The following is a 458,130-nucleotide window of genomic DNA, read 5'->3' as shown; positions in this document are numbered from 1 at the left end:
ATCGCGCTTGGCGAAAGGCCGCTTCGAGATGGGCCTGTCATCGCCAATGTTTTCGACCGTCACTTCAACAAGCGGGCCTACGAGGCGCTGTCGATGCTGTTGGCACGATCCAGCGAAAAGACCGTCGTTCATGTGCACGGTTGGAACCAGATCCTGTCGCCTTCGATCTTTCATGCCCTGGCCGAGAGCCCGGCCCGCGTCATCGTAACGGCCCACGACTTTTTCCTGAACTGCCCGAATGGCGGTCGGCTCAACTACAGGAGCGGCGAAATCTGCCCCGTCAAACCGATGTCGCTCGAGTGCCTGGCAACCAACTGCGACAAGCGCAACTATCTGCACAAGCTTTGGCGCTTCCGGCGCATGCTGGGGCAGATTGGCGTCGGTGACGACTTTTGGCAGCGCATCGAGGTGATCCTCGCTCACGAGAAAATGGAAGCCTACTTGACCCCCGGGCCAATCAGGAATTTCCAGACCTTGCGCACACCCACCGAGCCGCTTACGCGGCGGCCGACGGAACCTTGGCGGCACGAACGCATCATGTTCCTCGGCCGCATGACCTGGGAAAAGGGCGTGCGTACGCTGGGCGAAGCACTGCGCATGACCAATCAGGCAGCAACGCTGATCGGCCGCGGGCCGCTTCTCGAAGAGATGCAGGTGACGCTTCCAAATTGCTGGGTGCCCGGTTGGCTCGACCATGAAACCGTAGCCGAGCTTGCCGACCAGGCGCGGATATTCGTGATGCCGTCTCGGATGCCGGAGCCTTACGGGCTGGTGGCCGCCGAGGCAATCATGAGTGGAATTCCGGTAATCATAAGCAGCAATGCTCTCATTGCTGACGAGATCGAGCAAAACCGCGCGGGGCTGGTGTTCAAGAGCGGCGATGCCGCCTCACTGGCCGAAGCGTTGTTGAAGGTCAAGAGCGACAGCCTTGTGCAAAAGCTCGCAGAAGGCGCCCGCGCCTTCGGCAATAAGATTGCGCCCAGCCGCGTAGAATGGGAACGCCGGATGATCGCGATCTATGCAGGGGAGGCTGCATTTCTCGCTGCTTAGGGGGGATCATGACGCGTGCACTCGTGACTGGCGGATGCGGCTTTGTCGGCCGGCATCTCTGTGACCGGCTCTTGGCCGAGGGCTTCGATGTGGTCTGCGTCGATCCTATGAAACCGGGAACGGGCGCAAGGCCACCTTCTTCAAGCCAGCGTTTGCATCGTCAGTTCACCTTGAATGAGCAGGATTGCCGGGGATTTTTCGAAAGCACCCACGAGCATTTCGACTATGTGTTTCACCTCGCGGCGCTCGTCGGCGGGCGCATGACGCTCGAGAACCAGACGCTGCTCGTTGCCGAAGATCTCGCCGTCGACGCAGCTCTCTGGCGGTGGGCAGGCGAATGCCGCCCCGCAACCATCGTCTATTTTAGCTCCAGTGCGGCGTATCCCGTGGCATTGCAAACTGAGGCGATGCAGACGAGGCTTTCTGAAGACATGATCTCGTTCGAGCGCCCGCTCGGCGTGCCCGACCTCAGCTACGGCTGGACCAAGCTCACCGGCGAGTATCTGATGAAGCTTTATGTCGAGCGCTATGGCGGCCGGGCCGTTGCCTACCGGCCTTTCAGTGGCTATGGCGAGGACCAGGACCTCGCCTATCCCTTCCCGGCCATCTGCAACAGGCTTCTCAAGGAGCGCGGCGCGCCGGAAGTGTTCGTCTGGGGAAGCGGACGCCAATGCCGCGACTTCATCCACATTTCTGATTGCGTCGATTTCATTTGGAAGACGATGGACGCGCTGCCATCAGGCGCAAGCCTTAACCTCTCGACAGGCAAAGCAACCGCTTTCATTGCGCTTGCCGAGCTTATCTGCCGCGAGCTCGGCTGGGAACCGCAGGTGCGTGGAATGGCAAACCGTCCAGAGGGAGTGTTTTTCCGCTGCGGCGACGTTACGCTTCAAAAGGCATTCGGACTCGCGCCGAAGATCGGTATCGAGGAAGGTGTGCGGCGCTGCCTTGGACATCATCACCGCCTCGACGCCGCCTGCGTCTGACCCACGGACCCTATTGCACTCGCCGGCGCGAGCAATCGGCGAGATTTCACTTGCCGGCCCAAGGCTAACATGTTAGTCAATCCATACTGAATAGTCAGTTTGGCGGGATGCAGGTTCTTGGAGCGTTTTGGATTATCGGTGGCCCTGGCGACCCCTTTCGACGGCGACGAACGCGTTGCTGTTTCTGCGATGATCGCACACGCAAAGCGGAGCCTTGCGGCTGGCTGTTCCAGCGTCACGCTGTTTGGGACAACCGGCGAAGGATCGTCGATTGGCAGCACTGAGCGCCAGAGGGTGCTTGCGGCATTCATCGAGGCCGGCATCGAGCCCTGCCAAATTGTCGTGGGCGTCCTGGTCGACGCCGCCGAGGATGCTGCTGCCCAGACGGGCTATGCTCTTTCCATGGGCGTTCGAAACATTCTCCTGGCCCCGCCTTGCTATTTTAAGAATGTCAGCGACGAAGGCATTTTCCGCTGGTTTTGTGCCGTATTCCGCATTCTCGGGGATCAAGCGCGCGACATCATCGTCTATAACATTCCCTCTATCACGATGGTGCCGTTGAGCGTTGCGCTGATCGGCCGCCTGCGGCAGGCCTTTGCGGGAATTGTGACAGGCGTCAAGGATTCCTCCGGCGATTGGGCCTTTACCAAAAAACTGCTCGAGGCCCATCATGATCTCATCATCTTGATCGGCGATGAGCGCCACCTGGCACAAGCAACGCGCCTCGGCGGCCAGGGCGCAATCTCCGGCATGGCGAATTTCATCGCCCCGGAGATCAAGCGCATGGCCGATGAAGGAAGGGATGATCCGCGCGTCGTTGCTTTCGTGGCCGAACTGCTGAAGCACCCCGTGACCCCGGCAGTAAAGGTGATGATCGCGCACCTAAGTGGTGATGACATGTGGCTTGCGGTTCGCCCACCGCTCGTTTCAATATCCGGCGAAGGATGCAACGAGCTTGCCCTCGCCTTTGACGCCCTGTTTCGAAAAAAGGCCGCTTGATCGTCATGTACGAAGGGGGATCCATGAGTGGATTGGACGAACAGCCGACGTTGCGGGAAAGAGCTTATGAGAGCTTTACCCGGCATCTGCTGGCGCGCGATGTCCGTCCCGGTCAGTTCGTCTCCCAACGCCGCCTCGTCGAACTGACCGGACTGACGCTCGGCGCAATCCGTGAACTCATTCCAAGGCTCGAAGCCGAGGGCCTCATCAAGACGGTGCCGCAGCGCGGCCTGCAGATTGCTCATATCGATCTCAACCTGATCCGCGAAGCCTTTCAGCTTCGCGTGTTCCTGGAGAAGGAGGCGGTTGCGCTCTTTACGCGGTCGGCCTCCGACGAAACGATCGCAGGCCTTTTGAAAACGCACCGGGACATCGCCGAGGCCATCGATGGCGGCAACAATTCGCATGAACTTGAGCTTCACGCCCAGGCTGTGGACTGGGGAATGCATGATGCCTTCATCGACGCGCTCGGCAACACCATCATCTCGAATGTCTACCGGGTGAATTCAATCAAGATGCGCCTTATAAGCCAGGAACGCTTTCGTATCGACGGTCGCGTCGGGCCGGTCATGGGAGAACATCTGAAGGTTCTCGAAGCCATAGAGCGACGGTCTGCGGAAGATGCGGTCAGCGCGCTCGTGGCACATATCCATCACGCGAGGGACCGCGCACTCAGATTATAGGAAATGCAAGCCGGTGGTGAGGAGATCTCCGGCAAGAAGAGGAGGAATGGCATGTCATCTTCAATTTGGAATCCAACTCGCCGGAATTTTCTGGCTGGTTCTGCCGCTCTCGGCGCCGCCGGCTTTCTTGGCGTCAGGGCGGCTTCGGCCGCCGTTGACTGGAAACGGTTTGCCGGCACAACGCTCGAAGTCAATCTCGTCAAGAGCCCACGCAGCGAGATCATCCTCAAATATCTCGGCGAGTTCCAGGAGCTGACCGGTATAAAGGTCAATGCCGAGGCGACGCCCGAACAGCAGCAGCGCCAGAAGACGACGATCGAGCTCAGCTCCGGAAAGCCGAGCTTCGACGTCGTCCACATGAGCTATCATGTGCAGAAACGGCAGTTCGAAAAAGGTGGCTGGCTTGCCGACATAAGCGGATTTCTCAAGGATCCGTCGCTTACCGATCCGTCGCTGGTCGAGAGCGATTTCGCCGATGCAGGCCTGCAGTTCGCCAAGGATTCCGACGGCCTCCTGCGCTCCCTGCCCTTCTCCGTCGACTACTGGATCGTCTACTGGAACAAGCAGCTCTTCGAGAAAAAGGGCCTTTCGTACCCTGCAACCTTCGAAGAGATGGCGAACGCCGCAGAGGCCCTGACGGACGCGTCCAGCAACACTTATGGCTTCGTTGCTCGCGGACTGAAAAATGCCAATGTCCCCGTGTGGACGGCCCTCATGCTCGGTTACGGCATGACGCCCCTCGGGCCCGACGGCAAACTGCGCACCACCACCGATGAAGCCGTCCAGGCGGCAACGCTCTATCAGCGCCTGATGACGAAGGCAGCACCTGTCGGCGTCTCCGGATTCAATTGGGCAGAAGCCCAATCGGCATTCCTGCAGGGCAAGGTCGGCATGTGGCTTGATGGCGTCGGCTTTGCCCCGCCAATCGAAAACCCTGAAAAATCCCGGGTCGTCGGCCAGGTGGGTTACGGGATCATGCCGAAGGGCCCGAAAGCGCAGGCAGCCGCGACTTTTGGCGATGGTATCGGGGTAACGGCAGCAAGCAAGAACAAGGAAGCCGCCTACCTCTTCTGCCAATGGGTGGTTTCCCATGACATGGGCGCCCGGCTTCTGCAGGCTGGTGCCGGCGTTCCCTTCCGCCAATCCATCCTTGAAGATCCCAAGGTTCGCGAAGGCGTCACGATGCCGAGCTCATGGGTCGATGCGGTCGTCGGATCCGGCAAGATTTCAAAGCTCGCCCTGCCGGTCATCATCCCCGTCACCGAATTCCGCGACATCTATGGCGTCGGCCTGACGAACATGATCGGCGGCGCAGACCCGGCCGCCGAACTCAAGTCAGCCACGGCCCAGTTCGAGCCGGTCCTGGCCCGAAGCGAGGGATGATGTCTTCGGTGAGCATTGAAGCGGCGAAGGCGACGGCAACCCGTGCGAGGAGCAAGTCCAGTGGACTTGCTCCCAACTACTGGCCCTTCGTCGTCCCAGCCCTGATCGTGATCGCGGCCGTCATCGTTTTTCCATGGGTTTTCACCCTGTGGATGAGCGTGAACAGCTGGACACTCGGGCAGGCACAGGCGTTTTCAGGATGGGACAACTATCTCCGTCTCGCGACCGACACGCGCTTTTGGGATTCTCTTTGGCATACCATCCTTTATACGGCGCTTGCGGTGATCGGACCCCTGTTTCTGGGAACGCTCGCCGCCCTGATCTTTGACGCGCAGTTCCCGCTGCGGGGATTCCTGCGCGGCATCTTCGTCATGCCGATGATGGCGACACCTGTTGCCATCGCGCTCGTCTGGACGATGATGTTTCATCCACAGCTCGGCGTCCTGAATTATATTCTCTCGTTGGTCGGAATTGGACCCCAGGAATGGATCTACAATCAGAAGAGCGTCATTCCCTCGCTGGTTCTGGTTGAAACCTGGCAGTGGACGCCGCTGATCATGCTAATCGTGCTTGGCGGTCTCGCGGCTCTGCCGCGCGAGCCGTATGAAAGCGCCGAAATCGACGGTGCCAATGCCTGGCAGAAGTTCCGTTATCTCACGCTGCCGATGATTGCGCCCTTCCTCATGGTCGGTGTCATCATCCGCAGCATCGATGCCGTAAAGAGCTTCGACATCATCTATGCGATGACGCAAGGCGGACCGGGCACGGCCTCGGAGACGATCAATATCTATCTCTACAATACGGCCTTTGCCTATTACGACATCGGCTACGGATCTGCGATGGCCGTCGTCTTCTTCGTCGTCATCGTTGCGCTTTCCTTCGTTTTAATGATGGTGCGGGCGCGCACGAACTGGTCAGACACGGAGACACGCTGATGAAGCGCAAGACGCTCGATCGCATCGGTCTTTTCTTCGTCGCCACGGTGATGGTCTCGCCGGTCATCCTCTTCTTTCTGTGGATGATCTCGCTGTCCCTGAAGTTCGAAATCGACAATGGAGCCTATCCGCCGATCTTCATCCCGGAGCGATTTGCCTGGTCGAACTACGCCAAAGTATTCGAGGAGAACAATTTCTTCCTGTATTTCTGGAATTCCATTCTTGTCACGGGAGCGGCGACCTTTCTGGCGTTGTTGATTGGCGTGCCGGCAGGCTATGGCATTGCCCGCCTCAAGGCCGAGCGTTCGGCAATGGTCATCATGATCGCGCGAATGACACCTGGGCTTTCCTTTCTGATCCCGCTCTTCCTGCTCTTCCAATGGCTGGATCTCCTCGGCACACTCTGGCCCCAGATCATCATCCATCTGGTGGTGACCGTGCCGATCGTCGTATGGATCATGATCGGCTATTTCGAAACGACGCCGATGGAGCTCGAAGAGGCGGCAAGTATCGACGGGGCAACGCCATGGCAGGTCTTCCGCTTGGTGGCGCTGCCGATCGCCAAGCCCGGCATTGTCGTCGCCTTCATCCTCTCCGTCATCTTCTCGTGGAACAATTTCGTGTTCGGTATCGTGCTCGCGAGCCGCGAAACCCGGACGTTGCCGGTGGCAGTCTACAACATGCTTTCCTTCGAGCAGGTCAGCTGGGGACCGCTTGCGGCCGCAGCTCTGATCGTTACGCTGCCGGTGCTGGTGCTGACAATGTTTGCCCAGAAGCAGATTGTTGCTGGTTTGACGGCGGGCGCCGTCAAAGGCAGCTGACGGCGGGCATGCTGTCTTGACGAGTGAAAGGCTTTTAAAGACAAGGGACCGACAGCCGCACGTCTTGTGCGTCGGTGCAGCTGTGCTGGATACTCTGTTTCGCGTTCGTAAAATGCCGACGGGACAAGGCAAGGTTCTGCCATATGACATGCTGCAGATAGTCGAGGGCATGGCCTCGAGCGCGGCTTACGCTGTTGTCAGGCTTGGGGGCAAGGCAAGCCTGTGGGGTTCTGTTGGGGATGACGAAACTGGCAAACGCATTATCGCGGATCTCTCGGCAGCCGGCATTGACACAAGCGGAATGCAGATCGCGCAAGGCGCGAGATCTGCAGTTTCGACCATCGTGGTTGATGACGGCGGCGAGCGTCTCATCGTCCCCTTTTACGATCCCGAACTGCATCGATCCGTCAAACACGTGTCGACAACCGAGATCGCCGCTTTCGACGCCGTATTAGTTGATGTTCGATGGCCAAAGCTTGCTCTCAAGGTCCTGGAAACGGCACAAAGCCTAGGCAAGCCGGCGATCTTGGATGGCGACGTCGCTACCGATGGGGTCATCGAGCGCCTGGGGCCAGCAGCCAGCCATATCGTCTTTTCGCACCCTGCAGCAGGCAAGCTGGCCGGGACGCAGGATTGTGCTGCAGCGATCGGAGTGCTCAAGCAGCGTTTTCCGCAGGCGTTTATCAGCGTCACGGCAGGTGAAAACGGCGCCTTTTGGTATGACAATGTCAACGATTGCGTGATGCATATGACCGCGCGATGCGTCAAAGCAGTCGACACACTTGCCGCAGGCGACATCTTCCATGGCGCGTTCGCCTTTGCCGTCGCACAGAAATGGCAAATCGAAGATGCCATTCGAATCTCATCGGCGGCGGCAGCACTTAAGTGTCAGGTCTTTGGCGGACGCACGGGTGCACCCGACAGCGATCAACTTGCCGCCTGTCTGGCACAATGGACGCCTCAGGTCTCGCGGGTGTAACTGCGCTTGGAGCGCTCTTCGCGGTCTGCCTGGTTTGGCCGCCCCACGTCTATCCGGGATTACATCTTATACCAGTGTATCATTGTCATGTTTCCCCTATCACGAGTGTCACGAAAAAGTCACGACATCTTTGTGCAAGCCTGTGCTTAGTTCTCTGGGAGGCGCTGTGGAACCGATCCAATGGAAACAGGATCGCCGATGGAGCGCATCATTTCGCGGTCTGGTAGAACATTGCGGAAAACAAGTTTGCAGTGCTCTTCAGGCAGGATTTGGGAGACAAGCAGGTTTTCTTCTCTGCGAGCGTTTCAATAGCAGGTGTGGATGCCCATCGATTTCAGACGAATAACACATGCCGAGGCGGCGCAAGGCGCAGCCATTATGGTTGAGGCTTACGCCGAGCCGCCTTGGAGTGAAGAGTGGTCGATCGAGAATGCAGCTTGGCGTCTGGACGAACTGGCCAAAACACCTGGCTGCATTGGCGTGGCGGCATTCGAGGCGATAGAAGCCATCGGCTTCGCTTTTGCCCTTCCGCATACGTCGGTGATCGGCCGCGGCCTGCACCTTGCTGAAATAGCCGTATTGCCCAAGCATCAACGAAAAGGAGTCGGCTCAGGTCTGCTGAGCCGCCTCCAAATCGAAGCCCGAGCAATGGGTTATCTGCAGATCTGGCTCGTTTCCCAGCAGAGCGGTCGCGTTGCCAACTACTACACGGGCAATGGGTATGAGCCGTCAAACCGGCTTGGCGTTTATTCCAAGCGTCTTGACTAGCCGCGACGATGGTGCGACGAGCCATGGCCGACTTGTCGGCCCGAGTGGACGCATTTAGTGCCTGTGCAGATTGAAGACGTCCACGGACAGCGCCAGGTCGGGCAGGCCCGTTTCGGCGACATCGCCAATCTCGCGCGTAACGGCCTTCAGGGCAAGGTCAAGCCAATGCGTCGCGCTGACAAGCTCTACGTCCTGCGCCGCGTATCTTGCGTAAGTGATCATTCGGGCGAGCGCGATCAGCTCATCCAATTCGTCAATGGATCTTGCATTCTGGCCGGGGCCATCTGGATTGCTTGCGGAAGTGGTGCTCATCTCGATCTCCAATACCTGTGGAGAACATATTGGGGATAACAGCGAAGAGCCCGTGAAAACCGCGTGACACAATCACTAATTGCAAGTGGCATAGGCATATCATTTGGACGAAACATATGTCTCGTTCATACGCCATGAAATCTCTCTGTCGAAGGTGGATCCAGTGATGGCGCGAACAGCTTCCAGGAGCGCAAGAGCATCGGCACGTTTCTGGTCGACGGCGTTTGAGACCAAGAGCGAAAGCAACTTTCGCGGTGGCACTACACTGGCCGTGTCGCAACCGGCGATGATCGATTGCCAGGTCCGCTCCTTGAAGAAGATTTGCGAAGCACTCTCCTCAAGCCTTACCCGCATGGCAGGTGCTAGCTTGTTTTCGCTTTCCAACTTGTCGAGCGTTGCCCTGACGTTAACGAGCGGCACCGTCAGGGACTTATATCCATAATCGATTGGGCCGTGGAGCAATGCCACGTCAGAATCATCCACGGTCACGCCCGTCTGGTATTCATTGAAGATACGGCCGATGCCAATCATGCCAAAGAGCTGGCATTCTGCAGCGCGCAGTGCTCCCATGCTGGCCGCGCCCAAGACAGCCACATTCTGAGATAGCGCATAAAGGATCTCCTTGTGCCAGACCGGCGCCGTATATTCGAACCCGCCGTCGATGAGACCGATGACGCTCGCCCCGCGCCTCACGGCGGCAAGAACATCGCCCTGAACCGCAGGTGGACAGACGAAGACCTCCTCGCCAGCGAAGGATTCCGCATCTGGAAGGCTGGGACCGACGAACACGACCTTCATGACATAATGGCCTTTGAAACCGCGCGATTTCCAAAGCGGCGTGCGCGACCGCCCGGGGGGTTTTCAAGAGCAGGGATAAAGATTTTCGTGACGCTGAAGGGAAGTGCGGGATCGCTCAGGGCCAGGACGATGACCTTGTCTATTTGCTTTTCCCGCAAGGCACCCAGCGTATGGTGGAGATGTTGTGAGAGCGATTGTGGAAAGGCCGGCGCAATCGCTGCCGGCATCGCCGGAACGGCCTGGAAAGCGGTGCGCGTCTGCAGCGGGAGAGGCGCATGATAGGTTTCGGGCAATATGTCATCCCGCGCGCCGCTGATATAGGTCAACCGGGATTGAACTGCTTCGGTTACAGCCCGTATGGCTGCCCGAACGGGCGATGGATGAGCGCCGTTTCCTGCCGTTACTTCGACAAAACGGACATCTGCGGCGCCATGGATTTCCCCTGGTGCTAAAATTGCTGTGAAGCATGGAATGGCGATATCGCTCATCATGTCGAAGAGTCGAAGTACCAGCCCGGCCGTTTCGATTTTTTCGATCAATTGATCCAGCGCCGGGTCCTGGAGGCCGCGTGGATCGATGCAGCGCGAGTACCGGTCTTTGTCATTGCCTATCTGCCAGAGGACATGGGCATCCCGTTCTATGCGCTCGAGAATCCCATGGAGAATTGCTTCTTCGAGCGTGTTTCCGCACGCCAAGCCATCGGAGGACATCCAGAAGCGGCAATCGCGCGTCCGGTCGAGGATCGCGGCCTCGAAAGGGATATAGATCTCGGTCCCCGACAGGAGTTCCCTGCCGAGCGCCCATTCGATCCCTTCGTCATCGCCTATGTCGTTCTTGTGGCGACCGATCAGACAGTTCAGCTTTTCAACCATGTAGCCGGATTCTTGAAGGCGGCGCGCGCTTGTTCGCACAGTATTGACGGAAGGATTGCCGGCAACGGCCCGTTCCAGGGCCTCCATGACGGCCGACACCTTCGCATCGTCGTCGGTCAGGCCCTTGCCTTGAGCGACGACGATCGAGCGGGCATTGGGAGAATAGGCACACCAGACCGGTATCCCGATGCGATCGAGACCGGTGTGACGTGCGACACGGGTAACGCCGAAGTCAAGCAGAAACGGCGAGACGCGCATCAACGTTTCCGACGGCACGACGGCCCGGTCGGAATATGAAAGGACTTGAGCGGCTGTCAGAGTAGGATCTCAACCGTCGACGTGCCCGGAAAACACCGCTTGCGCCGAAGAAACAGCAATAGCGAAATCCACCTTCTTCACAAAGGTGGCTCCTGTCTTGCGGACATCCGAAACAACTCGTGCCAGCTCTCCGACAGGCGATGCAAGCGGCTTCACCGTGCCTGCGTCAAGATCGGCAATCCAGAGATCCGCTTGTCCTGCAACGCCGAATACGACAGCTTTTTCCATAAATTTTCTCCATAAGGGTTGTTTTAAAATCCGGCCTTCAAAAGGCCCTCCCGATAAAGCTCCTTCTGCCATTGTTCCTTGAAAGGAACGACAGAGAGCCATTTCTCGACATCGAAAACAGGATTGAGTGCTTCGGCGCGTTGCCGGTAAAACTGTGCCCGCCTTCGATCGCCAATCATCGCACAGCTTGCCGCCGCGATCCGGTGAGCAGGTGCTTTGTCTTTCATCGCCTCCACGTATTCGATTGACGCTTCATACTGCTCAAGAAAATAACTTGCCCCTGCCGCGCACCAGAGGTAGGCGTCGGGCGATATCGGGTTGAGCGAGATCGCCTTTTTGATCTTCGACAACGCTTCCTCCGGGCGAGAGGCATGTACGAGCGTGTCAGCATGGCTATAAATGACGTCGGCAAAATGCGGACTCAATTCTTCCGCCAGACTGAGAGCGGAAACGCTGTGATCGACGTCGCCGCGATAAAGCTTGGTGACGCCTAATTCTCTGTATCCGCCAACAAATTCCGAATCCCCATCTATGGCCTTAAGGGCGCTCGATTCCGCCAGGCGCAGCAGCTCTTCGTTTCCCTGCGCCGTAACAAGCCATTCACTTGTATAGGTACGGGCAAGACCGGCAAAGGCGGGCGAGAAATTAGGATTGTATCGAAGAGCCTCCTTGAATGCGCTACGTGCCCTGCGGATATGTGGCAGCGTCAGCTTGCCAACCAAACTCGCACCGACGAGATATGAATGGTATGCCTGTGGATTGGCCTCGATGTTCAATCTGGCCTGCTCGTTCCTGGCCAGCTCTTGCACCAGCGAAGAGGTCAGCCTCTGGGCAATGAGCCGCCTTTGTGTCGGCAGTGCGTCCGACGTCATCGTAAAGCGCGTTGCCCAGATGACCTCGTCGGTGGGAAAATAGATAAGCTGGGCATAAAGCCCCTCAGTCGAAAGCCGCGTTTCAAGGAGATAAGAGATCGAGTGCCGCACAACGACCTGGGCTTTGTCGGAGTCGCGACGAATCTGGTCGGCCGTGTGCGGTGCGACAATAGAAATGTTGCGGAGCGCGCAAAGCTCAATGGTGACGTCTTCGATCAGGGCGTTGGCAATAGCGAGCCCGGCAACATGTCCCTGCGGAACCGGCGGAAGCAGCACGACTCGAGGAAGCACTGACGGCGAGGGCCTGACAGGCTCATGGTGCACGAGCCCGTCTGGTCGGGTCAATGGCAGGGCGTCGATTTTCGGCCTGCCTACCTTCTCATGCCTAGCCCCGTCAGCCGGATCGGCTCCAGGTAGCCGGCGAAGCATTTCCCTGATTTCTTCATCGGCCGGATCTTTCTCCAGAAGATACAGGCCGGCGGTGGATATCGCCCGGACCTCATCATTGCCTTTGGCATGTGGCAAGGCGTCAAAAAGCACTTCGCGCAGCTTCAATCGATGATTCCGACGCTCTCCCGTGATCCAGTTGTCGATCGACCTGGTTGAGGGTTTCACGTTTGCCATGAAATCCCGCTGAAGCAGGTCGCTGATCGCTTGCAATCGCGCCAACGGAGGCATTGAGCTATCGAGAGTCTGAAGATCGACGGCAAGAGCCTTCGTGTTAAGCCGGATCGAACTGGACGTGATCTGGAGCAGGGCTGCGTTCGTGTCGTCATCGATCTGTCGAATGCGTGAGATCAACTTGCGCAGGTTAAGCCCCGAAAGCTCGGCCTGCGCGTCGGCCCATAGAAACTCCGAGAGCTCATGACGGCTCAGTTCATGGGTCTTGCGGCTGAAGAGATAGGCGACCATCACCAGGCCCTTGGCCGGATAGCGAATGGCATTGCCATCGGCATCGCTCAGCCGCAGATCGCCGAATGTCTGCAGATACAGCACCAAAGTGTCTATCCTCGCTCGGGTTCTATCTGATCGGAACTGTCGCGGTGGTTCTCGACCGGGTTTGCAGAGCCAAGGCTTCTGGTAAGGGCAAGCAGTTTTTGACGGACGTTGGGATCTTCGATTGCCAGAAATGCCCTGCTGAGTGCCACTCCCTCCTTCGACGTCATAAACAGCGTGACATCATCCGTCTCGCACCGTGCCTCGACATCGGATGACGCGCTCGCACTGTTTTCGAAGAAGAACCCGATGGGAACTTTGAGAATTTCCGCAATTCTCTGGAGCCTGCCAGCGCCTATTCGGTTCATGCCCTTCTCGTATTTTTGCACTTGCTGAAATGTTATACCCAAGGCGTCCGCTAGACTGCCCTGGCTCAAGCCAAGAGCCTTCCGCCTGAGCCGCAGACGACCACCCACATAGATATCAATGGCATTTGGAGATTTCGCCTTCATGGGGCCCCCTCTTGGCTCATGCGACGTGCATCATGATACGTTTCGACGAAAATGCAACTAAAGGTCATCTATTACAAATCTTATTCTTGGTTTCCCGCCAAGGACCCTCTCAATGTTTTTACAACCAAGTCTAATTAATCTCAATTTAAGGTAACTGACCTGGCAATAAACGGGGCAGGAGTCCCCGGGCAGCTTGTTTTAGCATGAAATACTATACTGCTATTTAAAATTGTGTCACGTCGATTTCACGCATCGCTGCGGAATTTTACAGTTATGCTTCCTGCGTCAATATCTGGCGCTTTCGCTGGCCGATGGGGGCAAGCATCCACAGCGTCAGCGCGTTTTGTCGGGTCGATGCATCGTCGGTGATCACCACCGCTCAAGATCGGAGTTGTGAGAGCTATGGAACTACCTTCCATTCAGGTCAATCATGCCGATCGTCTTTTTGCCTGCCGGCAGAAGGTCGAAGGGGCCGTTTACGAGATCATTTTCAGCGAAAGGCTTATGGAGTTTTCGGCAGCAGAAATCGCCATGGCGGTCGCTGATATCGCTGATGATTATATCCTGTCGATTGCCAAGCAGAAATCGGCAACGCACAAGTCGGGCGGCCTTGTCATCGAATTAGGCCTTCGACGGCAGGAAGCGCCATGACAGATGCCCCTTCGTGGGCGGCTACCAACCTCAACGCGTGATCCGGAAGTCCGTTGGCGCCTCATCCAAGGAGGCCTGTTCGCTCACGACCCTGGAAACGGACGCGCCGACGGGTCCGTTCCAAAACTGTTTCAACATTCTCGAAACCGCCGCGTCCTGCCCGGCGATCAATGCGGTCACGGATCCGTCATCTTCGTTACGCACCCAGCCGGTCAAGCCGAGCCGCTGTGCCTGGGTCTTTGTCCATATGCGGAAGCTGACGCCCTGGACCTTTCCCGATATGTGCACGAGCCTCACCTTAGGATCATCCGTCATGACCACCTCCCTCATCAGGAAAATGCAGCACCTTGCGTGAAAGCAGAACGGCGCAATGCAGCTATCAGCCGTAGAGATAATTGGGAAGCCAAAGCGCCATTCCAGGCCAAATATACATGATGATCATGCAAAGGATGACGATCAGCATATAGGGCATCATACCCGCGAAGATCTGGTTGAGCGTGACGTGCGGCGGCGAAACGCCCTTGAGATAATATGCCGACATCGCCACCGGCGGCGACAGGAAGGCTGCCTGCAGATTGACGAAGACGAGGACACCCCAAAGGATGGGGTCGATGTCGAAGTGTCTCAGCATCGGCAGGAAGATCGGCACGAAGATGATGATGATCTCGGTCCATTCAAGCGGCCAACCAAGGATGAAGATGATCGCCTGCGACAGGATCATGAACTGTACAGGTGTCAATTCAAGCGCCAGCACCCATTCTTCGATCAGCGCCTGCCCTCCCAGAATGGCGAACACCGCGGAGAATAGTGCGGATCCGACGAAGAGCCAGCACACCATCGCCGTCGTCTTCGCAGTCAGGAATACGGCTTCCTTCGTGCGTTTCCAGTTGAGCGTTCGAGCCTGAAATGCCAACAGGAAGGCGCCCGCGGCCCCGACTGCGGCAGACTCGGTTGCAGTCGTGATACCGAACAGGATCACGGCGAGCACGACGACAGTGAGGAGCGCGAGCGGCATGACGGAGGAAACCAGAAGCTTTACCACCTGAAGCCGCTCCGCACCCATGTTGTAGTAGTAGCGTGAAAGGGCCAAAGCAGCGATTGCTGCAACGAGTGCGAACGACACGTAGAAGCTCGTCGCCGGGCCGTTGACCACGGCCGCGCCCGCATCCACCGCAGGCGCTCCGAGCTGCTCCAGTCCTTCCGGGACTTCCGTCTCGCCGGAGGCCTGCGGATGGATAACAACATACCACCACACCAGCAGCAGCGTGAATGCTGTCAAGAAAAAGGGCACGAGGCTTGCGCAGAAATTCTTGAAGAGCACCCAGTAGGTGAGCCGTCCCTCAGCCGTTTCGAGTGCCATTGCCTTGGAAGGCGAGGTCAATGCGCGCAAAAGAGCGAGCATCATGTTCTGCGAATAGGCCGCTTGAAGACTGCGCATCCAGCTTGCCACCGGAACCTGCATCTGCTCCTCCGGCAAAGCCGGCGCGACCTTCGGGTTGATCACCGCCCAGCTGAGAATATAGACGAGATAGAGGAACGCGAGGAAGAAACCTGGAAACATCGTCGCAGCGTAGAGCTTGACGACAGACTGCCCAGCAACCGCGGCATAGACAATGATCATCACCGAGGGTGGGATAAGGATGCCCAGCGTACCGCCAGCGGTTATGACGCCGGAGGCAAGCTTCACGTCATAGCCCGCTCGCAACATTGGGCTCATGGCGATCACCCCCATCAGCACGACGACGGCACCGACGAGACCGCTTGCAATTCCCCAGAACGTGCACACGATCAGGCTTGCCACGGCAAGCGACGCAGGAACGCGCCGGAACGACAGCTGGATGCTGTAGAACATCTTGTCGACCAGCGCGCCGCGTTCCATCACGTAGCCCATCAGGACGAAGAGCGGGATGGAGATCAGTACGTCGTTGGTCATTGCCCCGTAGGTGCGCTGAACCATCAGGTCAAAGACCCGATTGTCGATCCAGTGCTCGGCAGGATTGTAGAAGGCGTAGAAGCCGAAAAGCATGCCGAGCCCCATCAGCGTGAAGGCGGTCGGGAACCCCATCATGATCACGACCACGATGAGAAGCAGCATCATCAGCCCGAGGAACGGATCGCTCACGTTTCGATGTCTCCCCCCATTCCGCGCTGCCGCGCTGCCCGGTCTAGGTCGTGGGCGCGCTCGATCGCTGCCTGGCGCGTCTTTGCATCTACGTGCTCGCTTTGCCCAAGCTGCTCGGCAACAACGTCGATCTCCTCCACGTCCTTGAGCCGGGCCGGCCATTCGCCGGTCCTCAGGCAGACGATGCAGCGAAGCATTTCGGCAAGCCCCTGCAGCATGACGAGCGCGCCTGCCACCGGAATGACCGTCTTGAAATAATAGATCGGCGGACCTTCCGCGGTGACCGTCGAATGCTCGCCGATCCGCCAGGACAGCGCTGCATAGTCATAGCCGGCGTAAACAAGGGCGGCGACGCCCGGCAGGAAGAAAAGGACGTAAAGGACGAGATCGAGCCCGGCCTGGATCCTGGGCCTTAGCGAGCTATAAAGAAAATCGCCGCGCACATGCGCATTCTGCGCCAGTGCGTAGGCTCCGGCGAGCATAAAGAGGGTGCCATAGAACATGTTGCTGGCGTCAAAGATCCACGCCGTCGGCATGTTCAGGATGTAGCGCTTGAAAACCTCGACGCAAACGAGCGCCATCAAGGCGATGATGAGCCAAGCCGCAGCTTTTCCGACCCACACGCTGACTGCATCCACCTTGAGCAAAAAATGCTGAATGTTCACACGCGTGCCCCCGGGAAAGAGCATTTCCTCACTGCAAAGCATCACCGGGTCCCCCGCGCGGTGATCCCAATCATACCTTCAGAGTTCTTTTGCCACCCCGTTCGGTCCGAAGTAGTGGTCAAAGGCGAGCCGCCGACCGACGACCGTGTCCTGCTCCCATCGCGTTGCCCGCTCGGCGAAGGCGATCTGCGATTGAAGAATCTCCTTGAACAGCGGGTTTTCGCGGGCCTTCGTCTTCACCACCTCGTCGTAGACCTCCAGTTGCTTTTTGAGGAGCGCCTCCGGAGTCTTGTAGAACTTCACCTTGTCGGTCGTCTGCATCTCGACATAGTCTTTGGAATAGCGGTCGATCGCCTTCCAGGCCATGTCCTGAGACGCCGCCTCGACGGCATTGTTGATGATCGCCTTCATCTGGTCGGGCAGGCCGTCATACTTGGTCTTGTTGAACATGATCTCGAATTGCTCGGCATTTTGGTGATAGCCTTGCAGCATGCAGATCTTCGAGACATCCGGGAAGCCGAGAACCCGGTCGGATGAGGCATTGTTGAATTCGGCCGCATCAAGCAGCCCGCGGTCGAGTGCCGCGACGATCTCTCCGGCGGGCAGCGCATTCACCGCGGCCCCAAGAGCGGTGAAGACGTCAATCGAAATGCCGACTGTGCGGAACTTCAGCCCCCGAATATCCTCGGCCTTGGCGACCGGCTTCTTGAACCAGCCGAGCGGTTGTGTCGGCATCGGCCCATAGGGGAAGGAGACGACGTTCGCGCCGATCGACTCGTAAAGCTTGGCAAGCAGCTCCTTGCCGCCGCCATATTTATGCCAGGCAAGCAGCATGTTGGCATCCATCGCAAAGCCTGGACCCGAGCCCCAGAGCGCCAGCGCGGTCTGTTTGCCGTAGTGGTAGACGAGCACGCCGTGGCCGCCGTCGAGAGTCCCCTGGGAGACTGCGTCGAGCAGGCCGAAGGCCGGCACAACGGCACCCGCCGGCAGCACCTCGATCTTGAGATCGCCGCCGGTCATGTCGTTGACCTTCTTTGCAAAATCGAGTGCGAACTCGTGAAATATATCCTTGGAGGGCCAGGTGCTCTGCCAGCGCATGTTGACCGGCCCCTGCGCCTTGACGACGCTTGGCGCCGCCATCATCGCCGCGCCGGCCATGGCTGCGCCGCTCAGGAATTTGCGACGCGACGTTTTCCCCTCGACCCGACTTCTTGTGCGTTTCATTTTTTCCTCCCGAAGCCATGGGCTTTTCTCGCCTTTTTGATGACCAGGATGAGGAAAGCGCATTCAGTGTCTGCCCGCATCCCGCTCATGATCTAGCTTCTTAACTCCAGATAATACTCCTCAACGAGCCCCAAGCAAAGATTGCAGAAATGGACCGTCGAGATTTTCCTCAAACGCGCGCGGCCAATCGAAGGAAACCAGGCGATCGGGAACGTGATTTTATGAACATCAGCCTGGAACTATAACGGAGATTTCTCAGCCTTTGCGAGCATGCGGCGGCAACGGCGGAAGTCGACAATCGTATGCCAGAGCACAGCGGCCAGGATGATTGCACCGCCCAAGAACGTGGCGGCCGGCGGTTGCTCGCCAAACAACAGCCAGACCCAGAAAGGTGTCAGAACGATTTCCATGGTGCCGACGAGGGCAGCTTCCGCCGGCGGCATACGTCGTGCACCCGCAAGGAACAGAACCAGTGCAATGGAGAAATTCGTAGCCCCGAATGCCGCAAGCACGACCCAGTTGTGAAGATCAAGGGAGCCAACCGAGCCGAAAGGTGCAAAGAGAACAAGGGTGAGGCACGCACTCACGATGGTCGGGGGAAGGCTTGGCACATCCGGGTTGATGCGGGGAATGATGATGACAAGGGCAAATGAGACGGTCATTCCGAGCGCCAGAAGGTCGCCGGTTCCCGTGCCGCCGTCGACGGACGAAGCCACGATGACCGCCACTCCTGAAAAACAGATGCCTCCGGCAACAAGGGTCCGCCTTGCGACTTTCTCCTTCAGGATCAGCCAGCCGAAGAGGGCGGCAATGAAAGGAGCGGTGGCGTAGATCATCGTGACGTTCGCGACACTGGTCATATAGAGTGCGCCGATGAAGCAGGCCTGACTGAAGGTCTGACATCCAATCATCGCAAGACCCGAGGGATGGAGAACCGAGCGCCATTGACGCCTAGAAAGGCCGCCTTCCAGGAAAAAGCTCGGAATCAGGAGAAAAAGCCCGCCGAACAACGATCGCCAGGCGATCGTCGTCCACATATCGACGGTCAAGAGCCGCGAATAGAGGCCGCTGGCGCTCCAGGCAAGAGTAGCGGCGACCACAAGAGCAATGCCTTTTTCGTGCTCGCTGATCGCGAAGGATCGTGCCTGAAGGGGGATGGTCATGCGGGCTGCCCTGGGACAAGACTGAAGCGACACGATCTGTGTGCGCCCCTAATTGACATCAGACAAACGAATAGTAGAGATGTCTGCCATCGGATTTCATTATGGCTGCCCATGCGTGAACCAATTGAAAGCGACCTGCTGCGGACTTTTGTGGTGGTGACCGAAACATCAAACTTTTCGGCCGCTGCCCAGCGCATCGGCCGGACCCAGTCGGCTGTCAGCGCCCAGGTGAAGCGACTGGAGGACACGATCGGCGAAACGCTCTTTGAAAGGGGCGCGCGCGGCGTTGCGCTGACCGGCGCTGGAACGCGCCTCCTTCCCTATGCCCGACGGGTGATCGACCTTCTCAACGAGGCAGCGGCGACGATCCGGACCAAGCCGCTGGATGGGCCTGTCCGCATCGGTATCCCCGAAGAATATAGTCAGACCGTATTGCCGGCCGCACTTGCTGCATTCTCCGTTCGCCACCCGGCCGTCGAGGTGACAATCTCTTGTGATTACACATCCCATAATCTCGCAGCACTCGATCGCGACGAACTCGACCTCGCCGTCGTCTTCGACTGGAGCAATCAGATCAACGGCGAAGTCCTTTGCATCGACCCTACGGTCTGGGTGACCTCGATGGTGCATCGAATGCACGACGCCGATCCGCTGCCGATTGCAATCTACCGCAATTCGACCTGGTGCCGCGACTTTGCGCTTCGTTCGCTGGAACAGCATGGCCGCAGATATCGCATTGCCTTCATTGCCGATACAAGTTCCGGGCTGAAAAACGCGGCCGCCGCCGGGCTTGCAGTGACCACGCTCTCCCGTAGCAACATCCCGCCCGGATGCCGGGAATTGACGAGTGCTGACGGTTTTCCGCTGGTCGATTCATCCCGGGTCGTATTGCGCCGCAGCCGGCATCATTCCACCGCGGCGATCCAGGAACTGGCCGAAAGCGTGCGAGAGGCCTTCCAGCCTATGGCCGCTCTTGCGTCACCATGACGCGACGGCGGAGGCGACGCCGGGTTTCGGAGGGGCTTTCGGAGAAGCTTGCCCGGTAGCTCCGGGCAAAGGCGGAAGCCGAATTGAAGCCGGTCGCGGCGGCGATATCGGCAAAAGATGCCTTTGTCTCGATCACCTTGCGACGGGCAGCATTCAACCGCAGTGCCAGATAGTGCACATGTGGCGGCGCGCCAATGCTCTCCTGGAAGAGTCCCTGCAGGTGACGCGCGCTGATGCCGACGCGGCGCGCAAGCCTGGCCAGAACCAAAGGCTGCTCGACGTTGTCTTCCATCAACCGGATCGCGTGAGCGACGCGCGGATCGCGCATCCGCAAACTGACGGTCGATGGGGAAAGCTCGTGCTCGGAATGGAAATTTGCTTGTTCGTAGCTGAAGAGCCGGCTGACTTCCAGCGCCAGCGTATAGCCTTGCCGCTGCCGGATCACCTCGAGCATCAAATCGACGGTCGGCAATGAGCCGGCAGTGGTCAGCCGTTTGCCATCGATGACGAAACGCTCCCTTGAGGCACGGACTTGCGGGTAGGCAAGCGCGAAATCTTCGAAATCTTCCCAGTGGATCGTTGCAGAATAGCCATCAAGAAGGCTTGCTTCGGCAAGCAGCCACGTTCCGGATTCTATGCCGGCGATCATCGTTCGGTGGCGCGCAGCTTGCGAAAGATGCATTTTCACCGCCGCAGTGGCGCTTTGCCTCCAGTTGTAGCTTGCGAGTACGAAGAGTGGCGCCGTATCGGCCGTTGGCTTGAAGGCCGCACAAGCGGGAACCGGGATGTCGCTGGTCGTTGGAGCCGGATTGCCATCCAGGGTCAATAGACGCCAGCGATAGATCTCGCTGCCGCAAATGCGGTTGGCGCCTCGCAACGGCTCGATCACGGAGGCGATCAGGATCAGGTTGGTTTCCGGCAAAATCAGAAGATCGATATCGAGCCGTTCGGTCGATCGGGTCAGCATGAACTCTCCACGATTTCCCATATTGTATCATCTGGTTCCGTTTGTGCAAAGCAATAGCGAGGGCTTTGCCGCGTAATGGCCTCAATGCGAGGGAGAACATGATGCCTCTAGCAATGAACCGCGATGTCTTCGTCACCTGTGCCGTAACCGGCGCCGGCGATACGGTCTCGAAATCCAGCCACGTTCCCGTTACGCCCAAGCAGATCGCCGATTCCGCGATCGACGCCGCCAAGGCTGGGGCGGCGGTCGTTCACTGCCATGTCCGCGATCCGGACACAGGTGCCGCAAGCCGGCGCAACGATCTCTACAAGGAAGTCACCGATCGCATCCGCTCCGCTGAGATCGACGTCGTGCTCAATCTGACGGCCGGCATGGGCGGGGATCTCATTTTCGGCAATGTTGAAACGCCTCTGCCCCTCAACCCGAAAGGGACCGACATGGCAGGCGCCAGCGAGCGTGTCAGCCATGTCGGCGAATGCCTGCCCGAAATCTGCACGCTCGACTGCGGCACCATGAACTTCAGTCTCGGCGACTATGTCATGACCAACACACCAGGCATGCTGCGCGCGATGGCGAAAAAGATGACCGATCTTGGTGTGCGGCCGGAAATCGAGGCGTTTGACACCGGCCATCTCTGGTTTGCCAAGCAGCTTGCCGAAGAAGGCCTGATCGAGGACCCGGTGCTGATCCAGCTCTGCATGGGCATCCCGTGGGGGGCGCCCGACGATCTCAATACCTTCATGGCGATGGTCAACAACGTGCCGCAGAGCTGGACTTTTTCGGCCTTCTCGATTGGCCGCAACGCCATGGCCTATCCGGCAGCGGCTATTCTCGCTGGCGGAAACGTCCGTGTCGGCCTCGAGGACAATCTCTACGCCGGCAAGGGCATGCTTGCCACCAACGCACAGCTTGTCGAAAAGGCCGTCCAGGTGGTCGAAGGCATGGGCGCGCGCATCATCGGACCAGAAGAGGTCCGAAAGAAACTGAAACTGACGAAGCGCTGAGGAGCGGATGATCAAGATCAACAAGGCAGCCTGCATAGGCGGTGGTGTCATCGGCGGCGGATGGATTGCCCGCTTCCTTCTGGCCGGTATCGACGTTGACGTCTTTGATCCGCATCCTGACGCGCGCCGCATCATCGGCGAGGTCCTCGACAATGCCGAACGCGCTTATGCGATGCTGACAGGTGCACCGCTGCCGCGACGCGGCAACCTGACCTTCTGCGGCAGTCTGGAAGAAGCCGTCGTCGATGCCGACTGGATCCAGGAAAGCGTGCCCGAACGGCTCGACTTGAAGCGGAGCGTCCTGGCCCAGATCGACGCGGCAGCGCGACCGGACGCCTTGATTGGTTCCTCGACCTCGGGCCTGCTGCCGACGGATCTTCAGCAGGACATGCAGTATCCGGAACGCCTCTTCGTCGCCCATCCCTATAATCCGGTCTATCTCCTGCCACTGGTCGAGATCGTCGGCGGCGAGAAGACGGCGATGGCGACGATCAAGGCCGCAATGGAAAAATTGCCGCCGATTGGCATGAAGGGCGTTCACATCGCCAAGGAGATCGAGGCTTTCGTCGGCGACCGTCTTCTCGAGGCGCTCTGGCGTGAAGCCCTCTGGTTGATCCATGACGATATCTGCACAGTCGAGACGCTTGACGACGTGATCCGCTATTCCTTCGGCTTGCGCTGGGCACAGATGGGTCTCTTCGAGACCTATCGGATTGCAGGTGGCGAGGCTGGCATGCGCCACTTTCTCCAACAGTTCGGTCCCTGCCTGGCATGGCCTTGGACGAAGCTCACCGAAGTGGTCGATCTCGACGACGCGCTTGTCGAAAAGATCGGCCTGCAGTCCGACGAGCAGGCAGCCGGCCGTTCCATTCGCGAACTCGAACGAATTCGCGACGAGAATCTCGTCGGTATCCTTCAGGCCCTCAAGGGTGGCAATGGCGGCAAGGGCTGGGGTGCTGGAAAGCTGCTGAAGGATTTCGAGCACTCGCTCTGGGCAGCGGGCGGGAAGAAGAAGGCAACATCCGATCTTTCGCAACCCCTGCGGCTGGTCGAAACCAAGGTCAGCCCCGCCTGGGTCGACTATAATAGCCATATGACCGAGCACCGTTACCTGCAGGTTTTCGGCGACACTTCGGATGCCCTCTTGCGCCTCATCGGTGTTGACCTCGCCTATGTCGAGGCGGGGCAAAGCTATTATACGGTGGAGACCCATATCCGCCATCTCAAAGAGGCCAGGCTTGGCCAGGTGATCCATGCAACCTGCCAGGTGCTTGCAGTCGATGAAAAGCGGTTGCAGGTGTTCCACACGATCCATGACACGGAGGCCGGCGACGCGATTGCGACCGCCGAGCACATGTTGCTGCATGTCGACACAAAGGCCGGCAAAGCGATACCCGCCGCAGCTGAGGTGCTTGAGAAGGCCGGGGCCATCGCTGCTGCCCATGCAGCTCTCCCCCGTCCTGAAGGGGTCGGCCGCCATGTCGGCCAGAAACGTTGGGAGTCGTCATGAATTTTGCCCTCAACGAAGAACAGGAGATGATCGTCAAAACGGTCCGCGGCTTCGTCGAGACGGAAATCTATCCGCATGAGAACGCCGTCGAGCGCACCGGCTTCGTCGCGCCTGAACTTGCCCAGGCGATCCGGCGCAAGTCAATCGAACTCGGCTTTTACGCCTGCAATTTCCCGCAAGAGGTTGGCGGCGCCGGGCTCGACCATACCACATTTACTTTAGTGGAGCGGGAGCTTGGCCGCGGCTCGATGGCTCTGACGTTCTTCTTCGGTCGTCCCTCGGGTATTCTCATGGCCTGCGAAGGTGACCAGCGGGACCGGTATCTGCTGCCGGCTGTGCGCGGCGAGCGGATCGACGCGCTTGCAATTACCGAACCGGACGCCGGTTCCGACATGCGCGGCATGAAGTGTGCGGCCCGCCGCCAAGGGAGAGATTTCATCCTCAATGGGACGAAGCATTTCATCTCGCATGCCGACGTCGCCGATTTTGTCATCGTCTTTGCCGCAACCGGCCAGGAGGAGACACAGAAGGGCACGAAGAAGAAGATCACGGCCTTCCTCGTCGACCGCGGCACTCCGGGCTTTGAAATCCTCAAGGGATACGATTCCATATCGCATCGCGGCTACCACAATTGCATCTTGAACTTCACCGATTGCCGGCTTCCCGAAACCCAGGTGCTGGGCGAGGTCCATCGCGGTTTGGATATCGCCAATGAATGGCTCTACGGCACGCGACTGACAGTCGCCGCCACCTGCGTCGGACGGGCTCGACGCGTCTTCGACATGGCCCTTCCCTACGCTGCCGAGCGCCGGCAGTTCGGCAAGCCGATCGGGTCCAATCAGGGTGTTTCTTTCAAGCTCGCGGACATGATCACCGAGATCGATGCGGCCGATTGGCTGACGCTTGCTGCAGCCTGGAGGCTCGATCAAGGTAGTGGCGCCAACCGCGAGATCGCCTCGGCAAAGCTCTACGCTTCCGAAATGCTTGCGCGTGTAACGGACGAAGCAATCCAGATCTTCGGCGGGATGGGGCTGATGGACGATCTGCCGATTGCCCGTTTCTGGCGGGATGCGCGGGTCGAGCGCATCTGGGACGGCACATCCGAGATCCAGCGCCACATCATCAGCCGTGAGCTGCTGCGGCCATTCGGAGCATGAAACGATGACCCAGCGCCCGCTCGACCGCCTGCTCAGACCTCAAACGATCGCTGTCTTCGGCGGTCGCGAGGCCCATCGGGTCATCGAGCAATGCGATCGAATGGGATTTGGTGGAGAGGTCTGGCCCGTCCACCCGAAACTCGAAGAGGTTCATGGACGGCGCTGTTATCGTTCGGCGATGGAGCTGCCCGCCGCGCCAGATGCCGCTTTTGTCGGCGTCAACAGAATGCTGACCCTCGACATTGTCAGAGATCTTGCTGCAAGGGGAGCAGGCGGTGCAGTCTGTTACGCGTCGGGCTTCAGCGAGGCGGTCGGCGAATTGGCCGACGGTGCCGATCTTCAAAGGCGCCTGCTTGCGGCGGCCGGCGACATGCCGATCCTCGGGCCGAACTGCTATGGCCTGATTAACGGTCTCGATGGCGCATTGCTCTGGCCCGACCAGCATGGGATGCAACGCGTCGACCGCGGCGTTGCAATCCTCACTCAATCTTCGAATATCGCGCTCAACCTGACCATGCAGACGCGCGGGCTGCCCATCGCCTATCTGGCCACGGTCGGCAACCAGGCGCAGACCTCCCTTTCAAACCTCGCCTATGCGCTGCTCGAGGACCCTCGCGTCACCGCAGTCGGGCTTCACATAGAGGGTTTCGGAAGCTTGCGGGCGCTCCAGGACCTCGCGCTACGAGCATGCGAACTGAAAAAGCCGGTCGTTGCACTCAAGGTCGGGAAATCCGAACAGGCCAAACGAGCCACGGTTTCTCATACGGCTTCGCTATCTGGCAGCGACGCGGTCGCCGATGCTGTTCTTGGCCGTCTGGGGATCGGCCGTGTCGACTCGCTACCGGAATTGCTGGAAACGCTAAAGCTCCTGCATGTTGCCGGACCGCTTACGGGCAATACGATCTCGTCAATGAGCTGTTCAGGTGGTGAAGCGTCGCTGATGGCAGATGCCGCCGTCGGTCGCGCCCTGGAATTTCGTGCCTTGCGGCCCGGGCAGCTCGAGCCGCTTCGTCTCGCGCTCGGGGAAATGGTCACCCTGTCCAATCCCCTGGACTACCACACTTTTGCCTGGGGCGACCTCGCTCGCCAGACGGACGCTTTTACGGCAATGTTTGAGGGCGGCTATGCGCTCAATCTCGTCGTGCTTGATTTCCCACGGACCGACCGATGCGTTGTCACCGACTGGACGACGACGGTCGATGCGATCGTTGACGCTTCAACCTCCACAGGCACGCTTGCAGGCGTTGTCGCGACACTTCCCGAAAACATGCCTGAAGATCGTGCCGTGAGTCTGATGGCGAGAGGTGTCGTGCCCTTTTGCGGCCTTTGCGAAACGCTTGCAGCGTCCGAAATCGCAAGCCGCATCGCCCGGGAATGGAGTGCTCCACCCGCGCCGCGTCTTCTCGACGTGCCACAAGTCGAAGGCGAGATCGAAACCTTGGATGAAGCCGATGCAAAGGCAGCGCTCTCGGCCTTTGGTGTTGTCGTCCCTGCCGGATTCGTGGCCCATTCTGCGCAAGAGGCAATGAAGCGCTCCGACGAGCTTGGCTATCCCGTCGCGCTCAAGGGGCTCGCCATTGAGCACAAGACTGAGGCGGGTGCGGTGGCGCTCAACTTAAAGGACGCAACGGAGGTATTCGACGCAGCCACATCAATGCGCAGCACCAACGGTTTCCTGGTCGAAAAGATGGTGGAGCACAGCGTCGCCGAGCTGATCATCGGAGCAACACGCGATCCTGTCTTCGGATTAACGCTCACAGTCGGTTCGGGCGGAATTTTGGTGGAACTGCTTGAAGATTACGCCATTTTGCCGCTTCCAACGACAAGAACGGCGATAAGGGAGACGATTTCACGTCTGAAGGTCGGAAAATTGATCCGCGGCTATCGTGGACGTCCAAAAGGCGATCTCGAAGCGGTTGTCTCAGCTGTCTCAGCAGCGGCAGACTATGTCGTAAAGAATGCCGCGCGTCTGGAAGAACTCGACATTAATCCATTATTGGTTCTTCCTGAAGACAAGGGCGTTGTCGCAGTCGACGCCCTAATACGGCGAAGGAGGTAGCAGAAGTTGAGCGGCTCCATTCTCACGAGACGCGACGGCGGCATTTTCGAGGTCATCATAGATCGGCCCAAAGCGAACGCCATCGATCTTGCAACAAGCCGCGAGATGGGCGTTCTTTTCCGCCACTTTCGAGACGATTCAGCCCTGCGCGTTGCCATCATTTCCGGGGCTGGGGAAAAGTTCTTCTCCGCAGGCTGGGATCTCAAGGCGGCGGCGGCGGGCGATGCCGTCGATGGCGACTACGGCATCGGGGGATTCGGCGGGATGCAGGAACTGCGCGATCTGAACAAGCCGATCATCTGTGCAGTCAACGGCATCTGTTGTGGCGGCGGACTGGAGATTGCCCTTTCGGCGGATCTGATCGTCGCGGCTGAACATGCGACCTTTGCGCTGCCGGAAATCCGCTCGGGAACCGTTGCGGATGCAGCATCCGTCAAGCTCCCCAAGCGCATCCCCTACCATATCGCGATGGACATGCTCCTGACGGGACGCTGGCTCGACGTTTACGAGGCCCATCGCTGGGGCTTCGTCAACGAGGTTGTCGCGGCCGACAAATTGATGGACCGTGCATGGGAACTTGGCCGGCTGCTCGAAAGCGGACCGCCGCTTGTCTATGCCGCCATCAAGGAAATCGTGCGCGAAGCAGAGGGAACAACGTTTCAGACTGCCATGAACAAGATCACGAAACGGCAGCTTGCAACAGTCGATGCCCTCTACTCGAGCGAAGACCAATTGGAAGGCGCGCGGGCTTTCGCGGAGAAGCGAACCCCAATGTGGAAAGGAAAGTGACGAGGCGGCGGCAACCGCCATTTTTTCCGCATGATCTTAGGCGGCGGAGGCGGAAGAGGAAACCGCATGCCGCCAATTGCTCGAAAGTTCTGTCAACGCATCAAGAAGAAGGAACAGGGGAATGAACGGCTATACGAAATATCTCACAAGTCGCGTAACCGCCGGTGGACTGAGCCGCCGTGAATTTATCGGACGTGCGATGGCAGCAGGCATTGCCCTGGCTGTTGCCGACAAACTCTTTACCGAAAGCGCACAGGCAGCCGAGCCCAAGCGTGGCGGTCATCTGAAGCTCGGCCTCGAAGGTGGGGCGGCAACCGATTCCAAGGATCCGGCAAAGTTCTTGTCGCAGTTCATGTTCTGCGTCGGCCGCTGCTGGGGCGACATGCTGGTTGAATCCGACCCGCTGACCGGGGCTGCAGTCCCTGCGCTTGCCGAATCCTGGGAGCCGTCGAAGGATGCGGCGATCTGGACCTTCAAGATCCGCAAGGGCGTCAAATTCCACGACGGCAAGGAAATGACAATCGACGACGTCGTCGCGACGCTGAAGCGCCACACGGACGCAAAGTCCGAATCCGGCGCCCTTGGCGTGCTGGGGTCGATCAAGGATATCAAGGCGGATGGCGGCAATCTCGTATTGACGCTGAGCGAAGGCAATGCCGACATGCCGCTGCTGCTCACCGACTATCACCTGGTGATCCAGCCAAATGGCGGCAATGACGATCCGTCCGCCTCGATCGGCACCGGCCCCTACAAGCTGACGAGCTTCGAGCCAGGTGTTCGCGCGACTTTCGAGAAGAACAAGGATGACTGGCGTTCCGACCGCGGTTTTGTCGATTCTATCGAAATCATCGGCATGAATGATGCTACCGCCCGTATCGCAGCGCTGTCGTCGGGCCAGGTGCACTATATCAATCGCGTCGATCCGAAGACAGTCGATCTCTTGAAGCGTGCACCGAACGTGGAGATCCTGTCGACCTCCGGCCGCGGCCATTACGTCTTCATCATGCATTGCGATACCGCGCCGTTCGACAACAATGACCTTCGCCTCGCGCTGAAATACGCCATGGACCGTGAAAGCATGGTCAAGAAGATCCTTGGCGGTTATGGCAAGGTTGGCAACGATTTCCCGATCAACAATACCTATGCGCTGTTTCCCGAGGGCATCGAGCAACGCGCCTATGATCCCGACAAGGCGGCATTCCACTACAAGAAATCCGGACACAGCGGCTCTGTTCTTCTGCGCACCTCCGAGGTGGCCTTTCCCGGTGGAGTCGATGCGGCCGTTCTCTATCAGGAAAGCTGCAAGAAGGCGGGCATCGCCATCGAGGTCAAGCGCGAGCCCGGCGACGGTTATTGGACCAACGTCTGGAACGTCCAGCCCTTCTCGACTTCCTATTGGGGCGGCCGGCCGACGCAGGACCAGATGTACTCCACCGCCTATCTCTCGACAGCCGACTGGAACGATACCCGCTTCAAGCGTCCGGATTTCGACAAGCTGCTGTTACAGGCCCGTGCCGAACTCGATGAGACCAAGCGCAAGGACATGTACCGGACCATGGCGATGATGGTGCGTGACGAAGGCGGACTCATCTTGCCGATGTTCAACGACTTCGTGAATGCTTCCACCAAGCAGGTAAAAGGCTATGTTCACGATATCGGCAACGACATGTCGAACGGTTACGTGGCGACCCGCGTCTGGCTGGACACCTAGCACGTGAAGGGGTTGACGCCCCTCATCTCTAACGCAGCCAGGACCGCGGGCTTGCCCCCTGCGGTCCTCCCGACGTTTCAGCACGAGGCCATTGCCATGTCCAATCCTCCATCAGGTCACATCTTGCCCGGCCTGAGGTTCAAGCAGCGTTTTCCTCTGCTTGCCCTTGTTGTCGAGCGCGTCATGCTCAGCATCGTCCTGCTCATTGCCGTCTCCGTCGTGATCTTCGGTGGATTGGAAGCACTGCCCGGCGATTTCGCGACAACCTATCTCGGCCAGTCCGCAACCCCCCAAGCCGTCGCCAATATTCGTCAGGATCTCGGGTTGAACCGTCCGGTAACGACGCGCTATTTCGAATGGCTCGGCGATGCCCTGCGGGGTGACTTCGGCTCGTCATGGGCCAGTAAGAATTCCGTCAGCGAGCAGATCGGCAAGCGCCTTGGCAATTCACTCTTACTTGCGGGCTTCTCTGCGGTCATCTCGGTACCGCTTGCCGTGGGTCTTGGTATGATCGCCGTCCATTTCCGCAACCGTGTGCCGGACAAGATCATCAACATCATCTCCCTGGCGGCGATTTCGCTACCTGAATTCTTCATTGGCTATCTCCTGATCCTTTTCTTCGCCGTCAAATTCGGCGTCGCGACCTTTCCGGCGACCGTCTATGAAAGCATGGGCCTTGTCGACCGGCTGAAGGCGATCGCGCTGCCCACGGCTACTCTCGTTCTCGTCGTCCTGGCGCATATGATGCGAATGACGCGCGCTGCCATCCTTTCCGTCATGTCTTCAGCCTACATGGAAACCGCCGAGCTCAAGGGCCTCGGTGCCTTCCGGTCAATCGTCAAGCACGCAGCTCCCAACGCGCTGGCGCCGATCATCAATGTCGTGGCGCTCACCCTTGCCTATCTCGTCGTTGGCGTCGTGGTTGTCGAGGTCGTCTTCGTCTATCCTGGCATGGGTCAGTATATGGTCGATGCCGTCACGGTTCGCGACATGCCCGTCGTGCAGGCCTGCGGCCTCATCTTCGCTGCCGTTTATATCCTCCTGAACATGGTGGCCGATATCCTCGCCATCATCGCCAACCCGCGACTGAGGCACCCGCGATGAGATTGCCAAATGTTCCCATCACGGCCTGGATCGGTATATCCGGCATTGCTGCCGCCTTCATCTGCGCGATCTTTGCGCCCTGGATTGCCCCCTATGGCGAAACGGAAGTGGTCGGAAACGTCTGGCAGATTGCCGATGGCCAGTTTTTCTTCGGGCTCGACAATCTCGGCCGTGACATTCTTTCACGTCTGATATTTGGCGCCCGCACGACGCTTTTCGTCGCGCTTGCCGCAACGATCATCTCCTTCTCGCTCGGAATCATCTTGAGCTTCACGGCGGCCGTTTCGCGTGGATGGATCGATACGGTCTTCTCACGGGTCAACGATCTGATGATGTCGATCCCGACGCTGATCTTCGCGCTCGTTGTGCTGGCGGTGTTGCCGCAGAACCTGATCGTGCTGATTCTCGTGATGGCAATTCTCGATTCCACCCGCGTTTTCCGTCTCGGTCGGGCGGTCGCGCTTGATGTCGCCGTCATGGAGTTCGTCGAAGCAGCGAAATTGCGCGGCGAAGGCAAGACCTGGATCATCTTCCGCGAGATCCTGCCAAATACGCTGACACCATTACTTGCCGAATTTGGCTTGCGTTTCGCCTTCTCGATCCTGTTCTTGTCGACGCTTTCCTTCCTCGGTCTCGGCATTCAGCCGCCGGCAGCCGATTGGGGCGGCATGGTCAAGGACAACAAGGACGGCATCATCTTCGGAATATCCGCAGCCCTTGTTCCCGGTTCGGCGATCGCGGGCCTTGCCATCTGCGTCAATCTCGTCGTCGACTGGCTATTGAAACGTACGTCCAGCCTCAAGGGAGGGCGCGGCGATGCCTGAGCTTCTTTGCGTCCGCAATCTTAAGATCGAAGCGACCAGCTATCCGCCGGGCGAGGCGCCGAAGCGCGTGACGATCGTCGATGACGTGTCCTTCGACCTTAAAAGGGGCAAGGTTCTTGGCCTCATCGGCGAATCGGGTGCCGGCAAATCGACGATCGGCCTTTCTGCCCTGGCCTACGGGCGAGGCGGTGCCGAAATCACGGGCGGTGAGGTTCGTCTCGACGGCACCGATATCCTGGCGCTCGACAAAAACGGCATCCGAAAAATCCGCGGTGCGCGCGTCTGCTATGTCGCACAGTCGGCGGCAGCCGCGTTCAATCCCGCACACCGGCTTGGCGATCAGGTGATCGAGGCTTCGGTGAAACATGGGCTCATGACCAAAGCGGAAGCGAAGGAAAGGTCAATCTACCTGTTTCGGGTGCTTGGCCTGCCGCACCCCGAGACCTTCGGAGATCGCTTTCCCCATCAGGTCTCCGGCGGTCAGTTGCAGCGCGCCATGACGGCCATGGCGCTCTGCCCCAATCCCGAACTCATCGTCTTTGACGAGCCGACGACAGCGCTCGACGTCACGACACAGATCGATGTCCTTGCCGCAATCAAGCATGCAATCGAGCAGACACGCACGGCAGCACTCTATATCACCCACGACCTCGCCGTGGTCGCTCAGATTTCCGACGACATCATGGTGTTGCGCTATGGCAGGCAGGTTGAGTATGGCAGCGTACAGCAGATCATCGAGGCTCCGAGGCAAGAATATACGCGCGCTCTCGTCAATGTGCGTCAGGCCGCTCGAGAAGAAGCACCCGACCAGTCCGATGCGCTCTTGAAGGTCGACCATGTCAGCGCTGAATATTCCAACGGCTTCAAGGTACTGCACGATGTCTCGCTGCATGTTCCAAGGGGCCAGACACTTGCCGTCGTCGGCGAATCCGGTTCCGGAAAGTCGACGCTTGCGCGCGTCATCACCGGTCTTCTGCCACCGAGCGACGGCAAGGTGTTCTTCCACGGCAATCCTCTGACGCAGAATGTCAAAAGCCGCTCGCACGACGATCTGAGGCGGATCCAGCTGATCTATCAGATGGCCGACACGGCGATGAACCCGCGCCAGACGGTGCGCGACATCATCGGCCGGCCACTTGCGTTCTACTACGGCCTGCGCGGGGCAGCCAAGACTGCTCGGGTCAAGGAACTGCTTGACCAGATAGAGATGGGCAACGGCTTCATCGATCGCTACCCGGCGGAGCTTTCAGGGGGCCAGAAGCAGCGTGTCGCCATTGCTCGGGCACTTGCCGCCAAACCGGACCTCATCCTCTGCGACGAGCCTACTTCCGCGCTCGATCCGCTGGTTGCAGAAGGCATCTTGAACCTTCTTCTGCGACTGCAGCAAGAATCGCAGCTTTCCTACATCTTCATCACCCACGATATCGCTATTGTGCGGGCGATCGCCGACAGCGTTGCAGTGATGCATCGTGGCAAGCTCGTCCGCTTCGGACCAAAATCGAAGGTGCTCTCCCCGCCATTCGACGCCTATACCGATCTCCTGCTCAAATCCGTACCCGAGATGAAGATCGGCTGGCTTGAGCGGGTGCTCACCACACGCAGGATGGAGAGTGCCGGCAATTGAATTCAGGGGCCGACTGTTCCCAGTTCACATTCCCGTTTGCTGACCAGGACACCATGACCGAACGCGGCTTCACGACCATCGAAAACCATTGGATCGCCCTGAAGGACGGTTCGCAGCTTGCAGCGCGCATCTGGATGCCTGACGACGCAGTGGCTGATCCCGTGCCGGCGGTCTTGGAGTTCTTGCCTTACCGCAAGCGCGACGGCACCAGCCTTCGTGATGAATCGACCTATCCCGTCTTCGCCGCTGCGGGGATTGCGGGGGTGCGCGTCGACATCAGAGGGTCGGGCGAATCCGACGATGTCATTGACGGCGAATATACCGAACTCGAACTCGCCAACGCCTGCGAACTGATCGCCTGGATCGCTGCTCAGCCCTGGTCGAACGGTTCTGTTGGCATGATGGGTATTTCCTGGGGCGGGTTCAACAGTCTCCAGGTCGCAGCCCTTCGCCCGCCGGCCCTCAAAGCGATCATCTCCATCGCTTCGACAGTCGATCGTTTCAACGATGACATCCACTACAAAAATGGATGCCATCTTTCGGCCCAGCTTTCCTGGGCCGCAACCATGCTCGGTTATCAATCACGCCCGCCCGACCCTGCAATCGTCGGCGACCGCTGGAAGGAAATGTGGCTGCAACGCCTTGAGCGCGAACCCTTCTTCATGGAAGAGTGGCTCAAGCATCAGCGCAAGGACGACTTTTGGCGTCATGGCTCGATTTCGGAAGATTTTTCCCGCGTCGACATTCCCGCACTTGTCATCGCCGGTTGGGCCGATGGCTACCGCAATACGCCGCTGATGGCGGTGGAAGGTCTCGGCAGCAAAGCCAAGGCGCTCATCGGGCCATGGGTTCACAAATACCCGCATTTCGCCTGGCCAAAGCCACGCACCGACTTTCACGGAGAGGCAATTGCCTGGTGGGACCGCTGGCTGCGTGGCGACAAAAACGGCGTCGATCGGCTGCCGCAGGTGCGCGCCTATATCCTCGATGCCGTCCGGCCGGCACCGCGCCGGGTTTTCGATCCCGGCTTTTGGATTACCAAGGATGTCTGGGAGCCCCCAAAGATGCAGTGCCTTTATGTCGAGCAGTTCGGCCGGCTGACTGAGGGAATGCCGATCCCCCAGGCGCCGGAGCATCCCGTCTATCTGCGTTCACCACTCGATACCGGCACGGCATCAGGCGAATATTTTACGCTTAAGCCGGATGCGGAGATGGCTCTCGACCAGCGCGGCGATGATGCGGGGTCTCTCGTTTTCGAAACCCTGCCGCTTGCCGAGGACCATGACTATCTTGGCCGGCCGGAACTCACGCTTTCTCTTCGCTCAACGGCGGCGACCGCCAATCTTTGCGTTCGTCTGGTCGATGTTCATCCCGACGGGACAGCCACACGCATCTCGTTCGGCGTGCTCAACCTTGCTCATCGCGACAGCAATGCCGCGCCGGAACCGCTGAAGGCGGGAGAACGGACCACGGTGCGCATCGTCCTTGATGCCTGCGGCTATCGCGTCCGCCGCGGTCACCGCATCCGCCTTTCGCTCTCGACTGCCTATTGGCCGCTGATACTGCCACCGCCGGAGAACACTGGCGTAAGCATCGATGTGGCCTCGATCGGCCTTGCGCTTCCCAAACTGGGCGACCATCAACGGATCGAGATGAAGGCGCCTGACGATCCTGATCCACTGCCGAAATATATCGAGCACGCTCCTGCCGCCACGAAGAGACAGGTCGTCCGTGATCTCTGCACCAATTTGACCCATTATCACATCCATGAGGACACCGGTCTTTTCGAGCATCCCCAGACCGGGCTTTCGACACGGCAGGTGAGGCAGGAAGTCTGGTCGATCGCACCTGACGATCCTCTTTCGATGACCGGCATTTCCACATGGACGTGCGAGATGCAGCGCCCCGCCTGGTCCATACGCACCGTGTCGACGGCCAGGATCTCCTGCACTAAGACGCGTTGGATGATCAGCGCCGTCGTCACGGCCTATGAAGGCGAGAACAAGGTCTTTGAAAAGAAATTCGCAGAAAAGCGGATCGCCCGGGACCTGATGTAATGATCATGCTGCAGCAAAACGGCTGGCCGCCTCGCACACTGCCCGAAAGGCGACGCGGGCTCCATCGCTCATATGACGGGCTCTCAGCCAGGCGTGCACCAATTGCGGCTCTTCGCGGAACCAGACCTCAACACCGGCCCTGGCAAGCTTTGCCGCGTAGCGGCGGCCATCGTCACGCAGCGGATCGAAATGAGCGACGGTGATGAAGGCGGCCGGCAGCTCCGCAAATGAGGCGGCGGCAAGGGGTTCGGCGACAGGATCGCCTGGGGGAGCCTTCACCATCGCACGGTAATAGGCGACGTCCGACGTTCTCAGCCCCGGTGCATTTTGCATTTCCCTGTAGGAACCGGATAGAAGATCTCCGCCAAGTGCCGGATAGATCAGCACCTGGCCGGTAATGCCGCCCAATCGCTGCTGCCGTGCTCTGATCGCCAATCCAGCGGCGAGATTGCCGCCAGCACTGTCGCCGATCAGCACGACCTGCCGGCCCGAGACGAGCAGGTGTTTCAACACCTCGAAACAATCATCCGTTTGCGCCGGCCATCGATTTTCTGGCGCAAGGCGATAATCGACCGAAACGAGTTCGGCACCGGCAAAATCCGCAATCTCGGCGCAGATCGCATGATGGCTTTCAAGCGATCCCACGACAAAGCCGCCACCATGCAGATAAAGCAGGGCAGTCTCTGTCCTGATCGCCTTCGGCCGGTAATGCCGTGTCGCTATCCGGTCGGAAACGAGGGCATCGGCACTCGTCAGTCCCTCAGGCACGTGCTGGTCGAACCGCGCACAAAGCGCATCGTACCATTGCCTTTGCTGGGAAATGGAAGCATCTACCGCATCAGCGGGATAGAAGCTGTCACAGATTTTTAGGAACTGCAAAACCCCTGTCTCTGTCGGCATCGATTGGTGCACAGGCAACCCTCATCTTGGTTCGAAGTTCGTCCGTTCTCTTTCTCCGTAAAATCCGCTCGATCGGCTTTACGCTTGAAATTCCTAAACCTGCTGGATGAGCGTGCGCCCGATGAATTTCGGCGGCTCGCCACGCAAGACGAGAGACGTCGTTACGGCCCCGAACCGCGCAATCGAATCCACCAGCGTCTCGAGGTCTCCCGGTGACGGGACGAGAACCTTCAAGAAAAAGCAGTCCTCTCCCGTCAGCCGCAACACTTCTATGACATGCGGCATCTCGGAAAACTGTTTCAAACATGCGCGGATGTGCTCGTGCGTCGTGCGCAGGCGCACGATCGCCATCATTCCCAACCCGAGCCGGGCGGCATCGATACGTGCACCGTAGCCGGCGATGATGCCACGTTCTTCCAGCCGCTTCACTCTCTCCGACGTCGCCGGTTGAGACAATCCAATCTTGCGCCCAAGTTCAGAAATCGCAATGCGTCCATCCTCCTGCAAGGCTTCAATGATGGCGATATCGGTCGGATCGAGCAGGAAGCGACCGTTCTGGGCAGGTGGCATGCTGTGACCTTTAGTTCATCGGAAATCGGATGTGTTTTCCGATGATTGCCTATTCCAGAGACAGATGGAAGACGCCATCGTCCTGGCATGAAAGGAGAAAAGCATGGCCGACATCATCATACTGCCCGGTATTGGAGGATCAGGGGAAACCCATTGGCAAACGCATTGGGAGCGGGCAAATCCCGAAGCGATCCGTTTTCAACCGAAGAGCTGGGATAAGCCGGATCTTGCCGACTGGGCCGCAGCGCTGGAGCAAACCGTCGCCGCCACGAAAAATGCGCCGCTGCTGGTAGCGCACAGTCTGGCGTGTCTTCTGGTCGTCCATTGGCAGCGCTTTTCTTCTCTTCCCGTAGCAGGCGCCTTCCTTGTGGCGGTGCCCGATCCACAGTCCGAAGCCTTCCCAGCGGAGGCTGGCGCTTTCACCGGCCCGCCAAAAGGCAGGCTCCGTTTTCCCTCTCTCGTCGTTGCAAGTTCCAACGACCCTTATGGCAAGATTGAACATGCCCGCCTACGGGCGGCTGAGTGGGGAAGCCACATTGCCGAGGTCGGAGCACTCGGCCATATCAATGGCGGCAGTGGGCTTGAGGACTGGCCGAGCGGATTTGCCCTGTTCCAGGCCTTTGCCAAGAGCATTTCCAAGTGAGTATGAGCCGGCCGATTGCTGCCGAGCGGCGGCTTGAACGAAGCTTCAGCCGTAGAGGCGCTTTGGATATCGCCGGTGATGGAGCCACATGCCGTGAACTACTTCGTGTAGAGCGCCCGCGAGCGTTCGAGATGCTTCAAAACCGCTGCTTCAGCACCATCGGCGTCGTTTGCGGCAAGCCGCTCGAGTATTTCCTCGTGCTCGACCAGTGTAAGCTTTTCCTTGCCGGTCCAGATGAGCATGTCGGTGTGATATTCCTTCAGCCATGCGAGCATCGCCTCACTTACGGCAACGAATATCGGATTGCCGGAAATTTGAGCGATGCGCGTGTGAAACTTCATATCCGCGGCGATGAATTCTTCTGCGTGTCCCAATGCGCGGCGCTGGCGTTCGATAATGTCGCGAAGCTCGTCGACGTCGCTCTGCTTGGTACGTTGAGCGGCCTCCCGCGCCATGCCCCGTTCGAAGAAAATCCGGGCGCTCTTCAGATGCTCCAGCGAATCGGCCGACTGGGACAGCATGATCTTCGCGGTCAAATCGACCTGGCGGAAGATCGATTGAGCCGTCAGTTGCAGTACCTTGGCTCGTTCACCATGGGAAATGTTCACGAGCCCCTTATTGGCAAGTGACTGCATCGCTTCGCGGATTGCAGGACGACCAACACCAAAGCGCTCCATGAGAACGCGTTCGGACGGCATTTCGTCGCCAGGCTGAAGTTCGCCTGACGTAATCATCCGCTCAAGTCGATCAAACACTTCGTCGGACAGTTTCCGGCGGACGATTTGTTCGATGGGTTGTGTCATAAGATCTCGCTGGCTCAAACGTCTCCTCCTATCATCTTCCATGCCGAGAACAAAGCTCAGCCCCAAGTCGCACTCCAAAAGAATCCGCTTTTCATCAAATGGAATACTCATTATACCAGATGATCAGTTGATGCCATGACAATTTGTCGTGCGAAAGGAGCGACCCGCACGTTATGACGATTACACTGACCTACCGCATCGAGACACCCGGGAGTGTCGACGCCATGGCGGACAAGATCGCAAGCGACCAGTCGACTGGAACCTTCGTGCCCGTTCCGGGTGAAACCGAGGAACTGAAATCGCGTGTCGCCGCCCGAGTACTGGCGATCCGCCGCCTTGGCGATGCAAGCCGTCCGACCTGGCCCGAAGTTGGCCCTGGCACTTTGCTCCACCGCGCAGATGTCGACATCGCCTATCCGCTGGACGCGATCGGCACGGATCTTTCGGCCCTGATGACCATTGCAATCGGGGGCGTCTATTCCATCAAGGGCATGACCGGCATCCGCATCGTCGACATGATACTGCCGGAGGCCTTCAAGAGTGCCCATCCGGGACCACAATTCGGCATTCCTGGAAGTCGTCGCCTGACCGGGGTAGAGGACCGTCCGATCATCGGTACGATCGTCAAGCCGGCTCTTGGCCTGCGGCCACACGAAACGGCACAGCTTGTTGGCGAACTCGTCGAATCCGGCGTCGACTTCATCAAGGATGACGAAAAGCTGATGAGCCCGGCATACTCGCCACTCAAGGAGCGTGTCGCAGCGATCATGCCACGTATTCTGGACCACGAACAGAAGACCGGAAAAAAGGTCATGTATGCGTTCGGCATCTCACATGCCGACCCCGACCAGATGATGCGCAACCACGACATCGTCGCCAAGGCCGGCGGCAACTGCGCCGTCGTCAACATCAATTCGATCGGCTTCGGCGGCATGAGTTTTCTTCGAAAGAGATCCAATCTGGTGCTGCATGCGCATCGCAACGGCTGGGACGTGCTGACGCGCGCGCCTGGCGCCGGCATGGACTTCAAGGTCTACCAGCAATTCTGGCGACTGCTCGGCGTCGATCAGTTCCAGATCAACGGCATTGGCGTCAAATACTGGGAACCGGACGAGAGCTTCGTCGCCTCGTTCAAGGCCGTTACCACGCCGCTCTTCGACGCCTCCGACTGCCCGCTTCCGGTTGCTGGATCCGGTCAGTGGGGAGGACAAGCCCCGGAGACCTACCAACGGACCGGCCGTACCACCGACCTTCTCTACCTTTGCGGCGGCGGCATCGTCAGTCACCCCGGCGGACCGGCCGCCGGCGTTCGGGCCGTACAGCAGGCCTGGCAGGCCGCGGTCGCCGACATACCATTGAAGACCTACGCGAAGGATCATCTTGAGCTTGCGGCCGCCATTGCAAAGTTCAGCGACGGAAAGGGCGCCTGATCGAGATGGACAAGCTCCTCGTCAGCTACTACGGCGATGACTTTACCGGCTCCACCGACGTCATGGAGGCCTTGGCGTCGAACGGCATTGCCACTGTGCTTTTCCTCGACATCCCGACACCTGAAATTCTCTCCCGCTTCAAGGGTTGCCGGGCAATCGGTATTGCAGGAACAAGCCGCAGCGAGACACCCGCATGGATGCAACAGCACCTGACGCCCGCTTTCGAATGGCTGAAGTTGCTGGGTGCCGAAATATGCCACTACAAGGTCTGCTCGACCTTCGATTCCAGTGCTGAGATCGGCAGCATCGGCAAGGCGATCGAAATCGGCCGGACGACGTTTTCCCAGTCTATTGTGCCCGTCATCGTCGGTGCGCCGCAATTGAAGCGCTATACCGCCTTTGGCAACCTCTTCGCCGCCTACCAGGGCCGCATCTATCGCATCGATCGGCACCCGGTGATGCGTTGCCATCCAGTCACTCCGATGGATGAGGCCGACCTTGCCGCCCACCTGGCAAAGCAGACGCGCGTTCCCGTTGCAGTCGCCGACCTTGTTGCACTCACATCAGAAAACGCCGATGCGCGGATCGACGAACTCGCATCGATTTCTGACGGGATTATGCTCATCGATGTCGATTCGGAGGCGACGCAGGCGGCTGCGGGTAAACAGCTACTCCGACTTGCCCGCAAATCCGGGAGTTTCGTTGCCGGCTCGTCAGGTGTCGAATACGCGCTTCTCAGTGCCTGGCGGCGAAACGGGTTTATCGGCGAAAGCCGCATTTCGTTTGCCGATGTCGGACCAGTCGACCGCCTCGCCGTCGTGTCCGGCAGCGTATCTCCGACAACCGAGCGCCAAATCCGAAATGCTGTCCAAGTCGGATTTGAAAGCATTGCGCTCGACCCTCTTGCACTGGTGTCGGAAGATAGCGAACGATTGGTGGACGAAGCGGTACGGGCCGGCACTCGAAAGCTGAAGGAGGGAAGGAGCGTCATTTTCTATACCGCCCTTGGCCCCTCGGCGGACGTTGGCATTCACATCGACATGGTCCCCTTCGCACGTCACAAGCTCGGAAGTGCGCTCGGCTCGGTTTTGCGCCGTTTAATAGAAAGCCAAGGGCTTTCGCGCGCGGTCATTGCCGGCGGCGATACCTCCAGTCATGCACTCAGGCAGTTGAAGATAGACGCCCTGACGACGCTTCTCCCGCTTCCCCACACACCTGGTTCTCCGCTTTGCCTCGCCCATGGCAGCTATGAGCCGACCAATGGCCTACAGATCGCCCTTAAGGGCGGCCAGGTCGGGTCCGACCACTATTTCGCGCAGATCCGCGATGGCAAGAGGAACTAAGATGAGCTTATTGGGCTGCACCAGCTCTACGAACAACCGTCCACGAAGTTCTCCCCGTCGCGCACCGCCTCGCCGCGGCGGACCGTGAACCCGACAATCGCCGCCAGCGGTTCGTCGTCCCCTCCTTCGCCAATGACGTTGAAGAACTGCCAGCTCGATATTGTCGGGTTAGATCGTTTCGACAGCCGCTAGCATTTCGCGGGAGCGTTCACACCATGAATGATCCTTCAGGGCATGCGTCGGTGGGTGGGCCATTGATCGGCTCTGGCAAGAAAATAGCACACCGCTACTCTTATTGATGATATGGTGATTGACTCATCATACCAGCATGTGATCCTATCAGTTGAAGAAGAGATGAGGGAAACATGACTAGAATCGCCCTATTCGGCGCAGGCGGAAAAATGGGATATCGGCTTGCCAAAAACCTCAAGGATTCGCGCTTCGACGTGCGCCATGTTGAGGTCAGCGATGCCGGCAAAGATCGCCTGAAGAATGGCCTCAACCTCGATTGCGTGCCGGTCGATGCTGGTCTGGACGGCGCAGAAGTGGTCATCCTCGCCGTGCCCGATACGGCAATCGGAAAAGTCGCGGCAAGCATCGTCGACAAGCTCAAGCCCGGCGCCATGGTCGTGGCGCTGGACGCTGCGGCTCCCTTTGCCGGTCATCTGCCAAAGCGCGACGACCTCACCTATTTTGTCACCCATCCCTGCCATCCGCCAATCTTCAATGACGAGACGGAGATGCAGGCGAAGAAGGACCATTTCGGCGGCCTGTTCGCCAAGCAACACATTGTTTCCGCGCTGATGCAGGGACCAGAAAGCGCATACGCGCTCGGTGAAGAGATCGCCAAGGTCATCTGGGCGCCCGTCATGCGCTCGCATCGGGTCAGCGTCGACCAACTTGCAATGCTCGAACCTGGCTTGTCGGAAACAGTCTGCGCGTCACTTCTCGTCGTCATGCGGCAGGCCATGGACGAATGCGTCGCGCGCGGCGTGCCTGAGGAAGCTGCCCGAGACTTCCTGCTCGGCCATATGAACGTGCTCGGCGCGGTCATCTTCAAGGAAATTGACGGCGTGTTTTCGGATGCCTGCAACAAGGCGATCGAGTTCGGCATCCCGGCGCTAATGCGCCCAGACTGGAAGAAGGTATTCGAACCACAGGAGATCGCCGAAAGCATCCGGCGTATCACCTGAGCTGGCCCGGGGAGGCAAAGCCTCCCCTCAACCGCCCAAAGGGAGACGGGGCGTCATTCACACTCGGGAGGAGATCATGATACTAGCTCTGAAATTGAAAGTTGCGGCCTTCGCCGGCGCACTGGCGCTTGCAACGGCCATTCCTGCATATTCGGCCGACCTTATCGCCATCATCACGCCGGCCCATGACAATCCCTTCTTCAAGGCCGAAGCTGTCGGTGCCGAGGCCAAGGCGAAGGAACTTGGCTACGAAGCCCTCGTCATGACCCATGACGATGACGCCAACAAGCAGTCCGAAATGATCGACTCTGCAATCGGAAGGGGCGCCAAGGCCATCATCCTCGACAATGCCGGTGCAGACGCCTCTGTCGCGGCCGTCAAGAAGGCCAAAGATGCGGGCATCCCCTCCTTCCTGATCGACCGCGAAATCAATGCGACCGGGGTCGCCGTTGCCCAGATCGTTTCCAACAACTACCAGGGTGCCCAGCTTGGCGCTCAGGAGTTCGTCAAGTTGATGGGTGAAAAGGGCAATTATGTCGAGCTGGTGGGCAAGGAGTCTGACACCAATGCCGGCATCCGCTCCCAGGGATATCATGACGTTATCGACGACTACCCGGACCTGAAAATCGTCGCCAAGCAGTCGGCGAACTGGAGTCAGACGGAAGCCTATTCGAAGATGGAGACGATCCTCCAGGCCAATCCCGACATCAAGGGCGTGATTTCAGGCAACGACACGATGGCCATGGGCGCGATCGCAGCCCTGCAGGCTGCCGGCCGCAAGGACGTGATCGTCGTCGGCTTTGACGGTTCCAACGATGTCCGGGACTCCATCAAATCTGGCGGCATCAAGGCGACGGTCCTGCAGCCGGCCTATGCCCAGGCACAATTGGCCGTCGAACAGGCAGATGCCTACATCAAGAGCAAGACGACGCCCAAGGAAGAAAAGCAGCTCATGGACTGCGTTCTCGTTAACGCCGACAACGCCGACAAGCTCGAGACCTTCGCGCTCACGAACTAACATCAGCCATGTCCTGCAAAGGGCGCGGCATGCCCCTTGCAGGACAAATAGTATGACGTCGAGGTTCATTGCATGTTGAGAATGAAGGGCGTTCTGCTGGCTGCAGTCGTGGCGGCGGCTTTGCCCAGTTGCAAGATCGTCAAGACGCCGACCGCAGAGGAAAAGGCGACGGCAGAGGCCAAGACCGCCTTCGACCCGAATGCAAGGGTCGAGGCAATCTGGCAGCCCCAGGTCGTACCCTACTTCGAGAAACGTGCAGGCGAACTGAAGGAAGTCTTGCAACTGTCCACCTCCAGCCCAGACCAGGCGGGAGACAAATATGGCAACCCGCGCAAGCAGAGCAGCGCGCCGTGGACCTATGCGGTGAAATTCACCGGCAAGATCATCGCCGCCGACACGACATCGCGTGCAGCAACGCTCGATGTCGACGCCGATGGCGACGGCCTAGCTGACGCAAAGGTCCAGATCGGGCCGGCTGTGCGCGGCACGGCGTTGCGCGACACGCTCGACTTCGTCAATTTCAACGAATTCAAGAATCAGATCGAGTGGGCGCAGTTTGGCAAGGCGTTCAACGAGAAAGCCAATGCGGCCTTCCTGTCCGCCATCCCCCGCGACGGCCTAGCCGGCAAGACAGTGACGGTCATCGGATCTTTTCCCCTGCCAAGCAGAGGACAACTTCCACTTGTCACGCCTTGCCTACTGACGGTGGCATCATGACCGGAAGCGCCACAGCAAAGGACGACATCATCCTGCGCCTCGACGACGTGTCGAAGGTCTATTCCGGCATCATCGCGGTCAAGCGCGCCAATCTCGAGCTGCACCGGGGCGCCGTTAACGTCCTGGTCGGTGAAAACGGTGCAGGCAAATCGACGCTCATGAAGATCATCGCCGGGGTCGAACGGCCGACACTTGGCCGCATCATCCTGGATGGCGAGCCGGTCTCGTTCGCAAGCCCGGCCGATGCGCAAGCCTGTGGAATCGGCATGATCTTTCAAGAACTCAATCTCTTCGCCAACATGTCGGTCGCCGAGAACATTTTCGCAACTCGCGAAATCACCCGTGGCCTGTTCGGCATCGACCACAAGTCACAGGCTGCGAAGGCCAATGAATTTCTGAAGCGTCTGGATGCCGGAATCGAGGCCGATGCCATGGTCGAGGATCTGCCGATTGGCCAGCAGCAGCTCGTCGAAATCGCCAAGGCGATGTCTGTGAATGCGCGCATCCTGATCATGGACGAACCAACCTCCGCCCTTTCGGCCGCCGAAGTCGAGGTGCTCTTTAAGGTGATTGCGGAGTTGAAGGCTCAGGGGGTGGCGATCGTCTACATTTCGCACCGTCTAGAAGAGCTGATGCGCATCGGCGATTACATCACCGTGCTGCGCGACGGCCAGGTTACCGGCCAGGCAATGATTGGCGATATCGATACACGCTGGATCGTACGCTCGATGATCGGCTCTGATGCAAAGGATTTTGCAAAGTCGGCAGATCACGGCGTTGGAGACGAGGTCTTCCGCGCCGAAAACATCAGCCTGCCGCGAACGACGGGCGGACTTGCGGTCGACAACGTCTCGCTTTCCGTCAAAGCGGGTGAAATTCTCGGCATCTATGGTCTCATGGGCGCCGGGCGCAGCGAATTCTTCGAATGCGTGATCGGACGTCACCTGCACTCGACGGGCAAGATCTTCATCGAAGGCAAGGAAATACGCGCCCGCGATACGACCAGGCGCATCCGCCGGGGCATTGCGCTAATTCCCGAAGACCGACAACGGGAGGGACTGGTCCCGGTGCTGTCCATCGCCTCCAACCTGACTTTGGCAAGCCTTGGTCGCTTTACCCGCCTCTTCCATATCGACGGCGGCGCCGAAAAGAAGGCCATTCGTGATGCTATCCGCGAGCTCTCGATCAAGGCGCCCAACCCGGATTTTGAGGTGACCTCGATGTCGGGCGGCAACCAGCAGAAAGTGGTCATCGGCAAGGCGCTCATGACCAATCCGAAAGTGCTTTTGATGGACGAGCCAAGCCGCGGCATCGATGTCGGCGCCAAGGCAGATGTGTTTCGCACCATGCGCCGGCTGGCGGCAAACGGGCTCGCCATTCTGTTTTCGACTTCGGACCTCGAAGAGGTCATGGCACTTTCCGATCGCATCGCGGTCTTGAGCAACGGCCAACTGGTGGCGATCTTCGACCGCAGCGAGGCAAAGGAAGAAGCCATCGTCCAGGCTTCGGCCAAGGGACATGGACATCAAGGGAAACTCGCGTCATGACGGCCGCTACCTCATCCACCTCAACGCCGGCGAGCGCGACCGGCTCTTTCCTTCTGACGCTGATGAAGCTCAGGACCTTCATCGCGCTCTTCGCCGTCATCGTGTTCTTCGCGATCTTCGCACCGAATTTTACCTCGACCGCGAACATGATCCTGATGTCAAAACACGTCGCGCTCAATGCCTTCCTGGCGATGGGCATGACATTCGTCATCATCACCGGCGGCATCGACCTGTCCGTCGGATCGATCGTCGGGCTTTGCGGCATGGTCGCCGGCGGCTTGATCCTTTACGGCATCGAGCTGCCAATCGGCTACACGATCTATTTCAACCTCTTCGAGATCGTGTCGATCACACTCTCGATTGGTCTCATCATCGGCCTGATCAACGGGCTGCTCATTACCAAGCTCAACGTTGCCCCGTTCATTGCGACGCTCGGCACCCTGTATATCGCCCGCGGCCTGGCGCTGCTTTCCTCGGATGGCCAGACCTTTCCGAACCTCGTCGGCCGGCCGGAATATGCCACGACCGGCTTCGACTTCTTTGGCGCAGGTCGGGTGCTCGGATTGCCGGTATCGATCTGGATCCTCATCGCGCTCTCACTGCTTGCAGCCTATGTCGCGCGCTCGACGCCGATCGGCCGTCATATCTTCGCCGTCGGCGGCAACGAGCGCGCGGCGCGCATGTCGGGGATCCGCGTCGATCTCGTGAAGGTCTTCGTTTATATGTTCTCCGGCCTTTGCGCGGCCATCGTCGGCATCATCATCTCATCCGAACTTATGGCTTCGCACCCGGCGACTGGTGAGAGCTTCGAACTCAACGCGATCGCTGCGGCGGTTCTTGGAGGAACATCGATGTCCGGCGGCCGCGGGACGATCGGCGGAACGATTATTGGCGCCTTCGTCATCGGTATTCTGTCGGACGGGCTGGTGATGATGGGCGTCTCGTCCTTCTGGCAGATGGTCATCAAGGGTCTGGTGATCATCATTGCCGTGGTCGTCGATCAGGCCCAGCGTCGACTGCAGCAACGCGTTAGTCTCATGCAGATGGCAAAGGCGGGTTGAAATGAGCGAATTGAAAGGGGCATTGATCGGCTGCGGCTTTTTCGCGATCAACCAGATGCACGCATGGAACGATGTCGATGGCGCCAGGATCGTCGCGATCTGTGACCGCGATCCGGCAAGGCTGAAGGTCGTCGGAGAGCAGTTCGGCATCGATCGTCGCTATGGCGACGGCGAAGCACTGTTTGCAGACGGCGGTTTCGATTTCGTCGACATTGCCACGACGGTAGAGAGCCACCGCGCCCTTGTGGAAATGGCGGCCCGGCACAAGGTGCCGGCCATCTGCCAGAAGCCGTTTGCAAAGACGCTGTCGGACGCAAGGATCATGGTCGAGACGTGCCGCAAAGCCGGCGTGGCGCTGATGGTACACGAGAATTTCCGCTGGCAGACGCCAATCCAGGCGGTTCGAAAGGCGCTGGAGGTCGGCGCAATCGGCACACCATTTTGGGGGCGCATCTCCTTCCGCTCCGGCTATGACGTCTTCTCGGGGCAGCCGTACCTGGCAGAAGGTGAGCGGTTCATCATAGAGGATCTCGGCATCCATGCACTCGACATTGCGCGTTACATCCTCGGCGACGTCTCGGCCGTTACGGCTCGCACCAAGCGGGTCAACCAGAAGATCAAGGGCGAGGACGTCGCAACGATCCTGCTTGACCACAAAAACGGCGCCACATCGGTCGTCGACGTCAGCTATGCCACGAAACTGTCGACGGAACCGTTCCCCGAGACGCTGGTCGAGATTGATGGATCCGAGGGCACGATCCGGCTCACCCAAGGTTACGGCCTCAAAGTGACCAATGCGCAGGGCACCACGACCACGAACGTGTCGCCGAAGCTGCTGCCATGGGCGTCACGGCCGTGGCATAACATTCAGGAAAGCGTCTATGCAATCCAGCAGCACTGGGTCGATCAGTTGAAGCGTGGCATGGAACACTCGACGTCCGGCGCCGACAATCTGAGGACATTCGCACTCGTCGAGGGAGCCTATGAAAGCGCAGCCACAGGTCAGACGATCGATGTCGGAGCGATGCTTCAATGACAGACGATCCATTTCTGCTCTACGGCACCCGTTTCGTTGAAGCAAAGCCGGTCCGACTGCGTTGCGGAAAACTGGAGGCCGATCTTGCCAATGGCGGCCTCCGCACCATTCGCTATGACGGAACCGAAGTGCTCAGAGCAATCTCCTACCTTGTGCGTGACCGGGACTGGGGCACCTACATCCCGGAGATTTCCGACCTCAAGATCGACCAGAATGACGACCGTTTCGAGGTCTGCTACCGGGCTCGGTGCGACGGACCGCAGGCGACGACGCTTGTCATCGAAGTTCGCATCGCTGGAAGCACCGACCGGCTCGAATTCATGGCCGAAGCTGTCTCGCAAACAGGCTTCGAGACCAACCGCTGCGGCTTCTGTATCCTGCATCCGATCGTTGGAATAGCCGGAACGCGGGCTGCCGTCGAGCACGTCGACGGCAGGATCGTGGCAACGACGTTTCCTGATTTGATCGAACCGTGGCAACCGTTCAAGGACATGCGTGCCATCAGCCATGACGTCATGCCTGGCGTCAAGGCGGAATGCAGGATGGAGGGCGACACCTTTGAAATGGAAGACCAGAGAAACTGGTCGGATGCGTCATTCAAGACCTACGTCAGACCACTCGCCCTTCCGTGGCCCTATCAGATCCCGCTCAACCAGCCCGTCCGGCAGAAAGTATCGCTCATCATCAGGGACGGCCGCCGCGCCGAACGCCCCTCGGCTGCGCCTTTCTGCAAAACTATAAAACTCGAGCTCGGGCCGCGGACCGGCACCATGCCGGCAATCGGCCTAGTCATTGCGCCCGAGGAAGCTGATGCCACGCTGTCGGCAAAGACGATACTATCGGAAATCGCTCCCCAGGAACTTCTCTTCCATTTCGATCCTGATTGTGGGCATGGCGTCGAAGCGCTTGACCGGTTCGCCGCAATCGCCGCCATTCACCGCGGACGCTCGACGCTTGAGGTCGCACTTGCCTGCAAGCAATCACCGGCACTCGAGGCGGCCACGATTGTCCGACAGATGCAGTCGGCAAAATTCAAACCGGATGCGATTATGATCTCGCCCTCGGTCGACCGCCAATCAACCCCGCCCGGCAGCAAATGGCCGGACTGCCCACCTCTTGAAGAGGTCTACGCAGGAGCCCGCTCGATCTTTTCGGGCATTCGTATCGGCGGCGGGATGCTGAGCTATTTTACTGAACTTAACCGCAAACGCGTGCCCGACGGACCCCTCGATTTCATCAGCCACTGCACCAACCCCATCGTGCATGCGGCCGACGATCTCAGCGTCATGCAGACACTGGAGGCCTTGCCTTTCATCACCCGCTCCGTGCGTGCCATCTACGGCCGGAAACCCTACCGGATCGGCCCATCGACCATTGCGATGCGACAGAACCCCTATGGCAGCCGCACGATGGATAATCCGTCGGGTGCACGCATCCCCATGGCCAACCGCGACCCGCGCCATAACGGACGTTTCGCGCAGGCCTTTGCACTTGGTTACGCCATTCAAGTGTTGGATGCCGATCTCGAATGCCTGACACTTTCGGCATTGACCGGTTCGTTCGGTTTGATCGCAGGTCCGGGTGAACCGATCGAGGAAGGCGCCCGACGCCCGCTGTTCAATACCGTGCGGACGCTGTCTGCATTGGCTGGTTCATCCTGGCAGGAGTGCTTGTCCTCCTCCCCCTCCGAGGCCCTGGCATTTGTCGTTAACGGCCCGACAGGGGCAAGGCTCCACATCGTCAACCTGACGAGCCGCGAACAGAGCATCGATTGTGGCACATGCATAAAAGGGTCGGGAGATGCGAGCGCAATCCGCCAGCTCGGCCCGCTCGCGACGGCAGTCTTGCCGCTTGCGGATTGACCTTCAGCGTCAGCAACTGCATCTATGACATCGTGCTTCGATCAGGGAGGATCGGTGTGAAGACCAAGAAGCTTATCAATTCCGGTGCAAACGTCGTCGATGAGATGCTCCAAGGTGTCCTGGTGGCTCATCCTCACCATCTTTATGCGGCCGAGGACATGCCACGGGCGATCATTGCCAAGAACGGGCCACGCAAGGGCAAGGTCGGGCTGGTCATCGGCGGCGGATCCGGGCACGAACCGACATTCCTCGGTTTTGTCGGCAAGGGGCTCGCAGACGCTGCAGCGATAGGCAATGTATTCGCATCGCCACCGCCCGATCCGATTATCGCCTGTGCCAAAGCCGTCGACGGCGGCGCCGGTGTTCTTTTCATGTATGGCAATTATGCCGGCGACGTCATGAACTTCGATATGGCCGCCGAAATGCTTGCCCTGGACGACATAGAAGTGCGGACCGTACTGACGACGGACGACGTTGCCTCGGCCCCTTCGGATCAAATGCACAAGCGACGCGGCGTAGCGGGCAACGTTTTCATATTCAAGGCCGCTGGTGCGGCATGCGATCTCCTGTATTCCCTCGACGACGTCGAGCGCGCCGCCCGACGCGCGAATTCGCGCACCTACACGATGGGCGTCGCGCTTTCGCCGTGCTCGCTGCCGCAGACGCTCAGACCGAACTTCATGATCGGCGAAGACGAGATGGAGATCGGGATGGGAATTCACGGAGAGCCCGGCGTGGCTCGCGGGCCGTTGAAAACTGCCGACGAGGTCACCGACGAACTCATGGACAGCATTCTTGGGGAGATGAATGCCAGTCCCGGCGATCGTGTCGCAGTCATGGTCAACTCTTTGGGTTCGACGCCGATGATGGAACTCTACATCATGATGCGTCGCGTGAAGTCCCGGCTTGATGATGCCGGACTTGTCATCCACACGTCACTCGTCGGAAATTACTGTACGTCGCTTGAGATGGCTGGCGCGTCGATCACCGTCATGCACCTCGACGGGGAGCTTCAGCGCTTGATCGACCACCCCTGCGATTGCGCCATGTTTACGAGGTAACCGATGGCCATTACAACCAGGGATCTGCAGCATCTGCTTGCGCTCATCGCCGAGGAAATGGAAAAGAACCGCGATCGCCTTTGCGAGTTGGACGGTGTCATCGGCGATGGGGACCATGGTCTGGCGATGGACGCTGGTTGCCAGGCGATCACGAAGGCCGTTGGCGAACTCGATGCCGCCCAGACTGCGCCGACGCTTCTGTTCAATATCGCCGCAAAGGCATTTCTGAACGCCGTCGGCGCTTCGTCGGGGCCCTTGTATGCCACGGCATTCATGCGCGCCGGAGCTGCGGCGAAGGACAAGCAGGCATTGAGCGATGACGACTTGCTGTCTGTCGTCGCGGCGATGGCTCAAGGCATCCATGAGCGCGGCAAGGCAGAGATCGGCGAGAAAACGATGATGGACGCCTGGGGGCCGGCGGCCAACGCTGCGCTCGAGGCCCGGCGTCAGGGAGCTTCCCTTTCCCAATGCTTGGCGGCGGCCGTTCAAGCGGCGCGCAAGGGCTGTGAGGCGACGAGCGGCATGGTCGCGACCAAGGGTCGCGCGGCCCGGCTGGGTGATCGGGCGGTGGGACACGTCGATCCTGGCGCGGCGTCGGCCGTCATCATGATTGAATCGATGGCGCGGTTTGCGTCTGCGCGTGAGGGGTAGCTATCACAACTGGGTGTGCGGACTGCCTCGACTTGCGCGAGACTTAAAGGGACCTGGACCTGCGCAGACGGCCGAAGCGGAAACCGTCGGCTACGGCCGCACGAACCATCATCATTTCTCCGATCGTTTCGTGCGTCAGAAGACCGATGAGATGATCAGCACCGTCCACGACCGCGATCGCCGGCACATTTCCGTGCTGCATCAAACGCAGGCTATCTTCCAGACTTTTGCGATGATGGATTTGCGGAATGTCAGTACGCATCGCGCTTGCAACCGGCGTGTCTGGACCTTTGTCCTTTAAGGCGCGTATCATGTCATCACGTGTTAGCAGCCCTTCAAAGCGGCCGGCGGAATCGGTAACGGGAAATTCGCGCTGGGTTGTCGCAAGCAGCATCTCAATCGCCTCGTCGATAGTCGCCGAGCGTTTGAGTTCCACGAATTTGGTGACCATCACGTCGCTAATGAGCACTCTGCTGGAGAGCTCGCGGATCTGCGCATGCTGCGCTTCTGCGGTTGCAGCGAGGTAAACGAAGATGCCGATGAAAATCAGCAGCGGGTTGTAAAGAAGGCCGACGAAGCCAAAAACAAAGGCAAGGCCTTGGCCGATCGTAGCAGCAATCTGCGTCGCCCGTGACCAAGTAAAGCGCGATGCGAGGGCGGCCCGCAGCACCCGGCCTCCGTCCATCGGAAAGGCTGGGATCATATTGAAAAGAACGAGGAAGATATTGACCCCGGCAAGCCTAGCCAGGAAACCGCCGCCAGGATCCTCGACATCGGCCATCTGCTCGATGCCCGCTGAGGCGCCGATGGCAAGAATGATCAGCGCTGCGATCGCGACGTTGACGAGCGGGCCGGCGATGGCAATCAGCAGTTCCTGGTGAGGCACGTCGGGCATGCGTTCAAGACGGGCGACGCCGCCGATCGGCAACAATGTGATGTCAGGCGTTTTGATCCCGAAGTAGCGAGCAACGGCAACATGACCGAACTCGTGCAGTACGACGCAGACGAAGACGGCGATGATGAAAGCCGTGCCATCCCAGGCTGCCTGTGTACCGCCGATCCGGTAATGTGTCAGCCAGATCCAGACGAGCAGCAGCGCAAAAGTAATGTGAACGCGTACGGCCGTGCCGGCGATCGTGCCCATCTTGAAGGACCAACCCATCGATCATCCCCTTGAGCTTTGCGAAGATTGGGCCGAAATTAACGGCATCAAATTTCCGAGCTCCATCGGAAAAGGAAATATGATTGTCGAGGTCTTCTCGCCAGCGATCACGTTCAGCGTGCTCAGATAGCGAAGCTGCATGGCCTCCGGCTGCCTGGCGAGGATTTCGGCGGCTTCAAGCAGCTTTGCTGCAGCCTGCTGCTCACCTTCGGCATTGATGACCTTGGCGCGCCGTTCGCGTTCGGCCTCCGCCTGTCGGGCGATTGCGCGAACCATGGATTCATTGATGTCCACATGCTTGATCTCGACATTGGCGACCTTGATGCCCCATGCATCGGTCTGGGCATCCAGGATCTCCTGAATGTCGCTGTTGAGCTTGTCACGTTCGGCCAGCATCTCGTCAAGATCGTGCTTGCCGAGGACCGAACGCAGCGTCGTTTGAGCAAGCTGGCTTGTCGCCGTCATGAAGTCCTCGACCTGGATCGTCGATCTTTCGGGATCGATAACCCTGAAATAGATGACAGCGCTGACGCGGACAGAGACATTGTCGTGCGAGATAACATCCTGACCGGGCACATCGAGCACCCGCGTGCGCAGGTCCACGCGTATCATTTGCTGGACATACGGGACCAACAGGATCAAGCCGGGACCCTTGACGCCAGTGAAGCGGCCGAGCGTGAAGACGACCCCCCTCTCATATTCGCGCAGGATTTTGATCGCCGATGCGATCACGAGCAGCAAAACGAGAATGACCACAAGGTAAGATGCGAGTTCTGCAAAGATGCCCATGACGCTTCCTCCTGCTTTTTAAAAGCCGCTAAGTCTCCTGCGCACGGCGCACGACGTCTAAGGTCAGCCCGTTTCGACCGGTCACACTGACACTATCACCGGCGACGAGCGGTTCGCTGGAGGTCGCCGCCCAGCGTTCCCCATGCGCGATGACGTATCCCGAAGTGCCTGTCCAACTGTCGACTTTGCCCGAAATACCGATCATCTGCTCGGTGCCGGTGCCGACTTTGCGCCGATGCGAAACGATTGCGAGCCAGGCAATGATGAGACTGAAAGCGAGACAGGCAATGGCGATGCCGGCCAGTACGGACGAGGAGACTTCGAGTTCCGGCAGATCGGTGTCGAACAGAAGAGCCGCGCCGAGCACGAGTGCTATTCCGCCGCTGATGCCGAGGGCGCCAAACGAGGGCGCGTGCGCCTCGGCCACTGTCAAGCCGGCACCTAGGATGATCAGGCCTACGCCGGCGTAGCTGACCGGCAGCAATGCCAGGGCATAAAGTCCAAGTAGCAGGCAGATACCGCCGATTGTACCGGGCATCAGCGTTCCCGGGGCGACAAATTCGAAGATCAGCCCGTATATGCCAACCACCATGAGGATAAGGGCAATGTTCGGATCGGTAATCACGGAAAGCAATCGCGTGCGCCAATCCGGTTCGAGTTCGTGAACAGCAAGCCCGGCGGTTTCGAGCGGGATATCCCTTTGGCCGACCCGTACGATGCGCCCTTGAGCCTGCCTCAGGAGATCCTCGATGGTGGTTGCCGTAAAATCGATGACATGTTCTCGTGCGGCGGCGGGTGATGAAAGGCTTGCAGCTTCGCGCACGGCACGCTCTGCCCAGTCGGCATTGCGATTGCGCAGTTCGGCAAGTCCGCGAATATAGGCGACCGCATCATTGACGGCTTTCGCTTCACTGGCATTACGTGGTGACTGCGGCTGCCTGCCAGGCTCGTTCGGTTCATCCTTGCCCGGTTCGGGGTCGCCATCGAACGGACTTCCGCCAAGCGAAATCGGTGTCGCTGCGCCCAGATTAGTGCCCGGCGCCATGGCTGCAATGTGACTGGCGTAGAGAATATAAGTACCGGCGCTGGCAGCACGTGCGCCACTCGGTGCCACAAAACCGGCCACAGGCACTGGCGAGGCGATGATCGCGCGGATAATGTCCCGCATCGAAGTGTCGAGGCCGCCTGGCGTATCCATCTGCAGGACGACCAGGCTCGCACTGGTTCCATCGGCATGTTGGAGGCCGCGTTTCACATAGTCAGCCGTCGCTGGTCCGACAGCACCGTTCAACTTCAGCACGACGGCAACGCGCTCTGCTGCAGACACGGAAGCTGTGGAAGCGACGGGCGAAATCAAGATCAGCGGCAAGGCGAGTATTGGCAACATTCGCCGCCAAATCCCTAAGCGCCACGGTCTCTTCCATCGGATACTCATATTTGGGAATATATGGCGGGGCCGCCAAATGGTAAGGCAAACCGCCTGTGGATGTATCCACGCCGGTGCCAAGGTCTCAGGCGTTCGCCTGGCTCTGGTCCGCTTGCGACAGAAAGAGGGGCTGCGCGCGGTGCAGGATACAGCTTTAAGGGCTAGCGCGCGTTGAAGCCATACGCTTCACGCACATTAGGGTCCCACATTTGGACGTTCATGCAGCTTTTCTAAAGCATTATGTATGCGCCTCAAATGACGCCCACCAGCAGAGGAGCGCGAATAATTGAGCCAGTTCGAGTGTACGCGTGGCAACAGTGCGTTGCGAAAGTTATCAAACAAAATCTATTACCTAATCATTGCTGCCGTTTTGCTGGCCTTGTGGGGAGGTACGGCTGAAAAGCACAACGCCCATCAGGCAGCGGTTGCTGACATGGACGGTCAACGGAACTGGTGAGCGGAAGGATCCGTGGCCCAGTCGAGAACTTTGAAAGGCAAAACTACCTTCGTCGACTTCCGATCGGAAGACCAGCAAAGAAGGCGCAGATGGTTTGCGCCCAAGCCCGATCAAGTCGAGTTATCTGCGCAGCGCTTCTCGGTAACCTGCTGATCACGATCACAAAGTTCACCGCGGCTTTGTGACAGCAGATCCATGCGCTGAGTGAAGGCACGGACTGGGATTTTGCCATTCTTTGCCATCGCATTTCCATTGCCTGTCTTTCCAGAACGCCAAGTGGCGGCCGGATGCGAGACTGCCGGCTACTCCCGTCGACGCAGCTATGGCGTGCGCTCGCCCAGCCATGAACCCCAGCTGCCGAGGTCCGGCCGCGTGATCATCAACCAGAAGATGGCAAGCACGGCAGCGAACGCCGGAAACCCGAAGGCGAACCAGCGCCAGAACAGATCGTGATACCGGGTAGGCAGAGCGGAATCGGTTTCGACCGCCGCCTCGGACAGTCGACGCATTTCCATCTGCATCCAAACGACGGGCAGCCAGAACATGCCAGTGACGATGTAAAGGATGATCGATACCACGATCCAGCCTTCGGTTAGGGAATAGCCGACATTCCAGGCAAGTGCGACACCGGTAATGGGTTGGAGGACAACGGCCGTCGCCGTGAAGACGAAATCGGCGATGACGACAATGCGCGCTACGCCAGCGATGATCGTCGGCCGGCCGGTGAGATGGGCAAGCAACATGAAGAACGCGATGCCGGCGCCGGTGCCCAGGAGCACCGAGGCGCCGATGACATGAAGGTATTTGAGCACGAAATAAGTGATCATCGGTCTTCCAGAATGACGATCGTGATCAGGTGAAGGACGAGGATCGGCCAGATCTTCAGCAGCGGCCCGAGCGGTTCCCTCCAAAGCTCCGGCAGCAGCAGCGTGCCTGCCGCGACATAAAAAAGCGAGATGGCGACCCCTAGCAACAAGCCGGCGTGGGATGTACGGCGGAACGCGATGAGCGCACCAACCACGAGGTCGGCGAATGCCCCCGCAACGACGCTTATCTCGGCGAGCGCCGGCAAGGCTGTGCGGCGCATCAAGTCGACACCGAGTCCCCATCCGACGGTCAACGATATGATGCCGGTCGCGATCCAGAATGCCGCGAGCACCAGCAGCGCGATCGGCTTAAGGAAGTAGAGTCCCGAAAACCACCGTTCCTGCACGCTGATCGGATAAGCGGCGAGCGCGTCGCTCAACGATGTCGGCGTAATGCCCGTGACTTTGATCCACCGCGTCGGATCGCCTGTCGCCCCACGGACGATTTCGCGCGCGGCGGTGGTCCGCAGCGGCGGACGCCAGCCTAGCCATCCTGCCAGGTCGCCAAGACCATAGAGTATTTTCGAGACTGGTCTCGGAAGCGGGAGCTCGTGTGCAGGCTTGCGTCCCATCCAGCTGCGATAGGCAGCGACGACCTCGCCGAACTCGAGCGGCTCCGGCCCGGCCAGATCGAGTGTGACGCGGGCTGGCGCGCTGTCAGGCAGGAGCCTGACCACGGTTTCGACCACGTCGTCGAGCTCAACGACCTGAAGCTTGCCGGTGTCCGGCATCAGAGGCAAGATTGGCAGCGCTGCAAGCCCGCGGAACATAGCGCTTGCTCCATAGGCTGCGCGTCCGAGTACGACGGACGGACGCAGAATGACCCAGTCGAGCGCCGAAGCCTTGAGCGCCTCTTCCGCTCGATACTTGGTATTGGAGAAATCGGACGGTTGAGCACGGTCCACGCCGATCGCAGAGAGGTGGATAAGGCGCTTCACGCCGGCCCGTTCGCAGGCTTTGAAGAGTGCTGACGGACCATCAAAATGAACGGCCTTTACGTCGTCACCCGGTCCGTCCTGCAGCGCGCCTGCGCAATTGACGGCAACCTCCACGCCAGAAAGCACATGTAGCCAATCCTCGGGTTTGGTGGCGAGCGCGACGTCGAAGCGCATGTTCTGGATCGCACCCGACCGTCGCCAGGTTCGTGCGAGACCCGTGACTGAATGCCCTTCCCGTCTCAACCTTACCGCAATCGCAGAGCCGATCAGCCCCGTAGCGCCGATCACCAGTATGGTTCGCCGGCTGTCGGCGGGATCGGTCAATTCCATTTTTGCAGTTCCTGAGCCCGCATCTATCTCGTGAACTGATCATTCTAACGGATGCAGCGCCCGTCGGTTCCGCATGCCTGGCTCGCCTTTGCCGGTACCAGATGATGGAGCACCCTTGGAAGCGTATCGGCGGCAAAGCGCTGGAGCTGCGCAGCGACCCGAAATTGATCCCCGTCCCATAAAACCGCAGCGTCTTCTGTAATCGACGATATCTCGCAGGTCCTGTGTGCTTGCGGCTGTCATTGACTTTCGCAATGCCCGCGACGACCGCCTCGACCGAACGCTTCGCCAGTGCATCATCGCAACGGAATGGCTTACTGATCATCTTGCTGATTTCGGCGCAGACCGTATCCTTGGAGGAAAGTCATCCGGTGCCCATCTTGGATGTGAAGCGCTCCTTCATCTGCGGTCGGTGGGCAAGATCAGCCGCGTTGCCCGGTTCTATTCCATGTGCGGCGTTTTCGACCTCGACGCTTCGCGGAGCCTGCGCAAAGTTTCTCGCTGCAGCCTCCTCATCGACGGCCCTGCGGCGATTAAAAACCTTCACCGTTTGACCCTTCCCTTCCCAGCAACTTGAGACGTGGACCGCTCCATCGTGACCTCGCCGGTCTCCCGCCGTCGCTCATGATCGCTGGAGCACTTGATCCCATCGTCGACGACAGCACCGGAATGAGCGAAAGATGGGCTAATCAGAATGGGAACTCGCGGTGCATTGTCGTTCCCGAGGCACCACACGGATTCAACCGCCTTCCACATCACTTGCCGTGAAAACGAATGAGTACGCTTGCGGTTGGATCCGCGATACGCTCGCATCACACGAGCCAGAAGCGGCAGTGAGCTCGCTCACCGACCGATAGCGGTTGTTGCCTCGTCCGTTAAACCATTATTGAAGCGTCTGGAAAGCAGGAGCTGAGAATGTGATGGCATGGCAGGATTTGATGTAGGACAATGCCGTCGCAGATGTCACACGCCGAGGCCGAAGACAATGCCAGCCGTCCACGCGAAGCCTTGGCTGACCTTTGAACCGACCACCGTCATGCAGCGAGCAGGATAGCAGCCATCGCGACTGCGCAGACGAAGCCGACAAGGTTTAGGCCCAACGAGACGAGCTCGCTTACTCGCTGTTTATCGTGCCGGCCAAGTTCATCTCCTGTACCCAAGACGGCCACTGCGCCGGCAACGATCCAACATGTCAACGTCAGTGAACCGAGAAGGAGCGCCAGATTCGTCGCGACATTCATTCGAACTTCCTCCATGGTGCTTACCCAACCGCAGCAGCATCAAATTGTTCCGGCCCTCCAAGGGATCTGTCACCGGCGGAACTGGCATTTGCCTTGAATGCCACAATATTTTTTTGGTGCACGGTCGCTGGCACCACCCCATCGGCCTCGGGCGCGGATTGGTCTGGCGTGTCTTGCGCGTTTTCCTTCAAGGCATGCGGGTTCATGGCATACATGGGCGGTGCTTCGAGGCTGCGGACGCAGCCTTGTATCGGTCCTTCCTCGTCTTCTTTCGTGAAGACAGCCGCCTGCCGCCGAGCGGCCGTGCCGGTGCTCTGCCAGGGTCAGGATCGGTGCACCACGCCGATGCGAAGAACATCTTGAAAGGCATGATTAAAGAGCGAAGGCCGAACGCACTCTTGGGGTTTACCGCCAAAATCTGTCGAGTGTGTCTGCACGCACTGCACCGACTACCCGGACGCTGCTATCCACGGCCCTTGTCCAAGGCCGTGGATGACAGACTTCGGCAGCAATAAGCGTGCAAGCTATTTGGCAGCGATTGCCTGGTTGGTCTTGTCGACATCGGCGCTCATCGCCGCATAGGTTTCGTCGAGCGAGAGCTCGCCAACGATCAACTGGCTCATTCGCTGGACGATCAACTGGTAGATCGCTGAAGATCCCTTCATGCGCTCCATGTCGCGCGCTGCCTGCGGTACATTCTTGCGGCTCGCCAAGAAGACGGCCATCGCATCCTTGGCATTGTTGCTCGCGAGCTTGTACTGCGGGTCCTTGACGTCGGCGCCTGTCAGAATGACGTAATTCTCGGCGATCTCACGCTGGATTTTCTCAGAACCCAGAAACTCGATGAATGAAGCGACGGCCTGAGGATACTTGGTGCGCTTGAAGCCGACAATCGCGGTGCCGCCCGGCATGGCGTAGCAACCGGCATCACCGCAGGGCGCGCTGATCGCTGTCCAGTCGAAAGCATCGCCAATCTTCTGCTGAAACGGGTTCACCATCCAGTTGCCGGCAAGATAGGTCACGACGTTTCCGTTGACGAATTCGTCGCCCATGTTCTTGTACTGGGATCCGCCGGCCGCTCCCCACATTTCCTTCGGGAAGGATCCGTCCTGTGTCCAGCTGTAAAGATCGGCAATGTAACGCTTGGCGGCATCGTCGGGAAAGGAGAACTTGCCGTCCTTGACGTAGGTCGCGCCATACGAGAATGCAGCGCCGGAAAAGCGATGGCCCGATCGATCCATCGTGAAGGGAATCTGGGCACCTGTGGCCTTGGCAACACGCGCGGACGCTTCCACGATCTCCTTCAATGTGGCGCCGGGCTTGGGAAGCGGTTCGCCAGCCTGTTCGAAAAGGGTTTTGTTTACAAACGGCAGGTTGAATGTCTGCGATGCGACATAGCCATTGATCGACTGCGGGTCGTTGACGCCCGGGAAGCGAAGAATGTTGAGGCTGTCGCCATGCAGCTTGGCGAAGCCTTCGGGGTCTTTCATGTAAGGTCGCATGTCGAGGTAATATGGCGCAAGCTGCCAGTCGGAAATCTTGGCGACATCCGGGCCTTCGCCGACGGCTAGCTGCACAGGCAGTTGCTTGGAAACGGCGTCATAGCCGGACGACACAAAGTTGACCTTGACATCGGGATTTGCGGCTTCGAATTCTTTGCTGAGTGCTTCCATCCGCTCGACGTAGGCCTGGTCGTCGTCGGTGAACAGGAAAGTAATCGTTTTTGTTTCCGCCATGGCCATGCCGGACCACGCGAAGGAACCGGCCGTCAGAGCGAGCGCGAAGGCTGCCGAAAGAGAGTGCTTCATTTTCATCCTCCCATGAAAACATTTTCATCAATCGCGATCAAGATCGTCGATGAGCGAATTTCATATACTTGACATTCCTCCCGTCAAGCTATTTTCTGCGGCTGTTACGCGGTTTTCGAGCCAAACTGGAAAAGGAAATCGCAAAATAGTGAGAATGAAAAACTTTTCATTCGATTGCGGAGGAGGCGATCTGTGAACGAAGGGCCGGGACCCGAGGCGCCCGCATATTATGTCGGTCAAGGTCAAACAGTGACAGCTTGGGCGGTTTCTGATCTGATCGCCAGCTATTTTCCCGGCATCGCTGCGCCGGCGGAAGATCGCGTCGATTATCGTTTTATCAATGGTTTCGTCGACGTCGGGGATCTGCCCTGCCGGAAGGCTTTCTTGTCGACGATGGTCGGGCGCGAACTTCCTGCCGATACGTCGTGGCCGGTAGCGAGCCTCTACCTACCGGGGTCAAACCGCCGCGTCGAGTTCACCGGTTTCTGGCACGTGCCGACCCATCTGCGTCGATGGCTGAGGGGCGTCTTCAGGACCGCCTCGCACCGTCTCTTGCATCTCAGGCTCAAGACCTGCGGCGGGGTTCGCGTATGGGTCAATGGAAAGGAAGCGGTGCGTTTCGAACCGTTCAGGCGCAATCTGGAAAGTTCAACGGACGTTGCACTGTCGCTGGAAGCAGGCGACAACCAGATTCTCGTTCACTGCGAGGATCTTGCCGAACGCGACACGACCTGGTTCTTCGAACTGGAAGTGCTGGACAAGGAGCCGCTGTGCGTGCTGTTGCCTGTGGCGCTGGATCACGAGGAAGTCCGCGAACTGGAAAACCTCGCCCGCGGCGTGCGCCCTATGCGCGACGTCTTCGTCAACGAGCCATTGGAACTGATATTCGATACGGCGCCACAGCGCGACGTGCCGGTGGAGGTCAGCGTTATCGGTCACGGCCATGAGCGGCCTGTCTTCGCACACTCTGTCTTGAGCCTGCGTGCCCATCAAAGCCGTCTGACGGCCGAAAATGTGTGTCGCATTGCAGATGGCTATCACGGCGTGCATCTGACGATCGGCAGCGGGCCGGGATCGGTCACGCGTGTCATCGATGCCGGCTTTCTAGCAAACGTTTCTCCATCGTCACCCAAGGCGACATTGAAGGACCGCAAACGCCAAGCGCTCGAATACAGCGCCCGCTTCGGTGCCGAGCGCGTGGCGCGCATCATTGCCATGATGGAAACCGGCTATCAAGACCAGGACGCCTTTGACCGCATCCTGGATAAAACGCTCACCTCTATCGATGCCCGTGAAGACTGCTCGGACTTCATCATGGTGCCGCTGCTTTGGCTGCTTGGAGCCCATGGCGCTCAGATGCCGGCCGGCACCGTCGAACGTATAAAGCACTCCGTCCTGTGTTACCGCTACTGGGTCGACGAGCCTGGCAATGATGCAATGTGGTTCTGGAGCGAAAACCATGTGCTGTGCTTTCACACAAGCCAGCTGCTGGCAGGGCTTCTCTTGCCGGAGGAGACCTTTTCAGCTTCGGGCAGGACGGGAAGACAGCAGGCAGATCTCGCTGCCACGCGCCTCCGACACTGGTTCGACAGCGTCGAGGCACACGGCCTTGCGGAATGGAATTCGGCGGCATATTACCCGGTCGACTTCATCGGACTGCTGGCGCTGGAGCGCTGGGCAGAAGCGTCCATTGCCGAACGCGCGCGCGCGCAGCTCGATCTCATTTTCCGGATGATCGCGCTGCACACGCTTTCAGGTGTTCCGGCCGGATCGCAGGGCCGCGCCTATGACAAGGAGCTGCGCGCCGGCCCCCTGACAGAGCTCGCGCCCTTCGCACAAGTCGCTTTCGGAACCGGTTGGCTCAACGGTGGGGTTGCGTCGTTGCCGTTGTTTTGCGCGGGCAGCTACGAACCGCCTGCCGATCTCGCCGATCTTGCGAACTTGGCCCCGGGCAGAAGCGTGGAGGCGCGCTACAGTCAGGGCCTGGAGAGCGCAAAGCTCGTCCTCTTCAAGAACGAAGCGGCGCAGCTTTCGACCGTCGTCGATCACAAGACCGGGCAGAAGGGACATCAGCAGCATGTGATCGATGTGCGCCTGGCTGGCCATCCCATGGCAAGGCTCTGGATCAACCATCCTGGCGAGGATGACCCATGGGGCAATCAAAGGCCGTCCTATTGGGCCGGCAATGGCATTCTACCACGCGTCGCCCAGCATCGTGACGTCGCCCTTCTGATTGAGGATACCCGCGACGCACGGCATGCATGGACGCACGCCTATATCGGCCGCGACGGTCTGGACGCTCTCATCATCGACGCCAATTGGCTGATGGCGCGCTCCGGCAACGGTTTTTCTGCCATTTACGCGTCAAACGGTCTGGAACTGATCGCGGATGGACCAACGGCTGGCCGCGAAGTGCGCTCCTATGGATCGCTTTGCGGCTGGGCAGCAATTGTCGGATGCGGCGACGGCGACGCCTTCACCACCTTCGTCCAGCGCATCCGCCAGACGACGGTCTCCTTCGACCGCGAAGGTCGACGTCTTGTGCTGACGCCAGAGGGCGGCCCGGCCATCAGTTTGACTTATGCCAATGGGCTCTCGCTGGGTGGGAAGGCCCGCCCCTTCACCTACGATCAACCGCACCCGATCCTTACCTACGACAGTGCCGCATCCGACGCTGGCACTGAAAGACCATTCTACTCCTGAACATAGGTGCCAGCATGAATCCAACATCTGTCGACAATGCCGCCCTTCTTTCGACCATCGATCGAGTCGCGATGGCTTTCAGCCGTCTCAAGGGCATCAGGGAAGGACTGGTGAGCGCCGAGACCAACTCGGGTATCCAGTTCGACGAATGGGATTGGGAAGTCGGCGTTGGGCTTTACGGCTTCCTAAGACGCGCGATATCAACCAATGATCAAGAAGCACTTCAGGACCTTGTGGCCTGGTACAGCAGCCAGATCAGACGTGGCCTACCGCCACGCCAGATCAACAGCACGGCTCCGATGCTGCCGCTTGCCATCCTTGTCGAGCATGTCGATCGTCCCGAGTTTCGCGCCCTTGTCGAAGACTGGGCCGAATGGCTGGTAAAGGAACTGCCCAAAACGGAGGACGGTGGTTTTCAACACGTTGTCAAAGAACGTCTCAACGAGGGCGAACTTTGGGACGACACGCTGTTCATGGCCTGCCTCTTTCTCGCGCGCGCAGGCGTGCTTTTCAAGCGCAGCGAATGGATCGACGAAGCTGTCTACCAGTTCGTGATCCACACGCGCTACCTGTCGGATCCCGTGAGCGGACTGTGGTATCATGGCTGGACCTTCAATGGGCGGCACAATTTTGCCAATGCCTTTTGGGCTCGCGGCAATGCCTGGATCACGGTGGCCATCCCGGAACTCTTCGAGCTTGTGCCGATGTTGGGCGAGAAGGACCGGCGTTATCTTTCCAATGTCCTTGCGAGCCAGGTACGATCGCTCAAGGCACGCCAGAGGCCGGACGGCATGTTCACCACTTTGTTGGACGACCCCGCGTCCCCAGTGGAGACGTCAGCCACCGCCGGAATTGCCTACGGCATCCTGCGTGGCGTAGATGCCGGCATTCTGGACAGCAGCGACCGGATCTACGCCGAGCGGGCGCTTTCGGCCGTGCTGGCGCGCATCGACGAGGAAGGCGTCGTCCATGGAGTTTCGGACGGAACGCCGATGGGTCACGACCTCGATTTTTATAGAAGCATACCCAACGTGCCGACGCCTTACGGCCAGGCGCTCACCATGCTGCTCCTGACGGAAGTCGTTCTGGAGCGCGGTCACCAGCAATGAGCGCGACGTCTCTTATCTCCATCGATGCCGCCGGCATCGACGACACCGCTCGATTGCAAGCTGCCATCGACGAAGCGTCGGCTTCAGGCGGCGGGCGTGTGGTGCTCGAGGCCGGCATCCATGTTTGCCGCGGGATTCAGCTCAAATCCGGTGTCGACCTTCACCTGGCCGCCGGCGCGATCTTGCGTCCGGTCCCCGATTATGACGCCTATGCGCATACGACCGTTTCGGTCATTGCCGAGAAATCAAACCGCGGCATGATCGTCGCCAAAAATGCGCGGCGGATAAGCCTGACGGGCTGCGGCCGCCTCGAAGCCGGTTGCGACAGCTTCATCGTCGGCGACGACAAGACGGTAGGGACATTCATCCCGGCCGATCTTCGACCGCGCGTTGTCGTCCTGGAGGCGTGTGATGGGGTTGAGATCAGCTCCATCCATATATCCCGCTCGCCGATGTGGACGCTGCATCTTATCGGCTGTACGGATGTTGCAGTCAGGGGTGTGAGGATCGAGAACGACCATCGTCTTCCCAATACCGACGGTATCGTTCTCGATGCATGCCGCAGCGCCATCATCGAAGATTGCCTGATAGCGACCGCCGACGACGGCATTTGCTTGAAGACGAGCATCGGTCCGGCTGGCGCTGCCATAGGGCAATGCGAAAACATTCTCGTCCGCCGATGCTCGATCCAAAGCTTGAGTTGCGCCCTTAAGATCGGAACGGAAACACATGGCAATATCACGAATGCCGTATTCGAGGACTGCAATGTCTCGGCCTCCAACCGCGCGCTCGGAGTTTTCTCGCGCGACGGCGGTCGAATATCGAACGTCAGATTTTCGAGAATTGGAGTGGACTGCCACGAAACGCTCGACGGCTTCTGGGGTTCGGGAGAAGCGTTGACGATCAATGTCGTCGACCGCGTCTCCGCGCAGACCGCCGGGGCGATCGAGAACCTCATCGTCGAAGACATAAGCGGTCGAATGGAAGGAGCGATCACTTTGATTTCGACGTCTTCCGCCGGCATTCGAAATGTCCGCATGGCGCGCATAAGCCTGGTCCAGCAGCCCGGGCAACTGGGTACGGGGCAATTCTACGACCTGCGCCCGACGCATGCGGATTTGGCGCCGCGCGGCGATGGAGGCGGCCGCGCCAATGCCTGGACCCGCGGTTCGGACGGACGGGTGATCGGTCTCGAGCGCTATCCGGGAGGAATGCCAGCCGCCTACGTGGCCGGGGTCACGGGGATCATTCTGGAAGACGTTCTGATCAAAAGGCCGGTACCCTTGCCGCAGGGATGGAACAAGATAGACGTCGCCTTCGAAACGGCGACACCTGATGGGAGCAGGGCATGGCAGAACTGAAGCTTTCCACCGTCAACAAGTCATATGGCGCCATCAAGGTCCTGCATGATGTCGACCTTGATATCAAGGACGGCGAGTTCGTCGTTTTCGTTGGTCCCTCCGGATGCGGCAAATCGACCTTGCTGCGCATCATCGCGGGTCTCGAAGACATTACTTCCGGCGCAATCGCCATCGGAGGGCGGGATGTAGGCCAGCTTTCGCCCGCCGAGCGCAAGATCGCGATGGTCTTCCAGTCCTACGCGCTTTATCCGCATATGAGCGTTCGCAAGAACCTCGCTTTCGGCTTGGAGAATCTCAAGTTCAAACGCGCCGAAATCGAGACGCGGATCGCCGAAGCGGCCAGGATGCTGGCCATCGAGCCCTATCTGGACCGGCGTCCGAAACAACTTTCAGGCGGGCAGCGCCAGCGTGTGGCGATTGGCCGGGCAATCGTACGCGAACCGGATATCTTTCTCTTCGACGAGCCGCTTTCGAACCTCGACGCCGCACTGCGCGTCCAGACGCGAGCCGAAATCACAAAACTCCATCGTGAGATCAAAACCACGATGATCTACGTCACCCATGACCAGGTCGAGGCGATGACGATGGCCGACAAGATCGTCGTGCTGCGCAGCGGGCAGGTCGAGCAGGTGGGCGCTCCGCTGGAACTGTTTGAGAATCCGCGAAATCTCTTTGTGGCAGGCTTTCTCGGTTCTCCACGCATGAACATCATAAAGGGCAAGGTCGCCGGTATCGGTGAAAGCGGCGTTATCATCGATGTCGGCACCGGCGGCAAGCTGATCAGTGACGTGGATCCTGCCGGGGTACACGTTGGGCAGGCAGTGCTTGCCGGCGTCAGACCCGCGCATTTTGCACGCTCCGGTCAAGATGGGTTGCCGTTCGTCGTCCAGTACCATGAGGGGCTTGGAACTGAAACCTATGTCTACGGCAACCTTGAGGGGCTGGACGAGCAGATCATCATTCACGAGGCGGGTCATTTCGCGCCGTCACCAGGTGATCGCATCCTGATCAGCTGCCTGCCTGTGCGCGTTCATCTCTTCGATCCCGAAAGCGGCCTGGCGTTCAGCCGGCGGCAAGGCCAAGGGAGGCTCTGATATGACGACGCTCAAGCGAGGTGCGGCCCTTTATCAGGCGGGCGAGACGATCATGAGAGCGGTCGAGGCCCCAGTGAACGGGATGGAGCGCGTCCTCGGCCGAAAACGCATGCCATGGCTGTTTCTGGCGCCGAACTTGGTTCTGTTCGGCATATTCACGTTCCTGCCAATCGCCATCGCCGTGGGTTACGCCTTTACGGGCGGTACGAACCTTTTCGTGTCGGACCGGCCGTTTGTCGGCTTCGAGAATTTCGGCACCCTGCTTGCTTGTGATGATTACCTGAGGCCCGGAACTTGCCGGGAATCGCTTTTCTGGACGGCTGTGTGGAACACGCTTTGGTTCGTGGCATTCAACGTCGTCGCCACATTGCTCGTAGCCCTGATTACCGCGCTGATACTCAATCGAGCAATTGTCGCGCGAGGCTTCTTCAGGGCAATCTTCTTCTATCCTGTATTGCTGTCTCCCGTCGTCATCGGTCTTATCTGGAAATGGTTCCTTGATCGAAATGGGCTGCTTAACGCCTTCCTGCAGATGCTCGGCGTACCCCCGGAAATCTTCCTTCTCGATGTCGGTTGGTCACGATTCTTCGTCGTGGTCGTCTCCGTCTGGTTTCACATGGGTTTTTATACGCTCATCCTCCTGGCCGGTCTCCAGGCCATCCCGAAGGAGCTTTACGAAGCCGCGGCAATCGATGCAGCCTCGCCTCGCCGCACGCTTTTGAGGATCACACTGCCCCTGCTGGGGCCAAACCTGCTGGTCGTTCTCATTCTTCTGATGATCAGGTCGGTCCAGATCTTCGACGAGGCCTGGGTTCTTACCAACGGCGGCGGCCCGGGCACAGCCAACAGCTTTATCGTGCAATACATCTACCAGATGGCTTTCAGCAGCGATCTCCGCCTTTTCGGCCTTGCATCCGCGGCATCGGTTCTGATGGGATTTGTGCTCCTGGTACTGACGCTGATCCAGCTGCGCCTTGGCCGGAGAATGGAGTCATAAAATGAATAACATTATGAATCCCATCAGATTTCTAACGCGCAGGCGCCGTGCCGAACGCATCGATATAACCGACATATTGTCATGGATCTGGCTATTTGCCGGAACCCTTGCCGTCCTTGTTCCTGTAGTCTGGGCAGGTCTTTCCTCGTTGAAACCGGCAGCTGAGATCACCCGGTTTCCGCCGACTCTGCTTCCCCGCGCCGCCGTCGAGCAGACTGTGAGCGGATTCGACAAGCCGCTTAGCCTATGGCAGGTCACCATTGACGGTGAAACGCGGGAAATGGCGATGGTCCGTCGCATCGGCCTCAAAGCTCAAATGGTCGACCCTGTCAGCCCGCAAAAGCCCATCAGCGTCGATGTGAAGAGTATCACGCCCGTGCAGCGGCTGACCGTGGCTACGCAAAACTACGCCGATCCATTGACGCGTTTCAACTTCCTGACCTTCCTCAAGAACTCGGTGTTCGTCACGTTCGTCGCAACAGTCTTGACACTCCTGGTCAATGCCATGGCAGCTTTCGCATTGTCGAAATACCGGTTTCGCGGCGACAAGACGGTTTTCGTGATCATCATTTCGACCTTGATGATCCCGCTCGCCGTCGTCATGGTTCCTGCGTATCTGGTGGTCGTTGGCGTTGGTCTTGCCGATAACCTGTGGGGCGTCATCCTTCCGACGATCGCCTCTCCAACAGCCGTGTTCTTGCTGCGACAATATATGCTGACGATACCGGATGAACTGATCGAGGCTGCACGCGTTGATGCGGCCAGTGAATTCTGTATCTTCTGGCGTATCATTCTGCCGCTGACAGCACCTGCCTTGGCGGTGCTGGCGATCTTCTCCGTCCTTTGGCGCTGGAATGATTTCCTCTGGCCACTTATTGTCCTCAACAGCCGCGAGAATTTTACGCTGCAGGTGGGCCTCAATGCGTTTCAGGGAGAATTCTCGGTGCAGTGGCACTACATCCTTGCGATGACATTTCTCAGCCTGCTCCCTGTGACGATCGTGTTCGTGTTTCTGCAGAAATACATCACCACTGGGATCGCCGGAACGGGGATGAAATGATCCCGGTCAGCGTGGCGGCGCAATGCTGCCACGCAACACGAGATGGCATCCCAGTTCCAGGCGGTGGGCCGGCCGGTGCGGGTCATTGGCGATCAGCCGCTGTTCGATCAGGGCCAAGGCAGCAGCGCCGAGCCTGTCGGCCGGAACACTGATTGTCGACAATGGCGGACGGCTGAACTCACCTCGCACGATATCATCAAATCCCAGCACGGAAATCGCCTCCGGCACTCGAATGTCGCGATCAGCCAGTGCCTTTAGGCATCCAAGCGCCAGGTTGTCGGCGGCGCAGAAGATGGCGGTGGCTCCTCGCATGTCAGGATCATGATCAAGCAGTGCATTGATGGCGGCCTCGCCATGTCTGGGTTCATATCCTTCAGCCTCGAGGATCATGTCCTCCAGGACAGGAAGCTGCGCGGCAAGAAACGCGTCGGAAAAGCCGTCATATCTGCGCTGGATCGTCGTTCGGCCCTTCCAGGTCAGGTGCAGAATGCGACGATGTCCGAGCGCGAGCAGATGCTCGATACCGAGGCGTGCTCCGAAGCGGTTTTCCGGCGTCACCGTATCGACCAGCATGGCTGGATCTTCGCCGTTTATGATGACGACGGGCATTCCGGCAGAAGCAAGGCTTCGGATGAGTTCGGGCTGATCGTCGTTCAAGATGACGATACCGTCAGCTCGCTCCGAAAGCGCAATCTGCCTTACCTGACTACCATCGATTCTCCGGCCGGTGCTGACAAAGGGTATGGTTCTGATCCCGCGCCGCTCACATTCCTTCCGAAGGCCGTTGAGGATCGTCCAGCTCACCAAGTTGAGGTCACTTTGCGGAGCGGCATCGTCGGGAATTGCAAGAAGCAAAACGCGTAGCGCCGCAATCGTCGCCCTCTTCCTTCGGCGCTCGAGATAACCCAGACGTTTTGCTGAATTCAAAACCCTCTCACGCACTTCGACCGTAAGTGGGGCGGTTCCGTTCAGGGCGTGCGAAGCTGTGCTGAGGGACACATCCGCATCGCGCGCGACATCTTTGAGATTGACTTTGCGTTCCACTTTTCCGTCACGAACTCTAATCGCGCCTTCAAAGGCATGTGAGCTAACACGATGTTTTTACATAAAAACTTTCAAAGCGCCATGCGTTTTATGCCAATAATTTTCCGATCGTCGCCGAAGACGGGCCGCAAAGCTGCTGCAAGGCTTCTTTGGTCTCGGCAACCTTTGCGAAAAGTTGTCCTTCCATCGACAAGACTGCCTTTTGCCCCCTTGTGCACGGCCATGCCTGATTGAGCCCTGAGCAGAGCGCGGACGGCCTTGCAAGGGCCACAAGTGGGTTGGCTTTTGGGAGCGTGCCCGCATCAGGGCTTCCTGTCCTGCCAGTTGGTCAAACAATTTTTCCACGCGCGACGACGGGCCAGATTTCCGGTCCGGTCCGCTCGGCACTCGTGACCATGACGGCCTCAACCATATTGGTGACGACGCAGGCATGGTTTGGCACGATCCGTACCTTGTCCCCGACCGCAAGGCCGATCGCGCCGGTGCTGACCAGCCTTCCATGTTCTTCCGAAAGCTGGTCGATCGCAACGTCGTCACGTCCGAGCACATGGCCGTAACCTTCAAGACCGAGCAAGTCTGAGGTCAGCGTCTTGGAGCCGGCGTCGATCACCGCTCGGTCCGGTGCGGGAACGGAGACGACGGTGGCGAGCACGCTCAGTGCACAATCCTCCCAGCTGCAGACACCACGCGCCACGAGAGATCTGTCATTGTAGACATAGGTTCCGGGGCGATACTCCGTGGTCGTCGGAGAGCCGGCGGCATGCATCATGGATGGTGTACCACCGGATGAAACAACCGGTACCGTCAGTCCCCGCGCATTGATGCGGGTGGTGGCCTGCCTCATGAAACTTTCGACCCCCGCCTCGCCACCTGCCGGCGGGTACGTCATCAACCCGCCGAAAACGAGGCCGGGTGCTGCCTGGATTGCGACGGCCAGGTCCTCGGCCTCCTCCACTGTCGCGACGCCGCAGCGGTTGGCGCCTGTGTTACATTCCACAAGCACCGCCAGCGGCGCAGACGCGGCATGGAAGGCCGCCGAGAGCCCGTCGACGACCTCGCGGCTATCGGCGACGACCGACAGTTTTACTTTTCCCGCTAGCGCCTTCAGGCGTTCCAGCTTGGCAGCACCTATAATATTGTAGGTGATCAGTACGTCGCGTATGGCTTTGCTGCCGCAAACCATCGCCTCGGCTTCCGAAACCTTCTGGCAGGTAATGCCGATTGCGCCCGCCGCAAGCTGCATCTCTGCGACGGCTGGCAGCTTGTGTGTCTTGATATGCGGGCGCACACGGATGCCGTGCCTGTCTGCATAAGCCTGGAAGCGATGGATGTTCCGCTTCGCGATGTCGAGATCGATAAGCACGGCGGGGGTGTCGATCATTGTCAAATCTTTAGGTGAAAAGGGCATGGGAGCCTCGCAGAACGGTATGAGGAATGCTGGACCGCCAAAAACCCGTCGTCAATGACGATACATCTTTCGGCAATGCCTATTGACAAGTCATTCCTCATACCCCTTGATAAGTCAATCCGATAACACAGACACATGTCCGCTATATTGGATTGTCAGAAAAACGGTCAATCAAGGGGAACACGATGACCTATTCCTTCCTCGCCGGCACGATGTCGCTGGCCGTCGCCACTGCTTTTTATTCTGCGCCAGCCCTCGCCGAGGGCAGCAAGCTCGATGAAGTGCTTACCCGGGGCCACCTTGTCCTTGGCACCGGCAGCACCAATGCGCCCTGGCATTTCAAGAGCGCCGACGACAAGCTTCAGGGCTTCGACGTCGACATGGGCCATATCATTGCCAAGGCACTCTTTGGCGATCCCGAAAAAATCGAGTATGTGAACCAGTCTTCCGACGCCCGCATCCCCAACATAACCACCGGAAAGGTGGACATCACCTGCCAATTTATGACCGTTACTGGCGAGCGGGCTCAACAGGTTGCCTTCACCATTCCCTACTATCGCGAAGGCGTGGGCCTGATGCTCAAAGCAGATGGGAAATATGGCGATTATGCCGCACTGAAGGCGGCTGGCTCGTCCGTCACGGTTTCGGTCCTGCAGAATGTCTATGCGGAGGCCATGGTGCATGCCGCTCTGCCGGAGGCGAAGGTGGATCAATATGAATCCGTCGACCTGATTTATCAGGCGCTGGAATCTGGACGCGCTGATACAGTGGCGACAGACCAGTCGTCGCTCGCCTGGTACATGACCCAGAATCCGGGCCGCTACAAGGATGCCGGCTACGGCTGGAACCCGCAAACCTATGCCTGCGGCGTCAAGCGCGGCGATCAGGATTGGCTGAACTTCGTCAACACCGCTCTGCACGAAGCCATGACCGGCGTCGAATTCGACACCTACGCCAAATCTTTCAAGACCTGGTTCGGCAAAGACCTGACCCCGCCTCAGATCGGCTTCCCGGTCGAATTCAAATAACAGCCGTGTGGAGCGGGGCCGGTCTCCCGCTCCCTCAGCCTCAGGGGAAGGCATCGCCATGGGTTACACTTTGAATTTCGCGGCCGTTTGGCGTAATTTCGATTTCCTGTTGAGCGGGCTCGCGCTTAGCCTTGGCCTTGCGGTGGTCTCGATCTTGATTGGAGCGGTGATCGGTCTTTTCGCGGCCTTCGCGCTGACGTCGAAGAACCGCTACGCGATCGCATCAGCGCAGCTCTATGTCACGGTGATCCGCAACCTGCCGATCCTCGTTCTGGTGCTATTTGCCTATTTCGCGATGCCGCAGATGGGCGTCCGTCTCGACAAAATGGAAAGCTTCGTGCTGGTTCTATCCCTTTATTCGGGTGCCTATCTCGCTGAAGTGTTTCGGGCCGGTTTACTGTCAATTCCCAAAGGTCTGACGGAAGCCGGCCTCGCCATCGGTCTGACGGGGATGCAGATCCGCAGCTCCATCATCGCTCCACTGATGCTGCGCAATGTGCTGCCGTCGCTGTCTTCAACGACCATTTCGCTTTTCAAGGATACATCGCTTGCCGCCGCCATCGCCGTGCCTGAGCTGACATTTGCGGCCCGCAAGATCAACGTCGAGAGCTTCCGAGTCGTGGAAACCTGGATGGTCACCTCCGGCCTCTACGTCGCGACTTGTTTTCTCATCGCCGCCTCGATGCGTTTCGTCGAGGGCCGCCTGGCCCTGCCGAGGTAAGCCCGGATGTCTTACACCTTTCTCGAACAATTCTGGATCGCCCGATACGTTATCATGAACGGGCTCGGCATGACCGTATCGATCTCTCTGCTGGCCATCCTTGCCGGTTCCATACTCGGAGTTTTCGTAGGATTGGCGCTCGTCTACGGCGGTGCTGTTTTGCGCTTAACGGTGCGCGCCTATACCGACGTTATTCGTGGCACGCCGGTGCTCGTGCTCGTGCTGGCGAGCTATTACGTCTCCTCCGCCGCCGGAGTTGATCTCGGGCCGTTTTCGGCAGGTGTCCTCGCACTTGCGATCTTCTGCTCCTCGCATGTCGGCGAAATCGTGCGCGGAGCGCTTCAGGCCATTCCCAAGGGACAGACCGAAGCGGCCAAGGCGATCGGCCTGACCTTCACCCAGACCTTCACCTCCGTGCTATGGCCGCAGGCCATGCGCCAGTGCTTGCCGTCCTGGGTGAACACGGCAGCCGAGATGGTAAAGGCCTCGACCCTGCTTTCTGTCATCGGTGTGGCGGAGCTTCTCCTGCGCACGCAGGAGATCATTTCCCGCAATTTCATGAGCCTGCAGTTCTATTTCCTGGCTGGCGCTCTTTATTTCATTGTCAACTACGGCATCGAGCACTTCGGCAAATATGTCGAGCGCAAGACCGCCTTGCCATCCTGAAAAGGCTCCCCCGATGGCCAAGACCATTCTCGAAATCAAGGGTCTGCGCAAGACCTACGGCATCCAAGAAGTCCTCAAGGGCGTCGATTGTAGCGTCCAGGAAGGCGAAGTCATTTCCATCATCGGCTCGTCCGGCTCTGGCAAGACGACTTTGCTGCGTTGCATCAACATGCTCGAAGAATTCCAAAGCGGTACGATTAGCCTGGACGGCGAGGAAATCGGCTATCGCGTCGAAGGCGTGACCCGGCGCCGCAAAAGCGAGAAAGAAATTGCACGCCAGCGTGCTCTGACCGGCATGGCGTTTCAGCAGTTCAATCTCTTTCCCCATATGAGTGCTGCTGAAAACATTATGCTTGGCCTCGTCAAGGTGAAGAAAATGACGAAGGCGCAAGCCCGAACCATTGCCGAAAAATGGCTCGACCGAGTTGGCCTCGCCGCGCGCATGAACCATTATCCCGGTCAGCTTTCCGGCGGTCAGCAGCAGCGCGTCGCGATCGCCCGTGCCATCGCCATGTCGCCGCGGCTGATGCTGTTTGACGAGGTGACTTCTGCGCTGGACCCCGAACTGGTCGGTGAAGTGCTTCAGGTCATCAAGGGGCTTGCCGCCGACGGCATGACCATGCTGCTCGTCACCCACGAGATGCGCTTCGCCTACGAAGTTTCGTCGCGCGTCATCTTCATGAACCAAGGCGTCATCTGCGAGGAAGGCGACCCCAAGAAAATGTTCGTCAGTCCGAAGACGGAGCGGCTCGCCGAGTTCCTCAAAACCTCAAGTTTCAACTAGAAGAAAGAGATCCCATGACAATCAAGCGTTACGGGGCCGGCGAAACCGGAGCCGGCGGACAGCCGCTGCCCTTTGCCCGGGCGACGGAAGCAGCAGGCTGGCTCTATGTCTCGGGCCAGGTCCCTATGGAAAACGGCGAAATCGTGCAAGGCGGTATTGTTGCACAGAGTCGCAAGGCAATCGAGAACATGATCCGTATTCTCGACGAGGCTGGCTACGGTCTGGAGGATGTCGTGCGCGTTGGGGTCTGGCTCGATGATCCTCGCGATTTCTGGAGCTTCAATGGCGTCTATGCTGAATTTTTTGGCGGAAATGCACCGGCACGCGCTTGTGTTCAGTCGCGGATGATGGTCGATTGCAAGGTGGAAGTCGATTGCGTGGCCTATCGCGCCGATCGCGGCTGACAGCAACTCCGGAGAAGAATATGACCGAAGACTCCGGCGAAACGGCATCACGACGGACGCGAGGACTCGATCGCGCCTTCGAGATTCTCGAGTTCCTGCGTGTGAAGCGTCGGCCGATGCGCCCGAATGAGATCGCCGCGGAAATCGGCGCGCCGCGCTCCTCCATCTACGAGCTCGTCAACCTGCTGCTCAATCACGGCATGCTGGATTATCAAGGCGGCGAGGGCCGGATCTTTCTCGGCCGCCGCCTCTATTTCCTCGGCACCGCATATGCCGAGCAGTTCGACCTTATGCGCGAGTGCGACCGTATGCTGGTCCATCTCGCCGAGGAAACGCGTGAGACGGCGCAGATGTGTCTGCTCGAGGGCAACAAATATACGGTTGCCATGATGCGCGAGGGCATCCGACCGTTCCGAATTTCCTCGAATGTCGGCGAACTTGTTTCCATTCCCTGGACCGCGTCAGGCCGCCTCCTCGTGTCAAACCTTTCGGATCAGGAAATCCTTGACCTTATCCCTCCGGAGGATTTCGTCCTGCCGAACGGCCGGCGGCTGGATCCGGCGGATTTCATCGCCCAGGTGAGGCAGGCAGCACGCGATGGATATTTCACCTTCAATAGTGAAGTGGAGAATTTCACCCATTGTCTGGCTGTCCCGATTTATCAGGCTGATGGTACCTGCATCGCCACCCTGTGCCTAGTTGCCCCACGTGAGGATGGGCTGCGCAATCGCGCTGCCTATCTCGATAGCCTGCTGAACGCCGCGCAAGAGATTTCCGAAAAGCTTGGATTCAATTCTCTTTCAAGACGTGTTTCTACATCGCGCGTGTGAATAGTCAGAACCTGGGGCGAGGAAGGCCTCGCTGACATGTGGAATTGTTGCAGATCGAAAAGCTGTTTTACCGAGCTCGAGTGGCCTTGCGGCGCACCAAGGCCATCTTGGGGCGGAACGGCGTGGCGTGGCCCATGATGGTGGAAGTATCGCATCACATCGATGCATCCGAGCCTGACGCTGATGGGTTTTACGATTACCATTACGAATACGACCTATTTGAATTCACAGATGGATTTGTGACCTTTCTGGCGCGTGCATACAGCGACGAGCCTGATGGGGCAGCAATGATGACGCGCATCGAAGGAAATGACCATCATCTTCTGACAAAGCGGGATCTGCGTCATCCACTGTTTCTCAGGGCCGCAGACTATCTGCGCGCGGCCGGCAAGACCAACCTCGATTGGCTGGACAGAAGCAGCAGCGCCTATGTCCCATTGACGCCGAAGAGATCGGGTGCCTCAACGCAATAGTCGGATTGGCTTGCAGCACCGCAAAAGAATGCCAAACAGCTGTATTTCGGCGCGGGCGCGGTCCTCAGTCACGACCAGCCGCTTGGCTTTCACGCCGGGTTCAGGCTTGGCGACCTGGATCACGACCGCCCTGCCATAGGCATCGATGTTGCGCTCCATCCTCGCGCGCCGGTGCGCATGATGCGCATCCATTCAACATAATGGTTTCAAACCGATGACCTGGCAGTTCCTCGTAGCACTTGGCCAACGGGGGGAAGTGAACTGTCGGCCAATCGCAGATCGCTTAGCCATTCGCCCGGTCTAATGCACCGGCTGGACCGTCTCAGGGATGGGGCATACATAAGGCTGACCATCCATCTTTTCCGACCATTCGACCTTTGCTTGGGCAAGAAGTTCGGCTGATGTGAAGAGGTCGAGGCCTGTTGCCGCCAATACCTTGGCGGCATGGACCATGGCTTTGTGCGCTCCGGGGCTTCGTCCTTGAGCGACGACTTGCCATGTGTGTGGACTGGTACCGATTGCCCAGGCTGGCGCCCAGCATTGTGCCGTTGGCGTCACCCGGCTGACATCCCCGACATCCGTCGAGCCGGCGCGAAAATGCGACTGGCCCTCGAAGGCACGAAGGCCGAGATGAAGCGGCGTCGAACCGTCGATCTTCCCATCTAAGAAAACATCCTCCTTGATCTGGTAAAGACGGATGCTGCTTTTGATCGCCTCCTCGCTGAAGGTCTCCTGGATCTGCCGGGCAAAATACAGATCTTTTTCATCGAAGGGCACAGGCCCGAGCGCCACCAGATTGCCGTGAATGGCGGTTTCGAGCGTTAGATTGGGCAACAGGCTCGTGGAGGCGGCATCGAACACAGCCTCCACCTCCGTCTCCGTCATCATCGCCGCGCCTTTGGCGACCATCTCTACACGCTGGGCAAGCCTCAGCGCCTGTGCCATTTCCGGCGCGCGTATCAAGTAGAGTACCTCTGCCTTGGCCTGCACGACATTGGCGGCCCTCCCGCCCGCATCGGTGATGGCGTAGTGCACTCGGCAATCCTGCGGCATGTGTTCGCGCAGGAAGTTGACGCCGACATTCATCAGTTCGACGGCATCCAGCGCCGAGCGGCCGAGATGGGCGCTGTTGGCCGCATGAGCCGCAACACCCCTGAAGCGGTAGAATGTCTCGACCACAGCCAGATTGTTGGTCGAGCGCACGCCGTTGAAGGGCGCCGGATGCCAAGTGAGTGCCGCCTCGACATCGGCAAAGGCGCCGGCGCGCACCATGAAGGTCTTTCCGGAGCCACCCTCCTCGCCTGGACAACCATAATAGCGCACAGTCCCGGGAAGCTTATGGGTTGCAAGATGCCTGGCAAGCGAAACGGCGGCAAGCAGTGAGCCGCATCCCAGAAGATTGTGCCCGCAGCCGTGTCCGGTCCCGCCGGACTTGATAGCCTGAGGAGAGTCCACGCCGGCGACCTGGCTGAGGCCGGCCAGAGCATCGTACTCTCCGAGAAAGGCGATAACGGGCTTGCCGCTGCCGAACTCACCGATGAAGGCCGTCTTCATGCCAGCGATACCCTGCTTCACCAAAAAACCATGCTGCCGCAGGGTCTGGATCAGCAGGTCGGACGACTGATGCTCGTCGAATTTCAGCTCAGCGAAATCCCAGATCCGGTCGCTGAGAGCGGTGAACTCAGGAGCCATCGCTTCGATGGCGGCGCTGAGCGAAAGCAGGGAAGCGATGTCGGGCATGTGTTCTCCCGCAAAAGCGTGAAATGCAGGTGGAAAAACTCCGCTCCGGCGGATGTCACGTCCGCCGGATGATATGTTCGGATGCTTGACGAATGGCGCCGGAAAGGCTGCACGCTAATTGTCGAGAGAAACTTCCCACAGGCGGGCGTTGGACTGCCAGACGGGCTGGCCTTTCAGCGTTTTGGTGGCGCCCCAGACATCGATCATGTCGTAGAGAAAGATGCCGGGCATATCCTGCAGCATCAGTTCATGGAATTGATCGAAGATGGCTTGGCGATTCTTCGGATCGATTTCCGCATAGACGACTTTCATCAGTTCGATTGCCTTGGGATTGTCCCACATCAGCGACGCGTTCTGATCCTTGTCGCCGACGTAGAAACTGTACATCAGCGCCGGGTCGAGGCGGGGCGCCACGGATTGCGAAATGATCTGGTATTTGCCTGAACGGCGGCGATCGACCTGGGTGGCGTAATCAAGCACTTCGATCTGGATGTTCATGCCGATCTGCTGCAGCATGGCCTGTGCCATGACGGCGGCCGGAAAGCTCGGCACGTTTCCGCGTTTGTTGGCGATGATACTGATTGGTTCGCCTTTGTAACCTGCCGCATCGAGCTCCTTCTTGGCGGCTTCCAGATCAAAGGCAAGACGCTTCTTCTGCGTTTGGCTGAAGTAAACGGAATCGGATGACACCATCGATCCGTTCGCCTCGCCCGTACCGTTCGACGCGGCCTCGACAAGCTGGTCGAGATCGAGCGCCTGCGCCATGGCGCGACGGATGGCCGGCTTGCTGAGAATCGGATCGCGGGTTTGGATGTAGAACAGGTTCTTGCCGTTGTTGCGCGAAACGATAACCTGCGTGGTCTTGCTCTCCTTCAATTCGGGAATGAGATCGGGAGAAATCTCGGCAGTGTCGAGCACGCCCGATTGCAAGCCCGCCTTGACGGTGGAGGCGTCGGGAATGACCATGAATTTGATACCGTCGACCAAAGGCCGCTTGGAGCCGACCATGCCGTCCGGCTTGCCGTCATTGGCGGGCGAAACATAATCATCGAACTTGGTCAGGTGAATATATTCGCCCTTCTTCCACTCGTCCCACTTGAATGGGCCTGTTCCGATCGGCTTGTCGAACATGCCATCGCCAGCAACGGAGTCGGGGGAGATGATGCCTGTATAGCCGCATTCAGGGCGTGACATCAGACCAAGGAAAACGGCCGATGGCTCCTCCAGCGTCATCGTCACAGTTGCGGCGTCGATTGCCTTGATGCCGGTAACGTGGACCGCACCGCTGCCGTCGAAATCCTTGACGCATGTCCATTTCGTCTTCGGATCCATGTAGCGGTTCCAGTTCCACACAACATCTTCGGCCGTCAGCGGCTTGCCGTTGTGGAATTTTACACCCTCGCGCAGCTTGAACGTATAGCTGAGCCCGTCCGCCGCCATGTCGATGCTGGCGGAAAGGAGCGGCTTGACCTCGCCATTGTTGGCATAGCCGACGAGGCCCTCGACGATGTGGAGAATAACGCCGTCGGTATTGCCGTCGCGGTTGACTCCGGGATTATTGCTGCGCAGGTCGGAACTCTGCGCCACGACGATATCGCGCCCGGCCGCGCTTGCGGCGAGCGAGATCAGGATGGTGCCTGCAAGCAGGATGGTCTTCATGGTTCTACCCTCTTGGTTGTTTTTGTTTGATTGCTTCACGCTTGGAATTCATCCCAGCAGGCGCGCGAGAGCCTGCCGATGGTCTCGAGCGATACCGTATATCCCGGCGTTCCGTTCGGCATCGCTTGCGGCACCTGATCGGTATAGGCGGCGATGATGTAGAAGGGCGCGCCGCCGCGATAGACGATGCCCGCATCCATGCGTCCGCGCTTGCCACGTCCGCCCTTGCTGGCGACCTTCGTTTCGAACGGCAGGCGGGAGTGGATGCCGTAGCGCAACACCTGGTTCTTCAAGGTCTGCAGCGCAAACTGGCAAAGAGCAGGCGGGCAGCCGAGTTTTGCAGCGGCGGCTTTCGACGTCTGTGCATCGAGGATCGTCTGCAAAAGCATGAGCTGATCGGCGGCCGTTGTGGTCGTGACCGCGCCGAGCGCATGATCCGGCGAGAGCGCCAGCGGCGGGATGAGGAAGCGGTGATGCGTCCTGATCATGCCGATCGACTTGCAGTAACGATCGACTTCTTCGAGCGTCAGCCGCTCGAACACCATCTTGGTGCAGACATTGTCGCTCAGCACCATCATGCCGGTGATCGCGTCCCGCAGGGGTATGACAATGCCTGGCGTCAGGTATCGAAACAGGCCACTGGCCACCTCTTCGGCGAAACGCGGCTCATAGACGATCGGCTCATTCAGGTCGAGGCGACCATCACCGACGGCCTTCAATGCCGCCATCATGATCGAGGTCTTGCGCGTGCTGGCCGAGGGTGTCTCCTCCTGCGCCCCTCGGTCGAACGTTTCGCCGGTCAGCAGATTGCGGATGCAATAGCGGGTCACGAAGGGTTGGGCATCGCAGATCGCGTTCAGCCGTTCGGCCGTCTTGTTCGAAGTCGTGGTCCTGTTCACATTAGGCCTCCAGTCGCCATTTCAGCTTGACCCCGCCGGTCTCGTTGAGATCGAGTGCGGGAATGGCCGAAAGCAGACGTCGCGTATATGTCGCCTGCGGCCTGTCGAAGATCGTATTGCGGTCGCCCTGTTCGATGATGCGGCCGTCCTGCATGACGACGACGCGGTCCGCCACCTGCTCGACCACGCCCAGATCGTGGCTGATGAACAGGCAGGAAAAGCCGTAGCGCCGCTGCAGATCCGAAAAGAGCGTGAGAACCTGGGCGCGCACCGTAACGTCGAGCGCCGAGACCGGCTCGTCGGCAATCAGGAACTTCGGTCGCCGGGCGATTGCGCGGGCAATCGCAACGCGCTGGCGCTGGCCGCCGGAAAGTTCATGCGGATAGCGCCGGGCGTGGTCGGTTCCCAGTCCGACCTCCTCGAGCGTTTCATAGGCTCGTTTCCTCTTGGCGGACCGGTCGATATCGGGCACAAGCCGAAGGGCTTCCTCGACCAGCGCCAGGATTGTCATGCGCGGATCGAGCGACGAGAAGGGATCCTGAAAGACCATCTGGCAGTTCAGCCGATAGTCACGCCAGTCTGCCTCACGCTCACGTCCCTGAAAGAGCACTTCTCCTTCACTCTGGCGGACCAGTCCGGCGATGGTACGCCCGAGTGTCGTCTTTCCTGACCCAGAGCCGCCAACCAGAGCCACCACTTCGCCGGCATGGATATCGACGCTGACACCATGAAGCGCCCGCTTGGCGGTTCTTTTCCTGAGAAGCGATTTGCGGCCGGCATAATCCACCACGATATTGCGCGCCGACACCATCGGCACAGAGGCCGTGTCGATCGTGCGGATCTTGCCACGGACGGGAAGCGACGAGAGAAGCTTGCGCGTATAGGGATGTTGCGGCGTTTCGAGAATCCGCTCCGTGGTTCCCTGTTCGACCACGACGCCTTTTTCCATGACGACGATGCGGCTGGTATAGCGCGCCACCATCGGCAGATCATGGCTGATCAGCAGCACGGCTGTGCCTTCGGCCTTGGTGAGCTCGACCATCAGCTCCATGACGTCACGCTGGATGACTGCATCGAGCGCCGTCGTCGGCTCGTCGGCAATCAAAAGCGCCGGCTTCAGGAGCATGACGGAGGCAAGCATGATGCGCTGGCGCATGCCGCCGGAAAATTCGTGCGGATAGGCGCAAAGTGCCGCCTGCGGGTCGCCGATGCCAACACGCTCGAGCATGGCGACGATGCGGTCGCGCCGTTCAGACGCGATGACATTCGTGTGAAGCGTGAGCCCTTCTTCCAACTGCCGGCCGATGGTCATCGACGGATTGAGCGAGGTCATCGGCTCCTGGAAGACGAGCCCGATCTCGGCGCCGCGCATTCGGCGCAAATCAGCCTCGCTCATCAACATCACGTCGCGACCCTTGTAGGTCACCTGACCACCCGTCACCTTGATGGGAGGCGGAAGCAGCGAGATGAGCGCGCGCGTCGCCAGCGACTTGCCGGAACCGCTCTCCCCAACGATGCCGAAGATCTCGCCGGGCTCGATATCAAAACTGACATCCTTGACCACCTCGACACCGCTGCGGGCAACCTCGAGCGAGAGGTTGCGGACGCTCAGAAGTTTCTGTTGGGTCATTTCAAGCCTCTCATGCGTGGATCGAGCTTGTCGCGCAGCGCATCGCCCAGAAGATTGATGCCGAGAAGCGTGAGCGCGATGCTGAGGCCGGGGAAAAGGCCAAGCCAGACGGCCTGCTCGACGAATGGACGGCCGGCGGCCAGCATGTTGCCCCAGGTGGGAGCCGGCGGCGGAACGCCGAGCCCGAGAAAGCTGAGCGCGCTTTCTGACAGGATCGCCCAGCCAAACATCGAGGTGGACAAAACCGTGATCGGCGCCAGGCAATTGGGCAGGATGTGACGCAGCATCGCATAGATCTCGCCATTGCCCATGATCTTGGACGCTTCGATGAACTCGCGTTCGCGCAGCGACAGCACGGCACCGCGAACCACGCGCGCCATGGATGGCGTATAGGCGATCCCGAGTGCGAAGATGATTCCGTACTGGTTGGCGCCGAACACCGCGAGCAGGCCGAGAGCCAGTAGAATGCCGGGGAAGGCAAGCAGGGCATTGTTGATCGCCATGATGACTGCGTCGACCCAGCCACGCGCATAGCCGCTGACGAGGCCGACCAGGGTTCCGGCCACTACGGCAAACGAGACCGTCAAAGCACCGATCCAGACACTTGCGCGATCGCCGATCATGATCCTGCTCAGCACGTCGCGGCCGAATTCATCCGTTCCAAGCCAATGCTGGGCGCTGGGGGCTGCCAGGCGCGCAGTGAAGCTGAGCTTCATCGGATCGTACGGTGTCCAAAGAAGTCCAAGGGCTGCGACGACGAGCAAAAGAGCGACCAGCGTCCCGCCGATCAGACTGTTGAATGTGAACTTGGTCATTCGGCCACCACGCGCGGATCGAAGAGAGGATAAAGCAGATCAACGATCAGGTTGACGACCACGTAGGAGAATGCGACGAGCAGGAGGCAGCCCTGTATGACCGGATAGTCACGCTGGAAGATGCTGTCGACCATCAGCCGGCCGAGGCCGGGAATGGTGAAGACCGTCTCGATGACGGCAATACCGCCGAGCAGGTTGCCGAGGATAAGGCCGATCATCGTCCAGGTCGGGCCGAAAGCGTTTTTGAAAGCATGCTTCCAGAGGACAGCGCTTTCCGACAGGCCTTTTGCCCGGGCATGGGTGATGTAATCCAGCCGGAGAACTTCGAGCGTGGAGGCTCTCGCCATGCGGATCAGCACGCCCATTTCATGAATGACCAATGTCATGATCGGCAGGACGAGATAAAGCAGCCCGGCAGTGATCTGGTCCCCGATCGAGACATAGCCCAGGACAGGGAGCCAGCCGAGCTCGAGGCCAAAAAGCAAAAGCAAAAGCAGGCCGAGCCAGAATGTCGGAACCGACAGAAGGACCGTGGCCGTGCCGATAAGGGCCAGATCCGTGAGGCTATTCTGCCGCCAGGCGGCGATGACGCCGGCCGGAACAGCGATCAGGCTAGCCAACAGCACAGCCGTCACCACGATCTCCGCGCTGACGACAAATCGTGAGGCGACAAGCTCCAGAACGGGCTCATTGTTGACGATCGAGCGACCGAAATCCCCGGTGAGGACATTGCCTCCCCAGATCAGGAACTGTTCCGGCATGGATTTGTCCAGCCCGAGTTCGGCGCGCATTTGCGCAATCTGGTCTGGCTGCGCCATGTCGCCAAGCAGCAGCGCTGCCGGATCACCCGGAATAAACCGAATGAGTGCGAACACGGTGATCGCCACGATCAGCACGGTTGGCAACGCCATAAGGAGGCGGTTCAAGATAAATCTGAGCATCGGTTCCCCTGAACACGATTGTTAATCGGCCGTTGATCGGCTTGTTTGTCGGCAAACTATGAGCGATGATAAAAATTAGTGCAATATTATGCATTTTTGTCATAGCTCTATGCGAATATCGCGTACGGCGGGAGACCATGTTGGCCCCTGGTCAGGGCCATTAAACCCTTGTGCCAGCTACGGATTCTGCGAAAGAGCGATCTGACGCTTCAGAGCGTCCATCAAGGCTCGCGCGGCACGCGACAGAGGCATGCCCGCCGGTTTGGCCAACCCGAACTCCTGCTTCGAAACAGGCGTGAAAGGACGCTGAACCACCGGCAAGTGCCGATAGAGATTGGCGTAGAAACTGCTGAGAATGGCAATACCCAGGCCGTGGGCGACATAGGCGCAAGCCGAACTGTTGGTGTGTGTCTCGATCTTTACGCTCTGCTTCACGCCGGCTCGTTTGAACGTCTGATCAAGAAGCATGCGGGTTGGCATTTGCCGTCCAATGAGAATCAGGGGAATATTGCGCAGATCCTTCGGCGCGATCTCGGCGAGCGCTGCCAACGGATGGCTCTCGGGAATGACGCAGACGCTGACCCCGCTTGCCACCGGCTCCATGTCAATGCCGGGACCGATCTGTTCCTCATAGCGCAGAAAGCCGAAATCGATCACTCGTTGTTCGACCAGACGCGTGATCGCTGTCGTGGTCTCGAAAAAGGTTTCGATGCGAACCGTCGGATATTTTTTGGAATAGTCCACCAACATGGCCGGTGCGAATTCTTCCCACATGCTGCTTGGCAACCCAATGCGCACGACCTCGGGTCCTGTAGCCCCGCTTCGCAAATCCTCTGCCAGACCGGAAAACCGGTTGAGTCCGAGCAGGATATTGTCCGCGTCTCGGGCGAGGATGCTGGCCTCTGGCGTTGGAATGAGCCGCCCCTTGTCACGGGCAAACAGCGTCAGCGACAGATCGGACTCGAGTTGTTGCAACAGACGGCTGACACCTGACTGACTGAGACCCATACTCTTCGCCGTCGCGATCGTCGATCCGGTTGCCAGCAACGTCTTCAGCACCTCCAATTGCCGAAAATTGATCATTTCAAAAGCTCCCTCAAGGTATAAGCGCAATTGATCCTCTGGCTAAGCAGCCCGCAATGGATTGGAAGTAAAATCGGCTGTTATGCCCACTCCTGCAGATATCGCAAAAATGGAGCCGCCGCCTTCGGCAGGGGCACCCGATCAGAGCCGACGACGGCATAGGTCACCGGCAAGGCTGGCTCCAGCGGCACGAAGGCCAGCGGTATTGAGCGGTACTCGTTCGCCAGCAATTCGCTGACGATGGCGATCCCCAGGCCTTCAGCGGCAAGACCGCAGGCGCACCCCACCGAATGCGCCTCGATCGCTGGGCGCTGGCGCAGTCCCTGTTTGTAAAAGAACGCCTCTAGCTCATGACGCACCGGACGCTCACGATTGAGCAAGATCAGGTCGCGTGACCTGAGATCGGCGACTGTCAGCATGTCGCGGCCGGCCAGCGGATGGTCCCGGTGCAGCACGCAGATATTGCGCGATGGCAGCTCGTGTTCGAGCCGCAGCCCCGGAGTTGGCGAGGGAAGGCGCGTAAAACCGATATCCGCCTCCCCGTCCGCCACCATGCGCTCGATCGCCAGATAGCTGCCGGATGCAACCTCGATCCGGACCGGGCCATTCTCGGCAAGGAAGCGTTTCACAAGGCGCGGAACAAGCGTGACGGACAGGCTCGCCGGAAACGCCAGCCGCAAAGGAATTTCTTGAGAACGGCCGTTCTCCAGTTCCAGTGCCAGCACTTTCAGCGCAGTCAGACGGTCGGAGATTGCCCGGATCTCCGGTCCCAGCTGCAATCCCTCGCGCGTCGGCGCCAATCGGTTCTTGTCCCGCTCGAACAATCGCACACCAAGATAAAGTTCGAGCTGATGCAGAAGCCGGCTGGCATTTGATTGCGAGATGCCAAGTTCACCAGCCGCCGCGATCGTCGATCCCGTCGCCGCGATCGCGTCATAGGTCTGGATGTGCTTGACGCTGATCGTGACATCGCTGCCCTTCGTCATTCCTGCTCCCGAAATTGAATAGATCGACCCGCAAACCGCATAAGATTGCACCGCCTTGCGAAGTCCAACATCCTTGCGCCCATCAACGAAGACTTTGTGGAGGCATTCGTCAATGGCGACGGTTCTGGAAAAAATCGCCGATCATATCGTTTCGAGAACAAGCTTTTCTCCCCTCGCCATGGCGCGCGCGCAGGAGGCGGTTATCGACACGATCGGCTGCATGCTGGCGGGTGCTGCCGATCAGGCACCGCAAGCCGTGGCAAGGGCATTCTCCGGACAGATCGGTGCGAACGGCCCCCCGGCGATCCTGCGAGGCGGGCGGGCATCACCGTCGGTCGCGGCGCTGATCAACGGGACGGCCGCTCATTGTCTGGATTTCGACGACAACTTCCATCCCGCCCGGGCCCATGCCTCCGCAGTGTTGGTTCCGGCCTTGCTGTCGATTGCAACCGCCGATGCGGCAATCTCGGGACGACAGTTCCTGCACGCCTATCTCGCGGGCCTTGAGGCACAGGCTGCCGTCGGTTTCGGGGTCAATCCTTCGCACTACAATAGGGGATGGCATGGCACGTCGACCGTCGGCTGTATCGGAACGGCCGCCGGCGTAGCGATCCTTCTGGGCCTGAATGCAACAGAGATCGCCCAGGCGATGAGCATCGCCACAAGCTCTGCCGCTGGTCCGAAAGGCCAGTTCGGAACCCCCACCAAGCCTCTTCATGCCGGCATGGCCGCGCGCAACGCGGTCGAGGCGGCTCTCCTGGCGCAAGCCGGCATGAGCGGACGGCTGGACATTCTTGAGCGTCCACAAGGCTTTCTCGATCTTTTTGGCGGTGAGGCCTGCGCCGGGTGGCAGGCGCTTTCGATGGGCGATAGTCACATTATCGAAACGCATGGCCTGGTGACAAAGCTCCATCCCTGCTGCGCCTCCACGCACCGCGCCATCGATGCGGCGCGCGACCTGCAGATGGAATATGACTTTTGCCTGGACGACGTGCTTTCCATCGAAACAAACTTGGGACGATCCGCGGTTGACAATCTGGCCTATCCAGACCCTGTGGATGAGATGCAGGCACGCTTTTCGATGCAATATTGTCTCGCCACTGCGCTTTACCAAGGCAACCTTTCGCTGTCCGATTTCACTTGCGCTGCAATTTTTCGTCCCGAAATTCGCCTCCATATGCCGAAGATATCAATGAGCGCCTACCATGCAGCGCAAGAGCACGGGATCGAGCGCCTTCCCCATCACGTCACCATCGATCTTAGAGATGGACGTAGACTGAAGACTGAGCGGCTCTATGCAACCGGCTCGGTCGCCGTGCCTCTTACAGCCGCCGAGCGAGGCTCCAAATTCGCTGATTGCCTGCGTTGGGCAGGACTGCGAGCCGAAAAGACGCATGAGGCGTTCTTGAATTTTGAAGACGCCGCATCCCTAAAGGAGATGTTGAACAGCTTTGAAAGGTCCACCGCTCCTTGACGCGCCGGCGCTTGTCCTTGGGGATGAACATGTTGGCCGTTGCAAGGTCTTCCAGCACGACCGTTCCGCCATTTCAATCTCAGGATCGGCGCACGCGTCGCGGATATCATGCTGCCATGGCAGGTCAGAGGTCTCACGATGTTTTCTCCTCAACGATCGATGGCGCACCAAACTCGGCTGTTGCGAAATGTTCCGCCGGTCGGGGCTTTCCAATATCAGCGGCAATCGTTTTCGGCGGAACAGAGGATCTCGGCACGAGTTCTTCCCGAGGGCGCCCAGAACAAGATCGAATCCGTCCGTGGCGCCTGGCTTGAACAGCAAGCCTTTTCCACCAAGAAGGAGGAAATGATGACCTCGTCCAAGCATGCAAAGACCACCAAACCACGCGACATCGACCTGTCTGACGATCCAGGCATCGGCCGTTCCCGCGGTATCGTTTCTCCGCCGGATGACGAAGCACTCCAGGCCGACAATACCGTCGAAGGCGATACCGCCAACGACACGACGCCTCAGGGCGGCATCGATCCGCGTCATCGAGGCCGGACTAATAAATAGCAGTGAGGACTGGTCACAGCTCGAGCAACGCGTAGGGCTTTCCAGTCGGCTTTTCGACATGGGATGCGACATTGTAGACCGGGGCGCCGCCCGGGGTGCGGCCCTCATAGGATCCGCGATGGGCATGGCCATGGACGACCGCATTCACCCGAAACCGGTCGATCGTTTCCGCAAGCCGTGAAGAACCGAGGAACGGATAGATTTCCAACGGCTCGCCCGCCACGGTTTCGGCGATCGGTGCGTAGTGCAGCACAACGAGTGAACGATCCGAACGCACCTGTCGCATCGCGTTTTCCAAAAGCATCGATTCCTCGACACTTTCGGCGACCATCGCCTTGATGGCGGTTTCGCCGAATGAGCCAAGCATATGGCGCCCGAAGCCGCCGACAAATCCCTTGACGCCGACGAAACCGACGCCGGCGATCTCCGCGGCCTGGCCGTTCAGCAATTTCACGCCGACGTCGGTCAGAATTTTGCAAACATCGTCGACCTGGCCGCTTTCGTGATCGTGATTGCCGAGGACGGCAACGGTCGGCACGGTGCAATGGCGCAGATCGCTCGCAAGCAGTTCGGCTTCCTTGGGCCGGCCGAGGTCGGTCAGATCGCCTGCAATCACCAGAACGTCGGCAACCGAGGAAATTTCGGCAAACAGATCCTTGTAGGATTTTGCGCCGTCTTCCGTGACGTGGAGATCGGCCACCGCCGCAATCGTCACGTTCTTTCGCTGATCATCCATCACGTTTCTCCTAATCTCCTCGCAGTTCGCCTTCGCCGCCGACATCGGCAAAGCCCCATTCCTTGACGTCGATCTCGAAATCGACACGGGAATACATCCGGCCGCGGCATATCTTCATTTGCGGGAGCGGCAATTCCTGCTGCGCCTTGAGCCGGTTTAGAAGCTCCTCCAGCAACCACTGCGGAATCTTGTCGCGCTCGGTCGGGTAGATCCACCTGAAATTGAGAAGATGGATGAGTAGGACTTCCCAATGGACTTCGAGATAACCGAGCAGCTTGCGCCAATCGATGGAATCATGCGCCTTCAAAATGACGTGCGCGACATCGGCGCCATCATAGCGGTGCCGCAACTGGACAAAGCATTTGGACCAGACGAGTTCGGTCGGACTGACGATCCTGACAGTGTGACCGCACATCTCGACTTTGCGCGCGTCCTCGAACCAGTCGTCGCCAACAGGCATGGTGCCGTTGGACGAAGCAAATATGACATCGAAGAAGTGATTGCCCTTCAGGACCTTTCCAAGCCAGCGCTCATCTTCGACTTCTACAGCGTAACCTTTGGATTTGAAGTGCCCCAGGATACGGGCATAGTCGCCGGCTTTGCAGAATATGTCGAAATCCTTCGTCTGGCGCGAAATACCGGTGTAGGCGCACACGGCGTAGGTGCCGGCGACTAGAAACGGGATACGGGACTTCACGAGTTCCTGAACGGCTTCGGTGACGAACGGCTCGGCATCCGGATCGATGAGCTGCGGAACCGCCTTTGCTTTCATGAGCACGTCATTGTTTCTGTCCTGTCCGGCTGTTCGCGCGGTCATCGTCGATCCCTGCGTTGATACGCAAAGCAACACCTGGAGTGGCTCGATGTTCCCAGGCCTTTCGTTTCAGGCGATGGCCTTCGATGGGCAGCGGGCAGGAAAACCTCCCGGATCGGGCCGGAACTTCGCAATCTCCGCGTCGTTTGGACCATGACAAGCGCGTCCGCGCCCAAAAAAATGCTTTGCGATAGCTGAATTTGGAGGATGCCATGGACAGACGAGCAAAACTATCGACCGGCACAAGCGACAGACCAAGCAAGGAAACCATTGCCGGAAGCGGGCCCGGCATTTCCGACGACAGCGGCCGGAAGGTCGAGCCGACGGATGAGGAAGCCAAACGCAAGAAAACTTCGCTGTTGAACGATCGGCGCGACGATCTCAAGGACAAGCTTGATGAGCAGATCGATCTTCCCCAAAGGGGTTCGCCATGAGCGAGATGAGAAAAGACAGGTCTTCCACCTCGGTTGCGCCGGATACGAAAGCCGGCGACGGGAAAGGCGCGAGGAGCGAGAGCTCGGATAAGGATCCTGTCCAGCGACCATCGTCATCGTCTGCCGGAAAACGCACCAGGCTCAATGCCGGCAGAATTGCGGTGGCTCTGATCGGCACGATTGGTGTGGTGGCATTCATCCTCTATGTGACGATCGTCCTATACGGCCTGGTCAAAGGTTCCTGATCGCGCCCGCCGGTGCGATAGATGCGGTCGATCGCCTCCGCGACCGTGACGCTGGCGCTGGCGTTCCATGCAAAGTTTGAGTTGACCGTTTTCGATGGCGAGGCGAAACTTGCAACCGGCAGCAGGGCAGGAGGAAAAGGATGGAGGAGCCAGACAGCTGGCGCCACATGGCAAGCGCCCCCAAAGACGGCAGTCGGATCATTGTCACGATCCGCCCGTCCGAACAGGGGCCGGCAGAGGTTGACCTCGCCTATTGGTCAAATGGCGATCAGTTCGGCGCAGAAGGCTGGCGCGCCTCTGATTCTTCGCCCGGCCGCATCATCGAATATGCCGAGCCGGAATTGAAGTGCTGGATGCCGATGCCCTCGGCCAACCTCAACCGCGGCTCGATGCCCTCGCCTTGGGAAGGCGACGACGCCCAGCAGGTCGACGGCTCAGGAATCTAGACCCGCACCGCATGAACCAAGAAAGTCTGCCGGATGGCGATGGCGCATTTTCCGTAACCTTTCATTGTCGAGCGCGCCGCCGAAGACCGCGAACTTTCTTGAAGCTGCCGGGGACTTGCCAATCTCGACAAGTACCCCTTCACGGCTTTCGTCGTGGGTCCTCGTAACCTGTCGCGGTCGGGGATCCGCTCCTCGTTCACCGGCAGCGTAAAGTTGTCAGGCGTGGGCCTATTGCGGTGTCGCCTGGGACCGCTTCGTCCTTACAGTGACGACAAAGGCGGCCGTAAACAGGATGGAGAGCATCAACACAATGGTCGGCGCCGGTGCGCTATCAATGTAAAAAGAGAGATAGATTCCAGCACCTGAAGCGATTAAGGCGATGGCCACCGACAGGATCAGCATCCTGCTGAAGCTCCGCGTCAGCAGGAAGGCAATAGCGCCCGGTGCAATGAGCATCGCGATGGCGAGAATAATTCCGACTGCCTTCAGCGCTCCGACAACGGTCAGCGAGATCAGGCAAAGCAAGCCGTAGTGCAACAGGTTGACCCGAAGGCCGACGGCCCTCGCCTGGGTCGGATCGAAGGCGTGCAGCAGGAAATCCTTCCACTTGATGCCGATGATGCCCGCGGTCAATGCCGCAATGACGGCTGCCTCGGCAATGTCGCGCCAAGCAACGCCCAGCATGTCGCCGAACAATATGTGGTCGAGATGCACCTCGGACTGAATCTTGACGTAGAGCACCAGGCCGAAGCCGAACATGCCGGAAAACACGATGCCCATCACCGTATCCTGCTTGATGCGGCTGTTGTCTTTCAAAAAGCCTGTCGCAACCGCGCAAAACATGCCGGTGACGAAGGCGCCGACTGCAAAAGGGATGCCGATGATATAAGCAATGACCACGCCGGGAAAAACCGCATGGGAAATGGCGTCGCCCAGCAATGACCAGCCCTTGACCACGAGAAAGCAGGAAAGCAACGCCGTCGGCACGGCCACAAGCATCGAGATGACCAGCGCATTGACCATAAAGCTGAACTGGAAAGGCAAAAGCAGCGTCTCGAGGATATTCATTGACGGGCCTCGTTAACTTCGGCCGCCCTGCGGCGCGCAGCCAGCATCCCGTGTTTGGGAGCAAGGAAGAAGGCGGCAAGGAAGAGGAGGGTCTGCAGCACGACGATGATGCCGCCAGTTGCTCCGTCCAGGAAATAACTCGCATAGGCGCCGACGAAACTGGTCGCCGCACCAATGACGACGGCGATCGCGAGAAGCCGTGGAAAGCGGTCCGTCAGCAGATAGGCAGTGGCGCCCGGGGTCACCACCATGCAGATCACGAGGAAGGCACCTACCGTCTGGAGGGCGGCGACCGTCGAGGCCGAAAGCAGCGTGAAGAACATGATCTTGAGTGCAGCTGGATTGAGGCCGATCGACCGTGCATGGGTCTCGTCGAAGAAGGTGACCATGAGGTCCTTCCACTTGACGATCAGGATGGCGAGCGAAACAAAGCCGATGATGGCGAGCTGGAGAGTGTCCTCCGGCGTGATGGCGAGAATGTTGCCGAGCACGATGGTCTGGACGTTCACCGAAGTCGGCGACAGGGACACCATGAAGAGGCCGAGCCCGAAGAAGGAGGAGAAGATCAGACCGATAATGGCGTCCTCCTTCAGCCTTGTACGCTGGTTGAGAAAGAGCATCGCGGCCGCCGCAAGGCCGCCGGAGAAGAAGGCGCCGGCCGAAAAGGGAAGTCCCAGCATATAAGCGCCGGCCACCCCTGGGACGATCGAATGGGAAAGTGCATCGCCGATCAGTGACCAGCCCTTGAGCATCAGATAACAGGATAGGAACGCGCAGACACCACCGACCAGAGCCGACACCCACATGGCATTGAGCATGTATTCGTAGGTGAAGGGCTCAACGAGAAAGGCCATCAGCGCGGACCTCCATCGCCCCGTGGCTCGTTCGCCACGAGCCGGCCATCTTGCAGCACGAGCGGGCGTTCGTCATCGGTCATCACATCGATCGGATGTGACTGGCCATCCTTGGCCTCGGCCAGCATGAAGTGGCGCAGCACGCCACCAAAGGCTTTTTCAAGATTAACCTGCGTGAAAGTCTCGGCAGTCGTGCCATGGGCGAGCACAGTGCCTTTGATGAGCACGGTACGGTCGCAGAATTCGGGCACCGAGCCGAGATTGTGCGTGGAAACCAGCATGACTCGGCCCTCGTCGCGCAGTTCGCGAAGCAATGCGATAATCTGGTCCTCGGTCTTGACGTCGACACCGGTGAAGGGCTCATCGAGCAGGATGACGCGTCCGTCCTGGGCGAGCGCACGGGCCAGGAAAACGCGCTTCTTCTGCCCGCCCGACAGCTCGCCGATCTGGCGCGTTCGGAAGTCGGCCATGTTGACGCGTGCGAGTGCCGATGAGACCGCAGCGTGATCGGCCGCCTTCGGAATGCGCATCATGCCCATGTGGCCGTAGCGGCCCATCATGACGACGTCTTCGACAAGGACTGGGAAATCCCAATCGACCTCCTCGCTTTGCGGCACGTAGGCGACGAGGTTCTTGCGCAGCGCCTCACCGACTGACATCCCGAGCACTCTTATTTCTCCCTTGGCGAGACGCACGAATCCCATGATCGACTTGAACAACGTCGACTTGCCTGAGCCGTTGACCCCGACCAGCGCGGTGATCGTGCCCATCGGGATCTGGAAACTCGCATCCCAAAGTCCGGTATGGCCATTGCGGTAGGTGACGGTGGCGCTTTTCACCGCGATGCCCGATCCCGCATCGAAAGACGCGGGGCGGGCAAGATTGCTGAGGGTTTCATTCATTGCGACAGGCCCTCGACAAGGCCCTTTTCGACAGTATCGGAGGTGACACGGAGCAGATCGATATAGGTCGGCACGGGTCCGTCCTCTTCGCTGAGGGAATCGACATAGAGCACGCCACCGTAGTGTACGCCGGTTTCGCGCGCCACCTGCCTGGCCGGCTTGTCGGACACCGTGCTCTCGCTGAAAACGGCAGCGATCTTGTTGGCCTCGACGGCATCGATCACTTTGCGGACCTGTTGTGGCGTTCCCTGTTGATCGGCATTGATCGGCCAAAGATAGAGTTCCTTCAGGCCAAAGTCACGAGCGAGGTAGGAAAAGGCGCCCTCGCTTGAGACCAACCAGCGCTTGTCCTCGGGAATCTGTGCAAGCTTTTCTCGGATCGGCGTAATGGTCGCCTCGATTTTCTCTTTATAGGCGGCAGCGTTGGCCTCGTAGGCCGCGGCGTTCTTTGGATCGTATTTGACGAAGGCATCGCGGATGTTGTCGACATAGATCAGGCCATTCTTCGGCGACATCCAGGCATGCGGATTGGGCTTGCCGGCATATGGTCCTTCGGCGATGCCCATCGGTTGAACGCCTTGCGAGACGACGACACCGGGAACGTCACGGAGATTGACGAAGAACTTTTCGAACCAGCGCTCGAGATTGAGGCCGTTCCAGAGGACAAGTTGAGCGCCCTGCGCCCTTTGTATGTCACCAGGTGTCGGCGAATAATTGTGGATCTCCGCACCCGGTTTGGTGATGGATTCGACGATGGCGGCATCGCCCGCCACGTTCTTGGCCATGTCGGCGATGACCGTAAACGTCGTCACCGCCTTGAACTTCTCCTGGGCTGCTGCCGGCATCGCTGTGACCGCCACGAGTGCTGCCGCGATCAGTCCGGCCAACAAGCGCCCTACCCGTTTCAACATGCCGATGCTCCTTGCTGCGAATGATTTGCATATGCAGTCTTATGGAAAGGTCCACATCTTTGCAAGTGCGACTTATTCGCAATTATGAGTAACTCATGAATTCGATCTTGCCTTAAAGGGGGCAGCGACCACCACGGCGCTGCCGCCCGATTGTGCGGAAAAATATACACCCCGACCTGTCGGATTTCGCAAGGGGCCTTCGTCTTATGATCGGCACTTGCGAAAACACCAGACAGCGAGGAAAGACGAATGTTCCGCACAGCCCTGATCGCAGCAGCTCTCATTGTCAGCAGCTTTCTCGTTGCCGAGGCACAACCGGCGGCCAACCGCGTCAAGGTCAATGGCATGCAGATCTATTACGAAGTCTCCGGCGATGGCGACCCGCTGGTCGTGCTGCACGGCGCCTATATGAACATCCCCTCCATGGGATCAATTATCCCGAAGCTCGCCAAAACCCATAAAGTCTACGCGCTCGAACTTCAGGGCCACGGCCGCACCACCGATATCGACCGGCCGATCACCTATCCCAGCCTGGCCGACGACGTGGCAGCCTTTATGGACGCGGTCGGTCTCAAGAAGGCCGATATATTCGGTTACTCCATGGGTGCGGCCGTCGGGCTGCAGGTTGCCATCCGCCATCCCGAAAAGGTGAACAAGCTGATCGCAGCCTCCGTCGCCTATGATGCTGAGGGCTGGCAGCCGCAGTTCAGGGCCTTCATTCCGCAAATGACGGTGGAAATGTTTGTCGGCATGCCTTTCGCCGAGGACTACCGCAAGCTTGCCGCCAATCCCGATGGTTTTCCTGCCCTGGTCAAGAAGCTGATCGCGCTCGAACACCAGCCGATGGCATGGGAAGCGGACGTCAAGGCGCTGAAGACACCGGTGCTGATCATCACTGGTGACGCCGACGTTGCGACACTCGAACATTCCGTGGCCATGTTCCGGCTGCTCGGCGGCGGTACGATGGGCGACATGGGCAAGCCGCTGCCGGCATCGCGCCTGGCCGTCATGCCGGCGACGTCGCACACGGCTGTCATCAACCAACCCGAGCTACTGCATGCCTTCATCGAGCCGTTCCTGAAAGGCGAAACGCCGAAGGGCATGTTCGACTAGTGTCGGCATCGCTGCCAGTCGCAATTTCCCGTCGACGATCAAGCCAATTGTGACGCGCGGCACCCAGAACAAAGGCCAGATGGTGAGCCTTCGCATCCAGCCCGGGCAGCGGACAGATTTTTTCGCCATTAACGAAACAAGGCGCCAAACCGATGAAAATCACGAAAGCCTGAGTTTCATCGCGAACGGCCTGCCGCTTTCTGCTGCTCACCATCGATATCGGCTGCCCTCGCGCGATCTCATCGCCTTCAAACAGGTGCCGGCGATCTGAAATACTGGCATGAGGGGCCTTTGAGACCACGCTTCAGGTACGGGTTCTTCTGCCACCCGAAATGGAAATAGACTCCATCTCCGTAAGCAAAGGCAACTTAGAGATCCTCAAGGCCGGGACCTCAGATCACGAGGCTTTGGCGCTGTAGGCCAGCTCATCATCGGGGGCGGCCGCCTCCAAATGTCGGCGCGCAAATTCGGTGGCTGGCACGGGCCGCCCCACGTGGAATCCCTGAACATCGTCAATTCGAAACTCCCGCATCAGCTCGAGCTGTTTCTCCGTTTCGACACCTTCTACAAGAATGCGATGCCCACGATTGCGGATGAGCCGAATTATATCGCGCAGCATGGATCTTCCACGCGCCGTATCGCTGTCGTGAAGGAAGGATCGATCAATCTTGACGGTGTCGAAGTCGATCAGTCGAAGCCAGGAGAGGCCCGCGAAACCGGTCCCAAAGTCATCCAGCCAAATCTTGATGCCAAGAGCTTTGAGGTCGCTGATGCAACGGATAACATCCGAATGCATCTCCAGTTCAAGCCCCTCGGTAATTTCGAACGCGATCCTTGCGCCCATCACGCCAGTCTCGGAAAGGACGGCGGCGACGGAAGAGGCAAAACCAGGTGCTCTCAACTGGATCGGCGAAACATTGACGCTCACGAGTTGGACATGATTTTCCGCCAGCAGTTCCCTGCAAACCGTGCGCAGCGCCCAATAGCCAAGTTCCATGATGGCACCGGTTCGCTCGGCCACCGGAATGAAGAGGCCTGGCGGCGCTTCGTTGCCGTCAGGCATGTTCAGTCGCATGAGAGCTTCAACCGCATGCACGTTGCCACTTTCGACGTCTTGAATCGGCTGATAGACAAGAGAGACGAGGTTCTGAGGCACGGCAATCTTCAAAATCGCGGCTATGTGCGCCGTTTCGTCACCGCTTTGGGGATCGTTCGGATCGAAAAGTTCTGCGCAATTGCGGCCGTTTGCTTTTGCCGAGTAAAGCGCGCGATCCGCTTCGTTGATGATCTTTTCAAGTTTCGAACCGGATTCTGGTCTAGTGACTGCCGCGCCAACGCTGACCGTTACCACCGGCACCCCGTCAAGACGCTGCCCGTGCGCAATTTTAAGGTCTTCGACGGTTCGGCGGAGTTTTTCCGCTAGATCCGCAGCCTCCACATCGTTGCGCAGGGCCGCGATAACGATGAATTCCTCGCCGCCATAGCGCCCAATCGTCGCCCCTATGGGCGCCACGGCGTCGTCAAGAGCCGTCGCCACAGCGATCAGGCATTTGTCCCCCTCCTGATGACCATAGAAGTCGTTATATTTTTTGAAGAAATCGACATCGATCAGAAACGTGGCAAATTCGATCCCCTGCGTTTGCCATTTCTCCCAAAAGTCACGCAACTGCTGGTCGACGGCCCTTCGATTTTCAAGTCCGGTCAATGGGTCGGTATTCGACAGTCTCAGAAGTGCCTTTCCACGCTCCGAGGCTTCCTGGTGCTGGAGGTCTGCCTCGTGGGCGTTGAGGAAGACGTTGAAGCGTTCCTTGTTAAGCTTCCAATTCACATAGGAAGTGAATGTGAAACACGACAAGTAGAACGTCACGAAAGCGAGATCGTAGGAAGGACCGGGACTGAAGACTGTAAGCGATGCAAGGAAGATCGCCAGCACCAGGCTCGATGCGATAACCGATAATGAAAAGCGAAAACTGAAGAAGAGATTCGCGCCCATCATGAAGATCGCGCCGAACACCATATAGTAGGACAGACTTTCAACGCTTGTCGTCAACAGCGTCGGAATGACCCATCCCGCATAGCCCAGCACCAAGGCGGCCGCGCATGTCAGATCGAGGTAATTGGTACGGACGCCGTGTCGGAGTTGAACTTCGAGTACGAGCAGGGCTCCGAGCCCGACGATCACCCGCGCGATTATGGTGAAGATCGCCACATCCGGAACAAGCAGCAGGTCGGTCACGAAGAACATCAGATAGACGGGGACGGCCAACCAAAGGCCAGCGCGGGTCGATGCTCTGCGTCGCTGATCGCCCTGTTCAAGATAGAGAGCGCGCAGCTCGCAGGACTGATAAGCCTTTTGCTGCGCAAAGAGCGTTGTCTCGACTTCTGCCAGCGTGTGCCTCATGCACGGTTCACCCGAACTCATCGATATTGAAGGGTTCCGCCCGCTCCCGCGACGTCGAAACAATTTGCTGTCATTGCAGATCGCACAGCCAAGGTTATCGCGACGATAGTTATTGCCGATGAAGTTTTGGTTAAGCCCCCATCCCGGCACAAGGTTACCGGGCGACAATGGGTTACTGATTTTCCGATATGGCGCCATTTATAAAACTCTGGCGCGAGGCAATTTCTTTTTCTATAATTAGCTTAGTATTAACGGAAAGAACAAAGTGAACCGATTTCAGACAGTTCTCGACGGAGTTAGTCTCGTCACCCCTGATCTCATCGCAGGAAGTTCAAAAATATCAGACAGCGGGTATCTGCAAGAACGCTTCATTGAAGGGCGTGCAGAACTGGCAGTTTTGCTCGCCTTAAGCGAGCAGCAATTCCAGAACCGCTTGCCGGCAGCAGAAATCGTCCGCGATCTGACGACGCGGCTGAGCGACCTCAGGCAAAAGCTGCCTTCCTCCGTCTGGCAGCGCCTCACGCCCATTGCTCGCGAACATCCCGTCTCTGCCTATCTGCTTGAAGATCCCCTGACGCGCTGGTCCTTCGAAAAACCTCGCGGCTACTCGGGCGACGCTCAACTTCTCGACTTCATTTATGAGCATCCGAGCATGAGCCCGGCGATCGAGCAGGCTTCCGCCCTGGGACGGGATCTTTATGCCTACACAAAGCAAGCTTCGTCATCTGTCGCTGTGCGCGAAAGGCGTAGCATTCTGACCGCAAAGGTGGACGCCATCGCATCTGATCGGCCGGGCGACACCGAGATCCTGACGATCGCTGCTGGACATCTGCGGGAAGCGGACCAGTCGCAAGCGTTGAAGGAAGGCGCAATCAGTCGCTGGGTGGCGCTCGACCAAGACCCGCTCAGTGTCGGATCAGTATCGCGCGACTTTGCCGGAAGTCGGGTCGAGGCCATCAATGGCTCCGTACGCACGCTCTTGTCACGTTCCCAGCAACTGGGGCGTTTTGACTTCATCTACGCTGCCGGCCTCTATGACTACCTTGCGCACAACGTGGCAGTGAAGCTTACCGAACGTTGTCTGCAGATGCTCAAGCCCGGCGGCCAGTTTCTATTTGCCAACTTCGCGCGCGACATACGCGTCGAGGGATATATGGAAACCTTCATGAACTGGGCTCTTCTGTGGCGGTCTGAATCGGAGATGTGGTCGATTATCGGCGGCCTGCCAAATCAGGATCGTTTTGAAGCAAAGGTGCAGTTCGGCGAAAACAGGAACGTCCTCTACGCGATCCTGCAGACCTGACGTTCGATGCCAATGCCAGCGGCCCGAGACATAGACGGCCCTCCTGCCCCACGGCTTAAGTGAACAAGCCAGCAAGAGCGCCGCGCCTGAGCGCGGCGCTGTTGTCATCTCTGCAGGTTTAGACTGCTAGGACCGCGGCGCAATCGCCGGGCTTTATCAGTCCCGGAAAATGCCGCGCAGCGAGGATTCCCGTCATTTTCGAGCGGAGCTCGACCGGAAGACCACCGGTCCTTCCGACCTGATGGATGCGAGCCACGACCTCACCCTTTCGCACGGCCTCGCCGAGGTCGAGCGCAAATTCGACGAGCCCCGCCTCCTCTGCAAAGAGGAAGCAGTCTTTATCCGGCATGTCGAGCCATTGGCTTGGCTGCGGATCGACAACGCCCTCAACGATGCCGGCATGCTTCAGAACGTTCATCACCCCGCGTTTGGCAATAGCTGCGCTTTTCGCCGTCGCCGTCCCGCCGCCGCCGAGCTCGGTGGTGATGAAGATTTTGCCCATCTCCTCGGCGGCCGTGTCGTACATGCCGACGGCGTCGATCTCCAGCATTTTCATTGAGTAGGGCGCTCCGAATGCCTGAACGAACTCGAAACCCTTTGCCTCCTGTTTCTTGTCTGGAAGAACGTGGGCGGCGCAGAAGGGCAGAAAATCGAGTGTCCTGCCGCCTGAATGGAAGTCGAGCACGATATCGGCAAGCGGCAGAAGGACCCGCTGGAAATAATCGGCAATCTTCTGTGTGACCGTGCCGTCCGGTCTGCCCGGAAAGCTGCGGTTCATGTTGCCCTTGTCGATCGGCGAGGTTCTGGTCTGTGACAGGAACGCCGGGTAGTTCATGGCGGGGACGATGATGACGCGGCCTTTGACCTCTTCTGCCCGAAGCCTGCGGGCAAGATCGAAAAGTGCGATTGGCCCTTCATATTCATCGCCATGGTTGCCGCCTGTCAAAAGAGCAGTCCGGCCTCGGCCATTTCGTATGACGGTGATCGGGATCATGACCGATCCCCATGCCGAATCATCGCGGCTGTAGGGCAGCCGCAAGAAACCATGCTGAACGCCGTCCACCTCGAAATCGACCGTCGCACTGATCGGCGATGGGCGCATTGTTGTATCGCTCATCATCCCATCAGTCCTTGACCATCAACTTTCGCGGCACATTGGCGAGGCACTCGACGCCAGTCTTCGTGATCAGAATGCTTTCGGTCGTCTCAAAGCCCATGTCTTCGAGCCAGAGACCTGTCATGAAATGGAAGGTCATGCCTGGTTTCAATTCCGTCTTGTCGCCGGGACGCAGGCTCATGGTCCGCTCGCCCCAATCCGGGGGATAGGAAAGCCCAATCGGATAACCAGTACGATTGTCCTTCACGATCCCGTATTTCTTCAGCACCGCAAAGAAGGCATTGGCGATGTCTTCGCAGGTGTTGCCGGGTTTTGCGACGGCAAGGCCAGCCTCCATGCCTTCGAGGGTTGCTTTTTCCGCATCGACAAAAGCCTGCGTCGGCTTGCCGAGGAAAACGGTGCGCGAAAGCGGCAGATGATAGCGATTATAGCAGCCGGCGATCTCGAAGAAGGTTCCCTCGCCGTCTTTCAAAGGCCGGTCATCCCAGGTGAGATGCGGGGCAGAGGCCTCCACGCCCGACGGCAGCAAAGGCACGATGGCCGGGTAATCCCCACCGATCCCGTCGACGCCTCTTGTGCCTGCATCATAGATCTCCGCGACGAGATCGCATTTGCGCATACCGACTTCGATCTTGTCGAAGATGCGCTGATGCATTGCTTCGACAATGCGTGCGGCATTGCGCATATATTTGACTTCCGTCTCGCTCTTGACGGCGCGCTGCCAGTTAACGAGCGCCGTGGCGTCGACAAAACGGGCATTCGGCAGATGCTTCTGCAGCGAAGCGAAGGCAGCAGCCGAAAACCAGTAATTGTCCATCTCGACCCCGATCGAAACCTTGCCGAGGCCGCGGTCCGTCAGGATGCCGGAGAGGTAGTCCATGGGATGGCGCTCGGTCGACTGCACGTAGTGATCGGGATAGCCGATGATGTTTTCATGCTTCAGGTAGGCGGTGAGCTTCGCGCCATTGGCGTCCTGCCCGCGACCGAACCAGATCGGTTCGCCAGAAGGCGGCACGATCACGGCCTGATGCACATAAAAGGACCAGCCGTCGTAGCCGGTCAGCCAGGCCATGTTCGATGGATCGCTGACGATCAGCACTTCGACGCCCCTGGCTTCCATCGCCTTTCGGGTCTTGTCGAGGCGGGCGCCGTATTCCTCGAGCGAAAATTTGAGTCTAGGCTCACTCATGGTTTTTCTCCTTGTCCGGTGCCGCACCGGATCAGCTTTCGAATTTCGTTCCGGCGTTGGCGGCGCTGGCTCGCGCAAAGGCAAGCGTGGCGATGGCGGTGTCCTGTATGCCGGTGCCGGTCAGGTCTGCGATCGTGATTTGCATTGCGTCCGAACGGCTCTGACGTTGACCGGCTACGATCTGTCCAAGCTCCGGAAATGCCGCGTCGGCGGCAACCGCGCCTGTTGCGATCGCGTGGTGGAGTTCGCCCAGCCGACGCGTCTGCTTCAGGCTGTCGGCGACATAGAGCCCCGCCTTGGCAAACGCGACGGGATCAATCTCGTTCTTGTGTTCCGCATCAGAACCCATGGCTGTCACATGCTGGCCGGCCTCCAGCCATTCGGCCTTCAGGATCGGTGTTTGCGAAGGCGTGGTCGTGACGATGACGTCGGCCCCGGCGACCGCATCCTTCGGGTCCGCCACGGCGGTGACTGCCAGCCCAAGCGCGTTTGCGAGCTGTGCGGCAACACCTTGCGCCTTGGCAAAATCGCGCGCCCAGATCCGCGCCTGGCAGATCGGCCGTACCAGCATCAGCGCCTCAAGCTGCAGTTTCGCCTGCACACCGGCCCCGAAGATTGCCGCGACCTTCGAGTTCTCGCGGGACAGATGCTTTGCTGCGACGGCTCCCGCAGCCGCCGTTCTGACATCGGTCAGGTAGCCGTTGTCGAGGAGCAATGCTTGAACAAGGCCGGTTCTGCTGGAAAGCAGCACCATCATTCCGTTCGTGCTTGCAATCCCGATTTTGGGATTGTCGAAGAAGCCGGGACTGATCTTGATGGCAAAACTCTCGATGCCCGGGACGTAGGCCGTCTTCACATCGACTTCGCCACGATGTTCGAAAACGTCGAGTCTCAGGATCGGGGGCATGGAGACAGCTTTCGTCGCCAGCGCTGCGAAGGCGTCCTCGACGCAGCTGACCGTATCAAGATCGAGGGCGATGACCTTCCGGAGATCTGCTTCGGTCAGAATGACCATGGAACTCATGCCGCATCCTTTCTGCCAGGCGCGGTCGCGCCGTTGATCACACGTCGATGCTGCTCCATGTCGACATTGCGGCCTGACAGGATCGCAACCACCGGCCCGCTGATCTCGATCTTGCCGGAAAGCAGCGCTGCAACCCCGACAGCACCGGCTCCCTCGATCACCTCGCGTTCCACCCGATAGGCATGACGAATGCCCGCAGCGATCTCCGGTTCGCTCAGAAGAACGACGTCGTCAAGCAGGTCGCGGCACATCGACAAAGTGAGCTGGTTATTGAGGCCGATGCCGCCACCCAAGGAATCGGCAAAGCTCTCCTCTTCCTGGACCTCCACCGGGCGCCCTGCCTCAAGGCTTGCTTTCATGGCAGCACCCCGCTCCATGGTCAGGCCGATGATGCGCACCTGTCGATTGATCGCTTTCAGCGCGGCTGCGACACCACAGGCCAGCCCGCCGCCCGACAGCGGCACGAGGACCGTTGCGGCATCGGGGCAATCCTTGAAGACTTCCAGCCCGAGCGAGCCCTGCCCCGCAATCACCCTGGCGTCATCAAAGGGTGGGACCGCGACCAGCCCGCCCTTTTGTACAAGTCGGTCAACCTCCCGCTGGGCGTCGTCCTGCGAGCGTCCGATGATTCGAACATTTGCGCCGAGCCGGCGGATCTCGGACACTTTGTTTTCGGGAACCAGCCGGGACATGCAGATGGTCGCCGTAGAACCCTCGGCCCTGGCGGCAAAGGCAAGCGCGCGCCCGTGATTGCCGGTTGAGGCGGCGACGACGCCGCGCGCCTTCTCCTCTGCCGAAAGCGAGAGCACGGCATTGGTGGCGCCGCGCAACTTGAAACTGCCGGTGATCTGCTGGTGCTCGAGCTTCAGGTAAACGGCTGTGCCTACGCGTTCGCTGAGTACGTCCGACCTTATGATCGGGGTTTTCCGGACCCGGCTGGAGATGCGCTCGGATGCAAGAATGATGTCCCGCAGGCCGACTGGCAAAGAAGTGGTCATGACATCACTCCGGATAAGGCATTGTCATGAGAAGGGCGACCTGCGGCCACGCTTTCTTCTCGCCGCACAGCCTCAGGCAGGCCCAGGCAGTCGCAAGGTTGCTGCTGACCACCGGCTTTCCGATCTTGCGTTCGATCCTGCCTGCGACCTGGGCGGCACGCAGCGCCGTGCAGGAGATGAAGAGGGCATCCGATCCTGGCGCAGTTGCGTCAAGCCCAAGCGCTGCGATGTCGTCCGGCGCAATCCGCGCCATCTCGCGATCGTCGGTGAATCCAAGGCAGGTGAACCGGTCTATTTCGAAACCGAGCTCTGTAAAATAATCCGCCATCGGCCTGCTTGTTGCGGCGGTGTAGGGCGTCAGGACCGATATTCTTTTTGCGCCGAAGGCGCGCAGTCCTTTGACCGCAGCCGCCGTTGGCGTGACAACCGGCACGCCGGGCTTTGCAGCGGCGATTGCCGCCTCGACCTTGGCGTCACCGATGACGACCGATGCGGACGTACATGAATAAAGGATAGCGTCAAGCGGTTCGTCTGGCAGGATAAGCCCTGCTCCTGACGTCAGCGAAGGCTGCATTTTCAGGAGGTTTTCCGGCGTCGTCGGATTGGCGTAATGGATGCGACTCACATAGACGCCGATGCGATTGCTGGCGACCATTCGCTGGAAGTCGACTTCCGTCGTATGGTCGGTTGCAAGGATCACGAGGCCCACGCGCTTTTCCACGGGGCGTTCGTCCAACCGCGGACGGTGACTTGCCGTCAGGATATCGATCGTCGCCGTCATATCAATCTTCCCTCCGCGCATAGCGCTCTTCGAGCCAGCGCAGCCCGATCACCGAGATCAGGCTGATTGCCAGGAAAAAGACGCCGACCAGGGTCATCGGCTCGATATAGCGGTAGTTGCTGTTGGCGATGCTCTTGGCTTGGTTCATCAGCTCGAGCACGGTGATCGCAGAAAGCAGCGGCGTCTCCTTGAACATCGCGATGAAATAATTGGCGAGCGCCGGGATCATCGGAGGGATCGCCTGCGGCAGGATGACATGGATCCATGCCTGGCGCATGGTGAGGTTCGTCGCCTTTGCCGCTTCCCACTGCCCACGCGGCACGTTTTCGATGCCGGCGCGGTAGACTTCCGCGGTATAGGTCGCATAGTGCAGGCCAAGGCCGATGACGCCGGCGACAAGTGGCGCAAGTCTGATGCCGATGTCCGGCAGCACGTAGAAGATGAAGTAGAGTTGTACCAGGAGCGGCGTGCCGCGGATGAACTCGCAGAAGAAGCCGACGCTGCGCGCTAGCACGGTGACAGGCGAACGCCGTACAAGCGCGATCGCAAGGCCAAGGGTCGCCGCAACCACCGCGCCGAGTACCGTGGCAAGAATGGTGATCTTGAAGCCTTCGATGAGCGTCGGCATGATCTGCCAGACGAAGTCCCAGTCCCATTCCATCGGCTAGCCCCTCATCCCGTCGAGACCGCGGCCCATGCGCCGCTCAAGCCAGCGCATCGCTGTCGAAATTGCCCAGGCCATCAGGAAGTAAAGAACGAGAATGGTCGCAAACGGGATCAGCGTGTTGCCTGTCTGTGCCCGCACAACCTGCGCCTGGAAGGTCAGATCGGTCAGCGAGATCAGCGAGACGACGGCCGTACCTTTGAGAAGTTCGATCGCATTGTTGCAGAATGTCGGCAGCATCAAGGGCAGCGCCTGCGGCAGGATGATGTGGCGCATGCGCTGGTAGCGCGACAGGTTGAGCGCGATGCAGGCTTCGGTCTGTTCGCGCCCGATGGCTTTGACGGCACCGCGAACGACTTCTGCTGCATAGGCGCCGACATTAAGTCCGAGAGCAAGGACGCCGGCCTGGAGCGGTGTCAGGGTGAGCCCGGCAAAGGGCAGTACGAAATAGACCCAGAAGAGCTGCACGAAGATCGAGGTGCCGCGAAAGAACTCGATATAGGCTGTTGCAAGCGCCCGCACGGCGAAGAAAGGCGACAGGCGTGCAAGCCCAGCGACGAATGCCATCACAAGCGCCAATGCCGATCCCATCAGCGTGAGCTTGATGGTGACGAGCGCACCTTCCAGGATCAATGTGAGGTAGCCGGACCATACCGACATCTGGACGGGTCCCTTTCAGGAGATTTGAGGAACCGGCTCCGCGCGTGGGCGGAGCCGGACGTCGGCGGGCTATTTTGCTGCGCAGAGCTTTTCGCGGCTGGTCGACATTGCGGCTGCGGCCGAGAAGCCGTAGGGCTCGATAATCTTTGCGAACTCGCCCGATTCCTTCATTTTCTTGAGCTCGACATCATAGGCGTCGCGAAGGGCAGCGTCCTGCTTGCGGAAGGCCGCACCATCGCAATAGACGGGGGCGCCTACGACCGGTGCGACCGTCTCAAGGTTTACATCGTTGGCCTTGGCCATCAAATCGTGGATCGACAAAACCGGCAAGGAGTAGGCGTCGATGCGGCCATCCTGCAGCATCTTGATGCCGCTCTGGCCGTCCGGGACGACGATGACACGATCGCGCGGCACGCCGGCCTCAAGCGCGAGCTTTTCTTCCGTGCCACCGCCCGGTGCGCCGATCTTGGCATTCGGATTGTCGGCGATATCCTTGTAGCTCTTGAGCTTCAGCGGGTTGCCCTTCTTGACGGCAAAGGCTTCCGCGTCGCAGAGCATCGGCTCCGAATAGGCAACAGCAGCACAACGCTCGGGCTTCATGAAGAGGCCGGCGGTGATCGCATCGTGACGGCCGGCCTGCAGGCCCGGGATCATCGCTCCATATTCGGAAATCGAGGCGACAACTTCCTTGACGCCGAGACGTTCAAAGATCACGCGTGCAACGTCGGGGGCAGCGCCCGACACCTTTCCGTCCGCGCCGACCGAGGTGAACGGCGGCTCGTTTGCAATGGCGATGCGGGCAAAGCCCTGCTCTTTGAGCTGCTCGAGATCGACGGCCTGTGCTGGCGCAACCGCTGCCGAAAGAAGTGCGGACAATGCGGCGGCACCTAGAAGAATTGTCTTTTTCATGTTCCCTGCTCCTGGTTTTCCTTGGATTATCGCTTTGGGCTGCATGGCGGTCAGATGCGATGTCCGGCCGCGATGATCTTGCGCAGGAAGATTTGCGTCCGCTCCTGCGTCGGATTGCGGAAAATGTCGTTGGGACTGCCTTCCTCGACGATCTTGCCGCGGTCGAAAAAGAGTACGCGGTCGGCGAAATCATGGGCAAAGCCCATTTCGTGCGTGACGAGAAGCATCGTCATGTCGGTTTCCGACGCGAGGTGCTTCATGACGCTCAACACCTCCTCGACGAGTTCGGGATCGAGCGCCGATGTCACCTCGTCGAAGAGCATGATCTTCGGTGACAGCGCGAGGGCTCTGGCGATTGCGACACGCTGCTTCTGGCCGCCGGACAACTGGGCAGGTACGCTCTTGGCCTTGTCAGCCATGCCGACCATGTCCAGGAGCTCCATCGCACGCTTTTGCGCATCCGCCCGCTTGATGCCTTTCGTCAGCATCGGCGCAAGCGTCACGTTGTCGAGGACACATTTGTGGGGAAACAGATTGAAGTGCTGGAAGACCATGCCGATCTTCTCACGCATGCGATGCAGGTGGCGCTCATCGGCCGGCACAAGCTCGTTGCCGCGCGGCATGTGATAAAGCTGCTCGCCGTCGACCTCGATATGACCGCCGCTGATCGATTCAAGCGTCATCAGGATGCGGAGAATGGTCGTCTTTCCCGATCCCGACGGCCCGATCAGCGCCAGCTTCTCGCCCGGCATGACATTCATCGACAAACCGTCGAGCACGGTCAGTGGACCGTACTTCTTGACGATGTTGTCGATGCGGATGATGGGCGCCGTCATTCATCTCTCCCTGTTGAGACAGGCAATGCACTAACGATGACGGCCGATCGAAATCATGTCAATTCGCAAAATAATATCATGACAATTATTCTGACTCTGCCCATTTCGCGGGCAGCAGCGTCAAATCGCAAGCAGCAGCGCCTCTGGATTTCCTTGCGCCAGAGATGCGACAATGCCCAGGCCGGTTCGCAATTCGTTTTCCGTGGTCGAGCCGAGCGAGATGCGCACGGCGGGGGTCCACCCCTGATCAGCAGTCCTGAAAGAGGTGCCGGGTGCAATTGCAACGCCCCGCAGGCGGGCCTGCGACACGAAGGAATCCTCCTGATGGGCGCCCGAAAGCGGCAGCCACACGTGCAGGCTCTGGGGATGGGCGCGATAGGCCAGGCCCGTCAATGTCTCTGCGGCGATCGCATGCCGGCTCTTCAACGCCTCGCGCTGCCACCTGACAAGTTCCAGAGCCGTACCGTCGCTTACCCAGCGGGTGGCGATTTCGGCAATCGCCGGCGTCGCCATCCAGCTCGAAACGAGATGGCGGTTGGCAACAGCGGCGACGTAGCGGTCGGGTGCTGCGAGATAACCGATGCGCAAGCCCGGTACGGTGATCTTCGTGAAGCTCGTGACATAGAGTGTGCGCTCCGGCGCAAAAGCGGCAATCGGCGGTGCGCGATCTTCCACCAACGGACCCAGGATGTCGTTTTCGATGATTGCGATATCATGGCGTGCGGCGACATCGGCAAGCTGCTGGCGGCGATTTGCACTCATCAGCGCCGCCATCGGGTTGATGACGGACGGCTGCAGAAAGACCGCCCGGATCGGGCCCCTGCGGCAGGCCTCGTCGAGGGCTTCGGGAATCATGCCCTCCTCGTCGATCGCCAAGCCTTCCAGATGAAGGCCGAGATAGGTGGAGAGGGGCACAAGCGTATGGTGGCTGATGGCTTCGGTCGCAACGGTGGCGCCAGGTGGGGCAACGCTCATCAACGCGACGGTCATGCCGGAGGTCGCTCCGTTCGTAAGGCAGATATTCAAAGGAGAGACGTTCAGGCCGCAGCGGGAAAGCCAGTCGGCCGCAATGGCGCGGTGGCGCGGAAAGACCATGTTCGGTCTGAAAGACAGGGCCGAACTTGACGGAAGATTTTCCGAAAGCCAGGCGAAGGCTTGGCGCATTTTTTCAAGATGGACCTGCTCGCAGACCGGCTTGAGGATCGAAAGGTCGATCACCTCGCCGAGCCGCTCCGGCAGGTAGGGCGGTTCGGGCTCGCGCGGCTGCGTCTGCACGAAGCTGCCGCGGCCGATCTCCCCCGATATCAGGCCCCGTCGGATCAACTCGTCATAGGCCCGGCTCACCGTCTGTACGGAAAGCTGCAGGTCGTCGGCCATCTTCCGGTGCGGTGGCAGCCGGTCGCCGTCCGAGAGCTTTCCGTCGGCAATCGCGCGGGCGATCTGCTCGGCGAGCGAAAGATAAGCCGGCCGGCGAAGCTGGGAGTGATCGGGGCGCCAATTTGTCATGATTTAAACACTGATGAAAATCAGTTCAATTGACAATGGCAAAATGGGCTCCCATTGTCTTTTCCTCACCTTTGGAATGATTTGCGCAGCTGGGAATGCCATGAAACTCGACGCCATCGATCTGCGTATCCTCGACGCCATTCAGCGGGATGGACGCATCACCAAGCTGGCGCTTGCCGAAAAGGCCGGCCTTTCGCCAACACCTTGCTGGATGCGGCTTAGAAAGCTGGAAAATGCTGGCATCGTTACCGGCTACCACGCCCGCGTCGCGCTTCGCCGGATCGCTCCGGTTGCGAGCGTCATTGTGGAAGTGACGCTCGCCAATCATCGCCAGAGCGACTTCGAGCGCTTCGAGCGTGTGATTGCCACCATTCCGGAAGTCGTCGGCTGCTGGTCGGTCGGCGGCGGGATCGACTATTTCTTGAAGATCGCAGCGCCCGATATCGACGCCTACCAGCGGCTGATCGATGACCTGCTTGACCGTGAACTCGGCATCGAGCGCTATTTTAGCTATATTGTCACCAAGACGGTCAAGGACGAGACGGTCCTTCCCGTTGGCTCTTTGATTGGCCGTCCGTGAACAATCTTGGACGACGTCAGTATCGGCTGGATGTGAGCGCGCATCGGCAGGGGAACCCGAAGCTAACCAGATCCGCTCGGGTTGGAAGAACTCTCAATCATCTGCGATGAGGTTAAAGCCGACAAGGTGGCCGGCGCCTCATGCTGTTGTCGGTCGACGGCAAGGAGCATTGTCCTTGGACCGCGGGCGAAGGGATCGATCGGATGGAACCGTAAGCCCGTGCAGGTGTTAAGAACGGACAAGCAGGTATTTGCTCAACTCAAACAGGGGATTTCCATGAACAATCTTATTTGGCTTGTCGGTGCCGTCGTCATCATAATCGCGATTTTGAGTTTCTTCGGCCTTCGCTGAGCGTCAGACGCCGGTGATGAGACATGCTGCAGCCTGCCGCGCGCCGCGCAGAGCTGGCTGCCGCTGTTCATCAGAATACGATAATCGGCGAAGGTTTAATCGAAGCTTTGGTCTCTGGCGGCACCGGTGCCGGGACTGGTCCGGCAATCGCTCGCTCGTCCGCCCCAATCCCCCCAAAAAGCAAGGCTGCTGCTGGCAGCCTTGAAATGTCGCCCGGTTGATAGCCGGTCCTTCCTTGATGTTGTCTGCATCAATGTCCTTCAACCCGTCAGCTGATAGGCCGCCCACCCCGCGGAAGGTGATGCGCAAACCGGCCGGTAGAGAGATCAGCCGCTGCACGCCGGGGCCCTAGCCAATCTTTCTCTTCTGGCTGCCGGCAATGGACAATTTCTCGCCTCCGCCTGTGGCAGACTTACCTCGTCGGCAATGAGAAGGCATGAAAGAGACCGCGCCCGCTGAGAGGACGGATCGCTGAGATGCAGGGGGGATCGAGCGACAGTCATACTTCCAGCCTTTCGGCCCAATGGTTCGAGAACCGAAGGACGGAACAACCTGTCCAGCAGAACAATTGGCAAAAGACCGACCAAACCTAACCGAACCCAGGGAAAGCCGGCAAATGGCGGTTCCTTGCCCCTTGCGTTCTTTCATTGGAGATAATCATGACCGCGGTTTTTGCCCGTCCCGATTTTCACAACGCGCTTTCACGCCTCAAGGACAGGCATCTCCTGCGCGATCTCGCCTATATCGGCGGACGCTGGTCGGCGGGCGACGCCGGCAAGCGTTTCGAAGTCACCGACCCTGCGTCCCGAACTACGGTTGCCTGGGTCGCGAGCCTCGGCGCGGACGAGACGGCAATTGCCATCGAAGCGGCGGCGCGGGCAATGCCGGCCTGGCGCGCCATGCTGCCACAACACCGGGCAAGAATCCTGCGCAACTGGTTCGACCTGATCCTTGCATCAAAACAAGATCTCGCCTTGATCATGACCCTCGAGCAGGGCAAGCCGCTTTCGGAATCCTTGGGCGAGATCGATTATGCCGCCTCTTTCGTCGAATGGTACGGTGAGGAAGGCAAGCGGCTGAATGCCGAAAACGTCACGAGCCATCTTTTGGATGCTGAGATGATCGTCCGCCGCGAGGCGCTTGGTGTCGTCGGCATCGTCACGCCGTGGAACTTTCCGTCCGCCATGATCACGCGCAAGGCTGCGGCAGCACTTGCTGCGGGCTGCACCGTCGTTGCCCATCCTTCATCCGAGACCCCGCTTTCGGCACTCGCGCTTTGCGAGCTCGGCGAGCGCGCCGGGATCCCGGCGGGCGTGTTCAATGTTGTCACCGGCGATGCGGAAACGATCGTCGGCCGCATGTGCGAGGACGAGCGCATCAGGGCAATGAGCTTCACGGGCTCGACCGGGATAGGCAAGCGCATTGCCGCTCAATGCGCGTCAAGCTTGAAAAGACTGGTGATGGAGCTTGGCGGACATGCGCCGCTTATTATATTCGACGATGCCGACATCGAGCGTGCGGCCAGAATTGCCATCGACGCCAAATTCGCCACGTCGGGTCAGGATTGCCTGGCTGCCAACCGTATCTTCGTGCACCGCCTCGTTGCTGATCGTTTCGCTGACGCATTTGCGCGCCACATCAGAGCGTTAAAGGTGGCAGACGGCCTTTCGGCGAATGCCGATATCGGCCCGCTGATGCACGAACGTGCCATCGTCAAGGTCGAGGAACAGGTCTCCGATGCGCTGAAACGCGGAGCCAAACTGGTCACCGGCGGTAAACGTCACCCCGCCGGCCAACTTTTCTTCGAGCCGACGCTGCTGACAGACGTTCCTGCCGACGCTCTCATCATGCGCGAGGAAACGTTTGGTCCGGTCGCAGGCATCAGCGTCTTCGACACTGAGGACGAAGTGATCGCAAAAGCAAACGCCACCGAATACGGTCTCGTCGCCTATGTGGTCACGGAAAATGGCGCCCGGCAGATGCGCCTTGGACGTGCGCTCGAATACGGCATGGTGGCGATCAACCGGGTGAAGATCACCGGCGGTCCCATTCCTTTCGGCGGCTGGAAACAATCCGGACTTGGGCGCGAGGGCTCAAGGCACGGCATCGAAGCTTTCACCGAGCTCAAATATCTTTGCATCGACACGGCCGCCTGAGGCCCTTCCCTTTAACATCAAGGACAACGCCATGTTGGAACGAAGCAACGAACTCAACGCCTTTGACCGGGATCATTTCTTCCATCCCTCCACGCATATGGGCATGCACGCACGTGGCGAGACGCCGACGCGGGTGATCGGCAACGGTGAAGGCGTCTACATCACAGATACGAGCGGGCGCTCCAGTCTCGATGCCTTTGCCGGACTTTACTGCGTCAATGTCGGCTACGGTCGGCAGAAAATCGCCGACGCGATCGCCGAACAGGCAAAGAACCTTGCCTACTATCACGCCTATGTCGGCCATGGCACGGAAGCATCAATCAGGCTGTCGAAGATGATCATCGAGCGCGCGCCCGAAGGCATGAGCCGTGTCTACTTCGGCCTTTCCGGGTCCGACGCGAACGAAACGAACATCAAGCTCATATGGTACTACAACAACATTCTCGGCCGTCCGGACAAGAAAAAGATCATCTCGCGCTGGCGCGGTTATCACGGCTCGGGTGTGATGACAGGCTCGCTAACGGGCCTCGAACTCTTCCACAAGGCCTTTGACCTGCCGCGCGCGCCCATTCTCCACACGGAAGCTCCTTATTATTTCCGCCGGCCCGACCGCTCGATGGACGAGGAGCAGTTTTCGCAATTTTGCGCCGATAAGCTCGAGGAGATGATCCTTGCCGAAGGTCCGCAGACAATTGCCGCCTTTATCGGCGAACCAATCCTTGGGACAGGTGGCATCGTCCCGCCGCCCAGCCGATATTGGCAGAAGATTCAGGCCGTGCTGAAAAAGTACGATATCCTGCTGGTTGCAGATGAGGTGGTGACCGGTTTCGGGCGCTTGGGCACGATGTTCGGCTCGGACCATTACGGCATCAAGCCGGACCTGATCACTATCGCCAAGGGCCTCACCTCCGCCTATGCGCCGCTTTCCGGTACGATCGTTTCCGACAAGGTCTGGCAGGTGCTCGTCCAGGGATCCGATCAGATGGGGGCAATTGGCCATGGCTGGACCTACTCCGCTCATCCGATCTGCGCCGCCGCTGGGATTGCCAACCTGGAGCTGATCGATGAGCTTGATCTCGTGAGGAATGCCGGCGAGACCGGCGCCTATTTCCGCTCGGAACTGGCAAAGGCCATCGGCGGTCACAAAAACGTCGGCGAGGTGCGTGGAGACGGGTTGATGGCGGCCGTTGAGTTTGTTGCAGATCGGGACGATCGCAAATTCTTCGATCCCTCGCAAAAGATCGGTCCGCAGGTAGCCGCTGCACTGCTCGAGCGCGGCGTGATCGGCCGCGCCATGCCGCAAGGCGACATCCTCGGTTTTGCGCCGCCCCTTTGCCTCACCCGGGCCGAGGCCGATATTGTGGTCAAGGCTGCGGCCGAAGCCGTCGCCAACGTCTTCAAATTCATCTGAGGGAGTTTGAGATGACCGTTGTTCCGAAGACGATGGCAGCCGTACAGCTCATTGGACATGGCGGGCTGGACAAGCTGATCTATAACAGAGCCACCCCTGTCCCGACGCCGGCAGCCGGCGAAGTGCTCATCAAGGTCGCCGCCTGCGGCATGAACAACACCGACGTCTGGGTCCGCCAGGGCGCCTACGGCACCGAAGACGACCCGTCGGCCGTTTCCACGTGGCGCAGGAAGGGCAATACGCTGACCTTCCCGCGCATCCAGGGGACGGACGCTGTCGGCCACATCGTCGCAGTTGGCGACGGCATCGACGCAGTACGGATCGGCGAGCGTGTAATGGTCGACTTCTCGATCTATAATCGCCAAGACGACAGCCTTGCCGACATCGATTATATGGGCCACGGCCGAGATGGCGGCTATGCGCAATACATGGCGCTGCCTGCGGAAAACGCCCATGTCGTCGATACCGATTTCACCGACATCGAACTTGCGACCTTCTGCTGTGCCTACCTGACCGGAGAGCGCATGCTCGAGCGGGCGCGGCTCTCTGCGGGCGAACGCGTCCTGGTGACTGGGGCATCGGGCGGTGTCGGATCGGCGATAATCCAGCTCGCAAGAGCGCGCGGCGCAATCCCGATTGCGATAGCCGGCCCGGGCAAGGAGCAGGCTGTCCTTGACATCGGCGCAGAAGCAGTCGTTACACGCGGCGGCAATGATCTTGTCGAAGCCGTCGATCGGGCATCAGGCGGTCGGTCGATCGACGTCGTGGCCGATCTCGTCGCCGGATCGATGTTCAACGATCTTTTGAAGATCCTGCGTCCCGAAGGCCGCTATACGACGGCTGGCGCCATCGGCGGGCCGGTGGTTCAGCTCGACTTGCGGACGATATACCTGAAGCAACTGGAATTGCATGGATCGAGCCAAGGTACACGCGCCGACTTCCATCGGCTCGTCCGCTATATCGAGGAAAAGAAAATCCGGCCCCTGGTCGGTGGCGTCTACCGGTTATCAGACTTCCGTCGGGCTCAGACGGACTTCATGGCCAAGAACTTCATCGGAAAGCTCGTCGTCGTCCCGGACTAAACGAAATCGGCAGGTTGGATCCGGCGCCGCAGCTCGATCTTTCGGCGCCGGCCCTTCCGATTATCACCCTGGCGGGGTCAAAGAGCTGGGACGAATTTCCAAAAAACTCCCTCCTGACGATCCCTATAATACTTGAACTCGCACTCAAACTTCCGTCCGTAAGCTTTGGCAGCCTTCAGGCATTGGTCGCTCACCGGGTTCATCCCTGTATCTGGGGCGAACCAGTCCTCAAGCAGATCGTCCGGCACATACGTGCCGACGCGCAGCGGAAGTGTGGCGAGTACAACGTCCATTTCATTCGGCACCATGATAAAAGCCTCCTTTTCGGACTAACCGCGATCGGATGAACCGGTTCCGTGCCGTCTGTAACTACATCCCCCAGACCGCATCATGTCAACGAAACGACTGCCCGGCCGGCTTTGACGGCACCGTTCGATACCCTTTTAGACCGTTGCGGCGACGGCAGGCGACGGCGGGTGCGTCGCCGGTCATCCTTACCAGCCTGAATAACAGCCTGAAGCGCCGACCGAGACGCTTCGAAGCCGAGGACGTGCCGCTTTATGACAGCCCTTGATAATAGAAAACTCCTTCCTCGAACTGCTGGAATTGCCCATAGTGGCCACCGACTTCTCGAAATGACGTCACATTCGCGTTAGCCATAATCACGAAGGAGACCGGTCCAATTGAGACATGAAATCAGGTATCTGCCGCGATGACGTATCTGAAAAAAAATGCGCTGATCGGCGCCTTGATGCTGGTTGCATCGATCGCGCTCCTGCCGCCGGCCTTTGCCCAAGATTGTGAGCAGGAAACCTTCGAGGAGGCGCGATACATCGTTTGCACCCTGGAACCGGGCAAAGCTGACCTGCGACTGTTCTGGAAGGGCGTTGATGGCGAGCCCTACCGTTTTTTCTCGAGCCTCGCCGAAGCTGTGGGGAAAACCGGACGAACGCTGACATTCGCGATGAACGCGGGTATGTACCGCGTCGATTTTTCGCCGATGGGACTTTACGTCGAGGCCGGCCAAGAACTGCGACCCGCCAATACGGCAAAAGGCGAAGGCTCAGCCGATCTGCTGCCCAATTTCTATAAGAAGCCGAACGGCGTCTTCTTCTTCGGCGACACAAGCGCTGGAATACTCCCGACGGATCAATTTTTGAGACGTCGCCCCAAGGTGCGGTTCGCGACCCAGTCCGGGCCCATGCTTGTCATTCAGAACAAGCTTCACCCGGCCTTTTTATTGCGGTCGAAAGATCGAACCCGTCGCAGCGGTGTGGGTGTCTGTAGTGGTGGCAGGGTTCGCCTTGCCGCAAGCGATGACAGTGTGAATTTCCACGAATTTGCGCGCCTGTTCCGCGACCATTTGAAATGCCCCAATGCATTGTTTCTCGACGGTGGACGAGGTGTGGGAATTTACAATCCGGCCATGGGCCGCAATGACAGATCCTGGCATGGCGGGTTCGGACCGATTTTTGGAGTTGTGGAATAACGCCACGAACGGGCAGTGAACGCGGGAAGGCGATCATCGACCCAGGCCGCAGGGCGAAGTCGCGATAGAGCAACTCCTCGCAGTCAGCTCGGATTCCGACGGATGGAGCGACATAAGTCAACGCAGTGCCGCCGATAGCCGGCATCGTGGGCGGCGGCACCTGGCCTTTTGTCCGTTGCTGACTGTCAGCCGGCGGCCCGCATTTCCGCCTGTGGCTGCACATTCTGGTTCATGCGGAACAGATTCTGGGGATCGTAACGCCTCTTGACCTCCGTCAGACGTCTATAGTTGCCGCCATAGGCCGCTTCGACACGATCGCTTTCATCCTCCGGCATGAAGTTGATATAGGCTGTGCCAATGGCGTGCTTCTTGGTTGCCTCGAAAAGCTCGCGTGCCCAGCCGATGCACGTGCTATCCATCGAATGTTCGCGCCAGCGCGCATGGACGTTCATGACGAAATGCGAGTTGCGCTGCGGAAAAGCCGTATCCTCCACTGCAATGCGGCCTGCTGCACCGCCCACATGACCAATGAAGATCTCGCATTCCGGCCCCGGAAGCTTGCGAACGGCATCGAGGAGAACTGCAATCGTCGCATCCGACAGCTCTGCGAAATCCTGGCTCTTCCAATAGTTGCGCGCGCCTGGCGTCAGCAGCGGATCGAATGCCTGTTGCCAGGCGGCAAAAGGCGTTGGACCGACAACATCGGCAATCGGATTGCCGATTTCGCGAAGAGCCGCGGCAGCGACCTTACCCGCCTCTATGTCGCCGCAATGGCATATGGCGAGCGCAAGGATTTCCCTGCCGTGCCAGTCGGCGGGCAGGAACGGCAGCGGCGGTGCCTTGCGCATGACCGCCCAGCAAGTGAGATCGTCCGGCGCCGTTTCGAGCACCTGGCGATATTGCCTGAGCACCATTTCCGCGTCGGCAAAAGGATGGATGACCAGGCCCGCCAAAACTTCGCCGGGCAGGTCGTGGAGCCGGAACTCAAAGGAGGTTACGACGCCGAAATTGCCACCGCCTCCGCGCAGCGCCCAAAATAGATCCGGCTCTTCCTTCTCGCTGACGCGGACCAGCTTGCCTTCAGCGGTTACGACCTCCATCGAAATGATATTGTCTATCGTCAGGCCGAACTTTCGTGTGAGCCAACCGAAACCGCCACCAAGGGTCAGTCCGGCAATGCCGGTCGTGGAATTGATACCCGTCGGCAGAGCCAGCCCGAAAGCCTGTGTCTCGTTATCGACATCAGCAAGCGTTGCGCCCGGCTCGACCCTCAAACGCCGCGTGCCCGGGTCGACCCTTACCGATTTCATCGGCGACAGATCAATGACCAGGCCACCTTCACAGACCGCATTGCCGGCGATGTTGTGGCCGCCGCCGCGGACCGCCAGCAGAAGATTGTTTTCGCGCGCGAACCTCACTGATCTCATAACGTCGGCGGCACCAGCGCAGAGCACGATGAGACCCGGGCGCCGATCAATCATCGCGTTCCATATGGACCGCGCCTCGTCGTAACCGGCATCCGTCCGCCTCAAGAGCCTGCCGCGCAGACCTGCCGCGAAGCGATCGAGCACAACGTCCGTCATGACCGTTTGGCCCTTGTGCAGGGTCGTAAGGTTCAAGTTGTCCATGAGTTCCTCCCCAAGGCGGCAGAGCCCCGTTCCGCCGTGGCAGCATTTTGCGCTTCGTTCCTTAGTTACGCAAGATAATGCTAATAAACATTCCAGCCGGGACCCTTCACAAGCTTGATTTATTGCTTTAGAAGCGCGCCCATAATCCGGTCGCAGCCCACCCGGTCAAAACAAGGGATCCGACATCATGAAAACCATCGTCATCTGCTCCGGCGGGTTGGACTCCGTTTCGCTTGCGCACAAGGTTGCCGCGGAACACCAACTCATCGGCCTCCTCTCCTTCGACTACGGACAGCGGCACCGCAAGGAACTCGATTTCGCAGCGGCATGCGCCAAACGCCTCGGTGTGGTCCATCAGATCATCGACATCAGGAATATCGGCAATCATCTGACGGGATCGGCGCTGACCGACGACATCGATGTTCCGGACGGACATTATGCCGAAGAGACGATGAAGGCGACCGTCGTGCCGAACCGCAACGCCATCATGCTTGCCATCGCCTTCGGCCTTGCGGCGGCACAAAAGGCCGATGCCGTCGCCGTCGCCGTGCATGGTGGCGACCACTTCATCTATCCGGACTGCCGGCCGGGTTTCATCCAGGCCTTCCAGGACATGCAGAACCAGGCGCTCGAAGGCTATGCCAAGGTTTTGCTTTTTGCACCTTACGTCACCGTCTCCAAGGCCGACATCGTAATCGATGGCGCCAGGAACGGCACTCGGTTCGCACAGACCTGGTCGTGCTACAAGGGCGGTGCGCGCCACTGCGGCCGCTGCGGCACCTGCGTGGAACGGCGCGAAGCGTTTCATCTGGCCGGCATAGATGATCCGACAGACTACGAGGACCCGAACTTCTGGGTGGGCGCAACGGCGGGCTTTGCAGCCGAAGAGGTGAAATGATGTTCCGCATCACCAAGGAATTTCATTTCTCCGCATCGCACCGGCTCACAAGCCTGCCCGCCGACCATCAATGCGGTCGCCTTCACGGACACAATTACATCGTGGAGGTGGAACTTTCGGCAGCAACGCTCAACAGCCACGGATTTGTCCGCGACTACCACGAGCTTGCGCCGCTGAAGTCCTATATCGACGAGCACTTCGACCATCGCCACCTGAACGAGGTCCTCGGACATGATCAGGTGACGGCTGAATGTCTGGCGAAGCATTTTTACGATTGGTGCAAGGATCGCCTGCCGGAAACCTCGGCCGTGCGCGTCAGCGAGACGCCGAAGACCTGGGCGGAATACCGGCCATGACCATCGCCCGCACGCCCGAGATCCGCGTCAGCGAAATCTTTGGCCCCACCATCCAGGGGGAAGGCATCTTGATCGGCCTTCCGACCGTCTTCGTCAGGACGGGGGGATGTGATTACCGCTGCTCATGGTGCGATACGCTGCATGCCGTCGACAGTGACTATCGCGATCAATGGCGTCCGATGTCGGTCGACGATATCTGGCAGGAGGTCTTGCGGCTTTCGGGCAACAAACCGCTGACGGTATCGCTATCGGGGGGTAATCCGGCGATCCAACCGCTCGGGCCACTGATAGAACGCGGACACAGCCAGGGTTTCCGTTTCGCGTTAGAGAGCCAGGGCAGCATTGCCAAGGAATGGTTTTCCGCACTCGACGTCCTCGTCCTGAGCCCAAAACCGCCGTCAAGCGGCATGGAGACCGACTGGCATTCGTTCGAGGCCTGCTTGAAAATGGCTGCCGAAAAACCGCAGCTTGCACTGAAGATCGTCGTTTTCGACGATCGCGATTACCTCTTTGCCCGGACCGCGGCGGCACGTTACCCGACGCTTCCGGTTTATCTTCAGCCCGGAAACCATACGCCACCGGCGCCCGGCGACGAAGAGGCACGCGTCGATCTCGACGGCATTATGGACCGGATGCTCTGGCTGGTTGACAAGGTGACGGAAGATCGGTGGTTCGAGGCCCGCGTGCTCCCGCAGCTGCATGTGCTGATGTGGGGCAACAAGCGCGGCGTCTGACGGCGATGGCGACGCAAGGCCGCCATCGCAAACTAAAGAGGGATTGATCAGCGGAACCGCGGCTGTTTCGGCGAGACGTTCGCCCGAATCTCATGAAGGGGGCGTTCTTGCCAAGCAACCGCAAGAGCTTGCGCTCCTCTGCCGGATCAACTCCAAGCTTCTTGCAGTGATCGGCAACGTCGCGATCGTGCGGGCCTGGCACATGAACTTGCCTATTGTTCATATTCTTCATGGTCATTTTCCTCCTTGTGAGGATAACGCCTGAGGATCGCAAATCGTTCATTAGGCACCGCTTAAGTTGCCAGGAACGCCTTTTGAAGGGCGTGAACTCATGCGTTTATACACTTTCGCAAAGGGGGTGTTCGCTCAAGTTGCGGTTCGTCACGCACGCGGAATGCCCGCCGGTCGCAGATGCTTTCTGAGCGCAGCGATGCGGAAAATGGCATTGGCCGCGCCGTATCCCCGATAGCCGCGCCTTTCGACAATCTCGAAGAACAGGCCTTCACCGTAGGTGGGACTGTAGAGCTGGAAATATTCGCCATGCTCATCGCGGTCATAGAGGATATTGTTCGCCTTCAATCGTTCCGCAAACTCCGCGTCCAGACCGAAACGCGATTCAAGGTCGTCATAATAGTTCGGCGAGATCGCAAGAGATATGAAGCCGTTTGCGCAAAGGGCAGCGGCAGTGGAAAAAATATCCTGCGTATTGAAGGCCAGATGCTGAATGCCGGAGCCGAAGGTTTCGGCAATGAAGTGGCCGGCAAGCGTGTTGCGGTTTTCGGCACCGTTCATGGTGATGCGCAGCGACCCGTCGGCATTTTCTATGGCCTGGCTTCTCACGATGCCGGAGGGATCGACGATGTCGACCATCGGCGTCTTGTCAGCATCGAGGATCGATGTGTAGAACAGCAGCCAGGTCAGCAGTTCCTCATATTTCATGGTCTGGGCAATGTGATCGATCGACTGCAGCCCGGCAGGCTGCGGGGCTGCCGTGTCTTCGACCGGATCAAACTCGATTTCCCATATGCGGGCGAGCTCCGTCTTGGCGTCGAGGAAATAGAGGATGCCGCCGCCGACACCGCGTACGGCCGGCATCTCGATCTCGCCAGCATCAAGGGGTTGGCGAAAGCGTTCGGCGCCAAGGGCGACGGCGCGTTCGACTGCCGCCTTGGCATCGTCGACCATCAGGCCGGCAGCATAAGCCGTCGTGCCATGGACGGCATATGACGCCCCGGCAAAGCCCTTCTGCTCGGTATTGACGACGAGATTGATACCGCCTTGGCGAAAGACGGTGACACTCTTGGTCTTGTGTCTCGAAACTTTTCGAAAACCGAGGTTTGCAATCAACCTTTCGAGCTGCGGCGCTTCGTCCTCGTCGATCGTGAACTCGACGAAGGCAACACCTTCGACAGAGGCGCGCGGCGGCATCGCGGGAACGGGCAAGGAGCTTTCCGGCACCTGCCGCTTTACCTGATCACCGAGATAGATCAGAGAGCGCCGGCCATCGACTGCGATTGCCGTGGGCGAGCCACCGCGGAACTGATCATTGAAGATCTCCAGCGACAGATATCCGTCGTATCCGGTTGCCGCCACTGCTTTCATGAAGTCCAGGACCGGCAAGTCGCCTTCGCCGGGCATGTTGCGGAAATGCCTGCTCCAGAAAAGCAGATCCATGTCGATCAAAGGCGCATCGGCAAGCTGGATGATGAAGATCTTTTCTTTCGGGATCGAGCGGATCGAGTTCACATCGATTTTGCGCGACAGTGTATGGAAGCTGTCGAGGATAAGGCCGATATTGGGATGGTCGGCACGGCGCACGATCTCCCAGGCGTCGCGGTGATCGTGAATGTGCCGGCCCCAGGCCAGCGCCTCGTAACCCACCCTCAGACCGCGTTTTGCCGCGCGCTCACCCAGTTCATGGAAGTCGATCGCGGCTCTGTCCAGACCGCCAAGCGATGCTGGCGACACATTGGAACAGACGAGCACGAGATCCGTGCCCATTTCCTGCATGACGTCGAATTTGCGCTCGGCACGATCGAATGTGCGGCTACGAAGCGGCTCGGGCATGCCTTCGAAATCACGGAACGGCTGAAACAGTGTGATCTCCATCCCGAGATCACGCACCATCCTGCCAACCTGACGCGGGCTCTCATCAAAGATGAGGAAATCGTTTTCGAATATCTCGACGCCATCGAAACCGGCCTTGGCGATTGCCTCAAGCTTGTCCCGGAGATCGCCGCTCAACGATACGGTCGCTATAGACGTCTTCATCGGCCTGCTCCCTTTTTTGTCGAATCGAGGATTACTCGGTCATGGCCTTGAAATGCGCGAGCATTCGGGCTGCGTCCGGCGTTCGTCCAGTCAACAGACGAAAGGCGCCAACGGCCTGGAAGACCGCCATGCCTCCGCCGTCGAGCGTCCGGCAGCCGCGACATGCTGCTTGCCTCAGCAGTTCGGTCTCCAAGGGGAAGTAGACGATCTCGGCCACCCAGTGCCGTTCCTCAAGATGTTCCGGCGGCAAGGGGGTGCCTGGATATTTCGTCATTCCGGTTGGCGTTGCGTGTACGAGGCCGGCTGCCTGCCGCATCTCTGACGCCAGATCCCTTCCGGCGACGATGGAAGCCGCGGGAAAGAGCTGTGACATCGTTTCCGTCAAGGCGGCAGCACGTTCCGCTTCGCGATCGAAGACTGCCAGCCTCTGCAAGCCAAGAAAGAGCATTGCATAAGCGGTTGCAACGCCGGCGCCGCCAGCACCGAGCTGGACGGCCGAAGAAAGATCGGCGTCTGGAAGCCCGCGACGGAAGCTTTCGGCAAAGCCCCACCAATCGGTATTGTGTCCATATCGCCGCCCATCTTCGAATACGACGGTATTGACGGCGCCGAGAGCCCGCGCCTCGGGTGACAGGTCGTCCAGACAGGAGATGACGATCTGTTTGCAGGGATGGGTGATGTTGAGGCCTGCAAGGCCTTGAGCTTCGGCCTCGGCCAGAAGTCCCGGCAGGTCGGCTGGCGAGGCGCCGATCCGGTTAAGGTCGATCAGTTCATACTCGTAGTTCAAACCCTGGGCGGCACCCTCCTTCATGTGCATGGCGGGTGTCAGCGACGCCTGGATGCCAGCACCGATCAGGCCGGCCCTTAGCGGTCTTACAATTGTTTCGGCCATCCGTCTTTTCCGTGGTTTTGATGAGAAAGAGACCAGGCCCGCAGCAGCGGGCCCGGTCCTTTGCTTATTTGCCGCGAATGGTGTCGAGTTCCTTCATCAGCTGGTTGACCGTTTCTGCGCCGATCTGGGGGCTGAACTTGTCGATCAACGGCTTGACGGCGTCGCGCAGCTTCTGCGTCTCTTCCGGGCTCAGTTCGCTGACTTCCATGCCGGTCTTTTTGATCTCTTCGATCGCCTTGGCGTCCATCTCGCGCGAAACCTTGCGCTGATAGTCGCGGGCCTCGGTTGCGGCCGATTGGAAGGCGGCTTTTTCTTCATCGTTGAGCCCATCCCAGAACTTCTTGCTGATGAGCACGATCTGCGGATTGTACTGATGGCGTGTCACCGTCATGTACTTCTGCACTTCGAAGAACTTGGCATTGATGATGTTCGCAGCCGGATTTTCCTGGCCGTCGACAGTGCCGGTTTCAAGCGCCGTATAAAGCTCGGTGTATGGAAGCGGAACGGCGTTGGCGCCAAGGCTGTTGAAGAGCTCGATCGGGATCGGCGACTGGATCGTGCGGATCTTAAGGCCCTTGATGTCCTCAAGCTTGGTGACTGGGTGGCGATTGTTCGTCAGGTTGCGGAAACCGAGCTCCCAATAGGCAAGACCAACGAGGCCGGTATCCGGCAGAAGCTTCATGAGGCCGGAGCCGAACGGTCCGTCCATCACCTTGTCGGCTTCCTCGCCGCTATTGAAGAGGAAAGGAAGATCGACCGCGCCGAACGGCTTGACATTGTTTGCAAGGATGCCGGCATTGAGCACCGTCATTTCGATGACGCCGCCCTGTAGCGCCGAGACGGTCTGAACGTCGCCGCCAAGCACGCCGCCGGGATACAATTTGACCTCGATCTTGCCGCCACTCTTCTCCTTCAAGAGCTCGGCGAACTTCTCCATTCCCATGACCTGGGGATGGCCCTTGTTGTTAGCCGAGGCGAATTTCAGCTGGTGCTCGCCGATTTCGGCGATCGCCGGGCCGGTTGAAAGCAGCGCGATCGGCAGCGCCAATCCCAGTGCCAGCTTCGTCAGTTTATTGAGCATGTCTTCCTCCCAGGTTTGTGGCCGGTAACTCCCTGCGGCCGCTTTGAAATTCGTTCGCCGTTGCCGGCCAAACTACGATCAGTGTCCGAACCAGGAGACCGGCACGGTCACCAGTTGCGGAAACAGGATGAGCAGAAACAGAACGATCAATTCGGCGATGAGAAAGGGCATCACGCCCTTCATCAACTCTTCCATCGAGAGCTTTGAGACGCCGCAGATAACATTGAGCACGGTGCCGACCGGCGGCGTGATCAGGCCAATCGCATTGTTGATGATGAAAAGCACGCCGAAATAGACCGGATCAATGCCCGCCTGCTTGATGATCGGCATCAGCACCGGCGTCATGATCAGGATCGTCGGCGTCATATCCATGGCGGTTCCGACGACGACGATCAGCACCATGATGGCGAGCAGCAGAAGGGTCTGGTTGTCCATCAGCGGTTCGACCAGGGCCGCGAGTTCGCCGGGCACGTCGGCAACCGTGATCAGCCAGGCCGAAACCGCCGCACAGGCAACCAGGAACATGACGACAGAGGTGATCTTGGCGGCCGCCACGAAGACGTGAAACAGTCTCGCCGGGGGCAACTCGCGATAGATGACCATCGAGACGAAGAGCGAATAAACAGCGGCAACGACGCCGGCTTCGGTCGGCGTGAAGACGCCGAATTTCAAGCCGACGATGATGATGACCGGCAGCATCAAGGCCCAGATGCTGTCGATGAGCGCTTTGAGGCGCACCGCGCCGCTCTGCTTTGCGGGAAGTGCGAACTGCTCCTTTCGCGCGACGATCAGCCAGGTCACACAGAGGGCGGCGGCGATCATGAGCCCCGGGAAAATCCCCGCCAGAAAAAGCTTGGTAATCGAGACGCCGCCAACCACGCCGAAGAGGATGAAGCCGATAGACGGAGGAATGATCGGCCCGATAATCGAAGCTGAGGCGAGGAGGCCGCCGGTGCGCGCCGGGTCGTGTCCGGACTTCTTCATCATCGGAAAAAGAAGGGCGCCCAAGGCCGCTGCATCGGCAACGGCCGACCCGGAAAGGCTCGAAAGAACACAGGCCGCGAAGATGGCGACAAAACCGAGACCGCCGCGGACGTGGCCCACCATGGCCATGGCAAGGTCGACAATGCGACGAGACAGTCCGCCGGTATTCATGACCTCGCCGGCGAGGAGAAAGAAGGGAACCGCCATCAGCGGAAAGCTGTCGGCGCCGTTCAGCACGTTCTGCGCCACGATCTGCGCATCGAACATGTCAAGATACATCATCAAAGCAACGCCGCTGATGATGAGGGCAAAGGCGATCGGCACGCCAAGCGCCATGGGTCCGAGAAGTGCTCCAAGAAAGATGGATACAGTCATTTCCCGCCCCTCAATGCTTTGTCACGGCCCTGGCAAGTGCCGGATCGGCGTGATCGTCGAGCGCGGCTTGTTCCTCACTGTCACGGACAAGCTCGACCGTCATGACGTCGATGCGCCCCGTGGCGATCGCAAAAGCGTCCCACAGGAGGATGAGAAAAGCCGGAATGCCGAAGGCCAGGCCGGCGCCGTAGAAAAATGCCATCGATATCCCGGTCGCCGGCGCTGCCACATGGAGGTTGATCAGCGTTTGAGTCCAGGCACCGCTGATCATCAGCCAGGTCGCCAGCAGCATCAGTGCATGCCCGACGAGGGCAGCCATTTTAGCAGCCGTGGGTGGCAGGCGCCGCAGCACTGAATCAACTCCGAGATGGCCATGCTCGCGCATTGCGACGACCGCGCCGAGAAATGTCAGCCAGACGAAAAACATCCGAGACAGCTCTTCGGAGGACGTGATGCCTTGATTGAAGGCATAGCGAAGGATGACGTTGCCGAAGACGAGGACGACCATGCCTGCCAGCAAGAGCGCGATCGTCGCCTTCAGCACGAGAAAATAGAAATCTATGATGCGGGTCATTCGCTCCTCCCAAAGCGTGGGCCACAGATCCAGTTATCTTTCCGACGTAAATCAGCCGCGCGCGAACGCACATCTGGGCGGAGACCTCGCGCCCCTCCTCCGGGACATGTTGCCTTGTTTTAAAAATGTACTAACTAGTTCGAATGTCAAGCGGTGATCTATTGAAACGCAGGTGTAAGGTGAATATGACTTTGTCGTCGGGCAGCGCATGAATGGCAGCCTTCACGTTCAGGATCCGGTTTTTGACGATTGGAAACAGCGGTTTAGGTGATAAGGTCGTGAGAGTGATGGCGGATCGGCCTGAAAACGGACGAAAGAACGATCCGCAGCGGACGCAGGCGGATATCCTCGTCGTCGCGACGAAGGAGTTTGCGACCCATGGTCTCGCCGGTGCGCGCGTCGATGCAATCGCGGAAAAGACCCGTACCTCGAAGCGGATGATCTATTACTATTTCGGCAGCAAGGAGGGTCTTTATCTTGCCGTGTTGGAGCAGTCCTACCGCAAGATCCGCTCGTTGGAGGCCGATCTAAAGCTTTCGAACCTGGAGCCAGAAGCAGCGCTACGCACGCTGATCGCAACGACCTTCGATCATGACGAAGCCAACCCGGATTTCGTCCGGCTGGTGAGCATCGAGAACATTCATCACGCCGCGCATATGCTGCGCTCCGACGCCATCCGCGACCTCAACGTCTCGATCATCGAGACGATAGCTGGAATCCTCGAACGTGGTTTCGAACAGGGCGTATTTCATCGCAAGGCCGATCCGATCGATGTCCACATGATGATCAGCGCCTTCTGCTTCTTCCGCGTCTCGAACCGCTACACCTTTGGCACGATTTTCAGGCGGGATCTCTCGGAAAGCGATGCCATCGACCGGCACCGCGGAATGATCGCCGATGCCGTCGTCAGCTATCTCAAGTCCTGCCCCACGCCGGATTGACGGTGGCCAGCTTTGCGGCGGCGATCAACGATGTTGTGTCGGAAGAAGGCGAGGCGGCTGCCGCGAACAGCCGGTTATGCAAATGAGTGGAGCAGATCTCCTACTCGAGATGGCGTTCATCTGCGTGGCGCACCGCTTGCTAAAAAGGGAAAATTTTCTTCGGAGATTCACTTCGGGCCACAATTTGATCGACCACCTTGAAGGTATATGAACCGACGGCACCTCATTTCGTATCACGAACCTCATAGGCCTGGAGCTAGCCAGAGGGCGCTCGACTGGACTTCGCCAAATAGGCGGCGTGCAGCGTCGAACCCGACATCACAGTGATATCTTGAAACATTTTTCAGTGCTGGAAGGATGGGCCGCTGCGGGCGGCACCTCTTTCATGCTTTGGCTCTCCGTCAATGTCGAACGACACATGGAAGCGCGTTGTCTTTTGGCACTTGGAACAGAATCGGCGGCCAATGCTTTAATTGCTGAAACAGACTCAGAGCGACTTTGACGAGAGGGTTTCGCTCATCGTTTCAGCAACAACCCGGCAGCTATGAAAATGCTCATCGCCGCTGCTGCGCCATTTGCGGAATGCAAGCTCCACGCTGTCGCGGCGATAAACTGTGTCGCCTAGAAGGAAGCGATCCGATGCCGAAGAAAGCCGAAGACCGTCCTGCGGTGTTCATCACCGGAAGCTCCGGGTTCCTCGGCCAGGCCATCGCGAAAGGTCTGCGCGAGCGGTATCAGGTCATCGGCCTCGACGTCAGGAAACCAGAGCACCCGATCGACGGAATGGAGACGGTCGAGATCGATCTCACCTCCGACGAAAGCGTCGATGCCGCCGTAAAGGAAGCGGCAAGCAGAGCCGGCGAGCGTATCGCCTCCGTCATCCACCTGGCCGCCTATTACGACACAACCGGCGAGGACAATCCGAAATACGAAGCCGTGACGGTGCAAGGCACACGCCGGCTGCTCAAGGCGCTCAAGGCAGTCGGCGCCGAGCAGTTGGTTTTCTCCAGCACTCTGCTGGTCCATGCGCCGAGCCCCGACAAGGGCGTGCGCATCGACGAGGACTCCCCGCTCGATCCGTCTTGGGCTTATCCGAAGTCGAAGGCCGACACCGAGGAGCTGATATCGAGCGAGCGTGGCGACCTCCGGACCGTGGTCCTGCGGCTCGCCGGCGTCTACGACGAGGACTGCCGAGCCGCGTTCATCGCGCAGCAGATCTCTCGCATCTTCGAGCGGCTGCCGACCGCCTATCTCTTCGCCGGTGATCTGACCTCGGGCCAGCCATACCTTCACAAGGACGACCTGGTCGACGCGATCGTGCGCATTGTGGACCGTCGCGCAGAGCTTCCCGAGGAAACCGTGCTGCTGCTCGGCGAAGAGGAGACGCCGTCCTACGAGGGAATGCAGAAGCGTATCGGGCGGCTGGTCCACGACGAGGAATGGCGCACACTCAGCCTGCCGAAAGGGCTTACGAAGGCTGGCGCCTGGCTGCAGACCGAGGTGCTCGATCAGGAAACGGATATCAAGCCCTGGATGATCGAGAACTCCGACGACCACTACGAGATCGACGTCTCTCGCGCGCGCTCTCTGATCGGGTGGGAGCCGCGGCACAGCCTGACTGGAACGCTGCCGGAGATGATCCGCAGGCTGAAGCTGGATCCGACAGACTGGTACGAGAAGAACAAACTCCATCCGTCGGCGGTCGCAGCCTCGGAGCCGGAACTGGATCAGGCGAGAAAGCGCCTGATCCAGCCGCTCGAGCGCAGCCCGGAGGACGTCGACAAAGCCGTCCGACGGCATCGTTTCTGGACGCTCTGGGCGCCGATGGCGAATGCGGCGCTCGGTCTGTGGCTGGTGACCTCACCGATGACACTGGGCCTGTTCGATCCGGTGTCGGCAACAATGCCGCCAGCTCTTGGACACGAAATCGCTGAACCCCAGGTCAGGAACATACGGCTCGGCATCAGCGAAATTCTGACAGGCCCGCTCATCGCCATCCTGTCGCTGACGGGCATGGCGCGCGGACGCCAATGGGTTCAGTGGATCACGGCTGCGGTCGGTCTGTGGGTGATGTTCGCGCCGCTGGTGTTCTGGACGACGAGCGCGGCGGCCTACGGCATCGACACGCTCGTCGGCATGCTGGTGGTGGCCTTCGCGGTGATGATCCCGCCAACGCCGGGCATAAGTCACCGGGCGTTGGCGGCCGACGACGACCGCCCGCTGGGATGGAGTTATTCGCCGTCTTCTTTCACCCAGCGCATTCCAATCGTTGCCCTGGCTTTCCTCGGGCTTTTCGTGTCGCGCTACCTCGCCGCCTACCAGATGGGTCAAATCGACGGATTGTGGGATCCGTTCTTCGATCCTGGCGAAGCGGCTGTCACCAACGGCACTGAGGCAGTCGTGACGTCATGGGTGTCGAAGGGATTCCCGATCGCCGATGCCGGCCTCGGCGCCTTTGCCTACGGCCTCGACATCCTCGCCGGCACCATCGGCGACCGTCGCCGCTGGCGCACCATGCCATGGATGGTGTTCCTGTTCGGCCTGCTGATCATTCCGCTGGGCGCGGTCAGCGTCTCGTTTATCATCATCCAGCCGCCGCTGATTGGCGCGCTGTGCACGCTCTGCATCATCCAGGCGGCGGTAACGGTGATCCTCATCCCGTATTCCGTCGACGAGGTGCTGGCGACCGTCCAATATCTCTGGCGCGCGAAGCGGGCGGGCGAGCCGTTCTGGCGCACCTTCTGGATGGGTGGCCCGGCGCTTTCGGAGAACCAGACGCCAAAGCCCGATCTCGACCGTTCGCCAGGCGAGTTCTTGAAGGACTTCCTGCTCGGCGGTGTGACCTTCCCGTGGACTCTCGTCGCCAGCACGCTCCTCGGTATCCTGCTGATGGCGACGCCGCTGATCTTCGCAACGCAGCCGCCGCTCTACTTCAGCGACCACATCGTCGGCTGCCTCGTGATCATGGTCGCCGTCACTGCCATGGCCGAGGTCGTGCGACCAGCGCGCTTCCTCAACGTAGCGCTCGGTGCATGGATCGCGGCATCCCCGTTCTTGCTGGACGGCGGTTCAGGCATCGCAGCGGTAGCCGATATCGTGATCGGACTGGCGTTGATCGGTCTCAGCCTGCCGCGTGGCGCGCCTAGCGAGGAACACTACGGTGGTTGGGATCGGGCGATTGTCTGACTTGCTCGACCTCCGCGCCCATTCCGTGAATCAATGTCGCTATGCTTGCTAGTCGGCCGCGGCGGATCGGCTGTTACACCGCCGCGATGCTTCCGGTCTTCATCGGCGGCATCGCAATCATCTACGGGATCGGAGGTGAGGAAATTAGCTCGTCCACCGGCCCGGTGAATACCTTTCCAGCCTTCGGTCGAACGTTTCGCGCTCAAGATCGTTGGAGAGGATGGACGACATACCGAACCCATCATTGACCATTCGGCCAGGGGAGAAGCTCGCCGTCGTGTTCGGCGGCTCTGGCTTTCTCGGCCGAAGGATCGTGAAACGCCTTCTCCACCGCGGCATCGCAGTGCGCGCGGCATCTCGTCATCCGGATCGCGCGAGAGGCGAGCAGGATCACGGCGAATTCTTCACCGCCATCAAAGCCGACATCCTCGACCAAGATCAGGTCGCCGAAGCTGTTTCGGGCGCGAGCGCGATCGTCAACGCTGTTAGCCTCTATTCCGAGCATGGAGATCTGACGTTCGAACGGGTCCACGTTGAGGCCGCGTCCGGATTGGCGACAGCGGCGCGCGACGCTTCCGTAGAGAGCTATATCCAGATTTCCGGGATCGGTTCCGATCCAAGTTCGAGGTCCCGCTACATCAGGGTGCGCGGGGGCGGCGAGGAAGCCGTCACAGCTGCGTTTCCCGACGCGATCATCGTTCGCCCTGCAGTGATGACGGGAACCGACGACGCCTTTCTGACGATGATCGTGAGACTGGTTCGTGTCCTTCCTGTCTATCCGCTGTTCGGCAGCGGTGACACCCGTCTCCAGCCTGCATTCGTGGAGGACGTGGCGGAGGCCGTAGCGCGTCTTGCTTCGGGCACGGCCGAATACCGGGGCCGTATTTTCGAGTTCGGCGGTCCCCGCGTCTACACCTATCGAGATCTGGTTCGCGAAGTGTCCCGACTGCTCGGCATCCACACACGATTGGTGTCTGTCCCATTTCCGGCCTGGCGCGCGCTTGCGACATTCGCTGAGGTTGTCCCCGGCGCGCCGCTGACACGCAACCAGATTGAACTCATGGAGAGAGACAACGTAGCGGACACCGAGCAGCCGGGCTTCCACGAACTGGGGATGGAGCCTCGCGACATCGACGAGGTGGTGCGAGCGATCCGGGAAAAGTCGTGATGAGGAGATATGGCGAGGTGCGACCAGTGTGGCAAACTGCGACAAGTGATTTCAGGCGTATTGGGAGAGGAAACACACGTTAGACAGTTTCGAATGTTCCCGAAGGTCGCTCCGATCTGCCGGCATCGCGAAGTGCATATCATCGGGCACGGCGTCGGCAAATCGGGCTTACAACAACCGCTTGGCTTCACTGCTCCCCTTTCAGGATTTCCACCGCCCGATCCGGGCAAGAACGATAACCGGCAAGACGCCGACAAGAACGATGGCAAGTGCGGCGACCGATGCTTCCTCATAGGTTCCTCGCGCCGCCTCCCCATAGAGATGCGTCGCCAATGTCTCGAAATTGAGCGGCCTCAAGAGGAGTGTGGCCGGCAGTTCCTTCATGCAGTCGACAAACACAAGCAAGCCTGCGGCCACGAGCGTCGGTTTCGAAAGCGGCAGATGAATATGCTGGAATATCCCAGTCACGTTCTGGCCGAGGCTGCGCGCGGCGTGATCGAACGAGCGCGGAATTCGGCTGAAGCCAGCTTCGACCGAACCGACAGCAATTGCCAGGAAGCGCGCGACATAGGCATAGCCGAGCGCGGCCCCGGAGCCGATCAACAGCAGACCGGTTGACGCACCCAGCCATTCGAGCGCAATTCGATCGATCATCCGGTCGAGCGCCGCAACGGGCACCAATATACCGATTGCCAATACCGTCCCGGGCATCGCATAGCCGACCGTGGAAATTCGCTGCAACGCCGCCGTGATGCGACCGGGAAGCGAGCGCGCCGCGTAGGCGATGACCACGCCGAAGAGCAGGATGGCGAGGGTTGCTGTGGCCGACAGGATCACTGTGTTGAGCGTTTCCGAGAACAGCCGGGACGACAGCCCGGCGAAACGGAAGCGTTTCCACGCCTCAACGACAAGATAGCTCGCCGGGGCAACGAACCCGATGAAGACCGGCAGGAGACCGAGCGCAAATGCCGTCAGGCCGGTAGCGGTGCCGAGACGATGCGGCGTGAAGCTCCGCGATCTTTGCGCGCTCGACCAGTAGCGCTGGCGACGGCGTGCCCAACGCTCCATTGTGACGAGCGCGACCACCAATGTCAGCATCGCAAGTGCAATCTGCGCCGCACCCGGCAGGTCTGACCGCGTCACCCAGGTCGTGTAAATCGAAACAGTCAGCGTCTTTACGCCGAGAAATTCAGAGGCTCCGATGTCATTGAGTGCCTCCATCAATGCCAGGCTGACACCGACGGCGATCGCGGGCCGCGCCAACGGCAATGCGACCCGCCAAAAGACACGGCCCTTTCCGCTTCCGAGCGTGCGCGACACTTCGACCAGGTTGGCCGCCTGAGTGAGAAACATAGCCCGTGTCGTAAGGTAGACGTAAGGATAAAGCACGAAGCCCAGCAACACGATGCAGCCGGCCATCGAGCGGATATCGGGCAAACGGAAGTCACGGGGGCTCGCATAGCCAAAGGCCGCTCTGATCGCACCCTGAATCCAACCGATCGGATGGAGAAGATCGAGATAGGCGTAGGCGACAATATAGGTCGGCACCGCCAGCGGGAGAAGCAACGCCCATTCGAGCAGCCTGCGGCCGTGGAAATCATAGGCCGTGACGAGCCAGGCCGTCGAGGTGCCAAGAAGGGTCACCAGGACCCCGACGCCGACCAGCAGCATGCCTGTCTGCATCAATGCTTGCGGCAGGACATAGGCGAGAAGATGCGGCCAGAGCCCGCTCGATCCTTCAAGCGCCTGCCAGACAAGTGCAAGAACTGGAGTGGCGACCAGCGCAGCGATAAAGGCGGATGCAAGCAGCCATGGCCGCCCGGATCTGTACCGGGCAGCCTTCAGCTTGGAGGAAGAACGAAGATCGACGTGCGGCATCGGCAGCCACCGGGCGCGGCGCCGCCGGGCCTGGTCGTCCATCAGTTGTCGAAGCCGACCTTCTCGGCCAGCTCGCTTGCCTGCTTTCGATGCTTGACGATTTCCGTCATCTGCACGGGATCGACCTTGAGTTCACCAAACGAGGCGATGATTGGATCGATTGCTGCGCCGGCCTTGACCGGATACTCGTAGTTCGCCTCCGCATAGAGCTTCTGGGCCCCGTCCGAAACAAGGTATTCCAAGAGCTTCACGGCCTCATCCTTGTTCGGCGCATGCTTTGCGATGGCCGCGCCACTAATGTTGACCTGCGTGCCGCCGTCCTCGAAGGTCGGCAGGATGACTTTGATCGCGTTGCCCCAGGCGACCTGTTCCTCGCCTCCCTTGCCGGAGCGCATCAGGCCGACGTAGTAGGAATTGGCAATGCCAATGTCGCAAATCCCGCCGAGGATGTCCTTTGCCACATCGCGGTCGCCGCCGCCCGCCTTGCGTGCGAGATTGCCTTTGACGGCAGCAAGCCACGCTTCCGTCGCCTCGGCACCATGATGCGCGATGTAATCGGCGAAGAGAGCCGTGTTGTAGGGGTGCTGGCCGGAGCGGATGCAGATCTTGCCCTTCCATTTTGGATCAGCCAAGTTCTCGTAGTTGAAGCTGGCGAGATCGATGCCCTTGGCGGCGTAGAGCACGCGGGCGCGCATCGAGAGAGCAAACCAATTGTCGGCCGGGTCACGCAGGTTTTCCGGCACGGCGGCTTTCAGTGCATCCGACTTGACCGGCTGCGTCAGGCCCTTTTCGGCCAGGTCGGCGAGATTGCCAACATCGACCGTCATGAGGATGTCCGCAACAGAGCTTTCCCCTTCCGAGGCCACGCGCTCGGCAAGACCGTCCTTCAGGAAGACCGTATTGACCTTGACACCGCTCGAGGCGGTGAAGGCGTCAAGCAGTGGTTGGATCAGTCCGGGTTCGCGCGTCGTATAGATGTTCAGTTCGGCCGCCATGGCACCGGCGCCGTTGGCGAGAGCGAACACGCTGCCCAGCAGGGCAAGGCGCAATGCGGAAATGGTTTTCAAGATGCGGTCCTCCATCGAGTTGTTCTGTCTGGCCGGAGATTGGTGACAGCCAGCAAATTGCTCGAACATATATGATGGAGATAATCAAGTTTTTTTGTTGAAGGCAATCCTTTGGGTCACTCCGCGGCAAAGACCAAGACGCCTTTCGGATCGACGCTCAATGATATCCAATCGCCCGGCCGCACATCGACGCGGCCTGTTGTGCGCAAACGCAGGAGGTCAGGAATTCCTTCGACGCGGATCGACAGTTGCTCGATCTCGCCGAGGAAGGAACAACTCGTGACAAGGCCGGCGACTCCTTCGCCTCCTGACGAGACGAAGAGGGCCTGAGGACGAATACAGGCAAATGCCTTAGCGCCCTCCCGCGAATCGAGCCGGGCGGGAAAGGCTCCCAGCGCCGTTTCGATCCGGCCATTGCGGTATGTCCCTGTTATCCTGTTGCAGGGGCAGAGGAATTCGGCGGCGTAGAGCGACGTAGGGTGATCGTAGATATTGTAGCCGGTCCCGATCTGCACGATGCGGCCTTCCTTCATCAACACGACCCGGTCGCCCACCGAAAGCGCCTCCTCGGGGTCGTGCGTGACGAGGATCGCCGCGGTCCCCAGGGCCCTCAAGGTCCCAATGGTCTCCTCGCGCACCCGCTCCCGCAGGCCGCGGTCAAGATTTGAGAAGGGCTCGTCCATAAGGAGGATCACCGGTTTCGGGGCAAGGGCACGCGCAAGGGCCACGCGCTGCTGTTCGCCACCCGACAACGTGTGCGGATGACGGCCGGAAAGTGCCGAGATGCCGATGCGACTTATAACTTCGACTGCCCGGGCACGTGCCTCGTGCCGTGGCAGCTTTTTCAGTCCGAACGTCACATTCTCCTCGACCGTCAAATGCGGAAACAGGGCATAGTCCTGGAACATGAAGCCGATATTGCGGTCCTCGGGCTCGACGAAGCTGTTTGCTCCGGCGATCTCCGCACCGTTGAGCAGAATTTCACCGCTGTCTGCCTTGTCCACCCCGGCGATGATGCGCAGCAGCGAGGACTTGCCGCAACCGGACTGGCCGACGAGGCAGACGATTTCGCCAGGCGCGAGTGAAAACGAAACGTCGTCAAGCGCCTGCGTTTCGCCATATCGTCGGCTGACATGCGCAAGCACAAGCGTTCCACTGATCTCCTCGAGCGATCCATGCATTTGCGATCCTTCAGTCAGGGTGAGCATCAAGTCAATAACGTTCTGGTTCCATTCTGACAACAGCGACAGTTCCGGTCTCACTGCACCTCGGCATGCTCGACGAGGTGCTCGCATTTCGCCAGGCATGCTTGCGACATCCCTCGGCGCTCCTGAGACTCTCCGTTTCCCAGAAGACGCTCATCAGTCCATCGAGTTGAGGGCCACTTGATCGGCGCAACGACCTTGATGCCTTCGCAGTTGCGCTCGTCGAGCGGTTCAACGCCAGGACAATTGGTCTTTTCGGCAACCGCCCGCTCGGATCGAATACAGCTACCCTATGCGGCAAATTCTGGCCCCATTTCCAGAGGACAAGGTTCTGGTCTGAGCAATCCGCACCGGGCGCAAAACTGGGCACGAGAACACCGGCGACACCGTTTGCCTCGAGCCGATGTAAATTGAACAGGATTCCGGCCGACTACCGTTCGCAAGCGCGCTCGCCCAAGCGCAAGCCATCTCCTCAAACGTGACCGAAAACTCTTCCCTCCCCTGGTCCGTTGTCAGGTCCGCTATATCCTCGCAATCGACCTTATAGGAGCACAAGACAAACGGGTCGATACGGCGAGCGAAGCCCGCGCATCGTCGATATTGTTTCCCGGATGGAAAGACCATGTAAGAACGAGAGACAAGACAAGGAAAAGCAGGAATTTACAGGCTATCGCAGGTTATCGGGAAATCTTCACCCGCTACGTCTTCGTCCTCGGTGAATCTGCCAGACCGAGAAAGACAAGAACCGCCTGATTGAGCCGCACGATATCCTCGTCGTCCAGCCGACCGACCCTTGTTCCCACCTTGGATTGTTGAACAGTCGTGATCTTGTCCACCATCAACCGGCACGGCGAATGCAAACCATTGCGCTCGTTCGGCTTCACAGGCAGGCGGAACAGGGGCGCGTCGGTCTCATCCGTGGTGAAGGCGCAGATGATGATGGAATCCGTGGCGTCAAATGCCTCGTCGTGCACGACGACGACAGGGCGAGGCTTGCCCGCATAGCCCTTACCGCCAGAGACGCTCCAGATGTCGCCACGCCTCATGCGCCGTCGCCATCTTCGAAAGCGATGTCGGACACCGCGTCGATGAACGCCTGATCGCTCAGCGCATGATCACTCGTCGCCGCGGCAAGCGACTGCCGATGCGCTTCCGTTTTGAATGATGGTGCGCGGACATCCGGCACCCAGATCTGGATTGGGCGCAAGCCCTATGCCCGCAGACGCGCACGATGCTCACTTACCTTCACACGGGACGGCTTTGAATTTAAGCCGACGCTGATTGCGAGTCTTTCTATGAGCGGGGTCATCGGGCCGGACGCCGCCTCGCAGAGGGACGCCCCTTCACGTCGATCGACGCGCCCACGGGGCCCCAAGCCGAAGAACGGCGTAGACCACGCTTCACACAAATTCAGAAACCCATGAAGCCTTCGCTGTCGGCCAGTCTTGGAGCCGTCTTCAGCCTCTCCACGTTGACAGTCGGGACCCCAAAAACAGGCTCGCCCGCAAAGATTTCCTCGATCACGGCTGCCACCTGCAGAACGCCGGCGTCATCATGCCGGCGGCCAACGATCTGCAGCCCGAAGGGCATGCCGAGCGTGTCTCGCCCAACGGGGATAGTGACAGATGGATGGCCGGCCAGCGTTGAGGCATAGGCCATGGCCAGCCAGTGATAGTAATTCTTCGTCGGCTGACCGTCGATCTCTGTCGGATAAAGTTCGTGCCAGTCGCGCGGGCTGATGGTCACGGCCGGGCAAAGCACATAGTCATGGTCTTCGAAAAACCGCTGCCAGTCGCGATAGAACCGGCCCTGTTTCGCCAGCGCATCGGCAATATCGAGCGGACCATAGCTTAGCCCCTCCTCGACATTGGCGCGGACATTCGGGCCGATCTTGTCGGGATGGGCCTGCAACAGCGTGTGGTGCACACCGAGAAACATCACGCCGCGAAGGACGGAAAAGATGCGATCGGCATCGGTGCAATCGGGATGGGTCTCCTCGACCCTGCCAAGATGGGCGGACAACTGTGCCACCACCCGGCCAAAAGCGCTGCGGATCACCCTGGAGGTCGGCGCAAAGCCGAAATCTTCGGTGACGGCGATCCGCAGGGCGGCCAGATCCGGACGTCGACCCCGGCCGAAACGATCGAGCCGCCACGGCGTCTGCCCGTCGATTACCACCGTATAGGGGTCCAGCCGATCGGGTCGCGCCATGACCGACAGCATCAGGGCCACATCGGCGACGCTGCGCGCCATCGGTCCGCTGGTCGACAGATGCATCAGGGCCATGGCGCGCGTATCGCCAGGAACGACACCGGGCGATGGTCGGAACCCGACGACACCGCAAAAGGCTGCGGGGTTGCGCAGGCTGCCTCCGGTATCCGAACCCGTTGCCAAAGGTGACATACGGGCCGCCAAAAGGGCTGCCGACCCCCCCGACGAACCGGCCGCACTTTTCGTCGTATCGTGAGGATTGGCCGTGACGCCGTAGACGGCGTTGCGGGTATTGCCGCCGGCGCTCCACTCGGGATTGTTGGTCTTGCCGAGAGGAATGCCGCCGGCCAAGCGCATGGCGGCAACGATGGAATCGTCCTTGACCGCGATATTGTTGCGAAATATTTCCGAGCCGAAGGTGGTCGGCAGGCCTTGGACATCGATCATGTCCTTGACGCCGAAAGGCAGGCCATGCAGCGGACCGAGCGCCTCATGGCGCATCACGCTCTGTTCGGCCTGGCGCGCCTCGGCGAGAACCCGGTCGAAATCCTGCGCCACCAAGGCATTGACTGCGGGATTGATCTGCGTGACGCGCTCGATACAGGCCTCGGCCAATTCGACCGGCGACAGGCGGCGTTGCCCGATCAGCCGGCGGGCGTCCATCGCATCGAGATCGGCGGGATGGGTCTTGCTCATGGTCATTCCTTTTTTACGTCGAAAGCGCGCCGAGGCCCTTGATCAGCATGTTGAGGGCCATCAGTGAGATGAACAACGCGAAAACCGCTGGACGAGTAACGGGCTGGCCAGACTCCTGGACCCGTCGACTGCGCCGCGCCGATGATTCATCAGTTCTGAGCATGCTGAACTGAACATGATGGTGCCGCCGGATGTTGCAACACAGACCTGCATCGGACGGTCGCTCTCATAGCCGAGGAACTCGAAGACGTAATAGAGGGCCGGCGCCAGGACGACACCGCCGCCGATACCGAGCAGGCCGGCGATCAGGCCCCACACGGCGCCCGTCGCCGCCAGAAAGATGAAAAGCAGAACAAAATCCATCGATCAGGCAATTTGTTTGAGGCTTTTAGCATTCTCGGCGATATCGAGGAACAGCGCCGTCATCAGCTGCATGCCTTCGCGGGCAATCGGCGCCAGCGCATGCTCGTTGGGCCCATGCTGGCCGCATTCGGCATGGGAGTGCGGGATCCAGATCGTCGGTAGCCCGAGGATGTCGGTAAAGGCATCGTTGGGAAGAGAGCCGGCCAGATTGGGCAGCACATGCGGCCGTTTTCCCGCCGACCGCGTGAGCGAGTTTTCGACGAAGCGCACCCAGGGATGATCCGGCGAGAAGCGAGTGGCCCGGAAGGCCTCGCCGCGCGCGGGCCGAACCTCGACCATGGAAAAACCATGAGCATCGAGATGGCGTCGCAAGGCGGGGATGATCTCGTCCATGTCGGTGCCGACGACGAAGCGCAACTGGCAGGCGGCCCGCGCCGAACCCGAGATGGCGTTTTGCGGCGCATTGATATTGCCGGATGACATGGCGAGAACGGCAAAGGAGTTCCAGCCGAAGACCCGCTCGCTTGGCGTCAGATCGCTCTCGCCCCATTCGGCATCGTGACGGCGCGGCGGCAGATCACGCAGCGTGGCGCGGATATCCGGCGTCAGGCTGGTCGGCCGCCATTCAGGAACGAGGATCTGGCCACGGGCGTCGGTAATCGTCGCGATCGCCTGGGCCAGGATGATGGCGGGATCGGCCAGCAATCCGCCGAAATTGCCGGAATGGTGATCGCCGTCACGCAGATTGACCATGAGATTGATGGACAAGCCGCCCCGCGACCCCATGAACATGGTCGGCGTGTCGACCGCCAGACGCGGGCCGTCTGACGCGATCAGCACATCGGCCGCCAGCCGCTCCCGGTTGGCCGTGAAGAATTCGCGCAGCCCGAAGGAGCCCGTTTCCTCTGCCATTTCGAGAATGATCCTGGCATTGAAACCGAGCCGGCCAGTTTCACGGATCAGCAATTCCAGCGCCTTGATGTTGATCAGATGCTGGATCTTGTTGTCGGCCGTGCCCCGGCCATAGAGCTTGTCGCCTTCTCTGGTCAAGGTGAAGGGCTCAAGGCCCTCCCGCCAACGATGGGCCTCCCCGTTGCAGACATCGCCATGGCCATAGATTAGGACGGTCGGCAGGCTTTCGTCCTCGATGCGGCTGGCGATCAGCAGGGGAGCGCCGCCCTCGCGAGGATTCTCGAAAATCTCGACGGCAAATCCCATGGCAAACAGCAGTGGCTGCATATCCTCCTGCAGATAGGCATAGAGATCCTCCAGCCGCCCTTCCGACTGGCTGACAGAGCGGCGCGCCACAAGCGAGGCAAGATCCGCGATCAGCCCTCCACCGTCGACATAGTGGGCGGCGGCTTCGATCAGGTGTGTTCTGTCCATGGAATGCATTTACCTCGCTGCGTCGGCAGGGCCAAGCGCTGCCATATCTGGCGCTTCCCAGCCGCGGCCGGGCACGGCGGCGAGCAGTTGGCGCGTATAGGAATGTTGCGGATTGCCGAACACGTCGTCGACCGTGCCATATTCCACTACCTCGCCTTTTGACATGACGAGGATATGGTCGGAGATTTCGGCCGCTACCCGCAGATCGTGCGTGATGAAGATCACGGTCAGACCGACGGCCTTACGGATGTCATCGAGCAGTTTCAGCACGTCCTTCTGCACCGAAACGTCGAGCGCCGATACCGCTTCATCTGCGATCAGGATTTTCGGCTCGACCATCAGGGCGCGGGCAATGGAGATGCGCTGACGCTGGCCGCCTGAAAACTGCGCCGGATAGCGATCGAGTGCATCCTCCTCCAGCCGGACGATCTTCAGAAGCGCGCGCGCCTTTTCCATGGCCTGTTTGCGCGGCACGCCGAAGTTGACCGGCCCCTCGACCAGCAGGTCGCCAATCTTGCGGCGCGGGTTGAGGGATCCGTACGGATCCTGAAAGACGATCTGAATATGTTTTCTGAAATCACGCCGGCCGGCAGCCGTGGTCGTTTCCAACCTGGCATTGCCGATCCAGACCGAACCCTCGTCCGGCTCCACAAGCCCCATCAGGCAACGCACCAGCGTCGTTTTGCCGGAACCGGATTCCCCGACGATACCAAGCGTCTGGCCTTCCAGAACGGTAAAGTCCGTTGGCTTGACGGCATGCACCTTGCGGGCCGGCTTGAACATCGTCCGTGCGGTCGAATAGGTTTTTTCAATGCCGGCGACCCTGAGCGCGATCGGCGCAGACGTAGCAGGTTTGCCCTTGAGTCCCTGGCGTTTCGGCACGGCATCGATCAGCATGCGTGTATAGGGATGGCTCGGGCTGTTCAGCACCTGTCCGGCGGTGCCCTGTTCGACGACCACGCCTTTCTGCATCACCAATACACGATCGGCCAGTTCGGCCACCACGTCGAAATCATGGGTGACGAACAGGATGCCGGCCTTGCGGCTTTCCTTCAACGCCTTGAACATGTCGAGGATCTGCGCCTGCGTCGTCACATCGAGCGCTGTGGTCGGCTCGTCGGCAATCAACAGGCGCGGTTCCATGGCGAGCGCAATGGCGATGACGATGCGTTGGCGTTGGCCGCCCGACAGTTGATGCGGATAGGCATGATAGAGGCGTTCGGGGTCGGGAAGACGCACTTCCCTGAGAAGAGCCAAAGTGCGGGCCTGACGTTCGGCCCTGGATATCTGCATATGTGTCTCGAAGACCTCCTCGATCTGATTGCCGACCGTGTAGCACGGGTTCAGCGCGCTCATCGGCTCCTGAAAGATCATGCCCATGCGGCTGCCGCGCAGTTCGGCATGCTCGGCCTCGGAAAGCTTCAGCATGTCGCGGCCTTCAAAGAGGATTTCGCCTGCGGACGGCTTCAGGATTTTCGGCAAAAGCCCCATGGCGGCGAAGGACGTTATCGATTTTCCGGAGCCGGATTCCCCCACAATGCATAGGATTTCCTTCTCGTGGATGTCGAGCGACAGGTTGCTTACGGCATGCGTCCGATCGCCGCCCTTCGGCAGATCGATGGTCAGGTTGCGGATCGACAGGACGGGGGTGGCAGTGTGGGTCATCAGTTTCTGCCCTCCGGCGCGGTCACGTCGCGAATGCCGTCGCCCAGCATGTTGATGGAAAGGACCAGGATGAACAAAGCGATTCCGGGAATGGTGATCAGCCAGCTCTCGAACAGCAGCATTTCCTTGCCTTCGGAAATCATCAATCCCCAGGATGGGGTTGGCGGCTGAACGCCGAGCCCGAGGAAGGACAACGCCGCTTCCAGGATGATGGCGTGGGCCATTTCGAGCGTTACGATGACGATCAGTTGATTCATGACATTCGGCAGAACGTCCTTGAATAGGATGCGCGGCAGGCTGGCGCCCAGCACTTCGGCTGCTGCGATATAGTCCATCTGCCGTACCTGCATTGTGGCGCTGCGCAGCACCACCGCAAAACGGTCCCAGAGCAACAAGCCGAGCACCGAAACGACGACGGTCAACGATCCGCCGAACAGCGCCACCACCGCCAGCGCCACCAACGTTGCCGGCAAAGCCAGCCGTACCGAGACGATGAACATCACAACCGCATCGACCTTGCCGCCGAAATAGCCGCCAAGAACACCGAGCGTCGTGCCGATCACGGCGGAGATCAGAGCCGCTGTAAAGCCGATCAGCAGGGAGACACGAGCGCCGTAGATCAGCCGTGACAGGTAGTCCCGACCCAGCGCATCGGTGCCCAACAGGTGTTTCCAGTCTCCGCCCAGAAAGACCGGTGGAGCGAGCCTCGCCAAAAGATCCTGCCTGTAGGGATCGTAGGGAGCAATCAGCGGCGCGAAAAGCGCTGTAAGGCCAACAAACAGCAGGATCAGGAAGCCGATCATGAAACCGCGATGTTTCATGGTCTTGCGGGCCAACTGACGGGAGGGGGCCGGCGATGCCGCTGGAAGATCGAAGCTGACGGTTTGGGATGTGTTGCTCATATCAGGCAGTCCTCAGACGGGGATCGAGCCATGCGTTCAAGACATCGGCCAGGAAAGTGAAGGCGATGTAGAACATCGCGAAGATCAGGATGAGCGCCTGCATGGTAGGCAGATCATTGCGGGAGATCGATTCCCAGGCGAGGTAGCCGGCTCCATGCAGCGCGAAGATGGTTTCCACCACGACCGATCCGCCGAACATGAAGCCGAGCTGCACGGCCGCCAGGCTGACGACCGGAATGATGGCATTGCGCAGGGCATGTTTAAACAGAACCCGCCGAGGCTTGATGCCCTTGGCCCTTGCTGTGCGGATGTAGTCGGCCGATAGCACTTCCAGCATGCCGGCGCGTGTGAGCCGCATGATGGCAGGCGTCGCGTAGTAGCCGAGCACGATCATCGGCAGGATGTAGCCGGTCCATTGCCGCGTTCCCGAAGCCGGCACCCAGCCGAGATTGACAGAGAAGACAACGATCAGGACAAGGCCGAACCAGAAGCTTGGAATCGCCTGTCCGACGACGGCAATGCCGAGTGCCAGCCGGTCGACCAGCGTATTGGGAAAGGCTGCCGCGAGAACGCCCATGGGAATGGCCAGTAGCAGGGCGAAGCTCATGCCGAGGAAACCGATGGTCATGGTGACCGGCAGCCGTTCGGCGATCATGCCAGAGACGGGGGTCTTGAAATAAAAGCTCATGCCGAAATCGCCGGAGAGCGCGCGTATCAACCAGTCGAAATATTGAACGAGCAACGGTCGATCGAAACCGTATTGGCTACGAACCGCGGCTATCACCTTTCCGGACGCTCCTTCGCCGGCAATGGCAATCGCCGGATCGCCGGCCATGAACAGAAGTATGAAACTGATGAAGGACACCGTCAGCGCGACCAGCGCCGCCATGCCAATCTTGGTCAGGACAAATTTCAACATCTGATACCCTCAAGCAGGCGGTCTCGCGGCTACGCGATCTCGACATTCCTCTAAACGGGAAGCTCAAATCCGGGCCGGGCCGCCAACGGCGGTCCGTCCTGGCTATGCAGATGTCACTTCCAGCCGATCTCGTAGAAACGGACCAGTTCGTCCGGGGTCGGCGTGAAAGAAATGTCCCCGCTCATGACGTAGTTGGTGGAATAGTTCCACAATGGCACCCAATAGGCCTTGTCGGCGATCACCGAGAGCGCCTGGGCGTAGAGCGTCCTGCGTTCGGCCGAATCGATGGAGGAATCGGCCTTTTCCAGAAGATCGGACAGGCTCTTGTCGCGTGCATCATCTTCGCCGCCCATGGTGAAGAATTCGCTGGTGATGGCCGAGACGTCTGCAATCGAGTTGGAGCCCCAGGTCATAAAGGAGATTGGCGCACCGTCCTTGATGCGCTTTTCGCGTAGTGCTGCATATTGCATGTAGTTAAGGTTGGCCTTGATGCCGATTTCGGCCAACATGCCGATCATCGCTTCGGCCAACGGCCGGTCACGATAGGCATAGAACTCGATCTCGAAACCGTCGGGATATCCGGCTTCCGTCAGCAGCGCCTTGGCCTTTGCGGGATCGTAGGCATAGGTCGTGATGGCAGTATCGCAACCAAACTGGCTGGGCGAGCAGGCGCTGTCGATCACTTCCGTCGTGCCCTTCATCAGCGCCTCGACGATCCCATCGCGGTTGATCGCATGATAGATCGCCTGGCGAACCTTGACATTCGTCATCGGGTTCTTGTCGCCGGAGCGTCCGGCCGCATCGAGCGACAGATAGCCGACGCGCATGGTCGGGGCATTGATCACCTGAAAGCTGTCCCGTCCGGTCATCTTGTCGGCCTGGTCGGACGGAACCTGCCAAACGAGATCGATCGTGCCGTTGAAAAGCTCCGCCATCTGCGTGTTGATGTCCGGGATGGTGCGAATATCAATGGTGCCGACCTTGGCTTTCGGCTTGGCAGCGGCAAAATAATCCTCGTTGCGCTTCAGCACGAAGTGTTTGCCCGGCTCGACGGTCTCGAACTTGTACGGGCCGGTGCCGACCGGCTTGGTGGCGACACCGGCAGGGCCGACGGCCTTGTAATATTCATCGGGATGGATGATGACCGGGCCGGCCAGGTATTCGAGCGCTGCGGGAAATGGCCCGTTGGTGATGATGCGCACCTTGAACTGATCGATCTTTTCGGCCCGCTTGATCCACCCCGTCGCCACCTTGTTCTTTGCGCCGTTTTTCGGATCGACGGTGAAGTTCAGCGTATAAACGACGTCATCGGCATCGAAGGCCTCGCCATTGTGGAACTTGACGCCTTCGCGCAGGGTCAGGTCGAGCGTGGTGGAATCCACCCAGGTCCAACTGGTTGCCAGATTGCCGACATACTCTCCGGTTGCCGGGTCGCGATAGAGAAGGCCGTCCCAGGCAGCATTTCCGAGCAGGATGCCCTCACGCGCGGTGTTGAAATAGGGATCCACATGCTCAAGTTCCTTCGCAAACGCGATGGAGACCGTGTCGTCAGACTTGCCAGCCCAGGCGTTGGTGGCAAACAGGAATGCGGGCAGAAGAGCGGCCGCAGCCGCCGTCTTTGTCAGTTTCATTCTCGTTCCCTTTATTTGTGCCTATTTTATAGGCTTCTGTGGTTGGTGTCTTTATAGTAATCGATTTCTTCTTTTTGTATACAATTTATTTGTATTGCGTACATAATTTGGCGATTGCATACGGCGGCTTGCCAAATCCTGCAGATCGCACCACAATGCGCGTGGAGAACACCGATATGAATTTGCCCGCATCAAGGACGCCAACGGCCGACCTCCTCTACGAGCGTATCGAGACAATGATTGCCGAAGGACAGGTCAAGGATGGCGAGCGCCTCGATGAAATGCGCCTTGCCCGGGATTTCGGCGTTTCGCGCACCCCTTTGCGCGAGGCGTTGCGTCTTCTTTCGGCGACTGGCCTTGTCGAGCTTGTTCCCAATCGTGGTGCTTTCGTGCGCCAGCCCAACTTCACCCGCCTCGTGGAAATGTTTGAAGTGATGGCCGAGGTGGAAGCCTGGTGCGCGCGGCTGGCGGCCAGTCGCATTACCAAGGCACAGCTGCTGCTTCTGCGCCAAGCCGCCTCTGCCTGCGAAGCCGCCCTTCAGGCACAGGATTACAAGCGCTACTATGTCGAAAACGCCGCGTTTCACACGATGATCTACGAGGCGTCCGGCAACGGCTTCCTGGCCGAAGAGGCCGTTAATCTGCACAGACGCCTTAAGCCCTTCCGGCAGGCGCAACTCGCCTTCGGCGACCGCCTGTCGCAGTCGATGAGCGAGCACCGCGAAATCCTGCTGGCGCTCGAAGCGGGCGATGCGCGGCGCGCCGACGCCGTGATGCGCGACCATATACGTGTCCAGGGCAGTATCTACGAAGAATACCGCCAATCCATGAACGGAGCGCGCGACGGCGCCGGACGTCAGGCCTCTTGAGGCCTCAGAGCGAAGTCCGAGATCGGCGGCATCAGACATCATGGAAATAAGAGAAGCTCGGAGACCGCCGCACCTCGCGTCAGGCCAGATATCGTCCTGACGATGCCGGCCTTGTCGATGCCGTAGTGCCGATAAAGATCCTGCACCGTGCCGGTCTGGCCGAAATGCTCGACCCCGAGCGGTATCGTCCGGTGGCCGTGAACGGCACCAAGCCAGGCAAGTCCCGCGGGATGTCCATCGGTGACGGTGACAAGGGTGCAATGGGACGGAAGGCCGGCGAGCAAGGTCTCGACATGACCCAATGCCCGATTGACGCCGCGGCGCCGTGCCCTTTGGGCAGCTGTCCATCCAGCGTTCAGGCGATCGGCGGAAGTCACCGCCAGCACACCGACATCGCGTCGGCTTTCGCCGAGCAGCCCGGCCGCCGCGATCACTTCCGGCGCGACGCAGCCCTGATAGACCAGCACGACATCGGCATTCGGCCCGGGCGGCTTCAGCCAATAGCCACCATCGATGACGTCTTGGCGGAAGCGCTGCTCGTCGCGCGGCGCCGGCTGCTCCAGCGGCCGCGTCGTCAACCGGAGATAGACAGAGCCGCCCGTCTCGTCGCGCAGCCAGGTGCGTTCGTCCGGCTTCCCGTCGCCATCGCGCTGCATATAATCAAAAGACCAGTCCATGATGATTGCCAGCTCATCGAGGAAGGCCGGTTCGAAACTCGCCAGCCCGTCCTGGCTGATACCGATCAGCGGCGTGGCGATCGACTGATGCGCGCCGCCCTCCGGCGCCAAGGTGATGCCTGACGGCGTGCCGACGATCATGAAACGGGCATCCTGGTAGCAGGCGTAGTTCAGAGCATCAAGGCCGCGGGAGATGAAGGGATCGTAGACCGTGCCGATCGGCAGCAGGCGCTCACCGAACAGCGAATGGGAGAGACCGGCAGCGGTCAGCAGCAGAAAAAGATTCATCTCGGCAATGCCGAGTTCGATATGCTGCCCCTGCGGGGAGAAATGCCATTTCTGCGCCGACGGCACCCGCTCGTCGCGAAACGTGTCGGCCTGCGCGTCGCGGGCAAACAGGCCTCGCCGGTTAACCCAGGGACCGAGATTGGTCGAGACCGTGACATCGGGGGCGGTCGTCACGATACGGGCGGCCAGTGCCGTGTCGGTTTGGGCCAGCGCATCAAGGATTTTGCCAAACCCGGCTTGCGTGGACAGAACGCGATCCGCAAGCAGGACCGGCCCTTCTGTCGCAATGCGTTCCGCCTTGAAGCGTCGCGGCCCCGGCTCGAAGAACGGCACGCGGGCGAGGAAAGCGCGTGCTTCACTGCTGTCGGCCATGGTCGAAAACGGATCCCACTCTGCGCCGGGCGCAACCTTCATTGCCGCCTGGAAATCGGCCATCTGGCTGGATGTCATCAGGCCGGCATGATTGTCCTTGTGCCCGGCAAGCGGCGTGCCCCAGCCTTTGATCGTATAGGCCAGGAAGACCGTCGGCCGGTCATGATCGATACTGTCGAACACGTCGGTCAGCGCCTCCAGGCAGTGGCCGCCAAGATTGTTCATGAGTTCCGCCAGTTCGGCATCGGACCGCCGCTCGATCAACGCCGTCACGTCACCCTGATCGCCGACTTCGTCGAGCAGTCGGCGCCGCCAGGCGGCCCCACCCTGGAAGGTCAATGCTGCATAGAGCTGATTGGGGCAGGCGTCGATCCAGTCCTTCAGGCGTGTTCCACCCGGCTCCGTGAACGCGGCCTTCTGCAGCGCACCATATTTGACGATGACGACATCCCAGCCGAAAGCCTTGAAAATGGCCTCGATACGCTGCCAGAGACCTTCGCGCACCACACCATCGAGGCTCTGGCGATTATAGTCGATGATCCACCATGCATTGCGCAGATCGTGCTTCCAGCCTTCCTGCAGGCACTCGTAGACATTGCCTTCATCCAGTTCGGCGTCGCCAACGAGAGCAATCATCCGCCCGAGCGGCCGTTTCTGCGCCCAGGGTTTGGCGGCAATGTAGTCCTGCACTATCGAGACAAAGGCTGTGACGGCCACGCCGAGCCCGACCGAACCGGTGGAGAAATCGACATCGTCAATATCCTTGGTACGGCTTGGATAGGACTGCGCACCGCCGAACCCCCGGAAATTCTCCAGCTTGTCGCGGGTCTGGTTGCCCATCAGATACTGGATGGCGTGAAACACCGGGGAAGCATGCGGCTTGACCGCGACGCGATCTTCCGGGCGCAGCACATGATAATAGAGTGCCGTCAGGATCGAGGCCATCGAGGCCGAGGACGCCTGATGTCCGCCGACTTTAACCTCGCCTTTATCGCGTAGGTGATTGGCATTGTGAATCATCCAGCAGGCAAGCCACAGGACCTGCTTCTCGACGGATTTCAGAATTGCGATATCGGTGCTTGTCACGACCGTCTCCCAGTCACGCGATCACGTTTTATGAGAAGCCGCCGGCTGCCTTTCGCTTTTGCTCTGGCTGGATCTCGTTCCCATATCTGCAACACCCGGCTGGATGATTATCCTGCCGGGTGGCCTCTGCAAGGCGTTAGCCGTTGCGGAACGTATAGGCATAGCCATTGATGGCCGGCGCACCGCCGAGATGGGCGTAAAGCACCTTCGAGCCTTCCGGGAAGTAACCCTTCTTGACCAGGTCGATCATGCCCTGCATCGACTTGCCCTCATAGACGGGATCGGTGATCATGCCTTCGAGACGGGCGCAGAGCCGGATCGCTTCCTTGGTTTCGGCGGACGGTACGCCATAGACCGGATAGGCATAATCCTCAATCAGGACGATGTCGTCCAATGTCAGGTCCCGGCCAAGCTCGACGAGTTCGGCGGTGCGCTGAGCAATCTCCAGCACCTGGGCCTTGGTCTGGGCCGGCGTGAAGGAGGCGTCGATGCCGATCACATTGCGCTCGCGGCCATCCTTGGCAAAGCCGACCGTCATGCCGGCATGGGTGGAACCTGTCACCGTGCAGACGACGATATAGTCAAATTTGAAGCCGAGTTCGGCCTCCTGCGCACGCACTTCCTCGGCAAAGCCGACGTAGCCGAGACCACCATATTTGTGAACGGATGCACCGGCCGGGATGGGATAGGGCTTGCCGCCTTTGGCCTTGACGTCCTCGATGGCATCTTCCCAGCTCTGGCGGATACCGATATCGAAGCCCTCGTCCACCATCTGCACATCCGCACCCATGATCCGGCTCAGCAGAATATTGCCGACGCGGTCATAGACGGCGTCTTCGTGCGGCACCCAGCTTTCCTGGACCAGCCGGCACTTGAAGCCGATCTTGGCGGCAACGGCTGCGATCATCCTCGTGTGGTTGGACTGCACGCCGCCAATCGAGACCAGCGTGTCGGCATTGGAGGCGAGCGCATCGGGAATGATATATTCGAGCTTGCGCAGCTTGTTGCCACCGAAGGCCAGACCCGAATTGCAGTCCTCGCGCTTGGCATAAAGCTCGACCTTGCCGCCGAGATGCTCTGAAAGCCTTTCCAGCTTCTCGATATGGGTTTGTCCAAATGTGAGCGGATAGCGCTCGAATTTTGCCAGCATGGGATCCCCTTCAGCTTGTTATGACACTGGAGAAACGCTAACATCACTTGGATGAAAGGTGCTCTCAAACTTAGCCAATGGATTGTTCAATATTCGGCATGATCCGCAATTTTTGAGTGATGTCTTTCATAATGCTTAAATTTTTCGGAAGATTCTTTCGTGACTTCGGAACTCGACCGCATCGACCTGAAAATGCTGCGCCTGCTGCAAAACAACGGGCGGCTCAGCAATGCCGAACTGGCGCAACTGGTCGATGTCAGCGCCGCAACCTGCCATCGCCGCACGCAGAGGCTTTTCGAGGAAGGCTATATCAAGTCGGTCAGAGCCATGATCGAGCCGCTGAAGGTCGACAGGGGCGCCCTGGTCATGGTCGGCGTCGTGCTGGATCGCTCGACGCCGGAAAGCTTCGGCGCCTTCGAAAAGGCGGTCGCAAAGCTGAGTTTCGTGTTGGACTGCAATCTGGTGGCGGGCGACTTCGATTACTTCCTGAAGATCCGCGTGCGCGACATGGCCGATTTCAACCGTATCCACGGAACACAGCTGATCGCGCTCCCCGGCGTGCGCCAGACCCGGACCTTCTTCGTGATGAAGGAAGTGGTCGACAATGCGCCACTGAACTTCTGAATAATGCATATATGCTTGATTTCTATCAAGCGCGAGGCGCCAACTTGCCGAGCAGCGCCGGCATGGAAAACAGCGGCGTTGCAAGCGCGATGCTAACCGCTGTCGACGCTTTCGGAACTAGCGCAGGACTGGCATGAACTTGGCGACGTGCGCGACCTGCTGGGACGCTGCGATCAATGGACGTCACGCCCACTGCCAAGGTCGGTGGCCGTAGAGTGGATCGCATGGGGGGAGGAGTGGCTTCAGCAGGCTGACCGACGGCTGGCGGCATCGACAGCGTTCGCCGAACGGACCTACAGAGACTGACTGACTGACTGGATGCCCAGCAAGCGTTACGATCCGTATTTGGGCATCGTGGTCTTCGCGGCGGTGCCAGAAGCCTCTCTTCGAGCATCAACCCGTCACGACAAACTCAACTGCGCCCCGATTATGAGGGAGTGTTGTGGGTCTCCCCGCTGCAGGGGGTGCACCGAGACTTCACGGACCATCGTCATGCCGAGTCCATTCCCCAAAGCCCGAGAGGCCCGCCGCACCTCCTCGCGCGGCGAGCTTCCATCTTTCAAATTCTGCCGTGTCGTTACCGTGCTATTTCAGCCGACGCAGCAACTCATGCGCCACGGCGGGTGCGGATGCGGGATTCTGACCGGTGATCAGTTCGCGATCCACAACGACGTGGCCGGCGAAAGGAACCTCGGCCTGGCTGAACTCACCACCTGCTTTCACAAGCGCATCCTGCGGATAGAATTTCATCTCGCCACCGTCCAGCAAACCCTTCGCCATTTCCTCCTCGCGATTACTGAAAACGGTCAGCTTGTAGCCGGCGTAGATCCAGTCGGATTGCGCCTTCGCAGTCTCTTGCGTTTCGGACGTCGCAACGAAACCGGGCGCGTCTGCGAGCGTGGAAAGCAACGCAATAGGTCCATGACAGACCAAGGCTGTCGTCTTGCCCTGTTCATGAAAATGGGTCAGTAGTCTGCCGAGTTCGGAACTCACCAGGAGATCCTGCATAGGGGCATGCCCACCCGGGACATAGACGGCGTCGAAACGTTCGTAGCCGATCTCTTCGACGCGTGCGAGGCTGATGACCGGTGACTTCTCGCGAGACAGGATGCCAAGTTTCGCCAGCCCCGCTTCACTGGCTTTCATCGCCGCCTCGTCACCACCGAAATACAACTTGTCGATGGAGGTCCTGTCGAGCGATGGCGCCGTACCTTTCGGCGTCGCAAACGCGATCTCGTGTCCGGCATCGAGCAGCGCTTGTACCGGCTGCATGAGTTCATTCAGATAAAAGCCGGTCTGGAACATCTTGCCATCCTTCAGGTCGAGACGGTCGGAATCCGACAGGACGATCAGCACGTTTCCGGCGTGAGCGCTGATGGTGCTCGCACCGAGCGCGAGAAAAATGGCGAGACTGCGCAAAAGCTTCATGGGTTACCCCCGAATGTGAGAAAATCCTAATAAGAACGAAAGGCGGGGCGCAACTCACCCAGCGACTTTGGTCAGCCGGTGGAGTGCAAAGTCGGCGAAATAGTCGGCCACGCCACTTGCCTGAAAGCGTTGCATGGCGGCCCCTTGCATATGCGCGCGCCATTGCTCTTCGCTTGCCCAGTCCTCGACGAAGATGCGAACGCCTCCATCATCGAGCGACTGGTGCAGTTCGTAACGAAGGCAGCCGTCCTCAACCAAAGTCTCTGCGACAAGCTCTTCCTGGGCGGCACCAAGGGCCGCCTCCTTGCCGGGCTTTGCCGTGGTGATGGCGATGATGGTCAAAGGTGCATTCGACACGGATAAGACCTTTCTCAAGCGATGGTGTTGACGAGACCGCCCTCGGCACGCAGAGCAGCACCGTTCGTGGCTGATGAACGGGGGCTGGCGAGATAGGCGACGAGATTTGCGACCTCTTGCGCCTCCACCATGCGCTGCAGGATCGAAGCCGAGCGAGCCGTGGCAAAGAATTCGGCCTCGATCTGCTTGATTGGTGCAGATGGATCGCTTGCCTGGCTGCGCAGGAAAGTCTCGATACCTTCCGAGCGCGTCGGTCCCGGGAGTACGGAATTGACCGTGACATTGGTGGCGCGGGTCAGTTGCGCCAGTCCACGGGAAACCGAGAGCTGCGCTGTCTTGGTGGTCGCGTAGTGGATCATGTCCTGGGGAATGGCGAGCCCCGATTCACTCGAGATGAAGATGATGCGGCCCCAATTGCGTTCCAGCATGCCAGGAAGATAGGCCCGTGACAGGCGCACGCCGCTCATGACATTGACTTCGAACAGGTGGCTCCAGTCAGCATCCGTGATGTCGCCGAACGCCTTGCTCTCGTAGATGCCGAGATTATTGACGAGGATATCGACCGAAGGTTCGACCTTGGCGATGATCGCAGCACCCTCGGCGCTGGCGGCGTCTGCAAGAACCCCGATGATCTCCGATCCGCCCGATGCCTTGACGGCCGCGATCGCACTGTCGAGCTTGGCGCGGTTGCGTCCTGTGATGATGACGCGCGCGCCTTCTACGGCAAGCGTTCGCGCGATTTCCAGGCCGATGCCAGCCGAAGCGCCCGTAACGAGGGCTGTTTTTGCGGTGAGTTTCAGATCCATGTCGTTTCTCCAGATTGTTGCTGGAAACAATCTATGATTAAGCAACGCGAGCAACTATTGCCTTAAAAAGACATGCACTTGTGATTGAGGATCATCAATGCCCCGTATTTTGATGGAGCGCTCGGGCGAGATGGAAGTGTTCGCTCGCGTCGTACAAGACGGCGGATTCTCCGCCGCCGCCCGTAACCTCGACATCACCCCATCGGCCGTCAGCAAATTGATCGCACGCCTGGAAGCCAGGCTTGGCACGCGTCTTCTGGTGCGGACAACCCGCGCTCTGACACTAACGGAAGAGGGCGAGGCGTATCACCATGCGGCACTGAGGATTCTCCAGGAGCTGAACGATGCGGATCAGGAGGCGGCCGGAGGAGCGGTTCGCGGTCGGCTGAGAATCAACACGACGATACCCTTCGGAGCAATGTTCGTGGCACCGGCCATGCCGGATTTCATAGCACGCAATCCCGATCTGATCGTTGACCTCAGTTTCACCGACGGCATTGTCGATCTGGTCGCTGAGAAAACCGATGTCGCCATCCGGATGGGAAATCTGCCAGATAGCGGCCTGATCGCACGCAAGCTTGGTCAAAGCCGGCGGGTGGTCTGCGCGTCACCCGAATACTTGGCGCGCCGGGGTTCACCACAAACACCTGCAGATCTCGAACAGCACGACTGCCTGACATTCAATTTTCGGCGCGCAAGGCCGTCCTGGCCGTTTCGTTGCGGCGGCCAGGACATCGCCCAACCAGTCAAGGGCAGCATCGTCGTGAACAACGGTGAGACGATGAAGCAGATGGCCCTGGCCGGCGCCGGCATTGCCCGGGTGGGTCTGTTTCATGTGGCGGAGGAGATTTCGACGGGGCGGCTTGTTCCACTGCTCCAAGAGCATAATCCGGGAGATCTGGAACTGGTTCACGCCGTTTACGTCGGAGGAGGACCCCTGCCCCACCGTGTTCGAGCCTTTATCGAATATATGGTCGTCACCTTGAGTGAATCACCCCTCTTGCAGGGGAATGCCTGACCACAGCGGTGGAGGAAAAAGCGAACTCCAAACGGCTCGCTTTTCCTCTTCGATCAATCACGGTATTGCGGCTCTTGACGGTCGAGAACGCGCCGGATGCTTTCCAGATGCATCCGGGCACTTTCCGGGTCCCCTTCGCGCATCTGCTGTGCCGCCTGGGCGGCGACCTCCGGCGAAACCGGCAGGAGGCGGCGACCAGTGCTCATCGCCTTCAACTGAACCTCGGAGGCACGCTCGAGATAGTAGAGGTCGTCCCAAGCCTCGGCGATGTTCGGCGCACACACCATCACCCCGTGGTTTTTCATGAACAAGATATCCTTGTCTCCAAGGACAGAGGCGATCCTGTCGCCTTCGCTTTCATCCAGAGCCAGGCCGTTGTAGGCTTCGTCGACCGCCACGCGGCCGTAGAATTTGAGCGCCGTCTGGCCCGCCCAGACCAGTGGCTCGCCTTCCACCATGCTGAGCGCGGTCGCATTCGGCATGTGTGTGTGGAAGGCCGCTCCCACCCGTGGCACCATCTTGTGCAGGCGCGCATGGATGAAGAAGGCGGTCGCTTCGGGAACGCCATCGCCGGCAACGACGTTGCCCTCGAAGTCGCAGATCAGCAATGACGAGGCATTCGCCTCCTGAAAGGCCCAGCCTAAGCGATTCACGATGAAAAGGTCCGGATGGCCTGGCACAATGGCGGAAAAATGGTTGCAGATCCCCTCCTCGAGGCCGAGTCGCGCCGCCATCCTCAGGCACGCGGCGAGATCCACCCTTGCCTGCCAGATCTCGTCCGTGTCCAGCGACACATTGCGCCGGAGCGCCGGCTGTCCCTTCGCAATATTCAGTTCGTGAGCCATCTCTGTCTCCCTGGCGATGCGTTACATCCAGCCGGCCGCCGCGAGCACGGCCGGGACCTTGTCGAGCGTCGGGACGATTTCATTCGGTTGATAATCCGCGAGCGGTTTTCGGTCCGTCCCGCGATCGACCCAAACCGTACGAAAGCGCAGTTCGCGCGCCGCGGCAAGGTCGAGATGCGGACTGGCACAGATATGCAACAGATCGTTGATGCCGACGCCGAGACTGTTCCAGGCGTAGTGGAAGATCTTTGCAGTCGGCTTGTAGGCCCTCGCCTCTTCGGCAGTAATGACACGGTCGACGTGCCCCCCAAGCTGGGCGACATTGCCGGCAATGATCGCATCATCCGTATTTGAGATGATCGCCAGGCGAAAATCAGCAGCTTTCAGAGTCTCGAGCGTCGCGACGACTTCCGGAAATGGAGGCATCTTGCCGATCGAGGATGTCAGGAGCTCGGCGTCTTCAGGTTCGAAGCTTAGGCCGAATTCGCCCATCGCCTTTTCCAGCGCCAGAGCGCTCACCTGTTTGAAGGAACGGTGCGGGCGCTCTTCTTCCAGCGCATGCTCGTGGCGGTCGTAGGCGCCGATGAAGGCCCGCTGGTCGATGTCGCCGCCTTTGGAAAACAGGATCCTGTCCATAGCCGCGAGCAACCCCTCGTCCCACTGGATCAGGGTTCCGTAGCAATCGAATGTCAGCCAGGTGGGCCGGGTGCCGGGAAGTGTCATGGCGATCGTCTCCTTCAATGCCGGCAGATTGACAAAGGAAGATGTCATTGAGAAATTAAATGTCTCCATCACCTTCATTGGAAAAGCAAATGAGCTTCGGTTTCGATCTCGATCTTCTCAGAACCTTCGCAGCCGTCGTCGATTCGGGCGGTTTCACCAAGGCCGCCGAGCGCATTCACCTGACACAATCGACCGTCAGCCAGCAGGTGAAGAAGCTCGAGACCAATATCGGGCAGGCGCTTCTGCTGCGCGACAAATCGACGGGCAGCGTGCAGACAACGGAGGCCGGCGAACTGCTTTTAAGCTATGCCCGCAGGCTGCTTGCCACTGCCGAGGAAGCCATGGAGGTGATGCGCAAGCCTGCCGCGCCGAAGACTGTTCGCCTCGGGGTGCCTGAGGATTTCGCCGGCCGGCGGCTGATCGACCTGCTGTGCGGATTTTCGGCCGCCTCGCCGCATATCCGACTCGATACGGTGAGCGGCTGGAGCACGGAGCTTCGCCGTCTGTTAGACGCGGGTGAGATCGATCTTGCGCTGATCAAGCGCGAACCGGGTGATGGGGCGTGCCTGGCGAGCTGGAAAGAAGAGCTGATCTGGGTGGAGAGCGCGGCCCGTGCTGTTGAGATGGATCCAGTGCCACTTGCGGTCTTTCCCGTAGGCTGTATCTACCGGGATCGCGCCATACGGGCGATCGAGCGCAGCGGCCGTCGCTGGAGGATCGCCTATACAAGCCAAGGTCTGATGGGTGTGCAGGCGGCTGTTGCTTCCGGCCTCGGGATCAGTCTCCTGCCTTCCGACGCGGTGCTTGCCGAACATCGGCAACTCGGAGCAGTGGATGGTTTCGAGGACCAGCCCGCATCCGAGATGGCCTTGGTCAAGGGCCGCGCAGGCTTGTCCAACGAAGCCAAATACCTTGGGCGTTTTCTGGCAGATAACCTGGCTTAACGTCCGCAAGATAGTTTGCATGTAGAGGAAGATCTCTTGTCGCGGCAGTAGCATTGTTATGCCGTCCACGTGCCAACGGCTCGTTCAGCCAGGCTGAATGGCTCCGGAGGCGAAAGGATATCCATGGAGGGCACCGGCGGTAGTAGCGGAGGCACGAAGCCCTTACCATTACGAAGAGCTCGTGGCCTCAGGCGACATAGCGTTCGGCCCAAATTCGATCTGCATCGACGATGGGATGCCTACGAACCGATCTTCAAAAAGGGTTTAGCAGCGCAATTTCCCGCTTTCCGCCGGCACGATCCCGATCTCCAGATCTATGGCCGCGTCCCTCAAGGCTGAACGTCCTTGTCCGATCTCGGCACAAGGCTAGCCCTTGTCCCCGGCGCAGCGCTCGTCACTAAGGCACTCAGACCCGCGACATAGAGAAAAACGAATGCCTCGTTGGCGCCAAACGCGACGTTGCGCCAAACCAACGCCTTCGCGCCGTCGAGTTCTACGGCAAGCTTCGTTTTGGTCGCATTGGGGCTTGATCTAGGTTCGCAGCGGCCTTCTTCAGACAGTCGAGATAATGGTCCCGGTTTGCAAGGCCGTCGTCGCGCGGCGTCACGAGGCAGAGGGTTGCGGCTGCATGGCCTTCTTCGCCCCGCACCGGTACGGCAAAACAGTGGGTGAAGCTGTCGACGATGCTGTTGAACGTGAAGAGACCTTCACGCTCGGCCTGGCGCACCTCGGCGATGAAGCTTTGTGGATCGAGCCACTCGCCAGTTGGCAGACGGAAATCCTGCGGCGGAATGAAGTTCAGGATTTCCTGATCCGACAGGTGCGCGACAAGTAGGCGGCCCGACGCCGTCCACGGGATCGGCACCGACTGCCCGACATCCGTCGAAATGCGGAATGGGCGTGCGCCTTCGCGCATGCGAACAACCGTGTATTTGTTTCCATCCAGCATGCAAAACTGCGCTGTTTCCCGCGTCTCGTCGGCAAGCAGTTCCAACGCCGCCTCGCATTCGCGGGTAAAATCAAAATGGTTCTCATAGGCTGCGCCGAGGAAATACAGCTTGCGGCCGAGATAGACACGCCCTTCGCCGCCGGTGAATTCCAGAATGCCATTCTGAAGCAGCAGGTTGACGAGCTCGTAGACCGACGAGCGCGGCGCGCCGATTTGCGCGGCAATTTCGTTCGGCTTCAGGGCCTGCCGTTTCTGGCGCAGGAACTCGAGGATCTCGAAGGCGCGGTCGAGTCCTCGGGCTCGTTTGCCGGCTGCTACGTCCTGAACTGCATCCATTGTTGTCGGTCTCTCTTTTTTCGGCCCGAGCTTTTCAGACCGTCTGTCTCATCTGTCAATCGATCCCGTCATCCATCGCTCATGAAATTTTCCGAGCCCTCTTGCGAGGTAAAAAAATCGGCATAAGATCACCTCGTCCGGTATATAGATCATATGTACGGTATATTGGACAAAGACAATGGGCAAGCCGTGAACGCTGCCGCACAAAAAAGGGGATCGACATGAAGAATCTTGAAAATGGCATTTCCGCTTCGCTATGCCGCCGACTTCTTGCGGGTGCTGCCGCCGCCGCGGCACTCCTCGTCTTTTCAGCCGGCACGGCCTCAGCCGCCAATTGCATCAAGGGCGACAGGAAGGCGCCCTACACGGTCGGCTGGGCGAACATCTACTCGGTACCGACCTGGATGAAGCAGACCGAAGGCACCATCACGGCTGAAGTGGAGGAGCTGAAGAAGGCTGGCCTCGTGAAGGAGCTGATGATTACGGACGCGCAGGGCAACGCCCAGACGCAGATCCAGCATATCCAGTCGATGATCGATGCCAATGTCGACGCCATCGTCGTGATCGCCGGTTCCTCCAACGCGCTCGACCGCGTCATCTCCGATGCCTGCGACAAGGGCATCGCCATCGTGAATTTCGACAGCCTCGTCAACACTGACAAGGTGACTGCGAAAATCAATACCGATTCCAATGAATGGGGCGCGACCGCTGCCAAGTGGATGGTCAGCCAGCTCGGCGGCAAGGGCAAGATCATCATCATGAACGGTCCGGCCGGCATTTCGGTGAGCGACGACCGCCGCAAGGGCGCCCAGCCGATCCTCGATGCCAATCCCGGTCTACAGGTGATCACCGAGACGAACACGGAATATAACGTCGCTCCGGCACAGGAAGCGATGACCAGCCTGCTCTTTGCCAATCCCGAAATCGACGGCGTACTGTCGCTCGGCGGCGCGCTATCGGCCGGCTCCGTCCTCGCCTTCGAGCGCCAGGGCCGCGACCAGGTGCCGACAACAGGCGAAAACGCGCGGCAGTTCCTGGAGCTCTGGAAGGAGAAGGGACTGAAGAGCTGGGCGACCATGCAACCCAACTGGCTCGGCGCGCTTTCCGTTTACACGGCTGTCCAGGCGCTGGAAGGCAAGGACGTTCCGGCCTTCGTCAAGGTGCCGCTGCCTGTCATCGACGAGAGCACGATCGGCAGCTACCTCGCACGGGCCGACAAGTTCCCGGCTGACGGCTATATCTACTCGGACTACGACAAGGTGCTCTTCGACAAGCTTCTTGCCAAGTAATCCGCGCTGAGGGAAGCCGCCATGACGGAAAAAAGGCCCCTGCTGGAAGCCCGGCAGGTGTTCAGGGGATTTTTCGGCAATCCCGTTTTGAAGGGCGTCGACATCGCCCTTCTGCCGGGCAGGGTTCACGCCTTGCTCGGCGAAAACGGCGCCGGAAAGTCCACACTGATCAATCTCCTGTCCGGGGCTCTCCAGCCGGACGGTGGTTCCATCCTCGTCGAGGGCAAGTCCGTCGGGCGCTTCAGCCCGGCGGATGCGCGCGCAGCGGGTATCGCCGTAGTTCAGCAGGAGCTGAGCCTCACGGCCAGTCTCTCGATTGCCGAAAACGTCGGTCTCGGCGCGTTTCCGCGCCGGTTCGGTCTCATCGATTACAGAGCGCTTCATCACGGCGTCCGGGATGTCTGCGACATGGTGGGGCTCACCGAGCCCCTCGACATGCCGGTCGCCGATCTCGCGCTTGGCCGCCGTCAGATGGTGGAAGTCGCCAAGGCGCTGTTCCGAAAGCCGCGCGTGCTGATCCTCGACGAGCCGACTTCATCGCTCTCCGCTCACGAAGCCGGCATCCTTGCCCGTCTGATCGAGACGCTGAGGGACCGCGGCACGGCACTTCTTTATATTTCCCACCGCCTCAATGAGGTGCAGGCGCTCTGCTCGCATGTCACGGTGCTGAAGGACGGCGTGGTCACCGCGGACCAGTCGCTGTCTGGCATCGACGGCGAAGGCCTGGTGCGCCTCATGGTCGGCCGCGAGACCGGCGACCTGTTCCCGCCCCGCCTGGCCGCAGCACCCGGCGCGATGCGCATCCGTGTTGAAGGCTTTTCCGCCGGCGTGGTGCGTGACGTCGGCTTCTGCGCCCGCGCTGGCGAGATCGTCGGCATCGGCGGGCTCGTGGGACAAGGGCAGGAAGACCTGCTGCTCGGCCTCTACGGCGCGATTCCGGCCGCGGCTTCCAGAGCGGAGGTTTCAGGCAATTCCGGCCTGCCCGCCAATGTCGGCGTGGCAAATGCCGCGGGCATCGTCTATGTCCCTGCCGACCGCAAGCACGAGGGGCTGGTGATGCCCCATTCCATCGCATCCAATCTCATCCTTCCCTCGCTTGGACGGCTCGCCGGCAAGGGGCTGCGCGACCGGCAGGCGGAAAACGGCCTCGTCGCCGATCTCGCGCTCCGACTGAAGATCAAGGGCGATACGGACCGCCAGGTGCAGGCGCTTTCCGGCGGCAATCAGCAGAAGGTGGCGCTCGCGAAATGGCTGCCGCTCGATCCCTCCGTACTGCTCCTTAACGATCCGACGCGCGGCGTCGACATCGAGACCAAGCGAGAAATCTATCTCATGCTGCGTGCCTTCGCCGCGGAGGGGCGGCTCGTCATTCTGGCCAGTTCCGATACGCCGGAGCTCGTGCATCTCTGTGATCGTGTCGTGGTTCTGCGCGAGGGGTGTGTCGCGGCGGTACTGTCGAACGATGAAATCACCGAAGGAGCGATCGTCGGCGCGGCCATGGGCATCACCACCACGACGCAGGGAGAGGCTGCCTGATGAGAGCAAGTTCCCCAACGCGGCTCTACGGCTCGATCCAACTCCGCCGCAACCGCGGTCTGGCCGGCCTCTATCTGGTTGTCGCCGCCTTTCTCATCCTCTATGCGATGCTCTTTCCTGGCATCCTTTCCATTGGCGGCTTCTCCAAGTTCACGCAGAACTGGTTCCCGCTCGCGCTCGTCACCATGGCGCAGGCGCTGCTGATGCTGAACGGCGGCATCACACTGGCGATCGGCCCGCTCGTGAGCCTCGGAGCCGTGATCGCCGCAACGACGATGGAAGGAGCGCTCGGCGTGCCAGGCGGCATTCTTACGGTCGCACTCGCCGGTCTTTCGATCGGCGCCGTCATCGGCGCCATCGTGACGCATTTGAGGTTGCCTGCAATCATCGTCACGCTTGCCGGCTCCTTCATCATCGGCGGGGTCGCGCTCATCCTGCTGCCGAGGCCGGGCGGGTTCATTCCCGATTGGCTGTCCACGACGCTGGCCGGTCACACACCCGTCGCCTTTGTGCTGCTCGTCGTCATCCTGGCGCTCTGGAAGGCCTTTCTCGCAACGCCGCTCGGCCTCGGCATCTACGCGGCCGGCGACAATCCGGTCGGCGCATTCCGCTCCGGCGTCCCGGTCGAGCGTGTGAAGGTCGTCGCCTTCGCGCTGTCCGGTCTTCTCGCGGCACTGACCGGTCTCTTCGTCGCTGCGCAGACCGGCTCGGGCGATCCTGTTATCGGCACGCCCTTCACGCTGAACTCGATCGCCGCCGCCGTGCTCGGCGGAGTGGGTTTTCTTGGCGGCAAGGGCACGATGCGTGGCGCGATCTGTGGCAGCCTGCTGCTCTCGGTCATGATCAACGTCATGTTCTTCCTGGGCTTCCCGCCGGTCGCGCAATATGTCGCGCAGGGTCTGATCATCGTTGGCGCGGTCGCTGTGCCGGAACTTCTCGCTCAATGGAAGGCAAGGCGATGAACACGATCAGGTCCGCGTTCCGCAATCCGCCGTTCCTGACCCTCCTACTGGTCGCACTCGTCTGGATCGTCGCAAGCTTCACGCTGCGTGGTTTCGGCGCCTATGGCCACCTGCGCTACCTGCTCGAACTCGCCGCGGTGATCGGCATCGCGGCTGCCGGGCAGACGCTCGTCATCCTTATGGGCGGCATCGATCTTTCCGTCGGCGCTGTCATCACTGTCACGGCGATCCTGCTGCCGCTTTTTTCGCCGGCCTGGGACCCGACCGGCCTCGTCGGTATCGCGGTGGCCCTAGCCATCGCCACTGGCATAGGCCTCATGAACGGCGCGGGCGCTGCCTATCTTCGCGTGCCGCCGATCATCATGACGCTTGCCATGGCGACCTTCCTGCAGGGCTTGCTCGTCATTGTCGCCGGCGGCAGCGCGGTCACCGTCAGCAATCCGGCGGTCATTCTGCTCGGGCAGGCGCGGCCGCTCGGCATCCCGGCCGGTATCATCCTGTGGCTCGTAGTCTCAATCGCCATTCTCCTGCTCGTCCACCGCATGCCGATCGGCGCGCGTTTCCTGGCACTTGGGGCGAATCCGCTGGCTGCCCGGCTTTCCGGCGTCAGCGTCACCCGCAACACGCTGATGGTCCATACCCTGTCGGGTTTTTTCGCAGGGCTTGCGGGCATTCTCGTGCTGGGCATGAACCGGCAAGGCTATGTCGGTATCGGCGACCCCTATCTGCTGACGTCGATCGCCGCCGTCGTGCTCGGCGGCACCTCCATCCTTGGCGGCCGCGGCACCTATGCCGGGACCATTCCGGGGGCAATCCTGCTCGTCACGACGACGGCGCTGATCACTGTGGTCAACGCCTCCCCCGGCTGGCGGTCGATCATGTTCGGCACGCTGATCCTTGCGCTTCTGCTCGTATCCGGCCGCGAGGCGCGCAGATGACGAGGCGCTATGACGGGCCGGTGATCGATCCGCACCATCATCTCTGGGACCTTGGGCTGCAACGTCATCCCTGGCTACAGAAGGCGCGAGCGTCCGGGGAGGATATGGTCTTCGGCAGCTTCGCGCCGATCTTGCGCGACTACGGCGTCGACGATTATCGCGCCGACGCCGCGCGCCAGAACGTCGTTGCAACGGTGCATGTGGAGGCCGGCTGGTCCGATGCGCACCCTCTGGAAGAAAGCCGCTGGCTGGATGGCCTCGACCGCAGCTCCGGCGTCGCGCATCGCTATATCGCGCGTGTTCCTCTCGACGGGCCGGATGCCATACGCTTGCTCAGGGCCGAAGCGGCAAATCCGAATGTCGTCGGCATCCGTGATATCGTCAGCTGGCATCCGGAAGCGGCGAAGAGCTTCGCCTCGCGCCCGAACCGGATGGGCGATCCCTCCTGGCGGGCGGGGCTTGCCGAAGCCACGCGGCTCGGGCTGGCCTTCGATCTGATGCTTTTTCCCTGGCAGATGAGCGAGGCGCTCGAGCTCGTGCAGGATTTTCCGGAAACGCTTTTCGTGCTCAACCACGGCGGAAGCCCCACTGATCGGAGCGAGGACGGCATGGCGCGCTGGCGCCGCGGCCTGCAGGCGATCGGTAGCGAGCCGAACGTGCGCCTGAAGATTTCCGACCTCGTCGCCTACGACAGCGAATGGACGCTCGAAAGCCTGCGGCCGGTGATCGAGCATTGCCTCGATTGTTTCGGCCCGGCGCGCTCCATGTTCGCGAGCGACTTTCCAGTCGCGGGCCTGCACGCCTCTTTCGACGAGGTCTATCAGGTTTTCCGCACGGTCGTCTCGCAGCTGTCTCTCGAGGAGCAGCGCGACCTGTTCTTTGCCACTGCCAATGACACCTATCGCCTCGGCATCGCCGAACCGGTCGAGATCAGGAGCGGCTACCATGTCTGACCTTCATACCGCGGAAAACGCGTTGATCGACGAGCGGGTGCGCGGTTTTCCGCCAGGCAATCCGCCGCTCCCGATTGCTGCAATCGGCAAGCAGGGATGGAAACCCTATGACGGCAGGATGGCCCTGCCGCTGATCTCGCTCGACCGGCAGGCCTTCTCCTGCAATGTCGATCTGATGATGGCCTACGTAAGGAGCCACGGCGCCGAGATTGCTCCGCACGCCAAGACACCGATGTCGACGGCGCTGGCGCACGCTCTTGTGACCGCAGGCGCCTGGGGTACAACGGTCGCCGACATCCGCCAGGCCGCCGTCCTGCTCAAGGCGGGACAGCGCCGCCTGATCCTCGCCAACGAGATCGGCGGGGCCGCCGCTGCTCGCCGGCTTGCGGCCATGCTCGCCGATTATCCCGATGCGGAACTGCATGTCTTCGTGGATTCGACAACCCTCGTCGATGCACTTCGCTCAGCCTGGCAGCAGCGTGCGGATCTGCCGCCCCTCGGCCTGCTGGTGGAGTTCGGCGCCGGCCGCGCCGGTGCTCGCAACGCCGTCGTCGCCGAGGCAATCCTCTACGCAATACTTGCGGTGGAGACACCGACGTTCGGGCTGACCGGCATCGCCGCCTATGAGGGTGCGGCCGCGACCGCCGATGCAAAAGAGACGATGCTTCGCGTCGACGCGCTGATGGCGATGACAGCGGATTTCCTGCCGAAGTTGCGCGCCCGCATAGGCGACGCGCGGCCGCTCATGGTCACGGCTGGCGGCTCGGTCTATTTCGACGTGGTGGTCGCGCGGCTTGCAACCGCCGTTGCGGCCGATCCCGCCTGCCGGCTCGTTCTGCGTAGCGGCGCGATCTTCTTCCACGATCACGGTATCTACGAGCGTGGCCTTGCCGGCCTCGATGCGCGCGGCGGTTTCCGCATCGGCGACGAGACGTTTTCGGCGGCCGCAGGTTTCCGTCCGGCGCTGCGGGTCTGGGCCGAGGTCTTGTCGCGGCCGGAAGCGCAGCTTGCGATCTGCGGCATGGGCATGCGCGACGTGGCGATGGACCAGGGCCTGCCGCAGCCGTTAGCGCTCTATCGCAATGGCGCCTACCTCGCCGATCTCAGGGGCGCCGAAGTTTTCCGCCTGAACGATCAGCATGCCTTCGTCGCCCTTGCCGACGATAGCGACGTCGCTGTGGGCGACGTCATCGAGTACGGCATCTCGCATCCCTGCACCTGTCTTGACCGGCATGCTATCCTCTACGGCCTCGACCCGGACCATTCGGTGACGGCGGCCTATCTGACCAGCTTCGGCTGACTTCGCCCTCCAAGGGCAAGAAAGGCAAAACCCGCCCATGATGCAGCGTTATCAGATGGTCCGCGTACGAGCCAAACCGTCAGCTAAGTGGGTCTCGTCTATCTTGCCGGCCAGGTCGCAGAAAGTCGAAAGGCGCACATTGAGGTCCAGACCCGCGATGTGCTCTGCAAGATCGACGTCCTGTTGAAGGAAGCCGGTATGGACCGCTCGCGCCTCATAGCCGTCACCGTCTTCCTGCCCGCTCGCGCCTGCGTCGAGGTAGCCTCGCCGATCCCGATGTGCGCATCGAATGACCACGCTCGCCGACCTCTGACGGGATTATAACCGTCCACACTGGAGACATCATGCATAGTGGCCTCGTCAATCCGATCGACTTTTCGCGCGAGGGCCGGCAGGCCGGCCACCTCGCCATTCCCTATTCGATCGACCGCTCGCCCTATTATCAGATCCGCATTCCTGTCCTTCGCCTGAAGAATGGCGCGGGACCGTCTTTGCTGCTGATGGCCGGCAACCACGGCGACGAGTATGAGGGCGAACTCCAACTCGGCCGGTTGATGCGCCTGTTGGAGGTAAAGGGACTTCGTGGCGCCGTCACCGTCCTGCCGATGGCGAACCTGCCGGCGGTGATGGCGGGCAAGCGCTGCTCGCCTTTTGACGGCGGCAACCTCAATCGGGCGTTTCCCGGCGATCCCACCGGGTCACCGACGGCGCGCCTCGCTCATTTCCTCGAACACGAGCTCTTTCCCCGCCATGACGTCGTGCTCGACCTGCATTCGGGCGGCACATCCATGGCGCACCTACCCTGTGCGCTGATCGAGCGGCAGGCGGATGGCGCCCGCTTCGAGCGGTCCGTCTCGCTGCTGCGGGCGATCGGCGCATCGCATGCCTTCATTGCCGACAACGGGCCAACCGCCCCGACATCGATGGGGGCTGCCGGGCGGGCGGGAACCGTCGGTCTTTCCGGCGAGTTCGGCGGCGGCGGAACCGTGACGCCTGAGACAATGGCCTTCACGGCGGCGGCGATCGACCGGCTGCTCGTGACACTCGGCATCATCGAGCGTCCGGTCTTGTCGCGCGTGCCGCTCCCCGAACCGGGATCATTGCAGCTGCTTTCACTGTCCCGGCACAGCCAGGGCATCTATGCGAACCGCAGAGGCTGGTTCGAGCCGGCCGCGGCACTTGGCGCCACCGTTTCCGCCGGCGAACTTGCCGGATGGTATCATGACCTGGAACGCCTGGAGCAGCCGGAGGAAGAGCTGCGCTTCGTCGAAAGCGGCATTGTCATTTCCCACAGGCTGCATTGCGACAGCCAGGCCGGCGACTGCCTGATCCAGGTCGCTGAACCCATCGCATCCTGAGGAGAGCGTCCTGAGCGCTAATCCGCTTAAGTGATGACGTCGACCGCTGCCTTGACCCAGTCGAGACGCTTTGCCGGTATGAGGCCGTAGTTGTAGAAGTTCACGCCGTCAGCGCCGGCATCGACGGAGGCTCTGGCGCGTGCGGCCAGGACCGCAGGCTCTCCGACCTCGGGATAGAAGACGCGCAGGCCCACCCCGAGGAACTTTCCCGGTCCGATTGCCGCCCGTCCGGTCCGAATGACATCGCCGATGACACCCGGAACCATGTCGTAGCAGCAGAGGATGACCCCGTCGCAGAGCTTGCCGATGGCTGCAAGATCGACGCCGCCGAGCCAGCCGTCCTTCAGGTCGATGAGCACGATGCGGGTCGCCGGATCGGCGGCCGCCATGATCTCGCCGATCAGACTGGTTACCGGTTCGCTGCGCCAGGCAAGATAGCCGTGCAGATCCGGATAGTCGCGAAAGGCATCGATGCCGGCTGCCGGGAAGTCAGGGAACTGCCGTTCCGGAACAACCCGTTCGCACAGTTCCGCGATGAAGCGCACGACCGATCTGCGCGCGCCTTCGACCGGCACGCCCGCCTTCGTGGCGCGCGCCGTGCAATGGTCGCAGAAGCAAAGTGACAGTAGGAAATCGTCTTCGGCGTTCAAGCCGACACCATCTTTCTCGTGATGGTATTCATGCGCGAAACCCATGAAGTTCGGACTTTCGAGTTCCACCATATCGGGCTGGTAGTTCGTCGTGATGTCGCGCACGAGGGTGACAACATAGGCGCGCGCCGCCGGGCTGGAGGGGCAAAGGTTGTAATAGTTGGGATTGCCAAAGGCATTCCGCGTCACGTGATCGGGATGCAGCATGCCCAGACGGGTATTGTGGAGGCAGACCGTCCAGCAGGAGACCTTGAGACCCGTCGTGTCGCGTCCCCTGACGAGTGCGTCCAGCATATCACCGCGCTCATCTACATTCCTGGCCATCAGCGGCCGGATCACCTTGCCCTGCCATAGGCTTTCATCAGGCCGGAAGTAGACCGTCCCGTCCTCGGGGAAATAGGCCTTTTGCAGCGGGCTCCGTGGCTGAAGGAACCGGCCAGCATGATAGGAGGTCGCCAGGCTGACCGCTGTGAGGCCCGCACGGTCGCGAAGGTCGGCGACAAGTGCTGCGAGCCCCTGGTCCTGGACATCCCACGGGTAAGCCCACATGGAAAGATGCATGCGTACTCCCTTCAAATCTGTCCGTTTTATAGAACACGTGACCATTATAGTGTCCAGCCTTCATGAACACCGAGAGAAGATTGGGACACACGGAGAAGGACCGCTGGGGCTGAAATTCAGGGACGGTTCTGTATTCGCGGGCTAACCGACCCAACCGATGACGACAAATATCAAATGAGAGAAACAGCTCCCTTGAAGCTGTAGTCGAGTCTCGTGCACGCAAGATCGCGGGACGCGAGCTCCATGAGATCGCGATCCGGTTCCACCATCGCCTGGTCGCGATTCACCCATTTCCGAACGGAAATGGTCGTCATGCGCGCCTGGCGGCTGATGTTCTGATTGAGCGGCTTGGCGGCAAGCCTTTCAGCTGGGGCGGTGGCAGTCTGGCCAACGTCGGCCAACTGCGTGCACGTTATGTCGCAGCACTACGTGCGGCGGACGATCATGACATCGGACCGATGCTGGAAATTCGCACGCAGCCGAGTCGAGAGAGGGGTCACGTTACACAGAATTATTTCCGCTCTGCGGGAGAGTGGCGCCTTGAACGGATATGAACCGGCGACGCCCAAGCAGATCAACTCGGTGTCTGATAGACCGAGCCTGTCGGCATGACGGATATTTTCGTGACTTGCCTGGGGGAGCGCCGAGGTGTCTTTCTCAAGTAATTCGATGCCCTACGCCGATAAACCAGCTATCGACGACGAGGCCCTTGCCCTTCAGCACGGGTTCCAGCTTGCTGACCTCGATGACCGATTTCCCCTCCTTGTAGGCGGCGATATAGCCGGCTTCGGCATCTTCGCGGGCCTGTGAGAGTCTTGCTGCTTCCTGTGCTTCCTGCCTGCGCACGACCACCAGTCCGTCGGCATCGCCGACCATGATGTCGCCGGGATTGATGGTTTCGCCGCCGACGATGATCGGATCGTTCACAGCCGCAATGGTTTCCTTCACCGTTCCCTTGATGCAGACACTGAGCGAGAATACGGGAAAACCGAGCTCCCGCAGCTGCAGCGTGTCGCGCACGCCGGTGTCGGTGACGAGGCCGCCGATACCCTTTGCAAGGCAGGCATTGGCAAGAACATCGCCGAAGGAGCCGGCCTCCTCGTATTCGCCGGCCGATACGACGATAATATCGCCGGGTTTCGCATAGTTGATAGCGAGCTGCAGCATGATGTTATCGCGCGGTGCGCATTTCACCGTAAAGGCCGGACCGCACAGCTTCATGCGGTAGTCCACGGGCTTGAGGCGGGAGGAAAGCGCGCCGCGGCGACCCTGGGCCTCGTGGATCGTCGCCGGCGAAAATCTGGAAATCGCATCGATATCGGCTTTATCAGGCCGTTCAGTGATATCTTTTATATGGATCATGGATGCCTCACATCTTTGATCGACGGCGCACATGCCCCGTCGTCTGATTCTTTGGAAATCGTCGCTGGATGACGTCGAGGCCGATCGGCCTATGGGATCGGGTCGAACTTCAACTCGGAGAGCGGCAGGACCTTATCGGTGCGGGTCATCTTGTATTCGGTGTTCTGGCCGAGCCACTTGTCCCAGATCTTGTTGATCTCGCCTGACCCGTCGAGCTTGTGCAGGATTTCGTTGATCTTGGCCGTGAGCGCCGGCTGATCCTTGGCCATGCCGATGCCGATCGGCTGATACAGCATCGGCTCCTCGATCATCCGCATTTCCTTGCCCCTGCTCTTCGATTCATTGACGAACTTGGTCGTCGTCATCGTGTTGGCCACCATGCCGCGCGCCTTGCCCTGCTGGACCGCGAGATAGGCAGAGGCGGTATCCTGGAATGTCAGCGGATCGGACTTGTTGAGCTTGATGGACATTTCCGAAGTCGAGCCCTTGGTCGAAGCGATGCGCTGGCCTGCGTAATCGGCCTTGTTCTTGCCTACGTCGTCCGCCGGGACGATCAGCATTTCCTTGGCGAGATAGTAGGGATCGCTGAACTGGATCTGCTCGGCGCGGCTCAGCGTATAGGCAAGGTTGGCGACCGTGATGTCGACGCGGCCAAGCTTGACCTCGGGCACGCGCGCCTCCACCGAAACTGGCTTGATTTCAGCTTTGACGCTCATTTCCCTGGCGATGGCACCGCAGAGGTCGACATCGAAACCGGCCATTTCACGAGTCTTCGGATCAGGCGAAGCGAAGGGAGGAACGTCGGCGAAGGTCGCGCAGCGCAGGATCTTCGAAGACATGATGGTGTCGAGCTGATCGGCGTGCGCGGGCACGGCCGCGGCCGCGGCCAAGCCGGAAAATGCGACGGTGAGGCTCAGGCATTTCCAGTTCATTGCTGTTCTCCTTTGTTTTTGGTCGTTGGTAATCAGTGCCTGAGATCAGCGAGGAAACGCTGAGCCCGAGGGTGGCGTGGATTGCTGAAGAAGTCTTCAGGGGTCGCCATTTCGATGATCTGACCGGCGTCGATGAACCAGATCCGATCCGCGACCTCGCGTGCGAAACCCATCTCATGAGTGACGCAGAGCATGGTCATGCCCTCCTTGGCCAGGCTCTTCATGACGGCGAGCACCTCACCAACCATTTCAGGATCGAGCGCGCTCGTCGGCTCGTCGAACAGCATTACCGGCGGTTCCATGGCAAGAGCGCGCGCGATCGCCACCCGCTGCTGCTGGCCGCCCGACAGCTGGCCGGGATAGGCGCTGGCCTTGTCGGCAAGGCCGACCCGGTCGAGGAGCTTGAGGGCCTTTTCGTGGGCGACATCAGGCGTAACGCCCTTCACCCTGATCGGCGACATCGACACGTTCTCAGTGACCGAAAGATGCGGAAAAAGATTGAAGTTCTGAAATACGAAGCCGATCCGGCTGCGCATTACGTTGAGCTCCTTCGTCCGCATTGAGGCGTGAATGTTCTGCCCGTCGAGCGTGATCGATCCGCTGTTGATCTCTTCCAGGCGATTGATCGTGCGGATCAGCGTTGATTTTCCTGAACCTGATGGACCGCAGATGACGACCACCTCGCCGCGTGCGACCTGCGCATCGATGTCCTTCAGGACCGGATAGTCGCCATAGCTCTTGCAGACCTGCAAAAGCCGGATTGTCTGCGATTCCTGTGCTGAAACTGACATGGTCATAGCTGCTCCGATACGATTTTCGATGGCGCGACGAGGGGGGCGGCGGGGACGCTGAGCAGTCCCGCACGTCGCCGCGTAATGCGCCGCTCGAGGCGATTTGCGAAGTAGGTTAGGGTCCAGCAGATGACGAAGTAGACGATCGCCAGGAGGAGGAAGACCTGGAAAGGTTGCGTCAGGAGCTGGTTGTTGACCTGGCTTGCCGCAAAGGTGAGGTCCGGCACGTTGATCACATAGCCGAGTGTGGTGTCCTTGATCGTCGAGACGAAGGTGGAGATGATGCTGGGGATCATGTTGTAGAGTGCTTGCGGCAGGATGATGCAGCGCATCGCGCCGATATAGCTGTGACCAAGCGCACGTGCTGCATCCATCTGGCCTGGTCCCAGCGCGACGATACCGGCCCGGACGACTTCGCTGAGGAATGCGCTTTGATAGACCACCAGCGTCGTCAGCATCGTGACGAAACTCGGCACATCGGCGCCCGTCAGCAGCGGCACCAGGAAATAGCTCCACAGGATGAGCATCAGGAGCGGCACGCCTCGGGTGAAATAAACAAGGGCAGTGGCCGGCCAGCGAAGCAGCGGAGATTTGGAGAGCCGCGCCAGTGCGAACAGGATGCTCGCCGGAAAGGCGAGAGCGATGCTGAGTGCGGAAAGGATCAGCGTGTTGGCGAGCCCGCCTAGCGGCCCGTTCGGATATTGGCCAATCAAAAGCAGCAGCCAGTAGTCGCGGATGATGGCGATCATGTCCTCGATCATGCGCGCGCCCTCCACGCAGGATCCGCGCGCATCGACACATAGGCGCCGATGCTCATGATCACGAGCGAGAAGGACAGGTAGAGAACCGTGCCGATCAAATAGATTTCGAAGGTTCGGAAGCTGAGGTTATCGATTTCCTTGACGGCGTGCGTCAATTCCGACGCGCCGATGACGACGGCGAGGCTGCTGTTCTTGAACAGGGAGACGCTGTGATTGACGAGCGGCGGCAAAGCATTGCGCACCCCCTGCGGTATGATGACGAAACGCATCGCCGAGACGTAGCCATGGCCGAGGGCGCGGGCGGCCTGCATCTGGCCGTCACCGACCGACCGCACGCCCGAACGGAGATCTTCGCTGAAATAGGCCGCCTGGCAGAGCCCGAGCCCGATCACCGCAAAGATCGCCTCTGCATTATGGCCTGCAAGCCATGTCGCCATGCCGCTTGGCATCAGCGTGAAGATGCCGAAATACCAGAGCATGAGCTGCACCAGAGTGGGGACGTTTCGATGATAGGAAACGTAAGCGGCGACCAACGGATCGCCGAAGCGAAAGGGCGACAGGCGCACACCCAGCAGCACAAGTGCGAGCGCCATTGCCAGCGACCACGACCCGGCATAGATGATGAAGGTCATCTCGACGCCATGCAGTAGCATGGCGGCATATTCGGGATGCCCCAGGATTGCCGAAAGGTCGAAGCCGATCACGGGGTCGGCTCCCCGGATTGATTCGACTTCGCCTCGGACTGCGGCTTTGCCGTCTGCAGGCCGCCCATGACCTGCAGCGTCGGCGTGATTTCCATATGTCCGATGTTGACCGCGACTGGAGCTGCGATTGCGAAGGCAATAGCGTCGGCAATATCGGTCGCCTGCGGCAGTTCGAAGCCATCGACGAACCGTTCGCGGACGCTGGGATCGTTGCCATGGACGTGATTGAAGATGTCGGTAGCCACACGGCCGGGGCAGATCTCCGTGACCCGCACACGCTTGCCGAACGCGTCGATGCGCAGCTGGTTAGAGAGCATGCTCACCCCGGCCTTGGTGGCATGATAGGACGAGTTGCCGCCGAAATTATAGGTACCGGCGATCGACGAGATATTGATGACGTGGCCGCGATCCCTCGCCACCATGCCGGGCACGACCAGGCGGCAGAGGTGCAGGACCGCGCGAAGATTGACGTCGATGAGCAGATCGATATCGCTCTCGTCGGCTTCGAGGAATTTCTTCGGTCGGTCGACGCCCGCATTGTTGACGAGAATATCGAATTCTACTCTACCCGCGAGCTCGGCCATCGCGGGACGGTCGGTCACATCGATGACATGAGGGATGCAGCCCGTCCGCGCAGCCAGCATCTGCAGCGCTTGGCCACTGCGGGCAACGGCATGGACCTCGATGTTCTCCTGGCGCAGCCGCTCGACAACGGCTGCACCGATTCCGGACGATGCGCCAGTTACCAGCGCGGTCTTGTAGTCGGAGAATGGCATTGTCGTTCCCCTGTTGTTGATTGAGACAGTAGCGAAGCTTTAACCCCTTGCCTAAGACCGATTATCTCTGGAGCAATAAGCAACGGTTATGGAGCAGCTGCGGCTTGCTGACCAAGAGAAAACAGCGATGCCGGCGTCCCCGCGCGGCCTGGCTTGAGACCTCATCGCGTTGCAAAAGCAATGCGCCTCTGCAAACATGCGGCCCGTGCAGACCAGAATGGTACCCCGATCCTCATGGACATCAGACGCCTCAAATCCTTCATCGTGATCGTCGACAGCGGCAGCATCACGCGAGCGGCGGATCTTTTGCATATCGCCCAGCCGGCTCTCAGCCAGCAGCTTGCGGCGCTGGAGGAGCATTTCGGCCACAAGTTGCTAATCCGCAGCCAGCAAGGTGTGAGTATGACCGATGCGGGGCATGCGGTGTATCGCCACGCCCAGATCATCCTCCGGCAGATGGAGCAGGCGCAGGCCGATGCATCGGCGGCCGGCAATTCGCTTGCGGGGCGCGTCTCCGTCGGTCTCGTGCCCTTCAGCAGTGCTGCGACGCTCTCGGTCGACCTCCTGGCGGAAACCAGAAAACTGCACCCTGGCATCCTGTTGCATCTGACCGAAAGCGTCGGCCAGACGTACAGCCAGATGATCATGAACGGCCGGCTGGAAATGGCGCTGCTCCATGGAACCGGGCCGATCAAGGGCGTGCGGTTTGAACCGATACTCAGTGAAGAGTTCTTTCTGGTCGCCCATCGCGACTTCGCGATCGAGGCGGCTGCGAAACCCGTTCCGGTCAGTGCTCTCGACGGGATGCCGATGCTGTTGCCGCCAGCCTATAATTTCGTCCGCCGCGCGGTCGATACCACCTTCACGCGCACGCGCACCAATCTGAAAGTCGTAGCGGAAGTCGAAATCGTCCGCACCCTGGCCCGCGCTGTCGCGAGCGGTCTCGGCGCGACGATCATGCCGCGGGCCATTGCCGATCGCATCGTCTCGGAATCGAGCGAGCCGCTGATCTGCCGGCTCGTCTCGCCCAGGATAGAGGAAACCCTTTCGCTTTGCGTTTCAGATCAGAATCCTTTGTCGGAGCCTGCCCTTGCCGTTCGCGACATTCTTCTTTGTCTGACGGCGCAACTGAAAACGTAAGACGCATCGCCAATCAGCGCATGTCCCGGCAGAATTGCGCTATGCGCGCGCAGCCTTCGTCGAGTTTTTCCATGCTCGTGGCGTAGGAAATGCGGAAGAAGGGGCTCATTCCGTAAGCGGCGCCTTGCACGGTTGCGACATGATGTTCCTCCACCAGCGCCATTACAAAATCGACATCGGTTTCGATCTTTCGTCCGCCCTTGCTCGTCTTGCCGATCAGCCCCGATATATTGGGATAGATGTAAAAGGCGCCTTCGGGTCTGTGGCAGCGCAGGCCCTCAACCTCGGACAATTTGTCGAGGACGAAGTCCCGTCTCTTCTTGTAGATTGCAGCGCGCTCCTTCAAGAGATCCTGAGGCCCGTCGAGCGCTGCGGTCGCCGCGGCCTGCGTCAGCGTCGCAATGCCGCCGCCATTCTGGCCGTTGACGTTGCTGACGGCCGAGATGAGCTCTTCTGGTCCGGCGCAGAAGCCGAGCCTCCAGCCGGTCATCGCGTAAGCTTTCGAGACGCCGTTCATCGTCAGGACGCGCTCGTAGAGCATCGGCTCGACTTCCGCCATCGTGCAGAACTGGAAGTTGTCATAAACAAGGTGCTCATAGATATCGTCGGTCATGATCCAGACATTGGGATGGCGCAACATGACTTCGGCAATGGCGGCCATCTCCGCCCGGGAGCAGGCAGCACCGGTTGGGTTATTTGGGAAATTCAGGAAGAGCCATTTGGTACGCGGCGTGATCGCCGCTTCCAGCTCCTCCGGACGCAGCTTGAAGCCGGTCTTCTCGTGACAGGGGACGGCGACCGGAACACCGCCGGCGAACCTGACGATGTCGGCATAGCTGACCCAGGAAGGTGTCGGAATGACGACCTCGTCACCGGGATTGCAGGTTGCCAGCATGGCATTGAAGATCACCTGCTTGCCGCCGCCGGAGACGACGATCTGGCTGGCATCGTAGTCGAGATTGTTGTCGCGCTTGAACTTCCTGATGATGGCGGCCTTGAGCGCCGGCGTGCCGTCCATCGGCGGATATTTCGTATCGCCTGCGAGAGCCGCCACATGGGCGGCTTCGATCGCGTGCGCCGGCGTGGGGAAATCCGGTTCGCCGGAGGAGAGGCTGACGACCTTAATCCCTTCAGCGGCCAATTCTCTGGCGCGTTGGGTCATGGCGGCGGATGCGGATATGGAAACCTTCTTCAGGCGATCGGCTTTGACGGACATCGACGTGGTCTTTCGATGAGGGATTGGAGTTACAGACCGCCGGCAGGCGATCGGGGATTGAGTCATTCGGCGAGTTCGGCAGCAGGCGCGAGCGTGGCGCCCGTGGCTTCGATCTCGCCGCGCACGATGCCAGCAAGCTCGAGAGCGCCCGGCGTATCGCTGTGGACCAGGATGGAGCGCGCCGGCATGGCGATGACGGTTCTGTCGATCGTCTGGACGGTTCCGTCGAGCAGGAATTGCCGCACACGCGCGCGCACCGAGGCCTCGTCCTTGATGACTGCGCCTGGGAGCCCGCGCGCGACGAGTTTGCCGTCGGCATCATAGGCCCGGTCCGCTAGGAAAAGCGCCAGCGTCTTCAAGCGCGCGCGCTTGGCGGCCTTTTGGATCTCGCTGCCTGACGTGACGAAGACGACGAGATTGGCGTCGACGGTGGCTATCGCATCCATCATCAGGTCGGCGAGGACAGCGTCGCGGTTGACCATGTTGCCCATGGCGGCATGGAAGCTGATATGTGAGACGGCGACCCGCTCAGCTCTGGCGATCGCTGTCAGGGCGCCGAGCTGGTAGAGCATCTGCTGGCGAAGCTCGTCCGCCGGGAACGGTATTTCGCGCCGGCCGAAGCCCAGCCGGTCGGGCAGGCCAGGGTGGGCTCCGATACCGATGCCGTTCAACCTCGCGAGCCGGACCATGCGCCCCATGGTGTCGGGGTCGCCACCGTGAAAGCCGCAGGCGATATTGGCCGAGGAGACGATTTTCATCATCGCCTCATCGTTGCACAGCCGGTAGGGGCCAAATCCTTCGCCCATGTCGGAATTCAGATCGATTTTCATGCGTTCCTCCAATGAAGAGGCGGCCTCTTTCATGCCACCTCCGTCTGATGGACTTGGGCTCTTTGTTTTCATCCATGCCGTCGTCCCACATCAGGCCATGGCCTTCAGGGCCAGCTTGACCATTCGGGACGTCTGCCTGACATCCTCGACATAGCGGCCAACAGCCTGTTCGACGGCCCGGGCCTCGGCATGCGTCGAGCGGTAGAATTTCAGGCGGGCGCCGATGCGGGCCTGGCCGAGCCGCCAGAGGTCGCATTCGATCACGCCGGCAACCTTCGGATATCCGCCGGCCGTATTCGCATCGCTCATCTGCACGATCGGTTCGCCGCCCGGCGGTACCTGGATCACGCCGGGCACGACGCCATGGGAGCGCATCTCGATCGATGTGGTCGGCGTGATCGGCTCGCCAGACAAGCAGTAGCCGGTCCGGTCGCTTCGAGAGGAAATCCTCCAGGTCTGGCTCCAAAATTCTTCGCCGTCTCGGGCGAAAAGATCATGCTCGCCGGCCGGCAGAGCGCGAATGGGCAGCACGCCGTCAACGGGAGCCGGGAAGACATCGCGCAACGCCGTCGCCGGCTCGATGATGGCAAGGCCTGGGGCCGGCAGCATCGCAATCTCCAAGTCCTCGCCAACCGCGAGCCGGTCGCCCTTCGCCAGTGGCCGACCGGCATTGCCCCCGAAACCGCCGCGAAGCGACGTGCTGCGCGAGCCCATGACGACAGGGATATCCAGCCCGCCTCCGAGCGAGACATAGGAACGAGAAAGCCGCAAGGGCTGCCTCAATTCGAGAACCTGTCCGGCTTCGGCGACATGAGCGCACCAAGAAAGCAGCTCCGATCCATCGAGATGAGGATTGCTGTCGGCGCCGGTCACGGCAAAGGCCATGCGGCGTTCGAAACTAAGGCGGAACGGGAAGGTTTGCACCTCGATCGCTGCCGCATTCTCATCATTGCCGACGAGAATATTGCCGATCCGGGCCGCGAGCGGATCCATCGCGCCGCTGGCCGATACGCCGATATCGCGATAGCCCGGACGACCGAGGTCCTGCACCGTGTTGAAAGGGCCACTTTCCAAGATTTCGATCAAAGCTCGATCCTTGCGGGCAGGAACCGCACCGTATCTCCCGGCGCCATCATGGCGGGGTTCGGCGAGATTGGGTCGAACATCTCCAGTGTCGCAAAGCCGATGGAATTCCAGCCGTTCGGGCCCGTCAGCATGGCGACGCCGGTTTGCATGCCGCCGATGGTAACGCAGCCCTTCGCCATCTTCAGCGAGGGCATGGTCTTTCGCGGCATGTAGATACGGGGATCGAGACCATGCAGATAGCCGAAACCGGGCGCGCTTCCCAAGGCGAAGACACGGTAGGTTGCTTCATGGTGGATGCGCACCACCTCGCGATCGCTGAGGCCCGAGAGATCGCAAAGGGCCGGAAGATCGCTCGCATGTTCGCCGCCGTAATGGACGGGAATTTCGATGCACTTGCCTACGAGATCGATGCTCTGCGCATTCTCCCATGCCTGCAGCAGCCGGACGACCGCCGCATCGGGATCCTGGGGCGTCTCTTTGAAGATCACCAGCAGGTTGGTCATCCCGGGGATATCTTCGGCAAGATCCTCCCAGCCCTTGACGATCCGCGACAGGGCCCAGATTCGTCGCTGCGCGGCAAGTTCGAAGTCGCCTGGCGCTTCAAGCAGGAAGGATCGGGTGCCGATCGCAGAAACCCGCGCCCGGTTTTGGGTCGCCGGAACGATCTCGCGTTGCGCATGTCTATTCGTCGTGGCGATCATGATGGGAGCTCGATTTCGACCAGAGGGTCACCGAATCCGACCAGCGCGCCCGGCTTTGCGAGCAACCTGGTCAAAACACCGGAACGGCCGACGCTGAGGGGAAGCAGCACATGGCCAATCCTGATGAAGCCAAGGATATCGGCGTCGGATACGGAGCGCGGCACAGTTCGGGGCGCGGTAGAGGCGGGATGTTCGGCGCAGAAGTATCCTGCCATCGGCGCCTTCACGACCACCAGCGCGGAGCCCGGAGCGCGCGGCATCGTCTCCGTCGAGCTGATCGAGGCGCCGCCCTCCCCTGAAATGACGATACGAAGCTGCCCGGCCGGCCGGGAGATTTCCAGCCCGTCCACGCCTGCTGCCGTCAGCGCGGCGGTAAGGGATGCGATGGTGGCCGGATCGCTGAAATCGATCGCGCTCATGCCGCCACCCTCCGCAGCTTCAGCCATTGCTCGAGATAATGAATATCCGTCTCGCCGCGCGCGAAAGCGTCGTCCTCGAACAGGGCCCGCAGGAAGGGAAGATTGGTGGCGATACCGTCGATCTCGGTGCCGGCAAGCGCTTCGCACATTCTTGCCATTGCTTTCGCCCGCGTCGGCGCATGCACGATCAGCTTGGCGATCAGCGAGTCGTAATAGGGCGAGACCTTATAGCCGGCATGGATATGCGTATCGACGCGGATACCAGGTCCCTGAGGCAAAGCCAGATGAGTGATGACACCCGCCGACGGCAGGAAGTTTTCGGGGTCTTCGGCATTGATGCGGCATTCGAAAGAATGGCCTTCGCATGTCACATCGCGTTGGGCGAGATGCAGAACTCGACCCTGCGCCGTGTTGATCTGCGCCTGGACGATATCGAGCCCGCTCGTCATCTCGGTGACGGGATGCTCGACCTGAAGTCGCGTGTTCATTTCGATGAAATAGAAAGCGCCGTCCTCATAGAGGAACTCGAAGGTTCCGACGCCCCGGTAGCCAATCTGGCGGCAGGCTTCCACGCAGGCCATGCCGACCGGCTGGATGATATCGGGTGCTATGCCGGGCGCCGGTGCTTCCTCCACCACTTTCTGATGGCGGCGCTGCATGGAGCAGTCCCGGTGCCCCAGCCAAACGGCATTGCCGTGATCGTCGCAAAGAACCTGTATTTCGATGTGGCGCGGATGCTGGAGGAATTTCTCCATGTAGAGCGAGGGCGAGCCGAAGGCTTTGCGCGCCTCTTCTCGCGTCAGCGCGATCGCTTCCTGCAACTGGTCGGCCTCAGGCACCACGCGCATGCCGCGCCCGCCGCCGCCGCCAGACGCTTTGACGATAACGGGGTAACCGATCTCCAGCGCGATGCGCTCGACCGAAGCCGGCTCGTCGGGCAGCGCGGTATCAGGACCGGGAACGCAGGGGACACCGGCCGCCATCATCGCCCGCTTCGCCGCGATCTTGTCGCCCATGGTCGCGATCGAAGAAGCGGCCGGGCCAATGAAGACCAGCCCCGCCCTTTCGACCGCGTCGGCGAATGCGGCGTTCTCCGACAGAAAACCGTAGCCGGGGTGGATGGCGCCCGCGCCGGTCAGGCGGGCCGCGAGAAGGATGGCATCCTGATTGAGATAGCTCTTGCCTGCGCTCGACGGGCCGATGCAGAGAAAAGCGTCTGCCGCTTCGCTGTAAGGCGCTTGCCTGTCCGCCTCGGAACAGATGGCGACCGCCTTGAGGCCGAGGTCGCGACAGGCGCGCATTATCCGGGCGGCGATCTCGCCGCGGTTGGCGATAAGCACAGTATCGAAACGGAGTTCGGCGGCTGCGGTTTGTTCAGGCGTTTCCAGCATCAGGCAATCTCCGCCAGCAGTTCGCCGGTCTCGATCTCGCCACCGTCGATTTCGATCAGGTGCGTGATGCGCCCGGCCCGCGGCGCGGCGATCTTGTTGAAGACCTTCATCGCCTCGATGATGAAGAGCGTCTGCCCCTCCTCCACCTCGTCGCCGATGGCAACGAATGGCGGCTCGCCGGGCGCCGGGGCCCGGTGCAGAACGCCGAAAACGGGCGCTTTTACTGCATGGGTTTTGTCGATGCTCGAAGGCGCATCGGGGACAAGGCTGGCCGGAGATCCTGCTTTTTGCGGGAACTCGCCGGCGGCCCCCTGTCCCGGAGACGCTCGGAAAATCCGAACCGTCACGTCCTTTTCCGTCACGGTCAGCTCGGTAATGTTCGATCGGCCGACAAAGTCGATCAGCGTCTTGATCTTCGAGAGGTCCATGTGCGTGCTCGGGATTTAAAAATTCACCGCGCAGACCTGAGGTTTCAAATCGCCCGGCGTTAGATTTCCCTAGCACGATGCGCCGACTGATGGGGTCAGACGAACTTTTGATGGAGCATGCTTGCTCAACTGTCATGTTTCCGTCGCCCGGGAGTCACGAGGGAGAGTGATGACTGCTCTCAACTGAATGGTTTCGAGGTCAGGAAACCGCGCCCGTCACGGATTAATCAGATTGACCGGTCATAGACGCAGCTCGTACCCACCTCGGGCCGTCAGGACATTGCTAACATCCCAAGGATAATTTCTTTCAATCAAGTCTGGCTGTGGTTGCCGATTAACAGTAACGGGTGTTCCGTCCCCACATTGCCCTCTGCCGCCTGATCTGTGATCGAGGTTTCCATGGATGAAGAACGGGTGTTTCTCCATGGAGACTACATTTGGAGTTTCTCACAACCAGGAAGCCTGAACGTGAGGTCCACCGACATTGGCCTGATGAGGTCAAGGCGAAGATTGTTTCGGAAAGCTTGAGGCCTGGCACGACGGTCAATGAAGTTGCGCAGCGCTATGGATTGCGAGCGAACAGCCTCTCCACCTGGCGGACGATGGCACGGCAGGGCAAGCTGATCCTGCCAGCACCGGAGGATGCGGTAGAGTTCGCGGCGGTGATCGTCGATCCGCCTGTTTCGGAACTGCCGCCTAAGATGCTCAGTCGCCCCGAGATCGTCCTCGGGCCCGTCACCATCCGTCTTGAGGAAGGTGCGTCTGCTGCCCGGATCGCTGCAATCGCTCGCGCCCTGACGGCGGCGACATGATTTTTCCGTCAAACCGCGTTAGAATCATGGTGGCCACCAAACCCGTAGACTTCCGCAAGGGTCATGACGGCTTGGCAGCGCTTGTGAGGCAAGAGCTGCACAAGGACCCGTTTACCGGAACTGTCTTCGTCTTCCGGTCCCGCAAGGCGGATCGGCTGAAGCTGATCTACTGGGATGGCTCCGGCATCGTCATGGCCTACAAGAGGCTGGAAGAGCACACGTTCACCTGGCCGGCCATCAAGGATGGCCTGATGACGCTGACACATGCCCAGTTCGAGGCCCTGTTTGCGGGCCTTGATTGGCGGCGGGTTCATGCCGTCCAGACGAGAACACCGGAGGCCATCGAGTAGCTGCGGCACGATGACTCAGCACGGCAAATTCCACAGGCAAGTCGGCTACGGATTTGATAGTTTTCGCCCATGCTGGATGCCGCCGACCTTCCCGATGATGTTGCCGCCCTGAAGGCGATGCTGATTGCGGCGCGGCTAAGCGAGGCGGCCAAAGACTCCGTGATAGCCAGCAAAGACGAGCACATCGCCCGCAAGGATGAGCGGATCGAGCGGCTTGAGAAGCTGGTAGCCGCCTTCAAACAAGCAGCCTTCGGGCGCAAATCCGAGAGGACCGATCCCGACCAGTTCGATCTGGCACTGGAGGACCTGGAAACGGCCATGGCCGCGATCCATGCCGAGGATGACGCGGACGTTCCTGCTGGAAACGGGATTGCCAAACCACGCGCGATCAATCGCGGTTCGCTTCCAAAGCATCTTCCGCGTGTCGAAGAGGTGATCGAGCCGGAAAGCCTGATCTGCGCCTGCGGCGGTTGCCTGCATTGCATTGGCGAGGATATCTCCGAGCGGCTGGACGTGATCCCGGCACAGTTCCGCGTCATCGTCACCCGTCGCCCCAAATATGCGTGCCGTGCCTGCACTGACGGTGTCGTTCAGGCCCCGGCTCCAGCACGGCTGATCCAGGCAGGACTGCCGACAGAAGCGACCGTCGCCCATGTGCTGGTCTCCAAATATGCCGATCATCTACCGCTTTACCGTCAGGCCCAGATCATGAGCCGCCAGGGCATTGACCTCGACCGATCCACGCTGGCTGACTGGGTCGGTCGGGCAGCGTTCGAATTGCGTCCCGTCTTTGATGCGCTGATCGCCGACCTGAAGCGCTCATCCAAGCTGTTCATGGACGAGACCCGTGCCCCGGTTCTCGATCCCGGCTCGCACAAAACCAAGACCGGATACTTCTGGGCGCTGGCGCGGGATGATCGTCCTTGGAATGGCGGTGCTCCGCCAGGTGTTGCCTTTACCCATGCGCCCGGTCGCGGAGCATTCATGCCGAACGGATATTGCAGGGCTTCTCGGGCATTCTGCAGGTCGATGGATATGCCGGATACAACAGGCTGATCGCACCGGAGCGTGTCGGTCCTGACATCCACCTTGCCTATTGCTGGGCGCATGGCCGGCGCAAGCTGGTGGAGATCACCCGCAACGGCTCAGCACCGATTGCCGAGGACGGCGTCAAGCGCATCGGCGAACTGTACCGCATCGAAGCCGAACTTCGGGGCCTTAATCCGAAGGCTCGCTTGGCTGGGAGACAGGAGCGGTCAGCGCCACTGGTCGCCGACATGCAGGCCTGGCTTGTCCATCACCGTGCCCGTGTCGCGACGAAGTCGCCGCTCGGCGAGGCTTTGGCCTACATCGCCAAATACTGGGACGGCCTGAAGCTCTTCCTGACCGACGGACGCATAGAGATCGACAACAACACCGTCGAGCGGACCATCCGACCGATAGCTCTCAATCGCAAGAACGCGCTCTTTGCAGGCCATGACGCGGGAGCAGAGAATTGGGCGACAATCGCCTCGCTGATCGAAACCTGCAAATTCAATGCCGTCGATCCGCTGACCTATTTGACTGCGACGCTCACCGCCATCGTCAACGGTCACAGGCAGAGTTGCATCGATGAGCTTTTGCCGTGGAATTATTCGGGACGAACAAACGGCTGAAGTCTGCTGTCGGCCCAAAGCGGCCATCTCAAATTGCGCCCACCTTGACCTTCGAACCGTCGAGGAGGCGCGAGAGGCGGAAGGGGGTGGGGTCCACACAGGGGGTATCGTTGGCAACCAGGTCGGCGGCCAGGCGGCCGATGCCGGGCCCAAGCCCGAAGCCGTGACCGGAGCAACCCGCCGCCAGGTATAGGCCATTCACCCCCTCGGCCGGTGAGATGACCGGCACTGCATCAGGCGTAAAATCCACATAGGCTCCCCAACTGTCGGCGATTTCAATCCCCGCCAAGGCAGGAAACAGCTCTTTGACCCGCTTCAAGATAGAAGCCGCCGTCCGACGGTTCGGGGACGGATCGAGAATGCGCGTCTTCTCGAAGGGCGACGTCCCGCGCCCGTTCCAACCTCCGAAGGCTTCCGGCCCCCTGAAGAAGGACTCTCCGATCCCGAACTGCACAGCCTTCAGGCGCTTGACAAACATAGGCATGAACCAACGCGCATAACGAAGACCTTGTGGCGTTATGTCGAGCATCGCTCGGCCGCTGATCGCCAGCGTGTAGCTACCGTCCAGCCTGCGGGTCAACGCAACTTCCGGCGTATAGAGCGCCTCACCGAGATCGGCCGTGGGCTTGGTGCGAAGAGCGGTCTGACGCACGCTTGCTTGTGGAAACAGGATGCCGTGTTGGCGGCAAAACATCGAAGTCCAGGCACCGCCCGCGCAGAGGACGGCTTCTGTTCGGATCAAACCTTTCTCGGTAATCACCCCCGATACAGTCCCGTTTGTCAGATCAAGGCCTCGTGCAGCGCATTCCTGGTGGATTGTCGCGCCCCGTTTCCGAGCACCCTCGGCGATCGCGGGCGCTGCTATGGAAGGCTCACCCTTGCCATCATCGATGGAATGGACCCCGCCGAGCCAGCGGCGGCCGTTTGCCGGGATTGCCGTAGCTGCCTCTTTGGCGCTCAGCATACGGGTACTGACGTTGAAGCGCTGAGCTATCTCACGCCAGCTTTCCCATTCCGCCAGTTGCTTCGGATTGTCCGTCGCGTAGAGCAGACCGCACCGACGAAATCCGACGTCCTCGCCGATCTTCGACTCAAACTCACCCCAAAGCCGCAGGGCGACACCTGACAGAGGCAGTTCCCGCTCATCGCGGTTCTGTTGACGGCACCAACCCCAATTGCGGCTCGACTGCTCGCAGCCGACACGACCCTTTTCCACCAGCGCGACCGACAAGCCGCGCTCCGCGAGAAAGAACGCTGCCGTTGCCCCGATAATGCCGCCGCCGATGACGACAGCGTCCGCCTTCGCGGGGATTCCTTGATCGCTGGGAATTTGCTTGAGGAGTGGAGACATGAAGGCTGACCTGAACTGTTGCCGCACGCCGCGGCATGGCACGCTTCGGGCGGGAATAAACGGTTGGGTAGAGGTTCTCGGCATTGTGCGACCTCACCTGATCGCAAGGCTATCGCAGCCGGGACAGCATAGTGCGTCGACTGGCGAACCGCAGACGGCGGAAAATTCCGTTTCGGGCGAGGCATCAGTCAAAACTGCCGCGCCAGGCCGGATAGGCTGGGGACATCTTTAAAGCGATCTTTCGACCCATTCCGGCGCAAGCATGAGAGGCGTTGGGTGCAGTCAATCCTGCCGGCATGAATTCGAAGTGAAGAGTCGCACAAGCAGAAGCAGAGTCAGAAAGCCATGACGACCGACGTCAACGAGACCCCGAAGCTCGCGATGATCCATACGGTTCCCGGCATCATCCCGTCGTTCAACGAACTCGCGAGCCGCCATTTGCCGGACTGGCGGTCGTTCAATATGGTGGATGAGAGCTTGCTGGCGGATACGATCCGGGATGGCGCGCTGTCACGCCGGACGATGCGGCGGCTTTCGACCCACATCTGGTCGGCGGTGGATGCAGGGGCGTCGGCAGTAATAGTCACCTGTTCGTCGCTCGGCCCTGCCGTCGATGCGGCAATGTCCCTTTGCACGGTGCCGCTTTTCCGCGTGGATGATGGAATGGCAATCGAGGCGCTGCAGCGCGGCAACCGAATTGGTGTTCTGGCGACGCTGGCTACGACGCTGAGCCCCACGACCGGCTTGATTGAGCGCCATGCGGAAAGGATGGGGGTCAATATCTCGGTGACCAGTCGGCTTTGTGAGGGGGCCTTCGATAAATTGCGGAGCGGGGACAGGCCGGCGCATGATGCAATGATACGCGAAGGCTTGGCCTCTCTCGGCGACAGCGTCGATGTGGTTGTTCTTGCTCAGGCCTCGATGGCAAATGCGCTGAACGGGATCGGCGAGGCCGGCGTGCCGATACTGACCAGCCCCGAACTTGGTGTGATGCATATTGCAGCTGCCTTGAACGCCCGCACCCGTACCAGGGAAAACTAAGGGCGGAGGAATGAGTTGAACCTTGGATCGCCTGCACCGCACCTGATCCCATGATCTACGAGCGCTGCGGAGAGGAGTAGGACGTGCTTCTGGGAGTGATCGCCGACGATTTCACCGGCGCGAGCGATATTGCGAACACGATCGCAAGAGGCATCGGCCCCAAAGGCGGTTTGCGTACTGCGCAGTTTCTGGGCGTCCCTGGAACCGCGGCCTCCGGAGATATTGAAGCGGGGGTGGTCGCCTTGAAGAGCCGGACAATTCCGGTTGTCGATGCCATGGCGCAATCGCTCGCCGCCTTGAATTGGCTCTTGGCACAAGGCTGCCGACAGATCGTGTTCAAATACTGTTCGACCTTCGACTCCACGCGTGAGGATCGGACCCGTGGCCGAAGCGCTTGCATCAGCGCTCAATGTAAAGGGCGTCGTCGTATGTCCTGCCTTCCCGGGTGCCGGGCGCACCCTCTATATGGGGCACCTCTTCGTCCATGATCGGCTTCTCAGCGAATCCGGCATGCAGAACCATCCGCTTACACCTATGACCGATCCCGACATCCGCCGATGGCGGGGCTACCAGACCCGATCCTCCGTCGGACATGTCGCGCTGGATACGGTTCGCAAAGGTCCGGACGAAATCACTGCGGCGCTTGCCGAAACAGACCACAGGTTTGTCGTCGTCGATGCAACGTCGGACAAGGACTTGCTTGCAATCGGCGCGGCAATCGCCGACCACAGGCTTGTGACGGGCGGTTCGGGCATAGCGATCGGCCTGCCCGAGAATTTCATTCGACGCGGCTTCGCTTCGGGAAATTCCGGCACACGGATCGGAACGGACGGGCCTGAGGCGATCCTGGCCGGAAGCTGCTCGGGTGCCACCCGCCACCAGATCGAAGTCCACAAGCAAGACCACCCGACGCTTGCTATCGACGTCGACAAGGTGATGAGCGGCGAGACAAGCTGCGACGATGTCGTGGAATTCATGACGAAGAACCGCGAGCAAGCTCCGCTCGCCTATTCCTCCGGCACGCCTGAGGAGGTCCAAAAGATACAGAGGAGATACGGCCGCGAAGAGGTTGCAGCCAAGCTCGACGCCTTCTTTGCCGACACGGCCCGCAAACTGGTTCTTGCGGGCGTGACGCGGTTGGTTGTTGCCGGGGGCGAAACGTCAGGTGCGGTCGCATCGGCGCTCGATCTCGGCGCTGACCATAGGACAGGAAATCGATCCGGGCGTGCCGGTCCTTCTTTCGCAACGGGAAAAGCCGATCGCCCTGGCGTTAAAGTCAGGCAACTTTGGCTCTCATGACTTCGTCGTCAAAGCGCTGGAAAGGTTGAAGGGGATATGAGCTCGAAAGAGAGGGAAGTCCGCGAGGATATCGTGCGCCTATCGCGCTCGCTCTATCAACGCGGCTTTTCGGTCGGATCAGCAGGCAATATCAGCGCGGCCGTTGACGACGGCATCCTCATCACTCCCACGAATTCGTGTCTGGGTTTTCTTGATCCCGAAAGGATCAGCAAGATCAGTCATGATGGACGCCACCAGTCAGGCGACCGAGCGTCGAAGGAAGTGTTTCTGCACAAGGCTTTTTATGAGACCAGGCCCGGCACGGGGGCCGTGGTCCACCTTCATTCAACCTTTGCAACGGCCCTTTCCTGTCTTGTCGACATTGATCCGGATGATTGTGTGCCAGCATTGACGCCGTATGTCGTCATGCGCGTCGGCAAGGTCAAGCTCCTGGATTATGTGCGGCCGGGCGACGAGAAGGCGGGGGACTTGATCCGCGCGCTCGGCGGCAAACATGCCGCCGTGCTGCTTGCAAACCATGGTCCCGTGGTCACCGGAAAAGACATCTCCTCGGCCGTCTATGCCGCTGAGGAACTTGAAGAGACCGCAAAACTCCTCGTTATGCTACGGGGCCTGCCAAGGCGCCTGCTTTCGGACGATAACGTGGCTGAGCTCAGGTCCGTTTTCGGGGAGCGGTAGTTGCGCCAACGTCGTGTTGGGTCGTCAAGGGGCGAGTGATCTGAAAGCCGAAGCTAATCGCCCCAATTTGAAGGCGCATTAGCGCCGGAGCACGACTCCCGATGTCCCCTATTGGCGCATTCTTGCCATCAATGTCGTAGCGGCATTTTTCGGAAAGCCCAATCGAGCTTGGTCAATGTGCGAGGAAAACACCGCCTACGGTTTTGGTCGGGTCGACTGGCGCGCTCACGCGAGGAGGTATCATGCCACGAGGGAAGCAGAAGCCACGCCGCGCATTCGCCCTGCCGGAGATCGAGGTCGGTGACTGGCATGGGGAGTTCGCTGGTCCCCCCTCAGGAACATCGGTCAGCATATACAGCCGGGTCCGCCCATCATGGTCGTAGAGTTTACCTACTTGATCCTCGGAGCGGTGGTCATTTCGCCGATCAGCAAGTTCCAATGGCCAGCAGCGGTCTCCTTCTGGGTCCGAACGCCGTTAACACCCGAAAGAGTCGAAGCGGGCCTTATGTTTAAATCCGATGAAATTCCGTCTGTGCATGTCAGCTTCGAAGTCACGCGGCAGCAGTTCACCGAGACCTGCTGGCTATTCAGAGAGAAATTGCTAAAGGATTTTCATTTCCGAATTGGGCCTGGGACAGATGATCATTGGCCGCTGGAGAGCTGGGGAGCTAGTTTTCTGCTTTGATTGACCGCGATGGCAGATGCCTCGCCAAAGAAGTCGCCGTGAGCCCCATGCCAAACCGACATACTCATGCGTTAGCGTCGTTCCCGTTCCCATTCGCCATGTGAGAGAAAAAACCAATGCGTGAGGACGACCGGATATGGCATGTACGAGATTTGGTGAAGGAGCACGTTTCAAGCCCATCGCTGCGGCACATTCGGGACCCAGCTGCAATACTTTCGACCTCGCGTCGGATTCTGAAGAAAATCGATCGCGTCACCGGAATTTGGCAGACGTTAACCGGCTGAATTTATTTGGTCGGAGCCTCGGTGCTCAACAGCGTACGGACTAGCGCGGCCTGGCTTCGCACGCCGGTCTTGTCGAAGATGCGCTGTAACTGGGTACGCAGCGTGTTGACGCTGACCTGGAGCACATCGGAGGCCGCTGCGAGTTCCAGGCCATCGACGATCAGACGCGCAAGTCGGGTCTGTGCTGGTGAGAGGTTGAAGACCTCCCGCGCACAAGCGATCCGGCGTTCGATCGTCTCAGCGTCGTCGAAGGAGATCAGCACCCTGCCATCCTCGAGCAGGACCCAGCAGTAGAGCGACACTCCCGCAGCATCCTCGCCGAGCTTCACGGCCCAGGCCTGTTTCGGCACGACGTTCAATGGGCGCTGGCTCTGCAACTCGTAGAAAGCCGAGCGCACTGCGTCACGCAACCCAGCGTCGCGTTCACGCCGCCGGGCGCGCAGCCTTCCGGCGGCGGCGGCCAGGCCCGGATGGCCGAGCATGCGCTCCCGCGCAAGCCGGTTCGTCCAAAGAATCTGCACGTCTGCGTCGACTTCTATCAGCGGGCAGCTCGCCTCCTCAACAGTGCACTCCATCACCACTGCACAGCCAATCTTCCAGACGCCGTCAATCCGGTGAAGAATCCGAAGCTGGCGCTTGCGATCCTCGCCAGTGTCGCTGCCGATCTGGTCGAAAGTCACCCAAGCCATGTCCCGGTCGATGACGACGTTGACCTTTTCCCAGCGGACGCGGCCCGCAAAGGTATGTTTCTCCGGAAATCTCTCCACGATTTTCTTGATCCGTGCAGCGATCGCAACCCAGCCTTCGTCCACCCGCACGCCGAGCGAAACCCAAGCTTCCATGCGTCGGGTCTGGGGCGATTGCACCCAATGGTCCGCCCATGCTTCGAAGTCCCGCTGCAACCAGGCATCGGTCTCGGCGCGGATCACTCCCAGGATCGCCGCCGGGTCAGCCTCGCTGTCTTCCATCTCGCGGCCTCCTATGGCAACGGATCGCAATATAGCATGGCTGGCTCACTAGGACATGGTAGCGCCTCTTGTCCGGATAAGCCGACCAGAAGCAGGATCATTCCGGCGGTTACGGCGATCGGCGCGAGCAGCCGGACGCTCGGACGTAACAGGATGGACTTATCGCCGTAGTATTGGTCCTCGGCAGCGGCGCTCATCCGTGGGGGATGGCGACGGCAGCGCATATGCGCGGCGACGAGAATGTGAAAGTCCATTTGCTGCCTCCCGGTTCGGGCTACATCTGGCGCATCCTCGCACGTATTCGGGCCGTGCTCTGTCATGCAAGCGGATGACATCGGGCTCGGCTCCTGGCTAGTAGCTGGCAAAGAGCCGAGGACGGCATGTGGACGATCTGGCGAATAGATCGCCTGGGAAGATTGCTGTGGTGGGATGTTTCGTAAGCATTGAGATCGATGATTCTGGTAGTTGCGTCCACAGATGAACGACCGAACGCTGAATCGCACCAGAGTTGCCGTTAAAGATACTCCCGAAGCGTAGTGGCATTTGCTACCGAATTCCGGAATTATGCGGTGAAGTAGCGCGTGGCCGAAGACGCAGTCGGCATCGTCTTTGACTTCCCATTCCGCGCCGGGCACGGAGCGCTGCTTGTTGGCGTCCGCCGCGATCAAGCTGACATCAACGGCAAATCCTTCCGCGCCCACAAGCCCTTGAGCAAGGCAGCGCTCCACCATTGTCTCGAACATGTGCCGCAGGATGCCGCTTTGCCGGAACCGGCCATGACGGTTCTTCGAGAAGCTGGAATGATCCGGTACCTTTCCGTCCAGGCCAAGGCGGCAAAACCATCGGTATGCGAGATTCAGATGGACCTCCTCGCAAAGTCGCCGTTCCGACGGATACCCATGCTGTAGCCGATGATCAGCATTCGCATCATCAGCTCAGGATCAACTGAGGGCCGACCAGTGTTGCTATAGAAAGGCTTCAACTGTGCTCGAACGCTATCGAGATCGAGGTGACGGTCGATCCCGCGCAGCAGATGGTCTGCAGGGACATGATCATCGAGGCAGAAATCGTAGAAGAGCTGCGCCGGAACCACCTGACATCCCATCATTCGCCTGATTCCCTGCAAATCACTCAGAGGATTGAATCACGCGGCCCAAGCAGAGTTTTTCAACAATATCGGCCCTCTGCGGACATCAGCTTTCGTTATCCCGTTGTCGCTCTGTCTTTGGGAGACCAGCCTTCCCTTGTGGTGACATAGACGAGATTTTTTTGGGCGTTTTCAGATACCCGAGGGATTGCACCGATTCTTTTTGCGACGGCGATGGAGGCATAATTTTCAGGATGAATGATGTGGACTGCTTCCATCCAACCAAGCTCTTCAAACGCCCAAATTAAGCAGCGAGTTGCCGCCTCAGTGGCGTATCCTCTGCCCCAAACGTCGCGACTGAACGCCCAGCCAATCTCAGGGCCTACCCATCCGGGAGGGAACCACGCGCCCGCGCGGCCTATCCAACGACCCGTCGCCTTCTCGATTACCGAGAAATTGCTATACCCCTGAACGCTCCAAGCCCCTGCGAAAAGGCATAGATTGCGCCACGCACCTGTAGCATCTTGCGGGCCGCCGATGAATCTAGTGACCTCAGCCTCGGAGAGAAACACGGTCCAAGCAGGGAGATCAACCGCGCTGGGATGCCGCAACAGAAGACGCTCTGTTTCTATCATTTTGTCGCCTTTGGGAGTTGCCGTGAACGACCGCATACCGCCGCTACAAGACATAACGATGACCGCTCATGGCGTCGCATAGTTGCCGCCTCCATCATACTGCGATCAGTAAAATGTAGCGTATGATTTCGGTCAAGGTGCGAGCGGCACGCCGCTTACGATTAACAACTAACTCCACGCCGTGAACAATAAAACGGGTCCCGCGTTTGAAGGGAAAAGGAGCTCTTGATGTCGTACGGATCGCTGAGTGCTCTTGGTGACACCTGGTGCCGGTACAGCCCGGAAACCGAGACCCCCGAGGCCGCTCATGACCTGGTGGACCAGTACCTCGCCTTCGCCGAGGAAGCGCATGCGAAATGACATTATCGATGAAATCGAGCCGCCCGTCCCGAAGCCTATCTTGCCGATCAGCCTCGGCGCGTTTTATCGCCGCGCCTTTAGGCCATGCATTGATATGAAGTCGGTTCGAATGGCTAACAGAGCTGAGAAGTAGACTGCTTTACTAAAGGGTGGAGGCAATGATGGAGCAAGAGAACAGCGCGGCCGATTTCGCCCAATCCATTGAGAAGTGGACAGACGACGAGATATTTGAACTCCTGGCGAAGCTCGAAATCGACAGCGAGAGCGTTTCGGCAAGTGGAGAGTTGGAGCCCGAAATTCAGGCAAAGATCAATATCGTGGAAACCGAGATCGAAGCGCGCTTTCCGGGCCAACTCCTCGCGCCGTTCAAAAAATGGAAGCAAGATCGGCTCGGAGGCAGCAGCGCGACAGCAGAATGAAATTCTGCAACATTTTCTTCGATCGCGATGCAATACCAGCTTTGTGACCTCCTGAGCGCAAACCGAGGCGCCGCTCCAGTTCCACGTTTCCTGAAAAATCCTCACCTTCATCTGGACCAGCCTTTACCGACTGAACCGCAAGGTTCTGCGCGGGAATTCCCGAGGACGAACTCGATGACGAAGGCGACGGATATTGTGCTGACTCGACGGGTGTGTTGGCTCGACCGGAGCGCGCGGAAATCACGGATCAGCTCAGGATTTGCTCATGGACGAAACCTATTTGGCTTCTATGTCTTTTCGAGATACCAACGCGGAGAAACTCGATGTCAGAACTCGTGGTGCTCGGTTTCGATACCGCCGACAAGGCGGACTCCATTCTCAACCGGCTTGTCCAACTCGAGAAGGAATACCTCGTCGATCTGGAAGACGCCGTCGTCGCAGTCCGCGACAGCTCGGGCAAGGTCCGCCTGAAGCAAAGCCTCAATCTTACAGCGGCCGGCGCGGCAAGCGGCGGCGTTTCTGGTGCCCTGTGGGGATCGCTGGTCGGTCTCCTGTTCCTTAACCCGCTGGCGGGCATGGTCCTCGGTGGCGCCTTCGGCGCCGGATCGGGCGCGCTTGCCGGTTCAATAACCGACTATGGGATCGATGACGACCTCGTCAAGCGGCTGGCCGAAGCGATTCCGGCCGATAGCTCGGCGCTGTTCCTTCTCATCCGGAAGGCGCAACCCGAGAAGGTGCTGGAAGCATTCAAGGGTGAGCAGGCCAAGGTCTTGCGCTCCTCGCTGTCTCCGGAGCAAGAGGAGCGCCTAAGTCGGGCGCTCGCTGCCGAACCGCTCGTCCCACCTGCTCCGCCTTCGTCCAACGTCTGATGGCTGCTGGACCACTGCGAATAGCGTGAGAAATTTGAAAACTTGTCTGTCGATGGTTGCCTTTGGCTACGGGAGAAGCATCGAAGACCTCGTGGTAAGGACGTAGCCGGTGAAGGTGCGATTTGCGAAGTCTTTCTCACGACTATTGAACACTCAAAGGAAACTTCAGAGCCTTTTCGAAAAGGCTTGGAAAAGTTCGCAGACGAAAACGAGATCCACCTCGAGAATCTCGAAAGGCGGCGCAAATCCGGTCCTTAGGGAGGTAGTCGGCTTCGGCAGCAACCCCGGACGCCTTGCAATGAAGCTTTATCTTCCTAAGCGGTTGCCAGCAAAGCCGCCGCTCGTCGTGATCCTTCATGGGTGCCGGCAGACGCCTGAAAGCCTCGACGCTGCAAGCGGATTTTCAAGGCTCGCTGCCCAGCGCGGATTTGTTCTACTTTGTCCGCAACAGAAGAATGCCAACAACGCCTATGGCTGCTTCAACTGGTTTCGGCCAAGCTCAGTGGCGCGCGACCGTGGCGAACTCATGTCTGTCCGGCAGATGATCGAACATGCAATTGACCGCCACCGGATCGATCGGTCCCGGATCTACATTGCGGGGTTATCTGCAGGGGGATCAATGACATCGGCCCTTATCGCAACATATCCCGGCCTGTTTGCCGGTGGCGCCATCGTCGCCGGAATGCCCTTTGGAACCGCAAGGGACGCAGTATCCGCTTTGCGGGCGATGAAATCCGGCACCTCGCCTCCACCTGAAGGATGGGGCAGCCCAGTCAAAGCGGTTTCTCCTGCGCAGAGCGTTTGGCCCCCGGTCTCCATATGGCAAGGAACAGAAGATCGCGTGGTGAAGTCCGTTAACGCAAAGGCATGCGTTGATCAATGGCTCGAGATTAACGGCATTCCGGAAGATACGCGCCGCACGGGCGTCCAGCCATGGGGTACGCTTATCCGGTGGAAACAAGACGGACGTTTTCGGGTGTCGCTCTACATGTTACAGGGGTTTGGCCATGGGCTTCCAGTGCGAGATCTCGGGAAAGGCCGAGGACGAAAGCTCGATCCCTATGTCCTTGACGCGGGTATATCTGCTCCAGTCGAGCTCATGCGTCTCTGGGGTTTGAAACGGTTCGCTCCTTGAACATGCCCAATGCCTTCTTGTTTGTAGGCCAGATGGAGTGGCTGCCGGCCTAACGGGATCTGAATGGCTCTTACAAGCTAAAGGCGGTGCGGAGCGTAACCATGCGCCTTCCTCGCGCCCCATTTCGACTTTCGCTCTTAGTTAATCTCGCACTTCTGGCGATGCGCGTGGGTTTTCTAGATGGACATGTTTCGCCTGGCCATCGCGTCAACCCTCTCAGCCGGCGGACGGTCGCGCGGAGGAACGAATTCATGGATGCGCATCTACAGAGCGACATATCGCTGCGCGATCTTGCGGCTGTCGCCAGTTTGCGCTTGCCACATAAGCCGGCAAAAGTATGCAGCGGCTCTCCGACAACGACATGAATGAAACCGATAGTCTGAAGCTGTCGCTTGAATCGAGTTCAAACCGGTGGCATTTCCCTAGTCTGCGTGAAAAGGTCATAGCAGGAACAAAATGAAATATGTTTCGGTATTCGTTTTAACATTCATGTCGATTTGTTTTGGATGGTTATTTTATGAAAGGTACTGGAAGTTTCGGGGTTGCATATCGCAAGCGTTATCCAGCTGCCTCACTCCCGACGGCGACAATCTAACGCAAGGCGGCTCTCTGTGGGCTGGTGTTGCAGGGTTGTTGTTGTTGCTTGCAATCATCTCAGCCTGGCGCGTTTTCCGGGCCCGGGATCGTGACCAATAGCTGTAGCTGCGTGCATTCGTTCGCAAGCAACCAGGCGGGTGGTTGTAGGCGATGCACGTAAGAACGTCGCGGTTGGCACCTCCGGATCTAGAGCATAGCAAGCTGCTTGCTTTGAAGCGCTGTGACTATGCGCGCCCATGACTGACCCGAAGCAGCGATCAATGATCGAGAGGGTGCATCATTGCGAGCGGGCCCGCCAGTTTGCCTTTCAACATGGTCGGCGACGCCGAACCGCTCCAAGATCCGAAGGGTAGCATCGAGAGGGTGGCTCTCATTTTCACAGAGTACCGGCTAGGTCTCGCGGCCGGTAACTTGCATCCATTCGATCAACCGAGGCCATCGGCGTCACGGGAATCACCGGTTCAGTGGCGCGACGTCAAAGGTGAATATCATGGACAGACTCTTCTTTGTTGGCGTGTCAGCTGCTCTGTTTGCGGCCTTTGCCTTTTCGCTCAACTTCATCGTGCCCTTCATCATAGGCGACTATTCCAACTTTGATTTTGCGCTCATCCGTCATGTCGTCTCAGCGCTCGTCGGTCTTTACATTCTGTTTTCGCAAAATGGCGTCATGCGCCATCTCACGCTTCGCAACTGTTTGCAGGCAATCTGGCTCGCTTTCATCGGATATGTCGGCTACTTTCTTACGGTGACGGGAGCGGCGGTCTTTGCCGGCCCGGTCATCGCTCCGGCCTTTCTCGGCCTGGTGCCGATCGTCTTGATGGTCATAGGAAACCAGCGCCAGGGGTCATTGCCATGGCGGTCGCTCATGATGCCGTTGGCGCTGGTGATGGTCGGCCTTGCTCTGGTCAATGGCGCAGCATTCACCACCGAGGGACTGAACTCGGTTCGATCATTGTGGATCGGCGTGCCGCTGGCGCTCGCGGCGGTGGGACTTTGGTGCTGGTTCGCGCTTGCCAATCAGGCTGCGCTCGCCACCCGACCGGAAATGCCCTCAGGCGTGTGGTCGGCGCTGATACTGGTCGGCGGTGGCGTCTTGGTTCTGGCCTTCTATCCCGTCGGTGCCGCTATGGATCTCTTCCAGCTTCCGACATTGGGATTTTCTTGGAGCTCCGCGGGCAATCTGTATTTTTGGGGCGCATCTTTCGCGCTGCTGGCAACCGTGGGCGGCGTCTGGACCTGGAACATCGCATCACGGAGCCTGCCTGTTGCGTTGGCCGCGCAATTGATCGTTTCGGAAACCGCCTTTGGCGTTATCGGAGGACTTATCGTTCATGCCCGTTGGCCAACCCCGATCGAAGTCGGAGGAGTGGTTGTCCTGATCGCGGGCGTCGTTCTGTCAGTGCGGATTTTCTATGATCGTCAATTCGCATCGGCAAAGGCAGTATTGGCGCATGAGTAATCTGATCCGCCTGCGCCGCATCAATGACGGCAAGGTCTACAATGTCGGAGACACGGTTTGCGAAATCCTGCTGAAAAATGCCAATGACGGGACGAGCGCCTATGAGCTTATGGCCGGGCTTTCCGTGTTCGTTGCCTCAATTCCTTGGTGACACAGACCGGCACCATCGACGCAATCAGAGTTCGCCATTCCGGCGATGTGCAGCACAAGGTCATCGAAGGCACCTATCGTGTTCTCGGCGAGGCCGAACGCACCCTCGCCGCTCCGCAGGATTGGTCGACCTTGCGGCTGAATCATGAGGAAGCCGATATTCTCGCAGACGCCGCCCATGTCCTGCGCTTCGGAGACAACGAAGGCGAGACGACCACGCCGATCAAGGCGCAACAGTTACTTATCCCCCGCCGCCACGACGACCGCGCCAATGATCTCTGGACCATCTGGAACGTGGTACAGGAAAACGCCATCAAAGGCGGGTTGCGTGGCGTAGCACGCGACGATCTCGGCAGGCCGCGCGTGTGACTTCCCGCGCCGTGAACGGCATCGATCAGGATATCAAGCTCAACAAAGCCCTTTGGCTCCTCGGCGAAAGGATGGCGGCGCTGAAGGCGTGAGCGGGCAAGCGCATGCGCCGCCGCAAGAGGCGGCGCGACGCGCCCGCGCTCAGTCCCACTTTGTGTTTGCAAGATCATGAGCCTTGGCCACCCGATGCTTGCCGTTTGCCTGTCCCTCACCGCTATCCAAGCGGCGCGTGCCAGGACGAGGGATGCCCCGAAGCCCCATCCCTCGCACTCCCTTCCCACTCGTGAAATTCAGGATTAAGAGGACAAATCGTCCTGATCACCGGCCTTGTCGAGCTGGTTGCGTATATAAGCTTCGATGTAGTCGAAGACCTCGACCGCGCCGGCATCCGTCTCGATCAGATCGATCGGGCGACGGCCGCCGAGATGCGCGCTCTCTCGGCGCGCCCATTTCAGGACTTCGCCTTCGGTGCGCAGCACCGGGCGGGCCATCTCCAGCATCCTCGCGAGATGATGCGGTTTCGCATACCATGAGTGCGGTTTGACGCTGGCGCGCCGACGCCCGGGGACGACATCCGGCAATTGCGACGTCCGCAGCTCGTCATCGGAGATATGCCGTCTGACCCAATGGGCCAGCTTCGCCAGCGACACGTTCGCCTCGCGTTCGAGATCCCCGCCCGCGCCGACTTTGCGTGTCGGGATCACCAAGTCGCGGACGATATGCGGGCAACGCGCCTGCAACATTTCCAACGCCGGCGTAAGGTCGGTATCGTTGGTGACGAGCACAACCTGGTCGATGTCGCCGCTTAAGGCGTCGTCGTAGAGATGAAGCGCCAGATTCACATCCGATTGCTTCTCCTCGAGCTTCCAGACCTGGATCTTGTCGCAATCACGTGGCCAGCGCTTCGGATCGTCGGCTGGAACGATATGCTGGTTGGCCTTGTAGAGCGAATAATGGCCCATCACGAAGGAGAGCCTGCCACCGCAATGTGTCGTCAGGGCGTTGTGATATTGGGCCTGAGAAGACACCGAGTCTTCGCCCTTGGCCGCGCTTTCGATGATCTTGGCCGTGAAATACTTGATTGCGCAGTCCGGATGCAGGGTCATCGTTGCCGGTTCGGCGTCCGGTCTTGGCCGATAGAGGATCGACGGTAGAATTTGCGTTTCGAACAGGGAGAGAACGTCGAGCCACTTGAAGGCCGTCTTGCGCAGGCAACCATAATAGAGATTGTAGCCGTCGATGTAGACACGTGTTCGTAACCCCGGCACTCCTACCCCCAGACATAAAAAAACCGGCTTGCGCCGGCTTTTTACCCCAACCGCCCGGAGCCCATGTCTCTCAGGATGCTGGGTTAGTTGTTACTCTCAACATAGTGTCGAGTGGTCCTCTAGTCAACCTATATTGACGGCCACCGACGCGCTGAAACAGGTGATTTCGCCGTGATTTCACCTTAAATAGGCATTCCTCGGGGAATCTGCAACGGAATGACACGGCCCGCGGCGGGCATTGAATCAGGAGAAGGGCCACCGCCCGTACGGTCGGCCGCGCTCTATGCCGATGGCACGGAGCCAGCCTTCGGCCGTCTCCGCCGATACCGGTAAAGATCGCTTGTCCAGCGGCTGCTCACGCATCAGGTGTCGAGGCCGGCGGGGCAAAGGGGAAATTTGACGAATACCGCTCGTAGGGTGCGCGGCAGTCATAAGATGGGCGAGATAATGTGCCGGTAAACTAGCCCAAAGGTATTAGTGCGGTTCCTGACAAAAAATCGGCCCTGCCGACGGGGTGTGTTCAGCGCAGGGCCAAGTCGCCGGCTGGATGCGCGTTTGTGGACGGTCGCGCAATCCGTAGATTTCAACGACTTAACTGCCGAGAGGTTCCGCCAGCACAAAAAATCCCCGACGAAATCGGCGCGAGTGCTGACGACGAAGAGGGAACGCCGGAAAGACGTTCGCATGATCGGGGGTTATGGCTTTGTACGCTAGCATACCGATCGATACCCGAAGAATTGAGGAGCACCACATAGCCATGTCCAGGGGCGGTCGGCGAACGTTCTACGTGAGTCGCGAATTGTTTGGCGCAGCTGTCCTGATCGGTATGATGCGGGCCCGCGTGCATCGGTTTAACCCGAGTTCCTTATGCATCGTGCGACAGGTTGAGGGAGCTATCGCTGTTCCTGCCACGCGCCACTAGAATAACAGGCCATCAAAAGTGGGCAAACTAGCACCTTCTTCGGCGGGTGCAGAACCAGAGCCAACCGACCTCGAGATGCTGCCGTGATTGCACAGGTGCTTCTATGCGGACAGCAACGTCCTTTGGAAGACGGGTCAGCCAGCGCTATAGGCACTTGATTGATCCGCCGGTCGATGGGCGTCTTCACCTCTTTCGTCCGTCAAGAAAGCGCTTGCATTATTGACCAGACTGTGTCAATATTGCAACTGGTTGTGCTTTGCAATCAATATGAAAGGACTCGGAGCGATGAAGCTTTACTCGGCGCCCGGTTTCACCAGTTTGGCCGACCATATCGCTATGCTGGAGGCTGGAATTCAGTTCGACTTGGTCAAGGTCGACCTTGAGACGAAACAGATCGAGGGGGGCGGCCGCTACATCGACATCAACCCGACAGGCTATGTGCCCGCCCTCATGTTCGACGATGATGAAGTGCTGACGGAAAATGTCGCGATCCTGGCTTGGATCGCCGATCGCACACCAGCGCTCGCACCGCACGGTCATCTGGGCCGCTACCGCCTGCTTGAGATGTTGAGCTTCATTGCGACTGAGATTCACAAGCGGTTTCCCACCTATCTGTCACTTCCGGAGGAAGTCAGGGAGCCGACGGGCCAGCAACTGCTGCACTGGTTCGGCTTCCTCGCGGATCGATTGGATCGGGGCTACCTTTTCGGAGAGACCTTTACGGTCGCGGATGCCTATCTCTTCCAACTTGCGTGGGGCGCGGCTCAACTCGGATTTCCCCTGCCCGAACCGTTTGACGACTACATTGCCCGGATCGAGCTAAGGCCGGCGGTACGAGCGGCGCTGCTCCGCGAGGGCCTCGCATGAGTGAGCTGATGATCCGCACCGATGGGGTCGAACTCGCAACGCAGAGCTTTGGCGATTCAGCCCATCCGCCGCTAATTCTGATCATGGGCGGAATGGCCTCGATGCTGTGGTGGCCGGAGGAATTCTGCCAGAGGCTCGCCGAACGGGGTCGTTTCATCATCCGCTATGACCAGCGCGACACCGGCCTTTCGACGAAATATCCCCCAGGACAGCCGGGCTATGTCTTCGACGATGCTGTCGATGATGTTTTCCGCGTGCTCGACGGTTACGGAATCTCGACAGCCCATATCGTCGGCTTCTCCCTCGGCGGCATGATCGGCCAAGTGGCCGCATTGAAGAATCCGGAGCGCGTGCTTTCCCTGGCGGCGATCAGCACCTCGCCGGTCGGCGTGGACACGTCCGGCCTTCCGGCGAGCGGCGAAGCCTGGATGGAGCATATGACCATGGAAGCGGACTGGTCGGAACGGGCGGATGCCGTCGCCTACCTCGTCGAAGACGCGCGCCTGACTGCGGGGACGGCGCATCCGTTTGACGAGGCCGGCACTCGAGCTTTCCTTGAGCGGGACTTTGGCCGGTCCGGAGGCTATCTCAGCGCTACCAACCATAGCGTCCTCTTTGAGGTTGGCGAGACATGGCAAGGCCGCCTGAACGAAATGACGGTGCCGCTTCTCGTCGTCCACGGCACGGCCGATCCGGTTTTCGCAGTCGAGCACGGCGAGGCACTCGCGCGCGCTGCAACGGACGCGAAGTTCGTGAAGATCGAAGGCGGCGGCCACGAAATTCATCCTGGAGATTGGGAGCAGATCATTTCTGCTATCGAACAACATGCGGAAGGACGAACATCCGCCAAGTGAACGAGACAATGCCAAGGGAGGGTGGAGACAATTGATCGTGCCGACTTTTATGACGCGGAATTGAAGCCACACAAACAGCATCCGCGCGCTGACGCCGGCGATTGGAATACGAACTCGATCATCGAGATGCGTCCAAATCACGCCTGGCAGGAACAGTAGAGCAAGTTGGATTAGGAACAGACTAGGCGTAGCCGTTTCTCAGGGGCGGGCATCGCGAATCACTGTGGATAGTTCTTGCCCCAGCTTCTTCTCGTCAACGGGTTTGCTCAACAGCGGAGCGATGCTGAGGGCTCCGGTGAGATGATTTCGTGGGTAGGCGCTCATTACAAGGAATGAACGCCCGCTCGCCTGCAAAGCGACGGCGACGGGCTCGGAGGACTCGCCATCTAAGTGCACGTCGAGAATGGCGGAATCCGGGCACTCGTCCGCAATCAACGCCAGCGCCGCAGTGGCGGTGGCAACCGGTCCGACGACGATGCAACCCCACCTTTCTAGGATGTCCTGGATGTCCAATGCGATCAGTCGCTCGTCCTCGACGACCAGGATCCGCCGGCCGCAGAGTTCGTCATGCAGAGAGCCCGTCATCGTCGTACTCGTCCACGGGAAACTCCAGACGGTAGTGAAGGCCGCGCCGCTCGTAGAGCAGTACAGCCTTGCCCTTCAGTTCATGGGCGACGACATCCTCGAGCAGGCGAGTCCCGAAGCCCCTTCGTTTCGGTGGAGTAATCTCTGGCCCGTCCACCTCCTGCCAAGTCATCGAGAGCTGGGGGCGCCCGTTCACCTGCTCCAGATACCAACCGAGGCGCACCGTTCCTTGAGCGACGCCGATCGCCCCATGTTTGGCCGCGTTCGTCGCCAGTTCGTGCAGCGCCAGACCGAACATACGGGCCTGTCTCGGCGACAGCCGGACCGATGCCCCTTCGATAGCGATCTTTTTTGGATCGTCCTGTCGATAGGGCGCGAGAACCTCGTCCGCGAGCGCCAGCGGATCCACCCGCTCGTCGCTGCTTTCGAACACCAGGCTCTCTGCCGCCGAGAGCGCTTGGAGCCGGTCGATGAAGGCGTCGCGGAATTCTTCGGCGGTTCGCCCCTCGGCCGACGTCAGAGAAGCCAGTGCGCGAATGAGGCCGAGTACGTTCTTGACCCGATGTCCGAGTTCTCGCGCGAGGACACCCTGCTCTCGGGCCGATCGTCGGAGTGCATCGTGCGCACGAACCCGCTCGATCGCCGCCGCAAGGAGATTTGCGTAGGTGCGCAGGAAGGCGATATCGTCCTCGCCGAAGTTCCGCGGCTCCTGGGCGTCGACCTCCAGCACCCCGAACGGCGCCTGTTCGCCGGCGATGATCACGTTGACCATGCTCTTGACACCATGCCGCAGCAGCACGTCCGGCATCCTGAACCGATCTTCCACACTGAGATCCGGGGATACAACAGGCTGGTCGGCCCTGAGCGCGTAGCCTCCTGGGGAGTCTTCGTTATCCCCAAACGTTTCGTGACCGACGACGCCAGGCTCCCAGTTGACGCCGCTCCGGATCAGCATCTCGCCGCGGTCGGGGAGATGCTCGAGCACCTTCACCAGCGGCACATCGAGCGCCGCGAAGACTAGCTCGCAGGCACGATGAAGCAAACTATCGATATCGTTGCACTGAAAGGCGAACAGCCCGAAATCGGCTAGAGCAGCGCGTTGCGCTCTCAATCTCTCTTCGACTGTCTGAGTCTGCCCGTCGGTCATCTTCCGCTCCAGTGTCGGCCTAACGGCTGCCACGTCCGAAGGTTCCGGCGGGGCAGTGCGTCAGCACCCGCTCGGAAGCGGTGATTCCCGCGACCAGCTTCACCTCGACCACGATCCGAAGCGAGCCCCCTCCCCTGTGGCGACGATCCGCGGGGCGCGGCGCGAACTGAAGATCGGACATCTTTCAATCCACCCGAGCGGCGGATGCACGCCCTCAGGCATTGGCCGGAGCCGAGCCCCACGCTTGGTGCGGGACCGGCAGCGGCGGTGTCAAGGACAGCCAGGTGCCATTCGGCTGCTGGCTTGGTCGGTATCGTCGGTCATGCTGCACATAGTAGGCGACAAATGCAGCAGTTTGCCATCAAGGTATTTCGTTTTGTGTTGATGTTTTCTACTTCAATGATAATGTTCTCAAGGAGATTTTGCATGCATTTATGAATGCCCTGAATGATCACCGCCGCCCAACTTCGTGCCGCCCGAGCGCTCCTCGATATCGACCAGAAAACCATGGCAGCGATGGCTGGCGTATCGGTGCCGACCATCCAGCGCATGGAGGCAAGCTCCGGCAATGTGCGCGGGGTGATCGATTCCTTGGTCAAGGTTGTCGAGGCGCTCGACCGCGCCGGCATCGAGCTGATTGGCGAGCACGCCGTCAGTGGCGGTGGCGGCCGCGGTGTCCGTCTCAAACACCCTGTAAATACCGGCTAATTCTCAGGAATTTCGCGAACGCGGCGCCGACCGGCCGACGGGCCGACGATCCGCCTCTGTTGTGGAACGTGAAAGGATCGCCATGGTCGCTCGAACTGTTGAGCCCAGCTTTTTTGAGCTGTTCACTCCCAAGCTTGTCACGGTTCTGCGCGAGCACTACGGCCTCGCCGACCTGAAAGCCGATGCCATTGCCGGCCTTACGGTCGCCATCGTGGCGCTGCCGCTGTCGATGGCGATTGCGATCGCTTCCGGAGTCACTCCCGATCGCGGGCTCTACACGTCAATCATCGGCGGCTTCCTTGTTTCGGCATTTGGTGGCAGCCGCTTTCAGATAGCCGGACCGGCCGGCGCGTTCATCGTGCTCGTGTCCGCGACCGTGGCACAGCACGGGCTCGACGGTCTTCTCCTTGCGACGATGATCTCCGGCGCGATCCTGATCGTGGTCGGACTGCTGCAGCTCGGGACCTTCATCAAATACATCCCCTATCCGGTGACGGTCGGCTTCACCTCTGGCATCGCGGTCATCATCTTTGCCAGCCAGCTCAGGGAATTGCTCGGCCTTACCCTCGACAAGGAGCCGGGGCCGCTCTTGCCGAAGCTTTTGGCTATCGGCAGTGCCATGCCGACGACGAACATCTTTGCAATTGCCAGCGCGGCTCTCACGATTGGCGTCATCGTTGGCGTCCGCCGCTACCGGCCGCATTGGCCCGCCTTCATCATTTCGGTGGCAGTTGCTGCCACTGCGGCCGCCATACTCGGCCTGCCAGTCGAAACTGTCGGCACGCGGTTCGGCGGTATTCCGCATTCGCTGCCGATGCCGCAGGTGCCATCGCTCTCATGGGCGAAGGTAGTGGAAGTCTTCCCGTCCGCGCTTTCCTTCGCGCTCCTCGGCTGCATCGAGAGCCTGCTCTCGGCCGTCGTGGCCGACTCCATGAGCGGCCGGCGACACCGGTCCAACTGCGAACTGGTAGCCCAAGGCGTGGCTAATATCGCCGCTCCGCTCTTCGGCGGTTTCTGCGTGACCGGCAACATCGCCCGCACAGCAACCAATGTCCGCTCCGGCGCCCGCGGTCCTTTATCGGGCATGCTGCATTCGGTCTTTCTATTGCTGTTTATGCTGATCGCCGCGCCACTTGCCGCTTATATCCCGCTGGCCGCACTGGCTGGCGTGCTGGCGGTCGTGGCCTGGAATATGGCGGAAAAGCACGAATTCGCGACGCTCGTGCGCGCCTCGCGAGGCGATGCCGTCGTGCTGCTTGCCACCTTCCTGCTGGTTGTCTTTCGCGACCTGACCGAGGGTATTCTGGTCGGCTTTGCGTTGGGCACGCTGCTTTTCCTGCATCGTATGGCGGAGGCCGTCGAAGTCGAGCACACATGGTCGGTCGCTGAGCAGGACAAGGCCGATACGATGAATGGCAACGGGCGCAAACCTTACGAGGCGGATCTGGCAACCGATCCGGACATCGTCGTCTGCCGGATATCCGGGGCGTTCTTCTTCGGGGCGGCGGCAGGCGTCGGGGCCGCGCTGGATCGTATTGGTGAGCACCCCAAAGCCTATGTCATCGATTTCTCAGCTGTGCAAATTCTCGACTCGACGGGAGCCGCCACCATCGAAGGCTTTGTGCGTAAGGCTCATCATCAAGGCGCCGCCGTTCACATTGGCGGCGCATCATCGTCGGTCCGGCGCGTGCTGCTGATACACGGCATGCGACCGCCGCGGGTGCGCTTCAAGAGAACGCTGGCCGACGCAGTGACGGCCGCGCGTGCGGGAATCCTGCAGGGGTCGCAGACTACAGTGAGCCAGCGAGATGGTTGAAGGTGTTCGATTTTTGCTGGCGAGGTTCTGCGAGAATGAAGAGACCACACGCATGCTGGTGACGACGACGCACGCTTGAAGCGGTACCAATTTATACGAGGTCGGCGATCGGGAGGCCGCGCGCCGATGTGACGGGATTAGACAAGTGTGCGCTTAGCTTTGGGGCCAGCACCGGCATGAGGATGTCCATCCCGAGGGTCGCACTAAAAATGGATAGCGACCCCAAGGATCGGACCCTGCTGCACGCCGTCGAAGAGAACCCGTCGTTTCTGTAGTTGATCCCCGATCGGCGGTACCCCGCGACGGCCGACACCGTCCCGTTGAGTTTGTAGCCGAGGGCCAAGGCGACGTCCCAGTCGATATCCGCGCGCCTGCACCGACCAGTCCCCATCCGGTCATCCAGATCTCCGGCGTAAAGAAGTAATTACCTCAAAAAGCTGCGATGCCATCAACTCAGGTATCACCGTCGTCGCCTTACGGGCCGTCGAAACAGCCCACCGTTGAATCCGATGGTCATGTCGAGCGACCAGACCCTGATGCCCCAGGGGAGTAGCCGACACCGAGCAGGCCGGCGAACATCTTCGAGGTAACGTCGAGACTGTCGGCCAGGTGCCGGCAGGCGTGCCCACATCCGCCCCGAGTCTGGTATAGATGATGTCGGCGATAATGCTGTAGCGGTCGTACCGCACCTCGCCCGCCGCCATGAAGGCGAAGTCGAGGTGTTCAGCAGGTCGCCGAAGTCGGCGTCCATGTACCTCGGGCAATCTCAACTGTGCGATATCTCAGGAATTGCCGATCCGCAATCAGTAAGCGAATGCGAATGCCGCCTGACAATTCCCCACTTGTGTTCCCAGTGACTATCCCGAGGCACAGGCGGCGATAGGTACGACCGCGAGCGATTGCGACGCCGAAAAGGGAAGTGGCGCCCGCGTCGGCGTACTACTGCGGGCTGGCAGCGGAGCGAGAATGGACCTTTCGGTTGGCGCTGCTCACGCCGCCAACCCGGCGATCCGCGAAACCAGCCACAGCATCGCGGCTGTTCCTATCATGTAGGCGCCGAATTGACGCGCAGGTGCGGGCTTTATCGCGCCCAATGCACCTGCCGCCTTCAACACGACCAGCGCCGCGGCGACGAAGATCATCTGGCCCGCCTCGACCCCCAGGTTGAATGTCAGCAGGCTCAGCGGCACGTCGGATTGCGGCAGGCCGATTTCCTTAAGGGCACCGGCAAAACCGAAGCCGTGCAGCAGTCCAAACGCGAAGGCCACGACCCAGGGGTAGCCCTCGGACAGTCGTCTCTCGCCCGGCTTCATTCTGACCAATTCGCTCGCGACGAAGGCAATGCTGAGCGCAATTGTCGCTTCGACGGGCTTCTGCGGCAGACTGAAATACCCGAGCGAGGCTCCAGCCAACGTGATGCTGTGGGCAATCGTAAAAGCCGTGATCGTCTTGACCAGCATCCAGGGCTCTCGAATGAGCAGCATAAGGGCAAGAACGAAAAGCAAATGATCGAGACCCGAGAGTATGTGGTCGACGCCCAGCAGGAAATAGGCCTGAGCGACATCAAGGCCGGTCTGTGCGCCGGCAGTGACGAAAGATGGCGCGTCCGGCATGAGGCGCACGACCTCCGTGTCTCCGCTCTCGTATTCGATGCGAACGAGCGCTTCGGTCATGGTTGACCTGAGGCCGTCGATGGTGATTTCGCCGCCTTTCAATCCGCCTGCGCAGGCGACGGTCCACCGCTCCAGATAGGCACCGCCGTCGATCGACCTCACTGGTTCGGCTTTTTCGACGCACGGTTTCGGCAGACTTGCATAGAGACCGAGACGCATGTCGCGTTGCGCCGGCACCTTCCAGACGACAGCGAACTCGTCGCGCCTCGTTTCGCGCATGTCGAGATAGGCTGGCCTGATCTCATGAGCCATGCCGGATGTGGCCATGAACACTGCGACAAGCGCTGACAGCAAGGCGCCAAGCCGCGTCATTGGCCCGATTCCGCACCGGCCGGGCTTTCGATATTCACCACATAGCGCTTGAGCAGGTTGGCAAATCGCTGATCTTCGAGTTCCTTGCGCTTGGCGTTCGTCCATTCCCTCGCGACGGCATCGCGCACTTCGTCAAGTGCCGGCAATCGGCCGGGCACGCGCTCAGACACCCGGATCAGATGCAACCCGAAACCGCTGGCGACGGGACCCGTCCACTGGCCCAGCGGGGCCTTGTCGAGTTCTTCCACGAATTCGACGCCGAAGGTCTGGCTGATCGGTGTCTTGCCCGAAAGAGGCAGGTTGGGCGGAAGCAGCGTCGGATCGGCAAGAAGGGCGTGATCCGTTGCCGGATCGGTCAGCAGCACTTCGAGGACGGAAGCCGCGTCCTGTGCGATCGTCTCGCCGCGCCGCCGCGGGTTGAGAAACACCTGCTGGAAGGCCAGCATCGGATCGATCTCGAACATGGCTGCATTGGCTTTCAGATAGAAGTCGAGCTCAGCATCGGTCGCTGTCAGAGCTTCGGCGTCGGCGGTGCTCAAAAATTCCATCTTCTGGCGCAAGCGGCGACGAACGACCGTGTCGTCCCTGTCGAGCCCGAGCTCCAGCGCCTGGCGTACCAGAATTTCTTCCTTCACATATTCATCGATCAACCCCTTCAGTTCCTCGGCTGTCGGCGGGCGCTGCCAGGTCTTTGCGAACACGGTCGCCATCTGCTCGATCTTTGGGGCCGTGACGATGATTCTGTCCGGTTTGTCTTTCGCATCGGCGCCCAAGAGCCCGTAACCGGCAAAGATCAGCAGCGCGAGCAGCAGAAAGTGGACCAGCGGCTCCCTCATCACGCGTTTCAAGGAGGTCGCGCTCGCTCGTTCGCGAGCTGCCGGACCCGACGATCCGGCAGTCAGTTCAACCGCCGGAATCTCAGTCACGGCGTGTACCAGATCGGCGAGGTATAGGCGCGTTCGGTGACGGTCATTCGCGTGCCCTCCAGCGGCTTTGTCCCGAACCGTTTGGCGTCATAGGCGGTCCACCGAGGCGTCGGTATCTCGATGACGCGCCCGTAATAGAAGGCCTTCTGTTTCGGGTCGAAGCTGGGGTCCTTCCAGACCGCGATCAGTTCCGGCGCACCGATGGTGTTGGTCCAGGTCGCGTTCTCGATGTCGACGGTGCTGCCGACCGATGGCACCTTGCCGTCGGCGCCCGGCTTGCGGTCTCCACCCCAGGCGACGTCGTACACCTGCTCATGCGTCTCGCCCTTGTCGTCGAGCCAGCCCTTGACGATCTGGTAGCGGTCGAGGTTGGCCCCGATCGAGTCTCGCAGCGCGGCGACGAGGAACGACGGCGCTTTGCCTTCCGGCGCTGCCGTCAGGTCGCCCCCCATGGGAACGCCCTTGCCGTAGCCGATCGCGCCGGGATTGCGGGTCTCGGCATCGGAAGGCTCGAAATCCCAGCCGCCGAAGAAGCGCACGGCCATGCGCGGCCCAGTCGTGGCGTAGGTCTCCTTGCGCTGCATGGCGTCCCAGATCGACTCGCGGGTGTTCTCCGCCGCCCACACGGCGGCGTAGCCAGACGCGCCGACCTCCCAGTCCATCACCGTAATCCCGGTCTTGGCGTCCTTGACGAACGTTGCCGTCAGGCGTTCCGGGCTCGGCTCCTGCGGCGTGGTCTTTCCAAAGAAGTTTTCCTCTTCCATGGCCGCAAGGCCCGTATGCGCGTCGGAGCTGCCGACCAGCCCGAACTTGTAGGGGTTCGTGCCGAGGTCGGCTTCGAGCTTAAGGCCATTCTTCAGCGCGGACCGTGTATATTCGAACTCGAGCATGTCAGGCGTCTTCGGCACGCTGGCATCGAGATTGCCGAAATCCCAGGTCTCGAAATCCGCGAACTCGTCATTGGGCGACAGGACCGGATGCGCCTCGCCGTCGCCCTTCGTCTGGGTTGTCTCGTAGAGGCGTTCCCACCGGGAGCGCTGCTCGACATATTCCTTGTCGACCGGCTTGCCGGTGAAGGATTCGATCATCGGGAACATGCGGCCGTTGGACAGATTGCCGTTGTGCGCAATCGCCAGCACGCTACCGCCGGTCTTGTCCTCATAGGCCTGCATCCACTTCCATAGGTCGCGCGGATTGTCGCTGCCCAAGGGCTTAAGCGTCGTATAGGGCACGACCTGATCGGCCTTGTCGGCATTGTCGCGGAAGACGACATTGCGATGCAGATTGTTGCCTGCCGTGTTCGAGGTCCACTCGTAGCCGATGAAAGCCGTGAACCGCCCCGGATCGTTATATTCCTCGGCGGCCTTTATCGTGTCCTGCCACGCGTTTTTGTAAGGACGTGTCTCCGGCCCGTAGATCATGCTCTTGGGCAGCGTTCCCTTGCCGAAGCTGAAGATGATTTCGAGCGCCGCTGTGGCACCCTGACCCGCCTTGATCATATCGTACCAGGTCTTGGCCTGCGGATCGGTGATGACGTCTGGCTTGCCGGCAAAGAGGTCCGGAAACATGCCCATGTTGTCGGAATGATCGGCTACCACCAGGAAGTCGAGCGGCCGTGACAGCCTGGCAGGCTGGCCGCTTGACGCCGTGATCTCCTCCCCGCGGGCGAAGCGGTAGGCGTCGCGAGGCGTCAGCCGCGCTCCGAAGGCGCCGGCGTCGAACGAGGCTCCGGTATGGAGATGCGTGTCGCCAAACAGCGGCCGGGTCGGAAAATTACGCCCCGCATAGGGCGAGTAGGCGGGTTTGCTGGAAAATGCCTTTCCGGCCTTCGCACTGTCCAAAGTGCCGATATCGGTTGTCTCCTGAGCCGCAGCCGGCAAGGCAGGACCCAGGCTCACGAACACCGCAATAATCAAGTTAGCAGATGTTTTTTTCATCGTTTCCCCCCTTTGCAGCAGTGATGTTTAAACCGTCCGAGCGGGCTTTGTTGATTTGTATTAATGACAGGAGCCCCTGTCTCCGGTCCTTCGTCATTCTTTAGGCGCCCGGTAATCGCTGCGGCACCAATCCTAGCATGCCTGCTGATCTTGTTTAGGCCTCCTTTTTTGCAAGTTGTCAGGAGGCTCGAACGCAGCTAGTGTCAAAATTCCGCAAAGTGCATTCAGCGATCCTTGGTCGAGCAGCTTTGTGCAGACCCAGCTTAGCTGCGCCCTGCTGGATTGCTGCCCGCAACTTCTAGAGAAACTGCGTGATTGCTAAAGGCGCTCTGCCGCGTTTGGACGTGTATTGCGCCACCGCCTGCCCAAAGCTGTCGCGTCAAACCGGCATCGCTCAACCTCGATAATAACCCGCGAATGACGACAGCACCCGTATTGGCCGAATAGGCAAGATCCTCCGAGCGCATCGGCTTGCCGTCGCTGACGGCCAAACCGGTCAGAATGTGGACGGCGACTGCAAATCGGGTACTGGTCGGCATGGCGCTATCCGCTTGTGTGCAATAAGCACAATTACACACTAGCCGGCCTGTCATCATCAACCGTCGAATTTACTTCGGAACAATGCTCGGGCGGCTTTCCCCACTGGATTGTGATCTTTCTTCGCGATACAGCGAGAAGATCTGTTGCCGAGCCCATCCCATTTAGGTGCGATTTTATGACAAGTAAAGTTTATCTGGCCGGTCCGGAGGTCTTCCTTCCCAACGCCCGTGAGATCCTCGATCGCAAGGCAGCACTTGCCCGTGAGGCGGGACTTCTCCCGCTCTCGCCCGGCGATCTGGAAATCCCGCACACGAACTCGAAGCGCGAGCGGGCCGCGGCGATAAACGCGGTGGATGAGAAGATGATGATCGAGGCTGACGCGATCATCGCCAATCTGACGCCCTTTCGTGGCATTGCCGCCGATACGGGGACGGCCTTCGAACTCGGCTTTATGTGCGCAAGCGGTAAGCCTGTATTCGCTTACACGAATGTGGCCCGTGATCACATGGGACGAGTGAGCGATCTTTATGGCGGGGCCGTCGCATATGATGCAGAAGGTCGACTGCGTGACCCGAACGGTATTGCAATTGAGGATTTCGGCCTGGCCGACAATCTCATGCTGCACGCAGGGATTGAGCGGCGAGGTGGCGTCCTCATCATTGGAGACGCCGCGCGGGATGCGCTCTATACGGACCTTGCCGCGTTCAAGACGTGTCTTGCCGTCGCCGTTGAGAAGCTGCGCTAAAGTGCTCAGTCCTGGCACTTGGTGGAACGGCTAAACCGTTTGGTTTCGCCGCATGCGCAGCGCCTCCATCATGGTGATCAGCGGCTTTTCGCCAGTCGCAAGCGCCGAAACCTCCGCAGACATTGACGGACTGTCGGCCCTGACCGCTGCACGCTTTCTCCGTAAATGCGATCGGTTTCATCGTCGGCAGATTGAAACATGAAATCTGAGGGGGGCAAATTGGAGCCGATTATACGCCCAGGGGGTCAGCAGGTTGGAACAGACTTAGCTGAATATAACTTTATTGGGACCATGGATTGATCACTTTCAATCCGGCTGCCTCGAAGGGGCTTGTGTCGCGCGTTGCGACCGCGAGGCCATTCGCCGCTGCTGTGGCTGCAATATATCCATCCGCCTTGCCGACCGCCTTCCCGGACAAGCGAGCGCGCACCATGAGGTCCGAGTAGAATTGGGAGGTGGCTGAATTAAAGGGTAGGACGCGTTCTGCGAAGTGAGGTAGCACTTCGCCCTCCAGGCGATCGCGAAGGACTGTTTGCCGTTTGCCTGAAGGCATGGCGGCAATCCCGAAGCGAAGTTCGGCAATTGTTATCGCGGAAAGGAACAACGTCTCGATGACTTGGGCATCCATCCATGCTACCACTGCCCCGTTGGGAGCCGGTTTCCATGGCTCCGATATCACGTTGGTGTCCAACAAGATCATTCGAACGTCATCGGTTCGGCTGGCGCCTTATCGCGATTTTGCTGCAGGGCTTCAACATCGTCATTGGATAGCTCCGCGTCCCGACCTATGGCCGCGAGTAAAGAGCCAAGTTTCACACGTTCAGATGGACGAACGGCGGCCTCAATAATGTCACGGATTTCGGCCTCCGTACTACGGCCGTGATGAGCCGCTCGCACGCGCAGCGCGCGATGCGTTTCATCAGAAAGATTACGAATGGTGACCGCCGGCATTGATATCATCCTGTCAGATTTGATGACTTTGATATCAAAATATACCCGATGACAGCGTTTTTCAAGAAGGCTCCGTTGGGATTGGAACCAACGACCCTGTTATTCCTCTTTAACAGATTCGTTAAGCGAGCCAAGATTTTGGCTTGGCTGGAATGACTGATTGGGGCCGGGAGCGGATAGTTTGCTGTAGGGCACATTTATGAGATAGCCGCCGCTCGGCGACCGTGGCAGGGCAGTCATTGTCCAGGGATGGACGTCGGCGGCGAACATTGTCACCGTCGAACTTATAGAGGGCTGCGTCAAGCGCTCCTCCGGATGGGTGCTGAATTGTAACCTTTCAGGGTTGACGGCGACCAGATGGCGCGCTCAATCTCAGTCAAAGCCGAGCGCAAACCGAAAATTTCCTTTTTCCCTGCGTCCCCCTGTATGGCGGAGACGAGGAGATGGTCCTATGAGCGAGAAACGCAAGCTAGCCGCCGTCCTGGCCGCGGACGTGGTCGGGTACAGCCGGCTCGCTAACGCGGACGAGGACCGCACTTTGGCCAGGTTGCGGGCATTGCGCAGCGACCTGATTGATCCGACCATCGCCGTGCACAACGGGCGCGTGATCAAGCGCACAGGGGATGGGGCTTTGGTCGAGTTTCGCAGTGTGGTAGACGCTGTGCGCTGCGCCATTGAGGTGCAGAACGGCATGGTCGACCGCAATGCCGGGGTGCCGCAGGACCGCCGCATCGAATTCCGGATCGGTATTCATCTGGGCGACGTAGTCGAGGAGAGTGACGGCGACCTGATGGGAGACGGCGTCAACATCGCCTCGCGCCTGGAGGGCGTCGCTGCCCCCGGCGCCATCTGCCTGTCCGAAGACGCCTATCGCCAAGTCAAGACGAGGCTCGAGCTTTCGGCCACTGATCTCGGCAACACGCAGCTGAAGAACATCGCTGAGCCGATCCGCATCTACTCGCTCCAAGTCGGCACCGCCGCGCAGGCAACTGTGACCCCCGGAATTCCGGCCGCTCCGCTTTCGGCAGCACCGCCGCCGAGGTTATCGATCGCCGTGCTGCCCTTCTCCAATATGAGCGGTGATGCCGAGCAGGAGTATTTCGCCGATGGAATCTCCGAAGACATCATCACGGCTCTCTCAAAGTTGTCACAGCTGTTTGTAATCGCCCGCAATTCGTCCTTTACCTTCAAGGGCAAGAACGTGAACGTTCAAGAAGTGGGCCGGAACCTCGGCGTGCATCATGTGCTGGAGGGCAGCGTCCGCAAATCCGGCACCAGGGTACGGATCAACGCACAGCTTATCGACGCGACCACGGGTGGACATCTGTGGGCCGAACGCTTCGATCGCGACCTGACAGACATCTTTGCCGTGCAGGATGACGTGACGCAGCAAATTGTCGACGCGCTCACGATCAACCTGGCGGAGGGCGACCAGCAGCGGCTCGCGATCGAGCAAACCGGGAACCTAGAAGCGTATGACTGCTTTCTACATGGTCGAGAGCAGCTGTGGCGGTTCACGAGAGCGCAAAACATCCAAGGCCGGGAATTGTTGCAGCGCGCCATCGAACTGGACCCGAGCTACGCTCCCGCCTACGCTTTCCTCGCCTTCGCAAACATCCTGGACTACGCAAACCAGTGGAGCTCGGCGTGGTCGACAGCAATGGAACAAGCGGAAATGTTTGCGACACGGGCAGTGGCGCTCGACGATCGATATCCTTACGCACATTGGGCGCTTGGCATGATCGAATTGTATTCGCGACGCCACGACGTAGCCATTTGCGAAGCTAAACGCTTGATCGCCCTCGCTCCAAATCTTGCCGAGGGATACGAAAATCTCGGTTACGCACTGCATTATTCCGGCAGGTCTGCGGAGGCACTCGCTTGTTTCGACCGGGCAATAGCCTTGAACCCATATTATCCGGACGTATACCTCCACTTCCAGGCACAAGCGATGTTCCAGTTGCACAGGTACAAAGAGGCAATTGACATCCTGAAGCGGCGACTTGTCCGTAACCCCGGCACCGACGTCTCGCGCGTGCTTCTGGCGGCGAGCTACGGCCATCTGGGCCGCTTCGAAGAAGCCCGCCATGAGTGGCAGGAAGTGTTCCGCGTCAACCCTGACTATTCTCTGGAACATCGCCGGAAAGTATTGCCCTACAAGAATCCCGAAGACTTCGAATTAGTCGTGGACGGGCTTCGCAAGGCCGGCTTAGTGTAACTACCTGACCGGGCAAGTGTCCGGTCTTGCACCTCTGGAGCCATTCGCTCAGATGAGGGCAATATACGGTGTCGGCGCGACCAAGTCTTTCAGCATGGTCAACCGCGATGTCTACCTCTTGGTGAGGGCAAAGTTTGGCGCCGACATAGGCGCGCTGCTGAGGCGTTCTTGGGGCGGAAGGCGGCAGCTTATGCAGCCGTGGGCCGGATAGCCTTCGGAGGCTGAGCAAGTGGACGACAGCCTTAATCCTGTTGCAGCCATTCCGCCGTCATCCTGGGTGGTCTCTCAAAAGCGGACGCTGCTAGATCTGGTCACTTCAAGGCGATGAGACCGGCGTCGGTCGGCCTAAATTTGCAAGCGTCGAAATAAAACGTCCGGAGGTGCGGATCGAAATCCACATGGAGCCACTCGCAGTCGGTTTGTTTCACGCGATCAACGGCTTCCACAATCAGGGCCTTTGCTATGCCCTGGCGCCGGAAGGTAGGCGACACCATTGTATCCAGAATGAAAGCGTGAACCCCGCCATCCCACGCGACATTAACGAACCCTACCAGCTTCCCCGAGCGACGGGTACAAACCCAACCGAGGCTAAAGCGGTTTACTTGTGCCCACCAATCGACAGCGGAATCCTGATGCTCAAAACACTCCGCATGGAGAGCGTTGACCTCAGCGTTCCTGAACGCTCCTCGCCATTCGGTCACGTACTCGGGAGGCTCATATTCTTGCGTTGATGTTAGCTCCATGCGCGCTATTTGATCGGAGACATCATTCGGCGTCAACGTCCGCTCTTTAAACTGGCCGCCAGAAGCCGCCCAACTGCTGAGCCAGCAGCAACCGGTATCGCTCCCACGCGATCCGGATGAGTAGCTGAGAACGGGCACGGGCGCCTCGTCGGACTACCTATGTCAGGAGGGCAGTGTGAAATCGCCAACAGTGAGAATCATGGCCGCGGCCGAGGAAGACCTGGCCGTCGAAACGATCATGCTGGCGTTTGCAGCGGATCCTATGGCGCGATGGACCTGGCCGCATGCACACCAGTACCTAGCGGCCATGCCGCGAATGATCCGGGCGTTCGGGAGCAGCGCATTCTCTAACGGCAGCGCCTTTTGCACCGACGGCTACGCCGGGACGGCGCTGTGGCTATCGCCCGGAGTACATTCCGACGAGGAAGGCCTTGGTGCGGTGCTCGAAAGCACGGTTGCGCGCGCTCTTGCCCCCGAAACCACGGCCATATTCGAACAGATGGCCGCCTATCATCCGACCGAGCCACATTGGTACCTGCCCCTGATCGGCGTTGACCCGGCGTATCAAGGCGAAGGTCACGGCGACGCCCTGATGGTGTACGCACTCTCTCGGTGCGATCGCGATCACGCCCCGGCCTATTTGGAATCCTCGAACCCGCGCAACATCCCGTTCTACCGACGTTACGGCTTCGAACCGCTCGGCGCTATCCAGGTCGGTTCGTCGCCGACACTCGTCCCGATGCTGCGGCGGCCGCGTTAACGCTCAGTCCGATCAGATAGCTTGTGGCATACGGGCTCCGGGCGCGAAGGGAGTATGGAATGGACCGGCGAGGATGTTTGCCGGTCGGCGCATAGTCACATATCAGCTGCAACATCAATGATTTCAACAGAGGTGCATCGGCGATCAGCGTCGCCAATAGCTTCCAGGACCTCGACCACGGTCGCTGACGGTTCATCCTTGGATCATGCGGCGTGGAGCGACCATCTCCGGTGATCTGTTGCTTTCCTGGGATCGCACATTGCGCTGCATTTGCACCACACTCTTCTCGCTGTCCAATTGAAACTGATTGACCAGATCCCGCAGGCGGCTTGCCTCGGAGGACAACGAAGCGACGGCGGCCGTTGACTGCTCGACCATCGCCGCATTTTGCTGGGTCGCCTGGTCCATTTGATTAACGGCCGTATTGATTTCAGCAAGACCGGTCGACTGTTCGCGCGCCGAAATTGCAATCGCATCCATAACCCGGTTGATCTGTGCAACGTAATCACCGATCGACGTGAGCGACCTTCCGGTTTCAAGAACGAGTTTTACGCCATTTTCGACTTCCGTTGAGGACGTTTGGATGAGCCCCTTGATTTCCTTGGCCGCTTGGGCTGCACGCTGAGCAAGCTCGCGGACTTCCTGTGCGACCACTGCGAAACCTTTGCCCGCCTCACCAGCACGCGCAGCCTCGACACCTGCATTGAGCGCCAAAAGATTCGTCTGAAAGGCAATTTCATCTATTACGCCAATGATGTTCGAAATCTGCTGGGAGCTGTCCTCGATGCGTCGCATGGCTTGCTCTGCTTCCGATACAACCGTCGCCGATCGCTGGGCGCTGACATTGGCTTCAAGAGCCATGTTGCGTGCCTCGTCCGTGCGTTTCGTCGACATCGCGACATTCGACGTAATCTCGTCCAAGGCGGCGGCCGTCTCCTCGAGAGAGGCTGCCTGTTGCTCCGTGCGCTTGGACAGGTCCTGGGCGCCGGATGCGATTTCGCCGGTGCCACTGTCTATGCTGTGCACCGTCTGGAGCACTGCGCCGATCGTCGCGCCCAATTGTCGGAGCGAAGCATTGAAGTCTTCGCGCAACGCCTCGTACTCCGGCGCAAACTGCTGCGAAAGCTGAAACGATACGTCGCCTGCCGCAAGCCGCCGCAGACCTTCGCCCAACGTCGTGGTCGCGAAACGCAACTGTTCGGCCTCGACTTCGGCGCGCTGTTGGGCGGCAGCGCGCGCCGCCTCGCTCTCGCTGCGGGATGCAGCAGCTTCCGTCTCAAGCCTGACGACATTGAGGGCATTCTGACGAAAGATTTCAACGCCACCGGCCATTTCACCCACTTCGTCGGCACGGTCCGCATAGGGAATATCGCTATCGATGTCCCCATCCGACAACCGCTTCATGGCGGATGCGATGCGTCGGATCGGATTGGCGATGCCCGAGATCGCAAACACAATGCCGGCCACGGCGACGAGCACGGCCAGGGTTGCGATCGCTGCCGTCAGCATGAAAGCGGACTTCGCCGAAGCACTGCTTGCAGCCACAAAACCTTCGGCCTGGCTGAGAATAAAATCAACCAGATCCGCCACTCCGTTGTTTACCAGCTCGGCCTGCGGCTCCATGTTTTCCTTGAAGAAACGAACCGCGTCGGATGTCTTGCCGCTATTTTGCAGTGCGATCATTTGCTCAGCAAACCCGCGGTATTTGCTCAGTTCCGGCTTAATCCGATTGATCAGTTCGCGCCCACGCTCAGTGCGGACGCCGTTTTCATATTGGGAAACGACGTTCTCGACCGCGGCGACAGCAGCGTCGATCTTCTGCTTTCCGGTATCCTGCTCCTGTGCTGTGTCGTCGAGGAGGTAATGGGTATATACAAGTTTCAGATTGAGGAAGTTGCCCTTGATCTCGCGAGCCGTCACCAGCCGTTCCATCCAGAAGGTCCCTATCTGCTCAGTATTGGCACTGAGTGTCGAAATCGTGCTCAGCGACACATAGGACAAGCCAACCATGAATAGACTGATGATCGACAGCTTTAGAATCAGGGCTTGCTTGATGCTCGGACGTTTCATGCGGGTCTCCAGTTGAAGTCACCTACGACGCCGGCTTACCGGTTGACCTAAAAAGTCGCACTAAATTGATAATTTCGTATTAACCAAACAACAGGCGCCTTTCGATCAAGACTTCTCCAAACTCTCGCGTTTACGCGCCATGGCGCCGCCGGCGCCGAAGAGACTCATCATGAAACAAAACAATTTGAAAAATCATTCATCCAAATGGTTGACTAATCATCGCCGATGGTTATATTCAACCATACGGGTGAATAAATGAACGAAGACGCTCTGTCACATATTCTCAAGGCCGCTGGCGACACCACGCGGCGCAAGATTCTCACGCTCCTCGTTCAGGAGGGCGCGTTGAGAGTGACGGCCCTTGCTGCTCATTTTGACATGTCCCTGAACTCCGTTTCCAAGCATATCAAGGTTCTGGAGGAGGCGGGGCTGGTCACCCGCCGGACTTTGGGCCGCGAGCATCTCATTGCCGCGGAACTTGAACCGCTGCGGTTAACGGAGGCCTGGTTCGCCAAACTCAAATCCGTCTGGGAACTGCGCCTGCAGGCGCTCGAAGAGGTGCTCAATGCAAAGGATGAAGGACATGAGTGAGCTTGAATTGACTGTTAACCGCAAGATCGCCGCGCCTCGCGAAAAGGTGTTTGCCGCCTGGCTTTCAGCGGAAATGCTTGCCAAATTCATGCAAACCCCGACGGACAGCAATGGCCCGTCGAGGGTCAGCGTTGACGCGGTCAAGGGCGGCCGGTTTTCGATTGTCATGCTAGCAAACGATCGCGAAATACCGCATACGGGTACCTTTCTGGAAATCGATCCCTACTCGCGCCTGTCCTTTACCTGGGAATCTCCTTATTCCCTTGAGGACAGTATCGTCACGATCGATCTCGCCGCCATCGACGCGAACACGACCGAGATTACCTTGAGGCAGGTCAAGTTCCAAAGCGATGAGGCGCGCCTCGCTCACATCGGCGGATGGAACGCTGTCCTGAACAAACTCGAAGAAGCCATCGCCTGACGTTTCTCTGACCTGCCACGGTCCGCCCGATTGCGCCGGCGGCTCGTGGCGCTGTCGGCTGAGCGATCTCACTATAATTTGGTTTGACCGGTGCGGCGCTGTTTGAACGGCGTGCAACCGGCAGGAGGAGAGTTATGTCTTTAATCAAGGAAGCAAATACACGTAGGACTATCGGCAAGGCAGTTATTGCCCTCGAACAGGCGAGCGACATCTTTAGGCGAGCCACAAAACCACTGCTCGCCTTTGCCATCGCGCTCGGTATCAGCATTGCGCTAACCGGCAGGAGCCAGGCCTACGACACGGCCCTCGACAAAATGGCATCCGACCTCGAAATCCGCTACGCTCTCAGCGCCCTTCCGCCGGCCTTACGAGGCAAGGCTGCAGTCTACATTCTCGATCCCGCCAAGGGCTACGCGCTGGCCAGACAGGGAAGCAACGGATTGGCCTGCCTGGTCGAGAGGACGGCGTGGGAACTCGCCGACTTTCGAAACGATATCTACATTCCGCTCTGCTACGATGCGGCCGGCACAAATGCTCACTTTAAGGTTATCATGGACGTGGCCGCACTCCGTGCTAAGGGGATGTCCCCAATGGTCCTGAAATCCGAAATCGAGAAGCGATATGAGGACAAGACCTACGGCGTTCCCAACAGACCAGGCCTCTCTTACATGGTATCCCCGATCATGCGCACGGTTGGGCCGCCGGACATGGAAGTTCATACCATGACAATGCCGCACTTTATGTTCTATGCCCCCAATGTCACGAATGAAGACATCGGTGCCCTGCCTGCACTTGGAGATCCCGAAAGCCTCTTGAACCCGTTCATCGACAGACAGGGCAATGATCAGCAGAGCTACATCATCCAGCTCGTCGGCGAGGCGGAGAAGGCTAAAATCCTCGCCATCGAAAGGACACTGCTCGATGAGCTGTGCGCGTATCGCGAAATTCTATGCCTTTCGCACGCGAAACACTGAAACCGCTTTGCTGGGTACGGCGGCAGCTGTCGGCAACGATCATCGAAGACTTCGTCGTCCCGTTGTCTCCGTGAAGGCGAGCTGCCTATTGGGTGGGGAACGCTCGCGGATTCTATGCGGCGGATAATTCCAAGCCCGAGATTAGGCAGAGGCAGTCCCAGACGAACAAACAGGAATGCGGTATCCAGCCCGCGTATCAGAAAATGCCGGCCGTCGTCTAGATGCCCAGTCTCCTGCTTTGTGCACGAGCTTCACGCATGGGCTTTTGTCGTCAAAGTCGAAAGGAAAAACGCGGACGATCGTGAACATACGAGAGGATCCAGACCAAGCGACGCCCGGTTTCCGCGGTATTCCGGAGAGATTGTTCAGCGCAGCTATACATCCAGTGCAGCAATGGCAAGTTTAATTAAGCTAACAATCTTCGGTCGAGCGCTAGAGGTCGAAACTGGAGTACACGAATCAAGCTGCGTATCACCCTTCGACGGCGGAGATCTCGAGGGGACGGGAAGGGCTGCATGATCCTGCAGCAGCAGATCGATCCGCTCGAATGTCAATCGGCACGGAACTTTGTCCCCTTATCGGCATCCAATTTTGACCCCTTTGTGTATGAGGTTATCACTTGCCGGCTCGACACCGGTCGGGGTTGCAGAGGGCCGGCAAGAGCGCCGTGATTGGCGAATTCGGCTTTAGCACAGAAAGATGGCATAGAAGGGTCGCGATCACGGTGCAGGTAGGAACTCGATCAATGCTTTCGTAACGGCTGAAGGCTGCTCCTCGGGGATCCAATGGCCAGAACCCTCCACAACCACGCCGCGTACGTTTCTTGCGACGTGACGGATGTGGTTGCCATACTCTGCTCCCATGCCCCCAACTCCACTCATGGCAAGAACCGGCATCTGCAGCTTCTCGATCGAGAATAATCTGTTAGCTTCAACGTCTTTGGGGAAGGCGCGATAGTATTCAAAGCCGGCTCGAAGCGCCCCTGGCTGAGCATATGAGCGTCCGTAAACTTCGTCGGCTTCGTTATCGAAGGCAGCGAGTTAACGCCCTCGGCATTGTGGAACCATTTCAGATATTCGAGTTCGCGGCCTGCGATAAGCATTTCCGGAACGTCACGAACAGAGTGGAAGCGGAAATGCCACGTACGAGGACCTTGGATCAAATCGTCCCAAGGCTCGATGCCGGGGAGAGGAACATCCATGATCGCGAGTGTCTCAACGTCATTGGCATATTTGGCGGCATAGGCATAAACGACCATGCCTCCCATGTCGTGGCCGACAAGGTTTACCAACGGACCAATGCCCAGATTGCTCACCAGCTTGCGAATGTCCTCGGCAATCGAAGCCTTATCATATCCAGCCAGAGGTTTGGCGGTATCGCCCAGACCACGAAGATCCGGCGCGAGAACTGTATATCCTTGGGTCGCCAATTGCGGCATGACATGACGCCACATGTATGACGTTGTACCCCAGCCATGCAGCAACACGACCGTTTTCGGCCCACCCTGCGCCAAAAGGTAATGATAAGCAACCCCGTCAACGTCGGACTTGCCATCGATGATTGAATGGGAAGTATCGATGATCGTGTCGTTTGCTGCCGGCACCGCCGGTATACCCGCGAATGTTCCAAGCATAAGAGCCACTAAAAAGTAAAAGCGCATTGCAAACTCCAGTGTTCAAAATCAGGCCCACAAAGCCCAAAAATCGTCCCCCAAATCTAGAACGAGTGGTTTTTCGAGCACTCCGTCGAGGCGAACCGCGACAGTAGTGGAGCAGCCGGAAATCATTAAATCGTCCGAATGCTCCAGTCTCTCAGGCGTCAACGCTGTGTCAACGGCGGCCAAGCCTCAAGATAAACGGCGTTAGGCCCTGAAAGCGCGAGACGGTCAAATTTCTGTCTTCCTCGTATCGGGTTGCGGGTCTCCACTTTGCAAAACTCAAGGGATCTGGACCACTGTGCGGAGGGCGCGTGTGTTCTATACTTTGATATAGAGATACCTCAGTGTAGGACCTGTGGCGGGTTGTCGGGAACACCATGATCAATGGCTGTCAATCGGCATGGAACTTTGACCCCTTTTCGTCCTCCAATTTGCCCCCTTGTGTACGAGGATCAGCACTTGCCGGCCGACGCGGGTCGGGGGTCGGCAAGAGCGGCGTGATCGGCAACGCGCTCAAGGACTCGCGCTTGCACATTGCTAAATGAACGTTGACGCGCCGCGGTCGTTGCTCATTCTAAGCTGCCACCATTCCCGCTCGTCATCGGAAAGCCGAAGAGAAGAAGCCGATCCCTTCGGGTGCGACACCAGCGCATTCGCTTTTGGATTTCTCGTTCTATCCTGATTCGCGCGGTTCCAGAGCGCTTTCGCATTTGCATATCACGCGATACTGTATTGTCTTAGCGGAGGGGCAAGCATGGAACGTCGTCTTACCACAATAATGGCTGCCGATTTGGTTGGCTATTCTCGTCTAATGGCGGCGGACGAGGAAGGCACCATTTCGCGGCTGCGCGATGCGCGAACCTACGTGATTGACCCGGCGATTTTGGAAGGCGGTGGCCGGATCGTCAAAACCATGGGCGACGGGCTCCTAGTCGAATTCCCATCGCCAGTATTGGCGGTAAGAGCGGCCCTTCTAATGCAGCGCAACTTGAGTTCGCGCGAGTCTCCTCAAGGGGAAGACCGACGTCTTCGTTTCCGGATCGGTATTCATCTGGGAGACGTGGTGATCGATGGGGACGACATCCTCGGCGACTGTGTCAACATCACTGCGCGTTTGGAAACCATCGCACCCGCCGGAGGTATATGCGTATCTCGTGCAATCTGCGATCACGTGCAAGGCAAGATAGAGGCTGGGATGACGTGGCTTGGGCCACAGTCCGTAAAGAACATCCCCGAACCAATTGACGTGTGGCAGGTCGAGGTGGACGGCACGCCGGTTAGCGCGGTTCGGCTCCCTGGACAGGAACGTGCTTCGATCGCGGTTCTCCCATTCCAGAATTTCTCTGCCACCCCCGATCAGGACTTCTTTGTCGACGGACTGGTCGAAGACGTCATCACAGAGCTAGGTCGCTTTCGATGGTTGTTCGTGATCGCTCGCAACTCGACTTTCGCCTACAAGGGAACAGCCAAGGACGTACGCAAGATCGCCCGGGAACTTGGTGTGCGTTACGTCGTGGAAGGATCGGTTCGGCGGTCCGGTGATAGGTTGAGGATCACTGTACAGCTAATCGACGCGCGGTCTGGAGCACACATCTGGGCCGAGCGGTGGGATCGTCCGATCGCCGATTTTTTTGATGTACAGGACGAGATAACGCGCCGGATTATCGCGGGCATCGAACCAGAACTGGGAGCGCACGAACGGGGCCTCGCCCTCGCCAAATCGACGGATAATCTTACTGCTTGGGAACTTTGTCACCGCGGCCTTGCTGAATTGCTTTCCTTCGAAGCAGGTTCTCAAGCCACTGCCGAGAAGTTTCTTCTACAAGCGCTCGAACACGATCCAAATTTCGCACTTCCCTACGCCTATTTAGCTCGGCACCGATACGCACTCGTCCTTTGGGGGCGTGCCGCAGACGCGCCTGTCGCTGTCAAGGAGGGACTATCATTCGCCACGAAGGCCTTAGAAATCGACAGGCGAAGCGATATCGCTTACGCGATGATGTCGCTCCTCCTTACGGTGGACGGGCGAGCGGAAGAGGCCATGCCTGTCGCTGAACAGGGCCTAGCATTAAATCCTAACTACGCATTTCTTCACTTCGCCCATGGAATGGCAGCCGTACGGCTCAGGGACGCCGATACGACAGTTAGAGCCGCACAAAATGCCATCGATCTCAGTCCTCACGACCCGTCTATGTTTGCGTTCAAGACACTACTCGGTATTGGCTTGATGCTGAGGGGCAAGCCAGATGACCTCTCAACGGCCCGGATGCATCTACGGGAAGGCGCGTCATTCGAACGCACAACCTATTACCCATTCATTGGGGCAGCGTTGCTCGCCCTCAAGTCGGGCAATACCGATGAAGTGAGGCTCTGGATCTCTGATGCTTTGAAGAAGTTTCCAAACCTGAATGCGGAATACGTCCGAGAGGCGGCCCACCCATTCTATGAAGGCAGTCCTTACTGCGACTACCTCGACAGGTTGATTGAGCAGGGGCTTCCCCCGGGAGAGAAGAAAAAATAATCACGTCTCTAAGAAGCCTCCTCACACCGGGCGCAGTGCCATAGAGGTTCTGCTGCCGCATTGACTACAATACCTTCGCAATATCCTGGTGAACAAGCATCCTCAGGCAGACCGGATTTCACGAGCAGTGCGAGCTATGCCATCGGACACACCGGCTATCGTGCTACAGTATTCCGGTCGCTTCCCACCGCGAGACAAGGCTTGGCTTACGGCCGAGGTTTTGAATCAGATCTGGGAAGCTGCTCGACCGGGGCATCAATCGTTAGGCTTTGACCTTGGGGCAAATGTAAAAAAAACTTCCGGATCTGCACTCGGGGGGTGTTAAGGTCGTGAGTGGAAATCGAGCTCGCGGCCCAGCAATCATTCATCTTGGATCATGGACATCTCGCCCGCGAATATTTTCTGCCACAGCGGGGCGTCCGGATGCTCTATGCGGCAAACGAGGCCCTCGACCAAGGCGCGGCCGACGCTGACCATGTCCACTGAATGCGCCATGAGCGGCGCGGAGAGATATCGTGCGATGCGGGTGTTGTCGCGGGTCGCGATGCTGAAGTCGCGGCCGACGGCGAGCCCGCGTTTGCGCAAGGCGCTAAGCGCCCCCAGCAGCCCCAGTTCGTTGGCGCAGACGAGGCCGGTCGGTGGATCGGCGCTTTCGAGCAGCCGCCCGATCCAGCGTTCGCTGGCCTCGATAGTAAAATCCTCATGCCCGATCAGAACGGGGTCGAAGGTTAGCCCCTGCTCATGAATCGACCTGCGATAGCCCGCCAGCCGCATTGCGCTGTACTGATCTTCCCGGGTCAGCAACTGGAGCGCGATGCGGCGGCAGCCCCGTTCGAACAGAAGCGAGGAAGCTTCATACGCGATGCGTTCATTATCGATATCGACATAGGCATAGTCCCGATCGAGATTGCTGCGCCCGAATGCGATGAACGGAAACCCCTGCTCCAACAAGTGGGGTATTCGAGGATCCTCCGCCAATATGCGCGTAATGAGCACACCATCGGCGGCGCCCGAACGGAGGACCATGTCGAGGTTCTCCTGCGGACTCTCCTCGGGCGTGGTTGAAAAGACCGTCAAGCTGTAGCCGAGCTCCCTTGCCGCCAGGGTCATCCCCTCCATTAGGGGAAGCTTGGCGATATCGGACAGGTAGTCCCTGGTCTCCATCGGCAGGATCGCGGTCAGGTTACGCGTAGAACCGGTGCGTAGTGCCCGACCATGCAGGTTAGGCACATATCCGGCCGCGTCCGCAGCCGCCTTCACGCGCCTGATCGTGTCGGGATGAACTTCCGGCCCGTCCTTGAGTGCCCGCGACACGGTAGTCACGGAGAGCCCGAGCTCATCTGCGAGCCTCCGGAGGTTCGGCCTACCCTTCGCCGTCATGTCGCCTCTGATCGTTGCCGTTTTCTTCCTTGTAGGTCGGCAATTCCATCATGGCAAGGAAAGCGTGGCGTGGCGAACAAAACGCTTGACGACTTGCCGATAAAGCGCAATCGTAACGTTACGATTTCATAAAATGAGGCGATAACGCCCAAAATGACCACCAGAGGCGAACCAAGGAGATGAGCCAATGATGCAGCTTTTCCGCTATTCCGTCGCAGCGATGGCGCTTGCGGCAGTGCCCGCGCTTGCCCAGAACGTGACCATTACCACCGCCGGCGGCGACTATGGCGACGCTGTCAAGAAAGCAATGTGGGAGCCGGCGGCGGCGGAGCTGGGATATACCGTGCGGGAGGAGACCCAGAGCGATGGCTTTGCCGCACTCAAGATGCAGGTCACGTCCGGTGCGGTGACGACCGACGTCATCCATCTCGGCTCCCCAGAGGGTGCACAGGCCGCTGAGCAGGGCATGCTTGAGCCACTCGATTACACGATCATCGACCCCCAATCGCTGCCACCTGGCGCCGAGTCCAAATATTGCTATCCCTTCACCTCCTACGGCACTGTGATGGCTTGGAATACCAAGGCTATTGGTACCAATCCTCCAGCCAACTGGGCGGAATTTTGGAATGTCGAGAAATATACCGGCAAGCGTGCGCTTCGTGCCAATGCGCAAGACCTAATCGAAATCGCCCTTCTTTCTGAAGGCGTGGCGCCGGCTGACATCTACAAGCAGCTCAGCGCCCCTGGTGGCCTCGACCGCGCCATCGCCCGGCTTGAGGCACTTAAGCCGAATATAGCGGTCTGGTGGACATCGGGCGCGCAGTCGGCTCAGATCCTGAAGGACGGGGAAGCCGATTTGGTCGTAACCTGGAACGGTCGTGCGGAAAGCGTCAAAACCGACGGTGGACCGGCGGATTTCAAGTTCCAGGGCTCGGTGATTGGAACGGATTGTCTCGCGGTGCCCAAAGGTGCCGCAAATCGCGAGGCAGCGATGAAGTTGATCGCAGCGATGACAACGCCGGAGCGGGAAGCCAAACTGACCGACTACATCGCCTACGGCCCCGTCAATCCGAAGGCTTACGAACTCAAGCTGATCTCCGCCGAGAAGATGAAGCTGCTCGCCACGGCGCCGGGCAATGTCGACGGTTCCGTGTTCTCCAATGCCGAATGGTGGGTCAAGAATGGCGAAACGGCCCAACGCGCTTTCGACGAGATGATCAGCCGCTAAGCCCGATAGGTGTGACAATGAGGGCAACCTCGCTCCCGATTTCCATCGCAGACCTCCGGAAGACCTACGGGAACTATTTGGCTCTCGACGATGTCACACTGGATATCGCCGCTGGCGAATTCCTTACCTTGCTGGGCCCTTCGGGGTCCGGCAAGACGACGCTGCTGATGGCGCTCGCGGGTTTCGTGCGGCCGGAAACCGGCGCGGTGACGATAGGTGGACAGAACGTAACCCGCCTGCCGCCCAACAAACGGAACATCGGCATCGTCTTCCAGAACTATGCTCTATTTCCACATATGAGCGTCTCGAGGAACGTCGAGTACCCCTTGAGGCTGCGTGGCGTTCCTAAAGCACAGGCCCGGGAGCGAGCGGAGGCGGCGCTTGTCAGGGTGAAGCTCTCCGGATTCGGGGCGCGCGACATCGCCGCGCTCTCCGGCGGCCAGCGCCAACGCGTTGCCCTGGCGCGCGCCCTTGTCTTCGAACCGCGCGTCATGCTGATGGACGAACCCCTATCGGCGCTCGACAAGATCTTGCGCGAGCACATGCAGTTCGAGATCCGCAAATTGCACGACGACCTCGGTGTCACCACAATCTATGTGACACATGACCAGCGCGAAGCGCTGACCATGTCCGACCGTATCGCGGTGATGGACGCCGGACGCATAGAGCAGATCGGGGCGCCACAGGACATTTATCGTCGACCGAGAAACCGCTTCGTGGCGGATTTCATGGGGGAGGCCAACATCGCGCCGACGAACAATCTCCAGGGCGCGGGCGCGGCGCGCATGCCGCGCGAACGCCTCGCAATGATCCGGGCGGAGTATTTCGAACTAGAACCGGCCGGCCTTGAGGAGGATCGGGTCGAAGTGACCGGGTGCCTCACCTCCAAGGCGTTCAGAGGTGAGAACTGGCTGCTGAACCTGGAAACCCCCATGGGAGATCAGTTCATGCTGAGTCTGGCGGCGAACCGGGCCGCCGGCTGCAGCGAGCTCAAGATCGGATCCAAGCTTCGCGCCTATGCGGAATTCGGCCACGTTCATCTTCTCGAAGGGGAGCGCTCCTCATGAGCGATCCCGGTCTCTTGCGTGAACAAAGGCGCGAGCGCCTTTTCTTCGTCGGCCTTGCCTGGCCGGCGATTGTCATCGTCGGCGTCTCGGCCATGGCGCCGATTTTCTGGATCCTCGGACAGTCTTTCCAGACGGTAGCGGGTGAGGCGACGCTCGGCAACTACGATAAAATTCTGTCGAGCGGCCTAACCTGGTCTTCTCTCGGCACCACTCTGGCGTTGTCGCTATCCACCTTGATCATCTGCGTGGTTCTGGGCGTTCCGCTGGCGCTAGCGTTGGCCAGTGCCAATCGACGCGTCGCAAACCGCGTGCTGATACTGATCATGTTGCCGCTGTGGACTTCGATCCTGGTGCGAACCTATGGATGGCTGGTGCTGCTGCGGCGAGATGGGCTGGTCAACTCAACGCTGGCTTGGCTCGGCGTGATCGACCAGCCGCTGCCGCTTGTCTACAATTTCACCGGGGCGTTGATCGGCATGACGCATTACATGTTGCCGCTCTTCGTACTGCCTGTTTATGCCGCCATGCGCGACATTGATGGCAATGTCGTGCGCGCCGCGGCGAGCCTCGGCGCGGGGTTCTGGCGCTGCGTTGCAACGGTCATACTGCCCCTCGCCTCGGGCGGCCTGACGTCTGGCTCGATGATTGTCTTCATCTACACACTCGGCTTCTTCATCACGCCGGCGGTACTTGGCGGCGGCAAGGTCAACCCCATCGCGATCCGCATCGAACGGACCTTATCGACATTCCAGGACTGGGGAGGTGCCAGCGCTCTGGGAATGCTGCTTCTGCTCCTCATTCTTATTGCCGGCTGCATGTTCGCCGCGATCCGCCGGCTGGCCCGTGAAAAGGTCCACTATGCTTGACGCCTATCAAGACAGCCGGCTTGCACGTGCCCTGATCTGGACGGTCGCGAGCCTGGTGCTCCTGTTTCTCATGCTGCCGACACTGATCGTCGTGCCGCTGTCCTTTTCCGCGTCCGATCTGCTCGAGTTTCCACCAAAGGATTGGTCGCTACGCTGGTACGAGACCTTCTTCGGCTCGGCCGTCTGGATGGCGGCCCTGAAGACCAGCCTTATGCTTGGTACGTTGACTGCCGCAATCGCCGTTCCCGTTGCCTTCCTGGCCTCGATCGCCATCAACCGGCTGGGCTCACCGCTCGCAGGAGGCGTCTACGGCTTTCTCCTCACGCCTTCGGTGACACCGGGAATCCTGCTCGCCATCGGTTTGTTCATCGTCTTGGCAAAACTCGGCCTGATCGGATCCTTCGTCGGCGTGCTTGCCGGACATGTGACGCTCGCCATTCCGGTGGCCATCGTGGTTTTGCAGCCGGCAGTGAACCGGTTCGACTGGCAGCAGGCGCAGGCGGCGCGAAGCCTGGGCGCCGGCTGGCCGAGAGCGATCGGCGGAATCATCGCGCCACAACTCGCCCTGAGCCTCGTCGCTGCTGGACTTATGGCCTTCCTCACTTCTCTCGACGAAGCGGTGATCTCCATTTTCGTCGCCAGCGGAGCGAACACGACGCTGCCCAAGTTGATGTTCATCTCGCTGCGGGATCAGATTGATCCCACTATCGCGGCCATTTCGACGTTGTGGACAATCTTCGTCGGGGCCGTCGTCCTGATCCTCAATGTGCGCTCCAACGATGCCTCAAAGTGAATGTGACAATGCCTGACAGACAGACAACCGCACCTATCCCCTCCGTCAGAACCGCTCTGATCACCGGGTCGGCCAATTGGGGCCTCGCCTTTCCGGAGGATGTGGGCATGGCCGGCGTCCGCGTGCTGGCGCGCGACCTCGCCTTCGACACACCTTATGGCCGGACGGAGAACTGGAAACTCCTCGAGTTCGACGCCTCGCTGACGGCGGAAGGGCGCACGAAACACGTTCTGTGCATGTATTCCCATGGCAATCCGCGTGACCACATAGATCATTCTTGCCATCGACGCGCTTTTTCGGTCCTCATGCAGTCGGGCGTGCGTCGCGTCCTCTCCTGCTCGACGATCGGTGCCGTCAACAAGGCCATCCAGCCCGGCGACATGGTGATCAATGCAGATATCGTTGAACTCACTCAGACACCCTACTCCCTGCTTGAGGGTCGACAGCGGTTCGACTGCTCCGGAAAACAACTTGTCTGTCCGCAATGCGCCGCGCTGCTGGCGCAAACTGCGAAACGGCACTGGCCCGCTTCGCGCCGCATCCACGGCGTGGAACTAGGCCTCGTCGCCGCCCACTCATACGGGCCCCGATTGACCAGCCCGGCCGAAGCGATGGCCTTCCGCTCCATGGGCGCCGACGTAATCAACCATTCAATCGCACCTGAAGCCACGCTGTCGCGCGAGATCGGCGCGTGCTTTACGCCCTGCGCCTTCGTCACGGCCGGTTTCAACGACTACATGGACCGAAATCGCGGTCAGCTTCTGCAGGACGACGTGATGCCGAGTCTGTCGGTGATCGCATCACGTGTGGCGCTGGAAACCGTCGCTCGGGTTCCCGATGATGAAAGCTGCATCTGCCATAAGCTGAAGTCACCCCAGCCCGCGGAACGATACGACCGTTTCTGAGCTCGCAACGGTGATGGGGCTGCGCTGCTTGAAGATGACCTGATGGCAATCGCCTTCACACCATCGGCATAGTGCTATCGCGGGAGAAATATCTCGGTGCCAGCACCGCCGGGCAGATTAAGTACCGCTCCTGGGAGCCGCCGTCGCATAATGTCCAACGTCGCCAGAATTCCTTTTCGAGGATCGACACGAAATTTGTTAACGGTGCAAAACGACGTAGTCGGTAAGTCTGCATCTCGGTTGTCCGACACAGACGTGGCAAGGGAGGCCGCTAGCTCAGGCTGGAACTTCATCTTAGACGTATTAATAGTTTCGTCGGAACGCTCAGCGCCCCTGATCCGCTCGGCCGGCGGAACCCGAATCATTCTCAAGAGTTGAATGGTCACCTGCAATACACGTGCTTCTTGGGAGGATATGATGATCCGGAAGAACTCTCTCATTACCGGCCTCACTGTGCTTGCTGTCATCGTTGCGAGCCCCGTTTCGGCCGAGACATTGAAATTCAAGGCTGACTTGAGAGGATCGAGTGAGGTGCCGCCTAATGACAGCGCGGGCAAGGGAACTGGCGACATAACCCTCGATACCGCCACTAAAAAACTGACATGGACTGTGACTTCCAGCGGTCTTTCTGGTGATGCCACTGCAGCGCATTTTCACGGTCCGGCGGCTGCGGGTGAAAATGCTGGACCGGTGGTCGATATCTCAAACGCCCTAGCTTCGGGATCTGCGGAAATCACCGATCAGCACATGACGGACTTGCAAGCCGGAAAATGGTATCTCAACATCCACACGGAGAAATTCCCTGACGGAGAGATCCGCGGGCAGGTGGGAAAAGCGCAATAGACAGCGCCACGTCGCTTCTCAAAATGTCGGGCGCGCCAACAGACATCGCGCGCTGCGGGTGTCCGACTGAACACGAAGCTTGCCTATGACCGTAATGGATCGAAACAGATAGTTCGGCTTCGCTACCTGACATAAAGACAATCCGCGGCTGATTGCGCCTTTGCAGCCACCGTGATGATTGCGCAAAAAGCCTGCCCCGAAGGGCAGGCCAAATCCACGTTAAGGAGTGGAGGGGGAATAACAATCGCGGAGGTTGGGCCGTTCAGTGTACACGTCGGGGCGGGCACCGCCGGCGCCTAGCGACCAGATTGACGGGGAAGGCTACCCACCGTACTTGCTCGACCACTCACTTCCTAACAATCTCATGCCATGAGATTCGTTCGCTTCCCCAACACGTCTCAGGCGGCGCGGGCGCTGAAAATGTCCTTCTTCACCACCGCATGTACCCCCCAGTTTCCATCGACGACCTGGGTAATGCCGAAGTCTACTCCGATCGACATAAGAGAAATTGCTTCGTCCTCCGTGAGTCCCTTGGTTGTCATGAGGAAATGGCGCATCTTCCGGAACGCATCGCGCAGCGCTCTGTCGACGGACGACTTAGAATAGATGTCGCTCTGAGCGCTCGGTCCCAGTTCCTCGAGATAGTTGGCGTAGGAAAACCCGTGCACGAGCCAGTCGGTTTGCGTCTCGAGCATGGGGTAGTTGAGCTCCTGGAGCGGTGTGCCGGCAAGGTCCGCTTTCTTGTGCAAGATGAGCTGGAATGTACCGGTGAGCGAGCACTCGATCGCTGTGCCGCACAATTCGCTGTCGCCTTGGCTGGCATGAGGATCACCGACCGAGAGCAGCGCGCCGTCGACAGAGACCGGGTAGTACATCGTCGCGCCCTTGCCGATGCGCCAGTTATCGATGTTGCCGCCGGTGTAACTCGGCGGGATGGTGTCTACGAAGTCCGCTTCCTTCGGCGCCAGTCCAATCGTACCGAAATGCGGGCGAATAGGCAGTCTCACCCCCTTCAGCACGTCAAAGTTTCGATTGGTCAGGCTGTGGTCGACGGGAACCCCGGGATAATCGATCGTGTCATGTCTGACGCCAAACGGATCGGTCTGCGGCACCCATTGAAAATTGTAGACCGCTTCGGCCCAACTTTTACCGCCGGCGATATCGACTTCGTAGATGGTGACGACCTCGCGCTTGGTTCCGCCAAGGAGGTCATTGTAGTGAAAGCCCCAATTGGCCGCCGCGTTGGAGCCATATGACTTGCCGCTGAACTTGGGATTGCCGGACGGACGCGGCACGCAATCGAGAATCCTCACCTCCAGTATGTCGCCTGGCTCCGCGTTGCGGACATAGACCGGGCCGGTCATGATGTGCACACCCTGCCCCTCACCAGAACCTTTCTTGTACTTTGCCGGGTCAGTAGGGCCGGCACCGCGGCGGTCGACGCCCTTCTTCTCTTTCGTCCAGAGATAAACGCTCTCTGCACCCTCGTCGCCGTCGATCATGCGCTCCAGGTCGTCGCTTGCATGGTGGGTGAGCGCCTCGATCGTGACGATGTCGCCGGAACTGACCTCGATGCGCGGCTTCAGCGATTTGCTGAAGTAGCCCCAATGAACGGTCTCGGCGTTGGCCGGCAAATAGTGATAGGCGCGTTGGGCAGGCAGCTTCGATATCGTGGCCTGCGCCAGTGCGGGTGTGACCAGCGAGATGCCACCGGCGCCCAGCGCGGCCAGTCCGCTGGCCGCGAACAGGCCACTCTTGAGAAAACCGCGGCGCTCGGCATTTAGATCTTGCTTCAACTTCTTATGGTGAAGTTCGAAATGCGGACAACTGGCATCATCGCCTTTGCACATGAAAAAATCCTTGTGTTTTGGTGGAAGGAATGTGCGCGACAGTATGCACCACACGCCCCACCGGCAATCCCACCTAACCGGCCACGAAATTCATCGGGTTACGCTGCCTGTGTAAAACATGTAATTATTTCAATTCGTTAACAGAACGCTCGCAGTTTCGACCAAGCTTGTGCTCCACCTATTGACCGCGTAAAGTCAAGAGATTGTTCGCATGCGCACAAAGACTGTGGTCGGCTTCGGGATATAGTCGAACTGCGGCGGAGGGACGCCCGTTGTCGCGCACGGCGGCAGTTCTAGATTGGCCAACAGGGACGCTCTTCTCTTATGTTTGTGACACCGCGCTCGATCGACCAACTGCCCCTCGCTCACCGTCATAAGGCGTGGCTCGACTGGTTTGAGGAGCTATCCCTTTCCGCGTCGGTCGACGATCAGCCGATTCCGAGAGGCACCATGCGCCTGCGGGCAGCGAGCGCCACCACGCGCCTCGCCGACATCTCCGGCACACCGCAGCGTATCGTGCCTATGCGCCAGAGCCACGGGGTCCTCTTCGCGCTTATCGTTGCCGGGCGCGGGCGCCTTGTCGCCCCGCAACAGGCGGTCGATCTCGCGGACGGCGACATGATGGTGCTGGGTACAGCCGACGACTGGTCGTTGACCTTCCGCAGCGACTTCCGTGCGTTCCTGCTACAGGCGGCCGTCGGTCCGCTGGAGGCTCGGCTTGGCCGCAACGGCATCCGCTTACCGAAAGTGCTAGGTAGCACCGTTGTCGCTGCGGTCGCGAAGTCCGGATTGCGAACGCTGGGCTCAAGTCTCGAGACTTCCGGTGCCGCCGATCTGACCGCCGCCGGCGTGGCCTTGACGGAGCTCGTAGCAAGCGCCCTTCTGGGCGAGATACGTGAGCCCGCTGGCAGCCTGACCGGGGTGCAAGCGGCGCATTTCCGGCGCGTCGCGGCGGCGATCGACGCCCGTCTGTCGGACGCCGATTTAGCCTTGGCTGTCATCGCGAGACTAGAAGGGCTTTCCGTTCGTTACGCACAAAAACTGTTTGAGGCACGTGGGGAAAGCTTCTCCGATTATGTGCGCCAGCAGCGCCTCGAACATTGCCGCATAGACCTGGCAGATCCCAACCATGCACATGAAAGCGTGGCCTCGATCGGACAGCGCTGGGGCTTTCGCGATCAATCACATTTCAGCCGCGCTTTTGGCGCGACGTTTGGAATGAGTCCCAAACAGGTGAGGCACGCTCGGGCGCAGACGGAGGAAACTTATCCGCTGCGCGGCAAACCGGGCGGCCGCAAGGTGGCGCCGGCGCGCAGCGCCCAGATGCTTCTGGCGCCCATGGATCGTCCACCAACCGCAATAGCTCGCGAACGCTCCGACCATTGGCATTTGCCCGCAACTGCGGAAACCGTGCATTGGGGCTTTTTCAGCCGTTCGCTGCCGCCGGTGCTGCGCGTAGATCCGGGCGACACAGTCACCGTCGAGACACTCACCCAGCACGCCGGCGACGACTGGCAGCGGATGGTGGCGGGCGACAGCGGGGCCGAAAGCGTGTTCGAATGGTCACCCGAACGCAAGCTCGTCGACCGTCGCGGTGCAGGTCCGGCCAACGCTTCGATTTTCGGGCGCGGCGCCGGCGAGGGATTCGGCGTTCACATCATGACCGGCCCGATCTATGTGCGCGGCGCCGAGCCGGGCGACGTGCTCGAGATCGAGTTCGTCGATATTCGGCCAAGGCCGAGCGCTACATTCCCCGGCAAGACTTTTGCATCGAACGTATCGGCATGGTGGGGGTTTCAGTATCACGACCTTCTGAACCCGGACGCCAAACGCGAAACGGTGACGATTTTTGAAATCGACACACAGTGCCCGACCGCCGCGCGGCCGCTGTACAGCTACGAATGGCAACCGCAGACCGACCCATTCGGCGTTGTCCACCCGACGATCGACTATCCGGGTGTACCCGTCGACCACAGCAAGGTATCGCACCGCGACTTGAGTGAAAGCACCGTGCGCATACCGGCGCGCATGCATTTCGGGTGTGTCGCCGTGGCTCCGCGCGAGGCCGACCTGGTCGATTCCATCCCACCGGGCTATTTCGGCGGCAATGTCGACAATTGGAGGATCGGAGCCGGTGCGAAGCTTTATTTGCCCGTTGCGGTTCATGGCGCACTACTCTCGCTCGGCGATGGACATTTCGCGCAGGCGGACGGCGAGATCAATGGCACGGGACTTGAGTGTTCGCTGACGGGCGACATCCTTATCAAGCTCCATAAGACAGGTGACGCGTGCCCAGCTTTCCTGCGCGGTCTTAACTCGCCGCTCATAGAAACCGAGCGCAGCTGGGTGATACAGAGCTTCAGCCACCCCAATTATCTCAAGGACCTGGGCAGCAACGCGCAGTCTGACGTATACAAAAAATCCACCATCGATTTGGCGTTGCGCAATGCCTTCCGCCAGACGCGCCGTTTCATCATGCAAACATACGATCTCACGGAAGACGAGGTGCTGAGCATCATGTCTCTGGCCGCCGATTTCGGCATCACGCAAGTCGCCGACGGAAATTTCGGCGTGCATGCGACAATTGACAAAGCTGTGTTTGGGCAGCGGCATCACAGCCGGCGTACCGCTCGCGGCTGACTTTTCGAGCCGCCTGCTGATATTCGGAAGTGAGTTGTAGGACCTTTGCGCCGAACTCCCCCGGGAGGCACCCGACCCGGCCCGAGAGCAAAGGACACTGCTGCCTGCGCCGGTGCTACTGTGGCGCGAGGCCCGACACTCCACTCAAGCCCTTTTCGGCTCGATGAACTGCAAGAGCATCGGACAAGCGTGACGTAATCGTTTTCATCACATCGGGCGAGCTTCTATCGACGTTATAGACGAAGCCAGGAAAATCCAGTGTCTTCTGGAGCGCCCAGATGGCTTCGTGCTGATCCGGCGGCAGAACTTGCACTGGGTTACCGACAGCGACCCATCCGATTGGCACCGTCGAGCCCGGCTCCAGCCGCGTTCGCAGGTGTACGGTTCCGTTGATGCGGACTTCCGACCCGCTTCCGATTTGTGCCCCGTGAAACACGGCTGCCCCAGTGGCGAGGAAAACTTCAACGTCAATCTGGGCGCCAGCCACATGGCTGTTGGGGCCAATTATGCAGTGATCTCCGATGGAACAGTCATGGCGACTGGTGGCTCGGATCACCGCATTCTCGAACACGATGCAATTCCGCCCGATGCGGATGGAGCCGCCGGCTTCTGCCACCAAGCGAGCACCGTGCATGATTCTGCTACCCGCACCGATCGCAACATCGCCACATACGGTCGCGTCCGTCGCAACCCAGGCATCGGCATCGATCGATGGCGACCGTTCGTCGTACGATAAAATCATGGCCTTACTCTCCTGCCTCTATCCTGGCCGCTACGATGATGCCCGCATACTTTCGAGATGCCAGACCTTGGCGACAATCCGCCAGCCTTCAGTGCCTTTCAAGAAGCAAAGATAGTCGATGAAGACGTTCGCGTGGATCCGCAGCCTGACCTTCACGGTGGCCGCAACCGGCGACAGCCAGTCAATCAAAATGATCTCGTCTTCGCGTTCCTGCGAGCGGCTAGCGGGAGTTTGCGCTTCGCAATCACCTGGCGATAATCTGCAATCGGGTCGACTGCGACTGCGCCTTCGTCAGCGTCGAAGAGGCTGCAGGCAGGATGAAAGATCCGGTCAAAGAGTGAAAGATCGCAGGCGTAAAGGGCATCGAAATAGGTTTGTATCGCGTCTAGCAGGTCCGTATCGCGGCTCATCGTGTTCTTCCGTAATTTGTTGGCGAGTACCGTGTCGCATGGCCGGCGCCCGCGTTGCCAGCGGCAGGATTGCCAGATAAGACGGCATTCATGCCAAAAACTGAGAACTTACGCTTTCCTGAAAACAGCCGTGTCGTCAGCCTCGTCTATGACGGCCTCTGTACCTTCGAGTTCGGAATCACTGCCGAAATCTTTGGCCTGGATCGCCCTGAAGCAGGACCGAACTGGTATCAGTTCAAATCGGTCTCGCTGGAGGGTCAGGTTCTTCGTGCCTGCGGTGGCCTGACGGTTGCAGCAACAGGGACCGAAGCCGATCTGTACCGGGCCGGAACGATCATCGTCCCCGGCTGGCGCGGCCCCGATGAGCCTGTACCGGATAAGATCTGTAACGCATTGGCCCGCGCTCATGAGGGCGGCGCCCGCATCGTTTCCATCTGCGGGGGCGCCTATGTGCTCGCAGCCGCCGGCTTGCTAAATGGCCGTAGGGCCACGACGCACTGGCGTTTTGCCGAGGGCATGGCTCAGCGTTTTCCTGCTATCGAGATCGACGCGAATTGCCTCTATGTCGATGAGGGCGACATTCTTACCTCGGCCGGCAGTTCGGCAGGCATCGACCTGTGCCTGCATATTGTCCGCTCGGATTTTGGAGCGGAACTCGCCAATACGGTGGCGCGTCGCCTGGTGATGTACAGCCATCGCCAGGGAGGACAATCCCAGTTCATCGAGCGCCCCGTGCCCCTGAGACGGGAGGCAGATCGATTGTCATCGATCCTGGATCGCATTCAGGCGAATCTTCAACATACACATACGGTCAGTTCCCTGGCCCGCCATGCCGGCATGAGCGAACGAACCTTTCAGCGTCGCTTTCGCTCGTTTACGGGCTTGCCGCCGCTCAAATGGATCTTGAGGGAGCGGCTGGAGCAGGCTCGCATCATGCTCGAGACCAGTTCGTCCGCGCCCGACGACATCGCGCGGGTGACCGGACTTGGAAGCGCTGAAAACCTGAGGCTCCAGTTCGGTCGCCGATATGGTGTTAGCCCATTGGTCTACCGCGATCGGTTTGCCCAACGACCGGGATAGCCAAGTGCTCTGAAGCACACTGGCCCCGATCAGAATCGGAGACACAAAGGAACCAAGCTGCGCAAGCAAATTGTGTTCTCTCACCGGAAGAGGTCACGTACACCGTGGCCCGTCGACGGAACTAGTCCTGATTGGCGACCACCGGCAGGCTGCTTTCGTTCGAAAGACGGGTTTCGGCCTGCCGGGCGGCAGAGACGAGGCGGCGCTTTGCGCGGATCGCGTGCCATTGTTGGTCGATCAGGACGCCGATGAGGATCACGCCACCCATAACAGCGAAATTCAACGACGAGGGGATACCGAGTAAATTCACGAGATTCTGCAACTCCTGGAGCAGCACCGTGCCCAGCACGACGCCGACGATCGATCCCTCGCCGCCGCGGAGCGAAAAGCCGCCGAGTACGGCAGCGGCGATCGCGTAAAGTTCGTAGAACTGACCATGGCTCGCCGGCGAGATCGAGCGCGTGTACATGGCGAAATAAATCGCCGAAAGCGCCGTGAGCAGCCCGCAGATGACATAGGCCGTCATGACCATGCGGCCGGTGCGGATCCCGGAATAGCGGGCCGCCTCCTCGTTCTTGCCGATCGCGTAAAGATAGCGCCCAAAGACGGAGCGATGGAGCACTACCCACATGACCACGGCAATGATGACGAGCGCGATGAAAGTGTTGGGAACGCCGTAAGACCGCCCAGCGGTCAGGAATTCGAGCTCGGGGAAATTTTGGCCAAAAGCAAAACCCGCCGTTCCATCGGCCGTATAGAAGCGCGCCGCCCCACGATAAATCAGGAGGCCGCAGAGGGTGACGACGAAGGGCTGCAGGTTAAGCCGGGTGATCAGCCAGCCGTGGACGGCACCTATGACCGCACCGAGCACGAGAATGAGCGGCAGCGCCAGCATCCATGACATATCCTGGACCGCGACGAAATCGACGAACAGCACGCCGAGAAGCGCGACGAGCGAACCCACGGAAAGCTCGATACCACCTGTTATGATAACAAAGGCTTGGCCAATCGACAGGATGCCGAATAGGCCGATCAGGTTGGCGGTGTTGGCCAGGTTGATCGGCAGCAGGAAGCGCGGGTTGATGATGGCGACGACGATGCCGACGACGACGATCAAAAGCAGCAGTCCGAGATCTTTTTTGATCATTCGAGATCCATCCCCGATACTTATTTGTATTGGCCGCAGCCGCTATTTTACGCGTTTGCCGACAGCAAGCAAAAGGACGCTTTCCTGGCTGATTTCGTCCTCTTCCAATATGCCGGCGATCTGGCCTTCGTGCATGACGGCGATGCGGTCAGAAACGCCTATCACCTCTTCCATGTCGCTGGAGATCATCAGGATCGCCACTCCGGCATCGGCAAGCGCTCGCATCAGGCCGTAGATCTCGTTCTTCGCGCCGATATCAATGCCGCGCGTCGGCTCGTCGAAGATCATCACCTTGGGGCTCATCGATAGCCATTTGGCAAGCACCACCTTCTGCTGATTGCCGCCGGACAGAGTGCCGGTTCGCGTCGAAACGGAGGGCGCCTTGATACCGAGGCGAACGCGCTGCTTTTCGGCCGCCGCCCTCTCCCGCTCAGCGGAGAGCATGAAGCGGCTGGAGAGCTTGGGGAGATCGGCAAGGGTTATGTTCTGGGCGATCGGGAGATCAAGAAGAATGCCGTTACGCTTGCGATCCTCCGGGACGAGGAAAATGCCACGAGTGACAGCGTCCCGGGCAGAGTTGACCGCAATTTGCCGACCGTCCTGCAGAATGGCTCCGCCGTAGCTCCGGTCAATGCCGAAGAGTACCCTTGCAAGCTCGGTGCGGCCCGATCCCACGAGCCCTGCAAGCCCCATGATTTCTCCATACTGAATTTCCAGATCAACGGGACGGCCGGGGTAGGCCTCAGTACGCACGCCGCTTACCTTTAGCGCAACCGAGCCGGGCGAGCGCTGCGGTTTTGCGGTCCGGGCCGCAAGCACCCGGCCGATCATCAGCTTGACCATCTGATCGTGGCCGATGTCCTTCTTGGCGAGCGTGCCCACCAGCGCGCCGTCGCGCAGGACTATGACCCGGTCCGCGACGCGCTCAACCTCGTGAAGGCGATGCGAAATAAAAATTACACTGATGCCATCCGCTTTCAGCAATCTGATAATGCTGAGGAGCCGCTCGGTTTCGGCCAGCGGCAGGCTGGACGTGGGTTCGTCGAAGATGACGAGCCTGGCGTTGATGGACAGCGCTTTGGCGATTTCCACCATCTGCTGCTCGGCAAGGGAAAGCAATGCCACGGGTGTGTCGGCGGAAAAATGAGCCCCTACCCGCTTCAGGAGCGGTTTCACCATTTCTCGCAGCCGATCGCGATCGACGAGCTTGAAAGGTCCAGCCTTCAGCGGTTCGCGGCCCAGGAAGATATTGGCAGCAACGTCGAGATTCTCAAAGAGATTGAGTTCTTGGTGCACGAAGGCGATGCCTGATGAGATGCTCGATTCCACAGTAAGGAAACGAAGCTCTGCGCCGTCGAGCAGGATCGTGCCCCGGTCGGGTGCGATCACGCCGCCAAGAATCTTCATCAGCGTCGATTTTCCAGCCCCGTTCTCGCCGACGAGGCCGATGACCTCTCCCGGCATGATGTCGATCGACAAGCCCTCGAGCGCAACGACGCCTGGATAGGTCTTGCCAATGCCGGAAAGCGAGAGGAACGGCGTAGCAAGCGCGTCCGGTGACGGGATGTCGGAGCTGTGGTTCATCGCCTGTCCATGGCTGCTAATGCTGTCGGCATGAGACGTCCTTCGCGGCGGCGGCAAATGCCCCGCCGCGAAGGAGGGTTATTTTCCAGCGATGGCCTTCAGGTTGGTGGCATATTTGTCGACGTCATCCTTGCCGATGATCACCGTCGGGATGATGATCAAGCCGTTGCTGGGAACGCCGGACTTGTCGCCCTTGAGGTAGGCCGCCATCAGCTTCATGCCCTGATATGCCCATTCGAACGGCTGCTGCACGACGGTCGCTGCGATCGTGCCTTCCTTGACGCCGCCGAGCGTGATCGGATCGTCATCAAAGCCGACGACGGTGATCTGGCCGAGTTTGCCGGCGTCGCGCAGCGCCTCATAGATGCGCGGCGTGTTGTAGGAGTAGAAACCGACCATGCAGGTGACGTCGGGGCTGGCCACCAGCGCGTCCTCGACATTCTTCTTTGCGCGCGTCTGGTCGATATCGTCGCCGCGCACATCGGTCAGCTCAATCTTCGTGCCTTTCAGGCCGTCCTTCATGCCCTGGATGCGTTCCTTGGCGTTGTCGGCGCCGAGCAGGCCAACGAATCCAATGCACTTGCCGCCATCCGGCATCGCCTTCTTGGCGATTTCGGCTGCCTGCAGGCCAGCGTCGATGTTGGATGAACCGATATAGGCGACGCGATTGGTCTGCGGCGCGTCACTGTCGGTGGTGAAGAGAGCAGTCTGCGATCCGATCTTGTTCAGGCCGTCTGTCTGGGTCTTGGGATCGACCGCAGAGACCATGATCCCTTTAACACCGGCGCTGACCAAGTCTTCCATCAGGCGTTGCTGAACGGCGACCGATGCCTGCTCAGGGTACTTCAGCTCCATCTGGTAGTCTGGCATTTCACCCTGCGCCTTCTTCACGCCCGCTTCGGCGGCTTTCCAGAAGTCGGACGCTCCGTTGACGACGAATGCAAGCGTCGGCTTGTCGGCGGCATGGGATACCGCGATCGGCGCCGCGCTCAGCATCAATCCGGCGAAGAACAAGGCTGCATTGCGTTTCAGCTGCTTCATAACATACCTCCCGAGGGCCGCGGTTTCATGGCCCGTTTGCGATTTGCGGCCGGCCGGATGCGCGCCCCCTCCTAGGGCCGTCGCGAAAGCGACGAAGGGCATAGGTTCCGATCGCTCCGGCGACGGTATACAATAATCTTAATTAGTAAATAGTATTATCAAAGCGCATCAAAACAATTGATCACAGCTGACTTATATGCAGTTTTTTTACTGGGAAACTGCTGCAATTTAAAGCGTTGTAATAAATTCATGCGATTGTCAGCACTTTCGATGGACTGCTAATACTTATTAGCCAACATGCCTAAATCCATTCATTCTGATCGGAGACAGTTCCACGAATGCGAAAACCCAGGACCCAAAAGAAGAACAGGCACGCCGTCGATAAGCCCGTCCGCGTCACGATGATGGACATTGCCGCGGCGGCTGGCTGCTCGCAGGCAGCCGTTTCCTTCGTCCTCAACGACACGCCCGGCACCCGTATCTCGCAGCAGACGCGCGACCGGGTTTTGGAGGCGGCGCGTGCGCTCGGCTACGTGGGGCCGACTTATACGACCACGGCCTCTTATTCGGGAACGGACAACGTGATCGGTTTCGCCGTAGATCAGCTTGCCACCAGCCCGGAAGCGATCGTCGCGATCGAAGGCGCGCGGCAAGCCTCCTGGAACGCCGGCAATGTCCTTTTGGTAACCCAGACGCTCAGTGATCCCATCATGGAGCCGAAGGCAATCGAGGCGTTGACGAATGGGGGCATATCGGCACTTATATATATGACGATCTATACCCGCCAGATCGAGCTTGCTTCTTATATTTATAAACTGAACATCCCGACAGTGCTGCTGAACTGCTATACGGCGGACCATGCCTTTCCTGCCGTAGTGCCGAGCGAGATCGCCGGAGGGCAGACCTCGACCCGGCACCTGATCATGCACGGTCATCATCGCATCGCAACGATCACCGGCGAAATCTGGATGCAGGCTGCGCAGGACCGGCTCACGGGATATCGTCGGGCGCTGGCCACCGCCGATATACCCTTCGACCCAGACTTGGTGGTTGAAGGCGACTGGTCGGCGGGAGCCGGCTATGCCGCCACGATGAAACTGCTTGCCCTGACAGAGCCGCCGACCGCGATCTTCTGCCAGAACGACCGCACTGCCATCGGGTGCTACGAAGCGCTGAAAGACGCAGGGCTCCGCATTCCTCAGGACATGTCGGTGGTGGGTTACGATGACGAGGAGATTTCGCGACATCTCGTACCCCCGCTGACGACGTCGGTTCTTCCACATCTCGCCATGGGGCAATGGGCGATCGAACATCTCAACCCGGAAAGTACGCCCGGCAAGCGCTATCCAATTGCGAAGCTCGAATGCTCGCTCGTTAAGCGTCATTCCGTCGCCGTGCCGCCGGCCGAAGCACGGCAGATCCACGATGGAGCACATCCTCAGCCATAGGTCTCGGGTCTGCACCAGCGCAAAATGCCGCCGGCGTTGGCCCGGCAAATTGACCCGCTCTTCCTGGCTTCCAGCGACTACGTTGAGAAAGGCGAAAGGGACAACGGGTGCGGCAGCGACGACAAGTCGACAACGGGCAAAGGTCAACTGCGGTATCGGGGATCGGCATATCGCGTGCCGAGAAAATTCAAACCGGCTGAGGAGACGATTGAAATCCGGGCACAAGGAGCGGTCACGCGTCCGGCCCGTCCGCGAAGGACAGGCCGTTTGCTTGATCCAATACCCACAGGGGCAACGGTTCACTGGAATTTTGCCATGTTCTCAGGCGTCACCAGGGCAGCGCCCGAGTCGATCATAGACTCGACCTTCTCTCCGCGAATCGATTTTACCAGCGCATCCACACCGAGTTCAGCCATCTTGGTGGGGAACTGTGCCACCGACGCATCCTCCACTCCACTCTTCAGCGCCTCCTCTTCACCGCAGCAGAAGTCGAAACCGACCAGTACAATCTTGTCATTGGCAGTGCCGGCGTTCTTGATGGCGCGCGCCGCTCCAGCAGCGGGCGGGCCGCAAGCGGCATAAATGGCCTTGAGGTCCGGGTTCTTCGTTAGCAGATCCTCGGCGACGCTGATCCCGAGTTCCTCGCTGCAGTTTGTTGCGCCTTTCCCGACGATCTTGACGTCTAGACCGTTCAGTCCTTCAAGCATACCCTTCACACGGTCATCCAGCGCTGGCACACCGGGCACGCCCTCAAGTATCCCCATCGTGTCGCCGGCCCTAAGAACAGTTTTGAGGTATTCGCCGGCGATTTTGCCTGCAGCGAAATTATCCGTCGTGGCAAGCGCCGTCCTGCCTTTCCAATCCGGAATATTGTTATCCATCAGCACGACCTTGATACCGGCCGCCACTGCCTTGTCCAGGGCAGTTGACACGGTGGGATCGACGGGCGTGATGGCAATGCCCTGCACCCCTTGTGTCACCATGGACTCGATCTGTGCAATCTGGCCCTCGATGTCGGTTGCGGACGAACCCTGGCCGTAGATGATCTCTACGCCGGGATTTCTCTTGGCATATTCTTTGGCTGCGTTCTCCATTGTTGCGAAGAACGGTACGGGGAATTTGGTTATAAAGCCGAGTTTCACCGGCTCCTGCGCCAAGGACGGCACTACGGCGACGGCCAGGAGCGTAAGAGCTCCCAGCAGGGATTGCGGTTTCATGATACACCTCCCACGTTTTCGACCGCCCTCCTCTAGAGCGATCTCGTTGTCCGCTGCTCCAACGAAGCAGCGATCTCCCTTAAGCCTCGGCGCCGACAATCATCGCGACAACGTCCTGCTTGTTTGCTTCCGTTGGCTTCAATTCGCCCACCTTGCGACCCTGCCGCAGCACAACCGCTCGATCGGCGATTTCGACCACATGCTCCATGTTGTGCGTGATGATGATCACGGCATTGCCGTCGGCTTTGAGCTGATTGATAAGGTCGAGCACCTGACGAGACTCGCGAAGACCGAGGGCGGCCGTTGGTTCGTCAAGGATCACCAGCTTGCGCGCAAAAACTATAGCGCGCGCCACCGCGATTGCCTGTCGTTGTCCGCCAGACATCAGCGCGACCGGCGCATCGAATCTCGGCAGTTTAACCTTCAGGCGATCGATGACACTCGCTGCTTCCCGCCTCATCACGCCCGTGTTGAGGAAGCGGAGCGGACGCGGCAACCAAGAGGGAAAAGCGATTTCCCGTCCGCAATAGAAATTCTGTACGGGGGTTAGGTTGTCGAAAAGCGCCAAATCCTGGTAAACGGTTTCAATACCGGCGCGGCGAGCGGCCGCCGTTGAATGGAGCGATACGGGAGCACCATCCACGAGGATCTCTCCTTCGTCGAGACTATGAAGCCCGCTGATACATTTGACGAGCGTCGACTTGCCGGCGCCGTTGTCACCCAAGAGAGCGGTTACCTCACCCGAATAGGCATCAAAGCTCACATTTTTCAGGGCTTGGATTGCGCCGAAGCGTTTCTGGGCATTTCGAACCGAAAGTGCCGGTGTGGTGGATGTCGGGTTCATTGTCGGCTCGCCGACTGAAGGACGCGTGCGCGCGCTTCGAGATGGTTACGAAGCACGTCAGCCTCTACGGCGATGACGATAACGAGCCCAATCGCGATCATTTGAAAGAACACGTCGACGCCGAGAAGGTTAAGGGCGTTGCGGATGACGCCGATCAGCACGGCGCCGATCAGGGCGTGGCCGAGATGGCCTCGTCCGCCAAGGAAGCTGGCGCCACCGATAATCACCGCAGCAATCGTGTCGAGCTCCAAAAGATTGCCGTAGATTGGCGAGGCGGCAGAAGTCCGGCCCGCGAGCAGCATCGCGCCGACACCTGCACAAAAGCCGGAAATAATATAGGTCGAAAGCAGAACGCCCCTTACCGGTATACCCATGCTTCTGGCAGCATTCGGCGAGCCGCCGACTGCATAGATCCATCGGCCAAAGACCATCGACTTCGTCAGGATGAGAAAAAAAAGCCCGAACATGCCCACGACTAAAAAGGAATTGGGCACACCAAGCGTCGTACCGCCGCCGATCGCAGTCACAGCATCGGGCATTCCGCGCATAGTGGTGTGACCGGGCGCCAATGCAAGTGCCAGGCCGCGGCAGATACTCAAGCTTGCAAGTGTAATGATAAAGGGATGTGGCAGCCGCCCGTAGACAAAAACTACACCGTTGAGCGCACCGACGGCAGCACCGGCAAGTAGCATGGCCATAATGACCACGACCGAGGAATCGACCTGCTGGTAGATGAGTCCGCCGATGACTGTCGCCAGCGCAAGATTCGAGCCGACAGACAGATCAATGCCGCGCGTCAGGATAACGAGCTGCTGCCCCATTGCCACAACGGCAATCACTGCCGTCTGCGCCAAGATGTTCCCCAGGTTAACAGGCTTTAGAAAAGCCGGCGTGATCAAACTGACGACGGCGATGAGCAAAATCAAGATCAACAGCGGGCCAAGGCTCAATAGCTTCAGTCCCAATGTGATGCCAGATTGTCTCGGGTGGAAGGTTGCATCTTGCAAACCACCAGGCCGTGACGAATTCTCAGGCAGAATCCCGGAGTCTTCCAAATTCCCCTAGCCTCCTTTGTTTTTTATACATAAGAAACATATGATACACGTACGTCAACTTGTTTTTTATGGATATGTAACCATACTGAGAGTTGAATCATGAGAACCGATACGACCTTCAAGCGGGCATTTAATGATATGCTCGAGATCATTCAGACGCTCGATCTTGGGGAGGAACTGCCGTCCGAAAATGCACTGCGCGCCCAGCTTGGCGTGAGCAGAACAACGGTGCGCAAGGTACTGGCGGGAATGGCCGCACGTGGGATCATCATATCTGAAGGGCATCGGCGGATCATGCGTAAGCAGCCGCGGCAGAAAGAGCGCTATCCGAAGGAAGAGACCTTAGCAATTTCGGAACAGGTCGAGACGAGCTTCATGGAATGGATGCTGCGCGGTGATGCCTCTCCGGGCACTGAAATCAATGAGACGGAATTAGCTCGGAAATTCGGCGTCGCGACAACGATTGTCCGTGAGTTTCTCAATCGATTTCAAAAATATGGGCTGATTGAGAAGCGTCAGAATGCCGGCTGGGTTTTTAAAGGGTTCACAGCCAGTTTTGCGCTCGAACTGTTCGAGATCAGAGAGATGTTCGAAATGCGCTCCGCACGGCTGTTCGCCGCCCTGCCCGACGGGTCGCCCATCTGGAAACAGATCCAGGTTATGCGGGCGGCACATTTGGAACTGCTCACAGATATAGACGCTCGATATCAGGATTTCTCGGAGCTGGACAGCCGATTTCACCGGCTGATTACGGCAGTCGCGCCAAACCGCTTTATCGAAAGCTTCCAAGACGTGATCGCCATGGTCTTCCACTATCATTACCAGTGGAACAAGCGCGATGAACGCGCGCGGAATGAGGTTGCCATCAAGGAACATCTCGCGTTGATCGAAGCCCTTGAAAGCCGCAACGTCGCTTCGATCGATCGCGCTTGTCGGCTGCATCTGACTTCCGCCCGCGAGACTTTGCTTCGCTCGATCATGCAATAGCCTTGCCTGCACGCGGCACTCATGGTCCAATGCGGAACAGGCACGATCCCCGGCCATACACTCGGCTGTGACATCGCCGGATCCGTCGTCCGCTCAACGTCATCGCGGCGTTGAGGGACGTGTCCTGGGCTGACCCTTCATAGTTGCGCTTGATGTGAGGGTGGTAGTAATGCTTCGACAGACGTACGATCCGAAGGTGACGCAGGAACTCGCGGTGATGAGGATCGTGTTTCCATTGGTCGGATTAGTGATTTGCATATCCGCATTGCTGCTCGCCTCGGGTAATCCATAGTCTAATTTCGGTTCTCCAAGCGGTTTGTTTTGCGCCACTCTTCATACTCTCCGCGGGCATCGTCATGCAGCGGATAGTAGCGCTGCAACGACCCGCCCTCCATAAGCTTCACTCTCGAGAATTCCTCCCAATCGTGATGCTTTTGCGACTCTTCGATTACCTTCGAGGCCATTGCGAGAGGAAGCACCACCACCCCGTCGTCGTCGGCGACGATGATGTCGCCGGGGATTACCGTGACACCGCCGCAAGCAATCGGAACGTTGACGGCATTGGGATAGATGCTGGTCTGCACATGGTAGTTGGGAGTCCAGCCACGCAGCCATAGGGGGAGATCTAGCTTCTCGACGTTGGGCCGATCGCGCATGCACCCGTCGATTACGATGCCAGCGCCGCCTCTGCCTTTGAAATACGTCGACATCATATCGCCAAAGACGCCCGAGCTCATGTCGGCGCGCGCGTCGACCACGACCACATCGCCCTCCTGCGCGTGATAGAGCACGTGCCGGTGCAACTGCGTCTCCGGATCGGCATATTCTCCCTCGGTGAAGAGGTCCGGCCGCTGCGGCAAGAATTGAAGCGTGAGCGCCGGCCCGACGATCGACTTCCCGCGGTTCTGCGACACCGGACCGACCATGTGCGGATTGCGGAAGCCCATGTGGCCAAGTGTGCCGGCAACCGTCGCGGCGCCGATTTCCTTCAGTGCGTCAATCAGGTCTTTGGGCGGTCGCGTAATGTCGGGAGTATGGGTCATTTTAGACTCCGGTGGATGAAACTACCAGTTCGTAACAGAACCGTCGCGGCGCTTCAGGTGAGGCGCTTCCCAGAAACGAAAGCTCTCCGCCTTGATCGCCTCTTCGTTGACATCGACGCCAAGCCCCGGCAGATCGCTGACCGGGTAGTCGGTGCCGTCGAGCCGTGGTTGCACGGGGAAGAAGTCGGAATTATCGAAGCCCAGCTTTGTTTCGGGCACCCTGGTCTCGAGCCAAGCGAAATTCGGCACAGCGGCGGCGAGATGGATGGTCGCGGCCGTGCAGACTGGGCCGAGCGGATTGTGCGGCATCAGGTCCACATAGTGCGCCTCGCTCCAGCCAGCCACCTTCATCGCTTCGGTGAGCCCGCCAACATTGCAAACATCGAGCCGGTTGAACTGATGGATGCCACGCTCGATGTAGGGCAGGAATTGCCATTTGCTGGCAAATTCCTCACCGATGGCGAACGGGATGTCGGTCATCGTGCGTAGGGATTCGTAGGCCTCGGGTGTCTCGTCCCGTATCGGCTCCTCAAGGAAATCAAGCACGCCACGGCCGAGCTTGTTGCAGAAGCTCGCCGCCTCTGCCACCGAGAGCCGATGATGATAGTCGATGCCGAGGACGACGTCGTCGCCCAGCGCCTCGCGCGCCTTATTCAGCATCGTTGCGGTCGCGCCGATCGACTCGCGCGGCTCAAAGATGTCCTTGCTGTTTTGCCCGATGGGGAAGAAGCGGATCGCCTGCCATCCTTGTGCACGTAGTTCGCGGGCGCGTTCGATCGCTACTTCGCCCTCGGCCTCGTCGCCGGTCGAGGCGAAGGTGGGAATGCGGTCGCGCTGCTTGCCGCCCAAGAGTTCGTAGGCCGGCACCCCCAGCGCCTTGCCCTTGATGTCGTGAAGGGCAATGTCGAGGGCAGAAATCGCCGCCTGGAGAACGCGCCCGCCTTCGAAGTATTGGCTGCGATAGATTTCCTGCCAGATCCGACCAATCTGCATCGGGTCGCGGCCGATGAGAAACTCGCGATAGTGCTCGATCGCACCGGCCACGGCCTTCTCGCGACCGCTGAGGCCGCTCTCGCCCCAACCGAAGATGCCATCGTCGGTCTCGACCTTGACGAGCATCTGGTTGCGTGTTCCTACCCATACTGGATAGGGCTTGATAGCGGTGATCTTAAGCTTCGTAGTCATCCACACCCTCGTTCCAGACGCATCGGCTCTGTCTCAGTTGGCCTTGAGGGCCATTTCTGTTTCGCCGTCGAACAGATGCATCCGCTCCTGGTCGAATTCGAGCCAAATCTGTTCGTCGGGCGCGACGGCAATGGTCGGCGGCACGCTGACGTTGACGATGGCGCCAGACAGGAACGCCTGTACGAAGGTGACGTCTCCGGTCGGCTCCACCGTGTAGGCCTTGGCAGGAATGCTTCCTGGCACCGCACTCTTATGCAGCTTGATCGTCGAGTGACGTGCGCCCAGCACGACTTTCTTGGTGGTTGCCCTCGCGATCTTCCGGGCGTTGTGTGGCGAGAGCTCGAGGCTCCAGCCCTCCGCGCTGGTCAACACAGTATTGCCGCCTACCGTTGATGCCTCCAGCGGAACAAGGCTCATCGCCGGGCTGCCGACGAAGCTGGCGACGAACATGTTCACCGGATGGGCGAAGACCTGCGCCGGTGAATCGTATTGCTGCAGGTAGCCGCCGTTCATCACCGCCATCCTGTCGGCCATGGTCACGGCTTCGAGTTGGTCGTGCGTCACATAGATGATCGTTGCCTTGAGGTCCTGGTGGAAACGCTTGATCTCCGACCGCATCTGCACGCGCAGCTTCGCGTCGAGGTTGGACAGTGGTTCATCCATCAGGAATACCGCCGGATCTCGAACAAGGGCGCGGCCCAGGGCCACACGCTGCTGTTGCCCGCCCGAAAGTTCGCGCGGCTTGCGTTCGAGCAGCTGCGTCATGTCGAGCACTCGCGCTGCTTCCTTGACCTTCCTGTCGATCTCGTCCCTTGGCAGTTTGCGCATCTGCAGCGGGAACGCCAGATTCTTATAGACCGATTTTTGCGGATAGAGCGCGTAGTTCTGGAACACCATTGCGATGTCCCGGTCCTTGGGGTCGAGGTCGTTGACCACCCGGTCCCCGATGACGATGTCGCCCGATGTGATGGGGATCAGCCCCGCTACGAGATTGAGCGTGGTTGTTTTGCCGCAGCCTGAAGGGCCAACGAGCGCTACGAATTCGCCGTCATTGACCGTCAGCGAAACATCGTTGACAGCTTTGAAGCTGCCATAGGTCTTGACAAGATCTTTGAGGACCACGTGGGCCACCGGCAACTCCCTAGTGCTTAACTGCGCCTTCTGTAAGGGCGCGTACGAAGTATCGTTGCAGGACGAGGAACAGGACCACGACGGGCACGCTCATCATGAAGCTGGCCGCCATCAGGCCCGGAAAGTCTGTCGTATTTTCAGAGAAGAAGCGCTGTATGCCGACCGGCAGCGTCAACTGCTCGTTCTTGGAGAGGAAGGTGTAGGCATAAATGTACTCGTTCCACGCACCGATAAAGGAATAGATCGCCGTGGCGATGATTCCTGGCGCCGAGAGCGGCATTACGATCAGGACAAAGGCCTGGAATCGCGTCGCTCCGTCGATGCGCGCCGCCTGCTCGAGCTGCACCGGGATGTTGTCGTAGAAGCCCTTGAGGAGCCAGATTGCCAGCGGCAGGCCGAATGTCAGGTAGGTGAGAATGAGCGATCCATGCGTGTTCACCAGCCCGATCGCGCGCATCAGGATGAAGAGCGGCACGAGAAAGATCACCGCCGGGAACATGTTGCGAAGCAAGACGGCGAAGAACAGAAAGTTCCGGCCCAGGAAGGTGAAGCGCGAAAACGCGTAGGCCGCAGGAACCGCCACGATCACCGAAAGGATGGTCGTGGCCATGGAGACGAAAAGGCTGTTCCAGAAGAAGCGCAGGAAGTCCTGGCCGACGCTGTTTTGTGGATCGAGCAGCTTCTGGTAGCTTGCGAGCGTGGGCTGGTCCGGCCACCATTGCGGGGGGAACTGCATCGCAGCGAAGCCTGACTTGATCGATGTGATCAGCATCCAGATCATCGGCAATGCGGTGTAAAGCAGCATGAAGAGCAGGAAGATGCGTCCGCCCCACCGCCATCCGTCGATGCGCACACGGCGACGCGCCTGACCTTTATGAGCAGTCTCTGCAATCGTGCTCATTCGCTTGCGTCCTTCCGCTCGTTACCGCTCAGCGCCCGGACGTAGAAGTAGCCAAACGACATCAGGATCAGGAACAGCAGCACCGAGTAGGCCGATGCCACTCCCCAGCGTTGGCGGCCAAAGGCGAGTTCATAAATGTGGGTGATCCAGATATGGGAAGCGTTCGACGGCCCGCCGCCGGTCATGATCCAGGGGATGATGAACGAATTGAAGTTGGCAACTGCCAGCAAAAGGATCGTCACCGTCGAGACATTCCTGACATGTGGAAAGGTGACGTGCCAGAACCGCTGCCACGCATTCGCTCCGTCGACCTTTGCGGCGCGCAGCAACTGGTCGGGGACCGTCTGCAACCCCGCCATCATCATGATCATGGCAAACGGGAATTCTCGCCAGATATTGACGACGATCAGCGAGGGAAGCACCGTACTCACGCTGTCGATGAAGTTTGGCGGGCGGTCGGCCAATCCCAGGCCGACTAGGACCGCGCCGATGATCCCGAAGTCCGAATGGTAGATCCATTTCCAGATATAGGATGCGGCAACCGCGCTGATGACCCATGGAATGATCAGGATCGCGCGCAGGATGGCGCGGCCGGCAAAGTCACGATGGAGCGCCAGCGCGCAGGCGAATCCGAGGACAAACGAGACGAGCGTCGATCCAATCGTCCAGATAAGAGTGTTCGAGGTAACGGTCCAGAACACCGGACTTTTGAGGATGGCCGTGTAGTTGTTGATCCCGACGAAAGTCTTGTCCCGAAGCTGCAGGCCAGGCGGCGTATTAAAGAACGACAGCTCGATCGTGTAGTAGATAGGGTAGGCTATGACGATCAGCATCACGGCGATCGCAGGAAGCACATACGCATAGTCGGCGCGATGCTCCCAGGTCTTTCGCAGCACACCCGACCTGACACGCGGTCTTCGGGGAGCCTCGGCCTTTCCAGTCAAGATCGTCACTGTGCTGAGCCCTCATCCATGGGAACGAAACCGGCTGCAACCGATGCGCAGCCGGTCAGATCGTCGGACTTGAACTAGAGCCCGCCGTCCATGAGCTCTTTGACCTTCTTGGCAGCGTCGTCGGCTGCCTGGTCGACGGTCATGGCCCCAGTCAGGGCGTTCTGCAGCATGTCCGGGATTATGATGTTCATGATCTCGGGCGACTGTGGCAATGCCGGGAACGGGATGCCGTATGGCAGCATCGATGTCGTGACATCAAGGAACTTGATGCTTTCGAGGCGTTCCTTCATCCATTTGGTCTTGAAGCCGTTGAGGTTTCCAGGGTTCGAGCCTGCATAGGCCATCTTCAACGACCATTCCGGGCTCGTCCACATGCAGACCATGGCCTTCGCAGCCGGCTCGTCTACCTTGCCGCCCTCCACATATTCCGGCTTCAGGATATGTATGTTCGAGCCACCAAACACCACGGCGCGCTTGCCGTCGGGGCCAGTCGGAATCAGGCCGTAGCGCATATTGTCGATGACCGTCTGCGCCTTCTGCTTGTCGGTGTCGGTTGCCTTCTTCTGCAGGTCAAGCATGACGTCGTAATCCGAAGGATGGGAGATCATCATGCCGAGCTGGCCAGCCAGGAAGAGGGGCTGGTTGTCGGCCTGCTGGTTGGTGAGCGCCGAAACCGGAACCGACTTGTCGCGTACATACATGTCGTAGGAGACCTGCAATGCCGCCTTGCTTTGCGGGCTATCGAGCGCGACCGTCTTATAGGTCGGCTCGGCGGTAGCCTCGTCGAAGACACCGCCGCCATAGGCCCAAAGCTGCGGCATGAAGCGGTAGGGCGTGTTGCCTGCATTCTTGCGAGCCACGAGGCCATAACCGGCAATGCCGAGCTTGTCGTGGATCTGCTTGGAATACTTGACGACATCATCCCAGGTCGCCGGGGCCTTGTCGGGATCAAGGCCGGCACGCTTGAAGATATCGGCGTTCCAGATGAACGCCATCGTCTCGTTGTTGGTTGGAATGCCGTAGGTCACACCGTCCCAGGTGACGGCTTTCATCGCGCCTGGCCAGAAGTCCTCGCTCGAATACCCCACATCCTCCGGCTTCAGAGGCTGCAGGTAGCCCTTTGACGCAAACTCGGTGCCACCCAGGATTTGCAGGCGGACCGCCATCGGCGCGGCATTGCCAAGGAGCGCGGTCCGGAACTTGTCCAAGAGGTCGTTATAGGTGAGGGCTTGTTCCTCGAGCTGGATGTTTGGATAGGTCTTGCGGAACGCTGCGAAGAAATCCTTGTAATACTGGCGCAGCAGATCGGGGTCGCCCTCGAACACGCCCTGATACCAGAAAGTTAGCCGGCCTTTGTAGTCAAGCGGGGTGACCTTGCCGCAATCAGCCGCGGTGTCAAACTCCTGCGTACCGGCAATGGAGCGGACATATTGCGGCGACCACTGGCTCAGGTCGACCGGCGCGGCGAGCGCAGACGCAGACATCAATGATACCGTCAAAGCAGTGGAGACAGTGCCGCGCAGGACGGCACCTCCGAGTGAAATCCTCGTCATAGGTATCCTCCAGGTTTCTCTCCCATGCCGCTCTGCATCAAGGCGACCGGCCGTTGCTCGATGGCTCAGGACCTCCCAGTCAATGTATTCCTTCGAGCAGATCATACGTTTTCAGATCGTCGAACATCTGTCAATGACAGAAATCGTACATTGTTTGCGCAAGGTTTGCGTGATATGCGAGGAACATGTGTATTATTGGAGATAATTTTGACCGATCCGAGCGACTTCAGGGCGAAGCCACCCGAGGGCATCGACGCTGACGGGGCATCCAGCCAGGGAGCCTCGCTCTACCAACTGATCCGGGAAGACATCATCGAGGGGCGGCTCGCTGCCAACGAACGGCTGGTGGTCACCGATCTCGCCCGGCGTCACGGCACCTCGACCAACCCAGTGCGTGAGGCTCTGCAGCTGTTGCGCGGGGAGGGCTTCGTCACCTTTCTTCCAAACCGTGGAGCGCGCGTCCGGCCGATAGATCAGGATTTTGTTCGCGATATCTACGAGATCGGAGTCTTGGTCGAGCCGGCACTGACAAGGTGGTTCGTAAGCATGGCCACCGTCGAGGACATAGCTGAACTCGAGCGCATTCAAGGCCTGATCGAAGAGAACAACTTCGCGGATACCTTCAGGCACAGCGAGCTCGACACTGCCTTTCACACTGTGATGTACCAGAAGCACTACAACCGCCACGCAGCCGAGCTTTGGTGGAAGCATCGCGAAGTGCTGCGCGCCGTGAGCCGACGTTTTGACTTCACGCTTGCCCGCCGTGCCGCAATCCTGAGCGAACATCGCGAGCTCATCGCGCATGTGAAAGCGGGAAATGCGAACGAGGCGGCCGAACTCATCGCTCGCCATGTCGAGGGCTCCGGCCGCCACATCCTCGAACATATGCGTGCGCGCAACGCCGCGCGCGCAGGATAAGACCCGCCTGAAACCTTGTTATCCCGAACACTTCAGAAAAGGCAGTTGAGATGAAAATCACCAGCGTTCGCCCCTGGCTCATCAGGTCTGATGCTTCTTACTGGGGCGAATATCTCTTTGTCGAAGTGACGACCGACGAGGGGGTGAGCGGATGGGGAGAGATCACCACGACGACAAGGCTCGCCAATCGCGCCCTCTGCACGATCCTGCGGCAGATTGGTGCCGCTCTGGAAGGCGAGGACCCGGCGCGTATCGAATATCTCTGGCACAAGATATTCCGCAGCTTCACCTACATGGGCAGCCGCGGCGCTGCAGTCGAATGCGTCAGTGCTATCGACATAGCCCTTTGGGATATCCGAGGCAAAGTCCTGGGCAAGCCAATATACGAGCTGTTGGGCGCAGCGGTGCGGGACGAAATCGCGCTCTACACCCACCCCAATCAGGCCAAGTTTACCAGCAAGGAGGCTGTGGTCAGGGAAATCCGAGACATCGTCGAGTCCGGCCACACTGCGCTCAAGTTCGATCCTTTCCCCCTCCAGGGCCGCACCGCCGATGGACAGCCTCGCGAACAGCGGGACGGCTATCTCGATGGCAGCATGACCCGCAAGGATGAGCGCGAAGCCGCCGAACTTACGGAGCTGATCCGAGAGACGGCGGGCCCTGATGTCGACATCCTCATCGATGCGCATGGCCGGTTCGACGTTCCCACCGCCATTCGCCTTTGCCGAAGCCTCGAGGAAGCGGGTCAGATCGACTGGTTCGAGGAGCCCTGTCCACCGGAGAGCCTCAATGCTCTGAGGCAGGTCCGCGAGAAGGTCAGTGCCGCGATCTCGTGGGGCGAGCGCGGCCATACGAAATGGGATTTCGTCGCGGTGCTCGAAAACAGGCTAGCCGATTACATCATGCCAGATGTCACCTGGACCGGCGGCATCACCGAACTCAAGAAGATCTCTGCCCTGTGCGAGGCTTACTACATCCCTGTCTCCCCGCATGATGCCGCAGGGCCGATCAACGTGGTTGCGGGAGCGCAGGTGATGATGACCGTTCCCAACTTTTACAAGCTTGAAACGTCGGAATGGAACTTGGACAAATACGACGCGCTCATCGATAGACCCCTAGACGTCTCGAACGGCAGCCTCAAGCTTGCGTCAAAGCCTGGCCTCGGCATCGAAATGAACCGCGACTACCTTCAAAACCACGAGATAGAACTGGACTAGACAACACTCTACGCCGCGCCTGCACGTGGCGAGGAGTCCCGTTTCTCAGAACGAGGATCAAATGATGCTAAAGGCAGATGCAGCCGACGAGGCGCTCAATCGGATAAACACGCGTTCCAGGCCGTCTGACCTTCGTATCACCGACATGCGGGTCGCCGAAATCGACGGCGCGCCGTTCACCTCGGCGCTACTCAAGATCTACACCAATCAGGGCATCGTTGGGCTTGGTGAGGTGCGCGACGGTGCGAGCGCCACCTATGCGCTGATGCTGAAGAGCCGGTTGCTTGGCGAGAACCCATGCGACATCGATCGGCTGTTTCGTCGGATCAAACAGTTCGGCGGACACGGCCGCCAAGGCGGCGGCGTCTCCGCGGTTGAAATCGCGTTGTGGGATCTTGCCGGCAAGGCCCATGGCGTCCCCATCTACCAGATGCTCGGTGGTCGCTTCCGCGAGAAAGTGCGCGTCTACTGCGATACGGACGCCACCGTGCCGAGCGGCTTCGAGACCGGCAGGCGCCTCAAGCAGCGCATGGAGCTCGGTTTCACCTTCCTGAAGATGGATCTCGGGCTGATGCAGATCGCGGACGTCCCCGGCGCGGTCGTGTTTCCTGCCGGTTCACTCGAAGGATACCACAACCATCCCTATCGCGGACCGCTGAAGACGATTGAAGAGCGGCGTGCCCGCAATGCTGCGTATGATCTGCATAACGTCCAGCACCCGTTTACCGGCCTTCACTTCACCGACAAGGGCCTCGACCTGCTTGAGCAGTACATCGCCGAGGTTCGTGAAGTCATCGGCATGGATGTGCCCCTGGCGATCGACCATATCGGCCATATCTCTATGCAGAACGGCATTCGCCTGGCGAGGCGAATTGAAAAATACGTGCCTGCCTGGCTCGAGGATGTGATCCCATGGCAGTATACGCAGCAGTACCGGCAACTGCAGGACGCGACCACTGTGCCTATCTGCACTGGCGAGGACATCTACCTCAAGGAGGGCTTCGAGCCCCTGCTTGACAGCGGCGGCGTCTCCGTCATCCATCCGGACCTGCTCACCAGCGGCGGCATCCTCGAGACCAAGAAGATCGGCGACATGGCGCAAGACCGCGGTGTCGCGATGGCGATCCATATGGCGGAAAGTCCGATCGCCGCAATGGCGGCGGCGCATGTTGCGACGGCGACCGAGAATTTCATGGCGCTTGAATACCATTCGGCCGATGTCGACTGGTGGGACGATATCGTCACGGGCCTTCCCAAGCCGCTCGTAAAGGACGGCTTCATCACTGTTTCGGACAAGCCGGGCCTTGGGATCGACGATGTCGTCGACGAGGTGATCTCGATGCATCTACAGCCGGGCGTGGCTGGCATCTGGCAGCCCACGGATCGCTGGGACGATGAGTATTCGTGGGACCGCACCTGGAGCTGAGGCAAGAAGGAACGAAGATGAAGATCACCGATCTCCGCTGTGCCGTTATCGGCAGGCACCCGATTGTCCGCATCGTCACGGACGAGGGCCTCTATGGCCTGGGCGAAGTCGAATTCACCAAGTCCTACCTCAAGCCCTGGGTACTTCATTTCCGCGAGGCGCTGATCGGCGAAGATCCGACCGATGTCGAAAGAGTGATGCTGAAGATCCGCCAGCGCGGCTCTTTCAAGCCATACGGTGCCGCAGTGAGCGCTATTGAGCATGCGTTGTGGGATATTGCCGGCAAGGCCGCGGGCGTGCCCGCCTACAAACTGCTCGGTGGCAAGGTACGGGACAAGGTGCGCGTCTATAACGGCTCGGTCCGCCAGAAACGCGCAGGTGACCGGCCGGAGGATTACGCCGCCGACGTCAAATGGATGATGGAGCAGCCGCAGAACTTCTTCATGATCAAGCAGGGGATCTCCTTTCACTCCAACATGAAGGATACCGTCGAGGGCTTCCACTACGGCGTGACGCAGAAGAAGGCCGGCTATCACGGCGCCATGGATCAGGGCGTGATCAGCGAGCGCGGTTTCAATCACATGCTCGACTGCGTGATCGCGATGAAGGAAGTGCTGGGCGACAAAGTCAGCCTGGCGCTTGACTGCGGTCCGGGCTGGATGCTGCCCGATGCGATCAAGTTCGCTCGCGCGGTAGAGAAGTACAATTTGATGTGGCTCGAGGACATGCTGACTGGCGACTACGTGCCGTGGGTCAATCCGCAGGCCTATCGGGAACTGACCATCTCCACCTCGACGCCAATCCACACTGGCGAGCAGATCTACCTGCGGCACAATTTCAAGGAACTGATCGAGACGCAGGCGGTGCGCGTCATCGGCCCCGATCCAGCTGATGTTGGCGGTATCGCCGAACTCAAATGGGTCGCCGAGCACGCCTACTTGCACTCGATCCTAATGGCACCGCACGGGACCGCCAACGGCCTGCTAGGCCTCGGCGCGTTGATCAATGTCTGCGCCACCTTGCCTGCAAATTACATCGCGTTCGAATATCCGAGCGCCACCGACCCCTGGTGGGAGGATCTGGTAGTCGGCTTGCCACCGCAGATCGTGAAGGACAGTATGGTGGACATACTGGAAGCGCCGGGGCTCGGCCTCGATATCGACGCCGAAGCGGCCAGGAGATATCTCAGGGAAGAGGATGCGGGCTTCTTCGACTGAACCCATTGAGACGTTCAGAGCTTCGGCACTCGGACCAATCTAGCCGATCCCGCAGCACGCCGTGGATTTCCCGCATCACCTCGTGACGGCAGCGCGCCCAGCTGAAGTGCGCCGAGATTGTTCCGGACCTGCGCCTCGCTCTTGAAGCCCGCAGAGCGTCCCTCACTCGCGGTATTCGTTGCCGTCCAGCGAGATGGGCCGCTGTTCCGCGTCTCGCCTGACGATCCGCGCGATTCCGCGATGCGCGAGTCCTTCGCGCTGGGCGCCGAGCCTATGTCAATGCGTGTGCTTTTCCCGCCAAATAGCGCGTCGGTTCGTGCCTATTCCAGTGCGGGGTGGCGTCGGTGCCAGTCCGTCGCTGTCTGGAACGCGTGGCCGGCACGCAAACGGCCTCTCCCAATTTCGGTGCGACAATCTGCATGCTGAGTGGCATCCCGGAATCGGGCCCATAGTCGCTCGCCCGTGCCGGATAGGTCGCCTCATGGGCAGGGCGGTCTCGATGGAGCACATCATTATCCAGGAGGCCGCCAGTTCTTCATATTCCGGGAAATCGATCTCGAGGGAAGCAAAGATCTCGATCGCCTCGCTCAACGCGTAAGCGACCTCGCCGTGGATCCCCGAGAGCGCGTAGCGCCGATCGATGCCGATACCCAGATCGCGGATACTCTTGCCGATCTCGGCCATATAGTCTGGAACGGGCGCGCGTCGATGCTTGTTGGGTCGCTGGCATCCCAGCCTGCCACGGCTTGCAATATTGCCGCGCAGTCTTCCGCAAAGCGCGTCATTGGACCGACGTGATCAAGCGAATCTGCGAGCGCAAACACGGGCCGGCTTACCCTGCCCCAGGTCGGCTTAAGTCCGGTCAGGCCACAGGTAGCCGACGGAAAGCGTATGGCCAATGGCCCCCTGTGTCGCTGCCAAGCGACCCGTAGCAAAGCCCCGCGGCTGTTGCGACACCCGAACCGGTCGAGGACGATCCAACCCAATGGTCCCCGCTCCAGGGGTTCGCGGATGCCGGAATGTCTGGACGGTGGCTGGTATATGCCCCCTCAGTCATCGTTAATTTGCCCAGGATTACCGCACCGGCAGTTTCGAGCCTATCGACGACCGTCGCGTTATGGCGGCAGGAACCCGGCATGAACCTTCGTTCCAGCGGCCGTTGGAGCATAGGTCCTATAGCAAAGGTCTTTGACCGCAACGGGAACACCGTGAAGGGGCCCCTTCCAGATGCCTCTCGAAATCTCCTCGTCCGCGACCGCTGCGCGCTCCAGAGCGCGTTCGCGGCAGACCTCTACGTAACTGCGAAGTGCCGGGTCTATTCGGTCGATCCTCTCGAGCGTCGCTTGCGTCGCAGCAAGGGATGTGACCGCGCCCGTTCGAATGAGGTTGGAAATCTGGACAAGGGTCATGAAATGCAGTTCAGGAGCGGGCATTGATCCTATCCTTTGTTTTCCACAAAGAAGCTCTCCCGGTGCTTAAACGGGATCGCACGACGAATGCGCAATCGTAAGGAATATGACGCAGGCGCGCTTGCGCGATGCGGACACAATGTTGCATCTGTTGGCCATGATGGGCCGGCGAAGGCAACCTTTCCCGTTTTGCGCTGCGCGAGCATGCCACCGACGCGGCCGGCGCAGACGCGGCGGATTGGCTTCATGGGACGATGCCAAGCTATCCCGGCTTGCGGTCGCCTGACATCATGATCGATCGGAGCATTCCGGGCTGATGCTTGTTCACCCCATTGGTCGCTGCAAATGCCATGTGGTGCTGCGTTGGAATGCAGCCGCAGCCGTAAAAAGCTCAGGTTCGCCAAGGTGGCTCCCGTAAAGCTGCATGGCGATCGGCAACCCCTTTGTGTCCATGCCTGCAGGCAGCGTGATCGTTGCGCTTGCTCTCGCCGTTCAAGCGTTCGATAGGTTTGTGCTATGGAGCCGGTACAGTACTGCCTGTGAAAGGTCATGTAACCCTGCACGTGCTGTTCGGCGCTGTCCATCAGGGGGCGAGTTTCGGCACTTTCGGACCGGTCTCGTCGGCGACACTTCCCAGAATGCCGCGCTAGAAGCTAGCGGCCTCACAGATCTACGTGGGAATGACGCGGCCGGCATTCGAGTGTCGTGGTTTCAACCAAATATACGCCCTAAATCTTGACAATTTTTATCATGTTATTTAGCGATTTTGTGCTGATGGTCACGGCTCACGGGATCAGGCGTCGATTGATTAGGGGATTTTTACATGAAGTTTATGTTGGGCTGCACAGTCGTTATGAGCGCTGTGGCAAACGGTGCCGCATACGGACAGAGTGCCACGCAATTGGCACCAATAGTGATTACCGCGACGAAAGACGCCACGTCCACGATCGGAACCCTGCCGGAAGAATATGCAGGCGGCCAGGTCGCGAAGGGTGCCCGATTGGGCCTCCTGGGAAACCGGGATTTCATGGAGACCCCCTTTAATGTGACGGGGTATACGTCCCAGGCGATCGAAGACCAGGGTGCCCAGACCGTGGGCGAGGTGATGGACAACGATCCGTCTGTGAGAAACACCCACTCCGCCGGCGGGTTGCTGGACTCCTTCTACATCCGCGGCTTTCCGGTCGGCGAAGGCAACGCCGGCGAAATCGCATTTGATGGCGTATACGGCATCGCCCCCACCTACCGGGTCTTCACCGACTATGCGGAGCGGGTGGAGGTGCTAAAGGGTCCGACCGCCTTCCTTTACGGTATCTCTCCCAACAGCGCCGTCGGCGGCACCATCAATATCGTTCCGAAGCGAGCGCTCGATGAGGATTTGACGCGGCTGACGACAGATTACGCTTCCGACTTTCAGGGCGGTGTGCATGTCGACATGTCGCGGCGGTTCGGCGACGAGCGGCAATTCGGCATTCGATTGAACGGCAGCGTCCACGGTGGGGACGCGCCGATTGATGATCAGACAAGGGACTTTTACGTTGGGGCCCTGGCTCTTGATTATCAAGGGGACAATCTTCGAGCCACGCTCGACATAATCGGACAGCGCGAAACTTTTGACGCCCCACAGCGTCCCTTCTTTCAAACCACCGGTTTGATCGTGCCGAGCGCACCCGACGGATCGCTCAATGTTCAGGAGCCGTGGGAATGGTCGAAAAGCGCGGACCGCTCGGTCTTGGGCAGGGTCGAATATGATCTGACCGACGATATGACCTGGTTTGGCGCCGTGGGTGGCGGCAATTCTCACGTGCATCGCCTTTTTGGCCTGCCCACGATCCTGAACTCGGCGGGCGACGTCAGCATCACGCCACAGAATGCCGTGTTCGACGTCGACAGACTTACAGCAGAAACGGGTATCCGCACCAAGTTCGACACCGGGCCGATCTCCCACACGATGACGCTGCAGGCGAGCTATCTCCACCAGAGCCTCGATCGTGCGATCGTTTCAGGCACTGCCCAGCTCAGCAATATCTACGACCCTGTCCGTCGTATCGAACAGTTCGTCGCCGATCCGAGTTCAGTGCCGAAGGTCTCGGAGGCCAGGCTTTCCGGCGTCGGCCTGTCGGACACTTTGTCGATGCTCGACGAGCGCGTGCAGCTCATTCTTGGTGGCCGCTTCCAGCAAATCGACTCGAAGAACTTCAATACAGCAACGGGTGCGGTTTCGTCGTCTTCGGATGAGGACGCCCTTACGCCGCTTGTTGGCCTCGTCGTCCGCCCCTGGGAGGAGGTTTCCTTCTATGCCAATTACGCGCAGGGCCTGAGCATCGGCGATACTGCTCCCACGACAGCCATCAATGCGGGCGAAACGCTCGCTCCATACAAGACGACACAATACGAGATCGGTACCAAAATCGACCTCGGACAGATTGCCATGACCGTCAGCGCATTCCAGATCGAGAAGCCCTTCGGCCAGTTGGAGCCAAGCGGCAGCGGCCAGCTCTTTACCGCTGGCGGGGAACAGCGCAACCGCGGCATTGAGTTCAACCTGTTTGGCGAGGTCACGGACGATCTGCGCCTGCTTGGCGGCTTGGTGCTGATGGATGGCGAACTGACGAATACGTCGAGCGCTGCGATCCACGGCAAACGCCCGATCGGCGTACCAAAAATCCAGGCGAACATCGGGGCGGAATGGGACGCCTCTTTCCTCGAAGGCCTGACGCTGACGGCCAAAGTCATTCATACCGGCGAGCAATACATCAATACGACGAACACGTTGAAGATCCCTTTCTGGACGCGGTTTGACCTCGGCGCGCGCTACAAGACGGAGATCGAAACTAGGCCCGTCACCTTCCGGGCCTCCGTCGAAAACGTCTTCGATAAGGATTACTGGTCTGGGGTCGCGAGCTTCAGCACCATCGCCCAGGGTGCGCCGCGGACCTTCAAAGTATCGATGACCACAGACTTCTGAAGTTGTTGACACCGTTAGTTAAGGCAGGCTTCAAACGGCATCATCGACGATCAGGTGAAGCTTGCCTTGAGAACATGTCTCGAGACGGCTTTTCACACGAAAAGCCGTCTCGAGGTTTTCTGGCGTCAGCACTTCGGTGACCGGGCCGAAAGCGTGCAGCGTTCCATTCGCAAGAATAGCGATCTTGTCGGCAAACTTCATCGCAAGGTTCAGGTCATGCACCGCGATGACGACGAGCAGTCCCCTTTCCTTTGCCAGCGACCTGACATGCCTCATCACGTCGAACTGACGATGGAGATCAAGGGCACTCGTCGGCTCGTCGAGAAGCAGCACTGGCGGAGTGCGGACAACGCATTGCGCAAGCGCGACGAGCTGGCGCTGACCGCCACTCAACTCCGAAACATATCGGAGGCAAGATTTGCGATTTGCAAGGCCGCCAATGCTCGCTCGACCTCATGGAGATCTGCATCAGCCAGCTTCCAGCCACTGGTCTGCTTGCGCGCCAAAAGCACGGCTTCGAAGACGGTCAAAGCAGCTGCGGTCACCTGATCCTGCGGCATGTAGGCGATCGCCGTTTCGCAATCGTCAACGCCCGCCAGCCGACATTCTCCCGCACCGCGAAGGATGCCGGCTATGCGACGCAGAAGCGTTGACTTGCCGGCCGCGTTGGCTCCGATAAGCGCGATGATTTTTCCTCCGTGGCATGGAGGCAATGATACCTCGCTGAGGACAGATCGCGCGCCGTAAACCGCCCCTAGCGAATTTGTGCTGAGTACTACCATGTTTCCCGCCCTCCCTTCAGGATAAGATAAAAGAAGACCGGCAGGCCCGTGACGGCGGTGATGACGCCGATCGGTAAAACCGCGCCTGGCACGAGAACTTTCGCCACCGTGGAACTGGATGACATGATCAGAGCTCCGATCATGGCACTGGCAGGAAGCAAGCGCCGGTGATCCTCACCCACAAGCATCCTTGCGATGTGTGGCGCCACAAGTCCGACAAAGCCGATCGTTCCGACGAATGCGGCCGGAATGGACGACAGGAGCGATATGAGCACGAGCGTTTCCAGGCGAAGGCGACGAACACCGGCAACCGGAATGAAGGACAGGCCGAACGCGAGAGCCAAAGCCGCGCCGAAGCTTGCTGCCGACGAAATCCCAAGAGTAAAAGGGCTCGCGAGCGGATTGTTGAGCACCGTCTGCATCTGAACGCCGGCGGTCGCCAATGCCATTTCGACGACAACAGCCATAAGGGCTGACGGCATACGGATGGACCAGATCACGACGCGCATCTGGGCTTGCGCATCCGCAGGCATCAACACGGTCTTCAACACATCGTCCAGCCCGTACCAGGCTGGACCGGTGGCAATATCGGCGAGAAACACAAGGACTGCCGCTGCAAGCAGCAGGCAAAGCACAAGATGTTTTCGGAGATTTGCCAGTCGCTAGCGGTCGACCGCATTAGCGTGGCCCATGGCTGACTGGGTCTCGGTCATTGTTCTTGGGCATCCAAGCTGACGGCGTAGCCGGGCTGATAGGCGATCGGCAGAAAGCGCTTGTGATATTCAGCAAACGTCTTGTCCGGGTCGAGATTGGTGAAGAGATCGGGATGGAGCCACTTTGCGATCCATTGGACTGCGATAAATTCATAGGGGCTGTTGTAAAACTGGTGCCAGATGGCGTGGAAATTGCGCTTCGTCTGCGCCGTTGTTCCGGCATAGGCATCCCGCATCGTATACCACTCGAGCTTCTTCCGCGAAGCATCCAGGTTTGCATTCGGGCCGACCGGAATCCAGCGGCCGCCAGGCACATAGGCCTGCCAATCGGCGCTGGTGACAATGACATGATCGGGATTGGAGACGACCACCTGTTCGGGACTCAGCTGTCCGAATGTCGAAGGCAGAAAATCACTGCCAATATTGTGTCCGCCGGCCAGATCGACATACTTGCCGAAATTCTCAGCGCCGAATGAAAGGCAGCAGTCCTCCGTGTATCCGCCGATGCGCTCTATGAAAACCTTCGGGCGGTCCGGCTTTGTCTTTGCAACCACGTCCTCGACCCGAGCGATCGCCTGTTTGCGGAATGCGATGACGTCTTCGGCTCGCTGCTCGCGCCCCATGATCTTGCCGAGCAGGCGGATGGTGGGGTCCGTGTTCTGAAGCGGATAGTGCCTGAAATCGATATAGAGGACTGGTATGTCAAGGGATGCGAGTTTCTCGATATACTGGGCGTCTTCATTGGCCTGTTTGGCTTCGAGGTTGAGGAGAACTACGTCGGGTTTCTTTACGATCGCGGATTCGATATCGATCAGACTTCCTTCATTTCCCCTGAAGGTCGGCAATTTCGCAAGCGCGGGGAATTTGTCGAGATATTGCTTGTAGGTCGCGGGATCGGCTTCGATCAGATCGTTGCGCCATGCGACGACGCGTTGCAGCGGATCTTCTCTGTCGAGCGACGCGACCAGATAGAGTTGCCTGCCTTCTCCGAGCAGCATCCGGGAGACGGGCACCTTAACTTGCACATCCCGCCCGGCAATATCCTTGACGGTAACAGTCGTTTGCGCAATCGCATCATTTTCGGCGCGAGCAGAAAGAGCAGCAAATGGCGTCAACAACAGGATTATCGCAAACGCGTAGAGACGAAGGCATGTCACAAGGAATCTCCAATAGGTAGGCGCGAGCGTGCAAGGAACCACAGGCCGACGGCAGTAAAGAGGGATGCCGCATAAAGCAGCGACGCGAGAGGGAAAACGCTTGTAAGTCCAAATATCTGGGTAGTGCCCGCTCCGGTGGCTATCCCTGCCACAGATGCAATCTGCTGCCAGGACTGGGCAGTGCCGAGCACCGAACCCTGACGACCATCAGCCGTGGCCGCGGACATGAGGGCCACGAGGATGGGTGTCGTACCGCCCAATAGACCGCCCCAGAACAGATAAATCAGAGAGAAATATTCGACGGAACGGGTCAGGCCGGCAAGAATGGTAAGCAAGGCGCATCCACCGGCAATTAGGATCATCCAACCAAGGATGTAACTTGCCGAACGGTCGTTGAAAAATTGCGCCCAGAGCGGAGCCGCCACGACAAAGCCGAGCGCCAGAAGGCCATAGCTGAAGCCAGTGACCCAATGAGGAGCTCGAAAGACCTCTGCCATGTACAGCGCGAATGGCACCTGCAAGACCATTCGGCTGGCAAGCATCATTCCCGTCAGTGCCAATAGGCCCCAGACAGGTGCGGTAGCTTGCCCCTTGAATGCTTGATTTTGGCGAACCTGGCCTCCACCGTCTCCGCTCGTTTCTGCCGCAGGCCGAGGCAAGATCGCCCAGGCAGCGACGGCGCACACAGCACAGATGAAACCGGCCGTCAGGTTGATCGTCGCAAAGGACGAGGCGTCCAAGATGAGTCCGCCGAGAAATGCTCCACCAAGCGAACCGACATTGGTCGCCACCTGAAGCCAGGTCAGAAGCACCCCTCGGTTACGGCCGCCTGTAATCTGGATGCCATAGGCCTGGGCCGGGGCGATATAGCCAGCGCAACATCCCTGCAGAAACCGCAGGAGCAGGATCATCCAGACATCCTGAGCGAAGGAAACGAGGATCTGGGTGAGCGCAAGGCCGGCAAGCGCTCTGACCATCATCAGGCGGTTGCCGTAGCGGTCACCCATCCGTCCCCACAGCGCGCTTGTAAGAGACACCCCAACCATCGGGCACACATAGACCCCGATTCCGGCCAACGCGAATATGCCGCCAGAGGACGACAATTCCTCGATGCGCAATGGCCAGAATGGGCCGCTCATCTCCATGGCCCCCATGGAGATGAACTGCAGGCCAAAGAGAATAGCGAAGACCGGCCCGAAGCCTCGGACAACCGCAATAGTCCCCGTCATGGCGTCTCAGTCAGCGGGTTTGGCAGTTCATGCTCCAGACGATAATTGCGATATCGCTCAAGATGCATACGCAAGACAGAACGGGTCGGCCAGGGGCGATCGAGAAACGCCTTTCGCTCTTCCAGCCAAAGTTCGTCGGACAGAACGCGGGGTCGTACCCGATCAAACGCTTCTTCAGTCTTCTGCCTCAGGATCGACCATGCCTCGCTGAGGCCGAAGTGTTCGTTCAGGCAAAGCGCCACTTCGTGAAGGTGGCAAACGAAGCACGCATCGATAACGAACGACCGAACAAGAGCGATGTCGTCATTGAAGGTGGTCGGCAAGATCCCCGCGCGGCTGAATGGCTTTAGCGAATATCCTCGCGCCTCGAACAGCGGGGCGAAGCTCCGGCCATCACCGAAGTCGCGAATGAGCAACCGCTGCGGGCGTCCTGACGGATCCAAGAGTACGGTACTGTTCTGCTGGTGAGCTTCGAAGGCGATGCCATATAAAAGATACATGGCGATCGTTGGCCTAAGAACGACCTCGACATAATTGCGAAAAAACTCTGCGGCCGCTGGCCGATCATCGCCCAAGCGTGCGACCAGTTCGCAGATCAGCGGTCGGCCGTCGACGGGACTTGCGGCCAACAAGGCGGCCACCGTGACGGGCATCAACCCATCTTTGCGCGAGATGGCGTCCACTTCGCGATAGACGACCGAGAGGAAACGGCCGGGATGTTCATCGCCTGTGTCGGGATGATGGAGGATCGCACCCAACTCTTCGCGGAAGAACTCCAGTTCGCTGCCAAGGACTTGATCTGCAGCGAGAATATCGGAGATCAGGGTGCTGAGCCTCGGCCCCATGTGAATGGACTTCGCCTGCAAGGTCCGCATTTCGCTCGTCATCCAGATGGCGACCGGCAATTTGATAAACGGCCTTGCTTCTTCGAGGTCCGGCAGCATCGTGCGAAAGGACATGGAGGGGATTGTGGCAATCTCCGGTCCATCGACCAGAAGCACGCCGGAAGCGATCTCGTCGGCAAATTCCCGGTGGACAAAGTGATCCAGATGCCAGGAATGAATCGGCAAGGGCAGCCAGTCGGCAGGTGTTTGCCCCCTTTCCGTCAAAGCCTTGACCCAGGCGTCCCAGAGCTCGGGGTAATTGTCGTGGAACCAGCCGTTGTAGCTGTCCACATGGGGCATCGCCTCCACATAGGCCCAATCCTGCCGCAGAGCAGCTATGCGTAGATTGACGCGCGCGCCGAATTCCGGCGACAAGGCCTCGACCTCCTGCGCCGTGAGGCCTGGCTTCGACTTCCAGGTCGGGTAAAAAGGATGTCCTTCCAAGGCCCCCCACTGGTCCAGCATCATGGCTGCCTGGTGTACAGGGCGGGTATGCCGAAGATGGGCAATGAGGCCCGTGTTGCCGCCAGCCGCTAATTCCCGGTTCAGCGACGCAGTCCATTCCCGGCGGTGACGACGGATCAGCGCGTCGTTCTGCATGCTGTTTTCGATATCGGCGAGCAGACGCGAAATCCCATCCGAGGCGGGTTCGACCGACCAGTCCGATGAACTCTCGGCGACCAGATCGGCTGGCGCTTCCAGCCTTCGCCGCCTGCCCCTGTCATCGATGATTTCGATCGCGCCGCTATTCAACATCGTATTGGCTGGCAAACGGCGCAGGTCTGCGAAATGGAGTACCTTTCTGGCAGACCACAAGGGAAGCCATGCCTGGGTCCCATCTGCTGACCAAAGCAAGGCGTCGGGATTGAGAATACGTTCGGCGAGGAGGCATCGCACAAGGCGCGCTAGGGCGTTGTGCGATGCCTGTTGGTGAAGCAGCGGGTCGAGCCCATCTCTTCCCCCTGCGTAGGAATTGACGATATTTTCATTCATCCGATTGCCTCAGCCCATTTCATCGGAACAAAATTCAGAGGAGGTTGGGGCAGATTGCCGTGATAGGCCCGCGCCCAATGATAAGTCGTTTCGATAGTGGGCACCGGCACATCCAGCCGCTTGGCCATTTGAAGAAGCAGGGCCTGACCGAAAGCGATGTCTTCATGAAAGGCACGGCTTTCCCGGTCGATCACCAGACCCGGTCCATCCGGATTGGCAACGAGGGGCGCACGGATTCCGGCATAGGCGCTGTTGGTTCTCAACAGGGAATACATCGTGCTGTCATCGCCGATTTGGTCGCCATAAGCCTCGATCAACTCTTGCTTGAGCGGCTTTACGCTTGCAAGATTGACCTTGAGCCGCCTTTCGGCGGCGTGCTTGAGCGCCTGATTTTCGGCATCACACGCTTCCAGCATTTCCGCGCCGGTGCGCGGGCAATCGCTCCACCAGCAGATTGGCTCATCAAAGGGGCGTTCCTCCCATGGGGCACCGGGGCCGACAAGCCCGTAGAGCACAGCCGGATGCATCAAAGCATTGCCTGGGGTCAGCGTGATCTCGAGATAGTCTTCGAGGATGCTGATCGGCGCTTCGTACAGCCGGCCGAGCAAATCCGACAACTCTTCTTTCGCAGCTCTAGCCTCGCGACGATGAAGCGCCGCATAGAGTTGAGCCTTCGCGCCACCCATGCGCACTTGGCTGCCCGCAATAAGATTATAAGCAGTATGGGGCACGTCCTTCATCCCCCAGATCATGACATTCTCGCGACCGCCGAAGGCAGCCTCGGCAAGCCAGTCAAACCCACAAAACCCCGGAATGGCTCCCACGAAGACCCGTTTATCGTCCGGCAGATGGGGGGCTACCTGCCGCAACAGCGCTGGACGCGCGTGGGCGGGTTGCGTCACAACGACCAGATCCGTACCGGCAAGCGCGGTGCTGGCATCGATGCCGACATGATCAATCTGTCCCGCCAGAACGCTGCCATCGGACAAAGTCGCCCGCCAGCTCTGCTCTCCATTCGACCATTTCCCAGCAAGCTGTGCCGATGATGTCAGAACGGACACTTCCACACCGTCGCGCTGTTTGAACAGGACAGCATTTAGATGGCCGGTTCGTCCGGCCCCGCATATTGTAACCTTCATGCCGCGCGTGCCTGTCCGAAAAGCCAGGCATCGAGCTGGACGGCAATGGACGGGTCGAACAAGTCGCGCTTTGCCATCCAGTCATCGTCGAACACCGAACCGAGATATTTCTCCCCTCCGTCGGCTACGGTCGTCACGACGGTACCCTGCAACTTACCGGAAGCGATGAATTCGAGAGCCTTGTAGATCGCCCCGCCTGTCGATCCGCCAACGAGCAGCGCCTTGTGACGGGCAATATAACGCGCCGTTTCGAAAGCCTGCGCATCCGTAACCTGTACGCCCTCGTCAATGCAGCTATAGTCGAGGACCTTGCCGACGTCGTCGCCGGCCGGCGTGCCGGTTCCAGACTGGTAATAGGGATGTCCCGGTTGTCCGAACACGATGGAGCCCGCAGGCTCCACGGCGATCGTGCGGATCGTGGGAAAACGCTTCTTGAGCCGCTGCGAGATGCCGGTCATCGAGCCCCCGGTGCCCACGCATCCCACGAATGCATCGATGCCGTCGGGAAGTTGCTCCATCAGTTCATCAACATAACCCGCATATCCCTCGGGATTGGCCGGATTGTCGGACTGGTTCATGAACATGGCGCCTGGCAGCTGCGTGCCGAGTTGCGCTGCCAGTCTCTGTCTGGCGACCACGGCGACTTCATCCTCCCTGAAATCCCCTTCGACGTAGCGGATATCGGCGCCGATCGCTCGCATCATGCGGATTTTGTCCGGCGCAGCATGATGATCCACGACGGCAATGAAATTCAATCCGAACTCGACCGCCGCCAGCGCCAGGCCGATACCGGTGTTTCCCGAAGACGATTCGACGATCGTGCCTCCCGGAGCAAGCCGGCCATCCTGCAAGGCCGCCACGACCATGCTGCGCGCCATGCGATCCTTCATCGAACCGCCGGGATTGTTCTTTTCTATCTTCAACACCAGTCTGGAATTTCGGCTTGGGATCTCGATCGACATGACCGGGGTGCGCCCAATCAATTGGGTCACAGTCGTAGGAAGCATGGTGTTCTCTCCTAGTTGTCGGGATAGATCGATAGTTCGCCGGCTGCGCTCTTTGTGACGCATAACCGCTTGGGCATCGGGTGCCGATGGAACTCATTTTCCAGCAGATCCATCTGATAGCCGCCTGTATTGGCCCAGACGAGAACGTCTCCGGCCTCGGGAACATGGGGAAAGCCAAGCCAGCGATTGCTCAGGACGTCTTCGTCAAGGCAGCTGTGACCGGCAATGTAGGCCCGGAAAGCCTCACCCGGGGGAGCCCGGTCGTTCCGGGGTAGCAGGATGGGATCCACCATGAATTCGGAAGCAAACCAGGTCTCGCAGGCGCTGAAACTGCTGCCTTCGACGAAGATCACGCCATTTCCGCCGCCGAGATCCTTCACGCGTGTGATACGGAAAGCTGAAATCGCCGCCTGGTCGACAAGGGCGCGCCCCGGCTCCATCGCGAGCGTTAGTTTGTGCTCTCTGAAATAGTCTTCAATTGTCTGGCCCGATGAGAGCAATGCGTTCAAAAAGCGACGAAGCCACGCCGCCGCCGATAGCGGACCGCCATAGGGATAAAAGGAAGCCGGAACTTTACCCGTCCGGTAATCGTCGGCGCTTTGGCGCTGCAGATGTTCTCCCCATGCCGCCTCAGACACATATTGTGCCGGCAGTCCGCCGCCGATATCGATCATTGTTGGAGACAATCCGATTGCGCGTGCTTCCTCCATCAGCTTGGCGGCCTCCTCAAACGCGACCGACCGATCTTGAAAGCGGTATCCGCTCAAATGGAAATGTATGCCGTCGAACCGGAGACGATCATCGCCAACGATGCGCGAAAGGCACGCTCGTACCGTGTCGGCAGCCATGCCAAAACGGCTCTTCTCATGTCCTTTCGGCTGCAGTCGCAAGAGGACAGGCTGCTTTGCGCCATTTGCCGGCAGCCGCCTCGATATGTCGGCGAGCTCCTCCGGGCTATCAACCGAGACAAGAGCCCTGATGCGGACCAGCTCGTCGTGAAATCGCGCCGTCTTTGCGGGACCGGTCGCCACGATATCGTCACCGCGAGCCCCAAGGTGCACAGCATCACGAAGCTCGTAAACACTCGACACGTCGATTCCTGCGCCCGCCCCGAGTGCGGCTTGCAGAAGGGCTGAAGATTTATTGACTTTCGACCCATAATAGATCGCGTGCCCAACGCCCCGATCGTCGAGAACGTGGCGCAGGGCTTCGACATTTGCAGTGAGTTCCGACGGAAGCACGAGGTGAAGCGGAGACCCGTACTCTTCGATCCATTTGTGCAGGAGCGGCGCGCCCTCGGTCAATATGTGAGCAGCAAGAGGAGACAGAATCGGAGACAAGTGCGCCCCCGCGATTGGGATGATGTGGGACGTCATCCGGCGAGCCTCTCAGAACCACGCAGAGGCTCGTACCACTGTCGAAGATCATCAAGGCTCACATCGCACGCCGGGAGATCGTCCAAAACAATGTGTCGGGTGGTCTTGATCGGAAATTTTCGTCGGCTGCGGGCCATGTCGTAAACGTCGGCTGGCGCGATCGTCTCACCGGCCCTCCAGGCTTCGACGCGTACGCTGCTGTAGTCGAGGAGAATGACTGGTACGGCACGCAGCTGAAGCCGGAGCGCGACCTCCAAACGGTGATGGCCGTCCATCACGAAAAGTGCGTCCTTCTCCACCATGATGGGGACCGTCCAGCAGCCGGCCGTCGAAATGAGACCATGAACTTCATCGACCCTGCGTGAATCGGTCTCCTCGGTGGGAATCAACTTATTCGGGGGTAGCAAATTGAATTTCATGGTTTCAGCTACCTTTCGTTGTCTTGTTTGACGAAGATTGGGTCGCAAACTTGATTCTTGTACTCAAGTTATATCGCACCCTTAACGCGCTCATGACAATTCTGTCAACGAAGGGTTCTTATTTTGCACGACGGCCAGGGTGCCTGCCTGCATGAAGAAGCTAGAACGCGGCCGCTTTATCTGGCCATCAGCGGCCGACGGGACGGTGGTGATTACGCGTGCGCAGCTCGGCTATCTGCTCGACTACGCATGTTGATGCCCCTCCTGGTGAGGCTGAATGATTCTCAGATCGAGGTGATGAATGGTGCGGTTGCGAAGGTCGCGAACCGCGTTGACGACCGCTGGGGAATTTTGGAACAACATGCTCCGGTTGGTCGATGAGCAGGCGCTTCCGCCTGATTTGGACGTATATCCAATTGACGGGGATATCGAGCCTGGCGGCCAGTTGTACGGCGCTGAGCAAAGTAGGTTCATGCGTCCATCTTGTTGCGCTGCGCCTTTGCCTTGATCCCGCTGCAAGGCGGAGACGTTGCACCGTGATCGGCAAGACCTTGTCCTCGCAATTGGGTGAATGGTGTCCTTCGCGCGTCAGTATTTCAGCGATTTCATCGTCAGGCATGCCCGTCCGAGCGAGCTCCAGCAGACGCGCGCGCAGTTCTTCACCGCGTGTGAGCTTGGCGACAGAATTGACTTTCATTTTGACGCGGAGATCAGTCACGGCGCCGCCACGCCACACGATCCTCGCCAAAGCAATGTCGCGCTCACCGCGGTCAATGACGACTTTTTCGATGAGGCACCGCAATAGTGCCTTGCGATGAGCGTCGGTCGTCGCATCGTTGGCCCAGATTTGGGGAAGGCTATCGAATAACGCAACGACCTTGTTGTTGAGGTTTTTGCCAAACCCAGTGCGCTTGGCGGGTTCAGGCGATGCACGTTGGGCAACGGCATCTTCAGCAGCGCGAAGTTCGCTCAACGCTGCTTCCCATCGACGCTCGCGGAGGCGACCAGACGATTATGAGGGTCAACGCGATTGAATTGGCGTTCTGCCAGCGCCGCGGCGTAGCGCTTGCGCTCAAGCTCCCGTTCAGCGCCAGCGCGCAAGGCTTTATTGACCTGCTGTTGTGCCTGCCGAGCCCGCGCTAGCGCGTCAAGCTTCCCAGGCGTACCTCTTCGGTCTGGCCGCCACCCTAGACCGGAGCGGTCGCTGGGCTGCCGTCGCTGGATCCGCAAACCTGATGGGATTTGCCGTCGGACCAATCGTTGCAGGAGCAGAGATCGCATCGTCGGGCTATACCACCCTGGCAGCCGTCTCCGTCGCCATGATTGGCATTTCATGGGCTCTTTTATAGCTCTCACGATGGCGACCGGTACGCCGAGCGTGGCCTTCTCGTCAACATAAACCCGTTTGCAACTCAGTTTCCTTCTGCCCACGTCCCAATCAACATGGTCATGAAGCGCTCTGCCGCCGGCGAAAGCGTCCCACCGCGACGGCGCACGATGCCGATCGTTCGCGAGATTTCAGGATTGCGAATAGGTCTCGTGACGAGGAACGGGTGGTCTTCCTGAGGTGTAGCGAGTTTCGGCAAAACCGAAATTCCAAGCCCTGCCTCCACCAAGCCAAGCGATGTTGAAAGATGTGTGACTTCGTAGGACCAACGCAGTTTCAAGTTCGATTTCGCCAATGCGGCGTCAAGAAGCGTACGGTTGCCGCTGGACCGGTGAACTGTAATCAGTTGATAGGGCGCCAGATCGTCCCATTCGAGTTCGCTCTTCGCTGCCAGCGGATGATCCTTGCGTGCCGCCAGAACGAATGGATCTTCGATGAGCCTCTCGAAGATGAGGTCGGGATCTGAAAAGCCCATGATATTGATGCCAAACTCCACCTCGCCGCGGGCGACTGCCTGCAGACCGTCGGTGGCCGGCAAATCGAGAATGCGAAAACGAATACTCGGATACTCGGCGCTGAACTGCTTAATGACGGTCGGCAAAAAGTAGAAAGCGGCCGTTGGCAGACATGCGATCGTCACAAGGCCGCTGCGCTGAGATCCGACATCGCGCACCGCAAAGAGCGACGTGTCGAACTCCTCGAGCATGCGCCGCACCAACGGGATCAGCTCCGCGCCAAGGGCGGTTGCCGAGACATGACGTGTGGTGCGCTCGAGCAAAGGCGCCCCGATTGCCAGCTCCAGCTTCTGAATCCGACGGCTGAGTGCCGGCTGGGACAGATTGAGCGCTTCCGCAGAGCGGTGGAAGTTTTCCAGTTCGACGACCGAGAGAAATGCGCGCAGATCCAGTATCTCGCAATTAATGCTCATAACGCATCATTCCCTCTGATATTCGCATTTCACATATCAATCATTTTGCCGCTTACTGCAACAAAGAAGCTGATTGATATTTAAAACACATCAGCATGCGAGCACAACCATGAACGACCTGATGTCCATTCCCTGTGTTCTGATGCGAGGTGGCACCTCCAAAGGACCGTTCTTTCTCGCATCCGATCTTCCATCGGATCCGCGTCAACGCGATCAGGTCCTGCTTTCGGTCATGGGCTCTGGTCACCCATTGCAAATCGATGGAATCGGCGGTGGCAATCCGGTCACCAGCAAGGTCGCCATCGTTGGTCCAGCAACCGTACCGGATGCCGATGTGGACTATCTGTTCGCCCAGGTTCGCATCGATCAGCAGTTCGTCGATACCTCTCCCAATTGCGGAAACATGCTGGCAGCCGTCGGGCCGTTCGCGATCGAGGCCGGATTGGTCAAATCGACGACCGGCGTAACCCGCGTGCGTATCCACAACGTCAATACCGGCAAACTGATCGAAGCCGAGGTTCCGACCCCCGATGGCCGTGTCGCCTATTTGGGAGATGCTTCGATCGATGGTGTGCCCGGCAATGCAGCACCGATCGCCCTGACGTTCATGGACGCGGCCGGGGCACGCACAGGCAAGCTTTTTCCCACCGGCAACCCGCGCGACAGCATTGACGGTATCGATGTCACCTGCATCGACTGCGCTATGCCGATGATGTTGCTGGAAGCCACCGCCCTCGGCGTGACGGGCGACGAAGCTGCAGCCGAGCTTAATACCAACGGCGCATTGCTCGAACGGCTCGAAACTCTGAGGCTCGAAGCCGGCCGACGCATGGGTATGGGTGACGTCAGCAATCAGGTCACGCCAAAGCCGGTTCTGATCTCCAGGCCCAACAACGGCGGCGATCTCGGCGTGCGCTATTTCATGCCGCATCAGTGCCACCCATCTCTCGCAACGACCGGTGCGGTCGGCATAGCCACTGCCTGCATCAGCGACGGAACCGTCGCCTCGCGGCTGATCGGAGATCGCAAGCCACCGGTTGTTCTCGTTCTCGAACATCCAAGCGGCCGTTTGGAAGTGAAACTGGATATCAGCAATGGCAAGACAGTTGCTGGAATCCTGCGTACGGCCCGGCGCCTCTTCGAAGGCCAGGTCTTTGCAAAACCTATCGCGCAAATGGTTTGCGCGGCATAATCGAAAGTGGTTGCCGGGAGGGCGCCACGCATCAGGGAGGAATACACATGCGTAAACTATTGCTCGCACTTGCGGCAACGGTCGCTTTCGCCGGTTCGGCTATTGCGGAACCCGTCCGCATCAGCGTCGGGTCCTACAACCTCAACAACCTGCCCTTTCCAGTCGCAGCTGGCCTGGGCCTCTACGAGAAGGAAGGTCTTGAGGTGACCGTCGAAAACTTCGCATCGGGCGGTTCCAAGACGCTGCAGGCGCTCGTTGCCGGCTCCACGGATATCGCCGTCGGCTTCTACGACCACACCATCCAGATGCAGTCGCAGAACAAGGCTGTTGTCGCCTTCGTGCAACTGGCCCGCAATTCCGGGCTCGTGCTTGCCGGTGGAAAGAACGCTGCGTTCGATCCTGCCAAACCTGAAACGATCAAGGGCGCGAAAATCGGTATCACAGCGCCGGGCTCGTCTTCAGACTTCTTCGTACGCTATTATCTGCAGCGCCACAGCCTATCGGCTGATGACGTCTCGTTGATCGGGGTCGGCTCCGGTTCAGCTGCTGTTGCGGCGCTCGAGCAAGGGAAGGTTGATCTATTGGTCAACTACGATCCGGCAGCAACCTTTATCGAAGCCAAGGGTGTCGGCAAGATTTTGATCGACGCCCGTAGCGACGAGGGTGCCACGGAGATCTACGGTGGGATCTACCCGACCTCCGTCCTTTATGCGACGCAGGCCTATATCGATGAGAACCCGGAAACCATCCAGAAAGTCACGAACGCGACCGTCAAGGCACTGGCATGGATGAACACGCACAGCGCTGAAGAGATCGTCGAAAAACTGCCGAAAGAATTCATCTCCGGCGACCGGGACACCTATGTGAAGGCCGTCCAGAATGCCAAGCCGATTTTCTCGGTGGACGGCAAATTCAACGAGGCGGACACGCAGACGCCGTTGGCCGTTCTCAAAAGCTTCAACGAAAAGGTTGCTGCCGCAACAATCGATCTTTCCAGGACCTACACGAACGCTTTCGTGGCCAAGGTGACGGATAAGACCACCAACTGATCCTAGGAGGAGGCCATGTCTTTGGCTGTCGTAAAACCCATGTCCGTTCCGTCGGGCGAGCTAAACAAAAGGCCAATGGTATCGATTGACGCGGTCACGATGTCATTCGGCTCCTATGTCGCGGTGCAGGACGTGAACCTGACAGTTGCCGATGGCGAGTTTCTCGCCATCGTGGGACCGACAGGCTGTGGTAAAAGTACCGTTCTCAACGCCATTGCCGGTCTTCTGAAGCCTGCCAGCGGCACCGTGGCGATCGACGGAGCTCCGGTTAAGGGCGTCCAGAACGATATCGGCTATCTCTTTCAGCAGGACGCACTGCTGCCCTGGAAGACATCGATCGAGAATGTCGAGCTGGGACTGCTGTTCAAAGGTGTGCCGAGTGCAGAGCGGCGTGAGCGTTCTATGAACTGGCTTGCGAAAGTCGGGCTCAAAGGGTTCGAGCATCGCTATCCGCATCAGCTTTCGGGCGGCCAGCGCAAGCGCGTCCAGATGGCGCAGGCCCTAATCTCCGGCCCCAAAGTCATCCTGATGGACGAGCCCTTTTCGGCCCTCGATATCCATACAAGGCACCTCATGCAAAACGAACTCCTGCGTCTGTGGCAGGAAGAGCGCAGGGCTGTCGTAATGATCACGCATGACCTCGAAGAAGCAATAGCCCTCGGCGACCGGGTCGCAATTCTTGCAGCAGGCCCCCGTTCACGGGTCATCGAAAGCTTCCCGGTGGAACTCGAGCGCCCCCGCGACGTCGCGGAAATTAAACTCGATCCACGCTTTATGGATCTGTATCGAAATATCTGGGCCTCCCTGCGCGGCGAAGTGGAGAAAAGCTATGAACGTCGTGACTGAACGCATCATCCAGCTCGGGATGCTAATCTTTATCCTCGGCGGCTGGCAGCTTGGCGTGACCGCCGGCTTCATCGATGTTTTCTTCTTTCCAGCCCCGCTCGACATCTTCAACCAGATGATCAGCTGGATTGTTGACCCCAGCTTCTATCGTCATGTGTCAATCACCCTGACGGAGACTGTGCTCGGCTACATCATCGGCACGGGCCTTGGCGTCGCAGCTGGTGTATGGCTCGGTCTCAGCCGCAGTGCGGCACGGATTTTGGACCCCTTCATCAAGGGCCTGAACGCCATTCCGCGCGTCGTGCTTGCCCCCATTTTCGTGCTTTGGCTTGGTCTCGGCCTATGGTCGAAGGTAGCGCTCGCGGTAACGCTTGTCTTCTTCATCACCTTCTTCAACGCCATGCAGGGCGTTCGCGAGGTCAATCCCGTCGTCCTCGCAAACGCAAGGATCCTCGGAGCCAACCGTTCCGATCTGTTGCGACATGTCTATTTCCCCGCAGCGGCAAGCTGGATCCTGTCGTCGCTTCGCACCTCCGTCGGTTTCGCGGTGGTCGGCGCCATCATTGGTGAATATCTCGGCTCCTCTGCAGGGCTCGGTTACCTGATCGCGCAGGCGGAAGGCAACTTCGACGCGGTTGGAGTGTTTGCCGGCATCATCATCCTGGCCGTGTTCGTGCTCATCATCGACCGAATTCTCGATGTTCTGGAAGGCCGGCTGATCAAGTGGAGACCGAACGCCGCAGAAGAAAGAGCGACGTAACTAATCGGATCAGTTTCCATGTGAGTTAGAGTTGGGGTGCCGCCATCGGCACCCCAATCTTTTTTTGGCTTTGTGTTCGAAGTGCAACCAGCACCGGCTTGATATGCTCAATCAAAGTTAAAATCGTGGCCATTTCTAGCGGCAAACCTTGCTTGGATTGGTCGGGCACTCCCAGCCTTTCGCTCTAAATCCAAAATCAATGATGGAGGTCTTGAAGGTATCAGAACCGTCGACGCCTTGCCCAAATGGTTAAGTGCTTGATAGAACGGAATAAAGTACATAACGCGTGTTTATGGAACCTCTGTTGGACGATGTTGAACTCACAGGTTGGGGCGACGTGTCCCAGAAGGTGAATGTCGCCTCCGTTCGCAAGAGCCTGCTGAGTGCGCTTTACAGGATCGAGGTTTCGGACGGCCTTATCAATCTCGCCAGCAACCTTGCCGATCTTCGCATTCACGACAAGCGCCCGGCCGCCCTCATGGCGGCCGAAAAGGAGGCGACCGTGCGCGACTTGCTCATGGCGCGATCCGGCATCTACCACGTTGCCGCCTACGAAACGGCCGATATTCGCCAGAAGCGGCCCGAACGCGGCAGTCATGCCCCCGGCTCGTCGTCGTTCATGCCGCAGGCGGTCTGTACATCCCCGATGAAGTACAGCCAGGTTTTGGCCGCACTGGCACACATTGGTGGGGATTCCAACGCCACGGGATTATGCCGGACCTCTATGAAGGAGCGCTGGCGATGGTTGGGGGCTTCGAGCTTTGACCGGCCAACCGAATCATTCCCAGATCTAACGGCCACACCGAGCAGCCGAACCGGACACAAGTCCTCAATACTCTGCCGGCACCGCATATACTTCTGCAGACGGATCCGCGAGGAATGAGCGCACCGTCGGCGGCAGCTGACGCGACGATAGCGGCAGAGGTCCACAGCGCGCAAGAAGTTCACGTAAGTCTGGCTCCGCGCCAACATGCCGCCAGATCATCCGTGAAGCATAGGGGAGGTTTTCCCTTCGCCATGAAATTCCCATTGTCGTTCCGCGTAGATAGACGCGTTGATATTGATCGAATGGCAGGAGGATCGTCTGTGACAACATGGAGTTCGGGCCCACGACACGCTCCGTAATGAAGATCCGGTTCCGATAGAAGGCCGCAAGGCCCACATATTTCGAAAACTGTTGAATTCCGTTTCCAGGGTCCCGAAGACGCTCCATTGACTTGACGTGCACCAACCCGCCCTGCTCGATAACGCGGCTGCACGAACAGACAACCATTCCGGGCCAGGATGGCGAACGATGATAGGTCTGGAAATAGCCGATGTGCCGCCTGAGCGCCGTCAGGTTTCCGGGAAACGCTTTGAGAAGCTCAGAACCTTCGTTGGCGCCGAGTACGGATTTGCGAAGGCGCTCGCGAAACAGCCTGGGGGCGAGGCCAAAATCGTCTGTATCAAGATCGAAATAGTTGGCGATGCGAGCCAGATTGTGGGGGGAAGGCCTCGTCTGACCGTTGATATATCGGTTGAATTGTTGCCGGTTGATATCGATTGCACGGCACAGATGCGAAATGGAACGCTGCGTTGCACAGGCAATTTTGAGGTTCTCGACCAGGTGAGGCATCCGTAACTCCGTCTTGGAACGAGCTAGCGTAAACTCGCTTAAAGTTGCGTCAAGTCGCGAAATTGCGTGAGCCGACCGGGCCTTTACGTTCCCACCTACAAGATGAAAAAGAGGGAACTGTCGTGACGCATCAAAAGGATCAATCTTCGCAGCTGAAAATCGACCGCCGCCGCTTTCTCGGCGGTGCCGTCGCCCTCGGTGCCTTGCCGGGCCTGACCTCGGGCCTCTTGATACCGCGTGACGCTCGCGCTCAGGAAACGAAACGTGGTGGCCATCTGAAGCTCGGCCTTAAGGGCGGTGCCACCAGCGACGCGCTCGATCCCGCAACATATAGCGCCTCCGTGCTGTTCGTCATTGGCCGCCTCTGGGGCGATACACTGGTCGAATCCGATCCCAAGACGGGTGCGCCCCTGCCGTCGCTCGCGACCTCCTGGACGCCATCGGCGGACGCGTCCGTCTGGACCTTCAAGATCAGGAGCGACGTGCGGTTTCACGACGGCAGCAAGATGACTGTCGCCGATATCGTCGCGACGCTGAAGCGACATGCGGACAAGACTTCGCAGTCCGGTGCTCTCGGCCTGATGGCCTCGATCACCGGTATCGAAGAAAAAGCGGGCGACCTTGTGCTGACGCTTTCGGAAGGCAATGCAGACCTGCCTCTGCTTCTCACCGACTACCACCTGATCATCCAGCCGAAGGGAGGCGTCGACAAGCCTGCAGCCGCAGTCGGCACCGGTCCTTACATTCTGAAGAACTTCGAGCCCGGCGTTCGTGCTTCCTTTGAGAAGAACCCGAAGGATTGGCGCGCCGATCGTGGCTTTGTCGACAGCGTGGAAATACTCGTCATCAACGACAATACCGCCCGCATCGCTGCGCTTGCCTCCGGCCAGGTCCATTTCGTCAACAATGTCGACCCGAAGACGGTCGCGATGCTGAAGCGCGCGCCGAATGTCGATATCGTGCGCAGTGCCGGCAAGGGCTTTTACAGTTTTCTGATGCATTGCGACACGGCGCCCTTCGACAACAACGACCTTCGCCTCGCGCTGAAATATGCCGTCGATCGCCAGTCGATCCTGGACAATGTTCTCGCCGGCTATGGAACGATCGGCAACGACTATCCGGTCAATTCCAACTACGCTCTCGCGCCTACCGATATCGAGCAGCGCCCGTATGATCCCGATAAGGCCGCCTTCCACTTCAAGAAATCGGGTCTCGACCGTCCAGTTCTGCTGCGCACCTCCGACGCAGCCTTCCCGGGCGCCGTGGATGCGGCGATCCTGTTCCAGCAAAGCGCGCGCAAGGCCGGAATCCCGATCGACGTGAAGCGCGAACCGGAAGACGGCTACTGGACCAACGTCTGGAACAACCAACCATTCTGTGCTTCTTTCTGGGGCGGCCGTCCGACACAGGATTCGCGCTATTCCACCTCCTATCTATCGACCGCCGAGTGGAACGACACGCGTTTCAAGCGCCCCGACTTCGACAAGATGGTGCTGCAGGCAAGGTCAGAACTCGATGAGGCAAAACGCAAAGCGCTTTATCGGCAACTGGCTCTGATGGTGCGAGACGACGGAGGTCTGATCCTGCCGGTCTTCAACGATTACATCATGGCCGCCTCGAAGACGGTGAGGGGATATGTCGACGACATCGGCAACGATATGTCCAACGGATATATCGGCAGCCGTGTGTACTTTAATGCCTAAACCTCTTCAGAATAGAACCCCATGATCGAGTGTAGCTTCACCACTATCGAAAATCAGTGGATCACCCTCAAGGACGGCACGCGGCTTGCCGCCCGCATTTGGATGCCCGATGGCGCAGACAGCGATCCCGTTCCCGCCGTCTTCGAATTCCTTCCCTACCGCAAGCGCGACGGAACAAGCTCGCGTGACGAATCCACCTATCCCGTCTTTGCCGCGGCCGGCATTGCCGGCGTCCGCGTCGATATAAGAGGCTCCGGCGAGTCCGGCGGCATCATCGATGGCGAATATACCGAGCTCGAGCTTGCCAATGCCTGCGAGCTGATTGGCTGGATCGCTGAGCAGCCCTGGTCGAACGGCTCGGTCGGCATGATGGGCATTTCCTGGGGCGGCTTCAACTGCCTGCAGGTCGCGGCCTTGAAGCCCCCGGCATTGAAGGCAGTGATCTCAATCGCCTCCACGGTCGATCGATACAATGATGACATCCACTATAAGAACGGCTGTCACCTCTCCGCTCAGCTTTCCTGGGCGGCAACCATGCTTGCTTACCAATCGCGCTCGCCCGATCCGGCCATCGTCGGTGACGACTGGCGGGACATGTGGCTGCAACGCCTTGGGCAGGAACCCTTCTTCATGGAGGAATGGCTTCAGCATCAGCGCCGCGACGACTTCTGGCGACATGGGTCGATCTGTGAGGCCTTCGACAGCTTCGATATTCCCTCCCTCGTCATTGCCGGCTGGGCGGACGGCTATCGCAACACGCCGTTGCTCGCAGTCGAAGGCCTCGGCGAGAAGGCGAAGGCGCTGATCGGTCCGTGGGTTCACAAATATCCGCATTTCGCCTGGCCAAAGCCGCGCGCTGATTTTCACGGCGAAGCCATTGCCTGGTGGAACCGCTGGCTGCGAAACGAGGATAACGGTGCTGAGGCCATGCCATCCGTGCGCGCCTATATTCTCGATGCCATCAAGCCCGCCACGCGCCGCGATTTCGACCCCGGCTTCTGGATCGCCAAGCGATGTTGGCAGCAGCCTGACTTGCAGTGCTTCTATGTCGAGCAGTTCGGCACGCTGATGGAAGGCATGCCGATCCCGCACGCGCCGGAGCATTCCGTCTATCTGCGCTCGCCGCTCGACACGGGCACCGCCTCGGGCGAGTGGTTCACGCTGAAGCCGGATGCGGAACTCGCGATCGATCAGCGCCTCGACGACGCCGGGTCGCTGACCTTCCAGACCGCGCCGCTGGCCGAAGATCATGATTATCTCGGCCGCCCCATCGTGACGCTGGCGCTCAGATGCGATGCCGAAACCGCCAATCTTTGCGCAAGACTTGTCGATATCCATCCGGACGGCACGGCAACCCGCGTCTCCTTCGGCCTGCTTAATCTCGCCCATCGCGATGGCAACGCCGCGCCGGAACCGATGAGCAAGGGTGAACGCACGACTGTGAGCCTGGCTCTCGATGCCTGCGGCTACCGTTTCCGCAAGGGGCACCGCATCCGTCTGTCGCTGTCGACTGCCTATTGGCCAATGGTTCTGCCGCCGCCGGAAGATCCGGGTCTGACGATCGACATCGCCTCGATCGGCCTTGGCCTGCCTCTGCTGGGGACGCATGAGCTCATCGTCGTGAAGCAGCCTGACAATCCCGATCCGCTGCCGAAATATATCGAACATGCGCCGGGCTCGACGAAGCGGCAGGTGGTGCGCGATCTCTCGGCCGGCCTTACCCGCTATGAAATCCACGAGGATACCGGCCTTTTCGAACATCCCGGCACTGGTCTGGAGACGCGGCAGCTGCGTGAGGAAACCTGGTCGATCGCGCCGGACGACCAGCTGTCGATGTCCGGCATCTCGACCTGGACCTGCGACATGCAGCGCCCAGGCTGGTTCGTTCGCACGGTCGCAACCTCATACATATCCTGCACGGCAAAGGACTGGATCATCAGCGCCTCCGTCATTGCCTATGAAGGCGAAACGGAGATCTTACGGAAGATATTCGAAGAGAAGCGCATCGCGCGCGACCTGATGTAAATCAGCGCTGACAGGCAAATCGGCTCGCCGCCGAGGGTCTGGTCACAGGGGCGAGAAACCGCAGCATAATTGCAATTGGTGGGGCAGTTTTAGCCCGTGCCAATGCTTAACCAGCTTGGGACAAATGTCCGGACATCGATGTCAAGGGCGTACGTGCCTTCCATTTCAAGAGCCGGTAGAGAGCGGCCCAATTTCCGGCCAACTTCGCATCGATCCCCGTTCAGCACATGGGAAAAGTGCTTCGGCATAGCAGAGCGACGGCCTCCCCGAGACGCGTGGCGGTTCGGGCTCTTGCCGATGCCCATCCATGCGGGCCTGTTCGCTGCGGGCGAGGCTACGCATACCTGACTGGTTCCAGCCGTAGCCGCCTCGACGAGACTCAGACCCAGTCGGCTTGGCTCTGAAATCGTGTCGATGACAGGCGATTGATCGAATTCCGGAGCGCTACATGTTTGAGTACTTATTCGATCTAGACATGATGCTGGCGCATAGTAGTTCGTTGGCCGGATAATCGTTTGCGTTGAATGTTTGTGTCAAACAAGGCAGCTCGAGTAGACTAGGTATCCTGAACTTCGGCTGATCAAAATTGATGCATCACTGCTGCAAGGTACTCGGATGCGAACTCAGACCCGATCGGTTAATGATCCTAGGCTTGAAACAGCCCCGCGACAACCGTACAGGACACGATAGCGAGCCACGCGGACGCGGTCCGCTGAAGTATCATTAGGCGCCAATGGCTTCGCGCGCCGACCTGCGTCAACCTGCCGATCAAACCCCAAATCACGGCAACGATGCTTGCCAAGGCAACGAAAATTGTAAGCTTTGGCAGGAAGTCCGGCGCGATCGGCGGAGGTAGAAGAACAAGTCCGAACACGAGGGCTTTGGGGTTGAGCGTCGTCGTCACGAGTATGCGTCGAGCGGTCACGCTGCGGTCCATGACATCTTTGCTTCCCGCCACCCAAAGCTTTATTGCAAGATACATAACCCAAATCGCCGCTGCGGCCTTCAGCACCAAAGCGGTTTCCGGCCATCTGCTGATCAGCTGTCCGCCAAGCCACGTGAGGGGCAAGATCATAGTGAGGTAACCGAGCAGTTCGGCGGGCAGTAGTCTCAGAACGAGCCAAAAACCGTTGCGTGCCGATGCCAACCCCATCAACGTATTGGTCGGACCGGGGCTCAGTAGGAGAATGAACACCGCCGAGATATATGCTGGATAGCTCATTACAGGTCGCCTGTTGTGGTAGTGTCTTCAGTCAATTCCCATGGGTTCACGCAGGTGTTTGCCCTTGGCTTTTCTCAGGTCCAACTATCTGTCTCGTCGTTGTGAGGAATGCTCGACTGGCTTCCCGGACGCGAGCAGGCAATCGCAGCGGCCTTTGCGGCTCGTCGCATCGCCGCGTCGAGCGAGAGGCCTCGATCGAGAGCCGACGCGAGGACGCCTACAAAACAATCACCAGCTGCGGTCGTATCCACAGCATCAACGCGAAGCGCCGGGACCGTTACTTTCTCGCCATTGATGAAAGCTTCGGCTCCCTCTCTTCCCATGGTGCGTAAGACCCCGGTGTCGAGAGCCTCGGACAACGATCTCGCGCTCGGCTCGCAACCAAGCCAACCGGAAAGAGCTTCGGCCTCGTCTTCGTTGACGATTACGATGTCGACGAGAGAGAGAAGGTCGCGATCCAGCCGGTAGGCCGGCGCGAGGTTGAGAATCGATTTTGCGGGATGATTGGAAACCCGTCTGATTAGATTTTCAATCTGAACAGCGTCGTTCTCCATCTGCATCAGGACGTAACTTGCGTTACGAAGCAGCTCGTCTTCAACGCCGTCTGATTGGGCTACCAGGTTGGCGCCTGCTGCGACTGCGATCATATTGCGGCCATCGGCATCGATGATTATTGCGGCGGAGCCGGTAGGCTCGTTCGATCGGACCACGCGGCTGATATCGACCTCGCTTTCCAAATTCTGAAGAGCGATAGGGGCTATGGCGTCGTTACCCACCGCCCCCGTCATGACGACATTTGCGCCATCCCGTGCAGCTGCAAGCGCTTGGTTAGCCCCCTTCCCTCCAGCCTCGGTCCGGAATCCTCGGGCTAAGACCGTCTGACCTGCTTGAGGTATCTCGTTGACCAGGTACATGAGGTCAACATTGATGGATCCGAAAGTGACGATCATTCTACATGTCCTAGCTTGCTTCCGCCGGCGGCGCGAAATTGGTCCCAAAACCATATGCGAACGCTGTGATCTTCGTGTAATCGAAGTGAACGTCGCGCTGACAAATTCCGGTCAGTTCTCACTCTCAGCGCATGGCGCATAATCAGAATTTATTTTCCTTTTAGAATCAATTTCTATTTTCATCAAGCTCAAGGAGCAGTTCCGAACGTTTGTGGCGAGCGCGGGCCTGGACCAAAAACCGACACTTGACGGCAGCGACAACAAATGGGGGTCGTTTGTGGAAGCCTATTCCATATTGGAAACAAACCTTATAGTCTTTGACGAAAAGGAGATTAAGGTTTGACCGTCGCAGCCGTATCACGATGCCTGACGCTCTTGGAAGTGTTGGCTGGAGAAGCAGGATCAATCGAGTTGTCCGATCTCGCTGGACGTCTTGATATGCCAGCGAGTGCGGTCCATCGCCTCTTAACTACGCTGATCAGCCACGGTTGGGTTACCCAAGATGCCGCCAGCCAAAACTATGCCCTTTCTCTTCGGTTGAGCGCCCTAGCGTTCCGGAATCTCGATGCGCGGAATGTGCCTGACGTGGTCCAGTCCGTTTTGAATCGGTTGGCTGCGGAAACGCAAGAATATTGCCGTCTAGCGATCCTGGAAGGTCAAGATTTGGTATGGGTGGCACGTGCACAAGGTGCAACAACCGGCCTCCGATATGATCCGGACATGGGACAGGAAATCGTTCTCCACGCAACGGCGAATGGGAAGGCATGGCTTTCCACTCTGCCCGAAGAACAGGCGCTGGAAATCGTCTATTCTCGCGGCTTTACCGCTAAACGGAAGCTTGGTCCCAATTCTGCTCGATCAATCGATGAACTCAGGGTCCGACTGAATGAAACCCGGGAGCGGGGCTTCGCAACCTCTATCGAGGAGGGTGAGGCTGGTACCGCAGCAGTTGCTGTTCCCTTTCGAACGAGTTCTGATGCTGAAGCGCCGGTCGCTGGGACGATCTCCGTTGCGGGACCTCTTATGCGCATAACCGAAGATCGTTGGCCCGACTTAGTTCGTTCCCTCAAAAAGGCTGCGGAAGAATTGAGCGACATCTGGCCTCTGCGAGTTCGCCAGCGAACCATGACACCACTGATTGTTGCAACCGGCGCAGTGCGGTAGCTGCGTATACAGTGACTTTGAAGCATGATCACGGCCGGCTGGATCTGCAAGTATCGCCAGGCTCTGGCATTGCAGACCTCATCACGTGCCATCACGGAGGTAGTTCTGCGCGCCTCCCGCGCCATCGCTAGGACAGCTTGTCCACTGCGAGCCTGCCAGTAACGCAGGCTGAATCGGAGTACACTCGCGGTTATCCTCAGCCCTTTGCCGGACATCAGCCGTTCCCTCCCTATCCATCGCGGCCCCGATGTCCTGCACCCGAAGGCGCGCCCGACTCAATTTTCTACTAGATTTGAAAGGTCGTTTCGTTTTAGAAATCATTTCCAATTAATTCTGCAAGTGGAGAGGGTTTGCGATGAGCGTAACAAGATGGGAGGACGACGCCAGTCTTTGGCACGGTCCAGACTATGGCTCGGAGGCTTTGAAATATCATCCGGACGTCAAGTCGGCGGCTGTCGCAGGCCGGATCATCACCTGTGTCGAGATCGTCGACTGGAGCGGGACCGGGACAAAGGACATGCTGATTTCTGCATGGGACGCATGCTACGACGGTCGCGTCTTCTTGCGTCGCCAAATCGGCACCAATCCAGACGGCACACCTGTCCTGGGTGAAGAAGAGCTGGTCGAAGGGGTTCGCGGTTACGTGACGGCCGTCAGTGATGGCGATATTTTTCACCTCGTCTCGGCATCTCGTCTGCGCAAGCAGATTTATGTGTTTCCCAACATTGGCAAAAAAGGCGCGCCTGAATTTGGGGATCCCGTGCTGCTTGATCTTGATGCCGACTGGGTCAAGGGTAACGAATATTTCCATATGGCCCGCTTCCACGATATCGATGGCGACGGGGTGCCGGAACTCATCGTCGGTAGCGACTACTGGAACGACTACTGGCCAAATGGTTTGGAATGGAACGACGAAGGTTATCGCGGCTATGACGACGCCGGCCGTTGGCTCGGCGGACCGTTGCGAGGCTTCCTATACGCATTCAAAAACAAAGGTACGCTCGCAGCTCCCGTGCTGGAAAAAGGTCATGCCCTTATTGCCGGCGAAACCCCACTTGAGGTCTATGGGCAGCTGGCACCTGCATTCGGCAAGCTCGGGACTAAGCAGCAACATCTCATCGCAGGCGAGTTCTGGAATATCCTGCATATTGCCCGACAGCGCGAAGACGGAACCTTCGAGCCGACAAGCCTGATCCGCAGTGTAGACGACAAGGTTCTGGAACTCGAACACTGTATCCATCTCCCCTGCGTCGTCGATTGGGATGGCGACGGTCGCGAAGACATCCTTTACGGCGCCGAGGATGGCTACATCAGCTTCCTCAAGAACGTCCGAGATGGCGAAGACGGACTTCCACGTTTCGAGCAGCGCGGCCGCATCGAGACCACGAAGCCACTGATTCATGCGGGCATCCTGCCAAGCCCCGCAGCCTATGACTTCAGCGGTAACGGCCACTACGATCTGGTTGTTGGCAACAGCACAGGCGAATTGCTCTTCTACCAGAGCCGGGAAAAAGACGGTACCATTTACCTCGACAAGGAAGTCATGCTGAAGGGTGGCGACACGTCGATACGGCTTGCAGCCGGATTGACGGGCTCTATCCAGGGACCGTCGGAAAAGATGTTCGGTTATTCCTGCCCGACCCTTGCCGATTGGACCGGCAATGGAAGCATGGACATTTTGGTCAGCGACGTCACGGGCCTTCACCGGCTGTTCCGCAACACCGGCGAAAAGGTCCTTCCGCCACGTTTCGGCGAGGAGGAGTTCCTAACCTTCAAGGGCAAGCCGTTGAAGACGGTCTGGCGGGTTCGACCGGCTGTCGTCGACTGGCTCAAGGACAACGACCTCCACTATGTCGCATTGGATGAGGACGGAGTCCTCAGTGATTGGAGGAAGGCGTCCGACACAGAACTCGTCGACAAACGTTTCCTGCGTTGGGAAGACGGCGAAGCTATGCGCTTTACGGTCGATGTCGGCGGCGGGCGCGGTCGCGTGAAGCTGTGCTTCTGCGATTGGGAAGGCGCAGGTCGCACGGATCTCATCTTCGGCACCCATGCGCGCGCCTGCGTGCCCCCGGATCCGAAGACCGGTGCGCCACGCAATACAACGAAGCAGGCGGGGCTGTTCTATTCGCGTAATGTTGGAACACCAGAAGAACCGCGCTTTGCCTTGCCCGTCCCGATCAAGCACCGCGACGAGACCATTCAGATGGCGATGCATGTCGCGTCTCCCGAGGTCGTCGATTGGGCCGGCCGCGGAAATCTTGATATCATTGTCGGCATCGAAGACGGCAGCATTGTCTGGCTCAAACGCGAGGAACTGTCGTGGTGAGTAGTGTCAACATTCGAGGCACAACCAGGCTGATCGGCATCATCGGCGACCCGATCGCCCAAGCCAAGTCGCCGGCGGCGGTCAATCCGCTCTTTGCGGCACGTGGAGCGGATATCGTATCTGTCCCGCTCCATGTTCCTGCAAAGGAGCTCGCGATAATCTGGGCTGGTTTGAAAGCAATTCCGAACCTCGTGGGGTTCGGCATCACCTTACCTCATAAACAGACGGCCATCGACCTCTGCGACAGTCTTGATCCTGTGGCCGCCCGGGTCGGCGCAGTGAATTTCGTCCGGCGCGAGCGCGACGGCAGCTTCCGGGGTTATCAGTTCGACGGCAAGGGCTTTGTGCGTGGCCTCCAATCGAAGGGGATCGCAATTAAGGGTCGCAACGCGCTCATCGTCGGAGCTGGTGGTGCTTCGGTCGCTATAGCGTTTGCACTCGTCGAGGCAGGCGCCAACAGCATCACGGTGTCCAACCGAACATTCGACAAAGCTGAAGCGCTGGCGGAAACGGTGAATGCTGACTTTGGAAAAAGGGTTGCCAAGGCAGGCAACCCTGAGCCGGAAGCAGGCCAACTCGTCGTCAATGCCACGTCACTGGGCCTTCAAGATACGGACGCGTTACCCCTCGATCCGGATCTCCTGCAGCCGGGGATGACGTTAGCAGAAGTCATTGCCCAGCCCGAGACCACCAGGCTTCTCGCAATGGCCGCAGCGAAGGGTGTCGAAACCCATTCGGGGATGCACATGATCACTGGACAAGCTGGCCTCACTGTCGACCATATCTGTGAGCTCTGGGCCTAGCTGCCTCTCGAGTTGGAGGACCCAATCGGCATATGTGATACCGCGTTGCAGGAGATCTTTGATCCGAGCGCGCACGAGATGTTCCTCGATCTCCCAACCGCTTTTTCCTTGGAGGATAGCTATCTCCCCGACTGATTTGCCATGACCCATCCATGATATGCAGGCCTTTTCCCGAGGAGAGAGCATCAAATCCTTCATGAGAATCCGTCAACTCTTATGATAGACTACCGCGCCGATTTGATGTTGCAGTCTGAGACCTTTCTCCGCCCACCTGAGCCTGCCAACTTGACCTGTCAACGACAGGGTCACGACGGCGTCTTGCAAGTCTTGGCCTACAAATCCCAGATTTGTCGGAAAGATTTCTGGCATCCAAACTTGGTCAAGCAACTCGCCTCGCGGCGAAACCACCGTTATGCATCCGGTCACTAAGGTCGAAACACAGATATTACCGGAAGCTGCGACTTTCAGACTGTCGAGGCGCTGGAAACCGCCAAGTCCTATAACGAGCTCACCGCCGCTCTGGCTTGGAAAGGGCCTTTTGTGAACCACCCCCGGCTCAGCGATGACGTAGCTCAATAGTCGCGCTGTCTCCATCTCGGCGACGTAAAGGGTTTCAAGATCGGGTGATAAACCAATTCCGTTTGGCGCAAGAAGCGGAAACACCACCCTTATTATCGAACTGCCATCCGCTTTTCCGTAATATACTGCGCCGTGGTCACGCTGGAACTCTCGGACCCTCCCGGTGTCGGTGAAATAAAAACCGCCATGATTATCGAAAACGATGTCGTTAGGGCCGCTGAGTTTTCGACCGTCGCACTGATCATATAGGGTCGTGACCTCGCCCGTAGCCACGTCGACCCTTTGGATCTTGCCACCGTCGTAGTCCGGAGCCAGTCCGAAGGGACGCAACCAATCGCCCTCTTCTGCCCAGGAGAACCCTCCATTATTGCAAACGTAGAGCGCTCCATCCGGCCCTAAAGCCATCCCGTTAGGGCCGCCATCGGTTACCGCCAGTACGTCCTGTCTACGGCCGTCTCGGATCCTCACGATCCTGCCGCGGCCAATCTCAACGACGGCAATCGAGCCGTCAGGGAGTTCGACGGGGCCTTCCGGGAAGTGAAGGCCGGTGGCAATGATCTCGATGTCGGGTTTCGTCATGGAATAGGCCAAAATTGGAAGAAGTGGTCGGCGTGGAAAATTCAGGTGAAAAAACAGCTATGAATAAGACACGCAGCATCCAAGCGTCAGGCCATTTTCGCAATTAACAACGTAACAACTGAATTTCCCGCCCGAGACTAAACCATCGCGCGCCGCCAAATAAAGGTCAGGCGCCGAACAAGGCATCAGGTTAGACCTGTTCAGGGGCTCCACCGTTTGCCGCCGAGCGGTATCCCGCTTCAATGACGGCAAGTGCGCGTTCCGCTTCGAGCAGGCCTGCAACGGGAGGGCGGCCGTTTGCGAGATCCGCCCAGCTGCGGCGGAGGAACACCGGGTAATACGCGTCCGTGTTATACTCGATAGTCGTCGCGTAAGCCTTCTCGCCTGTGCGAGACTTGGCATAGAACTGGTTGGCATAGCCGCGGACGTAAGATTGACGATGTGAGAGCGAAAACGCGAAATCCCGCTGATCCTCGGCCGTAGAAGGGTATAGGTAGCCTGTCTCGATTACGCCGATCTGTCCTGCGCTATTTCGGCAGGTGAACACCGCCTGTTCATCGACAGTTACATCGGATCGATAAATGTGGGCCTGGCCCGAGACCTGAGTGATCGGGGATTGCGTCAGGTTTGCAATCAGGTCGATGAAGTGAATGCCAACGTTCAGCATCGACCCACCTCCTGCGAGCCCCTTGTCAAGCATCCATCCGCACCCGTTTCGTTCGTAACGGGCAACCGATCCTACAATGAATCTGAAGGAAAGATGCTGGAACCCGTCTGACGTGAGCCCTGCAGCCGGCGAGAGATGAGCAGCTAGGTCGCTCACCCGCATGATGAAAGGCACGCTTACGAAGACGCCGTGTTTCTCAGAGAGATTGCGGATACGACGAACTTCCTCGAGACTAACCCCGCACGGCTTCTCGATGAGAAAGGGTTTGCCTTTGGCGATTAGCCGCTCAGCGAGTTCGGCCATATCGGAATGACGGCTAAATACGAGCGCGAAGTCGAAGTCCTCGCTGATGAGCTCATGATTGGAACCATAGAGCTTGCAGTTCAGCAGATCGGAAAAACGAGCGCCGGCAAATGAAGCGCTGTCCGATATGCCGACCACCTCGATGCCGGGATCCTTCAGCGCAGGGATGTAAAGGGGAAAGTGCCAATGGCTGACGTCGAAAACTGCGATCTTCATCCCGACTCCGTTTATTGCTGGTTCATCAAGGCGAGGAGCCGTGGTTAAACGCATGGGCCGTGGCCGGACGACGGTGCGCGGACTGATGTTTTAACTGCCGTCAAGCGGCTCCTTGTGAAACGCCCTCCGCAATGCTATTGGAATAGCGTTCCGACAAACCGAATATCGTGGTACCATGCGCCTTGTCAAATCCCTTCTAGACCGCTGTTTCGACGTCATCACGCTGTTGAGCGAGAACGCCAGCGGACTGTCACTAGGCGAAATTAGTCGCCGGTTGGACGTCCCAAAGAGCGCGGCGCATCGCCTGCTCAACAGTCTGTGTGACTTGGGTTGGGCCGAACAGGATCCCGAGAACGGGTTCTACCGGCTTTCGTTGCGCCTCGCCGTGATGGGTCAGCGCCTGTTAGCTGGGACGCGGATCCCCGATATCTGCCAACCGATTCTGGACAGATTGGCCAGTAATACCAAGGGACTTGGCAGGATTGCGATCCTGGATCCCGATGGTTTGACGTGGATCTCCCATTCACAAGGGATGCGATCCGGCCTGATTTACCAGCCGGAACTCGTCGCAAAAGTCCCGTTGCACACGACCGCCAACGGAAAAGCCTGGCTAGCGACGCTAGATCGGGAGGAGGCGTTGGCCAGGGCCGTAGCGAGTGGACTGGGACGCACAGACTTGGGGGGGCCGCGGGTCATTACTTCTAGGCAGACATTTTCTGCTGCTTTGGATGAGACCGAAGAACGGGGATGGGCCACAGCGATCGAGGAAGCTGAAGCCGGCGTTGCTGCTGTCGCCGCTGTCATTCGCGTTGGCGGTCAGGTTGTTGGAACGGTGAGCATCGCTGGACCGATCCACCACTTTTCACCGCTCGTACTCCCGCAGTTAGCAGAACAGGTAAAGGCCACCGCTGAGGAACTTTCGCAGCTCTGGCCGTATCGAATCGCTGCACCCCACCCACAGGCCAACACTTCGAGAAGCTCACAAGTCGTTGGAAACATTATCTAAATAATTTTTATCGCCAACGATGCGCCTGTCGCGTCGCTGACCTCTGTTGACACCCGCTGTTCTTAATGGAATAACGTTCCGATAGCGATGTGGAGATCGCCCTAAGATCAGGTTGCTGCTTCGGCAGTCGGTAGGAGGAAACAGTTGGCTAGTGTTGAGCTGAAGTCCGTTCGCAAGGCTTACGGCGCCGTACCCGTACTTCATGGAGTGTCTGTCGACATTCATGAAGGGGAGTTTGTTACCCTGGTCGGCCCCTCGGGCTGCGGAAAGTCAACTCTGTTGCGGATGATCGCGGGTCTTGAAAATATCTCAGGCGGCGAAATCCAGATTGGCGGACGCACCGTCAACAATGTTCCTCCCAAGGCCAGAGACATCGCGATGGTCTTCCAGAACTACGCCCTTTATCCGCATATGACCGTTGCGGAAAACATGGGCTTCTCCTTGAAGCTGAAAAAGGCGCCCCACGAGGAACGGGTGACGCGTGTTCAACGAGCAGCTGAAATCCTCAGCCTCACCAAACTCCTTGATCGATACCCTCGCGAACTTTCGGGCGGGCAGCGTCAGCGCGTTGCGATGGGCCGCGCAATTGTTCGCGATCCGCAGGTATTCCTGTTCGACGAGCCGCTCTCGAACCTTGATGCAAAGTTGCGCGTGCAAATGCGTGCTGAGATTAAGGAACTGCATCAGCGGCTCAAGACCACGACCGTTTACGTGACCCATGACCAGGTCGAGGCAATGACGATGGCCGACAAGATCGTTGTCATGCACGACGGTCATGTCGAGCAAGTCGGTGCGCCGCTAGAGCTGTATGATTACCCCGCCAACGTCTTTGTCGCCGGTTTCATTGGATCCCCGTCGATGAACTTCCTCAAAGGCAAAGTCGAGCAAGGCCGGTTCGTTCTCGAAGACGGACACACACTGCCTCTGCCAGCCGGCGTCGCCGATACTTCAGAGAAATTGATTTACGGCATGCGTCCTGAGCACCTCACTCTCAGTGACGAGGGGTTGCCCCTCACCGTCACGGTCGTCGAACCCACAGGTTCGGAAACGCAGATCATCGCTCGGCATGGTGCTCAAACCATCGTCTGCATCTTCCGAGATCGAGTTCTACCGAAAGCCGGCGAGACCATCACCGTAGCCCCTGACCTTTCACGCGTTCATCTCTTCAGCGAGAGCACTGGCCGTCGCCTATCCTGAGCACGCGACAACCCCACTCTGCCTGAGGCGCCCACACGGGATTAGTAATCGAATGTCGATACCTCCGCTACAACTCAGCACTGATCAGAGCGGGACCAACCTTGCGAGCGACGTCGTGGACGCCACTGACGACGCAAACCGCTTTAGTTGGGCTCCCTTTCTGTGGTTTACCCCCGCTATCTTGATCCTGTTTCTTGTTACGCTCTATCCTACGATCTTTGTGATCTGGTTGAGCTTCCAGAAAACGAAATACTACGATCTCGTTGGCTTTGCCGGTCTCGCCAATTACGTCGAAGTTCTAAGCTCATCCGAGTTCTGGGACACGACCATAATTTCCTTGACCTACGTTGCGGGATCTCTAGCGGGTGCCATAATCCTTGGCATGGCCTCAGCGCTGGTTTTGAACCGGGCGGGCGTTACCGGGTCTGCTCTACGCGTCTTCATCCTTTTTCCCTGGACGCTGTCCATGTCTGTTGTTGGCAGCATCTGGCTCTGGCTCCTCAACCCATCATTTGGGCCCATACCCTACGTGATCCAGAAGCTGGGTATCGATCCCGGACTGATGTTGGGGGATCCGGGAATGGCATTGCCCCTCATCATCATCGTCACAGCCTGGTGGTCGTTCCCATATGTCATGGTGATGGCGACGGCAGCCATGCAGTCCATTCCTAAAGAACTCTACGAAGCGGTAGAGATCGATGGAGGTGGCGCGTTTGTGAAGTTCCGTTACGTCACGCTCACTGAAATTCTTCCCACCTTGGGCAGCACGGCGCTGACGCTTTCCATCATGTACCTGACCTTGATGACACTGATCATTGTCATGACAGGCGGAGGACCACTGGGATCAACGACCACGCTCAGTTTCGAAGCCTTCCGTGGGACCGTTCAGGCGGTCAACATTGGGCCGACTGCTGTCGTCTCAATCGTCGTCCTCATTGTCAATGTCGCCCTTGGTGTACTTTACACCCGGCTAACCGGCCGCGTGACTGGATAGGATTCTAACATGAGTAGCGCTCTTTCGAACCGCACAGGCGGACAAATACCCGCCGTCCTGGGATCCTTCATTATCGGGATTATCGTTCTCGGGCCGATTCTTTGGGCCTTTGCAACGTCTTTCAAGACAGAAGTTGAAGCGGTTGTTGTTCCTCCGACCATATGGCCAAATTCACCAACTCTCGAGAACTACACCAAGGTCTTGCAGGACGCGGCTTTCTTGACCGATCTCTGGAACTCCGTCGCTTACTCCGTCGGTGCCGTGATCATCGCTCTTCTCGTCGGAATTCCCGCGGGCTACGCCGCCGCACGCTTTTCCTTCAAAGGCAAGCGTGCCCTGATGCTGACGGTTCTTGCGACCTCGATGGTGCCAGGAGTCGCGTTGCTGGTTCCCACCTATTACCTGCTGGAAACGGTCGGTTTGCTCAACAGCGGTGTCGTTGTGACGATTATCCTTTCCGCAAGGATCATCCCGCAGACCGTCTGGTTCATCGCAAATTTCGTCGAGGCCGTTCCAATCGAGATCGAGGACTCGGCCATGATCGACGGCGCTTCCCGCTTCCAGATCATCTGGAGCCTGATCTTGCCGCTGATACGTCCCGGTATAGCGGCTGTCGCGACGATCGGCATTGTAACGACTTGGAATGACTACATTACCGTCGCAGTTTTTGCGCCAGAGGTTGCAAAACGGACCCTGCAGGTCGCCCTCGTTAATCAGGTTTTCGACGCTGTCGGGATTTCCTGGTCCTACATGATGGCCTTTGTCATGGTCGCATCATCGCCCGTTATCTTCATGTTCGGCTTCGTTCAGAAGTGGTTCATCTCCGGCCTCACGGCAGGCGCTGTCAAAGGCTGATGACGTACACAAATATCCACACACCTTGTTCAACCTGGGAGGAAGACGCATGCAAACCACATCAAAACGGAAACTCATCAAATCGGTCGCGGCACTGGGAATTGGTACCGCCATCTTCGCTTTCCTTGCTCCGCAAGCCTTTGCGGAGAGCACGAAGATCATCTACCAGACGTTCTTGGATCCGAACAATTCGAAGGATCCCCGGTCTGCTGCTCAGACCAAGATGATCGACGCTTTTCAGGCGAAGAACCCAGACATCAAGGTCGAGCTCCTTGTCGATCCGACGGGGGCAACAGCTGCTCGTGCTATCAAATCCGGCAGCCAGACACCGGACGTGGTCCGCGTGGTCGGCTTTGCTGTTCCCGAATTTGCCGCAACTGGAAATCTTCTCCAGCTCGATGACTTGGTGAAGAAGGACGGCATCCCGGATGAGGATTGGCTCTTGCCGCTGTCCAGCACTAAAGTCGCCGGAAAGCTTTATGCTCTCCCCCAGGATTTTCGCATTCCGATCCTCTTCTACCGCAAGAGCATGTTGGAGAAGGCCGGGGTGAAGCCGCCGACGACTTGGGATGAAGTGTGTGCACTAGGTGCCAAATTCGGCGAATCCGACACGATCCCGTTCGCCGTTCCGCTGGGAGCCACAGGCGGGCTTGGTGGCGCCCAGAGCCTCGGCGAATTCTTCCTGAGTACAATGCTGCCTGGAAACGGCGGTGAATACTTCACCCCTGATGGTAAGATCGCTTTCTCAAAAGAGTCGTTCATCAAAGCGGCGCAAACGATCAAAGACTTCTATACGACATGCAAGGTGACGCCGCTGCGCAGCGCGCAGATGGGGTTCAACGAATTGCACGACGCGATCCGGTCAGGCAGTGCGGCGTCGGCCGTTTTCGGCCTGTATCGTTATAAGACAGTGAAGCAGCAAGGTGGCGGTGATGATTTGGCCTGGGCTCCGGCGCCAGGATATTCAGCAAGTGACAAACAGACGGTCTACAGCTACAACATTGCGATCAATAAGAAGACCGTCAATCAGGATGCCGCTTGGACCTTCGTGAAGTTCATGGTGTCACCGGAGGCGCAAGCTTTCGCAGCCGAGGGCGGCGAAGTTGTATCGCGTAAATCAGCGTACACAGCGCCATATTTCCAGAGCGATGCCGGTACGGATCAGAAGAAGTGGGCTGACCTGGTAGCCCAGCGTGGCCAAACTGTGACCTACACCCCCATCCTCTCCACGTATCACACCATCTTGGGCGAAGCTTTCCAAAGAATGATCCTGAAAGACGGATCGCCGGCAGATGCCTACGATGAGCTGATCGAACGGTATGGCGCGGCACTCCGAAGGCGCAGTAATTAACTTAACTGCAGATGAAAATGCTGGATGGGGGTGAATAGTCCCCTCCATCCAGCCGCTACCAAGACATTACCATCAACGCGCGTCGCCGATCGTCGACGCGAAGATTAGTGGTTTCGACGGCTCGTGTTCAGGCTTTTCGCCGGCTGAAATTAGCCGACAGCATCGATGTGCCCGGCGATTGCAGATCGTGCGTGAACACCATCCGAACCGAGCCGCTTTCAAACTCGCAGAGAGGCGTCGGTTATGAGGTATCGTTACCTTGGGAGGACGGGAGTTCAGGTCAGCGAATACATACTGGGGACCATGAGCTACGGATCAGATGGGAATACTGACGAAAAAGAGTGCATAGACATCGTGCACCATGCTTTGGACCGCGGCATCAACTTCATCGACACTGCGGACACTTATTCCCATGGAGAGGCCGAAGAGATCGTCGGCAAAGCGATTGCAGGCCGTCGGGACAAGGTGGTGCTCGCAACCAAGTTTCGTCTGGCGGCCGGTGAAGGACGCAACGAACAGGGCGGGTCACGCTACTGGATTATGAAGCAGGTCGAAAACAGCCTGCGCCGGCTGAATACTGATCATATTGATCTTTACCAAATGCATCGGCCCGACCTTCAAACTGATCTCGAGGAGACACTGGGCGCTCTTAGCGACCTGGTAACCCAAGGCAAAGTTCGGTACATCGGCTCCTCGACACTGCCGAGCTGGTACCTTGCTGAGACACAATCGGTTAGCCGATTGAATAAGACGGCACGGTTCATCAATGAGAGCTCGCCCTACTCGATCTTTCAACGCGCCGTAGAGAGAGAAACCCTTCCCGCAGTTCAACACTATCGTATGGGATTTACCGCCTGGAGTCCCCTGAACGGCGGCTGGTTGACCGGCAAATACAAAGCCGATGGCTCCACGCCGTCTGGTTCCCGGGCCGAGCGCGTCAAAGGGCAGTGGGGACAGCACTATCCCATCCTGCAGTCTCGCTTCGACATGCAGCGCGAGGGCAACAAGCGCAAGCTGGAACTACTTCCAGAACTTGAACGCGTCGCAACTCAGGCTGGCTTGTCCCTCATGCACATGGCTCAGGCGTTTCCCCTAGCGCATGCCGCGGTGACGTCTGTGATCCTCGGGCCTCGTACGCTCGAGCAGTTCAAGGCCATGGAAGCCGGGTTTGAGACCGTCCTTCACGCATCGACGCTTGACCAGATTGACGAACTTGTGCCGCCGGGAGCACTCATTGAGGAAGCTGACCGCGGATATGTCTCTCCATGGCTCGCGCAGGAGGTTCGGCGTCACGTGAGGAAGGTGGACTAGCAAAAGCCGATTGCGATCGCGCTTTTGCTGTCAGGTAAATGGCCATCGTTTTTCGGCCCAACCGAGCGACACGATCCGGATACCAAGGCTGTGGCGGCGATCTGTCGAATGTCCGAGAACCATTGAAATTCAAACACCAAGAGGGCCGATGACAAACATTGTCTTCAACCACGCCACTGTGCGAGAGAAAGCAGATATGTTGACCTTTCTTCGCCTCTGCTCGGAGCGAGGACTTCAGACCGTCTCCATTTGGGGAAACGAGATTGCCAAGGTCGGCGAGACAGACGCTCTCTCTGTTTTGCATGATTTCGGGATGACGGTCTCAGGATATAATCGCATTGGGCCGTTCGTCGCGGATTTCCTCGACCGGGCTGAGGCGGAGCTTGAGCGCGCAGCCAGATTCGAGGCTGATCACGTTTTCCTGTTTACGGGAGGCTTGCGGGACAATGAAAAGGATCTGGGTTCAGCAAGACGACGGATCGAGGATCTGGTTGGCAAAGTCCTCGAGCGCGCACGCAAGATTGGAATGAAGCTCGCCATTGAGCCACTTCATCCTATGCTTACGGGCGATCGCACCGTCATCTCCAGCCTCTCCCATGCAAATTCCTTGTGCGAAGCATTAGGGCCAGGCATCGGTGTGGTCGTCGATGTTTATCATTGCTGGTGGGACGAGCGACTGGCAGCCGAAATCGAGCGGGCGGGCGAGGCCGGCCGGCTCTTTGGATTTCATGTCAACGACTGGCTGATCCCTACGCGGCATCTCCTGACCGATCGCGGCATGATGGGAGACGGGATCATAGACCTGCGCGGCATCTACTCGATGATGCGAGACGCCGGCTACAACGGAGCGGTCGAGGTAGAGATTTTCTCCACCGACTGGTGGTCTCGCGATCCAGCGGAGGTGATGGACATTGCGATCGATCGCTGTCGCAGCCTGTTCAGCAAGGAATGAACTTATGCGCGTGAATATTCCCAACCTTGATGGCAACTCACGGATCTACGCTGTGTTTGGCGATCCAATCCACCAGGTCCAGACGCCGCGCCTGATCAACCCGATCTTTGCCGCCGCCGAAGTTAACATCTACGCGGTGCCGTTTCTGATAACCGCCGAACATTTCGCGGCGGCGTGGGATATTTTTGCTGCGATTCCCAACCTTTGCGGTATCAGCACCACGATCCCTCACAAGGTCGCGGCTGCCAAGAGGTGTTCAACCCTCACGCCGACGGCAAAGGCAGTTGGTGCCGTCAACTGCGTTCAGCGTGGCGAGGACGGCCAGATGCATGGGGCGCTCTTTGATGGTGTGGGCTTCGTTGAAGGACTTGGAGAGGGGAAATCGCGACTGCGCGGCGCCCGTGTGCTGATTGTCGGGGCAGGCGGAGCAGGCCGCGCGATCGCCTTTGCGCTTGCTGAACAAGGCGTAGGGAAGATCGATCTTATGGATCTTTCAGCTGAATCCGTCGCGTTCACCGCGAATATGGTCAATTCCTTCCGTGGTGAAGAATGCGCAGTTGCCGTCGATGGATCGACAGGCTGGGACTACGATATCGTCATCAATGCGTCTCCGATCGGCGTCAAGGGTGACAGCGTCTTTCCTATGCCAGCGGCCGCGATACGGCCCGAAATGGTCATCGCTGATATCGCCAGCTTAAGCGGCGAGACGGCACTAATGCGCGCCGCTAAGGCAGCCGGCGCAACCCTATCTGATGGAAATGACATGCTGCTTGCGCAGATCCGCCTGATGGCAGGTTTTGCCGCAGGCTTGCCGGCAGGAACTGCGCTTTAACTGAAAAAACCAGCGAAAGATTACATCATGAAGATCAAAGCCCAGGGGATCGTTCCCGTTATGCTTACCCCTTTCACGCCGGATAACAGGATCGATTGGGAAGGTCTCGAGCGACTTGTGGAATGGTACATCGACAACGGTGCGGAAACGCTCTTCGCCGTCTGCCAGTCGAGCGAGATGCAAAAATTGTCGCTGGAAGAGCGGGTGGAGCTTTCCAAGAAGGTTGTCTCGTTAGCTGCCGGACGCGTGCCGGTCATCTCATCAGGACACATAAGCGAAAGCCGCGATGACCAGCGTGCCGAACTGGGGGCTATGGCCGAAACAGGCATCGACGCGCTTATCCTGGTCAGCAACAGACTCGACACCGGGAATGCCGGAACCGAAGCATTTCGTTCCAGCCTCGATGGAATCTTGAGTTGGCTGCCCAGCGACTTGGCCCTCGGCCTGTACGAATGCCCAGCTCCCTATCGCCGCCTCTTGAGCGATGACGAATTCAAGCTGTGCCGCGACACCGGCCGCTTTGTGACGCTGAAGGATGTCTCCTGTGACCTCGAAACGGTCAAGCGTCGCGTTGCGCTCTCAGGCGATTCCGGCTTTGCGATCGTCAACGCCAATGCAGCTATTGCCGCAGCCGCTATGCGGGCAGGTTCGAAGGGCTTCTCTGGCGTCTTCACCAATATCCACCCCGACCTCTATGCCTGGCTCTACAAGCACGCTTCAGAAGATAGTGATCTTCGCCGCGAACTTGAAATCTTCCTGGCACTTGCGGCGATGGCCGAGCCGATGGGCTATCCGGGTCTCGCCAAGGTTTGGCACACGCGGCTTGGCACCTTTGAGAGCGTCCATTCTCGCGTCACAGATTATGACATAGCCGAGCGACACTGGGCGGTCATGGATCTTCTGGACCATATTCAGCAGGGGACGGCAAGGTTTCGCGAGCGGATCAAGCAGGCGTCCTGAGAGTAGTGGCCGGTGGATTTTGCTCTGAACGGCATATGTCGCCGAGCGCGCCTTCGTTCAATGCGCTGATCGTCGGATGACCGGATGCCTTCATCGTTCAGGTACGCCGTCGAAATGACCAAGAGGCAGACATGACTTCTATGCTAGCCACCCCTGACGTAATCGCGTTGGCTCAACAGCTATATAGCCTCCGTCATGACGGAAGCCAGGTTCTGACAGGCCAGCTCGTATCAGTGCCCGTAGCGCTGGAGGATGCGATCGACGTACAGAACCAGTTGTCGAAGCTTGAAGAAGCAGACGCCAACGCCTGGAAAGTAGCCAGATCGCCCGTCGGCGACCCCGTCGCCGCTCCGCTTCATCCCTATCTGGATAATCCTCCCGATGCGGGAATCGCCTGGCTAAGGGGCATGAAAATCGAGGTGGAAATTGCCGTTGAGCTTTGCCAGGATCTGCCTGTTCGCACGGATAGAACCTATGAGCGCGCCGACATCGAGGCCGCGATTTCCAACGCCTACCTTGGCGCTGAAATGGTTTGGAGCGGCATTTCGGAAGGCGGCAGCCTCTCATTCCCGGCCTTTCTGGCGGATCGCCTTGGAAACATGGGGTACGTACGAGGGCCAGCCCTGCCCTTAGCAGTCCTTCAGCCCGGTACGAACATTCCTCTCAAGCTTCGGCTCAATGGCCAAGTCGCCTTCAACGCTGCCGGACACCACCCGACGAAAGACCCGCTCACCTGGCTCTGCGATTACGCGAACAATCGATCGAGGCCTGCAACAGCGCTCAGAGCAGGCTCGATCATCACGACGGGGAGCCTCTGCGGTGCAATCGAGGTTCCCTGTTCGGGCGACGTGTCCATCAAGCTCGGCGAGCATACTGTGCTGAATTTCGAGCTTACTGAAACCGCGAGACAAGGAGGCTGAAGCAATGCAGCTGAATGCCGTGTCCACTGTGAACGCTTGTCGTATACGAGCCGGCACTCGCTTCCCGATCGCCCACGCGGTCTTTCTTCGGGTTTTCCAAGCTTTGACATGAAGCTCATGCCTGAACGCAGGGGCAGAGCGACAGCTATGGCGCGTGGAGCACGATCGAGGGTCTACGAGCCGGGCGAAAACTTTCTATCAATCAAACCTGGGTTGCGGCTGTCCACGGGTAATGCCGGAGCCACGGTCAACACAGCTTCGAATTCGCACCAAGCGACAGGGAGATATCAATGATTATCAACACTTTTTCCTATCTTTGGAAATCCACTGCTGTGGAGGCGATGACTGAACTTACCCGGCATGGCTTTAAGGTATTTGAAGTTCCCGTAAGTTCCCCTCACTGCTGGCCGGATGAAATGTCGGCAAAATTGCGATCGGATGCGAAGAAACAGCTCGACGATCATGAGGCAAGCGTCAGGTCGCTAAATGCTGGAGGATACGACATCAACCTCGCCAGCCCGGGCGCAAACATGAGGCGCAAAAGCTCGGACCATATCAAAGATGTTATCCAGCTTGCGGTCGATTGGGGAGTGACGGACGTCGTGATCTCTCCAGGGACACGCCGCCCGATGATTTCCCCAACCATCCCTCAAGCCCTTGACTGGCTATATGAAAGTCTCGACGTGCTTCTACCGGTTGCGAAGCAGGCCGGCGTGCGGCTACTCATGGAGAATACCCCATATTGTTTCAGACCAACGATTGGTGAACTCGTCGGCGTCGTCGATGAAATCAAAAGCGAAAATCTAAGTATCGTCTACGACGTCGCAAACGCGGCCTATATCGGCGAGGATCCTGTAGCCAGTCTTCGATCGCATCACGCGCACATAGGTCTCGTGCATATCTCAGATACTGGAACGGACGTGTGGGGGCACGATCCTATCGGCACGGGGGTCGTAGATTTTGAGGGTTTGGGGCGCGCCGTCGATTCAGTTTTCAGCATCGATCGCGTCGTTCTCGAGATTATTCGCGAAGAAGAACCGCTGTTGGAAATTAACAAAGGACTGCAGGAGCTCAAAAAAAGGGGCTGGAGGATTGATTGATGAACCCCCTATCGCAATCACTCTCCATGCGCGCGAATGTTCCGGGACTTCGGTGGCTGGAATGAGCTTTGCATCCGGTAAACCACCTAAAGAAGGTGGATGCCAGTGGGGGATCTATCGGCACCTGGTGTGACAATGGATCAGGACATTTACCTAGCGACGGGCAACATCTGGGCTGAATTTCAGAACGCGATGTACGTTTAGAACCATGTTGCGAATTGGAAGTGAATTCCATAGTATTGAGTTGTTCAATCGGAGAATCGTCTATGAGAGTTTTAGTTAGTGGAGGAAGTCGCGGAATTGGCGCGGCGGTTTGCATCCGGATCGCCGAAGCCGCGGCATCAAGAGGCGAGCGTGCAAAGATCGCCGTCTGTGGCCTTGGTTCATCCGAAGGGCAAGAGAATGTCGCGCGTTCGGTGCGCGCGTTGGGAGGTGATGCTATTGAGCTATCCGGAGACCTGGCCGATGTTGATGTGGCCCCAAGGCTCGTAGGGGCGGCGGTATCGGCATTCGGCGGTCTAGACGCTCTCGTTGCCAATGCCGGCGTGGCGAGCCCCGGAAATATCTGTGATCTGACGGTTGCCGACTGGGACAAGATGTTCGCTGTCAACCTCCGCGGGGCATGGCTTCTGGCCAAGTACTGCTACCCGCATTTGAAGCAGAGCCGAGGCGCAGCATGCTTCACATCGTCAATGTCGGGACAAGTCCCCCATGCGGGATCAGGTGCATACAGTCCAACCAAAGCGGCGCTAACGATGCTTGCAAAAACCCTCGCCTTGGAATGGGCGCCCGATGGCATTCGCTCAAATATCGTCTCTCCGGGAATGACCCACACTCCAATGTCCGAAAAGATGTACGCCGATCCAGCGATCAAGCGGGCAAGAGAGGACCTGATCCCGCTTTCGAGGATCGGCGATTCAAGAGACATTGCTAATGCGATTGAGTTCCTGATAAGCCCACTTGCAAGTTACATCACCGGTCAGGACCTTTGCGTCGACGGCGGTTTCTCGAAATCAATCTTAAGCCACATCCCCGGGCGCCCAAGCTCAAATTCGTAGTCAGCGAAGCCGCGACCGCACGCTTGAATACATTCCAGCATTCGGCCCCGGAAGAAGAAAGCTTTTGAAGGTTCTGGCGATCGCGGAAGCGCTGTGATCGTCAGAAATTTACGCCCGTTCCCTACAATGCGCGAACTCGTTGCCCTTTCCGCCGTTCGCTCGAACTGTCCGTCACGATCAGCCAGAGCGGCCAAATATCATGCTCTGGCGTGAGACTGGAAGTCTCTTTCGTCCGAAAGCCATGAACCGAGCGATACTCGTAGCGGAAGCGCGAGACGTTGTCGGCGATATAGTCAACAAATCGGCGAGGCACGGGAGCCCTCGCCTATAGCGAGACGAATTCGCAAGAACCGAATGAAGTCGGCCGCGCTTCATGTCGCTAAGCTCAACGGTGTCGATCCCGCGGACGTTTCAGCCTCGCTTGCTGCGTCGCCGAAAGTCGCAACGCTTCAGTTGATGCCCGAATAGGGTTGGCCATTGTGGCGCAAAGGTCGGGTGATCCGGTCGTTGGCATGTGCTGAGCTCCAGGGCTTCATCCAGGGCCGCACGCCCTGTTCGATGTCGGCGATGATCTTGTCGGTGATGCGGTTGTAGATGTCGGATCGTTGGTGAGTTTGGTGCCTGCTCATGTCGAAACCTCCGTTTTGAGGCCGCGACCATCGCGACCTGCTACGGTGGTCCGAATGACGGGCTTCAAGCGCAGGCCCGCACCCGACAGGGCCGGAACGGAGGTGGAGGACGGCAAAGCCGTTGCGGGGCGGCGCGGGGCCGACAGGACCTAAAGCCGGGGCAGGACGCGATGGCCGCAGCAACGCAAGGTTTGATGGGCGGCTCAGCCAAACAGCCTTTCAATTCCGCTGGCAGTCGAAGAACGACCTCGCAAGATCATGCTGTAGGAAGCTGGGTCGTGCCAGTGACTGTGCGATATCGATGATGCCGTCGCGTGATAAGGTGGATCTTTTCGAGGCAACCCACGCCGATCTTGAAGTCGATTCTTCGCACTCACTTCAGCTCGAAGGCGCGGTTGGGCGGATCAAGCTGTCCATTTTGGTGCAGAACCATCCCAGGGCTGCGGGCCCGGCGCGGTGATCAGTGGATATTTCGTCGCACGACAGCCCGGCAATCGGGTTCAGCACGGAGGGTTGTTTCAGGAAGGCCGCAGACATTTGACATGGAGTTGTCCTTCCGTGATGCGGTGACGCTGAGAACGCTGGGGCATCGTTAAGGCTAGCGATCCTCTATGCCTTGGCGGACGGTGCGGTGACGCGGCCCGTTAAACCAGGCCGTTTGGAGCTGGAGTTTTGCACCGACTGCATCCTGCAAGCCGCCCGCGGGAGCACCGAGGGTGCTCCTTACCTTTAGCCGGAAGTCTACGTGTCATGCGGGCCGGACCGCCCTTGCGAGGGCCGGCCTCTTCTTCGCCCGGAAGGCGAACCGCGTTGGCGGCGGCGGCAGCCGACCGTCGGAACGATCACGCAAATCGGCTCAGCGTTCTGGCGCGGGCTTTTGCGGCTTCTTCCTCGCGATTGTGCGGCGGATGTGATGTCTCAAGCGAATCGAGCAGCTCGCGTGCGCAGGCCGCGATCGAACCGACCGCGCGCTCGAAGGCCGGCTCGTTGCGTTTCGAGGGCTTGGTCGTCCCGCTAAGCTTTCGCACGAATTGCAGCGCAGCGTCACGGATTTCTTCGTCCGTCGCCGGCGGATCGAAATTGAACAGCGTCCTTATGTTTCGGCACATGACTTGCTCCCGGTCATCGTGATCTTTGTCCACCCGCCCGCTCAGCGGCGCAAGAGGCTGTTGCGAAGTGCTCGTCTACGTTTAGATAAAGCGCCGCCAGCGGAAAACTAGAAGATAGACTTGCTGTCAACGTCTGTTCACAATCGATCCCTAGTGAGAAGAAATGCAAGGTAAGGAACTCATGGACAAATCCCGGACCGTCAGCCAGACACCGATTGCAGCGACGGAGTTCGATGTTCAAAAGGCAGCGGCGATCAGCGTGCTTTTGGTCCGTCCGATCGGAATTCTCCCCGACAAGCCGGGCGATCAGATCCGTCCGTTCGCGCTCGGCCTGTTCAACGATATCCGCGCGCTGGCAAAGCCTGATGTCAAGGCCACGGCATTGCGCCGAGCCGTTGGCTCCTTTGTCCACTCAAAACGATACTATTTCGCGAGCGCCCAATCTGACTCGATGCGCCATGACATCGATGGCAAGCCCGTGGAGCCACTTTCGACTGAAGACCGACTTGTCGCGCAGCGACGCCTTCTCAGCCTGAAACGAAACAACGACGAGCACAGTGTGCCTCGCGTCGAGCCACCCACCGCTGCTGCCCCGAGCAAAACTGAGCAAATCCGCGCCGCTCTTCTCAAACGGAACAGGCAGACCTGAGGCGAGCCGTCCAAATCAGCTTGATGGGCGATTTCCCAGAAATGACGGTTTTGCGATGAAGAGCCGGTATCCACCGAGAACGCGAAAAGGACTGCCGGCTCCCGCGTCAAAGGCCGGGCGAGCCCGGCCTTTTTACTATCGGATCAGATCGGCGTCAGGCCTGCAGGTTGTCCGCCGACATCTTGCCGGACTTGCGATCCTTGACCAGTTCATAGGTAATCTTCTGGCCGTCGTTGAGGCCGCGCAGGCCGGCCCGCTCCACCGCGGAAATGTGAACGAAGACATCGCCGCTGCCGTCATCTGGCTGGATAAAGCCGAACCCCTTTGTTGCATTGAACCACTTCACGGTACCAGTCGCCATAGCGTCTTCCTTTGATCATTTCATCCTGCCGCACCTCGGTGCGGCAAATCGAGCTTGCGGCGACATAAATAGACGCTTCTGAATGCAAGGCAAAGGCAAAATCCGACTTGCGGCACCGCACTGCCCCTTCAGAGCGTCAAAGTCTTATGGTTTCACCAGGGCAAGCGGCTTTCCCCGGCGAAAAGTGATATCGAATTATCCAGCATCGGCCCGGATGAGAAACGAACCGTCAATCCCTCAGCGCGACTATTTTTGACAAACCCAAACCGCGTTCTGATCGGCGACAACAAATGAGGAAGTGACCGCCTGAAGTGCCCCTCGTTGCCGAAACTGATCGCGCTGCTCGCAGGATCGGTCATGGACGGGTATCGCGAACGGACTTCGGATCTTCATAGGGAAGAATGTCGTGAAGTGGGCAAACTATCCAAAATTAGCTCATTAAGGCGGCGACGAACCCGCTGAGGGGCGGAAGGATCGTCCCTTGATGGTATTGTTGTCGATTTCGATGGCACATCGTCGACGCTTGCGCAGGCTTGCGCCAACGCCATGAAACAAGATGTGTAACCCGTTTGCGACTATCCGCGAAACAAAGGATACCGGTGCTTTTCACCGCGGCATCGCTCCAGTATGACAGATTTGTGACAGTTAAATGGGATGCCGATGATCAGCTGGTTTCGTAGACTCATGCCTCGCGAAGATCGATTCTTCGATCTATTCGCTCAACATTCGCGCACCGTTGTCGCAGCTGCCGAAGCCTTGAACCAGTTGTTGGCTGGCAGTGAGATCGAGCATCATTGCGAGACGATCGTCCGTCTGGAGAACGAAGCAGACGAGATAACGCGCGAGGTGTTGCTTGCCATCAGAAAGAGCTTCATCACTCCCTTCGATCGCGGCGATATCAAGGATCTCATCCAATCGATGGATGACGCGATCGACATGATGCAAAAAACGGTCAAGACCATCCGTCTGTTTCAGCAGAATTCGTTCGATCCGCGCATGCAGGAGATGGGCGGGGCGATCGTCCGGGCGGCGCATCTGATAGCCGAGGCGATCCCTCTACTGGAGAGGATAGGATCCAATGCGCCCAGGCTTACTGCCATCGCCGAGGAGGTCACCCGGGTCGAAGGTCATTCCGACGACCTGCACGACCAGGGTCTCAAGGATCTCTTCAGCCGCTACGGCACCTCGAATACAATGGCCTATATCATCGGCAGCGAGATTTACGGGGAGCTGGAGAAGGTCGTCGATCGCTTCGAGGACGTCGCCAACGAAATCAGCGGTATCGTGATCGAGAACGTCTGATGGAGGTTACACTTGCCTTCCCCCTGCTTGTGGGACTCATTGGTATTGCGCTGTTCTTTGACTTTCTGAACGGCCTGCACGACGCGGCCAATTCGATCGCAACCATCGTTTCGACCCGCGTGCTGCGACCGCACTATGCTGTCTTTTGGGCAGCTTTCTTCAATTTCATAGCTTTCCTTTTTTTCGGGCTGCATGTCGCAGAAACCCTTGGAACCGGCATCATCAATCCGGGCATTGTCACGCCGCAGGTCATCTTTGCGGCGCTGATGGGCGCGATCATCTGGAACATAGTCACGTGGATGTTCGGCATTCCCTCCAGCTCCTCCCACGCCCTTGTGGGCGGGCTGGTTGGCGCGGGACTTGCCAAGGCCGGCTTGAACTCGATCGTCTGGAGCGGTCTGCTCAAGACCGCGGGCGCCATCGTCATGTCTCCTATGATCGGTTTTTTCCTCGCACTTGTTCTGGTCCTCGTCGTCTCGTGGATTTTCGTACGACAGACCCCCTTTGCCGTCGATCGCACCTTTCGGGTCATGCAATTTGTCTCGGCCTCGCTCTACTCGCTCGGCCACGGTGGCAATGATGCGCAGAAGACGATGGGCATCATTGCAGTTCTGCTCTATTCGCAGGGTCATCTCGGCCAAAGTTTTCATGTACCGTTTTGGGTGGTTCTCTCCTGCCAAGCGGCAATGGCGCTCGGAACGCTTTTCGGCGGCTGGCGGATCGTCCATACGATGGGCTCCAAGATCACCCGGCTCAATCCGATGCAGGGCTTTTGCGCCGAAACAGGCGGCGCTTTGACGCTCTTCGGCGCCACATGGCTCGGCATCCCCGTCTCGACCACGCATACGATCACCGGTTCGATCATCGGCGTTGGAGCGGCAAGACGGATTTCCGCGGTGCGCTGGGGGCTTGCCGGAAACATCGTCATTGCCTGGGTTATCACGCTTCCCGCCGCAGCGCTCATCTCGGCTCTCTTCTACTGGAGTTCCGGTCTGTTTGGATAGCAACAGTTTGAGGCAACGCCGAAGGATACTCGCTCTTTTACGCTCGCAATGGGCCGACAGTCCACCGCATCGCGGATGCCGCGACACCAGCGACCGGTTTTGCCGCAGCCGAGTTCCTGCATTTGCACAAGACTATGACGGGCTTGCGACCAGACAATAACCCACCCCACGCACCGTGCGGATAGCCAACTGATCGCTCCCGCCGAGCTTACGCCGCAGATAACGGATATAGACTTCGACAATCTTTGTTCCTGGATCGAAGTCGTAGTTCCAGACGTTATTCAGCAGCCGCTGACGGCTGACCACCTTGTTGGCATTGAGCATGAGGTAGCGGAGCAATTCGAACTCCCGCACGGTGAAATCGATCTCCCGGTCAGACTTCGTGACGCGGCGCGTTGCCGGATCGAGGATCAGTGAGCCGACCTGGAGAAGGTCAGTGCACTCGAGCGTTGGGCGGCGCCTGCGCAGAGCCTCGATCCGCGCAATCAGTTCGTCGAACGCAAAGGGCTTTATGAGATAATCGTCAGCACCACTTTGAAACCCATCCACGCGGTCGCGGACACTCTCCTTGGCGGTGAGCATAAGGACGAGCACGGGGCGTCTTTCCTGCCGGATCATCCGACATACTTCAAGGCCATCCACATAGGGGATCATGCGGTCGAGTATGACCAGATCGACGCTCTCATGACGGATCCGTTCGAGGCCGTCACGCCCATCCTCGGCAAGCTGTACATGATAGCCTTCCGCCTCGAGGCCGCGCCGTAGAAAGCCCGAAATGCGCCGGTCATCTTCGACAATCAATATCCGCATCTGTTTCCCCTTCTGCGATAGGCAGCCGGATGGTGAGAACTGCGCCGCGCTGCGGCGCAGGCGCAAGGGTAATCGTGCCGCCATGCCTCTCGACGATGGTCTTGGCAATCGGCAGCCCGATACCGAGACCCGTGGCTGCACGACTGGCATTGTTCGTTCCGCGATAATATCGGTCGAAGACGAAAGGCAGTTCCGCCGGATCGATCCCGCAGCCATGATCACGGATGGTCAGCGCCAGGACGTTACCGCTGCGACAAATGTCTATGTCGATCCTGCCACCTCGGTCGGCATACTTGATGGCGTTATCGATCCCGATCATCAAGGCCTGCTTCAAGCGTCTGGAATCTGCCCGGATCATTTGCTTTGGCGCTTTTGAAAGGAGTTGCACCTCCATCTGCCTTTGTTGGGCAAGTATTTCACTTTCGTGAACGGCCGCAACGACCACGCCTTCGGCCTCGATCGTTTCGAAGTCATAGGTGACGTCATCGATCTCCGTACGCGTGAAGTCGATCAGATCCTCAAGCAACCGTGCCATGTCGGCTGCATACACCTGAATCCGGTTCAATGCATCGCGGAAGGCTGCAAGCCCTGGTCGCCCGCGAAGCGCCACCTCGGCTTCACCGCGCAAGATGGTCAGCGGCGTTCGCAGTTCGTGGCTTGCATCCGCCAGGAATTGGCTGCGCTTGCTGTCGAGCGACAGCAGCTGGTCATTTGCCTGCCGCAGCTCGTGGGTACGTTGATCGACTTCGCGCTCGAGTCTTGCCTGGGCGGATGTCAGGCTTGCTCTTTGCCTCTCGATCGCTTCGGCCATCTTGTTGAAACTTTGCGAAAGTACCAGGAATTCGTCACGGCGGCTCGTCTGAATGCGATGATTAAGTGCACCATTGGCAATCGCTTCAGCGCCGGCCGCCAGCAGACGGACCGGGCGAGCGATCGAATGCTGGAGCGTCAGGCCCAGACCAAGGCCCACGGCGATGACCAGGACCGAAACCATTCCCGCAGCGATCAGGACCGTATGTTGGGTGTTTCTCACCCGGGCCAGCTCTTCGGCAACTTCTCCGCGCTCTTCGCGCCGGGCATCCGCGAGCATTGTCTCAAAGTCGTTGGAGAGGCGATACTCGATGCTTCGCCTGAAGATATCGACGGCAAGATCCTGCTGGCCGGCCGTCTGCGCCTGAAACACCCGATCCGCCGCCCGATCGATGGCGCGATAGAACTCATGAAGCCGTGCGGCGAATTCTGCTTCCGGCAATTCCTGCTGAACGTCGCCGAGGCTTCCAAGCGTGGCGAATTCCTTGCGCGTCACTTCGGCAAGTACACGGAATCCTTCTTCGATCCGCTGCCGTGCGAGTTGGAAGTCCGGCATCTGCTCGGCGCCAAGCAGAAGGACTTCGGCCAACTGTTCGGCATAATTATTGCCGAGACCGTCGAGTTCACTGATCGCCTCGAAGCGAGAGTGAACGCCATCAATGCGATTTACGAAATCGTCTGTCAGCTTGAGCGTGATCAGCATCAGGCAGACAACCACCGCGACAAAGACGGCGGTGACAAGCTGGAGGAGAAGAATGCGCCGCCGGACGGTCATGATGCCTCGTGTCTGGTTGGGAGCTCGTCGCCAAGAATTGCCGATCAGAGGAGCCGGGACAAGGCTAACCGCGGCAATCTCTGCAGCTCTCACCAAATTCTAACCATCCGGACCACGTCCTCTAACCTGCGATGCTTAAGATCGCACAGCAGAAGGCCGGCCGGTGCGTGCACCTGTCGCCCCAGTCGCTAAACGGAGCTGCTAATGGAGAAGGCAGAAACTTGGCCCCCGGCCCTATCTGGGCAGACATTGCCTGGCACGCAAACGTCTACGGCGTCGACGCGGTGGCGTCCGGCGGTCACTTTATTTGTTGCAGTGTCGATGACTATTGCAATCGAGCTTGTTGCCTCCGGGTTGGCACTGGAAGCTCGGCGTTCGCTGCAGATCCTCATGCTTGCTTTGGTCGGGTGGACTTTGACGTCACTCGACGACACCTTTGTTGCTGTCACTGCAGCCGTTGCAATGACGCTGTTCGTCACCGGCAACACCGAAGCGCTGTTCGATGCGCTTGGCGACGAGCTGATCTGGCTTCTTCTGGCATCGTTCCTGCTGGCTGCAGCCTTCAAGGCGAGCGGCATTACCGACCAGCTCATTGCCCTGGCAGCCGGTCGGTTGCGCTCGGTCCAGTCCATTGCCTACGTTTTGACTGCGATCCTTCTCGCGACCGCTTTCGTCGTTCCCTCCACATCCGGCAGGGCAGCCATGATGGTGCCGGCCTACGCGGCAATTGCCGAGCACTGTACCAGTGCTCGAGTGCGAAGAGCCTTCGCGCTGCTGTTTCCGACGGTCGTGCTTCTGTCGGCCTTCGCATCGCCGATTGGTGCTGGCGCACATCTCGTCGCCATCGACATGGTGCGACGGCTGTCAGGTGAGGAAATCGGCTATCTTCACTGGGTTGTTCTGGGCCTGCCTTTTGCTGCTTCAAGCGCATTTCTTTCGACCAGCATTATCCTGCGGCTCTTTCTGACGGAGCAAGAACGGCGCGCCAAGCTCGCCCTTCCTCCCGGCAACCTGGAGCGCGGACCGCTGTGGCGTCGGCCTATTTTCTGGATCGCCGCGGCTGTGGTGATCGGCTGGCTGACGGAACCGATGCATGGGATCGATCCAACGATCCTGGCGCTTGTCGGCGCGCTTGCTGCCTTCATTCCCGCTGTCGGACCAATATCATTTCGCGACGCTCTCCGTGACGCTGACCTGTCGCTCTTGGTCTTTCTTGCCGCGATGATCTGCCTTGCAAATGGTTTCGTGACTTCCGGACTGAACGAGTCTCTGGTCACGATGGTGTTCCGTCCACTGCGAGCAGGTGAATTGTCCTCCATCATGTTCACGGCGCTGGTTGCCATGATCGGATTGCTCTCTCATTTGCTCATTCACAGCCGTACCGCGCGGATGTCCATTCTGCTGCCGCCGACCCTGATCCTTGCTCAGGCATCAGGTGCAGATGTTGTTATGGTGATGCTGACCCTGGTCTCGGCGACAGGCCTTTGCCAGACGCTGATGGTCAGCGCAAAACCGGTCGCGCTCTTTGGGAGGTTGGGCGAGAACGCCTATAGCGCGGGCAACCTCGTTCGGCTCAGTGCGGTGCTTATGCCCGTCCATTTTCTTCTGATCATGGTCTTCGTGCTGATCATCTGGCCCACCATCGAATCGATGTTGGCGTAGGGAGCGTTAGGAGTTTCTATGTCGAAAAAGCACAGGCGCTTGCGTGTTCTGGTGGCACCTTCAGGGTTCAAGGAAGGGCTCGGCGTGCGTGAAGTCGCAGACGCGATCGCGCGGGGCGTCCGCAACGCTCTTCCAAGGGCCAAGATCACACGCATGCCGATGATCGATGGCGGCGAAGGCTTTGTTCAAACCATGGTGGATCTGCTGGGAGGCGAACTGCGTCCGTTCACCGTGACAGGTCCGGTAGGGCAACCCGTCGATGCTCATATCGGCCTTCTTTCAGGGCGACGGAAACGCACCGCGGTGATTGAGATGGCTGCAGCAGCGGGATTGCGGCTCGTGCCACGGGATATGCGCGATCCTACGCAAACAACCAGTTACGGTGTCGGTGAAATGATCCGCGCGGCACTTGACCTTGGAGCCGAACGCATCCTCCTCGGCTGCGGTGATTCCGGCATCAACGATGCCGGCGCCGGCATGGCTCAGGCCCTTGGCGTGCGCCTCCTGGATCGATACGGCCAACCGATTGCCGGCAATGGCGCGGCACTGCGTTGGCTTGACCGTATCGATGCTACTGATCGCGACGCTCGCCTCAAGAAGGTGAACATCGACGTCGCCGTGAATCCTTACAACATGTTGCTCGGGAAGAACGGCGTTGCACGGGTATTCGGACCGCAGAAGGGAGCGACGCCGGATCAGGTGGCAATTCTGGAACAAGGCCTTCAGAGGTTTGTCCGGGTGGTTCGGCGCGATCTCGATGTCGACGTCGAGCCGTTGAAAGGAGGCGGAGCGTCGGGAGGACTTGGTGCGGGCCTTCACGCGTTCGCCTTCGCCAGGCTACATCCCCGTTTCGACCTCATCCTTCGACACATTAAACTCGATCGGAGGCTCGCCAAAACCGACCTGGTGATGACTGCCGAAGGCGGGATTGATGGACAAACGCGGCACGGCAAGGTTCCGGCGGAGATCGCACGTCGGGCCAAACGCCACAAGCTACCGGTTCTTGCCTTGGCCGGGACCGTCGGTGCGGGCGTTGAGACGACACGGGAGATGGGAATTGATGCGGTGTTCAGCATCCTCAACCGTCCCTGTACGCTGGAAGACGCGATCCGCGAAACAGAAACGCTCCTTGCCGAAGCGGCTGAACAGGCAGTGCGCCTAATGCTTGCAACACGTTTTATACTGCGATCTTGAGTCGCAACGATAATGCGCCATCAGCAAGAAGTGATATCAGCTTCTCTTCCGCGACGGCTTTCTGTCCTAGCGGCGCTCTGCCTTCCGACAACTCGATCGATCGACGTCGATCGTTTCAGGTGATGGCGTAATGGGGAGAGCCTATTGCGATTTAGGCAACGTCTTAAGGCTGTTGCAGTCGCCGATCAGTCCTCATGGAAGTCCGCAGACAGCGAGCGCTGCAGTTCATAGTCCGGCAGTCTTTCCTGATTGACTGACCGGAAGTAGAGGGTGCTGAGCAGCGCGGCGATCATCAGGATCACGACGATCAGCAGGAGATGGTCGAGGAAAAGCCAACGCAGCCAGCGGCCGCTATCGTTAAACTGCGTCATCACAGACCCCCCGATCGGCGTAGGTGGAAGACCTGGGGGTGATCGCATTGAACATCCCCGGCCCTTGCGAGATTTGAAATCCAGTGTGCAACCGAAGGCGGCCACGGTCATTGATACGCATCAAGCGTCCAACCCGATTTCCTTTTCGACGGCGAATGCCGGCAGGGTTTGGACGGAGTTTGATCCAGCCGGGGGCATGAGGGGCGCTACGGCGCGTTCCGGCGCAGCTTTCAGCTGCCGCAAGCTTTGCGGCGAAGATCGAAGGTCGTTCAACAATGGCATACTGACGGTCAGCCTTGCGTTCAGCAAATTGCCGTCCCTGATCACTTCAGTGGCTGCAGAAAATGGGGAGTCTGGCGGTCTCAAGCATCGACCGCGTGACCCCGCCAAAGATCCGCTCCCGAAGGCGGGAATGGCTATAGGCTCCCATCACCAGAAGCTCGGCGTCAACATCGACCGCGTGCTGTTTCAAGATCTCGTCAACGGGCTTGCCGGCGCTTGAAAGGACATCAACGGCGACGGGAACGCCATGTCGTGCAAGATATGTGGCAACGTCTGCGCCGGGCTCTTCGCCGCTTGCATACGACGTTGCGACCGGATCAATCAAAGTGACGTGGACCTCGCTTGCGGCCTGCAGGGCCGGCAATGCCTGCTGGACAGCGCGGGCGACTTCCATTCGAGAGTTCCAGGCGATCAAGACCGACCGTGGCGTAAGGCTGGCTGCCTGATCTGTGGGGTTGAAAAGCAATGGCGCAGGAGACTGGAACAAGGCGCCGTCGAGAATGCGCTTGAAAAGATCTTCGTCTTGCCCCGCCTGACGCCCGACGAGCGTCAAATCCGCATAGAGTGCGCGATCGGCTACATCTTCGTCGGCCCAGGCAAATTCGGTATAGATGTCCTGGACGTCAAAAGACAGGCCGGAGGCCTTGAGCATTTCCTTGACTGTTGCGGCCTGCTTGGCAAGCTTGTCGATATCGCCCTGACGCTCTTCGAGCCATGCCGTTGAGATCACCTCGGCGTAAGAGCCGCCCGGGGGCGGCGCGGCCATCGCGATGATCACCGTCGACAGGTGCGCTTCGATTGACTGGCTCGCGGCGATCGCGTACTTGAGATCTTCCTGGAAGTGATCGACGCCGAGTACGGCGAGAATGGTCTTGTAGCGCATATTCGTGCCTCCACGCTCTTAGCGAGCATGGCTTGACGATAGCCATTGGACAGAAAGATGCTTTGATCCGTGTCAATCTGGCGACAGCCGCCTGCCCCGGCTTGTCAGTGATGCCAGGATCCGGATGCCGTCGATCGTGAATGCCTGGACAGGCAGGTTGCATGCGGTAACCCATCCTCGCACGCGATCCTTTCCGCTGTGAAATTACACGCTGCTGTTTGATCCTTTGACCAGCATCAATGTCGCAGCCGCTCTGCTAGGCCAGAGTGCTGGCAGGGAAAGCGGAGACATGCCTCAATGGACGCGAGATCTATCCTGCTCGTGATCGCCAAAACGGCAGCCAAGATCGATGTGCAGAACGCTTTGAACTTGGCCGCGGAGGCAAATGATCACCTCGCAGTGCTGGTTGCGGCGATTGCCGATCCGCCGACCATCAGCGATTATCCGGTCGGCGAAACCTGGCTCGACAACCGCGACCAGGACTTGGCACGTATTGAATCGCAAGTGCTGCGCTGCAAGGAGCAATGCGCCTTGGCCGGGCTATCGTATGAGGTCGATAGCATCTATCCCGAGCGCGCCTGGGCGGACGCCGCCATTGCGGCGCGCGCATTGTGTTTTGATCTCGTGCTGATCGGTTCGAGCGCCTTGCTCGATCCTGAGCTGAAGCGCAGACTTATCAGCGGCGTTCTGTTTGATGCCGGACAACCGGTAATGCTTCTGCCTCATCGTCCCGCGACGTTACGCCCGAAAAAGGTTCTGCTCGCCTGGGATGGCGGTCTGCGCGCAGGGCGTGCTGTACGCGCGGCCTATGACGCCCTTGTTGCCGCAAATGAAGTCCATGTCGTGCTTGTAGACGGGCCGCATTCAAGGTTCGAGAGCGGAGACGAACCGGGCACCGGTATGGCCAACTATCTTGCCCACCACGGGATCAATGTCGTGGTCGACCGGATTGCCAGTTGCCGCCAACCGATCGCAGACGTCCTGGTTCGACACGCGACAGAGATTGGCGCGGATCTGATCGTCATGGGCGCCTACGGCCATTCGCGGTTGCGCGAGCGCATCTTCGGCGGCGTGACGAAGTCAATGATCGATCAACTGACACTGCCCGTACTGATGGCGCACTGAAAGAGCCTTGAACCCTGGAGGGCGATCAAATTTGGATTGAAGAGCTGGTGCTTGTCTGTGATGCGGCCAAGGCAGTGTCGCTGCTGCAATGACGGCGGCCGAGAGCACTTGGCTGGTGAAGATCGAGACTGAGGCCTGACCCGAAACAGGACGGCCTGGACCGCTCGCTATCATCATTGGCCGGGCCATAACCGCAAGCGTCGCTTATTGATAGGTCGGAGCTGCGGCTTGCTTACGAAGTGATGTCTTCGACAACCGTGAACACCAACGGCCATCGCGCAACTTTGATTCAGGTGAGAAGGCGATCGGATTTATTGTGAATGCGTGCCGAAGCATCCACCCACTCGCGACCCGTCAAGAGGCCAAACCCCGGGTGACGCTTTGTGGAAGGGTTCGGAGAATGCCTCTGCAGGGTCGGGGATACATATCCAGGAGGGCAGTTTCATGAAAGCGATGATGCTTCAGGCTATTGGGGAGCCTCTCGTTCTCGTCGAGCGGCCAGATCCGGTGCCGGGGCGGGGCGAACTCAGGCTGAAGGTGGAGGCCTGCGCCGTTTGTCGCACGGACCTGCATGTCATCGATGGCGACCTCGCCGACCCGAAGCTGCCGCTCGTGCCGGGCCACGAGATCGTCGGGATCGTCGATGCCGTCGGTGACGGGGTGGCGGCCACGAGAGTAGGAAGCCGTGTCGGTGTGCCATGGCTCGGCCACAGCTGCGGAGTGTGCCCCTATTGCCGGTCGGCGGCTGAAAACCTTTGCGACCGGCCGCAGTTTACCGGCTATACGCGCGATGGCGGCTTTGCCACCGATGTCGTGGCCGATGCGTCCTATGCCTTTGAGCTTGATCCGAAAGGGGATCCGGTTTCGCTTGCGCCTTTGCTCTGCGCCGGACTTATCGGCTGGCGCTGCCTGAAGAAGGCCGGTGACGGCAGAAGGATCGGGCTTTACGGCTTCGGGGCGGCAGCCCATATCATTGCCCAAATATGCGTATGGCAAGGTCGTGAGGTCTTCGCCTTTACGCGTCATGGCGACGATGAGGCGCAGCGTTTTGCAATCAGTCTGGGCGCCGTGTGGGCGGGAGGTTCAGACGACAGGCCTCCGGTGCTGCTGGACGCGGCAATTATCTTTGCGCCGGTCGGCAGCCTCGTGCCGGCCGCCCTCAAGGCGGTCCGAAAGGGCGGCCGTGTCGTTTGCGGCGGCATTCACATGAGCGACATCCCGGCCATGCCCTATGCCGTTGTTTGGGGAGAGCGGGAGCTTGTTTCGGTTGCAAATCTGACCCGTGACGACGCCGCGGAATTCTTTCCGATCGCCCGGCAGGCGGCTGTGCGCACACATACGGTCTCGTATCCCCTCGAGCGGGCAAACCTCGCTCTTTCAGATCTTCGCGCCGGCCGGTTCAGCGGCGCGGCGGTCATCGTTTTCTGAAGCAAACTCAGGAGGGCTCGAAGAACCTTGATCTTCATCAAAGCGTGAAATGCGCGAGGGATGAATATTTGCGTCAAGCGCCGCGAGGATCATCCGGACGACCAGCACCGTCGTCCTTGCCGCACCGGACATGACGAGAGCGACCAAGAGACACTCCAGGGAGAACTGATTTGGAACCGGCCGCATCGACCATCCGCAACGCTCATTCAATGACTGTCCCGGATGTCGCTGCTGCGCTCGGCGTTGATCCGGCCCGCGGACTTGACGATCAGGAGGCCGAGCTTCGACTGCGGCAATTCGGTGCGAATGCCCTCACGACGAAAAAGCGCCTGTCGGATGTTCGCCTGCTGCTGCGCCAATTCGCCAGCCCGGTCATGCTGTTGCTCGCCGGTGCGACTGCACTTTCGCTTGCATTCGGCGAGTATCAGCAAGCTGTGGCCATAGCTGCAGTGCTGTTTATCAATTCGGCGATCGGCTATTTCACAGAGCGCAGGGCGGTGCGCTCGCTGGAGGCTCTAAGGCGACTTGGAAAACGCAGCGCGCGGGTGCGTCGATCAGGACATGTGCAGCAGATCGCGGCGGAGAAACTGGTTCCGGGAGACATGGTCCTTCTTGATGCAGGCGACGTCGTCGCAGCCGACATGCGGTGCGCGAGTTCCGCCACCTTGAGAATCGACGAGTCGGCTTTGACCGGTGAATCCGTGCCTGTCGGCAAGGGGATCGAACCGAACTTAACCCTTGCAGGTTTGCACGAGCGCAGCGCCGTTCTCTTTAAAGGCACACATATCGTCAGCGGAGGTGGCGAGGGTATCGTGACGGGTACCGGTCTCGCCACGGAACTTGGCCGCATCACACAGCTGGTCGACGAGGCCAGCGGCGGAGGCTCTCCTCTTGAGCGCCAGCTTTCGTTTCTGTCGCGGCAACTCATATGGATTACGCTGGTACTTGCCGCGGCTATTTCCGCAGCCGGGCTCTCTGCGGGAAGACCGGTCTTCTTGATGGTTGAAACGGCGATTGCGCTTGCCGTAGCCGCCATCCCCGAGGGTCTGCCCATCGTGGCGACGCTGACATTGGCACGCGGCATGCTGCGCATGGCACGGCACAACGCACTGGTCGAAAACCTGGCAGCCGTAGAGACGCTCGGTTCGACGACCGTCATCATGACCGACAAGACCGGCACACTGACTGAAAATCGCATGGAGGTTGAGCAAATTCTGACACCTTCGGGTGATTTCTCCATTGACCATGGTCTGGCTTCCATCGTGAAGGAAGGCGCCATCGTCGATCCCTCGGCCGATCCGGAGCTCATGCAGGCACTGCTGATCGGCGTCTTGTGTTCAAACGCCGAATACGACCGCCATGCCTATTCCGGGACCGGTGATCCGATGGAGATCGCCCTCCTTCGCGCGGGAAGTTTCGCAGGGCTCGATCGCAAGCAACAGATTGCGACGTTTCCCGAAGTGGCCGAGCATCCCTTCGATACCGCAACCAGGCGCATGGCAACAATACACAGAACCGGCGATCATCATTTTGCTGCCGTAAAAGGTGCTCCCGAAGAAGTGCTGGCGGCTGCAGACCGGATCGGCATCAAGATGGAGCCGCTTGACGAGGCCGAACGGACGACATGGCTGCGTCGCGGTGAAGAACTTGCTGCAAGGGGGCTCAGGGTCCTGGCGGTCGCTGTTCATCCGCGTGCGATAAAGGATCAGCCGGTTCCGGATGGATTGGTCTTCTACGGCCTCGTTGCCTTTCGCGACCCGCCGCGAGGCGACATACCGGAAACGATCGCCGCTTTGCGAAGAGCCGGCATCCGCGTCGTCATGGCAACCGGCGATCACCCGAGTACCGCGCTTGGGATTTCGCAAGCGATTGGCCTGACCGAGCCGGGAGCACTGGTGATGACCGGAGCAGAACTGTCCCGGCTGCTTAACGCCTCGGCGGCCGAGCGTCAGGAGATCGTTCGCAGGCAGATCTTTGCGCGCGTGAGCCCGGAGGAGAAGCTCCAACTGATAAATGCCTTTCAGCGCGAAGGCGAAGTGGTCGCCATGACGGGAGACGGGGTCAATGATGCGCCGGCTCTCAGCAAGGCGGATATCGGCGTCGCCATGGGCCAACGTGGAACAGATGTGGCCCGAGAGGCTGCGGACATGGTCTTGCTCGACGACGCCTTTTCAACCATCGTGCATGCCGTTCGCGAGGGACGGGTCATCTTCGCCAATATCCGCAGGTTCTCCGCATACCTGCTCTCGTGCAATCTGGCAGAAGTGCTCGTTGTCGGTATTGCCGTCTTCACGGGACTTCCACTGGCGCTGCTGCCGCTGCAAATCCTATTCCTGAACTTTGTCACGGATGTCTTTCCAGCCTTTGCGCTTGCCGCCGGCGAAGGCGAAGGCGACGTACTCGACCGACCCCCGCGCCAACCGAACGAAGCGATCCTCACGAAGGCGCAATGGCTCTCTGTCGCAGTCTATGGAGCGGCAATTTCAGGCGCCACGCTTTTGGCATTGATTTCTTCGATACACATTCTTGGCCTGGCAGCCGAACAGGCAACGACGGTTTCCTTCGTCACCATCGCGCTTGCCCAGCTGTGGCACACGTTCAACATGCGTGAGAGCGGAACTGGTCTTTGGTATAATTCGGTAATCCAAAACCGCTTTGTCTGGTATGCCACCGCACTTTGCCTTGTGCTGTTGCTTGCGGGGATCAACGTGCCGTTACTGTCGGAAATGCTGGAAATTGCGTCGATAGGAATGAATGGTTGGGCGCTTGCCCTCGGCTGCAGCCTGCTGCCGCTTATTGCAGGGCAGCTCTGGCTTGCGTCGGGCACTCGACGACCGGCCATCGGTTCCCATCTCAAGGTGAAGCTGAACGAGCAGCCCTGACGGGACAACGGGCGATGGCAGCGTTGATCTTCATCAATGCGGGTAGATCCGGGCCTGCTTTGATATTCTTTTGCGCACTTCATCAAGTGCCCGGAACTCTTCGCGACTGTCAACCGGCTGCGCAACCTGGATGAACGGCCAAGAAACGGAGATAGCAATGGGTCTCGACGATCAGCGGGAGGCAATCGCCTTCCTAAGCGACCCGAAATCGTACGGCCTCGACGTGCCCGTTGAGGTCATCGAGACGCATATCTCGCGGATTTTTCTGGCAGGTCCGCGCGCCTACAAAATGAAGAAGGCGGTGAAACTTCCTTATGTCGATTTCTCGACCGCAGCCCTGCGTTTGAATGCCTGTCATAAGGAGGTGGAGCTGAACAGATTGACGGCGCCCGGCCTCTATCTCGGCGTCAAGAACCTCTCAAGGGACAAAAACGGGGCCGTCTGTTTCGCAAAAGACGGCACGTGCATTGACGCCGTCGTCGAAATGATCCGCTTTGACCAGGATCTCCTATTTGACAGGCTTGCGGCTGCCGACAAGCTGACCGACGATCTGATGACGTCGACAGCGCGAATGATCGTTCGTTACCATCAAGATGCGATTGTCAGGCAAAGCATGGATGGTGTGGTCGAGATGGAGGCGGTCCTCGCCGTCAACAGGGCGGGGTTTGCGACCAGCACGCTGTTTACCGAACACGAGGTGGTCGTGCTTGACCGGCTTTTTCGAAGCGCACTTGAGCGGCATGCGGATCGATTGCGAACGCGAGGTGCGACCGGACGGATAAGGCGATGCCATGGCGATCTGCATCTGCGCAATATTTGCCTTCTCGACGGCGAGCCGCGCCTGTTCGATTGCATCGAATTCAATGATGCAATCGCCACCGTCGACGTCCTTTACGACCTTGCCTTTCTGCTCATGGACCTTTGGCACCGGGGCCATCGTCATCATGCCAATCTGGTTGCCAACCGCTATTTCGACGAGTCCGACAATGAGGATGGCTTTACGCTTTTGCCTTTCTTCCTTGCGGTCCGCGCTGCCGTCAGAGCTCACGTGACGGCAACGCAGGCGGAAACTGCAAAGGCAAATATCGACGTGCTGCGCGCCGAAGCGCAATCCTATTTCGAGTTGGCGAAGGAGCTGCTTGAAGCACAGCCTCCACGGCTGATCGCAATCGGCGGATTGAGTGGCTCTGGCAAGACAACGGTGGCGGAACGCCTTGCTCCCCACATCGGCGCGGCGCCTGGCGCGCGCATTATCGAAAGCGATCGCCTGCGCAAAGCCATGCACGGCGTTCCTGCAGAAACGCGCCTTCCGAAGGCGGCCTACCGCCGGGAGGTGTCCAAGCGCGTATATACGGAAATGGTCCTGAGGGCGGACGCCATTCTTTCCGACGGCGGATCCGTCGTGGCCGATGCCGTCTTCGACGATGCCGACCATCGCCAGGCAATAGAGACGCCCGCGCGTCGGCGAAGCATAAGGTTCAGCGGGTTCTGGCTCGATGCTGAACCCAGCCTATTGTGGAAACGCGTGGAGGACCGGAGAGGCGGTCCCTCGGATGCGAGGCTCGAGGTCCTTATGATGCAGCTCTCACGCCGCCTTGATGACCTTGCATGGCGCAAGATCGATGCCTCCAGGAGCGCTGATCTCATCTGCGACGAGATCCTTGCGGGATCGATGTCCGGTGAGCCGGCCACAGTAGTCTGAAATCTCCGAACCGATGTTGCGGGTTCGACCACCAGAGAGCTCAGCTTTGATCGAAATGCAGCTTTCCGCGTATCCGACAAAGGAGCGAGGAAAGGGCGATGCTAACAGAGATCGAAGCAAAGGCGGGGCCAGCCGGATTCCAGTTCCCCAACATCTCGTTGCTCAATCGATCGCGGCCGCCGACCACATTGCAACGACAGTGTTGCGGCACCATGCGGCCATCGTCTTGGAGATCCCGTCGAGGAAAATTTCCCATAAATCGGGCCTTGGTGGCGTCGCCTTGAATCTCACGGGCGCGGCCGAGGTGCGTCGGGCCGCACGTCAAATGAAAGCAGCGGCAACGACTCCAGGTTTTGCCGACCAGATCGACGGATATGTCCTCCAGCCGATGGTCAAGGTCGCTAATGGTCTCGAACTTCTTGCAGGACTTTCGACTGATGCCGCATTCGGGGCGGCCGTCGTATCGGGGCTGACGAGATTGCGGCTGTGCAGAGAGTGAGATCGCCATGGCCCTGCTGCCCCTTGATGACGGCCGGGCAGACGATCTGATCAAAGCCACCTGCATCGACCGGCTGTTGCAAGGCTTTCCGTCACATCCCGGCCGCAGATCGTGACGCCTTCAAGAAAGTGCTTCTTGCGCTGTCGCAGATGGCGGTCGATACTCCGTTCGTTCGTGCTGTTGATATCAATCTGCTGGGCCGGATCTCGAACAATCATCGTCCTCGGGCCGCAATCGAGAGCGATCCGTCTTGATTGCGGGAACCTGCGCCAAGCCGAAACCTGGTGATCAGGCAGCTGGCGACCTCATCTTGCGATGCGGGACTGAAACAGGTGCGCATCGGGATTGACGATCCACATGCGGCAGGAGGTGAACCATACGGGATGCAAGCACAGGAGGCCTCAAACGGCTTCCATTTGCCAATCCGCCTTGAGCGAGATCAAGGACGAACAGAAAGAGATATCGTTAGCTCAACCAATAGAAAAACCGAGGAGGCAGCACATGACCAGTCTGCAGATGCCACTTCCATTTTTGCAATTCAGCCCCTTCGGCGCTGCCGTTCTGGCAGGCACGAAGTTTCAAGCGGAGTTTGCTGGCGCGGCGCTTCGATATCAGATCGAGGGCCTCTCATTCTTGCTCGATCGCATTGGCAAGGACGTCACATTCGTCGGTGCCCTCACAAAGCCGCAGGCCGCACGTGAAGCATCGGACCTTATCAATGATTTCTCAGCACAAATGATCACGGACTACGCGCGCGAAACCAGCCGCATCTTTGCCGTTGCGGCAAAGATTGCAGATGAGACAGCGGCGATCGCACACGGCGAGGCCTTGCGAACGATCGAGGACATCGCCGCCAGTTCGGTCGCTCCCTGAAGCCCCGCAAAGGATCGTCCGTGCCGCAAGGGCGCTGGTTGAGGAGCCGTTCTTTCTCGGCTGATCGGGATAGGAGCCTTTCGGCGTCTTGCTGTTCAGTTGACGGTCCCCATCACCGGAGCAAACGCACGGGACGCTCACCGCCAGGTCATCGGCAGGACACGGATGCCGGCCAAACGGCGCTCTCACGCCACGCTCCATAATCGGTGTACAAACGACGAAAGGGGGGGCGCCCCCACCCTTTGCCTGCCAGGACGGGGCCCCGGTTGGTGGATGGAGCGCTCTTGATCTTGGCCAACGTCATTTGCGCAAGATCAACGCGAGGAGAGCCCGCCGGGTAGACATTGCAGCCTGCAGCTGAGATGAGGAGATTCGTCATGAGAGTACAATTCCACCTGCCTTTGCTCACCTATCCAGACCCCAGCTCCTTTGCCCTGATCCAGAATGGAATCGACTTTGCACGGCACCAGGACGCGCAGCTTCATGTCAGCGTGTTCGAGGTCAAGATACCGAGGGTATCTCCGCCATTTCCGCCGGTGATCGATGTCGGAAAAATGAGCGCTGACGCAGAACGCTCCAGCCGCAAATGTGCTGCGGCACTGATCGAAACCGTCCGAGATTATGCTGGTAAGGCCGATCAGGCAGTGGCGATTTCATCATTTGAGGCCCCGGAGCCGCTCATCAGCGATAGAATTGCCGAGATCTCGCGTATCTACGACCTTTCGATCATGGAAACCTCGCCACTAGCCAGTTCTGTCATCGAACGCGTTTTATTCGAGAGCGGAAGACCCCTCCTGTTGCTGCCGACGGACAATTGTTGCGGACGAATAGATACGGTCGCAGTCGCCTGGGACGGCAGCGCCACATTGGCGCGGGCGTTGACCGGGGCCCGCGTGTTCTTGGACAAGGCTTCCAGAGCTGTACTCATCTCGATCACGGATGACAAGGCGATTGACGCCGATCTTCGCGATCGCTTTGCAGCACTCATCCGCGGTGCCGGACTTGCTATCGAGATCGTCGATGCGCAATCACAAGGTGACCCCGTAGCCACCAAAATTCAATCCGTTGCCGCTCAATCGCGGGCAGACCTGCTGATCACCGGAGGCTTTGGCCATTCGAGACTCCGCGAACTCATACTGGGTGGCGTGACACGATCGCTGCTTAACGGCCTCGAAGTACCGGTTCTCCTATGCCATTAGACCTTGGGCCTGTGCCATGAAAAATGGCAGTCAAAACAGAAGGGGATAGCGTCGGTTGCTCTATCCGCTGACATCGCTGAGCCTTGGCTTACAGGAGATCTTTGCCGCCAAGCCCCACGAACTCAATGCGAAAGCCTTGAGCGCGCGCGTTTTTGATGAATCGATCCGCGCTCAAGACGTCGACGACGATGCTGCCACCGAGACAATGACCGAGGGGTTCGCTGAGTTCCTTACGAACCCAGGCATCGGCGCGGAGCGAGCGGAGTGAAATTTCCCATCGATCGACGGCTATCCTATCGAGCGTAAGGTCGCAGTCGCAGTGATGCGGCACGGGACATCCTGCCCCGGCGAGCAATGCCTCGCCAGTCCGTGAGCAACTTGGATCGATGGTCATTGGTGCGCTCCCTTGCTGTCATGATGTCCGGAGCCTGGCCGCAAGTCGGCCTCCATTTTATCTCGAAGCATCGCGAATTGCATCGAGTTCGTCGGCCTGCTCCTGCGCGCTCTTCAGCAATTCCTCAGCATATTTTTCGGCCGAGGAGATATCGGATCCACTCAGCTTGGCATCGCGGCACTTACGGTCGACGGCATGCCGCAGTGCCTCCATCAGTGCAGATCGCTCTTGCGGATCGTGAAAGCGAAGAAGACGCGTGAGCGCCGTCACTGCGACGAGCTCGAGGATCATCATCCGCCCTTCGATTTCGCCGAGCGAGGGAATTGCCTTACCAGGTTCACCTCCAAGGCTGTCGCGTTTTGCCCTGAGCATGGTCTGATCCTTTGTAAGAGACAGTCGTGCATTCTGCGAAACCCCGCTCGAGCCGCATTGATCCGTATCAACGGGAGAAGAAAATCATGCCACGTGGCCGTAAAACCGGTCTTCAGCGAACGCACCAACGATAATTGGGATCGAACCGCTCAAGGGTGCGGGGCCAGGGCCAAACCGAGGCGCCTTTGCCGACGACCTTAATCGCGGAAAAACGACGAGATTCCAAAGGAGGCTACCTTGCGTCTGGGCATGCAAAAGACGTCCAGACACGCAGATCATCTTCATGCAATTGCGAAGCGGCGACGATCGGCCGCCGGATTACCGCTTGCGGCAGACTCGTGAACCTCACGCTCAATCATCCCACCTGTATACGAATGCCTTTGGCGCCGTTAAGCAGCCGCCTCAGATGATAGCTGGCGAGCGGATCATCGGAGTGCGTGCCAACCAGCGCGGCGAAAGCCGACATGGCGGCGGCGCAATCATGCTCGAGCTTGGTAAAGGCTGTCATATACTGCTCCGTGACCGGCGCATGGAACTGCGTAGCCGACAAGGGCTCGTGGGCGCGCAAGGGCTCGCTGCGTCCGCGCAGGACAAGATCGCCGATCGGTCGCCCACTGAATTTCCTTGCCCCGCTCGCGACACTGTCGCTGACGCAAATCCGCGTACCCAGCGTCTTGTTCGCCGCTTCTAGCCTCGCGGCGATGTTGATTGTGTCGCCGTAGGCGGTGAAATCGAAGAAGCGATCACCGCCGAAGTTGCCGACCAGTGCGGGGCCTGCGTGAACGCCGATACGAGTGGTCCCGAAGTCAACGCCTTTCTGTTTCCAGCGCTCGCGAAACGCTTCTGCCCGTTGGTCGAGCGCTTGTGCGCAGGCGATTGCGCGGGTCGCATAGTCGGCCTGGTCGCCAGGTGCATTGAACAGCACCTGAATGGCATCGCCGATCACTTTGGCCACCGTTCCTTCGTGCGCGAAGACGACATCCGTCAGACCGCCGACATATTCGTTAAGCAACTCCGCCAGCACGCCGGGGACGGCTGTCTCGACGAACGAGCTAAAGCCCGTGATGTCCGTGAAGATCACGGCGATTTCGCGCCAGCGTACCTGCATATCATCGTCATCACCGCCAACGGCAAGGCGCTTGGCAAGTTCGGGCGAAAAATATCGCGACAACGACGCATGCGCGCGCTCCGCTTCCGCCTGGCGGCGGCGTGCCTCGCGCAAGACCTCGACGTGACGGATGGTCTTCAGGATCGTCGCTTCCAGATCGGCGAAATCGATCGGTTTGGTTAGGAAGTCGAAGGCACCGCGATTCATCGCGGTGCGTATATTACTCATATCACCGTAGGCCGAGACGATGATGGCCGACTTCTTGTCCTCTCGCTCCTGCAATTTTTCCAACAGTGAGAGGCCATCCATGCGCGGCATGTTGATGTCCATGACCACAAGATCGACATGGGGATGCTGCTCGATCGCCTGAAGCGCATCAACACCGTCATGCGCAAACAGGAAACTGATGCCTCCGTCGCGAACCTGCTTTCGGAATTTACGCAGAATAAGCGTCTCCAGGTCTGGCTCGTCATCGACCACGAGAACGGTTGCAGTCATGTGGCCGGTCCCAGTCTCGTCTCGACGACCTGGCGTAACTGGTCGAAGTCGATCGGCTTGGTCAGCAGGCCCTCCGCGCCTCTATCCAGCGCAGTCCTTCGTGTCTCGGCATCTCCATAGGCAGTGATCATGATGACAGGAACATCCGGCCTTCGTGCGCGCATTTCCGGCAGCATGTCGAGACCATTCATCCCGGGCATGTTAATGTCGGAGAAAATCAAAATCAGCGTTCGCTCGCCAGTGTCGGCAACGCGCCTCAGAGCCTGCGCTGCCGAGGCGGCAAAATCCATCTCGAAGCGCCGGGCGCGAAGATCGCGGCGGAACTGCTGGCGGAACAAGACTTCGACGTCCGCTTCGTCATCCACCACGAGAACCAATAGAGTCACGGCTCCTTCTCCGATTGTGCGAAACATTGCTTTCGCGGCAGCAAGATGGTGAACTCGGTAAACGCACCGGGCTCGGTGTCGACTTCGATCCTGCCGCCGTGCTGCTTCACGATGATGTCGTGGCTCATGGAGAGCCCGAGGCCGGTGCCTTCGCCAGGCGGCTTGGTCGTGAAGAATGGATTGAATATCTTTTCCTTGACCTCTGGCGGAATGCCTACTCCGTTGTCGCGGATTCGGATTTCGACGTGTTCGCCACGGTTGCGTGTGCTGACGCTGAGTTCGGGTTCAACGCCGAGCCTGTTATCGCCGCTTCGCTTGGCTATGGCATAGAAGCCATTGGATATCAGGTTCAGCAGCACGCGTGTGATCTCCTGCGGGAACATGTCAGCGACGCCGGCGTCGGGATCGAGCTCGCGTCTGAGGGTCATGTTGAACTGCGGCTTCTCAGCGCGCACGCCGTGATAAGCGAGGTTGAGGCTCTCTTCGACCAGTGCATTCACGTCCGTCCGCCGGTGTTCGCCGCCGCCTCCGCGCGAATGCAAGAGCATGTTCTTGACGATGGAATCGGCTCTCTTGCCGTGCTGCACAATCTTTTGCAGATTGTCCTTCAACAGGCCGCGTACTTCGTTGAGTTCGTCGCGAATATCGTGCGGGAGCGCGATCAGCGCCAGCGCTTCATTCAACTCATCCGTCAATTCGACTGACAGGGCCGCGAAATTGTTGACGAAGTTGAGCGGATTCTTGATCTCGTGCGCGATGCCGGCAGTGAGCTGACCGAGCGAGGCCAGTTTTTCGGTCTGCACCAGTCGGTCCTGTGCAGCGCGCAGATCGTCGAGAGACTTGGCGAGCAGCGTGGTCCGCGCTTGGACTTCTTTGAACAGCCGGGCGTTCTCGATCGCGATTACGGCCTGATCGGCGAACGTGTTGAGAAGGCTGATCTGGCTATCGCTGAAGGTCCCCGGCTCGGCGCGCGAAACACCGATCGTGCCGATAGCGACGCCCTCGCGAAGCATGGGCACCACGATAATGCTTCGGTATCCCCTGACGCGCGCCATCTCCTTGACGGCTTGAGGGACGCCGGGTTCGGTTTCGATATCGGAGCGGAACGCCATGGCCGAGTTCATTGCGGCCCGGCTGTGAATCCCCGACGATGTCAGCGGAGCAGGAAATGAAGCCTGGATCTCCTCGTGGCTTGCCCGGCTTCCCGCCGTGCATGCCGCCAGATGAAGCATGCCATCTACGACGCGCGTCACCAGCGCCGTTTGACCGCCGAGCAGCCGCCGCGAACTCTCGGAAATGACGTCGAAAACCAGTTGCACGTCGGTTCGCGACATGGATATGACGTTGAGAATTTGCGCAGTGACGGTCTGGCGTTCCAGCGCAATCGCCAGCTCTGATTGCAGATTGACATTCTCAGCCACCGCGGAGCGCAGTTGCCGCTCAAGCTCGTCCGTTCTGCGCCTCCTTTCGATGCTCATGGCTGATCATTCATAGTCTGAAGCGCGCGCAGTGCTTGATAGCGGCCTGGGGATAGCTGCAGGCTCACCGCCCGTAACGGCTGGCCCCCAGAGCACGCTCTCGGGCGGCATTGCCAGAGAAAGGCCGTTGGTCCTGCAACCGCGGTAGACAAGATCAATGACCTCGTTTTTGGCCGGCAGCCGGCTCGCCGGGCTCGCCACCCAGAACTGCAGCTCGACCTCGATCGCCATCGCATCGATCGCTTTGAGCGCGATGGCCGGCGGCGGAAACTTAACGATTCGCTCGCAGTTCTGCAGAATACCCAGCATGACCTCTTCAACGACGCATGGCGCGTGGGTGGCGGCAATGTGGACGGCAAACGCAATCCAGTGCGTTTCGTCGGGACGGCTGAGATTAGTCACCCCTTGCTTCGCCAAGACGCTGTTGGGTACTACCACCACATTGTGCGCGCTGGTCAGCAGGTTCGTGGAGCGCCAGTTGGTTTCGGCGACGCGCCCTTCCGTGCCATCGCTGAGCCGGATCCAGTCGCCAATGACATAGGCCCGCCCGAGCGTGAGCGCGATCCCCGAAAAGAGGTCGGCAAGCGTATTCTGCAGCGCCAGGCCGATGATGACGGCGACCACGCCCGAGGTCGCAACCAAAGGGGCTATTGGTGCGCCGAAGACGAAGCCGATGATCGACAGCGCCACGCCGAGATAAACGACGGCGACGACCAGATCCTGCAGGAGATGTGCCTCCCGCGGCTTGCGGTTGAGGCCGATATAGATGTGTACGAAGCCGATGATCGTCCAGGCAAGATGGGTCCACCAGAGGATCCTCGCGGATTTGGCAATCAAGACGCCGGCGCCCTGGAGCTCGGCCTGGTCGAGCCTGTAAGGTGAAATTCTGCCCAGCCCGAGCACCAGGCTCATCGTGGCGAAGAACAGAATTTGCACGACCAGGCGCCCGGTCGGACGGCTACGCCCCTGAATGTGCCATACGAGAATGCCGGCAATCCCCAGAATATTGATCAGGACGAGCGGCAGGAAATGGTCTTCGCCGAACATGGCCGAGCTCACCAGCGGTAATTTTTTAACGATTGGGAAAGGGGCCAAATGCCGCAGACGGCCGTTGGCCCTTTCGCCTATTTGTTGATCGGGAACGTCAGTTCCTTTTCGCTGCTGTCGACGACGAAAACAGCCAGCAGCCTGGCAGGCTTGGTCTTGCTGTCATTTTCGCTGACACCATGGCGATCGCCCGGCATTTCGGAGAAGCTTTCGCCCGCCTTGTAGACCTTGACGGGACCGTCGTTGACCTGGCTGCGGATCGCCCCTTCCAGCACCGTCGCATAAATGAAGGCCGAGTTGGGATGCGTGTGGGCCGAGGAGAAGCCTCCGGGACCGTATTCGACAAGAACGCCTTTCATGCTCTTGCCCGTAACATTCGGCAATTCGTGTTCGTAAACCAGCGTGACCTTAGCATCCTTGCTACCGGCATCGCCGGCAGCGGCGGCAGCGGACAAGAGAGCCGTCATGGTAAAGGCAGTGAGGATTAACTTGATCATAGCGAAACTCCATTCGTGAGGTCGGAAGGTGCGCCGCCTCATGCGGCGCATCGGTTTTCGGTCATTTCCGCGCCGAGGTTTCAAACCACTGCTCGAAGGTAATGCGACCGATACGGGGATTGTTGTCGGAGACGAGCGAGCCGTCCTCCAGCTTGGTGCCGAAATAGTGGGATTGCGGATCGGCGACGACCTTGCGGGGGTCGCCCATCGCCTTCAGGTAACGGGCGACGAAATCGCAAAGCCGGGCACGCTCCGGGCCTGAAATCTCGATGATGCCGTTCACCGGCGCTGCAAGGGCCGCATCCGCTACGAAATCTGCGACGTCATCGGCGGCGATCGGCTGCATAAAGCCCGTCGACAGGCGGGTCGTATCGCCGACGGTGCCCGACTGGGCGATCCCGCCGAGGAATTCCATGAACTGCGTCGAGTGGACGATCGTATAGGGAATGCCGGCATCCCTGATGATCTTTTCCTGAGCGACCTTGGCGCGCATGTAGCCGCTGTCGGGCAGGCGATCAACGCCGATGATAGAAAGCGCGATGTGGTGCTTTACTCCGGCGACCTTTTCCGCCGCCGCCAGATTGCGCCCCGATGTCTCAAAGAATTCGAGCACAGCCTTGTCCTCGAAGGACGGCGAGTTTGCGAGGTCGATAACGACCGAGGCCCCGGCGAGCGCCTCGGCGAGCCCTTCGCCGGTGATCGTGTTGACGCCGGTGTTCGGAGCGGCGGCAATAACTTCATGGCCTTGCTTGCGAATGCGGTCGGCTGTCTTTGAACCGATCAGGCCGGTTCCGCCAATGATGACGATTTTCATGAACTTCTCCATATGCGGCCGCTCGGCGCGCCGCTGTTGTTCGTTTTCGAAGGTGGTCACCTTGGTCCAGGCTGGCCTTTCGAAGCCGTGGATCTGTCGGCAGAGCCGCACGCTGAACCAATATGCGGTCAGTAGTCCCAGAAGATCGGGACCCAGCGAAACGCATCGCCGTCGATTGCCACCCGGCCAACGGACGGGAACGGCAGGTGAGTGGCGACAAGCTGTTCGCCAGTCCGCGCCAGCTCCGTCAGAAGTCGGACGCGAACGCGTGCCGCCTCCTCGGGATCGTGCTCGAAACCGTTGAACCAGTCGGGGTGATCGAAGCCGACCGCAAAAACGGCATCGCCAGCAAATGTCAGCCGGTCGCCGCCGGATGCCAGACGGACGACGCTGTGTCCGGGCGTATGGCCACCTGTGCGCTGGACGACCACGCCTGGTGCCACCTCATGTTGCTCATCGAACTGCCGCAGATGGCTACGGTATTCTGCCATGAACCGCTTGGCGGTTGCCTTAAGAGCGTCCGGGAATCCCTGCGGCATGTGGACGTGGGTAAAGTCGGGCGCTTCCCAAAACGTGACTTCGGTGGCTGCCACGTGAATCTGCAGATCCGGCCGCAGCCGGTCCTTCACACCTTCGACGAGGAGACCGCCGATATGGTCCATGTGCAAATGGGTAAGCACAATATCGGTCACAGACCCAAGATCAATGCCGGCCGAGTCCAATCGCCTGACCAACTGGCCAGCCCGGGGGAGGTTCAAATTCGGATCCAGTCCAAGCCCTGCGTCGATCAGGATGGTCCGATCACCGCTACGCACCAAGGCGACGTTGAGCGACCAGTCGAAGGCATCCGCTGGCAAGAACATCTCGCCCAGCCAGGCCGCCCGGACGGCTGGATCAGCGTTATGCCCCAGCATTTCAGTAGGCAGCGGTAGCACCCCATCGCTGACCACCAGAACGTCAATCTCGCCGACCCGCACCGCGTAGCGCGACGGGACCAACTCGTCGGGTCCTCTTCTACCGAGTTGTGAGTTGTTGTCCAAGCTCATGTTGGTCTCCTGGTTAGCAATCGAACGGGGTTTTGTTTCTGTCTGCGGCATGATGCGCTCCTGTTTTCGCGTGATTGAAACGTGTCGGTTACAAAGCCACGGCGCGAATTTATGTTGAGGCACGTTTGGCGGTCGATCCTGCCAAGGAAGAGGAATGGCCATACGTGAGGATAGGGTTGCCTATGCTCTCAGTGCGGCCGACCGCAGCGGAGATTTAGTGAAGTGGCTGGCATGAAGGAGCAGACGCGTTGCATTGGACCTTTTCGGGCGGATTCATCCGCCCGACGCGTTCGCGTCTGCTCGGCGATCAAGCGGCGCGCTTGTGGTCTGCCGGATGCTGCAGTCGAAAGCCGATCGCCAGCCGGTTCCAGGCATTGATCATGGCGATGCCGATAGAGAGGACCAGGAGTTCGTCTTCCGAAAAGACGCTGTGGGCAACTTCATAATCTGCATCGCGCGCACGGCTCTCGGCGATATTGGTCAGCGACTCGGCCCAGGCGAGTGCTGCGCGCTCACGGTCGCTGTAGAGCTGCGATTCGCGCCAGGCGCTCAGAAGAAGCATACGCTCTTCCGTCTCGCCCTGCTTCAGCGCGTCCTGACGATGCATGTGCAGGCAATGGACACAGCCGTTGATCTGCGACACGCGCACCTTGACGAGCTCCATTAGTTTGGGATCGAAGCTCTTGGCAATCCAGGCCTCGACGGCGACGAGGCCATCGATGCCGTCATTCTTCCTAGCCAATATGTTCAGACGTTTGGTCATCCTGCTCTCCGTGGATTGGTTGTGATCGGGTCGAAGCCACGCGGGTCGCCCGGATCACCAACTATCCACGGCAGCGCGGATCATCCATCTGGCCGGAAGGCGCTCCGGTTAACATCTGATGGAGCTGAGCCTTGCCGATCGATCATGTTTCTCACCCGTTTGGGCCACCTCCTCCTATACTTCGGCAGTGGACGGGCCCGTCCCACGTAGGATGGTTTGCGACCGCAAACCCACGCATTCTCCCGGCACAAGCAACCGCGGCGTTAGGAGAAAGCAGATGCTCAGTATTATCAAGACCTTGGCGCTTGGCGCCGCGATCGCAACGCTGACTGTCGCAAGCGCGCAGTCCCAAGATGACGATCTCAAGCCGACAATCGTTCTCGTTCATGGCGCCTTTGCCGAATCGTCGAGCTGGGATGCTGTGATCGCCCGCCTGACCAAGGATGGCTACGTGGCGATCGCGGCAGCCAACCCGCTTCGCAGCGTCGCGTCCGATGCGGCATCTGTCGCGGCGGTCGTTCGCGCCATCCACGGACCGGTGGTTCTAGTCGGCCACTCCTATGGCGGACCGGTCATCACCGAAGCCGCAAACGGCAATCCGAACGTGAAGGCCCTGGTCTATGTCGCGGGTTTCATGCCGGATACCGGCGAATCCAGCCTCACCCTGTCCGGCAAATTCCCGGGCAGTACGCTTGCCAGTGCGCTCGCACCCGTGACGCTGCCCGATGGCACGCAGGACCTCTACATCCAGCCATCCAAATTTCATCTCCAGTTCGCTGCCGACGTTTCAGATGACAAGGCGGCGCTGATGGCTTCGGCGCAGCGTCCGGTCGCCCAGGCCGCGCTCGTCGAACCCTCCGGCGCCGCCTCTTGGAAGCTGCTGCCCTCCTACATGATCTACGGGTCTGCCGACCGCAACATTCCGCCAGCAGTCATGCAATTCATGGCCGAGCGGGCACACGCCGCAAAGACCGTCGTGGTCGATGGGGCCTCGCACGCGCTCATGGTCTCCCATTCCGGCGAAGTCGCCGCTCTTATCGAAGAAGCGGCATCCGCCCGGTGAACGGCCGCATTGTCGGTCCGGAGAAGTTCCGCCCAAACGAAATTGCGGACCCGGTTCCTGAAGTCGCTCGGCCGGCGTCGGCTTTCAGGACTGATTCAACCAACGACCAGCCGAAAATGGGATCGCCCGCAAAAGGTCACGTGCTGGCGTCTGGTCGCCCGCCGGCACAAACGCCCTGGTCGTTCGATGCGATCAGCTGAACTTCCCCACAGTCCACAGATGCTTTCGGCCCATAGTTTTCCGGGCCGGCAGTCTCCATCCTCGTTCGCATTTCAATCATCGTGAAGGATAAAACATGCAGGACATTTCAAAACCACCAGCTGTCGGCGTCTCACGCCGCGACGCCCTGCTCGGCAGCCTCACCGCCGGTATTGCAGCGGGCTTGCCCGCGGTTGCCGCCGCAAAGACTCCAATGCAGCCTCTCCCCGCCACCATCAATCACGGAAAGCAAGCCATGAGCACGATCACCACCAAGGACGGCACAGAAATCTATTACAAGGACTGGGGCACCGGACCGGTCGTCACCTTCTCGCACGGCTGGCCGCTGAACTCCGATGCGTGGGACGGTCAGATGCTCTTCCTCGCCCAGCACGGCTTCCGCGTCGTGGCGCACGATCGCCGCGGCCATGGACGCTCCAGCCAGCCGACGTCGGAAAACGACATGAACGGATACGCCGACGATCTGGCGGCCGTTATCGAGGCGCTGGACCTCAGGGACGCAACACTGGTCGGTCACTCCACCGGCGGCGGCGAGGTCGCCCGCTATATCGGCCGGCACGGTACGAAGCGCGTTGCCAAGGCCGTCCTCATCGCCGCCGTGCCGCCGGTCATGGTGAAATCGGCGACGAATCCGGAAGGCCTGCCGATCGAGGCGTTCGACGCGATTCGCGCTGGCCTCGTCAAGGATCGCTCGCAATTTTACCGTGACCTTGCCCTTCAATTCTACGGCGCCAATCGACCCGGCTCGAATGTTTCCCAGGGCACGCTCGACCAATTCTGGCTCTGGAGCATGCAGGCGGGTCTCCTGAACGCCTATGAATGCGTCAAGGCATTCTCAGAAACCGACTTCACCGAAGATCTGAAGAAGTTCGATGTGCCGACACTCGTCCTGCACGGGGAGGACGACCAGATCGTGCCGGTCAAGGATTCCGCCGTCAAGTCTGCCCGGCTGATCAAGGGTGCCAAGGACATCTACTATCCCGGCGCGCCGCACGGCATTACCGCCACGCATCAGGACCAGGTCAACGCCGACCTGCTCGCCTTCCTCAAGGCCTGATCCAGGCGGGATGCGGAGCAGACCGCCGTGCTTCGCATCCTGTCCGTGCTTGGCGCGGCAAGTCGCGCCATTTCCATTCCCGCCCTTTCCATCGTCGCCGTTTTGGAGGAGATCCAACATGCCGAAGACCTGGCTCATAACCGGCAGCGCCAGCGGGATCGGCCGTAGCACGGGCGAACTCGTGCTCGCGCGCGGCGACAACCTTGTCGCGACCGCCCGTAACGTCAACCGCCTCCTCGACCTTGCGCGCCGCTACGGCAAGCAGGTAGCCCTCATTGAACTCGATGTGACGGACATGTCGGCATCGCGCGGCGCAGTCGCAACCGCGATGGAACGGTTCGGACACCTCGACGTGCTGCTGAACAACGCCGGCTATGCGCATCTCAGCCCTTTCGAACAGGTCTCTGAAGATGATTTCAAGGCGGAGATCGACACCAATTTCTACGGCGTGGTCAACCTGACGCGCGCAGCACTGCCCGTAATGCGCCAGCAGAAATCAGGACATATCATCAACATTTCGTCCAGCTCGGCGCGCTTCGGCAGTCCCGGTTCCACCGCCTATGGTGCCGCCAAATGGGCGGTGAGCGGTTTCACCGCTTCGCTCGCCAAGGAGGTCAAGCCGTTCGGCGTGAAGGCCATCGCCGTCGAGCCAGGCAGCATCCGCACGAATTGGACACGGGTCGCCCGCGCTCATGTCCCGCCGCTGCTGCCGGAATACGAATCGACCATCGGCGCGATCATGAAGATAACGGAGGGCTATGCCGGCACCGAGCCCGGCGACCCCGACAAGGTGGCCGCCGTCATCTTCGATCTTTCCCGCCGGGACGATCTGCCGGAAGAGCTCGTCCTCGGAAGCGACGCGCTGGCGCGAATTGCCCAGAACGACGTGGTCCGATCGACGGCCGCGCTCCAGTGGAACGAGGTCAGCCGGTCGACGGACTTCAACGAGGATGCCACGTTCTTGCGGCTTTTGGACTGAGACAGGAACCCTCCAAGCGGATGTCGGATACTATCGATCATTGACAGTTTTCCACCAGGGGCGGCCAAGCGACGGCATCACCGCCAGTACATGGATTTCCATAAGTTGCGGCCGTGCAGCGGCGCGAATAGTGTACGAAACGGGATCGCTGACGCTGCTATCGAGACTAGCCATTCGATATGCTGGCGCCGCCCAGGTTTCGTTTTCCCTGCAGGAGCCGCCGATGACGCGCGTCTGGTCTTACCGCCCTCAACTCCTGCACCTGGGTTTATTTTTTGCGGCCTATGTCCTGGGTTGCGGCTTCGCACAGGCACTTGCGATCGTACCCGGAACAGGCATTTCCATATGGCCTCCGAGCGGGCTTTTCATTGCAACCCTTATCCTCGCACCCAAGCAGAGCTGGCCATGGTGGGTGCTGGTCGGCTGCCTCGGCGAGCTGTTCGGCAATGTCTTGTGGTTCCAAAGCCCGCTGCCTGCCGCCGTCCTGATTTATGCCGGCAACGCGCTCGGAGCCACGGTCGGGGCGTGGCTCGTAAACCGGACTTTGGGTGGGCCGGCGCGGCTGGAAACCTTGCGGGAAGTTCTTGTATTCGTCGTATTGGGCGCTGGAGTTGCCCCAGTGGTCAGCGCGACGATCGGAAGTGCGACGCTTGCCTGGTTCGGCATATTTTCGCAAACTTTCTTGGGAGCCTGGCCTCTCTGGTGGATCGGGGATGCCACTGGGGTCCTGATCGTCGCGCCACTCGCGCTGGTCGTGATCCAGAACTGGAACGGCAAGGCCGAGCTAACGGCTGCGCGATGGATAGAAGCGTGTGCCGTGGGACTTATCCTTCTCGGCGTCGCGGCCCTTTCGCTCGGCGGCTACCTGCCTTTCGCATATATCATCATGCCGCCGCTGCTTTGGGCCGCGGTGCGCTTTGAGTTCAAGGGGGCTGCCGTTACCCTCGCCCTCCTCGCGCTCATAACCGCGATCTTCACGATATCCGGCGCCAGCCAGTTCGCCGGAAATGCCGAGGATCAGCGCCACAACCAGATCATGCTGCAACTCTTCCTGGCGATCTCGGCATTTTCGGCCCTGGTTGTGGCCGCCATATCCCGGCAGCACCAACTCGCGTTGCTGACATTACGCCAGAGTGTGGAAGCCCTGCGCGACCGAGAGCGAGAGCTTTCGCAGATCGTGAACATGGTCCCAGTCCACATCAGACGGCTGACGCCCGAAGGCGAGCCGACCTTCTTCAACAAGCGCCTGGTGGATTTTTTCGGGTTTGATCTGCAACAGTTGAAAAGGCCAGGCACAAGCCAGCTCGTGACAAACATTGAGACTCTTGTCCATCCAGATGATGCGAATGGCCTGTTACAAGCGGTGCGCAACGCCGTCGCCACAGGCGAACCATACTCGATGAAATATCGCATGCGTCGCGCCGACGGCGTGTATCGCTGGGTTGACGGCCGGGCGGAACCACTGCGAGACGAAGGCGGGAAGATCTTGCAATGGTACGCAATCTCCATCGACATCGATGATGAGGTGCGCGCGCTGGAGGCCTTGCGCGACCGGGAGCGGGAGCTCTCGCAGCTTGTGGACGCCTTGCCAGTCCACATCTGGAGCTGGACGCCTGCTGGCGAGCTGGCCTACGTCAACAAGCGATCTTTGGAGGATCTCGGCCTTTCCAAGGCGAACTTCGAAGATACCGTCCGGGTGGCGCAAAAGCTGGTTCATCCCGAAGACGCCCCCGAGGTGCTGCGAGCGTCGGCCAACTGCCTTAAAACTGGCGACGCCTTCATGATGCGGTATCGCCGGCGTTGGAAAGATGGCAACTATCGCTGGATAGAGGCGCGCGCGCAGCCTCTGCGCGATCAGAATGGAGCGATCGTTCACTGGTATCAGGTGTCTATCGACATCGACGATCAGGTGCAGGCCGAAGAGGCGCTTAAGAGCAGCAAGCGGCAGTTGGAGCAAATGATCGATGCCATGCCCTTCAATATCCTGAGTTTCGCCGCTTCAGGCGAGATGACCTACACCAGCAAGCGATATCTCGACGACGTTGGTTTGCCGACGGCAGACATCAAAGACTTCGATGCGCTGGCCCGAGACGTGGCTCACCCCGACGACTATCCAACAATGTTTCAAAGGGCATCGGATGGCTTTGCGACCGGGCAGCCTTTCGTGAACCGGTTTCGCCGGCGCAACAAGCAGGGCGTCTATCGCTGGATAGAGGCGCGCGCCCAGCCTCTGCGCGATGCAGATGGCACAATCGTGCAATGGTACATTGCTTCGATCGACATTGAGGACGAGATGCGCGCGCAGGCGGCATTGCGCGAGAGAGAACGCTTCCTTTGGCAACTGGTGGAAACACTGCCGGCGATGATCGATTGTACTGCGCCGAACGGCGAACCAGTCTATCGCAGCCAGCAACTGCGCGAGTTCCTTGGCTATGAGCTGGAGGAACTGGATGGGAAGGCCAAATCGCGGCTGAACGGCACGCTCGATGCCGGGGTCCATCCCGACGATGTCGCGGGCGTCAAGGAGCAATATGCCCATTGCCTGGCGACCGGCGAACCCTATCTCAGGAAGCACCGCCTGCGGCGCTTCGACGGCGAATATATCTGGGTGGAAACGCGCGCCGCGCCGATGCGCAAGGACGACGGCACAATCGTGCAATGGAACGTCATCTGCCTGGATATCGATGGCGAGGTGCGGATGCAGGAAGAGCTGCGCCTGGCGCAGGAGCGGCTTTCGCGCGCCAGCCAAGCCGCGAGCCTCGCGGAGCTGTCGGCCTCCATCGCCCACGAGGTGAATCAACCCTTGGCGGCGATCGTCGCCAATTCGCATGCGTGCTACCGCTGGCTATCGGCTGAGCCAGTCAATGTCGCGCGCGCCAAGATCACGACCGAACGGGTCATCCGCGACGCCAACTCGGCGGCGGAAGTCGTCGGCCGTGTCCGGGCGCTGTTCAAGCAATCTGTGGAGAATAGGATCAGCCTGTCGCTCTCCGGCGTCATCACCGAGGCGTGTAACCTGGTGGCAGGGGAGGCTTTGCGCCGTCGCACGCGGATCGACATCGACGTGGAAGGCAAGCTTCCGCCTATTACGGTCGACCGCATCCAGATTCAGCAGGTCCTGGTCAATCTCATGCGCAATGGCATGGAGGCAATGGAGGCTGTCGCAGGGGAAAAAGCTCTCGATGTGCGCGCCCATCGCGTGGGCAGCGAGGTGCAGACCGAAATAGGCGACCGGGGAAATGGCATCGAGTTCCCGGATCAGATCTTCGAACCGTTCTTCACGACGAAAGAGAACGGAATGGGCATGGGTCTCGCCATCTGCCGTTCGATCGTCGAGGCGCATGGCGGGCGTTTATGGGCCGAGAAAAATGAACCGCATGGCTCGCGGTTCATTTTTACCTTACCGATCGTAGAGAAAGCGGCACCATGACACCGGATGACCATGTTGTTTTCATCGTCGACGATGACGAACGCATCCGGGAGGCGCTCGGCGAGCTCCTGGAGACCCACGGCATGCGCGCCATCGCATTCGGTTCGGCCGGTGATTATGTGGACGCCGAGAAACCGGATCTACCTGCCTGCCTGATACTCGACGTTGAATTGCCCGATATCAACGGCCTCGAACTGCAGGGGCAGATCGCCGAGGGCGATCATCCGCCGATCGTCTTCATTACCGGCCATGGCGACATCCCCTCTTCGGTGCGGGCGATCAAGCACGGTGCAGTGGATTTTCTCACCAAACCGTTTAGCGACGCAGACCTTATGGCTGCGGTGCATATGGCAATTTCCGAGGATCGGCGAAAGCGATCTGAGCGGGCTGAACTCGACATGCTGAGACAACGCTATCTCGAACTGACGCCACGCGAACGCGACGTGCTGCCGCTCGTGGTCAGCGGCCTGCTCAACAAGCAGGCGGCATCCCAACTTGGAATAAGCGAAGTGACACTGCAAATCCATCGGAGGAATGTAATGCAGAAAATGGCGGCAGCATCGCTTGCCGATCTGGTGCGCATGGCAGAGCGATTGGGAATACCGATCACCCATTCGCGCCGTGCAGGAGGAAATTGAGCATGGAGAAGACAAGACCGATCGTCGCCGTAGTCGATGACGATGCAAGGCTGCTCGAATCGCTGGAGGAGCTGCTGGAATCGGCCGGCTATGCAGCTTGCTGTTTCCGGTCGGCTGAGCATCTGCTGACCCGCGGCCTGTCGAACCTGGATTTGTTGATCACTGATATTGGCATGCCGGGCACGAACGGCTTTGAGCTTCGTGACATCGTCAACAAGGCGCGTCCGGAACTACCGGTATTCCTGGTCACCGGCCGTCACGAGATCGCCGACCAGCGCCGCGCCAAGGGCGTCGACGGCTTTTTTCGAAAGCCATTCGATGCGCCTGCCCTACTCATCGCGATAGGGGAAGCTTTGCAGAAATCGAAAAATGGAGGGTGACATGAGAATTGACCAGCCGCTCCGGAGATCGGCACCGCTGTCGCAGCATCACAAGAATGACACATGTGAACCCATCGTCGTCATTGTCGATGACGATGCGGCCGTGCGCGAGGCCTTGTCGGAGCTGATCCTCTCGGCGGGCTTTCAGCCTGTAAGCTTCGCCTCGACCCGTGAAGTGCTCGACGCCGACATACTGGACAGCCCCGGCTGCCTGATCCTTGACGTACGCATGCCTGGGGCGAACGGCCTTCACCTGCAGCACCATCTGGCGGAGAGCGGCAATGCGAAGCCGATCATCTTCCTGACTGGACATGGCGATATTCCGATGACCGTGCAGGCGATGAAGGCAGGCGCCGTCGATTTTCTCACCAAGCCGGTGCGCGACCAGACGCTGCTCGATGCGGTGATCGCCGGCATTGCGCTCGACGCGTCGCGACGGGCCAACGCTCTCGTTGTCAGGCGCAACATCGAACGCCTGGAGACGCTGACGCACCGCGAGCGCGAGATCCTGCGTGAAGTGGCGCGGGGGCGGCTCAACAAGCAGATCGCCTTCGACCTCGGGATACGCGAGGTCACGGTCAAGTTGCACCGCGCCAATGTCATGCGCAAGATGGAGGCCGGGTCGATCGGCGAGTTGATCAGGGCTTGGGAGACGCTGCCCATGGCGATGCGCGAGGCCGGCGGCGGCTGGTTTTGACGGGATCGATCCTGCTCGGGGATATCGATGTCGCAGATGGGACATTGTACTTACATCGCTTCCACGGCTCTCGCCTCACGGGCTATGAAGTCGCCGAACAGTTTGACGCGCGAAGGCACGGTGCGGCCGAAGGCGTGCAGCGCATTGAATGACAGGCTCGGAAGCGCGATCTCCGATGCAACCGTGACAAGCGCACCTGCTTGCAATTCCTTCGCCGCCAGACACCGCAGCAGATAGGCAGCACCCAACCCAGCGAGCGCCGCCTGGATGAGCGCGGCGCCTGAATCGCAATCTACGCGACCGGCGGGAACAAAGCTGCTGCCGTCTGCCAGACGTACAGGCTGGATCAAGCCCCCGAGCACGTAACGGGCAAAGGGCACGACTGCCAGATGTTCGACAGACAGCGGATTGCCCCAGGTTTCAAGAAAAGCCGGAGATGCGACGATCGCCATCGGCAGGTCGGCCAGGTGGCGGACGATCAAATCGTCTTGCGTCGGATTGCCAGCGCGCAACACGACGTCATAATCCTCCCGGATCAGATCGACGAAGCGGTCAGTAAGGCCGATATCGAGATGTAAGTTGGGATTGTCGGCCGCAAAGCCTGTAAACAGCCGCGGCAGCAGCAGGGGCGCCAGCTCGCTTGGCATGCTAACGCGCAGGCGGCCGGAGAGTGCGGCATCGGCTCCGATCCCCTCGTCGCTCGAATCCAGATCCCGCAAGAGCGGTGCGACGCGCTCAAAGAAAATCTGGCCGTCCTGTGTCAAGGTCAGGGCCCGGGTGGAGCGCAAGAAGAGACGCGCGCCGATCTTCTTTTCAAGCCTCGCCACGCTCTTCGACACCGCCGATGGCGTAGTATCGAGGTTGCGTGCCGCGGCGCTGAAGGAACCGGCCTCCACCGTTCGCACAAAGGCCATCAATCCAGAAGTCTCGTTCAGCAGGTTCGGCATTTGCAACTCCGCGGCACAGATCATGTGCCTGCCCATGATCTAATGGATGAGAGTGCCGGCGTTTATCTCAATCTCAGTTGAAAGGAGATAAACAATGCAACATCTAAAAGACAAGGTCGCCGTTATCACCGGTGGAAATAGCGGCATCGGCAGGGCGACCGCCAAGCTTTTTGCCGAGGAAGGCGCGAGGGTCGTCATCACCGGCCGGCGCCAGGATGTTGTCGACCAAGCGGTGCGCGACATCGGTCATCATGCCATTGGCATCGTGGGCGACGTCGCCGACCTCGAACATCACCACGAGGTGGTGGACATGGTGGAGAACCATTTTGGTGGCCTCGATATCTATATTGCCAACGCCGGCGTCATCAATCTCACCGCGTCCCACAATGTGACGCCGGAAGACTACGACCGGCATTTCGCCATCAACACGCGCGGCGTGTTCTTCGGTGTGCAGACGATCGCACCACTGATCCGCGATGGCGGCAGCATCATCGTCACGAGTTCGCTAGCGGCGACAAAGGTATTGCCGGACCACGCGGTTTACGCCGGATCGAAGGCCGCCGTCGCAGCCTTCGCCAAAAACTGGGCGATCGAATTCAAGGCACGGCGCATCCGCGTCAACATACTCAGCCCGGGGCCGGTCGAAACGGAAATCCTCGGCAAGCTCGGCGTATCGGAGGCCGAACGTCCTGCATTCGAGCGTCACATGGCATCGATCATTCCGGCAGGGAGGATGGGACGGCCGGAGGAACTGGCGCGCGCCGCACTCTTCCTCGCCTCCGACGCGGGCAGCTTCGTCAATGGGATCGAACTTCATGCCGACGGCGGCATGACCCTGGCTTGAAAGGCTCGGAGAACGCCGGATACAGGGGCTCCCGGCAGATCGATCGGGAGTCGAGGCAGACCGGAAGCGAACCGGACGGCTTGACGCAGCAGTCGATCGCACAAGCTCGACGTGCTGCCGTTCCGGAGGCAGAAGATGCCATCATCCGCCGTCTTTGGCGTGGTATGAGGCCGGAATGCTTGACGCCGGCATCAAGGAATGAACCGCAGAAGCGCTAGAATGGCCAAAAGCCGGGGATATACGCCGCCGTTTCGCTCGTCCAATTCATAGCGGCATACTCGCGACCGCGCCATAAGCGACCTGAACAGCTCCCAGGAACATGACAAGGCAGATTACGAAACCAAGGACCTTGCCGAAATCCTTCATCGCCCTTTGGATCGTTGCTCCTCGCTGCGCTGCTCGTAAAGCTGCACGAGTTCGCGCCGTTGATTGACGTGTTCCCGCGCCAGTTCGCCACTTCGTCAAAGTCGCTGCGATCGTCCGGCCCGACACCGCGATCCAACAAGAACAAGGCCATTTCGCCCTGCTTTTCATGGGGCGTTGATCCGGGTCAAATGCGAGGTCGCGGAATCTCAGGGCCTTCGTTGGCTTTGGATCCTGCAGGCCGCAATGCTCGCAAGGCGTTGAGGATCACGGCGACATCGATTGCTTCCTGCAGCAACGCACCCTGCAGGGGCGGAAGAAATCCAAAGGCAGCTGCAATCATCCCGGCGATAGAAAGCCCGAGCCCCGCGACAATGCTCTGGCGTGCAATAACGACTGTCCTTTGTGCGGCGGTCAGCGCGTCAGCCAGAGGTTCGAGACGATCCACGAGCAAAACAACGCCAGCGGCCTCCGAGGATGCGGCCGCTCCGCGCGCCCCCAGCGCGACACCGACGTCGGCAGCAGCAAGGGCGGGGGCATCATTAATACCGTCGCCAACCATCATCACCGGACCGAAACGCCGCGCGGATCGAACGCATTCAACCTTTGAAGCGGGGCTTTGCTCACCGAGAATCTCCTCGATGCCAAGTGCTTCGCCGACATCCCTGGTGACCTCTGACCTGTCTCCCGATGCCAGAATTATTCTTACGATCCCCGCATCGCGCAGTTTGCGAAGTACGGTCACGGCTTCCGGGCGCACGGGATCTGCCATAACGATCAGCCCTGCCGCGACGCCATCGACTGCAACCGCCACCACGACTTCGCCCGTACCGCGCCCGGATAGAAACGCCCGCGGACTGCCCTGCAACACCCGGCGCTCCACGAAACCGCGGCCGCCGACAGTCACGCGATGCCGGCCGACAGTTCCATCGATCCCTGCGCCAGGCGATTCCGTGACATCGTTTGGCGGAACAAGGTTCAGGCCGCGTTCACGCGCAGCCGCAATGAGTGCTGTAGCCATGACGTGACCAGAAGCCTGATCGAGCGATGCGGCGAGACGCAGCAATTCGTTCTCATCGATCCACTTAGCATTTTTTATTGCGACAATGGCCGCCGCACCGCGTGTAAGTGTACCCGTCTTGTCCAGAATGGCGACGCGCACGCGGCTCAAAGCTTCCAGAATTCCGCCATCTTTCACGAGGCATCCGATGGCAGCGCAGCGGGAAATGCCCGACATGATGGCGACGGGGACGGCGAGGATGAGCGGACAGGGTGTGGCGATGACAAGAACCGCAAGGGCCCTGCGTGGGTCATTGGACAATAACCAGGCCGCCAGAGCCAGAGAGACGCTCACGGCGAGAAATACCAATCCGTAGCGATCTGCGAGGCGAGCCATCGGCGCCCTGCTCTTCTGAGCGGTTTCGACAAGACGGATGATCGCGGCGTATGTGCTTTCGGATGCCGAACGAATTGCCTTGATATCAAAGACGCCACCGACCGAGGTGCTGCCGCTTAGAACTTCGTCACCGATACCATGCATCCTGGGGAGGGCTTCGCCCGTCAAGGCAGACTGATCGAGGAGAGCATGATCTCTGACGACGATTCCATCGACCGGCAAAACCTCGCCCTGACGCACCATAAGGCGGTCGCCGGCCCTGATGTCTGCAATCGGAACCTCCTGCAGACAGCCGTCTTCGTATCGAAAGGCGGTTTGGGCGACGCGGCCAAGCAATGCCGTCATCTCGCGGGCAGCGCGCTGGGACGCGTATGCTTCCAGCATCTGGCCGCCGGCATACATCAAAGCAACGACATTGGCGGCAAGGGGTTCGCCGAATGAAAGGGCGAATGCCATCGACAGTGCTGCCAGGATGTCCAGCCCGAAATCACCGCGATGGAGAGAGCCGAACGTCTGCCACAACAGCGCTCCGAGGACCGGCAGGGTGAAAACCGTCCATACGAGCCGGGCATTGGCGGGATCCTTCAATAGCGCAAAGATCAGCCCTGCAGAAAGTCCGAGGACCGCAATGAGCGGCAGCCATATGTCGCGCGCTTTAGAGAGAAAGACTATCGGTCCGGTCGCTGTATTCGGGGTCATGATCGCTTCCACCGCCGTGGCTTACGCGCCAGACGCGGCGTCGCCTGATCTGTTTTGATCGACGACCTGATCAAAGCCGCTTCATCAGGCGCCGCATTGATCTGTCTCAAAACTGCATGGCTAGATCGGGCGCTTAGCCGCCCTGCTGATCGTTCGCTAGATGGAGAGAAGCACTTGCATTCGAACGAGTAGGCGCTCGTGGCGGAAATTGCGCTACATCAATGCCGGAGCTGCCGAAAAAGGAGAAAATAGACTTTGAATGGCAGCAATCCGTAAGAGGAGGAGTAAGACATGACTGCACGATATTTTCTTCCGCTGGCAACCTATCCCGATTCAAGCTCCGGACTGATCGTTTCGAACGCTGTATCCTTTGCTCAGTCCTGCGGCGCAAATCTTGACGTGTGTGCGATAAGGATCGAGATTCCGCACATCCCCAATGCATGGTCATCCTTGCTGTTGGATACGCCAAGGATGATCGAGCAGGCAGAAATATTGAGCCGCGATCGCGCTGCAACGCTGATGGCAGCCGCTACGAACCTCGCAGCGAACGCCAATGTTGCTCTCTCTACGCGAGAAATAAAAGCGAACTTGCCCTTGCTGCATGAGACGGCAGCAACGGAAGCGCGTTTTTTCGATCTGACCGTTCTCGAATGTAACCGGGAGGTTCCAGAGACGCGCAGCATTGCCGAAGCGGTGATCTTCGGTTCTGGCCGGCCAGCCGTCATATTTCCAAACAAGACCTTCGCAGGACCGATTGATCATCTGGTCATAGCTTGGGACGGAAGCCGGGCCGCCGCCCGGGCAGTCAACGATGCGGGCTCCTTCATTCGCAAGGCGCGACGGGTTTCGGTGCTGTCTTTGAGCGGCGAAAAGCCTGTCTCGGAAGCGAGCGGAGCGCGCCTGGCCAAGTACTTGGTCTCAAGCGGGGCCAATGCAGGCGCAACCGTTGCCAGGTTTACCTCGTCATCGATCGGCGCAAGCCTCCAACGGGCCGCGCTCGAGCTGGACGCTGACATGCTGGTAATGGGAGGATACGGACATTCCAGACTTCGAGAGTTTGTCCTCGGCGGAGCGACCGAAAGCGTCCTGGACGAGCCTCTCCTGCCTGTCCTCATGTCACATTGATAGGTGCTGTTGCGATGGTGGAAACGGCTGTGTTGCCGCGGTGTGATGAGGGCGGTCCTTGAAAATCTGCCGGCCGGCTCCGGCGGTAAATTATCGGTCGCCAACGCGGCGCCCCCTGGTGGTCTTATCGAGCTCGCTCCCCTGCGGTAGCACCCTTGCAGGACTGGACCTCGTGATCAATAGCTATCTGGAGGCGACCCAACGGTTGCGCTAACTGGTTTTCGCTTCAATGCCTTTGCTAAAGCAGTCCCGCGCCGATGGCGTCGTTCCGCTTCGCGTCCATGTTGCGTTTCCGTCAAACCAAATCTCTATTCCAAGCTTAGAATATAGGCCGACACGTCCTGAACATCGGTCGGCGAGAGTATTATGTTCGGCATGGTTGGATGACTTTGGGCCGTGAGCCAGACGTTGAGTGCCATGGCGGTCATTCCAGGTGTCGCAGCCACCGCTTCGAAGCTGGGCGCTTCGGCAACGGGGGATCGATTTTGACCTGCAAGGACGGCGTGGCATGTTGCACATACCTCAAGTGCGAGCCGGCGCCCGTGCAGAATATCCTGCGCTCGCGCTGCCGAACCCGTTGCAAAGATGCCGACAATGACTGCGACGGTCGCTGTTCGCATCGCGATATTCCATTGGATGCTCCCTGGATTGTGGGTTGAGACGACGATTGAGTTGCTCGCCGGTCGCACATGGTGATTAGCGGCGGTGGCTCACCTGTCGGTGCAGTTGCAACAATGCCGACCGTCTTGGCGAGGAACTTCGCTCCGTCGCAAATGTTCCGCCGCAGGCTTGATCACCCTCTTAATATATATTATATTTAATTATATAATGATCAGCTACAAGGTAACTCCATGACGATCTCCAAGATCTCTGACAGGCTTTCCGTGATGCCGCAGCCCGATATCGGCGACTTTCAGTCCTTGCGCGAGCAGGGGTTTACAGCGCTGATCAATGCGCGTCCGGACAACGAGGAGGCCGGCCAGCCTGGAACCGCCGCTGAAGAGCGGGCCGCCATCCAGTCGAACATGTCTTATTCCTACATCCCCATCACCATGGCGACTGTCACCGAGGCAGACATCATTGCGTTCCAGAAGGCTCTGAAGGATTCAGCCGGACCTGTCGTTGCCCACTGTAAGTCGGGAGCGCGCGCGCTTCATCTCTACGCGCTCGGCGAAGTTCTAGACGGGCGGATGAAGCCGCACGACGTGCTCCCATTCGGTCAGAGGAACGGAATCGACCTGTCGGTCGCCGCCAGGTGGGTCGAAAAGCGTGCTGCATCGCGCCCGCAGGTCAAGGGTTTCTTCGACAAGCGGACATGGAGCATTCAATATGTTGTGTCGGATCCCGAAACCGGCAAGTGCGCGATCATCGACCCCGTGCTCGACTTCGACGAGAAGGCAGGGGCGACGGCGACGCGCAGTGCCGACGCCATCCTTGAATACGTGCGCGGGAACGGTTTTTCGGTGGAATGGATCCTCGACACCCATCCGCATGCGGACCATTTTTCCGCCGCCCAGTACCTGAAGGAAAGGACGGGTGCGCCGACGGCAATCGGAGAACGCGTCGTCGACGTCCAGAAGCTCTGGAAGGACATCTACAACTGGCCCGAACTGAAGACGGATGGCTCGCAATGGGACCGGCTGTTTGCCAACGGCGAAACCTTCAACGTCGGCTCGATCGATGCGAAGGTGATGTTTTCACCGGGGCACACGCTAGCTTCCGTTACCTATGTGATCGGCGATGCCGCGTTCGTCCATGACACCATTTTCATGCCGGACAGCGGAACGGCTCGAGCCGACTTCCCCGGCGGCGACGCCCGAATGTTGTGGAGGTCCATTCAGGACATCGTCGCCCTTCCCGACGAAACCCGCGTCTTCACCGGGCACGACTATCAGCCCAATGGCCGCGCGCCGCGATGGGAGAGTACGGTCGGCGAACAGAAAAAGGCAAACTCGCATCTTGCCGGAATTTCCGAGGAGGCCTTTGTGAAACTTCGTGCCGAACGCGACAAAGCACTACCCATGCCGAAGCTTATCCTGCACGCGCTGCAGGTCAATGTGCGCGCCGGCCGATTGCCCGAGCCGGAAGCAAACGGCAAGCGGTATCTGAAATTTCCTCTGGACGCTCTCAAAGGGGCGGCATGGTGACTGTCATGAATGTGAAACCGAAAAACATGACGCTCGAAGACATGGGTGCACGAGCGACGGACGTGTCGGGACTCCTGAAGACGCTGTCGCATCCGAGCCGGCTGATGGTCGTGTGTACCCTGGTTGAGCGAGAGCATTCGGTCGGAGAACTGGAGCAGAAGCTGGACATCCACCAGCCGCATCTCTCCCAACACCTGACGGGCCTGCGCGAGGCCGGGATCGTCGAGACGCGCCGGGAGGGAAAGCAGATCTTCTATCGTTTGACGGCAGACAAGGCTGCCCGCCTCGTCGGCGCGCTCTATGAGATCTTCTGTGAGGAGGTGTCCTGATGACGACCTACCTTCCGTCTCTCTTCGGCGGGATGCTGATCGGGCTTTCGGCCGCGATGCTCCTACTGTTGAACGGCCACATCGCCGGGATCAGCGGCATTGTCGGCAGACTGGCACTTGGCGTTGGCGTTTCTGTCAATCTCGCCTTCTTAACTGGCCTCGTTCTCGGTCCGCTTGTTTTTCTCGCTGCCTTCGGTCACTGGCCGACGGTCACGATCACCGCCATTTGGCCGACGATCATCGTCGCGGGCCTGCTCGTGGGAATAGGCTCGCGCATGGGCTGCGGCTGCACCAGCGGTCACGGCGTTGTCGGTCTTGCCAGACTGTCGCCACGTTCGGTAGCCGCCGTCATCACTTTTTTGACCTCCGGTGTCGTTGCCGTGACCCTGTCGAAAGGATTGGGTCTATGAGCCACATCGCCCTTCAAATTGTGGCAGCCCTGATCTCCGGAACCCTATTCGGCTTTGGCCTTTCGCTGTCGGGCATGCTCGACCCTGCGCGGGTGCAGGGATTTCTCGACGTCTTCGGGACTTGGGATCCGAGCCTCGGCTTCGTGCTCGCAGGTGCCGTCACCGTAGCGTTCGCCGGTGTCAGCCTGTCCCGTCTAATGCGTCGGCCTGTCCTCAACTATTCCTTCGACATGCCAAGAAACCGCAAGATCGACGCGCCGCTGATCATTGGTTCGGCCATCTTCGGGCTTGGCTGGGGCTTAGGCGGTTTCTGCCCCGGCCCGGCCATCGCAGCTTTGCCGTTAGGGTTTTCGCGGTCCTTCGGCTTCGTCTTTGCAATGTTGGTTGGCATGGCCGCTCACGACCGGCTGCTGAGGAGATCGACGTGACGTATTCGGTTGCCTCCGCAGTGAGCTCCGGCGCGCTGGTGGGCTTCATGCTCGGATTGCTGGGCGGGGTGCTTCGCCGTTGCCGTCGGTTTCGGTCTTTTTGATCCGATTGGCGCAGACGACCATCGAGCCGGTCTCGCCCTTGCGGACATTGGCCCCGAGCTCCAATGCCTGGCGAAACGTCATCCAGGCCGACGCGGCAAAGCCACGGGTCGCCGCCGGTGGTAAGGTCGCGTGCCTGCGTGACCGAGCGGCTGTAGAATTGACCGGCACCGTGGGCCGAGCCGATGAAGGAGCCGACCATGCGCTGCGTGTGGATCTGCATGGCTTTCTCGCCTAGGCCATCCTTGAGCGCCTCGGCGCTGTCGATCAGCTGGCTGCGATGCAGGTCACGAATTCCGTCGCTGTCGATGACGGGAAGGCCGAAGCTCTCCGAGATGCGCAGCGCCTGGGCACTGTCGGGGCAGGCGCAGGCCGGCGAGCGCGAAGATATCGCCTTTGCGGTCGGACAACGGGTCGAACCAGCCGGCGCCATTATGGGTGACAATGACGATCTCGCCGCCGCGTCGGAGATCAAGGCTCGACTACTGCTCTCACGCTTGTCCAGCTGGAAACCGGCGGCGATCGACATGCCTCATCGAGACCGCGGGGAGCCACAGCAGATAAGGGGTGCGACATCTGGCATGTGCAGGCAGGCATGCGCTCGTCGGCGAGGACCGCACATTGGCTCGCGTCGGATCAGGAGCGTATTCAGCGATCGACCGCTGCTGGCAGGGTGCTGCCAATTCAGGCGTGGTAGTGGTCCATGCGGATCAGCGGAGAGACACCAGCCGCGCTTGTGCGCTTAAGCCCGGGAAACAGCTGAGAGCCTGCGGCTTGCGGCCGCATCCTTGACGGTCCGAGCAATTGTCTTGAGGAAGGTCGGGCTGAAACTGCCGAGCGGGGTCGTGGACTCGAAGTCGAAGGCCTTGTCGAGTTCGACGCGGTTATACTCGTCGAGAATGATGAAGCAGGGGAAATCGAGACCAGCGCGGCGGCATTCGATCTGGCTGATCGGCAAGAAAAGACGTTCCTCTGTCGGCAGCTGTGAGGTGATGGCGAACAGGAAGACGACGCCCGGAACGGCGTTGGTGCGCACGACGACACAGACCGGACGTGCCTTGCGGCCCGTTTCCTCGCCGGCATCCGCCTGACGCTTCCAGAGATAGTTGAAACGCACGACGTCTCCAGCCTCAAACATGGCCGTCCTCGAGCAGTTCATCGATGCCGGTCATCAACTCGTCGTGTACTGTTTCAGGCGCATCCTCGAGGCCGTAGGCGGCGGTATGGGAGCGCCCCAGGAGTTTGCGGTATTGATCCGCCGTCAGGATGACGAGCTTTTCCTTGCCGCGCTTCGTGAGCGCCACCGGCTCAATCAGGGCTGCCTCGAGAATCTCGCCCGAGGCTCTGTTCATGTCAGAAAAGGAAAACTGCTTCATAGCCACCTCCGGTCACTTACGTAAAATACGTATTTCATGCGGTTCATGCAAGTCGGCCGGATGTCGGCCGACTTGCATTTGGAGTTATGCCGCCGCTTGGCGTCGGCTCCGCAGGTCATGCAGGTAGGCGACAGCGCGTTGCGCTTGCGCGGCAGCCTGTACGATGGGCGCGACTCGCTACACTGCGACATCGCAAGTGTCGAATTCAGAATCATTACTCGAATCGGGAGTTGCGACAGCCGTTACAGCGGAGCATGTTCAGGTGCTCAATTTACTACCTCCGCAGCTCTCAAACACCGCTTGAGCCTCCTGAAGATCGATCGCCCCGTGGCTCTTCGAGAAACAGCCAAGGAGCGGCGCGAGCAGCTCGCAAACCTGGGCTCTAAGACCCTGTGCTCGCCAAAGCCGCGCCAAACTCATCGCCGAGCGCAGTTCCCACATCTTGGCATCCTGCATGCGTGCCACCTCCAGCGCACGGCGGAAGCACACCTCGATTTCGGCAGGATTGCACTCCGTGGTCGATGATATGAGTTCGCCCTTGAGCCGATGCAGCTCCGCCTCGCACCAGCGGTTGCCAGTGCGCGCGACAATGGTGAGCGCCTCGTCAATCAAGGTGCTAGCCTCGGCAAAACGATCAGCCTTTCCATGCGCCTCTGCGAGTAAGCCCATCGCCCAAGGCGCCGTCATTCCTGACCCGATCGCCTGCATCCCAGCCAACCCGTCTCGCAAACGCTCGATGCCTTCCGCGATCAAGCCCCGCTCCGCCAGCAGCCACCCCTGCAGGAAGACTCCCTGGGTGTGCCAGAATGGAAATTCGTGTTCGGCCGCGAACGCCAACGCCAACTCCGCCGCCTCTTGCGCCTTCGCGACGTCCCGTCGATGTACGTGCAGAATCGCCGCCCATGTCAATACGTAGGCGCGGCTGAATGAATGTCCGAGCTTCGCAGTCATGGCGAGCGCCTTGTCCATCAGCTCCAGCGCCCGGTCATCGTGACCGAGATACCACAGCGCCATGCCGCCACGGCACAGGCAGATCGGTCCTCCATCCTGTCCATAAAGCGCCAGATGCGCCTGGTGCTGGGCGATGTCGTACTGGTTGATCCCGCGTTCGAGGTGCTGCCATGCCGAGGCGAATTCGCCAAGCCAAGAGCAGGTGATGCCCAGCGCGTAGGACGCTTCCACCATGAGCACGGGATCCGAGGCTTGCTGCGCCAACGCCAAGAGCCGTTCGCCAAGGCCCCGCGCCGCGGAAAGCTCAGACCGCACTGCATGGTTGATGGTGAGGCCGAGAATCACCGGAAACAGCCTGGGCGTATCTTGGACCCGCTCCGTCAGGTTGCGAGCACGGTTGTAGACACGCTCGACCTCCGGGTGGCCATAGCCCTTCGCAGCGGTAAGAACTTGCCCCAGGGTGGTCAACAATGTCAGCTCATGCTCGAGGCGCTCCGGGTTCTCGGGCATCTGAGTGAGCAGATCGAGGCCCTTGGCCAAATGGCCGGCGGCCTCGGCATTCGCCGCCCGGTCATTGGCGTGCTCGCCGGCACGGTGCCAGAACACGACTGCTTGCGGTAGCTGTCCGGCCTCCGTGAGATGATACGCTAAGACCTCCGGCTCGGCGGCCACGACGTGTGGAGCTCGCTCTTCGATGACCTGGGCAATACGACGATGGAGCTCCCGGCGACGGCTCTTGAGGAGGGACTGATATGCGGTATCGCGAACAAGCGCGTGCTTGAAGCTGTAGATCGCTTTAGGGGGACTTCCTCGCCGAAAAACCAGCTCAGTACCAACCAGTTGATCGAGTCCCTGCCGCAGCTCAGGCTCATCGAGCACGCCCAACGCTGCAATCAACTCATAGGAGAACTCGCGCCCAATGCAAGCGCCGATCTGGGCGACCACCTTGGCCCCGCCGAGGCGGTCGAGGCGGGCCATAAGCGAGTCGTGGAGCGTTACCGGGATCGCCAGCGGCGGTACAGGTACAGGCAGCCCAAATTGATCGCCGGCCACTCCCAATAGGCTAGATTCGAGCATGGTTTTGGCCAACTCCTCAAGGTACAGCGGCACACCATCGGTGTTGGCAACGATGTAATCGAGCACTCCGAGAGGCAAGAGCTTTCCCCCGGTCAGCCGTTCGACCAACAATTGAGCTTGCACCCGGTCGAGACGATTCAAGACCACCTTTGTGACGTGCGGGTAACCACGCCAAGGCGGCACGAACTCAGGCCTGTAGGTAATGACCAGCAGCACCGAGAGCTGCTGGATGCGGTCCACGAACAAGCCGAACAGCTCAAGGCTGCTCGCGTCCAGCCAGTGCGCATCCTCAAGTATCATGAGCACCGGCTGCTCCGCAGCCAGCCTGGCAAGCTGGGCGATGAGCACTTCGAAGGTGAGCTTCTTGCACTGCTGGGGCGCAAGACTCAGTCTTGGATAGCGGCTGCTGCTTGGGATTCCGAGAAGCTCTGCCAGCAATGGGATAGCTTCGCTCACCTCACCCACCTGTTCCGCGAGCAGTGCCTGGAGCTTGGCGAGCTTGACGGCCGATGAATCATCGCGTTCAAAGCCCGCTGCCTGTTCGAGCTGGGCAATTACCGGACGAAGCGCGCTGTTGATGTGGTAGGGTGAGGCGAAGTAACGGCGCAACAGATGTGGCTCCCTGAAGATGCGCTCGCGAAGTGCCAGCGCAAGACGCGACTTGCCGATTCCGGCCTCGCCCTCGAGCAGGACGACCTGACCTTCGGTGGCTTTGGCCAGAGTCCAGCGATCAACCAGCAGTGCGAGTTCCTGATCTCGGCCGACCAACGGTAGCACAGTCGCGTGACCGGCCTCGAAGCGGTCGTCGCTACGCACTTCGCCGAGCACCCGAAAAGCTTCAGCCGCCCCGGAAAAACCTTTGATCGGCCGCAGTCCGATGCTTTCGAGCTTGAACTGGCCCCGCAGCAGTGCACGCGTTGCTTCGGCAATGACCACTGTGCCGGGCCCGGCCAACCCCTGTAGGCGGGCCGCCAGGTTCGGCGTTTCACCTACGACGCTGCATTCCTCGGCCTCACCGGTGCCGATGATGTCGCCCACCACGACCAGACCAGAGGCGATTCCGATCCGAACAGCCAGGTGCTCGCCTGCCGCATCCAGCCGGTCGACGGCCTCAACGACCGCGAGGCCGGCCCTCACGGCCCGCTCGGCATCTTCCTCGTGAGCCTGCGGATAGCCGAAGTAAACGAGAACGCCGTCGCCCATATACTTCGCAACAAAGCCGTCGTACCGGCCGACGATCTCGGTGGCGCAAGCGCGGTACGCAACGATCGACTGCCGTAGGTCTTCTGGATCGAGACGGGCAGAGAGTGCTGTCGATCCAACGAGATCGCAGAACATCACCGTCAGGTGTCGCCGTTCCGCCTCGCTGTGGATTGGGGATAGCGGGGGTGGTGTCGCCGCCGGAGACGGCGACTGCTGAGCTAGGGCCGCGGCCGCTCTGAGAAACCGCTTGCGGTCACCAAGGGACAGTCCGAGCTCCTTCAGATCGGCATCGGTGAGATCGTCGATAACATCGAGATCGATGCCGTTCTCCAAGAAGGTTTCGCGATACCGCTCAAGCCTAATGCTGGCGAGCCAGTCTCCGATGTCGGGCATGACCTAACATCCATTTAACATGGTCGAATACGGCTTGTTCTGATGCGCTCTCCACAGGTCCGCGGATATACAGCATACACCTTTTACCCGCTCAGTCCTCGTCAATTCAGTCGGACAAGCAGCACGCGCCCGACCACCACCGCGATTCATCAGGGCTCGTCCGGCTTCACGATTTGCTCCTTCCCGGAGCCTGATTTCGGACTTTTTCAACAATATCCGCCAGAAGCGGTCGGTGACAGTTGCTGCCGAAGCAAATTCTGGATGTCTCGGCCGCGTGTTCGGCGTATGATCCCCCTTGGCAATCTTTTGGGGTGGGCGAATTCCGATGCGTCATCTCACGAAAACCCGCATGGCGATGAGTGCCTTGATTGCCGTGCTGTTCACATACTTGCTGCTTGCCTATTTCGTCATCCCCGAGATTTGGATTTTTCACGATGCTGACCGGGTGGTTAAAGTTGGTAACATGGTCACGACCACGGAGCAGGGGATTCCCGGCGACCCCATCAATGTCGGTCTTCTTGGTTCGAAGGAAGACGTCATCCGGGCGTTCGCGGCTGCTCATTGGGATCCTGCCGATAAAATTACCTTGCGCTCATCGATCGATATTGGATTGAGCGTGGTGCTTGATCGGCCTGATCTCGATGCGCCAGTTAGCCCACTGTTTTTCGAGGGCAGAAAACAGGATCTAGCCTTTGAAAAGCCCGTCGGCAAAAGCGCCGACGAACGCAACCACGTTCGTTTCTGGCTGACCGAACAAACCGGCCCAAATCATCGCCCGCACTGGCTCGGCTCGGCAAGTTTTGATCGAGGTGTCGGCTTCAGCCACGATACCGGTCAAATCACGCATCATATCGGCCCGGATGTCGACGCAGAGCGAAACCTGATGATCAGCGATCTTCTCAAGGCCGGACAACTTTTGTCGAGCTATGAGATCGATGGCATCGGAGCGACAAAAGACGGCCGCAACGGAGGCGGTGATCCCTATTTCACCGACGGAAAGGCCCTCATCGGTGTGCTTCGAAACCGGTAGCAGGCCGGACATTCAATGTCCGCGTCGGGCCGAAAGCAGCCTTCGGGCGGCGTCCGCTTCGCGGCGCATAGCGGCCGAGGCCTTGTCGAATGTCCAAAGCTTGGCAGCGCAATCCATTCCGCCGAACATCCGAGGCGGTTGAATGTTTCCCGTCGCCTAATGCGGTGCATTTTCAAAAATCTACGACAATTTGCGAATATTATCGGCGGCCGGCGCAGCCTATCATCACCTTGCGCCGAATGACGGCTGATTACCGCGGCGCAGGGGTCAGGCTCCTTGGCCGGGGTAACGTGGAAAATAGCCTCGGCCAAAATTGCGCGTTGCCAATCATCAGTCCGTGACATAGCTGCCAAACCGCAGCTTTGCCCGCTCCAGGACAGGCAACTATGTTGCCGAGGGGACTACCAGGCCTGACCGCCAGTATTCGCTCTCGCAGGCGTTATCCTAGGGCGCTAGTCAAAGCCGCTCGCATTTGCCTCGGCTGCCGTTTCCCCGATCGAGAAGGCCCTTGAAGGCCCTGCTGCTAAGTAACGGGCAGGGCCAGGTCGCCAGCATTGCTGGCTGGACGTGCGTCTAGCAGGGCGTGCCAGATCACGCAATCCACTTAACCTGAATTGTATCGATGATGTTCCAGTGCGCCAGCGATTTGGTCAAAAAGAAGTCCCGCCGCAGCGAGGCAATCTGATCCAGAGGACCGCGCGGCCTTCCGAAGGGCGGAAGGGCTTAGTAGGAGCCACGCCAGGCGATCCCAAACACTTAAACGAACGAGTTTCGCTGATGTTGCGGTAGATGAAAACCTCGTTCTCTAGTCAACCGAGCCGAAACGTGACAGGTTTCATCCCGGTAGTTTAGGGGAAAGGATTACCTTGTGAGAGGGTTCGCACGGGGGAAGAAATGTTTAATAGGATTCTCAACCTTCTCGAAGACAGCGACCGCGAGCGCCTGCTAAAATATCTGGAGCCCGTCGCTCTTCCGCGACTGGCAGTGCTTTCCGAGCCTGATCAGCCTCAGGAGTTCAGCTACTTTCCGGAATCTGGCATTGGCTCGATCATGGCTGTCTCGCCATCAGGAGAAACAGTCGAAGTGGGCATCTTCGGGCGGGAGGGAATGTCGCCTCCAAACAGTCTGTTTGAAGACGATCGAGCACCCTTCAAAGTATTCATGCAAGTGGAAGGGAATGGTCACAAAATCAGGAATGAGCACCTGTTCGCGGCCCTTGTCTCAAGCCGCACCATGCGAAAGCTCTTGAGCCGCTACGCACAAACGCTGTTCGTCCAAACGGCCTATACCGCCCTTACGAACGCTACTCACCATGTCGACGAACGACTGGCGCGATCGCTATTGATGGTTCACGACCGTACAGCCGGTGATAGGCTCTCCGTTACGCACGATTTCTTGGCAGGATTGCTCAATGTGAGACGCCCAAGTGTAACGACGGCGCTCCACGTTCTTGAGGGACACCGCTTTATTGTGGCCGAGAGAGGTCAGGTGACCATACGCAACCGCGAGGCGTTACAGGCGTTCGCCGGTGACGCCTATGGGATTGCCGAACGGGAATTCACGCGCCTCATTGGATCAATGCGCTAGGAATTCGTACGAACGGAACACCGTCCCCAGCAAATGAATATTCTGACCGCTCGGCAGGCACTTGACCGTGTCAGCGTCGACCGCGACCATAGTAGCGCAGACAACCAACTCAGCGATCATCGTGTCATCCCTCCATGCGGGGCAGTCCGCGATAGTTCAGCGGCTGATGCTCCCGGCAATACCATAGCGTGATTGCCTTGCTCTCCTCGAAGCCATTCCGTGCAGCGGATGCCGTTGGCGTCCTCATGGTCGCACAGATGATTCTCGTGGATATTGGCGCCTAGCCCCCCGTATGGCCTTCGATGCTCATCAACCCCTCACATAACTACCGAACAGCAGCTTTCCGCTCTTGGCACCGCATGACGTGCATTTCAGTCGCTTCTCGATGTCGGCGATAAGAGCATGCCGCATCGCCATCGCCAAGAAACTCGGCGTCGCAACCGCGATCCTTGACGGTGAGGCGGTCGTGCTCGACGAGAAGGGCCGGTCGGATTTCGGCCTGCTGCAGCAATCGCTCGGCGGCCGCGGCGGCAAGCGGACCTCAGACGAAGCGATCTTCATGGCCTTCGACCTTCTCTATTTCGAGGGTCGCGATCTGAGGAAGCTGGAATTCACCGCGCGGCGGCATCTCCTGGAAGGGTTGATCGAGAGCAGGGACGATGTCATCCGGCTCTCTGAAGAGACGTGGCCGCGACCCTTTCCCAATTCCGCTCGTTATGGATCAGCCGACTAACCGGGGCGTTGAAAAGACCGACAGAAATTCAGCTTTTCACAAAATCCGCCGCGCTGAGGGGAACAGGTCTGTAGCCGTCGACGTCGGCAATGTCATACTCCCGACCCAGCTCTGCCGCGACCAGGACACGCCCGGATTTCGACATCAGCGCAGGGTCCCGCCAAAGTCCGGCGATGACATGGCCGATGAACCTCGGGGACTCGGAATTGGACAAGTCGAAATATTCGGCGTTCTGCATGACGGCTTCGGTGCGTACCAGCCCGGGATAGAGTGCGACGGCGGCGACTTTATGTGGACGCAGTTCATGTGCGAAGTCCGCGGCCATCTTGTCGGCGGCGGCTTTGGCCATGCCGTAGATCGCGTTGCCGTCGTAGAATTGAGCTGCCCAGAATGAAATATTGACGATCAGACCGCGCTGCGTCGAGATCATCGTCGGCGCCACTGCGCGCGACATCATGAAAGCCGCCCTCAGCGCGGTGCCGATCATTGCGTCCCACCGCCAGACGGGCTGCTCCCAGAAAGGGCGCGGCCAGGTAAAATCGCCATCCTCGATCATGTTTTCATAGCCGGGCCATGCATTGTTCACCAGAATGTCCAGCCTGTTGGCGGCCCTGATCTCTTCAGCCACGCGCTCGGTTTCGGCGTCGTTGCTGTGGTCGCAATGATGAACGACTAGTCGTCCGGGTAGTGCCGCAGCCTCAAGCGCAAGCCCCTCCAGCGATCCCGCGCGTTTACTTCCCAGGCTTGCTTCCGCCTCGGAACGGGTCCTGCCGGTAACGTGGACCGTGGCTGCCTCGGCGAGCAGCGACAGCGCAATCCCGCGGCCGACACCGCGGCTTGCGCCCGTCACCAACGCGATGACATCTTTCATACTGGCTAGCCTCCCATACGATGGCTGTTGCAGACAGGGGACATCGGAATTTTGCTGCAGGCAGAAAACGGATGCTTGCCGCATGAAACCCCAGGGAGCAGTCAAATACAATATCGCGTAGTCTGCCCGATTAGGGCCGACTGCCGCCATGGCACAGATGCGCCAACTCCTGACATTTGGGCTGGCCGCAGCGAAGGTCGCAATTGCGACCCAAAGCGGAATGTTCTTTCCCAGCGGTGGTCATGTATCGTTGATAAGCGGCTGGCGACATCTCGGTCAGACGCCGCCAGCCTTCACCTTACTGTCCCACGACACCCGGAAGCGCCTGGACTTTGGTCACCGCGGGGGGATTCCACCTGCCAGTGAGTGCGTCCGACTTCGGCGCATAGAGCCGCATCGTCAGGTTGAACGTACCCTTGGGCGCGGGCAGCCAGTTCGCCTCCTTATCCTTGCCCGGGCTCTCATTTTGGAAATAGAGATCAAGCGAACCGTCGCCATTGTAGACAAATGGCATCCATGAACTGACGGCAAAGCGTTCCAGAACGTTGCCGACTTGGAAGCCGGCCTCGTCGTAGAGCGTGATCGACCAGAACGCATTCACCGGAGGCAAGCTGCTCTTGTCGAACCTCAAGGTGTATTTGGAAGTGCCATCGAGCGGTTTGCCCTCGCTATCAGCGAGATTGAGGGGGTAGATCGCGTCCTCTACTAAGTTCGCTCCAAGGCCCTGTTGTGCGACGATCGCTCGCTTGAGGTAGTAGTTTCCGTAGACACCCATTGTATCGGTGTTCATGGACCAGCCATTGGCGACGCGCGCCAGAGTGGCCAGCTTCCAAGCCATCAGCTTCTGGGCATCGGTAGGGACGCTCTCTAGCGCCTTGGCAATGATCGGATCGACCTTGCTCATGTCGAAGCTCTTGCCGACTTCGATGCCGATTTTCTTCAGCCGTGCCAGCATCGGCTCATCCGTGATGTGCGGCGGATTGACCTTCATCAAGTCAGCTGCCAGCGCAAAATATTTGTCGGCTGGCATGGTGTCGACCTGGGTCTTGGGCGGCGTCTTCATATCCACGCTTGCATCAATCTTAACTTCGACAGGCTTGGGTTCTCTACCCCATTCGCTCAGCGGGGTGATCTTGTAGCCTGCCTGGATCTTATGCACCGCGTCATAGTCGGGCGGTCCATCGGTCTTAGTGCGGCCGATCACCCAGACGTAAGGGGTTGGGGCGTCGATGCGCTGCGTCCCTTCGGGCAGTTTGAACTCGTCGACAAACTTGTCGCGCAGATCGGAACGCCAGCCAGGCGGAGTGATCAAAAAGTGACCCGCCTTGGTGCCCGTGGTTCGCCAGCCCGGCGACGCAAACACGTCGGTCCACATATCCAGCATCGGCAACAGATAGTAGCGGCCATCGGTATCGGGCACCGAGAGCACGAGTGGCCCTTTCGTCAGGTCGAGCCATCCGCTCGAATACAGAGTATCAAAGTTCGACCGCACCACACCCTTGAAGTCAGCGGGCGGGTATTCGGGCACGTTGGTAAAGGTGTTCATAGGACCCTTGCCCAGTTCCTTGCCCGGGGCGATATTCGTGAACGTCTGGCGCGATATTTCCATCGATGCCAATGGATAAAAATAGACATAGGCATCAACGCCAATGGCATGTGCCTCCTCTGGCGTGAGTGTGGTTTGCGCCTGCGCCGTAAGAACTGAGGTTAGAGCCATAAGGCCGACGCCAGCAAAGGTCGATAAAATCATGCGCTTCATGACCTGCTCCCTGATTGTCGCTGATAAAATTTTTAGTTGTAGTGCGGGACCAGCATACACGATCGGAGTGTTCGTGGACAGTCGGCCCTACTCGCGACGTCGCACCAAACCTGTCGGTAGCAAGCCAATATCCGTGAGCTGGTTGGGTTCAGAGCTATCATCATCAGGTGGTAGCTCTCCGCCCTACCCTCCTGCCTGTGGGCTCTTGAAGCGGGCGACGTCGCCGATCGCCGCAATGATGCCGACGGATACCGTCAGGTTGACACCCGTAATCGTCATCAACCGTCGTACGGCGACGTCGTCCATCACGCTGAGCGCGATCTCACGGTCCAGCGCCGCCTGGTCCTCGGCCAGCCGGTCGAGTCCGCGGAGGTTCAGCCCGTCGCCTCGACAACCACTTCGTCCGTGGGGTCAAGCGTCTTCCCAAAGCATTCGAGAGCCGTCCGGGTCATGTCGACCCGCCCTGCGCGCCGAAGCACGCCTCTTTCCCAGATCACCACCTCCCCGAAGGTTCGGTGGATGTCGATACCGATCACACGTCGCATTCGCGCCTCCTCCTCGATCACGATAACTCGAGCGGCGGGCGACACGACGCCTACGGATCCGCGCGCGCAGCGCAACCGGGCGAGTCGCAGAGGCGGCCAGCGACTAACGCGAGCTCGAAGCTCATCGAACAAATCGGCCTGCCCGCACCTTCGTGCCGGAGCCTCTGTCCCGGATGCTCGCAGCATTCGCCACCAGCTCGAAGCAAATGCCAGCGGCCGAAAGAGAGGCTCCGCTATCCTCATACCGGTTACGAACCAATCGAGCGTCTCAACGGCGAAATCAAGCGACGCACCTAGGTGCGTCGGCATCTTTCCGAACGACGAAGCCATCGTCCGTCTCGTCGGCGCACTGCTGCTCGAACAGAATGACGAATGGGCCGTCCAACGCGCCCGGTATCTGACACTTGAGACCATGGCGCAAATGAGCGATGATCCGCAAATCAGTCTGCCCGCTGTGGCCCGCTGATATCCCTCCGGCTCTAATCGGAAAGCACGGCCTTCAGCCGCGACCTACACCACCTCCCGAGGCACGATCTCGATCCGCGAGCTATTCTGCTGCTACGGCTTGGCCAAGAAGTGATCTCAGATCACCTTCATCGAGCGTTTCCTTTTCAAGCAAGAGCCGGGCGGAATGCTCCAACATGGCCCTGCGTTCTGTCAGGATGGCGAGTGTTCGTTGGAAAGTCTCATCAATGATCCGGCGCACCTGCTCATCGACCAAAGCCGCCGTCTTATCGGAGTATTCGGGCTCGTTCGGGCCGTAATAGGGCTGATCTGTAGCCAGGAATGAACGCCGGTCCTTCTCCAGCGCGACGTGGCCCAGCGCGTCTGTCATGCCATAGCGGGTGACCATGGCACGGGCAATATCGGTGACTTTGGCCAGATCATCGGCAGCACCCGTCGAGAGATGCCCATAGATGATCGATTCCGCGGCACGGCCGCCGAGCAGGACCGCCATCTTGTTCTCGAGCTCCTCGCGGGTCATCAAAAAGCGATCCTCGGTCGGGCGCTGGATCGTATAACCGAGGGCGCCGATGCCGCGGGGGATGATCGAAACCTTGTGGACGGGATCGACGCCCGGCAATGCCATAGCCACCAAGGCGTGACCCATCTCGTGGTGAGCCACGATCTCCCGCTCCCGAGGGTTGAGCAATCGATTGCGCTTCTCCAGGCCGGCCACAATGCGTTCGATGGCAGCAGTGAAATCTGCCATGGTGACTGCCTCGGCCTTCCGGCGGGTAGCCAGCAGCGTTGCCTCGTTTACAAGGTTGGCGAGATCGGCGCCGGTAAAGCCCGGCGTGAGGGCCGCAATCTGTTCGACATTGACTTCCGGCGCCAATTTCGCCCGCTTCAGATGCACAGTGAGGATCTGAATGCGGCCATGCTTGTCAGGGCGGTCCACAAGTACCTGACGATCGAAACGCCCAGCCCGAAGGAGGGCCGGATCAAGGATTTCAGGGCGATTGGTTGCTGCGAGCAGCACAAGGCCGGTCGAAGAATCGAAGCCGTCAAGCTCGACCAGAAGCTGATTGAGGGTTTGTTCCTTCTCGTCATGACCGCCAGCCATCGGACCGATGCCACGGGCGCGTCCCAGCGCATCCAGCTCGTCGATGAAGATGATCGCCGGCGCCTTCGCACGCGCCTGTTCGAAGAGGTCGCGAACCCGCGCTGCGCCGACGCCGACGAACATCTCGACGAATTCCGAACCCGAGATCGAGAAGAACGGCGCACCGGCCTCTCCCGCCACAGCTTTGGCAAGCAACGTCTTGCCGGTGCCCGGTGGACCGACAAGGAGCACACCTTTCGGCATGCGGCCGCCCAATCTGCCATAGCCGGCCGGGTCCTTGAGGAAGTCCACGATCTCCTTGAGCTCTTCCTTTGCCTCGTCGACGCCCGCCACGTCCTTGAACGTCACTCCCGTATCGGACTGCACATAGATCTTGGCCTTGCTTTTGCCGACCTGCATGAGGCCGCCGCCGACACCGCTGCCCATGCGCTTCAAGATGTAGACCCACACGCCGGCAAAGAGCGCCACTGGAAGCAGCCAGGAGAGAAGATCGCGCAGGAAAGTACTCTCGACCTGACCTGTGACAACGACGCCGTGTCGCTGCAGCCGCTCGGCGAGATCGGGTTCGACGCGCGTCGTCACGAAGAACGGGCGCTTATCCTGCGCCTGCTTATAGCGGCCCTGGATGAAATTGTCGGAGACTGCGACTTCTGCAATCTTGCCGTTCTTCAGGTCCGTTTCGAACTGGCTGTAAGGTATCCGCGCGACTTGCGTTGCCGTTGTGAAAAAATACTGGAATGCGAGCAAAACAAGGAATGCGACCACCCAATACCAGATGTTGAAGCGCGTATTTCTGTTCATTTCCATAGTCACTCCGCCGGTGGCCGGACGACAAGATGAGCCATCCTTGTCAACTATCGGCTGTGGGACTGGCTTAGGCAGCTTGGCGACAATTGCCGTTGCAGGTCAGCCGCAGTCGAGACCCAAGTGGTTACTCAGCAAATAGTTCCCGACGCCAGCAGTTATGGAAGCGGCGGTCATGCAGAATTCTGATCGGGATCGGCATCGCGGTACGGCTTTTGCCCATTGCGCGGCATCGGTCGCGTCGCCAGTGAACCCTCTCCCGCAGATGGGAGATGGGTGTGACGGCAGCGTCCGGACGCACTGCCATCACGAAGCTCGATTGCAGGTCCGGAGGCGGCAAGCCGGCTTGCCTCTCCGGATCCAGTTATGAACGATGCGAGTTCGCTGCTTTTAAATGCACCCGCTGCGATCTCGCGAAGTGCAAGATCGATCGCATCGAGATCTGCAACGTCGATCCTGGACCCGCTTCCGCGTGCAAGCGCGCGGACGCGTGCGGCAGCTGCCAGTGCCAGCCCGAACCTGTTCGGAAGACCTATCTCACAGTCGAAGACGATATACGGGTCAATGGTAGCACCTCACGCGACAGAGCGGCTAATCTGCTCGAGCACAAGGAGCGCGTGCTCGACCTCGTCGAGGCGTGATGGCCTGTTCTCCGGCATCCCTTCGTTGGTCGCCTGGTCGATGAGATATTCGCTCCAGGCCCAATTCATCAGGATGGAACGCTTGGCGGCGAGCGTCAGCTTAGGATCCAGAACGACATCCATCGGCGAAGACCAGCTTTCGGGACCCGATGGGTCGTCGCGGCCGACTGCACCGTCGAGCGCGAGCCCATAACACTCCTGCAGTCGGGCGAGTCCGAGCCGCTCCAAGGTAGCATCCGCGAAGGCGTGTGACGCTCTGCCCGGCTGTTGGGAGCCCGCTTCGGACCGCCCGTAACGGTCGGCCGTCCGCCGCACGACATAGGCCAGGCCGTGGCGGTTCGCGTAGCGAATGGCGGATGCGAGGTCGCGAAACTCCAGTTCGACTTGCGTCAGCGTATCGCGACTACCTGTATAGCCCATCAGCGGCTCGATGAACGGTGCGGCGCGGCGTTCGAAAGCAAGGCGCCAGCACTTCTTTCGCGCTTTGCCCGATGTTGTGACTGAGCGGGATGGACTGTAGATGCGGGCAACGGCCTCGTCCGGGAAGATCGACCTCCCCATCGATAACGGGCGGATGTTGTTGTCATTCAACGGCCTAGGCTGTGAAGTCGGATCTTTCCTGTAACCCTGTATCTGCCTGACGGTCTCCACTTTCATATTCCTCCCTTGCTGGAGAAGGATCAAGGCGGGCGGCGGGACTGGGCCGCCGCCGCTCGGCTGTGATCAGCTCTTGATGGCAATACGCTTGATTTGCGACTTCGACTTCTCGCTCTTGGGCAAGCTGACGGTCAGTACGCCGTTTTTGAAGCGTGCATCGACGGTGTCTTCCTCCACCTCGACATCGAGCGGGATGCGGCGCTCGAAGCGGCCGTAATAGCGCTCGGAGAACCTGCGGTTCTTGTCCTCCGTCTCCGAATGCTTCTCGCCACGAAGGGTGAGCACACCATCATTGAGCAGCAGTTCAATGTCCTTCTCTTCCAGGCCAGGGATTTCGGCCGTCACCTTGATTTGCCTTTCATCGTCGGAAATCTCGACGCTCGGCCATCCACCGCCGAACGCGGGCGCCCTGCTGAAGGAGGACAAACCGGATCCGAAACCGCGGAAGACGTCGTCGAACAGCCGGTTGACCTCGCGGTGCAGCGACAGGAAGGGATCTCGGTCGCTGTCGCGGAAATGGGCGGGAGCCTGCTCACTGCTATTGCGGGCCCAGGGGATCAGATCACGGACACTCATCGTTCTCTCCTTTCGTTCTCTGGCAAAGTTCCATCGTCGCGCCGGGCACACTGGCCCGGCGCCTCTTGCGGCATTGCTGCGGGTGCGGATCAGGCGGCAGCCTTCTCGGCTTCGATCTGCTTCGTTTCGGTCTTGGGAAGAGCCATGTCTCCCGCAATCTCGATGCGCCGCGGCTTCATCTCTTCGGGAACCTCCCGTTTCAAATCCACCGTCAACAGACCATCAGTCAGACTTGCTCCGGTGACCTTGACATGGTCGGCAAGCTCAAAGCGACGCTGGAAGCTTCCGGCTATTCCGCGATGCAGGTATTGCTCATCTTCGCCGTCCGACTTCTGACCGGCGATGAAGAGCATGTTCTGCTCCTGCGTGATCGTCAGTTCGTCCTGCGAGAGGCCGGCCACCGCCATGACAATGCGGTAGTCATCCTCACCGGTCTTGACGATGTCGTAGGGCGGCCAGTTGTCCATGGTCTCGATGCGGCGTGCTGCCTCGAGCGCATTCAACATTCGGTCGAAGCCGATGCTCGACCGGAACAGGGGTGAGAAATCGAGGTTTGTCCTCATAGCCATATCCTCCTTGAAGCAACATGGATACAAGGAGACGCCAAGAGCGACAGGCGTCTCCTGGACTTATGTCGGCCCCCGACCGGGCGACCGACATTCCTGATTTAATTCAGTTATTTGCGGTTTCAAGAGGTGGCAAATCCGCAGCCACGAATTTCGTCGCCGCCAACAAGACCACAATTCGATAAGGGGTCAATCCGGTTTGGACTGGCTGCTTGCCAGCCGGGCTCTCCTAGTTGTCGGAGGCGGAAATCGTCACCTGCGTCTCGGATGAGCCTCGCCGCAACCCGAGCGTGACGGCTCCTCCGGGTGCGACTTCATCGAGAAGCGCGACATACTCGGCCGGCGTGCGGACGCGCACCGTGTTAAGCGATATAATGATATCGCCGGCGATGAAGCCTTGGCTCCGGCTCAACCGGGCAGGACGAATTCCCGCCTGTTCGGCAGGCGAGTCGCGTTCCACGTCCAGAACAAACACGCCTTCGATACCGAAGGTTTGTGATAGAGCCTTGTTGACCTCCTCGTCGACGATGACGCCGATCGTCGGCGGGGTGTATCGGCCTTTCGAGATGAGCTGCGGCACGACGCGATTGACGGCGTCCACCGGCACGGCGAAACCAATGCCGGCCGAGGCGCCGGACGGTGAGAAGATAGCTGTGTTGACTCCGATCAGCCGGCCCGCCGAGTCCAACAGCGGTCCGCCCGAATTTCCCGGGTTGATCGCTGCATCCGTCTGGATGAGACCGGTGATCGTAGCCCCGTCCTCGGTTGGCAGCTGTCGGTTCAGGGCGGAGACAATGCCTGTGGTCAGCGTCCAGTCCAGACCGAACGGATTGCCGATGGCAAAGACTTTCTGCCCTACCTTCAGGTCGTGGCTGGTGCCCAGGGCAAGCGCAGGCGGACGGCCAATCAGTGTCTCGATGCGAAGCACCGCCAAGTCGTGCTCTGGATCAGTGCCAACCAGTCTGGCCTGAAACGATCGCCCATCGGCAACATTGACGAGCGCGCCGCCCGCGCCGGCAACGACGTGATTGTTCGTCACGATATGGCCTTTCTCGTCCCAGACGAAGCCAGATCCGGTGCCGCTTCGGACCTGCATCGGATGGCCGGTCCAGGGATTCGTTTGCTCCTGCAGGGTTGTGATGAAGACCACTGAACTCTTGCGCGACTCAAAGAGGGAGATGGTCGCTTGTTCTTCTTCGCCCAGCGAGCCGCGCGCGAGAACCGGCCGCGGCTCGATGTCGACGCCGAAAACCTTTTCGGTCAATCGTCCGCCGTACTGGACGGCCATGGCGGCCAGAAAACCGACCACGAGTGCGATCAAAAGGGCGGGAGTCGATCTTAAATAGTCACGCATAGAGGTCACCCTTGATCACATCGAAGTTCCCTCTCCAAGCAGCAGGAGCATGAAGGGTTCCGTGGGCACAGCGAAAGTTTATCGACCGGCCAGTCCTTGCAAAATTCGGCGGCGGTTCGTCCATGGACGGTGCCGATTGCTCACCTAGGGCTAACGACCGCATTGATCAAATCCAGAAGATGCCTGCGGCTGCGATGCATGTGGCCGAGAAGAGGTGCGAATGACCTGGAGCCGGTCGGCTTTTTACGAAGAGGTCGAGTGAAGGGACGCTTCGGCATTTCATCGTTGAATGCGGGTCGAGAGTATTATGGAGGAGAGGGTGCGTTCAACGCCGTCAATTGTCCCGATCTGGTCGATCAACTGATCGAGTTCGGCGATCGACGGCGCTGTAATGATAGCGATCAGGTCGAAAGAACCGCTTACTGAATGAAGCGTCGTCACCTCCTGGATCTTATCGAGAGACGAGGCGACCTGCGAAAGCGCTTTAGGAGCGATGGTGATCAGGACATGCGCCCGGACCAGGCCGACCGTATAGCGCTCCGACAGGCGCAAGCCATAGCCGGCAATCACACCTTGCCGTTCCAGTCGCTCGAGCCGTGCTTGGACCGTCGTCCGAGATAGCGACAGCCGCTTGGCAAGCGTCGCCACCGGCAGGCGGGCATTTTCCGCCAGCAAAGCCAGCAGGTCGCGATCCTTACCGGTAATCTGCATCGTCCCCACCTGTATATTGCTTATCCGCGTCGTCATTTTGCGTAACATTATACAGCGAAACGCGCATTTCATAGCTATAATTCGACCTTGCTTTGACATCCACTGCGTTCATCGAGGCAAACGACCTGGGGGCGTCTATGAAGGAAATCGTGATCATCGGAGCAGGCAAGATAGGTGGCGCGGTCGCCGCAATGCTTGCGGCAACAGGTGACTATTCTGTTTTGGTCGCTGACCGTAGCGAAACGCAGTTTTCAAAGATCGATCGTCGCCTCGGGATTTGCACGGTCGTCCTCGACGTTTCGGACCGCGAAAGTCTTGTCACTGTTCTGACGGGAAAATTTGCCGTTCTTTCCGCTGCACCCTTTGATCTTACGGGATTGGTGGCTGAGGCTGCCCTCGAAGCCGGCGTGCATTATCTCGACCTGACGGAGGACGTGGCAACCACCAAAAAGGTGGAGGCGTTGGCCAAAGGCGCGCGGACGGCTTTCATCCCACAATGCGGATTGGCGCCCGGCTCCATCTCGATCGTCGCCAACGATTTGGCAAAGCGCTTCGACAGTCTGGACAGTGTTCGCATGCGGGTTGGCGCGCTTCCGCAATATCCGTCCAACGCGCTGAACTACAATCTGACTTGGAGTACGGATGGGCTGATCAATGAATATATCGAGCCTTGCGAGGCGATCGTCGAAGGAAAATTGGTGAGCGTGCCGGCTCTTGAGGAGCGGGAAGAGTTTTCGCTCGACGGCGTAACCTATGAAGCCTTCAACACCTCGGGAGGTTTGGGAACCCTTGCCAAGACGCTGGAAGGCAAGGTGCGCACGATGAACTACCGCACGATTCGATATCCCGGCCATCAGGCGATCATCAAGGCATTGCTCAATGACCTCAATCTGAAGAACCGGCGTGATGTACTGAAGGATCTGTTTGAGAACGCGCTTCCGGCCACGATGCAAGACGTCGTGGTTATTTTCGTCACTGTCTGCGGCTGGCGCGAAGGCCGCTACATGCAGGAGACTTATGCCAACAAGGTCTATGCTGGGACTGTTGGGGACAAGAAGATGAGTGCCATCCAGATCACCACCGCAGCCGGCATTGCCACCGTTCTCGACCTTCTGTCGCATGACAAGTTGCCCGGCAACGGCTTCGTCCGCCAGGAGGAAATCGATCTTGCGGCTTTCCTGAACAACCGTTTCGGGCGGGTCTACAATCGTGACGCAATCAAGGTGAAGGAAGCTGTCTGAGCGTGGCACAGGATGCAGTGATGAGCTGTGCCAATTAAAGGCTGCGTCCGGCGGCGAAGACGAGAAGGAAAATCGACGCCGGCCGTTCGCTTCGCCCCACGGATGGCGAAAGGCGTGCGAATTGGGATGGCTTGCGATTTCGCCAGATGGTCGGGCGCAAGGACACCATGTTTCTGCTGGCTCGTGAGAGACCACAGGGCTAGGGTTTCAGGCGCTTTACAAAATCGAAAAGCACCTGTTGCTGACCTTTCAGGATCTTTTGTTGGGCTTCGTCGAGGCGGAACCATCCAGCCCGATCGACCTCCGGAAAGGCTCTCATTTTCCCTGACCTCGGAGGCCATTCGATCTGGAATGTGTTGCTGACAACTGCGTCGGCGTCGACATCGGCTTCTATTGACCATACCAGCACGGTTTTGCCTCCGGGCTGCCGGTATTCGCCGAGCCAGGTGAAGTTGCCCTCGATTTTGGACCCCACCTCCTCGAACACTTCCCGTTTCGCCGCCTCCAGCGGATCCTCACCTTGCTCCATGAGGCCCTTCGGGATCGACCAGGCGCCATCGTCCTTCCGCGCCCAGAACGGCCCACCCGGATGGACCAGAAACACTTCCAGATATCCGGCAGTCTGCCGGAATATCAAAAGGCCTGCGCTACGTTTCGGCATGACAAGAGCTTCCTTGGGAGGCAGGAGCGAGTATCCCCTGCTCTACAGGATCCGACTGCGCGGAGGTTGAAACACCACCGTTGCAGTTTGACGAATATCATAGTTTCACTCCGCCATCGTCCTATGCTCCTGTCACCAGGCAACCATTGCAGCTGCCTGCAGAGGAGTAAGAAAATATCGCTCGGAACACCGCATGCCGACAATGGCGTCCTGACGATCAAATTTCCGAAGGATGCAGAGGGTTGCAAAGGCGAGCACATAACCGACATCGAGCCGGATGACCCTCCTTGCAGCTATGCTTGCTACCAATCCGGGCGCGGAACGCTATTTTAGATCACAGGGAGGTGTTTGCGTGTTTGAAATTCATGAAATGAGCAACAAGCAATGCGTTGAGCTGCTGCAGCGGGCACATTTCGGTCGGCTCGGATGCTGCAGGGAGGCCAGTCCCTACATTGTCCCGATCTATTTCGCCTACGACGCGAATACCATTTACAGCTTCTCGTTGGCGGGCAGAAAGATCGAATGGATGCGGGACAATCCAAACGTTTGCGTTGAAGCTGAGGAACAGGGCGCGGACAAGGGTTGGACCTGCGTCATCGCCACGGGGAAGTTCCAGGAGCTGCCCGACATCGAGCCCTGGCGCGCTAAGCGAATGCATGCATGGTCACTTCTGCAAAAGCATAACGACTGGTGGGAAATCGGCGCCCTGAAACCGGAGGAGATGCGCTCGGAAGCTGAAATCAGCCCGATCTACTATGCGATCGACATTCATACGCTCACCGGCCGGTCCGCCCGGCCGCTGTAGCAGCAGTGACATCTCGACTTTCCCAGGCCTTCGGATGGGACTGGCTCAATTCCACCGCGCGCATGGCACCATGATCGTATTTCGCCGTCACCGCCTGCAAGCCCAGTCGCCCGTTCGGCACGATCTCAGAGAATGGCGATCGCGCGGCAAATCAAGCACGCAGCAGAACGCCCGACAAGACGCATGCCAAAAGCGCAGGGGTGCTCACGAGCGGTTAGCAGCATGACAGGTTGAGGCACTTAAGTTAAGTTTCGCATCATTGGCCTTTCAATGCGTCGCCAATTGCCTTGGCAAGCTCTGTCTGGCGGTAGGGCTTGCGCAGTACCTTCAAGTTCTCTCCGCCCAGCCGATCGGACTGGACCAGTTCTTCTGCGTAGCCTGAAGTGAGCAATGCCTTCAGTCCGGGATAGAGTTTTTTTGCTTCCTGACAAAGTTGGTAGCCGCCTATCGAGCCGGGCATCACCAGATCCGTAAACAACAGGTCGATGTCGGGATCGGATGCCAGTATTGCAAGCGCTTCCGCCCCGTTCTGCGCTTCGAGCACGCGGTAGCCGAGCTGCTTCAGACGGGCAACCGTGAGGCGGCGAACGCGGTCATCGTCCTCAACGGCAAGAATGCATTCGCCATTGCCAGACACGGCAGCCGCATCGGGAGGATTTGCTTCAACTGCCGCGTCCGCCGTCACGTGCCTCCGCAGATAGATATTGACCGTCGTTCCCTTGCCTTCCTCACTATAGATGCTGGCGTGGCCACCCGATTGCTTGGCAAAACCGTAGATCATCGAGAGACCAAGACCGGTGCCGCGGCCGGTTTCCTTGGTCGTAAAAAACGGCTCGAAGGCTCGTTCCTGCACGGTTCGAGGCATGCCGATGCCTGTATCGGAGACAGACAGCCGGACATAATCACCAGGTTCGAGACCCTCAAGGTGAAGCGCGAAGTGCTCGTCGATACGAGTATTTTGAGTCTCGACCACCAGCCGTCCGCCATTGGGCATGGCATCTCTTGCATTGACTGCGAGATTGACGATGGCGCTTTCCACTTGCGATGGGTCCACTCTTGCGGGCCATAGGTCGGCGGCAAGACTCGTGCTGAGCGAGATTGTCTCGCCAAGCGTGCGATGCAGCATTTCCGAGAGGCCCAGAACAAAGTTGTTGAGATTGACGACCTCCGGTTCGAGATGACTGCGTCGGGCAAATGCCAGAAGTCGAGATGTCAGGCGCGCCCCCAGTTCGGCGGCGTCCAGAGCCTCCTGTGCCAGTTCGCGCTGGCCTGTCGTCGTCAGTCGCGCCTCGAGCATCTCCAGATTGCCGACGATCACCGTCAAGAGATTGTTGAAGTCGTGGGCGATGCCGCCGGTCAGCTGCCCCATGGCCTCCATCTTCTGGGCTTGGCGCAAGGCTCGCTCGGTGGCCTTGTGTGCCGACAGGTCGTGAATGATACCGGTAAAATGGCGTTCACCGTCGATTTGGAATTCACTGACAGCCAGATGCATTGGAAACGTGCTGCCGTCGCGGCGACGTCCGGTCACTTCGCGGCCTATCCCGATGATTTTACGGCGTCCGGTCGCGAGATAGTTGTTGATATACCCATCGTGCTCCCGATGATAAGGCTCCGGCATCAGAAAGTTGACATTTCGGCCGAGGAAGGCGGACTGCTCATAGCCGAACAGCTTTTCGGCTGCAGGGTTGACGGTGGTTATGACGCCACGGCTGTCAATCGTGATAATTGCGTCAAGCGCTGACTGCAAAATTGCCCGAAGCTTCGATGCCTGCCCAGCCAGTGACGGTTCAAGATCGTCTGCCATTCGGGTCCTATCTGAATTTCCAAAAATGCAGCCGAGCTTAACTTCCCCAGTTGATCGACACAATAATTAACAGCTTCACGACAAAGCCGGGATGTGGAGGATTTTCCGATGATGAGGAGGACCAGCAGCTTTGGCCATTGCTCACCCCTGAGCGTAGCCGGGCAGGTTGCAATGTCTTGGCGGGGGGCAGGAGACGACGCAGCCGGATATTTGACGCAACGCAATGCGTGACCCCGGTCTCTGCCGTATTTCTCGAACCAGCCTCCACTGGTTGGGGGCAACTTCAACGGAGGAGACATCCGATGTCACTGTTCAAATTGTCGACCATGGTCGCCCTGCTGACCGCTTTTGCTGCCATCGAAGGTGGCATCGCTTCCGCACAGACGCAAGATCCGCACCAACCCGAAGCGGCCAACGGGACGTCTCAGGACGAGACGATCCAGCCGACAGGACCAGGGACGATGCCTGGCGGGATGATGGGCCGGGACATGATGCCGTCCGGCATGATGGGTGGAATGCCGATGGTTCCAATGCGTGGCCATATGATGAAGATCATGTTCGCCATCGCTGACGCCGATGGAGATGGCGCACTTTCCTTCGAGGAGGTAAGCGCGATCCACAAGCGGATCTTCGACAAGGTCGATGCAAACAAGGACGGCAAGGTCACGCCTGAGGAGATGCAGGCGTTCATGCGGGCATAACGGTCGGCTGCGACCGTAAAGTGCGCGTCAGGTCCCGGTCCGTGTCGGTGCGAGGGCGCGCAGATTTGCATGGAGGCAACTGCATGTTGAGTGCCGGGCGCGGGCTGACTTCAGCCGCGCCCGGCAGCGTATCACGTCAGGCGACGAGATCGAAGCGATCGGCGTTCATCACCTTGGTCCAGGCCGCCACGAAGTCGCGCACGAACTTTTCCTGCGCGTCGCTCTGACCGTAAACTTCGGCAAGCGCCCTAAGCTGGGAGTTCGAGCCGAAGACGAGATCGATGCGGGTAGCGGTCCATTTCAGCTCATCCGTGTTGCGGTCGCGTCCCTCGAACGCATACTTCGATCCTGGCGCCGCCTTCCAAACCGTGCCCATGTCGAGCAGGTTGATGAAGAAGTCGTTGGTGAGCGCTTCAGGGCGCTTCGTGAAGACGCCATTCTGGGACTGTCCCGCATTGGCGTTCAACACCCGCAGTCCGCCAACGAGGACCGTCATTTCCGGCGCCGTCAGCGTCAACAGTTGCGCCTTGTCGATCAGCAACTCCTCGGGCGAAATGGAATACTCGCCCTTCTGGTAGTTGCGGAACCCATCGGCGATCGGTTCGAGAACGGCAAAAGAGGCCACATCGGTCTGCTCCTGCGTCGCGTCGGTGCGGCCGGGCGCAAAGGGAACCTCAATGTGATGCCCGCCGTTGGCCGCCGCCTTCTCGACTGCCGCTGCGCCCCCGAGCACGATGAGATCTGCAAGCGATACCTTCTTGCCGCCAGGCTGGGCGTCGTTGAACGCCTTCTGGATACCTTCAAGTGTCTCGAGCACCGTTGCCAGCTGGACCGGCTGATTGACCTCCCAGTCCTTTTGAGGCGCAAGACGGATGCGCGCGCCATTCGCGCCGCCGCGCTTGTCGGAGCCGCGGAAGGTCGATGCCGAAGCCCAGGCGGTCGAGACCAGCTGGGAGATGGGCAGTCCGGATGCGAGGATCTTGTCCTTGAGATCGGCGACATCCTGCGCATCGATCAGGACGTGATCAACGGCGGGAACGGGATCCTGCCAGATCAGCTCTTCTGCCGGAACCTCCGGGCCGAGATAGCGTGCCCGTGGGCCCATGTCGCGGTGGGTCAGCTTGAACCACGCACGGGCAAATGCATCGGCGAACTGATCCGGATTTTCGAAGAAGCGCCTCGAAATCTTTTCGTAGGCAGGGTCGAAGCGCAAGGCAAGGTCCGTCGTCAGCATGGACGGCGCGTGACGCTTGGACTTGTCGTGCGCGTCCGGTACGGTGGCGGCACCGGCACCGTGCTTCGGGGTCCACTGATGGGCACCGGCCGGGCTTTTCGTCAGTTCCCATTCGTAGCCGAACAGGTTCCAGAAGAAGTTGTTGCTCCACTTCGTCGGTGTCGTGGTCCAGATGACTTCCAGGCCGCTGCCGATGGTGTCACCGCCCTTGCCGGTTCCAAAGCTGCTTGTCCAGCCGAGGCCCTGCTCCTCGATACCCGCCGCCTCGGGCTCTGCGCCGACATGTGAGGCATCGCCTGCGCCATGTGTCTTGCCGAAGGTATGTCCGCCTGCAATGAGTGCAACGGTTTCCTCGTCATTCATGGCCATGCGCGCGAAGGTCTCGCGAATGTCCCTGGCAGCGGCAAGTGGATCGGGATTGCCGTTTGGTCCTTCCGGATTGACGTAGATGAGTCCCATTTGCACGGCGGCGAGAGGGTTCTCGAGGTCTCGTTCGCCAGAGTAGCGCTTGTCGGCAAGCCAGGTGTCCTCGGCGCCCCAGTAGACGTCCTCCTCGGGCTCCCATACATCCGGGCGGCCGCCGGCAAAGCCAAACGTCTTGAAGCCCATCGATTCCAGCGCAACGTTGCCCGTGAGGATCATCAGGTCGGCCCAGGAGATCTTGTTGCCGTATTTCTGCTTGATCGGCCAGAGCAGCCGGCGCGCCTTGTCGAGATTGACATTGTCCGGCCAGCTGTTGAGCGGTGCAAAACGCTGCTGACCGGCGCCTGCGCCACCGCGCCCGTCACCGGTACGGTAAGTGCCCGCGCTGTGCCATGCCATGCGTATGAAAAGCGGTCCGTAGTGACCGAAGTCCGCCGGCCACCAGTCCTGCGAATCGGTCATCAGCGCGAAGAGATCCTTTTTCAGGGCTTCCAGATCGAGCTTCTTGAACTCCTCGGCATAGTTGAAGCCTTTGCCCATAGGGTCGGACAGCGAAGAATTCTGGTGAAGAATCTTGAGATTCAACTGGTTCGGCCACCAGTCCCGGTTCGACCGTCCGCCATGGGCCGTATGTGTGTGGGCAACCGGACACTTGCCCGCGGTCTCGACTTTTGAATCCATGTTTTTTATCCCTTGCGATTACTTGTACTGGGTGACCCAGCGGAAGAAGGCATGCAGGAAAAGAGCTTACGGCATCAGGCGTTGCGGATAGTGGACATCAACACGCTGCAGACCGCCGTCGATCACAAACCGGGTTGGACAGTGGCTGCATCTCCTCTCTGCTTGGGGCACTATATCCAAGCTGCTTCATTAATTTAAGTTGGATTTTCTGATCGCAGCGATAAGGTAAGATTATGACCAATTTGACACTCAAGCAGCTGCGCTATTTCGAGGCGCTGGCCCGCCAGGGCCATTTCGGACGTGCGGCAGATGTCTGTTCGATTTCCCAGCCCGCCTTGTCCATGCAGATCAAGGAACTGGAAGAAACGCTGGGCACGGAGCTCTTCGAAAGAGGCGCGCGTCAAGTCCGGCTGACCAACTTCGGGGAGGCCTTTGGCCTTCGCGTGCGCGACATCCTGCGTTCTGTCGATGAACTGGCAGACCTTGCACGCGCGTCGCAGGACCAGCTGGTGGGGCGGCTGCGCATAGGTGTGATCCCGACGGTCGCGCCCTACCTGCTGCCTGCAATCATCGGCAACCTCACCCGCATAAATGACGGGCTTGAGATCCATGTGCGCGAGACGTTGACCTCCAAACTGGTTCATGAATTGGCGGAAGGCAGGCTCGACACTGCAATTGTCGCGTTGCCGGTATCTGAACCTTCATTGACCGAGGTTGCGTTGTTTTCGGAGAATTTCGTTCTGGTCCGTCCAAGCGAGGATGAAGGCAAGCCTGTCCCAAACCGCGAGGCCCTGCGTGAAATGAGGCTGCTTTTACTGGAAGAGGGACACTGTTTTCGTGACCAGGCTTTGTCATTCTGCAACTTGCATTCTGCGCTTCCGCGAGAGCTTCTGGACGGCAGCTCCTTGTCGACGCTGGTCCAAATGGTCAGCGCCGGCATTGGCGTCACTTTGATCCCCGAAATGGCAGTGGGAGTAGAGACGCGCTCGGCGTCAGTCTCTGTCGCTCACTTTGAGAGCGTTCAACCCTCGCGAACGATTGGCATGATCTGGCGCAAGACCAGTCCTCTGGCCCAACAGTTCCTGAAGGTTTCTGAAATCGTTCGACAGTCAGCCGATGCGATGCGCAAGCAATACAATTCGAGCATCGTGGACGTGGGTGGCGCCCAATAACTGGCTGCTCCCGGCGCCATTATTTGGGTACGCCATGCGCCTGACCTTCATCCTTGACTTCCCGCGGCGTGGGCGTGGGGATAACGCCATGACCCGGGGCCCTCACATCCTGCCCGATCGACCCATCCGAACCTTCTTCACGCTCACCTTGACGGCTGGCACGTCTGGTGTCTCGCAGGGTTGTTGCCTCATCGATGAGGGAGGTGAGTTCCTCATCGGACAAGTTGGACAGCTCAAAGGTCTTGGTCATGATTCTCTCCTGGCAGGCTCAGTTTCCAGGATGGTTAACGCACAACTTCGCGAAACGACCCAAGGGCGGGAAGAAAACTGACGGCGCCGGAACGACCGACCAGGCGAAAGAGCCGGGTCTACCCTAAGCTTTCACCGTCGAGGAAGGTGCGCCAGCATAACAATGCATTGTCCCGAAACTGATTTGCGAAAGAACGACGAAACCCTCTGGCGAGAAGCCATGGCATCGACGTCAGCCTTTGCGTGTTCCATGGACGGCCCAGGGGACGGCCCGGGCGCGAGGAGCCTCGACTAGATGCACTGCAGAAATCGATCGGTTTCCGTCAGCTCAAGCTGCACTGAAAATCGCTCCCCCAGCAGTTCCAATGATGCCTCATGCGATTCATCTGCACCGCTGCAGACAGCGTCCGTCAATAAAATGACCCGGTAGCCGAGATCGATTGCACCCAGAACCGCAGCCAATACGCAGACGTCCGTCTCGCCACCGCTGATGACGAGGGTCGACACACCCTCTTCGGCAAGCGTCGCATGGAGCCGGCCACAGATCCAGGGTGAGTAAGTGGCCTTGTCGAAGACCCGAGCAGGCGGCACAAGGCGGGCAAGCGAAGGGACAAGTTCTATCAGACCCGCCGGCAGCTGCTTGCGCGTCATCATCCACCATTTCTCATAATAGCGTTGCCAGGTGCCTGGCATGTCGGCTGCGTTTTCGGGTGGAATAAATCGGGTAAAGACCGTCCGCTCGGCATGAGTGCCTGCGACCTCCTCGACCAGCGGCAAGGTGCGTTTCATCCATTCGACGTGCCATGGCGTCGCTTCGAAGAACAGGCTCTGCATGTCCACGCACAAGTGACGCCATTCGCCAAGACTGTGCATATGCTCGCTCAGCGGCGTCACTCCTTGCTGATTTCCTCAAGGATCAATCGAAGCTCAGTGATTGGCAGGCGGTTTTCGTCGAACAGCTCGACCGACAACATGTGGACGGGGGTTTCGGGCAATCCGCCGGCGGCAGTCTCGGTAAGTGCGTGGCGGGCTTCGGCCTTTGCAGCCTGCACTCCGTCGAACTCGCAGCTCGTCTCTGCCAATTCCCCTTTCGCGCCGACGACCCTGTAAAAATATTTCATCTGAGCTCTCCTCGTTGTCAGGGAAACACTCTCCGGGAGCACTGGTTCCGTGTGAAACGTGATGCACTTGGACATTCATTGCGAAGAAAACCGGCTTTTCGTCGTCTGGCGGAGGTTTTGGAGTTGGGCATGCCGGTGGCAACGGGCTTGTCGCCATTGATCGGAACAACCCGCGCTGCGTCGCGTTCAGGTTCGTCACTTAGCTACCAACCATAGGAGAGCAGAATGGCTGCAAAGACGCTAAACGACCTGTTCGTCGAAACGCTGAAGGACATCTACTACGCCGAAAAGCAAATCCTCAAAGCCTTGCCGAAGATGGCGCGCGCGGCGCAATCGGAGGAAGGCAAGGCGGGTTTCCTGAAACACCGTGACGAAACCGAAGGCCAGATCGAGCGGCTCGTGCAAGTGTTCGAGATCGCCGGCAAGCCCGCTCGCGGCAAGACCTGCGAGGCGATCCAGGGCATCATAGCCGAAGGCGAAGAGATCATGGAAGAATTCAAGGGCTCACCCGCACTGGACGCAGGATTGATCTCTGCGGCGCAGGCCGTCGAACACTACGAGATCGCCCGCTACGGCACGCTGATCGCCTGGGCCAAGCAGCTGGGTCTGAAGGACGCGGTCCCTCTACTTCAGGCAAGTCTCGCCGAAGAGGAAGCAACCGACAAGAAGCTCACCCAGCTTGCGCAAACCTCGGCAAATGTGAAGGCAACGAAGGCTGCATGAGTCATTATTTCTGATTGCTTGGAGGGCCGCCATGTTCGCGGCCTTCCAGCATGGCCCGCGTCGGCGCTGAAGGTTGCTCTTTCATTCGACCGGGTCCGGGCGGGACATTTGTACGCCAAGACCATTTGTTCTGTCCAGACGCAATCCCTGTCACGCGGTCGCAACAGCGATGGGGAACGCAGCGCCTCGGGATTGTCAGTCGCCATCGAAGCCATGATCGAGACCGCACGTTGTCACGGCAAAGACAGCAGCTGCGCAAGTGTGACCGGTCGAAGAGCCCGCGCATCAACGCCGACATCATATTGCCGGGGTATCGGCTTCAGCCGACCATGCGAATGCCCATGAAGGTTGATCGAGTTCTTGCCCATCTTGTGCCAGGTCCGGAACGGAAAATGACATAGCACGAGAAGATGCTCGTCTGTAACGAGCTCGGCATAATGCTGAACGCTCGTCCAGTTCTCGGCCTTCGTCGTCGTCTCGGGATCACAGTTGCCAATAATCAAGTGCTTGCGGCCATTCAGCATCGAAAGAAGCTGATCGCAGTCGCCGCCTTTCGCCGACATGAAGTCGCCGAGATGCCAGATGTCGTCGTCCTTTCCGACGATGGCATTCCAGTTCCTGATCAGCGCGACGTCGTGCTCTGCCATATCGGGGAACGGCCTGCGGTCGATCCGCAGCACACGTGGATCGGCGAAATGGGTGTCACTCGTAAAGTAGATCATGAACGGAACAATGGAGCGGCGGCGGCCAGAGTCAAAGTGCTCAGCAAAAAAGCCGCGCACACGCTTGCCTTACGGGCAAAGCGTAAAGGGGACCGTCTTGATCCAATTTTCGTCAATCAAGCCCAGTCGTGCCGATCGAGGCGTGAGCGCCATCCAGCGACGGGCAATATCGGCACGCAAGGGGCGCCAGTTTCCCGGACAAGAAAACAGCAAAATCCGGTCGTCGGACTGGGAGTACCTGACCTTTCGGTGTCTGCATAAGAGACGATTTGAAAGCGAACAGTTATCAAGATCTTCTGGATTTGCAAGGCTCATCACCCTAAATAACCTTGCAATTGTGGATCGTAGCTCCATAATTGCGAGGATGATGATACCAAGACGGAAGAGAGCAGAGCTCGTCGAGCTCCTCGATAACAATCCAGCGGTTGCCTTGCTCGGGCCCCGACAGGTAGGAAAAACCACCCTCGCATTGGAGGTCGGCGAGCAACGGCCGTCCATCTATCTCGATCTCGAATCCGAATCGGATCGTGCCAAACTCGCCGAGCCGGAACTCTATCTTGCCGAACACGAGGACAAACTCGTTATCCTCGACGAGGTCCATCGCGTCCCGGAGCTGTTCCAGAACCTTCGCGGTCTGATCGACCGGGGGCGACGGATGGGACTGCGCAGCGGCCGCTTCCTGTTGCTTGGCTCGGCCTCCATGGATCTCCTGAAACAGTCTGGCGAGAGCCTGGCCGGTCGGATCGCCTATCTGGAACTCGCACCCATAGACGGCCTCGAGGTCGGAGCCGGCGAACTTAACAAGCTTTGGGTTAGAGGAGGCTTCCCCGACAGCCTTCTGGCGGCGAACGACACCGTCAGCCAACGCTGGCGCATCGATTTCATCCGGACCTATCTCGAGCGTGACATCCCTCTTCTGGGTCCGAGGATCCCAGCCGAAACGCTACGCCGCTTCTGGACGATGCTCGCTCATCACCAATCAGGCCTCCTCAATGCGGCGGACTTCGCCCGCGCAATCGGTGTCGACGGCAAGACAGTCGCTTCTTATCTCGACCTCATGGTGGATCTGCTTTTGGTGCGTCGGCTCGAGCCCTGGCACAGCAATGCCGGCAAGCGCCTGGTGAAATCGCCGCGCGTCTATGTTCGCGATTCCGGCCTGCTCCACAGTCTGCTTGGTTTGACCACGCTTGATGATGTCCTCGGCCACCCCGTGGCCGGAGCGAGTTGGGAAGGCTTCGTGATCGAAACCCTTCATGCAGTTATGCCAGAGGGTGCCCACGCCAATTTCTATCGCACCTCGGCCGGCGCCGAGATCGACCTTGTTGTCACCTTGCCCGGTGAACGCCGCTGGGCGATCGAGATCAAGAGAAGCCTCACGCCAAAGCTAGAGCGGGGTTTCCACCACGCCTGCCTCGATCTGGAGCCGGATCGCCGCATCGTGGTGTACCCAGGCAGCGAAGCGTATCCTCTTGGCAATGATATCGAGGCGCTCCCTTTGCGCCAGCTTGGCGAACAACTCGCAGGCGGTCGCAAATGATATTGGCGTGGATCCTGTCGCTATTTCAGGATTTCATCGACACGTCTGGCGAACCTGTCGATCGTATCAACCCGTTGTTTTGGCTTGCTCGTTGAGCGGCGCAGGTATGAAACAGTCAAGAGGCCACCTGATCGGCCATGATCGCCTCCCTGAAGCCCAAGCGACGCGGCGAAAATGAGATCGTGAAGGAGAACCGGCGGTTCCTGGGGTGATTAGCGCCTCCGACCTCCCAGGTCGTTCAGGTCGACCAGGTCGATCATACAAAGGCGGATATCTTTGTCGTCAACGAGTGGACATGTTTCGCGAACTTCGCTAGAGATTGTAATGTTATTACATATCAGAGGAGGGATTTCCTGTGTTACCCAGATTGACGATCGCCGGGGCCTTTGCTGCAAGCCTCTTGGTGAACCCGGCCTCCGCTGAAGAGGAACAGCAGACATGGCGCCTGTTCATCGCCGACCACACGGCACCCATCGCTCGTGCATTCGACGCCAAGACCGGTGAACAGATCGGCGAGTTTGGGTTAAAGGGTTATGCGGCGCTGGCCGCCAGTCATTCCGGCCAGACCGTTTTCGCCGTCCAATCAGAGGCCAATGCCGTCCAGGTAATCAAAACCGGTTTGACGATTTCCGACCACGGCGAGCATCGCGATCTGGAAACATCCGCACCTTTGCTGCTGCAGACCGCACTCGACGGGAAGCGGCCGGTCCACGCCGTCATGCATGGCGACGACGTGGTATTGTTCTACGATCGGGAAGGCAAAGCCAAGCTCGTTTCTGAAGAAGATCTGCTGGAAGGCGCAGCATCCGAAACGCTCATCGACGCGACGGCACCTCACCATGGTGTCGCCGTGCCCATGGGGCGCAACATGCTGGTCTCGGTTCCCGATACCGACGCGCAAACCAAACCGGATGAACTGCCGCCGCGCCTGGGCCTACGTGTTCTCGGCGCAGACGGAAGACAGGTCGGAGGCATCACACCCTGCACGGCGCTGCACGGAGAAGCCTTCTCGGCAAAGCTCGTTGCCTTCGGCTGCGAGGAAGGCGTCCTGATAGCGCGGCCTGGCAAGGATGAGACCGTGCAACTTGAAATGCTGGAATATGGCGACAAGCTGCCGAAGGGAAAAGTGACGGCCTTGCTCGGCGGTAAGGCGATGCAATTTTTCCTGGGCAACTACGGCGAGGACAAGATTGCCCTGATCGACCCAGACAACACCGAGCCGTATCGCTTGGTCGACCTGCCGACCCGGCGTATCGATTTCGCGCTCGATCCTGCGAGGGTCAAGAATGCCTATGTACTGACCGAGGACGGGCACCTGCATCTTGTCGACGTTCTAAGCGGTCAAATCACGATGTCGACCCGCGTCACCGAGCCTTACAGCAAGGATGGTCACTGGCGCGATCCGCGCCCGCGGCTCGCAGTTGCGGGCGATCAGATTGCAATCACCGATCCTCGCCATAGCGTTGTGCGGGTGATCGATATTGAGACCATGAAAGAGATTCGGACCATCCCGGTCGAGGGATTGCCTTTCAGCATCGTCGCCGTCGGGGGATCAGGCGCCGTGCATTGATCCTGCTTGGATCTACGGCTTGACGTGGCGGTTGCGCTCGGCATAACTGAGCGCGACGGTTCCCCGAAGTAGACGCCGAGGGGATTAATAGGGAACACGGTGCGGACGACCCAAAAGGGACCAAGACCGTGGCTGCCCCCGCAACTGTAAGCGGATTGCCGATCATCCTCGTGGCGCCAAGCGCCATGCCACTGTGAGCTGGTTCTCACGGGAAGGCAGATGGTTCGGCGCATATCTGCGAGCCAGGAGACCTGCCGTCAAAGAGAGATCCAATTGAACGGGCGGGGTTGCCCGGAACAGGAGACGAGATGATTCCTTTTGACGCCCCTGATCGGCGCGGGCCCCTTGCGCGTGAGACGGAACGGATCGCTCTTTTCAATAAACCATAGCCGCTGCCGGTCAAGAGCCTGTCGTGCCGGTCGGCTCGCACGCCCGTATGGCCGGTGACCATAACATCGGAGCGTTCAGGCCGCCGTGCCGACGTATCCTCAATTCCCTACGAGTGTTTCCATGTCATCCGATCCAAAACTTCGGCGGTTCATTCTGCGCCTTGCCTTCGCGGCGTTGGCAACCTCTTCGATTTCTGCAGCCGCTTTTGCCGCTCCGACCAGCTACCCCCTGACAATTGCCAATTGCGGCCGATCCGTCACCTTCGATAGGGCGCCGGACAAGGTCGTATCGATCGGCCAGGCGATGACCGAAATCCTGCTGTCGCTCGGCCTTTCGGATCGTGTCACGGGAACGGCTGTCTGGTTCAGCCCAGTGCTCAAACAATTCGATGCGGAAAACAGCAAAATCAAGCGGCTCGCCGACAATGATCCGAGCTTCGAGGCGGTGGTGGCAACTGGCCCCGACCTGGTTGCCGCCGAATTCGAGTGGCATGTCGGCCCGAACGGCTCGGTTGGAACCTACGATCAGTTTTCGAAGCTTGGCATCAACACCTATGTCGCGCCGGCCGATTGCGCCGCCAAGGACAATACGACGGGTGGTGATGGTGTCCGCAAGGAAATGCTGAAGACCGAAGTCATCTATCAGATGATTTCCGAACTTGCCGCGATCTTTGACGTTCAGGACCGCGGCGAGGCATTGGTCGCAAGGCTGAAGGAACGTGAGGATAAGGCGATTGCATCGGTGGCCGGGGCAAGGGTGACGGATATTCCGGTCGTATTCTGGTTCTCCAGCAAGGAAATCGACGGGGAGGCCTTCATGGCCGGCCGCAACGGCGCGCCCGCCTATATCATGCAGGCCCTTGGGGCAAAGAACGTGATTGCCACGAACGAGGAATGGCCGTTGGTCGGCTGGGAAACGGTCGCCGGTCTTAATCCTGCAATCATCGTCATCGCCGGGATGGACCGTCGCCGCTACGCTGCCGACGATCCGGCCATCAAGCTTAGGTTTCTGAACACCGATCCTGTGGCAAGCAGGATCAGCGCTGTGGAAGACAAACACGTGGTCGTCATGGACTCGCAGGCAATGAGCCCATCGATCCGCCTTGTCGACGGCATCGAAACGCTTGCAGCAGCCATAAGGCAGTTTGGACTGGCGAAGTGAGCAAGGACGCCGGGCCGCGCAACGGATGGGGCGGCTTTGCCGTCTTGTCCCTGCTTTCAATGACTGCACTGACATTGGCGATAGGCCTTGCCCTGTCGATCGGCGAAATCGCCATACCGCTGCGGACGATTGCAGAAGCTGTTGCCAACCGAATGTTCGGCACCTCCTTCGCGATCAAGCCGATCCATGAGGGTATCATCTGGGACTATCGGCTGAGCCGCGCCCTGGTCTCAGCAGGTTCCGGCGCGGCTCTTGCAATGACGGGCGCCATACTGCAGGCCCTGCTTCGCAATCCGCTTGCCGAACCTTATGTACTTGGCATTTCGGCGGGCGCTTCGACCGGCGCGGTCGCCATCATGATCTTCGGCATCGGGTCCGGCGTTCTGACCCTTTCCACCGGAGCTTTTTTCGGTGCGGTGGCAGCCTTCGGTCTCGTCTCGCTTCTGGCCGCCGGCGCAGGCGGCGGCGCCGATCGCATCATCCTGGCAGGCGTTGCCGGTTCGCAGCTCTTCAACGCACTGACGTCCTACATCGTCACGACCTCGGCCAATGCCGAGCAGGCAAGGGGGATCATGTTCTGGTTGCTCGGGAGCCTCAGCGGCGTGCGCTGGACGGATGTCTTGCTCGTCACCCCCATTGCCGCCGGCGGCTTTGTTATCTGCATGCTTCACGCACGTGTGCTGGATGCCTTTGCCTTCGGTACGGACTCTGCCGCAGCGCTCGGCGTACCGGTAAAGCGGGTGCGTCTTACCCTTCTTGGACTGACGGCCGTGCTGACCGCTGCCGTCGTCAGCATCGTCGGTTCGATCGGCTTCGTTGGTCTTGTCATTCCGCACGCGGCGCGCTTTCTGGTTGGTCCGGCTCACGAGCGGTTACTGCCGACAACTGCGTTGATCGGGGCGATCTTCATGGTACTTGCCGATGTCGTCTCGCGCACGATCATCCCGCAGCAGGTGCTTCCAATTGGCGTGGTAACGGCACTTTTCGGCGCTCCCGTCTTCGCTGTCATCCTCTACAAGGCAAGGAGGCCTCTATGAGCATATCGATGCGCAATGTCGCCTGGTGCGCTGGCGGTACGGTAATCGTCGATGGCGTCAGCCTTGATGTTGCGCCGGGCAAGACACTGGGTCTGCTCGGACCCAATGGCTCTGGCAAATCGAGCCTTCTGCGTCTCATCTGCCGGCTGCGGCAAGTCAAGAGCGGGGTCATCAGACTGGGCGAGAGCGATATCAGCACCATGGCGCGTCGCGAGATTGCCCAGCGTATCGCACTGGTCGAGCAGCAAGCGACAACCGATGCGGACCTTTCGGTCAAGGATGTCGTGCGCCTCGGGCGAACGCCGCATCGAGGCGCTCTCTCCCCGTGGGACAAGACAGACGAAGACGCGGTCGATGCGGCACTGGAACAGGTCGGCATGACGGCCAAGGCCTTGCAGCTATGGCGCACGCTGTCAGGCGGAGAGCGCCAGCGCACGCACATTGCTCGCGCGCTTGCGCAGACGCCGACCGAACTGCTGCTTGACGAACCAACCAATCATCTCGACATCCAGCATCAGCTGGAGCTGCTGGTTCTCGTCACGACGCTTCCGGTCACCTGCGTCATCGCATTGCATGATCTCAATCTGGCGGCAATGTTCTGCGACAGCCTGGCCGTGCTTTGTAACGGCCGCGTGGTTGCTGCGGGGACCCCCGAAGCGGTTTTGACCGAAGAGCTCGTTCGGGATGTATTTGGGGTCCGGGCTCATATCGAGAAGTCGAGGGTTCACGGCAGGCATTACATCCAGTATCTCACCCGTTGACGACGGACGCGTCGACGCAAGGGATGGGATGATGGCGCGGGGCAGGCAGCATTCTCTCCTGCCTGTCTGGAGCGATGTCCGCTTCAATGGCTGCCGTCGACCTGTGTGCGCCACCGGTTTTGCCGAAAGGTTGGTTCGATGTCGCATCTGCCGACCTGAGGCGCCTGACGTGATGCGTTCCTTGACCATAGGGCCTCGTTTAGGTACCATAGCAGCATGATTTCCGGGAGATCGGATCAAGTTTAGCCGATCTCTAACAGTTTGTTATCACAGACTATTCAACATCTAACGGAAACAATCACGACATTTCGTTCGGTCACTGCGGCTCCCGTTTCAGCCCTTGCAATCCCTTGATTTCTCGTGCCCGAATGAATGACGCGCCTCCTCAGTTTTTCCATCGGTGCCGGACCCTCGAATTTCGATGTTATCGCAATTCCATCGCTTCGCCCGAGGGTGTTTGAAGTCGCGCCGCCGGCTCGGTTAAGCGCTCATGCTGCGTCGAGGAGCGGGTACACTCCGCCTATTGCAGACCCGAGGAAGCAGCTTGGTTGGGCCTGAAATATGATTGCAGCGCCTCGCCCATCAGTGCGGGCAGGCAGGATGGCCTACGAGGCTTTGATCGCTTCGGCCGGACCGCAACCCTTAGCGTTGGGCGTGCCGGCAAATGAGGAAGCGCCGAAGTCAGGTGGATGCGGCATCGCGCCAATGAACGTTGCGGGACTGTGTTTTTGCGGCCGGTCAAGTGCGAGTTTACTGCGGTAAACTCAGTGAGGGGCGTCATGATGTTCCTGTGTCCTTGCGAGTGCTCTTAGCATTGATCCGATCGCAAACTCTCCGCGTTGGGCACGCCGGGTGAGGTCGCGCAAATAACCGCCGGCTGAATTGATCGTCCCCGACCGTTCAAAAATGCAGGCAAGCACGGCTGAGGCCGCTTGCGGACCCATGACCCTGCAGGCGTCCCTGTATGCGGAGGGACTGATATGAAGCATTGAACTGACGATAGCGCCTGCTGCAATGAGGTCTTGCCATGTTCTGACAGTTCCATCAGGTCCGTAGCTGCGCACTTCCGGGCATGCCTGCAGAACGAGGGAGAGTGGAAATAGTGTGGATGTGGTGTTGGTTCCTGCCGGAAGTCGAGGGAGTTCACCGTGTCCTTCGTTTGCTGCCTCAATCATTGCCGAGTTTACTGCAGTCAACTCAGGGGTCGGAATCTTAACCGCGGCTTCAGATTCAAGATTAGATTCGGATTCTGTTATCTGTATGTGCCGCTCATTTTGTGAGTCATTGGCGCTCAGATCGTCCGTTTTAATGAGTGTTTCCAGTCGCTTGACGATTTCATCGCGCAATGCGTCGAGGAGATCCAATGTGGAGGCAACCGCATGGGCGCCGGCTTTGCGCGGCAATTGGTTCAGGATATCGTGAAACCGTCCGTTCACCGCTTGCCAGTCTCCGGGAAGCTCTTCACTGATCGCTGCCTGGACAAGCTTTGAGATGTCGCGGCGGGTGAGCGTGAGACGTTCCTTGAGCGTTTGGATGTAGAGACGGTCGGCAGAGACTTTCGCGGCCATGCGTTCGATTTCGCAGGCGCGCGCAAGCAGAGGCGCAAGTGAGAATCCAAAAGCGTCGTGGATCTCGCCATTGCGGCTCTTGCGAGCGTAGCGCTTGCCGTTGGGGCTGTCCTTGCGGATCACGAGACCGGCGGCCACGAGGACGGCCATATGCCGCCTTATCGTTTGCTCGGCCATGCCATGGCAGCGAAGCGATAGCTGCGTATTGGAGGGAAAGACGACAAGACTGTCGTCTGCTGCAAGCTCGGCTTTCGGGTAGAAGCTCAAAAGCGCGTTCAATACCGTGAGCGCTCTGTCGGATATGTCGAGCAGAGGCTTGGCTTCACAAAGCGCACGATAGATTTTCCATTTGTCGATTGAGGCGCCTGGCTCAATTTTGTGGCTGGTGACCTGACTTGCGAGCATGCCAAGTGTCATCGGCCGCCGCCCAAAGGGCGTCGTCACACTTCCGCTTTCCATTTTCTTCGCCTTCTTCAAGGCAAAAGATATCAGCTCACCGAAAATAGGTGCCGGAGACTCTTGACTATATTGTGCGGAAATGTGATTCTCTGGGTGTCTAGATCAGAGAGGGCTTCCGCTACGGCAACGTTCGGGGGCCTTTTCTTTTGCTATTGATCTCCGTTCTTTCCTGTCGTCCTGCTGTCTTCGAACGCCTCATAGAGACGATCGAGATTGTCTGCGATATAGGTGCCGAAGGCTGACGCCTTCCCTGCCCTCAGCGCGATGGTGAACTGCTTCCCGTCATCCTTGATCTTCGCCTTGACGTCCCGGCGCTGCCACTGGGTCACGGCCGAAGACGGCGTTGTGGTCTGGACGGCTGGTGCCGGCTTCTTGCTGAGGAATGCCGCAAGCATGTCGAACCGGGCGTCCGGCCCGGCAGCTTCGAAGGCTGGCGTTTCGATAAACAGCATCGCCCGCTCGGCAGCATTGTCTTCTTCAAATTTCGCCGAAAGGTCATGCCAACGGTCGCGGCCAGTTGCGCGCGCTGCGCCGATTGCCGACAGAATCTCGGCCGGAATGCGCCGGGTGACGGACAGCATCTTGGAGATCGTCGTCTTGTCGGCATTGAGCGCTGCCATGATCGTCTCCCGATCGAAGCCCAGCTTGTCGAGCTTGTCGGCAAACATCGTCCGTTCGATGAAGGAGAGATCCGCGCGTGCGGAGTTTTCTTGTCCCTGGGCAATGACATGATCGCGGTCGGCAAGCTTCTTGACGACGGCGCGAACCGGCCGGCCAAGTTCCTTGGCAGCGCGCGCGCGGCGATGGCCGAAGGCGATCTGGTACTTCCCATCCTTTTGCGGATGCGGGCGGACAAGAATGGGTGAATCCTGACCTCGAAGGCGAATGGCTTCCACCAATTCCTGAAACTGCTCATCATTGTGCCCGAGGCGATCGCTGACGAAGGAATCTTCAATGAGTGCGGTGTCGAGATCAATCACGGTTTCGCCATGGGCGAGCATGTCTTCGATTTCGCGCGCAGCGTCCGCCCGTGCGGCCAGGGCATCGATACTGCGGGTAACGGCACCGAGGGCGCCAATTCCCTTGAAATTGATCTGCTGCTTGTCGGGGTCGTTTACGGGCTCGCTGTTTACGGCGGTAAACTTTTTGGAATCGTCCATCAGGCCCGAGAGGATATTCTTACGTGCCATTCTTTCTCCTCCCGGCGGTTGAACGGTTGGTTGCGGTCAGTCTGTGTGCCGTCATCTGCGCCCCCATGCCTTATGGATGAGCTCGGCGATTTCGCCATTTACCGCGCTCATGGCCTCCATGGCGCGGTCATAGGTCGCGCGGGTAAACTGATTGCGCTCCACCTCGTAGAGGGTCTGGTTGGTCATGGCAGCATCCGAAATCGCCACGCTTCGCAGCATCGGATTGGTGAGAACGTGATTGCGGAACATCGAGCGCATGAAGGCGACCATCTGCGTCTGTGGCCCATCCTGCGGGTCGTAGCGCGTCACGAGATAGCGCAACCAGTCGAGATTCATGTTGCCGCCGGCGCCTTTCAGCGTGTTCAGCACCTCGCCCAGCATCTGCAGGAACTGGCACATCGACATCACGTCGAGCATTTGCGGATGAACGGTGATGAGCACGGCGGTTGCGCTGCAGATGGCGCTCATCGTCAGGAAGCCGAGCTGGGGAGGGCAATCGATGACGACGACATCATAGTCGTCGGCGACGGAAGACAGCGCCTCGTCAAGGCGGGCAAAGAAGATGCGGCCGTAGTCGCTGGCCTTGCCCTGGGCAAGCACGCGCGGCGTATCATGCTCGAATTCCATCAATTCGAGATTGCCTGGAACCAGATCGAGATTGGGGAAATTGGTCTTGCGAATGATCTCCCTCAGCGGTCGCCGCTCGTCGTCGTAACGGATTGCCGCATAAAGCGTCTCGTTTTCGTCGACGTCGAATTCCGGCTGAAAGCCGTGGATCGCCGAAAGCGAGGCCTGCGGGTCGAGGTCGACGGCAAGAACGCGGTGGCCAGTCAGCGCCAGATGCTGGGCGAGATGGGCAGCACTCGTGGTTTTGCCGCTGCCGCCCTTGAAATTCACGACGGCGATGACCTGCAGGTGTTCATTGGCCGTGCGGTGCGGGACGTAACGCGTGCTGCCTCTGGCATTCTGATCCAAGAACAGGCGCATTTCATCCATCTGCCTGGCGGTATAGGATCTGCGCCCCGATGGCGTCACCTGCGGCAGAGGCCCCTTGCCCTCCAGCGAGAGATTGCGAAGATAGCCGCTCGTGACGCCAAGAAAGCGCGCCACTTCGGCAAGCTGGAATTCGCGCAGGCTTTTCATCGCACGGGGCGGAAACATTTCCAGGCGATGCTGCTTCAACTTGTCGGACAGTTCCTGTGCCTGGCCGATGATCAGCTGATCGACATCAGAAATTGCTTTACCAATTGTAGGTGCCATATTCATGGAAATCTCGAAAATGCGATTTTAACGCCGTGAGGCCAATGAAAGCGCATTTAGCGCCGATTCTCATTTTCTTGCAAGGCCATGGGCTTAACAGGGCGTTAAGCTGCCTCTCAGCGGGCTTTATCGGGCAATACTTGCCCGAAGGATCAAAGCATGACTTGCGGAAATGAACCTCTTTTTAGCTTCCGTATTGAAGCGGAAGCAAATCATATCAGCGCATTAGCTTTCAAGGCGCCAAGGTCGCCAGCCGAATCAGTGGTCTCAGTCGCTACTCGGCCGATCCCATTCTTGCACCCCATTTAAGTCCGTCCATCAACAGGCGAATCAGCCTGCGGGAGCGCTGCCGCCATTCCGGCGAGTCGGGCATCGAATAGATGCTGGAAAGCGCATGCAGGAGGTCGGTGCTCTCCACGTCGCTGCGGATCATGCCCTTTGCGGCAGCGTTGTCCACCAATTGTCCAAGAGCCCCGGAAATGATGCCGGCACTTTCGGCAAAGAGCTCAGAGTTGCAGCCGAGCAGAATGCGCAGGCTCTGTGCCATGCCGCGCTTGGCGGCAATATAGTTGACGAAACGGTGCATCCATTCTTCAAGGGCCTCGTCGGCCGGATGCGTTGTCGCAAGATCGCTGGCGGCCGTCGCCAAATTCTGCAGTTCCCGCCGATAGACAACTTCGACCAGATGTTCGCGCGTCGGAAAGTGCCGGTAGAGCGTGCCGATACCGACGCCGGCACGCCGGGCGACCTCCTCCAGCGAACCTTCGACGCCATGATCGGCAAAGACCTCGGCGGCAACTGCAATCAGTTTGTCGCGGTTGCGCAATGCATCGGCACGCATGCGCTTTTCAGGTTTCGTCTCGCTTGCGGCTATTGCCTTTCCGGTCAAAAGCCTCTCCTGCGGATGAGGGCTTGACGCTGCCGTGCAAGCCGCTAGTTTAATCGGAGGCGCCTCCGTTTAACTTGAGGGCCTTGCACCTGTTATCGCAGAAAGAGGCGGAATGTCATGTCTCAATTGCGCAGGCGCCATGAGGTGAAGGCAAGACCCGCAGAGACCGAACCCAGATTCTAGCTGGGGCAGGCGCTTTGCAGTTCAAGACCCGGCTATTTCAATGACGGCGCAAGATCCTCCGTCGAGGCAGGAGAACTCCATGACCCGGACAATCAACCTGAAGCTTGACATCAACGGTACATCGCACGTGCTTGCTGTCGATCCACGCGCGACGCTGCTCGATGCATTGCGTGAAAACCTGGCGCTGACCGGCACGAAGAAAGGCTGCGACCAGGGGCAGTGCGGCGCTTGCACCGTCCACATCGACGGCAGGCGCGTGCTTGCCTGTCTCACGCTTGCGGCCCAGGCCGAGGGGCGGCAAGTAACGACAATCGAAGGCCTTGCCGCGGCAGACGGCAGCCTGCATCCGGTTCAGGCTGCGTTCCTTGAGCACGATGCTTTCCAGTGCGGCTATTGCACGCCTGGCCAGATCATGTCGGCGGTTGGCTGCATTTTCGAGGGTCATACGGGCTCTGACAGCGAGATCCGTGAATATATGTCCGGCAATCTCTGTCGGTGCGGCGCCCACAACGGCATCGTTGCGGCGGTGCGCGAAGCTGCGGAGCTGGCGAGATGAAAGAGTTTTCCTATTTTCGCCCATCGTCGGCCGATCAAGCCCGTGAGGCGGCCGCCAGGCAAGGCGCGATGGTCATTGCAGGCGGCACGACCCTGCTCGATCTTGCCAAATGCGGCATTGCCGCACCGGAATCGGTCGTCGATATCACATTTCTTCCCGGACTGGACGCAGTCTCGTCGACGCAGTCAGGTGTCACGATCGGCGCGCTCGCCAAGATGAGCGACGTCGCTGAGCATCGGGTGATAAAAGAAGCGTTCCCGGCGATCTCGCAATCGCTGTCGCTGGCGGCATCAGCTCAGCTTCGCAACATGGCGACGATCGGTGGCAACCTTCTGCAGCGCACCCGCTGTCCGTATTTCCGCGACCCGGCGGTCTTTAGGGCCTGCAACAAGCGCGAGCCGGGTTCGGGGTGTTCGGCGATCGGCGGAGTGACCCGCAACCACGCAGTGCTCGGCACCAGCGAGCACTGCATCGCGAGCAATCCCGGCGATCTCGCGGTGGCGCTGGTCGCCTTCGACGCGGTGATCCATCTGGGCGTGCGCCAGATTGCTGTCGACGACTTCTTCCTGGCTCCGGGCAACACGCCGCAACTGGAACACAAGATTGAGCGCGGTGAACTTATCACCGCCATTTTCGTCCCCGCCTCACAGGCAGCCCGTCGATCGATCTATCTCAAGGTTCGCGACCGGCAATCCTACGAATTTGCTGCCGCCAGCGCCGCTGTCGGCCTCGAGCTGGAAGACGACGGCAAAACGATCCGCGACCTTCGCGTCGCGCTTGGGGGCGTTGCGACGAAGCCGTGGCGCGCCCGTGCAGTCGAACGCGCCTTGATCGGCAAGACCGCCGAACCCGCGGCGATTGCAAAAGCAAGCCTGCTTGCCATCGAGGGCGCCATCGACCATGGCGCCAACCGGTACAAGATCGACCTGGCGCCACGTGTCGTTGCCCGCGCCATGGAAAGTTTGGGTGGTCTGCAATGACCGTCATCGAAGGGAAAATCAAACGCGGGGATGCAGCCGATGGCGTGCTCGGGGGCCGCCTGTCGCGCCTGGATGGACCGGCAAAGATTACCGGCAAGGCAAGTTATGCGCTCGAACACCAGATCGAAGGCGTCGTTCACGCCGTGATGGTCCAAAGCACGATTGCGGCAGGCACAATCAGCACGATGAACATCTCTGCAGCTGAGGCATCACCTGGCGTGCTGCTCGTGCTGACCCCGGACAACATCACCCAGCTGAAATCGGCAACCACCTGGGCCGGCACGCCCGGTCCTGAAGGTCCCTATCTCGCGCTGACCAACGAGATTACCTTCAGCGGACAGCATGTTGCAGCCGTGATCGCCGAAACGCTGGAACAGGCGACCGCGGCCGCGGCGTTGATTGAGGTGAGCTACGACGAGAAGCAGGCCATCTTCGGCCTCGATGACGAACGGGCCGGGGAGGGTATTGCGGTCGAGAAAATGACGATTGAGTGGGGCAACGCCGAACAGGCGCTGGCTGAAGCTCCTGTTCGGATCGAAGCCGAATACAAGACACCGCGTGAATACAACGTGCCGATCGAACCCCATGGGCTGATCGCCAAATGGGACGGCGATGTGCTGACGCTTTGGGAAGGCAGCCAATGGGTTGACGGCATGGCGCGCAGCTATGCCGAATGGTTCGAATTGCCCTTCGAGAATGTGCGGATCATCTCGCCCTATATCGGCGGCGGCTTCGGTTCCAAGGCACTCTCGTTGCCGCATGCAGCGCTTGCGATCATGGCTGCAAGAAAGCTCGCCCGTCCCGTCAAGCTGGCGCTCACCCGGGCGCAGACATTTACCGCCTTCGGCGGCCGCCCCGCCACCCGGCAAACGCTGGGGCTCGGCGCCACGAAGGAAGGAAAGCTGCTTTCGATCGTCCAGCGAGGCGCCAATGAAACGGCGATGACGGGTGTGGCCGTCGAGCCGCTCGGTGCCGTCACCTCCATCATGTATGACGTGCCGAACTTCAGCTCGAGGCAGAACATCGTGCCTGTGCATACGGTTCTGCCGGGCGCGCTTCGTGCTCCTGGCGAAAATCCCAGTGCATGGGGTCTGGAGTCGGCAATCGATGAACTTGCCTATGCCGTCGGCATCGACCCCGTCGAGATCCGTTTGCTGAACTATGCCGAGCGAGACCCGCATGCCAAGATCCCGTGGTCGACAAGACAACTGCGCGAAGCCTTTGCCGTGGGCGGCGAGGCCTTCGGCTGGTCGAAGCGCTCGCCAAAGCCGCGTTCCATGCGCGACGGCAATGCGCTGATCGGCTGGGGTGTGGCAGCAGGTACATATCCGGTGCGCCGCACGCCCGGTGAGGCGCTTGTGCGGGTGCTTGCCGATGGAACGGCCGAAATTGCCAGCAGCGGCATCGACATGGGACAGGGGACCTATACCATCATCGCCCAGACTGCCTCTGAGGTGCTTGGCGTCCCCGTCGACAAGATCCACGTCAAGCTTGGCGACTCGGCCTTGCCGCGGGCGCCCGTCGCTGGCGGCTCGCAGCTTGCAAATCTGATGACGGGGGCCGTTCATAAGGCCGCCCTTGCCGCCCGCGACGAGTTGATCGGGCTTGCTCTCAACGATGTCAATTCGCCGTTCCGGGAGGCGCAGGCCAATACGCTGACGATCTTCGAGGGTCGCATCTTGCCGCCGAGGGGGGAAGGTGATGGCGTTGCGATTGCAGACTTCATGCGGCAGATCGGCCGAGAGAAGATCGAGACGCTGCGTGACACGCTGCCCGAAGACAGGCGAGATGGAAAGGACCGCTACGACAACTTCACGACGATGATGACAATGAAGGCGCCGACTGAAGGCGGCTATTCGCTCCATAGCTGGTGTGCGCATTTCGTCGAGGTTCGCGTCGATGAGGATTTCGGCACCGTCCGTGTCTCGCGCATGGTTTCGGCGCTCGATTCAGGAAGGCTCTACAACCCGAAACTCGCCGAAAGCCAGTGGCGCGGCGGCATTATCATGGGCATTGGCCAGGCGTTGCTGGAGGAAGGTATTGTCGACGAACGGCACGCCCGCGTCATCAACAACAATCTGGCCGACTATCTGGTACCGACCAATTCGGACGTGCCCGACCTTCAGGTGATTTCCGTCGGCATCCCCGATCACCATGCCTCGGTGCTCGGCGGCAAGGCTGTCGGCGAATTGCCGATCGTCGGGGTGGCACCTGCGATCGCCAACGCCGTCTTCCACGCGACCGGCAAGCGAATCCGGTCGTTGCCGATCACGCTGGAGAAGCTCATCTAGGCCGCGTGCTGCGGCAGGGCCGGCGCCAGGAAGCTTTTCAGGTTCCCCTGGCAGCGGTTTTCATCAAGCCTCGAGCGTAGCGCCCGTCTCAGAGCTTGCCGGATCGACGTCCAGATCGCGGCGCTCTCCGGCCTGGGCCATCGCCTTGACGAGGGAAAGGACCTTTTCACGCACGGTTGGATCGGTGATCTTCAAGAAAGCGCGATTAAGCGCCAGTCCTTCCTTCGACCGCAGGAATTCTCCGACCGGATCGAAGTTTTCGGAAGGCTCCAGTCCCTCCAGGCTCAGCGGCTGCGCGGCGTCCTGCTGGAAAAAGAAGCTCGGGGGTACAGCAAGGACTTCGGCAATCTTTTGCAGCCGGCTTGCGCCGATGCGGTTCATGCCCTTTTCGTACTTCTGCACCTGCTGAAAGGTAACGCCGATCTGGTCGGCCAGCCGCTCCTGGCTAAACCCTAGCAGCAGTCTACGCATCCTCACGCGCGAGCCCACGTAGATGTCGATTGCATTCGGAGCTTTTGCGTTCATTTTTAAGTTTCCATGGACTGTGTTGACGGGGCGCCCTTTCGGGGCGGCACTTCGGGCAGAATGATAGTGTATGAGCACATAGGGAAATTCAATTACTACTTTCTTGTGGCGGAATCATTCGTGCAGCAATACAGGCTTCTCGGCAAAATTGACCCATCAGCGTACCAAACTCGGGAAAACTGGGCTGTAACTGACGCGCAAGTTGCGCTAGATGCTCTCCTGCGGCCGCCGAGGCTTCCGAAGGCTCCAGTTCCGCAATCATCTTGTGAAGACGTGATCAGCGGCACGCGCAGCGATCCGCAGGAGAAATGCCTATGGCAGTACTGAGCGAGACTTCCCCCCGCTTCGAGAAGACGACGATGTCGATCCTCGTGGCTGTCAGCTTCTGCCATATGCTGAACGACATCATGCAGTCGCTGCTTTCCTCTCTTTATCCGCTCTTCAAGGCAAACTACGATCTCGATTTTGTCCAGATCGGACTTCTGACGATGACGTTCCAGGTCACGGCTTCGCTGTTGCAGCCCTTTGTGGGGATCGTCACCGACCGCTGGCCGATGCCTTATTCTCTGCCGGTCGGCATGGCGAGCACCTTTTGCGGCCTGATCCTGCTCGGCAATGCCGCAAGCTTCGAATTGTTGCTGGTGGCTGCGAGCCTCATCGGTTTCGGCTCGGCCGTCTTTCATCCGGAATCTTCGCGCGTTGCGCGTCTTGCCTCAGGCGGCCGTCACGGGTTTGCGCAATCCTTCTTCCAGGTCGGAGGCAATGCCGGCCAGGCGATCGGCCCTCTGATTGCCGCCTTTATCGTGCTGCCGCTCGGCCAGCACAGCGTCTCCTGGCTCTCCGCCATCGCCATGATCGGCATCGTCGTGCTCGGCTGGGTCGGCAAGTGGTTCATGAGCCACCGCCGGCAGAATGCCGGAAAGCCTGCGGTAAGCCGTGCGTTGCCCCTGCCACAGAACAAGGTGATCATTGCGCTCATCATTCTCGTCCTTTTGACGGCGACGAAGAACGTCTACATGGCGAGCGTGTCGAGCTACTTCACATTCTACGTCATCGACAGGTTCCAGCTCGATGTGCAGCAGGCCCAGCTGATGCTGTTCCTCTTCCTCGGTTCGGTGGCCGTCGGCACCTTCCTCGGCGGGCCGATCGGCGATCGCTTCGGTTCCCGTTTCGTAATCTGGTTCTCGATCCTCGGGGTTATTCCCTTCGCATTGCTGCTGCCTTATGCCAACCTCTTCTGGACCGGCATCCTCAGTGTCGTCATCGGCCTTGTTTTTGCCTCAGCGTTTTCGGCAATCGTCGTCTTTGCGCAGGAACTGGTGCCCGGACGCGTTGGCCTGATCGCCGGCGTCTTCTTCGGCTTCGCCTTCGGGGCGGGGGGACTGGGTGCTGCCTTCCTCGGCGATTTCGCCGACAGCCACGGTATTGAGTTCGTCTACCGGATCTGCTCGTATCTGCCGCTGCTCGGCCTGCTCACGGTTTTCCTGCCGCGCATTCCGAGGCACCGGGCCGTCTGATTGATCCGGCCCCCGATCTTCGCCGCAATGCTTTGCCGGCCAACTTTGAAGAGCCTTAAGCGCTAGGCGTATTCGTTCCTGGCCTTGCGGGCTTCTCGCTCAGCCGTCTCGCCCCTGCCGTCGAACCTATCTCTTGCGCTCGCGGCCGGGCCAGCGGCGACAGGCGCCACGCCAGGCATGGAAATCGGCAGTTTCCTGCGTAAATTATCCCAAGGCCCTATCGCGCCCCAAGCGGTTCGAGTGATAGCGTGCATCCAAAAGGAAATTCCGGAGGAAGACATGGTCAAGAAGACGACCGCGGATTGGGCGGCATTGGCGCAGAAGGAGCTGCGCGCCCCGCCGGAGACGCTGACCTGGCATACCCCGGAAGGCATTGACGTCAAGCCGCTTTACACGGCCGCCGATCTCGAAGGAGCCGGGCATCTCGATTCCCTTCCGGGATTTGAACCCTTCGTCCGGGGGCCGCGCGCGACGATGTATGCCGGCAGGCCCTGGACGATCCGCCAGTATGCCGGTTTTTCGACGGCCGAGGAATCCAACGCCTTTTACCGTCGCAATCTCGCCGCCGGCCAGAAGGGCCTTTCCGTCGCCTTCGATCTCGCCACCCATCGCGGCTATGACAGCGACCATCCACGCGTCGAGGGTGACGTCGGCAAGGCCGGTGTCGCAATCGACTCGGTCGAAGACATGAAGATCCTCTTTGACGGCATCCCGTTGAACGAAATGTCCGTGTCGATGACCATGAACGGCGCGGTCATTCCGATTCTGGCCTCCTTCATCGTCGCCGGCGAGGAGCAGGGCTGTTCGCGCGCGGAACTCTCCGGGACCATCCAGAACGACATCCTCAAGGAGTTCATGGTCCGCAACACCTATATCTATCCGCCAGAACCTTCGATGCGGATCGTCGCAGACATCATCGAGTATACGGCCAAGGAAATGCCGAAGTTCAATTCGATCTCGATCTCCGGCTATCACATGCAGGAGGCGGGTGCGACACTGGTTCAGGAGCTTGCCTTCACACTGGCTGATGGCCGCGAATATGTCAGGGCGGCAATCGCCAAGGGCCTCAGCGTCGATGACTTTGCCGGGCGTCTCTCCTTCTTCTTTGCAATCGGCATGAACTTCTTCATGGAAGCCGCAAAGCTGCGCGCCGCGCGGCTGCTCTGGACGCGGATCATGGAGGAGTTCGAGCCGAAGCAATCCTCTTCGCTGATGCTGCGCACCCATTGCCAGACCTCGGGTGTGTCGCTGCAGGAGCAGGATCCCTATAACAATATCATCCGCACGGCTTATGAGGCGATGTCGGCCGTGCTCGGCGGCACGCAGTCGCTGCACACCAATTCCTTCGACGAGGCGATCGCGCTGCCGACGGAATTTTCCGCCCGCATCGCCCGCAATACGCAACTGATCCTGAGCCATGAGACAGGTGTCACCAAGGTCGTCGACCCACTCGCCGGCTCCTATTATGTCGAGAGCCTGACGAAGGAACTGGCCGACAAGGCATGGGCGCTGATCGAGGAGGTCGAGGCACTTGGCGGAATGACACGCGCAGTCAACGAAGGCCTGCCGAAGCGGTTGATCGAGGAAGCTGCCGCGCGGCGGCAAGCCGCCGTCGACAAGGGCGATGAGGTTATCGTTGGCGTCAACAAGTACCGCCTCGAAAACGAAGAGCCGATCGACATCCTGGAAATCGACAACAGTGCCGTAAGAGCGGCGCAAATCAGTCGCATCGAAGAGACGAAGCGCCGGCGTGACAGCGCCAAGGTTACCCAAACGCTCACTGCGCTTGTCGAGATCGCCCACAGCGGAAAAGGCAATCTCCTGGCTGCGGCCGTCGAGGCGGCCCGTGCGCGCGCCACCGTCGGCGAGATCTCCGATGCCATGCGGAAAGCCTTCGGCGATCACGCCGCCACGCCAAAGGTGATCATGGGCGTCTATGGCGAAGCCTATCGTGACGAGCCCGAGCTTTCGGTCTTGAAAAGCCGCATGTCGGAGGTCAGCGCGGCGCTTGGCCGCAGGCCGAAGATCATGGTCGCCAAACTTGGCCAGGACGGCCATGACCGCGGCGCCAAGGTGATAGCATCGGCATTCGGCGACATCGGGTTCGACGTGCTTGCCGGTCCGCTTTTCCAGACGCCGGAAGAGGCAGCGCAGATGGCTGTCGGCGAAAACGTCAACGTCATCGGCGTCTCGTCGCTTGCCGCCGGCCACAAGACGCTGCTGCCGCAGCTTGTCGATATGCTGAAAGCAAAGGGCGGCGGCGATGTCATCGTCATCTGCGGCGGGGTCATCCCGCGCCAGGACTATCAGTTTCTGGCTGATCACGGTGTTTCTGCCGTTTTCGGCCCCGGCACGAATGTGCTCGACGCGGCCAACTCCGTGCTGGATCTCATGCAGGGAATCCGGCGCAATCAGTAGATCTGGCCCGCATTGACTGCTGCTGCGGGTGGTCGGGCGGATCTTGCTGCGATAATTCCTGAAACCGGCAAGTCAGGCCGGAAGCGAAAATCGCCGACCGCACATCGCTTGGCGGATATCCCGGGCCCAAGCCTTTTCTGTTTCGCCGGCTGCCGTGGAGGAGACCGCCGGGATGGCGCACCAGGTTTCGCCTTGCTGCATCGGTTTCGGGGAACAGATGGTACGGCGGCGACTGGCGGCCATCGCCATGGCCGGCGGCAGCAGGCTAGCGAAGGAGCCCGGCTGCGCGAAGCGCGTCATTGATGATTTTGCCGACCCGATTGTCATCGGGTCCCGCTCGAGGGCTTCGTCGCTTGCCATTGCCAGCCAGTTTCAACTCGCCAGACACCTCGGCTGCGACGAACTCCGTTGCTTCGACATCGGAATCGAAAGCAAGCCCCCAGCTGCGCGCGATGCGCGCCGTTGACGAAATACCAGCCTCCAGCATGTAGGGCCCCGCTCGGCCGAACGAGGTATCGCCTTGGGTTGCAAGTGGAAGGCCATGGGCCATACCTTTGATGGAATAGGTTTCGATGACCATTCGCCCATCGGCGTCTAGCCAGACCTTGTGCTGGTGCCCGTTTGCCACTTCCATGCGATCCGGCTCTTTGCCTGTCGCATGTACGCCGCTCCATTGATCCACGATCTGGTCTGCATTCCTCGGTCGCACTGTCTGATCATGCGTTCCATGCCAAACCGAGACAGTCGGCCAGGGACCTGCGTGATGTCCGGCACGCCTTAACGCGGAGCGTAGCTTCGGGGCGTTCGAAGGATTTCGCCCCTGCATTTGTGCGAAGGCTTCTGCAACATTGGCCGCCACGCCATAGGGAAGACCTGCGATGATCGCGCCGCCGGCGAAGATCTCAGGATAGGTCGACAGCATAGCGTTCGCCATGGCGCCACCTGCTGAAAGACCGGTCACGAAAATCCGGTTCTGATCGATGCCCTGTGACTGAACGACATGTGCGACCATCTGGCTGATGGATGCGGCTTCGCCTGCACCGCGTCGTGCATCTGCGGGCTCGAACCAATTGAAACAGAGGTTCGGGTTGTTCGAGTGCTGTTGTTCTGGATAGAGAACCGCAAATCCCCGCCGCTCAGCGAGCTGCGACCATCCAGAGCCGAGTGCGTATCCCTTGGCTGTCTGGGTGCAGCCATGGAGGGCTACGACGAGTGGGGCACGCTCATCCATGTCTGTGGGGAGGAACAGCCAGGCCTTGAGCGCGCCGGGATTGGATCCGAATGATGCGATTTCAACTAGGCGTTCGTCTGGTGAATCTCGAAAGGACACATGCTTCTCCTTGAGCCAAAAAAGGCGCCAAGGATCAATATAGGGACGATTGCTGCAGTGCACAAACAAACGAGCCCGATTGGCAGTCCGATTCATGCGGCCAGGCTGGCCGATCAGGCGAGCAGCCCTCGGGCGGCGAGGTTTGTCATCAACGCCGAAATCCCGAACGTCCATGGGGGGCATTCGGTGGAAAGGCGAACGGTATTGACAAGCGTGCCGAGCCCGGATGCGGAGATTTCGACGACATCGCCGACCTTGTGCGTAAAACCCTGGTTGGGGGCGTCGCGGTCCTGTGTCGGGGCAAACAGCGTGCCGAGGAACAGCATGAAGCCATCCGGATACTGATGATGAGCCCCGCAGGTCTGCCTGACGAGATCGGTCGGGTCGCGGCTGATCTTCGACATTGAGCTCTTTCCGTTGAGAACGAAGCCGTCTTGGCCGGTGACCTTCAGGTCAAGCTCGGCCTTGCGGACATCCTCGAGGCCGTAGGTGGCGTCGAACAGGCGAAGGAAAGGCCCGATGGAGCAGGAGGCGTTGTTGTCCTTCGCCTTGCCGAGCAGCAGAGCCGAGCGGCCCTCGACATCGCGCAGGTTGACGTCGTTACCGAGGGTCGCACCCTTGATTTCGCCGCGGCTGTTGACCGCAAGCACGATTTCCGGTTCCGGATTGTTCCAGGTCGAAATCGGATGCAGGCCAACATCGGCCCCCCAGCCGACGGAGGAAAGCACAGGCGACTTGGTAAAGACCTCGGCATCCGGGCCGATGCCGACTTCGAGATATTGCGACCACATGCCTTCGTCGATCAACGCCTGCTTGACCTTTGCCGCTTCCGCAGAGCCTGCTTTGATGTTGGCGAGGCTGCCGCCGATCAGAGTGCCAACGCGGCTGCGGATCGAGGCTGCACGATCCGGATTGCCGGCAGCCTTTTCTTCGATGACGCGCTCGATCATCGATTGAGCAAAGGTTACACCGCAGGCCTTGACGGCCTGAAGATCTGCCGGCGCCAAGAGATAGGGTCGGGCAGCGTCCGGCCTGCCGGTGCTGTTTGCTGCCACCATCTCGAGTGAAGCAAGCCGTTTGCCATCCGCCTCGCGCACGAAATCTGTCGGGTCGGCTTTCTCCAGAAGTGCGCTCAATGTCGGGGCTTGACTGGACGTTATGTCGACTATTTCTCCGTCACGGATCGTCACAATCGCCGGACCGGCTGCCTGCGGATTCCAGACGCGGCCGACAAACAGGCCGCCTGATGAGGCGTCGTCGAGAAGCTGAGACATGATGACCCTCCGTCGCAGTCGAGCTTTTGCTCAGGTGATTTGTCATTCGCCGCCCTCCAGCAGCGCCGGAAATCGATCACATCTGTCCGGGCGGGGCAAGGTCAAAAATACCGCCGGCAGCGACTCGTCAAGTCTGCAGCAAAATGAAGCCGGCGGCGCTGTGTGATGACGCCGCCGGCCTTCGCAGGGTCATTTCGGTGTTACGTCGAAGCCGAACCACTTTTCCGAGAGCGTCTTGATGGTGCCGTCGGCCTTGGCGGCGGCGATCGCCTTGTTGAACTCCTCTTTCAGCTTCGAATCGCTCTTGCGCATGCCAACCGAGCTGCCGCGGCCAAGAAAGCCGCCCTGAAAGCGTGGGCCGGTGGTTGTCATGTCTTCGTTGCCGGGTTTTTGCGATGCCGTGGTCAGATAGGCCATGGAGGCCATGACGAGGTCGACACGGCCGGCCTTGAGATCGAGGTCGTGCTCTTCGGTCGTTTTATATTCGCGAACCTGGACGACATCCTTCAGATATCTGTCAACAAAGGCAGCGGCCGTCGATGCGGTCTGCACGCCGATCGTCTTGCCTTCAAGCATCGGCTTCAGCTTGTCAATTTCGGCAGCCGCACCTGCCTCGTCGCTTGCAAGCGAGAAGATCTGGCCCTTCTCGGGCATGTGTGCGAGATCGCTGGACTTGGATGTTGCAAATGCCTGGCCCGTCGAGCCATAGGAGTCGCTGAACGCAATGACTTCCTCGCGCTTGGCGGTTGCCGACATGCCGGAGATGATCGCATCGAACTTGCCGGCATTGAGTGCCGGGATCATGCCGTCGAAGTTCTGGACGACGATCTTGCACTCCACCTTCATGTGGTCGCAGAAATACTTGGTGAGTTCGATTTCATAGCCGTCCAGCGTGCCGTCCGGCTTGGTAAAGTTGTAAGGCTTGAACGCGCCTTCGGTGGCGATGGTGACCGTCGTCCACTTCTTTTCTTCGGCATGTGCGACCGTCGAAACGGCCAGCATGGTAACGGCGCAAACCGCCACCAGGATTCGACTGGAAGATTTCATTTGGGTTCCCCTTTTCCTTTATTTGGGTTGAAGCTTCATTTGCTGATGAATTGCCGGAAACGATCCGATTTCGAACTGGAAAACACCTCCTGCGGCTTGCCATCTTCCTCGACGAGACCCTTGTGAAGGAAGACGACACGGCTGGAGACGTCGCGGGCAAAGCCCATTTCGTGCGTGACCACCAGCATTGTGCGTCCTTCCTCAGCGAGCGCTCGCATGACGCGCAGGACCTCACCAACGAGTTCCGGATCGAGCGCAGAGGTGGGTTCGTCGAAAAGCATGACCTTCGGCCGCATCGCCAGCGCCCGGGCGATGGCTGCGCGCTGCTGCTGGCCGCCGGAAAGATGGGCGGGATAGAAATTCCGTTTCTCGGCAATGCCGACCTTGGCAAGCAGCGCCTCGGCCTCTTCGATGCATTCGGCTCGGGGCCGGCCCTGGACGTGGATGGGCGCCTCGATGACATTTTCAAGCACGCTCTTGTGGGACCAGAGATTGAAGCTCTGAAAGACCATACCGAGCTGCGAGCGGATGCGGTCGACCTGTCTGCGATCGGCCGGACGGCTGCCACCCCTGCCGTCAGGCGCCATACGGATCGTCTCACCGGCCACGGTGACCACGCCGGAATTGGGCGTTTCGAGCAGGTTGATGCAGCGCAGAAAGGTCGATTTGCCGGAACCGGAGGAACCGAGAATGGAAACGACGTCGCCTTCGTGGGCATCGAGGGAGATGCCCTTCAACACTTCGACGGGACCGAAGCTCTTATGCATGTCCTTGACGCTGAGTGCGATCGGCGAAGGGGAGGGGATTGCCGCGGTCATCGCGCGTCTCCTTCAATGGGCGCGGGGGCAAGGCCTGCCGCAGGATGTGGGACAGGCTGGCGCAGGTGCGGGCTCAGCCAGTATTCGAGAAGATGGACCAGCCGCGTCAGCAGGAAGTTGATTGCCAGATAGATGGCACCGGCGACGATGAAGACCTCGATGGCACGGTAGGTCTCGGAGATAATTTTGGCGGCAACACCGGTTACCTCCATGAGTGTTATGATGGAGGCAAGCGACGTTGCCTTGACCATCGATATCATTTCATTGCTGTAGCCGGGCAGCGCTTGCCGAATGGCAAGCGGCAGGAGGATGCGTCGGAACTGCATCATGCGCGGCATGCCGCAGGCCCGGGCTGCCTCGATCTGCCCGAAAGGCACCGACAGGAGGCCGCCGCGGATGATCTCGCTGCCATAGGCGGCGGTGTTCATTGTCAGCGCCAGAACGGCGCACCAGTAGGGTTCGCGCAGAAAGGGCCACAACAGGCTGTGGCGGACTGCTGGAAACTGCCCCAGACCGTAGTAGATCAGGAAGATCTGTACGAGCAGCGGCGTGCCGCGAACGATGAAGACGTAGCTTCGTGCAAACCAGTCGAGAGCGGGGATGCCAGAGAGCCGGCAAAGTGCCAGGGCAAGCGCGCAGATTGCCCCCAGTATGATCGAGGTCGCGGCAAGCTCCAGGCTCAGCGGGATTGCGGAAATGAGGCTCAAGAAGGTTTCGAAGAGAAATTGCCAATCCATCAGCTTCTCCTCACGCCGCGCGAAAAATGCTGTTCGGCCCGGCGCATGAAGAGACCGGACCCCGTCGAGATCAGCAGGTAGATTGCGCCGGCGATGAGATAAAAATCGAATGGCAGGCCGGTCGATCCCGCCGCCACCTGGGTCTGGCGCAAAAGCTCGGCGACACCGGTGATGGAGACGAGTGCCGATTCCTTCAGTACCACTTGCCAGACATTGCCGAGCCCCGGCAATGCGTGGCGCAGCGTCAGCGGCGCGACGATCCGTCGAAAGCGCAGCCATCGGCCCATGCCGCATGCGATCGCCGCTTCGATCTCGCCGGCATGCACTGCCTTGAACGCGCCACGGAAGACCTCGGTAAACTGGGCCCCGGAAGTGACCGCGACGGCGAGCGATCCGGCGAGGAAGCCGGGAAAGCCGACGAAGCCCTGGGCACCGAAGAGCTGGCCGACGGCGGTGACAACAGCACTGCCGCCGAAATAGAAGAGATAGATGACCAAGAGATCGGGAATTCCGCGCAACACGGTCGTATAGGTGTCGGCCGCAATACGCAGCCCGCGGCTTCCCGATATCTTGGCCCAGGCTCCGAAGGACCCGATAGCTGCGCCGATCGAATAGCCGGCAAGTGCGATCAGAACCGTCATCCATGCACCGGCAAGCAGTGCCTTGCCCCAGCCTTGCGGGCCGAAACTGACCAGTTCAAGGATGCCGGGCTGGTTCATGGCGCCTGCCTTTTGCATTCTTTCGAGGAGGTGGAAACGACATGTCACCCATCATGGAAAAGTCGGTGGCGGAATAACGCGACGGTCTGCTGCCGCCGCCTGGCTCAAGATCAATTCGGCTCGAAGGATGGCGTGAGATCGATCCTGCTCCAGTGTTCGGAGAGCTTCTTGATAGTGCCGTCCTTTGCCGCGGATTTGATGGCTTCGTCGAATCTCGCCTTCAGATCTGCTTCGCCCTTGCGCATGCCAAGGGCGACTTCGGTGGCGAGCATGGCGCCCTTTATCAGCGGTCCCGACATCATCAGTTCGCCGTTTGCGGATTTTGCGAGTATGGAGGTCGCATAGACGCCGCTGTCGAAACCGGCATCAATGCGGCCTGCCTTCAGGTCGAGGTCGCGTTCGCCGGAATTCTTGTAGGCGCGCACCGTGACATTGCTGCCGTAGTAGGCATTGATCAATTGTTCCTGGCTGGTGGACTGGACAACGCCGACCGTCTTGCCGTCCAATGCCTCGCCGATCTTGGCCATGACTGGATCGGCCTTGTCCTTGTCGTTGAGATTGAGCTTCTGCCCGGTCATCGGCAGCGGGGCCACAGGACCGTTCTTCTGCAGAATGAAGCTTGCAACGCCACTGGCGTAGGGAACGGTGAAGTCGACGACCTGCCGGCGCTTTTCATTGATGCCAAGCGTCATCACCAGATCGAACTTGCCGGCATTGAGGCTCGGGATCATGGCGGTCCACTCGCCGGGGATGAGCTCGCATTTGACTTTTGCCCGGGCGCAGAGATCGTTGATCAGGTCGATATCGAAGCCGGCGAGCTTGCCGCTGGAATCCATCATGTTCCAGGGTGGAAAGGCGCCTTCTATGCCGACCTTCACATCTGTCCGGTCCCTGGCTTCGGCAGCACTTGCAGCCGAGTTCAAAACGGCCGCCAGGACGAAGAAATGCAGATATTTTCTTTTCATGACATCATTCCCCTTTTTTATTGCGGTTCGCTGTTCAGGTATCAAATGCAGATCGCAATGCGGCATTGGCGTTGCGAAGTGCATGAGCAATGCGATTGCGCGTCTGCCGGGCGTGAACGACATAAAATGCCGTATCGGATGCGTGCTTTGGCAGGCCGGCCAGCTCGCGCAGGCCTGCCAAGGCCGGCCATGGCGGATGCGGGAGGGCTCTATCGTGAAGGAAGCGATCGCCATGGGTATAGTTCAACGGCACGAGCTGGCGGGACGCGGCCATCAGCGCTGCGTTGAGACGCTCGGCCTGCTTCAGGCAGCCATCGCTTGCTGCCAGGACTGCCTGGGCATTCGACCGGAGCTCGGCAATCTCGCCGGCAATCGATGAGAGATCGAGCCGCTCGCCAATGGCGCTCCTCAGCCGTGTCAGCTCCTCTTCAAGCGAGGCGGCATAGACTGTGTAGTCCAGTGGCAGGACGGGCGAGACAAGCAGGCGTTCGAGAACTTCGATGATGATCTGTGTGTCGCGCCGCAGATTGTCCGGGTCGATATGTTCGATGGTGTCATGGGGAGTATGCCACCACCAACCGAGCGCCGTCAGCATCTTTGCCGGTCCGGCAGGCTGATGGCTCAGGCTGCCGAACATCGAAGGAATACCGACACCCCAGAAGGATTGGTCGGCCGCGCGGCCGTGACGCCGGCCGGCATGGCGCTGGCCGGTAATTTTCTCGATCGCCTCGGCCGCCAGCGGTCGAAGTTCGTCGACTACGCTGGAATTGCTCAAGATCGCCGCGCCCTTCCCACCGGTGGAGTCGACATTGACATGGACGGCGCAACGGCGCTCGAGATCATCGAAATACTCGTCGGCATACCAGGCCGAGCCGCAATAGCGCCCATGCGAATGACCCGACCAGAAGCAGATGCGCAACCCGCGCTTCCAGCTGGACGCCGTTTGGCCAAGCAGTCGTGCTGCCTCCAGCATCGTCGCATTCGCACCGCCATTGTCCATGACCCCGTAGTGCCAGGTGTCGTGATGACCCGACAAAAGTATGAAAGGATCGTCTGCCGCGCCACCTTGAGCAGGCATCTCGGCCACCAGCAAAGGTGTCTTGGTCCAACGGGTGTCGACTTCGGCAAACAACCAGGTCTTGACGTTTTGGCCGGCTGCAAGGCGCTGGCGCAACGCGGCACCGTCATGATTGCCGATCGAGCAGATAACGGTCGCAGGGAGCTGGTCGCGGGTATGCTGGGAGGGATTTCCCCACACGGGCGACACGCACATTTCATGAAGATGCTCGGTGGGACTGATATGGAGCTGGCCGCGCGCGCCGGCCGCACTTGCAAGCGCTGCGACCTCTTCGGTTGCAATGCCGTCCACGACAACGATCTTTCCAGCCACCTCGGCCTGCGAAAAATCGGCTTCTGTGCCTTCGCCGACATGAACGAGTTCGCCGCTGATGCCTCCAGGCGGACTGGAAGCGGCCATCGAATGGGTGATGCAGCGAAGCGCTACGCCATCGATTTCCACCTTTGCCTGTCCCGGCAGGCTGATGAAGGCCTCATGAAACAGCAGCTCGGTGCGATAGCCATAGCTTGTCATCTGCCTTTCGAGGTAGCCGAAGCTTTCCAGCTCCTCAGGCGTTCCCGACAGCTTGACGCGTCGGGAAAACTCCCGAAGATGCGCCATCAGGTGCCCGACATCCGCATTGTTGGGCTCGTCAGCCATGTCGTTTTTCCGGCAGCGGCGGCTCAACGTCATCCGGGATGGGATTGACGAAGGGTGTCCCGTCGAGGCGGGCTTTGAGATCGGCCTTGGCGGCATCGATGAGCGAGGGGTCCAAGATCAGATCAACGGCCGTGCTTGCCATCACCTTTGCTGCATGTTCGGTGCCCTTATGGGCAGCCGGAAGCTTGCCCTGCGCAACCAGCTGCCAGGAATGGCCGGGTGTCCCGATCGCATAGGTCGCGCCGCGCATCTGCACGGTCGGAACGACCCAGCTCACGCTGCCGACATCGGTCGAGCCGACAATCGAGCCGTCTCCGGAATAAAGCGGCACGATCTCCTCGCAAAGCGGTTGATCCTTATTGGCTTTCAAGCCGAAGCGATCATAGGAAGCAGCAATATCCTCCGCGCTCATCGTCTGCTGGAACGTGCGGGCGGTCTGCCGGTCACTTTCGTCGAAGACCGGAGGGCCGAGACGCTGGAGATGGGCAAACATCCGTTCCTCCAGGGGGGTATTGCCGATCAGGTTCGCGTCGCCGCTGAGGATCTCGCTGCGGACCGACGTCTCGGTCATCAGCGCCGCCCCCTCGGCGACTTTCTTGACGCGTGCGACAAGCGACAAAAGTTCGGGCAGAGTGCGGGCGCGGATGAGATAACGAACAGTCGCGCGGGCCTGGACGACGTTCGGGGCAGCACCTCCGGTATCGGTCACGGCGTAATGAATGCGGGCTGTCGATGGCATATGCTCTCGCATGTAATTGACGCCGACATTCATCAGCTCGACGGCATCGAGCGCACTGCGGCCAAGGTGCGGTGTCGCGGAGGCATGCGAGGCGCGGCCTGTGAAATGGAAGTTGAGTTCGTTGCAGGCAAGCGAGATCGGATTGTTGACGCCGGCAAAGGCAGCCGGATGCCACGAAATGGCGACATCGACGTCATCGAAGACGCCGGCGCGCACCATGAAGCCCTTGGAGGAGCCGCCTTCTTCGGCCGGGCAGCCATAATAGCGCACGCGTCCTTTCAGACCGTTCTGTGCAAGGAAATCCTTGACCGCAGCGGCCGCGAGCATCGAGCCGGCACCCAGAAGGTTGTGACCGCAACCATGGCCATTGCCGCCGGCGACCGCTTCGCGCTCTTCGGCAAGGCCTGCCACCTGGCTGAGACCCGGCAGCGCATCGAACTCGCCGAGAATTGCAATGACCGGTCCGCCCTCACCGGCCTCTCCCATGACCGCTGTCGGCAGGCCGGCAAGGCCGCGTTCGACGCGAAAGCCTTCCTGTTGCAGGAGCCGCGCATGTTCGTCTGCCGATCGATACTCCTGATAGTTCGTTTCCGGCAGATCCCAGATCAGATCGCTGAGCGCAAAGAAGATTTCGCGCTTGCCTTCGACGATGTCCCACACGCTGTCTGAGTTTTTCATGGCTTTCAAAACGGCTTCTTTTCGCTTAGTATCCAAAATTGGCGCCAATTTAGGCTACAAAAAACTTTTGCGCAATCCGCAGGCATGAATAAATTTTAGACAGGCCGGAATCGGGCCGCCTACAGAAACTGTCGGTGCCGTGATATCCGTTTCGAAAAGGGAGTCTTGAATGGCAGACGTTTCGATGGGGCAGCCGGAGATCGAAAATTCGAAGGACGTGACCGACCTTGTCCTCCAGGATATCCTGGCGGGCGTGCTTCTACCTGGCACATGGCTGAAGCAGATCGATCTTGAACGACGCTACAACTGCACCCGCCCGGAAGTACGCCGTGCGCTCGATCGCCTTGCCCAGAAGCGGCTGGTCGAGCATGTCCCCAATCGCGGCTACCACGTCTACGCGCCCGACGGCCGCCGTGCCAGGGAGGTCAGCGAAATCCGCATCATTCTTGAGACGGCGATTGCCGATACGATCGTGGAAAATGCCTCTGCCGACGATCTCGATATCCTGCGGAAGCTGGCGATCCATTTCGACCGCATGGTCCTTGATGGTACGATGCTGGACCTTTACGAAGCCAATCTGGCCTTTCACAGGCAACTTCTGGTTCTTGGCGGCAATCAGGAACTGGTCGACCTCATTACCGAAATTCGCCAGCGAACCTCGTCAGCGCCCGTCGCTCAATGGCGAACGCGCGCCCGCATCGAACAGTCCGGCTGCGAACATCACTTGATGATCGAAGCCATTCAGCTCAAGGATGCAGAAGAGCTCAAGCGACTGGTGAGGCAGCATATCGTTCAGAGCTGACCGATACGGCGCCGCACTGCGCTGCATTAGCGGCGTGCAGCCCAGGCAAGACCGCGGCGAAGAATAAGTCGCATGTAGGGATGGTCGAATTCGGCTGCGACATGGCCGAGTGCCGAATAAAAGACGCGGCCCGCGCCAAAGTGCCGCTTGAAGACCACCGGCATGATGACATTGCGGGCCGCCTCGTCATATTCGCCGGTGAACGTGGTGGTCGCCAGAATTTCAACGGACGGATCGTAGTGCAGGTAATACTGCTCCGAGTGGTAGTCGAAGTCCGGAATGCCTTGCATCAGCGGATCGTTTTGTCGGCTGACGTTCACACGGAAGTCGATGATGTTGCCAGGATGAGAGACCCAGGTGACGCCGCAAACATAGCGGAACGGAGCACTTTCCTTGAAGGATGTCGCGAGTGCACCGTGGTGGCCGCCGAGGCCAAGACCGTCACGAACAGCCGTGACCAGCGCGTTGGCATGCGCCTTTTCCAACTGCTCCCCGGTGATGATCGGAACGAGAAGATCGGCATTGGCAATTACCGGCGAGCCGAAGATGTCGAGATCGCCGGTAATATCCACCGAAAAGCCGTCCTCGCGCAAAAGTTCTCCGACGGTGGCTGCGCATGCTTCAGGTTCGTGGCCCTGCCAGCCGCCCCAAACGATGATCGCTTTGCGCATGCCCTGCCTCCCGGCTTTCGATGGTCTTAAGTCGTGGCCTTTCCAACCAGATAGCGCCCCATTTCATCGACCGCAAGCCAGGTCTTGTCGATTGCCATCACACGATTTCGACTTGACGACGGCAAGCGACCGCAGTCAGTTCGAGCATTGTCGGCGGGAGGAATTTTCAATGCTGAAATCCTTTGAACATATCGGCATGACTGTCAGCGACATGGACCGCGCCGTTGCCTTTTATTGCGGCCTGCTTGGCCTTCGGCTGCATCTGCGCAAGGCGATGCCGGATGGCTCGCAGGTTGCTTTTCTCGATGCCGGAGGCGGTATGCTGGAAGTCTTTGCGCCTGCAGGCGGGGCAGTGCGGGCAAGCGACGTTCCCGAGGGTACTGCCGGTCTGCGCCATATCACGTTCCTGTTCGCCAGCGTCGCTGAAACCTTCGCAAGGCTCGAAGCCGCCGGGGTTGAAGTGAAGGAGCGCCCGCGCCTTGCTTACAATTCCGAGGTTCTGCACAAGGTCGCTTTTCTGCGCGATCCCGACGGCATCCTCATCGAGCTCGCCGAGCGGTCAATCGAGGCAGGCAACAGCACTATCTGACGCACTGCTGTTGCGGCGCGCTCACCGCAGACGCTTGCGGAAGTAACAACTCCGTAAACGAAATCTGACAACCTCAAGACGAACATTTTTCTCCATTTTGGTTGGGTGTCATGGTTTACAACAAGGACGATTGGATCAGCCAGCGCGCATACGCCATATGGGAAGAGGAGGGACGCCCCTTTGGGCGCGAGACCGAAAACTGGCAGCAGGCGGCGGCCGAGTTCGATCAGCTCCAAACGACCAAGGCGTCCATCGACGGAACCGACCTCATCGCGATGCTGCGCGCCACCGGTCGCCTTATGCGCGAGAGCGACAAAGACCGGGCTCGGATCGTTCAGGACCGCTCAACCATCGCCAAGCCTTGAGCGATACCAACACCTGATCCGGGAACAAAGTCCTGATCCCTTGCGTTTTATGCGGTTCGGTCTGCACTCCTGGGAGGGTCATATCGGCAATGCGAGCCATCAGACTGCTGTCGACGATCCTCACCCTCTTCATCGTTTTCGGTCTCGCATTCTTTTTTCTTGCCTGGCGCCCCGAAATCGAGGCCCGAAATGCCTCGCAGGCCGGGCCTTTCGATAACGCATTGATCGCCAAGGGAGCCAGCCTCGCAGCGGTTGGAAACTGCATTGCCTGTCATACGGTCCCGGGAAAGCAGGCCTTTTCGGGGGGCCTCAAACTGCCGACACCTTTCGGTACCATTTATTCGACGAACATCACACCGGACGATGAAACCGGTATCGGGCGCTGGAGCGAGGCTGCCTTCAAGCGGGCCATGCGTGAAGGAGTAGACCGAAAAGGCGATCATCTTTATCCGGCATTTCCTTATGATCATTTCACCCGCGTCACCGATGAGGACAACAAGGCCCTCTATGCCTTTTTGATGACGCGCACGCCCGTCAGGGCGAGTTCGCCCCGAAACGAGCTGCCGTACCTCCTGCATGTCCGCCCCATCCTTGCCGCCTGGAAACTGGTCTTCTTCGACCAGGGCGCTTTCGCGCCTGATCCGAACAAAAGCGAGGAATGGAACCGCGGTGCCTATCTTGCCGAAGGCCTCGGTCACTGCGGGGCTTGCCACACGCCTCGCAACGCCTTTGGTGCCGAGGAGCGCGGCAAGCACTTCGGCGGCGGCGAGGCGGAAGGCTGGCAGGCTTATGCGATCAATGCGCAAAACCCCTCGCCGATCCCGTGGGACAAGGAGTCGCTCGCGTTCTATCTGCGTCATGGCTACCATGTCTTCCACGGCGTCTCGCGCGGTCCGATGGCTGAGGTCACCGGCAATCTCGGGGTCCTTCCCGACAGCGATATCAACGCCATCGCTGCCTATGTCGCCTCGATCATGGGCGAACCGTCTGCCGAACGCCTTCAATGGGCCGAAAAGCTGAAAAGGCAGTTCCTTCCCGAGCAGGATGGCGTGGTGACGGCGGCGATTGACGAGAACAAGGCGTCGGCCGAACTTACCGCTCACCCGGGTGCAGCCATCTATGGTGCGGCTTGTGCGACCTGTCATGAGTCCGGTCGCGCTGCGCCCTTCGGGGGGCTGAATTTCAATCTCAGCACCGCCGTCAACGCGCCCAATCCGCAAAACATCGTCAATGTTGTGCTTTTCGGCCTACCACCTGCCGACGGTGAGCCAAGTGCCGTGATGCCGGGTTTTGCCGGGGCACTGAACGACCAGCAGATCGCCGACCTGCTCGATTTCATGCGGCAGCGCTTTACGACGCGCGGTCCTTGGCCCGATCTGCTGGAACGGGTCAACCGCACACGCTCCGGTGAATGTTTTGTCGCCGTCCGCCCCTCGGACGGAATTGAACGAGCGCCCTCCAATGTCGGCGCGAAGGAGCCGAGATGACAAGCCTTAAGGTCAATGGACAGACCCACGAGGTCGAAAGCGAGCCCGACACGCCACTACTTTACGTGCTTCGCAATGATCTTGGACTCAACGCCGCAAAATTTGGTTGCGGCCTAGGCCAATGCGGCGCCTGCACCGTCATGGTCGACGGCCAGGCGGTACTTTCGTGCGTGACGCCGATCGTCGTGGTCGAAGGCAAGGAAATCGTCACCGTGGAAGGGCTTGGAACAGCCGAAAAGCCCGGACCGCTGCAGGCGGCCTTCATCGAGAAACAGGCGGCCCAATGCGGCTACTGCATTGCCGGCATGATGATGAGCGCAGCGGTGCTTCTGAAGCAGAATGCGACGCCGAGCGATGAGGAAATCAGATCGGCGTTACGGACCAATCTCTGTCGCTGCGGCACGCATATGCGCATCCTTGCCGCCATCAGGCGCGCGGGTGAACTGATGGAAGCTTCCGGACTTGTGGGCGCCAAAAGGAGGGCCGGATGATGGATATTCTCACCGGGCATCGAATGAGCCGGCGCTGCCTGCTTGCGGGCACCGGCTCTCTCATCGTCAGCTTCTCCACCATCGGTGCGCTGGCGCAAGGGATTTCGGCTGCGGCGCCTGAAAAGCCGAAATTGCCGGGCAGCCTGGATGACGACGGCTATCTCGATAGCTGGATAAGAATAGATGCTGACGGCACGATCACCGTGTTCACCGGCAAGGTGGAACTTGGACAGGGGATCCGCACGGCCCTCATCCAGGTTGCCGCAGAGGAGCTGGAAGTCGATCCCGCAGACATTGCACTCGTGACCGCTGACACCGGGCGTACACCCGACGAAGGGTTTACGGCAGGCAGCCAGTCGATGCAGAACAGCGGTACTGCGATCCGCAACGCAGCCGCGCAGGTTCGCGAGCTGCTGATCACCGAGGCAGCGCGCCGTTTTAACCTGCCGCCAGACCAGCTCAGGGCGAAAAAGAAAAGCGTCTTCGGGCCGCAAGGCAGCTCGGCGACCTATGGCGAGCTGGTATCGGGCCAGTTCCTGCACGTCCAAGCCCAGCCGCAATCGAAACTGAAGCAGCCTGATGGACTGAGCATCATCGGCCGTGATGTGCAGCGCATCGACATCCCGGGCAAGGTTACAGGCGCTGCAGCTTATGTCCAGGACTTGCGCCTGGAAGGAATGGTGCACGCTCGCGTGATCCGTCCGCCGAGCTATGGTGCAACATTGAAAGACATCGACGCCACGGCCGCTGCCGCCATGCCCGGCGTCATCTCGGTGATCCGCGACGGCAGTTTCCTTGCCGTGGTGGCGGAGAAAGAATGGCAGGCGGTCAAGGCCATGCGCGCGGTTGAAAAAGCGGCGCGGTGGGACGAGCCTGCAACGCTTCCAGAACAGGCCGATCTGGCCGCCGCTCTCGTCGCTCTGGAAAAGGATGTCGGCACCGTGGCCGAATCCGGCAATCCGAGCTTCCCGAACGGCCCAATCTACGAGGCAACCTTCACGCGCCCCTATCAGATGCACGCTTCGATCGGTCCGTCCTGTGCGCTCGCGCATCTGAAGGCCGACGGCAGCCTTGATATCTGGTCGCACACGCAAGGAGTCTTCCCCGATCGGAGTGCGATTGCCCAAATGCTGGCGATGCCGGAGGAGAAGGTGCGTGTCATCCACATGGAAGGGTCCGGCTGCTACGGGCACAACGGCGCCGACGACGCAGCTGCCGACGCAGCACTCATCGCCATGAAAATTCCCGGCCGTCCCGTGCGTGTCCAGTGGATGCGCGAGCAGGAGCATATGTGGGAACCTTACGGGCCTGGCATGGTATGCAAGGTCCGGGCGTCGCTTGATGCAAACGGCAGGATCGACAACTGGACCTATGATGTGTGGAGCAATACCCACAGCACGCGCCCCGGAAGTTCCGGCTCGCTCATTGCCGGGCGCGCCAAGGAACAGCCGACGCCCCTGGAGGTGCCGAAGCTCAGCATCAGTCCCAATGGCAGCGGCGATCGGAACGCCGACCCTGTCTATGCGATCCCGAACCGCCGGGTGTTGTGGCATTTCCTGCCCGACATGCCGCTCAGGGTTTCGGCGCTACGCGGCCTTGGTGCTTATGCCAATGTATTTTCGATCGAAAGCACCATGGACGAGCTGGCTATTGCCGCCAAGGCCGATCCGGTCGAATTCCGCCTGCGTCATCTGGAAGATCATCGTGCCAGCGATGTCGTGAAGCTTGCTGCGGAGAAATTCGGCTGGGGCAGGAGCGAAGTTCCTTCCGGTCACGGGCGTGGCTTTGCCTTTGCGCGTTACAAGAACCGTGCCGCCTATCTGGCGGTCGCACTGGAAGCCAAGGTCGAGCGCGAAACCGGCCGTGTGCAGGTGCTGCGTGCCGTCGGTGCTATCGATGCCGGTCAGGCCGTCAATCCTGACGGCATCCGCAACCAGACGGAGGGCGGCATCCTGCAATCGATCAGCTGGACGCTTTATGAAGCCGTCACCTTCGATCGCACTCGTATTACCAGCACTGATTGGTCGAGTTATCCGATACTGCGCTTCGGCAGCGTCCCAGAAAGCGTCGAGGTGCATGTTCTCGATCGGCCCGGTCAGCCCTTCCTCGGCACAGGCGAGGCTGCGCAGGGACCGACCTGTGCAGCGCTCGCCAATGCAATCCGCAATGCGACGGGAAAGCGGCTGGTCGATCTGCCGCTATCGCGCAACAAGGTAAAGGAAGCAACCGGTCTCGGCTGATGAGAACCGGCGACTTCTCATCGCCTGAAAGTGCAGATTTCAGGGCTTGAATGAAGTGTTCCTTCAGCCGGTTGCACGAGAGGCCGGGCTCACCGCGCGTTTCGAAGACGTCGCAGCCGGTGGTCTTGGTCTGAACCGGATCAGCACCTCGCGCCCGTCGGCCGAAGCCTGCGTGCGTTCCAGCTCGTCGCGCTCGCGCACAGCCTGTGCCCAGTGCTCTCCATCGCGCCCATCTTGACGACCGCACGCTTCCCAAAGTGCATAGGCCCTCTTGGCGATCCATTCGTTTCTGTCGTGGCGGCTCATCGCTCCGCGTCCCTTCCTAGTGTAACGAGGCTGCTTCGGAAGACTGCGTCTCGCCGAGCATTTCCAGAAGATGGTTGCGCGCGCGGCTCACCCGGCTTTTGATGGTGCCCACCTGGCAGTCACAGATTGCAGCTGCTTCTTCGTAGCTTGTCCCGTTCACGACGAGCATCAGGGCATGGCGGTGCGAGGCTCCGAGCTTGTCGATCGCCGCCTGCACGTCAAGGGCTCTTACCGACCATTCCTGCGTCGATTTGACCGGCATCTGACAGTCAGTCAGGTCGCCGACGCAGCCCACCGGCTCGCGCTTGCGGCGTTTGTAGCTGCTGCAATAGGTATTGCGCATGATCGTAAAGAGCCAGGATTTGAGGCTCGTGCCGTCCTGGAACTGCTCGATGTGACAAAGTGCCTTGGAGACCGTTTCTTGAACGAGATCGTCGGCGTCGCTTTCAACACGCTCGAATCGCCTCGCAAAGGCTTTGAGAGCTGGAAGAAGCGAGATGATTTCTGCCTGAGCGCTGCAAGCTTTTGCAACGGTGACTGTTGGCATGGCGTCCTCCTTCTACGGAGGAATTAATGCCGTCCCACTCGGTGAAGTTCCCCATAAACTTCATAGGTCCGCAATCGTACAATGGGACGGTCGGAGCCCGAAAGTGTCAGGCTGTCGGTTTGGGCAAATGCCTCAAGATCGCCCGGCATGCTGTGTGATCGCTCAAGTTCGTCCTCTGTGGTTTTGTCGCATCGAAAAGGGCCATGATCAAAGACGCCGGTCAAGAAATGCGGCAGCGCCATTGAAATCTCGAACCTTGCGCACCTTGCGATCGTTTCGAACTCTGGAGAGCGTTGAAACCCATAACGAGCCAGGCCGTTAGCACGGTCTTTTATTGGAGATCATTCATGAAGAAGTTCATCCTTGTCGTCCTTCTTCTCGTCCTTGTTGCGGGCGGGTGGATATTCGTCTTTGAGCGTGAATCCGCGACAGTCCCGATCGAGGAAGGCTACGGTCCCTCACCGACGCTGCCTGCGCCGAACCCGACGCTGATCCCGACCGTCAATGTCGCTAAAGCGGCGAGCTGGCCAGTAGGCGCCACTCCAAAAGCCGCACAGGGGCTGAAGGTGAACGCTTTTGCAAAGGGCCTGGACCACCCGCGCTGGATCCATGTCCTGCCGAACGGCGATGTTCTTGTTGCCGAAAGCAACAAGCCGCCAAAGGGTGAAGACGCCGGGTTCAGCATCCGTGGCTGGTTCGAAACTCTGCTCATGAGCCGGGCCGGCGCCGAGGTCAAAAGTGCAAACCGCATCACGCTGCTGCGCGATGCCGACAATAACGGTGCCGCCGAGATGCGCACCGTTCTCCTGAAGGATCTCAATTCGCCCTTCGGCATGGCATATTCGAAGGACGTGCTCTATGTCGCCAATACCGATGGGGTCATGGCTTTTGCCTATAAGGAAGGTGAAACGGTGATCACCACGCCGGGCGCGAAAATCGCCGATCTTCCAGCAGGTCCGATCAACCAGCATTGGACGAAGGACGTGATCGCCAGCCCTGACGGCACCAAGCTCTATGCCACCGTGGGCTCCAACAGCAATGTCGGGGAAAACGGCATGGATGCGGAAAAAAACCGTGCCTCTATCCTCGAAATCGATCTTGCCACAAAGGCTGTTCGCGTCTTTGCAAGCGGCTTGCGCAATCCAAATGGACTTGCATGGCAGCCGCGGACGGGGGCACTGTGGGTGGCAGTCAACGAACGCGACGAACTCGGCAGCGATCTTGTTCCCGACTATATGACCTCGGTGAAGGAAGGCGGCTTTTATGGCTGGCCCTACAGCTATTTCGGCCAGCATATCGATGGTCGGGCAAAGCCGCAGAACCCTGAAATGGTAGCAAGCGCCATCGTCCCCGATTATGCCCTTGGTCCTCATACCGCCTCGCTCGGCCTGTCCTTCAACACGAGCAACCTGTTTGGTCCAGATTATGTCGGCGGCGCCTTCGTCGGCCAGCACGGCTCCTGGAACCGCAGGCCGCGCAGCGGCTACAAGGTGATCTTCGTGCCTTTCGCCGATGGCAAGCCATCCGGCCCGCCGCGCGATGTCTTGACGGGCTTTATCGGGGCCGACGACAGGGCCTTTGGCCGACCTGTCGGCGTCGCAATCGACATCAAGGGTGCATTGCTTGTTGCCGATGACGTCGGCAACACGATATGGCGGGTCACGCCGGCTTCGGCACATTGACGGGGCCCAAGCTCGGCCATAAAGGAGCGCCGAGCAAAAATAGCCGAAGCAGGATGAAAGCCTTGCTTTCATTGTCGGCGCTTTGGCCCTATTTTGAGGCATCGCTGTCAATGTCATAGGCTTCATTTGTTTCTGGAGATCACAATCATTGTGCTGCTCACTATCTTCAACGGTGTGCTCGCAATGTCTGAACTTGCTGTCGTTTCATCACGTCCGGCCCGTCTGAGGGTCCTTGCCGATCATGGGAGCCGGGGGGCTGCCCAAGCCATCAAACTTGCCGAACATCCCGGCCGCTTCCTGTCATCCGTTCAGATCGGAATTACCCTTGTCGGCGTTCTATCGGGTGCCTTTTCGGGCGCCACGCTGGGCGGTCGTCTTTCGGCCTGGCTCAGCGCACAAGGCGTTTCCTCTGCCGTTTCCGATGCGCTTGGCGTCGGCACGGTGGTCGTTGCCATTACCTATCTTTCGCTGATTATAGGCGAACTGGTGCCGAAGCAGATTGCGCTTCGCGAACCTGAAGTGGTCGCAAGCAAGGTTGCCCCGGCCATGGTCCTGCTTTCCAAGCTTGCCTTGCCGCTCGTCTGGCTTCTCGACGCGTCCGGCAAGCTTGTGCTTACGCTTCTTGGTCAGTCCGGAAAAGGCAGCGACGGGGTGAGCGACGAAGAGATCAAGACGGTGCTTGCCGAGGCGCAGAGCGCCGGGGTGATCGAGAGCGAGGAATCGGCGATGATATCCGGTGTCATGCGGCTTGCCGACCGCACGGCGAGAGCCTTGATGACTCCGCGCCGCGACGTCGAGGTCGTCGACATCGAAGACAGTATCGAAGACATTCGCAAGCAACTGCATCGAACGCACCGCTCGCGCCTGCCCGTGCGGCGAAACAGTTCTGACGAGATGCTTGGCGTGCTCTTCGTGAAGGACTTTTACGATTCGCTCGACGCACATGGCCATGCCGACATCCAGTCGCTTGCCCATGAAGTTCCGGTGATCTCGGATCTTTCGACGGCAACGCATGTCATCCAGGCCATCCGCAGATCGCCGGTCCACATGGTGCTTGTCTACGACGAATACGGCCACTTCGAGGGAATCGTCTCTTCCGGCGACATCATGGAGGCGATCATGGGCGCATTGCAGGAGGGACCTGCCGACGAGCAGGCAATTATTCGCCGCGCCGATGGTTCCTATCTTGTTTCCGGCTGGACGCCGATCGACGAATTCGCCGAGTTCATGAACTTTAAGTTGCCAGATGACATCGGGTTCCAGACCGTCGCCGGCCTTGTGCTGGAAGAGCTGAAACACCTGCCCGACCTCGGCGAAAGCTTCGTGAAAGACGGCTGGCGCTTCGAAGTCGTCGATCTTGACGGCCGCCGCGTCGACAAGATCCTCGTCTCGCGGGAGCTTGTCGAAGGCGAGGAGCGGACGACTTGATCCCTCCGCTCCATGTGGAAATCTTTATCCGGCTTTGCAACCGTCTTCCGCTTTGTCAAAAACGCGGCTACGTTCCTGCAATCGTGATGCGGGAATTGGGCTAATGAAGCAGATGCACAGCCTGATCGCAAAGCCTGTGGCGATCGCAATCGTGCTGTTTGCCCGCGCAATCACGGCGGTGCGGGCGATCTGGGCGAATGACGGTTTACCGCCCCGGCGCTGCATCTATTTTGCCAACCATTCGAGCCATGGCGATTTCATCCTGATCTGGGCGGTCCTGCCGCCGCGTCTTCGCCGGCGAGCACGGCCTGTGGCCGGAGCAGACTACTGGCTGAAATCGCCGCTTACCACTTTCATTGGCCGCGAAGTCTTCAATGCCGTGCTGATCGAGCGCGACCGTGAGAGGCGCACGCAGGATCCGATCGAGCAGATGGCGGCGGCAATCGACGCCGGCTCGTCGCTGATCCTGTTTCCCGAAGGCACGCGCAACCAGACCGACGAGCCGCTTCTGCCTTTCAAGGGCGGCCTCTTCCATCTTGCCGTATTGCGCCCGGGGATCGATCTCGTGCCGGTCTGGATCAACAACCTCAATCGCGTCATGCCGAAGGGCGAGATCGTGCCAATTCCACTGATCTGCACAGTAACCTTCGGCAGCCCGATCCGTCTTGATCCCGGCGAGACCAAGGATGGTTTTCTGTCAAGGGCAAGGGCCGCCTTGATTTCCCTTTCTCCAAAACATGCAGGCAACAGCGAATGAACGACGCGCGGTCCGATCTCATTACGCTGGTGCTCGGCGTTTTCGCCGTGCTGATCCTCGCCTCACTGGTTGGCTATGTCCTGCATCGGCGCCTTTCGCCGGATGGCTCGAACAGCGCCGTCGAGAACCTGAATGCCCGCATCAAGGCCTGGTGGATCATGGTGATCTTCATCGGCATTGCGTTTCTGGCCGGTCGTGCCGGCGTCATCATTCTTTTCGCCTTCTGCTCCTTTGCGGCACTTCGAGAATTCATCACGCTGACAAACACGAAGCGGGCTGATCACTGGGCGCTCGCCTCGGCCTTTTTCGTGGTCCTTCCCATTCAGTATTATTTGTTGTGGGCTGAAGAATACGGAATCTATTCGATTTTCGTTCCGGTTTACGCGTTTTTGCTGATGCCGATCATTTCCGTGCTTCGGGGCGATACCGAACGGTTCCTCATCCGCATCGCCGAAGTGCAATGGGCCTTGATGATCTGCGTCTTCTGCGCTTCGCACGTGCCGGCGCTGCTGACGTTGAACATTCCCGGCTACGAGGGCCGCAATGTTCTGCTCATCGCATTCTTGGTCATCGTCGTGCAGCTCAGCGACGTCTTGCAGTATGTCTGGGGCAAGCTTTTCGGGCGAACGAAGATTGCCCCGAAACTCTCGCCGTCGAAGACGGTCGAGGGCTTTGCGGGCGGTGTTGCCAGTGCGACTTTGATCGGCGCGTCGCTCTGGTGGATCACACCGTTCACGCCGTTGCAGGCGGGACTGCTTTCGCTGGTCATCACGCTGATGGGCTTCTTCGGCGGTCTGGTGATGTCGGCTATCAAGCGCGACCGGGGTGTCAAGGATTGGGGCAATCTCATCGAGGGTCATGGCGGACTGATCGACCGCCTCGATTCGGTGGTGTTTTCGGCACCAATCTTCTTTCACCTTGTCCGCTACTGGTGGTCACTGACATGAGTGGATGGGTCGGGCGGATTGGACGCAGCAGCACCGTGCACGTGAGTTTCGCCTTTCTCGCCATGGGAAGCTGGGCGCTGTTTGCCAATCGCGTTCATCCTTTACCGCGCATGCTGCTTGCCGGCCTCGTTCAGGGCACGCTGTCTGCCTGCCTCACCCTGTACTTGAAATCGGCGGTCGAAATATTTTCCACGCGCTTCAAGGGTTCTGCCGCACTGATTGCGCCGCCTCTCATCGCCTGTCTCGGTTCTGCAAGCATCCTCATCGCCATTCACGCACTCGCCGCAACACCGGAAATATTAAGGACCGTTGCGGTGCCACTTGCCGTCTCCACCAGCTATGCGGCGATTTACAATTATTCGCTTTTGACCGGGAAAGGTAAGTGATGACTGACACTCAAGATCGTCGCCCCTTGAATAGCCGGAACAGCTGGTGGGCAAGGGCGATCGCCCAGAAGGTCGCGACGAGGTCCGTCACGCCGAACCAGATATCCCAGGCAAGCATCGCCGCTGCCTTCATTGCCGGTCTCTTGTTCTTTGCCGCCGGACGCGACGCCGGCTATTCGCGCATGGTTCTTCTCGCTCTTGCGGCACTTTTTTGCCAGGTGAGACTTCTGTGCAATCTGTTTGACGGCATGGTGGCGGTGGAAGGGGGCAAGGCAGAGGCCGACGGTCCTTTCTGGAACGAATTTCCAGACCGCGCCGCCGACATGCTGATTTTTGCAGGCATCGGTCTCGGTATCGGCCATCTCGGCCTTGGCTGGGCGGCAGCAGCATTCGCAGTGCTGACTGCCTATGTGCGCGAACTTGGCCGGGCCACGGGTCACGGCAGTGATTTTTCAGGCCCGATGGCCAAGCAGCACCGCATGGCGATCATCACCGTGGCCGCTGTCATTTCGATCGGCGAACCTTACTGGGATCTGCAGAACCATGTCCTTTGGCTCGGACTTTGGATTGTGCTTGTCGGTGCCGCCGCAACCGCGGCCCGGCGCAGCTTGCGCCTGATCCGGTCCATGAAAAGTTCGAACTGACAACGGCTGTGCCGTGGGCGGAAGTTGCTGCGGCTTTAGATTGTGATCCGTCCATTTCTCACTGCTGCCGTAATTCGTGAACCCGCAGGTCGGCAGCTCTTTGTGCCATCGATCGCGTCGGCTTTACTTAGATCGCGATCAGCGTCAGCGCACTCATTGCGCTTTCTGCCGGGTCCATCACGTTTTGTCTCGGCGAACGGCCGGCCTGGATCGGGCCTAGCGCATGGTGCGGCAACAGTCCCTGGAGGACTTGCTAGTTCGCATGGCGATCGAATCGCGCCGCTGAGGCGCTTTAAGCTTCAGCCTGACCTTGACATCGGGGCCGTTAAATCGGAAGCCGAACTCGGCTGCCTCGCAGTGTCGTATCAAGGAAGGTCAGGATGAAGCGCAGTACCGTTGCCGTCGGTTCGAACGTGATCTTGACGGGCGTCTTGTTGATGCTGCTCGGCGATTTCCTCTTTGCGCTCAACGATGCGATGGGCAAATGGCTGGTTGCGAGTTTCGCCGTCGGCCAGGTGCTGGTGATCCGCTCGGTCGGCGCTTTCATCGTGCTCGGTCCGATGATCGTCCGGCAAGGGACGCGGCAGCTCTTCAACGTCGAGCAAAAGGGGCAGCAGCTGATGCGCGTCGTCATGACGACCTGCGATGTCAGCCTGTTTTATGCGGCCGTCGCCTATCTGCCGCTTGCCGACGTCATGACCTTCTATATGGCGGGGCCAATCTATGTCGCCGCGCTATCGCACTTCTTCCTCGGCGAGAAGATCGGCTGGCGCCGCTGGCTTGCGGTTTTCATCGGCTTTGCCGGTGTCGTCGTAGCGCTCCGTCCATCGTCTGCGATGCTGTCCCTGCCATCTCTTTTCGGTCTGACGGGCAGTCTCGCCTTCGCGCTCACGCTGGTGATGAACCGCTCCTTGCGCGCGACAAGCGACACCACGCTCGTCACCTGGCAGACGATTGCTGCTCTCATTGCCGGGATCATTCTCAGTATCGGCCACTGGCGTCAGGCGACGCTTCTCGACTACTGTGGCATGCTGCTTCTGGGCGTCGTCGCCTCCTGCGCCCATCTGCTGATTACCCGATCGCTGAAACTTGCCCCGGCATCGCTGCTGGCACCGTTGCAATACACGCTTCTCATATGGGCGATCGTGCTTGGCATGGTCTTTTTCGATGACGTACCCGATATGCAGATCCTGATCGGCGCGGCGATCATCGTCTTTGCAGGGCTTTTCATCTTCCATCGGAAAAACCTCAGGGACACGATCACGCCGGACGTCGTTCCGCCGGACGGACATTGAGCCTTCAGTCGAAGGACTGTCGCGGCAGGCTCAGTCGATCTTGATCCGCAGGCCTGTTTCATCGAACAGGTGCCAATGGCCCGCACGGGGTGCGATGTTGAGGACATCGCCGCGCGCAACCCGGCTCTGGCCCTGCTGGTGCACCAGGATCGGCTCGCCGTTTAAAAGGATGCAATGCAGGTAGCTGTTGGCGCCGTGCTGTTCGGCAACGGCGACCTCGGCTGGCCAGCCGCTTTCGCCGACCAGGAGATCTTCGGGCCGCACACCGAGTGTTGCTTTCCGTATGCCTGCAAGCCCGGCTTCAAGGGGCAATTCCAATGGCGGCAACCCGGCGCCCTCGAAGGCGAGCGTCCCGTTGGTCGAAGTGCCGATTGTCCCTTCGACGAGGTTCATGCGCGGCGAGCCGATGAAGCCGGCCACGAAAGTGTTGTGCGGGCGATTATAAAGATCAAGCGGCGCACCGACCTGCTCGATGACGCCCTTGCGAAGGACGACGATCTTATCTGCCATCGTCATCGCCTCGATCTGGTCATGCGTCACGTAAATCATCGTATTGCCGAGCCGCTCGTGCAGCTTGGTAATCTCGACGCGCATCAGCACCCGCAATTCTGCATCGAGGTTGGAAAGCGGCTCGTCGAACAGGAATATCTTCGGGTCGCGGGTGATGGCGCGACCAATTGCGACGCGCTGGCGCTGACCGCCGGACAGCTGGCGGGGGCGCCGGTCGAGCAGCGTGTCGATCTGCAAAAGCTTGCCGGCTGCTTCAACGCGGCGGTCGATTTCGTCCTTCGGCATCCGGATATTCTCAAGTCCGAAGCTCAGGTTCTGGCGAACGGTCATGTGGGGATAAAGAGCGTAGGACTGGAAGACCATGGCGACGCCGCGATCGGCCGCCGGCGTGTCGATGACGCTTTCGCCGTTAATGCGGATGTCGCCGCCCGTTGCCTCTTCGAGCCCGGCAATCATTCTAAGCAGCGTCGACTTTCCGCAGCCGGACGGGCCGACGAAGACGACGAATTCGCCATCCCTAATATCGAGATTGATATCGGGGATCACCTGCAGCGTGCCGAAGGATTTGTTGACATTTTCAAGTACGAGATTGGCCATGAACGAAACTCACTTGATGCCCGTGGATGCGATGCCGGTGGTGATGTAGCGCTGCAGAAAGATGAAGGCGCAGGCAAGCGGCAGCGCCGTCAGGGTCGTCATGGCGAGCATCAGATCGTATCGGACCTCGAACTCGCTCTGGAAAGAGTTGAGCGCCAGCTGCAGCGTATAGACCTCGCGGCGATTGAGGACGATCAAGGGCAGCAGGAAGTCGTTCCAGCGCGACAGGATCGAGAAGATCGCCACGACGGCAAGCGCCGGGCTGGAAAGCGGCAGGACGATCCGCCAGAAGATGCGCCACTCGCTGGCATGATCCATGCGCGCTGCTTCGATCAGTTCGTCAGGGATGGTCAGCATGTATTGGCGGAGCAGGAAGACGCCGGTCGGCGTCGCGACGGTCGGCAGGATGACACCCCAGAGGTTTCCGACAAGGCCGAGCTCGGCAACGATGAGGTAAGTCGGCACGAGAACCACGGTTGCCGGGATCATCAGCGTCGACAGGATCGAAATCAAGGCGACGCTGCTGCCTGCGAAACGGTATTTAGAAAGCGCAAAGGCAGCCATGGAATTCATCACCAGCGTGATGATGGTCGCAACAATGGTGATGAAAAGACTGTTATAGAGATAGCGGCCCATCGCCTGGCCGGAACTAGCAATGAGGTTGGTGTAGTTCTCGATCGCAAGCCGCACCTTGCGGACGGGGACGGCATCCGTCACGGCAACGGTGAGCCGGCCGGCGCCAGGATTGTCCGGACTGATCATCTGTGCATTTCTGCCCACGCGGCGGATCTGCGCAAGTCGCGCCTTCGTGCCGTCCTTCAAGTTTACGTCGAAGAGCGGCAGCGGCTGGTCGAAACCTTCAACCACGGCTGTCTCACTGGAATAGGGCAGAATGCTCGGGGGAAATTCCTGCAGATTCGCTTGCGTCTTGAAAGACGACAGGACCACCCAGGCAACCGGCGTGAACATGATGAGCAGCCCAAGGACGAGGAAGCCATAGGTGAGCCAATCTGTCACGTCGAGCCGGTTGCGCCCGCGCCGGGCAAAGAGCAGACCGCGCATGACAGCTCCGGATTTGGACAGGGCAACGTCAGCCATGTTGCGAATTCCTCGACAGTCGCAGCTGCAGGCCGGTGAAGATCAAGAGCACGACGCCGAGCAGCAGCGAGGCTGCGGCCGCAAGACCGAAATTGCGAGGCTGCACGGCGAAACCGACCTCGTAGATATATTGGACGATCAGCATCGTCGCAGATCCGGGTCCGCCGCCTGTCAGCACGTAGAGCTCATCGAAGGTCTGGACCGAGCGAATGACGCAGAGGACGAAGACGACGAGCAGGACGGGCTTTAGAAGCGGCAGCGTGATGCGCGTGAAGACCCGCCAGTTGGTGGCGGAGTCCATCTTGGCAGCTTCGTAGACATCGCGCGGGATTGACTGCAGACCGGCGAGCAGAATGATCGTGTAAAAGCCCATATGCGCCCAGACGGTGACGAAGACCGACCAGAAGAAGGCAGTATTTGGAAATACCAGCCAGTTGACGGGCGAAAGTCCAAGCCATGTCAGAATGCCGTTCAGCGCGCCGTTGCGCTGCAGGATCCACTGCCACGTCAACGCCACGACGACAGGCGAAAGCATGACGGGAAAGAAGAAGACGGCGCGAAAGAAGCCGCGGCCGCGGATCTCGCGGTTGAGGCAGACAGCGGCAAGCAGCGCCACGCCGATCATGCAGATCACCTGGATTGGCACGAAGACGAGACTGTTGCCGAGCGCCCGCCAGAAGAGATCACTCGAGCAGGTGGATGCATCGAGGTAGTTGGTGCAGTCGAACAGCGTTTCGTAATTGACAGAACCGATGAAGGGTCGCTCGCTCGGATAAAGACGGTCGCTGCCGGTGACAGAATAGAAGACGTTGATTGCGACCGGAAGCAGCGAGAAAAACAAAACGGCGAGAAGGTTCGGCAGAAGAAAGACCCACGGCATGCGCCGGATGCCCAGGACCTTTTGCAGGCCCGTCATCAAAGGCTCGACGAGCCTTGCCGGCAGGAGGATGACGCCGCCGGCAACCGTCGCAAGTCGAGCCCTTGTGGCCATACCGCTCTCCTTCCGGATCAACCTGTCTATTGGCCGGCCGCCTTGATGGCGAGCTCGACATCCTGCTTGACACGGTCAAGTGCTGCATCGACCTCCAATTCGTCGTTCAGGACCTGGCTGATGCGCGTCGTCAGCGCGTTCATCATGGCACGCTGATAGCGCCAGCCCTGGAAACGATAGGCGGCTGGCGCCATTTTCGGGATCTGGGCGATGAAGGTCGAAAGCGATTGCTGCGTACGCTGAGAGGCGCCCGGATAGGTCACGCCATTTTCGATCAGCGATTTTGCCGCCGGAATCTCGACGGCCGCCGAGACGATTTCGGCGTTGTTCTTCGAGCGGGCGATATAGTCGATCAGCTTGCCGACCGCTTCGGGCTGCTTGGTATGCTTGAAACCGACGAGCGCTCCGCCGCCCGGCATGACGGTGCACGACGAGGGCCCGCAAGGCGCAGGTGCCACCTGCCAGTCGAAGAGGTCTGCGACTTCCTTGTCCATCTGGCTGAGTGTCCAGGAGCCGCCGAAGTAAAGCACGGTCTTGGCATTCAGGAAATCTGAGAAGAGTTCGCGATGCGTTGCGCCGCCGACCGCTCCCCAAAGGTCCATCGGCATTGTCCCGTCCTTGTGCCAGGCCACGAACTGTTCGACCGCGTCCTTCAGCCCCTTGTCGATGACCGGTTTGCCCTGGTCATCGACCAATTCGGCGCCGTAGCTGATGGCAAGGCTTGCAAAGCGGTGGCCAGAGCGGTCCATCTCCATGGCGTATTCGGTGTTGGTGGCCTTGGCCACCTTGCGTGTCGCTTCGGCCCATTCGGCCCAGGTTGCGCCTTCCTTGGGGACCGCAACGCCCGCCTGCTCGAACAAGGTGAGATTGACATAGGCGCCGTTGACAGTGAGCGTCGTCGGCATGCCGTTGATCGCCTTGCTCGTCGGATTGGAGCCACGCAGCCATTGCAGGGTCTGGCTGTATTCCTTCTCGAAATTCGCCGCGTTCACATAAGGCGTCAGGTCGAGATAGTAACGGCTGAGGCCGCCGAGGTCGGTGATGATCGCCGCATCGGGGCCTTCGCCGGATTCGAGCTGCACCGGCAGGCTTTCGACGAGCGACTGATAGGGAACGGTTTCGAGCTTGACCTTGACGCCTGGATTTTCGGATTCGTATCGTTTGACCACCGGATCCATGGTCAGGCAGCCGAAGCCGATATCGTCGCAAAAAACGGTGAGCTCCTGCGCCTGGGCAATACCCGTCAGCGCCGTGGCTGCAAGCAGCGTCGAGGCCGCCCACAAGCCGATGCGGGTGCGTTTCATATCCAGATCCTCCAGCGATCGCGAGGCGCCTCCCGCCCGGGGCGATCTGCCATAAACATGTCTGGACTTACCAGATTGTCAACCGGCAAGCCGAAAGAATTTTTGCCAAAAGCAGCGCTAATGTAGCCTCTTTGCCGCGGTCTCGATTGCAAAAACATTCTTGACAGGTTCGAGCTTTGAGTGTCTGGTTTGACCAATTATGAGGAGACGAGAAGCCGCAGTTCCCACGGCTTTTGCAGGGAGGACGATATTCAGATGCTGAGATTTGCCGTTGTCGGAATCGACCATTCGCATACGTTTGATCATGTGAAGGGATTGCAAGCTGCGGGTGGAGAGTTCGTTGGCTATTGTCCGAAGACCTCTGTTCCGGCGATCCTTGAAAATTTCAAGAAGACATATCCGGATGCGCCGCAGATCGACCGCGAGACGATTTTCGCCGATCCGTCGATCGACGTCATCTGCATCTCCGCCATTCCGCGCGATCGCGCCGGTCTTGCGATCCGCGCCATGAGGGCCGGCAAGGACGTGATGACGGACAAGCCTGGCCTCACGACGTTTGCGCAGTTGGAGGAGGTCAAGAAGACCGTCGCCGAGACAGGCAAGATCTTCTCGATCTGCTTTTCGGAGCGCCATTGCGTTCGCTCTGCGGTCAAAGCAGCCAAACTCGTCAAGCAAGGCGCGATCGGCCAGGTTATCCAGACGCTCGGCATGGGACCGCACCGGCTGCAGCTTCCGACGCGGCCCGACTGGTTTTTCGATCCCGAAGCCTTCGGTGGCATCATCGTAGACATCGCCTCGCATCAGATCGACCAGTTTCTCTTCTATACCGGCTCGACGAGCGGCGAAGTCGTCGCAAGCGCAATCGGCAACTTCGGCATGCCGCAAAGGCCGGCATTCCAGGATTTCGGCGAGGTATTGCTGCGCTCCGACAAGGCGTCTGGCTATGTCCGCGTCGACTGGTTTACGCCCGAGGCGCTGCCGACCTGGGGTGACGGACGCCTGACCATTTTAGGCACCAAAGGCTATATCGAGCTTCGCAAATACATCGATATTTCCGGCCGCCCCGGCAAGGATCATCTGTTCCTCGTCAACGGCGAGGAAAATACCTACATCGACTGCAGCAGCGAGAGGCTCGACTATTTTGAAGCATTCACTGCCGACGTGCGCGATCGCACGGAAACGGCGATGACGCAGGCGCACGTCTACGAGGTCTGCCGCCTTTCGCTTGAGGCGCAGGCCAAGGCTGCCCGGCTCGGCGGACGATAGGAGGAGATATCATGACGAAGAAATTGCGCGTTGGCGTAATCGGCGCGGGCATCGCTTCGCGCCATCTGATCGGCTACGACTGGAACAAGGACCTTTTCGATGTGCCGGTGCTTTGCTCGCTGGACGAAGAACGCGGCCGCGAGCTTTGCCAAAAGCATGGCATTGGCGAATATACCCAGAATGTCGACGATCTCTTTGTCCGCAACGATCTCGACATCATCGATATTTCGACGCCGCCGGATTCGCATTTCGAACTCTGCAGGAAGGGTATCGAATCGGGAAAACATGTGATCTGCGAAAAGCCACTCTTCGGCTCGATTGCCGACGTCGACGAGATGAGCCGCATTGTCGCGCGTTCGGGCGGCAAGAAACTGATGCCGATCTTCCAGTATCGCTACGGCTCCGGCCTTCAGAAGCTGAAGCTGCTGATCGAACTTGGTCTGACCGGGCGTCCCTTCCTGACGACGATCGAGACACATTGGTGGCGTGGCCCTGCCTACTACGAAGTTCCCTGGCGCGGAAAGTGGAAGAGCGAACTCGGCGGCGGCCTGCTTGGCCACGCGATCCACGCGCACGACATGCTGAACTATGTGCATGGCGCCTGCGCCGAAGTCTTTGCCTATGGCGCGACACTGGTCAACAAGATCGAAGTCGAAGATACGATGGCGCTTTCCGTCAAGATGCAGAACGGATCGCTGGCGGCACTTTCCATGACGCTCGGCTCACGCAAGGAGATCTCGCGGCTGCGCTTCTGCTTCCATGATCTCGTCGCCGAAAGCATTCTCGAACCTTATACGATGGGCCGTGATCCGTGGAGCTTCATCGCAGGCACCGAGGAGCACCAGAAGCGCGTCGACGAAGCGCTTGCCGGCTACGAAGTGAAGGAAGACGGCTACACCCGACAGTTCGAGCTGTTCCACCAGGCGATCATTGAAGACAAGGAGCCGCCGGTAACGCTGCAGGACGCGCGCAATTCGCTGGAACTGGTGACGGCTGCCTATCATTCGCAGCGCACCGGAAAGCCGACGCCGCTGCCGATCACCGCCGAGCATCCGCTTTATCACTCGTGGCTTCCGGACGAAGAGCGGCAACTGGCCGCCAGCGCCTGAGCGCCAAACAGACAATGCGTCACCCGTCTTAAGGGTGGCGCCGCAAGGAGATATCATGGGGGCAGCCGTACCAACGCTTCGGCTTCAAGGCGAGCAGCGGCTTTATCAGATCGTCGCACGCCGCATTGCGCGCATGATCGAGGCAAACGCCAAGAACCCTGCCTGGCGCATGCCTTCCGAACGCGAGCTCGCCGAAGAACTCCAAGTCAGCCGCCCGGTCGTACGCGAGGCAGTTATTGCGCTGGAGATGCGCGGCCTGGTCGAAGTCAAGGGCAGGGCCGGCATCGTCGTTCTGCCGGTCCGCGGCAATCAGGTCAATTTTGACAAGATCAGCGCGGATGCCGGCCCCGGCCCGTTCGAGCTTCTGGAAGCCCGGCTTGCAGTCGAGGCAAGTGCTGCTGCGATGGCAGCCGAACGCGCGACGAACTACGATATTGCCGTGCTCGAGGACTGTATCGCTCAAATGGAGCATGAGACCGATGTCACCTTAAACAACGAAAAGGGCGACCGCGATTTTCATGTGACGATTGCACGCATGACAGGAAATGCCATCATCGTCTCGATCGTCGAGGCGCTTTGGGTTCAGCGCGACGAGTCGCTGATGTGGAAAAAACTGCATGAGCATATTCATGCGCCAAGCGTGCGCCCGCTCTGGATCGGCGATCACCATGCAATACTTACGGCTCTGCGTCTGCGCAATCCGGACGCTGCCTACAAGGCGATGGCGCGCCACATCCGCAACGTCAGCAACGAGCTGATGGAAGCTGACGAAAGGGGACGGTTTGCGCCTGAAGTCATGCAGGCGGATGATGGAAAATCGCGCTAGATGGTCAAGGCTTCTGGGTACAACGCCCCCTTCTCCAGCCTTTCGGCAGGAATTCCGATTGGCTCTCCTGTCCGTGCAGAACCCACATGAGCGGCCGCCAGATGGCCAGACAGTCGGGCGCGCCAGCAGGCGGCGCCGGAGAGACTTTGCGCCAGGAGTGATCCTGGCTCATCGTCGCGCGGCGTTTTCGGTACAAATCCAACTGCGAAGCCCAATAGCCTGCCAATCTTGTCCAGCGTCTCTAGGGTGGGTTCCCTGTGCCGGTTTCGATCTCGGCAACCTGTCGGCGGGTAAGCCCGAGCGTGCTAGCGAACTCCTCCGGAAATCGGAATGCGGGCCCGGAGGGGTCTCTCACGATCAGGATGGTCTGGCACCGAGCGCGTGCAGGATGCCGCGCAGTTCCGCCAGCCCGCGCATGCGGCCGATTGCAGGATAGCCTGGCGTGACGGTCTTGTTCAGATCATCCAGCATACGGTGACCATGGTCGGAGCGGAACACGATTTCGTCGTTCGGGCTGCGCTTGCGGTCCTCGGCCACGAGTTCCTTGAGAACCGCGACCATATCGACATCACCTTCCAGATGTGCGCTTTCATGGAAGGAGCGGCCGTCGCCTTCACGCTTGGTGGCACGCAGATGCGCGAAGTAGATGCGCGAGGCAAAGCGGCGGGCGATCTCGGGCAGGTTGTTGTCGGCACGCACGCCGAGGCTGCCGGTGCAGTAGCACATGCCGTTTGCCGGTGATGGTATGGCCTTAAAAAGGGCAGCATAGTCGTCGGCCGTCGAGGCAATGCGCGGCAGGCCGAAGAGCGGACGCGGCGGATCGTCCGGATGGAGCGTCAGCTTGACGCCGCGCGCTTCGGCGGCCGGTGTGACGGCCTGAAGGAATTCGACGAGGTGCTGGCGCAGCCTGGCCGCATCGATGCCGGCATAGGCGGCCAGCTTTTCGCGGAAACCGGGAATGGTCAGAGGCTCGGTCGTCGAGCCGGGCAGCGCCGAGGTTATGATGCGGGTGATCTCGGCGATCTCGGCTTCCGGCATAGCCTCGTAGACTTCGCGAGCGCGATTCCGGTCGTCCGCTGAATATTCCTTTTCAGCGCCCTGACGCTGCAGCACGAAGAGGTCGAAGGCGGCAAAGCGTTCGTGGTCGAAGCGCATGGCGGTCGCGCCCGTTGGTATCTCGTAGTCAAGGTCCGTGCGTGTCCAGTCGACCACGGGCATGAAGTTGTAGCAGATGATCGGAATCCCGCAGGCGGCGACGGCCTCGAGGCTTGCAATCCAGGCCTCTATTTCGGCCTTGGCCTGGCCGCCCTTGCGTTTGACTGCATCGGGGATCGGAATGCTTTCGACGACAGACCAGGTGAGGGACGAGCGCCCGGGCGGCGTATCTTCGATCATGGCCTTGCGTTCGCTGACTTCGCTTTCCGTCCAGGGGCGGCCGATCGGAACCTGATGCAGCGAGGAAACGATGTTCGTCGCGCCCGTCTGGCGCACGTCGTCCAGGCTGACGGGAGCCTCGGGCCCAAACCATCTCCAACCTTGCCGCATCTGTTTCCTCCTTGCTGTCTCGTTGTTTTAAGGGTTCTGCCGGCTGCTTCAGCAGAAATAATCGGGATAACGTGTTCGAAGCTCCGCGACATCGGGAATGACGGCGCTCAGATGGTGCAGCATGGCGTTGCGGGCGGCTTCCGGATCGTGGGCCGCGATCGCATCGCGGATAGCGCAGTGTTCGGGAACCACATTGTCCATGCGGCCGAGGGCCGGAAGCGTCAGCCGCCGGGCTCGGTCGATCTGCACCTTGACCGTTTTCAGGATGGTCCAGATACCGGGATAGCCGGCGATCTGGGTTATCGCCTCGTGAAAGGCTTCGTCCTCTTCATGGAAGCTCGACACGTCGCCGAGGGCGGCAAGCGCTTTCTGCCGGGAGATGATGGCATCGAGCCGGACAATGTGGTGCGGCTTGGCCATTCTGGCAGCACTCTCGACGGTCGTGCCTTCCAGTGCTTTGCGAACGACAACCGCTTCCGGGATTGCCGATACGGGGATACGCGAAACGACGGTGCCGGACTGTGGATAGATCTCCACGAGGCCACCTTCGGCAAGACGAAGCAGCGCTTCACGCACCGGCGTGCGGCTGACGCCGAATTCCTCGGCGATGCGCTTTTCCTGAAGCGCAATCCCCGGCGGCATGCGCAGCGAAACGATGTCGGCATGAAGCCTGTCGAAGATCGCATCCGCCGTCGTTACGCGGCGGAGCCTCGCCGGTCTTTCCAAGAGAGCCGGAAAATCGATCGCTTCGGAACTGGATGCCTGTCGCATGGACTGCCTGAACATGAATTGCGTGCATACTAGTATATCAATCGAAATCCCTTGCCAAGACATGGCCAAGGGAGCGGTGACCTCTCCTCAGGCCGTCCTACTGTTGATGCGCATGATGCCGACTGTGACGAACCACAATCCGACGCCAAGGCCGAGAAGGACGGCGGCGATTAGGTACTGGATGGGATCGCGCCCGGTCCAGGGTCCGGCGAGAAACGCACAGGTGATCGAACCCAGCACAGGCGCAAACGTCGGTGCTTTGAAATGCGAATGTCCGACGCTGTCGCGTCGAAGCACGAGTGCGGCGATATTGACCACTGCAAAGACGCATAAAAGCAGGAGGGCCGTGGTGCCGCCAAGCGCCGGAACGCCGCCTGCGAAGACGATCAGCGCGACGGCAAGAAGCGAGGTGAAGATGATTGCCACAAAAGGCGTCTTTCTGGTCGCGTGGACCTTTCCAAGCACGTCAGGCAGAACGTGCTCGCGGCTCAGCCCGTAGATCAAGCGACTTGCCATCATCATGTTGATCAGAGCGGAGTTCGCAACCGCAAACATCGTGATGATCCCGAAGATGCCGACGGGGAAATTCGGCGCACCGGCCTGCACGACTTTCAAGAGCGGCGTTTCGCCTTCGCCGAGGGCGGCGGCAGAAACCAGTGTGATGGCCGAAATCGCAACAAGGATATAGATGGTGCCGGTGATCACTAGACCGCCGAGGAGCACTTTCGGAAATATCCGGTTCGGTTCCTTGCATTCCTCGGCCATGTTGACCGAATCCTCGAAACCGACCATGGCGAAGAAGGCAAGCGTCGTTGCCGCGATGACGGACCAGATGACGCCGCGATCGCCGCTCGGCTGGAAAGTCCAAACCCGGGAGACGTCGCCCTGTCCGCCGGCGATCGCCCAAAAGCCGATACCGATGATGATCAGAAGACCGGTGAGTTCGACCGCGGTCAGCACGACGTTGAGCCTGACGCTCTCGCCGACGCCGCGAAAGTTGATCGCCGCGACGATCGAGATGAAGACAACTGCGATGAGGGTCACGCCGTAACCGCCGAAATCGAAGCCGAAGGCTGTCGAGAAGTTGGCGGCAAAGGCGCGGGAGGCGGTCGACGCGGACGTTATCCCCGAAGACATCACGGCGAATGCAACGAGGAAGGTGAGGAAGTGGATACCGAATGCCTTGTGCGTATAGAGTGCAGCACCGGCGGCGCGCGGATATTTCGTCACCAGTTCAAGATAGCTCAAGGCGGTGAGCAGCGCGACGACGAAAGCAATCAGGAACGGCAGCCAGACCACGCCGCCGACCTCTTTGGCGACTTGTCCTGTCAACGCATAAATACCCGTCCCGAGAATATCGCCGACGATGAAAAGCAGGAGCAGACCGGATCCCATGACCCGCTTCAGTTCCGGCTGCTCGACTGGCTTATCCAATGATTTCCCGCTCATGCTCCCTCCTTCTAATGTCCGACGATGACTGCATTGGCCCGGCTTTTGGCAACTAGAGCGGGAAATAAGAAAGAAAAGCAGTCGTTGAGCCTTCTCTTGCGGGAGGGACATCGAGAAACGCGCCACGCCTGCAAGCCCCTTTTTCGATCTGATGCCGAACTCCGCTTATGGGGCCGTCGGCCTGACGAAAACGATCCTGTTCGGGGGCCGCCAGGGCGAGGGCGGGCGCCCTTTCGAGCGACGTCGGAGGGCTGGGATTGCTATTTGATGCCGAAGGTAGAAACATCGACATGCGGGCTTGAACTTGCTGCATTGCAGCATTACCTTTTGGTGATCCGAAGCGGTTCACCCTCCTCCCGAGCCGCTTCGGACCGACGGGCAGCGCTCCTCCTCCCAAGCTGCCAGTCACTATCGAAGCCCGGCGCACCTCCTCCCGCGCCGGGCTTTTCATTGCGCACGCGGAGGCTTGCCGCAAGGAGGGCGTACCCAGGGGCTTGCTGCATCCGTGCCGCCGAGCAGGCTGCTAAGGGGGCATCATCCAGCAGCTTCAGCGATCCAGAGGTTGAACCCGCCTCCGATACTGTCGCCATACACTCTGTGGCGAGTGCTTTTTGCCGATGGCTGCGCTATAGTATTTTCTTGAGGGTCGGCCTGGGAGGAGACCCCGATGAATATATCTTCCTGGCTGGAGAGCCTGGGATGCGGGCAGTATGCCTCGGCCTTCGAGATCAATGCGATCGACGCGGAGATGCTGCCAAAGCTGACCTCCGACGACCTCAAAGAGATCGGCGTGGCCGCCCTTGCGCACAGAAAGAAAATACTCGAGGCAATTGCTGGGCTTGATGACGGCCAAGAGGGCCGGCATCTGCGCAAGCAGGCGGACCTCACTGCCGCTCCTCGTCGCCACCAACCATCGCCGGCGCGTCCCCGGGAGGCGGAAAGACGCCAGCTGACAGTGATGTTCGTCGACCTGGTGGGTTCTACCGGCCTTTCCACCCAGCTCGACCCTGAGGAGATGGGCGCGCTGTTGCGTCAGTTCCAAAATGCCGTGGCGGGCGACGTCGTCCGCTTTGACGGCTACGTGGCGAAGCTGATGGGCGATGGCGTGCTTTGTTATTTCGGCTGGCCGCAGACCCATGAGGACGAGGCCGAGCGAGCCGTCAAGGCAGGTCTTGCAGTTGTAGAGACCATCAAGGGCTTGTCGACCAAGGGCGGCCAGCAACTCTCGGTGCGCGTCGGGATTGCGACCGGACTGGTGGTCGTCGGCGACCTCGTCGGCTTCGGCGCCGCTCAGGAGAATGCAGTTGTCGGCGAGACGCCAAATCTTGCTGCCAGACTGCAAGCTCTTGCCGAACCGAACACAGTGCTGATTTCTGAACTCACGTTCCGACTGACAGGCAAGCTCTTCGAGGTGAAGCGTATTCGCCCGCAGAAACTGCACGGTTTCGATACCCCCACCAATTCCTACCAAGTGATCGGGGAGGGCCGGGCGGAAAGCCGTTTCGACGCTCTCCACGAGGGTGGCACTGCGCCGCTGGCGGGGCGAGATCTCGACCTGGCCTTGTTGACCGAGCGATGGAACCTCGCAGCGTCGGGGGAAGGTCAGGTCGTCGAGCTATTTGGCGAAGCTGGGATCGGAAAGTCACGCATTCTCCAGGAACTTCGCGAACGGTTGAAGGAGGAGAACGTCACATACCTGCGTTATTTCTGCTCACCGTATCATACGCAAAGTGCACTTTTTCCAGTCATAGACCAGTTGCTGCGGGCTGCCAGCATTTCACGGACGGATCCGCCGGAACGACAGCTGGCCTTTCTCGAAGGAGTGCTTGCAGCGACCAACAATCCGCAGGAGGAAGTGCCGCTCATTGCCACCTTGCTGTCGATCCCCACGGGAGACCGTTATCCCAAACCCGATCTGATGCCGCAGAAGGTGAAAACGCGCACATTCGAGGTCCTGGTCGACCAACTGGTGGCCCTGGCGCGAGCAAAGCCGATCCTCATGCTGCTTGAGGATGCGCATTATCTTGATCCGGTATCGGCCGAGCTCTTCGATGTGATCGTCGATCGGATCCAAAAGCTTCCCATCCTTTTGGTCGCCACGTCCCGCCCGGAAGGTGTGGTTCGGTGGAACGGCCTTCGCCACGCTACTTTATTGACACTGAACCGATTGAGCCGTGCGCAGGCGGCCTCGATCATCGCGGCGATGACAGGAGGAAAGAGCCTTCCATCACCGGTTCTCGACCAAATCCTCTCAAAAACCGAGGGCGTGCCGCTTTTCATCGAGGAAATGACCAAGCTCATCCTGGAATCAGGCATGCTGAGCGATACAGGCGAGGACTACAAACTGTCCGGCCCCTTGCCTCCTCTGGCAGTACCCGCCACGCTGCACGACTCCTTGATGGCAAGGCTCGACCGGCTGGCCTCTGTCAGGGAGGTTGCCCAGATCGGTGCAGTAATCGGCCGGGAATTCAGCCACGAATTGCTGGCTGCTGCCGCCGGACTGGCAGAACCCGAGCTGGAGAGGGCGACTGACCAGCTTGTGGCTGCAGGCCTGGTATTCCGCCGTGGTGGAGGCGGCGACGTCAGCTACGCCTTCAAACACGCATTGGTTCAAGATGCCGCTTATGGCAGCCTTTTATTGAGCCGACGCCAACAGTTGCACGCGCGCATTGCCCACATCATGGAGGAAAGCTTTCCTGAAAAGGTGGAAGCTGAGCCTGAGTTGCTTGCGCATCATTTCAACCAGGCCTCTCTTTTGGACAAGGCCGTCGAGTATAACGAACTGGCCGGAAGGCGGGCGCTTTTGCGCTCCTCGATATCGGAAGCGCTTGTCCGGTTCCGCAACGCCCTGAACGGATTGGCAGCTCTCCCGCCTTCCCGGGAGCGATTGCGGCGAGAACTGGGAATTCAGGTCGCGCTCGGCAGCACGCAAGTGGCAGCGCATGGCTTTGCCGCGCCGGAAACAGGAGCGGCCTACCTGCGGGCACAGGAGCTGTGCGAAGAGCTTGATGAGGTGCGCCAGCTGTTCCCGGTCCTTTACGGCCTGTGCCTCTACCATCTCTATGCGGCCGAGCTTGACGAGGCACGTCGCGCCGCCGACAAGCTGCTGGAGCTGGCAGGTCACAGCAATGATCGCGGCCTTTCTTTCTTCGCCCATCGGGCAGCTGGTGTCAGCGCGCTTCCAGCCGGCGAATTTTTGCGTGCTCGCGCCCATTTGAAGGAAGCGCTGTCACTTTATGACCCGCAGGAGCATCGGTCTGAAGCATTCGTGTATGCCTTTGACCCCCGTGTCGTCTGTCTCGATTATCTGGCCCGCACTCTCTTGCCGCTTGGTTTGCCCGATCAGGCGATCGCGGCCAATGATGAAGCGGTTCGGGAAGCGAGGAGCCTGGGACACCGCAACAGTCTCGCTCTGCCCTTGTTTTTCGGTGGCGTTGTCCATCAGATACTCGGCAATCGGCAGGCCGTGAAAAGTCGGGCCTGTGAACTCTCGGAAATATCAGAAGAGGCCGGATTTCGCTTCTGGCAGGCAGGAGCAGTGATCCTGCAGGCCTGGGCAATTGCCGAGGAGGGCGAAACAGATCGCGGCAGATCCGATTTGTTGAGGGGCATTGAAGAATGGCGTCGCACCGGCGCGAAGTACATGTTGCCCTATTTCTCGGCGGTTCAAGCGCAGATCGACATCAAAGCCGGACATCCGAATGCGGCCCTCGCCCTGCTTGTGGAAGCACAGCAGGTCATCGAGCGTACCAACGAGCGCTGGTTTGCGGCCGAGGTTTTCCGACTTCAGGGAGAGGCCATGCTGCAAATCGATCCCGAACGCAAAACGATGGCTGCCGAGCGCTTCGGCGAAGCGCTGGCCACTGCCCGAGCACAGGGCGCACGTTTTTGGGAACTGAGGGCAGCAACGAGCCTTGCGCGGATTGACAACGAAGGCGCCGCGCGTGAACAGCTTGCCCAAATCTGTGAAAGTTTCACAGAGGGTACGGCATTGCCAGATCTCAAGAACGCGCAATTGCTAAGCGGACACACGGCAGGAGCAGCTTAGCCCACAGCAAGGAGAAGGTCATGCCGCAAAAGGATATCGCCGCGATAGCCAAGGACGCTCACGACCGCTGGAATCAAGCTTTCAACAGTGGAGATTCAGCTTCGATAGCGGCACTCTACACCGAAGACGCAACCGTTCTGCCGCACACTCATGCAATCGTAAAAGGGCAGGCGGCAATCTCCGACTTCTGGGCCGGAATGATCTCGGCCGGGGTCAAAGACCACGGGATTGAACTGCTGGAAGCCCATGACGGGGGTGACATTGCCTATTCCAGCGGCAAGTGGTGGGCGTCCGGTCTGGGAGAAGACGGAAAGGAGCAACGCTACGAGGGCACGATCGTCACGATCTTCAGAAAACAACGCGACGGTTCCTGGAAGACGTGCCTGCACACATGGAACTGAAGCGGCCGGACGAGGCTTCTCAGCAAATCCTCGCCGAGCGAGTTCATAACGCCTTGGTTCGACGCGCCACAATCATTTGGCCCGATGTTGCCAGCCTCAGGTCTTCAGGAAGACTTCAATGACCGGCACGGTGACCGACGGGCGGCGTACCGGCAATACGAAGCTTATGGCATCTTCGCCGACGGGAAACTGGCTGTTCTTCCAAAGGGTATTTCCGGATGGCTTGAGCCAGGTCACCTCGCTGCCATCATGTAGAAACTGGGCATACTCGATCTTGCCCGCCAGCGCGTCGAAATGCAGGTGACGGAACGGCCAGTTGAAGAGGTGGATGTAGAGCCGGCTGCCATTTTGCGTCAGCCTGCAGTCGAGCGGCGCCAAGAACTCAGACTGCGTGCATCCATAGATGCTGCGCCCATGCAGCGCGATCCATTCTTCATAGGCGCCGAGCGCAGCCTTGGCGCGATCATCAAGCGTGCCGCGCGCCGTCGGACCGACGTTCATCAGCAAGTTACCGCCCATCGCCACACTGCCGATCAGGAGCTGGATCAGCTGCTCGGGGCTTTTCCAACTATCCTCGTCCCGGTGATAACCCCATGAGCCGCTGAAGGTGTGGCACGCCTCCCAGGTCATCCGTTTGCCGTCTCGTTCAGGCCAGGCACGTGGCACATATTGCTCCGGCGTCACGATATCGGGCACGAGGTCGGCAAGATCGAGCCGGTTGTTGATGATCGTATCCGGCGCCAGTTCGCGCACCAGGCGTACCAGCGTTTCGCTCTCCCAGTCCTTCTGTCCTTTGCCGACGAGATCGCCCTGCTTCCACTGCGGGTAGGAGAAGTCGAACCACATGACATCGACCGGTCCGAAGTCGGTAAGCAGTTCGCGGACCTGTTCGCGCATGACGCCGGCATAGCGACGAATGTCGCGCCCTTCATTGATTTTCACGGCATCGGGATGGTTGCGCTGAGGATGCCGCGGGTCGATCGTGAAATCTGGATGGTGCCAGTCGATCAGCGAATAGTAGAAGCCTGTCTTCAGTCCCTCGGCTCGAAACGCCTTGACGAAGGGAAGGAGCAGATCCCGTCCGTAGGGCGTGTTGGTTACCTTGTAGTCGGTGGTCTTGGTATCCCAGAGACAAAAGCCTTCATGGTGCTTGGAGGTCAGCACGACATATTTCATGCCTGCGGCGCGGGCGCGCCGGGCCCAGTCGCGGGGATCGTAAAGATCCGGATCGAAATGGTCGAAATAGTTCTGATAGTCGGCGTCGCTCAGCTCTTCGCGGCTTTTCACCCATTCGTGCCTCGCCGGCAGCGAGTAGAGACCCCAGTGCACGAAAAGGCCGAAGCGGTCATGAACAAACCAAGCCTTCTTTTCATGCGGCAGCGTCAGGGCTGGCAGGGTCTCTATATTCATCGAAATCTCCTCCTCTGTCGATCAGGTCGTCTCGCGGATCATGAGCTCCGGTTCGATTACGACCCCGTGCTGCCTGTTCTTCGTGACGATACGGCTGAGCAGCAGTTCGACCGCCGCTTCGCCCATCTCGCGCTTGTGCACGCGAAGGGTCGTCAAGGCCGGAGACATCAGCTCGGCAATCGGTATGTCGTCGAAGCCGACCAGGGCCATTTGATGCGGCACGGTGATGCCCGCCGCCCGGCAGGCCTTCATGGCGCCGATGGCGTTGAGATCGTTGTAGCAGACCAGCGCGTCGAAACCTGGCTTAGTGCCTAACAGCTCTTCCGCTGCAATACGCCCGCCGGCAACCGTTGGGTCGCAGTAGACCGGCTCAGGCGCCTTCAGCCCGTGTTCGGCCAAGGTCTTGCCGATGCCGATCAGACGACATTTACCGCCATAGGAATTGCGAGGACCGGCGATGATTGCAATCTTGCGCCGGCCACGTGCCACGAGGTGATTGACCGCCTGCGAAGCCCCGTGCTCATAGTCGGTCATTATAGTGCCGGCGACATCCTTCGGCGCCTCACGGTTGATGAGCACCGCTGCGCGATGTGGGCCGAGCGCCTTGTGCAGCGCCGCGTCTGGCAAACGCGCGCTGCACACGATGATTCCATCGACGCGATGCACCAGGAACGCATCGATCAACTCGGCCTCGCGCTTGCTGCTTTCCACGACGTTCGACAAGAGCAGATTGTAGCCGGCGGCATTGGCTGCGTCTTCCGCACCGCGGATGATCTCGGGGAAGAACGGGTTGGTAATGTCCGGAACCAGAAATCCGATGGTTCTCGATCGATCGGACCGCAGCCCGCGTGCGAAAGGATTTGGCCGGTAGTTCAGCGCGCTGGCAGCCGAGACAACGCGCTCGCTGGTTTCGGCACTGGCGCCGCCATGGCCGTTCAGCACGCGTGAAACGGTCATCGGCGACACGCCCGCCGCGCGGGCCACGTCGGCGATGGTGGTCTTCGATTCGAAATCCTTTGGCCGGGTCAAATGCTCGTCTCACTGCAAACTGATGGTAACGATATCGCACACATATAGGGTAAAATCCAGATAAAATACCGCAATCCGGGGTGCCGTGAGAATACCATTTGACACCGATTTACGGTAACGATAACGTAAATCAACGAGGAGAAGGACTAGAGGATAACGACAGACGTCTGCGGGTTCACATTGGGAGGAAATGATGAAGCTCGTCAAAGATCTGCAACGGCAAGCCGCTCGTGCTGCCGTTCTCGCACTTGTTGTTGGCGCCGGCTGGGCCGGGGCTGCAGTCGCATTTCAGGAGTCTCCGCAGCTCAAGGCGCTCGTCGATGCGGGAAAATTGCCCCCTGTTGACAAGCGCCTCCCGGCAAAGCCCCTCGTACTCACGCCGCTCCAGTTGGTTGGCAGCTACGGCGGCACCTGGCGCACCGCCACTTTCGGCGGCGGCGACAGCGAGATCGAGCGCTCGATCGGCTATACCCGGCTTGTTCGCTGGAACCCCGAATGGACTGAGGTCATTCCCGATATCGCCGAGAGCTTCGAGGTGAATGCCGACGCCACGGAATACACGTTCACTCTGCGCGAAGGCACTCGCTGGTCGGACGGCGAACCTTTCAGCGCCGACGACCTGATCTTCTGGGACGAGCATGTCCTGCGCAACAAGGAAATCACGCCCTCGCCCCCGGCATGGCTGACGGCAGGCGGCGAGCCCGTCAAAGTCGAAAAGCTTGGTGACTACAAGGTCGTGTTCAAATTCAAGGCGCCCAACGGCCTGTTCCTGATGAACATGGCCACCATCCGCGGCGCCGATATCCTTGCCGCTGCGCCGGCGCACTACCTCAAGAAATTCCACAAGGATTTCAATCCAGAAGGCATCGCTGCGCTGGTCAAGCAGGCCGGCGCTGCAGACTGGGCGCAGCTCTTCAACAACAAGATCTCGTTCCCGGGCCGCTGGCGTGACGTCGGCCGCCCGGTGCTCGACGCCTGGATGCTGACCGCCCCCTATGTCGGCACATCGCAGGTCGTGTCAGAGCGCAACCCTTACTATGCCAAGGTCGACACCGCCGGCAACCAGCTTCCCTATCTCGACAAGGTCACCATCGACGTGATGGAAGACACCCAGGCGATCATTCTGAAGGCGATCAATGGCGAGATCGATATGCAGAACCGTTTCATCGAGACCACGGATGCCCGCCCGGTCATCGTTCAGAACCAGGAAAAGGGCGGATACAGGCTTTTCATCGCGCGGCCGGCCTGGTCCAACGCCTTGCTTATCACACTGAACCAGACCCACAAGAACAAGGTGCTGCGCAAGATCTTCTCCGACAAAAACTTTCGCATCGGTCTCAGCCATGCGATCAACCGCGAGGAGCTCAACCAGCTCATCTACGCCGGCCAGTCGAAGCCATACCAGGCCGCTCCGCGTGAGGGCAGCGCGCTCTATGACGAGCAGATGGCGACCCAGTACCTCACGTATGACGTCGATCTTGCCAACCGGTATCTCGACAAGGCGGGACTGACCACCCGTGACGGCGAAGGATACAGACTGGGGCCGGACGGCAGGCGCGTCACCTTCGCCATTGACGTACTGACGGGCAGTCCGATCCAAAGCGACGCGCTCGAACTGATCCAGCGCTACTGGAGGAAGGTCGGCATCGATATGCAGCCGCGACCGACCGAGCGCTCGCTCATCTTCGCCCGTCTCCAGACCAATGAGAACGATGGCATCGGCTGGGTTGGCGGCGGAGGCTACGATTTTCTGGGACTGCTCGATCCCAAATGGTACTTCCCGCATGAATATGAATCGAGCTTCGCTACCGCCTGGGGTCTTTACTACCAGAACCCCAACGATCCGAATGCCGAGGAGCCGAGCGAGGAAGCCAAGAAGCAGATGGATCTGTACCGGAAGGTGCAGCAGAGCGCGACACTTGAGCAGCAGCTCGCGGCCATGAAGGAACTGCTCGCCATTACACGCGACCAATTCTACATCATCGGTACCAACCTCGAACCCGACCGCGTGGGCATCGCCAAGAAGAATATGCGCAACGTGCCCGACGTGATCCCGAGCACCTCTTTCTACATGATCCCCGGGCCGGTTAAGCCCGAGACCTTCTACTACGAAAACTGACCTTCCGAACCGGACGGCGACAGGACCTGTCGCCGCCCTTGTGTCTTGTGGCGGGCTTCTGCCCACAAACATCGCAAGGAGCGAAGAAATGGCCGGATTCATGATCAGACGCCTGCTCTACATGATCCCGATGATGTTTGTGATTTCGATCGTCACCTTCATCATCATCCAGCTTCCGCCGGGCGATTTCCTGACCGCTTTGACCGCCCGGCTGGCGTCGCAGAACGAAACCATCGATCCCGGGGTCATCGCTGGCCTGCGCGAGCGCTATGGGCTCGATCAGCCGTTGGTCGTCCAATACTGGAAGTGGATCAGCGGCATTTTGCTGCGCGGCGATTTCGGGCAGTCCTTCGACTGGAACAAACCCGTCAGCGAGCTTATCTGGTCGCGCCTGAACCTGACGATGGTGGTTTCGCTCATCACGCTGATCTTCGTATGGGCGGTGGCATTCCCGATCGGCATCTATTCGGCCGTGCGGCAATATTCGGTGGGCGACTACATCGCCACCTTCTTCGGCTTCCTCGGCCTTGCCATTCCAAGCTTCCTGCTGGCGCTGGTGCTGATGTATTTCAGCGCTCACTATTTCGGGCTGAGCATCGGTGGACTGTTCTCGCCTCAATACATGAACGCCGCCTGGAGCTGGGGCAAGCTTTGGGATCTCATGAAGCATATGTGGATCCCCGTCATCGTGCTCGGCACCGGCGCGACGGCAGCCCTGATCCGCATCATGCGAGCAAACCTGCTGGACGAGCTCAACAAGCCCTATGTCGACATGGCGCGCGCCCGCGGTCTCAGCGAGACCAGGCTCCTCCTGAAATATCCGGTGCGCGTGGCGCTCAATCCGTTCGTCTCAACGCTTGGCTGGGTGCTGCCGCACCTCGTCTCCGGTGCGGTCGTGGTGTCGATCGTGCTCAGCCTGCCGACAACCGGGCCGCTGCTGCTCAGCGCGCTTTTTGCCCAAGACATGTATCTGGCCGGCAGCATCATTCTGCTCATGAGCATCCTTACCCTCATCGGTACGCTGATCTCCGACCTGCTTCTTGCATGGCTCGATCCGCGCATCCGCAACGGTTGAAGAGGAGGCAACTGCAATGGCCGATCAAACCGTGGCAACGGCCATCCCAATGATCAAGCCCGCCAAGCACGCAAACGCATCGGCAGGGCAATGGCGGCTGATCTGGTGGCGGTTTTGCCAGCACCGGGTGGCTTTGGCTTCGGGTGCCGTCATCGTGCTGGTCTATCTGATTGCCGCCTTTGCCGAGTTCCTGGCGCCGATGTCGGAGCAGGCTTATGATCCACGCTTCACCTATGCCCCGCCGCAACGGCTCAGGTTTGCGGGCCATGACGCCAACGGCGCGTTCCACATGCTCTATGTGAACGGCTACCTTGCCAAGGTCGACCCGATTGCGCTCAGCCGTACCTATGAACCTGATCCGAACACGCTCATCCCGGTGGGTTTCTTCGTCAAGGGCGAGCCCTACCGGTTCTGGGGCCTGTTCGAGACCAACCGCCACCTGATCGGTCCGTTCGAACCGGGTCAGCCTTTTTACCTGTTTGGTGCTGATCGGCTTGGCCGCGACGTGCTCAGCAGAACCATCCATGGAACCCGCATCTCGATGTCGGTGGGCCTGATCGGCGTGACCATCAGTCTGATCCTCGGTATTCTTTTAGGCGGCATATCGGGTCTTTACGGCGGTTGGGTGGATGGTGTCATCCAGCGCGGCATCGAGCTTTTGAAGTCGATACCAACCATTCCGCTGTGGATGGGACTGGCGGCGGCCGTTCCGATCAGCACCGACCCGATCGTTGTCTACCTCTGGATCACCGTCATCCTGTCGCTGATCGGCTGGACTGACATGGCGCGCGTGGTGCGTGGGCGCTTCCTGTCGCTCAAGTCTGAGGATTTCGTGATTGCCGCAGAGCTCGACGGCTGTTCGAAGATGCGCATCATCTGGCGACACATGGTGCCGTCATTCATGAGCCATATCATCGCCTCGGTGACGCTGGCGATCCCTACCATGATCCTGGCCGAGACGGCACTGTCTTTCCTCGGCATCGGGCTCAGACCTCCGGTGGTGAGCTGGGGTGTCCTGCTGCAGGAGGCGCAGAACATCCTGGCTGTCTCTAACGCGCCCTGGCTGTTCCTGCCCGGACTGGCGGTGATCATCACGGTCCTTGCGCTCAACTTCCTTGGTGATGGAATTCGCGATGCTGCAGATCCCTATGAGTACTAAACCCATGCCTGCCAAAGAGACAGACCGGAGCGCTGCGCCGGACCCGCTGATCGAGGTCGACAACCTTCACACCCATTTCTTCGGCAATGCGGGATTGGTGCGGGCGGTCGACGGCGTGTCTTTCTCGATCCCGCGCGGCAGGACGGTGTGCGTCGTGGGCGAATCCGGCTCCGGCAAGAGCATTACCGGGCGCTCGATCCTGAACCAGGTTCCGCGCGGCGGGCGCATTGTATCGGGCGCAATCCGCTACAGGCCAGACGCCGGCAAGCCGCCGGTGGACATTGTCGCGCTCGATCCACGCGGCAAGGATATGCGGGCGATTCGCGGCGCTCAGATCGCCCTGATCAGCCAGGAGCCGATGGCCGCGCTTTCGCCGGTCCACACGATTGGCAATCAGATGATCGAAGTCATTCGCCTGCATCTGAACATGGGCCGACGCGAAGCGAAAGAGCATGCGATCGAGACGCTGTCGCTTGTCGGCATTCCCCGCCCGAGGGAGCGGATGGAGAGCTACGCTTTCCAATTTTCCGGCGGCATGCGCCAGCGCGTCTGTATTGCACTTGCGCTTTCCTGTCGCCCAAAGCTCTTGATCGCCGACGAGCCGACCACGGCACTTGACGTGACGACGCAGGCCAACATCCTCGACCTGCTTTCGACGCTGCAGGCCGACTTCAATCTTTCGGTGCTGTTTGTCACCCACGATCTCGGCGTGGTGTCCGAGATCGCCGACGAGGTGGTCGTCATGTATCTGGGCAAGGTCGTCGAGGCCGGCGACGTCGACACCATCTTCCACGCGCCGGCACATCCCTACACCAGGGCGCTCCTGCAATCGGTTCCGCGTATGCATGGCGGTGGAACAAAACGGCTCCCGACCATCGAGGGTATGGTGCCTTCGCCTTTGGACCGCCCTCAGGGATGCGGTTTTCACCCGCGCTGCGCAATGGCGGTGGCAGGGCTTTGCGACCGCAAGGCTCCCGAGCCGGTCACGATATCAAAAGGCCACGTTGCAAGCTGCCTTCTGCATGGAGAAAACCGATGACGGCCGACACACCCCGGCGACAGAACGCGCTGCTCGAGTTGCACGATCTCAAAATGCATTTCCCCATCCATCGAGGTGCATTCCGACGGGTCGTCGGTCATATCAAGGCCGTTGACGGCGTGTCTCTCAGCGTCGACAGTGGCGAGACGCTGGGCATCGTCGGCGAATCCGGTTGCGGAAAGTCGACGCTCGCGCGCACCATCCTGCGCGTCTACCGCCCGACGGCAGGCGAGATCGCCTATACCGGGCGCAGCGGTGCGCCCATCGATCTTGCGAGATTGTCCGGACCGGGGCTGAAAGAGATTCACCGCGATATCCGCGTCGTCTTTCAGGATCCGCAATCTTCGCTTAACCCGCGCATGCGCGTCATCGACATCATCGGCGAGGTGCTGAAGGTGAATGGCATCGCAACGGGCTCGGAACTGGTGGATCGGGTCGCCGAGCTGCTGCGCAGCGTCGGACTTCGCCCCGAATTCATGCGCCGCTATCCGCACGCCTTTTCCGGCGGAGAAAGGCAGCGCATCAGCATCGCCCGCGCGCTTGCGCCCGAACCGCGCCTGGTGATCGCCGACGAGGCTGTCTCGGCTCTGGATGTGAGCGTGCAGGCGCAGACCATCAACCTGTTGCAAGACCTGCAGGAGCGCTTCGGGCTGACTTACCTCTTCGTGGCGCATGACCTTTCGGTCGTGCGTCACATCTCCGACAACGTTGCGGTCATGTATATGGGGAAAGTCGTGGAAAAGGCGCCGACCAACGCCATTTTCGCCAGCCCTCGCCACCCTTATACCGAAGCCCTTCTTTCGGCCGTCCCCATCCCGGATCCAAGGCTGCGCCGCCGTGGCCGCCGCATCCGGCTTGCCGGCGAGGTGGCCGATCCGGCGAACCCTCCTTCAGGCTGTCCGTTCCACCCCCGCTGCCGCTACGTCACAGACCTCTGCAAGAGCCATGTACCGCCACTGCGGCCAGTCAAGACGGATGACCATTCCGTCGCTTGCCACCACGCCGAAACCTTGAAGCTCACGCCCTTCGACGAGCACCCACTTGCGGAGTTGCATTGAATGCCAGAACTCATTTCCCGTAGCGAGATCCGCGCCCGCCCGCTCGTCGACCAGTCGTCGGCTACCCTGGAGCTCATTTATTTCGACCTTCTCAAGCTTTCTGCCGGCCGTCAGGAGCGAAGACGGCTACCGGCGCATGAAAGCCTTTATGTCGTGCTCTCGGGTAGGGTCGACATCGAGGTCGACGGCATTCGCTTCGAAGCGGTCGGCCAACGCGCCGACATCTGGTCAGGTGACGCCGATTGCGTTTATGCGCCCGTCGACGCAGACGTCGTTGTCACGGCAACAAGCGGGAATGCCGAGATCGCCGTGGCCGGTGGGATCTGCGAGAGGCGCTATGCAGCTTTTCGCGTCACGCCTCAGGAGGTCGACGCGGTCAATGTCGGCTCCTTCGAGACTCATAGTCAGCGCCGCATAGCCCATCTGCTCGGTCAACGCCAGAACGGGCGCTGTGGTCATCTCCTGGTGAGCGAACTCTACGCCGGCGACGGTTGCTGGTCAGGCTACCCGCCCCACAAGCACGACACCGAGTGCGGCGATGTCGAAAGTCGTCACGAAGAGCTCTACCATTACCGTTTCCTCCCTGAGACCGGTTTCGGTGGACAGATCGTCTATGAAGAGAACGGGCCGGTCGAGACATTCATGACCCGCAGCGGCGATACGTTCCTGCTCGACCGCGGCTATCATCCGACAGTCACGTCGCCCGGACACCGCAGCTACATCTTCACCATCCTCGTCGGCAAGCATCGCCGTGGTCTTATCCAGCGCTTCGACCCGAAGCATGAGCACCTGACCGGGGTCATTCCAGGCATCGACGCCATGCGCGCCAAATTCAAATAGCCTCTTTAACCAACCAGGGAGATTGCGCGAATGCGCCAGCGCACAAAGATAGATGTCGACGTGAGCAAGCCGGTGCGTCCTTTCAAACGCTTCTGGCGCGGCACGGGCTTTTCTCCGGCAGAACTGCTGCTGGAGCCGGAAATGCGCCAGATGGTCGCCTATCTCGGCGGCGTACCGCATGAAGGCGTCCGCTATCTGCGCGTTCACTATCTGCTCAACCTGCTGACTGCGACCGGAGGCATTGAAAACCCCAGATACGACTGGTCGCTGCTCGACCGCGCAGTCGACGTGATGGTCGAGCATCGGCTCAAACCGTTCTTCGAACTGATGGGCAATCCATCCGGCATCTTCACCGATTATGAGAACATCGACCAGGTCAAGGCGTGGCGCGACCTGGTCACGGCAGTGGCGGAACGTTATGCCGGGCGCTATGGCATAGAGGAGCTACGCAGCTGGTTTTTCGAGACGACCAATGAGGCGGACTCCGGCTGGTGGACCTACGGTGAGCGGGGCTACACAAACTATTATGATGCCTGCGTTGCCGGGCTCGACGCCGTCGACCGCTCCTTACCGATGGGCGGTCCCGGGACGGCGCGCACGCTCTCGCCGATCTTTCGCGCCATCGTTGCGCACTGCGATAAAGGCGTGAGCTGCCTGACCAACGACGGCCCGCCGCGGATCGACTTCATTTCCATCCATGAAAAGGGCGTCAATGGCAGCATCGAGGATCTGACGCCCAACAGCAAGGGCATCATCGATCGCACGCTGCTTACCGTCGACTATTTGCGGCAGCATCATCCGCGGCTGGCTGAATTGCCGATCGTCAATGATGAATGCGATCCGCAGCTTGGTTGGTCCGACCATCACTCGTGGCATGGAAAGGCCTATTATGCCGCAATGATCGGCAAGATCATCGAGCAGCACGAGCGCCGCATCATCGCCCCCGGGGCGGCCGACTTCACCTTTCTGAGCAACGATCACGCCTTCATCGGCGGCTGGGGGCAGCGAACGATCTTTGCTTATTTCGGACCCCGCAATTTCCGGCGGGCGCAATGGGAGCACAAGACCGATCTGAGCACGTTGGAAACCGACGTCGACGCTGCCCCGCCTTTCGAGCAGATCAAGAAGCCCGGCCTGACATCGCTCGAATTGCTGGCAACGCTGGGCGATACACTCTGCGAGGCGACAGCAAATCCGAAACTCGATCCGGACATAGACGGGCTGGCCGTCCTGCCTACAAAACTTGCCGATGGCGGCGCCTCAATCGCGCTGATCCACTCCGTCGACGCAATCACACAGTCCGGACGAACGTCGGTGCGGCTTCAAATCGACGGATTAAAGCCGGGCCGTCACGCCGTTTGCCTGCTGCGCATCGACAATGAGTTTACCAATCCCATGGAAGTGTGGGAGGCGCAGCGGGACGAAGGCAACCCACGCGGTCCCTGGGAGCCGGTCGGCGCACCGCGCGAGCCAACCGCCGATCAGTTTGCCCAATTGCGGCGCGCCCAGGAGCCTGCGCTTTTGCACCCGATCAGCATCGTCGACGCGCAGGAAGGCCGGATCAGCCTCGACCTTGACGTGCCACTGCCCTCCCTCACGCAAATACTGGTAGTCCCCGACACGGGAGCGGCGCCGTCCGCGCCGACCGGGCTGACGGCGACGCGCTACCGGGGTCTTGGAGAGCGGGCGCAACGGATGCTGTTCTGGGCCGCAGGCGATGCCAGTCCGGGCATTTTCTACGACGTCTTGACCAGCACCGATGGAAAGACCTTCGAGAAGGTCAATCCCGCTCCTCTGATCTCGACGGCCTACTTGCATGTATCGCCGCAATCGGGCGCGCGCCATGCCGTGCGGGCGCGCGACGCCTTCGGACGGGAGAGCCCACTCTGCATCATCGCCGACTGATACTGGCGCCGCGGGTGTTAGATGCACACACAGTGGGTGCCAACGCATCTCTTGCCCGCGTCGGGCTTCTCGCTCGCACTTGGATGATCATGTCGTTGACACCGAGTGTGCCAAAGGGATAGGGCAGTCATGGCCGCAGGTTGGCACGATTGATCGGAAGCGGCAGGGGAGGATGCAGCTATCGGACCGACTCTTCGACATAAAGCCGCGCTCAGACCAGCAGCCGCGCTGCGTATCCAAGCTTGTGTTCTGCATTAATATAGTAACCGGCTGCGTGCGTCACCGACTTGTAACGCGACAACTGGATGGCCTCCAGCAGGGAGATGCCGCGATTGGCGGCCTCCGCAGGCCGTGCTCATCATAGAGGTCGTCATGCGCGGACGTCGTGCCGGCCGGCACGGCACGTCGGCCTTCGGCAGCGAGATCCCACACGGTAGCGGACGGGTCTGCCGTTCAACTCATCATTGCCGGGCTGACGCAAAGGCTGGTCGCCTCGCTCCACTATGCCATCTTCGCCCCCGCTATTCTCGATCCACCCAGTCCATCGATGTCATGGCTGTCGTCTAGATGATCACGACGCTTTTCAGGCGATCGCCTTGGGGGGTCGTCAATCCGACGCAGGTCGTTGCACGGCGGCAAACAGAAACCGGCGCATTGGCCGTGGCCAGGTGCCCGCTTTGCCAAGATTTTTCCAACGCCGGCGTGATTTCCAGGTCTTGAGGCAGGCTCGGGACAAATACTCCCGGAAACTGCTTCCCTTTCTTTACACGAAAGCAATTGCCGCTACAGTCTTGGCCGACCACTGATATTGAGAAGCGAGGATCAAGAGGAGTTTCATGCCATTGCGATCAAAAACCGGTTTGGCTTTCAGGGTGATGGCATGCTTGCTTCTGCTATCATCGCTGAACGGTATGGCACGTGCCGATGGCGCCAGCGCAACAAAGTCGGATCCACGATCGCGCGCCAAGGAAATCATTGCTCGGCTTTTAGACGACAAGAGTGAGTTTCGCGACCGAAGGCTGCGCTTCGAGGAGGCGATGAGGGCCACGCCTGAGCCAACGCGGGTACAGATACGAGACGTCGATGCCGATGGCGTTGACGGCGAGTTGATCTGGCCCGCTCGCCTCCACCACCCGCTTGGCAAACGGGCGATCCTCTATCTCCACGGTGGAGGCCTTTATGGCGGCTCCTTGCGTAGTCATCGAAACATCGCCGCGTCGTTCGCGAAGGCCTCGTCTGCCGATGTGCTGTTGATCGAATATCGGCTTTTGCCTCAGTACCGCTTTCCGAGGCAGGTCGAGGATGCAGTCACTGCGTTTCGATGGCTGCTTGAATCGGGCTACGAGGCGGCAAACATTGTGGTGATCGGAGATTCCGTCGGCGCAACCTTGGCACTTCAAATGTCCCTTCGCCAGATCGCCACAAATGGCGAGAAGCCCGCTGCCGTGATCGCTATCAGCCCGGTTGCCGATTTTGAGGGTGCGGGGGTTCCAGCGCATGGAAAGGACGAGGTTTCGCTGAGCCGCGAATGGCTGCAGCAGGTGGGGAAAGAATATGCGGGCAAGGGGACTGCCTCGCTTCAAACCGTGTCGCCGATAAACAGCGATTATTCAGGCTTTCCTCCGACCCTGCTGCAAGTCGGGGACAAGGAGGCTTTGCGGGGGGATGTTCAGCGGCTTTTCGAAAAGCTGAAGGCTTCCAATGTCGATGTGCGGCTCGATGTCGTGCCGGGCCTGTTCCATGGGGCCTCGTTGTTTCCGTTCTGGCTCGACGAAGCAAGGAGATCCAACCAGAATGCGGCCGAGTTTGCGATGGCTCATTTCGCCGATAGACCACTGCAATGAAACCGGGTTGGCAATGCTCTGACAGCCGGAATTAGCCTTCGTGTGCCAAGCTGGCCAATTCTAGACGGAAAAGGCCTCTTTCAGTCCGAAGCTTTTGCGTTCGCGCAGATCCAGATCGGCTTCTATATGGGAAATATGGTGCACCATCAGTCGGCAGGCGGTATCGAGATCGTCGTTTTCGATGGCTGCAACGATATCGCCATGCTCTGTATGGCCGCAGCTTGATACGGTCGATTGACCGTAGAGAGCAATGACGAGCGAGGAGCGGGCGACGAGTTCTTCCATGAAGCGCTGCATGATGGCATTGCCGGAAATCTGTGCGAGCATCAAGTGAAAATCGCCGGAGGCCTTGATTTCCGCGCGTCGCGCTGTTTGGCCGCGCTCGCTCATCAGACGGCCCTCTTCCAATAGAAGCTGCTTCAGGTGCTCAATCTGCGAAGGTGTAATTCGCGCGGCCGCTTCGCGCAGGATTCCGGGCTCCACGAGACGCCGGGCAGCGAAAATCTGACGGGCCTCGTCAGGGGAGGGATAGGCGACGAAGGCGCCGCGGTTCTTCTCGACGCTGACGAGTCCCTCGTAAGACAGCGCCTGGAGTGCGGCACGGGCAAGCGTGCGGCTGACGTTGAAGAGATTTCCGACATCGCCTTCAGAAAGTTTCGTGCCCGGAGAAAGGCGGCGCTCGACAATCGCATCGCGGATCGCATCACGAATTTGCTGCGCGCCTGTCTCGGCTGAATCATCTGTCGAAAGAACTGCGTCAGAGGTGGACTTCATGAAATCGGATACCTGATTATCACCCCAATGATAGACAGCTTCGCAAGAAATGTTAAACGGAATTTGCAAGCAAAATGCAGGTCAAATTGTATACGATCATCTGCATAAATCGCGGACAAAAGCCTATTTCCTGTGCACGTCGATGGAGGACTGAATTGGGCGGGAGCTTTGGACCTTCCGAAAAAGCCAAGTGATTCATGGGGTTTGAGGCCGGCGACAAAACTGGCACGGCGGATGCATCGATCTTTCTCGAACAGGGGAAGACACGATGTCGAAAGCGGCGGAAATCGATATAGCATCCGTTTCGAAGGTTTATGGCGCGACGACTGCGGTCCACGCCATCAGCTTGAAGATTCCGGCTGGGTCATATTGCTGCTTCCTCGGCCCATCGGGCTGCGGCAAGACCTCGACGCTCCGCATGATCGCCGGCCATGAAAGCATCTCGTCGGGCGATATCCGCCTCGGCAATACCGTCGTGACCGACTTTCCTCCCGCCAAACGCGGCACAGCGATGATGTTTCAGTCTTATGCACTCTTTCCACATCTGGACCTTATCGACAATGTCGCCTTCAGCCTGAAGATGAAGGGACTGGGCAAGGACGAGCGCCGGGCCAAGGCGCTGGAGATGCTGAAGCTGATGCAGATGGAAGCTTACGCGACCAGGCGTCCGGCGCAGCTTTCGGGCGGCCAGCAGCAGCGCGTGGCGCTGGCGCGGGCGCTGATCACCGATCCGGAAGCGCTGCTGCTTGACGAGCCCTTGTCGGCCCTCGACCCGTTCTTGAAGATCCGTATGCGCGCCGAGCTCAAGAAGCTTCAAAAGACGCTTGGCATCACCTTCGTCCATGTGACGCACAGCCAGGAAGAGGCGATGGCGCTTGCCGACATGATTGTCGTCATGAATGACGGCAAGATCGAACAGGCGGCAGCACCGCGCCAGGTCTTCGAGCGCCCGGCCACGGCTTTCGTCGCCCGTTTCATGGGCGACCACAACGTTCTATCCGGACGCGTGGTCGCTGCCGAAGGCGGCGTGATCACCCTCAAGGTGCCGGAAGGCCAGACATTTTCCGTGCGTGGTGAGGGCAGGAAGGTGGGCGAGCCTATCGATATCGGCATCCGCACCGATCGCGTCCGCCTCGAAGCGTCTGCGGAAAAGACGCTCGGCTTCCACGGCGTGGTTTCCAACATCGAATACCGCGGCGCTTCGGTGAAAATCACCGCAATCGGCGCGGGCAGTGACGACTTTACGGTCATCGCGAGCGACGGCGATTACTTCGCCAGACCCGTATCGATCGGCGATGCGGTGGCTTTGAGTTGGACCCTGGAGGATGCCATCCTCCTCGGCCGTCCTTGAACTTTGCAATCAAAAAAGGGGAACTGACATGACGACTGAAACGAAGACAACCAAGACCGCGAAGGGCATTTCCCGCCGTTCGCTTTTGAAGACGGGCGCTGCCGCGATCGGTGCGGCCGCCGGCTCGGGCCTGATCACCGGCTTTCCGACGATCTGGGCGCAGTCCAGCATCACGCTTCGCCAGTTCGGCACGGGCGTTTCCAACATCAACGCGATCGCCGAACAGTGCAAGAAGGACCTCGGCATCACGCTTGAGATGACGGCAACGGACTCCGACGCTGCTGCCCAGCGTGCCGTCACCCAGCCGGACAGCTATGACATCGCCGACATCGAATACTGGATTGCCAAGAAAGTCTTTCCGACCGGCGTCCTCCAGCCGATGGACACGTCGAAGCTGAAATATTTCGACAAGATCGTGCCGCTCTTCATCAACGGCAAGATGAAGCCGGACAGCGTCATTGCGCAGGGTACTGCACCGCATACGGTCGGCTTCGTCGAAGGCGCCGATTCCAAGACCTTCGCCAAGGAGCCGACGAAGTGGATGACGATGGTTCCGACCATTTACAACGCCGAC

At 59.4% G+C, this 458,130-nt stretch carries 418 protein-coding genes, 15 pseudogenes and 1 riboswitch (2 of these 434 only partly in view); of the genes and pseudogenes, 216 read left to right on the top strand and 217 right to left on the bottom strand.

Translation table 11 applies throughout. The features are described 5' to 3' along the window. From EV130_RS03290 to EV130_RS03250, 9 genes are all read left to right on the top strand, one after another. Positions 1 to 1,050: the 3' portion of a glycosyltransferase family 4 protein gene (locus EV130_RS03290; RefSeq protein WP_074064058.1), read on the top strand. Its footprint begins 162 nt before the window's first position; only the last 1,050 of its 1,212 coding nucleotides appear in the window; the start codon falls outside the window, past its left edge; the stop codon is at positions 1,048 to 1,050. 8 nt (positions 1,051 to 1,058) lie between these two features. After that, on the top strand, positions 1,059 to 2,036 hold the full coding sequence (locus EV130_RS03285; RefSeq protein ID WP_132659230.1) for an NAD-dependent epimerase/dehydratase family protein: 978 nt from the start codon (positions 1,059 to 1,061) through the stop codon (positions 2,034 to 2,036). 117 nt (positions 2,037 to 2,153) lie between these two features. Continuing rightward, the gene (locus EV130_RS03280; RefSeq protein WP_132659228.1) at positions 2,154 to 3,035 is read left to right on the top strand and encodes a dihydrodipicolinate synthase family protein; all 882 of its coding nucleotides are present in this window, start codon (positions 2,154 to 2,156) and stop codon (positions 3,033 to 3,035) included. 23 nt (positions 3,036 to 3,058) lie between these two features. Then, positions 3,059 to 3,718, top strand: coding sequence for a GntR family transcriptional regulator (locus EV130_RS03275; protein WP_074065589.1), 660 nt, complete (start codon positions 3,059 to 3,061; stop codon positions 3,716 to 3,718). Positions 3,719 to 3,769: 51 nt separating this feature from the next. Then, positions 3,770 to 5,101, top strand: coding sequence for an ABC transporter substrate-binding protein (locus tag EV130_RS03270; protein WP_074064055.1), 1,332 nt, complete (start codon positions 3,770 to 3,772; stop codon positions 5,099 to 5,101). Beyond that, a complete protein-coding gene (locus tag EV130_RS03265; RefSeq protein ID WP_074065588.1) occupies positions 5,101 to 6,036 on the top strand; it encodes a carbohydrate ABC transporter permease in 936 nt (311 codons plus the stop codon). The genes EV130_RS03270 and EV130_RS03265 overlap by 1 nt, the downstream gene beginning before the upstream one ends. Then, positions 6,036 to 6,857, top strand: coding sequence for a carbohydrate ABC transporter permease (locus EV130_RS03260; protein WP_074064054.1), 822 nt, complete (start codon positions 6,036 to 6,038; stop codon positions 6,855 to 6,857). Before EV130_RS03265 ends, EV130_RS03260 begins: the two co-directional genes overlap by 1 nt. Before the next feature lie 16 nt (positions 6,858 to 6,873). After that, the gene (locus EV130_RS03255) at positions 6,874 to 7,836 is read left to right on the top strand and encodes a PfkB family carbohydrate kinase (RefSeq protein WP_132659226.1); all 963 of its coding nucleotides are present in this window, start codon (positions 6,874 to 6,876) and stop codon (positions 7,834 to 7,836) included. A gap of 321 nt (positions 7,837 to 8,157) precedes the next feature. After that, complete coding sequence (locus EV130_RS03250; RefSeq protein ID WP_132659224.1) at positions 8,158 to 8,604, top strand: GNAT family N-acetyltransferase; 447 nt, start codon at positions 8,158 to 8,160, stop codon at positions 8,602 to 8,604. A gap of 54 nt (positions 8,605 to 8,658) precedes the next feature. On the opposite strand, the gene EV130_RS03245 is transcribed toward EV130_RS03250, so the two are convergent. From EV130_RS03245 to EV130_RS03220, 6 genes are all read right to left on the bottom strand, one after another. Continuing rightward, on the bottom strand, positions 8,659 to 8,916 hold the full coding sequence (locus EV130_RS03245; RefSeq protein WP_074064051.1) for a hypothetical protein: 258 nt from the start codon (positions 8,914 to 8,916) through the stop codon (positions 8,659 to 8,661). Positions 8,917 to 9,015: 99 nt separating this feature from the next. Further along, positions 9,016 to 9,714: a TfuA-like protein gene (locus tag EV130_RS03240; RefSeq protein WP_074064050.1), complete on the bottom strand. Its 699-nt coding sequence runs from the start codon at positions 9,712 to 9,714 to the stop codon at positions 9,016 to 9,018. Beyond that, the gene (locus EV130_RS03235) at positions 9,711 to 10,904 is read right to left on the bottom strand and encodes a YcaO-like family protein (RefSeq protein WP_074064049.1); all 1,194 of its coding nucleotides are present in this window, start codon (positions 10,902 to 10,904) and stop codon (positions 9,711 to 9,713) included. The genes EV130_RS03240 and EV130_RS03235 overlap by 4 nt, the downstream gene beginning before the upstream one ends. A 9-nt stretch (positions 10,905 to 10,913) precedes the next feature. After that, the gene (locus tag EV130_RS03230; RefSeq protein ID WP_074064048.1) at positions 10,914 to 11,132 is read right to left on the bottom strand and encodes a hypothetical protein; all 219 of its coding nucleotides are present in this window, start codon (positions 11,130 to 11,132) and stop codon (positions 10,914 to 10,916) included. Positions 11,133 to 11,155: 23 nt separating this feature from the next. Next, positions 11,156 to 13,000: an AfsR/SARP family transcriptional regulator gene (locus EV130_RS03225; protein ID WP_132659222.1), complete on the bottom strand. Its 1,845-nt coding sequence runs from the start codon at positions 12,998 to 13,000 to the stop codon at positions 11,156 to 11,158. A gap of 8 nt (positions 13,001 to 13,008) precedes the next feature. Beyond that, the gene (locus EV130_RS03220; protein ID WP_074064047.1) at positions 13,009 to 13,452 is read right to left on the bottom strand and encodes a helix-turn-helix domain-containing protein; all 444 of its coding nucleotides are present in this window, start codon (positions 13,450 to 13,452) and stop codon (positions 13,009 to 13,011) included. 402 nt (positions 13,453 to 13,854) lie between these two features. Between EV130_RS03220 and EV130_RS03215 the strand changes: the two genes are divergently transcribed. Continuing rightward, on the top strand, positions 13,855 to 14,103 hold the full coding sequence (locus EV130_RS03215; RefSeq protein WP_074064046.1) for a hypothetical protein: 249 nt from the start codon (positions 13,855 to 13,857) through the stop codon (positions 14,101 to 14,103). Positions 14,104 to 14,133: 30 nt separating this feature from the next. Here EV130_RS03215 and EV130_RS03210 read toward each other — a convergent pair whose 3' ends face one another. The 5 genes from EV130_RS03210 to EV130_RS03190 all read right to left on the bottom strand — a co-directional run bounded on the left by EV130_RS03210 (position 14,134) and on the right by EV130_RS03190 (position 19,277). Next, positions 14,134 to 14,418, bottom strand: a complete 285-nt coding sequence (locus EV130_RS03210) for an acylphosphatase (protein ID WP_132549037.1) — start codon at positions 14,416 to 14,418, stop codon at positions 14,134 to 14,136. A 64-nt stretch (positions 14,419 to 14,482) separates the two neighbouring features. After that, positions 14,483 to 16,225, bottom strand: coding sequence for a TRAP transporter large permease (locus tag EV130_RS03205; protein WP_074064044.1), 1,743 nt, complete (start codon positions 16,223 to 16,225; stop codon positions 14,483 to 14,485). Next, complete coding sequence (locus EV130_RS03200) at positions 16,222 to 16,914, bottom strand: TRAP transporter small permease subunit (RefSeq protein WP_196776394.1); 693 nt, start codon at positions 16,912 to 16,914, stop codon at positions 16,222 to 16,224. The genes EV130_RS03205 and EV130_RS03200 overlap by 4 nt, the downstream gene beginning before the upstream one ends. 54 nt (positions 16,915 to 16,968) lie before the next feature. After that, positions 16,969 to 18,114, bottom strand: coding sequence for a TRAP transporter substrate-binding protein (locus tag EV130_RS03195; RefSeq protein ID WP_074064042.1), 1,146 nt, complete (start codon positions 18,112 to 18,114; stop codon positions 16,969 to 16,971). 239 nt (positions 18,115 to 18,353) lie between these two features. Then, complete coding sequence (locus EV130_RS03190; RefSeq protein ID WP_132659220.1) at positions 18,354 to 19,277, bottom strand: DMT family transporter; 924 nt, start codon at positions 19,275 to 19,277, stop codon at positions 18,354 to 18,356. A 111-nt stretch (positions 19,278 to 19,388) separates the two neighbouring features. Here EV130_RS03190 and EV130_RS03185 point away from each other — a divergent pair, with 111 nt between their 5' ends. Then, the gene (locus tag EV130_RS03185; protein WP_074064040.1) at positions 19,389 to 20,264 is read left to right on the top strand and encodes a LysR substrate-binding domain-containing protein; all 876 of its coding nucleotides are present in this window, start codon (positions 19,389 to 19,391) and stop codon (positions 20,262 to 20,264) included. On the opposite strand, the gene EV130_RS03180 is transcribed toward EV130_RS03185, so the two are convergent. Then, the gene (locus EV130_RS03180; protein ID WP_074064039.1) at positions 20,239 to 21,231 is read right to left on the bottom strand and encodes a GlxA family transcriptional regulator; all 993 of its coding nucleotides are present in this window, start codon (positions 21,229 to 21,231) and stop codon (positions 20,239 to 20,241) included. The genes EV130_RS03185 and EV130_RS03180 overlap by 26 nt on opposite strands. 101 nt (positions 21,232 to 21,332) lie before the next feature. Here EV130_RS03180 and bcoG point away from each other — a divergent pair, with 101 nt between their 5' ends. From bcoG to EV130_RS03130, 10 genes are all read left to right on the top strand, one after another. Beyond that, complete coding sequence (gene bcoG / locus EV130_RS03175; RefSeq protein WP_074064038.1) at positions 21,333 to 22,235, top strand: 3-dehydrocarnitine:acetyl-CoA trimethylamine transferase BcoG; 903 nt, start codon at positions 21,333 to 21,335, stop codon at positions 22,233 to 22,235. Positions 22,236 to 22,242: 7 nt separating this feature from the next. After that, on the top strand, positions 22,243 to 23,745 hold the full coding sequence (locus EV130_RS03170) for a carnitine 3-dehydrogenase (RefSeq protein WP_132659218.1): 1,503 nt from the start codon (positions 22,243 to 22,245) through the stop codon (positions 23,743 to 23,745). After that, the gene (locus EV130_RS03165) at positions 23,742 to 24,902 is read left to right on the top strand and encodes an acyl-CoA dehydrogenase family protein (RefSeq protein WP_132659216.1); all 1,161 of its coding nucleotides are present in this window, start codon (positions 23,742 to 23,744) and stop codon (positions 24,900 to 24,902) included. The genes EV130_RS03170 and EV130_RS03165 overlap by 4 nt, the downstream gene beginning before the upstream one ends. Before the next feature lie 4 nt (positions 24,903 to 24,906). Beyond that, complete coding sequence (locus EV130_RS03160) at positions 24,907 to 26,961, top strand: acetate--CoA ligase family protein (protein WP_132659214.1); 2,055 nt, start codon at positions 24,907 to 24,909, stop codon at positions 26,959 to 26,961. A 6-nt stretch (positions 26,962 to 26,967) separates the two neighbouring features. After that, entirely contained in the window at positions 26,968 to 27,750 is a 783-nt protein-coding gene (locus EV130_RS03155; protein ID WP_132549060.1) for a carnitinyl-CoA dehydratase, read from the top strand. A 121-nt stretch (positions 27,751 to 27,871) separates the two neighbouring features. Then, on the top strand, positions 27,872 to 29,461 hold the full coding sequence (locus EV130_RS03150; protein ID WP_132659212.1) for an ABC transporter substrate-binding protein: 1,590 nt from the start codon (positions 27,872 to 27,874) through the stop codon (positions 29,459 to 29,461). Between the two features lie 96 nt (positions 29,462 to 29,557). Beyond that, complete coding sequence (locus tag EV130_RS03145; RefSeq protein ID WP_132659210.1) at positions 29,558 to 30,565, top strand: ABC transporter permease; 1,008 nt, start codon at positions 29,558 to 29,560, stop codon at positions 30,563 to 30,565. After that, positions 30,562 to 31,389: an ABC transporter permease gene (locus EV130_RS03140; RefSeq protein WP_132659208.1), complete on the top strand. Its 828-nt coding sequence runs from the start codon at positions 30,562 to 30,564 to the stop codon at positions 31,387 to 31,389. Before EV130_RS03145 ends, EV130_RS03140 begins: the two co-directional genes overlap by 4 nt. Then, positions 31,382 to 33,013, top strand: a complete 1,632-nt coding sequence (locus EV130_RS03135) for an ABC transporter ATP-binding protein (protein WP_132659206.1) — start codon at positions 31,382 to 31,384, stop codon at positions 33,011 to 33,013. The genes EV130_RS03140 and EV130_RS03135 overlap by 8 nt, the downstream gene beginning before the upstream one ends. A gap of 53 nt (positions 33,014 to 33,066) precedes the next feature. Next, complete coding sequence (locus tag EV130_RS03130; protein ID WP_132659204.1) at positions 33,067 to 35,070, top strand: CocE/NonD family hydrolase; 2,004 nt, start codon at positions 33,067 to 33,069, stop codon at positions 35,068 to 35,070. Positions 35,071 to 35,073: 3 nt separating this feature from the next. On the opposite strand, the gene EV130_RS03125 is transcribed toward EV130_RS03130, so the two are convergent. Next, entirely contained in the window at positions 35,074 to 35,970 is an 897-nt protein-coding gene (locus tag EV130_RS03125) for an alpha/beta hydrolase (protein ID WP_132659202.1), read from the bottom strand. Between the two features lie 93 nt (positions 35,971 to 36,063). Beyond that, positions 36,064 to 36,540, bottom strand: a complete 477-nt coding sequence (locus EV130_RS03120; RefSeq protein ID WP_074064027.1) for an Lrp/AsnC family transcriptional regulator — start codon at positions 36,538 to 36,540, stop codon at positions 36,064 to 36,066. 103 nt (positions 36,541 to 36,643) lie between these two features. On the opposite strand from EV130_RS03120, the gene EV130_RS03115 reads away from it, so the two are divergent. Beyond that, positions 36,644 to 37,183, top strand: a complete 540-nt coding sequence (locus EV130_RS03115; RefSeq protein ID WP_074064026.1) for an RBBP9/YdeN family alpha/beta hydrolase — start codon at positions 36,644 to 36,646, stop codon at positions 37,181 to 37,183. A gap of 98 nt (positions 37,184 to 37,281) precedes the next feature. On the opposite strand, the gene EV130_RS03110 is transcribed toward EV130_RS03115, so the two are convergent. Then, positions 37,282 to 37,986, bottom strand: a complete 705-nt coding sequence (locus EV130_RS03110; RefSeq protein ID WP_074064025.1) for a transcriptional regulator NanR — start codon at positions 37,984 to 37,986, stop codon at positions 37,282 to 37,284. A gap of 173 nt (positions 37,987 to 38,159) precedes the next feature. On the opposite strand from EV130_RS03110, the gene oiaX reads away from it, so the two are divergent. The 11 genes from oiaX (at position 38,160) to dhaL (ending at position 50,905) form a co-directional block, all read left to right on the top strand. After that, a complete protein-coding gene (gene oiaX, locus EV130_RS03105) occupies positions 38,160 to 39,416 on the top strand; it encodes a 3-oxo-isoapionate-4-phosphate decarboxylase OiaX (RefSeq protein WP_132659200.1) in 1,257 nt (418 codons plus the stop codon). A gap of 5 nt (positions 39,417 to 39,421) precedes the next feature. After that, complete coding sequence (locus tag EV130_RS03100) at positions 39,422 to 40,759, top strand: four-carbon acid sugar kinase family protein (protein ID WP_132659198.1); 1,338 nt, start codon at positions 39,422 to 39,424, stop codon at positions 40,757 to 40,759. A gap of 365 nt (positions 40,760 to 41,124) precedes the next feature. Beyond that, positions 41,125 to 41,952 (top strand): phosphogluconate dehydrogenase C-terminal domain-containing protein, encoded by an 828-nt coding sequence (locus EV130_RS03095; RefSeq protein ID WP_132659196.1) that lies wholly within the window; start codon positions 41,125 to 41,127, stop codon positions 41,950 to 41,952. Positions 41,953 to 42,028: 76 nt separating this feature from the next. Next, on the top strand, positions 42,029 to 42,970 hold the full coding sequence (locus tag EV130_RS03090) for a D-ribose ABC transporter substrate-binding protein (RefSeq protein WP_132659194.1): 942 nt from the start codon (positions 42,029 to 42,031) through the stop codon (positions 42,968 to 42,970). A gap of 72 nt (positions 42,971 to 43,042) precedes the next feature. Next, positions 43,043 to 43,687, top strand: coding sequence for a DUF2291 family protein (locus tag EV130_RS03085; RefSeq protein WP_132659192.1), 645 nt, complete (start codon positions 43,043 to 43,045; stop codon positions 43,685 to 43,687). Next, positions 43,684 to 45,234: a sugar ABC transporter ATP-binding protein gene (locus EV130_RS03080; RefSeq protein ID WP_132659190.1), complete on the top strand. Its 1,551-nt coding sequence runs from the start codon at positions 43,684 to 43,686 to the stop codon at positions 45,232 to 45,234. Before EV130_RS03085 ends, EV130_RS03080 begins: the two co-directional genes overlap by 4 nt. Next, positions 45,231 to 46,295: an ABC transporter permease gene (locus tag EV130_RS03075; RefSeq protein ID WP_132659188.1), complete on the top strand. Its 1,065-nt coding sequence runs from the start codon at positions 45,231 to 45,233 to the stop codon at positions 46,293 to 46,295. Before EV130_RS03080 ends, EV130_RS03075 begins: the two co-directional genes overlap by 4 nt. Position 46,296: 1 nt before the next feature. After that, a complete protein-coding gene (locus tag EV130_RS03070) occupies positions 46,297 to 47,331 on the top strand; it encodes a Gfo/Idh/MocA family protein (protein WP_132659186.1) in 1,035 nt (344 codons plus the stop codon). Beyond that, positions 47,328 to 49,193 (top strand): D-apionate lactonase, encoded by a 1,866-nt coding sequence (gene apnL, locus EV130_RS03065; RefSeq protein WP_132549080.1) that lies wholly within the window; start codon positions 47,328 to 47,330, stop codon positions 49,191 to 49,193. The genes EV130_RS03070 and apnL overlap by 4 nt, the downstream gene beginning before the upstream one ends. A gap of 56 nt (positions 49,194 to 49,249) precedes the next feature. Further along, a complete protein-coding gene (locus EV130_RS03060; RefSeq protein WP_132549083.1) occupies positions 49,250 to 50,254 on the top strand; it encodes a dihydroxyacetone kinase subunit DhaK in 1,005 nt (334 codons plus the stop codon). A gap of 3 nt (positions 50,255 to 50,257) precedes the next feature. Then, the gene (gene dhaL / locus EV130_RS03055) at positions 50,258 to 50,905 is read left to right on the top strand and encodes a dihydroxyacetone kinase subunit DhaL (RefSeq protein ID WP_074064015.1); all 648 of its coding nucleotides are present in this window, start codon (positions 50,258 to 50,260) and stop codon (positions 50,903 to 50,905) included. A 43-nt stretch (positions 50,906 to 50,948) separates the two neighbouring features. On the opposite strand, the gene EV130_RS03050 is transcribed toward dhaL, so the two are convergent. The 6 genes from EV130_RS03050 to EV130_RS34380 form a co-directional block, all read right to left on the bottom strand. After that, a complete protein-coding gene (locus tag EV130_RS03050; RefSeq protein ID WP_074064014.1) occupies positions 50,949 to 52,067 on the bottom strand; it encodes a site-2 protease family protein in 1,119 nt (372 codons plus the stop codon). Between the two features lie 3 nt (positions 52,068 to 52,070). After that, on the bottom strand, positions 52,071 to 52,856 hold the full coding sequence (locus EV130_RS03045; RefSeq protein ID WP_074064013.1) for a slipin family protein: 786 nt from the start codon (positions 52,854 to 52,856) through the stop codon (positions 52,071 to 52,073). A gap of 28 nt (positions 52,857 to 52,884) precedes the next feature. After that, positions 52,885 to 54,243, bottom strand: a complete 1,359-nt coding sequence (locus tag EV130_RS03040; RefSeq protein ID WP_074064012.1) for an NfeD family protein — start codon at positions 54,241 to 54,243, stop codon at positions 52,885 to 52,887. An 816-nt stretch (positions 54,244 to 55,059) separates the two neighbouring features. Then, positions 55,060 to 55,563, bottom strand: coding sequence for a DUF2269 family protein (locus EV130_RS03035; protein ID WP_074065585.1), 504 nt, complete (start codon positions 55,561 to 55,563; stop codon positions 55,060 to 55,062). Continuing rightward, positions 55,563 to 56,873, bottom strand: a complete 1,311-nt coding sequence (locus tag EV130_RS03030; RefSeq protein ID WP_074064011.1) for an SDR family oxidoreductase — start codon at positions 56,871 to 56,873, stop codon at positions 55,563 to 55,565. Before EV130_RS03030 ends, EV130_RS03035 begins: the two co-directional genes overlap by 1 nt. 364 nt (positions 56,874 to 57,237) lie before the next feature. Further along, entirely contained in the window at positions 57,238 to 57,420 is a 183-nt protein-coding gene (locus tag EV130_RS34380; protein ID WP_081377210.1) for a hypothetical protein, read from the bottom strand. Between the two features lie 26 nt (positions 57,421 to 57,446). On the opposite strand from EV130_RS34380, the gene EV130_RS34175 reads away from it, so the two are divergent. Continuing rightward, positions 57,447 to 57,641, top strand: coding sequence for an alpha/beta hydrolase (locus EV130_RS34175; RefSeq protein ID WP_074064009.1), 195 nt, complete (start codon positions 57,447 to 57,449; stop codon positions 57,639 to 57,641). Between the two features lie 266 nt (positions 57,642 to 57,907). Here the strand turns inward: EV130_RS34175 and EV130_RS03015 are convergent, their stop codons facing one another. From EV130_RS03015 to EV130_RS03005, 3 genes are all read right to left on the bottom strand, one after another. After that, complete coding sequence (locus tag EV130_RS03015) at positions 57,908 to 58,114, bottom strand: hypothetical protein (RefSeq protein ID WP_074064008.1); 207 nt, start codon at positions 58,112 to 58,114, stop codon at positions 57,908 to 57,910. A gap of 20 nt (positions 58,115 to 58,134) precedes the next feature. Continuing rightward, entirely contained in the window at positions 58,135 to 58,329 is a 195-nt protein-coding gene (locus tag EV130_RS03010; protein ID WP_132659184.1) for a hypothetical protein, read from the bottom strand. Between the two features lie 309 nt (positions 58,330 to 58,638). Further along, the gene (locus EV130_RS03005) at positions 58,639 to 59,922 is read right to left on the bottom strand and encodes an ABC transporter substrate-binding protein (RefSeq protein ID WP_074064007.1); all 1,284 of its coding nucleotides are present in this window, start codon (positions 59,920 to 59,922) and stop codon (positions 58,639 to 58,641) included. Positions 59,923 to 60,114: 192 nt separating this feature from the next. Here EV130_RS03005 and EV130_RS03000 point away from each other — a divergent pair, with 192 nt between their 5' ends. Genes EV130_RS03000 through EV130_RS02975 form a run of 6 tightly spaced genes read left to right on the top strand, consistent with a single transcriptional unit; the run spans position 60,115 to position 68,246 of the window. Further along, entirely contained in the window at positions 60,115 to 62,625 is a 2,511-nt protein-coding gene (locus EV130_RS03000) for a hypothetical protein (protein ID WP_074064006.1), read from the top strand. Positions 62,626 to 62,639: 14 nt separating this feature from the next. Continuing rightward, entirely contained in the window at positions 62,640 to 63,734 is a 1,095-nt protein-coding gene (gene bglB, locus EV130_RS02995; protein WP_074064005.1) for a beta-galactosidase BglB, read from the top strand. Beyond that, complete coding sequence (gene pglB, locus EV130_RS02990; protein ID WP_132549103.1) at positions 63,731 to 65,095, top strand: polygalacturonase PglB; 1,365 nt, start codon at positions 63,731 to 63,733, stop codon at positions 65,093 to 65,095. The genes bglB and pglB overlap by 4 nt, the downstream gene beginning before the upstream one ends. Continuing rightward, the gene (locus EV130_RS02985) at positions 65,083 to 66,189 is read left to right on the top strand and encodes an ABC transporter ATP-binding protein (RefSeq protein ID WP_132549106.1); all 1,107 of its coding nucleotides are present in this window, start codon (positions 65,083 to 65,085) and stop codon (positions 66,187 to 66,189) included. The genes pglB and EV130_RS02985 overlap by 13 nt, the downstream gene beginning before the upstream one ends. A gap of 1 nt (position 66,190) precedes the next feature. Beyond that, positions 66,191 to 67,186: a carbohydrate ABC transporter permease gene (locus EV130_RS02980; protein WP_132549109.1), complete on the top strand. Its 996-nt coding sequence runs from the start codon at positions 66,191 to 66,193 to the stop codon at positions 67,184 to 67,186. Between the two features lie 13 nt (positions 67,187 to 67,199). Further along, complete coding sequence (locus EV130_RS02975) at positions 67,200 to 68,246, top strand: carbohydrate ABC transporter permease (protein ID WP_207900856.1); 1,047 nt, start codon at positions 67,200 to 67,202, stop codon at positions 68,244 to 68,246. A gap of 6 nt (positions 68,247 to 68,252) precedes the next feature. Here the strand turns inward: EV130_RS02975 and EV130_RS02970 are convergent, their stop codons facing one another. Beyond that, positions 68,253 to 69,290 carry a LacI family DNA-binding transcriptional regulator gene (locus tag EV130_RS02970; protein ID WP_074064000.1) on the bottom strand — a complete coding sequence of 346 codons (1,038 nt, stop codon included), beginning with the start codon at positions 69,288 to 69,290 and terminating at the stop codon, positions 68,253 to 68,255. 328 nt (positions 69,291 to 69,618) lie between these two features. Further along, on the bottom strand, positions 69,619 to 70,671 hold the full coding sequence (locus tag EV130_RS02965) for a D-TA family PLP-dependent enzyme (RefSeq protein WP_425375558.1): 1,053 nt from the start codon (positions 70,669 to 70,671) through the stop codon (positions 69,619 to 69,621). A gap of 212 nt (positions 70,672 to 70,883) precedes the next feature. Here EV130_RS02965 and EV130_RS02960 point away from each other — a divergent pair, with 212 nt between their 5' ends. The 7 genes from EV130_RS02960 to EV130_RS32855 are packed head-to-tail and all read left to right on the top strand — an operon-like array spanning position 70,884 to position 75,604. Continuing rightward, positions 70,884 to 71,726 carry a transporter substrate-binding protein gene (locus EV130_RS02960; protein WP_074063999.1) on the top strand — a complete coding sequence of 281 codons (843 nt, stop codon included), beginning with the start codon at positions 70,884 to 70,886 and terminating at the stop codon, positions 71,724 to 71,726. Between the two features lie 58 nt (positions 71,727 to 71,784). After that, positions 71,785 to 72,447, top strand: coding sequence for an amino acid ABC transporter permease (locus tag EV130_RS02955; protein ID WP_074063998.1), 663 nt, complete (start codon positions 71,785 to 71,787; stop codon positions 72,445 to 72,447). 6 nt (positions 72,448 to 72,453) lie between these two features. Continuing rightward, a complete protein-coding gene (locus EV130_RS02950) occupies positions 72,454 to 73,113 on the top strand; it encodes an amino acid ABC transporter permease (protein ID WP_074063997.1) in 660 nt (219 codons plus the stop codon). 13 nt (positions 73,114 to 73,126) lie between these two features. Next, positions 73,127 to 73,897, top strand: a complete 771-nt coding sequence (locus tag EV130_RS02945; RefSeq protein WP_074063996.1) for an amino acid ABC transporter ATP-binding protein — start codon at positions 73,127 to 73,129, stop codon at positions 73,895 to 73,897. Between the two features lie 14 nt (positions 73,898 to 73,911). Then, positions 73,912 to 74,301: a RidA family protein gene (locus EV130_RS02940; protein ID WP_132549118.1), complete on the top strand. Its 390-nt coding sequence runs from the start codon at positions 73,912 to 73,914 to the stop codon at positions 74,299 to 74,301. 20 nt (positions 74,302 to 74,321) lie between these two features. Continuing rightward, positions 74,322 to 75,131 (top strand): IclR family transcriptional regulator, encoded by an 810-nt coding sequence (locus EV130_RS02935; RefSeq protein WP_132549121.1) that lies wholly within the window; start codon positions 74,322 to 74,324, stop codon positions 75,129 to 75,131. A gap of 47 nt (positions 75,132 to 75,178) precedes the next feature. Further along, positions 75,179 to 75,604: a hypothetical protein gene (locus EV130_RS32855; RefSeq protein ID WP_207900849.1), complete on the top strand. Its 426-nt coding sequence runs from the start codon at positions 75,179 to 75,181 to the stop codon at positions 75,602 to 75,604. Here the strand turns inward: EV130_RS32855 and EV130_RS32440 are convergent. The 9 genes from EV130_RS32440 to EV130_RS02890 all read right to left on the bottom strand — a co-directional run bounded on the left by EV130_RS32440 (position 75,593) and on the right by EV130_RS02890 (position 85,357). Next, the gene (locus EV130_RS32440) at positions 75,593 to 75,763 is read right to left on the bottom strand and encodes a hypothetical protein (protein WP_165918477.1); all 171 of its coding nucleotides are present in this window, start codon (positions 75,761 to 75,763) and stop codon (positions 75,593 to 75,595) included. The genes EV130_RS32855 and EV130_RS32440 overlap by 12 nt on opposite strands. Before the next feature lie 141 nt (positions 75,764 to 75,904). Then, positions 75,905 to 77,344 (bottom strand): M20 family metallopeptidase, encoded by a 1,440-nt coding sequence (locus EV130_RS02925; protein ID WP_074063992.1) that lies wholly within the window; start codon positions 77,342 to 77,344, stop codon positions 75,905 to 75,907. Positions 77,345 to 77,458: 114 nt separating this feature from the next. Further along, on the bottom strand, positions 77,459 to 79,003 hold the full coding sequence (locus EV130_RS02920; RefSeq protein ID WP_132659182.1) for an ABC transporter substrate-binding protein: 1,545 nt from the start codon (positions 79,001 to 79,003) through the stop codon (positions 77,459 to 77,461). A 35-nt stretch (positions 79,004 to 79,038) separates the two neighbouring features. Then, positions 79,039 to 79,902: a serine hydrolase gene (locus EV130_RS02915; RefSeq protein ID WP_132549127.1), complete on the bottom strand. Its 864-nt coding sequence runs from the start codon at positions 79,900 to 79,902 to the stop codon at positions 79,039 to 79,041. Position 79,903: 1 nt separating this feature from the next. Beyond that, positions 79,904 to 81,532 carry an ABC transporter ATP-binding protein gene (locus EV130_RS02910; protein ID WP_132549130.1) on the bottom strand — a complete coding sequence of 543 codons (1,629 nt, stop codon included), beginning with the start codon at positions 81,530 to 81,532 and terminating at the stop codon, positions 79,904 to 79,906. Next, a complete protein-coding gene (locus tag EV130_RS02905) occupies positions 81,529 to 82,347 on the bottom strand; it encodes an ABC transporter permease (protein ID WP_132659180.1) in 819 nt (272 codons plus the stop codon). Before EV130_RS02905 ends, EV130_RS02910 begins: the two co-directional genes overlap by 4 nt. Continuing rightward, positions 82,344 to 83,288, bottom strand: coding sequence for an ABC transporter permease (locus EV130_RS02900; protein ID WP_074063987.1), 945 nt, complete (start codon positions 83,286 to 83,288; stop codon positions 82,344 to 82,346). Before EV130_RS02900 ends, EV130_RS02905 begins: the two co-directional genes overlap by 4 nt. A 177-nt stretch (positions 83,289 to 83,465) precedes the next feature. Further along, complete coding sequence (locus EV130_RS02895) at positions 83,466 to 84,368, bottom strand: LysR family transcriptional regulator (RefSeq protein WP_132550001.1); 903 nt, start codon at positions 84,366 to 84,368, stop codon at positions 83,466 to 83,468. Between the two features lie 83 nt (positions 84,369 to 84,451). Next, entirely contained in the window at positions 84,452 to 85,357 is a 906-nt protein-coding gene (locus EV130_RS02890) for a LysR family transcriptional regulator (protein ID WP_132549136.1), read from the bottom strand. Positions 85,358 to 85,469: 112 nt separating this feature from the next. On the opposite strand from EV130_RS02890, the gene EV130_RS02885 reads away from it, so the two are divergent. Both EV130_RS02885 and EV130_RS02880 read left to right on the top strand, forming a co-directional pair. Continuing rightward, positions 85,470 to 86,831, top strand: a complete 1,362-nt coding sequence (locus tag EV130_RS02885; RefSeq protein WP_132659178.1) for an MmgE/PrpD family protein — start codon at positions 85,470 to 85,472, stop codon at positions 86,829 to 86,831. A gap of 348 nt (positions 86,832 to 87,179) precedes the next feature. Further along, positions 87,180 to 87,386, top strand: coding sequence for a hypothetical protein (locus tag EV130_RS02880; protein ID WP_074063983.1), 207 nt, complete (start codon positions 87,180 to 87,182; stop codon positions 87,384 to 87,386). 13 nt (positions 87,387 to 87,399) lie between these two features. Here the strand turns inward: EV130_RS02880 and EV130_RS02875 are convergent, their stop codons facing one another. Next, a complete protein-coding gene (locus EV130_RS02875; protein WP_074063982.1) occupies positions 87,400 to 88,122 on the bottom strand; it encodes a metallophosphoesterase family protein in 723 nt (240 codons plus the stop codon). Positions 88,123 to 88,132: 10 nt separating this feature from the next. Beyond that, positions 88,133 to 88,939 (bottom strand): nucleotidyltransferase family protein, encoded by an 807-nt coding sequence (locus EV130_RS02870; RefSeq protein ID WP_074063981.1) that lies wholly within the window; start codon positions 88,937 to 88,939, stop codon positions 88,133 to 88,135. Positions 88,940 to 89,148: 209 nt separating this feature from the next. On the opposite strand from EV130_RS02870, the gene EV130_RS02865 reads away from it, so the two are divergent. The 3 genes from EV130_RS02865 to EV130_RS02855 all read left to right on the top strand — a co-directional run bounded on the left by EV130_RS02865 (position 89,149) and on the right by EV130_RS02855 (position 90,061). Beyond that, positions 89,149 to 89,370, top strand: a complete 222-nt coding sequence (locus tag EV130_RS02865) for a hypothetical protein (protein ID WP_132549145.1) — start codon at positions 89,149 to 89,151, stop codon at positions 89,368 to 89,370. Further along, positions 89,367 to 89,615 (top strand): hypothetical protein, encoded by a 249-nt coding sequence (locus EV130_RS02860; protein WP_132549148.1) that lies wholly within the window; start codon positions 89,367 to 89,369, stop codon positions 89,613 to 89,615. Before EV130_RS02865 ends, EV130_RS02860 begins: the two co-directional genes overlap by 4 nt. A 140-nt stretch (positions 89,616 to 89,755) precedes the next feature. Then, positions 89,756 to 90,061 carry a hypothetical protein gene (locus EV130_RS02855; RefSeq protein ID WP_132549151.1) on the top strand — a complete coding sequence of 102 codons (306 nt, stop codon included), beginning with the start codon at positions 89,756 to 89,758 and terminating at the stop codon, positions 90,059 to 90,061. Between the two features lie 228 nt (positions 90,062 to 90,289). On the opposite strand, the gene EV130_RS02850 is transcribed toward EV130_RS02855, so the two are convergent. Genes EV130_RS02850 through EV130_RS02835 form a run of 4 tightly spaced genes read right to left on the bottom strand, consistent with a single transcriptional unit; the run spans position 90,290 to position 93,796 of the window. Next, on the bottom strand, positions 90,290 to 91,129 hold the full coding sequence (locus EV130_RS02850; protein WP_074063977.1) for a metal ABC transporter permease: 840 nt from the start codon (positions 91,127 to 91,129) through the stop codon (positions 90,290 to 90,292). After that, positions 91,126 to 91,983: an iron/manganese ABC transporter permease subunit SitC gene (gene sitC, locus EV130_RS02845; RefSeq protein WP_132659176.1), complete on the bottom strand. Its 858-nt coding sequence runs from the start codon at positions 91,981 to 91,983 to the stop codon at positions 91,126 to 91,128. The genes EV130_RS02850 and sitC overlap by 4 nt, the downstream gene beginning before the upstream one ends. After that, the gene (locus EV130_RS02840; protein ID WP_132659174.1) at positions 91,983 to 92,885 is read right to left on the bottom strand and encodes a manganese/iron ABC transporter ATP-binding protein; all 903 of its coding nucleotides are present in this window, start codon (positions 92,883 to 92,885) and stop codon (positions 91,983 to 91,985) included. The genes sitC and EV130_RS02840 overlap by 1 nt, the downstream gene beginning before the upstream one ends. After that, positions 92,882 to 93,796 carry a metal ABC transporter substrate-binding protein gene (locus EV130_RS02835; protein ID WP_074063974.1) on the bottom strand — a complete coding sequence of 305 codons (915 nt, stop codon included), beginning with the start codon at positions 93,794 to 93,796 and terminating at the stop codon, positions 92,882 to 92,884. The genes EV130_RS02840 and EV130_RS02835 overlap by 4 nt, the downstream gene beginning before the upstream one ends. 249 nt (positions 93,797 to 94,045) lie before the next feature. On the opposite strand from EV130_RS02835, the gene EV130_RS02830 reads away from it, so the two are divergent. Both EV130_RS02830 and EV130_RS02825 read left to right on the top strand, forming a co-directional pair. Further along, positions 94,046 to 94,909, top strand: a complete 864-nt coding sequence (locus EV130_RS02830; protein ID WP_132549157.1) for an alpha/beta fold hydrolase — start codon at positions 94,046 to 94,048, stop codon at positions 94,907 to 94,909. Between the two features lie 49 nt (positions 94,910 to 94,958). Continuing rightward, on the top strand, positions 94,959 to 95,180 hold the full coding sequence (locus EV130_RS02825; RefSeq protein ID WP_132549160.1) for a hypothetical protein: 222 nt from the start codon (positions 94,959 to 94,961) through the stop codon (positions 95,178 to 95,180). Positions 95,181 to 95,306: 126 nt separating this feature from the next. On the opposite strand, the gene EV130_RS02820 is transcribed toward EV130_RS02825, so the two are convergent. Beyond that, entirely contained in the window at positions 95,307 to 97,310 is a 2,004-nt protein-coding gene (locus EV130_RS02820) for a putative bifunctional diguanylate cyclase/phosphodiesterase (protein WP_081377208.1), read from the bottom strand. Between the two features lie 265 nt (positions 97,311 to 97,575). Between EV130_RS02820 and EV130_RS02815 the strand changes: the two genes are divergently transcribed. Next, positions 97,576 to 98,613, top strand: coding sequence for a class I SAM-dependent methyltransferase (locus EV130_RS02815; RefSeq protein ID WP_132549163.1), 1,038 nt, complete (start codon positions 97,576 to 97,578; stop codon positions 98,611 to 98,613). 118 nt (positions 98,614 to 98,731) lie between these two features. Here the strand turns inward: EV130_RS02815 and doeB are convergent, their stop codons facing one another. The 10 genes from doeB to ehuR all read right to left on the bottom strand — a co-directional run bounded on the left by doeB (position 98,732) and on the right by ehuR (position 108,297). Then, positions 98,732 to 99,730 carry a N(2)-acetyl-L-2,4-diaminobutanoate deacetylase DoeB gene (gene doeB, locus EV130_RS02810; protein WP_132550004.1) on the bottom strand — a complete coding sequence of 333 codons (999 nt, stop codon included), beginning with the start codon at positions 99,728 to 99,730 and terminating at the stop codon, positions 98,732 to 98,734. Between the two features lie 7 nt (positions 99,731 to 99,737). Continuing rightward, positions 99,738 to 100,919 carry an ectoine hydrolase DoeA gene (gene doeA / locus EV130_RS02805; RefSeq protein WP_074063969.1) on the bottom strand — a complete coding sequence of 394 codons (1,182 nt, stop codon included), beginning with the start codon at positions 100,917 to 100,919 and terminating at the stop codon, positions 99,738 to 99,740. 31 nt (positions 100,920 to 100,950) lie between these two features. Next, positions 100,951 to 101,943 carry an ectoine utilization protein EutC gene (gene eutC / locus EV130_RS02800; RefSeq protein WP_074063968.1) on the bottom strand — a complete coding sequence of 331 codons (993 nt, stop codon included), beginning with the start codon at positions 101,941 to 101,943 and terminating at the stop codon, positions 100,951 to 100,953. Next, the gene (eutB, locus tag EV130_RS02795; protein WP_132659172.1) at positions 101,940 to 102,941 is read right to left on the bottom strand and encodes a hydroxyectoine utilization dehydratase EutB; all 1,002 of its coding nucleotides are present in this window, start codon (positions 102,939 to 102,941) and stop codon (positions 101,940 to 101,942) included. The genes eutC and eutB overlap by 4 nt, the downstream gene beginning before the upstream one ends. A gap of 4 nt (positions 102,942 to 102,945) precedes the next feature. Further along, positions 102,946 to 103,722, bottom strand: a complete 777-nt coding sequence (gene eutA, locus EV130_RS02790) for an ectoine utilization protein EutA (protein ID WP_074063966.1) — start codon at positions 103,720 to 103,722, stop codon at positions 102,946 to 102,948. Between the two features lies 1 nt (position 103,723). Next, positions 103,724 to 104,383 carry an ectoine/hydroxyectoine ABC transporter permease subunit EhuD gene (gene ehuD, locus EV130_RS02785; protein WP_074063965.1) on the bottom strand — a complete coding sequence of 220 codons (660 nt, stop codon included), beginning with the start codon at positions 104,381 to 104,383 and terminating at the stop codon, positions 103,724 to 103,726. A gap of 3 nt (positions 104,384 to 104,386) precedes the next feature. Beyond that, on the bottom strand, positions 104,387 to 105,046 hold the full coding sequence (ehuC, locus tag EV130_RS02780; RefSeq protein WP_074063964.1) for an ectoine/hydroxyectoine ABC transporter permease subunit EhuC: 660 nt from the start codon (positions 105,044 to 105,046) through the stop codon (positions 104,387 to 104,389). A gap of 69 nt (positions 105,047 to 105,115) precedes the next feature. Further along, positions 105,116 to 105,955 carry an ectoine/hydroxyectoine ABC transporter substrate-binding protein EhuB gene (ehuB, locus tag EV130_RS02775; RefSeq protein WP_132549169.1) on the bottom strand — a complete coding sequence of 280 codons (840 nt, stop codon included), beginning with the start codon at positions 105,953 to 105,955 and terminating at the stop codon, positions 105,116 to 105,118. A 50-nt stretch (positions 105,956 to 106,005) separates the two neighbouring features. Beyond that, positions 106,006 to 106,791 (bottom strand): ectoine/hydroxyectoine ABC transporter ATP-binding protein EhuA, encoded by a 786-nt coding sequence (gene ehuA / locus EV130_RS02770; protein WP_074063962.1) that lies wholly within the window; start codon positions 106,789 to 106,791, stop codon positions 106,006 to 106,008. 120 nt (positions 106,792 to 106,911) lie between these two features. Then, on the bottom strand, positions 106,912 to 108,297 hold the full coding sequence (ehuR, locus tag EV130_RS02765; RefSeq protein WP_074063961.1) for a MocR-like ectoine utilization transcription factor EhuR: 1,386 nt from the start codon (positions 108,295 to 108,297) through the stop codon (positions 106,912 to 106,914). 100 nt (positions 108,298 to 108,397) lie between these two features. On the opposite strand from ehuR, the gene EV130_RS02760 reads away from it, so the two are divergent. The 4 genes from EV130_RS02760 to EV130_RS02745 all read left to right on the top strand — a co-directional run bounded on the left by EV130_RS02760 (position 108,398) and on the right by EV130_RS02745 (position 113,877). Then, positions 108,398 to 108,877 carry an Lrp/AsnC family transcriptional regulator gene (locus tag EV130_RS02760; protein ID WP_165918476.1) on the top strand — a complete coding sequence of 160 codons (480 nt, stop codon included), beginning with the start codon at positions 108,398 to 108,400 and terminating at the stop codon, positions 108,875 to 108,877. Positions 108,878 to 109,887: 1,010 nt separating this feature from the next. Continuing rightward, entirely contained in the window at positions 109,888 to 111,384 is a 1,497-nt protein-coding gene (locus EV130_RS02755) for an NAD-dependent succinate-semialdehyde dehydrogenase (protein WP_074063958.1), read from the top strand. A 31-nt stretch (positions 111,385 to 111,415) separates the two neighbouring features. Next, a complete protein-coding gene (locus EV130_RS02750; RefSeq protein WP_074063957.1) occupies positions 111,416 to 112,795 on the top strand; it encodes an aspartate aminotransferase family protein in 1,380 nt (459 codons plus the stop codon). An 11-nt stretch (positions 112,796 to 112,806) separates the two neighbouring features. Then, positions 112,807 to 113,877, top strand: a complete 1,071-nt coding sequence (locus EV130_RS02745) for an alcohol dehydrogenase family protein (RefSeq protein WP_132549175.1) — start codon at positions 112,807 to 112,809, stop codon at positions 113,875 to 113,877. Positions 113,878 to 113,954: 77 nt separating this feature from the next. Here the strand turns inward: EV130_RS02745 and EV130_RS02740 are convergent, their stop codons facing one another. After that, positions 113,955 to 114,185 (bottom strand): hypothetical protein, encoded by a 231-nt coding sequence (locus EV130_RS02740; protein WP_074063955.1) that lies wholly within the window; start codon positions 114,183 to 114,185, stop codon positions 113,955 to 113,957. A 404-nt stretch (positions 114,186 to 114,589) separates the two neighbouring features. Here EV130_RS02740 and EV130_RS02735 point away from each other — a divergent pair, with 404 nt between their 5' ends. Beyond that, positions 114,590 to 115,366 (top strand): phosphodiester glycosidase family protein, encoded by a 777-nt coding sequence (locus EV130_RS02735; RefSeq protein WP_132659170.1) that lies wholly within the window; start codon positions 114,590 to 114,592, stop codon positions 115,364 to 115,366. A 185-nt stretch (positions 115,367 to 115,551) separates the two neighbouring features. Here EV130_RS02735 and EV130_RS02730 read toward each other — a convergent pair whose 3' ends face one another. Then, complete coding sequence (locus EV130_RS02730; protein ID WP_132659168.1) at positions 115,552 to 116,994, bottom strand: FAD-binding oxidoreductase; 1,443 nt, start codon at positions 116,992 to 116,994, stop codon at positions 115,552 to 115,554. A gap of 187 nt (positions 116,995 to 117,181) precedes the next feature. Here EV130_RS02730 and queC point away from each other — a divergent pair, with 187 nt between their 5' ends. The 3 genes from queC to queE are packed head-to-tail and all read left to right on the top strand — an operon-like array spanning position 117,182 to position 118,982. Beyond that, a complete protein-coding gene (queC, locus tag EV130_RS02725; protein WP_074063952.1) occupies positions 117,182 to 117,892 on the top strand; it encodes a 7-cyano-7-deazaguanine synthase QueC in 711 nt (236 codons plus the stop codon). Further along, a complete protein-coding gene (gene queD / locus EV130_RS02720) occupies positions 117,892 to 118,248 on the top strand; it encodes a 6-carboxytetrahydropterin synthase QueD (RefSeq protein WP_132550007.1) in 357 nt (118 codons plus the stop codon). The genes queC and queD overlap by 1 nt, the downstream gene beginning before the upstream one ends. After that, positions 118,245 to 118,982, top strand: a complete 738-nt coding sequence (gene queE / locus EV130_RS02715; RefSeq protein WP_132549184.1) for a 7-carboxy-7-deazaguanine synthase QueE — start codon at positions 118,245 to 118,247, stop codon at positions 118,980 to 118,982. Before queD ends, queE begins: the two co-directional genes overlap by 4 nt. Before the next feature lie 47 nt (positions 118,983 to 119,029). Here queE and EV130_RS33955 read toward each other — a convergent pair. The 6 genes and pseudogenes from EV130_RS33955 to EV130_RS02685 form a co-directional block, all read right to left on the bottom strand. Continuing rightward, positions 119,030 to 119,214: pseudogene (locus EV130_RS33955) on the bottom strand (hypothetical protein). A 149-nt stretch (positions 119,215 to 119,363) separates the two neighbouring features. After that, positions 119,364 to 121,253: a bifunctional sugar phosphate isomerase/epimerase/4-hydroxyphenylpyruvate dioxygenase family protein gene (locus tag EV130_RS02705; protein ID WP_132659166.1), complete on the bottom strand. Its 1,890-nt coding sequence runs from the start codon at positions 121,251 to 121,253 to the stop codon at positions 119,364 to 119,366. A 31-nt stretch (positions 121,254 to 121,284) separates the two neighbouring features. Next, positions 121,285 to 122,145: a shikimate dehydrogenase gene (locus EV130_RS02700; RefSeq protein WP_132549190.1), complete on the bottom strand. Its 861-nt coding sequence runs from the start codon at positions 122,143 to 122,145 to the stop codon at positions 121,285 to 121,287. 64 nt (positions 122,146 to 122,209) lie between these two features. Then, positions 122,210 to 123,226 carry a TRAP transporter substrate-binding protein gene (locus EV130_RS02695; protein WP_074063947.1) on the bottom strand — a complete coding sequence of 339 codons (1,017 nt, stop codon included), beginning with the start codon at positions 123,224 to 123,226 and terminating at the stop codon, positions 122,210 to 122,212. Positions 123,227 to 123,304: 78 nt separating this feature from the next. Continuing rightward, on the bottom strand, positions 123,305 to 124,585 hold the full coding sequence (locus EV130_RS02690; protein WP_074063946.1) for a TRAP transporter large permease subunit: 1,281 nt from the start codon (positions 124,583 to 124,585) through the stop codon (positions 123,305 to 123,307). A gap of 10 nt (positions 124,586 to 124,595) precedes the next feature. Further along, on the bottom strand, positions 124,596 to 125,159 hold the full coding sequence (locus EV130_RS02685) for a TRAP transporter small permease (RefSeq protein WP_132549193.1): 564 nt from the start codon (positions 125,157 to 125,159) through the stop codon (positions 124,596 to 124,598). A gap of 287 nt (positions 125,160 to 125,446) precedes the next feature. Here EV130_RS02685 and EV130_RS02680 point away from each other — a divergent pair, with 287 nt between their 5' ends. From EV130_RS02680 to EV130_RS02670, 3 genes are all read left to right on the top strand, one after another. After that, the gene (locus EV130_RS02680) at positions 125,447 to 126,100 is read left to right on the top strand and encodes a TetR/AcrR family transcriptional regulator (protein ID WP_074063944.1); all 654 of its coding nucleotides are present in this window, start codon (positions 125,447 to 125,449) and stop codon (positions 126,098 to 126,100) included. A gap of 639 nt (positions 126,101 to 126,739) precedes the next feature. Then, positions 126,740 to 129,286, top strand: coding sequence for an NAD-dependent epimerase/dehydratase family protein (locus tag EV130_RS02675; protein ID WP_132549196.1), 2,547 nt, complete (start codon positions 126,740 to 126,742; stop codon positions 129,284 to 129,286). Positions 129,287 to 129,506: 220 nt separating this feature from the next. Further along, positions 129,507 to 130,454 (top strand): complex I NDUFA9 subunit family protein, encoded by a 948-nt coding sequence (locus EV130_RS02670; RefSeq protein WP_132549199.1) that lies wholly within the window; start codon positions 129,507 to 129,509, stop codon positions 130,452 to 130,454. Between the two features lie 201 nt (positions 130,455 to 130,655). Here EV130_RS02670 and EV130_RS02665 read toward each other — a convergent pair whose 3' ends face one another. From EV130_RS02665 to EV130_RS02605, 13 genes and pseudogenes are all read right to left on the bottom strand, one after another. Further along, positions 130,656 to 132,332: an ABC transporter permease gene (locus EV130_RS02665; RefSeq protein WP_074065580.1), complete on the bottom strand. Its 1,677-nt coding sequence runs from the start codon at positions 132,330 to 132,332 to the stop codon at positions 130,656 to 130,658. Positions 132,333 to 132,373: 41 nt separating this feature from the next. Then, the gene (locus EV130_RS02660; protein ID WP_420493398.1) at positions 132,374 to 133,399 is read right to left on the bottom strand and encodes an extracellular solute-binding protein; all 1,026 of its coding nucleotides are present in this window, start codon (positions 133,397 to 133,399) and stop codon (positions 132,374 to 132,376) included. A 116-nt stretch (positions 133,400 to 133,515) separates the two neighbouring features. Further along, positions 133,516 to 134,580 carry an ABC transporter ATP-binding protein gene (locus EV130_RS02655; RefSeq protein WP_132549202.1) on the bottom strand — a complete coding sequence of 355 codons (1,065 nt, stop codon included), beginning with the start codon at positions 134,578 to 134,580 and terminating at the stop codon, positions 133,516 to 133,518. A gap of 255 nt (positions 134,581 to 134,835) precedes the next feature. Then, positions 134,836 to 135,189, bottom strand: a pseudogene (locus EV130_RS33150) (hypothetical protein); the annotation flags it as partial. Between the two features lie 113 nt (positions 135,190 to 135,302). Next, complete coding sequence (locus EV130_RS02645; RefSeq protein ID WP_132549205.1) at positions 135,303 to 135,650, bottom strand: type II toxin-antitoxin system PemK/MazF family toxin; 348 nt, start codon at positions 135,648 to 135,650, stop codon at positions 135,303 to 135,305. Next, the gene (locus EV130_RS33145; protein WP_237358642.1) at positions 135,647 to 135,811 is read right to left on the bottom strand and encodes an antitoxin MazE family protein; all 165 of its coding nucleotides are present in this window, start codon (positions 135,809 to 135,811) and stop codon (positions 135,647 to 135,649) included. The genes EV130_RS02645 and EV130_RS33145 overlap by 4 nt, the downstream gene beginning before the upstream one ends. Before the next feature lie 203 nt (positions 135,812 to 136,014). Beyond that, positions 136,015 to 137,511, bottom strand: coding sequence for an amidase (locus EV130_RS02635; RefSeq protein WP_132549208.1), 1,497 nt, complete (start codon positions 137,509 to 137,511; stop codon positions 136,015 to 136,017). Positions 137,512 to 137,571: 60 nt separating this feature from the next. Next, the gene (locus EV130_RS02630; protein WP_074063938.1) at positions 137,572 to 137,874 is read right to left on the bottom strand and encodes a TSUP family transporter; all 303 of its coding nucleotides are present in this window, start codon (positions 137,872 to 137,874) and stop codon (positions 137,572 to 137,574) included. Between the two features lie 3 nt (positions 137,875 to 137,877). Then, a complete protein-coding gene (locus tag EV130_RS02625; RefSeq protein WP_132659164.1) occupies positions 137,878 to 139,260 on the bottom strand; it encodes a M20 family metallopeptidase in 1,383 nt (460 codons plus the stop codon). A gap of 9 nt (positions 139,261 to 139,269) precedes the next feature. Continuing rightward, positions 139,270 to 140,925, bottom strand: a complete 1,656-nt coding sequence (locus EV130_RS02620) for a dipeptide ABC transporter ATP-binding protein (protein WP_132659162.1) — start codon at positions 140,923 to 140,925, stop codon at positions 139,270 to 139,272. Further along, a complete protein-coding gene (locus EV130_RS02615) occupies positions 140,925 to 141,827 on the bottom strand; it encodes an ABC transporter permease (protein ID WP_132659160.1) in 903 nt (300 codons plus the stop codon). The genes EV130_RS02620 and EV130_RS02615 overlap by 1 nt, the downstream gene beginning before the upstream one ends. Position 141,828: 1 nt before the next feature. Continuing rightward, positions 141,829 to 142,746 (bottom strand): ABC transporter permease, encoded by a 918-nt coding sequence (locus tag EV130_RS02610; RefSeq protein WP_132659158.1) that lies wholly within the window; start codon positions 142,744 to 142,746, stop codon positions 141,829 to 141,831. Between the two features lie 113 nt (positions 142,747 to 142,859). Continuing rightward, positions 142,860 to 144,377 carry an ABC transporter substrate-binding protein gene (locus tag EV130_RS02605; RefSeq protein ID WP_132549225.1) on the bottom strand — a complete coding sequence of 506 codons (1,518 nt, stop codon included), beginning with the start codon at positions 144,375 to 144,377 and terminating at the stop codon, positions 142,860 to 142,862. A 176-nt stretch (positions 144,378 to 144,553) separates the two neighbouring features. Between EV130_RS02605 and EV130_RS02600 the strand changes: the two genes are divergently transcribed. Then, on the top strand, positions 144,554 to 145,246 hold the full coding sequence (locus tag EV130_RS02600) for a GntR family transcriptional regulator (protein ID WP_207900848.1): 693 nt from the start codon (positions 144,554 to 144,556) through the stop codon (positions 145,244 to 145,246). Positions 145,247 to 145,284: 38 nt separating this feature from the next. Here EV130_RS02600 and EV130_RS02595 read toward each other — a convergent pair whose 3' ends face one another. Then, on the bottom strand, positions 145,285 to 147,603 hold the full coding sequence (locus EV130_RS02595) for a transketolase-like TK C-terminal-containing protein (protein ID WP_132659402.1): 2,319 nt from the start codon (positions 147,601 to 147,603) through the stop codon (positions 145,285 to 145,287). A 202-nt stretch (positions 147,604 to 147,805) separates the two neighbouring features. Beyond that, a complete protein-coding gene (locus EV130_RS02590) occupies positions 147,806 to 148,819 on the bottom strand; it encodes a 1-aminocyclopropane-1-carboxylate deaminase (protein ID WP_074063931.1) in 1,014 nt (337 codons plus the stop codon). A 159-nt stretch (positions 148,820 to 148,978) separates the two neighbouring features. Here EV130_RS02590 and EV130_RS02585 point away from each other — a divergent pair, with 159 nt between their 5' ends. Beyond that, positions 148,979 to 149,443 (top strand): Lrp/AsnC family transcriptional regulator, encoded by a 465-nt coding sequence (locus tag EV130_RS02585; RefSeq protein ID WP_074063930.1) that lies wholly within the window; start codon positions 148,979 to 148,981, stop codon positions 149,441 to 149,443. Positions 149,444 to 150,028: 585 nt separating this feature from the next. Here EV130_RS02585 and EV130_RS02580 read toward each other — a convergent pair. From EV130_RS02580 to EV130_RS02570, 3 genes are read right to left on the bottom strand one after another with little or no spacing between them, the layout of a single operon-like run. Then, on the bottom strand, positions 150,029 to 150,871 hold the full coding sequence (locus EV130_RS02580; protein ID WP_132659156.1) for a type 1 glutamine amidotransferase domain-containing protein: 843 nt from the start codon (positions 150,869 to 150,871) through the stop codon (positions 150,029 to 150,031). Between the two features lie 54 nt (positions 150,872 to 150,925). Beyond that, the gene (locus tag EV130_RS02575) at positions 150,926 to 151,228 is read right to left on the bottom strand and encodes a putative quinol monooxygenase (protein ID WP_074063928.1); all 303 of its coding nucleotides are present in this window, start codon (positions 151,226 to 151,228) and stop codon (positions 150,926 to 150,928) included. A 14-nt stretch (positions 151,229 to 151,242) separates the two neighbouring features. After that, on the bottom strand, positions 151,243 to 152,034 hold the full coding sequence (locus EV130_RS02570) for an SDR family NAD(P)-dependent oxidoreductase (protein ID WP_074063927.1): 792 nt from the start codon (positions 152,032 to 152,034) through the stop codon (positions 151,243 to 151,245). A 97-nt stretch (positions 152,035 to 152,131) separates the two neighbouring features. Between EV130_RS02570 and EV130_RS02565 the strand changes: the two genes are divergently transcribed. Continuing rightward, positions 152,132 to 153,052, top strand: a complete 921-nt coding sequence (locus tag EV130_RS02565) for a LysR family transcriptional regulator (RefSeq protein ID WP_132659154.1) — start codon at positions 152,132 to 152,134, stop codon at positions 153,050 to 153,052. Between the two features lie 53 nt (positions 153,053 to 153,105). On the opposite strand, the gene EV130_RS02560 is transcribed toward EV130_RS02565, so the two are convergent. Then, positions 153,106 to 153,897, bottom strand: coding sequence for an aldolase (locus tag EV130_RS02560; protein ID WP_074063925.1), 792 nt, complete (start codon positions 153,895 to 153,897; stop codon positions 153,106 to 153,108). Between the two features lie 21 nt (positions 153,898 to 153,918). Beyond that, a complete protein-coding gene (locus tag EV130_RS02555; protein WP_074065577.1) occupies positions 153,919 to 154,620 on the bottom strand; it encodes a haloacid dehalogenase type II in 702 nt (233 codons plus the stop codon). 89 nt (positions 154,621 to 154,709) lie between these two features. Here EV130_RS02555 and EV130_RS02550 point away from each other — a divergent pair, with 89 nt between their 5' ends. Beyond that, complete coding sequence (locus EV130_RS02550) at positions 154,710 to 155,564, top strand: LysR substrate-binding domain-containing protein (RefSeq protein WP_074063924.1); 855 nt, start codon at positions 154,710 to 154,712, stop codon at positions 155,562 to 155,564. Positions 155,565 to 156,057: 493 nt separating this feature from the next. On the opposite strand, the gene EV130_RS02540 is transcribed toward EV130_RS02550, so the two are convergent. Then, the gene (locus tag EV130_RS02540; protein WP_074063923.1) at positions 156,058 to 156,849 is read right to left on the bottom strand and encodes an IclR family transcriptional regulator; all 792 of its coding nucleotides are present in this window, start codon (positions 156,847 to 156,849) and stop codon (positions 156,058 to 156,060) included. Positions 156,850 to 157,070: 221 nt separating this feature from the next. Here EV130_RS02540 and EV130_RS02535 point away from each other — a divergent pair, with 221 nt between their 5' ends. The 8 genes and pseudogenes from EV130_RS02535 (at position 157,071) to EV130_RS02500 (ending at position 165,185) form a co-directional block, all read left to right on the top strand. Next, complete coding sequence (locus EV130_RS02535) at positions 157,071 to 158,138, top strand: ABC transporter substrate-binding protein (RefSeq protein ID WP_132659152.1); 1,068 nt, start codon at positions 157,071 to 157,073, stop codon at positions 158,136 to 158,138. A gap of 21 nt (positions 158,139 to 158,159) precedes the next feature. After that, complete coding sequence (locus EV130_RS02530; protein WP_074063921.1) at positions 158,160 to 159,674, top strand: sugar ABC transporter ATP-binding protein; 1,515 nt, start codon at positions 158,160 to 158,162, stop codon at positions 159,672 to 159,674. Beyond that, positions 159,674 to 160,636, top strand: coding sequence for an ABC transporter permease (locus tag EV130_RS02525; protein WP_132659150.1), 963 nt, complete (start codon positions 159,674 to 159,676; stop codon positions 160,634 to 160,636). Before EV130_RS02530 ends, EV130_RS02525 begins: the two co-directional genes overlap by 1 nt. Then, complete coding sequence (locus EV130_RS02520) at positions 160,633 to 161,574, top strand: ABC transporter permease (protein ID WP_074065576.1); 942 nt, start codon at positions 160,633 to 160,635, stop codon at positions 161,572 to 161,574. The genes EV130_RS02525 and EV130_RS02520 overlap by 4 nt, the downstream gene beginning before the upstream one ends. Next, a complete protein-coding gene (locus tag EV130_RS02515) occupies positions 161,571 to 162,527 on the top strand; it encodes an amidohydrolase family protein (protein WP_132549256.1) in 957 nt (318 codons plus the stop codon). The genes EV130_RS02520 and EV130_RS02515 overlap by 4 nt, the downstream gene beginning before the upstream one ends. Beyond that, positions 162,520 to 163,827: an alanine racemase gene (locus EV130_RS02510; protein WP_074063918.1), complete on the top strand. Its 1,308-nt coding sequence runs from the start codon at positions 162,520 to 162,522 to the stop codon at positions 163,825 to 163,827. The genes EV130_RS02515 and EV130_RS02510 overlap by 8 nt, the downstream gene beginning before the upstream one ends. 37 nt (positions 163,828 to 163,864) lie before the next feature. Further along, positions 163,865 to 164,120: pseudogene (locus EV130_RS02505) on the top strand (Rid family hydrolase). Between the two features lie 51 nt (positions 164,121 to 164,171). Next, complete coding sequence (locus EV130_RS02500; protein WP_074063917.1) at positions 164,172 to 165,185, top strand: succinylglutamate desuccinylase/aspartoacylase family protein; 1,014 nt, start codon at positions 164,172 to 164,174, stop codon at positions 165,183 to 165,185. A gap of 26 nt (positions 165,186 to 165,211) precedes the next feature. Here EV130_RS02500 and EV130_RS02495 read toward each other — a convergent pair whose 3' ends face one another. Then, a complete protein-coding gene (locus EV130_RS02495) occupies positions 165,212 to 166,396 on the bottom strand; it encodes a hypothetical protein (protein ID WP_074063916.1) in 1,185 nt (394 codons plus the stop codon). 245 nt (positions 166,397 to 166,641) lie between these two features. Between EV130_RS02495 and EV130_RS33135 the strand changes: the two are divergent. Continuing rightward, positions 166,642 to 166,863, top strand: a pseudogene (locus tag EV130_RS33135) (Fic family protein); the annotation flags it as partial. Between the two features lie 190 nt (positions 166,864 to 167,053). Here the strand turns inward: EV130_RS33135 and EV130_RS02485 are convergent. From EV130_RS02485 to EV130_RS02460, 6 genes are all read right to left on the bottom strand, one after another. Continuing rightward, complete coding sequence (locus tag EV130_RS02485; protein ID WP_132549259.1) at positions 167,054 to 167,758, bottom strand: 4-carboxy-4-hydroxy-2-oxoadipate aldolase/oxaloacetate decarboxylase; 705 nt, start codon at positions 167,756 to 167,758, stop codon at positions 167,054 to 167,056. A gap of 89 nt (positions 167,759 to 167,847) precedes the next feature. Beyond that, positions 167,848 to 168,690 (bottom strand): ABC transporter substrate-binding protein, encoded by an 843-nt coding sequence (locus EV130_RS02480; RefSeq protein WP_132659148.1) that lies wholly within the window; start codon positions 168,688 to 168,690, stop codon positions 167,848 to 167,850. A gap of 32 nt (positions 168,691 to 168,722) precedes the next feature. Next, positions 168,723 to 169,487: an amino acid ABC transporter ATP-binding protein gene (locus tag EV130_RS02475; RefSeq protein ID WP_132549265.1), complete on the bottom strand. Its 765-nt coding sequence runs from the start codon at positions 169,485 to 169,487 to the stop codon at positions 168,723 to 168,725. Then, entirely contained in the window at positions 169,484 to 170,242 is a 759-nt protein-coding gene (locus tag EV130_RS02470; RefSeq protein WP_074063912.1) for an amino acid ABC transporter permease, read from the bottom strand. Before EV130_RS02470 ends, EV130_RS02475 begins: the two co-directional genes overlap by 4 nt. Then, the gene (locus tag EV130_RS02465) at positions 170,239 to 170,946 is read right to left on the bottom strand and encodes an amino acid ABC transporter permease (RefSeq protein ID WP_074063911.1); all 708 of its coding nucleotides are present in this window, start codon (positions 170,944 to 170,946) and stop codon (positions 170,239 to 170,241) included. Before EV130_RS02465 ends, EV130_RS02470 begins: the two co-directional genes overlap by 4 nt. Then, complete coding sequence (locus EV130_RS02460) at positions 170,943 to 171,722, bottom strand: SDR family oxidoreductase (RefSeq protein ID WP_132549268.1); 780 nt, start codon at positions 171,720 to 171,722, stop codon at positions 170,943 to 170,945. The genes EV130_RS02465 and EV130_RS02460 overlap by 4 nt, the downstream gene beginning before the upstream one ends. A gap of 180 nt (positions 171,723 to 171,902) precedes the next feature. Between EV130_RS02460 and nac the strand changes: the two genes are divergently transcribed. Further along, positions 171,903 to 172,862: a nitrogen assimilation transcriptional regulator NAC gene (nac, locus tag EV130_RS02455; protein ID WP_074063909.1), complete on the top strand. Its 960-nt coding sequence runs from the start codon at positions 171,903 to 171,905 to the stop codon at positions 172,860 to 172,862. A gap of 13 nt (positions 172,863 to 172,875) precedes the next feature. Here nac and EV130_RS02450 read toward each other — a convergent pair whose 3' ends face one another. From EV130_RS02450 to EV130_RS02420, 7 genes are all read right to left on the bottom strand, one after another. Next, positions 172,876 to 174,078 (bottom strand): pyridoxal phosphate-dependent aminotransferase, encoded by a 1,203-nt coding sequence (locus tag EV130_RS02450; RefSeq protein ID WP_074063908.1) that lies wholly within the window; start codon positions 174,076 to 174,078, stop codon positions 172,876 to 172,878. Positions 174,079 to 174,140: 62 nt separating this feature from the next. Next, positions 174,141 to 174,908, bottom strand: a complete 768-nt coding sequence (locus EV130_RS02445) for a 5-oxoprolinase subunit PxpA (protein ID WP_132549274.1) — start codon at positions 174,906 to 174,908, stop codon at positions 174,141 to 174,143. 90 nt (positions 174,909 to 174,998) lie between these two features. Continuing rightward, positions 174,999 to 175,994, bottom strand: coding sequence for a 5-oxoprolinase subunit C family protein (locus tag EV130_RS02440; RefSeq protein WP_132549277.1), 996 nt, complete (start codon positions 175,992 to 175,994; stop codon positions 174,999 to 175,001). Continuing rightward, a complete protein-coding gene (pxpB, locus tag EV130_RS02435; protein WP_074063906.1) occupies positions 175,991 to 176,695 on the bottom strand; it encodes a 5-oxoprolinase subunit PxpB in 705 nt (234 codons plus the stop codon). The genes EV130_RS02440 and pxpB overlap by 4 nt, the downstream gene beginning before the upstream one ends. Further along, entirely contained in the window at positions 176,692 to 177,114 is a 423-nt protein-coding gene (locus EV130_RS02430) for an acetyl-CoA carboxylase (protein WP_074063905.1), read from the bottom strand. The genes pxpB and EV130_RS02430 overlap by 4 nt, the downstream gene beginning before the upstream one ends. Beyond that, a complete protein-coding gene (gene accC, locus EV130_RS02425) occupies positions 177,111 to 178,505 on the bottom strand; it encodes an acetyl-CoA carboxylase biotin carboxylase subunit (protein WP_074063904.1) in 1,395 nt (464 codons plus the stop codon). Before accC ends, EV130_RS02430 begins: the two co-directional genes overlap by 4 nt. Beyond that, complete coding sequence (locus EV130_RS02420) at positions 178,505 to 178,933, bottom strand: acetyl-CoA carboxylase biotin carboxyl carrier protein (RefSeq protein WP_132549280.1); 429 nt, start codon at positions 178,931 to 178,933, stop codon at positions 178,505 to 178,507. Before EV130_RS02420 ends, accC begins: the two co-directional genes overlap by 1 nt. 437 nt (positions 178,934 to 179,370) lie before the next feature. Between EV130_RS02420 and tnpA the strand changes: the two genes are divergently transcribed. From tnpA to tnpC, 3 genes and pseudogenes are all read left to right on the top strand, one after another. Beyond that, positions 179,371 to 179,745: an IS66-like element accessory protein TnpA gene (tnpA, locus tag EV130_RS02415; RefSeq protein ID WP_132549283.1), complete on the top strand. Its 375-nt coding sequence runs from the start codon at positions 179,371 to 179,373 to the stop codon at positions 179,743 to 179,745. Continuing rightward, positions 179,742 to 180,095 carry an IS66 family insertion sequence element accessory protein TnpB gene (gene tnpB / locus EV130_RS02410; protein ID WP_017961385.1) on the top strand — a complete coding sequence of 118 codons (354 nt, stop codon included), beginning with the start codon at positions 179,742 to 179,744 and terminating at the stop codon, positions 180,093 to 180,095. The genes tnpA and tnpB overlap by 4 nt, the downstream gene beginning before the upstream one ends. Before the next feature lie 69 nt (positions 180,096 to 180,164). Next, positions 180,165 to 181,750, top strand: a pseudogene (gene tnpC / locus EV130_RS02405) (IS66 family transposase). Positions 181,751 to 181,778: 28 nt separating this feature from the next. On the opposite strand, the gene EV130_RS02400 reads toward tnpC, so the two are convergent. Beyond that, positions 181,779 to 183,101: an NAD(P)/FAD-dependent oxidoreductase gene (locus EV130_RS02400; protein WP_074063901.1), complete on the bottom strand. Its 1,323-nt coding sequence runs from the start codon at positions 183,099 to 183,101 to the stop codon at positions 181,779 to 181,781. 345 nt (positions 183,102 to 183,446) lie between these two features. Between EV130_RS02400 and EV130_RS02395 the strand changes: the two genes are divergently transcribed. The 3 genes and pseudogenes from EV130_RS02395 (at position 183,447) to otnC (ending at position 186,119) form a co-directional block, all read left to right on the top strand. Continuing rightward, positions 183,447 to 184,142 (top strand): aspartate/glutamate racemase family protein, encoded by a 696-nt coding sequence (locus EV130_RS02395; protein WP_074063900.1) that lies wholly within the window; start codon positions 183,447 to 183,449, stop codon positions 184,140 to 184,142. A gap of 83 nt (positions 184,143 to 184,225) precedes the next feature. Further along, positions 184,226 to 185,481: pseudogene (gene otnK, locus EV130_RS02390) on the top strand (3-oxo-tetronate kinase). Then, the gene (otnC, locus tag EV130_RS02385) at positions 185,478 to 186,119 is read left to right on the top strand and encodes a 3-oxo-tetronate 4-phosphate decarboxylase (protein ID WP_074063899.1); all 642 of its coding nucleotides are present in this window, start codon (positions 185,478 to 185,480) and stop codon (positions 186,117 to 186,119) included. The pseudogene otnK and the gene otnC overlap by 4 nt, the downstream one beginning before the upstream one ends. A gap of 971 nt (positions 186,120 to 187,090) precedes the next feature. Here otnC and EV130_RS02375 read toward each other — a convergent pair. From EV130_RS02375 to EV130_RS02365, 3 genes and pseudogenes are all read right to left on the bottom strand, one after another. Then, the gene (locus EV130_RS02375; protein ID WP_132659146.1) at positions 187,091 to 188,056 is read right to left on the bottom strand and encodes a helix-turn-helix domain-containing protein; all 966 of its coding nucleotides are present in this window, start codon (positions 188,054 to 188,056) and stop codon (positions 187,091 to 187,093) included. A gap of 620 nt (positions 188,057 to 188,676) precedes the next feature. Next, positions 188,677 to 189,164: pseudogene (locus EV130_RS02370) on the bottom strand (transposase); the annotation flags it as partial. A gap of 95 nt (positions 189,165 to 189,259) precedes the next feature. Continuing rightward, the gene (locus EV130_RS02365) at positions 189,260 to 189,778 is read right to left on the bottom strand and encodes a GNAT family N-acetyltransferase (RefSeq protein WP_165918475.1); all 519 of its coding nucleotides are present in this window, start codon (positions 189,776 to 189,778) and stop codon (positions 189,260 to 189,262) included. A gap of 228 nt (positions 189,779 to 190,006) precedes the next feature. Here EV130_RS02365 and EV130_RS33815 point away from each other — a divergent pair, with 228 nt between their 5' ends. From EV130_RS33815 to EV130_RS33125, 7 genes are all read left to right on the top strand, one after another. Then, positions 190,007 to 190,138 (top strand): hypothetical protein, encoded by a 132-nt coding sequence (locus EV130_RS33815; RefSeq protein WP_257788708.1) that lies wholly within the window; start codon positions 190,007 to 190,009, stop codon positions 190,136 to 190,138. A 158-nt stretch (positions 190,139 to 190,296) separates the two neighbouring features. Continuing rightward, positions 190,297 to 190,557: a hypothetical protein gene (locus EV130_RS02360; RefSeq protein ID WP_074063895.1), complete on the top strand. Its 261-nt coding sequence runs from the start codon at positions 190,297 to 190,299 to the stop codon at positions 190,555 to 190,557. Between the two features lie 323 nt (positions 190,558 to 190,880). Then, positions 190,881 to 191,426: a DUF1269 domain-containing protein gene (locus EV130_RS02355; protein WP_074063894.1), complete on the top strand. Its 546-nt coding sequence runs from the start codon at positions 190,881 to 190,883 to the stop codon at positions 191,424 to 191,426. 109 nt (positions 191,427 to 191,535) lie between these two features. After that, positions 191,536 to 192,561, top strand: a complete 1,026-nt coding sequence (locus EV130_RS02350) for an extracellular catalytic domain type 1 short-chain-length polyhydroxyalkanoate depolymerase (RefSeq protein ID WP_132659144.1) — start codon at positions 191,536 to 191,538, stop codon at positions 192,559 to 192,561. Between the two features lie 1,087 nt (positions 192,562 to 193,648). Further along, positions 193,649 to 194,617 carry a DMT family transporter gene (locus EV130_RS02340; protein ID WP_074063891.1) on the top strand — a complete coding sequence of 323 codons (969 nt, stop codon included), beginning with the start codon at positions 193,649 to 193,651 and terminating at the stop codon, positions 194,615 to 194,617. Then, a complete protein-coding gene (locus EV130_RS33130) occupies positions 194,610 to 194,768 on the top strand; it encodes a DUF945 domain-containing protein (protein ID WP_237358641.1) in 159 nt (52 codons plus the stop codon). The genes EV130_RS02340 and EV130_RS33130 overlap by 8 nt, the downstream gene beginning before the upstream one ends. Then, complete coding sequence (locus EV130_RS33125; protein ID WP_245520004.1) at positions 194,765 to 195,136, top strand: DUF932 domain-containing protein; 372 nt, start codon at positions 194,765 to 194,767, stop codon at positions 195,134 to 195,136. The genes EV130_RS33130 and EV130_RS33125 overlap by 4 nt, the downstream gene beginning before the upstream one ends. Positions 195,137 to 195,432: 296 nt before the next feature. On the opposite strand, the gene EV130_RS02330 is transcribed toward EV130_RS33125, so the two are convergent. Continuing rightward, positions 195,433 to 196,404, bottom strand: coding sequence for an antitoxin Xre/MbcA/ParS toxin-binding domain-containing protein (locus EV130_RS02330; RefSeq protein ID WP_207900847.1), 972 nt, complete (start codon positions 196,402 to 196,404; stop codon positions 195,433 to 195,435). A 1,207-nt stretch (positions 196,405 to 197,611) separates the two neighbouring features. On the opposite strand from EV130_RS02330, the gene EV130_RS02325 reads away from it, so the two are divergent. Further along, positions 197,612 to 198,193, top strand: coding sequence for a glutathione S-transferase N-terminal domain-containing protein (locus tag EV130_RS02325; RefSeq protein WP_074065573.1), 582 nt, complete (start codon positions 197,612 to 197,614; stop codon positions 198,191 to 198,193). Then, positions 198,190 to 199,047: an alpha/beta fold hydrolase gene (locus EV130_RS02320; RefSeq protein WP_132659142.1), complete on the top strand. Its 858-nt coding sequence runs from the start codon at positions 198,190 to 198,192 to the stop codon at positions 199,045 to 199,047. Before EV130_RS02325 ends, EV130_RS02320 begins: the two co-directional genes overlap by 4 nt. 198 nt (positions 199,048 to 199,245) lie before the next feature. On the opposite strand, the gene EV130_RS02315 is transcribed toward EV130_RS02320, so the two are convergent. Together EV130_RS02315 and EV130_RS02310 are read right to left on the bottom strand one after the other, a co-directional pair. Further along, positions 199,246 to 199,632: a response regulator gene (locus EV130_RS02315; protein WP_074063888.1), complete on the bottom strand. Its 387-nt coding sequence runs from the start codon at positions 199,630 to 199,632 to the stop codon at positions 199,246 to 199,248. Next, a complete protein-coding gene (locus EV130_RS02310; protein WP_074063887.1) occupies positions 199,613 to 200,779 on the bottom strand; it encodes a sensor histidine kinase in 1,167 nt (388 codons plus the stop codon). Before EV130_RS02310 ends, EV130_RS02315 begins: the two co-directional genes overlap by 20 nt. A gap of 447 nt (positions 200,780 to 201,226) precedes the next feature. Here EV130_RS02310 and EV130_RS02305 point away from each other — a divergent pair, with 447 nt between their 5' ends. Together EV130_RS02305 and EV130_RS02300 are read left to right on the top strand one after the other, a co-directional pair. Next, positions 201,227 to 201,487, top strand: coding sequence for a helix-turn-helix domain-containing protein (locus EV130_RS02305; RefSeq protein WP_132549300.1), 261 nt, complete (start codon positions 201,227 to 201,229; stop codon positions 201,485 to 201,487). An 82-nt stretch (positions 201,488 to 201,569) separates the two neighbouring features. After that, positions 201,570 to 203,303, top strand: coding sequence for a SulP family inorganic anion transporter (locus EV130_RS02300; RefSeq protein ID WP_074063885.1), 1,734 nt, complete (start codon positions 201,570 to 201,572; stop codon positions 203,301 to 203,303). A 203-nt stretch (positions 203,304 to 203,506) separates the two neighbouring features. Here the strand turns inward: EV130_RS02300 and EV130_RS33120 are convergent. From EV130_RS33120 to EV130_RS02275, 5 genes and pseudogenes are all read right to left on the bottom strand, one after another. Then, a pseudogene (locus EV130_RS33120) lies at positions 203,507 to 204,085 on the bottom strand (hypothetical protein); the annotation flags it as partial. 207 nt (positions 204,086 to 204,292) lie between these two features. Further along, a complete protein-coding gene (locus EV130_RS02290; protein ID WP_132659140.1) occupies positions 204,293 to 205,288 on the bottom strand; it encodes a HupE/UreJ family protein in 996 nt (331 codons plus the stop codon). After that, a complete protein-coding gene (locus EV130_RS02285) occupies positions 205,285 to 206,214 on the bottom strand; it encodes a peptidyl-prolyl cis-trans isomerase (protein ID WP_237358638.1) in 930 nt (309 codons plus the stop codon). The genes EV130_RS02290 and EV130_RS02285 overlap by 4 nt, the downstream gene beginning before the upstream one ends. After that, positions 206,211 to 208,151 carry a DUF3604 domain-containing protein gene (locus EV130_RS02280; protein ID WP_132549306.1) on the bottom strand — a complete coding sequence of 647 codons (1,941 nt, stop codon included), beginning with the start codon at positions 208,149 to 208,151 and terminating at the stop codon, positions 206,211 to 206,213. Before EV130_RS02280 ends, EV130_RS02285 begins: the two co-directional genes overlap by 4 nt. Before the next feature lie 263 nt (positions 208,152 to 208,414). Next, entirely contained in the window at positions 208,415 to 208,690 is a 276-nt protein-coding gene (locus EV130_RS02275; RefSeq protein WP_245520003.1) for an Rrf2 family transcriptional regulator, read from the bottom strand. A 176-nt stretch (positions 208,691 to 208,866) separates the two neighbouring features. Between EV130_RS02275 and EV130_RS02270 the strand changes: the two genes are divergently transcribed. Next, complete coding sequence (locus EV130_RS02270) at positions 208,867 to 209,436, top strand: nucleoside 2-deoxyribosyltransferase (protein WP_074063881.1); 570 nt, start codon at positions 208,867 to 208,869, stop codon at positions 209,434 to 209,436. A gap of 280 nt (positions 209,437 to 209,716) precedes the next feature. Here the strand turns inward: EV130_RS02270 and EV130_RS02265 are convergent, their stop codons facing one another. Continuing rightward, complete coding sequence (locus EV130_RS02265) at positions 209,717 to 210,136, bottom strand: type II toxin-antitoxin system VapC family toxin (protein ID WP_132659138.1); 420 nt, start codon at positions 210,134 to 210,136, stop codon at positions 209,717 to 209,719. Continuing rightward, on the bottom strand, positions 210,133 to 210,387 hold the full coding sequence (locus EV130_RS02260; protein ID WP_074063879.1) for a FitA-like ribbon-helix-helix domain-containing protein: 255 nt from the start codon (positions 210,385 to 210,387) through the stop codon (positions 210,133 to 210,135). Before EV130_RS02260 ends, EV130_RS02265 begins: the two co-directional genes overlap by 4 nt. Before the next feature lie 451 nt (positions 210,388 to 210,838). Here EV130_RS02260 and EV130_RS02255 point away from each other — a divergent pair, with 451 nt between their 5' ends. Next, on the top strand, positions 210,839 to 212,605 hold the full coding sequence (locus tag EV130_RS02255) for an adenylate/guanylate cyclase domain-containing protein (RefSeq protein ID WP_132549309.1): 1,767 nt from the start codon (positions 210,839 to 210,841) through the stop codon (positions 212,603 to 212,605). A 311-nt stretch (positions 212,606 to 212,916) separates the two neighbouring features. On the opposite strand, the gene EV130_RS02250 is transcribed toward EV130_RS02255, so the two are convergent. Beyond that, entirely contained in the window at positions 212,917 to 213,384 is a 468-nt protein-coding gene (locus EV130_RS02250; RefSeq protein ID WP_245520002.1) for a GNAT family N-acetyltransferase, read from the bottom strand. 139 nt (positions 213,385 to 213,523) lie between these two features. On the opposite strand from EV130_RS02250, the gene EV130_RS02245 reads away from it, so the two are divergent. Continuing rightward, positions 213,524 to 214,108 (top strand): GNAT family N-acetyltransferase, encoded by a 585-nt coding sequence (locus tag EV130_RS02245; RefSeq protein ID WP_196776380.1) that lies wholly within the window; start codon positions 213,524 to 213,526, stop codon positions 214,106 to 214,108. A gap of 192 nt (positions 214,109 to 214,300) precedes the next feature. Here EV130_RS02245 and EV130_RS02240 read toward each other — a convergent pair whose 3' ends face one another. Continuing rightward, on the bottom strand, positions 214,301 to 216,178 hold the full coding sequence (locus EV130_RS02240; RefSeq protein ID WP_074063875.1) for a methyl-accepting chemotaxis protein: 1,878 nt from the start codon (positions 216,176 to 216,178) through the stop codon (positions 214,301 to 214,303). Positions 216,179 to 216,433: 255 nt separating this feature from the next. Here EV130_RS02240 and EV130_RS02235 point away from each other — a divergent pair, with 255 nt between their 5' ends. The 3 genes from EV130_RS02235 (at position 216,434) to EV130_RS02225 (ending at position 218,164) form a co-directional block, all read left to right on the top strand. Continuing rightward, the gene (locus EV130_RS02235) at positions 216,434 to 216,769 is read left to right on the top strand and encodes an ArsR/SmtB family transcription factor (RefSeq protein ID WP_074063874.1); all 336 of its coding nucleotides are present in this window, start codon (positions 216,434 to 216,436) and stop codon (positions 216,767 to 216,769) included. Beyond that, positions 216,762 to 217,190, top strand: a complete 429-nt coding sequence (locus tag EV130_RS02230; protein WP_132549315.1) for an SRPBCC family protein — start codon at positions 216,762 to 216,764, stop codon at positions 217,188 to 217,190. The genes EV130_RS02235 and EV130_RS02230 overlap by 8 nt, the downstream gene beginning before the upstream one ends. 134 nt (positions 217,191 to 217,324) lie before the next feature. Continuing rightward, a complete protein-coding gene (locus EV130_RS02225; protein WP_132659136.1) occupies positions 217,325 to 218,164 on the top strand; it encodes a hypothetical protein in 840 nt (279 codons plus the stop codon). Positions 218,165 to 219,041: 877 nt separating this feature from the next. Here EV130_RS02225 and EV130_RS02220 read toward each other — a convergent pair. Next, a complete protein-coding gene (locus EV130_RS02220) occupies positions 219,042 to 219,824 on the bottom strand; it encodes an alpha/beta fold hydrolase (protein WP_245520001.1) in 783 nt (260 codons plus the stop codon). Between the two features lie 751 nt (positions 219,825 to 220,575). On the opposite strand from EV130_RS02220, the gene EV130_RS02215 reads away from it, so the two are divergent. Further along, positions 220,576 to 222,342 carry an adenylate/guanylate cyclase domain-containing protein gene (locus EV130_RS02215; RefSeq protein ID WP_074063872.1) on the top strand — a complete coding sequence of 589 codons (1,767 nt, stop codon included), beginning with the start codon at positions 220,576 to 220,578 and terminating at the stop codon, positions 222,340 to 222,342. 360 nt (positions 222,343 to 222,702) lie between these two features. Here the strand turns inward: EV130_RS02215 and EV130_RS02210 are convergent, their stop codons facing one another. Further along, complete coding sequence (locus tag EV130_RS02210; RefSeq protein WP_074063871.1) at positions 222,703 to 223,722, bottom strand: LacI family DNA-binding transcriptional regulator; 1,020 nt, start codon at positions 223,720 to 223,722, stop codon at positions 222,703 to 222,705. 187 nt (positions 223,723 to 223,909) lie between these two features. Between EV130_RS02210 and EV130_RS02205 the strand changes: the two genes are divergently transcribed. The 6 genes from EV130_RS02205 (at position 223,910) to EV130_RS02180 (ending at position 229,424) form a co-directional block, all read left to right on the top strand. Continuing rightward, positions 223,910 to 224,950 (top strand): ABC transporter substrate-binding protein, encoded by a 1,041-nt coding sequence (locus EV130_RS02205; protein ID WP_237358636.1) that lies wholly within the window; start codon positions 223,910 to 223,912, stop codon positions 224,948 to 224,950. A gap of 17 nt (positions 224,951 to 224,967) precedes the next feature. Next, on the top strand, positions 224,968 to 226,017 hold the full coding sequence (locus EV130_RS02200; RefSeq protein ID WP_132659134.1) for an ABC transporter ATP-binding protein: 1,050 nt from the start codon (positions 224,968 to 224,970) through the stop codon (positions 226,015 to 226,017). After that, a complete protein-coding gene (locus EV130_RS02195; RefSeq protein WP_074063869.1) occupies positions 226,014 to 226,883 on the top strand; it encodes an ABC transporter permease in 870 nt (289 codons plus the stop codon). Before EV130_RS02200 ends, EV130_RS02195 begins: the two co-directional genes overlap by 4 nt. Next, complete coding sequence (locus EV130_RS02190; RefSeq protein ID WP_074063868.1) at positions 226,876 to 227,676, top strand: ABC transporter permease; 801 nt, start codon at positions 226,876 to 226,878, stop codon at positions 227,674 to 227,676. The genes EV130_RS02195 and EV130_RS02190 overlap by 8 nt, the downstream gene beginning before the upstream one ends. Positions 227,677 to 227,684: 8 nt before the next feature. Further along, the gene (locus EV130_RS02185) at positions 227,685 to 228,581 is read left to right on the top strand and encodes a phosphorylase family protein (protein ID WP_132659132.1); all 897 of its coding nucleotides are present in this window, start codon (positions 227,685 to 227,687) and stop codon (positions 228,579 to 228,581) included. A 414-nt stretch (positions 228,582 to 228,995) separates the two neighbouring features. Next, positions 228,996 to 229,424, top strand: coding sequence for a CHRD domain-containing protein (locus tag EV130_RS02180; protein WP_196776379.1), 429 nt, complete (start codon positions 228,996 to 228,998; stop codon positions 229,422 to 229,424). A 398-nt stretch (positions 229,425 to 229,822) separates the two neighbouring features. Here the strand turns inward: EV130_RS02180 and EV130_RS02175 are convergent, their stop codons facing one another. After that, positions 229,823 to 231,274 carry an acetamidase/formamidase family protein gene (locus EV130_RS02175; protein ID WP_074063865.1) on the bottom strand — a complete coding sequence of 484 codons (1,452 nt, stop codon included), beginning with the start codon at positions 231,272 to 231,274 and terminating at the stop codon, positions 229,823 to 229,825. 324 nt (positions 231,275 to 231,598) lie between these two features. Here EV130_RS02175 and EV130_RS02170 point away from each other — a divergent pair, with 324 nt between their 5' ends. Next, positions 231,599 to 233,914, top strand: coding sequence for an acetamidase/formamidase family protein (locus EV130_RS02170; RefSeq protein ID WP_132659130.1), 2,316 nt, complete (start codon positions 231,599 to 231,601; stop codon positions 233,912 to 233,914). 115 nt (positions 233,915 to 234,029) lie between these two features. On the opposite strand, the gene EV130_RS02165 is transcribed toward EV130_RS02170, so the two are convergent. After that, positions 234,030 to 234,656: a gamma carbonic anhydrase family protein gene (locus EV130_RS02165; protein WP_132659128.1), complete on the bottom strand. Its 627-nt coding sequence runs from the start codon at positions 234,654 to 234,656 to the stop codon at positions 234,030 to 234,032. Positions 234,657 to 234,686: 30 nt separating this feature from the next. Then, positions 234,687 to 235,066: pseudogene (locus tag EV130_RS02160) on the bottom strand (nuclear transport factor 2 family protein). Between the two features lie 69 nt (positions 235,067 to 235,135). Between EV130_RS02160 and ftrA the strand changes: the two are divergent. Further along, on the top strand, positions 235,136 to 236,146 hold the full coding sequence (gene ftrA / locus EV130_RS02155; RefSeq protein WP_425375555.1) for a transcriptional regulator FtrA: 1,011 nt from the start codon (positions 235,136 to 235,138) through the stop codon (positions 236,144 to 236,146). 121 nt (positions 236,147 to 236,267) lie between these two features. On the opposite strand, the gene EV130_RS02150 is transcribed toward ftrA, so the two are convergent. The 3 genes from EV130_RS02150 to EV130_RS02140 form a co-directional block, all read right to left on the bottom strand. Continuing rightward, entirely contained in the window at positions 236,268 to 237,293 is a 1,026-nt protein-coding gene (locus EV130_RS02150) for an ABC transporter permease (protein ID WP_074063860.1), read from the bottom strand. A gap of 42 nt (positions 237,294 to 237,335) precedes the next feature. Next, positions 237,336 to 238,877, bottom strand: coding sequence for a sugar ABC transporter ATP-binding protein (locus EV130_RS02145; protein ID WP_074063859.1), 1,542 nt, complete (start codon positions 238,875 to 238,877; stop codon positions 237,336 to 237,338). 78 nt (positions 238,878 to 238,955) lie between these two features. Further along, on the bottom strand, positions 238,956 to 239,918 hold the full coding sequence (locus tag EV130_RS02140; protein ID WP_132659124.1) for a sugar-binding protein: 963 nt from the start codon (positions 239,916 to 239,918) through the stop codon (positions 238,956 to 238,958). 338 nt (positions 239,919 to 240,256) lie between these two features. Between EV130_RS02140 and EV130_RS02135 the strand changes: the two genes are divergently transcribed. Beyond that, the gene (locus EV130_RS02135) at positions 240,257 to 241,366 is read left to right on the top strand and encodes a LacI family DNA-binding transcriptional regulator (protein WP_132659122.1); all 1,110 of its coding nucleotides are present in this window, start codon (positions 240,257 to 240,259) and stop codon (positions 241,364 to 241,366) included. Between the two features lie 299 nt (positions 241,367 to 241,665). Here the strand turns inward: EV130_RS02135 and EV130_RS02130 are convergent, their stop codons facing one another. The 3 genes from EV130_RS02130 to EV130_RS02120 form a co-directional block, all read right to left on the bottom strand. After that, positions 241,666 to 242,583, bottom strand: coding sequence for a sugar ABC transporter substrate-binding protein (locus EV130_RS02130; RefSeq protein ID WP_132659120.1), 918 nt, complete (start codon positions 242,581 to 242,583; stop codon positions 241,666 to 241,668). A gap of 79 nt (positions 242,584 to 242,662) precedes the next feature. Next, complete coding sequence (locus EV130_RS02125; protein ID WP_074063856.1) at positions 242,663 to 243,427, bottom strand: ATP-binding cassette domain-containing protein; 765 nt, start codon at positions 243,425 to 243,427, stop codon at positions 242,663 to 242,665. After that, positions 243,424 to 244,482 carry an ABC transporter permease gene (locus EV130_RS02120; RefSeq protein WP_207900846.1) on the bottom strand — a complete coding sequence of 353 codons (1,059 nt, stop codon included), beginning with the start codon at positions 244,480 to 244,482 and terminating at the stop codon, positions 243,424 to 243,426. Before EV130_RS02120 ends, EV130_RS02125 begins: the two co-directional genes overlap by 4 nt. Before the next feature lie 99 nt (positions 244,483 to 244,581). On the opposite strand from EV130_RS02120, the gene EV130_RS02115 reads away from it, so the two are divergent. Beyond that, the gene (locus EV130_RS02115) at positions 244,582 to 245,469 is read left to right on the top strand and encodes a GntR family transcriptional regulator (protein ID WP_132549342.1); all 888 of its coding nucleotides are present in this window, start codon (positions 244,582 to 244,584) and stop codon (positions 245,467 to 245,469) included. 293 nt (positions 245,470 to 245,762) lie between these two features. Here the strand turns inward: EV130_RS02115 and EV130_RS02110 are convergent, their stop codons facing one another. From EV130_RS02110 to EV130_RS02085, 6 genes are all read right to left on the bottom strand, one after another. Beyond that, entirely contained in the window at positions 245,763 to 246,512 is a 750-nt protein-coding gene (locus EV130_RS02110) for a ribonuclease activity regulator RraA (RefSeq protein ID WP_074063853.1), read from the bottom strand. A gap of 21 nt (positions 246,513 to 246,533) precedes the next feature. Continuing rightward, positions 246,534 to 247,697: a mandelate racemase/muconate lactonizing enzyme family protein gene (locus tag EV130_RS02105; protein WP_074063852.1), complete on the bottom strand. Its 1,164-nt coding sequence runs from the start codon at positions 247,695 to 247,697 to the stop codon at positions 246,534 to 246,536. A 33-nt stretch (positions 247,698 to 247,730) separates the two neighbouring features. Then, positions 247,731 to 248,828, bottom strand: a complete 1,098-nt coding sequence (locus EV130_RS02100; protein ID WP_132659116.1) for an ABC transporter ATP-binding protein — start codon at positions 248,826 to 248,828, stop codon at positions 247,731 to 247,733. Between the two features lie 10 nt (positions 248,829 to 248,838). Continuing rightward, complete coding sequence (locus EV130_RS02095) at positions 248,839 to 249,729, bottom strand: carbohydrate ABC transporter permease (protein ID WP_132659114.1); 891 nt, start codon at positions 249,727 to 249,729, stop codon at positions 248,839 to 248,841. After that, positions 249,726 to 250,682: a carbohydrate ABC transporter permease gene (locus EV130_RS02090; protein WP_132659112.1), complete on the bottom strand. Its 957-nt coding sequence runs from the start codon at positions 250,680 to 250,682 to the stop codon at positions 249,726 to 249,728. The genes EV130_RS02095 and EV130_RS02090 overlap by 4 nt, the downstream gene beginning before the upstream one ends. Positions 250,683 to 250,756: 74 nt before the next feature. Continuing rightward, on the bottom strand, positions 250,757 to 252,235 hold the full coding sequence (locus tag EV130_RS02085; RefSeq protein WP_132659110.1) for an ABC transporter substrate-binding protein: 1,479 nt from the start codon (positions 252,233 to 252,235) through the stop codon (positions 250,757 to 250,759). Positions 252,236 to 252,442: 207 nt separating this feature from the next. On the opposite strand from EV130_RS02085, the gene EV130_RS02080 reads away from it, so the two are divergent. The 4 genes from EV130_RS02080 to EV130_RS02065 all read left to right on the top strand — a co-directional run bounded on the left by EV130_RS02080 (position 252,443) and on the right by EV130_RS02065 (position 257,013). Beyond that, positions 252,443 to 253,153, top strand: coding sequence for a GntR family transcriptional regulator (locus EV130_RS02080; protein WP_132659108.1), 711 nt, complete (start codon positions 252,443 to 252,445; stop codon positions 253,151 to 253,153). 50 nt (positions 253,154 to 253,203) lie between these two features. Then, positions 253,204 to 254,370 carry a mandelate racemase/muconate lactonizing enzyme family protein gene (locus EV130_RS02075; protein ID WP_132659106.1) on the top strand — a complete coding sequence of 389 codons (1,167 nt, stop codon included), beginning with the start codon at positions 253,204 to 253,206 and terminating at the stop codon, positions 254,368 to 254,370. 64 nt (positions 254,371 to 254,434) lie between these two features. Continuing rightward, positions 254,435 to 255,796, top strand: a complete 1,362-nt coding sequence (locus tag EV130_RS02070; protein WP_132659104.1) for a mandelate racemase/muconate lactonizing enzyme family protein — start codon at positions 254,435 to 254,437, stop codon at positions 255,794 to 255,796. A gap of 17 nt (positions 255,797 to 255,813) precedes the next feature. Next, complete coding sequence (locus EV130_RS02065) at positions 255,814 to 257,013, top strand: mandelate racemase/muconate lactonizing enzyme family protein (protein WP_132659102.1); 1,200 nt, start codon at positions 255,814 to 255,816, stop codon at positions 257,011 to 257,013. Between the two features lie 587 nt (positions 257,014 to 257,600). Here the strand turns inward: EV130_RS02065 and EV130_RS33810 are convergent. From EV130_RS33810 to EV130_RS33800, 3 genes are read right to left on the bottom strand one after another with little or no spacing between them, the layout of a single operon-like run. Further along, positions 257,601 to 257,912 carry an amidase family protein gene (locus EV130_RS33810; protein WP_281031668.1) on the bottom strand — a complete coding sequence of 104 codons (312 nt, stop codon included), beginning with the start codon at positions 257,910 to 257,912 and terminating at the stop codon, positions 257,601 to 257,603. Further along, a complete protein-coding gene (locus tag EV130_RS33805) occupies positions 257,876 to 258,070 on the bottom strand; it encodes an amidase family protein (RefSeq protein ID WP_281031666.1) in 195 nt (64 codons plus the stop codon). Before EV130_RS33805 ends, EV130_RS33810 begins: the two co-directional genes overlap by 37 nt. 58 nt (positions 258,071 to 258,128) lie before the next feature. Beyond that, positions 258,129 to 258,446 carry an amidase family protein gene (locus EV130_RS33800; protein WP_281031664.1) on the bottom strand — a complete coding sequence of 106 codons (318 nt, stop codon included), beginning with the start codon at positions 258,444 to 258,446 and terminating at the stop codon, positions 258,129 to 258,131. A 799-nt stretch (positions 258,447 to 259,245) separates the two neighbouring features. Here EV130_RS33800 and EV130_RS02055 point away from each other — a divergent pair. Beyond that, positions 259,246 to 261,390 carry a TonB-dependent receptor gene (locus tag EV130_RS02055; RefSeq protein WP_132659100.1) on the top strand — a complete coding sequence of 715 codons (2,145 nt, stop codon included), beginning with the start codon at positions 259,246 to 259,248 and terminating at the stop codon, positions 261,388 to 261,390. Between the two features lie 30 nt (positions 261,391 to 261,420). Here EV130_RS02055 and EV130_RS02050 read toward each other — a convergent pair. The 9 genes and pseudogenes from EV130_RS02050 to EV130_RS02010 all read right to left on the bottom strand — a co-directional run bounded on the left by EV130_RS02050 (position 261,421) and on the right by EV130_RS02010 (position 271,089). Beyond that, positions 261,421 to 262,172 (bottom strand): annotated as a pseudogene (locus tag EV130_RS02050) (ABC transporter ATP-binding protein). Next, positions 262,166 to 262,774, bottom strand: coding sequence for a FecCD family ABC transporter permease (locus EV130_RS02045; RefSeq protein WP_425375562.1), 609 nt, complete (start codon positions 262,772 to 262,774; stop codon positions 262,166 to 262,168). The pseudogene EV130_RS02050 and the gene EV130_RS02045 overlap by 7 nt, the downstream one beginning before the upstream one ends. Before the next feature lie 107 nt (positions 262,775 to 262,881). Continuing rightward, a complete protein-coding gene (locus EV130_RS02040; RefSeq protein ID WP_132659098.1) occupies positions 262,882 to 264,042 on the bottom strand; it encodes an ABC transporter substrate-binding protein in 1,161 nt (386 codons plus the stop codon). Then, on the bottom strand, positions 264,039 to 265,271 hold the full coding sequence (locus EV130_RS02035; RefSeq protein ID WP_132659096.1) for an MFS transporter: 1,233 nt from the start codon (positions 265,269 to 265,271) through the stop codon (positions 264,039 to 264,041). Before EV130_RS02035 ends, EV130_RS02040 begins: the two co-directional genes overlap by 4 nt. Continuing rightward, entirely contained in the window at positions 265,268 to 267,148 is a 1,881-nt protein-coding gene (locus EV130_RS02030; protein WP_132659094.1) for an IucA/IucC family protein, read from the bottom strand. The genes EV130_RS02035 and EV130_RS02030 overlap by 4 nt, the downstream gene beginning before the upstream one ends. Continuing rightward, positions 267,145 to 268,287 (bottom strand): NAD/NADP octopine/nopaline dehydrogenase family protein, encoded by a 1,143-nt coding sequence (locus tag EV130_RS02025; protein WP_132659092.1) that lies wholly within the window; start codon positions 268,285 to 268,287, stop codon positions 267,145 to 267,147. Before EV130_RS02025 ends, EV130_RS02030 begins: the two co-directional genes overlap by 4 nt. Beyond that, entirely contained in the window at positions 268,284 to 269,294 is a 1,011-nt protein-coding gene (locus EV130_RS02020) for a cysteine synthase family protein (RefSeq protein ID WP_132659090.1), read from the bottom strand. The genes EV130_RS02025 and EV130_RS02020 overlap by 4 nt, the downstream gene beginning before the upstream one ends. 11 nt (positions 269,295 to 269,305) lie before the next feature. After that, positions 269,306 to 270,670, bottom strand: a complete 1,365-nt coding sequence (locus EV130_RS02015) for a Y4yA family PLP-dependent enzyme (RefSeq protein WP_132659088.1) — start codon at positions 270,668 to 270,670, stop codon at positions 269,306 to 269,308. Then, positions 270,667 to 271,089 (bottom strand): ParB N-terminal domain-containing protein, encoded by a 423-nt coding sequence (locus EV130_RS02010; RefSeq protein WP_132659086.1) that lies wholly within the window; start codon positions 271,087 to 271,089, stop codon positions 270,667 to 270,669. Before EV130_RS02010 ends, EV130_RS02015 begins: the two co-directional genes overlap by 4 nt. A 151-nt stretch (positions 271,090 to 271,240) precedes the next feature. Between EV130_RS02010 and EV130_RS34375 the strand changes: the two genes are divergently transcribed. After that, positions 271,241 to 271,345 carry a transposase gene (locus EV130_RS34375; RefSeq protein WP_165918474.1) on the top strand — a complete coding sequence of 35 codons (105 nt, stop codon included), beginning with the start codon at positions 271,241 to 271,243 and terminating at the stop codon, positions 271,343 to 271,345. Positions 271,346 to 271,660: 315 nt separating this feature from the next. Then, on the top strand, positions 271,661 to 271,894 hold the full coding sequence (locus EV130_RS34370) for a hypothetical protein (protein ID WP_155774538.1): 234 nt from the start codon (positions 271,661 to 271,663) through the stop codon (positions 271,892 to 271,894). A gap of 607 nt (positions 271,895 to 272,501) precedes the next feature. Here EV130_RS34370 and EV130_RS02000 read toward each other — a convergent pair. Next, on the bottom strand, positions 272,502 to 273,404 hold the full coding sequence (locus EV130_RS02000) for a LysR family transcriptional regulator (RefSeq protein ID WP_132659084.1): 903 nt from the start codon (positions 273,402 to 273,404) through the stop codon (positions 272,502 to 272,504). A gap of 109 nt (positions 273,405 to 273,513) precedes the next feature. Here EV130_RS02000 and EV130_RS01995 point away from each other — a divergent pair, with 109 nt between their 5' ends. The 5 genes from EV130_RS01995 to EV130_RS33110 all read left to right on the top strand — a co-directional run bounded on the left by EV130_RS01995 (position 273,514) and on the right by EV130_RS33110 (position 278,134). Next, positions 273,514 to 274,596, top strand: coding sequence for a 4-oxalomesaconate tautomerase (locus EV130_RS01995; RefSeq protein WP_132659082.1), 1,083 nt, complete (start codon positions 273,514 to 273,516; stop codon positions 274,594 to 274,596). 47 nt (positions 274,597 to 274,643) lie between these two features. Next, positions 274,644 to 275,645: an ABC transporter substrate-binding protein gene (locus tag EV130_RS01990; protein WP_132659080.1), complete on the top strand. Its 1,002-nt coding sequence runs from the start codon at positions 274,644 to 274,646 to the stop codon at positions 275,643 to 275,645. Between the two features lie 15 nt (positions 275,646 to 275,660). Further along, positions 275,661 to 276,491 (top strand): ABC transporter ATP-binding protein, encoded by an 831-nt coding sequence (locus tag EV130_RS01985; protein WP_132659078.1) that lies wholly within the window; start codon positions 275,661 to 275,663, stop codon positions 276,489 to 276,491. Next, a complete protein-coding gene (locus EV130_RS01980) occupies positions 276,475 to 277,251 on the top strand; it encodes an ABC transporter permease (protein ID WP_074063831.1) in 777 nt (258 codons plus the stop codon). The genes EV130_RS01985 and EV130_RS01980 overlap by 17 nt, the downstream gene beginning before the upstream one ends. A gap of 304 nt (positions 277,252 to 277,555) precedes the next feature. Continuing rightward, the gene (locus EV130_RS33110) at positions 277,556 to 278,134 is read left to right on the top strand and encodes a hypothetical protein (protein WP_245520018.1); all 579 of its coding nucleotides are present in this window, start codon (positions 277,556 to 277,558) and stop codon (positions 278,132 to 278,134) included. Here the strand turns inward: EV130_RS33110 and EV130_RS01965 are convergent. Beyond that, positions 278,081 to 278,866 carry a helix-turn-helix domain-containing protein gene (locus EV130_RS01965; RefSeq protein WP_132659076.1) on the bottom strand — a complete coding sequence of 262 codons (786 nt, stop codon included), beginning with the start codon at positions 278,864 to 278,866 and terminating at the stop codon, positions 278,081 to 278,083. The genes EV130_RS33110 and EV130_RS01965 overlap by 54 nt on opposite strands. Before the next feature lie 122 nt (positions 278,867 to 278,988). Between EV130_RS01965 and EV130_RS01960 the strand changes: the two genes are divergently transcribed. Next, complete coding sequence (locus tag EV130_RS01960) at positions 278,989 to 280,569, top strand: ABC transporter substrate-binding protein (protein WP_132659074.1); 1,581 nt, start codon at positions 278,989 to 278,991, stop codon at positions 280,567 to 280,569. Positions 280,570 to 280,590: 21 nt separating this feature from the next. Continuing rightward, a complete protein-coding gene (locus tag EV130_RS01955) occupies positions 280,591 to 282,594 on the top strand; it encodes a CocE/NonD family hydrolase (RefSeq protein WP_132549399.1) in 2,004 nt (667 codons plus the stop codon). A 646-nt stretch (positions 282,595 to 283,240) separates the two neighbouring features. Here the strand turns inward: EV130_RS01955 and EV130_RS01950 are convergent. Next, positions 283,241 to 283,816, bottom strand: a complete 576-nt coding sequence (locus EV130_RS01950) for a LysE family translocator (protein WP_132549402.1) — start codon at positions 283,814 to 283,816, stop codon at positions 283,241 to 283,243. A gap of 74 nt (positions 283,817 to 283,890) precedes the next feature. Continuing rightward, positions 283,891 to 284,766, bottom strand: a complete 876-nt coding sequence (locus EV130_RS01945) for a ribokinase (RefSeq protein WP_132549405.1) — start codon at positions 284,764 to 284,766, stop codon at positions 283,891 to 283,893. Between the two features lie 339 nt (positions 284,767 to 285,105). Between EV130_RS01945 and EV130_RS01940 the strand changes: the two genes are divergently transcribed. The 3 genes from EV130_RS01940 to EV130_RS01930 all read left to right on the top strand — a co-directional run bounded on the left by EV130_RS01940 (position 285,106) and on the right by EV130_RS01930 (position 289,062). Further along, a complete protein-coding gene (locus tag EV130_RS01940) occupies positions 285,106 to 285,930 on the top strand; it encodes an IclR family transcriptional regulator (protein WP_132549407.1) in 825 nt (274 codons plus the stop codon). Positions 285,931 to 286,285: 355 nt separating this feature from the next. Next, the gene (locus tag EV130_RS01935; protein WP_132549410.1) at positions 286,286 to 288,259 is read left to right on the top strand and encodes an FG-GAP repeat domain-containing protein; all 1,974 of its coding nucleotides are present in this window, start codon (positions 286,286 to 286,288) and stop codon (positions 288,257 to 288,259) included. Beyond that, positions 288,256 to 289,062, top strand: a complete 807-nt coding sequence (locus EV130_RS01930) for a shikimate dehydrogenase family protein (RefSeq protein WP_245519998.1) — start codon at positions 288,256 to 288,258, stop codon at positions 289,060 to 289,062. Before EV130_RS01935 ends, EV130_RS01930 begins: the two co-directional genes overlap by 4 nt. A 207-nt stretch (positions 289,063 to 289,269) precedes the next feature. Here EV130_RS01930 and EV130_RS01925 read toward each other — a convergent pair whose 3' ends face one another. Continuing rightward, positions 289,270 to 290,220 (bottom strand): SMP-30/gluconolactonase/LRE family protein, encoded by a 951-nt coding sequence (locus tag EV130_RS01925; protein WP_132549416.1) that lies wholly within the window; start codon positions 290,218 to 290,220, stop codon positions 289,270 to 289,272. 190 nt (positions 290,221 to 290,410) lie between these two features. Continuing rightward, positions 290,411 to 291,406, bottom strand: coding sequence for a Gfo/Idh/MocA family protein (locus EV130_RS01920; RefSeq protein WP_165918473.1), 996 nt, complete (start codon positions 291,404 to 291,406; stop codon positions 290,411 to 290,413). 175 nt (positions 291,407 to 291,581) lie between these two features. Between EV130_RS01920 and EV130_RS01915 the strand changes: the two genes are divergently transcribed. From EV130_RS01915 to EV130_RS01860, 12 genes are all read left to right on the top strand, one after another. Then, positions 291,582 to 292,412, top strand: coding sequence for an IclR family transcriptional regulator (locus EV130_RS01915; RefSeq protein ID WP_132549422.1), 831 nt, complete (start codon positions 291,582 to 291,584; stop codon positions 292,410 to 292,412). A gap of 144 nt (positions 292,413 to 292,556) precedes the next feature. Then, positions 292,557 to 293,609, top strand: coding sequence for an ABC transporter ATP-binding protein (locus EV130_RS01910; protein ID WP_132549425.1), 1,053 nt, complete (start codon positions 292,557 to 292,559; stop codon positions 293,607 to 293,609). Positions 293,610 to 293,724: 115 nt separating this feature from the next. Continuing rightward, positions 293,725 to 294,603 (top strand): carbohydrate ABC transporter permease, encoded by an 879-nt coding sequence (locus EV130_RS01905; RefSeq protein WP_165918472.1) that lies wholly within the window; start codon positions 293,725 to 293,727, stop codon positions 294,601 to 294,603. 9 nt (positions 294,604 to 294,612) lie between these two features. Continuing rightward, positions 294,613 to 295,458: a carbohydrate ABC transporter permease gene (locus EV130_RS01900; RefSeq protein ID WP_132549431.1), complete on the top strand. Its 846-nt coding sequence runs from the start codon at positions 294,613 to 294,615 to the stop codon at positions 295,456 to 295,458. A 49-nt stretch (positions 295,459 to 295,507) separates the two neighbouring features. Then, positions 295,508 to 296,809, top strand: a complete 1,302-nt coding sequence (locus tag EV130_RS01895) for an ABC transporter substrate-binding protein (RefSeq protein ID WP_132659072.1) — start codon at positions 295,508 to 295,510, stop codon at positions 296,807 to 296,809. Between the two features lie 303 nt (positions 296,810 to 297,112). Continuing rightward, on the top strand, positions 297,113 to 298,120 hold the full coding sequence (locus EV130_RS01890) for an aldo/keto reductase (protein ID WP_207900845.1): 1,008 nt from the start codon (positions 297,113 to 297,115) through the stop codon (positions 298,118 to 298,120). Positions 298,121 to 298,268: 148 nt separating this feature from the next. Next, on the top strand, positions 298,269 to 299,072 hold the full coding sequence (locus EV130_RS01885) for a sugar phosphate isomerase/epimerase family protein (RefSeq protein ID WP_132549440.1): 804 nt from the start codon (positions 298,269 to 298,271) through the stop codon (positions 299,070 to 299,072). 4 nt (positions 299,073 to 299,076) lie between these two features. Then, positions 299,077 to 299,904 carry a shikimate dehydrogenase family protein gene (locus tag EV130_RS01880; RefSeq protein ID WP_132549443.1) on the top strand — a complete coding sequence of 276 codons (828 nt, stop codon included), beginning with the start codon at positions 299,077 to 299,079 and terminating at the stop codon, positions 299,902 to 299,904. 27 nt (positions 299,905 to 299,931) lie between these two features. Continuing rightward, positions 299,932 to 300,864: a dihydrodipicolinate synthase family protein gene (locus tag EV130_RS01875; RefSeq protein WP_132549446.1), complete on the top strand. Its 933-nt coding sequence runs from the start codon at positions 299,932 to 299,934 to the stop codon at positions 300,862 to 300,864. Positions 300,865 to 300,995: 131 nt separating this feature from the next. Beyond that, complete coding sequence (locus tag EV130_RS01870) at positions 300,996 to 301,784, top strand: 2-keto-4-pentenoate hydratase (RefSeq protein ID WP_132659070.1); 789 nt, start codon at positions 300,996 to 300,998, stop codon at positions 301,782 to 301,784. Positions 301,785 to 302,074: 290 nt separating this feature from the next. Next, positions 302,075 to 302,884 carry a sugar phosphate isomerase/epimerase family protein gene (locus EV130_RS01865; RefSeq protein WP_132549452.1) on the top strand — a complete coding sequence of 270 codons (810 nt, stop codon included), beginning with the start codon at positions 302,075 to 302,077 and terminating at the stop codon, positions 302,882 to 302,884. Positions 302,885 to 303,150: 266 nt separating this feature from the next. Next, positions 303,151 to 303,942, top strand: a complete 792-nt coding sequence (locus EV130_RS01860) for an SDR family NAD(P)-dependent oxidoreductase (protein WP_132659068.1) — start codon at positions 303,151 to 303,153, stop codon at positions 303,940 to 303,942. A gap of 452 nt (positions 303,943 to 304,394) precedes the next feature. Here EV130_RS01860 and EV130_RS01855 read toward each other — a convergent pair. Further along, positions 304,395 to 304,571 (bottom strand): annotated as a pseudogene (locus EV130_RS01855) (ArdC-like ssDNA-binding domain-containing protein); the annotation flags it as partial. 842 nt (positions 304,572 to 305,413) lie between these two features. Next, the gene (locus tag EV130_RS01850) at positions 305,414 to 305,680 is read right to left on the bottom strand and encodes a DUF2277 domain-containing protein (RefSeq protein ID WP_132549461.1); all 267 of its coding nucleotides are present in this window, start codon (positions 305,678 to 305,680) and stop codon (positions 305,414 to 305,416) included. A gap of 181 nt (positions 305,681 to 305,861) precedes the next feature. Between EV130_RS01850 and EV130_RS01845 the strand changes: the two genes are divergently transcribed. Continuing rightward, positions 305,862 to 306,329, top strand: a complete 468-nt coding sequence (locus EV130_RS01845) for a ProQ/FINO family protein (RefSeq protein WP_132549464.1) — start codon at positions 305,862 to 305,864, stop codon at positions 306,327 to 306,329. A gap of 154 nt (positions 306,330 to 306,483) precedes the next feature. Here EV130_RS01845 and EV130_RS01840 read toward each other — a convergent pair whose 3' ends face one another. Continuing rightward, positions 306,484 to 306,690 carry a cold-shock protein gene (locus EV130_RS01840; RefSeq protein ID WP_022713126.1) on the bottom strand — a complete coding sequence of 69 codons (207 nt, stop codon included), beginning with the start codon at positions 306,688 to 306,690 and terminating at the stop codon, positions 306,484 to 306,486. Positions 306,691 to 307,350: 660 nt separating this feature from the next. Between EV130_RS01840 and EV130_RS01835 the strand changes: the two genes are divergently transcribed. Together EV130_RS01835 and EV130_RS01830 are read left to right on the top strand one after the other, a co-directional pair. Next, entirely contained in the window at positions 307,351 to 307,992 is a 642-nt protein-coding gene (locus tag EV130_RS01835; RefSeq protein WP_132549467.1) for a DUF47 domain-containing protein, read from the top strand. Beyond that, a complete protein-coding gene (locus tag EV130_RS01830) occupies positions 307,992 to 308,996 on the top strand; it encodes an inorganic phosphate transporter (RefSeq protein WP_074063804.1) in 1,005 nt (334 codons plus the stop codon). The genes EV130_RS01835 and EV130_RS01830 overlap by 1 nt, the downstream gene beginning before the upstream one ends. Positions 308,997 to 309,128: 132 nt before the next feature. Here EV130_RS01830 and EV130_RS01825 read toward each other — a convergent pair whose 3' ends face one another. Both EV130_RS01825 and EV130_RS01820 read right to left on the bottom strand, forming a co-directional pair. Next, positions 309,129 to 309,806 (bottom strand): response regulator transcription factor, encoded by a 678-nt coding sequence (locus EV130_RS01825; protein WP_074063803.1) that lies wholly within the window; start codon positions 309,804 to 309,806, stop codon positions 309,129 to 309,131. Next, entirely contained in the window at positions 309,781 to 311,391 is a 1,611-nt protein-coding gene (locus EV130_RS01820) for a sensor histidine kinase (RefSeq protein ID WP_132659066.1), read from the bottom strand. The genes EV130_RS01825 and EV130_RS01820 overlap by 26 nt, the downstream gene beginning before the upstream one ends. Before the next feature lie 321 nt (positions 311,392 to 311,712). Here EV130_RS01820 and EV130_RS01815 point away from each other — a divergent pair, with 321 nt between their 5' ends. Together EV130_RS01815 and EV130_RS01810 are read left to right on the top strand one after the other, a co-directional pair. Beyond that, on the top strand, positions 311,713 to 313,053 hold the full coding sequence (locus EV130_RS01815) for an SLC13 family permease (RefSeq protein ID WP_132659064.1): 1,341 nt from the start codon (positions 311,713 to 311,715) through the stop codon (positions 313,051 to 313,053). Between the two features lie 18 nt (positions 313,054 to 313,071). Then, a complete protein-coding gene (locus EV130_RS01810; protein WP_132549478.1) occupies positions 313,072 to 314,247 on the top strand; it encodes a glycerate kinase family protein in 1,176 nt (391 codons plus the stop codon). Positions 314,248 to 314,432: 185 nt separating this feature from the next. On the opposite strand, the gene EV130_RS01805 is transcribed toward EV130_RS01810, so the two are convergent. Beyond that, positions 314,433 to 314,618 (bottom strand): hypothetical protein, encoded by a 186-nt coding sequence (locus EV130_RS01805; protein ID WP_074063799.1) that lies wholly within the window; start codon positions 314,616 to 314,618, stop codon positions 314,433 to 314,435. Between the two features lie 328 nt (positions 314,619 to 314,946). Further along, complete coding sequence (locus EV130_RS01800) at positions 314,947 to 315,783, bottom strand: universal stress protein (RefSeq protein WP_132659062.1); 837 nt, start codon at positions 315,781 to 315,783, stop codon at positions 314,947 to 314,949. A gap of 297 nt (positions 315,784 to 316,080) precedes the next feature. Between EV130_RS01800 and EV130_RS01795 the strand changes: the two genes are divergently transcribed. From EV130_RS01795 to EV130_RS32430, 8 genes are all read left to right on the top strand, one after another. Continuing rightward, complete coding sequence (locus EV130_RS01795) at positions 316,081 to 316,908, top strand: universal stress protein (RefSeq protein ID WP_132549484.1); 828 nt, start codon at positions 316,081 to 316,083, stop codon at positions 316,906 to 316,908. 444 nt (positions 316,909 to 317,352) lie between these two features. Beyond that, positions 317,353 to 318,336, top strand: a complete 984-nt coding sequence (locus EV130_RS01790; protein WP_074063796.1) for a zinc-dependent alcohol dehydrogenase family protein — start codon at positions 317,353 to 317,355, stop codon at positions 318,334 to 318,336. Positions 318,337 to 318,506: 170 nt separating this feature from the next. Beyond that, positions 318,507 to 321,218: a cation-translocating P-type ATPase gene (locus tag EV130_RS01785; RefSeq protein WP_132659060.1), complete on the top strand. Its 2,712-nt coding sequence runs from the start codon at positions 318,507 to 318,509 to the stop codon at positions 321,216 to 321,218. 157 nt (positions 321,219 to 321,375) lie between these two features. Next, the gene (locus EV130_RS01780) at positions 321,376 to 322,920 is read left to right on the top strand and encodes a bifunctional aminoglycoside phosphotransferase/ATP-binding protein (RefSeq protein WP_132659058.1); all 1,545 of its coding nucleotides are present in this window, start codon (positions 321,376 to 321,378) and stop codon (positions 322,918 to 322,920) included. 55 nt (positions 322,921 to 322,975) lie between these two features. Further along, positions 322,976 to 323,419 (top strand): acetate--CoA ligase family protein, encoded by a 444-nt coding sequence (locus EV130_RS01775; protein WP_237358671.1) that lies wholly within the window; start codon positions 322,976 to 322,978, stop codon positions 323,417 to 323,419. Positions 323,420 to 323,920: 501 nt separating this feature from the next. Continuing rightward, positions 323,921 to 324,292, top strand: coding sequence for a hypothetical protein (locus EV130_RS01770; protein ID WP_132549496.1), 372 nt, complete (start codon positions 323,921 to 323,923; stop codon positions 324,290 to 324,292). 377 nt (positions 324,293 to 324,669) lie between these two features. After that, entirely contained in the window at positions 324,670 to 325,491 is an 822-nt protein-coding gene (locus EV130_RS01765) for a universal stress protein (protein WP_132659056.1), read from the top strand. Positions 325,492 to 325,546: 55 nt separating this feature from the next. After that, on the top strand, positions 325,547 to 325,759 hold the full coding sequence (locus EV130_RS32430; RefSeq protein WP_165918471.1) for a hypothetical protein: 213 nt from the start codon (positions 325,547 to 325,549) through the stop codon (positions 325,757 to 325,759). A 183-nt stretch (positions 325,760 to 325,942) separates the two neighbouring features. Here the strand turns inward: EV130_RS32430 and EV130_RS01755 are convergent, their stop codons facing one another. The 9 genes from EV130_RS01755 to EV130_RS01715 form a co-directional block, all read right to left on the bottom strand. Continuing rightward, on the bottom strand, positions 325,943 to 326,257 hold the full coding sequence (locus EV130_RS01755; protein ID WP_132549505.1) for a hypothetical protein: 315 nt from the start codon (positions 326,255 to 326,257) through the stop codon (positions 325,943 to 325,945). A gap of 355 nt (positions 326,258 to 326,612) precedes the next feature. Then, the gene (locus EV130_RS01750; RefSeq protein WP_132659054.1) at positions 326,613 to 327,863 is read right to left on the bottom strand and encodes an adenylate/guanylate cyclase domain-containing protein; all 1,251 of its coding nucleotides are present in this window, start codon (positions 327,861 to 327,863) and stop codon (positions 326,613 to 326,615) included. Next, positions 327,860 to 328,249 carry a response regulator gene (locus EV130_RS01745; protein ID WP_132659052.1) on the bottom strand — a complete coding sequence of 130 codons (390 nt, stop codon included), beginning with the start codon at positions 328,247 to 328,249 and terminating at the stop codon, positions 327,860 to 327,862. The genes EV130_RS01750 and EV130_RS01745 overlap by 4 nt, the downstream gene beginning before the upstream one ends. Continuing rightward, positions 328,246 to 329,727: a sensor histidine kinase gene (locus EV130_RS01740; protein WP_132549514.1), complete on the bottom strand. Its 1,482-nt coding sequence runs from the start codon at positions 329,725 to 329,727 to the stop codon at positions 328,246 to 328,248. The genes EV130_RS01745 and EV130_RS01740 overlap by 4 nt, the downstream gene beginning before the upstream one ends. A 6-nt stretch (positions 329,728 to 329,733) precedes the next feature. Further along, the gene (locus EV130_RS01735; protein ID WP_132549517.1) at positions 329,734 to 330,774 is read right to left on the bottom strand and encodes a mechanosensitive ion channel family protein; all 1,041 of its coding nucleotides are present in this window, start codon (positions 330,772 to 330,774) and stop codon (positions 329,734 to 329,736) included. A gap of 77 nt (positions 330,775 to 330,851) precedes the next feature. Next, the gene (locus tag EV130_RS01730; RefSeq protein ID WP_132549520.1) at positions 330,852 to 331,271 is read right to left on the bottom strand and encodes a cupin domain-containing protein; all 420 of its coding nucleotides are present in this window, start codon (positions 331,269 to 331,271) and stop codon (positions 330,852 to 330,854) included. A gap of 61 nt (positions 331,272 to 331,332) precedes the next feature. Continuing rightward, the gene (locus tag EV130_RS01725; protein ID WP_132659050.1) at positions 331,333 to 332,085 is read right to left on the bottom strand and encodes an SDR family oxidoreductase; all 753 of its coding nucleotides are present in this window, start codon (positions 332,083 to 332,085) and stop codon (positions 331,333 to 331,335) included. A gap of 128 nt (positions 332,086 to 332,213) precedes the next feature. Continuing rightward, complete coding sequence (locus EV130_RS01720; protein WP_132549525.1) at positions 332,214 to 333,182, bottom strand: MBL fold metallo-hydrolase; 969 nt, start codon at positions 333,180 to 333,182, stop codon at positions 332,214 to 332,216. A 256-nt stretch (positions 333,183 to 333,438) separates the two neighbouring features. Then, positions 333,439 to 333,894, bottom strand: a complete 456-nt coding sequence (locus EV130_RS01715) for a carboxymuconolactone decarboxylase family protein (RefSeq protein ID WP_132659048.1) — start codon at positions 333,892 to 333,894, stop codon at positions 333,439 to 333,441. Positions 333,895 to 334,180: 286 nt separating this feature from the next. On the opposite strand from EV130_RS01715, the gene EV130_RS01710 reads away from it, so the two are divergent. From EV130_RS01710 to EV130_RS01680, 7 genes are all read left to right on the top strand, one after another. Further along, positions 334,181 to 334,957, top strand: a complete 777-nt coding sequence (locus EV130_RS01710; RefSeq protein WP_425375561.1) for an alpha/beta fold hydrolase — start codon at positions 334,181 to 334,183, stop codon at positions 334,955 to 334,957. A 295-nt stretch (positions 334,958 to 335,252) separates the two neighbouring features. Beyond that, positions 335,253 to 336,233: an alpha/beta fold hydrolase gene (locus EV130_RS01705; protein ID WP_132659044.1), complete on the top strand. Its 981-nt coding sequence runs from the start codon at positions 335,253 to 335,255 to the stop codon at positions 336,231 to 336,233. A gap of 118 nt (positions 336,234 to 336,351) precedes the next feature. Further along, a complete protein-coding gene (locus tag EV130_RS01700) occupies positions 336,352 to 337,212 on the top strand; it encodes an SDR family NAD(P)-dependent oxidoreductase (protein WP_132659042.1) in 861 nt (286 codons plus the stop codon). 223 nt (positions 337,213 to 337,435) lie between these two features. Next, complete coding sequence (locus tag EV130_RS01695; protein ID WP_132659040.1) at positions 337,436 to 340,642, top strand: PAS domain-containing protein; 3,207 nt, start codon at positions 337,436 to 337,438, stop codon at positions 340,640 to 340,642. Next, positions 340,639 to 341,280 carry a response regulator transcription factor gene (locus EV130_RS01690; protein ID WP_074063781.1) on the top strand — a complete coding sequence of 214 codons (642 nt, stop codon included), beginning with the start codon at positions 340,639 to 340,641 and terminating at the stop codon, positions 341,278 to 341,280. The genes EV130_RS01695 and EV130_RS01690 overlap by 4 nt, the downstream gene beginning before the upstream one ends. Before the next feature lie 2 nt (positions 341,281 to 341,282). After that, positions 341,283 to 341,660, top strand: a complete 378-nt coding sequence (locus tag EV130_RS01685; protein ID WP_074063780.1) for a response regulator — start codon at positions 341,283 to 341,285, stop codon at positions 341,658 to 341,660. Between the two features lies 1 nt (position 341,661). Beyond that, positions 341,662 to 342,357: a response regulator transcription factor gene (locus EV130_RS01680; protein ID WP_132659038.1), complete on the top strand. Its 696-nt coding sequence runs from the start codon at positions 341,662 to 341,664 to the stop codon at positions 342,355 to 342,357. Positions 342,358 to 342,407: 50 nt separating this feature from the next. Here the strand turns inward: EV130_RS01680 and EV130_RS01675 are convergent, their stop codons facing one another. Further along, positions 342,408 to 343,340, bottom strand: a complete 933-nt coding sequence (locus tag EV130_RS01675) for a LysR family transcriptional regulator (RefSeq protein WP_207900844.1) — start codon at positions 343,338 to 343,340, stop codon at positions 342,408 to 342,410. A 58-nt stretch (positions 343,341 to 343,398) separates the two neighbouring features. On the opposite strand from EV130_RS01675, the gene EV130_RS01670 reads away from it, so the two are divergent. Continuing rightward, positions 343,399 to 344,148, top strand: a complete 750-nt coding sequence (locus EV130_RS01670; RefSeq protein ID WP_132659034.1) for an SDR family NAD(P)-dependent oxidoreductase — start codon at positions 343,399 to 343,401, stop codon at positions 344,146 to 344,148. Positions 344,149 to 344,698: 550 nt separating this feature from the next. Here the strand turns inward: EV130_RS01670 and EV130_RS01660 are convergent. Beyond that, entirely contained in the window at positions 344,699 to 346,606 is a 1,908-nt protein-coding gene (locus tag EV130_RS01660) for a heavy metal translocating P-type ATPase (RefSeq protein ID WP_132659032.1), read from the bottom strand. 291 nt (positions 346,607 to 346,897) lie between these two features. Here EV130_RS01660 and EV130_RS01655 point away from each other — a divergent pair, with 291 nt between their 5' ends. After that, on the top strand, positions 346,898 to 347,731 hold the full coding sequence (locus tag EV130_RS01655; protein WP_132659030.1) for a universal stress protein: 834 nt from the start codon (positions 346,898 to 346,900) through the stop codon (positions 347,729 to 347,731). 308 nt (positions 347,732 to 348,039) lie between these two features. On the opposite strand, the gene EV130_RS01650 is transcribed toward EV130_RS01655, so the two are convergent. Then, positions 348,040 to 348,351: a c-type cytochrome gene (locus tag EV130_RS01650; RefSeq protein ID WP_132549551.1), complete on the bottom strand. Its 312-nt coding sequence runs from the start codon at positions 348,349 to 348,351 to the stop codon at positions 348,040 to 348,042. Between the two features lie 231 nt (positions 348,352 to 348,582). Here EV130_RS01650 and blh point away from each other — a divergent pair, with 231 nt between their 5' ends. Genes blh through EV130_RS01630 form a run of 4 tightly spaced genes read left to right on the top strand, consistent with a single transcriptional unit; the run spans position 348,583 to position 351,045 of the window. Further along, complete coding sequence (blh, locus tag EV130_RS01645) at positions 348,583 to 349,878, top strand: bifunctional sulfur transferase/dioxygenase Blh (RefSeq protein ID WP_132549554.1); 1,296 nt, start codon at positions 348,583 to 348,585, stop codon at positions 349,876 to 349,878. Positions 349,879 to 349,883: 5 nt separating this feature from the next. After that, positions 349,884 to 350,207, top strand: a complete 324-nt coding sequence (bigR, locus tag EV130_RS01640) for a sulfite-sensing transcriptional repressor BigR (protein WP_237358635.1) — start codon at positions 349,884 to 349,886, stop codon at positions 350,205 to 350,207. Beyond that, complete coding sequence (locus EV130_RS01635; RefSeq protein WP_132659028.1) at positions 350,207 to 350,617, top strand: YeeE/YedE family protein; 411 nt, start codon at positions 350,207 to 350,209, stop codon at positions 350,615 to 350,617. Before bigR ends, EV130_RS01635 begins: the two co-directional genes overlap by 1 nt. Then, entirely contained in the window at positions 350,614 to 351,045 is a 432-nt protein-coding gene (locus EV130_RS01630; RefSeq protein ID WP_132659026.1) for a DUF6691 family protein, read from the top strand. The genes EV130_RS01635 and EV130_RS01630 overlap by 4 nt, the downstream gene beginning before the upstream one ends. Positions 351,046 to 351,090: 45 nt before the next feature. Here EV130_RS01630 and EV130_RS33105 read toward each other — a convergent pair whose 3' ends face one another. From EV130_RS33105 to EV130_RS01605, 4 genes are all read right to left on the bottom strand, one after another. Continuing rightward, entirely contained in the window at positions 351,091 to 351,318 is a 228-nt protein-coding gene (locus tag EV130_RS33105; protein WP_074063769.1) for an ArdC-like ssDNA-binding domain-containing protein, read from the bottom strand. 571 nt (positions 351,319 to 351,889) lie between these two features. After that, on the bottom strand, positions 351,890 to 352,285 hold the full coding sequence (locus EV130_RS01615; protein ID WP_074063767.1) for a hypothetical protein: 396 nt from the start codon (positions 352,283 to 352,285) through the stop codon (positions 351,890 to 351,892). Further along, positions 352,278 to 352,523, bottom strand: coding sequence for a type II toxin-antitoxin system prevent-host-death family antitoxin (locus tag EV130_RS01610; RefSeq protein ID WP_132659024.1), 246 nt, complete (start codon positions 352,521 to 352,523; stop codon positions 352,278 to 352,280). The genes EV130_RS01615 and EV130_RS01610 overlap by 8 nt, the downstream gene beginning before the upstream one ends. A gap of 258 nt (positions 352,524 to 352,781) precedes the next feature. Continuing rightward, entirely contained in the window at positions 352,782 to 356,147 is a 3,366-nt protein-coding gene (locus tag EV130_RS01605) for an adenylate/guanylate cyclase domain-containing protein (protein WP_132659022.1), read from the bottom strand. A gap of 325 nt (positions 356,148 to 356,472) precedes the next feature. Here EV130_RS01605 and EV130_RS01600 point away from each other — a divergent pair, with 325 nt between their 5' ends. The 3 genes and pseudogenes from EV130_RS01600 to EV130_RS01585 form a co-directional block, all read left to right on the top strand. Further along, complete coding sequence (locus tag EV130_RS01600; RefSeq protein ID WP_074063756.1) at positions 356,473 to 357,177, top strand: LssY C-terminal domain-containing protein; 705 nt, start codon at positions 356,473 to 356,475, stop codon at positions 357,175 to 357,177. A gap of 894 nt (positions 357,178 to 358,071) precedes the next feature. Next, positions 358,072 to 358,764: a Crp/Fnr family transcriptional regulator gene (locus EV130_RS01595; protein WP_074063755.1), complete on the top strand. Its 693-nt coding sequence runs from the start codon at positions 358,072 to 358,074 to the stop codon at positions 358,762 to 358,764. Between the two features lie 412 nt (positions 358,765 to 359,176). Next, a pseudogene (locus EV130_RS01585) lies at positions 359,177 to 359,446 on the top strand (ATP-dependent DNA ligase); the annotation flags it as partial. Positions 359,447 to 359,525: 79 nt separating this feature from the next. Here EV130_RS01585 and EV130_RS01580 read toward each other — a convergent pair. The 4 genes from EV130_RS01580 to EV130_RS33090 form a co-directional block, all read right to left on the bottom strand. Then, positions 359,526 to 360,368 (bottom strand): SDR family NAD(P)-dependent oxidoreductase, encoded by an 843-nt coding sequence (locus EV130_RS01580; protein ID WP_132659020.1) that lies wholly within the window; start codon positions 360,366 to 360,368, stop codon positions 359,526 to 359,528. A 298-nt stretch (positions 360,369 to 360,666) separates the two neighbouring features. Continuing rightward, entirely contained in the window at positions 360,667 to 362,127 is a 1,461-nt protein-coding gene (locus tag EV130_RS01575) for a DUF1254 domain-containing protein (protein WP_132659018.1), read from the bottom strand. A gap of 183 nt (positions 362,128 to 362,310) precedes the next feature. Then, positions 362,311 to 362,406 carry an IS110 family transposase gene (locus EV130_RS33095; protein ID WP_245519997.1) on the bottom strand — a complete coding sequence of 32 codons (96 nt, stop codon included), beginning with the start codon at positions 362,404 to 362,406 and terminating at the stop codon, positions 362,311 to 362,313. Positions 362,407 to 362,501: 95 nt separating this feature from the next. Beyond that, positions 362,502 to 362,672, bottom strand: coding sequence for a hypothetical protein (locus tag EV130_RS33090; RefSeq protein WP_245519996.1), 171 nt, complete (start codon positions 362,670 to 362,672; stop codon positions 362,502 to 362,504). A 255-nt stretch (positions 362,673 to 362,927) separates the two neighbouring features. On the opposite strand from EV130_RS33090, the pseudogene EV130_RS01565 reads away from it, so the two are divergent. Then, a pseudogene (locus tag EV130_RS01565) lies at positions 362,928 to 363,138 on the top strand (transposase); the annotation flags it as partial. A gap of 81 nt (positions 363,139 to 363,219) precedes the next feature. On the opposite strand, the gene ftsH reads toward EV130_RS01565, so the two are convergent. The 7 genes from ftsH to EV130_RS01530 form a co-directional block, all read right to left on the bottom strand. After that, entirely contained in the window at positions 363,220 to 365,046 is a 1,827-nt protein-coding gene (gene ftsH, locus EV130_RS01560; RefSeq protein WP_207900843.1) for an ATP-dependent zinc metalloprotease FtsH, read from the bottom strand. 170 nt (positions 365,047 to 365,216) lie between these two features. Beyond that, positions 365,217 to 365,549, bottom strand: coding sequence for a DNA-directed RNA polymerase subunit omega (locus EV130_RS01555; protein ID WP_245520015.1), 333 nt, complete (start codon positions 365,547 to 365,549; stop codon positions 365,217 to 365,219). Positions 365,550 to 365,618: 69 nt separating this feature from the next. Further along, a complete protein-coding gene (locus EV130_RS01550; protein WP_245519995.1) occupies positions 365,619 to 366,335 on the bottom strand; it encodes an NADH dehydrogenase ubiquinone Fe-S protein 4 in 717 nt (238 codons plus the stop codon). 72 nt (positions 366,336 to 366,407) lie between these two features. Continuing rightward, positions 366,408 to 366,917 (bottom strand): Hsp20/alpha crystallin family protein, encoded by a 510-nt coding sequence (locus tag EV130_RS01545; protein ID WP_132659012.1) that lies wholly within the window; start codon positions 366,915 to 366,917, stop codon positions 366,408 to 366,410. A gap of 89 nt (positions 366,918 to 367,006) precedes the next feature. Next, positions 367,007 to 367,480 carry an Hsp20 family protein gene (locus EV130_RS01540; RefSeq protein WP_074063754.1) on the bottom strand — a complete coding sequence of 158 codons (474 nt, stop codon included), beginning with the start codon at positions 367,478 to 367,480 and terminating at the stop codon, positions 367,007 to 367,009. A 232-nt stretch (positions 367,481 to 367,712) separates the two neighbouring features. Continuing rightward, entirely contained in the window at positions 367,713 to 368,837 is a 1,125-nt protein-coding gene (locus tag EV130_RS01535) for a S1C family serine protease (RefSeq protein WP_245519994.1), read from the bottom strand. 279 nt (positions 368,838 to 369,116) lie between these two features. Continuing rightward, positions 369,117 to 369,548, bottom strand: coding sequence for an Lrp/AsnC family transcriptional regulator (locus EV130_RS01530; RefSeq protein ID WP_132659010.1), 432 nt, complete (start codon positions 369,546 to 369,548; stop codon positions 369,117 to 369,119). Between the two features lie 137 nt (positions 369,549 to 369,685). Here EV130_RS01530 and EV130_RS01525 point away from each other — a divergent pair, with 137 nt between their 5' ends. Next, positions 369,686 to 370,789 carry a saccharopine dehydrogenase family protein gene (locus tag EV130_RS01525; protein ID WP_132659008.1) on the top strand — a complete coding sequence of 368 codons (1,104 nt, stop codon included), beginning with the start codon at positions 369,686 to 369,688 and terminating at the stop codon, positions 370,787 to 370,789. Between the two features lie 199 nt (positions 370,790 to 370,988). Here the strand turns inward: EV130_RS01525 and EV130_RS01520 are convergent, their stop codons facing one another. Further along, complete coding sequence (locus EV130_RS01520; RefSeq protein ID WP_132659006.1) at positions 370,989 to 371,450, bottom strand: NUDIX hydrolase; 462 nt, start codon at positions 371,448 to 371,450, stop codon at positions 370,989 to 370,991. Between the two features lie 277 nt (positions 371,451 to 371,727). On the opposite strand from EV130_RS01520, the gene EV130_RS01515 reads away from it, so the two are divergent. After that, positions 371,728 to 372,255 carry a pyridoxamine 5'-phosphate oxidase family protein gene (locus EV130_RS01515; protein ID WP_245519993.1) on the top strand — a complete coding sequence of 176 codons (528 nt, stop codon included), beginning with the start codon at positions 371,728 to 371,730 and terminating at the stop codon, positions 372,253 to 372,255. A gap of 256 nt (positions 372,256 to 372,511) precedes the next feature. Here the strand turns inward: EV130_RS01515 and EV130_RS01510 are convergent, their stop codons facing one another. Further along, positions 372,512 to 374,059 carry a PAS domain S-box protein gene (locus EV130_RS01510; RefSeq protein WP_074063750.1) on the bottom strand — a complete coding sequence of 516 codons (1,548 nt, stop codon included), beginning with the start codon at positions 374,057 to 374,059 and terminating at the stop codon, positions 372,512 to 372,514. A 302-nt stretch (positions 374,060 to 374,361) separates the two neighbouring features. Between EV130_RS01510 and EV130_RS01505 the strand changes: the two genes are divergently transcribed. Then, positions 374,362 to 374,760 (top strand): EF-hand domain-containing protein, encoded by a 399-nt coding sequence (locus tag EV130_RS01505; RefSeq protein WP_132659004.1) that lies wholly within the window; start codon positions 374,362 to 374,364, stop codon positions 374,758 to 374,760. A 136-nt stretch (positions 374,761 to 374,896) separates the two neighbouring features. Here the strand turns inward: EV130_RS01505 and katG are convergent, their stop codons facing one another. Further along, a complete protein-coding gene (gene katG, locus EV130_RS01500) occupies positions 374,897 to 377,098 on the bottom strand; it encodes a catalase/peroxidase HPI (protein ID WP_074063748.1) in 2,202 nt (733 codons plus the stop codon). A gap of 233 nt (positions 377,099 to 377,331) precedes the next feature. Here katG and EV130_RS01495 point away from each other — a divergent pair, with 233 nt between their 5' ends. After that, positions 377,332 to 378,270, top strand: coding sequence for a hydrogen peroxide-inducible genes activator (locus tag EV130_RS01495; RefSeq protein ID WP_074063747.1), 939 nt, complete (start codon positions 377,332 to 377,334; stop codon positions 378,268 to 378,270). 19 nt (positions 378,271 to 378,289) lie between these two features. On the opposite strand, the gene EV130_RS01490 is transcribed toward EV130_RS01495, so the two are convergent. From EV130_RS01490 to EV130_RS01480, 3 genes are all read right to left on the bottom strand, one after another. Continuing rightward, a complete protein-coding gene (locus tag EV130_RS01490; protein ID WP_074063746.1) occupies positions 378,290 to 378,520 on the bottom strand; it encodes a hypothetical protein in 231 nt (76 codons plus the stop codon). Between the two features lie 290 nt (positions 378,521 to 378,810). Then, on the bottom strand, positions 378,811 to 379,392 hold the full coding sequence (locus EV130_RS01485; protein WP_074065556.1) for a cysteine hydrolase family protein: 582 nt from the start codon (positions 379,390 to 379,392) through the stop codon (positions 378,811 to 378,813). 17 nt (positions 379,393 to 379,409) lie between these two features. Then, on the bottom strand, positions 379,410 to 379,640 hold the full coding sequence (locus tag EV130_RS01480; protein WP_074063745.1) for a DUF6894 family protein: 231 nt from the start codon (positions 379,638 to 379,640) through the stop codon (positions 379,410 to 379,412). Positions 379,641 to 379,865: 225 nt separating this feature from the next. Between EV130_RS01480 and EV130_RS01475 the strand changes: the two genes are divergently transcribed. Beyond that, positions 379,866 to 380,363 carry a YciE/YciF ferroxidase family protein gene (locus EV130_RS01475; protein WP_132549599.1) on the top strand — a complete coding sequence of 166 codons (498 nt, stop codon included), beginning with the start codon at positions 379,866 to 379,868 and terminating at the stop codon, positions 380,361 to 380,363. A gap of 233 nt (positions 380,364 to 380,596) precedes the next feature. Here the strand turns inward: EV130_RS01475 and EV130_RS01470 are convergent, their stop codons facing one another. Next, a complete protein-coding gene (locus EV130_RS01470; protein ID WP_074065555.1) occupies positions 380,597 to 381,085 on the bottom strand; it encodes a metallophosphoesterase family protein in 489 nt (162 codons plus the stop codon). A gap of 367 nt (positions 381,086 to 381,452) precedes the next feature. Here EV130_RS01470 and EV130_RS01465 point away from each other — a divergent pair, with 367 nt between their 5' ends. The 5 genes from EV130_RS01465 (at position 381,453) to EV130_RS01445 (ending at position 387,541) form a co-directional block, all read left to right on the top strand. Next, positions 381,453 to 382,622, top strand: coding sequence for an ATP-binding protein (locus EV130_RS01465; protein WP_132659002.1), 1,170 nt, complete (start codon positions 381,453 to 381,455; stop codon positions 382,620 to 382,622). 355 nt (positions 382,623 to 382,977) lie between these two features. Continuing rightward, positions 382,978 to 384,192, top strand: coding sequence for a metallochaperone AztD (locus EV130_RS01460; RefSeq protein ID WP_132659000.1), 1,215 nt, complete (start codon positions 382,978 to 382,980; stop codon positions 384,190 to 384,192). Between the two features lie 39 nt (positions 384,193 to 384,231). Then, positions 384,232 to 384,465, top strand: a riboswitch (cobalamin riboswitch). A gap of 237 nt (positions 384,466 to 384,702) precedes the next feature. Then, positions 384,703 to 385,743, top strand: coding sequence for an ABC transporter substrate-binding protein (locus EV130_RS01455; RefSeq protein ID WP_132658998.1), 1,041 nt, complete (start codon positions 384,703 to 384,705; stop codon positions 385,741 to 385,743). Between the two features lie 59 nt (positions 385,744 to 385,802). Next, positions 385,803 to 386,780 carry a FecCD family ABC transporter permease gene (locus tag EV130_RS01450; RefSeq protein WP_132659388.1) on the top strand — a complete coding sequence of 326 codons (978 nt, stop codon included), beginning with the start codon at positions 385,803 to 385,805 and terminating at the stop codon, positions 386,778 to 386,780. Next, entirely contained in the window at positions 386,777 to 387,541 is a 765-nt protein-coding gene (locus EV130_RS01445) for an ABC transporter ATP-binding protein (protein WP_132658996.1), read from the top strand. Before EV130_RS01450 ends, EV130_RS01445 begins: the two co-directional genes overlap by 4 nt. A 764-nt stretch (positions 387,542 to 388,305) precedes the next feature. On the opposite strand, the gene repC is transcribed toward EV130_RS01445, so the two are convergent. From repC to EV130_RS01425, 4 genes are all read right to left on the bottom strand, one after another. Further along, complete coding sequence (gene repC / locus EV130_RS01440; protein ID WP_132658994.1) at positions 388,306 to 389,568, bottom strand: plasmid replication protein RepC; 1,263 nt, start codon at positions 389,566 to 389,568, stop codon at positions 388,306 to 388,308. 149 nt (positions 389,569 to 389,717) lie between these two features. Next, positions 389,718 to 390,758, bottom strand: coding sequence for a plasmid partitioning protein RepB (gene repB / locus EV130_RS01435; protein ID WP_132658992.1), 1,041 nt, complete (start codon positions 390,756 to 390,758; stop codon positions 389,718 to 389,720). Between the two features lie 51 nt (positions 390,759 to 390,809). Next, a complete protein-coding gene (gene repA / locus EV130_RS01430; RefSeq protein ID WP_132658990.1) occupies positions 390,810 to 392,024 on the bottom strand; it encodes a plasmid partitioning protein RepA in 1,215 nt (404 codons plus the stop codon). 268 nt (positions 392,025 to 392,292) lie between these two features. Next, complete coding sequence (locus EV130_RS01425) at positions 392,293 to 392,859, bottom strand: TetR/AcrR family transcriptional regulator (RefSeq protein ID WP_074065772.1); 567 nt, start codon at positions 392,857 to 392,859, stop codon at positions 392,293 to 392,295. Positions 392,860 to 393,169: 310 nt separating this feature from the next. On the opposite strand from EV130_RS01425, the gene EV130_RS01420 reads away from it, so the two are divergent. From EV130_RS01420 to EV130_RS01410, 3 genes are read left to right on the top strand one after another with little or no spacing between them, the layout of a single operon-like run. Further along, entirely contained in the window at positions 393,170 to 393,646 is a 477-nt protein-coding gene (locus EV130_RS01420; RefSeq protein ID WP_132658988.1) for a (2Fe-2S)-binding protein, read from the top strand. Continuing rightward, positions 393,643 to 394,626: an FAD binding domain-containing protein gene (locus tag EV130_RS01415; RefSeq protein ID WP_132549614.1), complete on the top strand. Its 984-nt coding sequence runs from the start codon at positions 393,643 to 393,645 to the stop codon at positions 394,624 to 394,626. The genes EV130_RS01420 and EV130_RS01415 overlap by 4 nt, the downstream gene beginning before the upstream one ends. Beyond that, a complete protein-coding gene (locus EV130_RS01410; protein ID WP_132658986.1) occupies positions 394,623 to 396,917 on the top strand; it encodes a xanthine dehydrogenase family protein molybdopterin-binding subunit in 2,295 nt (764 codons plus the stop codon). Before EV130_RS01415 ends, EV130_RS01410 begins: the two co-directional genes overlap by 4 nt. 63 nt (positions 396,918 to 396,980) lie before the next feature. Here the strand turns inward: EV130_RS01410 and EV130_RS01405 are convergent, their stop codons facing one another. Beyond that, positions 396,981 to 397,442: a helix-turn-helix domain-containing protein gene (locus EV130_RS01405; RefSeq protein WP_074065549.1), complete on the bottom strand. Its 462-nt coding sequence runs from the start codon at positions 397,440 to 397,442 to the stop codon at positions 396,981 to 396,983. A 314-nt stretch (positions 397,443 to 397,756) separates the two neighbouring features. On the opposite strand from EV130_RS01405, the gene EV130_RS01400 reads away from it, so the two are divergent. Together EV130_RS01400 and scpA are read left to right on the top strand one after the other, a co-directional pair. Beyond that, positions 397,757 to 398,959: an MFS transporter gene (locus EV130_RS01400; RefSeq protein WP_074065547.1), complete on the top strand. Its 1,203-nt coding sequence runs from the start codon at positions 397,757 to 397,759 to the stop codon at positions 398,957 to 398,959. Between the two features lie 279 nt (positions 398,960 to 399,238). After that, the gene (gene scpA / locus EV130_RS01395) at positions 399,239 to 401,377 is read left to right on the top strand and encodes a methylmalonyl-CoA mutase (RefSeq protein WP_074065546.1); all 2,139 of its coding nucleotides are present in this window, start codon (positions 399,239 to 399,241) and stop codon (positions 401,375 to 401,377) included. Positions 401,378 to 401,642: 265 nt separating this feature from the next. Here the strand turns inward: scpA and EV130_RS01390 are convergent, their stop codons facing one another. The 9 genes from EV130_RS01390 to EV130_RS01350 form a co-directional block, all read right to left on the bottom strand. Next, positions 401,643 to 402,707, bottom strand: a complete 1,065-nt coding sequence (locus tag EV130_RS01390) for an extracellular catalytic domain type 1 short-chain-length polyhydroxyalkanoate depolymerase (RefSeq protein ID WP_245519992.1) — start codon at positions 402,705 to 402,707, stop codon at positions 401,643 to 401,645. A gap of 113 nt (positions 402,708 to 402,820) precedes the next feature. Further along, entirely contained in the window at positions 402,821 to 403,981 is a 1,161-nt protein-coding gene (locus tag EV130_RS01385; protein ID WP_074065544.1) for a fumarylacetoacetate hydrolase family protein, read from the bottom strand. Positions 403,982 to 404,170: 189 nt separating this feature from the next. Then, a complete protein-coding gene (locus EV130_RS01380; RefSeq protein WP_074065543.1) occupies positions 404,171 to 405,028 on the bottom strand; it encodes a transporter substrate-binding domain-containing protein in 858 nt (285 codons plus the stop codon). A gap of 35 nt (positions 405,029 to 405,063) precedes the next feature. After that, complete coding sequence (locus EV130_RS01375) at positions 405,064 to 405,846, bottom strand: ABC transporter ATP-binding protein (protein WP_074065542.1); 783 nt, start codon at positions 405,844 to 405,846, stop codon at positions 405,064 to 405,066. Beyond that, complete coding sequence (locus EV130_RS01370) at positions 405,843 to 406,583, bottom strand: ABC transporter permease (RefSeq protein WP_074065541.1); 741 nt, start codon at positions 406,581 to 406,583, stop codon at positions 405,843 to 405,845. The genes EV130_RS01375 and EV130_RS01370 overlap by 4 nt, the downstream gene beginning before the upstream one ends. Then, a complete protein-coding gene (locus EV130_RS01365; protein WP_074065770.1) occupies positions 406,583 to 407,302 on the bottom strand; it encodes an ABC transporter permease in 720 nt (239 codons plus the stop codon). The genes EV130_RS01370 and EV130_RS01365 overlap by 1 nt, the downstream gene beginning before the upstream one ends. 110 nt (positions 407,303 to 407,412) lie before the next feature. Beyond that, positions 407,413 to 408,267 (bottom strand): transporter substrate-binding domain-containing protein, encoded by an 855-nt coding sequence (locus EV130_RS01360; protein WP_132549626.1) that lies wholly within the window; start codon positions 408,265 to 408,267, stop codon positions 407,413 to 407,415. Positions 408,268 to 408,301: 34 nt separating this feature from the next. Next, positions 408,302 to 409,984 carry a M28 family peptidase gene (locus EV130_RS01355; RefSeq protein ID WP_074065539.1) on the bottom strand — a complete coding sequence of 561 codons (1,683 nt, stop codon included), beginning with the start codon at positions 409,982 to 409,984 and terminating at the stop codon, positions 408,302 to 408,304. Beyond that, complete coding sequence (locus EV130_RS01350; RefSeq protein WP_132549629.1) at positions 409,977 to 411,401, bottom strand: M20 family metallopeptidase; 1,425 nt, start codon at positions 411,399 to 411,401, stop codon at positions 409,977 to 409,979. Before EV130_RS01350 ends, EV130_RS01355 begins: the two co-directional genes overlap by 8 nt. A 169-nt stretch (positions 411,402 to 411,570) precedes the next feature. Between EV130_RS01350 and EV130_RS01345 the strand changes: the two genes are divergently transcribed. Beyond that, positions 411,571 to 412,203 (top strand): GntR family transcriptional regulator, encoded by a 633-nt coding sequence (locus EV130_RS01345; protein WP_132658984.1) that lies wholly within the window; start codon positions 411,571 to 411,573, stop codon positions 412,201 to 412,203. 26 nt (positions 412,204 to 412,229) lie between these two features. On the opposite strand, the gene EV130_RS01340 is transcribed toward EV130_RS01345, so the two are convergent. Further along, entirely contained in the window at positions 412,230 to 412,874 is a 645-nt protein-coding gene (locus EV130_RS01340) for a ThuA domain-containing protein (protein WP_074065536.1), read from the bottom strand. A 169-nt stretch (positions 412,875 to 413,043) separates the two neighbouring features. On the opposite strand from EV130_RS01340, the gene EV130_RS01335 reads away from it, so the two are divergent. The 5 genes from EV130_RS01335 to EV130_RS01315 all read left to right on the top strand — a co-directional run bounded on the left by EV130_RS01335 (position 413,044) and on the right by EV130_RS01315 (position 418,046). Then, positions 413,044 to 413,463: a VOC family protein gene (locus EV130_RS01335; RefSeq protein ID WP_132549635.1), complete on the top strand. Its 420-nt coding sequence runs from the start codon at positions 413,044 to 413,046 to the stop codon at positions 413,461 to 413,463. A 110-nt stretch (positions 413,464 to 413,573) separates the two neighbouring features. Beyond that, the gene (locus EV130_RS01330; protein ID WP_132549638.1) at positions 413,574 to 413,828 is read left to right on the top strand and encodes a DUF2934 domain-containing protein; all 255 of its coding nucleotides are present in this window, start codon (positions 413,574 to 413,576) and stop codon (positions 413,826 to 413,828) included. 89 nt (positions 413,829 to 413,917) lie between these two features. Beyond that, positions 413,918 to 415,315, top strand: coding sequence for a c-type cytochrome (locus EV130_RS01325; protein ID WP_132549641.1), 1,398 nt, complete (start codon positions 413,918 to 413,920; stop codon positions 415,313 to 415,315). Then, positions 415,312 to 415,806, top strand: a complete 495-nt coding sequence (locus tag EV130_RS01320; RefSeq protein ID WP_132549644.1) for a (2Fe-2S)-binding protein — start codon at positions 415,312 to 415,314, stop codon at positions 415,804 to 415,806. Before EV130_RS01325 ends, EV130_RS01320 begins: the two co-directional genes overlap by 4 nt. Then, positions 415,806 to 418,046, top strand: coding sequence for a xanthine dehydrogenase family protein molybdopterin-binding subunit (locus tag EV130_RS01315; RefSeq protein WP_132659384.1), 2,241 nt, complete (start codon positions 415,806 to 415,808; stop codon positions 418,044 to 418,046). Before EV130_RS01320 ends, EV130_RS01315 begins: the two co-directional genes overlap by 1 nt. A 63-nt stretch (positions 418,047 to 418,109) precedes the next feature. Here EV130_RS01315 and EV130_RS01310 read toward each other — a convergent pair whose 3' ends face one another. Continuing rightward, on the bottom strand, positions 418,110 to 418,352 hold the full coding sequence (locus EV130_RS01310) for a DUF2934 domain-containing protein (RefSeq protein ID WP_074065532.1): 243 nt from the start codon (positions 418,350 to 418,352) through the stop codon (positions 418,110 to 418,112). 16 nt (positions 418,353 to 418,368) lie between these two features. Further along, on the bottom strand, positions 418,369 to 418,899 hold the full coding sequence (locus EV130_RS01305; RefSeq protein ID WP_074065531.1) for a sigma-70 family RNA polymerase sigma factor: 531 nt from the start codon (positions 418,897 to 418,899) through the stop codon (positions 418,369 to 418,371). Between the two features lie 347 nt (positions 418,900 to 419,246). Between EV130_RS01305 and EV130_RS01300 the strand changes: the two genes are divergently transcribed. The 7 genes from EV130_RS01300 to EV130_RS01270 all read left to right on the top strand — a co-directional run bounded on the left by EV130_RS01300 (position 419,247) and on the right by EV130_RS01270 (position 426,038). Next, positions 419,247 to 420,581, top strand: coding sequence for a PQQ-dependent sugar dehydrogenase (locus tag EV130_RS01300; protein ID WP_074065529.1), 1,335 nt, complete (start codon positions 419,247 to 419,249; stop codon positions 420,579 to 420,581). A gap of 126 nt (positions 420,582 to 420,707) precedes the next feature. Further along, a complete protein-coding gene (locus EV130_RS01295; RefSeq protein WP_074065528.1) occupies positions 420,708 to 422,009 on the top strand; it encodes a hemolysin family protein in 1,302 nt (433 codons plus the stop codon). Positions 422,010 to 422,121: 112 nt separating this feature from the next. After that, positions 422,122 to 422,766, top strand: coding sequence for a lysophospholipid acyltransferase family protein (locus EV130_RS01290; protein WP_074065767.1), 645 nt, complete (start codon positions 422,122 to 422,124; stop codon positions 422,764 to 422,766). Next, a complete protein-coding gene (locus EV130_RS01285) occupies positions 422,763 to 423,713 on the top strand; it encodes a phosphatidate cytidylyltransferase (RefSeq protein ID WP_074065527.1) in 951 nt (316 codons plus the stop codon). Before EV130_RS01290 ends, EV130_RS01285 begins: the two co-directional genes overlap by 4 nt. Beyond that, positions 423,710 to 424,099 carry a hypothetical protein gene (locus tag EV130_RS01280; protein WP_074065526.1) on the top strand — a complete coding sequence of 130 codons (390 nt, stop codon included), beginning with the start codon at positions 423,710 to 423,712 and terminating at the stop codon, positions 424,097 to 424,099. The genes EV130_RS01285 and EV130_RS01280 overlap by 4 nt, the downstream gene beginning before the upstream one ends. Further along, a complete protein-coding gene (locus EV130_RS01275) occupies positions 424,099 to 424,743 on the top strand; it encodes a CDP-alcohol phosphatidyltransferase family protein (protein ID WP_132658982.1) in 645 nt (214 codons plus the stop codon). Before EV130_RS01280 ends, EV130_RS01275 begins: the two co-directional genes overlap by 1 nt. Before the next feature lie 380 nt (positions 424,744 to 425,123). Further along, positions 425,124 to 426,038 carry a DMT family transporter gene (locus EV130_RS01270; RefSeq protein WP_074065524.1) on the top strand — a complete coding sequence of 305 codons (915 nt, stop codon included), beginning with the start codon at positions 425,124 to 425,126 and terminating at the stop codon, positions 426,036 to 426,038. 30 nt (positions 426,039 to 426,068) lie between these two features. Here the strand turns inward: EV130_RS01270 and EV130_RS01265 are convergent, their stop codons facing one another. Genes EV130_RS01265 through EV130_RS01250 form a run of 4 tightly spaced genes read right to left on the bottom strand, consistent with a single transcriptional unit; the run spans position 426,069 to position 430,538 of the window. Then, entirely contained in the window at positions 426,069 to 427,145 is a 1,077-nt protein-coding gene (locus EV130_RS01265; protein ID WP_074065523.1) for an ABC transporter ATP-binding protein, read from the bottom strand. Positions 427,146 to 427,154: 9 nt separating this feature from the next. After that, positions 427,155 to 428,243, bottom strand: coding sequence for a carbohydrate ABC transporter permease (locus EV130_RS01260; protein WP_132658980.1), 1,089 nt, complete (start codon positions 428,241 to 428,243; stop codon positions 427,155 to 427,157). Next, positions 428,236 to 429,234, bottom strand: coding sequence for a carbohydrate ABC transporter permease (locus tag EV130_RS01255; protein WP_425375554.1), 999 nt, complete (start codon positions 429,232 to 429,234; stop codon positions 428,236 to 428,238). The genes EV130_RS01260 and EV130_RS01255 overlap by 8 nt, the downstream gene beginning before the upstream one ends. Before the next feature lie 26 nt (positions 429,235 to 429,260). Continuing rightward, complete coding sequence (locus EV130_RS01250; RefSeq protein ID WP_074065522.1) at positions 429,261 to 430,538, bottom strand: ABC transporter substrate-binding protein; 1,278 nt, start codon at positions 430,536 to 430,538, stop codon at positions 429,261 to 429,263. A gap of 255 nt (positions 430,539 to 430,793) precedes the next feature. Here EV130_RS01250 and EV130_RS01245 point away from each other — a divergent pair, with 255 nt between their 5' ends. Genes EV130_RS01245 through EV130_RS01235 form a run of 3 tightly spaced genes read left to right on the top strand, consistent with a single transcriptional unit; the run spans position 430,794 to position 433,739 of the window. Beyond that, a complete protein-coding gene (locus EV130_RS01245) occupies positions 430,794 to 431,804 on the top strand; it encodes a Gfo/Idh/MocA family protein (RefSeq protein ID WP_132549662.1) in 1,011 nt (336 codons plus the stop codon). Positions 431,805 to 431,815: 11 nt separating this feature from the next. Further along, positions 431,816 to 432,913 (top strand): Gfo/Idh/MocA family protein, encoded by a 1,098-nt coding sequence (locus EV130_RS01240; RefSeq protein ID WP_074065520.1) that lies wholly within the window; start codon positions 431,816 to 431,818, stop codon positions 432,911 to 432,913. A 55-nt stretch (positions 432,914 to 432,968) separates the two neighbouring features. Continuing rightward, positions 432,969 to 433,739, top strand: a complete 771-nt coding sequence (locus EV130_RS01235) for a FadR/GntR family transcriptional regulator (RefSeq protein WP_074065519.1) — start codon at positions 432,969 to 432,971, stop codon at positions 433,737 to 433,739. A gap of 185 nt (positions 433,740 to 433,924) precedes the next feature. Here the strand turns inward: EV130_RS01235 and EV130_RS33085 are convergent. The 4 genes and pseudogenes from EV130_RS33085 to EV130_RS01215 form a co-directional block, all read right to left on the bottom strand. Further along, positions 433,925 to 434,058, bottom strand: a pseudogene (locus EV130_RS33085) (helix-turn-helix transcriptional regulator); the annotation flags it as partial. Positions 434,059 to 434,096: 38 nt separating this feature from the next. After that, positions 434,097 to 435,284 carry a mannonate dehydratase gene (uxuA, locus tag EV130_RS01225; RefSeq protein ID WP_132549665.1) on the bottom strand — a complete coding sequence of 396 codons (1,188 nt, stop codon included), beginning with the start codon at positions 435,282 to 435,284 and terminating at the stop codon, positions 434,097 to 434,099. Between the two features lie 48 nt (positions 435,285 to 435,332). Next, positions 435,333 to 436,055 (bottom strand): GntR family transcriptional regulator, encoded by a 723-nt coding sequence (locus EV130_RS01220; protein WP_074065764.1) that lies wholly within the window; start codon positions 436,053 to 436,055, stop codon positions 435,333 to 435,335. An 87-nt stretch (positions 436,056 to 436,142) separates the two neighbouring features. Next, complete coding sequence (locus EV130_RS01215) at positions 436,143 to 437,504, bottom strand: APC family permease (protein WP_132549671.1); 1,362 nt, start codon at positions 437,502 to 437,504, stop codon at positions 436,143 to 436,145. Between the two features lie 667 nt (positions 437,505 to 438,171). On the opposite strand from EV130_RS01215, the gene EV130_RS01210 reads away from it, so the two are divergent. Both EV130_RS01210 and EV130_RS01205 read left to right on the top strand, forming a co-directional pair. Beyond that, on the top strand, positions 438,172 to 441,552 hold the full coding sequence (locus EV130_RS01210) for an adenylate/guanylate cyclase domain-containing protein (RefSeq protein WP_132658978.1): 3,381 nt from the start codon (positions 438,172 to 438,174) through the stop codon (positions 441,550 to 441,552). Between the two features lie 20 nt (positions 441,553 to 441,572). Next, a complete protein-coding gene (locus tag EV130_RS01205) occupies positions 441,573 to 441,953 on the top strand; it encodes a YybH family protein (protein WP_074065514.1) in 381 nt (126 codons plus the stop codon). A 96-nt stretch (positions 441,954 to 442,049) separates the two neighbouring features. Here EV130_RS01205 and EV130_RS01200 read toward each other — a convergent pair whose 3' ends face one another. Further along, positions 442,050 to 443,363, bottom strand: coding sequence for an alpha-L-fucosidase (locus EV130_RS01200; RefSeq protein WP_132658976.1), 1,314 nt, complete (start codon positions 443,361 to 443,363; stop codon positions 442,050 to 442,052). 21 nt (positions 443,364 to 443,384) lie between these two features. Beyond that, complete coding sequence (locus EV130_RS01195; RefSeq protein WP_074065512.1) at positions 443,385 to 444,392, bottom strand: LacI family DNA-binding transcriptional regulator; 1,008 nt, start codon at positions 444,390 to 444,392, stop codon at positions 443,385 to 443,387. A 193-nt stretch (positions 444,393 to 444,585) separates the two neighbouring features. Between EV130_RS01195 and EV130_RS01190 the strand changes: the two genes are divergently transcribed. The 7 genes from EV130_RS01190 (at position 444,586) to EV130_RS01160 (ending at position 453,587) form a co-directional block, all read left to right on the top strand. Further along, positions 444,586 to 446,511 carry an ABC transporter substrate-binding protein gene (locus tag EV130_RS01190; RefSeq protein WP_132658974.1) on the top strand — a complete coding sequence of 642 codons (1,926 nt, stop codon included), beginning with the start codon at positions 444,586 to 444,588 and terminating at the stop codon, positions 446,509 to 446,511. An 88-nt stretch (positions 446,512 to 446,599) separates the two neighbouring features. Next, on the top strand, positions 446,600 to 447,586 hold the full coding sequence (locus EV130_RS01185) for an ABC transporter permease (protein ID WP_074065510.1): 987 nt from the start codon (positions 446,600 to 446,602) through the stop codon (positions 447,584 to 447,586). A gap of 16 nt (positions 447,587 to 447,602) precedes the next feature. Next, positions 447,603 to 448,745 (top strand): ABC transporter permease, encoded by a 1,143-nt coding sequence (locus EV130_RS01180; protein WP_132549677.1) that lies wholly within the window; start codon positions 447,603 to 447,605, stop codon positions 448,743 to 448,745. Beyond that, positions 448,720 to 449,784 (top strand): ABC transporter ATP-binding protein, encoded by a 1,065-nt coding sequence (locus tag EV130_RS01175; protein WP_132549679.1) that lies wholly within the window; start codon positions 448,720 to 448,722, stop codon positions 449,782 to 449,784. The genes EV130_RS01180 and EV130_RS01175 overlap by 26 nt, the downstream gene beginning before the upstream one ends. Continuing rightward, a complete protein-coding gene (locus EV130_RS01170) occupies positions 449,781 to 450,842 on the top strand; it encodes an ABC transporter ATP-binding protein (RefSeq protein ID WP_074065507.1) in 1,062 nt (353 codons plus the stop codon). Before EV130_RS01175 ends, EV130_RS01170 begins: the two co-directional genes overlap by 4 nt. Next, positions 450,843 to 451,682 (top strand): 5-deoxy-glucuronate isomerase, encoded by an 840-nt coding sequence (locus EV130_RS01165; RefSeq protein WP_132549682.1) that lies wholly within the window; start codon positions 450,843 to 450,845, stop codon positions 451,680 to 451,682. 30 nt (positions 451,683 to 451,712) lie between these two features. Further along, on the top strand, positions 451,713 to 453,587 hold the full coding sequence (locus EV130_RS01160; RefSeq protein WP_132549685.1) for a GH39 family glycosyl hydrolase: 1,875 nt from the start codon (positions 451,713 to 451,715) through the stop codon (positions 453,585 to 453,587). A gap of 339 nt (positions 453,588 to 453,926) precedes the next feature. Here the strand turns inward: EV130_RS01160 and EV130_RS33075 are convergent. Beyond that, positions 453,927 to 454,013 (bottom strand): annotated as a pseudogene (locus tag EV130_RS33075) (type II toxin-antitoxin system VapB family antitoxin); the annotation flags it as partial. A 337-nt stretch (positions 454,014 to 454,350) separates the two neighbouring features. Continuing rightward, positions 454,351 to 454,563 carry a hypothetical protein gene (locus tag EV130_RS33070; RefSeq protein ID WP_237358632.1) on the bottom strand — a complete coding sequence of 71 codons (213 nt, stop codon included), beginning with the start codon at positions 454,561 to 454,563 and terminating at the stop codon, positions 454,351 to 454,353. A gap of 61 nt (positions 454,564 to 454,624) precedes the next feature. Here EV130_RS33070 and EV130_RS01150 point away from each other — a divergent pair, with 61 nt between their 5' ends. Next, complete coding sequence (locus tag EV130_RS01150; protein WP_245519991.1) at positions 454,625 to 455,431, top strand: alpha/beta hydrolase; 807 nt, start codon at positions 454,625 to 454,627, stop codon at positions 455,429 to 455,431. Between the two features lie 60 nt (positions 455,432 to 455,491). Here the strand turns inward: EV130_RS01150 and EV130_RS01145 are convergent, their stop codons facing one another. Next, positions 455,492 to 456,205 carry a GntR family transcriptional regulator gene (locus tag EV130_RS01145; protein ID WP_074065503.1) on the bottom strand — a complete coding sequence of 238 codons (714 nt, stop codon included), beginning with the start codon at positions 456,203 to 456,205 and terminating at the stop codon, positions 455,492 to 455,494. 268 nt (positions 456,206 to 456,473) lie between these two features. Between EV130_RS01145 and EV130_RS01140 the strand changes: the two genes are divergently transcribed. After that, on the top strand, positions 456,474 to 457,556 hold the full coding sequence (locus tag EV130_RS01140; RefSeq protein WP_132549691.1) for an ABC transporter ATP-binding protein: 1,083 nt from the start codon (positions 456,474 to 456,476) through the stop codon (positions 457,554 to 457,556). 28 nt (positions 457,557 to 457,584) lie between these two features. Beyond that, on the top strand, positions 457,585 to 458,130 hold the beginning of the coding sequence (locus tag EV130_RS01135; protein ID WP_074065501.1) for an ABC transporter substrate-binding protein. Its footprint extends 753 nt past the window's final position; the window shows 546 of its 1,299 coding nt (coding positions 1-546); the start codon lies at positions 457,585 to 457,587; the stop codon falls past the right edge of the window.

This window comes from Rhizobium azibense, from assembly GCF_004342325.1.
Taxonomy (GTDB): Bacteria; Pseudomonadota; Alphaproteobacteria; order Rhizobiales; family Rhizobiaceae; genus Rhizobium; species Rhizobium etli_B.
Note: the sequence above shows the minus strand (reverse complement) of the source record. Positions and strands in the feature narration are given on the sequence as shown.

Bases quoted from the DNA above. Each gene is read 5' to 3' on its own strand.
- EV130_RS03285 (WP_132659230.1), top strand. From the start codon at position 1,059: ATGACGCGTGCACTCGTGACTGGCGGATGCGGCTTTGTCGGCCGGCAT.
- EV130_RS03275 (WP_074065589.1), top strand. From the start codon at position 3,059: ATGAGTGGATTGGACGAACAGCCGACGTTGCGGGAAAGAGCTTATGAG.
- EV130_RS03270 (WP_074064055.1), top strand. From the start codon at position 3,770: ATGTCATCTTCAATTTGGAATCCAACTCGCCGGAATTTTCTGGCTGGT.
- EV130_RS03265 (WP_074065588.1), top strand. From the start codon at position 5,101: ATGTCTTCGGTGAGCATTGAAGCGGCGAAGGCGACGGCAACCCGTGCG.
- EV130_RS03260 (WP_074064054.1), top strand. From the start codon at position 6,036: ATGAAGCGCAAGACGCTCGATCGCATCGGTCTTTTCTTCGTCGCCACG.
- EV130_RS03250 (WP_132659224.1), top strand. From the start codon at position 8,158: ATGCCCATCGATTTCAGACGAATAACACATGCCGAGGCGGCGCAAGGC.
- EV130_RS03245 (WP_074064051.1), bottom strand. From the start codon at position 8,916: ATGAGCACCACTTCCGCAAGCAATCCAGATGGCCCCGGCCAGAATGCA.
- EV130_RS03240 (WP_074064050.1), bottom strand. From the start codon at position 9,714: ATGAAGGTCGTGTTCGTCGGTCCCAGCCTTCCAGATGCGGAATCCTTC.
- EV130_RS03230 (WP_074064048.1), bottom strand. From the start codon at position 11,132: ATGGAAAAAGCTGTCGTATTCGGCGTTGCAGGACAAGCGGATCTCTGG.
- EV130_RS03220 (WP_074064047.1), bottom strand. From the start codon at position 13,452: ATGAAGGCGAAATCTCCAAATGCCATTGATATCTATGTGGGTGGTCGT.
- EV130_RS03215 (WP_074064046.1), top strand. From the start codon at position 13,855: ATGGAACTACCTTCCATTCAGGTCAATCATGCCGATCGTCTTTTTGCC.
- EV130_RS03210 (WP_132549037.1), bottom strand. From the start codon at position 14,418: ATGACGGATGATCCTAAGGTGAGGCTCGTGCACATATCGGGAAAGGTC.
- EV130_RS03200 (WP_196776394.1), bottom strand. From the start codon at position 16,914: ATGCTCTTTCCCGGGGGCACGCGTGTGAACATTCAGCATTTTTTGCTC.
- EV130_RS03195 (WP_074064042.1), bottom strand. From the start codon at position 18,114: ATGAAACGCACAAGAAGTCGGGTCGAGGGGAAAACGTCGCGTCGCAAA.
- EV130_RS03190 (WP_132659220.1), bottom strand. From the start codon at position 19,277: ATGACCATCCCCCTTCAGGCACGATCCTTCGCGATCAGCGAGCACGAA.
- EV130_RS03185 (WP_074064040.1), top strand. From the start codon at position 19,389: ATGCGTGAACCAATTGAAAGCGACCTGCTGCGGACTTTTGTGGTGGTG.
- EV130_RS03180 (WP_074064039.1), bottom strand. From the start codon at position 21,231: ATGCTGACCCGATCGACCGAACGGCTCGATATCGATCTTCTGATTTTG.
- bcoG (WP_074064038.1), top strand. From the start codon at position 21,333: ATGCCTCTAGCAATGAACCGCGATGTCTTCGTCACCTGTGCCGTAACC.
- EV130_RS03170 (WP_132659218.1), top strand. From the start codon at position 22,243: ATGATCAAGATCAACAAGGCAGCCTGCATAGGCGGTGGTGTCATCGGC.
- EV130_RS03165 (WP_132659216.1), top strand. From the start codon at position 23,742: ATGAATTTTGCCCTCAACGAAGAACAGGAGATGATCGTCAAAACGGTC.
- EV130_RS03160 (WP_132659214.1), top strand. From the start codon at position 24,907: ATGACCCAGCGCCCGCTCGACCGCCTGCTCAGACCTCAAACGATCGCT.
- EV130_RS03150 (WP_132659212.1), top strand. From the start codon at position 27,872: ATGAACGGCTATACGAAATATCTCACAAGTCGCGTAACCGCCGGTGGA.
- EV130_RS03145 (WP_132659210.1), top strand. From the start codon at position 29,558: ATGTCCAATCCTCCATCAGGTCACATCTTGCCCGGCCTGAGGTTCAAG.
- EV130_RS03140 (WP_132659208.1), top strand. From the start codon at position 30,562: ATGAGATTGCCAAATGTTCCCATCACGGCCTGGATCGGTATATCCGGC.
- EV130_RS03135 (WP_132659206.1), top strand. From the start codon at position 31,382: ATGCCTGAGCTTCTTTGCGTCCGCAATCTTAAGATCGAAGCGACCAGC.
- EV130_RS03130 (WP_132659204.1), top strand. From the start codon at position 33,067: ATGACCGAACGCGGCTTCACGACCATCGAAAACCATTGGATCGCCCTG.
- EV130_RS03125 (WP_132659202.1), bottom strand. From the start codon at position 35,970: ATGCCGACAGAGACAGGGGTTTTGCAGTTCCTAAAAATCTGTGACAGC.
- EV130_RS03120 (WP_074064027.1), bottom strand. From the start codon at position 36,540: ATGCCACCTGCCCAGAACGGTCGCTTCCTGCTCGATCCGACCGATATC.
- EV130_RS03115 (WP_074064026.1), top strand. From the start codon at position 36,644: ATGGCCGACATCATCATACTGCCCGGTATTGGAGGATCAGGGGAAACC.
- EV130_RS03110 (WP_074064025.1), bottom strand. From the start codon at position 37,986: ATGACACAACCCATCGAACAAATCGTCCGCCGGAAACTGTCCGACGAA.
- oiaX (WP_132659200.1), top strand. From the start codon at position 38,160: ATGACGATTACACTGACCTACCGCATCGAGACACCCGGGAGTGTCGAC.
- EV130_RS03100 (WP_132659198.1), top strand. From the start codon at position 39,422: ATGGACAAGCTCCTCGTCAGCTACTACGGCGATGACTTTACCGGCTCC.
- EV130_RS03095 (WP_132659196.1), top strand. From the start codon at position 41,125: ATGACTAGAATCGCCCTATTCGGCGCAGGCGGAAAAATGGGATATCGG.
- EV130_RS03090 (WP_132659194.1), top strand. From the start codon at position 42,029: ATGATACTAGCTCTGAAATTGAAAGTTGCGGCCTTCGCCGGCGCACTG.
- EV130_RS03085 (WP_132659192.1), top strand. From the start codon at position 43,043: ATGTTGAGAATGAAGGGCGTTCTGCTGGCTGCAGTCGTGGCGGCGGCT.
- EV130_RS03080 (WP_132659190.1), top strand. From the start codon at position 43,684: ATGACCGGAAGCGCCACAGCAAAGGACGACATCATCCTGCGCCTCGAC.
- EV130_RS03075 (WP_132659188.1), top strand. From the start codon at position 45,231: ATGACGGCCGCTACCTCATCCACCTCAACGCCGGCGAGCGCGACCGGC.
- EV130_RS03070 (WP_132659186.1), top strand. From the start codon at position 46,297: ATGAGCGAATTGAAAGGGGCATTGATCGGCTGCGGCTTTTTCGCGATC.
- apnL (WP_132549080.1), top strand. From the start codon at position 47,328: ATGACAGACGATCCATTTCTGCTCTACGGCACCCGTTTCGTTGAAGCA.
- dhaL (WP_074064015.1), top strand. From the start codon at position 50,258: ATGGCCATTACAACCAGGGATCTGCAGCATCTGCTTGCGCTCATCGCC.
- EV130_RS03050 (WP_074064014.1), bottom strand. From the start codon at position 52,067: ATGGGTTGGTCCTTCAAGATGGGCACGATCGCCGGCACGGCCGTACGC.
- EV130_RS03045 (WP_074064013.1), bottom strand. From the start codon at position 52,856: ATGGGCATCTTTGCAGAACTCGCATCTTACCTTGTGGTCATTCTCGTT.
- EV130_RS03040 (WP_074064012.1), bottom strand. From the start codon at position 54,243: ATGTTGCCAATACTCGCCTTGCCGCTGATCTTGATTTCGCCCGTCGCT.
- EV130_RS03030 (WP_074064011.1), bottom strand. From the start codon at position 56,873: ATGGAATTGACCGATCCCGCCGACAGCCGGCGAACCATACTGGTGATC.
- EV130_RS03015 (WP_074064008.1), bottom strand. From the start codon at position 58,114: ATGAATGTCGCGACGAATCTGGCGCTCCTTCTCGGTTCACTGACGTTG.
- EV130_RS03010 (WP_132659184.1), bottom strand. From the start codon at position 58,329: ATGTATGCCATGAACCCGCATGCCTTGAAGGAAAACGCGCAAGACACG.
- EV130_RS03005 (WP_074064007.1), bottom strand. From the start codon at position 59,922: ATGAAGCACTCTCTTTCGGCAGCCTTCGCGCTCGCTCTGACGGCCGGT.
- bglB (WP_074064005.1), top strand. From the start codon at position 62,640: ATGAATCCAACATCTGTCGACAATGCCGCCCTTCTTTCGACCATCGAT.
- pglB (WP_132549103.1), top strand. From the start codon at position 63,731: ATGAGCGCGACGTCTCTTATCTCCATCGATGCCGCCGGCATCGACGAC.
- EV130_RS02985 (WP_132549106.1), top strand. From the start codon at position 65,083: ATGGCAGAACTGAAGCTTTCCACCGTCAACAAGTCATATGGCGCCATC.
- EV130_RS02980 (WP_132549109.1), top strand. From the start codon at position 66,191: ATGACGACGCTCAAGCGAGGTGCGGCCCTTTATCAGGCGGGCGAGACG.
- EV130_RS02975 (WP_207900856.1), top strand. From the start codon at position 67,200: ATGAATCCCATCAGATTTCTAACGCGCAGGCGCCGTGCCGAACGCATC.
- EV130_RS02965 (WP_425375558.1), bottom strand. From the start codon at position 70,671: ATGATCGACACCCCCGCCGTGCTTATCGATCTCGACATCGCGAAGCGG.
- EV130_RS02960 (WP_074063999.1), top strand. From the start codon at position 70,884: ATGACCTATTCCTTCCTCGCCGGCACGATGTCGCTGGCCGTCGCCACT.
- EV130_RS02955 (WP_074063998.1), top strand. From the start codon at position 71,785: ATGGGTTACACTTTGAATTTCGCGGCCGTTTGGCGTAATTTCGATTTC.
- EV130_RS02950 (WP_074063997.1), top strand. From the start codon at position 72,454: ATGTCTTACACCTTTCTCGAACAATTCTGGATCGCCCGATACGTTATC.
- EV130_RS02945 (WP_074063996.1), top strand. From the start codon at position 73,127: ATGGCCAAGACCATTCTCGAAATCAAGGGTCTGCGCAAGACCTACGGC.
- EV130_RS02940 (WP_132549118.1), top strand. From the start codon at position 73,912: ATGACAATCAAGCGTTACGGGGCCGGCGAAACCGGAGCCGGCGGACAG.
- EV130_RS02935 (WP_132549121.1), top strand. From the start codon at position 74,322: ATGACCGAAGACTCCGGCGAAACGGCATCACGACGGACGCGAGGACTC.
- EV130_RS32440 (WP_165918477.1), bottom strand. From the start codon at position 75,763: ATGGAGCGCAACATCGATGCCTATGGCAGGGCGGTCGTGATCCAGGTC.
- EV130_RS02925 (WP_074063992.1), bottom strand. From the start codon at position 77,344: ATGCCCGACATCGCTTCCCTGCTTTCGCTCAGCGCCGCCATCGAAGCG.
- EV130_RS02920 (WP_132659182.1), bottom strand. From the start codon at position 79,003: ATGAAGACCATCCTGCTTGCAGGCACCATCCTGATCTCGCTCGCCGCA.
- EV130_RS02910 (WP_132549130.1), bottom strand. From the start codon at position 81,532: ATGACCCAACAGAAACTTCTGAGCGTCCGCAACCTCTCGCTCGAGGTT.
- EV130_RS02905 (WP_132659180.1), bottom strand. From the start codon at position 82,347: ATGACCAAGTTCACATTCAACAGTCTGATCGGCGGGACGCTGGTCGCT.
- EV130_RS02900 (WP_074063987.1), bottom strand. From the start codon at position 83,288: ATGCTCAGATTTATCTTGAACCGCCTCCTTATGGCGTTGCCAACCGTG.
- EV130_RS02890 (WP_132549136.1), bottom strand. From the start codon at position 85,357: ATGACGAAGGGCAGCGATGTCACGATCAGCGTCAAGCACATCCAGACC.
- EV130_RS02885 (WP_132659178.1), top strand. From the start codon at position 85,470: ATGGCGACGGTTCTGGAAAAAATCGCCGATCATATCGTTTCGAGAACA.
- EV130_RS02880 (WP_074063983.1), top strand. From the start codon at position 87,180: ATGACCTCGTCCAAGCATGCAAAGACCACCAAACCACGCGACATCGAC.
- EV130_RS02875 (WP_074063982.1), bottom strand. From the start codon at position 88,122: ATGGATGATCAGCGAAAGAACGTGACGATTGCGGCGGTGGCCGATCTC.
- EV130_RS02870 (WP_074063981.1), bottom strand. From the start codon at position 88,939: ATGACCGCGCGAACAGCCGGACAGGACAGAAACAATGACGTGCTCATG.
- EV130_RS02865 (WP_132549145.1), top strand. From the start codon at position 89,149: ATGGACAGACGAGCAAAACTATCGACCGGCACAAGCGACAGACCAAGC.
- EV130_RS02860 (WP_132549148.1), top strand. From the start codon at position 89,367: ATGAGCGAGATGAGAAAAGACAGGTCTTCCACCTCGGTTGCGCCGGAT.
- EV130_RS02855 (WP_132549151.1), top strand. From the start codon at position 89,756: ATGGAGGAGCCAGACAGCTGGCGCCACATGGCAAGCGCCCCCAAAGAC.
- EV130_RS02850 (WP_074063977.1), bottom strand. From the start codon at position 91,129: ATGAATATCCTCGAGACGCTGCTTTTGCCTTTCCAGTTCAGCTTTATG.
- sitC (WP_132659176.1), bottom strand. From the start codon at position 91,983: ATGGCCTTTCTCGTTGAGCCCTTCACCTACGAATACATGCTCAATGCC.
- EV130_RS02840 (WP_132659174.1), bottom strand. From the start codon at position 92,885: ATGAATGAAACCCTCAGCAATCTTGCCCGCCCCGCGTCTTTCGATGCG.
- EV130_RS02835 (WP_074063974.1), bottom strand. From the start codon at position 93,796: ATGTTGAAACGGGTAGGGCGCTTGTTGGCCGGACTGATCGCGGCAGCA.
- EV130_RS02830 (WP_132549157.1), top strand. From the start codon at position 94,046: ATGTTCCGCACAGCCCTGATCGCAGCAGCTCTCATTGTCAGCAGCTTT.
- EV130_RS02820 (WP_081377208.1), bottom strand. From the start codon at position 97,310: ATGAGGCACACGCTGGCAGAAGTCGAGACAACGCTCTTTGCGCAGCAA.
- doeB (WP_132550004.1), bottom strand. From the start codon at position 99,730: ATGAGCGATACAACAATGCGCCCATCGCCGATCAGTGCGACGGTCGAT.
- doeA (WP_074063969.1), bottom strand. From the start codon at position 100,919: ATGAGTGAGCCTAGACTCAAATTTTCGCTCGAGGAATACGGCGCCCGC.
- eutC (WP_074063968.1), bottom strand. From the start codon at position 101,943: ATGAGTTCCATGGTCATTCTGACCGAAGCAGATCTCCGGAAGGTCATC.
- eutB (WP_132659172.1), bottom strand. From the start codon at position 102,941: ATGACCACTTCTTTGCCAGTCGGCCTGCGGGACATCATTCTTGCATCC.
- eutA (WP_074063966.1), bottom strand. From the start codon at position 103,722: ATGACGGCGACGATCGATATCCTGACGGCAAGTCACCGTCCGCGGTTG.
- ehuD (WP_074063965.1), bottom strand. From the start codon at position 104,383: ATGGAATGGGACTGGGACTTCGTCTGGCAGATCATGCCGACGCTCATC.
- ehuC (WP_074063964.1), bottom strand. From the start codon at position 105,046: ATGTCGGTATGGTCCGGCTACCTCACATTGATCCTGGAAGGTGCGCTC.
- ehuB (WP_132549169.1), bottom strand. From the start codon at position 105,955: ATGAAAAAGACAATTCTTCTAGGTGCCGCCGCATTGTCCGCACTTCTT.
- ehuA (WP_074063962.1), bottom strand. From the start codon at position 106,791: ATGACGGCGCCCATCATCCGCATCGACAACATCGTCAAGAAGTACGGT.
- ehuR (WP_074063961.1), bottom strand. From the start codon at position 108,297: ATGACAAATTGGCGCCCCGATCACTCCCAGCTTCGCCGGCCGGCTTAT.
- EV130_RS02760 (WP_165918476.1), top strand. From the start codon at position 108,398: ATGAAACTCGACGCCATCGATCTGCGTATCCTCGACGCCATTCAGCGG.
- EV130_RS02755 (WP_074063958.1), top strand. From the start codon at position 109,888: ATGACCGCGGTTTTTGCCCGTCCCGATTTTCACAACGCGCTTTCACGC.
- EV130_RS02750 (WP_074063957.1), top strand. From the start codon at position 111,416: ATGTTGGAACGAAGCAACGAACTCAACGCCTTTGACCGGGATCATTTC.
- EV130_RS02745 (WP_132549175.1), top strand. From the start codon at position 112,807: ATGACCGTTGTTCCGAAGACGATGGCAGCCGTACAGCTCATTGGACAT.
- EV130_RS02740 (WP_074063955.1), bottom strand. From the start codon at position 114,185: ATGGTGCCGAATGAAATGGACGTTGTACTCGCCACACTTCCGCTGCGC.
- EV130_RS02735 (WP_132659170.1), top strand. From the start codon at position 114,590: ATGACGTATCTGAAAAAAAATGCGCTGATCGGCGCCTTGATGCTGGTT.
- EV130_RS02730 (WP_132659168.1), bottom strand. From the start codon at position 116,994: ATGGACAACTTGAACCTTACGACCCTGCACAAGGGCCAAACGGTCATG.
- queC (WP_074063952.1), top strand. From the start codon at position 117,182: ATGAAAACCATCGTCATCTGCTCCGGCGGGTTGGACTCCGTTTCGCTT.
- queD (WP_132550007.1), top strand. From the start codon at position 117,892: ATGTTCCGCATCACCAAGGAATTTCATTTCTCCGCATCGCACCGGCTC.
- queE (WP_132549184.1), top strand. From the start codon at position 118,245: ATGACCATCGCCCGCACGCCCGAGATCCGCGTCAGCGAAATCTTTGGC.
- EV130_RS02705 (WP_132659166.1), bottom strand. From the start codon at position 121,253: ATGAAGACGTCTATAGCGACCGTATCGTTGAGCGGCGATCTCCGGGAC.
- EV130_RS02700 (WP_132549190.1), bottom strand. From the start codon at position 122,145: ATGGCCGAAACAATTGTAAGACCGCTAAGGGCCGGCCTGATCGGTGCT.
- EV130_RS02695 (WP_074063947.1), bottom strand. From the start codon at position 123,226: ATGCTCAATAAACTGACGAAGCTGGCACTGGGATTGGCGCTGCCGATC.
- EV130_RS02690 (WP_074063946.1), bottom strand. From the start codon at position 124,585: ATGACTGTATCCATCTTTCTTGGAGCACTTCTCGGACCCATGGCGCTT.
- EV130_RS02685 (WP_132549193.1), bottom strand. From the start codon at position 125,159: ATGACCCGCATCATAGATTTCTATTTTCTCGTGCTGAAGGCGACGATC.
- EV130_RS02680 (WP_074063944.1), top strand. From the start codon at position 125,447: ATGGCGGATCGGCCTGAAAACGGACGAAAGAACGATCCGCAGCGGACG.
- EV130_RS02675 (WP_132549196.1), top strand. From the start codon at position 126,740: ATGCCGAAGAAAGCCGAAGACCGTCCTGCGGTGTTCATCACCGGAAGC.
- EV130_RS02670 (WP_132549199.1), top strand. From the start codon at position 129,507: ATGGACGACATACCGAACCCATCATTGACCATTCGGCCAGGGGAGAAG.
- EV130_RS02665 (WP_074065580.1), bottom strand. From the start codon at position 132,332: ATGCCGCACGTCGATCTTCGTTCTTCCTCCAAGCTGAAGGCTGCCCGG.
- EV130_RS02655 (WP_132549202.1), bottom strand. From the start codon at position 134,580: ATGCATGGATCGCTCGAGGAGATCAGTGGAACGCTTGTGCTTGCGCAT.
- EV130_RS02645 (WP_132549205.1), bottom strand. From the start codon at position 135,650: ATGAGGCGTGGCGACATCTGGAGCGTCTCTGGCGGTAAGGGCTATGCG.
- EV130_RS02635 (WP_132549208.1), bottom strand. From the start codon at position 137,511: ATGAGCAAGACCCATCCCGCCGATCTCGATGCGATGGACGCCCGCCGG.
- EV130_RS02630 (WP_074063938.1), bottom strand. From the start codon at position 137,874: ATGGATTTTGTTCTGCTTTTCATCTTTCTGGCGGCGACGGGCGCCGTG.
- EV130_RS02625 (WP_132659164.1), bottom strand. From the start codon at position 139,260: ATGGACAGAACACACCTGATCGAAGCCGCCGCCCACTATGTCGACGGT.
- EV130_RS02620 (WP_132659162.1), bottom strand. From the start codon at position 140,925: ATGACCCACACTGCCACCCCCGTCCTGTCGATCCGCAACCTGACCATC.
- EV130_RS02615 (WP_132659160.1), bottom strand. From the start codon at position 141,827: ATGAGCAACACATCCCAAACCGTCAGCTTCGATCTTCCAGCGGCATCG.
- EV130_RS02610 (WP_132659158.1), bottom strand. From the start codon at position 142,746: ATGTTGAAATTTGTCCTGACCAAGATTGGCATGGCGGCGCTGGTCGCG.
- EV130_RS02605 (WP_132549225.1), bottom strand. From the start codon at position 144,377: ATGAAACTGACAAAGACGGCGGCTGCGGCCGCTCTTCTGCCCGCATTC.
- EV130_RS02600 (WP_207900848.1), top strand. From the start codon at position 144,554: ATGAATTTGCCCGCATCAAGGACGCCAACGGCCGACCTCCTCTACGAG.
- EV130_RS02595 (WP_132659402.1), bottom strand. From the start codon at position 147,603: ATGATTCACAATGCCAATCACCTACGCGATAAAGGCGAGGTTAAAGTC.
- EV130_RS02590 (WP_074063931.1), bottom strand. From the start codon at position 148,819: ATGCTGGCAAAATTCGAGCGCTATCCGCTCACATTTGGACAAACCCAT.
- EV130_RS02580 (WP_132659156.1), bottom strand. From the start codon at position 150,871: ATGAAGCTTTTGCGCAGTCTCGCCATTTTTCTCGCGCTCGGTGCGAGC.
- EV130_RS02570 (WP_074063927.1), bottom strand. From the start codon at position 152,034: ATGGATCTGAAACTCACCGCAAAAACAGCCCTCGTTACGGGCGCTTCG.
- EV130_RS02565 (WP_132659154.1), top strand. From the start codon at position 152,132: ATGCCCCGTATTTTGATGGAGCGCTCGGGCGAGATGGAAGTGTTCGCT.
- EV130_RS02560 (WP_074063925.1), bottom strand. From the start codon at position 153,897: ATGGCTCACGAACTGAATATTGCGAAGGGACAGCCGGCGCTCCGGCGC.
- EV130_RS02555 (WP_074065577.1), bottom strand. From the start codon at position 154,620: ATGACACTTCCCGGCACCCGGCCCACCTGGCTGACATTCGATTGCTAC.
- EV130_RS02550 (WP_074063924.1), top strand. From the start codon at position 154,710: ATGAGCTTCGGTTTCGATCTCGATCTTCTCAGAACCTTCGCAGCCGTC.
- EV130_RS02540 (WP_074063923.1), bottom strand. From the start codon at position 156,849: ATGGATGCAGTTCAGGACGTAGCAGCCGGCAAACGAGCCCGAGGACTC.
- EV130_RS02535 (WP_132659152.1), top strand. From the start codon at position 157,071: ATGAAGAATCTTGAAAATGGCATTTCCGCTTCGCTATGCCGCCGACTT.
- EV130_RS02530 (WP_074063921.1), top strand. From the start codon at position 158,160: ATGACGGAAAAAAGGCCCCTGCTGGAAGCCCGGCAGGTGTTCAGGGGA.
- EV130_RS02525 (WP_132659150.1), top strand. From the start codon at position 159,674: ATGAGAGCAAGTTCCCCAACGCGGCTCTACGGCTCGATCCAACTCCGC.
- EV130_RS02520 (WP_074065576.1), top strand. From the start codon at position 160,633: ATGAACACGATCAGGTCCGCGTTCCGCAATCCGCCGTTCCTGACCCTC.
- EV130_RS02515 (WP_132549256.1), top strand. From the start codon at position 161,571: ATGACGAGGCGCTATGACGGGCCGGTGATCGATCCGCACCATCATCTC.
- EV130_RS02510 (WP_074063918.1), top strand. From the start codon at position 162,520: ATGTCTGACCTTCATACCGCGGAAAACGCGTTGATCGACGAGCGGGTG.
- EV130_RS02500 (WP_074063917.1), top strand. From the start codon at position 164,172: ATGCATAGTGGCCTCGTCAATCCGATCGACTTTTCGCGCGAGGGCCGG.
- EV130_RS02495 (WP_074063916.1), bottom strand. From the start codon at position 166,396: ATGCATCTTTCCATGTGGGCTTACCCGTGGGATGTCCAGGACCAGGGG.
- EV130_RS02485 (WP_132549259.1), bottom strand. From the start codon at position 167,758: ATGATCCATATAAAAGATATCACTGAACGGCCTGATAAAGCCGATATC.
- EV130_RS02480 (WP_132659148.1), bottom strand. From the start codon at position 168,690: ATGAACTGGAAATGCCTGAGCCTCACCGTCGCATTTTCCGGCTTGGCC.
- EV130_RS02475 (WP_132549265.1), bottom strand. From the start codon at position 169,487: ATGACCATGTCAGTTTCAGCACAGGAATCGCAGACAATCCGGCTTTTG.
- EV130_RS02470 (WP_074063912.1), bottom strand. From the start codon at position 170,242: ATGATCGAGGACATGATCGCCATCATCCGCGACTACTGGCTGCTGCTT.
- EV130_RS02460 (WP_132549268.1), bottom strand. From the start codon at position 171,722: ATGCCATTCTCCGACTACAAGACCGCGCTGGTAACTGGCGCATCGTCC.
- nac (WP_074063909.1), top strand. From the start codon at position 171,903: ATGCGCCTCTGCAAACATGCGGCCCGTGCAGACCAGAATGGTACCCCG.
- EV130_RS02450 (WP_074063908.1), bottom strand. From the start codon at position 174,078: ATGTCCGTCAAAGCCGATCGCCTGAAGAAGGTTTCCATATCCGCATCC.
- EV130_RS02445 (WP_132549274.1), bottom strand. From the start codon at position 174,908: ATGAAAATCGATCTGAATTCCGACATGGGCGAAGGATTTGGCCCCTAC.
- pxpB (WP_074063906.1), bottom strand. From the start codon at position 176,695: ATGATCGCCACGACGAATAGACATGCGCAACGCGAGATCGTTCCGGCG.
- EV130_RS02430 (WP_074063905.1), bottom strand. From the start codon at position 177,114: ATGAGCGCGATCGATTTCAGCGATCCGGCCACCATCGCATCCCTTACC.
- accC (WP_074063904.1), bottom strand. From the start codon at position 178,505: ATGCTGGAAACGCCTGAACAAACCGCAGCCGCCGAACTCCGTTTCGAT.
- EV130_RS02420 (WP_132549280.1), bottom strand. From the start codon at position 178,933: ATGGACCTCTCGAAGATCAAGACGCTGATCGACTTTGTCGGCCGATCG.
- tnpB (WP_017961385.1), top strand. From the start codon at position 179,742: ATGATTTTTCCGTCAAACCGCGTTAGAATCATGGTGGCCACCAAACCC.
- EV130_RS02400 (WP_074063901.1), bottom strand. From the start codon at position 183,101: ATGTCTCCACTCCTCAAGCAAATTCCCAGCGATCAAGGAATCCCCGCG.
- EV130_RS02395 (WP_074063900.1), top strand. From the start codon at position 183,447: ATGACGACCGACGTCAACGAGACCCCGAAGCTCGCGATGATCCATACG.
- otnC (WP_074063899.1), top strand. From the start codon at position 185,478: ATGAGCTCGAAAGAGAGGGAAGTCCGCGAGGATATCGTGCGCCTATCG.
- EV130_RS02375 (WP_132659146.1), bottom strand. From the start codon at position 188,056: ATGGAAGACAGCGAGGCTGACCCGGCGGCGATCCTGGGAGTGATCCGC.
- EV130_RS02365 (WP_165918475.1), bottom strand. From the start codon at position 189,778: ATGATAGAAACAGAGCGTCTTCTGTTGCGGCATCCCAGCGCGGTTGAT.
- EV130_RS33815 (WP_257788708.1), top strand. From the start codon at position 190,007: ATGTCGTACGGATCGCTGAGTGCTCTTGGTGACACCTGGTGCCGGTAC.
- EV130_RS02360 (WP_074063895.1), top strand. From the start codon at position 190,297: ATGATGGAGCAAGAGAACAGCGCGGCCGATTTCGCCCAATCCATTGAG.
- EV130_RS02355 (WP_074063894.1), top strand. From the start codon at position 190,881: ATGTCAGAACTCGTGGTGCTCGGTTTCGATACCGCCGACAAGGCGGAC.
- EV130_RS02340 (WP_074063891.1), top strand. From the start codon at position 193,649: ATGGACAGACTCTTCTTTGTTGGCGTGTCAGCTGCTCTGTTTGCGGCC.
- EV130_RS33130 (WP_237358641.1), top strand. From the start codon at position 194,610: ATGAGTAATCTGATCCGCCTGCGCCGCATCAATGACGGCAAGGTCTAC.
- EV130_RS02325 (WP_074065573.1), top strand. From the start codon at position 197,612: ATGAAGCTTTACTCGGCGCCCGGTTTCACCAGTTTGGCCGACCATATC.
- EV130_RS02320 (WP_132659142.1), top strand. From the start codon at position 198,190: ATGAGTGAGCTGATGATCCGCACCGATGGGGTCGAACTCGCAACGCAG.
- EV130_RS02315 (WP_074063888.1), bottom strand. From the start codon at position 199,632: ATGACGGGCTCTCTGCATGACGAACTCTGCGGCCGGCGGATCCTGGTC.
- EV130_RS02310 (WP_074063887.1), bottom strand. From the start codon at position 200,779: ATGACCGACGGGCAGACTCAGACAGTCGAAGAGAGATTGAGAGCGCAA.
- EV130_RS02305 (WP_132549300.1), top strand. From the start codon at position 201,227: ATGATCACCGCCGCCCAACTTCGTGCCGCCCGAGCGCTCCTCGATATC.
- EV130_RS02300 (WP_074063885.1), top strand. From the start codon at position 201,570: ATGGTCGCTCGAACTGTTGAGCCCAGCTTTTTTGAGCTGTTCACTCCC.
- EV130_RS02290 (WP_132659140.1), bottom strand. From the start codon at position 205,288: ATGACGCGGCTTGGCGCCTTGCTGTCAGCGCTTGTCGCAGTGTTCATG.
- EV130_RS02280 (WP_132549306.1), bottom strand. From the start codon at position 208,151: ATGAAAAAAACATCTGCTAACTTGATTATTGCGGTGTTCGTGAGCCTG.
- EV130_RS02275 (WP_245520003.1), bottom strand. From the start codon at position 208,690: ATGCCGACCAGTACCCGATTTGCAGTCGCCGTCCACATTCTGACCGGT.
- EV130_RS02270 (WP_074063881.1), top strand. From the start codon at position 208,867: ATGACAAGTAAAGTTTATCTGGCCGGTCCGGAGGTCTTCCTTCCCAAC.
- EV130_RS02265 (WP_132659138.1), bottom strand. From the start codon at position 210,136: ATGATCTTGTTGGACACCAACGTGATATCGGAGCCATGGAAACCGGCT.
- EV130_RS02260 (WP_074063879.1), bottom strand. From the start codon at position 210,387: ATGCCGGCGGTCACCATTCGTAATCTTTCTGATGAAACGCATCGCGCG.
- EV130_RS02255 (WP_132549309.1), top strand. From the start codon at position 210,839: ATGAGCGAGAAACGCAAGCTAGCCGCCGTCCTGGCCGCGGACGTGGTC.
- EV130_RS02240 (WP_074063875.1), bottom strand. From the start codon at position 216,178: ATGAAACGTCCGAGCATCAAGCAAGCCCTGATTCTAAAGCTGTCGATC.
- EV130_RS02235 (WP_074063874.1), top strand. From the start codon at position 216,434: ATGAACGAAGACGCTCTGTCACATATTCTCAAGGCCGCTGGCGACACC.
- EV130_RS02230 (WP_132549315.1), top strand. From the start codon at position 216,762: ATGAGTGAGCTTGAATTGACTGTTAACCGCAAGATCGCCGCGCCTCGC.
- EV130_RS02225 (WP_132659136.1), top strand. From the start codon at position 217,325: ATGTCTTTAATCAAGGAAGCAAATACACGTAGGACTATCGGCAAGGCA.
- EV130_RS02220 (WP_245520001.1), bottom strand. From the start codon at position 219,824: ATGCGCTTTTACTTTTTAGTGGCTCTTATGCTTGGAACATTCGCGGGT.
- EV130_RS02215 (WP_074063872.1), top strand. From the start codon at position 220,576: ATGGAACGTCGTCTTACCACAATAATGGCTGCCGATTTGGTTGGCTAT.
- EV130_RS02210 (WP_074063871.1), bottom strand. From the start codon at position 223,722: ATGACGGCGAAGGGTAGGCCGAACCTCCGGAGGCTCGCAGATGAGCTC.
- EV130_RS02205 (WP_237358636.1), top strand. From the start codon at position 223,910: ATGATGCAGCTTTTCCGCTATTCCGTCGCAGCGATGGCGCTTGCGGCA.
- EV130_RS02200 (WP_132659134.1), top strand. From the start codon at position 224,968: ATGAGGGCAACCTCGCTCCCGATTTCCATCGCAGACCTCCGGAAGACC.
- EV130_RS02195 (WP_074063869.1), top strand. From the start codon at position 226,014: ATGAGCGATCCCGGTCTCTTGCGTGAACAAAGGCGCGAGCGCCTTTTC.
- EV130_RS02190 (WP_074063868.1), top strand. From the start codon at position 226,876: ATGCTTGACGCCTATCAAGACAGCCGGCTTGCACGTGCCCTGATCTGG.
- EV130_RS02185 (WP_132659132.1), top strand. From the start codon at position 227,685: ATGCCTGACAGACAGACAACCGCACCTATCCCCTCCGTCAGAACCGCT.
- EV130_RS02180 (WP_196776379.1), top strand. From the start codon at position 228,996: ATGATGATCCGGAAGAACTCTCTCATTACCGGCCTCACTGTGCTTGCT.
- EV130_RS02175 (WP_074063865.1), bottom strand. From the start codon at position 231,274: ATGTGCAAAGGCGATGATGCCAGTTGTCCGCATTTCGAACTTCACCAT.
- EV130_RS02170 (WP_132659130.1), top strand. From the start codon at position 231,599: ATGTTTGTGACACCGCGCTCGATCGACCAACTGCCCCTCGCTCACCGT.
- EV130_RS02165 (WP_132659128.1), bottom strand. From the start codon at position 234,656: ATGATTTTATCGTACGACGAACGGTCGCCATCGATCGATGCCGATGCC.
- EV130_RS02150 (WP_074063860.1), bottom strand. From the start codon at position 237,293: ATGATCAAAAAAGATCTCGGACTGCTGCTTTTGATCGTCGTCGTCGGC.
- EV130_RS02145 (WP_074063859.1), bottom strand. From the start codon at position 238,877: ATGAACCACAGCTCCGACATCCCGTCACCGGACGCGCTTGCTACGCCG.
- EV130_RS02140 (WP_132659124.1), bottom strand. From the start codon at position 239,918: ATGAAGCAGCTGAAACGCAATGCAGCCTTGTTCTTCGCCGGATTGATG.
- EV130_RS02135 (WP_132659122.1), top strand. From the start codon at position 240,257: ATGCGAAAACCCAGGACCCAAAAGAAGAACAGGCACGCCGTCGATAAG.
- EV130_RS02130 (WP_132659120.1), bottom strand. From the start codon at position 242,583: ATGAAACCGCAATCCCTGCTGGGAGCTCTTACGCTCCTGGCCGTCGCC.
- EV130_RS02125 (WP_074063856.1), bottom strand. From the start codon at position 243,427: ATGAACCCGACATCCACCACACCGGCACTTTCGGTTCGAAATGCCCAG.
- EV130_RS02115 (WP_132549342.1), top strand. From the start codon at position 244,582: ATGAGAACCGATACGACCTTCAAGCGGGCATTTAATGATATGCTCGAG.
- EV130_RS02110 (WP_074063853.1), bottom strand. From the start codon at position 246,512: ATGACCCATACTCCCGACATTACGCGACCGCCCAAAGACCTGATTGAC.
- EV130_RS02105 (WP_074063852.1), bottom strand. From the start codon at position 247,697: ATGACTACGAAGCTTAAGATCACCGCTATCAAGCCCTATCCAGTATGG.
- EV130_RS02095 (WP_132659114.1), bottom strand. From the start codon at position 249,729: ATGAGCACGATTGCAGAGACTGCTCATAAAGGTCAGGCGCGTCGCCGT.
- EV130_RS02085 (WP_132659110.1), bottom strand. From the start codon at position 252,235: ATGACGAGGATTTCACTCGGAGGTGCCGTCCTGCGCGGCACTGTCTCC.
- EV130_RS02075 (WP_132659106.1), top strand. From the start codon at position 253,204: ATGAAAATCACCAGCGTTCGCCCCTGGCTCATCAGGTCTGATGCTTCT.
- EV130_RS02070 (WP_132659104.1), top strand. From the start codon at position 254,435: ATGCTAAAGGCAGATGCAGCCGACGAGGCGCTCAATCGGATAAACACG.
- EV130_RS02065 (WP_132659102.1), top strand. From the start codon at position 255,814: ATGAAGATCACCGATCTCCGCTGTGCCGTTATCGGCAGGCACCCGATT.
- EV130_RS33805 (WP_281031666.1), bottom strand. From the start codon at position 258,070: ATGACTGAGGGGGCATATACCAGCCACCGTCCAGACATTCCGGCATCC.
- EV130_RS33800 (WP_281031664.1), bottom strand. From the start codon at position 258,446: ATGCCCGCTCCTGAACTGCATTTCATGACCCTTGTCCAGATTTCCAAC.
- EV130_RS02055 (WP_132659100.1), top strand. From the start codon at position 259,246: ATGAAGTTTATGTTGGGCTGCACAGTCGTTATGAGCGCTGTGGCAAAC.
- EV130_RS02035 (WP_132659096.1), bottom strand. From the start codon at position 265,271: ATGACGGGGACTATTGCGGTTGTCCGAGGCTTCGGGCCGGTCTTCGCT.
- EV130_RS02030 (WP_132659094.1), bottom strand. From the start codon at position 267,148: ATGAATGAAAATATCGTCAATTCCTACGCAGGGGGAAGAGATGGGCTC.
- EV130_RS02025 (WP_132659092.1), bottom strand. From the start codon at position 268,287: ATGAAGGTTACAATATGCGGGGCCGGACGAACCGGCCATCTAAATGCT.
- EV130_RS02020 (WP_132659090.1), bottom strand. From the start codon at position 269,294: ATGCTTCCTACGACTGTGACCCAATTGATTGGGCGCACCCCGGTCATG.
- EV130_RS02015 (WP_132659088.1), bottom strand. From the start codon at position 270,670: ATGACGTCCCACATCATCCCAATCGCGGGGGCGCACTTGTCTCCGATT.
- EV130_RS02010 (WP_132659086.1), bottom strand. From the start codon at position 271,089: ATGAAATTCAATTTGCTACCCCCGAATAAGTTGATTCCCACCGAGGAG.
- EV130_RS34375 (WP_165918474.1), top strand. From the start codon at position 271,241: ATGAAGAAGCTAGAACGCGGCCGCTTTATCTGGCCATCAGCGGCCGAC.
- EV130_RS34370 (WP_155774538.1), top strand. From the start codon at position 271,661: ATGGTGTCCTTCGCGCGTCAGTATTTCAGCGATTTCATCGTCAGGCAT.
- EV130_RS02000 (WP_132659084.1), bottom strand. From the start codon at position 273,404: ATGAGCATTAATTGCGAGATACTGGATCTGCGCGCATTTCTCTCGGTC.
- EV130_RS01995 (WP_132659082.1), top strand. From the start codon at position 273,514: ATGAACGACCTGATGTCCATTCCCTGTGTTCTGATGCGAGGTGGCACC.
- EV130_RS01990 (WP_132659080.1), top strand. From the start codon at position 274,644: ATGCGTAAACTATTGCTCGCACTTGCGGCAACGGTCGCTTTCGCCGGT.
- EV130_RS01985 (WP_132659078.1), top strand. From the start codon at position 275,661: ATGTCTTTGGCTGTCGTAAAACCCATGTCCGTTCCGTCGGGCGAGCTA.
- EV130_RS01980 (WP_074063831.1), top strand. From the start codon at position 276,475: ATGAACGTCGTGACTGAACGCATCATCCAGCTCGGGATGCTAATCTTT.
- EV130_RS01965 (WP_132659076.1), bottom strand. From the start codon at position 278,866: ATGCCTCACCTGGTCGAGAACCTCAAAATTGCCTGTGCAACGCAGCGT.
- EV130_RS01955 (WP_132549399.1), top strand. From the start codon at position 280,591: ATGATCGAGTGTAGCTTCACCACTATCGAAAATCAGTGGATCACCCTC.
- EV130_RS01950 (WP_132549402.1), bottom strand. From the start codon at position 283,816: ATGAGCTATCCAGCATATATCTCGGCGGTGTTCATTCTCCTACTGAGC.
- EV130_RS01945 (WP_132549405.1), bottom strand. From the start codon at position 284,766: ATGATCGTCACTTTCGGATCCATCAATGTTGACCTCATGTACCTGGTC.
- EV130_RS01935 (WP_132549410.1), top strand. From the start codon at position 286,286: ATGAGCGTAACAAGATGGGAGGACGACGCCAGTCTTTGGCACGGTCCA.
- EV130_RS01925 (WP_132549416.1), bottom strand. From the start codon at position 290,220: ATGACGAAACCCGACATCGAGATCATTGCCACCGGCCTTCACTTCCCG.
- EV130_RS01920 (WP_165918473.1), bottom strand. From the start codon at position 291,406: ATGAAGATCGCAGTTTTCGACGTCAGCCATTGGCACTTTCCCCTTTAC.
- EV130_RS01915 (WP_132549422.1), top strand. From the start codon at position 291,582: ATGCGCCTTGTCAAATCCCTTCTAGACCGCTGTTTCGACGTCATCACG.
- EV130_RS01900 (WP_132549431.1), top strand. From the start codon at position 294,613: ATGAGTAGCGCTCTTTCGAACCGCACAGGCGGACAAATACCCGCCGTC.
- EV130_RS01895 (WP_132659072.1), top strand. From the start codon at position 295,508: ATGCAAACCACATCAAAACGGAAACTCATCAAATCGGTCGCGGCACTG.
- EV130_RS01890 (WP_207900845.1), top strand. From the start codon at position 297,113: ATGAGCTACGGATCAGATGGGAATACTGACGAAAAAGAGTGCATAGAC.
- EV130_RS01885 (WP_132549440.1), top strand. From the start codon at position 298,269: ATGACAAACATTGTCTTCAACCACGCCACTGTGCGAGAGAAAGCAGAT.
- EV130_RS01880 (WP_132549443.1), top strand. From the start codon at position 299,077: ATGCGCGTGAATATTCCCAACCTTGATGGCAACTCACGGATCTACGCT.
- EV130_RS01875 (WP_132549446.1), top strand. From the start codon at position 299,932: ATGAAGATCAAAGCCCAGGGGATCGTTCCCGTTATGCTTACCCCTTTC.
- EV130_RS01870 (WP_132659070.1), top strand. From the start codon at position 300,996: ATGACTTCTATGCTAGCCACCCCTGACGTAATCGCGTTGGCTCAACAG.
- EV130_RS01865 (WP_132549452.1), top strand. From the start codon at position 302,075: ATGATTATCAACACTTTTTCCTATCTTTGGAAATCCACTGCTGTGGAG.
- EV130_RS01860 (WP_132659068.1), top strand. From the start codon at position 303,151: ATGAGAGTTTTAGTTAGTGGAGGAAGTCGCGGAATTGGCGCGGCGGTT.
- EV130_RS01850 (WP_132549461.1), bottom strand. From the start codon at position 305,680: ATGTGCCGAAACATAAGGACGCTGTTCAATTTCGATCCGCCGGCGACG.
- EV130_RS01845 (WP_132549464.1), top strand. From the start codon at position 305,862: ATGGACAAATCCCGGACCGTCAGCCAGACACCGATTGCAGCGACGGAG.
- EV130_RS01840 (WP_022713126.1), bottom strand. From the start codon at position 306,690: ATGGCGACTGGTACCGTGAAGTGGTTCAATGCAACAAAGGGGTTCGGC.
- EV130_RS01835 (WP_132549467.1), top strand. From the start codon at position 307,351: ATGATCAGCTGGTTTCGTAGACTCATGCCTCGCGAAGATCGATTCTTC.
- EV130_RS01830 (WP_074063804.1), top strand. From the start codon at position 307,992: ATGGAGGTTACACTTGCCTTCCCCCTGCTTGTGGGACTCATTGGTATT.
- EV130_RS01825 (WP_074063803.1), bottom strand. From the start codon at position 309,806: ATGCGGATATTGATTGTCGAAGATGACCGGCGCATTTCGGGCTTTCTA.
- EV130_RS01820 (WP_132659066.1), bottom strand. From the start codon at position 311,391: ATGACCGTCCGGCGGCGCATTCTTCTCCTCCAGCTTGTCACCGCCGTC.
- EV130_RS01815 (WP_132659064.1), top strand. From the start codon at position 311,713: ATGACTATTGCAATCGAGCTTGTTGCCTCCGGGTTGGCACTGGAAGCT.
- EV130_RS01810 (WP_132549478.1), top strand. From the start codon at position 313,072: ATGTCGAAAAAGCACAGGCGCTTGCGTGTTCTGGTGGCACCTTCAGGG.
- EV130_RS01805 (WP_074063799.1), bottom strand. From the start codon at position 314,618: ATGACGCAGTTTAACGATAGCGGCCGCTGGCTGCGTTGGCTTTTCCTC.
- EV130_RS01800 (WP_132659062.1), bottom strand. From the start codon at position 315,783: ATGCGCTACAAGACCATTCTCGCCGTACTCGGCGTCGATCACTTCCAG.
- EV130_RS01795 (WP_132549484.1), top strand. From the start codon at position 316,081: ATGGACGCGAGATCTATCCTGCTCGTGATCGCCAAAACGGCAGCCAAG.
- EV130_RS01790 (WP_074063796.1), top strand. From the start codon at position 317,353: ATGAAAGCGATGATGCTTCAGGCTATTGGGGAGCCTCTCGTTCTCGTC.
- EV130_RS01780 (WP_132659058.1), top strand. From the start codon at position 321,376: ATGGGTCTCGACGATCAGCGGGAGGCAATCGCCTTCCTAAGCGACCCG.
- EV130_RS01775 (WP_237358671.1), top strand. From the start codon at position 322,976: ATGCAGCTTTCCGCGTATCCGACAAAGGAGCGAGGAAAGGGCGATGCT.
- EV130_RS01770 (WP_132549496.1), top strand. From the start codon at position 323,921: ATGACCAGTCTGCAGATGCCACTTCCATTTTTGCAATTCAGCCCCTTC.
- EV130_RS01765 (WP_132659056.1), top strand. From the start codon at position 324,670: ATGAGAGTACAATTCCACCTGCCTTTGCTCACCTATCCAGACCCCAGC.
- EV130_RS01755 (WP_132549505.1), bottom strand. From the start codon at position 326,257: ATGCTCAGGGCAAAACGCGACAGCCTTGGAGGTGAACCTGGTAAGGCA.
- EV130_RS01750 (WP_132659054.1), bottom strand. From the start codon at position 327,863: ATGACTGCAACCGTTCTCGTGGTCGATGACGAGCCAGACCTGGAGACG.
- EV130_RS01740 (WP_132549514.1), bottom strand. From the start codon at position 329,727: ATGAGCATCGAAAGGAGGCGCAGAACGGACGAGCTTGAGCGGCAACTG.
- EV130_RS01735 (WP_132549517.1), bottom strand. From the start codon at position 330,774: ATGTTCGGCGAAGACCATTTCCTGCCGCTCGTCCTGATCAATATTCTG.
- EV130_RS01730 (WP_132549520.1), bottom strand. From the start codon at position 331,271: ATGATCAAGTTAATCCTCACTGCCTTTACCATGACGGCTCTCTTGTCC.
- EV130_RS01725 (WP_132659050.1), bottom strand. From the start codon at position 332,085: ATGAAAATCGTCATCATTGGCGGAACCGGCCTGATCGGTTCAAAGACA.
- EV130_RS01720 (WP_132549525.1), bottom strand. From the start codon at position 333,182: ATGCCGCAGACAGAAACAAAACCCCGTTCGATTGCTAACCAGGAGACC.
- EV130_RS01715 (WP_132659048.1), bottom strand. From the start codon at position 333,894: ATGACCAAACGTCTGAACATATTGGCTAGGAAGAATGACGGCATCGAT.
- EV130_RS01705 (WP_132659044.1), top strand. From the start codon at position 335,253: ATGCAGGACATTTCAAAACCACCAGCTGTCGGCGTCTCACGCCGCGAC.
- EV130_RS01700 (WP_132659042.1), top strand. From the start codon at position 336,352: ATGCCGAAGACCTGGCTCATAACCGGCAGCGCCAGCGGGATCGGCCGT.
- EV130_RS01695 (WP_132659040.1), top strand. From the start codon at position 337,436: ATGACGCGCGTCTGGTCTTACCGCCCTCAACTCCTGCACCTGGGTTTA.
- EV130_RS01690 (WP_074063781.1), top strand. From the start codon at position 340,639: ATGACACCGGATGACCATGTTGTTTTCATCGTCGACGATGACGAACGC.
- EV130_RS01685 (WP_074063780.1), top strand. From the start codon at position 341,283: ATGGAGAAGACAAGACCGATCGTCGCCGTAGTCGATGACGATGCAAGG.
- EV130_RS01680 (WP_132659038.1), top strand. From the start codon at position 341,662: ATGAGAATTGACCAGCCGCTCCGGAGATCGGCACCGCTGTCGCAGCAT.
- EV130_RS01675 (WP_207900844.1), bottom strand. From the start codon at position 343,340: ATGGGCAGGCACATGATCTGTGCCGCGGAGTTGCAAATGCCGAACCTG.
- EV130_RS01670 (WP_132659034.1), top strand. From the start codon at position 343,399: ATGCAACATCTAAAAGACAAGGTCGCCGTTATCACCGGTGGAAATAGC.
- EV130_RS01660 (WP_132659032.1), bottom strand. From the start codon at position 346,606: ATGACCCCGAATACAGCGACCGGACCGATAGTCTTTCTCTCTAAAGCG.
- EV130_RS01655 (WP_132659030.1), top strand. From the start codon at position 346,898: ATGACTGCACGATATTTTCTTCCGCTGGCAACCTATCCCGATTCAAGC.
- EV130_RS01650 (WP_132549551.1), bottom strand. From the start codon at position 348,351: ATGCGAACAGCGACCGTCGCAGTCATTGTCGGCATCTTTGCAACGGGT.
- blh (WP_132549554.1), top strand. From the start codon at position 348,583: ATGACGATCTCCAAGATCTCTGACAGGCTTTCCGTGATGCCGCAGCCC.
- bigR (WP_237358635.1), top strand. From the start codon at position 349,884: ATGAATGTGAAACCGAAAAACATGACGCTCGAAGACATGGGTGCACGA.
- EV130_RS01635 (WP_132659028.1), top strand. From the start codon at position 350,207: ATGACGACCTACCTTCCGTCTCTCTTCGGCGGGATGCTGATCGGGCTT.
- EV130_RS01630 (WP_132659026.1), top strand. From the start codon at position 350,614: ATGAGCCACATCGCCCTTCAAATTGTGGCAGCCCTGATCTCCGGAACC.
- EV130_RS01615 (WP_074063767.1), bottom strand. From the start codon at position 352,285: ATGTTTGAGGCTGGAGACGTCGTGCGTTTCAACTATCTCTGGAAGCGT.
- EV130_RS01610 (WP_132659024.1), bottom strand. From the start codon at position 352,523: ATGAAGCAGTTTTCCTTTTCTGACATGAACAGAGCCTCGGGCGAGATT.
- EV130_RS01605 (WP_132659022.1), bottom strand. From the start codon at position 356,147: ATGCCCGACATCGGAGACTGGCTCGCCAGCATTAGGCTTGAGCGGTAT.
- EV130_RS01600 (WP_074063756.1), top strand. From the start codon at position 356,473: ATGCGTCATCTCACGAAAACCCGCATGGCGATGAGTGCCTTGATTGCC.
- EV130_RS01595 (WP_074063755.1), top strand. From the start codon at position 358,072: ATGTTTAATAGGATTCTCAACCTTCTCGAAGACAGCGACCGCGAGCGC.
- EV130_RS01580 (WP_132659020.1), bottom strand. From the start codon at position 360,368: ATGAAAGATGTCATCGCGTTGGTGACGGGCGCAAGCCGCGGTGTCGGC.
- EV130_RS01575 (WP_132659018.1), bottom strand. From the start codon at position 362,127: ATGAAGCGCATGATTTTATCGACCTTTGCTGGCGTCGGCCTTATGGCT.
- EV130_RS33095 (WP_245519997.1), bottom strand. From the start codon at position 362,406: ATGACGATTACGGGTGTCAACCTGACGGTATCCGTCGGCATCATTGCG.
- EV130_RS33090 (WP_245519996.1), bottom strand. From the start codon at position 362,672: ATGCGACGTGTGATCGGTATCGACATCCACCGAACCTTCGGGGAGGTG.
- ftsH (WP_207900843.1), bottom strand. From the start codon at position 365,046: ATGGAAATGAACAGAAATACGCGCTTCAACATCTGGTATTGGGTGGTC.
- EV130_RS01545 (WP_132659012.1), bottom strand. From the start codon at position 366,917: ATGAGTGTCCGTGATCTGATCCCCTGGGCCCGCAATAGCAGTGAGCAG.
- EV130_RS01540 (WP_074063754.1), bottom strand. From the start codon at position 367,480: ATGAGGACAAACCTCGATTTCTCACCCCTGTTCCGGTCGAGCATCGGC.
- EV130_RS01535 (WP_245519994.1), bottom strand. From the start codon at position 368,837: ATGCGTGACTATTTAAGATCGACTCCCGCCCTTTTGATCGCACTCGTG.
- EV130_RS01530 (WP_132659010.1), bottom strand. From the start codon at position 369,548: ATGCAGATTACCGGTAAGGATCGCGACCTGCTGGCTTTGCTGGCGGAA.
- EV130_RS01525 (WP_132659008.1), top strand. From the start codon at position 369,686: ATGAAGGAAATCGTGATCATCGGAGCAGGCAAGATAGGTGGCGCGGTC.
- EV130_RS01520 (WP_132659006.1), bottom strand. From the start codon at position 371,450: ATGCCGAAACGTAGCGCAGGCCTTTTGATATTCCGGCAGACTGCCGGA.
- EV130_RS01515 (WP_245519993.1), top strand. From the start codon at position 371,728: ATGACCCTCCTTGCAGCTATGCTTGCTACCAATCCGGGCGCGGAACGC.
- EV130_RS01510 (WP_074063750.1), bottom strand. From the start codon at position 374,059: ATGGCAGACGATCTTGAACCGTCACTGGCTGGGCAGGCATCGAAGCTT.
- EV130_RS01505 (WP_132659004.1), top strand. From the start codon at position 374,362: ATGTCACTGTTCAAATTGTCGACCATGGTCGCCCTGCTGACCGCTTTT.
- katG (WP_074063748.1), bottom strand. From the start codon at position 377,098: ATGGATTCAAAAGTCGAGACCGCGGGCAAGTGTCCGGTTGCCCACACA.
- EV130_RS01495 (WP_074063747.1), top strand. From the start codon at position 377,332: ATGACCAATTTGACACTCAAGCAGCTGCGCTATTTCGAGGCGCTGGCC.
- EV130_RS01490 (WP_074063746.1), bottom strand. From the start codon at position 378,520: ATGACCAAGACCTTTGAGCTGTCCAACTTGTCCGATGAGGAACTCACC.
- EV130_RS01485 (WP_074065556.1), bottom strand. From the start codon at position 379,392: ATGCACAGTCTTGGCGAATGGCGTCACTTGTGCGTGGACATGCAGAGC.
- EV130_RS01480 (WP_074063745.1), bottom strand. From the start codon at position 379,640: ATGAAATATTTTTACAGGGTCGTCGGCGCGAAAGGGGAATTGGCAGAG.
- EV130_RS01475 (WP_132549599.1), top strand. From the start codon at position 379,866: ATGGCTGCAAAGACGCTAAACGACCTGTTCGTCGAAACGCTGAAGGAC.
- EV130_RS01470 (WP_074065555.1), bottom strand. From the start codon at position 381,085: ATGATCTACTTTACGAGTGACACCCATTTCGCCGATCCACGTGTGCTG.
- EV130_RS01465 (WP_132659002.1), top strand. From the start codon at position 381,453: ATGATACCAAGACGGAAGAGAGCAGAGCTCGTCGAGCTCCTCGATAAC.
- EV130_RS01455 (WP_132658998.1), top strand. From the start codon at position 384,703: ATGTCATCCGATCCAAAACTTCGGCGGTTCATTCTGCGCCTTGCCTTC.
- EV130_RS01450 (WP_132659388.1), top strand. From the start codon at position 385,803: ATGACTGCACTGACATTGGCGATAGGCCTTGCCCTGTCGATCGGCGAA.
- EV130_RS01445 (WP_132658996.1), top strand. From the start codon at position 386,777: ATGAGCATATCGATGCGCAATGTCGCCTGGTGCGCTGGCGGTACGGTA.
- repC (WP_132658994.1), bottom strand. From the start codon at position 389,568: ATGGAAAGCGGAAGTGTGACGACGCCCTTTGGGCGGCGGCCGATGACA.
- repB (WP_132658992.1), bottom strand. From the start codon at position 390,758: ATGGCACGTAAGAATATCCTCTCGGGCCTGATGGACGATTCCAAAAAG.
- repA (WP_132658990.1), bottom strand. From the start codon at position 392,024: ATGAATATGGCACCTACAATTGGTAAAGCAATTTCTGATGTCGATCAG.
- EV130_RS01425 (WP_074065772.1), bottom strand. From the start codon at position 392,859: ATGCGTGCCGATGCATTGCGCAACCGCGACAAACTGATTGCAGTTGCC.
- EV130_RS01420 (WP_132658988.1), top strand. From the start codon at position 393,170: ATGACCCGGACAATCAACCTGAAGCTTGACATCAACGGTACATCGCAC.
- EV130_RS01415 (WP_132549614.1), top strand. From the start codon at position 393,643: ATGAAAGAGTTTTCCTATTTTCGCCCATCGTCGGCCGATCAAGCCCGT.
- EV130_RS01410 (WP_132658986.1), top strand. From the start codon at position 394,623: ATGACCGTCATCGAAGGGAAAATCAAACGCGGGGATGCAGCCGATGGC.
- EV130_RS01405 (WP_074065549.1), bottom strand. From the start codon at position 397,442: ATGAACGCAAAAGCTCCGAATGCAATCGACATCTACGTGGGCTCGCGC.
- EV130_RS01400 (WP_074065547.1), top strand. From the start codon at position 397,757: ATGGCAGTACTGAGCGAGACTTCCCCCCGCTTCGAGAAGACGACGATG.
- scpA (WP_074065546.1), top strand. From the start codon at position 399,239: ATGGTCAAGAAGACGACCGCGGATTGGGCGGCATTGGCGCAGAAGGAG.
- EV130_RS01385 (WP_074065544.1), bottom strand. From the start codon at position 403,981: ATGTCTCAGCTTCTCGACGACGCCTCATCAGGCGGCCTGTTTGTCGGC.
- EV130_RS01380 (WP_074065543.1), bottom strand. From the start codon at position 405,028: ATGAAATCTTCCAGTCGAATCCTGGTGGCGGTTTGCGCCGTTACCATG.
- EV130_RS01375 (WP_074065542.1), bottom strand. From the start codon at position 405,846: ATGACCGCGGCAATCCCCTCCCCTTCGCCGATCGCACTCAGCGTCAAG.
- EV130_RS01370 (WP_074065541.1), bottom strand. From the start codon at position 406,583: ATGGATTGGCAATTTCTCTTCGAAACCTTCTTGAGCCTCATTTCCGCA.
- EV130_RS01365 (WP_074065770.1), bottom strand. From the start codon at position 407,302: ATGAACCAGCCCGGCATCCTTGAACTGGTCAGTTTCGGCCCGCAAGGC.
- EV130_RS01360 (WP_132549626.1), bottom strand. From the start codon at position 408,267: ATGAAAAGAAAATATCTGCATTTCTTCGTCCTGGCGGCCGTTTTGAAC.
- EV130_RS01355 (WP_074065539.1), bottom strand. From the start codon at position 409,984: ATGGCTGACGAGCCCAACAATGCGGATGTCGGGCACCTGATGGCGCAT.
- EV130_RS01350 (WP_132549629.1), bottom strand. From the start codon at position 411,401: ATGAAAAACTCAGACAGCGTGTGGGACATCGTCGAAGGCAAGCGCGAA.
- EV130_RS01345 (WP_132658984.1), top strand. From the start codon at position 411,571: ATGGCAGACGTTTCGATGGGGCAGCCGGAGATCGAAAATTCGAAGGAC.
- EV130_RS01340 (WP_074065536.1), bottom strand. From the start codon at position 412,874: ATGCGCAAAGCGATCATCGTTTGGGGCGGCTGGCAGGGCCACGAACCT.
- EV130_RS01335 (WP_132549635.1), top strand. From the start codon at position 413,044: ATGCTGAAATCCTTTGAACATATCGGCATGACTGTCAGCGACATGGAC.
- EV130_RS01330 (WP_132549638.1), top strand. From the start codon at position 413,574: ATGGTTTACAACAAGGACGATTGGATCAGCCAGCGCGCATACGCCATA.
- EV130_RS01325 (WP_132549641.1), top strand. From the start codon at position 413,918: ATGCGAGCCATCAGACTGCTGTCGACGATCCTCACCCTCTTCATCGTT.
- EV130_RS01320 (WP_132549644.1), top strand. From the start codon at position 415,312: ATGACAAGCCTTAAGGTCAATGGACAGACCCACGAGGTCGAAAGCGAG.
- EV130_RS01315 (WP_132659384.1), top strand. From the start codon at position 415,806: ATGGATATTCTCACCGGGCATCGAATGAGCCGGCGCTGCCTGCTTGCG.
- EV130_RS01310 (WP_074065532.1), bottom strand. From the start codon at position 418,352: ATGAGCCGCCACGACAGAAACGAATGGATCGCCAAGAGGGCCTATGCA.
- EV130_RS01305 (WP_074065531.1), bottom strand. From the start codon at position 418,899: ATGCCAACAGTCACCGTTGCAAAAGCTTGCAGCGCTCAGGCAGAAATC.
- EV130_RS01300 (WP_074065529.1), top strand. From the start codon at position 419,247: ATGAAGAAGTTCATCCTTGTCGTCCTTCTTCTCGTCCTTGTTGCGGGC.
- EV130_RS01290 (WP_074065767.1), top strand. From the start codon at position 422,122: ATGCACAGCCTGATCGCAAAGCCTGTGGCGATCGCAATCGTGCTGTTT.
- EV130_RS01285 (WP_074065527.1), top strand. From the start codon at position 422,763: ATGAACGACGCGCGGTCCGATCTCATTACGCTGGTGCTCGGCGTTTTC.
- EV130_RS01280 (WP_074065526.1), top strand. From the start codon at position 423,710: ATGAGTGGATGGGTCGGGCGGATTGGACGCAGCAGCACCGTGCACGTG.
- EV130_RS01275 (WP_132658982.1), top strand. From the start codon at position 424,099: ATGACTGACACTCAAGATCGTCGCCCCTTGAATAGCCGGAACAGCTGG.
- EV130_RS01270 (WP_074065524.1), top strand. From the start codon at position 425,124: ATGAAGCGCAGTACCGTTGCCGTCGGTTCGAACGTGATCTTGACGGGC.
- EV130_RS01265 (WP_074065523.1), bottom strand. From the start codon at position 427,145: ATGGCCAATCTCGTACTTGAAAATGTCAACAAATCCTTCGGCACGCTG.
- EV130_RS01260 (WP_132658980.1), bottom strand. From the start codon at position 428,243: ATGGCTGACGTTGCCCTGTCCAAATCCGGAGCTGTCATGCGCGGTCTG.
- EV130_RS01255 (WP_425375554.1), bottom strand. From the start codon at position 429,234: ATGGCCACAAGGGCTCGACTTGCGACGGTTGCCGGCGGCGTCATCCTC.
- EV130_RS01250 (WP_074065522.1), bottom strand. From the start codon at position 430,538: ATGAAACGCACCCGCATCGGCTTGTGGGCGGCCTCGACGCTGCTTGCA.
- EV130_RS01245 (WP_132549662.1), top strand. From the start codon at position 430,794: ATGCTGAGATTTGCCGTTGTCGGAATCGACCATTCGCATACGTTTGAT.
- EV130_RS01240 (WP_074065520.1), top strand. From the start codon at position 431,816: ATGACGAAGAAATTGCGCGTTGGCGTAATCGGCGCGGGCATCGCTTCG.
- EV130_RS01235 (WP_074065519.1), top strand. From the start codon at position 432,969: ATGGGGGCAGCCGTACCAACGCTTCGGCTTCAAGGCGAGCAGCGGCTT.
- uxuA (WP_132549665.1), bottom strand. From the start codon at position 435,284: ATGCGGCAAGGTTGGAGATGGTTTGGGCCCGAGGCTCCCGTCAGCCTG.
- EV130_RS01220 (WP_074065764.1), bottom strand. From the start codon at position 436,055: ATGCGACAGGCATCCAGTTCCGAAGCGATCGATTTTCCGGCTCTCTTG.
- EV130_RS01215 (WP_132549671.1), bottom strand. From the start codon at position 437,504: ATGAGCGGGAAATCATTGGATAAGCCAGTCGAGCAGCCGGAACTGAAG.
- EV130_RS01210 (WP_132658978.1), top strand. From the start codon at position 438,172: ATGAATATATCTTCCTGGCTGGAGAGCCTGGGATGCGGGCAGTATGCC.
- EV130_RS01205 (WP_074065514.1), top strand. From the start codon at position 441,573: ATGCCGCAAAAGGATATCGCCGCGATAGCCAAGGACGCTCACGACCGC.
- EV130_RS01200 (WP_132658976.1), bottom strand. From the start codon at position 443,363: ATGAATATAGAGACCCTGCCAGCCCTGACGCTGCCGCATGAAAAGAAG.
- EV130_RS01190 (WP_132658974.1), top strand. From the start codon at position 444,586: ATGAAGCTCGTCAAAGATCTGCAACGGCAAGCCGCTCGTGCTGCCGTT.
- EV130_RS01185 (WP_074065510.1), top strand. From the start codon at position 446,600: ATGGCCGGATTCATGATCAGACGCCTGCTCTACATGATCCCGATGATG.
- EV130_RS01180 (WP_132549677.1), top strand. From the start codon at position 447,603: ATGGCCGATCAAACCGTGGCAACGGCCATCCCAATGATCAAGCCCGCC.
- EV130_RS01175 (WP_132549679.1), top strand. From the start codon at position 448,720: ATGCTGCAGATCCCTATGAGTACTAAACCCATGCCTGCCAAAGAGACA.
- EV130_RS01170 (WP_074065507.1), top strand. From the start codon at position 449,781: ATGACGGCCGACACACCCCGGCGACAGAACGCGCTGCTCGAGTTGCAC.
- EV130_RS01165 (WP_132549682.1), top strand. From the start codon at position 450,843: ATGCCAGAACTCATTTCCCGTAGCGAGATCCGCGCCCGCCCGCTCGTC.
- EV130_RS01160 (WP_132549685.1), top strand. From the start codon at position 451,713: ATGCGCCAGCGCACAAAGATAGATGTCGACGTGAGCAAGCCGGTGCGT.
- EV130_RS33070 (WP_237358632.1), bottom strand. From the start codon at position 454,563: ATGATTTCCTTGGCGCGCGATCGTGGATCCGACTTTGTTGCGCTGGCG.
- EV130_RS01150 (WP_245519991.1), top strand. From the start codon at position 454,625: ATGAGGGCCACGCCTGAGCCAACGCGGGTACAGATACGAGACGTCGAT.
- EV130_RS01145 (WP_074065503.1), bottom strand. From the start codon at position 456,205: ATGAAGTCCACCTCTGACGCAGTTCTTTCGACAGATGATTCAGCCGAG.
- EV130_RS01140 (WP_132549691.1), top strand. From the start codon at position 456,474: ATGTCGAAAGCGGCGGAAATCGATATAGCATCCGTTTCGAAGGTTTAT.